Annotated in this window: 316 protein-coding genes, 3 tRNA genes and 4 pseudogenes (1 of these 323 running past the window's edge); 161 read left to right on the top strand and 162 right to left on the bottom strand. The window is 64.6% G+C overall.

What is annotated here, in order from left to right; translation table 11 throughout:
- Positions 1–553 precede the first annotated feature (553 nt).
- From rpsN to CXX84_RS10290, 5 genes are all read right to left on the bottom strand, one after another.
- Positions 554–859 carry a 30S ribosomal protein S14 gene (rpsN, locus tag CXX84_RS10310; protein WP_102976597.1) on the bottom strand — a complete coding sequence of 102 codons (306 nt, stop codon included), beginning with the start codon at positions 857–859 and terminating at the stop codon, positions 554–556.
- A 2-nt stretch (positions 860–861) separates the two neighbouring features.
- Positions 862–1,029, bottom strand: a complete 168-nt coding sequence (gene rpmG, locus CXX84_RS10305; RefSeq protein WP_013602737.1) for a 50S ribosomal protein L33 — start codon at positions 1,027–1,029, stop codon at positions 862–864.
- A complete protein-coding gene (gene rpmB / locus CXX84_RS10300; RefSeq protein WP_013602738.1) occupies positions 1,029–1,265 on the bottom strand; it encodes a 50S ribosomal protein L28 in 237 nt (78 codons plus the stop codon). The genes rpmG and rpmB overlap by 1 nt, the downstream gene beginning before the upstream one ends.
- 254 nt (positions 1,266–1,519) lie before the next feature.
- Entirely contained in the window at positions 1,520–2,281 is a 762-nt protein-coding gene (locus CXX84_RS10295; protein WP_102976596.1) for an SGNH/GDSL hydrolase family protein, read from the bottom strand.
- Positions 2,282–2,328: 47 nt separating this feature from the next.
- The gene (locus CXX84_RS10290) at positions 2,329–2,808 is read right to left on the bottom strand and encodes a MarR family winged helix-turn-helix transcriptional regulator (RefSeq protein WP_102976595.1); all 480 of its coding nucleotides are present in this window, start codon (positions 2,806–2,808) and stop codon (positions 2,329–2,331) included.
- Between the two features lie 71 nt (positions 2,809–2,879).
- Between CXX84_RS10290 and CXX84_RS10285 the strand changes: the two genes are divergently transcribed.
- A complete protein-coding gene (locus tag CXX84_RS10285; RefSeq protein ID WP_102976594.1) occupies positions 2,880–3,167 on the top strand; it encodes a YciI family protein in 288 nt (95 codons plus the stop codon).
- On the opposite strand, the gene CXX84_RS10280 is transcribed toward CXX84_RS10285, so the two are convergent.
- The 6 genes from CXX84_RS10280 to CXX84_RS10255 all read right to left on the bottom strand — a co-directional run bounded on the left by CXX84_RS10280 (position 3,164) and on the right by CXX84_RS10255 (position 9,449).
- Entirely contained in the window at positions 3,164–4,009 is an 846-nt protein-coding gene (locus CXX84_RS10280; protein ID WP_102976593.1) for an SGNH/GDSL hydrolase family protein, read from the bottom strand. The genes CXX84_RS10285 and CXX84_RS10280 overlap by 4 nt on opposite strands.
- Positions 4,010–4,280: 271 nt before the next feature.
- Entirely contained in the window at positions 4,281–5,321 is a 1,041-nt protein-coding gene (locus CXX84_RS10275) for a siderophore-interacting protein (RefSeq protein ID WP_102976592.1), read from the bottom strand.
- Positions 5,318–6,133 (bottom strand): ABC transporter ATP-binding protein, encoded by an 816-nt coding sequence (locus tag CXX84_RS10270; protein ID WP_102976591.1) that lies wholly within the window; start codon positions 6,131–6,133, stop codon positions 5,318–5,320. The genes CXX84_RS10275 and CXX84_RS10270 overlap by 4 nt, the downstream gene beginning before the upstream one ends.
- Position 6,134: 1 nt before the next feature.
- A complete protein-coding gene (locus tag CXX84_RS10265; RefSeq protein WP_102976635.1) occupies positions 6,135–7,253 on the bottom strand; it encodes a FecCD family ABC transporter permease in 1,119 nt (372 codons plus the stop codon).
- A 2-nt stretch (positions 7,254–7,255) separates the two neighbouring features.
- Positions 7,256–8,347 carry a FecCD family ABC transporter permease gene (locus CXX84_RS10260; RefSeq protein WP_102976590.1) on the bottom strand — a complete coding sequence of 364 codons (1,092 nt, stop codon included), beginning with the start codon at positions 8,345–8,347 and terminating at the stop codon, positions 7,256–7,258.
- 10 nt (positions 8,348–8,357) lie between these two features.
- On the bottom strand, positions 8,358–9,449 hold the full coding sequence (locus CXX84_RS10255) for an iron-siderophore ABC transporter substrate-binding protein (protein WP_102976589.1): 1,092 nt from the start codon (positions 9,447–9,449) through the stop codon (positions 8,358–8,360).
- A 164-nt stretch (positions 9,450–9,613) separates the two neighbouring features.
- Between CXX84_RS10255 and CXX84_RS10250 the strand changes: the two genes are divergently transcribed.
- Positions 9,614–10,108, top strand: coding sequence for an FBP domain-containing protein (locus CXX84_RS10250; protein WP_102976634.1), 495 nt, complete (start codon positions 9,614–9,616; stop codon positions 10,106–10,108).
- 4 nt (positions 10,109–10,112) lie between these two features.
- On the opposite strand, the gene CXX84_RS10245 is transcribed toward CXX84_RS10250, so the two are convergent.
- The 6 genes from CXX84_RS10245 to CXX84_RS10220 all read right to left on the bottom strand — a co-directional run bounded on the left by CXX84_RS10245 (position 10,113) and on the right by CXX84_RS10220 (position 17,828).
- Entirely contained in the window at positions 10,113–10,412 is a 300-nt protein-coding gene (locus CXX84_RS10245) for a hypothetical protein (RefSeq protein WP_189337558.1), read from the bottom strand.
- 22 nt (positions 10,413–10,434) lie between these two features.
- Entirely contained in the window at positions 10,435–11,136 is a 702-nt protein-coding gene (locus CXX84_RS10240; RefSeq protein WP_102976633.1) for a hypothetical protein, read from the bottom strand.
- 40 nt (positions 11,137–11,176) lie between these two features.
- The gene (locus CXX84_RS10235; RefSeq protein WP_102976587.1) at positions 11,177–11,890 is read right to left on the bottom strand and encodes a hypothetical protein; all 714 of its coding nucleotides are present in this window, start codon (positions 11,888–11,890) and stop codon (positions 11,177–11,179) included.
- A gap of 192 nt (positions 11,891–12,082) precedes the next feature.
- The gene (locus CXX84_RS10230; protein WP_102976586.1) at positions 12,083–15,562 is read right to left on the bottom strand and encodes an ATP-binding protein; all 3,480 of its coding nucleotides are present in this window, start codon (positions 15,560–15,562) and stop codon (positions 12,083–12,085) included.
- Positions 15,559–16,377, bottom strand: coding sequence for a DUF4194 domain-containing protein (locus tag CXX84_RS10225; RefSeq protein ID WP_102976585.1), 819 nt, complete (start codon positions 16,375–16,377; stop codon positions 15,559–15,561). The genes CXX84_RS10230 and CXX84_RS10225 overlap by 4 nt, the downstream gene beginning before the upstream one ends.
- Before the next feature lie 2 nt (positions 16,378–16,379).
- The gene (locus CXX84_RS10220; protein ID WP_102976584.1) at positions 16,380–17,828 is read right to left on the bottom strand and encodes a DUF3375 family protein; all 1,449 of its coding nucleotides are present in this window, start codon (positions 17,826–17,828) and stop codon (positions 16,380–16,382) included.
- Between the two features lie 239 nt (positions 17,829–18,067).
- On the opposite strand from CXX84_RS10220, the gene CXX84_RS10215 reads away from it, so the two are divergent.
- From CXX84_RS10215 to CXX84_RS10205, 3 genes are all read left to right on the top strand, one after another.
- Positions 18,068–18,370: a hypothetical protein gene (locus tag CXX84_RS10215; RefSeq protein WP_102976583.1), complete on the top strand. Its 303-nt coding sequence runs from the start codon at positions 18,068–18,070 to the stop codon at positions 18,368–18,370.
- A 60-nt stretch (positions 18,371–18,430) separates the two neighbouring features.
- Entirely contained in the window at positions 18,431–20,476 is a 2,046-nt protein-coding gene (locus tag CXX84_RS10210; protein WP_223253053.1) for an acyl-CoA dehydrogenase family protein, read from the top strand.
- 64 nt (positions 20,477–20,540) lie between these two features.
- Entirely contained in the window at positions 20,541–21,380 is an 840-nt protein-coding gene (locus CXX84_RS10205; protein ID WP_102976582.1) for a YrzE family protein, read from the top strand.
- On the opposite strand, the gene CXX84_RS10200 is transcribed toward CXX84_RS10205, so the two are convergent.
- On the bottom strand, positions 21,381–21,776 hold the full coding sequence (locus CXX84_RS10200) for a YchJ family protein (protein ID WP_223253052.1): 396 nt from the start codon (positions 21,774–21,776) through the stop codon (positions 21,381–21,383).
- A gap of 131 nt (positions 21,777–21,907) precedes the next feature.
- Here CXX84_RS10200 and CXX84_RS10195 point away from each other — a divergent pair, with 131 nt between their 5' ends.
- The 6 genes and pseudogenes from CXX84_RS10195 to CXX84_RS10170 all read left to right on the top strand — a co-directional run bounded on the left by CXX84_RS10195 (position 21,908) and on the right by CXX84_RS10170 (position 27,724).
- A complete protein-coding gene (locus CXX84_RS10195; protein WP_102976580.1) occupies positions 21,908–22,696 on the top strand; it encodes a hypothetical protein in 789 nt (262 codons plus the stop codon).
- 27 nt (positions 22,697–22,723) lie between these two features.
- Positions 22,724–23,728, top strand: a complete 1,005-nt coding sequence (locus tag CXX84_RS10190) for an aldo/keto reductase family protein (protein WP_102976579.1) — start codon at positions 22,724–22,726, stop codon at positions 23,726–23,728.
- Positions 23,729–23,731: 3 nt separating this feature from the next.
- A complete protein-coding gene (locus tag CXX84_RS10185) occupies positions 23,732–24,592 on the top strand; it encodes an SDR family oxidoreductase (protein ID WP_102976578.1) in 861 nt (286 codons plus the stop codon).
- 107 nt (positions 24,593–24,699) lie between these two features.
- Positions 24,700–25,827 (top strand): sulfite oxidase, encoded by a 1,128-nt coding sequence (locus CXX84_RS10180; RefSeq protein ID WP_102976577.1) that lies wholly within the window; start codon positions 24,700–24,702, stop codon positions 25,825–25,827.
- A 53-nt stretch (positions 25,828–25,880) separates the two neighbouring features.
- Complete coding sequence (locus CXX84_RS10175) at positions 25,881–26,264, top strand: RNA-binding S4 domain-containing protein (protein ID WP_102976576.1); 384 nt, start codon at positions 25,881–25,883, stop codon at positions 26,262–26,264.
- Between the two features lie 26 nt (positions 26,265–26,290).
- A pseudogene (locus CXX84_RS10170) lies at positions 26,291–27,724 on the top strand (amidohydrolase).
- Here the strand turns inward: CXX84_RS10170 and CXX84_RS10165 are convergent.
- Complete coding sequence (locus tag CXX84_RS10165; RefSeq protein ID WP_102976575.1) at positions 27,721–28,236, bottom strand: hypothetical protein; 516 nt, start codon at positions 28,234–28,236, stop codon at positions 27,721–27,723. The pseudogene CXX84_RS10170 and the gene CXX84_RS10165 sit on opposite strands and share 4 nt — an antisense overlap.
- 306 nt (positions 28,237–28,542) lie before the next feature.
- Between CXX84_RS10165 and CXX84_RS10160 the strand changes: the two are divergent.
- The 8 genes and pseudogenes from CXX84_RS10160 (at position 28,543) to CXX84_RS10125 (ending at position 38,144) form a co-directional block, all read left to right on the top strand.
- Positions 28,543–29,850: pseudogene (locus tag CXX84_RS10160) on the top strand (DUF222 domain-containing protein).
- Positions 29,851–29,881: 31 nt separating this feature from the next.
- Positions 29,882–30,499, top strand: a complete 618-nt coding sequence (locus CXX84_RS10155) for a uracil-DNA glycosylase (protein ID WP_102976574.1) — start codon at positions 29,882–29,884, stop codon at positions 30,497–30,499.
- A 14-nt stretch (positions 30,500–30,513) separates the two neighbouring features.
- Positions 30,514–31,446 carry a hypothetical protein gene (locus CXX84_RS10150; RefSeq protein WP_102976573.1) on the top strand — a complete coding sequence of 311 codons (933 nt, stop codon included), beginning with the start codon at positions 30,514–30,516 and terminating at the stop codon, positions 31,444–31,446.
- 272 nt (positions 31,447–31,718) lie between these two features.
- A complete protein-coding gene (locus tag CXX84_RS10145; RefSeq protein WP_102976572.1) occupies positions 31,719–33,275 on the top strand; it encodes an alanine/glycine:cation symporter family protein in 1,557 nt (518 codons plus the stop codon).
- A 132-nt stretch (positions 33,276–33,407) separates the two neighbouring features.
- Positions 33,408–34,109, top strand: a complete 702-nt coding sequence (locus CXX84_RS10140; protein ID WP_102976571.1) for a FadR/GntR family transcriptional regulator — start codon at positions 33,408–33,410, stop codon at positions 34,107–34,109.
- Positions 34,110–34,126: 17 nt separating this feature from the next.
- Complete coding sequence (locus CXX84_RS10135; RefSeq protein ID WP_102976570.1) at positions 34,127–35,167, top strand: asparaginase; 1,041 nt, start codon at positions 34,127–34,129, stop codon at positions 35,165–35,167.
- Between the two features lie 6 nt (positions 35,168–35,173).
- Entirely contained in the window at positions 35,174–36,595 is a 1,422-nt protein-coding gene (locus CXX84_RS10130; protein WP_102976569.1) for an aspartate ammonia-lyase, read from the top strand.
- 34 nt (positions 36,596–36,629) lie between these two features.
- Positions 36,630–38,144, top strand: coding sequence for an amino acid permease (locus tag CXX84_RS10125; RefSeq protein ID WP_102976568.1), 1,515 nt, complete (start codon positions 36,630–36,632; stop codon positions 38,142–38,144).
- Positions 38,145–38,239: 95 nt separating this feature from the next.
- Here the strand turns inward: CXX84_RS10125 and ggt are convergent, their stop codons facing one another.
- On the bottom strand, positions 38,240–40,135 hold the full coding sequence (gene ggt, locus CXX84_RS10120) for a gamma-glutamyltransferase (protein WP_102976567.1): 1,896 nt from the start codon (positions 40,133–40,135) through the stop codon (positions 38,240–38,242).
- Positions 40,136–40,297: 162 nt separating this feature from the next.
- Between ggt and CXX84_RS10115 the strand changes: the two genes are divergently transcribed.
- The 3 genes from CXX84_RS10115 to CXX84_RS10105 all read left to right on the top strand — a co-directional run bounded on the left by CXX84_RS10115 (position 40,298) and on the right by CXX84_RS10105 (position 43,992).
- Positions 40,298–41,245, top strand: coding sequence for an L-lactate dehydrogenase (locus tag CXX84_RS10115; RefSeq protein WP_102976566.1), 948 nt, complete (start codon positions 40,298–40,300; stop codon positions 41,243–41,245).
- Positions 41,246–41,371: 126 nt separating this feature from the next.
- A complete protein-coding gene (locus CXX84_RS10110) occupies positions 41,372–42,688 on the top strand; it encodes an ATP-binding protein (RefSeq protein WP_102976565.1) in 1,317 nt (438 codons plus the stop codon).
- Positions 42,689–42,732: 44 nt separating this feature from the next.
- On the top strand, positions 42,733–43,992 hold the full coding sequence (locus CXX84_RS10105; protein WP_102976564.1) for a low temperature requirement protein A: 1,260 nt from the start codon (positions 42,733–42,735) through the stop codon (positions 43,990–43,992).
- On the opposite strand, the gene CXX84_RS10100 is transcribed toward CXX84_RS10105, so the two are convergent.
- From CXX84_RS10100 to CXX84_RS10075, 6 genes are all read right to left on the bottom strand, one after another.
- Complete coding sequence (locus CXX84_RS10100) at positions 43,970–44,623, bottom strand: HD domain-containing protein (RefSeq protein ID WP_102976563.1); 654 nt, start codon at positions 44,621–44,623, stop codon at positions 43,970–43,972. The two genes, CXX84_RS10105 and CXX84_RS10100, sit on opposite strands and share 23 nt — an antisense overlap.
- A 26-nt stretch (positions 44,624–44,649) precedes the next feature.
- Positions 44,650–44,865: a transcriptional regulator gene (locus CXX84_RS10095; RefSeq protein WP_102976562.1), complete on the bottom strand. Its 216-nt coding sequence runs from the start codon at positions 44,863–44,865 to the stop codon at positions 44,650–44,652.
- A gap of 85 nt (positions 44,866–44,950) precedes the next feature.
- Positions 44,951–45,850: a tRNA glutamyl-Q(34) synthetase GluQRS gene (gluQRS, locus tag CXX84_RS10090; RefSeq protein ID WP_102976561.1), complete on the bottom strand. Its 900-nt coding sequence runs from the start codon at positions 45,848–45,850 to the stop codon at positions 44,951–44,953.
- Positions 45,851–46,211: 361 nt separating this feature from the next.
- Complete coding sequence (locus tag CXX84_RS10085; protein WP_102976560.1) at positions 46,212–49,352, bottom strand: efflux RND transporter permease subunit; 3,141 nt, start codon at positions 49,350–49,352, stop codon at positions 46,212–46,214.
- A gap of 6 nt (positions 49,353–49,358) precedes the next feature.
- Entirely contained in the window at positions 49,359–49,817 is a 459-nt protein-coding gene (locus CXX84_RS10080; protein WP_102976559.1) for a hypothetical protein, read from the bottom strand.
- Complete coding sequence (locus CXX84_RS10075) at positions 49,814–53,098, bottom strand: efflux RND transporter permease subunit (protein ID WP_102976558.1); 3,285 nt, start codon at positions 53,096–53,098, stop codon at positions 49,814–49,816. The genes CXX84_RS10080 and CXX84_RS10075 overlap by 4 nt, the downstream gene beginning before the upstream one ends.
- A gap of 247 nt (positions 53,099–53,345) precedes the next feature.
- On the opposite strand from CXX84_RS10075, the gene CXX84_RS10070 reads away from it, so the two are divergent.
- Both CXX84_RS10070 and CXX84_RS10065 read left to right on the top strand, forming a co-directional pair.
- Positions 53,346–54,020, top strand: a complete 675-nt coding sequence (locus CXX84_RS10070) for a response regulator transcription factor (RefSeq protein ID WP_102976557.1) — start codon at positions 53,346–53,348, stop codon at positions 54,018–54,020.
- A 70-nt stretch (positions 54,021–54,090) separates the two neighbouring features.
- Positions 54,091–54,549: an Lrp/AsnC family transcriptional regulator gene (locus tag CXX84_RS10065; protein ID WP_102976556.1), complete on the top strand. Its 459-nt coding sequence runs from the start codon at positions 54,091–54,093 to the stop codon at positions 54,547–54,549.
- Positions 54,550–54,596: 47 nt separating this feature from the next.
- On the opposite strand, the gene CXX84_RS10060 is transcribed toward CXX84_RS10065, so the two are convergent.
- Positions 54,597–55,052: an Lrp/AsnC family transcriptional regulator gene (locus CXX84_RS10060; RefSeq protein WP_102976555.1), complete on the bottom strand. Its 456-nt coding sequence runs from the start codon at positions 55,050–55,052 to the stop codon at positions 54,597–54,599.
- Positions 55,053–55,157: 105 nt separating this feature from the next.
- On the opposite strand from CXX84_RS10060, the gene CXX84_RS10055 reads away from it, so the two are divergent.
- Positions 55,158–55,811, top strand: coding sequence for a LysE family translocator (locus tag CXX84_RS10055; protein ID WP_102976554.1), 654 nt, complete (start codon positions 55,158–55,160; stop codon positions 55,809–55,811).
- Here the strand turns inward: CXX84_RS10055 and CXX84_RS10050 are convergent, their stop codons facing one another.
- Positions 55,812–56,789, bottom strand: a complete 978-nt coding sequence (locus tag CXX84_RS10050; protein ID WP_102976553.1) for a hypothetical protein — start codon at positions 56,787–56,789, stop codon at positions 55,812–55,814. It abuts the gene before it with no gap.
- Positions 56,790–56,901: 112 nt separating this feature from the next.
- Between CXX84_RS10050 and CXX84_RS10045 the strand changes: the two genes are divergently transcribed.
- Positions 56,902–57,108, top strand: a complete 207-nt coding sequence (locus CXX84_RS10045; protein WP_102976552.1) for a hypothetical protein — start codon at positions 56,902–56,904, stop codon at positions 57,106–57,108.
- A 24-nt stretch (positions 57,109–57,132) separates the two neighbouring features.
- Here the strand turns inward: CXX84_RS10045 and CXX84_RS10040 are convergent, their stop codons facing one another.
- From CXX84_RS10040 to CXX84_RS10020, 5 genes are all read right to left on the bottom strand, one after another.
- Complete coding sequence (locus CXX84_RS10040) at positions 57,133–57,507, bottom strand: nuclear transport factor 2 family protein (RefSeq protein WP_102976551.1); 375 nt, start codon at positions 57,505–57,507, stop codon at positions 57,133–57,135.
- A gap of 41 nt (positions 57,508–57,548) precedes the next feature.
- Entirely contained in the window at positions 57,549–58,052 is a 504-nt protein-coding gene (locus CXX84_RS10035) for a DUF456 domain-containing protein (RefSeq protein ID WP_102976550.1), read from the bottom strand.
- Between the two features lie 97 nt (positions 58,053–58,149).
- Positions 58,150–59,349 carry an NADP-dependent malic enzyme gene (locus CXX84_RS10030; protein WP_102976549.1) on the bottom strand — a complete coding sequence of 400 codons (1,200 nt, stop codon included), beginning with the start codon at positions 59,347–59,349 and terminating at the stop codon, positions 58,150–58,152.
- A gap of 199 nt (positions 59,350–59,548) precedes the next feature.
- Positions 59,549–60,157 (bottom strand): TetR/AcrR family transcriptional regulator, encoded by a 609-nt coding sequence (locus CXX84_RS10025; RefSeq protein ID WP_102976548.1) that lies wholly within the window; start codon positions 60,155–60,157, stop codon positions 59,549–59,551.
- Between the two features lie 138 nt (positions 60,158–60,295).
- A complete protein-coding gene (locus CXX84_RS10020; RefSeq protein WP_102976547.1) occupies positions 60,296–61,585 on the bottom strand; it encodes an MFS transporter in 1,290 nt (429 codons plus the stop codon).
- Positions 61,586–61,703: 118 nt separating this feature from the next.
- Here CXX84_RS10020 and rraA point away from each other — a divergent pair, with 118 nt between their 5' ends.
- The 3 genes from rraA (at position 61,704) to CXX84_RS10005 (ending at position 64,274) form a co-directional block, all read left to right on the top strand.
- On the top strand, positions 61,704–62,201 hold the full coding sequence (gene rraA / locus CXX84_RS10015; RefSeq protein ID WP_102976631.1) for a ribonuclease E activity regulator RraA: 498 nt from the start codon (positions 61,704–61,706) through the stop codon (positions 62,199–62,201).
- A 172-nt stretch (positions 62,202–62,373) separates the two neighbouring features.
- Positions 62,374–63,810, top strand: a complete 1,437-nt coding sequence (locus tag CXX84_RS10010; protein WP_102976546.1) for a sugar porter family MFS transporter — start codon at positions 62,374–62,376, stop codon at positions 63,808–63,810.
- A 179-nt stretch (positions 63,811–63,989) separates the two neighbouring features.
- Entirely contained in the window at positions 63,990–64,274 is a 285-nt protein-coding gene (locus CXX84_RS10005; RefSeq protein WP_146031864.1) for a hypothetical protein, read from the top strand.
- On the opposite strand, the gene CXX84_RS10000 is transcribed toward CXX84_RS10005, so the two are convergent.
- From CXX84_RS10000 to CXX84_RS09970, 7 genes are all read right to left on the bottom strand, one after another.
- Positions 64,262–65,020, bottom strand: coding sequence for an ABC transporter ATP-binding protein (locus tag CXX84_RS10000; protein ID WP_102976544.1), 759 nt, complete (start codon positions 65,018–65,020; stop codon positions 64,262–64,264). The genes CXX84_RS10005 and CXX84_RS10000 overlap by 13 nt on opposite strands.
- 34 nt (positions 65,021–65,054) lie before the next feature.
- Positions 65,055–66,092, bottom strand: coding sequence for an iron chelate uptake ABC transporter family permease subunit (locus CXX84_RS09995; RefSeq protein ID WP_102976543.1), 1,038 nt, complete (start codon positions 66,090–66,092; stop codon positions 65,055–65,057).
- Positions 66,085–67,092 (bottom strand): ABC transporter permease, encoded by a 1,008-nt coding sequence (locus CXX84_RS09990; RefSeq protein ID WP_102976542.1) that lies wholly within the window; start codon positions 67,090–67,092, stop codon positions 66,085–66,087. Before CXX84_RS09990 ends, CXX84_RS09995 begins: the two co-directional genes overlap by 8 nt.
- Positions 67,093–67,116: 24 nt before the next feature.
- A complete protein-coding gene (locus CXX84_RS09985; protein WP_102976541.1) occupies positions 67,117–68,064 on the bottom strand; it encodes a siderophore ABC transporter substrate-binding protein in 948 nt (315 codons plus the stop codon).
- 205 nt (positions 68,065–68,269) lie between these two features.
- Positions 68,270–69,433 carry a mannitol-1-phosphate 5-dehydrogenase gene (locus tag CXX84_RS09980; RefSeq protein WP_102976540.1) on the bottom strand — a complete coding sequence of 388 codons (1,164 nt, stop codon included), beginning with the start codon at positions 69,431–69,433 and terminating at the stop codon, positions 68,270–68,272.
- Entirely contained in the window at positions 69,433–71,532 is a 2,100-nt protein-coding gene (locus tag CXX84_RS09975; RefSeq protein WP_102976539.1) for a PTS mannitol transporter subunit IICBA, read from the bottom strand. The genes CXX84_RS09980 and CXX84_RS09975 overlap by 1 nt, the downstream gene beginning before the upstream one ends.
- 79 nt (positions 71,533–71,611) lie before the next feature.
- The gene (locus tag CXX84_RS09970; RefSeq protein ID WP_102976538.1) at positions 71,612–72,340 is read right to left on the bottom strand and encodes a TetR/AcrR family transcriptional regulator; all 729 of its coding nucleotides are present in this window, start codon (positions 72,338–72,340) and stop codon (positions 71,612–71,614) included.
- Positions 72,341–72,501: 161 nt separating this feature from the next.
- Here CXX84_RS09970 and ptsP point away from each other — a divergent pair, with 161 nt between their 5' ends.
- The gene (gene ptsP, locus CXX84_RS09965; protein ID WP_102976537.1) at positions 72,502–74,187 is read left to right on the top strand and encodes a phosphoenolpyruvate--protein phosphotransferase; all 1,686 of its coding nucleotides are present in this window, start codon (positions 72,502–72,504) and stop codon (positions 74,185–74,187) included.
- A gap of 8 nt (positions 74,188–74,195) precedes the next feature.
- On the opposite strand, the gene CXX84_RS09960 is transcribed toward ptsP, so the two are convergent.
- On the bottom strand, positions 74,196–74,999 hold the full coding sequence (locus CXX84_RS09960; protein WP_102976536.1) for an alpha/beta fold hydrolase: 804 nt from the start codon (positions 74,997–74,999) through the stop codon (positions 74,196–74,198).
- A gap of 49 nt (positions 75,000–75,048) precedes the next feature.
- Between CXX84_RS09960 and CXX84_RS09955 the strand changes: the two genes are divergently transcribed.
- Entirely contained in the window at positions 75,049–75,456 is a 408-nt protein-coding gene (locus CXX84_RS09955) for a helix-turn-helix domain-containing protein (protein ID WP_102976535.1), read from the top strand.
- Here CXX84_RS09955 and CXX84_RS09950 read toward each other — a convergent pair.
- On the bottom strand, positions 75,453–76,670 hold the full coding sequence (locus tag CXX84_RS09950; protein ID WP_102976534.1) for a PucR family transcriptional regulator: 1,218 nt from the start codon (positions 76,668–76,670) through the stop codon (positions 75,453–75,455). The two genes, CXX84_RS09955 and CXX84_RS09950, sit on opposite strands and share 4 nt — an antisense overlap.
- 233 nt (positions 76,671–76,903) lie before the next feature.
- Between CXX84_RS09950 and ald the strand changes: the two genes are divergently transcribed.
- Positions 76,904–78,022, top strand: a complete 1,119-nt coding sequence (ald, locus tag CXX84_RS09945) for an alanine dehydrogenase (RefSeq protein ID WP_102976533.1) — start codon at positions 76,904–76,906, stop codon at positions 78,020–78,022.
- A gap of 89 nt (positions 78,023–78,111) precedes the next feature.
- Here the strand turns inward: ald and CXX84_RS09940 are convergent, their stop codons facing one another.
- From CXX84_RS09940 to CXX84_RS09915, 6 genes are all read right to left on the bottom strand, one after another.
- Entirely contained in the window at positions 78,112–79,185 is a 1,074-nt protein-coding gene (locus CXX84_RS09940) for a Gfo/Idh/MocA family oxidoreductase (protein WP_102976532.1), read from the bottom strand.
- A gap of 141 nt (positions 79,186–79,326) precedes the next feature.
- Entirely contained in the window at positions 79,327–81,030 is a 1,704-nt protein-coding gene (locus CXX84_RS09935; RefSeq protein ID WP_102976531.1) for an ABC transporter family substrate-binding protein, read from the bottom strand.
- Between the two features lie 52 nt (positions 81,031–81,082).
- Complete coding sequence (locus CXX84_RS09930) at positions 81,083–83,320, bottom strand: ABC transporter ATP-binding protein (RefSeq protein ID WP_102976530.1); 2,238 nt, start codon at positions 83,318–83,320, stop codon at positions 81,083–81,085.
- Positions 83,317–84,303, bottom strand: coding sequence for an ABC transporter permease (locus CXX84_RS09925; protein WP_189337557.1), 987 nt, complete (start codon positions 84,301–84,303; stop codon positions 83,317–83,319). Before CXX84_RS09925 ends, CXX84_RS09930 begins: the two co-directional genes overlap by 4 nt.
- 2 nt (positions 84,304–84,305) lie before the next feature.
- Entirely contained in the window at positions 84,306–85,289 is a 984-nt protein-coding gene (locus CXX84_RS09920; RefSeq protein WP_102976529.1) for an ABC transporter permease, read from the bottom strand.
- A gap of 337 nt (positions 85,290–85,626) precedes the next feature.
- Positions 85,627–86,250, bottom strand: a complete 624-nt coding sequence (locus CXX84_RS09915) for a TetR/AcrR family transcriptional regulator (protein WP_411266205.1) — start codon at positions 86,248–86,250, stop codon at positions 85,627–85,629.
- A 124-nt stretch (positions 86,251–86,374) separates the two neighbouring features.
- Between CXX84_RS09915 and CXX84_RS09910 the strand changes: the two genes are divergently transcribed.
- From CXX84_RS09910 to CXX84_RS09885, 6 genes are all read left to right on the top strand, one after another.
- Positions 86,375–86,932, top strand: a complete 558-nt coding sequence (locus tag CXX84_RS09910; RefSeq protein WP_102976527.1) for an NAD(P)H-dependent oxidoreductase — start codon at positions 86,375–86,377, stop codon at positions 86,930–86,932.
- A 113-nt stretch (positions 86,933–87,045) separates the two neighbouring features.
- Positions 87,046–88,290: a non-homologous end-joining DNA ligase gene (gene ligD / locus CXX84_RS09905; protein WP_102976526.1), complete on the top strand. Its 1,245-nt coding sequence runs from the start codon at positions 87,046–87,048 to the stop codon at positions 88,288–88,290.
- A 153-nt stretch (positions 88,291–88,443) separates the two neighbouring features.
- Positions 88,444–89,265 carry a hypothetical protein gene (locus tag CXX84_RS19310; protein ID WP_223253050.1) on the top strand — a complete coding sequence of 274 codons (822 nt, stop codon included), beginning with the start codon at positions 88,444–88,446 and terminating at the stop codon, positions 89,263–89,265.
- Between the two features lie 66 nt (positions 89,266–89,331).
- A complete protein-coding gene (locus CXX84_RS09895) occupies positions 89,332–90,624 on the top strand; it encodes a PLP-dependent aminotransferase family protein (protein ID WP_102976525.1) in 1,293 nt (430 codons plus the stop codon).
- A 44-nt stretch (positions 90,625–90,668) separates the two neighbouring features.
- Complete coding sequence (locus tag CXX84_RS09890) at positions 90,669–91,097, top strand: universal stress protein (protein WP_102976524.1); 429 nt, start codon at positions 90,669–90,671, stop codon at positions 91,095–91,097.
- A 148-nt stretch (positions 91,098–91,245) separates the two neighbouring features.
- Positions 91,246–91,581 carry a hypothetical protein gene (locus CXX84_RS09885; protein ID WP_102976523.1) on the top strand — a complete coding sequence of 112 codons (336 nt, stop codon included), beginning with the start codon at positions 91,246–91,248 and terminating at the stop codon, positions 91,579–91,581.
- Between the two features lie 8 nt (positions 91,582–91,589).
- Here the strand turns inward: CXX84_RS09885 and CXX84_RS09880 are convergent, their stop codons facing one another.
- The 7 genes from CXX84_RS09880 to CXX84_RS09850 form a co-directional block, all read right to left on the bottom strand.
- The gene (locus CXX84_RS09880) at positions 91,590–92,207 is read right to left on the bottom strand and encodes a phosphatase PAP2 family protein (RefSeq protein ID WP_102976522.1); all 618 of its coding nucleotides are present in this window, start codon (positions 92,205–92,207) and stop codon (positions 91,590–91,592) included.
- A gap of 9 nt (positions 92,208–92,216) precedes the next feature.
- Positions 92,217–93,704: a dihydrolipoamide acetyltransferase family protein gene (locus CXX84_RS09875; protein WP_102976521.1), complete on the bottom strand. Its 1,488-nt coding sequence runs from the start codon at positions 93,702–93,704 to the stop codon at positions 92,217–92,219.
- A gap of 21 nt (positions 93,705–93,725) precedes the next feature.
- Positions 93,726–94,706 (bottom strand): alpha-ketoacid dehydrogenase subunit beta, encoded by a 981-nt coding sequence (locus tag CXX84_RS09870; RefSeq protein WP_102976520.1) that lies wholly within the window; start codon positions 94,704–94,706, stop codon positions 93,726–93,728.
- On the bottom strand, positions 94,706–95,950 hold the full coding sequence (gene pdhA, locus CXX84_RS09865; protein ID WP_102976519.1) for a pyruvate dehydrogenase (acetyl-transferring) E1 component subunit alpha: 1,245 nt from the start codon (positions 95,948–95,950) through the stop codon (positions 94,706–94,708). Before pdhA ends, CXX84_RS09870 begins: the two co-directional genes overlap by 1 nt.
- 151 nt (positions 95,951–96,101) lie before the next feature.
- A complete protein-coding gene (locus tag CXX84_RS09860; RefSeq protein ID WP_102976518.1) occupies positions 96,102–97,220 on the bottom strand; it encodes a histidinol-phosphate transaminase in 1,119 nt (372 codons plus the stop codon).
- Between the two features lie 60 nt (positions 97,221–97,280).
- Positions 97,281–99,167: a pectinesterase family protein gene (locus tag CXX84_RS09855; RefSeq protein ID WP_102976517.1), complete on the bottom strand. Its 1,887-nt coding sequence runs from the start codon at positions 99,165–99,167 to the stop codon at positions 97,281–97,283.
- Positions 99,167–100,540 (bottom strand): polysaccharide lyase family 1 protein, encoded by a 1,374-nt coding sequence (locus tag CXX84_RS09850; RefSeq protein WP_102976516.1) that lies wholly within the window; start codon positions 100,538–100,540, stop codon positions 99,167–99,169. The genes CXX84_RS09855 and CXX84_RS09850 overlap by 1 nt, the downstream gene beginning before the upstream one ends.
- A 256-nt stretch (positions 100,541–100,796) precedes the next feature.
- Here CXX84_RS09850 and CXX84_RS09845 point away from each other — a divergent pair, with 256 nt between their 5' ends.
- Complete coding sequence (locus CXX84_RS09845) at positions 100,797–101,222, top strand: phage holin family protein (protein WP_102976515.1); 426 nt, start codon at positions 100,797–100,799, stop codon at positions 101,220–101,222.
- A gap of 60 nt (positions 101,223–101,282) precedes the next feature.
- Here CXX84_RS09845 and CXX84_RS09840 read toward each other — a convergent pair whose 3' ends face one another.
- Both CXX84_RS09840 and CXX84_RS09835 read right to left on the bottom strand, forming a co-directional pair.
- A complete protein-coding gene (locus CXX84_RS09840; protein WP_102976514.1) occupies positions 101,283–102,653 on the bottom strand; it encodes a hypothetical protein in 1,371 nt (456 codons plus the stop codon).
- Entirely contained in the window at positions 102,654–102,956 is a 303-nt protein-coding gene (locus CXX84_RS09835; protein ID WP_102976628.1) for a hypothetical protein, read from the bottom strand.
- Between the two features lie 223 nt (positions 102,957–103,179).
- On the opposite strand from CXX84_RS09835, the gene purB reads away from it, so the two are divergent.
- Both purB and CXX84_RS09825 read left to right on the top strand, forming a co-directional pair.
- A complete protein-coding gene (gene purB, locus CXX84_RS09830) occupies positions 103,180–104,622 on the top strand; it encodes an adenylosuccinate lyase (RefSeq protein WP_102976513.1) in 1,443 nt (480 codons plus the stop codon).
- Between the two features lie 124 nt (positions 104,623–104,746).
- Positions 104,747–105,424: a histidine phosphatase family protein gene (locus tag CXX84_RS09825; protein WP_102976512.1), complete on the top strand. Its 678-nt coding sequence runs from the start codon at positions 104,747–104,749 to the stop codon at positions 105,422–105,424.
- Here CXX84_RS09825 and CXX84_RS09820 read toward each other — a convergent pair.
- Positions 105,421–106,344 carry a serine/threonine-protein kinase gene (locus CXX84_RS09820; protein WP_102976511.1) on the bottom strand — a complete coding sequence of 308 codons (924 nt, stop codon included), beginning with the start codon at positions 106,342–106,344 and terminating at the stop codon, positions 105,421–105,423. The two genes, CXX84_RS09825 and CXX84_RS09820, sit on opposite strands and share 4 nt — an antisense overlap.
- A 399-nt stretch (positions 106,345–106,743) precedes the next feature.
- Positions 106,744–107,253 carry a MarR family winged helix-turn-helix transcriptional regulator gene (locus tag CXX84_RS09810; RefSeq protein WP_102976510.1) on the bottom strand — a complete coding sequence of 170 codons (510 nt, stop codon included), beginning with the start codon at positions 107,251–107,253 and terminating at the stop codon, positions 106,744–106,746.
- Positions 107,254–107,408: 155 nt separating this feature from the next.
- On the opposite strand from CXX84_RS09810, the gene CXX84_RS09805 reads away from it, so the two are divergent.
- The 4 genes from CXX84_RS09805 to CXX84_RS09790 all read left to right on the top strand — a co-directional run bounded on the left by CXX84_RS09805 (position 107,409) and on the right by CXX84_RS09790 (position 112,134).
- Positions 107,409–107,912, top strand: coding sequence for a GNAT family N-acetyltransferase (locus tag CXX84_RS09805; protein ID WP_102976509.1), 504 nt, complete (start codon positions 107,409–107,411; stop codon positions 107,910–107,912).
- A gap of 205 nt (positions 107,913–108,117) precedes the next feature.
- Complete coding sequence (locus CXX84_RS09800; RefSeq protein WP_102976508.1) at positions 108,118–109,194, top strand: extracellular solute-binding protein; 1,077 nt, start codon at positions 108,118–108,120, stop codon at positions 109,192–109,194.
- Between the two features lie 55 nt (positions 109,195–109,249).
- Positions 109,250–110,317 (top strand): ABC transporter ATP-binding protein, encoded by a 1,068-nt coding sequence (locus CXX84_RS09795; RefSeq protein WP_102976507.1) that lies wholly within the window; start codon positions 109,250–109,252, stop codon positions 110,315–110,317.
- Complete coding sequence (locus tag CXX84_RS09790) at positions 110,314–112,134, top strand: ABC transporter permease (protein WP_102976506.1); 1,821 nt, start codon at positions 110,314–110,316, stop codon at positions 112,132–112,134. Before CXX84_RS09795 ends, CXX84_RS09790 begins: the two co-directional genes overlap by 4 nt.
- Here the strand turns inward: CXX84_RS09790 and CXX84_RS09785 are convergent, their stop codons facing one another.
- On the bottom strand, positions 112,135–113,190 hold the full coding sequence (locus CXX84_RS09785) for an FAD-dependent monooxygenase (protein WP_102976505.1): 1,056 nt from the start codon (positions 113,188–113,190) through the stop codon (positions 112,135–112,137). It lies immediately after the preceding gene.
- Positions 113,191–113,245: 55 nt separating this feature from the next.
- Between CXX84_RS09785 and CXX84_RS09780 the strand changes: the two genes are divergently transcribed.
- Positions 113,246–113,785, top strand: a complete 540-nt coding sequence (locus CXX84_RS09780) for a TetR/AcrR family transcriptional regulator (RefSeq protein WP_102976504.1) — start codon at positions 113,246–113,248, stop codon at positions 113,783–113,785.
- 75 nt (positions 113,786–113,860) lie between these two features.
- On the opposite strand, the gene CXX84_RS09775 is transcribed toward CXX84_RS09780, so the two are convergent.
- The 20 genes from CXX84_RS09775 to CXX84_RS09680 form a co-directional block, all read right to left on the bottom strand.
- Positions 113,861–115,048 (bottom strand): 4-hydroxybenzoate 3-monooxygenase, encoded by a 1,188-nt coding sequence (locus CXX84_RS09775; RefSeq protein WP_102976503.1) that lies wholly within the window; start codon positions 115,046–115,048, stop codon positions 113,861–113,863.
- A gap of 120 nt (positions 115,049–115,168) precedes the next feature.
- A complete protein-coding gene (locus tag CXX84_RS09770; protein ID WP_102976626.1) occupies positions 115,169–115,912 on the bottom strand; it encodes an IclR family transcriptional regulator in 744 nt (247 codons plus the stop codon).
- Positions 115,913–115,982: 70 nt separating this feature from the next.
- Complete coding sequence (locus CXX84_RS09765; protein ID WP_102976502.1) at positions 115,983–117,053, bottom strand: FUSC family protein; 1,071 nt, start codon at positions 117,051–117,053, stop codon at positions 115,983–115,985.
- 59 nt (positions 117,054–117,112) lie between these two features.
- Entirely contained in the window at positions 117,113–118,033 is a 921-nt protein-coding gene (locus CXX84_RS09760; RefSeq protein WP_102976501.1) for a diacylglycerol/lipid kinase family protein, read from the bottom strand.
- Between the two features lie 104 nt (positions 118,034–118,137).
- Positions 118,138–119,511 carry an NAD(P)(+) transhydrogenase (Re/Si-specific) subunit beta gene (locus CXX84_RS09755; RefSeq protein WP_102976500.1) on the bottom strand — a complete coding sequence of 458 codons (1,374 nt, stop codon included), beginning with the start codon at positions 119,509–119,511 and terminating at the stop codon, positions 118,138–118,140.
- Positions 119,508–119,828 (bottom strand): NAD(P) transhydrogenase subunit alpha, encoded by a 321-nt coding sequence (locus CXX84_RS09750; RefSeq protein ID WP_102976499.1) that lies wholly within the window; start codon positions 119,826–119,828, stop codon positions 119,508–119,510. The genes CXX84_RS09755 and CXX84_RS09750 overlap by 4 nt, the downstream gene beginning before the upstream one ends.
- Complete coding sequence (locus tag CXX84_RS09745) at positions 119,828–120,997, bottom strand: Re/Si-specific NAD(P)(+) transhydrogenase subunit alpha (protein WP_102976498.1); 1,170 nt, start codon at positions 120,995–120,997, stop codon at positions 119,828–119,830. The genes CXX84_RS09750 and CXX84_RS09745 overlap by 1 nt, the downstream gene beginning before the upstream one ends.
- A gap of 173 nt (positions 120,998–121,170) precedes the next feature.
- Positions 121,171–121,503, bottom strand: coding sequence for an MmcQ/YjbR family DNA-binding protein (locus CXX84_RS09740; RefSeq protein WP_102976497.1), 333 nt, complete (start codon positions 121,501–121,503; stop codon positions 121,171–121,173).
- 54 nt (positions 121,504–121,557) lie between these two features.
- Positions 121,558–122,361, bottom strand: a complete 804-nt coding sequence (locus CXX84_RS09735; protein WP_102976496.1) for an IclR family transcriptional regulator C-terminal domain-containing protein — start codon at positions 122,359–122,361, stop codon at positions 121,558–121,560.
- Between the two features lie 24 nt (positions 122,362–122,385).
- Positions 122,386–123,060 (bottom strand): 3-oxoacid CoA-transferase subunit B, encoded by a 675-nt coding sequence (locus CXX84_RS09730; RefSeq protein WP_102976495.1) that lies wholly within the window; start codon positions 123,058–123,060, stop codon positions 122,386–122,388.
- 1 nt (position 123,061) lies between these two features.
- Positions 123,062–123,763, bottom strand: a complete 702-nt coding sequence (locus CXX84_RS09725; RefSeq protein WP_102976494.1) for a 3-oxoacid CoA-transferase subunit A — start codon at positions 123,761–123,763, stop codon at positions 123,062–123,064.
- 3 nt (positions 123,764–123,766) lie between these two features.
- A complete protein-coding gene (locus CXX84_RS09720; protein ID WP_102976493.1) occupies positions 123,767–124,984 on the bottom strand; it encodes a thiolase family protein in 1,218 nt (405 codons plus the stop codon).
- Complete coding sequence (pcaC, locus tag CXX84_RS09715; RefSeq protein ID WP_102976492.1) at positions 124,981–125,475, bottom strand: 4-carboxymuconolactone decarboxylase; 495 nt, start codon at positions 125,473–125,475, stop codon at positions 124,981–124,983. Before pcaC ends, CXX84_RS09720 begins: the two co-directional genes overlap by 4 nt.
- Positions 125,472–126,290 carry an alpha/beta fold hydrolase gene (locus CXX84_RS09710; protein WP_102976491.1) on the bottom strand — a complete coding sequence of 273 codons (819 nt, stop codon included), beginning with the start codon at positions 126,288–126,290 and terminating at the stop codon, positions 125,472–125,474. The genes pcaC and CXX84_RS09710 overlap by 4 nt, the downstream gene beginning before the upstream one ends.
- On the bottom strand, positions 126,283–127,773 hold the full coding sequence (locus CXX84_RS09705; protein WP_223253049.1) for a lyase family protein: 1,491 nt from the start codon (positions 127,771–127,773) through the stop codon (positions 126,283–126,285). The genes CXX84_RS09710 and CXX84_RS09705 overlap by 8 nt, the downstream gene beginning before the upstream one ends.
- Positions 127,770–128,333, bottom strand: a complete 564-nt coding sequence (gene pcaG, locus CXX84_RS09700) for a protocatechuate 3,4-dioxygenase subunit alpha (RefSeq protein ID WP_102976490.1) — start codon at positions 128,331–128,333, stop codon at positions 127,770–127,772. Before pcaG ends, CXX84_RS09705 begins: the two co-directional genes overlap by 4 nt.
- Before the next feature lie 3 nt (positions 128,334–128,336).
- On the bottom strand, positions 128,337–129,209 hold the full coding sequence (gene pcaH, locus CXX84_RS09695; RefSeq protein ID WP_102976489.1) for a protocatechuate 3,4-dioxygenase subunit beta: 873 nt from the start codon (positions 129,207–129,209) through the stop codon (positions 128,337–128,339).
- A gap of 54 nt (positions 129,210–129,263) precedes the next feature.
- On the bottom strand, positions 129,264–131,147 hold the full coding sequence (locus CXX84_RS09690; RefSeq protein WP_102976488.1) for a bifunctional sugar phosphate isomerase/epimerase/4-hydroxyphenylpyruvate dioxygenase family protein: 1,884 nt from the start codon (positions 131,145–131,147) through the stop codon (positions 129,264–129,266).
- The gene (locus tag CXX84_RS09685; protein ID WP_102976487.1) at positions 131,147–132,028 is read right to left on the bottom strand and encodes a shikimate dehydrogenase; all 882 of its coding nucleotides are present in this window, start codon (positions 132,026–132,028) and stop codon (positions 131,147–131,149) included. Before CXX84_RS09685 ends, CXX84_RS09690 begins: the two co-directional genes overlap by 1 nt.
- A gap of 137 nt (positions 132,029–132,165) precedes the next feature.
- Positions 132,166–132,993 carry an IclR family transcriptional regulator gene (locus CXX84_RS09680; RefSeq protein ID WP_189337556.1) on the bottom strand — a complete coding sequence of 276 codons (828 nt, stop codon included), beginning with the start codon at positions 132,991–132,993 and terminating at the stop codon, positions 132,166–132,168.
- A 232-nt stretch (positions 132,994–133,225) separates the two neighbouring features.
- Between CXX84_RS09680 and CXX84_RS09675 the strand changes: the two genes are divergently transcribed.
- From CXX84_RS09675 to CXX84_RS09655, 5 genes are all read left to right on the top strand, one after another.
- A complete protein-coding gene (locus CXX84_RS09675) occupies positions 133,226–134,545 on the top strand; it encodes an MFS transporter (RefSeq protein WP_102976486.1) in 1,320 nt (439 codons plus the stop codon).
- Positions 134,546–134,771: 226 nt separating this feature from the next.
- The gene (locus CXX84_RS09670; protein ID WP_102976623.1) at positions 134,772–136,298 is read left to right on the top strand and encodes an ABC transporter substrate-binding protein; all 1,527 of its coding nucleotides are present in this window, start codon (positions 134,772–134,774) and stop codon (positions 136,296–136,298) included.
- A 24-nt stretch (positions 136,299–136,322) separates the two neighbouring features.
- Positions 136,323–137,264 carry an ABC transporter permease gene (locus CXX84_RS09665; protein WP_102976485.1) on the top strand — a complete coding sequence of 314 codons (942 nt, stop codon included), beginning with the start codon at positions 136,323–136,325 and terminating at the stop codon, positions 137,262–137,264.
- Complete coding sequence (locus CXX84_RS09660; protein ID WP_102976484.1) at positions 137,257–138,087, top strand: ABC transporter permease; 831 nt, start codon at positions 137,257–137,259, stop codon at positions 138,085–138,087. Before CXX84_RS09665 ends, CXX84_RS09660 begins: the two co-directional genes overlap by 8 nt.
- A complete protein-coding gene (locus CXX84_RS09655) occupies positions 138,084–139,703 on the top strand; it encodes an ATP-binding cassette domain-containing protein (RefSeq protein ID WP_102976483.1) in 1,620 nt (539 codons plus the stop codon). The genes CXX84_RS09660 and CXX84_RS09655 overlap by 4 nt, the downstream gene beginning before the upstream one ends.
- Positions 139,704–139,708: 5 nt before the next feature.
- On the opposite strand, the gene CXX84_RS09650 is transcribed toward CXX84_RS09655, so the two are convergent.
- Together CXX84_RS09650 and CXX84_RS09645 are read right to left on the bottom strand one after the other, a co-directional pair.
- Positions 139,709–140,785, bottom strand: coding sequence for an ATP-dependent DNA ligase (locus CXX84_RS09650; RefSeq protein WP_102976482.1), 1,077 nt, complete (start codon positions 140,783–140,785; stop codon positions 139,709–139,711).
- A 55-nt stretch (positions 140,786–140,840) separates the two neighbouring features.
- The gene (locus tag CXX84_RS09645; RefSeq protein ID WP_102976481.1) at positions 140,841–141,764 is read right to left on the bottom strand and encodes an AEC family transporter; all 924 of its coding nucleotides are present in this window, start codon (positions 141,762–141,764) and stop codon (positions 140,841–140,843) included.
- 162 nt (positions 141,765–141,926) lie between these two features.
- Here CXX84_RS09645 and CXX84_RS09640 point away from each other — a divergent pair, with 162 nt between their 5' ends.
- From CXX84_RS09640 to CXX84_RS09625, 4 genes are all read left to right on the top strand, one after another.
- On the top strand, positions 141,927–142,967 hold the full coding sequence (locus CXX84_RS09640) for a TIGR03885 family FMN-dependent LLM class oxidoreductase (protein ID WP_102976480.1): 1,041 nt from the start codon (positions 141,927–141,929) through the stop codon (positions 142,965–142,967).
- Complete coding sequence (locus CXX84_RS09635) at positions 142,964–144,658, top strand: alpha-amylase family protein (RefSeq protein WP_102976479.1); 1,695 nt, start codon at positions 142,964–142,966, stop codon at positions 144,656–144,658. Before CXX84_RS09640 ends, CXX84_RS09635 begins: the two co-directional genes overlap by 4 nt.
- Before the next feature lie 38 nt (positions 144,659–144,696).
- The gene (locus CXX84_RS09630; protein WP_102976478.1) at positions 144,697–145,926 is read left to right on the top strand and encodes a pyridoxal phosphate-dependent aminotransferase; all 1,230 of its coding nucleotides are present in this window, start codon (positions 144,697–144,699) and stop codon (positions 145,924–145,926) included.
- 187 nt (positions 145,927–146,113) lie between these two features.
- Positions 146,114–146,350, top strand: coding sequence for a hypothetical protein (locus CXX84_RS09625; protein WP_102976477.1), 237 nt, complete (start codon positions 146,114–146,116; stop codon positions 146,348–146,350).
- An 80-nt stretch (positions 146,351–146,430) separates the two neighbouring features.
- On the opposite strand, the gene CXX84_RS09620 is transcribed toward CXX84_RS09625, so the two are convergent.
- From CXX84_RS09620 to CXX84_RS09610, 3 genes are all read right to left on the bottom strand, one after another.
- Complete coding sequence (locus CXX84_RS09620; protein ID WP_102976622.1) at positions 146,431–146,718, bottom strand: MoaD/ThiS family protein; 288 nt, start codon at positions 146,716–146,718, stop codon at positions 146,431–146,433.
- Between the two features lie 7 nt (positions 146,719–146,725).
- On the bottom strand, positions 146,726–147,832 hold the full coding sequence (locus CXX84_RS09615) for a WD40/YVTN/BNR-like repeat-containing protein (protein ID WP_102976476.1): 1,107 nt from the start codon (positions 147,830–147,832) through the stop codon (positions 146,726–146,728).
- 62 nt (positions 147,833–147,894) lie between these two features.
- Positions 147,895–148,095: a hypothetical protein gene (locus CXX84_RS09610; RefSeq protein WP_102976621.1), complete on the bottom strand. Its 201-nt coding sequence runs from the start codon at positions 148,093–148,095 to the stop codon at positions 147,895–147,897.
- 291 nt (positions 148,096–148,386) lie between these two features.
- Here CXX84_RS09610 and CXX84_RS09605 point away from each other — a divergent pair, with 291 nt between their 5' ends.
- The 6 genes from CXX84_RS09605 to CXX84_RS09580 all read left to right on the top strand — a co-directional run bounded on the left by CXX84_RS09605 (position 148,387) and on the right by CXX84_RS09580 (position 153,905).
- Complete coding sequence (locus CXX84_RS09605; RefSeq protein WP_102976475.1) at positions 148,387–149,199, top strand: hypothetical protein; 813 nt, start codon at positions 148,387–148,389, stop codon at positions 149,197–149,199.
- A gap of 105 nt (positions 149,200–149,304) precedes the next feature.
- The gene (locus CXX84_RS09600) at positions 149,305–150,129 is read left to right on the top strand and encodes a class F sortase (RefSeq protein ID WP_223253048.1); all 825 of its coding nucleotides are present in this window, start codon (positions 149,305–149,307) and stop codon (positions 150,127–150,129) included.
- Positions 150,126–150,644: a universal stress protein gene (locus CXX84_RS09595; protein ID WP_102976474.1), complete on the top strand. Its 519-nt coding sequence runs from the start codon at positions 150,126–150,128 to the stop codon at positions 150,642–150,644. Before CXX84_RS09600 ends, CXX84_RS09595 begins: the two co-directional genes overlap by 4 nt.
- Positions 150,645–150,927: 283 nt before the next feature.
- Positions 150,928–151,278, top strand: coding sequence for a metal-sensitive transcriptional regulator (locus tag CXX84_RS09590; RefSeq protein ID WP_102976473.1), 351 nt, complete (start codon positions 150,928–150,930; stop codon positions 151,276–151,278).
- A 60-nt stretch (positions 151,279–151,338) separates the two neighbouring features.
- Positions 151,339–151,578, top strand: coding sequence for a heavy-metal-associated domain-containing protein (locus CXX84_RS09585; protein WP_102976472.1), 240 nt, complete (start codon positions 151,339–151,341; stop codon positions 151,576–151,578).
- Positions 151,579–151,604: 26 nt separating this feature from the next.
- On the top strand, positions 151,605–153,905 hold the full coding sequence (locus tag CXX84_RS09580) for a heavy metal translocating P-type ATPase (protein ID WP_102976471.1): 2,301 nt from the start codon (positions 151,605–151,607) through the stop codon (positions 153,903–153,905).
- A gap of 10 nt (positions 153,906–153,915) precedes the next feature.
- On the opposite strand, the gene CXX84_RS09575 is transcribed toward CXX84_RS09580, so the two are convergent.
- Positions 153,916–154,188 carry a DUF2277 domain-containing protein gene (locus tag CXX84_RS09575; RefSeq protein WP_102976470.1) on the bottom strand — a complete coding sequence of 91 codons (273 nt, stop codon included), beginning with the start codon at positions 154,186–154,188 and terminating at the stop codon, positions 153,916–153,918.
- A gap of 214 nt (positions 154,189–154,402) precedes the next feature.
- Here CXX84_RS09575 and CXX84_RS09570 point away from each other — a divergent pair, with 214 nt between their 5' ends.
- Positions 154,403–154,666, top strand: coding sequence for a WXG100 family type VII secretion target (locus tag CXX84_RS09570; protein ID WP_102976469.1), 264 nt, complete (start codon positions 154,403–154,405; stop codon positions 154,664–154,666).
- A gap of 140 nt (positions 154,667–154,806) precedes the next feature.
- On the opposite strand, the gene CXX84_RS09565 is transcribed toward CXX84_RS09570, so the two are convergent.
- Positions 154,807–155,841: an EamA family transporter gene (locus CXX84_RS09565; protein WP_102976468.1), complete on the bottom strand. Its 1,035-nt coding sequence runs from the start codon at positions 155,839–155,841 to the stop codon at positions 154,807–154,809.
- A gap of 71 nt (positions 155,842–155,912) precedes the next feature.
- Between CXX84_RS09565 and CXX84_RS09560 the strand changes: the two genes are divergently transcribed.
- Positions 155,913–156,458, top strand: a complete 546-nt coding sequence (locus tag CXX84_RS09560) for a CGNR zinc finger domain-containing protein (protein WP_102976467.1) — start codon at positions 155,913–155,915, stop codon at positions 156,456–156,458.
- Here CXX84_RS09560 and CXX84_RS09555 read toward each other — a convergent pair.
- The 3 genes from CXX84_RS09555 to CXX84_RS09545 all read right to left on the bottom strand — a co-directional run bounded on the left by CXX84_RS09555 (position 156,455) and on the right by CXX84_RS09545 (position 158,911).
- On the bottom strand, positions 156,455–156,817 hold the full coding sequence (locus CXX84_RS09555; protein WP_102976466.1) for a hypothetical protein: 363 nt from the start codon (positions 156,815–156,817) through the stop codon (positions 156,455–156,457). The genes CXX84_RS09560 and CXX84_RS09555 overlap by 4 nt on opposite strands.
- Before the next feature lie 103 nt (positions 156,818–156,920).
- Positions 156,921–157,511: a hypothetical protein gene (locus CXX84_RS09550; protein WP_102976465.1), complete on the bottom strand. Its 591-nt coding sequence runs from the start codon at positions 157,509–157,511 to the stop codon at positions 156,921–156,923.
- Between the two features lie 56 nt (positions 157,512–157,567).
- Complete coding sequence (locus CXX84_RS09545) at positions 157,568–158,911, bottom strand: MATE family efflux transporter (protein ID WP_102976620.1); 1,344 nt, start codon at positions 158,909–158,911, stop codon at positions 157,568–157,570.
- A gap of 115 nt (positions 158,912–159,026) precedes the next feature.
- Here CXX84_RS09545 and CXX84_RS09540 point away from each other — a divergent pair, with 115 nt between their 5' ends.
- The 4 genes and pseudogenes from CXX84_RS09540 to CXX84_RS09530 all read left to right on the top strand — a co-directional run bounded on the left by CXX84_RS09540 (position 159,027) and on the right by CXX84_RS09530 (position 165,314).
- Positions 159,027–159,461, top strand: coding sequence for a DoxX family protein (locus tag CXX84_RS09540; RefSeq protein ID WP_102976464.1), 435 nt, complete (start codon positions 159,027–159,029; stop codon positions 159,459–159,461).
- A gap of 351 nt (positions 159,462–159,812) precedes the next feature.
- Positions 159,813–161,768, top strand: a pseudogene (locus CXX84_RS19555) (SGNH/GDSL hydrolase family protein); the annotation flags it as partial.
- 630 nt (positions 161,769–162,398) lie between these two features.
- Positions 162,399–164,213: pseudogene (locus tag CXX84_RS19550) on the top strand (rhamnogalacturonan lyase); the annotation flags it as partial.
- Between the two features lie 129 nt (positions 164,214–164,342).
- Complete coding sequence (locus tag CXX84_RS09530; RefSeq protein WP_102976463.1) at positions 164,343–165,314, top strand: acyl-CoA thioesterase; 972 nt, start codon at positions 164,343–164,345, stop codon at positions 165,312–165,314.
- 27 nt (positions 165,315–165,341) lie between these two features.
- Here CXX84_RS09530 and dnaB read toward each other — a convergent pair whose 3' ends face one another.
- Complete coding sequence (gene dnaB, locus CXX84_RS09525; RefSeq protein ID WP_102976462.1) at positions 165,342–166,724, bottom strand: replicative DNA helicase; 1,383 nt, start codon at positions 166,722–166,724, stop codon at positions 165,342–165,344.
- Between the two features lie 657 nt (positions 166,725–167,381).
- Between dnaB and CXX84_RS09520 the strand changes: the two genes are divergently transcribed.
- Both CXX84_RS09520 and CXX84_RS09515 read left to right on the top strand, forming a co-directional pair.
- Positions 167,382–167,657, top strand: a complete 276-nt coding sequence (locus CXX84_RS09520) for a hypothetical protein (RefSeq protein WP_102976461.1) — start codon at positions 167,382–167,384, stop codon at positions 167,655–167,657.
- Positions 167,658–167,660: 3 nt separating this feature from the next.
- A complete protein-coding gene (locus CXX84_RS09515; protein ID WP_102976460.1) occupies positions 167,661–168,233 on the top strand; it encodes a hypothetical protein in 573 nt (190 codons plus the stop codon).
- A gap of 16 nt (positions 168,234–168,249) precedes the next feature.
- Here CXX84_RS09515 and CXX84_RS09510 read toward each other — a convergent pair whose 3' ends face one another.
- The 8 genes from CXX84_RS09510 to CXX84_RS09475 all read right to left on the bottom strand — a co-directional run bounded on the left by CXX84_RS09510 (position 168,250) and on the right by CXX84_RS09475 (position 173,845).
- Positions 168,250–168,579 carry a zf-TFIIB domain-containing protein gene (locus tag CXX84_RS09510; protein ID WP_102976459.1) on the bottom strand — a complete coding sequence of 110 codons (330 nt, stop codon included), beginning with the start codon at positions 168,577–168,579 and terminating at the stop codon, positions 168,250–168,252.
- 64 nt (positions 168,580–168,643) lie between these two features.
- Complete coding sequence (locus CXX84_RS09505) at positions 168,644–169,270, bottom strand: FMN reductase (protein WP_102976458.1); 627 nt, start codon at positions 169,268–169,270, stop codon at positions 168,644–168,646.
- 89 nt (positions 169,271–169,359) lie between these two features.
- On the bottom strand, positions 169,360–170,211 hold the full coding sequence (locus CXX84_RS09500) for a PhzF family phenazine biosynthesis protein (protein WP_102976457.1): 852 nt from the start codon (positions 170,209–170,211) through the stop codon (positions 169,360–169,362).
- Between the two features lie 104 nt (positions 170,212–170,315).
- Positions 170,316–170,768: a 50S ribosomal protein L9 gene (gene rplI / locus CXX84_RS09495; protein ID WP_102976456.1), complete on the bottom strand. Its 453-nt coding sequence runs from the start codon at positions 170,766–170,768 to the stop codon at positions 170,316–170,318.
- 17 nt (positions 170,769–170,785) lie between these two features.
- Entirely contained in the window at positions 170,786–171,025 is a 240-nt protein-coding gene (rpsR, locus tag CXX84_RS09490) for a 30S ribosomal protein S18 (RefSeq protein ID WP_003800144.1), read from the bottom strand.
- A 122-nt stretch (positions 171,026–171,147) separates the two neighbouring features.
- Positions 171,148–171,738: a single-stranded DNA-binding protein gene (locus CXX84_RS09485; RefSeq protein ID WP_066272611.1), complete on the bottom strand. Its 591-nt coding sequence runs from the start codon at positions 171,736–171,738 to the stop codon at positions 171,148–171,150.
- A 73-nt stretch (positions 171,739–171,811) separates the two neighbouring features.
- Complete coding sequence (rpsF, locus tag CXX84_RS09480) at positions 171,812–172,117, bottom strand: 30S ribosomal protein S6 (RefSeq protein ID WP_011693941.1); 306 nt, start codon at positions 172,115–172,117, stop codon at positions 171,812–171,814.
- 306 nt (positions 172,118–172,423) lie between these two features.
- Complete coding sequence (locus CXX84_RS09475; protein WP_102976455.1) at positions 172,424–173,845, bottom strand: amino acid permease; 1,422 nt, start codon at positions 173,843–173,845, stop codon at positions 172,424–172,426.
- A gap of 407 nt (positions 173,846–174,252) precedes the next feature.
- Between CXX84_RS09475 and CXX84_RS09470 the strand changes: the two genes are divergently transcribed.
- The 4 genes from CXX84_RS09470 to CXX84_RS09455 all read left to right on the top strand — a co-directional run bounded on the left by CXX84_RS09470 (position 174,253) and on the right by CXX84_RS09455 (position 181,586).
- On the top strand, positions 174,253–177,285 hold the full coding sequence (locus CXX84_RS09470; RefSeq protein WP_223253046.1) for an Ig-like domain-containing protein: 3,033 nt from the start codon (positions 174,253–174,255) through the stop codon (positions 177,283–177,285).
- 369 nt (positions 177,286–177,654) lie between these two features.
- Complete coding sequence (locus CXX84_RS09465) at positions 177,655–179,256, top strand: polysaccharide biosynthesis tyrosine autokinase (RefSeq protein ID WP_189337554.1); 1,602 nt, start codon at positions 177,655–177,657, stop codon at positions 179,254–179,256.
- Between the two features lie 84 nt (positions 179,257–179,340).
- On the top strand, positions 179,341–180,471 hold the full coding sequence (locus CXX84_RS09460) for a glycosyltransferase (RefSeq protein ID WP_102976453.1): 1,131 nt from the start codon (positions 179,341–179,343) through the stop codon (positions 180,469–180,471).
- Positions 180,471–181,586 carry a glycosyltransferase gene (locus CXX84_RS09455; protein WP_102976452.1) on the top strand — a complete coding sequence of 372 codons (1,116 nt, stop codon included), beginning with the start codon at positions 180,471–180,473 and terminating at the stop codon, positions 181,584–181,586. Before CXX84_RS09460 ends, CXX84_RS09455 begins: the two co-directional genes overlap by 1 nt.
- On the opposite strand, the gene CXX84_RS09450 is transcribed toward CXX84_RS09455, so the two are convergent.
- Entirely contained in the window at positions 181,573–182,277 is a 705-nt protein-coding gene (locus CXX84_RS09450) for a helix-turn-helix transcriptional regulator (protein ID WP_102976451.1), read from the bottom strand. The genes CXX84_RS09455 and CXX84_RS09450 overlap by 14 nt on opposite strands.
- A gap of 73 nt (positions 182,278–182,350) precedes the next feature.
- On the opposite strand from CXX84_RS09450, the gene CXX84_RS09445 reads away from it, so the two are divergent.
- Positions 182,351–183,088 (top strand): alpha/beta fold hydrolase, encoded by a 738-nt coding sequence (locus CXX84_RS09445; protein ID WP_102976450.1) that lies wholly within the window; start codon positions 182,351–182,353, stop codon positions 183,086–183,088.
- Positions 183,089–183,092: 4 nt separating this feature from the next.
- Here CXX84_RS09445 and CXX84_RS09440 read toward each other — a convergent pair whose 3' ends face one another.
- Both CXX84_RS09440 and CXX84_RS09435 read right to left on the bottom strand, forming a co-directional pair.
- Positions 183,093–184,412, bottom strand: a complete 1,320-nt coding sequence (locus CXX84_RS09440) for a hypothetical protein (RefSeq protein WP_189337553.1) — start codon at positions 184,410–184,412, stop codon at positions 183,093–183,095.
- Between the two features lie 228 nt (positions 184,413–184,640).
- Positions 184,641–185,705, bottom strand: coding sequence for a glycosyltransferase (locus CXX84_RS09435; RefSeq protein WP_146031862.1), 1,065 nt, complete (start codon positions 185,703–185,705; stop codon positions 184,641–184,643).
- Positions 185,706–186,123: 418 nt separating this feature from the next.
- Here CXX84_RS09435 and CXX84_RS09430 point away from each other — a divergent pair, with 418 nt between their 5' ends.
- Positions 186,124–187,575 carry a lipopolysaccharide biosynthesis protein gene (locus tag CXX84_RS09430; protein WP_189337552.1) on the top strand — a complete coding sequence of 484 codons (1,452 nt, stop codon included), beginning with the start codon at positions 186,124–186,126 and terminating at the stop codon, positions 187,573–187,575.
- Positions 187,576–187,764: 189 nt separating this feature from the next.
- Here the strand turns inward: CXX84_RS09430 and CXX84_RS09425 are convergent, their stop codons facing one another.
- The 3 genes from CXX84_RS09425 to CXX84_RS09410 are packed head-to-tail and all read right to left on the bottom strand — an operon-like array spanning position 187,765 to position 192,033.
- Positions 187,765–189,234 carry a hypothetical protein gene (locus CXX84_RS09425; RefSeq protein WP_223253045.1) on the bottom strand — a complete coding sequence of 490 codons (1,470 nt, stop codon included), beginning with the start codon at positions 189,232–189,234 and terminating at the stop codon, positions 187,765–187,767.
- Positions 189,235–189,280: 46 nt separating this feature from the next.
- Complete coding sequence (locus CXX84_RS09415) at positions 189,281–190,306, bottom strand: aminoglycoside phosphotransferase family protein (RefSeq protein WP_102976444.1); 1,026 nt, start codon at positions 190,304–190,306, stop codon at positions 189,281–189,283.
- Complete coding sequence (locus tag CXX84_RS09410; RefSeq protein ID WP_146031859.1) at positions 190,303–192,033, bottom strand: hypothetical protein; 1,731 nt, start codon at positions 192,031–192,033, stop codon at positions 190,303–190,305. The genes CXX84_RS09415 and CXX84_RS09410 overlap by 4 nt, the downstream gene beginning before the upstream one ends.
- 710 nt (positions 192,034–192,743) lie before the next feature.
- Here CXX84_RS09410 and CXX84_RS09405 point away from each other — a divergent pair.
- The 5 genes from CXX84_RS09405 (at position 192,744) to CXX84_RS09385 (ending at position 200,222) form a co-directional block, all read left to right on the top strand.
- Positions 192,744–195,437: a LuxR family transcriptional regulator gene (locus CXX84_RS09405; protein WP_102976442.1), complete on the top strand. Its 2,694-nt coding sequence runs from the start codon at positions 192,744–192,746 to the stop codon at positions 195,435–195,437.
- A gap of 184 nt (positions 195,438–195,621) precedes the next feature.
- The gene (locus tag CXX84_RS09400; protein WP_411266206.1) at positions 195,622–197,184 is read left to right on the top strand and encodes a sugar transferase; all 1,563 of its coding nucleotides are present in this window, start codon (positions 195,622–195,624) and stop codon (positions 197,182–197,184) included.
- Between the two features lie 14 nt (positions 197,185–197,198).
- Positions 197,199–198,344: a Gfo/Idh/MocA family protein gene (locus tag CXX84_RS09395; protein ID WP_102976440.1), complete on the top strand. Its 1,146-nt coding sequence runs from the start codon at positions 197,199–197,201 to the stop codon at positions 198,342–198,344.
- An 85-nt stretch (positions 198,345–198,429) separates the two neighbouring features.
- Entirely contained in the window at positions 198,430–199,560 is a 1,131-nt protein-coding gene (locus tag CXX84_RS09390) for a DegT/DnrJ/EryC1/StrS family aminotransferase (RefSeq protein ID WP_102976617.1), read from the top strand.
- A complete protein-coding gene (locus CXX84_RS09385; protein WP_102976439.1) occupies positions 199,557–200,222 on the top strand; it encodes an acetyltransferase in 666 nt (221 codons plus the stop codon). The genes CXX84_RS09390 and CXX84_RS09385 overlap by 4 nt, the downstream gene beginning before the upstream one ends.
- Here CXX84_RS09385 and CXX84_RS09380 read toward each other — a convergent pair.
- The 15 genes from CXX84_RS09380 to CXX84_RS09315 form a co-directional block, all read right to left on the bottom strand.
- On the bottom strand, positions 200,219–201,520 hold the full coding sequence (locus CXX84_RS09380; protein WP_102976438.1) for a M18 family aminopeptidase: 1,302 nt from the start codon (positions 201,518–201,520) through the stop codon (positions 200,219–200,221). The two genes, CXX84_RS09385 and CXX84_RS09380, sit on opposite strands and share 4 nt — an antisense overlap.
- Before the next feature lie 33 nt (positions 201,521–201,553).
- Positions 201,554–202,246 (bottom strand): response regulator, encoded by a 693-nt coding sequence (locus CXX84_RS09375; RefSeq protein WP_102976437.1) that lies wholly within the window; start codon positions 202,244–202,246, stop codon positions 201,554–201,556.
- Positions 202,243–203,589 (bottom strand): sensor histidine kinase, encoded by a 1,347-nt coding sequence (locus CXX84_RS09370; protein ID WP_189337551.1) that lies wholly within the window; start codon positions 203,587–203,589, stop codon positions 202,243–202,245. The genes CXX84_RS09375 and CXX84_RS09370 overlap by 4 nt, the downstream gene beginning before the upstream one ends.
- A 29-nt stretch (positions 203,590–203,618) precedes the next feature.
- On the bottom strand, positions 203,619–204,470 hold the full coding sequence (locus CXX84_RS09365) for an ABC transporter permease (protein WP_102976436.1): 852 nt from the start codon (positions 204,468–204,470) through the stop codon (positions 203,619–203,621).
- A complete protein-coding gene (locus CXX84_RS09360) occupies positions 204,470–205,414 on the bottom strand; it encodes an ABC transporter ATP-binding protein (protein WP_102976435.1) in 945 nt (314 codons plus the stop codon). The genes CXX84_RS09365 and CXX84_RS09360 overlap by 1 nt, the downstream gene beginning before the upstream one ends.
- A gap of 154 nt (positions 205,415–205,568) precedes the next feature.
- Positions 205,569–207,065 (bottom strand): bifunctional phosphatase PAP2/diacylglycerol kinase family protein, encoded by a 1,497-nt coding sequence (locus CXX84_RS09355; protein WP_102976434.1) that lies wholly within the window; start codon positions 207,063–207,065, stop codon positions 205,569–205,571.
- A 65-nt stretch (positions 207,066–207,130) separates the two neighbouring features.
- Positions 207,131–208,324, bottom strand: a complete 1,194-nt coding sequence (locus CXX84_RS09350; protein WP_102976433.1) for an MFS transporter — start codon at positions 208,322–208,324, stop codon at positions 207,131–207,133.
- Positions 208,321–209,094 carry a DeoR/GlpR family DNA-binding transcription regulator gene (locus CXX84_RS09345; RefSeq protein WP_102976616.1) on the bottom strand — a complete coding sequence of 258 codons (774 nt, stop codon included), beginning with the start codon at positions 209,092–209,094 and terminating at the stop codon, positions 208,321–208,323. The genes CXX84_RS09350 and CXX84_RS09345 overlap by 4 nt, the downstream gene beginning before the upstream one ends.
- A 55-nt stretch (positions 209,095–209,149) precedes the next feature.
- Positions 209,150–210,832, bottom strand: coding sequence for an ABC-F family ATP-binding cassette domain-containing protein (locus CXX84_RS09340; protein WP_102976615.1), 1,683 nt, complete (start codon positions 210,830–210,832; stop codon positions 209,150–209,152).
- Positions 210,833–210,921: 89 nt separating this feature from the next.
- A complete protein-coding gene (locus CXX84_RS09335; RefSeq protein ID WP_102976432.1) occupies positions 210,922–212,910 on the bottom strand; it encodes a penicillin-binding transpeptidase domain-containing protein in 1,989 nt (662 codons plus the stop codon).
- Between the two features lie 69 nt (positions 212,911–212,979).
- Positions 212,980–214,428, bottom strand: a complete 1,449-nt coding sequence (locus CXX84_RS09330; protein WP_102976431.1) for a phytoene desaturase family protein — start codon at positions 214,426–214,428, stop codon at positions 212,980–212,982.
- Positions 214,421–215,887, bottom strand: coding sequence for a glycosyltransferase family 87 protein (locus CXX84_RS09325; RefSeq protein ID WP_102976430.1), 1,467 nt, complete (start codon positions 215,885–215,887; stop codon positions 214,421–214,423). Before CXX84_RS09325 ends, CXX84_RS09330 begins: the two co-directional genes overlap by 8 nt.
- Before the next feature lie 160 nt (positions 215,888–216,047).
- Positions 216,048–216,185: a hypothetical protein gene (locus CXX84_RS19130; protein WP_189337550.1), complete on the bottom strand. Its 138-nt coding sequence runs from the start codon at positions 216,183–216,185 to the stop codon at positions 216,048–216,050.
- Between the two features lie 567 nt (positions 216,186–216,752).
- Positions 216,753–217,337: a histidine phosphatase family protein gene (locus CXX84_RS09320; RefSeq protein ID WP_102976429.1), complete on the bottom strand. Its 585-nt coding sequence runs from the start codon at positions 217,335–217,337 to the stop codon at positions 216,753–216,755.
- Positions 217,334–218,857: a CCA tRNA nucleotidyltransferase gene (locus CXX84_RS09315; RefSeq protein ID WP_102976428.1), complete on the bottom strand. Its 1,524-nt coding sequence runs from the start codon at positions 218,855–218,857 to the stop codon at positions 217,334–217,336. Before CXX84_RS09315 ends, CXX84_RS09320 begins: the two co-directional genes overlap by 4 nt.
- A 159-nt stretch (positions 218,858–219,016) precedes the next feature.
- On the opposite strand from CXX84_RS09315, the gene CXX84_RS09310 reads away from it, so the two are divergent.
- The 5 genes from CXX84_RS09310 to trxA all read left to right on the top strand — a co-directional run bounded on the left by CXX84_RS09310 (position 219,017) and on the right by trxA (position 225,159).
- Positions 219,017–219,565: an NUDIX hydrolase gene (locus tag CXX84_RS09310; RefSeq protein ID WP_223253044.1), complete on the top strand. Its 549-nt coding sequence runs from the start codon at positions 219,017–219,019 to the stop codon at positions 219,563–219,565.
- A gap of 64 nt (positions 219,566–219,629) precedes the next feature.
- The gene (gene murJ / locus CXX84_RS09305; RefSeq protein ID WP_102976426.1) at positions 219,630–221,825 is read left to right on the top strand and encodes a murein biosynthesis integral membrane protein MurJ; all 2,196 of its coding nucleotides are present in this window, start codon (positions 219,630–219,632) and stop codon (positions 221,823–221,825) included.
- A gap of 165 nt (positions 221,826–221,990) precedes the next feature.
- Complete coding sequence (locus CXX84_RS19125) at positions 221,991–223,568, top strand: ABC transporter substrate-binding protein (RefSeq protein WP_189337549.1); 1,578 nt, start codon at positions 221,991–221,993, stop codon at positions 223,566–223,568.
- A 274-nt stretch (positions 223,569–223,842) separates the two neighbouring features.
- Positions 223,843–224,799 carry a thioredoxin-disulfide reductase gene (trxB, locus tag CXX84_RS09285; RefSeq protein WP_102976422.1) on the top strand — a complete coding sequence of 319 codons (957 nt, stop codon included), beginning with the start codon at positions 223,843–223,845 and terminating at the stop codon, positions 224,797–224,799.
- 33 nt (positions 224,800–224,832) lie between these two features.
- Positions 224,833–225,159, top strand: coding sequence for a thioredoxin (gene trxA, locus CXX84_RS09280; protein WP_102976421.1), 327 nt, complete (start codon positions 224,833–224,835; stop codon positions 225,157–225,159).
- Between the two features lie 4,313 nt (positions 225,160–229,472).
- On the opposite strand, the gene CXX84_RS09275 is transcribed toward trxA, so the two are convergent.
- The 8 genes from CXX84_RS09275 to rpmH form a co-directional block, all read right to left on the bottom strand.
- Positions 229,473–230,747, bottom strand: a complete 1,275-nt coding sequence (locus CXX84_RS09275) for a ParB/RepB/Spo0J family partition protein (RefSeq protein ID WP_102976420.1) — start codon at positions 230,745–230,747, stop codon at positions 229,473–229,475.
- Positions 230,748–230,810: 63 nt separating this feature from the next.
- Positions 230,811–231,878 (bottom strand): ParA family protein, encoded by a 1,068-nt coding sequence (locus CXX84_RS09270; protein ID WP_317614950.1) that lies wholly within the window; start codon positions 231,876–231,878, stop codon positions 230,811–230,813.
- A gap of 89 nt (positions 231,879–231,967) precedes the next feature.
- Positions 231,968–232,618, bottom strand: a complete 651-nt coding sequence (rsmG, locus tag CXX84_RS09265) for a 16S rRNA (guanine(527)-N(7))-methyltransferase RsmG (protein WP_102976419.1) — start codon at positions 232,616–232,618, stop codon at positions 231,968–231,970.
- A 21-nt stretch (positions 232,619–232,639) separates the two neighbouring features.
- Positions 232,640–233,206 carry a protein jag gene (locus tag CXX84_RS09260; RefSeq protein WP_102976418.1) on the bottom strand — a complete coding sequence of 189 codons (567 nt, stop codon included), beginning with the start codon at positions 233,204–233,206 and terminating at the stop codon, positions 232,640–232,642.
- The gene (yidC, locus tag CXX84_RS09255) at positions 233,206–234,177 is read right to left on the bottom strand and encodes a membrane protein insertase YidC (protein WP_102976417.1); all 972 of its coding nucleotides are present in this window, start codon (positions 234,175–234,177) and stop codon (positions 233,206–233,208) included. Before yidC ends, CXX84_RS09260 begins: the two co-directional genes overlap by 1 nt.
- A 15-nt stretch (positions 234,178–234,192) precedes the next feature.
- On the bottom strand, positions 234,193–234,588 hold the full coding sequence (yidD, locus tag CXX84_RS09250; protein WP_189337548.1) for a membrane protein insertion efficiency factor YidD: 396 nt from the start codon (positions 234,586–234,588) through the stop codon (positions 234,193–234,195).
- Complete coding sequence (gene rnpA, locus CXX84_RS09245) at positions 234,581–234,991, bottom strand: ribonuclease P protein component (protein ID WP_102976416.1); 411 nt, start codon at positions 234,989–234,991, stop codon at positions 234,581–234,583. Before rnpA ends, yidD begins: the two co-directional genes overlap by 8 nt.
- Before the next feature lie 39 nt (positions 234,992–235,030).
- The gene (rpmH, locus tag CXX84_RS09240) at positions 235,031–235,168 is read right to left on the bottom strand and encodes a 50S ribosomal protein L34 (protein ID WP_003800212.1); all 138 of its coding nucleotides are present in this window, start codon (positions 235,166–235,168) and stop codon (positions 235,031–235,033) included.
- A 467-nt stretch (positions 235,169–235,635) separates the two neighbouring features.
- Between rpmH and dnaA the strand changes: the two genes are divergently transcribed.
- The 12 genes from dnaA to CXX84_RS09185 all read left to right on the top strand — a co-directional run bounded on the left by dnaA (position 235,636) and on the right by CXX84_RS09185 (position 248,985).
- Positions 235,636–237,060, top strand: a complete 1,425-nt coding sequence (gene dnaA / locus CXX84_RS09235; RefSeq protein WP_102976415.1) for a chromosomal replication initiator protein DnaA — start codon at positions 235,636–235,638, stop codon at positions 237,058–237,060.
- A gap of 526 nt (positions 237,061–237,586) precedes the next feature.
- Positions 237,587–238,711, top strand: coding sequence for a DNA polymerase III subunit beta (gene dnaN, locus CXX84_RS09230; protein ID WP_102976414.1), 1,125 nt, complete (start codon positions 237,587–237,589; stop codon positions 238,709–238,711).
- A 48-nt stretch (positions 238,712–238,759) separates the two neighbouring features.
- Positions 238,760–239,692: a phosphogluconate dehydrogenase (NAD(+)-dependent, decarboxylating) gene (gnd, locus tag CXX84_RS09225; RefSeq protein WP_262982127.1), complete on the top strand. Its 933-nt coding sequence runs from the start codon at positions 238,760–238,762 to the stop codon at positions 239,690–239,692.
- A gap of 45 nt (positions 239,693–239,737) precedes the next feature.
- Positions 239,738–240,949, top strand: a complete 1,212-nt coding sequence (recF, locus tag CXX84_RS09220; RefSeq protein WP_102976412.1) for a DNA replication/repair protein RecF — start codon at positions 239,738–239,740, stop codon at positions 240,947–240,949.
- Positions 240,933–241,493 carry a DUF721 domain-containing protein gene (locus CXX84_RS09215; protein ID WP_102976411.1) on the top strand — a complete coding sequence of 187 codons (561 nt, stop codon included), beginning with the start codon at positions 240,933–240,935 and terminating at the stop codon, positions 241,491–241,493. The genes recF and CXX84_RS09215 overlap by 17 nt, the downstream gene beginning before the upstream one ends.
- A 380-nt stretch (positions 241,494–241,873) precedes the next feature.
- Positions 241,874–243,961, top strand: a complete 2,088-nt coding sequence (gene gyrB / locus CXX84_RS09210; protein ID WP_102976410.1) for a DNA topoisomerase (ATP-hydrolyzing) subunit B — start codon at positions 241,874–241,876, stop codon at positions 243,959–243,961.
- A gap of 56 nt (positions 243,962–244,017) precedes the next feature.
- The gene (gene gyrA / locus CXX84_RS09205; protein ID WP_102976409.1) at positions 244,018–246,696 is read left to right on the top strand and encodes a DNA gyrase subunit A; all 2,679 of its coding nucleotides are present in this window, start codon (positions 244,018–244,020) and stop codon (positions 246,694–246,696) included.
- The gene (locus CXX84_RS09200; protein ID WP_102976408.1) at positions 246,689–247,417 is read left to right on the top strand and encodes a DUF3566 domain-containing protein; all 729 of its coding nucleotides are present in this window, start codon (positions 246,689–246,691) and stop codon (positions 247,415–247,417) included. The genes gyrA and CXX84_RS09200 overlap by 8 nt, the downstream gene beginning before the upstream one ends.
- Before the next feature lie 97 nt (positions 247,418–247,514).
- Positions 247,515–247,588, top strand: a tRNA-Ile gene (locus CXX84_RS09195).
- A 69-nt stretch (positions 247,589–247,657) separates the two neighbouring features.
- Positions 247,658–247,774: a DLW-39 family protein gene (locus tag CXX84_RS19295; protein ID WP_217700331.1), complete on the top strand. Its 117-nt coding sequence runs from the start codon at positions 247,658–247,660 to the stop codon at positions 247,772–247,774.
- Positions 247,775–247,845: 71 nt separating this feature from the next.
- A tRNA-Ala gene (locus CXX84_RS09190) sits at positions 247,846–247,921 on the top strand.
- Positions 247,922–248,034: 113 nt separating this feature from the next.
- Positions 248,035–248,985, top strand: coding sequence for a DMT family transporter (locus CXX84_RS09185; protein ID WP_102976407.1), 951 nt, complete (start codon positions 248,035–248,037; stop codon positions 248,983–248,985).
- Positions 248,986–248,995: 10 nt separating this feature from the next.
- On the opposite strand, the gene CXX84_RS09180 is transcribed toward CXX84_RS09185, so the two are convergent.
- Positions 248,996–249,871: a glycosyltransferase gene (locus CXX84_RS09180; RefSeq protein ID WP_102976406.1), complete on the bottom strand. Its 876-nt coding sequence runs from the start codon at positions 249,869–249,871 to the stop codon at positions 248,996–248,998.
- A gap of 153 nt (positions 249,872–250,024) precedes the next feature.
- Positions 250,025–250,963: a hypothetical protein gene (locus CXX84_RS09175; protein WP_102976405.1), complete on the bottom strand. Its 939-nt coding sequence runs from the start codon at positions 250,961–250,963 to the stop codon at positions 250,025–250,027.
- A 155-nt stretch (positions 250,964–251,118) separates the two neighbouring features.
- Here CXX84_RS09175 and CXX84_RS09170 point away from each other — a divergent pair, with 155 nt between their 5' ends.
- The 3 genes from CXX84_RS09170 to CXX84_RS09160 all read left to right on the top strand — a co-directional run bounded on the left by CXX84_RS09170 (position 251,119) and on the right by CXX84_RS09160 (position 253,559).
- A complete protein-coding gene (locus CXX84_RS09170) occupies positions 251,119–251,664 on the top strand; it encodes a peptidylprolyl isomerase (RefSeq protein WP_102976404.1) in 546 nt (181 codons plus the stop codon).
- Positions 251,665–251,673: 9 nt separating this feature from the next.
- Entirely contained in the window at positions 251,674–252,552 is an 879-nt protein-coding gene (locus CXX84_RS09165; RefSeq protein ID WP_102976403.1) for a rhomboid family intramembrane serine protease, read from the top strand.
- A gap of 539 nt (positions 252,553–253,091) precedes the next feature.
- The gene (locus CXX84_RS09160; protein ID WP_102976402.1) at positions 253,092–253,559 is read left to right on the top strand and encodes a carboxymuconolactone decarboxylase family protein; all 468 of its coding nucleotides are present in this window, start codon (positions 253,092–253,094) and stop codon (positions 253,557–253,559) included.
- A 184-nt stretch (positions 253,560–253,743) separates the two neighbouring features.
- Here CXX84_RS09160 and CXX84_RS09155 read toward each other — a convergent pair whose 3' ends face one another.
- Both CXX84_RS09155 and CXX84_RS09150 read right to left on the bottom strand, forming a co-directional pair.
- On the bottom strand, positions 253,744–254,358 hold the full coding sequence (locus CXX84_RS09155; protein WP_102976401.1) for a DNA-3-methyladenine glycosylase I: 615 nt from the start codon (positions 254,356–254,358) through the stop codon (positions 253,744–253,746).
- 49 nt (positions 254,359–254,407) lie between these two features.
- Complete coding sequence (locus CXX84_RS09150; protein ID WP_102976612.1) at positions 254,408–254,659, bottom strand: cell division protein CrgA; 252 nt, start codon at positions 254,657–254,659, stop codon at positions 254,408–254,410.
- Positions 254,660–254,833: 174 nt separating this feature from the next.
- On the opposite strand from CXX84_RS09150, the gene CXX84_RS09145 reads away from it, so the two are divergent.
- From CXX84_RS09145 to CXX84_RS09140, 3 genes are read left to right on the top strand one after another with little or no spacing between them, the layout of a single operon-like run.
- Positions 254,834–255,622, top strand: a complete 789-nt coding sequence (locus tag CXX84_RS09145) for a class E sortase (RefSeq protein ID WP_102976400.1) — start codon at positions 254,834–254,836, stop codon at positions 255,620–255,622.
- A gap of 2 nt (positions 255,623–255,624) precedes the next feature.
- Positions 255,625–255,795, top strand: coding sequence for a hypothetical protein (locus tag CXX84_RS19120; protein ID WP_189337547.1), 171 nt, complete (start codon positions 255,625–255,627; stop codon positions 255,793–255,795).
- Positions 255,792–256,433, top strand: coding sequence for an anthranilate synthase component II (locus CXX84_RS09140; RefSeq protein ID WP_102976399.1), 642 nt, complete (start codon positions 255,792–255,794; stop codon positions 256,431–256,433). The genes CXX84_RS19120 and CXX84_RS09140 overlap by 4 nt, the downstream gene beginning before the upstream one ends.
- A 20-nt stretch (positions 256,434–256,453) precedes the next feature.
- On the opposite strand, the gene pknB is transcribed toward CXX84_RS09140, so the two are convergent.
- Genes pknB through CXX84_RS09105 form a run of 7 tightly spaced genes read right to left on the bottom strand, consistent with a single transcriptional unit; the run spans position 256,454 to position 265,901 of the window.
- Entirely contained in the window at positions 256,454–258,418 is a 1,965-nt protein-coding gene (gene pknB, locus CXX84_RS09135) for a Stk1 family PASTA domain-containing Ser/Thr kinase (protein ID WP_102976398.1), read from the bottom strand.
- Positions 258,419–258,433: 15 nt separating this feature from the next.
- Positions 258,434–260,173 carry a protein kinase domain-containing protein gene (locus tag CXX84_RS09130; RefSeq protein WP_102976397.1) on the bottom strand — a complete coding sequence of 580 codons (1,740 nt, stop codon included), beginning with the start codon at positions 260,171–260,173 and terminating at the stop codon, positions 258,434–258,436.
- Entirely contained in the window at positions 260,170–261,630 is a 1,461-nt protein-coding gene (locus CXX84_RS09125; protein ID WP_102976396.1) for a penicillin-binding transpeptidase domain-containing protein, read from the bottom strand. Before CXX84_RS09125 ends, CXX84_RS09130 begins: the two co-directional genes overlap by 4 nt.
- Positions 261,627–263,024: an FtsW/RodA/SpoVE family cell cycle protein gene (locus tag CXX84_RS09120; protein ID WP_102976395.1), complete on the bottom strand. Its 1,398-nt coding sequence runs from the start codon at positions 263,022–263,024 to the stop codon at positions 261,627–261,629. Before CXX84_RS09120 ends, CXX84_RS09125 begins: the two co-directional genes overlap by 4 nt.
- On the bottom strand, positions 263,021–264,619 hold the full coding sequence (locus CXX84_RS09115) for a PP2C family protein-serine/threonine phosphatase (RefSeq protein ID WP_102976611.1): 1,599 nt from the start codon (positions 264,617–264,619) through the stop codon (positions 263,021–263,023). Before CXX84_RS09115 ends, CXX84_RS09120 begins: the two co-directional genes overlap by 4 nt.
- A 59-nt stretch (positions 264,620–264,678) precedes the next feature.
- Positions 264,679–265,161, bottom strand: coding sequence for an FHA domain-containing protein (locus CXX84_RS09110; protein WP_102976394.1), 483 nt, complete (start codon positions 265,159–265,161; stop codon positions 264,679–264,681).
- Positions 265,158–265,901: an FhaA domain-containing protein gene (locus CXX84_RS09105; protein ID WP_102976393.1), complete on the bottom strand. Its 744-nt coding sequence runs from the start codon at positions 265,899–265,901 to the stop codon at positions 265,158–265,160. Before CXX84_RS09105 ends, CXX84_RS09110 begins: the two co-directional genes overlap by 4 nt.
- 375 nt (positions 265,902–266,276) lie before the next feature.
- On the opposite strand from CXX84_RS09105, the gene CXX84_RS09100 reads away from it, so the two are divergent.
- A tRNA-Leu gene (locus CXX84_RS09100) sits at positions 266,277–266,359 on the top strand.
- Between the two features lie 79 nt (positions 266,360–266,438).
- Here CXX84_RS09100 and CXX84_RS09095 read toward each other — a convergent pair.
- Complete coding sequence (locus CXX84_RS09095) at positions 266,439–267,137, bottom strand: FadR/GntR family transcriptional regulator (RefSeq protein ID WP_102976392.1); 699 nt, start codon at positions 267,135–267,137, stop codon at positions 266,439–266,441.
- Positions 267,138–267,147: 10 nt separating this feature from the next.
- Positions 267,148–268,275, bottom strand: a complete 1,128-nt coding sequence (locus tag CXX84_RS09090) for an L-talarate/galactarate dehydratase (protein ID WP_102976391.1) — start codon at positions 268,273–268,275, stop codon at positions 267,148–267,150.
- 308 nt (positions 268,276–268,583) lie between these two features.
- Between CXX84_RS09090 and CXX84_RS09085 the strand changes: the two genes are divergently transcribed.
- From CXX84_RS09085 to CXX84_RS09075, 3 genes are read left to right on the top strand one after another with little or no spacing between them, the layout of a single operon-like run.
- The gene (locus CXX84_RS09085; RefSeq protein WP_102976390.1) at positions 268,584–269,636 is read left to right on the top strand and encodes a 3-oxoacyl-ACP synthase III; all 1,053 of its coding nucleotides are present in this window, start codon (positions 268,584–268,586) and stop codon (positions 269,634–269,636) included.
- Positions 269,630–272,323 carry an alpha/beta fold hydrolase gene (locus tag CXX84_RS09080; protein WP_102976389.1) on the top strand — a complete coding sequence of 898 codons (2,694 nt, stop codon included), beginning with the start codon at positions 269,630–269,632 and terminating at the stop codon, positions 272,321–272,323. Before CXX84_RS09085 ends, CXX84_RS09080 begins: the two co-directional genes overlap by 7 nt.
- Entirely contained in the window at positions 272,320–273,315 is a 996-nt protein-coding gene (locus tag CXX84_RS09075; protein ID WP_102976610.1) for an NAD-dependent epimerase/dehydratase family protein, read from the top strand. Before CXX84_RS09080 ends, CXX84_RS09075 begins: the two co-directional genes overlap by 4 nt.
- Here CXX84_RS09075 and CXX84_RS09070 read toward each other — a convergent pair.
- Positions 273,289–273,975: a TetR/AcrR family transcriptional regulator gene (locus tag CXX84_RS09070; protein WP_223253043.1), complete on the bottom strand. Its 687-nt coding sequence runs from the start codon at positions 273,973–273,975 to the stop codon at positions 273,289–273,291. The genes CXX84_RS09075 and CXX84_RS09070 overlap by 27 nt on opposite strands.
- Positions 273,976–274,112: 137 nt before the next feature.
- Between CXX84_RS09070 and CXX84_RS09065 the strand changes: the two genes are divergently transcribed.
- Together CXX84_RS09065 and CXX84_RS09060 are read left to right on the top strand one after the other, a co-directional pair.
- Complete coding sequence (locus CXX84_RS09065) at positions 274,113–275,504, top strand: flavin monoamine oxidase family protein (protein WP_102976387.1); 1,392 nt, start codon at positions 274,113–274,115, stop codon at positions 275,502–275,504.
- 111 nt (positions 275,505–275,615) lie between these two features.
- Positions 275,616–276,098 (top strand): pyridoxamine 5'-phosphate oxidase family protein, encoded by a 483-nt coding sequence (locus tag CXX84_RS09060; RefSeq protein WP_102976386.1) that lies wholly within the window; start codon positions 275,616–275,618, stop codon positions 276,096–276,098.
- 115 nt (positions 276,099–276,213) lie between these two features.
- Here the strand turns inward: CXX84_RS09060 and CXX84_RS09055 are convergent, their stop codons facing one another.
- Positions 276,214–276,816, bottom strand: coding sequence for a DUF6919 domain-containing protein (locus CXX84_RS09055; RefSeq protein ID WP_102976385.1), 603 nt, complete (start codon positions 276,814–276,816; stop codon positions 276,214–276,216).
- Positions 276,817–276,898: 82 nt separating this feature from the next.
- Positions 276,899–277,501: a hypothetical protein gene (locus tag CXX84_RS09050; protein WP_102976609.1), complete on the bottom strand. Its 603-nt coding sequence runs from the start codon at positions 277,499–277,501 to the stop codon at positions 276,899–276,901.
- A 261-nt stretch (positions 277,502–277,762) separates the two neighbouring features.
- Between CXX84_RS09050 and CXX84_RS09045 the strand changes: the two genes are divergently transcribed.
- Positions 277,763–278,143 (top strand): VOC family protein, encoded by a 381-nt coding sequence (locus CXX84_RS09045; protein WP_102976384.1) that lies wholly within the window; start codon positions 277,763–277,765, stop codon positions 278,141–278,143.
- 19 nt (positions 278,144–278,162) lie between these two features.
- Here the strand turns inward: CXX84_RS09045 and CXX84_RS09040 are convergent, their stop codons facing one another.
- On the bottom strand, positions 278,163–278,567 hold the full coding sequence (locus tag CXX84_RS09040; RefSeq protein ID WP_102976383.1) for a DUF5997 family protein: 405 nt from the start codon (positions 278,565–278,567) through the stop codon (positions 278,163–278,165).
- Here CXX84_RS09040 and CXX84_RS09035 point away from each other — a divergent pair.
- The gene (locus CXX84_RS09035) at positions 278,530–279,372 is read left to right on the top strand and encodes a LysR family substrate-binding domain-containing protein (protein WP_223253042.1); all 843 of its coding nucleotides are present in this window, start codon (positions 278,530–278,532) and stop codon (positions 279,370–279,372) included. The genes CXX84_RS09040 and CXX84_RS09035 overlap by 38 nt on opposite strands.
- Before the next feature lie 66 nt (positions 279,373–279,438).
- On the opposite strand, the gene CXX84_RS09030 is transcribed toward CXX84_RS09035, so the two are convergent.
- The 3 genes from CXX84_RS09030 to CXX84_RS09020 are packed head-to-tail and all read right to left on the bottom strand — an operon-like array spanning position 279,439 to position 281,560.
- Complete coding sequence (locus CXX84_RS09030; RefSeq protein ID WP_102976381.1) at positions 279,439–280,134, bottom strand: DUF3618 domain-containing protein; 696 nt, start codon at positions 280,132–280,134, stop codon at positions 279,439–279,441.
- Positions 280,131–280,562: a phage holin family protein gene (locus CXX84_RS09025; protein ID WP_102976380.1), complete on the bottom strand. Its 432-nt coding sequence runs from the start codon at positions 280,560–280,562 to the stop codon at positions 280,131–280,133. The genes CXX84_RS09030 and CXX84_RS09025 overlap by 4 nt, the downstream gene beginning before the upstream one ends.
- On the bottom strand, positions 280,562–281,560 hold the full coding sequence (locus CXX84_RS09020) for a hypothetical protein (protein WP_102976379.1): 999 nt from the start codon (positions 281,558–281,560) through the stop codon (positions 280,562–280,564). The genes CXX84_RS09025 and CXX84_RS09020 overlap by 1 nt, the downstream gene beginning before the upstream one ends.
- A 145-nt stretch (positions 281,561–281,705) precedes the next feature.
- On the opposite strand from CXX84_RS09020, the gene CXX84_RS09015 reads away from it, so the two are divergent.
- On the top strand, positions 281,706–282,293 hold the full coding sequence (locus tag CXX84_RS09015; RefSeq protein ID WP_102976378.1) for a hypothetical protein: 588 nt from the start codon (positions 281,706–281,708) through the stop codon (positions 282,291–282,293).
- On the opposite strand, the gene CXX84_RS09010 is transcribed toward CXX84_RS09015, so the two are convergent.
- Complete coding sequence (locus CXX84_RS09010) at positions 282,290–283,345, bottom strand: NAD-dependent epimerase/dehydratase family protein (RefSeq protein ID WP_102976377.1); 1,056 nt, start codon at positions 283,343–283,345, stop codon at positions 282,290–282,292. The two genes, CXX84_RS09015 and CXX84_RS09010, sit on opposite strands and share 4 nt — an antisense overlap.
- A 148-nt stretch (positions 283,346–283,493) precedes the next feature.
- Here CXX84_RS09010 and CXX84_RS09005 point away from each other — a divergent pair, with 148 nt between their 5' ends.
- The 11 genes from CXX84_RS09005 to CXX84_RS08955 all read left to right on the top strand — a co-directional run bounded on the left by CXX84_RS09005 (position 283,494) and on the right by CXX84_RS08955 (position 295,401).
- Positions 283,494–284,459 carry a sigma-70 family RNA polymerase sigma factor gene (locus CXX84_RS09005; protein WP_102976376.1) on the top strand — a complete coding sequence of 322 codons (966 nt, stop codon included), beginning with the start codon at positions 283,494–283,496 and terminating at the stop codon, positions 284,457–284,459.
- 175 nt (positions 284,460–284,634) lie between these two features.
- Positions 284,635–285,171: a D-glycero-alpha-D-manno-heptose-1,7-bisphosphate 7-phosphatase gene (locus CXX84_RS09000; RefSeq protein WP_102976375.1), complete on the top strand. Its 537-nt coding sequence runs from the start codon at positions 284,635–284,637 to the stop codon at positions 285,169–285,171.
- A complete protein-coding gene (locus tag CXX84_RS08995; RefSeq protein ID WP_102976374.1) occupies positions 285,171–286,259 on the top strand; it encodes a glycosyltransferase family 9 protein in 1,089 nt (362 codons plus the stop codon). The genes CXX84_RS09000 and CXX84_RS08995 overlap by 1 nt, the downstream gene beginning before the upstream one ends.
- Entirely contained in the window at positions 286,256–287,299 is a 1,044-nt protein-coding gene (locus CXX84_RS08990) for a glycosyltransferase (RefSeq protein ID WP_102976373.1), read from the top strand. The genes CXX84_RS08995 and CXX84_RS08990 overlap by 4 nt, the downstream gene beginning before the upstream one ends.
- Positions 287,296–288,549 carry a glycosyltransferase gene (locus CXX84_RS08985; protein WP_102976372.1) on the top strand — a complete coding sequence of 418 codons (1,254 nt, stop codon included), beginning with the start codon at positions 287,296–287,298 and terminating at the stop codon, positions 288,547–288,549. The genes CXX84_RS08990 and CXX84_RS08985 overlap by 4 nt, the downstream gene beginning before the upstream one ends.
- Complete coding sequence (locus tag CXX84_RS08980) at positions 288,546–289,256, top strand: SIS domain-containing protein (protein ID WP_102976371.1); 711 nt, start codon at positions 288,546–288,548, stop codon at positions 289,254–289,256. Before CXX84_RS08985 ends, CXX84_RS08980 begins: the two co-directional genes overlap by 4 nt.
- On the top strand, positions 289,253–290,674 hold the full coding sequence (locus CXX84_RS08975) for a PfkB family carbohydrate kinase (RefSeq protein WP_102976370.1): 1,422 nt from the start codon (positions 289,253–289,255) through the stop codon (positions 290,672–290,674). The genes CXX84_RS08980 and CXX84_RS08975 overlap by 4 nt, the downstream gene beginning before the upstream one ends.
- Positions 290,675–290,720: 46 nt before the next feature.
- A complete protein-coding gene (locus CXX84_RS08970) occupies positions 290,721–291,437 on the top strand; it encodes an SDR family oxidoreductase (protein ID WP_102976369.1) in 717 nt (238 codons plus the stop codon).
- Positions 291,438–291,478: 41 nt separating this feature from the next.
- Complete coding sequence (locus CXX84_RS08965; protein ID WP_102976368.1) at positions 291,479–292,906, top strand: aldehyde dehydrogenase family protein; 1,428 nt, start codon at positions 291,479–291,481, stop codon at positions 292,904–292,906.
- On the top strand, positions 292,903–294,441 hold the full coding sequence (gene rfaE2, locus CXX84_RS08960; protein ID WP_102976367.1) for a D-glycero-beta-D-manno-heptose 1-phosphate adenylyltransferase: 1,539 nt from the start codon (positions 292,903–292,905) through the stop codon (positions 294,439–294,441). Before CXX84_RS08965 ends, rfaE2 begins: the two co-directional genes overlap by 4 nt.
- Positions 294,442–294,489: 48 nt before the next feature.
- A complete protein-coding gene (locus CXX84_RS08955) occupies positions 294,490–295,401 on the top strand; it encodes a spermidine synthase (protein ID WP_102976366.1) in 912 nt (303 codons plus the stop codon).
- Here CXX84_RS08955 and CXX84_RS08950 read toward each other — a convergent pair.
- The gene (locus tag CXX84_RS08950; RefSeq protein ID WP_102976365.1) at positions 295,394–296,296 is read right to left on the bottom strand and encodes a LysR family transcriptional regulator; all 903 of its coding nucleotides are present in this window, start codon (positions 296,294–296,296) and stop codon (positions 295,394–295,396) included. The genes CXX84_RS08955 and CXX84_RS08950 overlap by 8 nt on opposite strands.
- Before the next feature lie 130 nt (positions 296,297–296,426).
- Here CXX84_RS08950 and CXX84_RS08945 point away from each other — a divergent pair, with 130 nt between their 5' ends.
- Together CXX84_RS08945 and CXX84_RS08940 are read left to right on the top strand one after the other, a co-directional pair.
- On the top strand, positions 296,427–297,809 hold the full coding sequence (locus CXX84_RS08945) for an MFS transporter (RefSeq protein ID WP_102976364.1): 1,383 nt from the start codon (positions 296,427–296,429) through the stop codon (positions 297,807–297,809).
- A gap of 49 nt (positions 297,810–297,858) precedes the next feature.
- Positions 297,859–298,608, top strand: a complete 750-nt coding sequence (locus CXX84_RS08940; protein ID WP_102976608.1) for a 3-hydroxybutyrate dehydrogenase — start codon at positions 297,859–297,861, stop codon at positions 298,606–298,608.
- A 44-nt stretch (positions 298,609–298,652) separates the two neighbouring features.
- Here the strand turns inward: CXX84_RS08940 and CXX84_RS08935 are convergent, their stop codons facing one another.
- On the bottom strand, positions 298,653–298,916 hold the full coding sequence (locus tag CXX84_RS08935; protein ID WP_102976363.1) for a hypothetical protein: 264 nt from the start codon (positions 298,914–298,916) through the stop codon (positions 298,653–298,655).
- A gap of 191 nt (positions 298,917–299,107) precedes the next feature.
- On the bottom strand, positions 299,108–299,497 hold the full coding sequence (locus tag CXX84_RS08930) for a winged helix-turn-helix transcriptional regulator (RefSeq protein ID WP_102976362.1): 390 nt from the start codon (positions 299,495–299,497) through the stop codon (positions 299,108–299,110).
- A 99-nt stretch (positions 299,498–299,596) separates the two neighbouring features.
- Between CXX84_RS08930 and CXX84_RS08925 the strand changes: the two genes are divergently transcribed.
- Positions 299,597–300,457: an SDR family oxidoreductase gene (locus tag CXX84_RS08925; protein ID WP_102976361.1), complete on the top strand. Its 861-nt coding sequence runs from the start codon at positions 299,597–299,599 to the stop codon at positions 300,455–300,457.
- A gap of 206 nt (positions 300,458–300,663) precedes the next feature.
- A complete protein-coding gene (locus CXX84_RS08920; protein WP_102976360.1) occupies positions 300,664–301,635 on the top strand; it encodes an NAD(P)-dependent alcohol dehydrogenase in 972 nt (323 codons plus the stop codon).
- 61 nt (positions 301,636–301,696) lie between these two features.
- Here the strand turns inward: CXX84_RS08920 and CXX84_RS08915 are convergent, their stop codons facing one another.
- Entirely contained in the window at positions 301,697–302,914 is a 1,218-nt protein-coding gene (locus tag CXX84_RS08915; protein ID WP_223253041.1) for an integrase catalytic domain-containing protein, read from the bottom strand.
- Positions 302,915–303,078: 164 nt separating this feature from the next.
- On the opposite strand from CXX84_RS08915, the gene CXX84_RS08910 reads away from it, so the two are divergent.
- The 7 genes from CXX84_RS08910 to CXX84_RS08880 all read left to right on the top strand — a co-directional run bounded on the left by CXX84_RS08910 (position 303,079) and on the right by CXX84_RS08880 (position 311,425).
- Positions 303,079–303,816 (top strand): GAF and ANTAR domain-containing protein, encoded by a 738-nt coding sequence (locus CXX84_RS08910; RefSeq protein WP_102976358.1) that lies wholly within the window; start codon positions 303,079–303,081, stop codon positions 303,814–303,816.
- 217 nt (positions 303,817–304,033) lie between these two features.
- Positions 304,034–304,831: an IclR family transcriptional regulator gene (locus CXX84_RS08905; protein ID WP_102976607.1), complete on the top strand. Its 798-nt coding sequence runs from the start codon at positions 304,034–304,036 to the stop codon at positions 304,829–304,831.
- A gap of 129 nt (positions 304,832–304,960) precedes the next feature.
- On the top strand, positions 304,961–306,661 hold the full coding sequence (gene hutU / locus CXX84_RS08900; protein WP_102976357.1) for a urocanate hydratase: 1,701 nt from the start codon (positions 304,961–304,963) through the stop codon (positions 306,659–306,661).
- 41 nt (positions 306,662–306,702) lie between these two features.
- Entirely contained in the window at positions 306,703–307,884 is a 1,182-nt protein-coding gene (locus tag CXX84_RS08895; protein WP_189337546.1) for an allantoate amidohydrolase, read from the top strand.
- Complete coding sequence (locus CXX84_RS08890) at positions 307,881–309,233, top strand: formimidoylglutamate deiminase (RefSeq protein WP_102976355.1); 1,353 nt, start codon at positions 307,881–307,883, stop codon at positions 309,231–309,233. Before CXX84_RS08895 ends, CXX84_RS08890 begins: the two co-directional genes overlap by 4 nt.
- Positions 309,234–309,317: 84 nt before the next feature.
- Entirely contained in the window at positions 309,318–310,505 is a 1,188-nt protein-coding gene (locus CXX84_RS08885) for an FAD-dependent monooxygenase (protein ID WP_102976354.1), read from the top strand.
- Positions 310,506–310,600: 95 nt separating this feature from the next.
- Entirely contained in the window at positions 310,601–311,425 is an 825-nt protein-coding gene (locus CXX84_RS08880; protein WP_102976353.1) for an alpha/beta fold hydrolase, read from the top strand.
- Positions 311,426–311,452: 27 nt separating this feature from the next.
- On the opposite strand, the gene CXX84_RS08875 is transcribed toward CXX84_RS08880, so the two are convergent.
- Positions 311,453–312,685 (bottom strand): saccharopine dehydrogenase family protein, encoded by a 1,233-nt coding sequence (locus tag CXX84_RS08875; RefSeq protein ID WP_102976352.1) that lies wholly within the window; start codon positions 312,683–312,685, stop codon positions 311,453–311,455.
- A gap of 129 nt (positions 312,686–312,814) precedes the next feature.
- Between CXX84_RS08875 and CXX84_RS08870 the strand changes: the two genes are divergently transcribed.
- The 13 genes from CXX84_RS08870 (at position 312,815) to CXX84_RS08810 (ending at position 328,417) form a co-directional block, all read left to right on the top strand.
- Positions 312,815–313,837, top strand: coding sequence for a LacI family DNA-binding transcriptional regulator (locus CXX84_RS08870; RefSeq protein ID WP_102976351.1), 1,023 nt, complete (start codon positions 312,815–312,817; stop codon positions 313,835–313,837).
- A 236-nt stretch (positions 313,838–314,073) separates the two neighbouring features.
- Complete coding sequence (locus tag CXX84_RS08865) at positions 314,074–315,534, top strand: ABC transporter substrate-binding protein (protein ID WP_102976350.1); 1,461 nt, start codon at positions 314,074–314,076, stop codon at positions 315,532–315,534.
- A complete protein-coding gene (locus tag CXX84_RS08860) occupies positions 315,531–316,460 on the top strand; it encodes a carbohydrate ABC transporter permease (RefSeq protein WP_102976349.1) in 930 nt (309 codons plus the stop codon). Before CXX84_RS08865 ends, CXX84_RS08860 begins: the two co-directional genes overlap by 4 nt.
- 8 nt (positions 316,461–316,468) lie before the next feature.
- The gene (locus CXX84_RS08855) at positions 316,469–317,380 is read left to right on the top strand and encodes a carbohydrate ABC transporter permease (protein WP_102976348.1); all 912 of its coding nucleotides are present in this window, start codon (positions 316,469–316,471) and stop codon (positions 317,378–317,380) included.
- A gap of 23 nt (positions 317,381–317,403) precedes the next feature.
- On the top strand, positions 317,404–318,921 hold the full coding sequence (locus tag CXX84_RS08850) for a glycoside hydrolase family 32 protein (RefSeq protein WP_102976347.1): 1,518 nt from the start codon (positions 317,404–317,406) through the stop codon (positions 318,919–318,921).
- Positions 318,922–319,128: 207 nt separating this feature from the next.
- Entirely contained in the window at positions 319,129–320,199 is a 1,071-nt protein-coding gene (locus tag CXX84_RS08845) for a LacI family DNA-binding transcriptional regulator (RefSeq protein ID WP_102976346.1), read from the top strand.
- A 78-nt stretch (positions 320,200–320,277) separates the two neighbouring features.
- Positions 320,278–321,951, top strand: a complete 1,674-nt coding sequence (locus tag CXX84_RS08840) for an ABC transporter substrate-binding protein (RefSeq protein WP_102976345.1) — start codon at positions 320,278–320,280, stop codon at positions 321,949–321,951.
- Positions 321,952–322,056: 105 nt separating this feature from the next.
- Positions 322,057–323,034: an ABC transporter permease gene (locus tag CXX84_RS08835; RefSeq protein WP_102976344.1), complete on the top strand. Its 978-nt coding sequence runs from the start codon at positions 322,057–322,059 to the stop codon at positions 323,032–323,034.
- 11 nt (positions 323,035–323,045) lie between these two features.
- A complete protein-coding gene (locus CXX84_RS08830) occupies positions 323,046–323,984 on the top strand; it encodes an ABC transporter permease (protein ID WP_102976343.1) in 939 nt (312 codons plus the stop codon).
- Complete coding sequence (locus CXX84_RS08825; protein ID WP_102976342.1) at positions 323,981–324,943, top strand: ABC transporter ATP-binding protein; 963 nt, start codon at positions 323,981–323,983, stop codon at positions 324,941–324,943. The genes CXX84_RS08830 and CXX84_RS08825 overlap by 4 nt, the downstream gene beginning before the upstream one ends.
- The gene (locus CXX84_RS08820) at positions 324,940–326,034 is read left to right on the top strand and encodes an ABC transporter ATP-binding protein (protein WP_102976341.1); all 1,095 of its coding nucleotides are present in this window, start codon (positions 324,940–324,942) and stop codon (positions 326,032–326,034) included. Before CXX84_RS08825 ends, CXX84_RS08820 begins: the two co-directional genes overlap by 4 nt.
- On the top strand, positions 326,031–327,587 hold the full coding sequence (locus CXX84_RS08815) for a glycoside hydrolase family 32 protein (protein WP_102976340.1): 1,557 nt from the start codon (positions 326,031–326,033) through the stop codon (positions 327,585–327,587). Before CXX84_RS08820 ends, CXX84_RS08815 begins: the two co-directional genes overlap by 4 nt.
- A 143-nt stretch (positions 327,588–327,730) precedes the next feature.
- Positions 327,731–328,417, top strand: a complete 687-nt coding sequence (locus tag CXX84_RS08810) for a hypothetical protein (protein ID WP_146031858.1) — start codon at positions 327,731–327,733, stop codon at positions 328,415–328,417.
- 150 nt (positions 328,418–328,567) lie between these two features.
- Here the strand turns inward: CXX84_RS08810 and CXX84_RS08805 are convergent, their stop codons facing one another.
- The 3 genes from CXX84_RS08805 to acnA form a co-directional block, all read right to left on the bottom strand.
- The gene (locus CXX84_RS08805) at positions 328,568–329,692 is read right to left on the bottom strand and encodes a zinc-dependent alcohol dehydrogenase (RefSeq protein WP_189337545.1); all 1,125 of its coding nucleotides are present in this window, start codon (positions 329,690–329,692) and stop codon (positions 328,568–328,570) included.
- Positions 329,693–329,794: 102 nt separating this feature from the next.
- Positions 329,795–331,051, bottom strand: coding sequence for an NADP-dependent isocitrate dehydrogenase (locus tag CXX84_RS08800; RefSeq protein ID WP_102976338.1), 1,257 nt, complete (start codon positions 331,049–331,051; stop codon positions 329,795–329,797).
- Positions 331,048–333,720 carry an aconitate hydratase AcnA gene (gene acnA, locus CXX84_RS08795; protein WP_102976337.1) on the bottom strand — a complete coding sequence of 891 codons (2,673 nt, stop codon included), beginning with the start codon at positions 333,718–333,720 and terminating at the stop codon, positions 331,048–331,050. The genes CXX84_RS08800 and acnA overlap by 4 nt, the downstream gene beginning before the upstream one ends.
- Positions 333,721–333,853: 133 nt before the next feature.
- Between acnA and CXX84_RS08790 the strand changes: the two genes are divergently transcribed.
- From CXX84_RS08790 to CXX84_RS08760, 7 genes are all read left to right on the top strand, one after another.
- Entirely contained in the window at positions 333,854–334,870 is a 1,017-nt protein-coding gene (locus CXX84_RS08790; protein WP_102976336.1) for a tripartite tricarboxylate transporter substrate binding protein, read from the top strand.
- Between the two features lie 31 nt (positions 334,871–334,901).
- Positions 334,902–335,288, top strand: coding sequence for a universal stress protein (locus CXX84_RS08785; RefSeq protein WP_102976335.1), 387 nt, complete (start codon positions 334,902–334,904; stop codon positions 335,286–335,288).
- Positions 335,278–335,838, top strand: coding sequence for a tripartite tricarboxylate transporter TctB family protein (locus tag CXX84_RS08780; RefSeq protein ID WP_102976334.1), 561 nt, complete (start codon positions 335,278–335,280; stop codon positions 335,836–335,838). Before CXX84_RS08785 ends, CXX84_RS08780 begins: the two co-directional genes overlap by 11 nt.
- On the top strand, positions 335,838–337,343 hold the full coding sequence (locus CXX84_RS08775; RefSeq protein ID WP_102976333.1) for a tripartite tricarboxylate transporter permease: 1,506 nt from the start codon (positions 335,838–335,840) through the stop codon (positions 337,341–337,343). Before CXX84_RS08780 ends, CXX84_RS08775 begins: the two co-directional genes overlap by 1 nt.
- A 140-nt stretch (positions 337,344–337,483) precedes the next feature.
- On the top strand, positions 337,484–338,164 hold the full coding sequence (locus CXX84_RS08770; protein WP_102976332.1) for a GntR family transcriptional regulator: 681 nt from the start codon (positions 337,484–337,486) through the stop codon (positions 338,162–338,164).
- 102 nt (positions 338,165–338,266) lie between these two features.
- A complete protein-coding gene (locus tag CXX84_RS19545) occupies positions 338,267–338,446 on the top strand; it encodes an Abi family protein (protein ID WP_102976331.1) in 180 nt (59 codons plus the stop codon).
- A 602-nt stretch (positions 338,447–339,048) separates the two neighbouring features.
- The gene (locus CXX84_RS08760; protein WP_189337543.1) at positions 339,049–341,640 is read left to right on the top strand and encodes a calcineurin-like phosphoesterase C-terminal domain-containing protein; all 2,592 of its coding nucleotides are present in this window, start codon (positions 339,049–339,051) and stop codon (positions 341,638–341,640) included.
- Positions 341,641–342,040: 400 nt separating this feature from the next.
- On the opposite strand, the gene CXX84_RS08755 is transcribed toward CXX84_RS08760, so the two are convergent.
- The 3 genes from CXX84_RS08755 to CXX84_RS08745 all read right to left on the bottom strand — a co-directional run bounded on the left by CXX84_RS08755 (position 342,041) and on the right by CXX84_RS08745 (position 345,878).
- Positions 342,041–343,981 carry a BCCT family transporter gene (locus tag CXX84_RS08755; RefSeq protein ID WP_102976329.1) on the bottom strand — a complete coding sequence of 647 codons (1,941 nt, stop codon included), beginning with the start codon at positions 343,979–343,981 and terminating at the stop codon, positions 342,041–342,043.
- Between the two features lie 731 nt (positions 343,982–344,712).
- A complete protein-coding gene (locus CXX84_RS08750) occupies positions 344,713–345,471 on the bottom strand; it encodes an SDR family NAD(P)-dependent oxidoreductase (RefSeq protein WP_102976328.1) in 759 nt (252 codons plus the stop codon).
- A 119-nt stretch (positions 345,472–345,590) separates the two neighbouring features.
- Complete coding sequence (locus CXX84_RS08745; protein ID WP_102976327.1) at positions 345,591–345,878, bottom strand: hypothetical protein; 288 nt, start codon at positions 345,876–345,878, stop codon at positions 345,591–345,593.
- A gap of 789 nt (positions 345,879–346,667) precedes the next feature.
- On the opposite strand from CXX84_RS08745, the gene CXX84_RS19290 reads away from it, so the two are divergent.
- On the top strand, positions 346,668–346,790 hold the full coding sequence (locus CXX84_RS19290) for a helix-turn-helix domain-containing protein (RefSeq protein WP_223253039.1): 123 nt from the start codon (positions 346,668–346,670) through the stop codon (positions 346,788–346,790).
- A 61-nt stretch (positions 346,791–346,851) separates the two neighbouring features.
- Here CXX84_RS19290 and CXX84_RS08730 read toward each other — a convergent pair whose 3' ends face one another.
- Positions 346,852–347,688 (bottom strand): IclR family transcriptional regulator, encoded by an 837-nt coding sequence (locus CXX84_RS08730; protein WP_223253038.1) that lies wholly within the window; start codon positions 347,686–347,688, stop codon positions 346,852–346,854.
- Positions 347,689–347,915: 227 nt separating this feature from the next.
- A complete protein-coding gene (locus tag CXX84_RS08725) occupies positions 347,916–349,433 on the bottom strand; it encodes an MFS transporter (protein WP_223253037.1) in 1,518 nt (505 codons plus the stop codon).
- A gap of 392 nt (positions 349,434–349,825) precedes the next feature.
- Between CXX84_RS08725 and CXX84_RS08720 the strand changes: the two genes are divergently transcribed.
- From CXX84_RS08720 to CXX84_RS08695, 6 genes are all read left to right on the top strand, one after another.
- Positions 349,826–351,223, top strand: a complete 1,398-nt coding sequence (locus tag CXX84_RS08720; RefSeq protein WP_102976324.1) for an LLM class flavin-dependent oxidoreductase — start codon at positions 349,826–349,828, stop codon at positions 351,221–351,223.
- Between the two features lie 42 nt (positions 351,224–351,265).
- The gene (locus tag CXX84_RS08715; protein ID WP_102976323.1) at positions 351,266–352,570 is read left to right on the top strand and encodes a flavin monoamine oxidase family protein; all 1,305 of its coding nucleotides are present in this window, start codon (positions 351,266–351,268) and stop codon (positions 352,568–352,570) included.
- Positions 352,567–353,082 (top strand): flavin reductase family protein, encoded by a 516-nt coding sequence (locus CXX84_RS08710; protein ID WP_102976322.1) that lies wholly within the window; start codon positions 352,567–352,569, stop codon positions 353,080–353,082. Before CXX84_RS08715 ends, CXX84_RS08710 begins: the two co-directional genes overlap by 4 nt.
- Before the next feature lie 31 nt (positions 353,083–353,113).
- Positions 353,114–353,731 carry a flavin reductase family protein gene (locus tag CXX84_RS08705; protein ID WP_102976321.1) on the top strand — a complete coding sequence of 206 codons (618 nt, stop codon included), beginning with the start codon at positions 353,114–353,116 and terminating at the stop codon, positions 353,729–353,731.
- Positions 353,728–354,147, top strand: coding sequence for an ester cyclase (locus tag CXX84_RS08700; RefSeq protein ID WP_102976320.1), 420 nt, complete (start codon positions 353,728–353,730; stop codon positions 354,145–354,147). The genes CXX84_RS08705 and CXX84_RS08700 overlap by 4 nt, the downstream gene beginning before the upstream one ends.
- 91 nt (positions 354,148–354,238) lie before the next feature.
- On the top strand, positions 354,239–355,155 hold the 5' portion of the coding sequence (locus CXX84_RS08695) for an aldehyde dehydrogenase (NADP(+)) (RefSeq protein WP_102976319.1). It continues 664 nt past the right edge of the window; the window shows 917 of its 1,581 coding nt (coding positions 1–917); the start codon lies at positions 354,239–354,241; its stop codon lies beyond the right edge, outside the window.

Genomic DNA, 355,155 nt, shown 5'->3' with positions numbered 1-355,155 from the left:
TTGGCACACTATTGAGTTCTCAAACAACAGACACACCCGGCACCACCACCAGCACTTCTCAGCCGTGGATCGCTCCGGAGCAACTTCTCAAACTTACCCGATCTTCCGTGCCGGTGCAAATCCGTGTTTCAGGATCTTCATCGGCGGGAAGTCGCTCCCCAACCCCTTCAGGAGCGCTCGAAAGCCCTGCCAGAATTGGTCTTGATTTTTGGGGATTTGGCCGCCCGCGGTTACCAGCTCTTCGCTGTCTCCCTCGCGGCGACTTAGAAAACAATACACCCGCTCTCCCGCCATCGCAAATCCCGCTGTCAGGAGGCTCTAATCCCCGCCGTCCCGCGGAAAAACGGCCCATCCGCACCTAAGGGTCAGCATCCGCCGTCGTACTTTCTTCCTGTGGGCTGCGACACAGTCCCGGCGCCTATGGCAGTGCCCCGGGCGCGGGCACTTGCGCGCACGCACAACGGGCCACGTGGCGCAGGTGGTTAAAACGCAGAAGAACCGGCAACCAAAGGTTGCCGGCTCTTCTCAAGCAGCTGGTATCAGCGGGGCTGAATTACCAGGAAGACTTGGTGACGCCCGGGAGTTCGCCCCTGTGGGCCATGTCGCGGAAACGGACACGGGAGATACCGAACTTCTGGAGGGTACCGCGGGGACGGCCGTCGATGATGTCGCGGTTACGCAGACGGATCGGGGACGCGTTGCGGGGCAGCTTCTGCAGGCCCAGGCGGGCTGCTTCGCGTGCTTCGTCGGTTGCGTTTTCGTCAACCAGGGTCTTCTTCAGCTCGAGGCGCTTTGCAGCGTAACGCTCCACGATGACCTTGCGCTGCTCGTTGCGAGCAATCTTGGACTTCTTAGCCATGTTTAGCGCTCCTCTCGGAATTCGACGTGCTGGCGGATCTTGGGGTCGTACTTCTTCAGGACCATGCGGTCCGGATCGTTACGACGGTTCTTGCGGGTTACGTAGGTGTAACCCGTGCCCGCAGTCGACTTGAGCTTGATGATCGGACGTACGTCCTTGTCCTTAGCCACTAGAGCTTCACCCCACGAGCCAGGATCTGGGCGACGACTACGTCGATGCCGCGTACGTCGATGGTCTTGATGCCACGTGCAGAAACCTGCAGCGTGACGTTACGGCGCAGGGACGGAACCCAGTAGCGCTTCTTCTGAATGTTCGGATCGAACCGACGCTTGTTGCGGCGGTGCGAGTGCGAAATGCTGTGCCCAAAGCCCGGCTCGGCTCCGGTCACTTGGCAGTGTGCTGCCATGACTTCTCCTCAAGAATTGAAAGTAATGATCCGCATATCTGCTGCTGGACCATGCTGCTAAGGGCGACCCAAAAATGAAGAAGGGCAACGGTTAGTCACGCAACTTGAGCCCCTAACTACCGGCCGCCCTGGAGAATTTACCGGGCAACCGGAGCAATTGCGCACGCTCCGCGCACTTAGCGCCTACCAAGTCTACGAGTTGGCGCAATTAAAGACCAATCCGGCCTCGGAAGGTGTATAAGCGGGGTGCGCAGCTAGAGGCGCGTGAGCTCAGGGTACTTCGGCTTCAGGCCGTCACCGGAGGACTTTCCGGTGACCCTGCGTACCACCCAGGGGCCTGCGTATTCGCGGAACCAGCGGGCGTTGGCACGCAGGGCATCCACCCCGCTGAGTTCCGGCACGGGGGTCATCGGCGGGATGTCGATGGCGTGGTCGTGCTCCAGGACGTCCAGCACCCGCTTGGCCATGTTGGCGTGCCCGGCAGCGGACATGTGCATGCGGTCCTGCGCCCACATCCCCCAGTCGTAGTACTCGCTGAAGCGCCAATAGTCCACCAGGAGCGCCCCGTGGTCTCCGGCGATGCCGCGGACCAGTTCGTTGTAGATCGCCGTTCGCCCCCGCATGGTGCTGAACACCTTCGATCCGCGGGCATCAAAGCCTGTAAACATGACCACGGTGGCGCCGGTGGCGCGCAATGTGGCGATGGCGTCGTCGTACTCCACCAGGAGGTCGTCAATGTCGATCCGGGGGCGGAGGATGTCGTTGGCCCCGGCGTAGATGGTCACAAGGGTGGGATTAAGTTCGACGGCGGCGTCCACCTGCTCAGCCAGGATGTGCCGCAGTTTCCTGCCGCGGATAGCAAGGTTGGCGTACCCGAAGCCAGGGTCAGCGGCACCCAGCTGCTCGGCCATGCGGTCGGCCCAGCCGCGGACACCGTTGGGGCGGGTGGGATCGTCGTCGCCCACGCCTTCCGTAAAGGAGTCTCCGAGGGCCACAAACCGGGTAGTGAAATCCATTCAGACAGTTTGCCACCCGTTGCCGGAAGCAACCAACCAGCCTGCGTCTAGCCTTCCCGGAGAATCCAATGGTCGGTGTCCAGCCGGCCTACTACCTTCTCCCCTATCCGGGCAAGGTCCAGAACGTCCTGTTCCGTAAGGGCGTCAAGGAACAGGTCCCGGACATCCTCCACGTGCCCGGGTGCCAGGCCCACGATGGTTTCCATTCCCTCATCGGTGAGATGCGCGGTGGTGACACGGGCGTCATGGGGATGCGGCCGGCGCTCCACCCACCCGCGCTTCTGCAGCTTGGTCACCACATGGGAAAGCCTGGACAGCGAGGCACTGCTGCGGGCGGCGAGCTCGCTCATGGGCAGAAACCTGCCTTCGGCCTCGGACAGCATGGCCAGGACGGTGTAGTCGAACAGCGACAGCTTCCCCGCGGCGTGGAGTTTGGTATCCAGGGCGGCAGGGAGCAGGGTGTTGATGCTTACCAGGGCCAGCCATGCACGGCGTTCGTCGGCGTTGAGCCAGCGCGGTTCGGTCATGCCTTTCATTCTACGAGGGCGGGTGGTTGATTCTTCAACTAGACGCTTACGCGGCCGGTAGGCTGGGGGCCATGTATGTTGTCTCCCTGAGCTACCGGGTTCCGCAGGACATCGTGGACTTCCACAACGCCGGTCACATTGACTGGTTGCAGAAGGCCTTTGATGACGGAGTCTTTATTGCCGCCGGCCGCAAAGTGCCACGGACCGGCGGCCTCCTGCTCTCCCAGGCCGACCGCGCCACCCTTGATGCCTGCCTGGCCCAGGACCCGTTCTACACAAACGGCGTTGCGGACTTCGAGGTCATGGAGTTTCACGCGGCGCGGGTGGCGCCGGGCTACGAAATCCTGCTGGACAGTTAGGGCTCCTGCGCGCGGCCGTCAGATCCGCCCGCGAGTTTTTTCAAACCGCCCTTACGGGGCACTTTGACCGGTTCCGGCCAGCGCGGGCACAGCTCGTCACCCAGGGTGACGCCGCGCAGTTTGCGGCCAAACAGCGGCAGTACCCAGTCGTGGATCCAGCGCCGCTGCTGCCGTTCCCATTCCCGCAGGCTGGGCCGTGCCGGCGGCTCCCAGTCCTTCCGGGCGATTTTGTGGGGAACACCCAGCTGGTCCAGTACCTGCCCTGCAAGGTATTTGTGCCCGGCCTTCGACATGTGGAGCCGGTCCGAATCCCACATCCGCCTGTCGTGGAAGGCATCCAGGCACCAGTAGTCCACCAGCACCGCACCGTACCTCTCTGCGATGTCCCGCACGTGCTGGTTGTAATAGTTGTTGCGTTTCTTGAGCGGCTCCAGCAGTGCCGAGACTTTGACGTCGAACCCCGTGAAGAGCACCACGGTGGCGCCGGTATCCGCCAGTTGCGCCACGAGCTTGTCGTAGTCAGCCATGAGCGCGGCCATGTCCGTAGTGAGGTCCAGGATGTCGTTGCCGCCGGCGTAGAGCGTAACCAGGGCGGGCTTCATGCGCAGTGCCGGCTCCAGCTGCTCGCTGATGATGTGCCGGAGGCGTTTACTCCTGATGGCAAGGTTTGCATAGCGCCAGCCGGGCTGGGCCTTGGCCAGTTTCTCCGCCACCCGGTCAGCCCAGCCGCGTACCCCGTTAGGCAGCCGCTCGTCCCGGTCGCCAACACCCTCGGTAAAAGAGTCCCCAAGTGCAACAAACACCCGCCGCCCGGAGCTGGGAAGCAAAGGTTCAGGCACCAGCCCAACCTAGCCACCAAAGGAAAAGACAGAACGACGTCGGGATGAACAGGAAGTGCGAGAGCGTTTGGGTTTGAGCGGCAAAAGGTGAGCGAGCGTTGCGGGGGCGACAGCTCAGGCGAGCGACGCATCGAGCCGGCGACGCAGTTTTGCGTAGGAGCGCATCGCCGACCAGAGCGGAAGGAGGCCGGCCACGGCCGAGTGGAGCAGCGGGAGGTGTCTAAGCGACGGCAAAATTGCGTCGCCGGCGCACCCAGCCAAGGACCGCAGGGGCTTACCCCTCGGCTTTGCCCTGCCGCCAGTACCCCATGAACGCAACCTGCTTCCGGTCAATTCCTACGTCGCGTACCAGGTACCGCCGCATATCCTTGATGACCGCGGCTTCGCCGGCGATCCAGGCGTAGAAGGGCATGGCGCCGGCGGGCATACCGGGGTTCTTGCTGGCTTGGATCTCGGCCGTCTCCATCCGCGCAGGCGTCTCCCAAAGGATGTCCACGTCCACATTGACGTCTTCCGGCTCGGGGCCCGCGCCGCCGTCGGCCGCCTTGATGCCTACCCAGCCGGGCACGGGAACAGCCTTGCGTACAGCCTCCCGGAGCAGCTCACCGTGCGGCCGGGACCGCCCGATCGCCGCACCGCGGGCCAGCCACGTGATCTCGACGTCGGCCCGCGAGGCCAGCTCCTGGAAGTCGCCGGCTTCGGGGACTTCCAGGAAGGCGTGTCCGGTCATGTACGCCGGCAGGCTTTCAAGGATGGCGGAGATGGCCGGCACGGCGGTCTCGTCACCGGCGAGCAGGACTCGCTGCGCCAGTCCTGGGCGCCATTCAATGCCGGAGTAGGTTTCGGCGGTGATGCAATGGGCCGCCCTGTTGTTGGGTCCGATGATGGTGATTGCGTCGCCGGGCTTGGCGTTGAGGGCCCAGTGTGCTGCCGGTCCCCCGTCCCCCTTGTCATCGAAATGCATGACAAAGTCGACGTCGATTTCCGGGTAGACAGTGTCCAGCCTGGCCTGGCGGACTGTATAGGTGCGCATGGAGCCCCGCACGGCGGGGTCCATCGCCAGCCATTCGCGATACCAGCCGGAAGATCCCATTTCGAACACCGGAAGGGGCAGTTGGCTGCCGTCCGCCGCGAGGGACGGAATCATGAGCTTGATCCGCAGGTCCAGGGTGTCGCCGTGGACGCCGAAGTCCCGCAGCGAGTACCCGCCGAAGGTGATCCTGCGGAGGTTGGGGCTGAGCTCCCGGACCGATGTCACGGTGACGTCGAATGCCAGGGTCATGGGCTCCGTGGAGGCGATGTCGCGGGTCTTCATGAAACGAGCTCCAGTTCGTTGGCGGGGACGTGGTGGCGGCCGATGGGAATGATCAGGGGTGTTCCGGAGACGGGATCCGGAATAACGCGGGATTCGAGGCCGAAAACGCTCCGGACCAGCCCTTCGGTGACGACGTCGAGCGGCGGACCGACGGCCACCACAGCGCCGTCCTTCATGGCGATCACGTTGTCTGCGTACCGGGCTGCAAGGTTCAGGTCATGCAGGACGATGGCCACCGTGGTGCCGCGCTGGCGGTTCAGGTCCGTCACGAGGTCCAGGACTTCCACCTGGTGCGCGAGGTCGAGGTAGGTGGTGGGCTCGTCGAGGAGCAGCACGTCGGTTTCCTGGGCCAGCGCCATGGCGATCCAGACCCGCTGCCGCTGCCCGCCGGACAGCTCGTCCACGTTCCGCCCCGCGAGGGCCAGCGTTTCGGTGGCTTCCAGCGCCCGCTGCACAGCGGCGTCGTCCTTGTCGCTCCAGCTGCGGAAGAAGCCCTGGTGAGGGTAGCGGCCCCTGCCCACGAGGTCACGGACCGTAATGCCGTCGGGGGCGGTAGGGTGCTGCGGGAGGAGGCCCAGGGTGCGGGCCAGTTCGCGGGCCGGGAGGGAGTGGATGTCCTTGCCGTCCAGGGTCACCGTGCCGGCGGCGGGCTTGAGGAGCCGGGACAGGCCGCGGAGGAGTGTGGACTTGCCGCAGGCGTTGGCGCCCACGATCATGGTCACCTTGCCCTCCGGAATTTCGGCGCTGAGCCCATCCACCACGCAGCGCTGGTCGTATTTCAGCGTCAGGTCCTGGGCGTTGAGAACTGCCACGTCAGGCATCCTTTCGGTTGGCCGTGACCAGGAGCCACAGCAGGAACGGGGCCCCCAGCGCGCCGGTGATGACGCCTACCGGCAGGACAGTGCCGTCCAGCAGCAGGGGGGCAAGGTTGGCGGCGGCGTAGTCCGCCGAGAGGACAATGAGGGCACCCACAAGGGCCGACGCCGGCAGGCTGGCTTTGCCCGTGAAGCGGCGGGCAATGGGCCCGGCCAGGAAGGCGACGAACGAGACCGGCCCGGCTGCCGCCGTCGCCACGGCCGCCAGTGAGACGGCGGTGATCACCAGCGCCAGCCGGGTGGCACCTACCCGGATGCCCAGGCCGGCAGCCGTGTCTGGACCCAGCTCAAGGATGCGCAGCGGGCCGGCGATGGCCGCCACGGCCGGGAGGAGGACGGCGAGGGCCACGCCCAGGACAGCGGCGCGGTCCCAGTTTGCGGAATTCAGCGAACCGTTGAGCCACACGAGGACATCCGCTGCGGTGCGGATGTCCGCGCGGGTCATCAGGAAGTTGACCACGGCATGCAAGGCAGCGGCGATGCCGACGCCGGCCAGGATCAGCCGGTTTCCGGCGGCGTCCCCGCGGGTGCCGCCCCGCAGGGCTCCGCCGCTGGAGATGGCGTAGATGATGGCCGCGACGCCCAGCGCACCGGCCAGCGCTGCACCGGAAACAGCGGGCCCGGAGGCGCCGAAAATGACGATGGCGATCACGGCGGAGGCACTGGCGCCGTAGCTGATGCCGATGATGTCGGGGCTGGCGAGCGGGTTGCGGAGCATGGTCTGGAACAAGGCGCCGGCGAGACCGAACGCGATCCCGATCATGGTGCCTATGACGGCCCGCGGCAGTTTGTTTTCCATCACGATGAAGCTGGCGCCGGGGATCTTCTCGCCGCCGGCCAGGTGCGCGATGAGGATCCTGAAGAAGTCCGGGATGGTGACGGTATAGCTGCCCAGCAGGACGGACACCGCGAAGAGGATCACGACGGCGGCGGCCAGGATGGCGGTCCGGTTCAGCAGATGCCTCCCCCGGTATTGCCCTATCACCTCTGGTCCCTTGGACCCGGCTTTGGCAGCCGTAACTGATAGCTCTACGGGGGTTTCAGCGGGTTTGGTGATGGTCACAGTCCTGCCCCCTTTCCGTGGCGGATCAGCCAGACGAATACGGGGGCGCCGATGAGGGCCGTCATGATGCCGGCCGGAACCTCGCCGGGAAGCAGCACCACGCGGCCTATGATGTCCGCCCCGAGCAGCAGGACCGGTGCAAGGACCAGGGAGAACGGCAGGATCCAGCGGTAATCCGGGCCTGTGAGGAAGCGGACGGCGTGCGGAATGACCAGGCCCACAAATCCAATGGGGCCGGCCAGCGCGGTGGCCGAACCGCACAGCAGCACAATTCCGAGTGCGGTAACGGCACGGGCAAGGCCCACGCGCTGCCCCAGCCCGCGGGCAATGTCATCCCCCAGTGCCAGGCTGTTGAGGATGCGGCCGGTCAACAGCACGATGAGCGCTCCGGCGGCCAGGAAGGGGAGACCGGCCAGCACCACGGACCAGTCACGTCCGGCGATCCCGCCGACCTGCCAAAAACGGAAGCGGTCCAGGGTGTCCTGGCTGGACACCAGAATGACATTCATCAGGGAGTACAGGCCCGCGCTCAGGGCGGCACCTGCCAGGGCAAGCTTCACGGGAGTGGCACCGTCCCTGCCCAGGGACGCGATCAGGTAGACCACGACGGCGGCGGCACCGGCACCCACGAAGGCGAACCAGATGTAGCCGGAGAGTGAACCGACACCGAAAACATAGATTCCGGTCACCACGGCAAGGGCGGCACCGGCGTTGACGCCCATAATTCCGGGATCCGCCAAGGGGTTGCGGGCCACGCCCTGCATTGCTGCGCCCGCAAGTCCCAGGGCTCCGCCGGCCAGCAGGCCGAGGACGGTGCGGGGAAAGCGGGCATGCACGACGGCGTGGTCACCGTTCGCGGGATCGAACGCGGTAAGTGCCTGCCACACGGTACCAAGGGAAAGCCCCCTGGCACCGATGGCCAGCGAAGCGCCGGCCAGAACTGCAAGCACGACGACGGCGGCCAGCAACCAGGCGGCCTGCTTCCCCCCGAAAGCACGGGTGCGGGAAGGAACATTTGCTCCCTGTGCCCCCGGGAACCCGTCGGCTGCCCGCGCACGGCCGGCCGCCGTCGTCGTACTGCGCATCATGGAACGGTGCTTACTTCACTGCATCCGCGGCCGTGGCCAGCTGCGGCAGGAACGTGTCCAGTGACCACGGCAGGCTCAGCGGGGAGGCGGCGGAGATGGACAGCGTCAGGGTGTTGTCCGAGTCAGCTACCAGTGCACCATTCTTGACGGCAGGAATCTGTCCCAGGAGGGGATCGGCCTTGATGGAATCAGTGGTGGCGGCATCGGGCACCCAGGAGACGAAGATGTCCGATTCGAGCTCATTGGCCTTCTCGGCTGACCAGGGAATAAAGAATTCCTTGGAGCCCTTGGAGTTTTCCTCAACGACCGGCGCCAGCTTCATGCCGATTTCAGAAAGGAACCGGGGACGGTTGTCGTTCGCGGTGTACATGTTGAGGCCGTCAGCCGAGGCGGGCTCCAGGTTGCCGTAGATGAAGGTCTTGCCGGCAATCTGCGGGTACTTGCCAACCTTTTCCTCGATGGTGGCTTCTGTCTCGGAGACCAGTTTGGCCGCTTCGGCGTCCTTGCCGAGCGCCTTGCCGATGATCGAGGTGGAGTCCTGCCAGGAGGTTCCGTAGGCCAGTTCGGGATGGGCCACAACGGGAGCGATCTCGCTGAGCTTTTTGTAGTCCTCCTCACTGAGGCCTGAGTAGGCGGCGAGGATGACGTCCGGGGTGAGCTTGGCGATCTCAGTGAAGTTGATGCCATCCGCCTCGGAGTACTGGACCGGGGCCTTCTCGGAGCCGAAGCCGGCGCCGAGCTCCTCAAGGGCTGCGTCCTTCCAGGGGGTGGAGCCCTGCTCGTTGCCGCCCCACTCGTTCTTGGGAACACCCACCGGGACTACACCCAGGGCGATCGCGACGTCGTCGTTGACCCAGGAGACGGTGGCTACCCGCGAGGGCTGCTTCTCAATAACGGTTTTGCCATAGACGTGATCGATGGTCACGGGGAACTGGGAGCTGCTGGAGCCGGCGGCACTGGAATCCGTGGCGGAGGACGCGGGGCCGGTAGCGCAGGCGGAAAGGGTGAGCGCCGCTGCGGCCAGGACGGCGGTTGCCTTGCCGGCAGATTTGAACAGCGCGCGCCGGGAGGTACTGGGCCCGGGGAGGAGGGGGGAAGTCACGGAACTCCTTAAGTCAGTGAAGCGAACTTAAGTAAGGCTAGCCTATCCTCCAGGCCATTACGCAAGGGTTTCGTAACTTATTCCCCTTCGTGACGAAGGACACTCAATCATGCCCTGGAAGGTCTTGAACAGCACAGACGCCGTTTGGGAGGATGGCAGGCGCCATGCAATCGATCACGCCTCACCAGATCCGGTCGTCATTCGTTAACGCCAGCCGCTCCGAAGCCGCCAAGCTCACCCTGCCCAAGGGCTTCGACTCCCTGGACTGGGAGAGCCTGGACTTCCTGGGGTGGCGGGACGAAAAGATGCCGCTCCGCGGCTACCTGGTGGTGCCCGGCCCGGATGGCCTGACCGGGATCATGCTCCGGGCACCGGAAAGCGGCGCCGGGAAAAACCGGTCTGTGCTCTGCGAGCTGTGCCGGGATGTCTTTTCCAAAGAGGACGTACTCCTTTGGGTAGCGAAGCGTGCCGGCCAGTCCGGACGCGACGGCAATACCGTGGGAACGCTGATCTGCGCCGATTTCCTTTGCTGCGGCAACGTCCGCAAGGAGCCGCAGGTCAATGAGATCAATCCGGACCCGGCCGCCGTCGTTCTTCGCCAGGTTGAAGGATTGATAGAGCGGACGTCCCAGTTCCTGGCCCGGGTGCAGGCCAGGTAGCCGGTCAGCGGTAGGAGAAGCTCATGAGCAACGCTTTCAGGGCCTGCCCTTCCTCACCCGCGAACCAGGCCTGCGCCGCCTCGTCGCTGGCGAACGCCCCCCCGGTGAACACCACGGTTGCGGCCAGAACGCGGTTGCCCCCGACGATGACAACGTCAGCCGCTTGTCCGCCATCCGGGCGAATGGCCGCACCTCCCGTAAGGGCCATACGGCAGTGGGGCTCGCCGTCGACATGGTCGACAAAGAAGGTCGCCGGGAGCAGGAAGCCCGCACGTCGCGCCGAACGCATGGAAGTACTTTTCAAGAAGACCCCTGGGTCATGGTGGTCAGCGGTAGGAAAAGCTCATTAACACCGCTTTAAGGGTTCGGCCCTCATCGCCCCAGTACCACGCCTTCGCTGCCACATCGTCCGCGAACGGCTCCCCGGTGAACAGCACGTCCGCAGTCAGGATGCGGTCGCCGATCCTTATGGGCCCGTATTGCACCTTCCCGTCCGGCGAGACGGGCGCTCCTGCCGTCAGTCCCATTCGGTAGTGGGCAGCGCCATCAGCGTGATCAACGAAGAACGACGAGCTGGGGGTCGGAACAGAATGCCCGATCAATCCGGGCACCGGATCCGTCTCGAGCACGAACCTGGTGGCAGGCCCGGCCGTGGCGTCACCGACCTGGCTGTAGTAGATGTTGATCTGCTCGTTGCCGCCGGCGTCGTAGATGGTGGCCGTCTCCACTGCGGGGGACATCGAAACCTGTTCGTGCTCCACGTGCCAGCCCTCCGGATGGGCAAAGGACAGCCGGCCATCTGCGAACGTAAAGGTCACGGGTCCTTTGGGAACGGGCGAAGAGGTAGCGGCGGGAATGATGGATGCAGGTGGGCCGGCAACCGCGGGCTCACTTGCCGAGGCCGGCGGAAGCGCGGTGGGGGTAGTTGTGCCACCGTTGCCAGCCGGGGTGTTGGACATGCAGCCGGTCACGGCGAGCGCGGCTGAGACGGTCACGGAGAGCAGGAAGACCGAACGTGAAGAACGCATTGAAGTGCCTTTCAAGAAAATCCCCTGGGTCATTGGTCGGTTAGCGGTAGGAGAGGCTCATGAGCACAGCCTTCAAAGCCTGGCCTTCCGCTCCCCAATACCAGGCTTTCGCCTCCTCATCATTGGCAAACGGCTGCCCCGTGAACACCACGTCCGCAGTCAACACGCGGTCGCCAAGCATGACGAGCCCGTCCTGCACCTTCCCGTCCGGTGAGACGGGCAGTCCTGCAGTAAGTCCCATTCGGTACTGTGCAGTTCCACCGCTGCGATCAACAAAGAACGACGAGTGGGGCGTTGGAACGGAATGCCCGCGCAGTCCCGGTACCGGGTCAGCTTCCAGTACGGTCCGGCGGGCATTGCTGGCCACGACGTCGGCAATGTTGCCGGTGTAGATGGTGATTTTCGCCTGGCTGGTGGGATCGGACACCGTTGCTGTGCTGACCAAGGGCGATGCGGATGGCTGGAAGAACTCCACGTGCCATGACTTCGGGTGCTGAAACGACAGCCTGCCGTCCGGAAAGGAGACGGTCACCAGGCTGTCGGGGTGGAACCCCGGCGGAGCCGGTTGCTTTCCTGCCGCCGTCGCGCCGGGGGATCCGGCCTTAGGAGCGGGGCTTCCAGAGACCGGGGCTGTTGCCTCGGGGGCCTGGGAACCGGCACTTTCCACCGAGGTATCAGCCGCACAGGCAGCGAGGGCGAGGGCTGCGACGGCGGTGAGCGCCATGGAGGTGGCGGCGCGGCGTGCTGGGCGCATTGGTGGTGCCTTTCAAGGGAAAGCCGTCAGGCTCCTCAGGCATCAGATGCGGGACCCAGCGTTCCACAACTGCCCGGTGGCGGATGAAGGCGAGCGTTTGATGCGAAAAGCATGGCACCCGGACAAGGCCCTTCAACAGCACCGGAGCAATATATCCATCGATTTGTTATAGACCATCTTCCTTGGTAACGGCTAGCGCAGAATGATGTCTACCGGGTTCGCTTCCGAGCGCCAAGCGCCTTCCTCGCCCGGCCGCGGCCGGATGACCGGTGCGGTCAGCACTCCAGAGCGATTGGTCCGCTTGTCCCGGAGGATTTCGGTGACCGAGCCAAGGTGCCGGGACAGGTCGATGACGTTCTCGGGGGCTGCCAGCAGCAGTTGGAAGCCGAATTCGTGCAGTGCCTTGATGCCGGCTCCCGCGAACTCCTCGGATGCCAGCACAAAGGCCTCGTCCATCATCACGGTGCCGTAGGTGGTGAAGCCCTGCTCGGCAATGCCCAGCTGGTAGCTCAGTGCCGCGGCCATGATGAACGCAGTAAAACGCTGCCGCTCGCCGCCGGACATGGACCCCGTGTCCGCGTGCATAAAGACCTCGGTCTTCTTCGCCCCGCCCTTTTTGCCCGACGCCGGCCCGGCGACTTCCCGGTGCTCCTTGCACTGGATGAACAGGTGCCCGCGCACGTCCAGCACCTCGGCCCGCCAGCGCCTGTCCTCCGGCGCCTGCGAGCCCAGCCGCTTAACCAGGGTTTCCAGGGACTTGTAGCGGGCGGTGAGCTCCGCGTCGTCGTCCCTCTCCTGGCCGGACCCCTCGGCCTTGGAGGCGTCCGGCCGGGCAGGCCTGGAGTGCCGGGCCTTCAAGGCGTTCTGGATGGCGTCCTTGAACTGCTTTGCGGTGGGAGGCAGCGTCTGCTTGATATCCAGTTCGAGGTAACTGCCCTCGTGGAAGTTGACCTGCGAAAGGATCCCGTTCAGCGGCAGGATGCGGGTGGTGATGGAACGGCGTTCCTCATCGAGCAGGTGGAGCAGCGTGCTGAAGGATTCGTGGGTGCGCTGGTTGAAGAACTGCCGGAATTCCGCCTCCTGGGCGGGCAGTCCGTCGCTGACAATCGCGTGGTAGCGGGTCTCGAACTCGCCGGCAGCACCGATGGTGGTGCCATGGTCGGCCGAGATCGCGCTGCCCCACTCGCGGACGAAGCCCTCGAAAATCCTCGTCAGGCGTTCGGCGGTGGCTTGGCCGCGCGACTCCGCTGCATGCAGTTCACCCAGCAGGGCGGTCCGCACCCGGTTGGCGAGGTTGTCCAGCTCATGCATCTCAGTCACGTCACCGAACCCGGCAAAGTACGGTTCCAGCGAGGTGACGGTGGCTTCAGACGGCGGTGCCTGGGCAAGCCGCTCGCGGGCGGCTTCCAGCAGGGAATCGGCGGCCGTCAGTTGCCGGTCCAATGCCTTGTACTCGCTCTGCAGGACGGCGGCGGCCTCGGTGCTGGACTGGTGCTTCTGCCGCACCTCCTCGATAGTGGCGCGGAGGGGCTCCAGGTCCGCCTGCGCTGCCAGGGCGTCCTTCAGCCGCTGCCCGATCCTGGCTAGCTCCTCGGCCGCAACCGCCGCGGACACCTGTTCCCACGGACGGTGGTCCTCGGCAATGCGGCGCAGGGCGTCGAGCTGCCGGCTCATCCCCTGGTGCGAGTCCTCACGTGACTGCGCCAGTTCTGCCGCCTTGGCAACTTCCTGCCGCAGGTCCTCCACCTGGCCGGCAACGAGCTCCAGCTTGGCGGCGTTGTCGAAGCCGAGGACGTAGTCCTGCCGGCTGGTGAAGCGGTCGTCCTTTTCCACTGTGTGGCGGTTGCGCTTCACCACGCCACCCAGGCTGAGGCCGCGGTCCAGCGCCGCCAGCTCGTCCGGGTCCTCAACACAGGGGTAGGCGAAGTCCAGCGCGATGCGCTCGCGGATCCAGGACCCGGCTTCGGCCGCCACGCCCGTGGTGAGGACGTCCAGCTTGGTGAGCAGATCGCCGTCGTGCACGTCCTCCAGCGCCAGCGCGCCGCCGGAAAGCGGCTTGGACACGTCAACTGCCCGCAGGGCACCCCGGACATTGTGATTGTTGAGGTACCGAGTCACCGCGGCGAAGTGCTCGCCCGGCACCAGCAAGGTGGTGGCGAGGCTGCGGAGCGCGCGCTCCGCAGCGGGCCGCCACCTTTCCTCCCCCTCGGCGAGGTCCATCAGTTCGCCGGCGAACGGCATCCGGTCCTCGGGAATTCCGGTGGCTGCGGCAATCGCGGCCCGGTTTTCAATGCTCGACGGCGGCAGCAGCGACTTGCGCGTCTTCAGCGACACGAGCTCCTGCTCAGCGGCGGCCAGCTCCCGCTTCTTTGTTGCGTGCGCGTCAAAGGCTTCGAAGCGGAGTTCCTGCAGTGCTTGGGAATCGTCCTTGAGTTCGGCTGACCTGACCGCCGCCTGCTCATGCGCCTGCTCCCAGCCGTCGGCAGTCCACTCAAGCTGGAGGCCGGCGTCGACCAGGGCCTGGCGTGCCGCTTCCTCCACCTGCTGGCGGAGCTTCAGGCCCACCCGGGCGTTGTCCAGGGACTGCTCAATGGCGGAGATGGCGTTTCCGCCCTGGTTGTTGTATTCCGCCTCCAGCTGGCGCAGCTCCTTGGCCAGGCCGTCCCGGACTGCGCGTTCGGCGCCGAGATCCTTTGCCTTGGCCTGGGCCAGTTCCCGGAAACGGGCCAGCATCTTCTGGTGGACCGTAACGGCCAGCTGCTGCTTGTACGCTTCGAATTCCTCGCCGGCGAGGTCCCGCAGCCGGTTCGCGTCCAGCAGCGCCTGCGCATACTCCCTGTTCAGGCCGGGCACCGGGGCCAGCTGGTCCCGCTGCTGCCGGACGTCCTCCAGCCGCTGCCGGATGGACATCAGGTTGCTGAATTCCTCCACCACGTCATCTGCCGCCGCTAGCGTGGCGGGTGCGTCCAGGACCTGGTCCCGGAAGAAGGTGTTGACGCTGCCGCCCAGGCCCTTGCCGGCCTGGATGACCCGCAGGAGCGGCAGGGCCTGGTCCGAGTTAATGCCCAGCAGGCGGCGGAACCTTTCTGCGAAGGCCTTGTGCACATCAAAGACCTGGGCGTCCGGAAAGATCGTTTCCAGGGCAGCCTTGGTGAAGCGCTTGTCCGCGATGCCCTCGAGCGCCTCCAGGTCCAGCGGCTGGTGGTCAATGACGTAGAACCGTCCCACGCTGGACTCCGTGCCGTTCTTCGGCAGGTCGAACAGCGCCGACACCGTCACCCGGGTGCCTGCTGCGTTGTCAAACGTCAGGGCGACGGAGGACCAGGTGGCGCCCGGCCGCTGGAAGGCGCTCGCCGAGCCCTCCCCCACCGCCTTGTCGCCCACCTTGCCGCGCATGTAGGTGAAGGTGGTCCGCTTGTCCTCTACGGCACCGCCCGAACGCTGGGCAGCGGCTTCGTTGGACCTGGGCCGGGCATCGAAAACCCTGAGCATAGCGTCGAACAGGGTTGACTTGCCCACGCCGGAGTTGCCCGTCAGCAGCGTTCCGTTTCGGTCCACGTGCATCGTGTGGGCTCCGTGGAACGTGCCCCAGTTGACCACCTGCACCAGCCCAAGGCGCATCTGGCCCGGGTTGGTCAGCTCACCCAAAGGCAACATGCTTGCAATGCTCACTCGGCATCCTCCGCGTCGGTTTCGTCCCCGGTTTCCACAGGCTCAACCGTCGGCTCTGCATTCAGCTCCAGCAGCGCTTCAGTGCCGGTGGGGTCCGTCGTTGCTGCGATCAGGGCCTCTATCTGGGCGGGGATGTCGCCGATATTGTCGAAGGGGAGGGCCAGGGGCAGGGCATTGGAGATGGTGTAGGCGTCGTCCAGTCCGGTGGGGAGGAGGAGCTGGCGGGCCAGGAGCTTCGTGATGGCCCGGTTCACCACGTCCGAATCCCGGAGGGCGTCCTGCTGGCCGGCAGGCTGGTAGTGCGCCACCAGGTCCGCGATTTCCTCGCGCGTGATGGTGGGATCCGTCTGCGCAGTCACATGACGGTCCAGGAGCAGCCGCAGGCGAAGCAGGACGATGGTTTCCACGCGGCTGAGTGCACGCTGCTGCCGAAGGATGCTGGAGCGGGCACTGCCCCCGATTGCCTCGGGGTCCACAGGACGCAGGACGGCGATTTTTCGTTCGTGGTCCAGCTCCATGGTGAGGAACAGCTCAGACAGCCGGCTGCGCAGGATTATCTGGTTGTCCAGCAGGACTGTCCAGAGTTTCTCGTCCCGGCCGCCGTCCACGTAGGGACCCTTGAGGAGCTTTACCAGGGCCTGCCGCACCTTCATGGACAGCACCCCGGTGTCGCCGGGGAAGAGGGCCGCGCCGTCCACGAACGTATCCCGGGGCGTGACCGCAAAAGGGTTCGCGCGGGCTTCACCGGACTCAACCACCGTATTGTCAGCCGCGCTTGCCTCCGCGCCGGCCGCCGTCGTCGTCTCTTCTGTCATCATCAATCCTTTGGAAGCGTGACCAGCGGCAGGTAGGCCCTGCGCGTGGTTCCGTCTATCTGTTCGAAGTCAAGGGTTTCGAGGGTTTCCCCGCCGAACCCCGCTCCGGCGTGGAGGGCATGCGAGAGGAGCGCCCGGATGGTGTTGATGTGCTGCTCCTCCGGCGGCAGCTGCTGCCATGCCTCGGAAAGGGTGGAAGCGCCTGCCAGAGCAGAGCGGATGACCTCCGGCTTGGCCTTGCCCGTCCTCGGCGCGCGCACCCGGTCCGAGTCGCTGAAGGCGATGGGATCGGCAAGTTTCGGCGGGGCGGCGAACTCGTCGGGGTCGAAGAGCTTCACCATGGACAGCGATTCGAATCCTGCGTTAAAGAGGACGGGCCCGCGGACCAGCCCCGGGCGGTCCCGCTCGTACGGAAGGGCCCGGAGGGCCTGCTCGGCTTCGCGCAGGACCTGGCGGAGCCGGACGGACTGGCGGAAGTCGTCGCTCTGGACATAGGTGTTAAGGCTTTCGCTCAACTTGCCGTAAATCCGCTGGATCTGGCTGTGCTGCTGGCGCAGCTCGGCCACCAGGTTCTTCAGGGTTTCCCGGTCCTCCGGGGAGAGGTCATCCGCGAACTGCCTGCCCAGCACCTCGCCAATCGCCGACCGGAACCTCACCTGCTGCTGCGGGTCCTCAAGGAACGCCGCGAAGGAACGGAAGGTCCTCCCCTCCGGGCTCTGGCGGAGGCGTTTGTCCGCCTCCAGCACCTGGGCCATGGTGGCACCCTTGGTCAATGACTCCTCGATGATCTGGTTGCGGAGTTCGCCCACCAGTTCCTCGATCCGGTCACGCATCTTCTTGTAGTCCGCCGGGAGGCTCGCAGCAAGGTCCAGGATGTTTCCGGCGGCTTCCACCGCCTCGTCATCATCCAGCAGGCCGTCGAATTCGCCGCTGCTGATGTCCTGGATGAGCTGTTGGCGTTCTTCGATCTCCTCTTCCAGGGACTCCAGCCGGGCGCTCTGGTCCGGGTTGGTCTCATTGGCGAGCTTCTCCACGTCACCCAGCAGCGTGCCCAGCCGGGACCCGTTGAGGGTGGACCGCTCGCTGGAAAGGCTGTCAAGGAAGGCAAGAACGCGTGCTGCCGGTTCCGTCACTTCATACACGATCTGCCCGGACTGGTTGCGCCGCGTCAGGAACTGGCGCCGGGTCCACTCATCGCCGAACGACTTGCCGTTGGCACCGCCTCCAAGGCCGGGATCCTGCCTGCGGAGCTCCTCAAGGAAGGAGTCGACGTCGGCGTGGAATTCTTCGAGCGGAAGCTGCGGACGGGTGCGGGTGAAGGACGCCTGCAGCACCGCGATCACCCACGGGGCCGAGCGGGTCAGGGCCCAGGCAGGTCCTTTTGTCAGGAGCTCGAGGTCCCGGAGCCGGGCGCTGATGGCGTCAGCGGATGACCTGGCGGAGCGGGGCACACACTCTCCTTGGACTGTTTGCGGGGACGGGGCAGCGGCTGGAACGGAAAACTGCCAACTACAAGGTTAACGCAGGGCGCCGCGACCGGTCCGTGACCTACCCGGCGGTAGTGTTTCGATCCCATATCAACAGGGCATTCAGCCGCTGTGGCTCTGGCTGGACCTGGAAGCCGCGCCTACGCTCGTGCTACTGGTCTCAACCAAGTCTTAACACACGCAACGTCGCAGCAGGGGGACTCATGCCATTCGATCTGACAGCAGTTGACAACGCCACCTTGGTATTCGTGGGCACGCTCGGGTTCGGGTTTATCCTGGCCGCTTTTGTCCTGGCCTCAGGGCTCGTGGCGCTGATCCTCCTGGGGGCAGGAAAACTGACCTGGACAGTGGTTTCACGAACCCTCCTGGCAGTGGTGTATGGCATCAACGCCGGATGGGACAGGCTGGTGCGCCACGCTGCCTCGGCGGACGTTGCCGGCGATTTCCAGGCCCAGTCCGCCCCTGGCACCGGAACCTACCCGCGGGTAATCTTGAGGGACAGCTGAAGGGTTCTCCAACCCGGCGGATCCATGGCTACACCGGCCATTCGGCCAAGGAGATAACCCATGAGCTCCGCCACTGACAGCACCCCGGCAACAAGCCCGGCCACCGGCATACCTGCCTCCACCGGCCCGGCAACTGATTCCCCCACGGAGGAAACCCCGGTACCCGCCGGCAAGATCGGCGCCGGTGTAACCGCTGACGAGGCGCGGGCCGTGGCAGAGGCTGCCCGGGAATCAGGCTGGGAACGTCCAAGTTTTGCCAAGGGACTGTACCTGGGCAGCTTTGACCTCAGCCTCGTCCACCCGTGGCCCACCCCGGATCCCGCCTCGGTCGAGCGGGGTGAAGAGTTTATGGCCAGGTTGACCGAGTTTGCGCGCACCATGGACGGCAGTGTCATTGAGCGCGACGCCAGGATCCCTGACCAGTACATGAGGGGCCTGGCGGACCTGGGCGTTTTCGGAATGAAGATCCCCAGGGAATACGGCGGCCTGGGGCTCTCCCTGGTGTATTACGGCCGGGCGCTGGCACTGCTGGGCAGTGTGCACCCCAGCCTCGGCGCACTTCTCTCGGCGCACCAGTCCATCGGCGTGCCGGAACCGGTCAAGGTCTTCGGCACGCCGGAACAAAAGCGTGAGTACCTGCCGCGTTGTGCCGCCGGCGCCGTCACCGCCTTCCTTCTGACGGAACCCGATGTTGGCAGCGATCCTGCCCGGATGGGCAGCACCGCGACGCCCACGGACGACGGCGGGGCGTACCTTTTGGACGGCGTCAAGCTCTGGACCACCAACGGGGTGGTCGCGGAACTGGTGGTGGTGATGGCAGTGGTTCCTGCCCACACGGACGCGGATGGCACCCGGCACAAGGGCGGCATCAGCGCCTTCGTGGTCGAGATGGATTCGCCGGGCATAACGGTGGAAAACCGAAACGCGTTTATGGGCCTGCGGGGCATCGAAAACGGCGTCACCCGGTTCCACCAGGTCCGGGTACCGGCCGCAAACCGGCTGGGCCGTGAGGGGCAGGGCCTGAAAATCGCCCTGACAACCCTGAACACCGGGCGCCTCTCCATTCCGGGCCTTTGCGTCGGCTCGGGCCGGTGGAGCCTGAAGATTGCGCGGGAATGGTCGAACGCGCGGACACAGTGGGGACGGCCCGTAGGCGAACACGAGGCTGTCGGCAAGAAGATCGCCTTCATCGCGGCGTCCGCCTTCGCCCTGGACGCGGTCTTCGAACTCTCCGCCGAACTGGCGGACGCCGGCCAAAAGGACGTACGGATCGAGGCGGCCCTCGCCAAGCTGTGGTCCACCGAAATCAGCTGCCGGATTGCGGACGAACTGGTGCAGATCCGGGGCGGCCGCGGCTTTGAGACAGCTGAGTCACTGGCTGCACGCGGTGAACGCGCCGTCCCTGCCGAGCAGCAGCTGAGGGACCTCAGGATCAACAGGATTTTCGAGGGGTCCTCGGAGATCATGCGGCTGCTGATTGCCCGGGAAGCTGTGGATGCCCACCTGGCCGCAGCGGGCGACCTGGCGTCGATGGACGCCAGCCTGTCCGATAAGGCGCGGGCCGCCGTCGGGGCTTCCGGCTTCTACGCAAAATGGCTCCCCAAGCTGGTAGCCGGCGCCGGCATGGACCCACGCTCGTACGGCGAATTCGGGCGGCTCGCCAAGCAGCTCCGCTTTGTGGAGCGGTCATCGCGGCGCCTGGCGCGCCAGACGTTCTACGGGATGGGGCGGTGGCAGGCGAAGCTGGAACGCAAGCAGGCGTTCCTGGGCCGCGTGGTGGACATCGGCGCCGAGCTGTTCGCCATGACGGCGTGCTGTGCCCGTGCGGAGATGCTGCTTCAGACTGCTCCCGAAAAGGCCGCGAGCGCCTATGAGCTTGCGGAAGCGTACTGCGAGCAGGCGCGGGTCCGCGTGGATGAATACTTTGACCAGCTCTGGCGCAATACGGATGATGCAGACCATGCCCTCACCCGGAAGGTCCTCGCCGGAGAATACACCTGGCTGGAAGAAGGAGTGCTGGACCCGTCCGAGGGGACCGGCCCCTGGATCGCCGACGCCTCGCCCGGCCCTTCCCGGAAGGAAAACCTGCACCGCAATTACCGGTGACGCCACAGGTCACGAAATAGTAAGCATCCTTGCTATCACTGCTGGCTGATGCTTGAGTGGACCCATGAGTAGCTCAACAGACCCAGAGAACCTGCCCCCGAGGCGTGCCCGCGAGGATGTTGACCGCAACGGGAGCCGCCGCGACGATACCGGCACCGGCGAACCCACCCGCTCGTACGACAGGGTGCCGGCAAGTGATGCCACACCCACGTCCACCTACGACCGCGTGCCGGCGGACCGCACCGACTCATCCGGCGTGCACGCAGAGCGGGACTACGTGCCGGCAGCACCCGCAGCTGCCGCAGACCCCAACCTGACTGACCGGCAGACCGCCGTCGCAAGGGAAAAAGAACAGTTCGGTGGAATCAAAGTGGGCTCCGCCTTCTTTGGCTGGTTGACCGCCACCGGCATGGCCGTCCTGCTGACCGCCCTCGTGGCTGCAGCGGGGACGGCGGTCGGGCTGGCCACCAACACGGATGTCAATGAAGCCGTCAACCAGGCGGCCTCAAACACCGGCACAGTCGGCCTGGTGGGCATCATCGTCCTGCTGGTTATCCTCTTCCTCTCCTACTACTGCGGCGGTTACGTGGCAGGACGCATGGCCCGGTTCAACGGCATGAAGCAGGGCGTTATGGTGTGGATCTGGGCACTGATCGTGGCCGTCCTCGTTGCCATCCTGGGCCTCGTGTTCGGCCAGCAGTTCAATGTCCTGGCCAACCTCAACAGCTTCCCGCGGATTCCTGTGAACGAGGGCCAGCTGACCACCACCAGCATCATCGCCGCCGTCGTGGTGGCTCTGGTGGCCCTGGTGGGCGCTGTGCTGGGCGGGCTGGCAGGCATGCGGTTCCACCGCAAGGTGGATCGGGCCGGTTTTACCCCGGCCCGTGACTACGACGACGAGTAATCAGCCCCGGACGTCCCCGTCCACGTAGAGCCAGCGGCGGTTTTCCCGCACGAACCTGCTGGTTTCGTGGAGGACCCCTCGTTCGCCGTCGTGCCGGAAATGGGCTTTGAACTCCACCGTGCCTTCGGAATCCAATGGTCCGCCACGGGAAGTGGAGAGGATGTCGAGGCGCCGCCACTCCATCCCCGGATCCAGCTCCAGTTCCTCCGGAGCTGTCCGGGAATGCCAGGTGCGCAGCAGGTAGTCCGCATCCAGCAGCACAAACGCGGCGTAGCGGGAGCGCATCAGTTGCTCGGCAGTGGCAGCCCGGGCGCCGTTGTGGAAACGCCCGCAACACTGCCCGTACGCCTCTCCGGACAGGCACATGCAGTTTTCGTGGTCCTTCGATCCTGTCATCCAACAGATGCTGTCATATGCGGTAACAGCTTTGCTACAACCCGGGACGCACCCCTCCACACGGCGGCACCGGACTGCAAAAATCCGTAAGGTGGAGAAGGAGTTGCGGCCAGGCAGAGAGGAGAGATGACGTGGGAAATCCGGATACGCTCATCCTCAACCTGACCTTTCTGGGCACCATGGGAGTCGCCTTCCTGATGTTCCTGGTCCTCTTCCTGCTGGGCGTCATCACCCTGGTCCTGGCGGGACTTGGACGCCTGGTGGCTGTCCTGCTGATGGCCCTGTTTGGCAGGCACGCCCGGAATAAAACAGTTCCGCTGATCCGCTTCGCCGGACCTGCCGGCAGCCGGCAGGGGACTGCCTCCGACGGCGGTGCTGGCACGGCGTCCGCAGCCGGTCCGGCCCATGCAGGGCTGCTGCCGCGGGCAGGCGGCAGGCCTGCCGCCAAGACGCCGCGTGATTGGCGCGCCGCGCTGAATCCCGGCCACCTGAAAACGTCGCTGCGCACCGCCGTCGAACATCACCCGGCACTGAAGACCGCCCGCCGCGAGCCGCCGGTTTTGGAAGAGGACTGGGCCGCTGCCGTGGCGGACGCTGACGCCCGGGCGATGGCCAGGGCACGCGCGGCGGTGCCGGAAATCAAGGTCTCCGTGCGGGACCTGCCGGATCCGCAGGTGCCTGCTGAGAAGGTTGCGGAGGTGGCCCCGCTGGTGGAGTCCGCACTGGATAACAGCAGGCCCACCCGGGAGATGCCGCGCTCCTTCAAGAAACCGCACGTTCCCCACCCGCTGGCGCCGCTGGACACCGGATCGCTGGTGTCCCTGTCCGGTCCGGTGAGCATCAGCAGGGCAGTTGCGGAAGCAGCCCAGGACCCGGGCCCCAAAGGCGCGGCATCGAAGGGCAGCCACCCCTTACCCTGAGCAACCATCTGGGTTAGCGTGAAACCCATGGAATTTAGATATCTCGGAAACAGCGGGTTCAAAGTCTCGGAAATCACGTTCGGCAACTGGCTGACCCACGGCTCGCAGGTTGAGAACGACGTCGCGTCTGAATGCGTGCGCGCCGCCCTTGATGCAGGGATCAGCACCTTCGACACAGCCGACGTCTACGCCAATACCGCAGCGGAGACCGTCCTGGGCGAAGCGCTGAAAAACGAGCGGCGCGAATCCCTGGAAATCTTCACCAAGGTCTACGGACCCACGGGCCCCAAGGGCAAGAACGATCTCGGCCTGTCCCGCAAGCACATTATGGAGTCCATCAACGGCTCGCTGCAGCGCCTGCAGACGGACTATGTGGACCTCTACCAGGCCCACCGCTACGACTTCGAGACACCGCTGGAAGAAACCATGCAGGCCTTCGCGGACATCGTCCGGCAAGGCAAGGCCCTCTACATCGGCGTCAGCGAATGGACTGCCGAACAGCTCCGCGAGGGCCATGCGCTGTCCAGGGAACTCGGCTTCCAGCTGATCTCCAACCAGCCGCAGTACTCCATGCTGTGGCGCGTTATCGAGGCGGAGGTTGTGCCGGCTTCGGAGGAGCTGGGCGTATCCCAGATCGTGTGGTCGCCCATGGCCCAAGGCGTCCTCAGCGGCAAATACCTGCCCGGCCAGCCCGCACCCGAGGGCAGCCGCGCCACGGATGACAAGGGCGGCGCCAAGATGATCGAGCGCTGGATGCGGGATGACGTCCTGGCCGGCGTCCAGGAACTCAAGCCCATCGCGGAGGAAGCCGGCCTCTCCATGCCGCAGCTGGCGGTGGCCTGGGTGCTGCAGAACCCGAATGTTGCCTCCGCCATCGTCGGTGCCTCGCGGCCGGAGCAGATTGCGGACAGTGTGGCGGCGGCAGGCGTCAAGCTTGAGCCGGAGGTCCTGAAGAAAATTGACGACGCCATCGGTTCGCTGGCCGAGCGCGATCCTGCCCAGACAAAGTCGCCGGCCAAGCGGGAGGCGTAGCCCGTGACTCCCGCAGTGGAGGTGCCGGAGCTGGCAATCACGGGTTCCACCGGCGGCCTGGGCGGAATGGTGGCACGGCAGCTGGCCGGGCTGGGTTCCGCCCAGCGGCTGCTGGTCCGTGATGCCGGGCGGGCTCCCGAGCTGGAAAATGCCGCCGCTGTAGTGTGCACGTACTCCGACGCCGAAGCATCACGGCGGGCCCTGGAGGGCGCGAAAGTCCTGTTTATGGTGTCTGCTGCTGAGGCCGAAGATCGGCTGCAGCAGCATTTCACCTTCATTGATGCAGCTGCAGATGCCGGGGTGGAACACATCGTCTACACCTCCATCTACCGTTGCGCACCGGACGCCACCTTCACCCTTGCCCGCGACCATTACGCCACGGAGGAGCGGATCAAGGCTTCCGGGATGGACTTCACCTTCCTCAGGAACAACCTTTACCTCGACTTCCTGCCCCTGATGACCGGTGAGGACGGCGTGATCCGCGGACCGGCCGGCCACGGGGTGTTCTCCGGGGTAGCCCGTGAGGACATTGCCCGCTCCGCCCTTGCCGTGCTTCGGGACCCCGCCATCCATAAAGGCAGGACCTACAACCTGACGGGCCCGGAGGACCTCTCCATGCGACGGGCAGCCGAGGTAATCATGGAAGGAACCGGACGGACCATCACCTACCAGCCGGAGACTGTTGATGAGGCCTACGCTTCCCGCGCTTCCTATGGCGCGCCGCAGTGGCAACTCGACGCATGGGTAAGCACCTACACGGCCATCGCCGCAGGGGAGCTGGCCGGGGTGTCCCCTGATGTGCACGGCCTGACCGGACAGGACCCCATCAGCCTGCGCGAGTTTCTGGCCAGGCCGGTCCTCTAGGTTCCTGCCGGTGGGCTGGCCGTTGACTGACCGTTGACTGGCCGTTCGGGCGGGCGTAGACCTGTGGAAAGGGGACACCGAGCCGGCCGAGCAGGAGTGGCACCGCCATGAAACAGATCTACAGGAACCAGCAGTCCGCAGGTCCGGCAGCAGCGGGGGAAAGTCCGGCTGCCCCCGCGGCCGGACCGACCAGCGGCCCACTCACCCGGGAGGAACTCCAGCTCGGAGCCCGCAACCACTCCATGCCGCTGGAGGCCCTCCGCCGGGACATCACTCCCCCGGGCCTCCACTACGTCCTGACGCACTTCGACATCCCGGACGTTGACGCGTCCTCGTGGCATCTGCGGATCAGCGGCGCTGTGGAGATGGCCCTGGAACTGAGCATGGCTGCCCTGCAGAAGGACCCTCCCATCACCGTGCCCGTCACCTTGGAATGTGCGGGGAACGGACGATCGCTCCTGGAACCACGGCCGCTCAGCCAGCCGTGGATCCTCGAAGGCGTGGGCACCGCGCACTGGACAGGGGTGCCGCTGGCTTACCTCCTGGGTAAGGCGGGCGTCCTGCCCCACGCAGTGGAAGTGGTGTTCACAGGCGTTGATGAAGGCGTCCAGGGCGGCGTCCCACAGCGGTACGCGCGGAGCCTGCCGATCCATGAAGCGCTGCGTCCCGACGTCGTGCTCGCCTACTCCATGAATGGCAGCGACCTGCCGCCACAGCACGGGTACCCGCTGCGGCTGGTGGTCCCCGGCTGGTACGGCATGGCCAGCGTGAAATGGCTGGAATCCATCGAGGTGGTGACCACACCTTTCAAAGGCTTCCAGCAGGAGGTTGCCTACCGCTACCAGGAGTCAGCGGACGACGCCGGCACGCCGGTGTCGCGGATCAGGGTGCGTTCGTTGATGGTTCCGCCGGGCATCCCGGACTTCTTTACCCGCAAACGGGTACTGAAGGCCGGTCCGGTGCTGCTGCAGGGCAGGGCGTGGTCCGGTGAAGGTGCCGTTACCGGCGTGGAGGTCGGCGTCGACGGCACCTGGCTGCCGGCCCAGCTCGAAAAGTCCGACGGCGGGTACGCGTGGCGGAAGTGGACCGCGCCTTGGGTGGCGGACCCGGGAGAGCACGAACTGTCCTGCCGGGCAACGGACGCCACCGGCGCCAGCCAGCCCTTGGAGCAGAACTGGAACTACCAGGGGCTGGGCAACAACATGGTGCAGCGGGTCAGTGTGACTGTTGAGTAACCCGGCGGCACCGGTCCTGACCCTGCGCCGCGGGGCTATACTCGGTGCCAGCCATGACCAACCTTCATTCCTCCCCCGCCAGTGTCCGCATTGATGCGTGGCTGTGGGCCATCCGCGCCTACAAGACCCGTTCCGCGGCTACGGCCGCCTGCCGCGCCGGCCATGTCCGGCTCAACGCCAGCCCGGCCAAGGCATCTGCAACGCTTGTTACCGGGGACAGCGTGACGGTCCGGATGTCCGGCTATGAGCGCATCCTCGAAGTACGCCGGCTGATCAACAAGCGGGTCGGGGCAGAAGCCGCCTCGCACTGTTTCACTGACCACACCCCTCCGCGGCCCATCGCCCCCGCGCTGGGCCTTCCGCAGCGCGACCGCGGGGCCGGTCGGCCCACCAAAAAGGACCGCCGCGAGATGGAACGCCTTCGCGGTCCGGCGTGACAGACCTGGTCCTCGCACATGTACGGATGCCCGGCGACGCCACTGTCTGCAACGTGCACATCCGGGCCGGCCGTATACACCGGATAGCTGGTGGAGATCAGCGCCCGGGCGGCGAACGCATTATTGATGGCGGCGGTCGGTGGCTGGTTCCGGGACTGTGGGACGAGCACGTCCACATGACCCAGTAGGCGCTGCATGCGAACCGTCTTGATCTCTCCGGTGCTGTCAGCGCCCGGGACGCTGCCGCCGTCGTACGTTCTTCGATCCCTTGTGCCGATCCCGCGGTGACCACTGTTGGTGTCGGGTTCCGCGACGCCCTGTGGACGGACGCGCCCTCCTTGGCGCTGCTGGATTCCGCAACGGGCAACCAGCCCACCGCACTTGTCAGCCACGACCTGCACAGCGTCTGGCTCAATACTGCTGCCGCCCGCCGATACGCGGTTCAGGTGGACGCCTCCGGGCTGCTGCGCGAGGAACCGGCCTTTGCCCTGACCCGGGAGTTGGGACGCCTGCCCGACGACGTCGTGGACAGCTGGGTAGCCGGAGCCGCCCGGGCGGCGGCTGCCCGCGGGGTGGTGGGTGTGGTGGATTTCGAAATGACCTGGAACCGTGATCCATGGCTTCGGCGCATTGCCGGCGGTTTTGATTCCCTCCGTGTGGACGCGGGGGTGTACGCCGCGGACCTTGAGCGGGCTGTGACTGAGGGTCTGCGGACGCGGCAGGAGGTCGACGGCGGCAGGGGGCTGTTGCGGGTGGGCCCGCTGAAGGTGCTCATTGATGGAGCATTGAATACGCGCACCGCCTATTGTGTTGATCCCTACCCCTTTGGCGGGCATGGGCTCCTGACAGTGACGGCTGAGGAACTGCTGGCATTGCTGGAGCGGGCGCGGGATGCCGGGTTTCTTCCCGCCGTCCACGCCATCGGGGATGCGGCCAATGGGGTGGCCCTGGATGCTTTTGAACGTGCGGGTATTGGCGGGCGGATCGAGCACGCCCAGTTCATCCGCCGCGAAGATTTGCCGCGCTTCGCCGCCCTGGATGTGCTGGCCAGTGTCCAGCCGGTCCATGCCCTGGACGACCGTGACGCCGCCGAAGCCAATTGGCCCGGGCGGACCGACCGTGCCTTTCCGTTGCGTTCCCTGCTCGAGGCCGGGGCATCGTTGCTGCTGGGATCGGACGCTCCGGTGGCACCGCTCGAGCCGTGGGGTGCGATGGCGGCGGCCACCCTCAGGGCCCGTGACGACGGGCGCGGACCGTGGCATCCCCAGGAAGCCCTAACGCGCGAACAGGCCCTTTTCGCCTCAACCCGGGGGCGTTCGCGCGTTCGCGTGGGCGACCCCGCTGATCTGGTGCTTCTGGATGCCGATCCCTTGTCCGCGCCGGACGCCGTCTTCGCTGCGATGCCGGTGGCGGCCACGCTGGTGGGCGGGCGTTTTACGTACGACGGCGGCCTGGCCTAGGTCCTGCTGTTCTTAGCGCGTGCCCTCACCAGGTTGGCGAAGGGTAACTTTCCGTGCTCCTCCACAAAGGCTGTGTGGTAGTCCGCCTCGGTTTTGTTGAGGTGTTCGGCAGGCACTTCCTTCCAGGCGACCAGCAGCTGTGCGGCGTCTGCAAGCTGCCAGACCAGCCGGCCGTCCCAGTGCCCCGGCGGCTTGCCCTGCCCGAAGTCCAGGAACTCCTGGATCTGCCGCCGCAGGCCCCGGTTGCCCTTGCTGCCCGGGCCTGCTTTTCCGACGTAAAGGATCTCGGCGGTGTCCAACCATTCGGCGGCCAGGGCGGGCTCAGGAAGCGACGGGTCCTTCTTCTTGAAGACACCGGCGGTGCTTTCCTTCAGGAAACGCGGTTCGAACCCGTCGGGTGCCAGGATCGCGAAGATGCCGGTTGCCTGTGGGACGCGCATTGCCTCGAGGGCGCCGATGGGCCGGAAGCCGGCAAAACCCTCAGCTTTCAGGCCCTTCCTGGTGAACTCCATCCCTTCATTCAACAGCACGTTTTCGGAGGCCTGGCGTCCGAGTTGCCTTGGGTTATCCACATAGGGTCCACGGGGCCGGTTTTTGTCGGTCCCTGCTGGAAGACTTTGTTTATGAAAGCAGAGACCGGGCGCGCAGGGGCACCGCCAGCCGCGGCGGGAAGCACCGTTGCAACGCCTGCGGCGGCCAGGCTCCTTCCTGCTGGGCCTCTTCTTGTTGCTGGGGCGCCGCCGGTTCCTGGCGTCCTGCCCGTCGCGAATATCCGGGCGGACCTTGCTGCCGTCCCTGTTGCCGCTGACGGCCCGGGCATGATCGATCAGCTCCGGATGCTTGAGGACCTGAAGTCGTTGGCCGCTGCGAAGCAGGCCGAAATCGCTGTTGCTTTGGATCTCTCCCGGCGCCGGGAGCAGGCCGCGGCAGGTGTTCGGGCGGATGAGCTCGGCGCCGGGGGTGGGTGCTGAGATTGCGCTGGCGCGGCGTGAGTCCCCGGCCCGTGGCGGCCGTCTCCTGGGCTTGGCAAAAGCGCTGGGTACCGAGATGCCCCACACCCTAGCCGCTTTGCGGTCCGGGCAGTTGAACGAATGGCGGCCACCCTTATTGTGAAGGAAACAGCGTGTCTGTCCGCCGAGGACCGGTGCGCCGTGGATGAGGAAATCGCCGCGGACACCGGAACGCTTTCAGGCTGCGGGGACCGGGCCGTCATCGCCGCGGTCCGGGCGGCCGCGTACCGGCGGGACCCGGGCTCGGTCGCGAAACGGGCCGGCCACGCCATCAGTGAGCGGACCGTGACCCTCCGGCCGGCACCGGACACCATGACCCGCCTGACCGCGCTCCTCCCGGTAGCCCAGGGCGTCGCTGTCTTCGCGGCCCTAACGCGGAACGCCGACACCCGGCGGGCCTCCGGTGATGAGCGCGGCAAGGGCCAGATCATGGCCGATGAACTGGTGCAGCGCGTGACCGGCACCCCTGGCGGGATCGCAGGCATCGAAATCCAGCTCGTGATGACCGACCGCACCCTCTTCCAGGGAGACAGCGAACCAGCCCGCCTGGCCGGCTACGGCATCGTCCCCGCTGAGTGGGCCAGAAAGGCCATCCTGGACCAGGAACCTGAAACCAGCGAGCTGACAACGTGGCTCCGCCGGCTCTACACCGCCCCCGCCACCGGCGACCTGCTCGCCATGGACTCCAAAGCCCGGCTCTTCCCCACCGGGCTCCGCCGCTACCTCCAAGTACGGGATGACACCTGCCGCACCCCCTACTGCGACGCGCCCATCCGCCACCACGACCACATCACCCCCTGGCACCAGCACGGACCCACCACCAGCACCAACGGCCAGGGCCTCTGCGAAGCCTGCAACCACACCAAAGAAACATCCGGCTGGACAACCCGCACAGTTCCCGGACCACGACACACCGTGCAACTCCGGACCCCCACCGGCCACACCTACCACTCCACCGCACCACCACCACCCGGCACAGTGCTTGCCCTGCCCGGGCATCCAACGCCCCTGTTGACTCAGCCCCTGCCCTTATTGACGCAGTCTCGGGACAAGGCAGAGGGAACTCCGCCTGCACACCCTCCTGCCCGGAAGCGTAGAGTGGCCTTAGACGCCTGATTCTGGACGCCTTGCTGCTGAGGGAGAAATCGTGACGATTGATTGGGACGAGAAAAAAGCCCTGCTACAGGAACCGAACATTGCGAAGGTAACCCAGCTTTGCGATGAACTGATGGAGAAGAAGCCAGGGTCTGTCGTTCCCTATATCGACCCTGTCCACGACGAGGATGAGTGCCGCATCGTCAGCCTTCAGGTGAGCCCCGGCAAGGGCACCGAATCCGGCTTTGTCTCGCACTACAACGACGACGAGGCCGCCCGCCGCGCCACCCAGATCTACGAGTTGGCAGAGCTGGACCCCCGCTACGTGATGCCTTGGAACGCTTACCCTTGGGTCCGCGACCCGGAAATGCCTTCAGCCCTGAATGTGCAGGAGAAAACAGACGGTCTGCGACCGTTCCGGCAGTTCCTGAAGATCAACTCCCGCGTCTCGGCAATCATCGCCCACGGCACTGACGCCTCAACGTTCCTCACTCTTTTCGAGAAGACCTACCACCAGTCCCTTAAGAACAGCGGGATCAAGATCTATAAGGCCACTGCCCTGGGTGGACGGGCCTTCGCGGTCTCGGAAGCGAAGCAGGACGAACTCCTCACCAAGAACGTGGACATTTACAAGGACGCCATGCAGCGGGCAGGGATCCAGCACCTCTAAGATCCTCCCAGCGGATGGACGTAGTCGACTGGTTGCTCGATTCGGATCCTGCCGTCCGCTGGCAGGTCCTGCGCGACCTCACCAACGCCTCACCCGGGGAAGTCCAGGCCGAACGGAACCGGATTGCCACTCACGGGTGGGGCGCCCGGTTGCTTGCGCTGCAAGGCGCGGACGGACAGTGGGACGGCGGCACATACTGGCCGGAACACGATGATGACCCTGACGGCCAGCCCTGGACCGCAACCACCTACAGCCTTTTGCTCCTGCGCGACTTCGGGCTCAACCCTGAAAGCCCGGCGGCGCGGCATGCCGTCCGTCAGGTCCGGGACAACAGCCGGTGGGAAGAAGGCAACCAACCCTTCTTCGAGGGCGAAACTGAACCCTGCATCAACGGCATGACCCTGGCGCTCGGGTCGTATTTCAGTGAAAACGTAGACGCGCTGGCAGGACGCCTGGCCCGCGAGCAGCTTGACGACGGGGGCTGGAATTGTGAAGCCGAGCGCGGCTCCACCCGTTCTTCATTCCATACGACAATCTGCGTCCTGGAGGGCCTCCTGGAGCATGAACGGGCGGGCGGCGGGACGGCCGAATTACGGAAGGCCCGGCGCCTCGGCGAGGAATACCTCCTGGAACGCCGGTTGCTGAGGCGAAAGTCGACCACCGAACTGATCAGCCGGGACTGGCTGCAGTTCTCCTTTCCCACCCGCTGGTACTACGACGTGTTCCGCGGGCTGGACTATTTCCGGTCGGCTGGTGGCGCCGCCGATGAGCGACTTGAAGAAGCGGCGGAGGTAGTCCGCTCGAAGCAGCAGCCGGACGGAACATGGCTGCTGGAAAACACCCATCCCGGCAAAGTGCACTTCGAGCTTGAGGTTGGCGACGGACAATCAAGCCGATGGAACACTCTCCGCGCCCTCAGGGTTCTGCGCTGGTACGAGGTTCACTAGGTGAACCGTGGGCGTGAGCTCTCCAGATTCTTTGAAATGGCCAACCATAGGGCTGAGCTGGCTTCTACCCCTGCGGCAACGGTTTCAACCGGGATGGGTTGGTTCCCATACCAGAACCACTCGGCAAGCCCAAGATCGTATTTTTTGGACCAGTGGCATAGGTTGAGCGAATATGTCGCAGCTCACATGCATTGGGGGTCAGGCAGCAGCGTTAGCTGCCCTGAATCGAGGCGGGCAAGCAGCAAGCCCTCAACCAGAGAGTATGGAACCCAATGCAAGCACTACCTATGGCCGTGACCGACGAGGTCGGCTGGCTCGCATCAATAGAAGAAACCATCGACGCGGTTTTCCGCCCAGCTGCTGAAGTTTTTTCGGCGATCGTTTTCTTCCCCATCACCATAGGTGAGGTCAGCTTTCCCGCCGTAGTGGCTTGGCTCATTACCGCGGGTGTCATCATCAGCATCTATTTGGGTGTCATCCAGTTCCGCGGCCTCAAGGTGTCCTATGAAGTAGTGCGTGGACGATACTCGCACCACCACGACCCGGGCGAGGTGCCGCATTTCCAAGCCCTGACCTCCGCACTCTCCGGAACTGTGGGCCTGGGAAATATCGCCGGCGTCGGTGCAGCGATGGCCCTTGGCGGGCCGGGCGCGACATTCTGGATGATCCTCGCGGGGCTCCTTGGGATGGCGACGAAATTTGCCGAATGCACCCTCGGCGTCAAATACCGCCAGGTCCATGAGGACGGCACCGTCACGGGCGGGCCGTTCAAATATCTGCCCATCGCTTTCCATAAGTTCGGCAAGGTGCCCGGCAAAATCCTTACTGGAATTTTCGCCGTCTCCATCCTGATTTTCGGCATTGCCGGCGGAAACATGTTCCAGGCCAACCAAACCTTCGCGCAAATGCGGAATGTCACCGGCGGTGACGAAGGTTTCCTCGGCAGCGCCGGGGCGGCATTGGTTTTCGGGCTCATACTCGCAGCTCTTGTCGCCGCCGTGATCCTTGGCGGCATGAAGTCCATTGGGGCCACCACCAGCAAACTCGTACCGGCCATGGCCGCCGTCTACGTGATTGCGTGCCTCTTCGTCATCTTCGTGAATATCGGCCAGGTCCCGGCTGCATTCAGCGCCATCATCACCGGCGCCTTTAATCCGGCCGGCATGGCCGGCGGCTTCGTAGGCGTCATGATCGTGGGCTTTCAGCGTGCTGCCTTCTCCAACGAAGCGGGCCTGGGGTCGGCTGCGATCGCCCATTCCACGGTCAAAACGCGCCGACCTGTCAGCGAAGGCTTCGTTGCCATGTTCGAGCCGCTCGTGGACACTGTCATCATCTGCACAATGACCGCCCTGGCAATCGTCATCGCGGGCGCACCGAGCCTCCAGTCGGGGATCGATCAGGTCCAGGCGGGTGAGGGCGCGCCCGACGGCGTCATCCTCACCTCCGACGCGTTCGCCACGGTCCTGCCCTGGTTCCCCCTTGTCCTTGCCGTTGCAGTGGCGCTGTTCGCCTTTTCAACCCTCATCACATGGTCCTACTACGGACTGAAGGCATGGGAATACCTGTTCGGCCGGAGCAAGGCCTCCGAGATCAGCTACAAGTGCGTCTTCCTGTTCTTCACGGTTGTTGGCACCGTGCTGACATTCACCCAAGTGCTGAACTTCGCGGACGCGGCCCTGTTCATCTGTGCATTCGTGAACCTGCTGGGCGTGTACATGCTGCTGCCGGTGATCAAGCGCGAAATGAAGGCCTACCTCGCAGAACGGAAGTGCGGCGACCTCCACAAGCTACGGGCCGAGCCTGACGAGGTAGGAACCCCCCGCGCCTAGCGCTCGGACAACCTGTCGGGGCTTCTTCCCGCCATCCCGGAGCCAGGGGAGGCTGGTGCTGTTCTACAGTGCCAACCTCCCCTGTGGTTCACCCGCGTTGACACCAGCTGTGACCCCTGCCATATTTAAAGCGTGAACCTGTCAGACAGCCGGACAGCAGGACAGCCTGCACCCCTCGCCCGGCTTAGTGCTGCCGAAGCGGTCTTCAACACGATCAGAAGCGATATCGAGTCCGGGCTGGTGCCGGTGGGCAGCAAGCTCAGCTCCGAGGCAACTCTGGCCCAGCAGTATGGCGTGAGCCGCTCCGTCATCCGCGAAGCCCTACGCTCCTGCACAGCTCTCGGCCTCACAGTGACCAAAACAGGCAAGGGCACCTTCGTTGTAGCGGCCAAGGTTGCGAACGACCTGACGCTCGGCCAGTACTCGGCACGGGACCTGACCGAAGCCCGCCCACATATCGAGGTACCGGCAGCAGGCCTGGCCGCGGAACGGCGCACCGACGAGGAACTGGAAACCCTCCGCCACATCGTTGCCGCCATGGCCACCGAGACAGATCTGGAATCGTGGGTAGCCCTGGACTCCAGCTTCCATGCCGTCATCGCCCGGGCCAGCGGCAACAAGGTGTTCGCCAGCGTTGTGGCGGACATCCGCGACGCCCTGGCGCACCAGTCTGAAACGCTGAACATGGTGGCAGACCGGCAGCACGCCTCCGACATCGAACACCAGGACATCCTGGCCGCCATCGAGGCCGGCTCCGCCGATGATGCACGCGCCGCCATGGCCCATCACCTGCACGCCGTCGGCCTTGCCCTCGACTCCATCCTCAATAACTAGCCCCCACCAAGGAACCCATGCTTTCCCCTGCCCTTTCCCCTGCCCTCAGTGCTGCAGTGCTCCCCCAGCACACCCCCCTGGTCGCCGCCACCCGTGACGGGCTGGTGGAAAGCGTCCACTACGGGTCTGCTGTCGCACTCGACGCTGACGGCACAACAGTGGCAGCTGCGGGCGATCCGTTGGCACCCTTCTACCCCCGGTCCTCGCTCAAGCCGCTCCAGGCCGTAGCGATGGTCCGCGCAGGCCTCGAACTGCCCGCTGACCTCCTGGCGTTGGCGGCGGCCAGCCATTCGGGCGGCGCAAAGCACCGCCAGGGAGCCCTGCGGATCCTCGAACAGCACAGCCTCAGCGTCAGCGACTTCGACAACAGCCGGGACCTGCCCTACGGCGCGGCAGAACGGGAGGGATGGCTCCGCAACGGGGGCCGCTCCACCCAGCTCACGCAGAACTGCTCGGGCAAGCACGCCGCCATGGCAGCCACCTGCGCTATCAACGGCTGGCCGGTCAAGGGATACCTGGATCCTTCACACCCGCTGCAGCAGCTCGTCGCCACCACTGTCATCGAGCTGACCGGCGAGGAACCTCTCGCCCTCAGCACCGACGGCTGCGGCACCCCGCTCTTCTCCCTGACACTTCCCGGCATGGCCCGCGCCTTCGGAGTTATTGCCCGCTCCGCCGCGGACGACGACGGCAGTGCGGAAGCCGCCGTCGGGCTTGCCATGCAGCAGCACCCGGACATGGTGGCCGGGGAAGGCAGGGACGTCACCGAACTGATGCGGCTGCTGCCGGGCTCGGTAGCGAAGGACGGCTTTGAAGGCGTCCAGCTGGTGGGCCTGCCGGACGGCAGCGCCGTCGCCGTGAAGATTTCCGACGGCGGAGACCGGGCCCGGATGCCCGCCACCGTCAAACTGCTTGCCGCCCTTGGCGTGGACACCGCGCCGCTTGCCGGCATTGCAACGGCGCCCGTCCTGGGCGGCGGCCAGCAGGTTGGCCTGCTGCACGCTACCGATTTCCTGCCCCAATCAGTCCTGTCCACACCCGTCAACGAAGCCCTGTAAGGACACATGACCATCATCGATACTTCCGCCCCCGCACTGACCAGGTCCGAGCACGACCTGCTCGGTGACCGCGACATCCCGGCAGACGCCTACTGGGGGGTCCACACCCTCCGGGCCGTCGAAAACTTCCCCATCACCGGCCAGAAGCTGTCATCCAACATGCACCTGGTCCGCGGCCTCGCAGCGGTCAAGCTAGCCGCCGCCCGGACCAACCGCGAGCTCGGCCTGCTGGATGCGGAACGATCCGACGCCATCGAGCAGGCCTGCCAAGACATCCTGGACGGCGAACTTGCCGACCAGTTCGTGGTGGACGTTATCCAAGGCGGCGCCGGGACGTCGTCGAACATGAACGCCAACGAGGTCATCGCCAACCGCGCCCTCGAAATCCTTGGCCACGCCAAGGGCGACTACGCCCGCCTGCACCCCAATGACCATGTGAATCTCAGCCAGTCCACGAACGACGTCTACCCCACCGCAGTGAAGTTGGGCACCATCTTTGCCGCGCGGGAACTGCTGGACGCCTTGGCCGAACTGGAGGAAGCCTGCGCGGCAAAGGCGCTGGAATTCCGCACAGTTGTGAAGATGGGCCGGACCCAGCTGCAGGACGCGGTTCCCATGACGCTTGGCCAGGAGTTCGGCAGTTATGCCATCACCATCGGTGAAGACCGGCTGCGCCTGGCCGAAGCCGACCTGCTCATCCACGAGATCAACCTCGGCGCCACAGCAATCGGTACCGGCCTGAACGCACCCGCAGGCTACGCCGAAGCTGCCTGCCGGCACCTCGCCGAAGTGACCGGCCTGCCGCTCGTCACTGCGCCGGACTTGATCGAAGCCACCCAGGACGTGGGCGCCTTCGTGCACCTGTCCGGTGTGCTGAAGCGGGTCGCCGTGAAACTTTCCAAGATCTGCAACGATCTCCGCCTGCTCTCGTCCGGCCCGCGTGCCGGCTTTGGCGAGATCAACCTGCCGGCCGTCCAGTCCGGCTCGTCCATCATGCCCGGCAAGATCAACCCCGTGATCCCGGAAGTAGTCAGCCAGGTGGCCTACGAAGTCATCGGAAACGATGTCACCATCACCATGGCGGCCGAAGCGGGACAGCTCCAACTCAACGCGTTCGAGCCCGTCATCGTCCACAGCCTCCACAAGAGCATCTCCCACCTCGAAGCAGCCTGCCGCACCCTGACGGCACGCTGCATCCGGGGTATCACTGCCAATACCGAGCACCTCCGGCGGACAGTGGAACAGTCCATCGGCCTGGTCACCGCCCTGAATCCCCACCTGGGCTACGCCACCGCCACAGCCATCGCCAAGGAAGCCCTGGCAACCGGCAAGGGTGTGGCTGAACTCGTCCTGGAACACGGGCTCCTCACCAACACCCAGCTCCAGGAACTCCTCAGCCCCGAGCGCCTCGCCAACCTGAGCAAGTAATCCCCATGCCAACGGATATCCCAAGGACAACCCCATGACGAATCCCCCGCTCCGTGACCACGTGATTGACGGCGGCCACGCCCACGCCTCCGAATCGGCCCTGCATGCCGAGGACAAGGGCTACCACAAGAACCTCAAGCCCCGGCAGATCCAGATGATCGCGATCGGCGGTGCGATCGGTACCGGCCTGTTCCTTGGTGCCGGTGGCCGGCTCAACGCCGCGGGCCCGTCCCTGGTGATCGCGTACGCGGTGTGCGGGTTTTTCGCATTCCTGATCCTCCGCGCGCTGGGCGAACTGGTCCTGCACCGCCCCTCCTCGGGCTCGTTCGTCTCCTACGCCCGGGAATTCTTCGGCGAGAAGGCAGCGTTTGTTTCCGGCTGGTTCTACTGGATCAACTGGGCCACCACCACCATCGTGGACATCACCGCCGCCGCCCTCTACATGAATTTCTTTGGCAACTACATCCCCTGGATGGCAGCCGTCCCGCAGTGGGCCTGGGCCCTGATCGCCCTGGTGGTGGTCCTGGCCCTGAACCTGGTCTCCGTCAAGGTCTTCGGCGAAATGGAATTCTGGTTCGCCCTGATCAAGGTCGCCGCCCTGGTCATCTTCCTGGTGGTGGGCACCTACTTCGTCATCTTCGGCACCCCCGTGGACGGCCAGCAGGTGGGCCTGAGCCTCCTGTCCGACAACGGCGGCGTCTTCCCCAACGGCCTGCTTCCCATGATTATCCTCATGCAGGGTGTCCTGTTCGCCTACGCCTCCATCGAACTGGTGGGCACTGCCGCCGGCGAGACGGAAAACCCCGAAAAGATCATGCCCAAGGCCATCAACTCCGTGGTCTTCCGCATCGCCGTGTTCTACGTCGGCTCCGTGATCCTGCTGGCCCTGCTGCTGCCCTACACCGCCTACGAAAAAGGCGTCAGCCCCTTCGTAACCTTCTTCGGCTCCATCGGCATCCAGGGCGTGGACGTCATCATGAACCTCGTGGTCCTCACCGCCGCCCTGTCCTCCCTGAACGCCGGGCTCTACTCCACCGGCCGGATCCTGCGCTCGATGTCCGTCAACGGCTCAGCACCCAAGTTCGCCTCCCGCATGAACAAGGCCGGCGTCCCCTACGGCGGCATCGCCATTACCGCCGGCGTATCCCTCCTGGGCGTCCCGCTGAACTACCTCGTCCCGGCCCAGGCCTTCGAAATCGTCCTCAACGTCGCCTCCGTGGGCATCATCATGACCTGGGCCACCATCGTGCTGTGCCAGATCCAGCTCAAGCGTTGGGCAGACAAGGGCTGGCTCGAACGCCCCTCCTTCCGCATGTTCGGTGCCCCCTACACCGGCTACCTCTCCCTGCTCTTCCTCGTCGGCGTGCTCATCATGGTCTTCATCGAATCCCCCCTCACCATGCTGGTCACCGCCATCGCCTCCATCCTCATGGTCCTCGGCTGGTACGCCTGCCGGGCCCGCATCCGCGAGATCGCCGAAACCCGCGAAGGCTTCACCGGGATCTCGCCGGTGGTGGCCAACCCGCCTGCGGCCACCTTCAAGAAGTAACCCTTCTTCGTAAAACCCGACGGCGGCACCCCGGGTTCCTGAATCATGGAACCTGGGGTGCCGCCGTCGGGGTTTTAACTGCGCAGTCCCGAGGGCTACTTTTGCGGTGAGGGTTTGACTACCATCGCCGACCCGCCGCCGCGGCGCGTCGGTTCGGCCACCGCAGTGGCTGCCTTGCCGTCGTCGCTGAACTCAATAGCGGTGGCTGCGCCGATTTCTGCTGCCGACTTGCCTGGATCACCGGCCGGGGTGAATTTGTGGCCGTACCGGGTGGCGAGGTCCTTTCCATAGGGCGCGTCAATGAACGCCTGCTCAGCGGTCACGTTGGCAGTGTTGCGCTGCGAGGCACGCGGCGCGGCCAGGGCATCCTGGATGTTCATGCCCAAGTCAATCCGATTGATGAGCGTCTGCAGGACGGTGGTGATGATGGTTGAACCGCCGGGCGACCCGAGCGCCAAGAACGGCTCGTCATCCTTGAGCACGATGGTGGGTGACATGGACGAGCGCGGCCGCTTGCCTGGCTCAATGCGGTTCGGGTCGTCCTTGTTGTACACCGGCGAGAAGTCCGTCAGTTCATTGTTCAGGATGAAGCCGCGGCCGGGAACCGTTATGCCGGAACCGCCGGTCTGTTCGATGGTGAGGGTGTATTCCACCACGTTGCCCCACTTGTCCGAGACGGTGAGGTTGGTGGTGTTGATGTTCTCCGTATCCGGTGCATCGGCGAGCGCCGCGGGCCTGGCCGGGCACACGCCGTCGTACTGTCCTACGTCCCCTGCGGCTACCGGCTTGGTGGCGGCACGATGCGGGTCAATGGCGCACGACCGCTCCTTCCCGAACACCGGATCAAGGAGTTTCTTTGTCGGGACCTTCACAAAGGCAGGGTCCCCCACGTACTTTCCACGGTCGGCAAAAGCGAGCGCGCTGGCCTCAAGATAGTAGTGCAGGGCCCGGGCGGTATTGTCGCTGCCCTTGCCCTCGCCCTCGGCCAGATCGGCGAGGTTGAAAACGTCCAGGATGTTCAGGGCCTCGCCCACGGTGGTGCCGCCACTGCTGGAAGGCGCCATGCCGTACACGTCGTAATCGCGGTACTCAACGTGAGTGGGGTCCTGGTCAAGAGCCTCGTAGTCATCCAGGTCTTCGGTTGTCATGACTCCTGCCGGACCGGGCAGCGTCTTGGGATCAGTGGACGAGGGCGCGTTCCTGACGGTGGACACGATTTCTTCAGCCAGCTTGCCCTCGTAGAAGGCATCCACTCCGTGCTTCCCCAAATGCTCGTAGGTATCGGCAATGTCCTCATTGGTGAAAAGGGATCCCACGGCGGGTGCATCGTTGTCCGGCCCCGGCAGGAACAGTTTCCGGGTTGCTTCAAACGGCAGGAAGCGGTCCTTGTTCTCAAGCGTCTGCTGCCGGAAGGTCTCATCCACCACAAAACCATCTTCGGCAACGTCGATGGCGGGTTCCAGGGCTTCTGCAAGCTTCATGCTGCCCCAGCGCTCCAAGGCACGCTCCCAGGTTGCCGGAGTCCCTGGCACACCAACAGACATTCCACTCGTGGCCTGCTTGATAAACGGGTAAGCAACAGGTTTGTCCGCGGGACTGGCCGGATCGATGAACGCATTTCTGGGCATTGCGGCAGGCGCAGTTTCACGCCCGTCGATGGTGCTGACCTTTTCCTTCCCGGCGTCGTAGTAGACAAAGTAGCCCCCACCTCCGATCCCGGCACTGTAAGGCTCGGTGACGCCCAATGTGGCTGCCGCTGCGACAGCGGCGTCGACCGCGTTGCCGCCCTTTCGGAGGATTTCAATGGCCGCCGCAGAGGCGTCCAGGTCAACTGTGCTGACGGCGCCGCCGTAACCGGTGGCTACAGGGGTCTTCTTGGCGTCGGGGCCTTGCCCCATATCGGCGGACGCCGGGTTGGCGAAGGCACAGGTGGTCACGCTCATCGCCAGCGCTGCCGTAACGGCAGTGAGCCGGCGTCCCGGATATGGCATGGTTGCTCCTGAATGGGTTTGGGTGAGGTGAGTCACACGCTACTCCTCGCGTAGTGGACACTCAACGGTCCCGCCTCCCCGGCAGTCTCGATAGCATGAAAGCCATTCCGCAGTTGCGCCAACAACACGGCCCGTTCGTGGCCAGGGAAGACGAGGTACGTCATGTCAGGATCCAAACTTGCCGTTGTGGGGGCCGGGAGCGTGGGAACCTCACTGGCCTACGCCGCCATGATCCGTGGTTCTGCCAGCAACATCGCACTGTTCGACGTCAACGCCGCGAAAGCGGAAGCGGAAGTCCTGGACCTCGCCCACGGCACCCAGTTCGCTGCCGCCGCTGCCTCCATGACCGGGGGTGGCGACATCGCCGTAACAGAGGGCGCCGACGTCGTGGTCATTACGGCCGGAGCCAAGCAGGCACCCGGCCAGACCCGGCTGGACCTCGCTGGAACCAATGTGCGGATCCTGGAAGACCTCATGCCCCAACTGCTCCAGCACTCCCCCAACGCCGTCTTCGTCCTGGTCACCAACCCCTGCGACGTGCTCACGGTGGCAGCGCAGAAGATCTCCGGGCTCCCTGCCGGCCGGATCTTTTCGTCGGGCACCGTGCTGGACACCTCCCGGCTGCGCTGGCTGCTGGCGCGACAGGCCGGAGTAGCCGTTCCCAGCGTCCACGCCAGCATCGTGGGCGAGCACGGGGACACCGAGTTCCCGGTGTGGTCCACCGCCACCATCGGTCCGATCCCCGTTCGTGATTGGAAAGTGGACGGGGAGAGCGTCTTCACCCCGGAATATCTCGCCGAGACAGCACGCGAAGTGACCCAGGCAGCGTACAAGGTCATCGCCGGCAAGGGCGCCACCAACTACGCGATCGGGCTCTCTGGCGCACGCATCGTGGAGGCCCTGCTCCGCGACGAAGACGCCGTGCTGCCCGTCTCCACGGTGCTGGACGGACAGCATGGAATCTCCGGGGTGGCCCTCTCCCTGCCGAGTGTTGTGGGACGCGGCGGCGTGCACACCGTCCTGGAAATGCCGATGGATGACGGTGAGCTGGCCGCCCTGCAGCATTCGGCGGACACACTCCGGAACACGCTGGGAACGCTCGGGATCTGACCGCGCCGGCAACCGCCGGCAGGGACACCGGCGTAATGCAACGGCCCCGCAACCTTTCTGCCGTAGCGGTTCGCATATGCTCAACGGAGCACGCTGGCTCAACGACGAACCACCAGGAGTAGACCCATGACCAACTGGCGCATCCGCGATTTCCATTCAGCGGACCTGGACGGGATCCTGCACCTGTGGGAGACCCTCAAGGCACACAATGTGGAACCGGTGTACGCCCTCTCCGAGGTACTGGCTTCCTGCGAGAAAGACCATGCAGTGGTTGCGGTGCAGGGAGAGCAGGTGGTGGGCGCCGCCGTCGGACGTGCTGCCCACGACCAGGGCTGGATCGTTTTCCTCGCCACGCTGCCGGAGTACCGCGGCCGCGGCATCGGCACCTCGCTGCTCGCCGCCGTCGAAAACCGGATGGCACCCCACGGGCTCAACAAGCTCTCCGCACTCATGCCGGAATCCGAAACCAGGGTGGAGGCATTCCTCAGCCGCGGCTTCGCCCTGAAAAAGAACCTGCGCTATTTTGAACGCACCATCCCCGTGCAGCGGCAGGAGCTCGGGGCGCTGGGCCAGCTCGGCGGGCGCGTGCTTGCCCGAGACCTGTGGGAAAACGTGGCCGGCATGCGCAAGGAGAAGGAACTGCTGGAACGCCGGCTGGTCCTCCCCCTTGCCGAGGCCGACCTCGCCGACGAGTTCGGCGTCGTGCCGCCACGCGCCGTCGTGCTTTTTGGCCCGCCCGGCACCGGCAAAACCACCTTCGCCAAGGCCATCGCCTCCCGCCTGGAATGGCCGTTCGTGGAGGTCTTCCCCTCCCGCCTCGCCGCGGACCCGCAGGGCCTGGCCGGCGCGCTCCGCGAAACGTTCCTGGAAATCGCCGAACTGGAGCACGCCGTGGTGTTCATCGACGAAGTGGAGGAGATCGCCGCGCAGCGCTCCGGCGAACCGCCGTCCCCGTTGCAGGGCGTCACCAACGAACTGCTCAAGATCATCCCCGCCTTTCGTGAACAGCCCGGCCGGCTGCTCGTCTGCGCCACCAACTTCATCCGCGCACTGGACTCAGCCTTCCTGCGCCACGGCCGCTTCGACTACGTCATCCCCATCGGGCTGCCGGACCGGCAGGCCCGCGAAGCGATGTGGCAACGGTTCATCCCCGCTCCCGTGGTGGACGACGTCAACGTGGAGCTGCTCGTGGAACGTACCGAAGGCTTCTCCCCCGCGGATATCGAATACGCTGCCCGGAGCGCCTCCCAGCGCGCGCTGGAAAAGGCAGTGTACGACGACGGCGGGCTGGCCTCAGGAGGCACACTGTCCGTCCGCGAGGCGGTACGGAAGGGCCCCTCCACGGACGACTACCTCGACGCCATTGCCGACACGCGGACCACGGTCAGCGCAGAAGTGCATCAGGACTTCCTGGAGGACATCGACGCGCTGGGCCGCGTATAGGCGCGGGTTCCGGGGTAGGAGCGGCGGGGCGTAATCTTTGACCCATGTCCTCCAATCCCCTCCGGCATGCCATAGCGCGCATGGGCGGCCGCGATCCGCATGAAAAACACAGGGCCGCCACGCCGCTTGAGCTCTTTTTCGACCTGACGTTCGTCATCGCCTTTGGGGTGGCGGGCAGCCAGTTTGCCCACGAGATCGCAGAAGCCCACGTCCTGCCCGGCCTGCTCGGATTCTCCTTCGCGATGTTCGCGGTGATCTGGGCTTGGATCAACTTCACCTGGTTCGCCAGCGCCTATGACACGGATGACTGGATCTTCCGGCTGGTCACCATGGTCCAGATTGTCGGCGTGCTGATCCTCGCCATGGGTATCGAGCCTATGTTCCACTCCCTGGTGAAGGGCGAATACGTGGACAACGGGGTCATCGTGAGCGGCTATGTCATCATGCGGCTGGCGCTGGTGGCCCAATGGTTGAGGGCAGCCAGACAGGACCCTGCCCGGCGTCAAACATGTATGCGCTACGCCAAGTACCTCACCCTGGTCCAGCTCGGATGGATAGCCGTGGTCATCATCAAGGCTGACGTGCTCACCACCATCCTCCTGACGGTGCCGCTGATAGCACTGGAAATGGCCACGCCCTACGCTGCCGAACGCAACGCCAGGACACCCTGGCACGCCCACCACATTGCCGAGCGGTACGGGCTCCTCGCGATCATCGCCCTGGGCGAATGCCTCATCGGCGCTATCGAAACCCTCCGCGCCATCGTGGCCAACCACGGCTGGAGCGTGGACGCCGCGCTTGTGGGCTTCGGCGGAACAGCCCTGGCATTCAGCATGTGGTGGATCTACTTCATGCTGCCCGCAGGACGCGCGCTGCACCTGCGCCGGCACAGGTCATTCCTGTTCGGCTACAGCCACATCCCAATCTTTGCTGCCATCGCCGCCACTGGCGCCGGGCTGCACGTGGCGGCGTATTTCATTGACCACGAGACACAGATCAGCGCCGCCGCGGCCGTTGCCAGCATCGCTCTTCCGGTAGCACTCTTCAAAGCGTCGCTGACGTGGCTGTACAGCACGATGATGGGCCCGGACCGGCAGGTCATCGGAGTGACCGCCGGCGTGCTCGCCGCGCTGGCAGCGTCGGTGGGACTTGCCGCAGCCGGCGTGTCCGTCCCGGTATGCCTGCTCGTGATCGTGCTGGCACTCTCCGTTCCGATCGTGCTTGATGAGCTCCGCGGCTCCGGCCGGCTGGACCGCGCCTTGGAAAAGCTGGAAGCGGAGACTACCCGGCCCCGTCCGTCCTGACCTCGGCTCCCGCCTCGCTGCCGGCATCCGGCTCCTCGTAGGACAGGTTTTCGTAATCCGTGGTGTCTTCCTCGTCCAGCCGGTCGTCCAACTCCTCCAGGAGCCACGGATTCACCCGGGCGAGGATCTTTCGGATTTCTTCCACCTCGACGGCGGCGTACAGCACCGGGCGGGCGTCACGGTATTTGGTGACCGGCGGCTTGTCCGGCCACTTCTCCGCCAGGGCCTTGACGCGCTCCGGCAGGGAATTGTGGGCGTTGTCCGCGATCTTAACCAGGGCGGCATCGTGGTCCTGTGAAATGTCGCTGATGATGGCCGGGTAGTCGTCAGGATTTTCGTGCAACCTGCTGGTGACGCGTTCGATGATCTCCACAGCCCGCACGGAAACGCCCATGTCCAGCAGGGCCTGCCGCGTTATAGGTGTGTCCTCGGCTACGTCGTGCAGGTAACCGGCAATGCGGATGTCGTCGTCGAAGTCGGCCAAAGCGTCCCCAACCGCGAGAACATGGTCCTTGTACGGGCGCTTGAGCTTGTCCTTTTGGCGGTTATGCGCCACCTCGGCAAGGACCCTTGCGGTATCAACCGTGAACCTGGGCGCCGGGCTCTGCTCCGCGGCTTGCTCGTCTGACATGTCCTAAGCCTAGGCTGAACGCCCAGCTACTGCTTGCCGTACTTCCGGTGGACTGCCTGCCTGGTGACTCCCAGGCACTGAGCAATCGCTTCCCAGGACAGTCCCGCCTGCCGTGCGCTTCGGACAAGCGAAGCCTCCGTCCGGTTCACTTCCTTCTGCAGTTCGGCCACGGCGTGCAGCGCGTCCGCAGGCCCCATTCCATCCATTGCACCCACCAGGGTCTTCATACGGTCCACCTCCATGGCGTCAACATTAGTTGACGCCTGCAGTGGCGTCAACTAATGTTGACAAAACCTTGGCGGCACATTCAACGCCAAAGCCGAAGCATCATCGCCGGGAGGACGCTCCTCCGCTGCTCCACACCCAAGGCCCCCTGGGCAGGGCCGCCGGATCGAAGCCCGGCAAGGCATTTTCCAGGGTGCCGGCCCGCAGGTTCAGGGACTGAAGCAGCCTGTCGCGGACCGCGGCCGCGCTGGTTCCCGCTGCCGCAAGGTCCGCGAGCGTGACGGCCCCATCCCGCTTCGCCAGCCTGGCGCCGTCGTCGTTGACGACCAACGGAACATGCGCATATTCCGGAGAAGGAATATTCAGCAGGGACGCAAGGTAGGCCTGCCGGGGGGTGGACGGCAGGAGGTCGTCACCGCGCACCACCTGGTCAATTCCCTGCTCGGCGTCGTCCACTACCACCGCAAGATTGTACGCAGTGACCCCGTCGTTGCGCCGCAGCACGAAGTCGTCCACGATGCCCGTAAACTCCCCGTGCAGGACGTCGTGCACCGTGTACCCGGCCACCCCGGCGCGAAGACGAATGGCCGCGGGCCTGGTGGAGCGCCTGAACTCCAGCTCGGCGGCGTCGAGGTTCCGGCAGGTTCCCGGGTAGGCCCCCTGCGGCGCGTGCGGCGCGGACGGAGCCTCCTGGATTTCCCGCCGGGTACAGAAGCACTCATAGGTGAGTCCGGCAGCCTCCAGCCGGGAGATCGCCTCGGCGTACAGCGGACCGCGGGCTGTCTGCCGCACTACCTCCCCGTCCCAGCTGACCCCAATGGCGCGCAGGTCCCGCAACTGAACGGCCTCGGCGCCTGCACGCGCCCGGTCAAGGTCCTCCACGCGGAGCAGGAACTTCCGTCCGGTGGAGCGCGCAAACAGCCAGGCGAGGATGGCGGTCCGCAGATTGCCTGCATGGAGTTCCCCGGAAGGACTGGGAGCGAAGCGGCCGGCGGCATTCATGCTTCAACAGTATGTGCAACGGCGGGGCTCAAACGGACAGCACAAGAGCCCCTCAGCTACCGATGACTTCGGGAATCCAACGTCGGTAACTCAGGGGCTCTTGCCGTGGTGGCAGAAAGACCGTGGTGTGAACAAGAGTCAATCCGGGCAGCCTCCTTGCGGGAAGCCTGTCCAGGCGTGCCGGGTGGTGTACCGAAAGCCTGTGAGCCTTGGCCGGGGCGGTAGCCCGTCTCCAATGCCACTATTTGAGCACGAAACCGGCAATGATCAGAACAAGCATCCCCGCGACTGGTCACTTTGACTACCTGGACGGCCGGTGTGGGCTCAGGACTGATCAATATGCCGCTGCCCGCACGTGAGGCTAGCCCGCAGCCACCGGAACGGGGGCAGCCGGAGGAGCAGCCTTGGACCGCGGTTTTCCGAAACGCAGATACAGGGAGGGAAGGATAAACAGGTTCAGGAGCGTTGAGGACACCAGCCCGCCAACAATGACCACGGCCATGGGATGCTCAATTTCGTGGCCGGGGATGGTCCCCATGAGGATCAGCGGCACCAGCGCCAGCCCGGTGGCGAGCGTTGTCATCAGGATGGGTGACAACCGCTCCCCCGCACCGCGCAGCACCAGCTCGGGCCCGAACTTTTCGCCCTCGTATTTCTCAAGGTGCTGGCAATGGCTGATGAGGAGGATGCCGTTGCGGGCCGCGATACCCAGGACGGTCAGGAACCCCACGATCGAACCGAGTGAGAGAACGCCGCCGCTCAAGTAGGCCGCGAGCATGCCGCCAACGAGCGCGACTGGAAGTGTGAACATGACCAGGGCGGCCAACCGCCAGCTGCCGAATGACGCCTGCAGCAGCAGGAAAATGACCAGGAGAGCGCCTGCCGCAAAGATCAGGAGCTGGCGGGTGGCAGCTTCACGTTCGGCGAACTCGCCCAGGACCTCGGCATGGTAGCCGGCCGGGAAGTCCACCTCGGCGAGCCCTTCCTTGATCGCCGCCACCAGGGCACCCAGTTCGCCTTCTGACGCGGCATTGGCGCTGACGTCGATCCTGCGTGAATTGTTGTTCCGGTCGATGACGCCCGGCGTGGCGTTGACGCTTACGTCGGCAACCTCCGCGAGCCGGATCGGCACTCCTGACGGAGTATCAATAGGCAGGTTGCCGATACTGGTGACGTCGGAACGGGTCTCCGGAGGACTCCAGATGCGGACGTCAAAGACCTTGCCTTCCCGCCAGAGGTCGCCCACTTCCTCGCTGGCCACCATGGCTGCCGCAGCCCTCCTGACGTCACCGGGCTTGACCCCGTGACGCTTGGCGGCCTCAAGGTTGACCTCGACGTCCACCTGCGGAACGTCCACCTGAAGCGACACGTGCTCCTCCACGGCTTCGTCGATATCTCCCAGCACTTCCTCGACTTCCTTGGCCAGCCCCCGCAGGGTCTCCAGATCATCACCGTAGACCCGGACCACCACCGCGTCGCCTTCGCCTGTGAGGACCTCCCGGATGCGCTCCTTCAGGTAGGTCTGCACGTCGCGGTGGATCCCCGGATAGCCGTCCACTACTTCCTGGACGGCTGCGAGGGTTTTGTCGTAGTCCGCCGAGGGGTCGACGCTGATCCAGTTCTCGCCGAAGTTCACGCCCACCACCTCATCGGCGGCCAGCGCCTGCCCGATGTGGGCGCCGCAGTTGAGGACGCCGTCCACAGCCAGCAATTCCTTGCAGGCCCGTTCGCTGATCCGGACCTCCTCGGCGAGGGAAGTGCCCGGTTGGGTCACCCAGTGCATGAGGAAGTCGCGTTCCTTGAACGACGGAAGCAGTGCCTGGCCCAGCAGCGGGGCCACCACGACCCCGGAAAGGGTCAGGGCAGTGAAAGCAAGGTAGCCGGGCCCCGGACGGCGGATAACCCGGGACATCAGCTTGTGGTAGCCGCGTTTGAGGACCCGGACCAGCGGCGGGTCCCGAGGGTCCAGGGGAGCCTTGCGGAGGAAGATCAGGGCCAGTGCCGGAGTGACTGTAAGCGCCACCAGCATGGAGGCGAAGACTGCCAGCGTGTAGGCACTGGCCAGCGGGCGGAAGAAAGCGCCCGTCAGCCCTTCGAGGAAGAAAATAGGTACGGCTGCCACCACAATGATCAGGGTGGCGTACACAATTGGCCCGCGGACCTCCATAGAGGCCTCCAACACAACGGAAGCGGTGGACCGGCTGCTTCCACTCTCCCTGTGCTGTCTCAAACGCCGGATGATGTTTTCAATGTCAATGATGGCGTCATCCACCACGACGCCCACGGCAATCACCAGACCAGCGAGCACCATGGTGTTCACGGTGCTGCCGGTCATCATGATGACCACGCCCGCCGTAATGAGCGACAGCGGGATGGCAATCAGGCTGATAAGGGCCGTCCGCCACTGGAAAAGGAACGCCCCGAGCACCATCATGACCAGCACGATGCCCAGCAGCAGCGCCAGGCTCAGGTTCTCCAGCGACTGCTCGATGAAGGTGGCCGGCCTGAAGATGGCAGTGTCGACGTCGACTCCTGACAGCGCCGGCGCCATCTGCTCGAGCGCGGCCTCCACCCCCTTGGTGACCTCCAGGGTGTTGCCCCATGGCAGCTTCTCCACGATCAGCATCAGGCCTTCGCCGTCATTGATGACGGCATCACCAATGAGAGGGTTGTGGTCCATGACGACGTCGGCCACGTCACCCAGGCGCAGGGGGTTCCCGTCGCGTTCCAGGATGGGAATCTTGGCGAGGTCCTCCGGTGTGCGGATGGGCAGGATGTGCGAGATGCCAACACGCTGGTTCGGGGTCTCGACAACCCCGCCGGCGCCTACCACGTTCCCGGAGGTGTGCTTCAGCAGTCCGGCGTGCATGGCGTCGTTCGTCGTTGCCATCACGTCCCTGAGGGACACTTTTTCAGCCAGCAGCCGTTCAGGCTTGACCCGGACCTGCAGTGTTTCCTTGCGTTCACCCCAGATGGCAACGTTTGCCACCCCCGGGACGGAGAGCAGGTGCGCGCGCAGCTTGTAATGGGTGAGCATGGACAGCTCGATCAGGCTGTGCTCCTTCGAGGACAGGCCGATTTTCATGACCCGGCTGGTGGAGGACAACGGCTGCAGCATGACGGGTGGGGTGGCCCAGCTGGGCAGCGAAGGCGTGACCGTTGCGACTCTTTCCGAGACCAGCTGCCGTGCTTTCAGCAGATCAGTACCCGGGTCGAAGATCATCAGGACCGAGGACAGCTGGGAGACAGACTTCGACCTCAGCTCGTCCAGCCCCTCCAGGCCGTTGAGCGCGTCTTCCAGCGGGACGGTGACCAGCTCCTCGACTTCCGCGGCGGTCAGGCCCAGGGCGGCGGTCTGGATTTCCACCCGGGGCGGTGCGAACTCGGGAAACACGTCCACTGACGCGGAGCTGATCTGGACAGCTCCAACCATCATGATTCCGACGGCGAGCGCTACCACCACCGAACGGAACTTGAGACTGAAACCAATGAGCTTGCGCATGGCCGGTCAGTGCGCCGTATCCAGCTCAGCACCCAGGAGTTCGGCTGCCCCTACCGTCACGATTTTGGTCCCGGGCTGGGGTCCGCTTGCCAGCTTTACCGTGGGAGCCTCGATCCGCTCAACCGCGACGGGTTCCCGGATGAACACCAGCGGCTCCGGATTGGTGTAGACCCATGTCCCGCCGCTGGCATCGTAGATCAGCGAGGAGTAGGGAACCTGAAGCTTCCCCTCCACAGTTTCCACGGCTCCAGTCGTGACCCCGAGCCGTTCTGCAGCTTTCTCCGTCAAGGTGATGCGGCTGACGTCCTGCCCTTCAACCTCCTCAAGGGTCGCCGCTTCGAGCCCCGTCGCCGCCGGAGCCGCTTCAGGCACTTCCCCGCACGCGGCCACCGGCCCACCGGCCAGGCACGCAATGACCAGGACGCCGAACAGGCGGCGCTTCCAAGGCATGTTCGCAGCAGTCATGACACTTCCGTTCTTTCGCGGAGCCCCGCAGCGCCAGCGGGGCCTTGTGGCTTCAGGAGGTCCTCATCTTCGGGAGCGCCGGTCCCAAACAGGATCAGGAGGGTTGGCAGGAGAACCAGGACAAGCAGTGCGTGTGTCACTAAGCCGCCCCAGATCACAATGGCCAGGGGCAAAATTGTTTCCCTGCCTACAGCTCCGCCAAGTACCACCAGGGGGATCAGGAATGCCGCGCTGACAACCGCGCCAATGAGAATCGGCACCAGCCGTTCCTGGGCTGCCTGCAGAATTGAAGAGCGTGAACCGCCCTGCAGCCGGCTCTCCTCCGGCACCCCTGCAGTCACCGGGCTGTCGGTTGCGACGGGAGTTTGGGCACGCCGGACCAGCAGGATGGAGTCCCGCACAGCCATTCCCAACAGAGCCGCAAAGGCGAGGAGAGTTACCAGGGAAACGATGCCCCCGGTGAGGATTGCGCCCACAACGCCGCCTGCCAGGGCAACTGGCAGCGCCAGGAAGACAACCAGGGCCACCCGCCAGCTTCGCAGCGCGGTCTGGAGGAGGACCAGGATGCCGAGGAGCGCCGCTGCCCCCACGGCCCAGACGAGTTGCACGGTGTTCTGCTGCTCCGAGTACTGGGACGGCACCTGCGCGTGGTATTCCATCGGGAAGTCCATGCTGGCCAGGCCGGCGTTGACATCTGAGGTGATGTCCCCGACGGATCTGCCGTCCACCTGTGCCACCACATCGATGTGGCGTGACGTATCGGTATGCGTGATCACGGACTCGTGCGGCTGGACGCGGACATCCGCAACGTCACTGAGCCGCACGTGGCCGCCGCCCGGCTTGTCGATCAGCAATTCCTGGACACTGGTCAGGCTCGAGCTGGTGGCAGGGGTGCCCTTGACCACCACCTGGAAGACTTTCTGCTGCTCGAAGAGGAACCCCACGTCCACGCCCTGCAACAGCGTTGCTGCTGCACGCCGCACATCGCCGGGTTTGACGCCGGCCTGCTGTGCCTTGTCCAGGTTGACTTCAATCTCCGCGATGGGCTGGAGCCTGGGCAGGGACAACTGCGGGTCAACCAGGCCGTCCGTGTTGGCCATCATGTCCCTGACGTTTTCCGCAGTTTCACGCAGAACCTGGGGTTCCACTCCAAAGACCCTGACCGAGAACTCATGTTGTGACCGGCTGCGCTCCACATCGAGCCGGTTCTGCCCATAGGTGGCCACGCTGCCGCTGATCCCTGGGTAGCCTGCCACGACTTCGTTGACCGCGTCTGCCACGCTCGAGTAATCCGCGTCCGCCTCCATGGTGACCCAGAGTTCCCCTGAATTCGGCCCGACGACCCGGTCGGAGGTGATGGCACGGCCCACGTGCCCGCCTACATTGGCCACACCCGGAACATTCGACAATTCTTTACCGGCAAGCGCAGAGATACGGCTCATTTCGCTGTTGGACGTCCCGGCGAGCCCGTCCCACTGCACCAGCAGGATCCGGTCCTGGAGTGCCGTCACGGACGGCTGACCGGCGGCAAGGAGCGGAATGCCGGCTACCGCAGCTATTGCCAGCAAGGCGCCTGCAGCCAGGACCCACTGGAATTTTGCGGCGCTTCGTTCTGTTGCCGTCCGGATTCCGGACCTGAGCTTGCCCGGGACCTGGGGTGCGCGCTCCTCGCCGGCCATGAGAGTCAGGGCCAAAGCAGGGGTGAGAAGCCAGGCGACGAGCAGTGCGACGGTAAGCGCCACCAGGAAGGACAGCGCCAGGGGAACAAAAAGGGCACGGTTTACCCCCGCCAGGAACAGCACGGGCAGCAGGACGAGCGCCATGGTGAGTCCGGCGAAGACAATTGCGTTGCGGGTCTGCTGGAGGGCGGCGGATATCAGCACCAGCCGCAGCTCGTTCTTCGCCTCCGGGCCGTTGGAACCGTCCGCCGCGCCTTCCCCGTCCCTGATGCCGCTGGAGTTCACGGTTGCCGTGCGCCGGCCGGAGCCGGCTGCGGCGAGCTCCCGCCGCCGGCGCAGCCCGGTCAAGTCCGTCACAAGGTCTGTCACCACCACAACCAAAGCCAGCACCAAACCGGCGAAGACCACAACGTTCAGCCCGATTCCGAGCACCGACAGCGTCAGGAAGGCAGCGGTCGTGGAAACTGCCAGGACAATCAGTGCCACAAGGGCCATCCGCCAGGACTTGAAGAAGAGGCCCAGGAGGAGCGCGGCCAGCAACAGGCCGGCAATGAAGCCCATGCCAAGGTTCTGCATCGCGGATTCCAGGAAGGATGCCGGCCGGTAGACGCTGGTGTCCACAGTGATTCCGGACAGGCCCGGTTTCAGGTCCTCCAGGGCGGCTTCCAGCGCTGCAGTAATTTCAGCCGTATTGGCGTCGGGAAACTTCTCAATGACGAGCATGAGGGCGGGGTCGTCGTCCACCACTGCGTCGCCAATGAGTGGCTGGTGGTTTTCCCGCACCGTTGCCACATCGCCCAAAACCAGCGGCGGGCCCGTCACGTTTTCGACACTGACCTGTGCCAGGTCGCTGGGAGTGGTAATCGGCAGGACGTGCTGGATCCCAAGGCGCTGGTTCTCCGTCTCCAGGAAGCCGCCCGTACCAGGTGTTGAAGCCTGGAGGAAGGTCAGAGGCGATACCCACACTGCGTTGCCCGTTGTCCGGATGACCTGGTTGAGTGTTACCCCCCGGGCCTGGAGCGCCTGGGGATCCACTTCCACCTGCATCTGCTGCTCACGCTGGCCCCAGATGGAGAGGTTTGCCACCCCGGGAACACCCATCAGGCGTGGCTTGATATTCCACCGTGCGAGCACGGACATGTCGATCAGCGGGACTTCCGAGGACGACAGACGGACCATCATCACCCTGCTGGTGGAGGATTTCGGCTGCATCAGGACCGGGGGCGTGGAAACCTTTGGCAGTGAGTGGGCCTGCACCAGGCGTTCGGCAACGAGCTGGCGCGCCCGCGGCAGGTCCGTTCCCGGTTCGAACAGCAGCTGGATGGAGGAAAGGCCCGGAACGGACTGCGACCGGATCTCGTCCAGATATGCGACGCCGTTCAGGAAGTCCACTTCCATCGGGGAGGTTATGAATTGTTCAACTTCAAGGGCGGACAGCCCCAGGGCTTCAGTCTGAATCTCGACCTGGGCCGGCTCAAACTCTGGCAATGCGTCCACGGAGGACCTGGGAAAGTACCAGAACCCCATCGCAATTATTCCTGCAGCCAGCGCAAGGATCAGCAGCCGGAACTGGAAACTCCATCTAGCAAACAAACCGGTCATCGCTCGTCCAACCTGCGAATGGGGTGCCTTGTCGGCGGTCATCTAAGCTTCGCGCGGCGGGGAACCGGCAAACAGTCCCACCTTGGTTGGCTGGACCCCCCAAATTAGGGGACATTGAGCCCGGAAGGGGGACCTTGGACCTATACAGGGAGCACCCGGAAGGCGGAAAATTCCTTTAACGGACGTGCTGGGGAACGCGTGCTTGGCGCGGGTATCCCGCGTGATTCGATGATTGGGGGTGTCAGCGATGACGGCAGAAGCTGTGGATGGCGGCGTGGCCAAAACCAGCGTCCTGGTCATTGATGACCACACATCTTTTGCCGAACTGCTGACTGCGGCAATTGATCATGAACCCGACCTGCAGGGGCTGGGCTTCGCCAGGAATGCCACGACGGGCCTTCAGATGTGCCGCAGCCTCCAGCCGGACGTCGTGGTGGTGAGTTCGGGCCGGCCGGAAGGCCTGGGACTCGGAATTGCTGCAGATCTGATGGCCGCTTCACCGGGAACCCACGTGGTGATGCTGGTCAGCGAGCCCACCAGCGAGGGCCTGGCCCAGGCGGCCGCTGCCGGCGCCTCCGCCTTCCTCGCCAGGGGCACGCCCCTGACTGCCCTTCTGGGTACGGTCCGGCATTCCCACTCAGGGGTGATCGAGGTAGATCCCCAGATTCTTGCCGCCTTCGCAACGCAGGCCCCGCCCCATAGCCAGGTATCAGCCGCACCCCTGTTGACCAAACGCCAGATGGACGTACTGAAGCTCATGGCCGAAGGCAAGGATGTCCGGTCGAACGCTAAAACGTTGGGCATCTCCCAGAACACCTGCAGGGGCTACGTCAAAGCCATCCACTCCCGGCTGGGAGTCCACTCACAACTCGAAGCCGTCGTCATGGCCCGCCAGTTGGGCCTCCTGGCCGTCGGCCGCTAATGTTGGCCTGACTGTACCGGCCACCGCCCATTGGAGCGGAGCGGCTGAACCAGGAGGGAAAGGGTGCGCTGTGCAGCAATTGGACGCCACTGATAAGCGCATCCTCAAGGCCATGGACGAAGACCCGCGCGTTCCCATCATGGTGCTCGCCCAGCGGCTGGGGCTGGCGCGCGGGACGGTGCAGTCCCGGCTGGAACGGATGACGGCGTCGGGAGCCCTTCGACCCAACAGCAGCAGGGTCCTTCCCGCGGCGCTCGGACGCGGGGTGGCAGCATCCGTCAGCGCCGAACTGGACCAGAGCCACCTTGACGAGGCCATTGCCGCCCTCCGCCGCATTCCGGAGGTGCTGGAATGCCATGCTCCCGCCGGCGAGACAGACCTGCTGATCCGCGTTGTGGCCACCAGCCCTGACGACCTCTACCGGGTGTCCGAAGAGATCAGGCTCTGCCCGGGTATTGTGCGCACCTCCACCAGCATGTTCCTCCGTGAGGTCATCCCGTACCGCACCACGGGGCTGCTGCGGGAATAGGACACGGAAGCCGGTCAGGACCAGCCGGGCATTCCGTTGGCCACCCCCTAGACCGGTGGTCCGGCATTCGATTTGAGGTTCTTCATCACCAGCGTGGACGTCAGCCGCTCCACACCGGGAAGGGACGTGAGTTCTGCGTCGTAGAAACGCTGGTAGGCGGGCAGGTCCTCAGCGATGACTTTCAGCAGGTAGTCGGGGGAACCGAAGAGCCGCTGGGCCTCGACGACGTTGGGATTGGCCGCCACGCGGTCCTCGAAGATCTCCATGGTGGCCTTCTCCACCTGGCGAAGAGTGACAAAAACTATCGCCTCAAATCCCAGCCCCACGGCGGACGGGTCGATGTCCGCTTTGTAGCCCCTGATAACGCCTGAGCGTTCCAGGTCCCGGAGCCTGCGGTGGCAAGGTGCCACGGTCAGTCCTACCTTGGCCGCAAGTGCCGTAGCCGTCATTCGACCGTCCTCTTTGAGGTGGCGCAAGATATTCCTGTCAATGTAGTCGATCACGCAAGAATCTTACTGGGATTAGGGGATGGTAAGCGAAAAGGGACAGCACTTCCGCGCCCGAAGTATCTAGTGTTTCTCCTGTTGGATCACGTCCGGGGAGAACACATGAATTCAGAGCTGTTTTTGGCCTTTGTGCTGGTGGCTGCCGCCCTCGCCTGCACCCCTGGGGTGGACTGGGCCTACTCCATTGCAGCCGGCCTGAAACAGCGCAGCTTCGTACCGGCGGTAGCGGGGCTTTGCGGCGGCTATGTCCTTCACACGGTCCTGCTGGTGGCAGGACTGGCTGCGGTCCTGACCCGGGCGCCCGCCGTACTGGGCTGGATCACCCTGGCAGGCGCCGGCTACCTGATGTGGCTCGGGATCAGCACCCTTCGCTCTTGGCGGGAGGCAAGCTTCGCAGCCGGGGCCGGCAACGCGGGCACCACGCGGCTCCGCACCTTCCTGCAGGGAATCGGAACCAGCGGCATCAACCCGAAGGGGCTGCTTTTCTATGTGGCGCTGGTTCCACAGTTCGTCAGCGCGGAGGCGTCCCTGCCGGTCCCGGTGCAGTCAGGATTGCTGGGGCTGACCTTCGTACTGCTCACCGGACTCGTGTACACCGCTGTTGCCCTGCTGTCCCGCACCCTGCTGCAGACCCGGCCCGGTGCCGCCCGGCTGGTGACCCTGGCCAGCGGGATCATCATGGTGGTCCTGGGAGTTGTGCTGCTGGGCGAACAGCTGCTGCCGGTTCTTACGGCTGCCCGGACCGCGTCCTCCTGACTAATCGTCGCTGAGCTTCTTCCAGTCCTGTTCCCAGATCCGGCGCATCTCTTCGTCTTTACGGATGGGAACCGGCGCCGCGATCTCCCGCTGCGGCACCGGGTCCCCATTCCGCCGTCCCCAGTCCCGCGGATTCAGCGACCTGCGGCTGGAGTCGAGGAGCAGCAGGGCACGGTCCGTGAGGGCATCGTTCCTGAGCGTCAGGTGCGTCTTCCGCCGTCGCAGGACCTCTGCGAGCGCTTGTCCGGCCGCCTCCAGGCGGCCCTCACGCCGGAGGGCCCGTGCCCTCACCAGCAGCAGTGCAGCCGAGAGGTCATCGGCGTTGAGCAGGCCGTCCGTCCAGTCGATAACCGTGCGGCTCCGGCCCAGGGTCAGCGCCAGCGAGCAGCGCGCCAAGGCCATGGGGAGCGACGGCGGCAGGCCGCTCAGGGCGTCCAGCGCGGCTTCCGTGCGTCCCGTCTCCCGCAGGGAGTGGGCCAGCGCCAGGAACACCGACTCCTCGCTGAACAGGACCGGTATCTCCACACGCTCGGCCAGTTCAATCCGGGTAACGATCCTGGTGAGGTACGTGGAGGAGTAGCGGTTGGCTTCGTCCTCGTTCCTGGTGGTAAGGCCGCGCTGGAGAAGTTCTGATGCACGGAGGTAGCCGCCCTGCTTGTACACCAGCAGGCCGGACATGAGGTAGCACAGCCCCGCCCACCCCGGAAAGGCGCGTGCCAGCGTGATTAGTTGCTCGGGCTGGCGGCTGGCGAAAATGGCTTCATGCACCGCCTTGGCCGGCTTGGGCAGCATGCGCTTCAGCCGTGGGATTTCACCATCAACTGAGAGCAGCGCCGGATGGCGCCCGCCGAGCACGCCAGTCAGCAGGCCACCCACTCCCCCTGCGAGGTCGTGGACGGGGGTGCGCAGCTGCGGCTGGCCGAACGGTGTGAGGTCGCGGCTGTCCCAATAGATCGGTGCAGTGTCCCCGGCGGTCATCTTTCCATGCTAACCGGGAGCTTCCGGGCCAACGCGCACTTGTCCAAACCGGGATTTTCGGCAAGGGTGGTAAGCACCCTTAGCAGTTTCGCCATTGACGAAGGAGAGCGCCATGAACATCGACAAGTCCCAGATTCTCGAACTCCTCAGGAACAAGGGAGACAACGACAAAGCCGCGCAGGCCGATGCCCAGTTGCCGGACCAGGTGGACACCGAGCAGCATGCCGGGCTCCTGTCACAGCTGGGGATTAACCCCGCTGAGCTGCTCGGCAAGCTTCCCGGCGGCCTGGGTGACAAATTGGGTGGACTGGGGCTCTGAACACCCGGGCGAGCGGCTGCCGGCCTAGGCCCGCTCCATGAACCATTCGGTGAAGGCGGCAGCCCGGCCTGTCCCGTCAAACCGAATCACCCACAGGTTGTCGTAGGTGGGACGGCCCGCGGAGTAGGTGGTCACACCCTGGACGAAGGCGGTGTCAGCGTCCGCGCCCAGCAGTTTCCATTCGAAGGTCCAGTCCGCGGGCTCATCCCGCGCAGCGAGCCAGCCAGCCACGATGCCGTCATGGCCCAGCCACGCTTCCGGGTCGCCCGGCCGGGCCTCGTACCTCGCGTCCTCGGTGAAGAGCCCCCGGATGTCCTCGGGTTCGTTGCTGGCCCACGCCGCCTGGTAGTTTTCCATCCAACCCTGCACGTGCTTCCGCGCTACATTCCGGTCCGTCATGGTGCCGTTCTACGCCCTGCGGCAGCCTGACCGCAAGCACCTCAACCGCTGAGGGCGGCGACCCACACGCCGATCAGCCAGGTACTGGCGGCAAGGCACGCCAAACCGAACTCGGCCAGCATCCCCAACCCGGTTGCTTTTAGCGCGGCCCAGCTGGACGTGGCCGCCGAACCGATATTCCGCGTCCGCAGGAATTCGCTCAGCAGGAGGCCGGCAGCAAAACCAACAAAGAGCCCCACCACCGGAATAATGAACATGCCCACCACGCCGGCCGCCAGCGCGGCGGCAATGCTGCGGCTGGGGATGGCGTGCTCCTTGAGTTTCCGGCCGGTGAGGACAGCGCTCGCGGCCATACCGGCTACTACGAACACCATGGCCACAGCGAACACCACCCAGCCTGCAGTGCCGGCCCCGCCCCAGACGGCCCAGGCGAGGAGGCTCGCGCCGATGAGGATGCTGCCCGGCAGGACCGGTATGACTGTGCCTGCCACGCCCACGAGGATTGCCAGGCCGCACAGGACAGTCACTACGGTTTCGGAGTTCATGGATCCAAGTCTAGGGTTGGCTCCAGCCTTAACCCGCGACGGCGGTGCCTCCTTCGAAAGGAGGCACCGCCGTCGTCATGCACCTGGAACGGGACCGCTACTCCACCCCAACCGCGGCGGCGACTGCTGCAGTAACAGCCGGGGCAACCCGCGGATCCAGAGGGCTGGGCACGATGTACTCCGCTGACAGGTCCTCCGCGGCCAGCTCCGCAATGGCGTTGGCTGCGGCGAGCTTCATAGCCGGGGTGATGCGCCGGGCACCGGCATTTAGGGCGCCACGGAAGATCCCGGGGAAAGCCAGCACGTTGTTGATCTGGTTGGGGAAATCGCTGCGCCCGGTGGCCACCACGGCTGCGTACTTCACCGCGACCTCGGGAAGTACTTCCGGGTCCGGGTTGGAGAGTGCAAAGACGATGGCGTCCCGGTTCATGAGCTTCAGGTGTTCCTCGTCCAGCTTGGAGGAGGAAACGCCGATGAAGACATCAGCACCCGCGAGCGCCTCGGCCGGGCCGCCCTCCACTTCGCGGGGGTTGCTGCGCCCGGCGATGTCCGCCTTCTTGCTGGTGCTGTCCGCGGCCAGGTCCTTGCGGGCGCTGCTGATGATGCCCCTGGAATCCAGCAGGACGACGTCGGTGATGCCGGCAGCCAGCAGGATTTCCGCGACGGCGATGCCGGCCGCACCCGCGCCCGAGACCACCACGCGCAGCCCTTCCAGCCCGCGGCGCGTCACTTTGGCTGCGTTGGTCAGCGCTGCGAGGGCAACGACGGCGGTGCCGTGCTGGTCATCATGCATCACAGGGCAGTCAAGCGCCTCGATCAGCTTTTCCTCAAGCTCAAAGCAGCGGGGAGCGGAGATGTCCTCGAGGTTGACCGCGCCGAAGCTGGGACGGAGGCGGACCAGGGTTTCCACGATCTCGTCCACGTCGGTGGTGTTGAGCACCAGCGGAATCGAATCAAGGTCACCGAAGGTCTTGAACAGGGCGGACTTGCCTTCCATCACCGGGAGTGAGGCGCTGGCACCGATGTTGCCCAGTCCCAAAACGGCGGTGCCGTCGCTGACCACAACTACCAGTCGCTGGGCCCAGGTTAGTGTGCGGGCGAGTTCAGGTTTGGCGTAGATGGCCCGGCTGACCTCGGCTACACCCGGCGTGTAGGCGATGGACAGGTCGCGCTTGTTGGACAGCGGGACCGTGCTTGAGATGGAGAGCTTGCCGCCCTGATGGGCGGCGAAGATTTCTGCTTCGCTCAGTGCGGTGGCTGCGGAATTGTCAGTTGCTGCAAGTGCGTCAATGGACACGTCGTTGTCTCCTGGTGCTGGCCGTGGGGGCTTGGGCGATGGTGCCTGCTGCTCCGTTTGGACCATGGTAGGTGCGGCAAATGCGCCCTCAGAACAAAGTGACGTAGTAAAAAACGCTGGAAAGTAGGGTTCTTTGGCGGCTTTTGTGTCCTACATCACGCAAATAAGCCTGATGTAAACCCGGATTGGTCTAGACCTGTTACGCGCTTTTATGAAGTGTGTACCGGGATCCGCCGGGCCCCGAGAGGAGGGCACAGGCCTTTTTCAGGTCTTCCTCCGCATCAAAGAGTGACAGCCGGCGGTTCCGGACGGACTGGACGAGACCAGTGGTGGCAACCAGGAGCACCCGTGCGGCGGTGGGATCACCACAGACCGCAGTCACCGCCTTCTCGGCCAGCACATCAATGTCCCGCAGCAGTTCGGTGGTATCCCTGTCCGGGAGATAGATCCCCCGGCTAAGGCAATGCTCCACCGCGGGTTGCATCACGCGCATGTGGAAAATCTCCATCAGCAGCCCGGCGAGTGCCCTGTCCCGGAAGCGCGCGCTCGTTGTCCGTGCGCCGCCTTGAAGCTCCTCCAGCTGGTGCCGGTAGAGCGCGAGCATCAGGTGCGTGGAGGAAGGAAAGTACCGGTAGACAGTTCCCAAGGGCACATCAGCCTTGACTGCAACTTCAGCAAGGTCCACCGACTCCATGCCCTTGCGCGCAAACCCTCCTGCAGCTTCCAGGATCTTGGTATAGCGCTGCCACTGGCGCGGCGCGGAGGGCCTGACGGCCATGGGCGGATGGTCTGAAGTGGTCTCGGGCATCAATATTCCGGGGTTGTGTTCCTGTGGTGCGTCAGCCACGGATATTCCCAACATGACCGCCCGCACATCCGGGTCAACTATACGGCACGGCGGTGTGACGTAATTAGTCAGCTGCCTTAGTTCTGCCCTTCGGCACAGTCAGCGGACACCCTTGATCTTCACCACGAACACAGCGCCGAGCAGTCCAATGACCGCGGCAATCAGGAACAGGGAGCGATACCCGCCCCACTGCGTTACAGCCACGAAAGCCAGCGTCGGGGCCACCACCTGCGGCAGTGAATTGGCCACATTGATGATGCCCATGTCCTTGCCGCGGTCCGCCGCCAGGGGCAGGACTTGCGTCAGCAGTGCGAAGTCCACCGCCAGGTACGCCCCAAACCCGATCCCCAGCACGGCGGCGCCTGCAAGGGCTCCAGGCCACACCGGGAAGAAGGCCATGATTATTCCCGCCCCGGCGATGGTGGCCGAGGATCCAATCACGAACGGCTTGCGCCTGCCCACCCTGTCACTCCATGGTCCGGCCAGCACCGCCGTGATCATCACCATCACGGCGTAGGTCCCGGTGAGGACCAGCACGCCGGCAGCAGGGTCCTCATGCTTGAGGATGTCGCGAAGGAAAAAGAGCAGGTAGACGATGGTCAGCTGGTTGCCAACGTTCACCAGGAAGCGCGTCAGGCATGCCCAGGCGAAATCCGGATACAGCCGCGGACTGAGCCAGAACCCCCGGAGGAACACCCACGGCCGGAACCGGGGCAGCACGCCCTTGTGGAGCACGGGGTCGTCCCGGTGGATGAGGTATGGGACCACGGAAAGGAGAAGTGCGGCGGCGCAGAGCCAGTAACCAACCATGAAGTTGCCGGACACCACGGCACCGAAGACGGCGCCGGTGAGGATCCCCAGCGTTTGGCCCATGGCCGCCAGCCCGCCCACCTTCCCCCGCTGCGGCAGGGGCACCCGGTCCGGAACAGCTGCGGTGATGGCAGCGTAGGCGGCGTTTGCCCCCAATTGCACCACGCACCAGAACAGCACCATCAGGGCCACACTGGTGGCCCCGGACATGGCCAGGAGGGCCGCCGAGGCCAGCACAGCCCCCGCGAGCACCCAGGGCGACCGGCGGCCAAGGCTGGACGTTGTGCGGTCCGAGAGGGCGCCGAAAAGGGGGTTGGCCACCAGGGAAACCGCGGCCCCGCAGGCCGTCGCAAGGGATAGGATCGCTTCCTTGCTGGCTTCATCGAAGCTGATGGCCTGCTGCCCAATGAAGATATTGATGGGGCCGAAGAAGGCGGCGTTGATGCCCACGTTCACCAGGACCAGCCCCGTGACCCACCGGGCGGTGACCTTCCGCGTCGGTTCGGCGAGCGCCGCCGTCGGACCGTCCGGCTGAACGGCACCGCGCTCAAGGGGTGCGGGTGTATCGGACAGACTCATGGCGTACTCCCCCGCTGCGACGAAATGGCGATGCAGTCAGACTATCGTGGGCGTTACCGCACCGCCGGGTAAGACGGCGGCCGGCACCAACACGGTCCTGAACATCGAGGAGAACCACATGAGCGCAGCGTCCACCCCGGCCGACAGCACCGCCGTCAACACCGCGGATTTGTACGACGAGCGCGGCGATGAACTGGCGTCGGTGGCGCTGCAGTTCCAGTCCCTCGGCGGCCGCTCGCACTTCAGCGGCCAGGCACGGACCATCCGCTGCTTCCAGGACAACGCCCTGGTGAAGTCCACGCTGGCTACGCCCGGCAACGGCAACGTGCTGGTGGTGGACGGCGGCGGCTCCCTTGGCACCGCCCTCATGGGGGACATGATCGCCGAAAGCGCCGTGGCGAATGGCTGGGCCGGCGTCGTGATCAATGGAGCAATCCGTGACCGTGAAGCCATTGCCGCGCTGGACCTGGGTGTGAAGGCCCTGGGCAGCAACCCCCGCAAGAGCGCCAAGGCAGGCGCCGGCGAAGTTGGCGTGGACGTGGAGATCGACGGCGTGACCATCCGCACCGGAGCCATGATCTGGTGCGACCCGGACGGGATCCTCGTGGAGCGGTAGCCCCCGTACCCGCGGCTGGGGGACGATTTCCGGCCGGTCCCGCCGGATGCTCAACTGGAACAGGGCACGGTGGCATGGAACACTGTGTAACGCGTGTGCGCCGGCCAGGGGCCGGTTCCGCAGCCGACGACGTCCGCACCGCATCCACACATACCCAGACCAAGGGAGAACCATGCCCACTGCACAGGAGCAGACAACCGCCCGGATACCGCAGCGGGTGATCTGGCTGGCGCTCGCGGGTGCCGTGGGCGGATTCCTGTTCGGGTTCGACTCCTCCGTGGTCAACGGCGCCGTGGATGCCATGAAGGACGAGTTCGCGCTGTCCGAAGCCGTGACCGGCTTCGCCGTGGCCATCGCACTGCTGGGCTGCGCCGCAGGCGCCTACCTCGCGGGCAAGGTGGCCGACCATTACGGACGCATCCCCGCCATGAAACTGGGCGCGCTGCTCTTCCTGGTCAGCGCCCTGGGTACCGGCTTCGCGTTCGGCGTATGGGACCTGATCTTCTGGCGCCTGGTGGGCGGCCTGGGCATCGGCCTCGCGTCAGTCATTGCGCCCGCCTACATTTCGGAGATTTCGCCGCGGCATGTCCGTGGGCGGCTCGCATCGCTGCAGCAGCTGGCCATCACCACCGGTATCTTCGCGGCGCTGCTGTCAGACGCGCTGCTGGCCACCAGCGCCGGCGGCGCCGGCGAGGCCTACTGGCTGGGAATCGAGGCCTGGCGCTGGATGTTCCTGGCCGCTGCCCTGCCCGCCGTGGTGTACGGCTGGATCGCCTTCACCCTTCCCGAATCCCCGCGCTTCCTGGTGTTCCAGGGCAAGGAAGAGGAAGCCCGGAAGGTCTTCAACTCCATCGTTCCCGCAGAGGAGACGGACCGGCACATCCGGGAAATCCGCGACGCCATCGAGGAGGACAAACTGGCCGGCCAGAAGGGTTCCGTGCGCGGCAAGACCTTCGGCCTGCAGGCCGTGGTGTGGGTGGGCATCATCCTGTCCGTCCTGCAGCAGTTCGTGGGCATCAACGTGATCTTCTACTACTCCACCACCCTCTGGAAGGCTGTCGGCTTCCAGGAGAAGGACTCCCTCACCATCTCCGTGGCGACCTCCGTCACCAATATCCTGGTCACCCTGGTGGCCATCGCCCTGGTGGACCGCATCGGACGCAGGCCCATCCTGCTGGCCGGCTCCGTAGGAATGGCCATATCCCTGGCTGCCATGGCCGTGGCCTTCTCCACCGCTGTGGGCTCCGGTTCCGAGATCTCCCTTCCCGGCGCCTGGGGTCCGGTGGCGCTGGTGGCGGCAAACGTTTTTGTTGTCAGCTTCGGCGCGTCCTGGGGCCCCTTGGTGTGGGTCCTGCTTGGCGAGATCTTCCCGTCCCGGATCCGCGCCCGGGCCCTTGGCCTTGCTGCGGCCGCACAGTGGGTGGCGAACTTCGCCATCACGCTCAGCTTCCCGGTCATGGCTGCCGGTTCGCTCCCGCTGACGTACGCCATGTACGCACTGTTCGCGGCGGCGTCGTTCTTCTTCGTTATGTTCAAGGTGCCGGAGACCAACGGGATGTCACTGGAGCAGGCCGAAACGCTGTTCGTGCGCAAGGGCTCCGCCGCCTGACCCAACGCTCCATCACGTTCCGCAGCTCAACCGCAAACCCTTCCTCACGTTCTTCTTGTGCGGGAGGGTTTGTCTTTGCGACGGGACTCGCCGACAGCCCGGTTCTGCGCCCTTGTGGTCCATCGCGCCCCGTGTTTGGCTGGGAGCTCAGTGAATCAACGACGTGGGGGAGGTCCAGCATGGATCAGAAGACAGTGGCGGGGTTGCCGAGGACCACTTTGCGGGCAGGAATCATTCTTGGTGCCGTCGGCGCCCTCTCAGTGATCCTGGCACCCCAGATCTTCCAGTCACTGCAGCTGGGCCCGGCCTATTCCCAGGCTGTTGGCACCGTCCTGCAGCTGGCTTTCCAGCTGGTCACCCTGTTCTTTATGCCGCTGTCCGCCGCGTTGATAGCCGCCTCCCTGGTGATGCGCTACCTTTCCGCAGTGTTGACGGGAACGGCGGCCACCGGTCAGGCGAAGTAGACGCCTATCCGGTTGCCGTCGATGTCCTCGATGCGGATGTCGATGTCGTACACGTCCCGGAGCATGGCCTGCTGCATGATCTGCCGCGGGCTTCCCTGGTGGACCAGCCGCCCGTCCTTCATGGCCAGGATGGTGTCCGAGTAGCAGGACGCAAAGTTGATGTCATGGACCACCAGGACGATCGTCTTGCCGAACTCGTCAGCAAGCCGGCGCAGGAGCCGCATCATTTCCACCGAGTGTTTCATGTCCAGGTTGTTCAGCGGCTCATCGAGCAGCAGGTACCGGGTGTCCTGTGCGAGAACCATGGCGATGAAGGCCCGCTGGCGCTGCCCGCCGGAGAGTTCGTCAACGAACTTGTCCGCCATGGGTGTCAGGTCCAGGTGCGCGATGGCTTCCTCCACCTTCGCCAGGTCCTCCACCGTGGGCCGCCCGCCGGAGTGGGGAAAGCGGCCAAAAGCCACAAGGTCCCGGACAGTCAGCCGCATGGTCAGGTGGTTCTCCTGCCGCAGGATGGCCATGGTCCGGGCAAGTTCCCTGCTGTCCGTGGCTGCGACGTCCAGGCCTGCAACGGAGACAGCACCTTCCTCGAGCGGCTGGAGCCGGCTGATCAGGGACAGCAAAGTGGATTTGCCCGCCCCGTTAGGGCCGATGATGGAGGTGATCCCGCCTGCGGGGATGACGCAGCTGACGTCGTCGAGAACAGCCTGCCCGCCGTAGCTCTTGGAGACGTTCCGGACCTCAATCATGGCCGGGTGCCCGACGCGCCGGGAAGTGGACGGGTCATTTGAGGGAGCCTTTCAGGAGAAGGTAGAGGAACAGGATGCCGCCCGTAAATTCGATGACCACGCTGAGGGCTGTACTGAAGCCAAAGACCTGCTCGAGGACCAGTTGCCCGCCCACCAGGGCGACGGCGCCGATCAGCACCACGATGGGCAGAAGCCAGGCATGGCTAAAGCCGCGGCACAGCTGGTAGCCCAGGCTCACCACCAGCAGCCCGAAGAACGTCACAGGGCCCACCAGCGCAGTGGATACCGCCACCAGCAGCGAACATCCCAGAAGGACCCGCATCACCACTTTCCGGTGGTCGACGCCCACGTTGATGGCCACGTCACGCCCCAGCGCCAGGACATCCAGGGTGTGCCGCATCCGCCAGACGACAGCACAGACAACAGCAATGATGACCGTCGAGGCGCCCAGCAGCGCCGGGTCCACGTTGTTGAAGCTCGCGAAGAACAGGTCCTGGAGGATGATGAACTCGCTGGGTTCCATGAGCCGCTGCAGCAGGGAGGACAGGCCGCGGAACAGGCTGCCAAGAATCACACCCACCAGCAGGAGCAGGTGAAGGGACCGGGTAGCCCCCGTGAACATCCAGCGGTACAGCAGTGCACTGAAAGCCACCATCAGCAGCACTTCGATGCCGAACTGCAGCGTGGGCGGGGCGGCCACCACGGCGGCTGCCCCGAGGGTAAACGCCAGGACGGTCTGCACCAGGATGTACAGCGAATCGAACCCCATGATGGACGGCGTCAGGATGCGGTTGGCGGTGACGGTCTGGAACAGCAGCGTGGATACGCCGACGGCGACGGCCACCAGCAGCATCGCAGCCACCTTGATGGCGCGGCGCGGCAGGATGTAGCCCACGTTGCCTGTCAGGTCGAAGAACAGGAAGAAGAGGACGACGGCGACAGTCACCGCGAGCAGGATGCCGGCCACCAGGCGGGGGGAGGCGTTGCGGACGGCGGCTTTCAGCCTCCGTGGCGTTGCTGCCCGCCCTTTCGCAGGGTTCTTTACCGGCAGGAGCGTGGTGCTGTCAGGCATTGCGTTTCCTCAGGATCAGGACGAGGAAAAGGACAGCGCCCAGCACGGACATGACCATTCCCACCGGGACCTCGTAGGGGTAGCGGATGGTGCGCCCGATGATGTCGCAGACCAGGACGAAGGCGGCCCCGAAGAGCGCGGTCCAGGGAACGGCACGGCGGAGGTTGTCTCCGAAGATCAGGGAGACAATGTTCGGGACCACCAGCCCCAGGAAGGGCACGGCCCCCACGGTGGTTACCACCACGGCCGAGATCAGCGAGACGATGACCAGCCCCAGCCGCATGGTCCGGGCGTAGTTCAGCCCGAGGTTGGTGGTGAAGTCCTGGCCCATTCCGGCGACGGTAAAGCGGTCCGCGGCCAGCAGTCCCAGCAGCATCAGGCCGGCGACAATCCACAGCAGTTCGTACCGGCCGCGGAGGACGCCGGAGAAATCGCCGATCATCCAGTTGCTGAGGGTCTGCAGCAGGTCGTAGCGGTAGGCGAAGAAGGTGGTGACGGCGGCGATCACCCCGCCCAGCATGATGCCCACCAGCGGGATGAGCAGAGTGTTGCGTGCGGGGAGCCGCCTCAGGATGGCCAGAAAGAGCGCCGTTCCCAGCAGCGCAAAGGCACTCGCCACCAGCATCTTCACCAGCACCGGGGCCTGCGGGGCGAAAACCGTGACCGCCAGGATCCCCAGGGCTGCGGACTCGACAGTTCCCACCGTGGAAGGCTCCACGAAGCGGTTCCTGGCCATGAGCTGCATGATCAGGCCTGCGACTGCCACGGCCATTCCCGCCAGCAGTACCGCGAGCGTCCGTGGAACCCGGGAAATCCAAAAGATGTCCAGGGTGCCAGGGTCTGCTGACAGCAAGGCCGGCAGGGAGACGTCGCTGACGCCCACGAACATGCTGGCGGCTGCGAGGGCAAGGACTGCAACTGCGGCGGCAGCCAGGCCGGCACTGTGGCGGGCCTGGCTGCGCAGTGCCGGCGCAAGGGGGCGCACGGCGGTGGCGGTCATGGGTTTGGAGCCTGGCGCGCGGTGCTAGGCCACGGAGGTGGCCACGGCGTCAACCATCGCCTTGACGTTGTTCAGGCCGTAGCCCACGATGTACCAGCCTGCGGGGTCAAGGTTCATGACCTTGTTGTTCTTCGCGGCATTGGTGGACTGGACGAGTTCGTTGTCCAGGATGGGGTTGGCGGCGGTGCCTTCGGTGCCCACCGCGGTATCGCGGTTGATGACATACAGGATGTCCGGGTTGACCTGCTTGATGTACTCGAAGGACACAGCTTCGCCATGGCTGCCCTCAACCTTGACGTCGGCTGCGGTGGGGACGCCCAGGACGTCGTGGATGATGCCGAACCGGGAACCCGCGCCGTAGGCGGTAACCTCGCCGCCTGAGGTCAGGACAATGAGGCCTTTGCCGGCGCCGGCAGCCTTGGCCTTCGTTTCAGCGACCGTGGTGTCCACGGCGGCGAGCTTCCCGTCGACGTCCGCCGACTTGTCGAAAATGGTCCCCAGCTTCCGGGTTTGCTCCTTGAAGCTTTCCATCGGCTGGGCGGCATCGATGGAAAGGTCGATGGTGGGGGCGATCTTGCTCAGTTCCTCATAGGCTCCGGCGGTACGGCCGGAAATGATGATGAGGTCCGGGTCGCCGGCGCTGACGGCCTCGAAGTCAGGCTCCTTCAGCGAACCGATCTTGTTGTACTTAGCGTCCGCGTACTTGCTGAGCGCCTCCGGGTAGGTGGCTTCCGGCACGCCTGCAGGCTCAACGCCCAGGGCGTCCATGGTGTCCAGGACACCGAGGTCGAACGTGAAGACCTTCTCCGGATTGACGGGGACGTTGGCAGTGCTGCCCTGTGCGTGCTCCACGGTGATGGTGGTTGCTTCGTCGGCGGGAGTCGCCGTCGCGCTTCCTCCGCATGCGGTGACGGTCAGAAGCGCCGCTCCCGCCGCCAGTGCCCCCAGGTAGCTCGACAGCCTCTTCTTCACGTTGATCTCCGCTCGGGTAATACGTCACAACTTCGTTGCCTAATGGTCCAGAGCCTATAAGTAAGGGAAGGCTAACTTCAAAACGGAAGTGACACTATCCGGCCTTTAGTGAGTAAGATCACACAGCACGACGCCGGCACTCAGGTGAGTGCCGGCGTCGTGATTGCAGGAGGGTTGCGGAAAAGGCGCAGGATCTGCGCGGGCGTCAGGCGGGGGTTTGGGCGAGTTCCGCCTGGCGTTCCTCCACCAGAGTGGAGACGGCGTTGAACAGCGGGTGCGCGGGCTCCAGTCCTGTGATCCTCGCCGTGGCATCGGCCGGGCCGGCCGCTGCGAGGATCCCAGCCAGTTCGGTTGCCTCCGCATCGGCGGGGTCGTTGAAGCGCAGCGCAGCGGCGATGGCGCCCAGGAGCGCCTCCGGAACAACTCCGCGTTCGGCGAGTTCCGCTGCCGGCCCGATGAACCGCTCGTGCCGGCTCAGCTTCCGCAGCGGCGCGCGGCCCACCCGGTTGACGGTGTCGGGCAGGTACGGGTTGGAGAACCGGACCAGGATCTTCTGGACGTAGGCTTCCTGCTCGTCGTTGCTGAAGCCATGCTTGGACACCAGGAGCTGTTTGGTCTCCTCCAGCACGGCCCGGACGTCCTCCGCCACGTCCTGGTCCGCCATGGCCTCGGAAATCTTCTCCAGGCCCGCCTCGAACCCGAAGTACGCGGCCGACGCGTGGCCGGTGTTCACCGTGAACAACTTCCGCTCGATGTACGGCGAGAGGTCATCTACAAACGTGGCACCTGGGATCTCCGGGGCGGCGCCCGCGAAGGCCGTCCGGTCAATGACCCATTCGTAGAACGTTTCCACGGTGACGTCCAGGCCCTGCCCTGGTTCCTGGTTGGGCACGATCCGGTCCACTGCAGTGTTGGCGAACACCGCGCGTCCCTCCAGTGCACCGCCGGCGGCCTCCGGGCGGGAGGCCACTTCCTGGGCAAGGATGTCCGTGGCGTTGATCGCGTTCTCGCAGGCCATTACCTGCAGCGCTGCCAGGCCGGCCTCCCTGGCAGCGATCCCCCTGGCGATGACAGCCGCCAGGAACTTGAGGATGTGCGGGCCCACAGCGGTGGTGACAATGTCCGCCGTCGCAATCTCTGCGATGAGCTCCGCTTCCTGGGTGGTGGAGTTCAGCGCCCGGAAGTTGTTGACCGTCCGGACGGCAGGGTTCTCCCCCACCTCGTGCACCGCGTAGCTGTCCGCCGCCGCGAGCTGCGTGATGAGTTCCTCGGCAACGTCCGCGAACACCACCTCGTACCCGGCGTCGTGCAGGAGCAGGCCCACAAAGCCCCGGCCGATGTTCCCGGCCCCGAAATGAACAGCCTTCACTATGCGTTGACCTTCCCGAAGAGATCCAGGACTTCATCCACGGAAGTGGCCGCCTCCAGCCGGGCAACCTGCTCCTTGCTGGTGAAGACCTTCGCGATGGAGGACAGGATGTGCAGGTGCTCGTTGTTGACGCCTGCCACGCCCACCACGAACTTAACCTGCTTGCCGTTCCAGTCAATGCCCTCCGGGTAGCGGATCACGGACACCGCGGACTTCCGGATGTGGTCCTTGGCGGCGTTGGTGCCGTGCGGAATGGCCAGGAAGCTGCCCATGTAGGTGGACACTGATTCCTCGCGCTCGTGCATGGCTGCAATGTAGCCCTCGTCCACCGCGCCGCGCGCCAGCAGCAGCCGGCCCGCCTCGTCGATGGCGGCGTCACGGGTAGTGGCCGAGCCGTCCAGCACCACGCTCTCGCGGGCGAGGATCTCAGGGGTTCCGGATGCGGGTTCGGCGCCGGGGCTTGCGTCCACCGGCGCGTCAGCAGCGTGGGCGCCCCGTGTAGCGGCACCGGCTCCGGCCGCAGCCGCTGCCGTCGTTCCTGCTGCTGTGGCTCCGCCGGGGGTCCCGGCGTCCGGTTCGGTGCCTGGCATTGTTCCGCCGTCGGTGTTGCTTTCCCGCACCAGTTCCACAATCTCGTCGTAGCGCGGGCTGCTCATGAAGTTGTCCACGGAGTAGTGCGCGGCGCTGGCCGTGGCCGGCTTGGCACGCTCGGTCAGGTCCTGGTGCGTGATCACCACGTCGTACTCGTCGCGCAGGTTGGCGATGGAGGCGTTGGTGACCTTCACGTCCGGGAAGCCGGCCGCCTTGATCTTATTGCGGAGCACCGAGGCGCCCATGGCACTGGAGCCCATGCCGGCGTCGCACGCGAACACGATGTTCCGTACCGGACCGGCGAGGACACCAACGCCGCCGCCTGCGGCAGCCGCACCGGCGCCGGCACCGGTCAAGGTGGAGGATACAGAGCTCTTCTTGCCCTTCATCTGCTCCATCTTTGAGGTGGCGTCGTTGAGGTCTCCCTCATCGCTGTGCTTGGTGGTCTTCATGATGATGGAGGCCACCACGAAGGATGCCGCCGTCGCCAGCAGGACCGCGAGGATCACTCCGAGGTAGCTGTCCCGGGAGGTCTGGGCGAGCACGGCGAAAATGGAGCCGGGTGCGGCCGGCGCCACCAGGCCCGAGTTGGTGATGGCCAGGGTGGCGATGCCCGTCATGCCGCCGGCGATGGCAGCGAGGATGAGCAGCGGGCGCATCAAAACGTAGGGGAAGTAGATCTCGTGAATGCCGCCCAGGAAGTGGATGATGGCGGCACCGGGAGCGGATGCCTTGGCGGCGCCGCGGCCAAAGAACATGTAGGCGAGCAGGATGCCGAAGCCCGGTCCGGGGTTGGCCTCAAGCAGGAACAGGATGGATTTGCCCTGCTCCAGCGACTGCTGGACGCCGAGCGGGGTGAGCACGCCGTGGTTGATGGCGTTGTTGAGGAAGAGCACCTTGGCGGGTTCAATGAAGATGCTGGTGAGGGGCAGCAGGCCGTTGTCCACCAGGAACTGCACTACGTTGCCGGCACCTGTGCTGAACGCGGAAACCAGGGGGGCGATGCCGTAGAAACCCAGCATCGCCAGCAAGGCGCCCCAAATGCCGGCGGAGAAGTTGTTGACCAGCATCTCGAAGCCGGGGCGGATCTTGCCGTCCCAGATCGAGTCGATCTTCTTCATGGTCCAGCCGCCCAGTGGGCCCATGATCATGGCGCCGATGAACATGGGGATGCCGGCACCCACGATCACACCCATGGTGCCGATGGCGCCCACCACACCGCCGCGGACGTCGTAGACCATCCTGCCGCCGGTGTAGGCGATCAGCAGCGGCAGCAGGTAGTTGATCATTGGGCCCACCAGCCCGGTGTTTGCCACACCGTCCGTCTCGCCGAAGCCGCCCAGCTGCGGAACAGGGAACCAGCCCTTCTCGATAAACAGCGCGGTGATGAGCCCCCAGGCAATAAAGGCACCGATATTGGGCATGATCATGCCGGACAGGAACGTCCCGAACTTTTGCACGTGCACCCTCGCGCTCGTGCGGGGTTTTGCAACTGTCTCTGTTGCCATGTGATTTCCTAACCGTCATTCCTGCGGCTTCGCAGGATGTTCCGATACTTACGACGACGTTCTGCCGGGTCCTGCGTTGTCAGCCGGCCGGGCTGGTGGAGATGCGGTGAAGCCATTCGAGGAAAAGCTTGAGTTCCGAGCTTGAAAGCTGGTCAGAGTGCGAGGCCTGAAGTGCGGCGTTCAGGGCGATCGCTGCCACCACCACCGAGGACTTTCCGGTGTCCCCGGGAGCCGCGCCGGGGGCGGGCTCGGCTGACACCGCAAAGATCATGGCGTCCCGGGTCATGGTGGACAATTCGAGGTTCCGATCGGAGGCGGGCTCCGCAATCAGCATCAGCGTCACGCCCACGTTAGCCGCCAGGATGGACCTGGCCGCTTCCCGGGGCTGGACGTTCAGCTGGCCCGCCACCGCTGCCTTGTTCAGCATCTCCTCCATCAGCGCCTCGGCATCTGCGACGATTGCCGGCCGGCTTTCCGGGCGGATATTGCCGAACATCACCAGGTACAGCTCCGGCTGGTTCAGCCCGAACTGGACATGGTTGTCCCACATTCTCCGGATGTCCTCAAGCGGCTGTCCGGAGGGGGCAAAATCCCTTTCGCCCGCAACATATTCTTCAAACCCTGCGGCGACGACGGCGTCAAACAGGCCTTCCTTGTCACCGAAGTGGTGGTACAGCGTGGGAGCCGTGACTCCAGCCAGCTGGGTGATCTGGCGGGTGGAGACGGGGGCTCCCCCAGAGTTGGCCAACAACTCTGCGGCAGCACGAAGCAGCCGCATTTTGGGGGGAAGCTGGCCATCCAAACTCATAACCGCTACCCTAGCACCTATAGCAATGCTATATGAACTGAATCACATACAATTTTTTTCAGGCACGTTTTCCGCTTCCGGATGCAGCAGTCCTCCAGCGGACCGGCATGACGCCGGGCATACGGGCGGGCCTGGCAACCGGCAGAGAATGAGGACCTTCAGTGCAGAACTTCCCAGGAGTAGGCGTCAGCCCAGGCCGCGTCATCGGCACCGTCCGGCAGATGCCCAAACCCATCAGCGAACCCCCTGCCGGCGAACAGCTGGCACCCGGGAACACCGCCGAGGAAGCAACTGCGGCACTGAAGGCCGCCTCCCAGGCCGTGCACGATGAATTGAAGGCCCGCGCCGCCCACGCTACCGGCGACGGAAAGGCTGTCCTGGAGGCCACGGCCCTGATGGCCAAGGACACCATGCTGATCAAGGGTGCCGCCAAGCTGGTTGCCCGCGGAACATCCGCAGAACGCGCCATCTGGGAGTCCGGCTCCTCCGTCTCGGAAATGCTCCACAACCTGGGCGGCTACATGGCGGAACGGGCAACCGACGTCCTGGACGTGCGCGCCCGCATTGTCGCCGAGCTGCGGGGCGTGCCCGCGCCGGGCATTCCTGCCTCCACCACGCCGTTCGTCCTGGTGGCCGAGGACCTGGCCCCGGCCGACACCGCCACCCTGGACCCCAACAAGGTCCTGGCACTTGTCACCTCAGGCGGCGGACCGCAGTCCCACACCGCCATCATCGCCCGGTCCCTCGGCCTTCCCGCCGTCGTCGCCGCCGTCGGCGTGGACGAACTTCCGGACGGTACCGAAGTGTACTTGGACGGCGCAGCCGGGGCGGTGACCTCCGAGCCTGACGAGTCACTTCGCGCGGCAGCAGAGGCCTGGGCTGCCACGGCTTCCCTGCTGGCCGAGTTCAGCGGCACAGGTGCGACGGCGGACGGCCACCTGGTCCCGCTGCTCGCCAACGTGGGCGGCGGCAAGGATGCCGAAGCGGCCGCGCAGCTCGGCGCCCAGGGCGTGGGGTTGTTCCGCACCGAGTTCTGCTTCCTGGAACGGGACACTGAACCGAGCGTTGAAGAACAGGCCGTCGCCTACAAAAAAGTTTTTGATGCCTTCCCGAGCAAAAAGGTGGTCCTGCGCACGCTCGATGCCGGCGCTGACAAGCCGCTCCCCTTCCTGACCGACTCCACCGAACCCAACCCCGCTTTGGGCGTCCGCGGCTACCGCACCGACTTCACCACCCCCGGAGTCCTGGACCGCCAGCTGGAGGCAATCGCACTGGCAGAGAAGGATTCCGAGGCGGACGTGTGGGTCATGGCCCCCATGATCTCCACGGCGGAAGAGGCCGCCCGCTTTGCCTCCATGTGTTCAGACGCCGGCATCAAGACGCCCGGCGTGATGGTGGAGGTTCCCTCTGCAGCCCTCACTGCCGAAGCGATTCTCCGGGAAGTCGGCTTCGCGAGCCTCGGCACCAACGACCTCACCCAGTACGCCATGGCAGCGGACCGCCAGCTCGGCCCGCTTGCCAACCTGAACACCCCGTGGCAGCCCGCCGTCCTCCGACTGGTGGGGCTGACTGTTGAAGGATCGCGCGCGGAGGGGAACAACAAGCCCGTGGGCGTCTGTGGTGAGGCAGCTGCGGACCCGGCCCTCGCCGTCGTCCTCACCGGCCTGGGTGTGAGCACGCTGTCCATGACGGCCCGGTCCCTCGCTGCGGTTGCAGCGGTACTCAAGACGGTCACGCTGGACGAAGCGCAGCAGCTGGCGAAACTCGCCCTGTCCGCCCCCAGCGCGACGGAAGCGCGGGCGTGGGTCCGGGAAAAGCTGCCGGTCCTGGAAGAGCTGGGGCTCTAGCCGGAACGCTACGCCTCAGGAGTGGCGGTCTTGTGGCTTGATGCCGGCAAGGCCGCTGCCCGCACCCAATCAGTGATGATCTCCGCGGCAGCGTCCGGGGCGGTGTGCTGGACCACGTGGCCCTGCCCCGGCACTTCTGCCATGCTGCCGTGCGACGCCACCTGTACCAGGCGTTCACACCAGGGACGGCGCGCAACGGGGTCCCTGGCGCCGCGGAGGACCAGGACGGGCTGGCTGACCGCTGCCAGCCTTTCCTCGGTGGGGTAGGCCATCATCACGGGCAGTTCGGTCAGGTACCAGCGCGGGCCCGCCCTGAAGTAGTCGCCGAAAACGAGAGCGTTGGAGGTCAGGCTTTCCCTGAACAGTGCGTCACGCGTCAGCGCCAGGGCCTGCCGGGTGACTGTCTTCCTGGGCGTATCCACCACAGGTCCCATCAACACAGCTCCGGCGACCCGGTCGGGTTGCCGGAGCGCCAGTTCCACCGCAAATTGAGCACCCATCGAATGGCCCACCACCACATAACGGGAAACGCCGGCCTCCGTCAGGACTGCGTCCACAAACGCCGCAAAGTCCTCGATCTGCAATTGGTGCGGCGGCCGTGATGCCTTTCCGAAGCCCGGAAGGTCGAAGGTATAAACGTCCGCTTTCTCTGCCAGCTCAAGATGCAGCCGGGCTAGGTACCGGTGGGAGACACCAATGCCGTGCAGCAGCACGTAGGCTGGCCGGACCCGGGGCCCGGCGGGGAGCAATGAGGCGTAGAGCTTGCCCCTCAATCCCCCCGATTCAACATCCTGCGCGCCGCTAAGTTCCATCTGGCGAGCATACCGCCCGGGACTGGGTGGCCGCCGGTAGGCTGAATCCATGGCACTCATCGCTCCCCGGTTAACTGACGCCCTCCCTCCGGAGGACGCTGAAAAGCTGGGCCGGGCGCTGGCGGGCGGGGATGACATCACCGTTTTTGTGGACGGCACAGTCCACCGGCTTCCACCCCTGGCGAGGGACGCCGTCGTGGATCTCCTGCACCGGCTCAGCCGCGGCGAAGCGGTCACCGTCAGCAGCGTGGAGGACATGCTCACCACGTCCAGGGCAGCAGAGCTGGCAGGGATTTCCCACACGTACCTGCGCAACATGACGGACCGTGGGGAGATCCCGGTGGAATACCGCGGCAGCCACCGGCGGATTCCCCGGGCGGCCATCATGGCCTGGCTGGGGAAGCAGAAGAAGGCCGAGCAACGCGACCAGGCAGGGGATCCGGGGAAGGGCGCCTAGATTCGGGGCCGGCCGGCCCACCGACGCATTTTCAGTGCTGCGTGGAGCTCAAGGCGGGGCATCCCCTTGAGCGGATCCACGCCCAGCAGCTGGCGGATCCTGCCGAGCCTGTTGTAGATACTGCTGCGGTGCAGGTGGAGCCTGGTGGCCACGTCCTGGACGGAGCCGTCGTTGTCGTACAGGAGTTCCAGGACCGGAAGAAGCTCATGGTTGCGGTCGTGGTCCTCCAGCATGCGGAAGTAGACGGACCCTGAGTCAGCCCAGGCACTGGCGCCTCCGCCGGCAGATGCAAGGAGCTGGTAGATGCCGGTTGCGCGGCAGTCGACAAGTTCTCCGAGCTGGGGGTCCACGGCGGCGGCCTGTGCCGCCACCTTCGATTGCCGGTAGGCCGCCGCGAGCTCCCGCGGCCGGCCAAAGCCCTCGCTGAGCCCCAGGATGATGCGGTGCACGGGCCGGCCGGAGCGCTTGGCAAGTTCCAGCTGGTAGTGCACCAGCACCTGGGCATGGTTGGCCCTGCCGGACAATTCTCGGAACAGGACCACCGCATGGGTGTCCGTACCGGCACTGAACAGGGCGGTATCAACGCCGATGGTCGCCTGGAGCGCTGCCGAGCGGTGGATCAGGGTGGACGCGATGGGATCAGGCCCGCCGGCCCAGCCGTCCGCATCGAGGACAGTGACCATCTGCCAGGGACCGCGGCCCTGGATTTCCTTCCAGCCTCCGACGGCGGCCACGGCGTTGGCTTCCCCGGCGCACGCGGACAGGAACTCCCGCTCACGCCCGCGCCGGAACTCGGACTCTGCTGTGTTCGAGTCGAGCAGGAGCCCGGACAGCATCTCCAACTCGTGGTTGACGGCCGGCAGCTGGGTGAGGATCGCAGCCGGGTTTTCGTCCTCGGAGTCCTGCTGTACCCACAGGTAGCCCACCCGGAATCCTCGAACCATGAGCGGAACGCAGACCCGGCCCAGCATGCCCAGGTCCGGGTTGGCGGGAACCACCACCGGCCGGACAGCAGTGGCGATGCCGTGTGAGAGCTGCCAGGCGCTGACGTCCGCCGGCACTTTCTTGCTCAGCAGGAAGTTCACCCGAACCCGGTCCGCATGGGACTGGTTGGAGCTGTAGGCAAGGAGTACCCCGTCCAAGTCCTCCAGCGAGAGGCCCCGGCCCAGCTTCTGCGCCACCTGCTCCACCAGCTGTTCCACTCCCTGCTGCATGCCGCAACACTACTGCCTTGGCGGCTCCCCGGACGAACGGACACAAGGCGACACCTGCCGCCCGCGGCCTCGACAAACGTCGAGTAGCGCTACGGAAAATCCGCTCAAATCCGGGGCTTTCGTCCTGCGGGTACCGGCCTTTCATGTCAGCTGGCTCACAACGCGATTTATCGTGGATACACGAAATCCTTCCGCACTTTCCGGCCTACAAAGCCGAGAACCTGGAGCCCACGATGATCATCGGCGTCCCCAAAGAAATCAAGAACAACGAGTTCCGGGTGGCCATTACAGCTGCCGGCGTCCACGAGTTCCGCAGCAACGGCCACACCGTGCTCGTGGAACGCGGTGCAGGCCTGGGCTCCGGCATCACTGATGAGGAATACTCCATCGCCGGTGCCGAGATCATCAACGATGCGGACGACGTCTGGTCCCGCGCGGACATGGTCATGAAGGTCAAGGAGCCCATCAAGGCCGAGTACCACCGCTTCCGCAAGGACCTCATCCTCTTCACCTACCTCCACCTCGCCGCGGAGCCCGAACTGACCCGGGAACTCATCAACTCCGGCGTCACCGCCATTGCCTACGAGACGGTGCAGGAAGGCCGCACCCTCCCGCTCCTGGCGCCCATGTCCGAGGTAGCCGGCCGGCTCTCCGTGCAGGTGGGGGCCGCCTCCCTCATGGCCCCCGCCGGCGGAAAGGGCGTGCTGCTGGGCGGCGTACCCGGCGTCCGGCCCGCCAAGGTGGTTGTCCTCGGCGCCGGTGTCGCCGGAACCAATGCGGCAGCCATGGCACTGGGCCTGGGCGCGGACGTCACCATCATGGACATCAACATCAACCGCCTGCGCGAGCTGGACGCCCAGTACCAGGGCCGGCTCAAGACGGTGGCATCCAACAAGTACGAGATCGAAAAGTCCGTGGTGGACGCTGACCTGGTGATCGGCTCCGTCCTCATCCCCGGCGCAAAGGCCCCCAAGCTGGTGACCAACGACCTTGTGGCCCGCATGAAGCCGGGCTCCGTCCTGGTGGACATCGCCGTGGACCAGGGCGGCTGCTTCGAGGACACCCACCCCACCACGCACCAGGAACCCACGTACAAGGTGCACAACACCATCTTCTACTGCGTGGCCAACATGCCCGGCGCGGTACCGAATACCTCCACCTACGCGCTCACCAACGTGACCCTGCGCTACGCGGTGGCCCTCGCCAACCTGGGCGTCAAGGCAGCGTTCGACCGCGACCCCGCCCTCGCCGCGGGCCTGAACATCGCTGCCGGCCACGTGGCCCACCACTCCGTGTCCGAAGCGCACAACCTGCCCCTCGTAGCGGACTGGCACGAACTGGTCTCTGCGTAGTCCGGACTCCGGCCGCAACGGCGGCCATCCCCGCGTGCTGCTCCTTCGTCGCTCTGACGCACGCTTCCGGATGGCCTCCGTTGCGGCCGTTAACGAACCATTGAAGCCAGTTCGCGTGCTTGTTCAATGATTTTTAGGGACTCAACGGCGTCCTTTGGGTCTACCGGGAGGGGCTTTGCTGATGCTGCTCCGCCGTCGAGGAGCTTGTCTGCCAGGAGGCGGTAGAACTCCGGGTAGGCGCCGCGCTCGGTGGGCAGGGCGTCCAGGTGGCCATCGCGGCCCAGGAGCCCGGCCCACTCCGGTGCCTCCTCGCCGTACTCGGGGTCCAGGGGGCTGCCGCCGGCGGCGACATACGGCTCCTGCGGGTCCACTCCATTTTTCGTGAACCCGCCCACGGAACCCAGCACACGGAACCGGGGGCCCTGCTGGGCGCACAGCATGTTCATCGTGAGGTGGCTGATCACCCCGGAGCCGTGGCGCAGGACCAGGAACACGTCGTCATCCGCACGTTCGTCGGAACGGCGTGCCTTGAGCTCCGCGTGCACCACTGCGGCCGGGCCGAAGAGCTGGAGGGCCTGGTCAATCAGGTGGCTGCCGAGGTCGAACAGGGTGCCGCCGCCGTCGGCCGCCGTAGCGTGGGCCTTCCAGGCCTTTGCAATAGCGGGAGACCACCGCTCGAAACGCGATTCGAACCGGGTCACCTTGCCCAGGGCCTCGGCGGCCAGAAGCTTTCGCAGTGTCAGGAAATCACCGTCCCAGCGACGGTTCTGGAAAACGGTGAGTACCCTGCCGAGTTGTTGTGCCAGGGCGATAAGTTCTTCCCCTTGCGCACTGGTGACCGCGAAAGGCTTGTCCACCACCACGTCCAACCCGGCTTCCAGGGCTGCCTTTGCCAGCGGGTAATGGGTTGCAGGGGGTGTTCCCAGGACCACCAGGTCCAACTCGTCCGCGCGTGCAACGACTGCCTGGGCGTCAGGCACCGTCTTCACATCCCGATACTTTGCGGTGGCGGCCGCCTCCCTTCCGGCATCTGACGTGGCGATGAGACTCAGCGAGTAGCGGGAGTCTGCTGCTACCAGGGGGGCGTGGAAGACGCTTCCGGACAGTCCGAAACCCACGACGGCGGTGCGGATGGTGCGTGACGAAGCTTCAGTCCCGTTCATAGGCCTACCGTACTCCCGCACGCACGTTCGCTTCCTGCCCCAAACACACAAACGCTCCCTCACTTCCCGCCGCGATCAACGGGAAGTGAGGGAGCGTCGCAGGAAAACTTGCAGTAAGTGGGAGAGCGTTACGGGTGGGGGTTACTTCTTTTCCCAGCCGAGGGCGCTCCAGTCCGGAACCTGGGACAGGCTGCGGAAGAGGGACGGGCCGTAGTTGGCAAGTCCGGTGCGGACGAAGGAGATCTGCGGGCCGTTCATCACAACGCCCATGGAGAAGTACTTCGCCATGTGCTCCTTCTCAACTTCCATCGCTGCCTTGTTGCGCTCGGCGTCGTCCTCGATGGAGGCGAGATCAGCGATCTTCTTGTCCAGCTCGGCGTCGCCCAGCTGGTTTTCGTTGGTCTTGGAGTCGTAGTACTGCTTGACTGCTTCAGTTGCGTCCGCGCCCACGGTGTAACCGGAGACGCTCATGTCGAACTCGCGTGAACCCAGGACCTTGCCGAAGTCGGCAGATGCGCGCTGGTCGATTCCAACATCCATGCCACCGGCCTGAAGCTGCTTCTGCAGCGTCTGGGTGAAGGCGAGGGTAGTGGGATCATCACCGAAGTTGCTGATCTTGAAGGCGGCGGGCTTGCCGTCCTTTTCCATGATGCCGTTAGCGTTGGCGGTGTAGCCGGCATCGGTCAGTACCTTCTTGGCGGCGTCAGGACCGGTTTCCTTGACGGGGTAGTTGTCCTGGTAGTACTCGGAGAACGGCAGCAGCATCATGGAGCCGGAGCTGGGCTCTTCCCAGTTCAGGCCGTTGAAGCGCACCTTGCGCAGTGCCTCACGGTCCACGGCGGCGAAAATGGCTTCGCGGACGGCGACGTCGGTGATGCGCTGGGCGTTGAGGTTCATGCCGCCGGCGAACAGCCGCTGGCCGCGGCGGACCTCAGCGTTGTTGGTGCCCTCGAGCTGCTTGTAGAGGGAGATGGTGTTGGCCGACATGGCGTCGATCTCACCGTTCTTGAAGGCTGCGATCTGGGCGCTGGTCTCCAGCTGGCGGAACACAACGCTCTCCAGCACCGGCTTGTTGCCCCACCACTTCTCGTTGGGAACCAGTGTCACCGTTTTAGCGGCGGTGTCGTACTGGTCCAGTTTGAACGGCCCGGCCATCCATTCGGGGTGCATGTCGCCGTTGAACCCCTCGTTGAAGATTTCGGGAGAGTTCACGGCGGGGTGGATCAGTCCGGTGAAGAGGGAATCCAGCGGGTAGACCGGCTGGCTCGTCTTGACGATCACTTCCTTGTCGTTGCTGCCCGCTTCCACGGATTCAACGAACTCATAGTTGCCCGAGCTGACGATGTCATAGCCGGCATCAGGGCTCTTGAGGATGTTCCAGGTGTTTTGGAAGGCCTTTACATCGATCGGGGTGCCGTCGTTGTAGGTGGCCTTCTCGTTGACCTTGATGGTGATGGTCTGCTTGCCGTCTTCTACTTCATTTTCCACGGACTCGCAGAAGTCCTTGTTGGGCGTCACTTTTCCGTCGAAGGCAATGTCCCAGCAGCCCCAGGTGCCCGCTTGGTCGATGGGGCGGTGCAGTGCGGTGTTGTCCGCACTGTTGCCGTTGTTGGAGAATCCGTTGAAGTCCGGGCCGATGTTGCCCAGTGGAAGGGTGACCTTGCCGCCCTGCTCAAGATCCGATGCAGGCTTCTCGTTGATGCTGATGAGCTTGGACAGGTCGCTGCCTGACTCCTGCCCCTTGGCCGTTTCGGGGCCGGCGGATCCGCCACCGCCGCCGCAGGCCGTCAGCGCCAGAGCCGCCGCTATGGCTGCAGCTCCGCCGATCTTGTTGAGATTCCTCATGGTGTTCCCTTCATTGGTGCGAGTGGTGGTGCTTGTGATGGGTCGAAGAAAATTAAGGTGCATGATGGTCCGCCGCTTCGTGGACCACCAGCATGTCCTCGTCGATCTCCCCGTCGGGGAAGAAGCAGGCGAAGCGCTGGTCCAGGGCGGGCAGTGGATCCGCCGCCAGGGTCTGCGCCGCCGGCGAGGGGGTGACGGGCAGCAAGGGAGGTTCGAGGGTCAGGCACTTTTCCTGTTTCGTCTTCGGCAGGGCAGCGAAGACGGGACAACGGGTGGCGAAGTTGCAGCCCTTCGGGGCATCCAGCGGCGACGGCAGGTCACCCTGGAGGATGATGCGTTCCCGGGTGCGTTCCAGCTGCGGGTCCGGAACGGGGATGGCGGAGAGCAGGGCGCGGGTGTAAGGGTGGCGCGGGTTGTCGAACACCCGGTCCACTTCGCCGATCTCCACGATCTTTCCCAGGTACATCACCGCTACCCGGTTGGAGATGTGCCGGACCACTGAGAGGTCGTGCGCCACCAGCAGGTAGCTGAGTCCCAGTTCAGCGCGAAGCTTGTCCAGGAGGTTGATGACCCCGGCTTGGACGGAGACGTCCAGCGCGGAGACGGGCTCGTCAAGGACTACCAGCTTCGGGTTCACGGCCAGGGCACGGGCAATGCCGATGCGCTGCCGCTGGCCCCCCGAGAACTGGTTGGGGAAGCGGTTGACATGGTCCGGCTGCAGGCCCACCAGCTTCATCAGCTCCATGATGCGCTTCCTGATGGCCGGTTTCTCCATGCCGGCGTTTTGCAGCGGCTCGGCCAGTACCTCGTAGACCGTGAACCTCGGGTCCAGGGCGCCGGTGGGGTCCTGGAACACCATCTGGAGCTCACGGCGCATGGCGCTCTTGGCCCGGGCATCGGCAGCTTTTTTGTTGCTGATGCCGCCGATCACCACCTCGCCGTCCTGGTCCTTGTGGAATTCCATGATTTCCAGGAGCGTGGTGGTTTTGCCGGAGCCCGACTCGCCCACGATGGAGAAGCACTCCCCTTCGCGGATGTCGAAGGTGAGCCCGTCCACGGCCTTGACCGTACCAATCCGTTTCTTCAGCAGCGCCCCGCGCGTCAGCGGGAAGTGTTTACGGACATCTTTGAGCTGCAGGACTGTGGCCCGTTCCTCTCGTGGGATGGCGTCGAACCGCGAGACCGGCACCGGCGGGGCGGCAAAGACGTCCAGGACGTCAACGTCCCCGCCAAGGGACCCTGATTTGATGCAGGCGGCCAGATGGAGGGGGCCGTCCGGTACCGGCGCGAGCGCCGGCTCCCCCTCAAGGCAAGCGTCCGAGGCGAGCGGGCAGCGGGGCGCAAACGAGCAGCCGGTTGGCGGGTGGATCAGGTTGGGCGGCATGCCCTCGATGGGGACAAGCGACGACTTCTCTGCAACGTCAACGCGCGGGACGGCGCCGAGGAGGCCCATGGTGTAAGGCATCCGGGGGTTGTAATAGATGTCATCCACCGCGCCGGTCTCCACCGGCCTGCCGGCGTACATCACCATGATGTCGTCGGCCATTCCCGCCACAACGCCGAGGTCGTGGGTGATCATGACGACGGCGGCGCCCGTCTCCTCCTGCGCGGTATGCAGCACCTCCAGCACCTGCGCCTGGATGGTGACGTCCAGCGCCGTCGTCGGCTCATCCGCGATGAGGACCCGCGGATTGTTGGCGATGGCGATGGCGATCATCACGCGCTGCCGCATGCCGCCCGAGAATTCGTGCGGGAAGGCCCTGAGCCGTTCTTTGGGGCTGGGGATGCCCACCATGGCAAGAAGTTCGACGGCGCGGGCTTCCTTGGTCTGTTTGCTCATGCCGGGATTGTGGATGGTCAGCGCTTCAATGATTTGGGTGCCGACGGTATAGACCGGCGTCAGCGAGGACAGCGGGTCCTGGAAGACCATGGCCAGCTCATTGCCGCGGTATTCACACATGGCTTTGTCGCTGAGGCCCAGCAGTTCCTTGCCCTTGAGCCGGACGGAGCCGGTCACTTCGGCTGTCGTGGGGAGGAGTCCCATGATGGCCAGGGACGTCACCGATTTGCCGGACCCGGATTCTCCCACGATGCCCAGCGTCTTTCCGGGCATGAGGTCAAAGTCAACACCCCGGACCGCGTGCACTATCCCGTTTTCCGTGTTGAAGCGGACGTTCAGGTCGCGGACGGACAGGATGGCATCCGAAGGGGCGTGGAGGCCTGCGACGTGGAGCCGTTCCGCCGGTGACTGCGGCTGTTCAACCCGTCCGGCGGCGATTTCGCTGCTCATGAGGCATTCCCCTTCACGCGGGTTTTCAGGGCGCGTTTTTTGGCGCTGCCCGATGAGCTGGAGCTTGGGTCGAAGGCGTCCCGCAATCCGTCGTTCATCATGGCCAGCGAGCCGGTCAGGAGGAACATCACCGTCAGTGGCACCCAGAACATCCAGGGGAAGGTCTGCACCTGGGACGTGGCGCCACCAATCAGCACGCCGAGGCTGACGTCCGGAACTTTGATGCCGATGCCGATGAAGGAGAAGGCCACCTCCGCAAGGATGGCGCCGGTGACGCCGCGGGTGATGTCCAGGACCAGCAGCGACCCGATGTTGGGGACCAGGTGCCGCCATACGATCCTTCGTGCCGGGACGCCCATGTACTGGGAAGCCTTGACGAAATCACGCTGCATCAGGGACATGGACAGCGACCGGATCAGCCTGGCCGTACCCATCCAGCTGAAGACGAGCAGCACGATGATCAGCAGCAGCCAGGACGGGAGGTCCCGTTTGAGCCCTTCGCCTCCGCCGCTTGTGGCCACGGCCACCACCAGAAGGGCAGGCATCATGATGAGCGCTTCAAGGATGAAGAGCATCACCTTGTCCACCTTGCCGCCGAAGTAGGCCATGGTGCATCCGTAGACAGCGGCGACGAGGACTGAGACGAGCCCGACTATCAGGCCGATGAGGATGGAGATCCGGGTTCCTTCAACCGTCATCGCATAGAGGTCGATGCCGGCCTGGGAGGTGCCCAGGTAATGCTCGGCCGACGGCGGCATGCCGATGTTGAAAGGGTCGATGGTTTCCTTGTCCCATTGGGTGAAGTAGCCGCCCACAAACGAGAACACGGTGAGGGCAAGGAAGATGGCGAGGCCCGCCACTGCTGTTTTGTTCCGCATGAACCGGCGGAAGATAATGGTGTTTTTGCCGATGACGACGTCGGCGCCCTCCAGGTGGGCGTCCTGGGCTACGGCGGCCGGGTCTACTGCATTGAGGTTCGTCACGGTTACTGCACCCGCACTCTCGGGTCAACAAGGGTGGTGGCGAAATCCGCCAGAATGGCTCCCAGGGCGAAGATGACTGAACCGTAGGCCAGTGTTGCCGTTGCGGCGTTGACGTCCTGGAGGGAGATGGCGTCGATGCTCCATGAACCGACGCCGGGCCAGGCGAAGATCTTCTCTGCGAAGAAACCGCCGGCAAAGATGGCGGGGATGGTGAACGCGATGCTTTGTGCCACCGGGATGAAGGACACGCGCAGTGCGTGCCGGGAGATCGCCTGGTTGCGGGTCAGCCCCTTTGCGCGGGCGGTCCGGACAAAGTCGGCGTTGACATTGTCCAGGAGGTACTGTCGCTGGGCGATCTGGTAGGAGCCCCAGCCGACCAGCGTGATGGCAACCGTTGGGACGGCGTAATGCGCCAGCATGTCGATGAACTGGGCCCATCCCGGTTCCAGCCCCGGCGTGGAGATGCCGGTGACGAAGAAGATGCGCTCGCCCACGGTCTCGTTGATGTTGATGGCACCGAGCTGAACCAGGAAGTAGGCGATCGGGGCGGGCACGATGTAGGCGAGGTAGCTGTAGGAGGTGATGACCCGGTCCTGGAACTTGTATTGGCGGGCAGCTGAGTAGACGCCCAGGGCAACACCGATCACAAGGGTCAAAACGATGGAGGCCAGGAAGAGCCGGGTGGAAATCCAGACCCGGTCCCCGAACTCGGCATTGATGAACGCGCCGTTGGGACTGCGGCCCCAGTCCCATCGTGTGACAATCGCAGTCAACCATTCGACATACCGCTCCCAGGGACTGAGGTCGGGGTCGAGGCCCTTCAGCCGCATGGAGTTGGCCACCTGCTCCGGGGTGGGGCGGGGAATGCGTTCCTGCTCCAGCAACGCGGGCTTGAGCGAGCTGACCGCCAGGAAATATCCTGCAGACGTTGTCAGGAAGATCATGAAAACGTACGTGATGCCGCGCTTGGCGAGATACCTGAGCATGGGTCTACTTCTGCTTCGCCGCCGTTGGCTGGACGGTGAGACACCGCATGGTGCGCGGGCGAGCCAGGCTGTTGGGCAAATCAACAATCACGTGCTGGATCCTTCCGTTTTCCCCTGCTCAGCGGGGGTTGCGCCGCTTCACCGGGTCCTTTGCCAGCGGGTAGCTGGCGTCCCGCAGCCCTTCGGGCCTAGCCCTGGTGGACTATGTCGGGGGTCACATTCCAGAGGAAACTATCACAAGCTGGAAGGGAAACTGCGAGCCGGGACACCGAAAGTTACCCGCCCGTATCAGATCGTTATGAATAGTTCTGTGAAGTTGGTGTGACTGGACTGAAGGTTACGGGTGGCGTAATCTGCCATCTCCCACCACCCGTGTGACAAGATCCCGCCATGAAGCTGCAAGCCGGTCGGCCGTGATGTGGTGACCCTTGACCAGTGTCAGCAGGCGCTCCGGATCGAGCGTGGCGCTCAAGGCGCTGGCCATGAGCCAGGGATCGCCGTCGAAGCCTTCTTCACGCAGCAGCACCTCGATGTGACGGTGCCACAGTGCGGCAGGCGGGGCTTCGAAGCGTCCGCGCGCAGCGTTTTCGGCTGCAAGCACCAGCTCGCCATACTCCATGACATAAAGAATCCGTTCCGCACCGAACGCAATAAGCCGGTCCAGCCCGCGGGCGCCCGGCCCCAGCGGCGGCGGGCCAAACATGAAGCGGGCCTGGAATGCTGCCTCGGACTCGCTGAGGAGGGTCAGCATCAGTCCGGCCCGGCTGCCAAACCGCCGGAAAACCGTCCCCTTGCCGACGCCGGCCTGCTCCGCGAGCCTGTCCATTGTCAGCCCTTCGGCACCGCATTCCTCGACAAGCTCCCGGGCAGCCTTCAGCAGGCGCTCCCGGTTACGGGCGGCATCGCTGCGTTCGGTGAGCGGCTCGGGGCCTAATCCGGGCCGCAGTGGGATGAAGCTCACAGCAGTCATTCTAGACCCTGGGAATATTAAACGGACTGCGGTCCGTTTAGTCTGGGTGAAGGCACTTACTGCCTCTGCTTTTGAATTGGCCGCGGCTCCCCGCGGCCCCAACCCGGGAGTTCACATGACCAAGAGCACTGTCCTCACCCTTGTCGGCAGCCTTCGCGCCGAGTCCACGAACCAGAAGCTGGCCGAAGCAATCCAGCTCAACGCGCCCGAGCAGGTGGACGTAGTCATCCACGGAAGCCTCGGCAACATCCCGTTCTACAACGAGGACATTGACGTCGAAGGCCAGGTGCCCGAGGCTGCCGCCGCCCTGCGCGCGGCAGCCAATGAGGCGGACACGCTGTTGCTCGTTACCCCGGAGCATAACGGCACCGTTCCCGCAGCACTGAAGAACGCCATTGACTGGCTGTCCCGCCCCTTCGGTGCCGGCGCCCTCGCAGGCAAGCCCACCGCCGTCGTCGGGACCGCATTCGGCCAGTACGGCGGGGTCTGGGCCCAGGACGAGGCCCGTAAGGCTGCCGGCATCGCCGGGGCCCAGGTCCTCGAGGACGTCAAGCTCGCCGTGCCGGGCTCCATGGTGCGCTTTGCCGAGGTCCACCCGAAAGACGATGCAGAGGTTGTGGAGCAGATCAAGGGCGTGTTTGACGCCCTCACCGCTGCGCAGCCCGCAGCCTGACCGGATTCCCCCGGTGCCCGGCGCAGCCCTTGCGCCGGGCACTTCGTTTAACGCCCCCCGATCCTTGAACTGCTGCTCTGGCTGCAGCCTGCGATGGTTGCTACCGTGACCGCATGAGCCCCTCAAAGACCCCGGCCGAGATCCTCACCGTTGCCGGCAAAGAGGTCCGGATTTCCAGCCCGGACAAGGTGCTGTTTCCCGGGCCGGGGCTGACGAAGCTGGACCTGGTGCAGTACTACCTGGCCGTGGCGGATGGTGCACTCCGTGGTGCCGGCGGGCGCCCGATGGTCCTCAAGCGCTTCCCCAAGGGCATCGACGCTGAGCCGTTCTTCCAAAAGCGCGTGCCGGAGAACCACCCGGACTTCATCGATACGGCCACACTGCGTTACGCGTCGGGGACCTCAGCAGAGGAGGCAGTGATCCGGGACGCTGCAGGCCTGGCGTGGGTGGTTAACCTCGGCTGCCTCGACCTGAATCCCCATCCGGTCCGCGCGGAGGACCTTGAACACCCCGACGAGCTTCGCGTGGACCTTGATCCCATGCCGGGTGTGGACTGGTCGCAGATCGTGGACGCTGCGTTCGTGGCGCGGGACGTGCTCGGGGATGCAGGCCTGGTGGGTTGGCCAAAGACCAGCGGGTCACGGGGGCTTCACATCCTGGTGCGGATCGCGCCGCAGTGGTCCTACCGGGACGTGCGCCTGGCGGCCGAAACCCTTGCCCGGGAAGTGGAGAACCGGGCGCCCGGGCTTGCCACCGCCCGGTGGTGGAAGGAGGAGCGCGGCGAAAGCGTCTTTGTGGACTTCAACCAAAACGCGAAGGACCGGACGGTTGCTTCCGCCTATTCGGTGCGGCCACTGCCGGACGCCAGGGTCTCCACCCCGTTGACGTGGGAGGAGGTCCGCACCGCCCGGCCCGAACAGTTCACGGTTCTCACCGTGCCACAGCGCTTCGCGGACATCGGTGATCCGCATGCAGGTATTGATGACGCCACGGGTGCACTGGACGGGCTCCTGGCGCTGGCCGCGGAGCTTGGCCCGGCTGAGAAGCCCCCGCGCAGCGGCGACGGCTCAGGCCGCCGGCAGTCGACCATGCCGCTGATCGAAGTCGCCAGGACCAGGACCAAACCGGAGGCGCTTGCCGCCCTGGACGAGTGGAAATCCCGGCACGCGGGCCTTGTCCGGGCCCTGGAGCCTGCGGATGTCCTGGTGGACGGGATGCGTGGCTCGAGCTCGCTCTGGTACCGGGTGCGGGTGAACCTGCAGCACATCCCAGAGGCGGAGCGTCCGGCGCAGGAGGAGCTCATCGCAGATTACGATCCCTGGGCGGGCAGGGAGTGGCCTGGCCGGCCGGCCTCCTGAAGGCCGGGGGTCCGGCACTCGCTGCCGGAACACCGCTGCCGCCGCGGCACCGTGACCAACTCTTGTCCTAACCGGTACCTCTGCGGCATTTCCGTGTTCAAGCACCGGCCGTAACGTTAATCCACCGGACCGGGACAGGATTGCGGGGCAGGCATGCCGGCAAGGTGGAGTGAAGGACGACGGCGGGCAGGGCTGCGCGCGGCCGCAGCAGCGGGCTTGGCACTTCCGTTCTGGCTCGGCGCTTGCGGGATACAGCCCTCTCCCGGCTCCGCGCCCGCACCTTCCGCTCCGCTGGCGATCAGTAGCAGCACTCCGCCCGCTGCACCGCTGCCTGCCGCCCCTGCATCCCAGCTGCCGGATCCTGCACCAGCAGGTACGGCCGGTTCTTCAGAACCCTGGACGGACCCGGCGCCGCCCGGCCTCTCCGCCGGCCCCCGGACGCTACCCGCCCCGGCATCAAGTGCCCCCGAAACAACGGCCGCCGCTCCGGAAAGCGGGCAGGAGACTGAAGACCGGGAAACGCCCACCTCTCCCGGGCCCACCATCCGGGCAGGCACCACAACAACGGTGATCTCGTACTACGTACTCCTCGACGACGGCGGCAAGAACGGCGTGCGCTTTGGCTGCAACGACAGCCTGGTGGGCATAGCCCACGAAACCGCCGCTGAAGGGGAGGCCCTTCCTGCTGCGGTCGGAGCCCTGCTGCGGTCCCCGGGCAGGGCAGCGCTCCCGGAGCAGGACCGGGAGCTGTACAACGCCCTGGCCGCTTCGCGGCTGAAGTTCCTCTCGGGCAGCTTCGATGGCACCACCGTTACGGTGTACCTTGCCGGCACCCTTCGGCCGGGCGGAGCCTGTGACCTTCCCCGGCTGGAAGCCCAGCTTACGCAGACGGCGGTGGCAGCCGCAGGTGCGATCAGGGCAGAAATCTACGTCAACGGACGTAGCCTGGCTGATGCTTTGGCGCTCGATCATTAGCCGACGGCAGGCCTTGAGATAAACAACTGTTGCTTTTTAGGCAACACCTCGCTGTATCCTGATGATGTGAGCCACGAGACACTCGACGCCGCAGCAGGGACGCTGCCAGCAGAAGCCATTGATGCCATCGAACGGGCGGCGACGTCCGCACACCGCCATGAAGAACTCTTTTCAGAACGGGCCGCCAACATCCGGCAGTCAGCAGTGCGCGATGTCTTTGACATCTCCATGCGGCCTGGCCTTGTCTCCCTCGCCGGCGGAAGCCCCTACCTGCAGTCCCTGCCGTTGGACAGGCTGGCGGCTACGGCGGCGAAAATCATCGGGGAGGACGGCCTGACGGCCCTGCAGTACAGCAGCGGCCAGGGGTCCGAGGAGCTCCGTACCCAGATTTGTGAGGTGATGGCCGCAGAAGGCATCCGGGACGCGCTGCCTCAGAATGTGGTGATCACCGCCGGCTCGCAATCCGCACAGGACGTCGCCACCAAAGTCTTCTGCAACCCCGGCGACGTGGTCCTCGTCGAGGATCCAACCTATGTGGGCGCTCTCAACACCTTCGAGGCATACCAGGTCCAGGTGGAAACGGTGGGGATGGACAGCGACGGACTGGTTCCCGAGCTGCTCGAGGCAAGGATTGCGGCCCTGCAACTGGCCGGCAAAAACATCAAGTTCCTCTACACCATCCCCAACTTCAACAACCCCTCCGGGATTACGCTGGCCAGGGAGCGGCGCCAGCAGGTGGTTAACATATGCCGCAAAGCGAATATTTTGGTCCTCGAGGACAACCCTTACGGCCTGCTGCGTTATTCCGGCGAAGCCTTGACGCCCCTCCGCGCGGACAACCCGGACGACGTTATCTACATGGGTTCCTTCTCAAAAATCTTTGCGCCCGGGCTGCGGATTGGCTGGGCACTCGTCCCCGAACACCTGCAGCGCCGTTACTACCTGGCCGCGGAATCAGTGACCCTGTGCCCGCCGGCATTCAACCAAATGCTCGTCTCCGCGTACCTGCGCGAGTACGACTGGAAGGGCCAGATCGAGACGTACCGTGGACTGTACGCCGAACGCTGCAGCGCCATGCTCTCTGCCCTGGCCGGCCACATGCCGGCCGGGACCACCTGGACCGATCCTGAAGGCGGCTTCTTTGTGTGGGTGACACTGCCGGAAGGCATCGACACCTATCCCCTGCTGCACAAGGCAATCGACGCCGGCGTCGTGTTCATCCCGGGCGCCGCCTTCACGCCGTCGGACGAACCGTCCAACAAGCTGCGCCTTGCCTTCAGTGCCGTGCCACCGGAAGCCATCGAGGAAGGTGTGCGCCGCCTGGCACCGGTGCTTCAGGAAGCCATCGCCGCGCTGTAGCGTAGGCGTGACCAGCGCTACAGAAACCAAGCAAAGGAGCACACATGAGCGGAATCATCGTTGTAGGGGTGGACGGCAGCGCAACTGCAAAAAAGGCAGCCGAGTCAGCGCGAGATCTTGCAGCAGCCCTCGGCGCCTCACTCCACGTGGTGTCAGCCTTCGACAGTGACAAGACCGAAGTTTTCGGCAGCGGCAGTGACCGCTGGATCGTGTCCGACGCAGATGCAGCGGAGCATGTGGCGCGGACAGTGGCGGAATCGCTGGGCAGGGACGTCAAGGTATCGTACTCTGCCGCCCGCGGCAGGCCTGCGGACGCGCTCATCAAGGAAGCCCTGCGGACGGAAGCGCGGATCATCGTGGTGGGAAACCGCCGGATGCATGGCATCGGGCGCGTGCTTGGCAGCGTAGCCAACAGCGTCGCCCACAACGCACCCTGTGACGTCTACATCGCCAACACCTACGACGCCGACTAGCAGACTTTTCGGACACCATGCGGAAGACACGCCTCCGCATGGTGTCCGTTCTCACCCCTGAAACCGCGTTCTCGGGCAAACCCGGGCGATAAAATTGAAAAGCCCCCAACGGTGCGGACACCAGCAACCACCACCACCGAGGGGCACCATGATTTCTCTCCAGCGCCGACACCTGCCCGGACACGACATTCTCCTTGCCCGGCACGGCAACCACATCTGCTCCATGCGTGTTGACCACAGCAATGACCGCGTGGTGGCTTTGCTGGACGACGGCAGCGTGGACAGCGCGCCCAACCTCATCACGCCCGGGCTCAAGCTTCCCGAGACCGTAGGCAGCGTGCTGCGCGAAGACTGGAAACTCCTGACGGCCTGGGCCGGCATGGCAACGGCCATGGCTGTCCTCATGACGGGCGCAGCAGTGGCCCTGGGCACGTCGGTGGACCCGGCCTCCCTGGAAATGCTGACGGCTTACACCGCCTACTGAGGTCCGGCCTACGCCACCATCCACTTCTGGAGTGCCCACCAGATCCCGGCCATCACCACGCCCCCAAAGAGCGATCCGGCGACCACCTGGGCAGCAGAATGCGCGCGCAGCACCACCCTGGACCAGCCGACGGCAGGTATCAGGAGCAGCAGCGGGAGCCACACCGGCCCGAGCATAAGCACACCGATCACTGCAGCTGAAGACATGGCAGCCGCATGCCCGCTGATCTTCCAGAACGGGCTGACTCCGGCCAGCACCACTACCCCCGACACCACTGCGAGCACCATCGCCACAACACTGTGCGGCGCACCCGCTGCCGTGAGGACCAGGAGCCCGGCCAGGATGGAGGCCAGCGCCATCAGGAGCACAGGCGCCCGCTGCCGGCGGTCACTGACAAGGTGATCGGTTACCTTTCCCTGCCGGACCAGCATCAGCAGGACAAACAGCGGAAGCACACAGACGAACAGCGCGGCCAGCGCGCCGTAGCCCATGGTTCCCGGGAAGCCGGGCTGCGACACGGGGCTGACCAGCAGCTGGACGCTCACCACCACCGGAGGCTGGAACGCCTCCGTCAGCCAGCGGGCGGTCCTGTTCTTTGCCCGGATGGCACTGTTATTGATGGCCACTGCGCTGCCCTAGTCCAGGAGGAGGGCAGGCTCCTCCAGGATGGCGGCGACATCGGCCATGAAGCGGGCGGACAGGTCGCCGTCCACCACCCGGTGGTCGAAGGAACCGCCGAGTGTGGTGATCCAGCGCGGGATCACTTCCCCGTCAAGGACCCAGGGCTTCTGCTTGATGGTTCCAAAGGCCACAATGGCAACCTCGCCCGGGTTGATGATGGGCGTGCCGGTATCGATTCCCAAGGCTCCGATGTTGGTGATGGTGAGCGTTCCGCCCTGCATTTCGGCAGGTTTGGTCTTTCCCGCCCTGGCAGTGACGGCCAAATTGTTCAGCGCAAGCGCCAGTTCCTTCAGGGACAGGTCCTGGGCGTTCTTGATGTTCGGCACCATTAGGCCGCGCGGAGTGGCGGCAGCAATGCCTAGGTTCATGTAGTGCTTGACCTGGATCTCTGCGCCGTCAGTCCCGTCGGCATCGTCCACCCACGTGGCATTGACGCTGGGGTTCCGTGCGGCCGCCCAGATCACTGCCTTGGCAAGGATGAGCAGCGGGGACACCTTGATGCCCTCAAAGTCCCGCGAGGCCTTGAGCCTCTTGACGAATTCCATGGTGCGGCTGGCATCCACGTCCACGAAGATGCTGACATGCGGTGCTGCGAAGGCCGAGTCCACCATTGCTTTTGCCGTAGCTTTACGGACACCCTTGACCGGGATCCGCTCGATCCGCTGGTCCTGCGGCTTGCCCGCCTTGCCCCAAAAGCCGTCCGCCTTGTCCAGTTCCGCGTCCCGCTGGGCCTGGTAGCTCACCAGGTCCTCGCGGGTCACCTCGCCGCGGGACCCGGTGGCCACCACATCCGCCAGGTCGATGCCCAGATCCCGCGCAATCTTGCGCACCGGCGGCTTTGCGAGCACCCGGTTAACCAGGCCGGTGATGGTGCCGCCGAAGGTCGGGCGGTTGTCCACGGCGTCGGCCGGGCTGGTTGCCGGGCCCGCAGCCTGCGTCACTTCGGCCGCTGAATGGGGCTGGACGGGTTCCACCTCGGGGGCGTTGGCGGTGATGGCAGAAGCGGGCGCCGCCTTCCGCGGACGGCGCTTGACGGCGTCGGCCTTGGGGCCGGAGCCCACCAGCGGGCCGCCCGCTAAGGCGCTGTCCGTGGCCGGCGCACTGTCCGTTGTGCCGTCGTCGGACGCTGGAAGCCTGCCGTAGAGCGGCTGCGCTGGAGCCTCCGGCGCGCGGACATCGGCCGGGCTCGGGTCTCCGGCAACGTCGTCGCTGACGCTGATGATGGCAGTGCCGACGTCGATGGTCACCCCTTCAGGAACCAGCAGTTCGGTGACGGTCCCGGCGAAGGGTGAGGGCAGTTCCACGAGGGACTTGGCAGTCTCTATCTCGCAGAGGACGTCATTGATGGCGACGGCGTCACCCGGCTTGACCTTCCAGGAGACGATTTCGGCCTCGGTGAGGCCTTCGCCGACGTCAGGCAGGTTGAACTTGTTGAGAGTCATGGTGTCCTCGGTTGGGAAGCCTCAGTAGGAAAGGGCGCGGTCCAGCGCCTCCAGGATGCGATCGATGTCCGGAAGGTAGTCTTCCTCCACCTTGGCAACCGGGTAGGGCATATGGAAGCCGCCCACGCGGATCACCGGGGCTTCGAGGGAATGGAAGGCCCGCTCGCTGATCCGGGCAGCGATTTCGCCGCCGATTCCACCGAAGGTGGGGGCCTCGTGGGCCACGATCAGGCGGCCCGTCTTCTGGACCGAGGCGGTGACGGTATCAAAGTCGATGGGTGAGATGGACCGCAGGTCGATCACCTCCACGCTCCGGCCGTCCTCCGCCGCGGCGTTCGCGGCAGCCAAGGCAACGGGGACCAGCGGGCCGTAAGCCACCACGGTGGCGTCCGTCCCGCTCCGGAGCACATGGGCCTTAAAAGGATCACCGGAAGGGCCGGGGCTCTCGATGTCCACATCCCCCTTTAGCCAGTAGCGGCGCTTTGGTTCGAAGACAATGACCGGATCCTGGCACTCCACGGCCTGCTGGATCATCCAGTAGGCATCATGCGGGTTGGACGGGGTGATGATGCGCAGCCCTGCCGTGTGGGCGAAGAGCGCCTCCGGCGACTCGGAGTGGTGCTCAACGGATCCGATACCGCCGCCATAAGGAATGCGGATAACGACCGGGACGGTGAGATTGCCGTTGCTTCGCGCGTGCATCTTGGCCAGCTGCGTGGTGATCTGGTTGAAACCGGGGAAGACGAATCCGTCGAACTGTATCTCGCACACCGGCCGGTACCCGCGCAGGGCAAGGCCAATGGCGGTTCCGATGATGCCCGATTCGGCCAGCGGCGTATCCACCACCCGATCCGGACCAAATTCACCGATCAGCCCATCAGTCACCCGGTAGACCCCGCCCAAGGGACCGATGTCCTCACCCATCAACAGGGACTTTGGATTCCGGCTGAGCGTTGCGCGGAGGCCTTCATTGATCGCCTTGGCAATGGTCATGGTGGTCATCAGTGGCCTGCCTTTGCTGCCGGCTGTCCCGAAGCCGCAGCTGCCGGCTCTTCGCCTGCGAATCCTGCAGCGTATTCCTCAAACCAGGCAAGTTCCTCAGCCACCAGGGGGTGCGCTTCGGCATAGGTGTTGGCGAAGGCGGAACGGATGTCCGGGGTTTCCAGATCATGGGTAGTGCGCCGGACGTATGCGGCGAGTTCATCGCCGTCGGCCTTCACCTTGGCAAAGAAACCGTCGTCGGCCAGCCCTTCGGACCGCAGGTACTTTTCCACCCTGGCCAAGGGGTCTTTCGCCCGCCAGGCATCCTCTTCGGCCGACTGGCGGTACTTGGTGGGGTCGTCCGCGGTGGTGTGGGCCCCCACACGGTAGGTGAAGGCCTCGATGAGGACCGGGCCTTTGCCTTGGCGCGCGTGCTCCAGGGCCCACTCGGTGACGGCATGCACGGCAATGACATCGTTCCCGTCCACACGGATGCCCGGGAACCCGTATCCCTTGGCGCGGTTGGACAGCGGCACGCGGGTCTGGACATTGGTGGGCACCGAGATGGCCCAGTGGTTGTTCTGGCAGAAGAACACCACCGGCGCATTGTAGGAGGATGCGAACACCATGGACTCGTGGACATCGCCTTCTGAGCTCGCCCCGTCACCGAAGTAGGCGATGACAGCAGCGTCCTGGCCGGTATCCGGAGTTCCGGACGCTCCTGCAAGCTTCTGGTCGCGCTGGATGCCCATGGCATAGCCGACGGCGTGGAGCGTCTGGGCGGCCAGGACAAGGGTGTACAGGTGGAAGTTTGTGTCCTTGGGGTTCCAGCCGCCGTTTGATACTCCGCGGAACTGCCGAAGCAGCTCGGCAAGGTCCACGTTGCGGGTCAGTGCCACGCCATGCTCGCGGTACGTGGGAAAGATGTAGTCCTGCGGCTGGCTCGCCCTGCCGGAGCCGATCTGTGCTGCTTCCTGGCCCGTCAGCGGGACCCAGAGCGCCAGCTGGCCCTGGCGCTGCAGGGCAGTTGCCTCTACATCGAACCGCCGGATTGCCGCCATATCCGCGTAGAGGCCACGGAGGGCTTCCGGGCTGATCTTTTCCGCGTACGGCGTGAAGACGGGGTCAAGGCCGAGCTTGCCGTCGGGGCCCAGGAGTTGGACCATTTGCGCGGGGGGTTCGCCCATGACCGCCTCGGCATCAGCCTCGCGCTGGTCGTCTACCGCTGTTCCGTCGAACTCGGTGGCAGGCAAATGTGCGCCCATACCGTCTCCTCGCTTGCCGCATGCGGATGCAGTGCAAAATGTTGCTGGGATATATGCCTCCAGAGGAATGGATTCCCGGCACGGCATATATATTGCTTTACTGATCCTAACTTTATCTTCAGTAGGTACGCGCCGACCTACTTGTTAAGCGCTAGGAACCCCGGGGCGCCTTTGTATAGTCTGCACACAGCCGGAGGAACCTGGCATTGGCCTCCGGCTCGCCGATACTTACCCTCACGCCTTCGCCCGGAAAAGCCCGCACGGACAGCGCCTGCGCGCCGGCCAGCTCTGCGAATCCGGCGCTGTCCTCACCCAGGTCCAGCCAGACGAAGTTTCCCTGCGCATCGGGGACAGCCCAGCCCAGGCTGCGAAGCCCTGCCGTGACACGCTCCCGCTCATCGACGAGGCTTTGTACCCTTCCTACAACCTGGCCGTAGTTTTGCAGGGAAACAATCGCGGCCTTTTCGGCGATCTGCGACACGGCGAAGGGAGTGGCGGCAACCCTGAGGTGCTGCGTAAGGCCGGGGTTGGACACGCTGTAGCCGACGCGGAGGCCAGCCAGCCCGTGTGCCTTCGAGAAGGTCCGCAGCACCGCCACATTGGGGTACTTCCGGTACATGGCGATGCCGTCCACAGCATCTTCTGCCCTGACGAATTCCTGGTAGGCCTCATCAATAACCACCACCACATGCGGGGGGACGAGCCGGATAAATTCCTCTGTTTCGGCAGCGCCGAGGACGGGTCCCGTGGGATTGTTGGGCGTGCACAGGAGGATCACTTTGGTCCGGCTTGTCACGGCGGCCGCCATCGCTGGGAGATCATGCCTGCCGTCAGCGGTCACCGGGACGGGCACGCCCCCGGCGCCTGACAGCCCGATGCTGATGGGATACGCCTCGAAGGAACGCCAGGCGTAGATCACTTCATCCGGCGTGCCGTCGTCGTTCCGTCCTGCGAATGTGGCAAGCAACTGGTTCAGCGCGCCCAGGCTGCCCGCGCCCGTGACGATATCCTCGGCAGGCACGTCCAGGAAAGCGGACAGCTCAGTGCGAAGCCTGGTGCTGAGAGGATCGGGGTAGCGGTTGAAGTCGGTCTGCTGCGCTATGGCCTCGAGGACGGCCGGAAGCGGGGGCAGCGGGTTCTCGTTTGACGACAACTTGTAACTGGCCATGCCATCAACCTCTGCGGGAGGTTTTCCGGCGGCGTAGCGGGGCAACCGGGCGACTACCGGACGGGGCTCGATACCGCCCTTGATGGTCTCAGAAGACGTCATGCAGACCAGCCTACTTCCCTCCCTGCAGGAGGGAAGCAGGCCGGTCCCGCACGACGTCGCCTACGCTCGGGACACCGCCGCGGTGCTGTCCGCCCGGGTGCCTGCCAGCTGGGGGCTCCAGCCGTCTGCCCCGCGAAGGTATTCCGCCAGCGTGAACTCCCCCGCCAGGGCCGGGTCAAGCTGCGGCCGGGCGGGGGTGATGCGGGATCCCGGGCCATTGTTGTTGAGTTCGTGGAAGCGCGCCTCCTGCCACGAGAACCCGCTCATGTCGGTCCAGGGCGCACCGGAAATGTGGGCTCCCAGCCACGAATCCCGGACAAGCACCTGGGCAATCGCGTCAACGTCACCACTCGGGTGCCAGGGCCGGCCCAGGTGGACTGTCCCGGCAGCTGCATCCGAAACGAACCGGCAGCCGGCAAACAGGTAGCCGTGCTTGATCTGGATGTTCAGGCTGCCCGCGGAAACGTAGCCGTTGTTGCTTTGCGAACCACGGTCCAGGGAACGGATTTCACAGCTTGAAAAGACTGCGGTACCCCGGCCGAAGATAAAGTCCACGTCCCCCTCGATATAGCTGTCGCTGAAGAAGAACCGCGCCTGCACCCCCCGTGACGGCGAATCAACCAACAGGGTGTCCTGGTTGCCCAGGCACCGGACGTTGCGCAGGACAGCACGGTCACCCGTCAGGAAGAGCGCTACTGCCTGCCGGTTCTTCATCTCCAGGTTCGCGGCTTCGTCGAAGTCGTTGCTGAACGTGAGATTGGCCGCCGTAAAGTCCGGCCCGTCAATCCGGACGCTCGCGCTTCCGCCCGTTCCATACGGACCGGTCCCGTCAGGTTTGGGAGTCCCGGAGGCGTTGTTGTGGACAAGCACAACATCCTCCGCTCTCTCTCCCAGCCCGATGAACGAGATTCGCGGCTTGTTGGCGGGAACCCGGATGGTTCCCCGATAGGTTCCCGGGGCGATCCGGATATGGGTGCGGCGGGTGCTGCCGGCCGGAACAGCGTCGACTGCGGCCTGCACGGTCTGGAACACGGATCCGGGCCCGACCTCCAGGATCACGGGCTTGTCGACCGGGCGTTCGCTGGGCCAGTGGATTCCCGCCAGGGGGTCCAGTCCGGCGTCAAGGTGCTGGAAGTATCCCGGCGGGAGTGCCTGTTGTTTCTGCAGCTCCACGGCAACCAGCCGTGCAACAGCCAGGGCTCCTTCCGCCTGGAAGTGGGTGTTGTCAGCAACGCCTTCCGGATACTGCGGATACTGGCCGGGGGCGGCATACAGGAAGTGGGACTTGGTTCCTTCGGCCCCAAGCTTTTGCCACAGGTCCTTCGAGGACGCGGTGAGGTCCACCAGGGGCGTTCCGGTAGCTGCGGCCAGTTCCCGGACTGCCTGCGGGTAGCTTCCATGCGAATCCTGGGCCACGCCAAGTGCACTGAACCTCCGGCGCTCCACGGGCGTTACCAGGACGGCCTTTGCCCCGCTTCCCGCGGCGCGGTCCAGGTACTTTTGCAGATATTCCTTGAAAGTGGTTTGCGGGTCGGTTCCCCTGGCAGGGTCCTGGACCTTTTCGTCATTGTGTCCGAAGGAGATGAGCAGGTAGTCGCCCGGCCGGAGCATGGCGCCAACTTCATCCAGGAGGCCGGCATCGGCGAAGCTCTTGGACGAAGCGCCGGACCATGCGTAGTCGAACACCTCGGCCTGTGGCCCCAGCAGCAGGGGGAGAGCCTGTCCCCAGCCTGCCCGGGGACGTTCGGAATGCTGGTAGGCGGAGGATGTTGAATCGCCCACGACGAATATCACCGGGTTGGGCCTGCTTCGCGGCGGCGCATTGACCGGGCGGACCGCTGCCTGCGAGCGCGCGGCGCCTGGCCCCGCGACTCCTGCTGCGGCGGTTACTGCTCCTGCCGCCACAGCAGCGAGGATGGAGCGGCGGCTGGGTTTCAGGCGGCGCATCAGCGTGCCTCCCCTGCCGTGAACACGGGTCCGACGGCGTCCGCCAGGAGGGCCGGAACCGCCTGGGCTGCGTTGACATGGGTGCGCAGAACCGGAGTCCAGGTGTCGTCTGCGCCCAGCTGCCGGTCGGCTGGAGCTGCTGCGTTGTAAGCTTCCCGGAGATCCACGATCTTGCCGTTTACCGCGTTTCCGATGGTGGTGATGACCTTCCCCTTGAAGTAGGAGATGAGGGATGAGGCGGGAATGCCGGCGGGGAGGGTGAACGCGTTGGCCTCGGCATACACGTGTGATTCAACCCCGGCCCCGAAGGTGTACCCGTAGGGCACGTCGGAGTCGGCGGAGGTCTTGAAGTGGTTGTTGTAGACGTCCACCTGCCCGTAGCGGACCCGGGGCGCCCGCTGGCCTACGTTATCGAACACATTGTGGTGAATGGTGACGCGCAGCTTGCCCACGTCACCGCGGCTGGTCGAATCGGTGGACCCGATGAGCAGGAGCTTGTCGTGCTCGGAGAAGCGGTTGTAGGACATGGTGACGAGGTCGGATCCGTTGGTGACGTCCACAGCTCCGTCGTGGACCTGGTAGGGCCGGCCGAAGTAGCTGGGCTGGGCGCTGTCCAGGTTGGGTGCGTCGGTGAAGTGGGAGTGGTCCACCCACACGTTGGTTGAGCCGTTGATGATCTGCAGCAGGTCATACTCGCTGTTCCAGTTACCGGTGGAGCCGTCCGTTGGATCCCAGGCCGGGAAGCAGTCGGCGGCATCCCGCACGGTGAGGTTGCGGAAGATCACGTTCCCTGCACGGTTGATGCGCAGCGCCGCCCCGGTGATGCTGCTGTCCGGACCGGCCCCGACGATGGTGGTATTGCCGGGGATGTCCCAGCGGATGGTGGATGCCTGCTTTGCAGCGGCAGCACGCCGGGCAGTCTCCTGGGGACCCGCCGGTTCGCTGGTTGTGCCGTACCTGACAGGATCAAAATCGTGCAGGTACTGTGCCAGGGAATACCCGGTGCCGGAGGCATAGTCCTCGCAACTAAGCGGGGATCCGTCCGCGGCCACGTTGGCCTTAATGTCACCGTGGACCCGGATAATTTTCGGGTCTGAGCCTCCGGAGGCGAAAGCTGCCAGCAGTTCGCTCCTGCTGGAAACGTCGTACACTCGCTCTGCGGTTGCTGCGGACCCGCCAGTGGTGCCCGTTCCCGCCGCTGCCCACCCGTCGTTTTGGGGCAGGACCTGACGTTCCAGCGGCTGCCGTGCAGTCTGGGCTGCAGGGTCCGCCTGCGGCGCCGGTGACGCGAACGAGGTGGCTGGCGCTGCGAGCAGCGATACCGCAATGGCAGCCACCACAGAGGCGGGGGCTATGGGCTTCTTGTTACGCATGATCTCTCTTCCTCCATTGGAATGAACCACGCTTCGGCGCAGGCCGCAGCCCGCACATAGGAAAGCGATTTCTCTACTATGAGAAACCGCTTTCTGAATGTCAAGGGTTTAGTCGAACGTTGACAGAATCCCTTGCGCATTTGTCACAAACTCCCCCGAAGGCGTGACAGGGGTCCGCAGGCGCAGGACGGAGCCTGCAGTCCATTGCCCGCCCGGCCCTGGTCCTGTGCACAGGCAGGTGTGAAAGCATTAGCGCATGCGCTCTTTCATTGGCCGGGTCATCATCAACGGACTGGCCCTGTGGGTAGCCAGCTGGATCCTTCCCGGGTTGGACATCTCCTCGTCGGCAACAACTGACGCGGTAGCCCGGACGGGTGTGGCACAGGGAACCGACTTGGCGGGAACTGCCTTGGCTTACCTGTTCATCGGCCTGATCTTCGGGTTGGTCAACGCATTCATCCGCCCCCTGGTGAGCATCCTGTCGCTCCCCATCACAATTCTGACACTGGGGCTCTTCACCATTGTCATCAGCGCCGCGATGCTTTACCTGACGTCCTGGATCAGCAGCTTCACACCGGTACAGTTCACCATCGATTCGTTCTTCTGGACGGCCGTGCTCGCTGCCATCATCATCACCCTGATCTCGCTGGTGGCCGGCCGGATCACTGGGGTCCGGCGGTAGCGCGCCACGTCATTCCGGCCCACGCCCAGGCTGCCACGACGGGGACAGCGCCAAGCCAGGTCATCGACCCCCATGTCCGCGCTCCGTCCTGCGGACGTCCGGGGCATGGAGATGAGGTGTGGGCGCCTTGCTGCGGGACAGGGAGAACCGCGTAGCCGTTGCGGTGCCGCCGGCGCCCAGCACGGCTCCCAGGGCCGCAGTGGATTGCACCAGCGAGGGGTCGCTGCTTGCTGAAACGAGCCGGGCGCCGTCCTGGTAGGTCGTGAGGGCATGGCCGGTGCCGAGGCCGCCCTCCCCTTCCACTGCCCTCGGGGCGTGGCCCATAGACACCGTCACACGCTCCTTCAAGTCCGGGTTGGGTGCACCGTCGGAGCCAGGCACCCAGTCTGCGCGGTGCTCAAGGTGAAGGGACTGCACCCCCGGCGCGGCGTTAATTCCGGCGACAGGGGAACCCGCTGTCAGGACGTACCGCAGGTCATATTGCCGGCGAAAGCTGGGATCGGCAGCCATGTTCATGGCGTGGATTCCACCTTGGCTGTATCCCACGGCAACCACCGGGTCTCCCTGCCCGGCGCCTGCAGCATCCAACGCCTGCAGGACCGCCAGGTTCATTTCCTCAGAGTCATAAAACAGTGCTTCACCCACCCCCGCTTCGTCGAGAGGGTTATCGCCGCCGGCGTCCAGGAACTCCGGCTGCGTGCCCGGAATCACCACCACAAAGGCTTTTTCGCCTCCATCCTGGACCTGGATGACCTCGATAAATCCCGGACCTCTGGCATCGATGAGCCGGATACGCTCCAGCAGGCCAGCCGGAGTGGAATCGAGGTCAACGGAAACCGTTTCTTGGCGGGCGACGACCAGGGGTCGATTGAGCGCGCCCGCATCATCCAGCACCTCCCACGGCCAAAGTTCTTTTTCAATGCGCCTCTTCACTCCGGAGGCGTCCAGCCCCAGGGATGCGACGAGGGTCTCCATCGTCTTCTCGTCAGCGGCGCCTGTAATGGACAGGTTCCTCAGTGCATTGCCGAGATCCGCGATGCTCATCATCCCCATAAACCGCTCGGCAGCAGCCACCGCCTCCGCCATTTCGTACTCCTGCCGGCACCTCCGGACCTGGCTGCTGATGTGCTGCAGTTCGGTCCGCACCGCGCGGAGGGTCCGCTCGGATTCACCCACTGCGTTCAGGGCCATGGTCCCGGTCCACCTGGGCAGGTCTTGGAAAGGAATGAGGTCTTGCCAGATGCGACGGATTTCTACTTCGGTCCCGGAAAGCTGCCCTGCCAGGGCATCCAGTTTTTCCGCGCCGGCAGCCAACTCCTCCAGCTGAAAGCTGATGCCGCCCACGCCGCCACGGATTGTGAGGGGGCCATCCTGTGCGGGGCCGGAAACCCTGATAGGCCCGCCGGTGCCGGACGGGGTGATCTCGGCCATCTAGAGCCTGCCAGGGTAGGAGCAGTCAGCCACCAGGGTCTCCCGGCTATGCCGTTCCACGGCCACCCTTGCTTCGGCAAGAGATACAAGGCACCGGCGCAGCGCCACCGCCTGGAGTGCCACGGTGTCCCGGTAGGCGCGTCCGGCCGGGGATTCCCACTGCAGCAGCTGGATGTCCCTGAACCCCGCCAGGATTTCCTCTCCGCTTACCAGGCAGGCGGCAACACGCGAGGCCAGCTGATCCACTTGGGAAGCACGGTGCATATCCGCCGCCAGGTCTGCACCCGCCACTTCACTGCTCACTTCGCACCGCCACAATGCCCGCTCCCATCGCGCAGTTGCCCCTTTCCATTCCGCCACCCTCGCCTTCCTCATTGCCCCAGCCGGCACGCTGCCGTCGCCGCCTTCCCTTCCCATGACGCTACGAAAGGATGGGTGCGGGCTAAAGGAACGCCGTGGCTATGTGGACAAGTAACGTGAAGAGTGCCGCTTAAGGGGCCGCGGGAGTTCGTGAAAGAATCAGCACATGCCTGAAACTGCCGCCACAGCTGATACCCGTACGCCCTCAGGACGCCTGGCCCTCGCCGCGTCTACCGAAAAAATTGCGCTCGGCCCGCTGGACGGCCGTTACCAGGCAGCCGTCGCTCCCTTGGTGGACTACCTCTCCGAGGCTGCGCTGAACCGGGACCGCGTCGCGGTGGAAGTTGAATGGCTGATCCACCTGACCACCAACAATGTCCTTCCCGGCGCCGGACCTCTGACCGCCGCACAGCAGGACCAGCTCCGGGCCATCGTCACCGAATTCGACGCCGGTTCCGTGGCCGAGCTCGCGGACATCGAAGCTGTCACCGTCCACGACGTCAAGGCGGTGGAGTACTACATCGGTCGCCGCCTGCCCGCAGTCGGGATCGAAAACCTCACGGCAATGGTGCATTTCGGCTGCACGTCCGAGGACATCAACAACCTCTCCTATGCACTGGGAATCAAGGGTGCCGTGGAGGACGTCTGGCTTCCGGCAGCGCGCGCCCTGGTGGCCCAGATCAGCACGATGGCCGAAGCCAACCGTGCCGTCCCCATGCTGTCCCGCACCCACGGCCAGCCCGCCACACCCACCACGCTGGGCAAGGAACTGGCCGTCATCGCGCACCGGCTCACCCGCCAGTTGGACCGGATTGCCAGGACCGAGTACCTGGGCAAGATCAACGGCGCCACGGGCACCTACGCCGCCCACGTTGCTTCCGTTCCCGGCGCCGACTGGCAGGAGGTGTCCAGATCCTTCGTGGAGGCGCTGGGGCTCACCTGGAATCCGCTGACCACGCAGATCGAAAGCCACGACTGGCAGGCAGAACTCTACGCCGACGTCGCGCGCTTCAACCGCATCCTTCACAACGTCTGCACGGACATCTGGAGCTACATCTCCATCGGCTACTTCGCACAGATCCCGGTAGCGGGAGCCACCGGGTCTTCCACCATGCCGCACAAGGTAAACCCGATCCGCTTCGAAAATGCCGAGGCCAACCTGGAAATTTCCAACGGGCTGCTGGACACCCTGGGCTCCACCCTGGTGACATCCCGCTGGCAGCGGGACCTCACCGACTCCTCAAGCCAGCGGAACATCGGCGTGGCGTTCGGCCACTCGCTGCTTGCAATCTCCAACGTCGCCAAAGGCCTGGAGCGCCTCGACGTGGCCGAGGACGTCCTTGCCCGGGATCTGGACACCAACTGGGAAGTGCTGGGTGAGGCCATCCAGATGGTCATGCGTGCCGAGGCAATTGCGGGCGTGGAAGGCATGGAGAACCCTTACGAGCGGCTCAAGGATCTCACGCGAGGCCAGCGGGTGGACGCCGCCCGCATGCAGGAATTCGTGCAAGGCCTCGGACTGTCCGCCGACGCCGAGGCCAGGCTTCTCGCCCTGACGCCGGGCAGGTACACGGGCATCGCCGAGCAGTTGGTGGACCACCTTAAGTAGTTCCAGCCGGGCATGGCGGCCGGTTGCGGCTGCACTACATCACGACGACGGTGCCGGGCTCGTTGGAGCCCGGCACCGTTTGTTGCGGGCCACCCGGGCTTGCCGGGGGTGCGAAACTGGAAGCATGAAGTTGCTGCTCATCCGTCACGGACAGACTCCCGGTAACGTTCTCGGCCAATTGGACACGGACCACCCGGGGCCCGGCCTGACCGAATTGGGCGAGCGGCAGGCCGAAGCCATGGCGCGTTCGCTGGCCAACGAGCCCATCGGCGCCCTGTACGCGTCCACCCTGATCAGGACCCAGATCACCGCCGCGCCGCTGGGCAAGGTTCACAGCCTGGAGGTTGAGGTCCTGGACGGGCTGCATGAAATCGAAGCGGGCGCCCTGGAGAAACTGACGGACGAGGAATCCCACAAGCGCTACATGGGAACGGTATTTTCCTGGGCAGCCGGCGACCTGGACCGGCGGATGCCTGCCGGTCCGGACGGCCATAGCTTCTTTGACCGGTTCGACGGGGCCATCCAGCAGGTTGTGGACCGGGCGCTGGGACAGCAGCATGAGGCGGCGGCTGTTGTAAGCCACGGCGCAGCGATCCGTACGTGGGCGGGACGCCGGGCAAAGGACGCCGACCATGACTTCGCCGCACGGCACGTCCTGGCGAATACCGGCATTGTGGCGCTGGAGGGCGATCCGGACCGGGGATGGCGGCTCATCCACTGGGATGGAAGCCCGGTGGGCGGACTTGCCCTTGCTGATCCAACCGCCGAGGACCCGACCGGCCGGGACGTAGCCGGGGCTTAGGCCAGCTGCCGGATCCGGCGGGCGGGAAAAACCGCCATTCTGCGGCAGGGGCTGTTGATGTCCTCGGCTGGTGCGGGGACGAGCCGCCCGGCCATGACCGCTGCGTCCGCCGCCGTCGGCCGTTCTGCGCTGTCCATGGCAGTGAGGGACCGGAGGAATGAACTCCACCCGGGCCCCAGGCAGTCCGGCACCTCGGGACTGCGCAGGGTGCGGGCCACAAGCGACTCGATGGCCGTCCCGGGAAAGGCCCTGGCTCCTGTAAGGAGTTCCAGCAGGACCAGGCCCATTGCATAGACGTCCCAGGCATAACACGTGGGGCCGCCTGAGGCCTGTTCCGGGCTCATGTAGTGCACGGTTCCGGAGGAGACCCCTGGTTCCGGGGCTGCACCGGCGGCCGCCACGATACCGAAATCAATAATGCGCACCGGGCTCCGCCGCAACCCGCTCAGCATCAGGTTGGCCGGCTTGATATCGCGGTGGACCAGCCCCTGTTCGTGAAGGTGGGCAAGGGCTTCGAAGAGTCCCCGGGCCCACCCCGCGACGATGCCGGCCCGGTACCGGCTGCGCCGGGCAGCGTCCGAAAGGCTCAGGCCGAGGGCCAGCTCCTCTACAAGGAACGGGCGGCCGGCGAGGGGCATGCCTGCAGGGACCACGCCCTGACCGAAAAATCTGACAATCGACGGATGCTGCAGGCCTGCCAGAACGGCGGCTTCAGTGTCGATTCTCTCGAAATGCTTCCGGGAATCACCCACCGCTACTTTCACGGCCACATCGGGTCCACCCTGAAGGTCACTGGCACGGTAAACCTGGGCCAGGGAGCCGCGGCCCAACAGGTCCTTTAGCTGGTAGCGGCCGGCCACCAGAGGCCTGCCAGCGGGGAGACTGGGCCCCTGAACAGTTGCTGCGGCAGGGCCGCTCATGCGGCGAATGCCGTGAAATGCGGAGTTTCCGGGGCGGGAGATTGGTCCTGAAAGTGGGCGTAGGGAGAACGGATCCATGCGTCCAGCTGGAAACCGCAGCCGCATCGCCACACCGGCGGAAGCTCGACCGGCCCGCTTTCCTCAGGCTCGAACGTGTATCCCACGCCTGACGGTCCCACCGCCGGCGTCACCAGGTCCATGGCGGACCCACAGTGGACGGCAGCACCCGCTGTACCCGCCGGTTGGCCCGGACCATTGAAGGACGGGCCGTGGGCAAGGCGGCTCTTGGGTAGAAGCTCGGTAAAGGTAACGGACATGCTCACGACTCCGGCTGTGAAAACGATTACGGGGTTGATCGTAAGCATACATATTACTAGTCGATCTAGCTAGCTAGCCTAGTTACTTTTTTTCGTCCTGATGGGACTGCTGGAGCGCCTCCCTCATCCGCTCGAGGAATTCCACCACCACCCGGGCCTCGTCAGCCGTGAGGCTTTCGGCAACAGCCATCATTTGGCGGTGCATGGCCCCGAGGGTTACCCGAACCTCCCTGTCCGACTCGACAGTGGGAACGACGATCACCGACCGCCTGTCGGTGGGGTGGGCTTCGCGGCGGACGTGCCCGCTGGCCACCAGCCTGTCAATGAGGGAAGTGGTTGAAGCACTGGTTATCCCAAGAAAATGGCTGATGTCCTTGGGGACGACTGACTTGCCGGATGCCTGGCCGCGCAGCAGGAAGCGCAGCGCGAGGATGTCAGTTTCACCCATGCCCATGGAGTCGCGGGTGGACCGCCGCACGGCCGTTTCGGCGGCACGATAATCCCGGAGAGACTTTAATACCGCCGCACTGTAGTCCAGCTGACCGTCCGGACCATACCAATAGCCGGAGCCTTCATTACCCGTAGAGCGCATGAAATCATATTAGACCAGCTAATAACTAGACGGCCAAGTAAGTTGTTGCCGCTCGCGTGCTGGGCGTTATTCCGGCCATAACCAGCAGGAAACACCAGCGTAACGGCCAAGTCCTAGCCTAGGTTTGCATATCCCTTCGGCGAATCGAGGCAGACATGCAGACCAACCCGCGCTTGAACATCCGGCAGGTCCCGTGGTCCAACCCTGTCGGTGCCGACTTGCGGCGAGCCCAGCAGTCCGAACTCGATGCCCGTTTTGGCACCCCCGACCATGAACCCGGCCCGCCGCCGTCGAGCGCTGACTGTGCCGTGTTCCTCGTCGCCTACGACAAAGGCTCGGGCCAGCCCGTGGGCTGCGGCGGCCTCCGGATCATCGACGCCACTACGGCGGAGATCAAGCGGCTGTACGTCCTCCCCTACACCCGCGGCTCAGGCGTGGCCAGTTCGATACTGGCGGCCCTGGAGGCAGAGGCCTTCAGGCTCGGATACACGCGCGTCAAGGCGGAAGCAGGGTCGGCCCAGCCTGACGGCAGGAACTTCTACGAGAACTCGGGCTTCGAGGCAGTTCCGAACTTCGGTCCGTACGTCGGCGTCGCTCACTCCTACTGCTACGCGAAGACCATCAACGCACGCAGCGCTGCCCAGACCGCCATGGCCTAGGCAGGCACCGCCTGAAGTACATGACCCACCACAGCTGACGTTCACCGCCCGTTCACCCGCACGCCCCCGACCGTTCCTGGGACTGGACCACACTGACCAGCCGGGCTGTTTATCGAATCGATAGCAGAACAGCCGTGAATTACGCATGCCCGGCGATAGGCTTGCCGGACATGCTCCGATTCCTGTCCAGAAATGAGTCCAGATCGTGCGTACATTGAAAACTTTGGCTGCCGCCGCCGTCGCCGTCACCCTTCTTGCCGGATGCGGCGGAGGGTCCACTCCTCCGGCCGCTTCGGGCGAGGCCTCTTCAGCTCCGGCAGGCGGCTCCGGGGACACCCTGGTTGTCTACACCAACTCCAACGGTGAAGGCCGCGGAGAATGGTGGACAGCCAAGGCCGCCGAGGCCGGCTTCACAATCGAAATCGTGGGTGCGGGCGGCGCGGATGCCACCAACAAGCTGATCGCCGAGAAGAACAACCCCATTGCCGACGTCGCTTTCGGCCTCAACAACATGTACTTCTCGCAGGTCCAGGCCGAGGATGCGCTGGAGCCGTACGAGCCCGCGTGGGCAGGCCAGGTGGACAAGGAACTGGGCGACGGCGAAACCTACTGGCCCCTGGTCAAGCAGGCCATCCTGCTGGGCTACAACTCAGACAAAATCTCCAAGGACTCCGCTCCGCAGGACTGGACCGACCTGTGGACCAAGGACGAGTTCAAGGACCGCTACGAGCGGGTGACCGGACTGGGTACCGCCACGGCGCAGCTGGTGTTCGCCGGAATCCTCAGCCGGTACCAAGATGACTCCGGAGATCTGGGCGTCTCGGACGAAGGCTGGCAGCAGGTGGAGCAGTACTTCCAGAACGGCAGCCCCGCTGTTGCCAAAACCGACCTCTTTGCGCGGATTGCTTCCGGCGAAGTGGACATGGGCCAGATGCCGTCCTCGATCATCGCCGAACGCGAAAAGTCCTTCAAGGTGAACGTGGAGACCGTGATTCCGTCCGTGGGCGTTCCGCTGGCCGTCGAACAGATCGCCTTGGTGAAGGGCACCGAAAAGAAGGAGCAGGCACAGAAGTTCATTGACTGGTTCGGCAGCGCCGAGGTCCAGGGCGCGTTTGCCAAGCAGTTCAACTCGATGCCCGTCAACAAGGACGCCGCAGCACAGGCCAATCCCGAGGTGGTGGACTTCTTCGCGGATCTCAAGCAGCAGGACATTGACTGGGATTTTGTCCAGGAGAACATGGGCGCGTGGGTGGAGAAGATCGAGCTTGAGTACATGACGTAACCCTGCCCGCTGCCGTCCCGTCCACCGCTTGTTCGCTTCATCAGACAGGTTTGCCATGATCCGCTTGGACAACATCGAAGTTTCCTTTGGTGATTTCACCGCCGTCCCGAACCTAGACCTGGACGTGCGCCCGGGAGAGTTCTTCACCCTCCTGGGGCCGTCCGGCTGCGGGAAAACGACGGCGTTGCGCACCCTGGCGGGCTTCATCCAGCCGTCCAAAGGTACGGTGCGGGTTGATGGCAAGGACGTCACCCGGCTGCCCAGCGACAAGAGGCAGGTGGGCATGGTGTTCCAGAACTACGCCCTCTTCCCCAGCATGAGCGTGTGGGAAAACATCGCCTTCGGCCTCCGGGTCCGGAAGGAGAAACCGGCGGACAGCGACCACCTGGTCAGGGACATCGCCCGCAGGGTGGAACTCAGCGATGAGCAGCTGTCCAAAAACGTGGCAGAGCTGTCCGGCGGGCAGCAACAGCGCGTGGCGGTGGCCCGGGCGCTGGTGCTGCGGCCCAAAATCCTCCTGCTGGACGAGCCGTTGTCCAACCTGGATGCCAAGCTGCGCCATCAGCTCCGGCAGCAGCTCAAGGACCTGCAGAGCGAATTCGGAATCACCACCGTGTATGTCACCCATGACCAGGATGAGGCCCTGGCTATGAGCGACCGCGTTGCCGTCTTCAACAAGGGGGTGGTGGAGCAGGTAGGGACACCCCAGGAGATCTATGACCGGTCAGCCACCGAGTTCGTGTGCAACTTCATCGGCGACAGCTCACAATTGACGCCGGAATTCGTGGCGGAGTTGAACCGGCTGTCCGGGGCGGGGCTGGACACGGACGCCAAGTCCTACCTCCGGGTGGAAAAAGCCTCCCTGACGCCTGCCCCGGAGGGAGGGCCCGCCGTCGGACTTCCCTGCACGGTGGTGTCCCGCACCTATCACGGCCTGCACAGCCGCTACGTTGTGCGCAGCCACGGTGCCCACCTGCGCCTCCTGGTAAAGGAAGACGGCGGCACCCACCACGAGCCGGGCACGGAAACCACAGTCTACGTCCAGCCTGCGCACGTCCTGCAGTACCACCCCGATACGGGGGCGGCCCTTCAGCAGCGGGACCAGGCAGCAGTCCTGCCATGAGCGGCACCGGAGTCCGGGGGATGGTCCGCTCCCCCTTCGTCCTGATCGTTGGGGCCGTCCTGACCTGGTTCATAGCGGCATTCCTGGTCTGGCCCAACATCAACGTTTTGATCGCGACCTTCTTCCCGGACGGCAGCTTCTCCGGGCGGGCGGCGGAAAAGCTGTTCTCATCGCAGCGCGCCATGAAAGCGCTGGGCAACAGCTTCCTGCTGGCCGTCGCCCTGTCCATCACGGTGAACGTGGTGGGCGTCTTCATTGTCCTGGTGACGCACTACTTCCGGATCAAAGGTTCCCGGATCCTCTTCCTCGGCTACGCCTCCACCTTTATTTACGGCGGCATTGTCCTGGCGGCCGGCTACAAGTTCATCTATGGGGACAAAGGAATCGTCACGTCGCTCATGGTGAAGGTGTTTCCCGGCATGGACCCCGGCTGGTTCTCCGGCTTCTTCGCGGTCCTGGTGGTCATGACGTTCGCCACCACCACCAACCACATGCTCTTTGTGGCCAACGCCCTTAAAGGCATTGACTACCAGACCATTGAAGCTGCCCGGAACCTGGGGGCTTCCACCTGGACCATCCTGCGGCGGATCGTGCTGCCCATGCTCAAGCCCACCCTGTTCGCCGTCACCATCCTGTCCTTCCTGACAGGACTGGGGGCCCTGAGCGCGCCGCAGGTGCTCGGCGGACGGGATTTCCAGACGATCACCCCGATGATCCTGACGTTCACCAACAGCCCCACCTCCCGTGACCTCGCGGCGCTGCTGGCCGTGATCCTGGGCCTGGCCACCATCCTGATGCTCGCCGTGATGTCCCGCCTCGAAAAGGGCGGCACCTACTTTTCGGTGTCCAAAGTTTCCTCAGCACTGCAAAAGCAGGACATCACCAGCCCGGTGGCCAACGCTGTGGTCCATGCCGTGGCGTACCTGCTGTTTGCCGTGTACACGCTGCCGGTGGTCCTGATCGTGCTGTACTCGTTTGCCGATGGTGCCGCTATCCAGACGGGCCAGCTTGCGTTCGGCAGCCTGACCCTCGAGAACTACCAACGGGTCCTGACCCAGCCGTCGGGGCTGCGGCCGTTCATCGTAAGCGTGGTGTACAGCGCGCTGGCTGCAGTGATTGCCGTGGGCGGCCTGCTGTTTGTGGCCCGGCTGCTGCAAAAGTACAAAAACTGGGTAGCCTCCGTGTTTGAATACCTGCTCCATATTCCGTGGATCCTGCCGTCGGCGCTGCTGGCTTTGGGGCTCATCATCAGCTACGACCACCCGAATCCGCTGGTGGGCGGGGCAGTCCTGACCGGCACCACCGTGATCCTGCTGATCGCCTTTGTGACAGTGAAGATCCCCTTCACGCTGCGCATGCTCAAGGCGTCCTTCGCCTCGGTTAACTCCTCGCTGGAGGAAGCCGCGGCCATCATGGGCGCAAAGACCCTCTATGTGTTCCGGAGGGTTCTCCTGCCGCTGGTGCTCCCGGCCGCCGCCGCCATCACGGCACTGAACTTCAACAGCCTGCTGGACGACTACGACACCGCAATCTTCCTGGCCCACCCCCTGGTCCAGCCCCTGGGTTTGGTCATCAAGGCGAACACGGACGGCGCAGAGGGCGTGGACGGCGTCGCCAACACGTTCGTCTATACCGTGCTCCTGATGGTCATCACCGGGGTGACCATGTACCTCGTCTACGGGCGCTCCAGCAGGGGAAAGTCGAAGAAGAAGCGGCTGCCGGCCGTTCCGCCCGCAGCCCCTGTCCCGGGTCCCGGGCTTCCCGGAGCGCCACTGGCCGGGGAAGAGGCCGCGCAGACGGCGGCTCCTGTCCGCTGACTACCCCGCAGAACCGCTGACGACGGCGGCCCGTCCGTTCCGCCGTCGTCCCAGGTTCAAGAGCCGGTCGCGGAACGGCTGGGCGCCTTCCGCAAGGGCCACCCGGCCCAGCGCCGAGGACGCCAGGCTCAGGACGCGGGTCCGCAGCCACCGCTGACGGTCATAGGCCCGCAGTGCCTGGTGTTCGGGCAGCGTGTTGAGAAGGTCAGCCAGTGCTGCGGCGTCCACCAGTGACTCGCACGCGCCACGCCCCAGGGTGGGCAGCATGGCGTGGGCGGCGTCGCCGATGAGCACGGTCCGCCCGCGGACGTAGGAGCCTGGATTCGGTACCGTCCAGAGCCGTTGGACGAGGCATGCTTCGGGAGTAGCTGCGGCCAGCGTTCGGCGGATGGCAGGCGCGTGGGCGGCGTAGCGCTCCCGGGCCTGCTCCAGCACTGACCCTGCGTCAATTCCATACGGACCCAGCCCTGACCGATAGCTGGCGTACCAGAAGGACCCTCCCCGCGCGGCAGCCATGCCGAACAGGTCGCCACGGCCCCAGTACTCGCCCACGTCGCCAGGACTGACCGGGGCAGGCAGGGTCCCGCGGAGGGCGAGGTACGGGGTGAGTCGGGCACGGGTAGCGGCGCCCCAGACCTCCCGGCGAACGGTGCTGTGCACGCCGTCAGCACCTACCACCAGGCTGCCGTCGGCGGGGAGCGACCGGACATTCGTGGTGATCCGGCGGACGGTTCCCGGGACAGCCCCGTCCAGCAACCGCAGCAGATCAACCCGCGAAATGGCGAACATTTGCCCCGCGCTGACGCTGACCCAGGGCTCTCCCTGGGCGTTCCGGACCGATCCGGTGCCGATCACCGGGCTGACCGCCCGGGCCTCTGCAAGGATTCCCAGCCGCGCCAGGGCACGCTGGGCGTTCGGCCACATCCCCAACGCGTTGCCCACGGCGGGCAGGGCGGGCCGCTTCTCGTACACCGTCACATCAAAGCGCGCCGAATCCAGGCAGGCGGCCAGCGCAAGGCCGGCGATGCCTCCGCCAATGATCGAGATGGTTTCCATGTGCGCAACTTTACTACTTTTGTAGTGGATTGGAAGGGGCAATTACACTGGCCCCATGCCTGATCGCCGGATGGAACTCATGGATGCTGCCCTGAGGCTGGTGGCGGATCAAGGAATGAAGGGCCTCACCCACCGGGCCGTGGATGCCGCGGCCCGGCTGCCCGAGGGGACCACGTCGAACTATTACCGGAGCCGGGCCGCCCTCGTGGACGCAGTGCTGGACCGCCTGCTGGAGCTGGACGCCGCGCTCCTGCAGGACCAGGGACCCGGCAGGCCGCCGCAGGACATTGAGGAGCTGGCGGACCAACTTGCCAGTTTGGTCCTGGCCCTGGCCGGGCAGCACGCCGGCCTCACGCGCGCCCGGCTTACGCTCTCGCTGGACCGGCCCGAGTCGGTGACGGCGGGGCATTTCCGGCTGGTGGGCGGCCTGGAACAGGCCCTCACCGCCCTAGGCGTTGCCGATGCGCCTGCCCGCGCCCGGGACGTCGCGGACTACGGCGACGGCGTCCTGCTCCACCTGCTTACGGTCAGGCGGGACGAACAGCCCGACCCTGCAGCCATCGCAGCAGCAGTGCGGCGGCTGCTGGCGCCCTAAGGGGCCTTTCCCCGCCGGGCACGACGGCGGCCTGCCGCCTCAGCCCGCGCCAGCGCCGCCGTCGCGCCTCCCCTGTCAGGCCCGGCCCGGCCAGCCCGTGTAGGCCTCCGCAAGGTATGCCATGCCGTGCCTGGAGGAGACGACGGAGTTCAGCTCGCCGAGCTGGCGGGCCCGGGAGAAGTCGTCTGCCTCCGTCGGGGTGTGCAGCATGGTGGTCATCCAGTAGGAGAACTGCTGCGCCTTCCATACCCGCTCGAGGGCGCGGACACTGAAGGAATCCAACAGGTGGTCCGAGCCGGAGTTGTAGTGGGTGTCCAGCCCCTCGAAGAGCATTTTGACGTCGTGGATGGCCAGGTTCAGGCCCTTGGCACCGGTAGGCGGGACCGTGTGGGCGGCGTCGCCGGCCAGGAACAGGTTGCCGTGGCGCATGGGCGTGTGGACGAAGCTGCGGAACGGCAGGACCATCTTGTCGATGACCGGCCCTTCCTTGAGCTCAAAGCCGTTGCCGTTGACCCGGCTGCGGAACTCGGCCCAGATCCGGTCGTCATCCCACTCCGCAACCTTTTCCTTGGGGTCGCACTGGAAGTACATGCGCTGGACCGTTTCGGTGCGCTGGCTGATCAGGGCAAAACCGCTGGCGGAGTTGGCGTAAATCAGCTCATTGGAGCTGCGTGGGGCCTCGGCCAGGATTCCGAACCAGGCGAACGGGTATTCGTGGAAGTACCACGTGCGGTTCGCTTCCGGGATCTGGAAGCGGCAGTGGCTGCGGGAGCCGTCTGCACCCACCAGGAAGTCGGCCTGGACTTCGAATTCAACCCCGTCGGCGTCGGTGAACCACATTTTGGGCTTGCCTTCGAGGTCGTGCACCGAGGTGTCCGTGACGCTGTAGCGGACGTCGCCGCCGTCTGTCTTCCTGCGTGCGGCGAGGTCCAGGAACACGTCGGTCTGGGGGTAGAGCCACACTGATTCGCCGACGAGATCCTTGAAGTCCACGCGGTGGCTCTCCCCGTTGAACCGCAGTTCGATGCCGTCATGCCGGTCGCCGTCGCGCAGCACCCGGTCCGAAACGCCGCTGTCCACTAGCAGGTTGACGGTGCCGTGCTCCAGGATGCCGGCGCGGACCGTTTCCGAGATTTCCTTGTGGCTCCGGACTTCGATGACGGTGGAGTCGATGCCGGCTTTGGCCAGCAGGTGGGACAGCATCAGGCCGGCCGGGCCCGCGCCCATGATGGCCACCTGGGTAGTAATGATCCTGCGGGTCATGGTGTTCTCGCTTCGTTGCGGGGCCGCAGAGACGGCCGGCGTATGGTTCTGCCATCAGTGTGCGCCGGGACCCGTGACTGGCGTTACATCAATTCCGTTGAACGGAATACGGCGGGAGGGCTAGGGGCTCTCGAGCCTTCGGGCAATGCCCCTGGCCGCCGTCTGGAGGGCGGGCACCAGGGCCTGCAGGCGCATCTCCCGCAAAGGGACAACGACCCCGAGCGATGCCACCGCCCGTTGGCGGGAGTTCAGCACGGGAACGGCGATCCCCCAGGTATCCGGGTCAACCACACCCTTGAGCTGGGCGAATCCCTGGTGGAAGGTTTCGCTGAGCAGCACCCGGACAGCGTCCGTGGCAGCTTTCCCTTCCGCGTCAGCGAACTGGTCCAGGTACTGGCTTTGAAGCAGCTTGTCCTGGTGTGCCATCAGCGCCAGTCCGGCGGACGAGGTGTGGACAGGCATCCGGCCGGCCACCCTGGCCCTGTTTGAAACGGAACCACGGCGTGACAACCGCTCCACGAACAGGGCCTCCCAGCCGTCCAGCACAGCAAGGTTGACGTTCTGGTTGAGGACCTGCTGGATATCCTCCATGAACGGCATGGCCGCCTGCCGCAGGGCAAGAGCAGGAGCGGTCCGGTTCACCAGCTCCCAGAGCCGGAGGCCCGGACGCACCAAGCCTCCGGGAGTGGCATCCAGCAGGCCGTGGCCCGCAAGCTGCCGGACCAGCCGGTGCGTGGTGGTCAGCGGCAATCCCGAGCGCTGCGCCAGCTCGGACAGCGGGAGGGCGGTGACGTCCTCAGGGAACGCGGAAAGGAGCCGGACAATCCGGTCCACTACCGAATCACCGGAGGCAGAATTGGCCACCGTACGCACCGCTTCCGTTGAATGGGAGGCTTCCAGCTTACCTGCGCCGCGGCTGCGGCGAACGGAGCGCTTAGGGGCGCGACACGGGCGAACGTTCCCGGGAGCGCCGCCACACTGCCGGCGCAAGTACCACGGCGATACCGACGGCGGCTCCAATCACCGTTTCGACGATGCGGTCCCGGAGCAGGATGGCCGGCGAGGAAGGCAGGACGAGGAGGGTGGAGACCAGCGCCAGTGGCGTAACGAAAATCTGGGCCAGCAGATACTGCCGGATGATGAACATCTCGGCACCGAACTGGCACAGTGCCATGACCAGCACGGTCTGCCACGGTTCCAGCCCCAGGAGGAGAATGCCCGCCATCACCGCCAGGCCGAGCACGGTGCCAATGATCCTTTGTACGCCGCGGCGAACCCGGTGCCGCGTGGTGTGGCCCACCAGCGGGACGACGGCGGCCACCATGGCCCAGTAGTTGTGGCCGAAGCCCAGGCGGCTGCCGGCCCACGTGGCCAGCGCACCGGCGAGGCCGGCAGCAACGAGATAGCCGCACCCCTCAAGCCAGGCGGCGCGCATTTCTTCCGGCGTGCGGCGGATACGGTGCGGCCGGACCCACTCGGTCCGGCGGCTGGGCAGGACCCGGGAGGAGAACCCGATCAGCAGGCAGAAAGCGGTGGTCAGGACGGACACCAGCATGCCTTCCCAGAGCGGCGGCTGGTTGGGGATGGAAGCAATGGCCGCGAAGGCGAAGATGTGGAAGAGGGACCCCGCCGGGCGCAGCCGGAACCAGGAGATGGCCACTGAACAGCCGCCGGCCACCAGCGTGGTGGCCAGGACCAGGAGCCAGGTGGTGCCGGCCTCGTCCAGTCCCAAAGCGCCGCCGGCCCGGGCCGCAAGTGCTGCCAGGAGTATCACCAGCAGCATCAGCAGGCCGGCCCGCAACTGCAGGGAAAAGCGGATGCTGTGGGGTTCACCGCGGCCGTAGATGCCGGTGAAGGCTCCGAAGGACGCGAAGATGGCCAGGTCCAGCCGCCCCAGCAACACAAGGGTGAAGAGGGGAACAAACACGCCCACCGCACAGCGAAGGGCCGGGTGGTGGTCCTTGTTGCCTGGAGCAATGCTGAACATCTCAGCGAGCATCTTCACGTGGGAGTGGGCCTTTCCTGCGCTTCAGTGCCGGGGCACGCTCCTGACGTAGGGGAGACCTACATCCGAAGGGTCAGGGCGGACGGGTCCATGGTCATGACGACGTGTTTGCCCTGCCCTTCGTGGTCGCCGTCCAACTGGTAGTCGTCCTTGTGCTCCAGGGTGATCTCGACAGACTTGCCCTGGAAGTACTCCACAGCTGTGTCCTTGCCCCGGCCTTTGCCGATCATTCCGGCAATCACCGAGAGCCAGCCCAGCTTCCCGTGGTGGGGCGCCAGGACGGCGACATCCAGCAGGCCATCGTCCATCCTGGCCTCCGGGAAGATCTCCAGGCCGCCCTGGACCTTGCCGCAGTTCCCCACCATGACGCTCCGGACTCCGCGGCGGACCGCTTGCTTTCCGTCGATCACAATGATGGCTTTTACGGGTTTGCCCGGGAGGTTGCGGATGCCCGCGTCCACGTACGCGAGCCAGCCCACTTTGTGCTTGAGCTCCTGGTTGGTGTCAGCCATGATGGTGGCGTCGTATCCCACGCCGGCCATCACCAGGAACAGCTGCTCGTCGTCCGGGTCGCTGCGGCGGGCGCGGACCACATCAATCTTCCGCTCGGTTCCCAGCAGGGCCCCGGCCATGGCACCGTCGTAGTCCGTGACATCCATCCCCAGGTTGCGGGCCAGCAGGTTGCCGGTGCCCAGGGGAAGCAGGCCCATCGGTATGTCGCCGCCGGCGAGAACCTCGGCGACGCACCGCACCGTTCCGTCCCCACCGGCCGCAATGACAATGTCGGCGCCCTGGGCGAGCGCTTCCTTCGCCTGGCCCACCCCCGGGTCCTCCAGCGTCGTTTCAAACCACAGCGGCTCACCCCAGCCGTTTTCCACGCAATGCTTTGCCACCAGGCCACGCACGTCAATGTCCACCGGCTTGGCAGGATTGACGATGATTGCGGCGCGCTGTAGTGAAGTGGAGCTGTTGGCAGTCATGGTGTCCTCTGGTGCGAATGGAAAGGCTACTTCTCACAGAAGACTAGCCTGCCCTGCATGGCGTCCGCAGCAGGTTTCGCCGCGGGCCCGCACCCGGGCGGACGCTACAGCGCCTTGACCGCCCCGAGCACCTGGGCAAGCGAGTCCTTGGCGTCGCCGAACAGCAGCGACGTCTGCGGCTCGTACAGCAGGTCGTTCTCGATCCCGGCGAAACCGGGGCGCATGGACCGCTTGAGGAATACCACCTGCCGGGCCTCCGCCACTTCCAGGATGGGCATGCCGTAAATGGGTGAGCCGGAAGAGGTCTTGGCTGCCGGGTTCACGACGTCGTTCGCGCCCACCACCAGCGCCACATCCGCCGTCTTGAACTCCGGGTTGATTTCGCCCATTTCCTTGAGCGATTCATACGGCACGTTGGCCTCTGCCAGGAGCACGTTCATGTGGCCTGGCATCCGGCCGGCGACGGGGTGGATGGCGAAGTCGACCTCGATGCCCCTGCCCTCCAGGGCCAGGGCCAGCTCGGCGGCGGTGTGCTGGCCCTGGGCAACGGCGAGGCCGTAGCCGGGCACGATGATGACGCGCTGCGCGTAGCCCAGCAGAACCGCGACGTCCTCCGCGCTGGAGGACCGGACCGGACGTTCGCTCACGGCGGTGGATCCCGCCGTCGAACCTCCCCGGAAGGCGCCGAACAGGATGCCTGTCACGCTTCGGCCCATGGCAGCCGCCATGGCACGGGTGAGGATGGTGCCCGAGGCGCCCACCAGGGTTCCGGCCACCACCAGCAGCACGTTGCCCAGCACCACGCCGGACGCTGCGACGGCCAGGCCGGTGAAGGCGTTCAGCAGCGAGATGACGATTGGGACGTCGGCGCCGCCCACTGGCAATACGAGCAGGACGCCGGCGGCCAGTCCCAGCACCAGCAGCAGGACCGCGAGCGGCAGCGACCCGGTGAAGACGACGGCGGCAGCGGCACCCAGCGCGGCGAGCAGCACCGCGGCCATCACCACGGGAAGGCCCGGGAACAGCACCGGCCGGGTGGTCATGAGTTCCTGGAGCTTCGCGAACGTTACTCCCGATCCTGCGAAGGACACGGCGCCCACCAGGAGCGTGAAGACGATCGCCAGCCGAACCCAGGGATCGTCCGCATGGGTGAGTTCCAGGAGGGCCACCAGGGCTGCGGCGCCGCCGCCCACCCCGTTGAAGAGGGCCACCAGTTGAGGCATCTGGGTCATTTTCACCCGCCGTGCCACCGGTGCCGCCACGGCTGAACCCAGGGCTATGGCCGCGAGGATCCAGGGAATGTTCTCGAGGCGCGCGGACAGGAACACTGTCACGACGGCGATCAGGGCCCCCGCCGCACCGATGAGGTTGCCGCGGCGGGCGGTCCGCGGGGAGCTGAGCCCGCGCAGTGCCAGGATGAAGAAGACGGCGGCCACCAGGTACAGGAGCGATGTCCAGACGGGGTCGAGGAGACTCACTTGCCTTCCACCTTCCCGGCGCCCTCTTGACGCGCCACTTGCTTGCGCGCATGGAACATGTGCAGCATCCGGTCTGTCACCACAAAGCCGCCCACCAGGTTGGCGGTGGCCAGGACTACGGCGAGCAGCGCCACCGCGAGCACCAGCGGGTCCGCTGCCTGCCCTGCCACGATGATGGCACCCACCAGGATGATCCCGTGAATGGCGTTGGCGCCGGACATCAGCGGCGTGTGCAGGGTGCTGGAAACCTTGGACACCACCTCGAAGCCGACGAACACGGCCAGGACCGTGATTGTCAGCAGGCTCATTCCGTCCATCAGAGCACCCCTTCCTGCCGGCTGCCGGCCCGCTCCGCCACAAGGTCCGCCGTGGGCTGGTGGCGCACCGCGCCTTCGTGGGTCAGGCAGGAGCCGGCCACAACCTCATCAGTAAAGTCCGGGATAAGCTCACCATCCCGGACCATCAACACCAGCAGGTTTGCCACGTTTTTGGCGTACAGGCGGGACGCGTCAGAGGCCATGGCGGAGGGTGCGTCCTTCAGGCCGACAAGCATCACGTGTCCGGAGCCGTCGGCCGTTGGCATGGGAACATCCTGGCCGGCCACCACACCTTCAACGTTGCCGCCCGATTCGGCGGCCAGGTCAATCACTACCGACCCCGGCCGCATGCCCTGCACCATCTCCCGCGTGACCAGGAGCGGCGCGCGCCTGCCGGGCACCGCCGCCGTCGTAATCAAAACATCCGCCTGGGCAACGTGCGGGGCCAGCAGCTGGCGCTGGCGGGTTCCGGCGTCTGAACTGAGCTGGCGGGCATAACCGCCGGCAGCCTCCGCCGTTTCCAGGTCCAGCCGGATGAAAGTGCCGCCCATGGAGGCCACCTCGTCTGCGGAGGCGGGGCGGATGTCGTTGGCAAAAACGCGCGCGCCAAGCCGCTTGGCGGTGCCGATGGCCTGCAGCCCGGCCACACCGGCGCCGAGGACCAGGACCCGGGCGGGCGGAACCGTGCCGGCAGCGGTCATGTAGAGCGGGAAAAACCGGGGCAGGCGGATGGCTGCCTCCAGCACGCAGCGGTAGCCTGCCACCAGCGCCTGCGAGCTGAGGGCGTCCATGGACTGGGCGCGTGAGATGCGGGGCACGAGTTCCAGGGCGAAGGACGTGATGCCTGCGTCGGCGAGCGCCTGGACAGTTGGGAGTTCAGACGACGGCGAGGCCAGGCCTACGGTGACGGCTCCCCTTTTCAGGGACCGGGCGGTATCCGGGTCGAGGGGCCGGACATGGGCGAGGACGTCAAGCTGCGCCAGGTCCAGTTCCCCGACGATGTGCGCTCCAGCCTGCCCGTAGGCGGCGTCCGGATGCCCTGCTGCGGCGCCGGCGCCTGCCTCACAAAGGACTTCGGCGCCCAGCGCTGCCAGTTGCTTCACCGTTTCCGGTGTGGCAGCCACCCGCCGTTCACCCTCCCGGCGTTCCCGCGGTATGCCCAGTTTCACCCGCCGACTCCCCTCGCTGCGTGAGTGCGCGAGCGCCGCCCTGACAGGCTGTCCATGGTTCTGTTGTTCCGGGGCTTCGCAAAGCGGCGCTGCTGCACGTAGTTGGCTAGAGTCTATGGCCCGCACCGCAGCGGCGGGAGTAGGGCGGCTGGCTTGGGTGGCAAACAGTTACCTTAATGGTTTTCCGGCTGCCGGCGGCTGCCTGGGTTCCCACCCGCGAGCCGGTAGGAATCCTGCAGCAGTTCCTCCAGGAGCTTCGCATCGATCCGGTCCAGCCGCACGAGCACCAGCTGGGGAGAGCGGCTGTGGTGGGGTGTCCAGAAGTAGGTTTCCGGTTCGGTTCCGGCCAGGGCCTCGCGCTCGTCCGTTTTGACGGTGAGGACACCGGGTTCCCAGATCCGGGCCAGCAGGGTTCTGGCGAACCAGGCCGGCCGGCCCCAGCTCGGCCGCTCCGTGACCCCCGGCAGCGCGAGGGCAGTTTTTCGGACGTCATCCTCGGTGGCCATGAGCCACAGTGTGCCTTCGCGGCGGGCACCGCACAAGGGACGGCGTAAGGGAGATCAGCCCCGGGCAGTCAGGTCGGCGGAGACGAGCTTCGCCGTCGCCACGATCTCCTGGGCTACCGAGGCCAGGTAGGCGTCGGGATCCGTTTGCGCGGCCAGGGACTGGGCCTGCAGAGACACGTTGACGGCAGCCACCACTTTTGGCCCGTCGTAGACGGGAGCGGCCACGGACATCAGGCCAAGTTCCAGCTCCTGGTCCAGGAGGCACCAGCCCTGCGCCCGAACGGTGTCCAGGACTGCCAGCAGGTCTTTTGCGGTGCCCAGGGCGCGCGGGGTGAGCGGTTTGATCTCGGCAGCGGCCAGGTAGGCTTCCAGGCCGGCCGGCGGCAGCCCGGCGAGCAGCACGCGGCCCATGGAGGTTGCGTAGGCCGGGAAGCGGGTTCCCACCGTGATGCCCACGTTCATGATCCGGCGGGTGGTCACCCGGGCGATATAGGCGATGTCCGTTCCGTCCAGCACGGCGGCCGAGGTGGACTCCCCCAGTTTCAGGGACAGCTCCTCCAGGTGCGGCTGCGCCAGCTGGGGCAGGGACAACCCGGACAGATAGGCGTACCCCAGCTGGAGCACCTTGGCCGTCAGCGCGAAGGTCTTGCCGTCGGTCCGCACATAGCCCAGTTCCACCAGGGTGTGGAGGAAGCGCCGGGCCGTCGCCCGGGTCAGCCCGGTGCGGGCCGCCACTTCGGTCAGGGTCATCACGGGATGGTCCGTGTCGAACGCACGGATCACCGCAAGGCCGCGGGCCAGCGACTGGACGTACTGGTCACTGGCCTGCGGGGCACCCGCTGATGCTGCGTCGGTCATGGTTACCAATCCTAGGGCTCAGTTTCAGGCTGCCGGTGCCGCCTTGAGCTGGACGGGCACCAGTTCCTGGAGCTCCTCCAAAGTGCAGCCGAAGGTCTCCCGGACGGCCACGCCGTCCGGCCCGGTGAGGAACACGCCCTTGTCCGTGTACACGCGGGTCACGCAGCCGATGCCCGTAAGCGGGTAGGTGCAGGACTCGACGATCTTGGAGGCACCCTCGCGGGTAAGCAGGGTCATCATGACGAAGACGTCCTTCGCGCCGGTGGCCAGGTCCATGGCACCGCCGACGGCGGGAATCGCCCCGGGTGCCCCGGTGTGCCAGTTCGCGAGGTCCCCCGTTGCCGAGACCTGGAAGGCGCCCAGAACGCAGATGTCCAGGTGTCCGCCGCGCATGATCGCGAAGGAGTCGGCGTGGTGGAAGTAGGAGGCACCCGGAAGCTCGGTGACGGGGATCTTGCCGGCATTGATGAGGTCGCCGTCGATCTGGTCGCCTTCAGCTGCAGGGCCCATGCCGAGCATGCCGTTTTCCGTGTGGAGGGTGATGTTCTGTTCGTCCGTGAGGTAGTTGGACACCAGGGTGGGCTGGCCGATGCCAAGGTTGACAAAGGACCCGGGCGCGATGTCCTTGGCCACGAGCCGGGCCAGGTCATCCCGGCCCAGGGGTGTGGCTGAGGTCTGGATGGAGGTTGCGGTGCTCATGTCAGGCAACTTTCTCTTCCGTACCGGCGGTGCTGCCGGCGCCCGCGGGAACGCGGACCACTGTGTTGACGTAGATCCCGGGGGTCACCACGTTTTCCGGGTCCAGCCCGCCGGTGGGAACAATCTCGGAGACCTGGACGATGGTGTGCCTGGCCGCAGCGGCCATGATGGGCCCGAAGTTCCGGGCCGTCTTCCGGTACACCAGGTTGCCCTTGCCGTCCGCTTTGAGGGCCTTGATCAGTGCGACGTCGGCGTGGATGGGGGTCTCGAAGACCTGGCCGCGGCCGTCGATGATCCTGGTTTCCTTGCCCTCGGCGAGCATGGTGCCGTACCCGGTGGGGGTGAAGAACCCGCCGATCCCGGCGCCCGCTGCCCGGATCCGCTCCGCCAGGTTGCCCTGCGGCACGAGCTCCAGTTCGATCTCGCCTGCCTTGTACCTGGTGTCGAAGTGCCAGGAGTCGGACTGCCGCGGGAAGGAGCAGATCATCTTTCCCACCCGGCCTTCCTTGATCAGCAGAGCCAGGCCCTGGTCACCCTGCCCGGCGTTGTTGTTCACCACGGTCAGGTCCTTCGCGCCGCAGTCCAGCAGCGCGTCGATCAGTTCGAACGGCTGCCCGGCGTTCCCGAACCCGCCGATCATCACGGTGTAACCATCCTTGATGCCGGACACGGCCTCCTGGACGGAATCAACAAAAGTCAGCATGTCCTAGCCCTTCACGCCAGCAGTTACGTTTTCGAGCACCACGGCCAGGCCCTGCCCGACGCCAATGCAGATTGCGGCGACGCCCCAGCGTTCGCCGGAGGCCTGCAGGCTTCGGGCCAGGGTGCCCAGGATGCGGGTGCCGGAGGCGCCGAGCGGGTGGCCCATGGCGATGGCGCCGCCGTGCCGGTTCACAATGGAGGGGTCGATGCCCCAGGCGTTGATGCACGCCAGGGACTGCGCGGCGAACGCTTCGTTAAGTTCGACGGCGCCCACCTGGTCCCAGCCGATGCCCGCCTTCGCGAGGGCCTTGTTCGCTGCCTCCACGGGAGCAAACCCGAAGTACTGGGGGTCGTTTGCGTGTGCCCCGCGCCCGGCGATACGCGCCAGCGGGTCCAAGCCGAGCAGCCCCGCGGCAGCCTCGGTGCCCACCCAGGCTGCGGAGGCGCCGTCGGATAACGGCGACGCGTTCCCGGCTGTGACAGTGCCGCCCACTTCGGCGCCCTCGGGCTCGTTACGGAACACCGTCTTCAAAGCGGCGAGCTTTTCGGCGGTGGATCCAGGGCGAATGCCCTCGTCCCGGACGAGGTCCGTGCCGGGCACCGGCGTGACAAGGTTGTCGTAAAACCCCTCGTCCCATGCTGCAGCGGACAGGTTGTGGGAGCTGGCAGCGAACTCATCCTGCGCCTGCCGGGTGACCTTGTACTTCTCGCGGAGCCGCTCGGTGGCTTCACCCAGGGAGATGGTCCACTCCTTCGGCATGGCTTTGTTCACCAGCCGCCAGCCCAGCGTGGTGGAAGCCAGGGTCAGGTCTCCGGCCGGATAGGGCTTCTCCGTCTTCGGCAGGACCCAGGGCGCCCGGGACATCGACTCCGCCCCGCCCACCAGCATCAGCTCGGCGTCTCCGGCGTTGATCTGGCGGGAGGCGATGATGGCCGCGTCCAGCGAAGAGCCGCACAGCCGGTTGACGGTGGTGCCGGGAATGGCCACCGGCAGCCCCGCGAGCAGGGTCCCCATCCGGGCGACGTTGCGGTTCTCCTCGCCGGCGCCGTTGGCGTTGCCGAAGACCACTTCGTCGATCCGTTCCGGGTCCAAGGCGGGGGCGCGCTTCACGGACTCCCTGATCACATGCGCCGCAAGGTCATCCGGGCGGACCCCGGCGAGGCCGGAGCCGAACTTCCCGAAGGGGGTGCGCACGGCGTCGTACACAAAAGCCTGGTTCATGATGGTTCCTCTTGATTCTGGTCTGACGCGGTGCCCGTCGCGGCGCTGTCCACTGGAGTGCTGTCCAGTTCACGGAACACCTGCTGGGCGGTCTTGAAGGCGGTGTTGGCGGAGGGGACTCCGCAATAGATGGCGGTCTGCAGCAGGATCTCCTTGATCTCGTCCCTGCTCAGGCCGTTACGCACAGCGGCGCGGACGTGCATGGCCAGCTCGTCCCAGTGCCCGTGCGCCACCATCGCGGTGATGGTGACGGCAGAGCGCATCTGCCGGCTCAGGCCCGGGCGGGTCCAGATTCCACCCCACGCGATCCGCGTGATCATGTCCTGGAAATCCTCCGTGAACCCGTCCTTGGTGGCGTTGGCCCGGTCCACGTGCGCGTCCCCCAGGACTTCGCGCCGGACCTTCATGCCGCCGTCGTAAACCTCCTGGCCGGTGGCACCGGGCTGGACCACGCCATGCCTTTGCCCGCCGCGGGACTGGCTGCCGTTCACTTGGCCCCCACCTGCGATTCGGCCCAGGCGATGAGGCTGCGCATCAGCTCCGCCACGTGTCCCGGCGCCTCGGCGGGTGCCAGGTGGGCCACCCCCCCGAGCGTCACCGCGGTTGCGGTGCCGCCGCCGGCGGTGATGCCTGCCGCCACATCTTCAGCGAACGACGGCGGGGCCACCTCGTCCAGCGCGCCCGCAATAACCTGCGTGGGGACCCGGATGCTGCCCAGGTCCTCCCGGACATCGAAGGCTGCCAGGGCTTGGCAGCAAAAGGCGTAGCTGAAACGGTCGGCATCCCGCAGGGCGTGCAGGAGCCGGCTGCTCAGCTCCGGCTCGCGGTCCATGAAGCCGGGTGCGAACCAGCGCTGCGCCGAACCCTGGATCATCACCCCGGTACCCTGCGTCCGGACCGTTTCAGCGCGCTCCAGCCATCCTTCGGGTGTTCCCAGCTTCGCGCCGCTGCACTGCACGGACAGGCTCTTGAGCCGTTCACCATGTTTGATGCCCAGCTGCAGTCCGGTGGCACCGCCCAGGGAGACGCCGGCGTAGTGGAAGGACGCGCCGGGGGCAATGGAATCTACGAGGTCCACCACGGCGTCAGCCAGCCCCGCGACGTCGAACGTTTCGGTGGCAGCGGGCGAGACACCATGGCCGGGCAGGTCCCAGGCCACCACGTCGTAGTCGTTCCCGAGCACTGAGGCGGTGCGGTTCCACAGGATGGTGGAGGTCCCCAGGGATGGTCCAACCACCAGGAGCGGGTGGTCCCCCAGGGGCCGCTGGGGCGAGAGCAGTGCTGCTTTCAGGGCGGGTTTAGCCACGGGAGACTCCGTTCGCGTCGGTAGTGGATAGTTCGATGGGCGCCGCAAATTCGGGGAACGCGGCCAGGATGCGCTCGGAAATGCTGCCGGCTTCGCCCAGATAGCTGCCGAGGTCGAGGAGCTCCTCCAGCCGAACGTCTGTCAGCGCGTCAGCGGGTACGGCGTCGCGGAGCAGCTTGCGGTAGGTGCTGCCCTGTTCCGCCGGCGGTGCCTGCAGCGTCTGGTCCACCACGGCCTGGAGCTGCTGCTTGCCGTTGACGCCGTCCCTGTCCTTCAGCAGGGGTGCCACGGCGGCAGCCACGCCTTCGGCCAGGACCAGCGGACCGGCGAGGTCAAGGTTCCGGCGCATCGCGTCCGGGAAGACCTGCAGTCCTTCGGTGAGCTCCCGGACATGTCCGGCCGCCCCGAGTGTGAGTGCAAGGAGCTGCCGGAGCGCCGGCCATTCGATGTGCCAGGCACCGTCCGGGCGTTCATCGGTGAAGTTTGCTGCCGCCAGGTGCAGCTGGCCGGCCAGGCCCGGGGCCTGCAGCGCGGCGCTGCGGACCAGCACGGACAGCACCGGGTTCTGCTTCTGCGGCATCGCGGAGGATACTCCCCGCCCGGCAGCCCGCGGTTCCGCCAGCTCGCCGACCTCGGGCCGGCTCAGGAACAGGACGTCCGCGGCGATCTTGCCCAAGGCATCCAGCACGGCGGCGAGGGCGTTGCCCAGGGAGGTGATGGTGATCCGGTTGGTGTGCCAGGGGGCGACAGCTGTGGCCAGGCTCAGTTGGGCGGCCAGGGCATCGGCCAGGCTGAAAGGCGTATGCGATGAGCCGGAGGACAGGACCGTTCCGGCGGCCAGCGTGCCGGCCGCGCCGCCGAACTGGACCGGGAAGGGCAGGGCCGCCAGCACACGCCCCGCTGCCGCAGCCCCGTGGAACCATTGAGCGGCGCGCAGCCCGAACGTGAACGGGAGGGAATGCTGGGTCAGGCTCCTTGCCACGCACAAGGTGCGCGCATGCTGCTCCGCCAAGGCTGCGAGCGCCGCCGTCGTCCTTTTCAGGTCCCCCAGCAGTGCCTCCACAGTGTTGCGGGCCACAAGCATCAGCGCGGTGTCCAGGACATCCTGGCTGGTCAAAGACGTGTGAACTGCCTTCCCTGCCCCGATGCCCGCCGTGTCCAGCGCGGCGACGTGCTTGCGCAAGTCCGCCAGCAACGGAATCACCGGGTTGCCGCCGCCCTGTGCCCGGTGCGCGATATCGGCAGGATCGTAGCGGCCGGGCTCGGCAGCAGCGGAGACGACGGCGGCGGAACCGGCGGGAGCCAGGCCGGCGTTTTCCAGCACGGCCGCCCAGCCGGACTCGACGGCGAGGATGGCCGCCAGCACCGCCCGGTCACCCGTCAGCGCCGCCACCAATACCGAGGCCGAGACGGGGCTCAGCAGGCCGGCGTCGCCCACTCCCCCGACGGCACCCGAAGATCCCAGGCTGGCGGCTCCCGTCACTGGAAGTCCAGGAAGACTGTTTCGCCCTCACCCTGGAGACGGACGTCCCAGGTGAGGCCACCGTCGGCGTCGCGGCGTGCGATCAGTGTTTTGCGGCGCTCGGGATCCAGGGAGCGGAGCAGCGGGTCGTTGGCCAGCGCCTCGTCGTTGTCGGGAAGGTAGATGCGGGTGAAGAGCCGGTTGGTGAGTCCGCGGGCGAAGATGGCTACGGAGATGAAGGGTGCCGCGCCCGGCTTTGTGGGGCCGGGGTTCACGGTGGTGAAGGTGAAGATTCCGGAGTTGCCCACGGCACCGCGGCCCCATCCCGTGAAGGTGTAGCCGTCGCGGACCAGCGAGCCGGTCTTCTGGACAACGTTGCCGTCCGCATCGGGCTGCCATATCTCCAGGATGGCGTCAGGGATGGGCTGGCCGGACCCGTCATACACAGTCCCCTGGAGCCGGATGGAGCCGGGTGAGCCGGGGGCCAGGAGCTCGTTGTCCTTTTCGAACGGCAGCGCGTAGCCGTAGAACGGTCCAACGGTCTGGCCGGGGGTGGGAACAAGTTTGGTCTGGTTGCTCATGGCCTACTCCTCATCGCCTTCTGCGCCAAGCGCCTCGTTTTCGGTCCAGGTCCGCTTGGGGCCGGTCAGGACGATGTCCCAGTTGTAGCCAAGGGCCCACTCGGGTTCGGTGAGGCTGTGGTCGTACGTGGCCACGAGCCGGTCGCGCGCATCCTGGTCCACGATGGTCTGGTAGATCGGATCCAGCGGGAACAGCTGGTCGCCGGGGAAGTACATCTGGGTGATGATCCGCTGGGTAAATTCGGTGCCGAACAGGGAGAAGTGGATGTGCGCCGGGCGCCAGGCGTTGAGGTGGTTCTTCCACGGGTATGCGCCGGGCTTGATGGTGGTGAACCGGTAGGAGCCATCGGGCCCTGTGATGCAGCGGCCGATGCCCGTGAAGTTGGGGTCGATCGGCGCCGGGTGCTGGTCGCGCTTGTGGATGTACCGGCCGGAGGAGTTGGCCTGCCAGATCTCCACCAGCTGGCCCGCCACAGGCCTGCCGTCACCGTCAAGGACCCGGCCTGCCACGATGATCCGTTCCCCCTGGGGTTCCCCGTTGTGCTGAATAGTCAGGTCCGATTCGAGCGCGTGCACGTCCTGGTGCCCGAAGGCCGGCGAGTACAGCTCGATGGTTTCCGGGTCCGCGTGGTGCAGGCTTTTGGTGGGGTGGCGCAGGATGCTGGAGCGGTAGGGCGGGTAGTCCAGCCGGGGCTGGGTCTCTGCGGGCGTGCCCTCTTTAAGCGCCCGGGCGTACGCATCGCCCAGCGCGTTGATCTCGGCACTGAGGTCGGCCTGGGTTTCGATGGCGCGGTCCAGGGGCAGGTGGGCTGCCTTCGGCTCGGCGGGCGGCACAGACTCGTCCGTTTCAAGCTGGGCGTTGGTGTCTTCCGGCACGGCTGGCTCCTTTCTGGTTTTCCATTGATTGCTGAATGGTGCTTTTCCCGTTGCTCAGGTGCGATGCAGCGAGTCGTACTGAACTGCGTGCCGGACGGGGGCGTTGGGCGCCCCGTACCCGTCGTAGTTGCCGCGGCGCTCCACCATCTCGAAGAACACACTGCCCACGGTGGCGGTGTAGAAGTGGAGGAATTCGCCGTCGGCGTCCCGGTCATACAGGAGGTTGAGTTCCTTCAGGGTGGCCAGGAACCCGGGTTCAAGATCGAACCGGGCGTCCAGGTCCTCGTAGTAGTTGGCCGGGATCTGCAGGAACTCCAGCCCCCGGTCCTGCGCCGCCCGGGCCGTGGCCACGAGGTCGTCCACGGCGAACGCGATGTGTTCCTGGTATGTCTTGCGGACGGTCTGTGTACCTTGTACCGCGGCCTGCTGCGCCGGCGCCAGGTTCAGGACAAGCCGCACCGCGGCGTCGGACGTCTGCATGACCTGCGAGCGCACCAGCCCGCTGGGGCTGGGCACTTCCGCGAACGGCTGCGGTTCCAGAGCCAGCGCACTGGTGTAGAAGAGGACGGCTTCGTCGAAGTGCTGCCACGGCTGGGCGAGGTTTACGTGGTCGATGACCGCGTTCTGTGCCTGGCCCGTGCGCTCCAGGCCCTCTCCGAACTCGTGCGTCCAGGCCGCCGTGCCGTCAGGGCTGCCCTGGCACAGGAAGATTTCGGTGGAGTCCGGCGCTGCGATTCCCTGGAAGACTTCCTCGTCGGCCTGCACCCTGCGGGCCACCACCGGGGCCTTGAGCTGCTGTGCGCGTGCGGAGGCGATGACCGGTGAAGCGACGTCGAATCCCAAAGCGGCGATCGCCGGCTCGGCGTGTGAGGCCGCCTGTTCGTTGATGATCACCCGCGCCTGGCCCATGGTCCACAGCTGCACGTCCTTGGTGCGGTGGCGGCCCTCGAACGCGAAGCCAAGCTGCCCCAGGAGCTTTTCGAGCTGCACGGTGTCGTCGGCTTTGACCTCGGCAAAGTTGAAGCCGGCCGGTTCGCTCACCTTGGGCAGCGTGGCGAGTTCCATGGGATAACGACGGCGGGACGCGGCGCCGCTACTGGCGGCACCTTCCGGGCCGGCTGCCAGCCAGTTGGCGCTCTGTTCCTCCAGCCAGATGAGGGACCGCATGGCATCCACCGCTGTGCGGTCCACGTCGGACTGCCTGAAGACGTCGTTGAAGACCTCCAGGGAGACCGGTCCGGTGTAGCCGGCGCGGACCACGTGGCCCATGAATTTGGCGAGCTCAAACTGTCCCTCGCCCGGGAAGACGCGGTAATGCCGGCTCCAGGACAGCACATCCATGGAAAGCTTGGGCGCGTCGGCCACCTGGACAAAAAAGATCTTCTCCGCATCGATCTTCTCGATTGGAGCCGTGTCCCAGTCGCGGGACAGGATGTGGAAGGAGTCCAGGCAGGTGCCGAGGTTGGGGTGGTCCACCATCTCCACCAGGCGGTACGCGTGCTCGTAGTCGTTGACGTACTTGCCCCAGGCCAGGGCCTCGTAGGCGACCTTCACGCCGTGGTCCCCTGCCAGCTCCGCAAGTTCGCTGAGCTGGGAGGCCCGGAGGCCGTCGTCGTCGATGGTGGCCGTGGCGACGTTCGTGCACACCAGGATGGTGTCCATGCCCAGGCGGGACATGAGCTTGAACTTTGCCTCCGCGCGCCGCAGGTTGGCCTTGAGCAGGTCCGGTGTGACGCCGTCGAAATCCCTGAACGGCTGGTAGAGGTCGAGTCCCAGGCCGAGGTCAGCGGCCATGGTGCGGACGTTTTCCGGGCTCAGCGGCGAGGTGACCAGGTCCTGCTCGAAAATCTCGATGCCGTCGAAGCCCGCGATGGCACAGGCCTGCATCTTTTCCTTCAGGGTGCCTGAAAGGCAGACTGTGGCTATTCCGGTGCGCATCAGGCGGCCACCTCCTCGGCGGCCACAAGCTCCAGGAAGTGCGAGCGCATGCGGTCCGGGTCCGGTTCCAGGCCAGTGAAGATACGGAAAGCGTCGGCGGCCTGGCCCACCGCCATGCGGCCGCCGTCAAGGACTTCGCAGCCCTTGGCCCGGGCACCGCGGACGAGTTCGGTGTCGATGGGGCGGTAGACGATATCCGCCACCCAGTGCCGGGATTCCAGCAGGCCAAGATCCAGCGGGACGCCGGGGTGGGCAGCCATGCCCACCGGGGTGCAGTGCACCAGGCCGTCGGCCAGCGGCATGAGCTGCGGCAGCTCCGCCGTCGTGCGTGCCGTGACCGTGCTGTCCGGAAAGAAGCCGGCCAGCTCTGCAGCACGGGCTGCGCCGCGGGCAGCGTCCATGTCCACAAGATCCAAGTGTCGGACCCCGGCGGTCAGCAGGGCGTAGGCGACGGCGGAGCCGGCGCCGCCGGCGCCCAACTGCACCACCCGGCCCAGCTTTGCCGCGGGAAGGCCCGAAGCGAGGGCTGCGGCGAAGCCGGAAAAGTCAGTGTTGTGGCCGACAAACCGGCCGTTCTCGATGACAACGGTGTTGACGGCGCCGAGCCGTCGCGCGTCCACGGAAACCTCGTCCAGGTGCTGCATGACCAGTTGTTTGCAGGGGTGGGTGATGTTCAGGCCGTTAAACCCGAGGCTGCGGGCGCTCTCCAGGAGCTTGCCCACGGATTCAGCCGGCAAGTTAAGTTCCAGGAGGTCGATGGGCCGGTACAGGTAGCGCAGGCCCTGCACATCCCCTTCACGTTCATGCATGGGCGGGGTGAGTGACGGCATCACGCCATCGCCGACCAGTCCCACAAGGTAGGACTCAGTTCGATTACTCATCCGTGCAGCTCCTTTGGTACGGCACCGGATCCTGCCCACGCAGGGGCGGCGGTTCCGGTGTTAGGGATTACGATACAACACTTGTTCATTTGGCGCACTAGTGTTCAACATGCGAACATCGGGGCCGGCGGCCCGGTTTAGCGCTGCGGCAGTCTCGCAGCAAGCTCGGCAGCGGCCTCCTGCAGCAGGGGCACCTGCGCAACCAGTTCCTCGACGCTGAGGCGGAAAACGGGTACCGCCGTTGCGAGCGAGGCAAAGGCGTGCCCCTGGGAGTTGAAGACCGGGACCGCCACGGCACGCATGCCGAGCTCATTTTCTTCATCCATCAGGGCGTACCCGCGGCCGCGGACCCGCTCGATTTCCGCCCGGAAGGCGTCCCGGTCCGTGATGGAGAACTCCGTCAGCGGCTCAAGCTCCAGCTCCTCCACCAGGCGCTGCCGCTCGCCGTCGTCCGCGAATGCCACCAGCGCCTTGCCCACGGACGTGGTGTGCAGGGCGCCCAGGTGGCCGGGATCGCTGGTGACGCGGAACGTCTGCGGACCATCCACCTTGTTCACCGTGAGGTGGTGGTGGCCGTCGCGGACACTGAGGATAGTGGCCTCGCCCGTCTGTTCCGTAACGCGCCGGAGGACCGGCAGCGCCGCACCCGCAAAGCCGTGGTGATTGGAGACCCGCTGGCCAAGCTGGAAAATGCGCAGGCCCAGGTGGTACCGGCGGCCGTCGGGCTCATAATCAACGAACCCGTCGCGGGTCAGGGACCCCAGCAGGCGGTAGGTGGTGCTGAACGGCAGCTCCGCCCGCCGGGAGATTTCCGCGGCGCTGGCTCCGCGCGGCTCGTCACCCAGGAGGACCAGAAGACCCAGCGCTTTGCCCACCATGTCAGTGCGGTCCGCCTTGGCCGGCTTAGCGTCGGCTTTGATATCGGCAGCCACGTCTTCATCGGCTGTGGTTTGCTTCACACTCATAACTCGATGTTGCCACATCGTGAGAGTTATTTCTAGATGGTGATTATTTTCTTGACAGGTGACCGCGCTCACAGTCATTATTGCTGTATCGCACAAGTAGCTCTCACAATGTGGCTACTCGTCCGGGTCTTCCATCGGACTCCAGCCGCAACGCGCCCCGCCCGCACCAAGGCAGCGGCGGCTGCGACCCCCCAGATCCATCCGCGACAATGTCGTCACACAAAGGAACTCCATGAGCCAGACACTTCCGTCCGCCGGAACGGACACTGACACGCACGGCCGCACACCCAGGAAAGCGGCCGTTGCCAGCTTCCTGGGCAGCGCCGTCGAATACTACGACTTCTTCATTTTCGGCTCCGCTGCTGCATTGATCTTCCCCACGGTTTTCTTCCCGGATGCTGACGCGAACGCGGCGATCATGTCCTTCGCAACGTTCGGTTTCGCCTACGTGGCCCGTCCCGTGGGCGCCGTCATCCTGGGCCACTTCGGCGACAGGGTGGGCCGAAGGAAAGTCCTGATGTTCACCCTCCTGCTGATGGGCGCCTCCACCTTCCTGATCGGCTGCCTGCCGGACTTCAACACCGTCGGCTGGTGGGCCCCGGCCCTGCTGGTGCTGGCCCGGCTGTGCCAGGGCCTTTCCGCCGCCGGCGAACAGGCCGGCGCCTCCTCCATGACACTGGAACACGCCCCGGACAACCGCCGCTCCTTCTTCACCTCCTGGACCCTTACCGGCACCCAGGGCGGCCAGATCCTCGCCGCCCTGGTCTTCATCCCCGTCCTGGCCCTCCCGGACGAAATCAAGTACGGCATCGGCTGGCGCATCCCCTTCTGGCTCAGCGCCGTCGTCGTTGTTGTTGCGTTCATCATCCGCCGCACCCTGCACGAGCCGCCGGCCTTCGAGGAAGCCCAGAAGTCCGCCCAGATCTCCAAGCTCCCGGTTGCCGACCTGCTCAAAGGCCACTGGCGCGACGTGCTCCGCGTCATCTGCTGCGCCTTCATCGCCGCCGTCTCCACGGTGTTCGGCACCCTGGCCATCAGCTACGCCAAGACCGTCGCCGGCGTGGACGGCACCACCACCCTGTGGCTCGTGGTCGGCGCCAACCTCGTGGCACTCGGCACCCAGCCGCTGTTCGGCATGCTGGCGGACAAGATCGGCCGCAAGCCCGTCTTCATCTACGGAGCCCTGTCCAGTGCCGCGCTCACCCCGGCCTTCCTGCTCAGCCTGGAATCCGGCAGCGTCCCGCTGATGTTCCTGGCCGCCATCGGCATGTTCTCCTGCGGCTACGCAGCTTCAAACGCCGTCTGGCCGTCCTTCTACGCCGAGATGTTCAGCACCAAGGTCCGCTTCTCGGGCCTGGCCATCGGAACCCAGCTTGGCTTCCTGATGGCAGGCTTCGCGCCGGCAATCGTGGCCGCAATGGGCGGCATCAAGCCCGGCGGCTGGGTCCAGATCAGCATCTTCACCGCAGTAATCGCCGGCATCGCCGCCATCTCAGCGCTGACGGCCAAGGAGTCGTACAAGATCCCCACCCAGCAACTCGGCCTCAAGTAGCTCCGCCGGAGCCGCTTCCGCTCCTGTCCTGCTCCTTTTCGAAAGCCCGCCGTTTCCACCCGGAACGGCGGGCTTTCCCGTGGACGCCCGCCAGCCACGTCATGGATTCACGGTTTGCGGAAAGGGAAGGCTACCCTAAGTCGTCCCCTTTTCTATTTCTGCCCTTCCCCGAGGCAGCCCTGCAAGGCGGTTTCCTGTGCGTTCGATCCTCCGTCCCCGCGTCCTGATGGCTGTGGCAGCCGCCCTGGCCCTCACCGGCTGCGGCTTCAGCGGCACCCAGACCCAGTCCACCCAGCCCAGCGCTGCGGCGGATACCAGCCAGCGGATTGTGGTGGACAACTTCCGGGCACCCGTCGCCAACTGGGCCGTCGAGTCCGACGCCGCCTACATCCTGTCCCTCTCGGGCTGCCTCGAGACCCTCACGAAGTACGATCAGGCCGAGGGCAAAGTGGTCCCCTTCCTGGCGACGGAATGGAAGCAGTCGTCGCCCCTGGACTGGGACTTCAGCCTCCGCCAGGGCGTTACGTTCCAGGACGGCACCGAACTCACCGCCGAGTCCGTGGTGTCCGCCCTCAACCACGTCCTGGACGCAAAGGTCCCCGCCCGGGCGTTCAACCGGACCATGATCAGCAGCGTCACCGCGCTGGACGCGGAGACCGTCCGGGTCAGCACGCCCGCCGAGAACCCGCTGGTGCCGTACCGGCTGGCCAGCGTCAACACCGGAATCCTGGCACCTGCCGCCTACAAGGCCGAGGGCCTGGACCCGTTCGGCCACTGCACCGGGCCCTTCACCCCCGTTTCCGAGAAGGCAAAGCAGTCCCTCACGCTGGACCGCAACGAGAATTACTGGGGCGGCGGCGTGCAGCTCGCGGGCGCCGAGATCCGCTTCATCACCAATGGCGCCACTCGCGCCGCCCAGGTGCAGACCGGCGAAGCTGACATCTCGCTCAGCATCCCCGTCGCGGGGCTCGCGGCGCTGAAGGCGGACGACGGCGTCTCCGTGCTGGGTGCCGATTCCCCCCGCACTGCCACGCTCTACATGAACAACGGCCGTGCGCCGCTGGACAACGTTGACGTCCGCAAGGCCATTCGCGAGGCGCTGGACCTCGACGCCCTGGCAGCCAGCGTCTACGAGGGTGCCGCCCTGCCCGCCACCGGACCGTTCGCGCCCTCCGAGCCCTGGGCAGGCGAAAAGCAGGACAAGCAGCAGCAAAACCTGGAGGACGCCCGGAAGCTGCTCGCCAGTTCCGGCTACACCGCCGACCGCCCCCTGGAAATCATCGCCATCGTGGAGCGCGCCGAATTCGCCGACGTTGCCGCCGTCGTCCAGGAAAACCTGAAGAACATCGGCATCCCCGTCTCCATCCAGTCCAAGGAATACGCCTCCGCCGAGCCTGACGTCCTGGCCGGCAACTACGACATGCTGCTCAGCCAGCGGAACCGGCTGATCGACATCGCCGATCCCATCGGATTCCTCACCGCCGACTACACGTGCAAGGGCACCTACAACCTGAGCCACTTCTGCGACCCGGAGTACGACCGGATCATCGCCGAAGCCGCCACAACAGTCGACACGAACGAACGCTACAAGCTCTACGCAGAGGCAGGGCAGATCCTTCAGGACAAGGCTGTCAACGCCTGGCTGGTCAACGAGCAGGCCACGGACGCCATCCGGACCAATGTCCTTGGCTACGTGCAGGACCCGCTGTCCCGCTATGTGCTGACTGCGAAGACGGCCAAAGCCGCCTCCTAGTCCCTCCCCGAAAACCCGCCGCGAATGCTGCAGTTCATCACCAAACGGACGGCCACCCTGGTGGCCGCCGTTGTGGTGTCCTCTTTTGCGGTGTTCCTGATCCCGTACTTCACGCCGGGTGATCCCGTCCGGAAGATCATCCGGTCGCGGGTTGCGGGGGACGCCATTGACGAGTCCGCAGTGCAGGGCCTCAGCGAGAGCCTTGGCCTGAACGATCCCCTGGCCGTCCAGTACTTCCGCTGGCTCGGGGACTTCTTCAGCGGCGACATGGGACTCTCCTTCGTCAGCCGCACGCCGGTGGCAGAGCAGGTGCTCCCGGCCCTCTCCGTCACGCTCAGCCTGGTCACCATGGCCCTGGTCCTGGCCGCGGCCATAGCCCTCCCGCTGGGGATCGTCGCGGGACTGCGCCCGGGAAGCACCGCGGACAAGGCCATTACCGCCGTCACCCAGGCGCTGATTGCCATGCCGGAATACTGGGTGGCTCCCGTGCTGGTGCTGGTCTTTGCCCTGAAGCTGTCCGTCCTGCCCACGGCCGGATGGAACGACCTCTCGTCCGCCGTCCTGCCCGCACTGACGCTGGCTCTGCGTCCCATCAGCTTCTTCACGTCAGCTGTACGGACCGGCATCATCGATGCGGCGGCGGCCGAGCACGTGCCCGCCGCCCGCGCCCGGGGGCTGAGCCAAGGCCAGGCCATACTCCGCCACGTGGTGCCGAACGGGCTGGTGCCGCTCTCCACCCTGTTCGCCGTCTGGTTCGCCGGCCTGCTGGGCGGATCGGTCATTGTGGAGGTCATTTTCGCCGTGCCCGGCATGGGAAGGCTGCTTTTCGACGCCGTCGTCAACAGCGATATCCCGCTCGCCCAGGGCGGCGTGGTGGTAGTGGTGGCCCTCGCCGTCGGCGTGACCACGCTGGCGGATTTCGTGCACCGCTTCCTCAGCCGCACGGTGGGAGCTTCCCTTGCGTAAACAATTCAACGTCACCACACTGGCCGCGGCCGTTCTTGCCCTGATTGTGCTGGCGGTCCTGCTCGCCCCGTGGATCTCGCCCTACCCGCCGGCGGAGCAGAACCTGGCCGAACGCCTGGCTCCACCTTCAGCGGGGCACTGGCTGGGAACGGACAACCTCGGGCGGGACACCCTGAGCCGGATCCTCGAAGGGGGCAGGTTCTCCATGTCCGTGGCCGCCCTGGCCACGCTGCTGACCTGCCTTCTGGGCGTGGGGATCGGCATCCTGAGCGCCAGGCGGCGGGGCTGGGTGGATGAGTTCCTGACCCGCACCAACGACGTCCTGCTGGCATTGCCGGAGATGGTGGTGGCGCTGTTCATCGTGGCGGCGCTGGGTACGGGCTTCGGGCCGCTGCTGCTGGCGCTCGTGGTCACCGGCTGGACGCCCTTCGCCCGGCTTGCCCGCACGCTGGCCTACGATGTCTCGGCCCGGGGCTTCGTGGACGCTGCCCGCGTGGTGGGCTGCACGCCGCGGTTCATCATCTTCCGGCACGTTCTGCCGCACCTCGCAGCCCCGGTCCTGGGCCAGGCGACGCTGCGGTTCGGGCACCTGCTCATCAGCGTGGGCGCCCTCTCCTACCTGGGCCTGGGCGTCCAGCCGCCGCAGTCGGACTGGGGCTCCATGCTGGCGGCGGCCCAACCGTTCGCGGACCGCGCGCCGCTGGGGATCCTCGCTCCCGGCCTGGTCATTTTCACGGTTGCCCTCTGCGTGACCCTGATCGGCCAGCGGGCAGCCCACATGGCCGCGGCACCGCTGCTCATGCCGCAGATGGCGGAAAAATGAACCCTGTGAACGCGGGCCTGGTCCTGGACGGCCTGCAGGTGGGCCACAAGACTCACGACGGCGGGACGTCCGGCGGACCCCTGCTTTCCGATGTTTCCCTGTCCGTGGAACCCGGCGAATTTGTGGCCCTGGTGGGCAGTTCCGGCTCCGGCAAGACGCTGACCGCCATGTCCTGCCTGCAGCTGCTGCCGCCCAGCCTGGGCATCACCGGCGGTTCCATCCGGCTCGGGGACCTGGACCTGACCCGCGCTTCCGAGCACCAGCTCAACTCGGTGCGCGGCGGCCGGCTTGGGATGCTGTTCCAGCAGCCCAAGCGGATGTTCAACCCGAACCGGACCATTGAGCAGCACCTCAAAGAACCGCTGCGCCTGCATGCCGGCCTGCGCGGCTCGAAGGCGCGCAGCAAGGCACTGGAGCTGCTCGAGGAGGTGGGCTTCGCCGATCCTGCCAAGGGAATCCGCGCCTATCCCCACCAGCTCTCCGGCGGCATGGCCCAGCGCGCCATGACGGCCGTGGCCCTGGCCGGGCAGCCCGGGATGCTGCTGGCGGACGAGCCGACGTCGGCGCTGGACAAGGTGCTGGAGCGCCAGATCCTGCAGCTGCTGGACCGGGAGCGCCGGGAACGCGGCCTGGGGATTCTCTACATCACCCACAACATCGCGTCCGTTGCCGCCTACGCAGACCGGGTGCTGGTGATGAACGCGGGCAGTATTGTTGAGGCGGGTCCCGCCGGGGAACTCCTCACCAGGCCCAGGACGGACTACACCCGCGAGCTGCTGGCGGCCGCGCGCCTGGCGCCGGAATCCCGCCGCCGTCCGCCCTCCAGGGAGCGCGACATCCTGGTGCTGGACGGCGTAGGCAAGCACTTCGGATCGCGGCGGAAGCTGGGCCACGCCGCGCTGCAGGACGTTTCGCTGACCCTCAAGCGCGGGGAGATCCTGGGTGTCCTGGGCCAGTCCGGGTCCGGCAAGAGCACCCTGGCCAAGGCCATTGTGGGCCTGGAGGCGGCGAGCACAGGCTCCATCTTCCGGCAGCTGGACACAGCGGGACCGCGTGAAGGCACCGCCGTGCAGCTCGTGTTCCAGGAACCGCACAGCGCTTTTGACCCGCGGATGACGCTGCGCACCAGCCTGCAGGCCCCGCTGCGCCCAAGCCATGATCTTTCACCGGAACAGCGTGACGAGCGGATTGCGGCCGTGATGGCCGAGGTCGAACTGGATGCCGCCTTGCTGGACAAGCGGCCCGGCCAGTGCTCAGGGGGGCAGCTGCAGCGCGCCACGATCGCGCGTGCCCTGCTGCTGGAACCGCAGGTCCTGATCTGTGACGAAGCAACCTCGGCACTCGACGCCCTCACGCAACGCACCATCCTGAACCTGCTGCTGCGCCTGCAGCGTGAACGGAACCTGTCCCTGATTGTCATCTCGCACGACATGGATGTGGTCCGGTACATGTGCGACCGGGTTGCGGTCCTGCTGGAGGGGCGCGTCGTGGAGGTGGCGGAAACAAAGGACTTCTTCGCGGCGCCCGGGCACCCGCACAGCCAGGCGCTGGTTCAAGCCTCGATTCCGTGCCGCGCGGACGGCCTCTGGAGCGTACTGGACGTGGCGAAGCCCTAGGCGCGTCAGGGCCGGCCCGTCGCCAGCACGGACGCCAAGTCGAAGTTGACGGGTTCCTCAAGCTGGGCATAAGTGCATGACTCCGGTTCCCGGTCCGGCCGCCAGCGGTTGAACTGCGCCGTGTGGCGGAACCGGTCGCCTTCCATGTGGTCGTACCGGACCTCCACCACCAGTTCCGGACTCAACGGCACGAAGGACAGGTCCTTGCCGGCGCTCCAGCGGCTGCCTTCGGCGTTCCGCGGGGTCCTTTCGCCTTCCTCCTGCTTGCCCCAGGCCCACGGGTGGCCCTCAAAATCCGTGACCAGCGGCTGGAGTTGCTCGTACAGCTCCTTCCGGCGCTTCATCGGGAAGGCGCCGATGACGCCCACGCTCGCCAGGCCGCCGTCGTCCTTGTACAAGCCGAGCAGCAGCGAGCCGATGGCGTCCGGCCCGCTCTTGTGCAGGCGGTAGCCGGCCACCACACAGTCGGCGGTGCGTTCATGCTTGGTCTTGAACATCACCCGCTTATCGGGTTCGTACCGGCCATCCAGCCGCTTGGCCACGATGCCGTCCAGCCCGGCCCCCTCGAACTGGTTGAACCACTGGCCGGCCGTGTCCTTGTCCGTGGTGGCGGCGGTGAGGTGGACCGGCGCTTTGCTTGCCGAGAGCGCCTTCTCGAGGGCCGCCCGCCGCTCGGTAAAAGGCCGTCCCGTGTAGTCGTCGTCGCCAAGGGCCAGCAGGTCGAACGCCACAAATGAGGCAGGTGTCTGCTCTGCGAGCAGTTTGACCCGGCTCGCCGCAGGATGGATGCGCTGCTGGAGGGCGTCGAAATCCAGCCGGTCGCCCGAGGAACCGATCAGGATGATCTCGCCGTCCACAACGCAGCGCGGCGGCAGGTTCTCCTTCAGCGCCTCGACCAGTTCCGGGAAGTAGCGGGTCATGGGCTTTTCGTTCCGGCTGCCGATCTCCAGGTCGTCGCCGTCCCGGAAGATGATGGACCGGAAGCCGTCCCACTTGGGCTCATAGCTGAGCTCTCCTTCAGGGATGCCGCTGACGGCCTTCGCGAGCATGGGCGGGACGGGCGGCATCACGGGAAGTTCCATGCTGCCCATTCTTGCCCGGCAACCGCCGCTCGCGGAAGCCCAACGCGCTGGCGTCCTACCCGGCCAGCAGCCAGACGATGAGGATCAGCGCCGGGGCGGCCGCCGCCGTCGAGAGGAGAATCGTTTCGCGGGCCACGGCGACTCCCCGCCCGTATTTGCCCGCAAAAAGGAACACGTTCTGGGCCGAGGGAAGCGCCGCCATGAGCACCACGCCCAGGAGCATGTGCTGGTCCAGGTTAAACACAAAGCGTCCGACGACGAACGCCAGCGCCGGCATCACCGCGGACTTCAGCGCGGTGGCCGTAAGGATTTCCGCCGTGTGGCCGCCGCTTTGCAGCATGCGGGTGCCATGCAGCGACATGCCGAAGGCCAGCAGCACCACCGGGACCGCCGCGCCGCCCAGGAGAGTCAGCGGCGCCATCACCGGATCCGGAAGCTCAACGTTGAAGGCCGCCAGCACCACGCCCAGCAGGGAGGCGATGATCATGGGGTTCCGGAACGGCTGGGTGAGCAGCAGGCGGGGCGAAAACCGGCCGGCCCCGGAGAGATCAAGCACGGTAAGGACCAGCGGGGCGAACAGGAGCAGCTGGACCAGCAGGACAGGGGCCACCGGGGTTGCATCGCCCAGGGCGTACAGCGTGATGGGAATGCCGATGTTGTTGGCGTTGACGTAGGAACTGGCCATCGCACCGATCGTGGTCTCGGCCAGCGGCCGGCGGAACCACAGCCGGCTGGCCAGGACATACAACAGGGCTGTGGCAACCGCCGTCATCAGCGCCAGCGGAACGTACGCGGAGAAGACCACGGTGAGGTCGGATTCCAGGACCACCGTGAACAGCAGGACGGGGTTGGTGATGAAGAAGGCAGTACGGGTCAGCGCCGAAACCGTGGGCTCCCCACCGAGTCCGCAGCGTGCGGCGATATACCCCACGGCAATCACGACGCCGATCACCGCCAGCCCGATCAGCACACCGCCCACGAGTGGTTCTTCCTTTCAGTTCCGCTCCTGCGCAGGAGTTCCGGGATGCGCAGTACTACAAGTGACAAACTTATCTGACAAGTGGCCGGCGGGGGCTTCGTGTCCTGGCGTCAAGACAGGCAGCCCTCGACACGGCACCACCGCAGACGGTAGAGGTTAACGATGGTTACCGTCGGCTTCCACGCCTCCCACGAACAAATCAGTCCCGGCCAGCTGCTTAAAGACGTCCAGCACGCTGAACAGGCAGGATTCGAAGCCGCCATGTGCTCCGACCATATCGAGCCGTGGTCCGCCAGGCAGGGACACTCCGGCTTCGCCTGGTCCTGGCTGGGGGCAGCGCTGGCCACCACCAATTTGCGCTTTGGCGTGGTGACGGCACCGGGCCAGCGGTACCATGCGGCCATCATCGCGCACGCCTCGGCAACGCTGGCGGGCATGTTTCCGGACCGCTTCTGGTTCGCCCCGGGCAGCGGCGAAAACATGAACGAGCACATTACGGGGGACGGCTGGCCCGCCAAGGACATCCGCCAGCGCCGGCTCGAGGAATGCGTTGACGTGATCCGGCAGCTGCACCGCGGCGAAGAAGTCACCCACCGCGGCCTGGTCACCGTGGAGCAGGCCAGGATCTGGGACGTTCCGGACATTCCTCCGCCGCTCATTGCTCCCGCCGTCAGCGTGGACACCGCGCGCCGGGCGGCCGCCTGGGCGGATGGCCTGGTCACGGTGAACCAGCCTCCGGAAAAGCTTCGGGACATGCTCGCCGCCTACCGGGACAACGGCGGCCGCGGCAAAGCCGCCCTGCAGGTACATCTGTCATGGGCCGGGACCGAGGAAGAAGCAGTGGCCACCGCCCTGGACCAGTGGAGGACCAACACCTATCAGCCGCCCATCCCCTGGGACCTGCCCACGGCCGGACACTTTGACCTCGTGGGGGAGCACGTCACAGAGGAGCAGGTCCGTGCAACAGTGAACATTTCAGCAAGCCTGGAACAGCACCTCGACTGGCTCTCCGGGTACGCGGAGCTGGGCTTCGACGAGCTCTACCTGCACTTTGTCGGCCAAAAGCAGGCTCCGTTCATCGACGCGTTCGCCGCGAAGGTCCTGCCGCAACTGCGCACTCCCGGCGGCACCACTAACGGAACCCCCGCTGAGCCCCAGCTTGTCGCCTCCGCTGCCGAGCCGGCGTCGGGCACTTCGGCATGAGGATCGCCGAAACTTCAGACCTGTGGTGGAAGAACGCCGTCATCTACTGCCTCGACGTTGAGACGTTCTTTGATGACGACGGCGACGGCACAGGCGATTTCGCGGGCCTCACCCAGCGGGTGGACTACCTCGCGGCATTAGGTGTGACCTGCATCTGGCTAATGCCCTTTTACCCCTCGCCGGACCGGGATGACGGGTACGACGTGACGGACTTCTTCACCGTGGATTCCCGTCTGGGCACCATGGGGGACGTGGTGGAGTTCATCCGGGCGGCCAAGGACCGGGGCATGCGGGTCATCGCCGATTTCGTCGTCAACCACACCTCCAACCAGCACCCCTGGTTCGTGGAGGCACGGAAGTCCACGGACAATAAGTACCGCGACTACTATGTGTGGCGCAGCGACACTCCCCCGGACACATCCTCGGAAGTAGTGTTCCCGGGCGAAGAAGACTCCCTGTGGGAAAAGGACGACACCACCGGCGAGTGGTACCTGCACATGTTCGCCAAGCACCAGCCCGACCTTAACGTCGCCAACCCCGCCGTACGCAACGAAATTGCCAAAGCCATGGGGCTCTGGCTGGAACTGGGGCTGGACGGTTTCCGACTGGACGCCGTGCCCTTCTTCCTGGAAACCCGTGGGCAGCCCAGGGATGAAGCCGCCAAGCTGGATCCGCACGGTTCCCTCGCAGCGCTGCGCAGTTTCGTGAGCCGCCGCAACGGCAGCGCCGTGCTGCTGGGAGAAGTCAACCTGCCGTACAAGGAGCAGGTGGAGTACTTCGGCGGACCGGACGGAAACGAACTCAACATGCAGTTCGACTTCATGTCCATGCAGCACATCTACCTCTCCCTTGCCCGCCAGGATGCCCGGCCCTTGGCAGAGACTCTGAAGAGCCGTCCTCCGCTGCATCCGGACAACCAGTGGGCCATGTTCGTCCGCAACCACGACGAACTCACCCTGGACAAGCTTACGGACGGCGAGCGCCAGGAGGTGTTCGCCGCCTTCGGGCCGGAAAAGAACATGCAGATCTACGGGCGCGGCCTGCGCCGGCGGCTGCCTCCCATGCTCGGCGGCGACCAGGGGCGGCTCAGGATGGTGTACTCGCTCATGTTTTCCCTGCCCGGAACACCCGTGCTGTTCTACGGCGAGGAAATCGGCATGGGCGAGGACCTGGGCCAGAAAAGCCGCGCCGCAGTCCGTACCCCGATGCAATGGAACAACGAGAAGAATGGCGGATTCTCCAGCGCCAAAGCAGCCGACCTCGTGGCCCCCGTGGTCCGGGGCGACTATGGTCCTGAAAACGTCAACGCCGCGGCCGCCAAACGCGATCCGGACTCGCTGTTCAACTTCATGAACACGCTGATCCGGCGCTACCGGGAATCAGCTGAGCTGGGCTGGGGAGAATTCGCCACCATCGACCAGCCCGAACCAGCCGTCTTCGCCCACACGCTCAGTTCGGACGGCGGCGTCCTGGTGCTCCTGCACAACTTCGGCGAGGACCCGGTAAAAGTTAGCGGCTCGGTGGGCGCCGGAGACGGGCCGCGGAATGCATTCAAGGACGCCATCCTGCTGGACCTTTTCGACGGCGACAACATTCCACTGGAGCCCGGCGGCGGCTTTACCGTGGAGCTGGAGCGGTACGGGTACCGCTGGTACCGCGTGCACCGGAAAGGCGACCGGCTGGCGCCGTGAGCGGACGCCGGCGTCGTCCGTTTGTGAAAAAATCAACCATGCGCCCCATGCAGCACTCCAGCAAGCTCCAGAACGTCCGGTACGAACTCCGCGGACCTATCCTCCAGGCTGCCAAAGCCATGGAGGCCGAGGGGCACCGGATCCTCAAGATGAATCTTGGGGACACGGCCCCGTTTGGCCTGGAGACGCCGGAGTCCGTGGTGGTGGATATGATCCACCACCTGCGGGGTGCCCAGGGGTACAGCGATTCGAAGGGGATCTTTTCCGCCCGGACCGCCATCTCGCAGTACTACCAGACGCGCGGCCTGATGCAGATCGGTGTGGAGGACATCTTCGTTGGCAACGGCGTCAGCGAGCTCATCTCGATGTGCCTGCAGGCCTTCATGGAGAACGGCGACGAGATCCTGGTCCCGGCGCCGGACTATCCGCTGTGGACTGCCGCCGTCACGCTCACCGGGGGCGAGCCGGTGCATTACCTCTGCGACGAGGGGGAGAACTGGTGGCCGGACATGGCCGACGTCGAGGCCAAGATCACCAGCCGTACCAAGGGCATTGTGATCATCAATCCCAACAATCCCACCGGCGCCGTCTACCCGCGGCACATCCTGGAGCAGTTTGCGGCACTGGCCCGGAAACACCACCTGGTCCTGTTTTCGGACGAGATCTACGAGAAGGTCCTCTATGAGGAAGCGCAGCACATCCACACCGCCGCCGTGGCCGAGGACGTCTGCTGCCTGACGTTCAGCGGCCTGTCCAAGGCCTACCGGATGCCCGGCTACCGCGCCGGCTGGGTGGCCGTGACCGGGCCCCTCGCCGCCACTGCGGCCTACCGTGAGGGGCTGGAGCTGCTGGCCTCACTGCGGCTGTGCCCCAACGTTCCCGCCCAGCATGCCATCCAGACCTGCCTTGGCGGCTACCAAAGCATCGAGGCGCTGGTGCGGCCCGGCGGCAGGCTCCGGGAACAGCGGGATCTCGCCTACCAGCTCCTGACGGAGATCCCGGGCGTGACGTGTATTCCCGCGGCGGGGGCCATGTACCTGTTCCCGCGCCTTGATCCGGAGCTCTATCCCATCAGCAGCGACGAGCAGTTTGTCCTTGACCTGCTGAAGGACCAGAAGATCCTCGTTTCGCATGGCTCTGCCTTCAATTGGCCCACGCCTGACCACTTCCGCTTCGTGATCCTTCCATCCGTCCTGGACATCCGGGAGGCTGTGCACCGCATTTCCACTTTCCTGGCGGCCTACCGCAGCAGCGTCGAACTGCCGTAGGGCTCCGAAGCCGCTCGCGCCGTCGAGCCTTGCCCTGTTGTTGTGCCCGATGGCCTGCCCGGGAAACAACTCCGGCGCGAAGAACTAACCCGCGCCTAACCGCCGGGAAACGCAGGCGCAACATTGCCCGGGCACAGTTGATTCTGCAGGCAAGAGCCGGCACCAGCCCCAGCCGAGAGGCCCCGCCATGAAGCAGAAAGCGACACCACATGTAACCCGGGTCCGCGCCCTGGACCAGCTCCACCGCGGCGACGAGATAGAAGCCCGCCTGTCCGTCGGGCCCTCCTACGATGACGTGGTGATCCGCCGCGGGAGCGTCCAGGAAACAGCTCCGGGCATCGGCGTCATCTGGATCCTGGACCGGCTCACCGGCCTGCGTAAAGCCGTCAATACGGACGAATGCAGCGTCTGGCTGGTTGCCTGACGCCATACGGACACCGCGCAGCGGGTGAAGCCACGATGGGCTGCCCGCCGCGCGGCAGCCTCCCGACCCGTAGCGCTTCCCTAGCCTCCGGCAACGGACTGGATGACCAGCACTTCCTGCCCCGGCGCCACCTCGGTGTCCAGGCCCTGCAGCCGCCGGACCTCGTCTCCGCCCACATACACGTTCACGAAGCGCCGCAGTGCGCCGGTCTCGTCACGGAGCCGCCGGCCCAGCACTGCGAAATCCGAGGTCACCGCATCCAGCAGTTTTCCCACCGTTACCGGCCCGTCGGCGGGCGCAGTCAGGACGGACTGCCCGCCGGCCAGTGGCTGCAGGACGCTGGGAAGCACCACCTTGATGTCCCCCACGGCGCTGTCAGGCACCCGCTACCACGGCCGCCCGGACACACAGCACGTCCGGAAGGTGGGACACCACCTCCTGGAATGTCCCGCCCTCGTCCGCGCTTGCGTAGACGGTGCCGCCGCGGGTTCCGAAATAGACTCCGGCCGGCTCAGCCGTGTCCACGGACGCGGCGTCGCGCAGGACGCTGTTGTACTCCCCGGTGGGAAGGCCGTTGCTAAGCCTTGTCCAGCTGGACCCGGCGTCGTCCGTCCGGTGGACGGCGAGCTCCCCATCCGGCGGGATACGTTCGCCGTCAGCCTTCAGGGGGACCACCCATGCCGTGCCTTCGCGGCGGGGATGGGTCAGCATCACAAAGCCGAAGTCGGCAGGCAGGCCCTCCGCGATGGAGTTCCAGGTCTCTGCGTTGTCGTCCGTGCGGTAGACGCCGTGGTGGTTCTGGGCGTAGAGGCGGCCTTCGACGGCGGCATCCCCCGCGATCTTGTGGACGCACTGCCCGAACTCCGGGTTGGGGTCAGGCATGAAGTAGGCCGAAATTCCGCGGTTGCGCGGCTCCCAGGAGGCGCCGCCGTCGAGGGAGCGGTAAACGCCTCCGGTACTCATGGCCACGTGGACTGTTTCCCCGGCCGGATGGACCACGATGGAGTGGGCGGCGGCACCGCCGTAGCCCGCGCCCCACTCGCTGCGGTGCGGATGGTCCCAAAGGCCCCGGTTCAGTTCGAAGTGCTCACCGCCGTCGGTGGACTTCCAGACCGATATGGGTTCCGCCCCGGCCCATACGACGCCGGGACGGGACTGTGCGTCCGGATAGATCTGCCAGATGCGCTCCAGCGCGGCACCGGTGTCCTCCGGAAACTTGACGGCGCCCTGCTCCGGCTCCGACCAGGTGGCACCCAGGTCGTCGGAGTGTGCAACGGTGGGACCCCAATGCTCGCTGCGGACCCCCACCATGATCCGGGTCCGGCCTTCCCTGGTGTCAATACCGATACTGGGGATCTCGCTCATCAGGAAATGCGGGCCGGTGAAGGACCATTGACGCCTGTCCGGGCTGGTCGCCAGCCACAGGCCCTTCTTGGTGCCGATCGCTAAGACAAAACTCTCTGCGGTTGTCATGCCCACCATGCAACCACCGCCCCCGGTGACCCGCAACGGTTTTTTCCTCCCCGTGCAGGCCCGCGGAAGACTCAGTCCACAAATTCAGACTGGGTTTCGATGAAGTCCCAGTCCGCCGGAGTCAGGACCCCGGCGGGATTGTCGGGGTGCGGCCCGCCCGCTTCCGCAATTCCCTGGAGCACAGGCAGGGGCAGTTCGTCGGCACGAAGGTTCTCCCGCAGCCATTCCTTGCTGGCCAGGTCCAGATCCAGCCACCACATGAAGATTTCCATGAAACTCACGCACCTTTCGTTGCTCCAACATTAAGCGCGCCCGGATCGCCGGACAAGGTACCCGCCCGGCGTGCAGGTAGCCAGTGCTTTAGTCCCTTCACGATGCGGGTACCCGCAAGTAACCACATTGACCCGGTACCGGAAAAGACGAGTACCCCCTACTCAGGATCGGTTCCGGCTGGCCACCTAGCCTGAAATCTCAAGCAAGCTGACCGTGCTGCTGGGGCATTCGCCGCAAGTGCTGGCCCTCCCATCATGGTCCGTTTCACATCAAAACCTGGGGAGAAAACAATGAAACGTACCTTTGCCGCTTTGGGGGTCGTCGGGCTGGGGCTGATCAGCGTGACGGCACCGGCCATGGCAGCGCCTGAAAGAGTCATCGTCTGCCACAGCGACGGCGGCAGCTGGAAGCCGCTGGAATTCAATGTCAACGGCCTGGCAGGCCACGATCAGCATCCGCTGGACATCATTCCGCCCACATCCACGTCGCCAGGCAAGAACTGGACGGACGCCGGAAAGCTTCTCTACGCCGACAAATGCGCGGCGTTGCCGCCGGGCGAAACGCTGCCGGAGGTGAACCCGCCCGCTGACGAGGTGGACCCGCCCGCTGACCAGGTCGACCCCCCGGCTGACCAGGTCGACCCCCCGGCTGACCAGGTCGACCCCCCGGCTGACCAGGTCGACCCCCCGGCTGACCAGGTCGACCCGCCGGCTGGTGAGGTGGACCCGCCCCCTGTCGAAACTCCGACGGACACTCCAGTAATCGATCCTCCCGGGGAGCAGCCAGTCGTCGTCGAGCAAACCGGGACGGAGCAGCCAACCGCCGGGACGTCCGCACAAACTCCTGCGGCTGAACAGCCGGCAACTGCTGTCCCGGCCGCCGCGCAGGCCAAGACCGACAAGCAGCAGGGGCGGCCTACGGCAGTTACAGGCGCCTCCCCCGCCGCCAGCTCGCTGGGAACCAACCAGGGGTACAACGCGCAGACCGCCATCGGTGGCTCTGAGAGCGCCCCCTCCTGGCTTGCTGGACTGGGAGCTTTGGCAGCGGCAGGAGCGGCGGTGGCACTCCGCCGCCGGACGCGTCCGTTTACCCCGGCCGGCTAAAGCGCGCCGCCACTAAAGCGCTGAGCCCCTAGACAAGGAAGGCGTCCTGCCAGTGCCCGGTGGGGCGCCTTCCTTCCTTTCCATCTCGAGCCATTAGGAGCCACCATGGCGACGGTTCGCAGCCGGCACAGTGCAGACACGAAGGGCCCGCGGCGGCGCTGGAGCCGGGGGGATCTGGCAATTCTCCTGTGCGGTGTCCTGGCTTTCCTGGCCATAACCTTCGGCGCACCCCTGTCCAGCCACATGAACACCGCTCCAGGTGGCAACGGCTCAGGCCCCCTGCCGGCCGCGGGGTCCGCGCCCACATCAGTTCCTCCCGGGCCGGCCCCGATCGCCGCAACTGGCAGATCAGGAGGCGTCCCTGAATCTTCCGGGCCTGCAACGGCTCCTGCCCCGCAACCCGTGCTCCCCGAAGCAGCCGCCCCGCTCCGCATCCGCTACCCGTCGGCAGGCTTCGAGGTGCCGGTGCACCGGATGGAACTGGATGGCGCGGCACAGTCCAGCCAAACCATCGTGCCGCCCGAAACGAAGGACGGCTACTGGCTGGCAACGTTCGGGATGCCGGGGAACGGGTCTGCGAATACAACCTACGTGGTCGGACACAGCTGGGATGGGGCGGATGCTCCCTTCAACCAGCTCAGCTCCGCAGCGCAGGCGGGTGACCGCTTTGACGTGGACACTGCTGCCGGCAGCATGTCCTACCAGGTGGAAAGCGTGGCAACCTACCTGAAGTCAGGCCTGAAGGACAGCCCGATATGGGACATAGTGCCCAACAGGCTTGTCCTCATCAGCTGTTACACCGAAGACCCGTGGGGCAAGAACGTGGTGGTCACCGCCGCCCCTGCGGGCCCGGCGGCTCCGGCCAACCAGGGCAAACAGGCCTGCCCGGCCTGTTCAGACGGCCTTGAGCGGGCGGACAATGGGCTATGACGTCCGAGGGATTCAGCGGCACGGCGCCTCTGCTGGTGGGGATCATGCCCAAGCAGCATCCGGAGGTCCTGCACACTGCCGCGACGCTCGCGGCACAGCTGGGTGCTCCCCTGGTCTGCGCCTATGTGGATGAGGCCAGCTACCTCGTGGACTGGGACCCCGCCCGGTCCGCCCACCGGCTTTCCCTCCATCCGGATGCAGACGATGAGGACATCCGTGCCCGGACAGTGGAGCTGAGAGAAGTCATCGAAACGGCCGTGGCGAAAGTTCCGGCGGCAGCCAAACCGGTGGAGTGGTCGCTGCGGACGCTCACCGGCAGCTCGGGCCGCGCCCTGGCGCAGCTGGCTGCAGAACTGGACGCGCCCATGATCATTGTGGGCACCCCGGAGCGCGGCTTCTCCCATCGGCTTGCAGAAGCATTGAGCGGATCGGTAGGCGCGTGGCTCAGCCATCATCAAAGCAAGCCCGTCCTTGTGGTCCCCTATCGGATGCCTGCCCATGAGGACCGGCCCTGACCCCGGCGACCGTATCCCGGCACTTTCATGAGCTGCGAAAAATAAAGCGAAAGTAGTTATTCAGCCAGGTAGCGGACTCCGCTTCCACCCACTAAGCTGAAACAAGCAAGAACGGTCTGTCTACCTGAAAGCCGGATTTGCCCAAAAGCTGCTCCGGAGTGCGTATCCCCCAATAACGCACTCCGGAGCTTTTTTGTGCCCACAGCGGTTTGGACCGTACGCCTGCGCCTATACCCCTATGGGGTACTTGATTCGATACCCCCGAGGGGTATAAGATCGTCATATGAAAACGACGGAAGAAGTGGCAGTAACTGCGCCTGCATCCGCGCAGGAACAGGCGCAGCACGGCTATACCGGCAACAAAGAGGCCTACCTCCGCAGGCTGAAGCGGATCGAGGGCCAGGTCCGCGGGATCGCGCGCATGGTGGATGAGGATAAGTACTGCATTGACATCCTCACCCAGGTTTCAGCCGTCACCAAGGCCCTGCACGCCGTCAGCCTTGGGTTGGTGGAAGAGCACATCGGCCACTGTGTTGTGGGCGCCGCCGCCGAACCCGATCCTGAAGCCCGCGCCGAAGCAATCGATGCCAAGGTCAAGGAAGCCGCCGACGCCATCGGCCGCCTGCTCCGCTAGTCCCCCCCCGCTACCCGCATTCATTGGCCGGCTACCGCCGGCCGCACTGAAGGAGTAACCATGAGCACCACCTCCCCCACCACCACCACCGTCAGCGTGTCCGGAATGACCTGCGGACACTGCGTCTCTGCAGTCAGCGAAGAACTTGAAGCGCTGGCCGGCGTCGAAGAAGTAGGCGTGGAACTGAACGCCGGAGGCATCTCCACAGTGACCATCACCTCCAGCAAGGAACTCTCCCCTTCGGAGATCGGCGAGGCAGTGGCCGAGGCCGGCTACCTGGTCGTTGCCAACGACGCCTAGAGATTCCCCAGGATCAAGGACCCCGCATGAGCAACCAGGAACTCCTCCACCAGCCCGCCACCCGGGTAGTGGAACTCGACATTGAGGGCATGACCTGCGCCTCCTGCGTCAACCGGGTGGAGAAGAAACTCGGCAAGCTCGACGGCGTCCAGGCCTCGGTCAACCTGCCCCTGGAATCAGCCCACGTCACCGTCCCGGCCGGCATCTCGGATGAGCAGATTGCGGCCACTGTGGAAGCCGCAGGTTACAAGGCGACGATTCGCCGGCCGCCAGAGGCCAAGGCAGGCACTGAAACGCCTGCACCCGCTGAGGTGCCTGCGTCCCGGCTCCGGCCGCGCCTGGTCCTTGCCGCGCTCCTGACCGTTCCGGTCTTCGTGATCTCCATGGTTCCCGGGGCCCAGTTCCCGCACTGGGGCTGGGTGGCAGCGCTGCTGGCGCTGCCGGTGGTGACCTGGGCGGCCTGGCCTTTCCACCGGGCAGCAGCCATCAATGCCCGCCACCTCGCCTCCACCATGGACACCCTGGTGTCCATCGGCGTGACGGCGGCCTACCTGTTCTCGGCGTGGCAACTGGCGGCCGATCCCCGGATGACTGAACACCCCGGAATGGAAGGCATGGAGACCGGCGGCCTGTATTTTGAAGTGGCCGCCGTCGTCACCACCTTCCTGCTCCTGGGCCGGTACATGGAAGCCAATGCCAAACAAAAGGCCGGTGACGCCCTGCAGGCCCTCCTGAACCTGGGTGCCAAGGATGCCACCATCCTGCGTAACGGGCAGGAACAACTGATCCGGGCCGACCAGCTGCAGGTGGACGACGTCCTGGTGGTCCGGCCCGGCGAAAAGATAGCCACCGACGGCGTGGTCACGGACGGGGATTCGGCCGTCGACGCCTCACTGGTGACCGGCGAGTCGGTCCCGGTGGAGGTCGGGCCGGGCAGCCGCGTCACGGGGGCCACCATTAACACGTCGGGCCGCCTGCTGGTCCGCGCAACCCGGGTGGGATCTGAGACAACCCTGGCGCAGATGGCGCGGCTCGTGTCGCAGGCACAGACCGGCAAGGCTCCCATCGCGCGCCTCGCAGACCGTATCAGCGCAGTCTTTGTTCCGGTGGTGTTGGCCATCGCCGCACTCACGTTCGTGCTGTGGCTGCTCTTCACGGGGCCGGAGGTGGGCAGCGGTGACCTCCGCGCGGCCTTTACCGCCGCCGTCGCCGTCCTGGTGATTGCCTGCCCCTGCGCACTGGGCCTCGCCACCCCTGTTGGCCTCCTTACCGGGACCGGACGTGGCGCCCAGCTGGGCATCCTCATCAAAGGTCCGCAGGTCCTCGAGGACACCCGCACCGTTGACACGATCCTGCTGGACAAGACCGGCACCGTGACCACGGGCGTCCTGGCCGTGGACGCAACGGACGCCTTCGACGGCTTCGGCGAGCGCGAGGTGCTGCGTCTGGCCGGCGCCGTAGAGTCAGCATCAGAACATCCGGTGGCCAGGGCGATCGCTGCGGCAGCCATCGCGGATACCAGGGAACTGCACACAACGGACGACGGCGGCGCCCTGCCTGCGGTCCAGGGCTTCCGTTCCGCTCCCGGCGGCGGCGTTACCGGAACCGTCAATGGCAGGGTGGTAACAGCCGGCCGCACCGGCTGGCTGGAACAGAACGGGATCGGCGTTACGGAGGAGCAGCAGGCGTCGCTTGCAGCAGCGGAAGCCACCGGCGCCACGGCCATCTGGATTGCCGTGGACGGAACCGCCGCCGGCATCATCAGCCTCCGGGACACCGTCAAGGAAGGCTCGGCCGCTGCAATCGAACGCCTGAGGCGGCTTGGTTTGCGGCCCATCCTGCTCACCGGTGACAACGCTGCCGTGGCAGCCCAGGTGGCGGCCGCCGTCGGTATCGCCAAGGAGGACGTCTACGCCGGCGTCCTGCCTGAGGGGAAGGTAGAGGCTGTGCGCAGGCTCCAGTCCGGCGGCGCCACCGTGGCCATGGCCGGGGACGGGGTCAATGACGCAGCTGCACTGGCCCAGGCCGACCTGGGGATTGCCATGGGCTCCGGCACGGACGTGGCCATCGAGGCCGCGGACCTGACCGTGATGGGCAATGACCTGGCCCAGGTGGCGCAGGCCATCGAGCTCTCGCGCAGGACCCTTGCCACCATCAAGACCAACCTGTTCTGGGCGTTCTTCTATAACGCGGTGGGCATCCCGGTGGCGGCCCTGGGCCTGCTCAACCCGATGATCGCGGGCGCCGCCATGGCCGCCAGCTCAGTTCTGGTAGTGGCCAACTCGCTGCGGCTCCGGAGCTTCGGAAAGCAGACGCAGGGCGGGTAGCCGCGGGCGGTCAGGCCGCGCCGTAGCGCACTGCTGCCCGGGCCTTGGCCTTGGCTGCCTCGGTTTCCCGGTCCTTTGGCGGTGCCTGCGACACCAGCGCCTCCAGGAGGTGATGGGTGATGTGGGCTATCTCATGGACTGCCTCATCAAAGGCTTCCTGGTTGGCCTTGGACGGCTTGGTGCTGCCGCTGATTTTGCGCACATACTGCAGCGCGGCAGCATGCACTTCCTCGGAGGTGGCGTGAGGTTCGAAGTTGTGGAGGGTTCGGATATTCCGGCACATACAGCCATGCTAGGCTCTGGAACGCCTGGGATCGACCCCCTTAAGGCTCTGCAGAACAGTGGTGAACCATGGGGAGCGCTGCATGGGCAGGGGTGCCCATCGACACTGTTTCGGAGCCAGGGGTAGGTTTTAGGCAATGGATCTTCCGGATGAGCCGGGGGGCCGCTGGGGATGCCGACCTTATTCGGATCCGCGATTCTACAAGGAGAAACTGATGGCTATTTGGGGTGCAGACGTTCAGCAGCTTCGTCAGCTGGGCAGCAAGCTTCAGGCAGGTGCGTCCGAAATCGAGACGCAGAAGTCCACTCTCACCAAAGTTCTGAGCAGCACCAACTGGGAGGGCCCCGACGCGGACAAGTTCCGCAACGAATGGTCCGGCACCCACACCACCATGCTGACCAAGGTGGCAGAAGCACTCAAGGAAGCCGGCGACAAGGCCAAGCGCAACGCCGAAGAACAGGACCAGGCTTCCCGCTAGTCCCGCAGCAGGCTCCCTCGGGAGCCGAAGCACAGCGGCAAGGGCCCGGGCACTCCAGGAGTGTCCGGGCCCCGGCGTTTAATTGCAAAGGCACATCTGTCGAGGCGGGCACCCCAGGGGTGCTCGCCGCGGGCCGCCGCCTAAGGGACAGGCTCGACGTCGTTGGCGTGCTCGAGGGGCGACGCGGCCTTTGGTGCCTCCGCGCCGCCCGGCCGGGCAGGACCCCGCAGCTCATCGAGCCGGACCAGCACCACGCCGCCCACAATCAGGACGCCGCCGAGGAGCTGGACAGCCCCGGGAAGTTCACCGAGCAGCAGCCACGCCCACACGACGGCGAAGAGAACCTCGGTCAGCGATACAAAGGACGCCACCTTGGAACCCAGTGCGCGTGCGGCCATGATGCCGGAGACATAGGCCAGCACGGTTGCCAGCACCACAAGCCCCGCCAGGGAGACCCACCAGGGGGTGATCCACGGGCCAAGCCTGGTATCCGCGGTGCTGAAGGCCATCGGGAGCAGGCCGGTGGCAGCGGAAAGCCACATCACAACGGCGCCCACCATGAGTCCGCCCGCGGCCAGGACGATCGGTGGAAGGGTGTCATTCTCCCTTGCGGTGATAAAGAAGTAGATGGCAAGGCACACCGCGGCGGCCATCCCCCACAGGACACCAATCACGTCGATCTTCACGGCGCCGGTGAGGTCCAGAACCAGGACCAGGCCGGCGAGGGAAAGAAGCGTTCCGCCGAAGGTCAGCACCCGGGGCCGCTTCCGGCTGGCAGCCCACAGCCACAGCACGATGATCACCGGAGCGAGGTACTCGAGCAGGAGCGCTACGCCCACGGAGAGCCTGGCCACGGCGTTGAAGTAAAAGAGCTGGCAGGCCGCCACGCCGATCAGCCCAAAGAGCAGGATGGTCAGCCAGTTGTCCCGGAGTTGGTGCCAGCGGCCGCGCAGGGCTGGAACCGCGGGGATGGCGAGAATCAGGGCTGCACCGGTCAGCCGGGCCGTGACCGCTGCTCCCGGGGACCATCCTGTTTCCAGCAAGGCTTTGGCAAAGGAACCGGAGAGGCCAAAAACAGCAGAGGAGAACAGCGCAATGCCCAGGCCGGAGGCGAGGAAGCTGCGTTTATCTGCGGGTACCCTCAGGCCTGGGGTGCGGCCGCGTGCGGCAGGCATCGATGCCTCCTGTCAGGAGTAAAGTGGGGTTATGGTCATGACAGTACGGGACGGCGCTGTAAGGAGTCAAGATGGTTTTTGCCCCTGACACTGAGGTGGCCCTGCGGACCGTGGTGAACCTGGTGAATTCGGCAGCGAACGGAAGCGAAGGTCTTGCCGCCCAGGCGGACCTGGACAGCTTCCTCGCGGCGGAAGGCTTCAGCGGATCCCGGACCCGGGACGGGGATGAGCTGGCAAGCGTGAAGCGCCTGCGCCGTCAGCTCACCGAGCTCTGGACGGCGGATGAGGACGCCGCAGTGCGGACCGTGAACGCTCTTCTGCGCGAGGCGCACGCCCTGCCGCAGCTGGTCAAGCACGATGACTGGGACTGGCACCTGCACGCCACCACGCCGGAGGCGCCGCTGGTCTACAGGATGAGCACGGAGGCAGCAATGGCCCTGGCGGACGTGATCCGCAGCAAGGAGATGGACCGGATGCGCATCTGCGAGGCAGAGGAATGCGATGCCGCAGTGCTGGACCTCAGCCGGAACAGGTCGAAGCGCTACTGCGATACGGGGAACTGTGCCAACCGGGCGCATGTCGCTGCCTACCGGGCGCGGCAGGCGGCCACCGGCTAGCGGCCGGCCCGGGGATCCGTGCCGTCAGGGGAGGCGGGTGGCTCCTGCCGGCCTGAAGCGGCACCGAAACCGTGCGACGGATTCCTGGCCGAGCTGAGGTTCACGCCGGATCCCTTACCCAGGTGCTCAGCATTCTCCTTGTGGCTCATGGCAAGCATTGCGGCCACCACCAGCGTGACGATGAACGCTATACCCGCAGCAGTGAAAGCCAAGTCAAAGCGGGGGGCGTGTGCACTGCCGCCGGAGGCGAAGACGACGACGGCAAGGAACGCGATCACGGCCCAGAACGCGGAGAACATCAGCGGGCCCTTCACCGAGGTCCGCAGCTTGCGCGGTTTTCCTGGATGCTGGTCTGCCACGGTGATTCCTCCCTGCAGGCGGCACGCGGGCCGGCCTGGTTTAAGTGTTGCGGTGGTATGCCCGGTAAATTTTCTACAAGGAGTAGAACCGCGCTTTCCTAGTTTACGGCTTTCCGGGGGAGCTGCGGGCATCGTGCCGGAGCGTCAGCCCCGAAAGTACCCACAGGACGCCTGAAATGATGGCGCCTCCACCGGCCACTCCCAGCAGGGCATGGGCCCCCAGGCCAATGAAGAACGGCAGGAGGGCTGCGGTGCCCAGGCCGATGGCTCCGGAGGTGATCCAGTCGCGGGCCAGCGGGTGCTGTCCGCGCAGCTTCAGCCCGCACAGCAGTTCGAACGCCCCGGCCAGGCCAAGTCCTGCGGCAGCAACCACACCGAACAGCAGATCGCTGTGCAGCATTGCCAGGGAAAAACCAGCACCGGCCAGGACTGCTCCCGCAGCTGAAAGCAGCTTGCCCGCCGCGGCAGCCGCCTGGAAACCGGCGGCCGGAACAGTGCGGAGCAGCAGCACTCCGGTGGCCAAAAGGTACAAACCTCCCGCCCATCCCATGACCTCAACGGAGGGCGATGCCCAAAATATGGTTACTGCGCCGAACACCAGGGCGGCGGCCGAGCGGAGCAGGACCGGCTGCCAGAGGTCCGGCCGCTGGCCGGTGGCAGGGGCGGCATCGGCGGGTGTCCTTGGTTGCGTCACTGGTCCAGTTTAGTGGCGCAATCCCTTGCGCAGAACATTGGGCATCCGCACGGGTCCTACCCGGAACCCAGCACCATCCACCGGTCAGACCGGGCGCGGATTCCGAGGGTCAGGGCCCGCGCAGCCATGTATCCAATGGCAAAGGCTGCCCAGAGCCAGGCCAGGCCTCCGCCCCCGGGAGGACCCAGGAACGCCACAGCCGCCAGCATCGGCACGTAGGCGGCGAGGTTGACCACGCCGGCCAGTGCGAGGTATTTCGCGTCCCCGGCCCCAATGAGCACCCCGTCCAGCACAAAGACGTAGCCGGCGACGGGCTGGCCGGCCGCAAGGACCCACAGCGCAAGTGCCAGCACCCGCTGCACTTCAGGATCGGAGGTGAAAAGGGCCCCTGCCCATGGAGCCGCCAGCGCCAGGAGCAGGCCTGTCACCGCACCGAAACCGAGCCCCCACCGGATCATGGTTGCCGTCAGGAGACGTGCCTTCACCGCATTTCCCGCTCCCAGCTCCTTGCCGATCAGGGCCTGGGCGGCAATGGCCAGGGCATCCAGGGCAAAGGCCAGGAAGGAAAAAATGGTCATTGCCAGCTGATGGGCGGCGAGGTTGACCGTGCCTTGCGCCGTGACAACGAGCACCGTTGCCAGGATGGCCACCCGGAGGCTCAGGGTGCGAAGCATCAGCCAGGAACCAACACGTGTCATGGCACGGATGCCGCGCCAGCTGGGCAGGAGTGCCACGCCGTTGCGTACGGCATTGCGCCTGACGATTGCGAGGTACACGCCGGCCATGGCCCACTGGGCCACGCTGGTTCCCACAGCTGAACCTGTCACGGACCAGCCAAGCCCATAGACCAGCCACAGGTTCAGGACGATGTTCAATGCGAATCCGGCAGTGGCAACCACCAGGGGCGTCCTGGTGTCCTGGAGGCCGCGCAGCAGTCCGGTACCGGCAAAGATCAGCAGCATGGCCACCAGCCCCGGCGTGGACCAGCGAAGGTAGTCGACGGCAAAGGTGCGCACCTCCCCTTCCGCCCCGAGCAGGCCGATCAGCGGGTCCGCCGCCAGGAAGCCGGCGACGGCGAGGACCACGCCGAGCAGAAGTGCCAGCCAGACGCCGTCGCGCCCTGCGGCCAACGCCTTACCCAGCTGTCCGTCACCGATGGCGCGGGCTACTGCAGGGGTCGTGGAATAGGCGAGGAAGACCATCAGCCCGACGGCGGTGTGCAGCACCGCCGATGCGAGTCCAACGCCTGCCAGCTGGGCCACTCCGAGATGGCCGACGATGGCTGAGTCGGCGAGCAGGAAGAGCGGTTCGGCCACCAGGGCGCCGAAGGCGGGAACGGCCAGCCGAAGGATCTCGCGACTCTGGCCTTGAGGCCGTGCGGCGGTGGCGGGGGCAGGGATGTGTGGCACGGTGCCAGCCTAACGGGGCACCTCCGGTGCATGAACGTCCATGACAAGGGACACACTAAGACGCAATTGGTTGACACTTCAACTATTTATCGGTGACACTGGAAGCATGAATCAGTCACGACTTACCACCACCGCCATAACCGCTCTTCGCATCATCCTGGGCTTCCTGTTCGCAGCCCACGGCTGGCAGAAGTTCAACGAGTGGACCATTGCCGGCACCCAGGCATCCTTTGCCAAAATGGGGGTCCCGGCAGCCGAAGTGGCCGCTCCGGCAATCGCCGTCCTGGAACTCGCAGGCGGCATCGCCCTGATCCTGGGCATCCTTACCCGGGTGGTCGCAGCCCTCCTTGTCGTGGACATGCTGGGAGCCCTGTTCCTGGTGCACGCTTCCGCCGGAGTTTTTGCCGCGAACGGCGGTTACGAACTCGTGCTGCTCCTCGCCGCAGCAGCGTTCGCCCTGACCCTGACCGGCGCCGGCCGCGTCTCAGTGGACCGCGCCCTCTTTGGCCGCCGCAACTCGAAACTGGCCGTCCTGGCCTGAGAACCACCCCCGGGACCGGCCGGGAAACGCCTGACGGCGGATGGGCACTTCAGTGCGCATCCGCCGTCGGGCGTTAACGCCCTGAGGCGCGAGGGAGTAACAAAGCGGAACATCCCGCGCCAAAAAGACACGGGAAAGATGGGAAAACGCTTGCCAACGCCCTGATGCTGCTGATAAACAAGTGACTGTTGCAGTGAGAGCTGCATCACCACACCCAGGTCTCAGCCTTTCTTTTATCGGGTTCACTCCCCGGGAATCTCATCCACCAGCATGCTCCCAATCCAGCGCCTGCTGCTGCTTTGAATCGTTCCAATAGATGGTGGGGCCGCTTTGCCCCGCTCATCGAAGGAGATGTCCGTGACCGAAAACCCGCAAGCGATCCCCGGTCCCACAGAGGGTCCGCCACGACGGTTCAGGATCCTCAGTCCGCGCACCAAGGCTGCCACCGCAGCTGTTGCCTCTGCCGCCATCGCCCTGAGTGGCCTTCCGCCAGCGCATGCGGATACAGCACTGCCAGCCGTGGGCAGCGGCTTCAGGTTCGACTTTGGCCCGGGATCCACGGCTGACGGTTACACGCGGGTTGAAGCGGCTACCCAGTACTCCGCCGCCGGGAAGTTCGGCTTCACCGACACCGCTGTCACCTCCGGCACTGACCGTGGCACCGGCGACGCCCTCCGTTCCGACTTCGTGCAGGCCCAGGGGAGCTCATTCCTGGTGGACCTTCCCAACGGTGACTACACCGTCAAGCTGATTGCCGGCGACGCAGCCGAAGCCACGAATATTGCCATCACGGCCGAGAAGATGGCCAAGGTCCAGGTCACCGACAAACCGGCCGGCCAGTACCTGGAAATGGAATTCCCCATCTCCCTGGTGGACGGACAGCTCAACCTGGATTTCACCGGAACAGCGGCCAAGATCAACTCCCTGGTCATTGCTGCCCGTGCTCCCCGTACAGCCACCACGGACCCCGGCGTCTATCTTGCCGGCGACTCCACCGTCCAGACTTATGATCCCGGTTTCGCCCCCCAGGCAGGCTGGGGCCAGATGATCGACAGGTACTTCGACGGCAGCGTCTCCTTCAAAAACCATGCCATCGGCGGCCGGAGCACCAAGAACTTCATCAGCCAGGGACGGCTGGACGAGATCCTCCGCGTCATCAACCCGGGCGACTACCTGATGGTCCAGTTCGGCCACAATGACGCCACCATCGGCGTCGACGACCGCTACGCCTCCCCCGCGGACTACAAGGAATACCTCAAAACCTACGTCAACGGCGCGCGCCAGCGCGGAGCCACCCCCGTCCTGGTCACCCCCGTGGGACGCCGCGACTTCGATGAAGCCACCGGCAAGTTCAGGGTGAGCTTCCCCGAGTACGTCGCCAAGATGCAGGAACTGGCGGCCGAGGAAAACGTTGCCCTGGTGGACCTCTCCGCCTCAAGCCGTGCCTATTACGACGAGATCGGTCCGGAGGACACCAAGTCCGTCTTCCTCCACGTCGATGCCGGCGTCTACCCCAACCGTCCCACCGGCACGGTGGACAATACCCACTTCCAGGAATACGGCGCCATTCAGATCGCGCGCCTGGTGGCTGGCGGTGTAAAGCAGCTCAACGTTCCCCTGGCCTCCCGCGTCAAGGAAATCGCGCCGCCGTCGGCCGTTCCCGCCAAACCGCAGGGACTCGTGGCCGGCAGTGTCTCCAACGCCGGGGCACTTCTCAAGTGGCAGCCCGTTGAGGGCGCGGACATCTACAAGGTCTACCGCAAGCTGGCTTCCGAGCCGGACAGCGCCTACGCGCTCACCACCACCTCCACCGTTCCTACCGTCAACCTGGGTGGACTCACCGAAGGCACCGCATACAACGTTCGGGTCGCCGCCCTTAACGGCAAGGGACTTTCGGAATTCAGCGACGCCCTCACCGTCACCACCAAGCAGGCAAAGTACAAGTTCGACTTCGGACCTGTGGGGGCGCCGGTTGAGGCCGGCTACACCGAGGTCAACCGGACCATGCCCTATACCAGGGAGCGGGGCTTCGGCTTCAAGGACGTCTCAGTGCTCAGCGACCGGGACCGGGGCGCGGTGACGAGCAACCTGCTGCGGGACTTCGTCCTGAGCGGCGCAAGCTTCGAATTCCAGCTCGACGTTCCCAACGGCACCTATGCCCTGAAGACATACCACAGCGACTGGATCGGCTCCACGCGGACTGATATCGCCGCCGAGGGCACGCCCTTCGGCCAGGTGTCCTCCGGCCGGGCCTCCTCGGCAACCAAGATCATCAACCAGGTCCTGGTTTCCGACGGCCAGCTCAACGTGACCATCAGCGGATCCGGCCAGCGTCTTAACGGCCTGGAAGTTACCCCGCTGCTGGTGGGACCCACCAACCTGCACACCACGTCCGTGGATGCCGCCGCCGAACCGCCCACCGTGGACCTCGCCTGGGATGCCGTGGCAGACGCCGCCGGCTACAAGGTGTTCCGCCAGGCATCCTTCGAAGCTGAACCGCAGCTGATTGCCGAAAACGTCACCACCCCCACCTACCGGGACGCCTCTGCGTTCGCCGGCCTGAAGTACAAGTACTTCGTCACGGCGCTGGACAGCACGGGACTTGAATCGGTGCCCTCCAACACAGTGGAGACCGCCCTGGTGGATCCCAAGACACCGGTCCCGGCGGCCACCAGCAAGGTGGACGTCAAGGCCGTGGAGAAAACCAATGTCACGCTCAAGTGGCAGAAGGTTCCCGGCGCGGCCGCCTACCAGGTGTACCGCTCCACCTCACCCGATGGCCCCTTTGACTACGTGGGCCGTGCCACCGAAGTGAACTACACGGATTACACGGTGCTGACCACCATCAAGTACTACTACCGCGTCACCACCGTGAACAGGGGCGGCGAATCTGCACCCTCCCCGGTGGTGGGAACCGAAAAGGTCACGGTTGTGAACCGCCAGATGGAGCAGTTGGACCGCGCTCCTGTGGCTTTGTTGACCGATGAAGGGGTACGCGTCGGTTGGCGCATGCTCGGCCTGGACCCGGAGCAGATCGGCTTTCACGTGATCCGCGATGGCGTCCAGCTCACCGACGAGCCCATCCGCAACAGCACCACCTTCCTGGATGCTTCAGGGACCGCCGCTTCCCGCTACGTGATCAAGACGGTGGGCAACGGCGGGGACCAGCTCACCGCAGAGTTCGCTCCGCTGGCGCAGGGCTACCTGGCCGTCAAGCTGGACAAGCCTGCGGATGACTACACCAAGGACGGGCAGCCCTACTCCTACTCAGCAGGTGACGCCAGCGTCGCCGACCTGGACGGGGACGGCAGCTACGAGGTCCTCCAGATGTGGTCCCCGTCCAACGCCAAGGACAACTCCCAGGCAGGCTACACCGGCACTGTCTACGTGGATGCCTACAAGGTGGACGGCACTAAACTCTGGCGGATCAACATGGGCCCGAATGTCCGGGCCGGTGCCCACTACACCCAGCTCCTGGCATACGACTTCGACGGCGACGGCAAGGCTGAGGTCGCCATGAAGACGGCGGACGGCACGCGGGACGGCGCCGGAACGGTGATCGGAAACGCAAACGCCGACCACCGCAACAGCAGTGGTTACGTCCTGACAGGACCCGAATTCATCACCGTCTTCCACGGCGCCACCGGCACCGTGATGGACACCGTGGCCTATGATCCTCCCCGCGGGGACGTCGGCTCCTGGGGTGATACCTATGGCAACCGTGTGGACCGGTTCCTGGGCGCTGTGGCGTACCTGGACGGTGAACGCCCGTCCATGATGTTCAGCCGCGGCTACTACACCCGGGCGGTCCTCGCCACCTACGACCTCGTGGGCGGAAAGATCGTCAAGCGCTGGATCTTTGATTCGGATGCGGCCGGCGCCCAGTACCGCGGCCAGGGCAACCACAACCTGTCCGTCGCAGATGTTGACGCCGACGGCAAGGACGAGTTCGTGTTCGGGTCCATGACCATCGACGACAACGGCAAAGCGCTGTACAACACAGGCCTCGGCCATGGCGATGCCATCCACACCAGCGACCTCGATCCCTCCCGTCCGGGCCTTGAAACCTTCGCCGCCCACGAGGACATGGGCGCAAGCGGGAACAAGGGCGCCACGTTCCGGGACTCCCGGACCGGCGAGGTGCTGTGGAGCATCCCCGCAACGAAGGACACGGGACGCGCTGCTGCCGGAGACATCGACCCCCGCCACGCGGGTGCCGAGGGCTGGGCCATCGGCGGGGACGCGGCGTGGAACTCACCTGTCGGCGAGCTCCGCTCGGCCAAGGGCGAGCTGATCGCCAACAACATCCCTGCAGCGAACTTCCTGGCCTGGTGGGACGGCGACCTGCTCCGCGAAATCGTTGACCATGACTGGAACGCGGCCACCAACACGGGCACGCCCAGCATCGCCAAGTGGAACTGGGAGACGGAGTCCAGCGACAGGCTGCTGACAGCTGCCGGCGCCAAGACCAACAACAGCACCAAGGGCACCCCGGCCATCCAGGCCGACCTCCTCGGTGACTGGCGGGAAGAGATTGCCTGGCCGTCTGCCGACAGCACGGAGCTGCGGATTTACACCACCTCGTCCGGGACCGACGTCCGCCTGCGGACGCTCATGCACGATCCGGTGTACCGCCTTTCGGTGGCGCGGGAGAACATCTCCTACAACCAGCCGCCGCACCCCGGCTTCTACATTGGTGAAGGCATGGAGCTGCCCGCCCAGCCGGACATCGTTTACACCCGCGCCGGCTGAGCTGCGGCCAGCGCCCCCCCCAGTGACAAGCCCTGCCCCGTCCGCCCTTCGGCGGGCGGGGCAGTGCTGTTGGCTCCAATGTTGCGCTGCCAACTGATGGGTAACCAGTGGCATCAGTAAGATCGCAGCATGACCGAGACCCGTGCTTCCAACTCAGTGACCCTCCGCTTCCTGGCCGCACCCATGGACGTGGGCCACAGCGGCTCGGTCGACGCCGGAACCGTCCTGGAATGGGTGGACAAAGCCGCTTACGCTGCCGCCGTGGGCTGGGCCAAGTCCTACTGCGTCACTGCCTACGTGGGGAACATCCACTTCGCGGACCCGGTCAACAGCGGCGACATGGTGGAAGTGGAAGCCACCATTGTTTACACGGGCCGGTCCTCGATGCATATTCGAACCGTCGTCTCCTCCGGCGACCCCAAGGGCGGCCCTGCAACCATGCGGAGCCAGTGCATGGTGATCTTCGTAGCGGTCGGGGAGGACGGAAAGCCGATCCCCGTACAGCAGTTCGAGCCCGTCACAGCCGGTGAGGTGGAGCAGCGGGATCACGCCCTGGCCCGGATCAAGGTCCGCGAGCAGATTGTCGAAGCCATGAACCGGCAGGAATATACCGGCGCCGGTACCGCCGAACGTGTCACCCTACGGTTCATGGCCGCGCCTACGGACGTGAACTGGGGCGGAAAAGTCCATGGCGGAATCGTGATGAAGTGGATTGATGAGGCCGCCTACGTGTGTGCCTCGCGGTACTGCGGGATGGACACCGTAGCCGTGTTCTCCGGCGGGGTGCGGTTCTACCGCCCGCTGCTGATCGGCCACGTGGTGGAGGTGGAGGCGCGCCTGGTGTACACGGGGACGAAAGGCATGCACATCGCCGTCCATGTCCGGTCCGGCGACCCCAAGAGCCGGGACATGAACCTTACAACCTACTGCCTGACAGTGATGGTGGCCCGCGACACCGAAGGCAACTCAGTACCCGTTCCGTCCTGGATCCCGGTGAGCGAGGAGGACAAGAGGCTGCACGCCCACGCGCGCGAACTCCTGGAGATCAGGGGAACGGCCCCCGGCAACCGCCTGCCGAACCACTTGCTGGCGCAGGGCTAAGCCCGCAGCCGCGGCCGCCCCCTGTCCCTAGAAGCCGCCGCCGCCGGCGTCGGCCGCCATATTCGCGAACCGGGAGTAGTGGCCCTGGAAGGCCACCACAATGTCCTTGGTGGGGCCGTTACGGTGCTTTGCCACCAGGATGTCGGCTTCGCCGGCGCGCGGGGACTCCTTGTCGTACACGTCCTCGCGGTGAAGCAGAATCACCATGTCCGCATCCTGCTCAATTGACCCGGATTCGCGAAGGTCAGAGACCATGGGCCGCTTATCCTGGCGCTGCTCAGAACCACGGTTGAGCTGGGACAGGGCGATGACGGGGACCTGCAGTTCCTTGGCCAGGAGCTTCAGCGCACGCGAAAACTCGGACACTTCCTGCTGGCGGGACTCCACTTTCTTTCCCGAGCTCATGAGCTGCAGGTAGTCCAGGATGACGAGCTTAAGGTCGTGCTGCTGCTTCAACCGCCGGCACTTGGCACGGATTTCCATCAGGGACATGTTGGGGCTGTCGTCGATAAACAGGGGCGCGTCGTTCATCCGGCCCATGGTGGTGGCGATCTTGGACCACTGCTCGTCCTTGATGGTTCCCTTGCGGAGGTCCTGCAACCCGATGGTTGCCTCCGCCGAGAGGAGGCGCATGGCAATTTCATTCCGGCCCATTTCGAGCGAGAACATGACTGTGGCCAGGTTGTTTTTGATGGCGGCGGAGCGGGCAAAGTCGAGGGCGAAGGTGGATTTGCCAACTGCGGGCCTCGCTGCGATGACAATCATCTGGCCAGGGTGGAGGCCGTGTGTAAGTTCATCAAGTTCGTAGAAGCCGGTGGGCACACCCGTCATGCCCTCTCCACGGTGCCCGGACGCCTCGATCTCGTCCACGGTGGACTCCATGACATCCTTGAGCACCACGTAGTCCTCGGCAGTGCGCCGCTCGGCCACCGCGTAGACCTCGGCCTGGGCCTGGTTTACCAGGTCTTCCACCTCGCCGTCCGAACCGTAGCCCAGCTGGACGATCTTGGTGCCGGCGTTGACCAGGCGCCGCAGGACGGCGCGTTCGGCCACGATCTCCGCGTAATATCCTGCATTGGCGGCCGTGGGAACGGTCTGGATCAGCTCGTGCAGATAAGCAGGTCCACCGATCCGGTTGATCTCGGCACGCTTGGTCAGCTCATCGGAGACTGTGACGGCATCTGCCGGTTCGCCGCGGCCGTAGAGGTCGATGATGGCTTCATAAATGGTTTCATGGGCGGGACGGTAGAAATCCTGTCCCCGAAGGATTTCCACGACGTCGGCAATGGCGTCCTTGGACAACATCATGCCGCCCAGAACAGACTGCTCGGCGGGGATGTCCTGTGGCGGCTTTCGGCTCACGTCTGATCCGCGCGTTGTTTCTACCGGGTCCAGATGCGCGATTGACAAAGCTGCCGTCCTCCAAGTGAACCGGGACCTCGGGGCCCGGTGGTTAACCATCCTGCTGAGCGTCGCCCGGACTGGACTCGGCTACCTGTTCAGATGTACCAGCGGGGTGCGACAACGCCGGGAATCCGCCCCTTCCAGATGCGGACGCTGAGAGTTATCCCCACTATCCACAGGTTTTCCACAACAGGCCTTTTCGTCGGATTCCCGCGGTCTCGCGGGCTGCTGTTTCAGCATCCCTGCGGAACAACCGGAGCCCTGAAAACAGGTACCCCGCTACGCTAGCCGCCCTGGCTCCAGCAGCAAAGCCAGCCTGTGCACCAGCCTGTGGAAAACCTGTGCAGTAATGGGCATAGCTTGTGCACAGCCTGTGGGAAAGGCTGTGGAAAGCGAAAAACTTTTACCCGCTATATGCCTCTGACCTGCGCCGATGGTGAACCCAGCATGTGGAGTAAATATTTCTTCCGGTGCATTTCATCCACAGCCTGTGGCTCGCGCCGTGCCTCCAAGCCGCCCCATACCAGTGGCGTGACACAGTTCATCCTGATCGCTGCAGGGAAGTCGCTGCCATCGCCAAAGAGCCGCCCTGCCGCAGGGTGATCCGGATGCGGAGTGGTGAATATTGCTGTGGATAAAGGTGATCTGGCATAAGCTCTATACATGGGCGAACTACTGCTGGTACTGCTGCCGGCAATCGTGCTGGTCGCTCTCATTTGGGGTCTTGCCTCGGCACTCAGTCCGCGCGATGCGGGCATCTCGGATGCCGAGAGGTACCAGCGTGACCTGGCGGAGCGTTCGGCGGAGCACTATGCAGCCCAGGTTCAGGCTGCCACCGCTGCGCGCGCACAGCTGGAGGCCAAAACCCGGCCAAGCCAGAACACCCAGGCGATGCACTCAGATCTGGCCACCGCCAGGAAGTACACAGAACGGCTTTAGAAAATGGAATCCCTTGTGGTCCCTGTCCTCATCCTCGTCGCCGTTGCCGCCGGAGTTACCGTCGCCGCCCGTGCTATCAGCAGGCGAAAGGCAGCCACCGGCACCGCCGGGCACCAGGCGCCCGCTGCCAGTTCCGCCGAGTTGGCGCGCACGGCCGCCGCGAAGCTTTCCGAAGATGAACATCGGCGGCTCTACGCGCTGATCGCCCAGGGCCAGGCCATGGCCGCCATAAAGCTGTACTACGAGGCCACCGGCGACGGGCTGCGCGCCTCCAGGGACGCTGTGGCGGCGCTGGCCGCCCATCCACAGCCGTTCCGCCGTCCGGAACCTGCCCCTGTCGAGGCTGAGGACGACGATGACGCACCACAGCGGTTCCCTTACCGTTACCGGGCCATTGCCAGCAAAGGCGACGTAACCCGGGAGGTCAGCAGCAACATGCTGAACGATGAGATTTACGGCCGGATCCGCACCCTTGCCCGCAGCGGCGATACCGAAGCGGCAGCAACCGCACTGACCCGGCACTCCGACATCTCGATGAAGCAGGCCAGGGAATTTATCGCCCTGCTCGACGACTGACAACCTGCAGGGAAGCCTAGAAGTCGAACAGCTCGCCCAGCCAGCCTTCCTTCTTTTTCGGGCGCCGCCGGTCGTGGCCGCGGTCGTAGCCCTGGCTGCCGTGCTTGCGGCCCTCATAGCCGGGCTGCTCCCGCCTGACCTCGAAGTTGGGATAGAGGGGCGGCGGGGTGATCCCGGGTCCTGGATTTGCCGGCCGGGCCGGGCCCGGACTTCCCGGCATCAGGTCAGCAGCGCGGTCCAGGATCTTATCCAGCTCTCCCCGGTCGAGCCACACCCCGCGACACTGCGGACAGTAGTCAATTTCCACTCCGCTGCGTTCGGTCATCATCAGTTCTACGGAATCCACGGGACATCTCATGTTCCGCACAACGACCGGCAGAGCGGGAACGTTCGGTGCCCGCGCCGAGGCCTCAGCGGGGGCCTGAGATTCCTGCGAGCAGCTGCTCAAAGGGCATGGACTCCAGGAGAGCAGGCTTGCGGCCCGGTTGCGGTCCTTCGAGGAGCCTGCTGAACTCACCGGCTGCCCGGTCAATGCGCTCCGAAAGTGTGGATCCGCCGTCGTCCGCAGTCCCCCAGTCCTGGGGACCGGCGAAGACGCCCGTCGCCGCCGTCCTGGTGCGCAGGTAGCTGAACAGCGGGCGCAGGGCATAGTCCAGGACCATCTGGTGGCGGTCCGTACCGCCGGTAGCGCCGAGCAGGACGGCCTTGCCGTCCAGCGACTTGGGATCAAGAACGTCAATGAAGGACTTGAAAAGCCCGCTGTAGGAGGCGCTGAAGACTGGCGTCACGGCAATGATGCCGTCCGAGGCTTCCACCCCCGCGATCACCTCAGCGAGCGCTGGCGCGGCGTAGCCGGTGACGAAGTTGTTCGCGATGTCCACCGCCAGGTCGCGGAGCTCGACGACGTCCACCTGCACACTGAGGCCCGCAGCGCGAAGGTGCCGCCCGGCCGCCCCGGAGAGCTGGTCGGCCAGCAGGCGGCTTGAGGACGGTACGCCGAGTCCGGCGGAAAGGACTGTGATGCGGCGGGTCTCCATGGCAATTCTCCTGTTACTCAATCACTTCATATATGCGTTTGCATCTACCTTGTGAACGGAGAAGGTTCCCGGTCTATTCCCGCCCGCGTCTACTGCAGCACCGACCCACGGATGCAGGTGGTTGAGTAGCCGCCGACCCAGATGTCATCGCCTTCCGCTTCGACGTGGACACGCCCGGCCCGTCCCAGGACCGTTCCCTGGGCCGCCACGTAGCGGTTTGGAGCCCTGCCGCTGCCAATCAGCCACTGGGCTGCTCCGGCGTTGAAACTTCCGGTGACGGGGTCCTCCAGCATGGCATCGCCCGGGATGAACGTGCGGACCTCGAAGTCGGTGCCGGCCGTTCCCCGCTCCGGTCCGATAATTCCAACCTTCAGGCTGCCCATGGCCCCGAAGTCAGGTTTCACGTCCCGCACCTGTTCTGCAGACCTGAGCAGCACGCCGATCCACTCCGGGCCATTAACAAGCCACGACGCGTCCAGGAGTTCATCCTCAGGAAGCCCGAGCCCGGCAGCAAGCCGCTGCATCACTGCCCCGTCCACCGGCCCGTACCGGGTCAACGGAGGCGCGGCGAAGGCCAGCCTCCCGTCATCCCGCCTGACCCGGACCAGTCCGGCGCCGCACTCCTGGACCACGAAACCCGGCGATTTGGGCACACCGCCGCACTCGAGCCAAGTGTGCGCCGACCCCAGCGTGGGATGTCCTGCGAACGGGAATTCTTCACTGCCGGTGAAGATACGGACCCGGTAGTCGGCACGGGGATCGGCAGGGGGCAACAGGAATGTGGTCTCGGACAGGTTGGTCCAGTTGGCAAACTGCTGCATCTGCTCGGCGGTCAGTCCCTCTGCATCCACGACGACGGCGAGCGGATTTCCGCGGTAGGCCTTCCGGGAGAAGACATCGACCTGGTGGAAGGGACGGCTGCGGGAGGCTTCTGAAGTCACCGCTGCAGGGTATCACCGGCTCTTGTTGCGCAGGCAAAAGACCCCCGCCGCCGGGATCCGGCAACGGGGGTCTTTTTGCAGTCAGGACTGTTAGGCCGTGAAGACTACTTGCCTGCCACTACGTCGAGTTCGATGACAGCAGCAACGTCCTCGTGCAGACGGACGTTGGCCTGGTAGGAACCAACCGACTTGATGTGTGCCGGCAGTTCAACCTTGCGCTTGTCGATGCGGCCAAGGCCAGCGGCCTCAACAGCGTCAGCGACGTCGCCCTGCTTGACGGTGCCGAACAGGCGTCCGGTCTCGCCAGCCTTGACAACGAGCTTGACCGGCTTGGAGGACAGTGCAGCGGCCTGCTTCTGAGCATCTTCCAGGGAAGCGTGCTCGCGGGCGGCGCGGGCAGCCTTGATGGACTCAACCTGCTTCTCGCCACCCTTCGACCAGGTCAGGGCGAAGTTGCGCGGCAGCAGGTAGTTACGGGCGTAACCGTCCTTGACCTCGACAACGTCGCCAGCAGCACCGAGACCGGTTACTTCGTGGGTCAGAATGAGCTTTGCCATGTTAGTTAATCCCTTCCTTAGCCGCGGCCAGCGCCGGAGTAAGGCAGCAGAGCAACTTCGCGGGCGTTCTTGATTGCCTGGGCGATCTTGCGCTGTTCCTGCACCGTAACGCCAGTGACGCGACGGGCGCGGATCTTTCCGCGGTCGGAGATGAACTTGCGCAGCAATGCTACGTCCTTGTAGTCGATGACAGTGATGTCAGCGGCCTTCAAGGGGTTGGACTTTGGTTTGGGCTTACGGAGTTCAGCCTTAGCCATCGTGGAGCTCCTATTCTAGGGAGCCCGTGGATGTTGATCCACGGGATGGTGGTGGCCCGGCGGCAGTCACCTTGGTGCCCGAAGGCACTTCGGCGATCCCGTCGTCGGACCTTAGTGGGTATTTAGAAGGGAGGTTCGGAATCGGGGCCGTTGCCCCAGCCACCTGCATTGGAGACACCGGGCGTAGCCCAAGGGTCATCCTGCGCAGCCTGCTGGTTGCCGCCGCCCCAGCCTCCGCCGGAGTTGCCACCCTGGTTTCCACCAGAGTTGCCGCCGCCGAAGCCACCGCCGCTGTTGCCGCCGCCGAAGCCGCCCTGGGCGCCGCTTCCGGCACCCCCGGCGCCGGAGCGCTGGGTACGGTTGACTTTGGCATTGGCGTAGCGCAGGCTGGGGCCGATTTCATCGACCTCAAGCTCGATAACGGTGCGCTTTTCGCCTTCTTTGGTTTCGTAGGAACGGCTCTTCAGGCGGCCGGTCACAATCACGCGCATGCCCTTGGTGAGGGACTCGGCGACGTTCTCGGCTGCTTCACGCCAGACAGCGGCGCGGAGGAACAGGGTTTCCCCGTCCTTCCACTCGTTGGACTGGCGGTCAAAGGTGCGCGGGGTGGAAGCGATGGTGAAGTTCGCTACTGCTGAACCCGACGGGGTGAACCGCAATTCAGGGTCATTGGTGAGATTACCGATGACCGTAATGGTGGTTTCGCCTGCCATCTACTGCCTCCTTGTTCGATCCTGGGTGAAGAGTGCGTTCCTGCGGGGTAAAGAATGAAAATCGGTGCCGAAATTACTCAGCAACAACCTTCTGCTCTTCGGGGCGGGTGATCTTGGTGCGCATGATGGTCTCGTTAAGAGACAGCTGGCGGTCAAGTTCCTTGGCGGTGTCCGGCTTGGCGGTGAAGTTCACCACGGCGTAGATACCTTCAGACTTCTTCTTAATCTCGTAAGCCAGCCGGCGACGGCCCCAGATGTCAACCTTTTCGATGGTTCCACCATCGTTAGTGATGACGTTCAGGAACTTCTGAAGCGACGGCTCAACGGTACGCTCTTCGACCTCGGGGTCGATGATTACCATCAATTCGTAAGGACGCATATGTGAACCCACCTCCTTTGGGCTAAGCGGTTACGGCATTTCCGTAACAGGAGGTTCATTTGCGATTCCGTGCAATGCCCCGCTTCCGGAACGGAGGCAGGACGCAGCACAGACTTCAATATCTTAGTGCATTCGGGGCGGATAGGCGATTCACGCTTGACTCAAGGGTAGGGCCGTGGGGAGAAGGGCCGCAGCAGCCGAAGGCTCCTATGTGGAAAACGGCACAAGCAGGAAACCGCCCACGCTGGCGCCGTGCGTGGCAGCCAGTGCGGACGGTTTCCGTTGGTACAGGTCAGATCAGGGTGATTACGACGCCGGGACGGGCGGGGCGTCAACCTCCCGGCTGCCGTCATGGTGCAGGTCCCCGGCGCCGGGACGGGTGCCCGACTTACGGTAGCGCCACACCCCGATGCCCACCACGACGGCGGCAAGGGCCACGGACAGCAGCAGCGATTCCCGCGTGGACTCCAGGATCACCATACCGATCAGCAATGCCACGATGCTGACGATCGACAGCCACGTCAGGTAGGGGAAAAGCCACATCTTCAGCGCGAGGTCCTTGCCTGCGGCACCCATCCGCCTGCGGAGGATCAACTGGGATGACGCGATGACCAGCCACACAAACAGGGCAATGGCACCTGAGGTGTTGACCAGGAACAGGAACACGGTGTCCGGCGCGATGTAGTTCAGGCCCACCGTTACGAAGCCCACCACCGTGGAAGCGAGGACGGCTGAGGCCGGGACGCCGCGCCGGGAGATTTTGGTCCAGGCCGCCGGCGCATCCCCGCGCCGGGACAGCGAGAACAGCATGCGGCTGGCGGTGTACAGGCCTGAATTCAGGCAGGACAGGACTGACGTAAGGACCACCACGTCCATGATGGTGCCGGCACCCGGGATTCCGAAGAGTTCAATAACGGCAACATAGGGGCTCTTCGCCACGCTGGCATCGTTCCACGGCAGGAGGGTGACAACGATGGCGATGGATCCGATGTAGAACACCAGGATGCGCCACACCGTGGACTTCACGGCCTTTTTGACGGCATCCACGGGGTTCTCGGACTCGCCGGCGGCGATTGTTGCGATTTCAGCCCCGAAGAAGGAGAAGACCACTACCAGGATGCCGGCCAGCACAGCGCCGGGTCCGTTCGGAAGGAACCCTCCGTTCTCAACCAGGTTACTGAGGCCGGGCGCGGGGACGCCGGGGACCAGGCCAAGGATGGCAGCCGCGCCGAACAGCAGGAAAAGCACGATAGCCGCAACCTTGATGGAAGCGAACCAGAACTCAAACTCCCCGTAGGACTTCACGGAACCAAGGTTGGTCAGCGTCAGCAGGACCATAAGGATCAGTGCCCAGACCCACTGGTCAATGCCAGGAACCCAGCGGTGCATGATGGCCGCGCCGGCCGTGGCCTCGATTCCCAGCACGATGATCCAGAACCAGGCGTAGAGCCAACCGATGCTGAACCCGGCCCACCGGCCCAGCGCTTTGTCGGCATAGGTGGAGAAGGACCCGGTCTCCGGGTTGGCTGCCGCCATCTCCCCAAGCATCCGCATCACCAGGATCACCACGATGCCGGCCGCCATATAGGCCAGCAGAATTCCAGGGCCTGCCTGCTGTATGGCGGCACCGGAGCCGACAAAGAGGCCTGCGCCGATAACGCCGGCAATGGCGATCATGGACAAGTGCCGCGGCTTGAGCGACTTGGCTAATTGCTGGTCAGCGGGCATGGGAGCGCCGTCCTTAGGTGGTTAAACAGATCGGGGGGTCAGGCTGGGCGCCTGTGTACGTGGCCCGAACCCGCACTTTTCAGTGCGGTGGGTCACACGTTTCTCACTGTAGGGCGAGCTGAGGGGCAGGGTCGCTGTGCATCGGCACAGCTCTAAAGCGAAGAAATTTGAGGATAGCCCAAGCCCGAGCACCTATAGGAATCAGCTGGGGCCCTATGGACAACAATGAAACATTGTGGAAATGGGGTAGATCAGCCCGTAAGCCCCTATTGACATAGGACCCAAGATCCCCTATTGCCCCCGGTGATTCGCGAGGTCTACATTGGCTTGCACTCACACGTTCAAGCAGGGGACGCCAGAGCAGCGGCGCATCATCAGCGCCAAACCTCCGCAATCAAGGACCTCGTATGCACACCACAAAAGTTCGCTCCCTCGTTCCACAAGCCCTGGCACTCACCATGGCGCTTTTCCTGGGCCTGATTGCGGTTGGCACCCCTGCCCAGGCGGCAGAAAACTATGGCTACCAGAGCATCAGCTATGCGGGCGTGGTCAACACGCCGACGTCGGACAAGCCCCAGAGCAAGCTGTGGTGGAATGACGGATCCTGGTGGGCTGACATGTGGACCACAGGAACCGGCTGGCAAATTTACCGGCTGGACAGGGCCACCAAAACGTGGGTGAGCACCGGTCTCACGAATGACACCAGGAGCAGCACGCTGTCCGACACGCTGTGGGACGGCAACAAACTGTACATCGCGTCTCATGTGGCCACCATCTCCGGAGACTCCGGCTCAAAAGCGTCGCTCACGGGGCAGCCCGCAAAGCTGTACCGCTACAGCTATGCTGACGGCAAATACACGCTGGACTCCGGCTTCCCCAGCAACATCAACAACAACAGCAGCGAGTCCATGACAATCGCCAAGGACACTGACGATGTTGTGTGGGCCACGTGGACGCAAGTATCCGGAAGCTCAACCGCCGGGTTCACCAGCAGCGTCTATGTCAATTCGCTGAACCCGGGCACAACAGCCTGGGGGACGCCGTTCGTCCTTCCGGTCGCCGACCCGAACCCGGCACCGGATGACATTTCCGCAATCGTCGCCTACGGGAGCAACAAAATCGGTGTGATGTGGAGCGACGCTCCGGCCGGGACGGTCTACTGGGCCACCCGGACAGACGGAACGCCTGCTTCCGCAGCATCATCATGGAAAGTCCAGCCAGCGGTACAGGGCAAAGGACAGGCCGACGATCATTTGAACATCAAGGCGCTCCTGGCCGATTCGGCAGGACGAGTCTTCGCGGCGGTGAAGACGAGCCTGGATTCTTCGACGGACAAAACGCTTCCACAGTTGCAGCTGCTGGTCTTCCGGCCGGGAACCGGCTCTTTCACCAGGTCCACCATCGCCACCCTTGCCGACTGTGTCACCCGTCCACAGATCCTGCTGGACACGACCAACAAGCTGGTGCGGGCGTTCCATACGGCACCCTCCACGTCAGCATCCGGATGTGCATATTCAGGGGTACCCGGCAGTATCTACGAAAAGACTGCATCCATGGACAATCCCGTCTTTGGCAGCGGTAGAGGCACGCCCGTCATCCAGGACGGGGCGTCTGCCAACGTCAACGACGTAACCACCACAAAGCAGGGTGTCAGTGCGACCACAGGCGTAGTCCTCCTCGCCAGCAACAAAGCAACACAGCGCTACTGGTTCTCAGACCGTTCGCTTGGAACGGCGCCTCCGCCGCCGGCGGACACGACGGCTCCGACCGTGACGGCCACCTCTCCGGCTGCCGGCGCCAGTGGCGTGGCACTGGCGGCGAACGTGACCGGATCCTTCTCGGAGGCAATGGATGCCTCGACCGTCAGCTCAGCCACCTTCACGGTAAAGACGGGAACGACGACGGTCCCCGCCGCCGTCGCATATAACAGCACAGACAAAGTAGCGACGCTGAACCCTACTGCTGACCTGGCGGCCGGAACAACATATACGGCGACGATCAGGGGCGGTTCCACGGGCGTGAAGGATGCTGCCGGCAACGCCCTGGCGACGGACAGGACCTGGACCTTCACCACGGCCACCGCGGGAGGCGGCAGCACCTCCGAGACCGTCACCCTCACAGCCACGGCTGACAGCTGGGTGGCAGGCGGGGCAGCGGCCACGAACTATGGAACCGCCACCACGTTGAGTGTGGACAACAGCCCGGTGGAGCTCGCGTACCTGAAATTCGACCTGTCAACGTACGCCGGCAGAACAGTGGAGAGCGCGATTCTGCAGCTGCGCAGCGCCGGCAGTGGGTCAGCGGGCAAGCAGAACGTCAAGCTGGTGGCCGATGACAGCTGGACCGAGGGCGGCATCACATACAACAACCGCCCCACACCCGGCACCAGCATCGGCACTCTGGGCCCAACAACAACCAACGCCAGCTACGGCATCCCGCTGACCGCCAGCGGCGTGGCCGGTGACCTCGGCCAGCAGCTCTCCCTCGGCCTGGACACCACCAGCACCGACGGCCTGGACCTCAACTCCAGGGAAGCCGGCAGCACCGCGGCACCCAAACTCGTCCTCACCCTCGGCGCCGGCGGGGGAAGCGGTGGGTCGATGCCGCCGCCTGCGGATACCACGGCTCCGACGGTGACGGGTACCTCCCCGGCTGGTGATGCTACCGGGGTGGCCACCACCACAAATGTGACTGCCACGTTCTCCGAAGCGATGAACGCCTCGACCATCACGCCAGGCACGTTCACGTTGACGAACGGGGCGACGACGGTTTCGGCCGCGGTGACGTCCAACAGCACAGGCACCACTGCGACGCTGGACCCGGGCGCGGACCTGGCCGCGGGCACGACGTACACGGCAACGATCAAGGGTGGCTCCAGTGGCGTGAAGGATGGTGCCGGCAACGGGTTGGCGGCGGACAAGACGTGGACCTTCACCACTGCCTCCGCAGGCGGCAGCGCTGCACAGACCGTCACACTCACAGCAACCGCTGACAGCTGGGTGGCAGGCCTGGCACCTGCAACGAACTACGGCACCGCCAGCACCCTGAGCGTGGACAACAGTCCAGCGGAGGTCACGTACCTCAAGTTCGACCTGTCAGCGTACGCCGGCAGGACCCTGGAAAGTGCGACGCTTCAGCTGCGCAGCGCAGGGAGTGGCTCGCTGGGCAAGCAAAACGTCAAACTCGTCACTAATGACAGCTGGACCGAAAGCGGCATCACGTACAACACCCGTCCTGCGCCCGGCACCATCCTTGGCACACTCGGCCCGACAGCCGCCAACAGCAACTACAACGTCCCGCTGGCCGCCAGCGGGCTGAACGGTGAGCTTGGCCAGCAGCTCTCCCTTGGCCTGGACACCATCAGCACTGACGGCCTGGACCTTAACTCCAGGGAAGCCGGCAGCACCAGCGCACCCAAGCTCGTCCTCACACTGAGGTAGGAGGCCGAGGCTCAAACGGGTGCCGGGACTGCATTCGCAAAGGGTGCTGTCCCGGCACCGGCCCTTTTCTACAAGGGCAAGTGCGTATTTCCCTCAGTTCCACAGATAAGCCGGCACAAACCTGCAGATAACCGCAATTTCCACATTATTCCCCCGGGGCAGCCACAAGCCCCCCGGCTTATCAAACCCCGGTGTTCAGCACCGTATTAGCTTTGCAACACGCAATAGCGATACAGCAACACAGGAAACCCGCCGAAAAAAGGGGCAGTCATGGCAGAAGAAAAGGTCTTTCGCATCGACCCGGCCGCACCAGGCCCTTCCGTCGCGCCTGCTTATCCAGCACGTCAACCTGCAGAAGGGATCGGAGTCTTGAGTAATCAAGATAGTGGCGGCAGCGAGGTATCAGCTGCCGGAATGGGACTGAGGGACTATGCCCGGGTAGCCATGACGTACTGGAAGTACATCACTGTGGTGACCTTGATCATCACAGTGATTGCCGCCGCGTGGAGTGCTGTTCGCCCCCGGATCTACGCCGCCGAAGCCAGTGCCGTTGTGCTGGCGGTAGGCACCGACAACGTCAGCAGCTTGTTGGCCGGCGACAACCTGGCCAAGGCAAGGGCCAAGAACTACAAGTCCTTGGCCGAGTCCCGGCTTGTCGCCGGCAACGTCAGCGAGGCAACCGGGCTCAACATAACCGGCGACGCCCTGCTGGGATCCATTACTGTCACGGTTCCCCGCGACACAGCGGAAATCCGGATTAAGGCCGAGTCGCCGGATCCGGCCACCGCCCAAAGAGTTGCCGACGCGTGGATTGTGGAACTGGGCAAGCAGGTCCAGGACCGGGAGATCGCCGCAGCTGCCGCAGCAGTGGCAAACCAGCCTGCGGTCCCTGAAACGCCGGGCCAGCCGGCTCCCCCGGTAACGCCGCCACTTTCTTTGGTTTCGCTGGATTCAGCCACTGTCCCCACCGATCCTGTCTCCCCTGGCCTCGGGCTCACAGCCCTTTTCGGGGCGGTCGTGGGACTCCTTCTGGCCTACTCTTCAGCACTCCTTCGCGACCGCCTGGATCGCCGCGTACGCACCGCCGGCGACGTCGAACGGCTCTTTTCGGTACCCGTCATCGGCGCGCTTCCCGTGGATCTCCGGCTTACAGGCGAGAACAAGGTGTTGGGCGGTGTGCCTGCAGCCCCAACGGCAGGTTCACGTGGAGAAAGCCCTGCTTTCGCGGAGGCGCTTCGCGAACTGCGGACCAACCTGACCTTCCTTGACGTGGACAACCCGCCCCGGATCATCGTGGTCACAAGCTCGGTGAGCGGGGAAGGGAAGTCAACAATTGCCGCCAACCTGGCCTCGGCGATATCGGCAGGAGGTGAGCAGGTCATCGTTGTTGACGGCGACCTGAGGCATCCAAGCGTCGCCAAGATATTCGACGTGATTCCCGGCATAGGGATTACCGACATCCTGACCGGGAAAGCGGAAGTGGATGACGTTCTCCAGCAAAGAAGCGATCTTCCCAACCTGTCGATTTTGGGTTCAGGCCGAATTCCGCCAAATCCCAGCGAGCTTCTGAGCTCGCATGCCATGAAGCAGCTGATTGACTCTTTGTCCGAAAAGGGCATTGTGATAATCGACGCTCCGCCTCTCCTCCCCGTGACCGATGCTGTGCTCCTGGCGAAAATCGCGGACGGCGCCATCGTGGTTGTCAAAGCAGGTAAAACGACAAAAGACCAACTCACAAAGTCACTCGGAAACGTTCGAAAAGTGCACGCAACCGTTCTCGGCACGCTTCTTAACTGCGTTCCGGCCAAAGAATTTGATGGTTATTCGTACTACACCGCCGAGCCGGACTCCGAGGACAGCAGCTCTCCCGAAGGCACCGACAACACGCCTGAAGCGGTGGAGCAGCCGGCCCCTGCTGAATCATCGCGCTCCAGTAAGGACTCCCTGTCCAGGAGCGTTACGTCCTTTTAGGCAACACCGCCGGCCCCCTGAACGCCACAGCGGCGTTCAGGACGTGCCCCGGCACACCGGCTGAGAACTTACAGAGGAGAACGAATGTCTAAGTCTGTCGTCGTCATAGGGACACGCGGCTACCCGAGCTATTATGGCGGTTTTGAGACTGCCGTCCGGCGGCTGGCACCATTTCTTGCCGATGCCGGCTGGGACGTCAACGTCTACTGCCGGGCGGGCCAAACGAAAGACGACGACGAGGCACGCGACCCACGGGTTCGGACAACAAGGACCGTCGGGCTCGAGAGCAAGTCCCTGAGCACCCTTTCCTTCGGATTGTCTTCCGTCCTTCATGCCCTCTGGCACAAGCCCCAGGTCGCGCTCGTGATGAACGTTGCCAACGGCTTCTTTTTGCCGCTCTTGAAGCTTCGGGGAATACCAACAGTCGTAAACGTGGACGGCATCGAGTGGGAACGTGCCAAATGGAATCGTTTCGCTAAATCGGTGTTCAGGCTGGGAGCCCGGATGACTGCCCGGTATGGCACCATCCTGATAAGCGACTCCCTTGAAATTCAGCGGCGCTGGAAGCAGGACTTCGGGCGCGACAGCGTCTTCATTCCGTATGGCGCCAACCTTTCGAGCCCCAGCGACGTCGTGCCGGGACTCAAGGAGGAGTCCTACGTGCTCATGGTGGCCAGGTTTGTTCCCGAGAACACTGTCTCGGAGTTTTTCCAGGCAGCCGAAGCCCTGGCCGAGCACCACCCGGTGGTGATTGTCGGTTCCAGCGGGTACGGCGGCCCGTTGGATGAGGCTGCCCAGCGGTTAGGTGAACACCCCAATGTTCAATGGCTCGGCCACGTCAGTGATGACAGGAAACTCCTTTCGCTGTGGCACCATGCCGGGGCGTATTTCCACGGCCACAGCGTCGGAGGCACAAACCCTGCGCTCGTGCAGGCTATGGCCTGCGGGGCGCCCGTAGTGGCCCGCCGCACCCCCTACAACGCTGAGGTACTGGCAGCAGAAGAGCACCTTGTCTCACCCGAACCCCTGGCTATCGAGCAGGCACTGCGCCGCATGCTGACTGATCACGAGCTGCGGGCGAAGGCCCGGGCCGCGAACAGGGACCGCGCTGCCATCCACTACAACTGGGACGATGTCTGCCGCAACTATGAATTGACGCTGCAGGAGGCCATGCTCGGGAAGAAGGCAATCACAGTCGACAGCGGGAAACACTGATGAGCTTTGGACTGCGGACCCGTGTATTGCCCGCTGAACGGCCGGCCACCAGTGGGGGCCCCCGCCTGATAATCCTCAATCCCCTGGGTGTGGCACTGAGCCACTACACGGACGCTCTTGTGCATCAATTCGCTGATGCCGGAATAGAAACAGATGTGCTTTCCATTGTGGAACCCTCCCAATCGGGAAAGAACCGCTTTCGGTGGCTGGCCGAGTACTCCTCCTTGCTTTACTCGGCCGGACGCCGGACGCGCCAACGCAACTCTTCGGAGCAGGTTCTCCTTACCTGGCCTGTGCTGGGATTCCTGGATCTCTTGCTGGTTAAAGCTTTCTGCGGTGACTCCGGCGTCATCGTTTACCACGATCCGCAGCCGCTGGTCCGGGCTGTGGGCAGCAGCAAAGCGGTGGCCGGCCTGGTGAGGCTCGTGAAAAACCGGCCGGGAACCCTTGTACACAGCAACGTAGCTGCTGACGCAATGGACGCCGTCGGACTTACGAACGGCCTTATGTTGGTGCCCCATCCCATGCTTCCCCCGGCGGAGCCGGAAAAGCAGTCCAACGCCACCCTGGACGCCGGCAGGAGGCCGCGGGTCCGGGTGCTTGGACAATACAAGGCCGACAGGGATCTTGCGCTCCTCACGTCGTTGGCCGGCAGGTTGGGCTCCAACTACGACCTTGACATTGTGGGCCGTGGTTGGCCGGCCGTTGAGGGATGGAACGTGGATGCGCGCTTTGTCCCTGAGGATGAGCTCGATGAACTGATCGGAACCAGCGACGCCATCGTCATCCCCTATAAGCGCTTTTACCAAAGCGGTATAGCAATCCGGGCCCTTGAACAGGCTGTCCCAATAGTCGGACGTGTCGGGACCAGCCTGGATGACTTGTACGGTCCGCAATCGCGCCTCCTGGTTGCCGCGAAAGATGAAGCACCCGGCCTGGAGGTCGAAGCCTGGGCATCGGCAATTGAATACGCGATGGGTCCAGGAAAAGCTGAGACATTGCGTGCTGCAAAAATCTTCCACAACGAAGCAGCAAAAGGCTGGGGCTTGCTCGGACGCCGGTTGCTGGCCAAAGCGTCCGCCCGCCGCTTCACTGGCGGCCTCAAAGGTCCCTAGATGTTGTGGCCACCGGTCTGGCGTTCGCTGGAGGTTCTCCGACCTCTTGGATGGTATGGCCGCTGCAGGCCGTCCTGGTGACGTTGGCCCGCTCAATCCGCGAGACGGTGAACCATCGCATGGCGTTCCGCAGTTGGCACCACCCAACCAGGTACCACTGCCCGTTCGTGGAGGCGAAGAGCACTGGCTCAACGTCGCGGGTGGTCGTGGTCTCGTCTCTCGACGTGTAACGAATGCGGATCACCCGCTGCTCGGCCATCGCCTCCTCCAGGGCCGACTTGATTGCGCGCGAAGAGGAGGGAAGCGCGTTGACCCAGACGCGGTGGGCCAGTTCGTCGGCTCGTGCCCGGGTTTTGGGATCAAGGACGTCCAGGATTTTCCGGATACCTGCTGCTGCCAGATCGGCGTAGGGGGCATCGGGTGCAGCAGACATGGCTGCCATGAGCGCCACGGCCTGCGCTGGGGACAGGCTGACAGGCGGCAGGGATGCGCCCGGAGCCAATCCGTAGCCGCCGCCTGGACCTGGGCGGGACCATACAGGCGCACCGCTGTTCTCCAACGCCTCGAGGTCTCTCTTAATGGTGCGCACGGATACCTCGAACTGCCTCGCCAACCGTTCTGCGGAAACCCCCCGCACGCCGCTGCGGCGCAGTATCTCGGATAAAGCATGGAGCCGCTCGGCCCGCTTCACGGTTCAAACCCCGCCAAATTCATGACATAAACAGTGCCACACCCTTGTCCGTAATGCCTGCAACGGTAGTGGCATGACAACTACTGCACGCAGTCCGATCATTCTCATCGCCGGCCACTGGCTGGGCGCTTGGGCGTGGGACGAAGTCCTTGAACACCTGACATCCTGCTGCTCTGGTGCCATCGCGATGACACTGCCCGGTCTCGACGGGGAGGATCCCGAGCGTGCAACGAGGACTCTCGACGATCAAGCCGCAGCTGTCCTGGACGTCATGACTCAACTCGGGGTTTCCGGGGATCAGCCCGCGACTCTCGTCGCTCACAGTGGGGCGAATGCCCCCGTCAGCCTCGTCCTGGACCGACACCCTGGGCTTATCCATCGAGTGGTGTGGGTCGACTCCGGACCTGTGGCGACGGGAACCACGTTCGTCCCGGACGTCCAGAAGGAGTTGGCGGAGCTTCCGTTGCCGCCCTTCGACGTCCTCGCACAGCAGGCGAGCCTCGAAGGCCTGAGCGCAGAGGTCCTCGAGCGTTTTCGGGCCCGGGCCGTCCCTGAGCCCGGGCCCGTGCTCCGTCAGCCCGTCAAACTCACGAACGATGCCCGCCGCAAGGTCCGGACCACCCTGGTGTGCTGCTCGATCCCAAGCGCGCAGGTACTGGAGCTGGCCCGCGCAGGCCATGCCATGTTTGCCGAAGTCGCGAACATCGAACACCTCGACGTCATTGACCTCCCGACAGGCCATTGGCCCATGTGGAGCCGTCCCCGCGACCTCGCCAAGGCCATTCAATCAGCGGCTTCGCGAACCAACTGAACTCTCACACCGCCTGCTGCCGCCGCGGACGGGATGACGGCAAGGGCGACCGGGGCGTCCGGGGAGCCAGGGCCGCCGGAACGGGCCGATAGTGTGCTTTCACCGGTGCCCGCATGGCCAGTACCGAGCCCACGATAAGCCAGAAGACCGGCGTCGAGGCCATGGATGAAGCTGACTCGGACGAGGCAACAGCCAGCAGAAAGCCCACAGCGACCCACACCGGAAGGCTGCGGGCTTTCGGCACCCTTCCCAGAAGTTTGCCGAAGTGCACCAGGAGCAGAAGTGTGGCGGCAATCATCGGCCAGCCCATCCATGCGAAATACAACCCGAGAAGGCTTTCACTGCCAACGCCGGTCGAGGCACCTTCAAGCGCGGCCTGGTACCCGGTGGTGCCAAAGCCAAGTCCGATAGGTGACTGCAGGCCGAGCATGAATCCGGAAAACAGGCCGTCTGAATGGCTGGCCGTGTTGCCCTGCTCCACAAAGGTCGCAAACATGTACGACCCGAGGCCAAGACCCACCAGTATGCCTGCGTACTTGCCGACCTTGACCCAGATGAAGAAGACCACGGTGACCACGATAAAGATCAGCATCCCCGCGCGGGCATAAGCGAAGAAAAGGGATACGCCAATGGCAGCAAGCATTCCGAGCCTGGCGAAACTTCGAAGTTTTGCCACCGCCGCAAAGGCTCCGAGTCCCAGCAGGAAACCCATAACCGGGGGGTTCATGAAAGGGCCGCCGGGACGGAAGGTGAGATCCCCTCCGGACACTCCGTCCGCGAAATAGGCGGGCGGCAAACCCATCCGCATACTGTCCGGGTTCCCGCCCACGACGTTTACGTGGTACCAGGCCGGATCAATAAGGGGGGCCTGCATGACTTCCTCGACGAGGACCCATACCACGGTCAGTCCGGCCAGGACCAGCAGGTAGCTGCTGATCTTCGTCCACCTGATGTCGTTGCGGTAGACAAAGCCGGCAAACACGAGGCCAAGGGGCATAAGCACCTGCCGCGCCTGGGCAATCCCGATCTCCCCGTCCGGCGATCGCAGATACCCGATCCCCGCCAGGAGGACCAGAACCAGCATGAGCGCCAGCGCCTTGTGCAGGCGCTTGTCCGGCGCGCTGAATGCCTTGATGATCGCAGCCGTAACAAGAACGGCAGCGGGTACATCGTCAAGGTACTGGAAGGCATCGGATCTGGTCAGGCTGATGAGTGCCGCCTGTGACCAGCCGGCCGCAATAATCAGCAGGACCAGCACATGGTATGAGCGCCCCAGGATCAATACGAAGCTGATTGCTGCTGAAGCGGTGACAACAAAAGGCAAGAGCACGAGATTGTCGTTCCTCTCCAGAATCATCGCAATGCTGAAAATGGGGCTGCGAAATCCACTACAGACCGACCTGCATGCCGCTGGTATCACAAAGCGTCACGTTCCAACGGGCGTCCGTCTTCCCCAACCTAAGACGGTCTCCGCTCCCCCACAAGGTTAACGACGTGAGTCTGCGGGTATCCGCATAACCGCTGCGGACGTGGGCTGTCTCTGAAACGGAACCTAAAGGATCATGGACCTTCCCTCAAGAGATGCACTGACAGCCTCTTTCCAGCGCGCAAGGAACGGCGCGGCGGCCTGCGGAACTGTCCGCGCCTCCTGCAACTCCCCTATCTGGTGGTCGAGGTGGTCCATCTGGGCGGTATCGTTGATGGTCCGGTAGGCCACCTCTGCCAGTTCGTGAACAGAGGGCCGTACGACGAGCAACCCGCCGGCCCCGGAAGCTTCACCAAGTGTTCCTGAATCAAACCCGATGACCGGAGTGCGGTATGCGAAGGCGCGGGAAGCCACACCGGAAGCAGGCAGCATCTTCCCGTAATAGCGGCTGGTCTTGTCGTAGGGGAGGAGGATGGCCCTCACGGACTCAAAAAACGCGTCCTCCTGTTGTCCCTCTACCGCTCCCAGGATTGTGACTCCGGGTATGGCCGGCAGTTTTTCCGTTCCTCGCCCGGCGACACGGATTTCGACCTCCGCGGGAAGTTCACGGCGGAGGTCAAGGAGCCTTTCGAAGCCCTTGCCCTTGGAGGCGTGACCATACAGGCCCACTGCGAGCGGACGCTGTGACGCAGGCTTCAGCAGGGCCCTGGGAGGTATGAAGTGCTGCCCGCTCAGCACGGGGCACGCTGGAAACGTCTCCCGAAGCGCTGCCGCTCCGGCGTCACTCAGCGCGAACAAGGTGGTATCCCTCAGCAGTAATCGTTCCAGCCGGGTGCTGAGGGGCCGTAACGGGAGGTGGATCCCGTGGTGAAGGATCTTGCTCCTGGCAACCAGCTCGAAGCGGAATGGCCACCAGACGGTCTGAGGGGGGTCGTGCACGGTTGCCGTTGTGATGACGTCCCGGGAGCGGCCGGCGAGCAGCCAGAAGGGCGCCAGCGACGCAGCCGACAACTCGAAGTGAACAACCACGGGACCGGCAGCAAGGCACTGCCTGATCTCTCTTGAGAGCTTTTGTCTGTCACGCCATACATCAAGGAGGCCCACGTTACCCGGCCCTGCGGTTCTGATCTCACGGAAGCCTGCAAAGTTGGGCGTCGCTGCTGCAATGAACTCTTCCGCATAATCACCCACTCCCCCTGAACCCGCCCGGGGCGCAACCAGTATGAGTGTTGCGGGAATTTGCAAGGTGCCGGACAGTGGCACTGCGCCTGAATTGATCACGTTACTCCGCGTCTTACACAAAGGGACGAAAAAGTGGGTGTCACGGTCCCCTTAAATCTCTCTAAAGGGATTTATACGATCCTGCTTATAGTATGCATCAGTAATAGGGTGCAATACCCGGGAATTCAAACCGATAATTGCTTCCCGCTGCCGGTCCCGACGTCGGGAAGCCTAATGTTGGATGAAATCCAGGAGTGCACCGTTTTCATGATGGACCACCGGGACCAAGCTTAAGCTCAATAACAGCTCAATAAAAGGCTGCTTCTCCCCAAGCAACAGCACTCGACAGTAAACTTTTGCAATGAGGCCACAGGAAGGCTCGAAAACCATGACGAACGTTGCTGGTGGACTTGCCCGGGTCGGTTTCCGGGGAGCGGTATGGCAAGGGCTGGCCCTTGTGGGCGGCAAAGGCATCGTCCTTGTGACGACGATCGTGCTTGCGCGTCTCCTGTCGCCTGAACAGTACGGCCTCGTTGCCGCGGCGCTTGTCCTGATGGCCTATGTCGAGACTGTTGCTGACGCCGGCGTGGCGCAGGCTTTGGTCTATTTGCCGCCTTCCGGAGTGGCGGCGCGCTCGGCGCTGCTGGTTTCCGTAGTGCTCGGGGGATCACTGGCGCTCATAACTTTCTTTGCCGCCCCCTGGATCGCCGGGCTCTTCCAACTGCCGGATGTGGCCCCCCTGGTACAGGTGCTGGCTGTTGCCGTGCTTGCCACGGCCCTGGGAGCGGTTCCTGAGGCTCTGCTGCGGCGCGATCTCCTGTTCAGGAAGTTGGCGGTGGCGCCGATCCTCCGCGCCCTCGTCACCGGAGTGCTCAGCCTGGTCCTGGCCTTCGCGGGTTACGGTGCCTTTTCCCTTGCGGCCGGTACCGCTGCCGGAACGGTTGCCTACGCAGCCACTTGCTGGTGGCTGGTCCGCAAGGATGCTCCGTGGCAGATCTGGCGCGTGGCCAAAGAGGCGCTCCGCGCAAACCTCAAATTCGGCGTGCCGGTGGCAGGCAGCAATCTACTGGCACGGCTGATCTTCGACATCGACTACGTGATCATCGGCGTGATTCTTGGCGCCCAGGCCCTGGGTTATTACACGCTGGCCTTCAGGCTTCCCGAAGCCCTGATCATCAACGTCTTCTTTGTGCTCTCCACGGTCCTGTTCCCGCTTTACACCCAGGTACAGCACCAGCCGGAACGGTTGCGGGACGGCTACCTGAAGGGTGTCCGCGTACAGTCCCTGTACGGCATGACGGCGGGTGTGGGGCTGGCAGTGCTGGCACCGATTATCGTTCCACTGGTCTTTGGCGGCCAGTGGTCTGAGTCTGTCATCCCGCTGGTTTTCCTTGCCCTCTACGCCGCAGCCCGTTCCCTGGGAGCGGGCGCGAATGACGTCTACAAGGCGATCGGCCGCCCCGGCATCTCGATCACTTTCTCAATCATCCGGCTGGCCGTGCTGGTGCCCGTCCTGGTGGTGGCTGCCCAGTGGGGGATCATCGCCGTCGCCTGCGCCCAAATGGCCACAGCGCTGCTCTTTGCCGTCGGGATGCAGACGGTAGCTGCGAAGGTGCTCCACATCCGGCCAAAAGCCATGCTGCGCGCTGTGTTGCCGGCCTTTGCCTGCAGCGTGGCCGTGGCGTTGGCGGGATTCATGGTCTTCCTGCTCCCCTACCTGGGGGCTCCCCTGACGGCGGCGCTGGTTTTTGTGGTCGCGATAGCCGCCGTATACGCGGTCCTCCGCTTTGGTTTCAAGGGCCTCCACAACGAACTGCTGCAGCTGCTTCGCCGCAACTGACAAAGATTTCATCTTCACAGCCGAAGATTACTGGTGGAGCAGGTTTCGGGCACCAGGGGTGGTCCCTCCGATGTGCAGGACCGACGGCCTCCCGCTTGGGCAATCAAGGGCTGATGCCCGTGCCGAGGACACCTGCTCGAAAGTGCTGGATCAATCTTTTCTGGCGGAGCTGCAGTTGCAGGGGACCGCTCAGCTTGGGCTGCTGCTTCCCTGAAGGACGCGGTTCATTTCCCGGTTGCGTCGCCCCTGAAGGTCCGCGCCGATGACCAGTCCAAGAATGATGAAGTAGGGAGCAGCCGAGTTGGGGCTGAGCGCCACCTCATTAAAGGCCGCGTTCAGCATAAAGCCACCCAACAGGCCTGCAGCCAGGGTCCGGTCGCGCACTTCTCTGATGCGCAGCACGTACTGGGAGAGGAGAACAAAGAAAACGACGTAAATGACGAGCCCGACGATGCCGAGCTGGCCGATCACCATTCCAAGACCGCTCTCAGTGACAGCTGACGTGGACTCCGATCCTTCCGAGAAAAGGCCGGCCAGGACGCCCGAGCTCCCAAGGCCCCGCCCCAAGGGATGACGCGGGAACTCGACAAAGGCGGCGGTGAACCCATCTATATGTGCCGTGGTACTTCCCGTTGAACTGGTCAACGTGAAGGCGTAAAAACTGAAAGCACCGGCGCCGAGTACCAGCAGAGCTGTTACATGGCTGATCCTCGAGGCGAAGTAGCGCGTCCAAACCGCAAAGAACACGAACAGCCCGAGGAGGGCGCCCTTGCTGACGGCGAGGACTATTGCCGCTACGGTGAGGATTTTGGCCAGCAGGCCTTTGAGGTACCAGGCTGCCATGAAGACGGCGAACAGGAAGGTTCCGAAGTTGACGGGGTCAGCAAACGGCCCGGCCATGCGCCGCAGGAATTCGCCGGGGACCAACTGTTCGGAAGCAAAGAAGTTTTTCGGCAGGCCGGAGTCCGCTTGAACGCTGATGCCCTTTTTCTCCCACAGCCCGCGAAGGTTAAGGGAGTCCCAGAAGTGCGGGATGTTTGCCTCGATGAAGCCGAAGATGATTGCGGCGAAGCCCAGCATGACCAGATAACGCAGGTAAACGACCCCATTCGCCCATGTGCTGGCGTGCAGGCCGATGAGGAGGAAGAGGAACGGCGCGACGATGTTTCTGGACGAAGCTATCGCCGCGGTCAGATCAGGCTGAAACAGGACGACGGTGGCCGCTCCGTAGAGTGCGAGGAACACGAGCGCGGCTGTCACCGAACTTATCAGCTTGCGGAGGGCCGGCTCGGAGGTGGGCTTCCTCCTGGCTACCAAAACGACGTACAGGGCCAGGGAGAATATGAAATTGAGGATGATGGCAAAGTGAAGCCGACTGTTATCCAACGTATCAGCGACCGTGGTCAGATAGACGTTTTGCGTCGCTGACATAATGGTGGGGATTATCAGGAAAAAGGAGATCTCGGCATTATGGCCGGCCATTCGGTGGATGAGTTGCGCTATTAAAGAAAAGAAGACGATTGCCACTGTCACTGCCAGCATTGCGGTCGTGCTGAAACTGGCCGCTATCGTAATGAGTGCCAAGCCGGCAGCCAAGGATAGAAATGGAATTACATCCAGCGCCGGCGAATACCCGCTGGTTGTTTTCTTGGTATACATCTTCCCCCCTGAAGGACTTGCCCAAAGCTGGTTGCCGGGCCATTAATCAGGCCGTGCGCACCAGCCAATCTGTGACCGCATGACGCCAAAGCCAAAAATCCCGGTCCGAGGTCACCGCTGTCTGCACGTGACTGGTTTCCCCTCCGTGTTCCGCCTGGCCGGAAAGCCGGTACGCCATGGAGGCGGCAGAACGGGCCCAGGTGGCGATGACCAGGTATGGAAGCAGCTCCGGGTCCACGTCGCGCAACCGAAGGTGCTTTGCAACGGATGCCAATGCCCAGCCGCCGGGACTGAAAGCGTTTTCGAAGGCACGGAGTTGAAGCCGCCGGGAAGACAAGGCATGTTCCTGTGACTGGCCGATGTACTGCAGGTAGAAGATCAAGTCATGGGCCGGAAGACCGTCAAGGCGCGAACGCTCCCAATCCACCACCTGGAGGCGGCCGTTGGGCTGCAGGAAGAGATTTTGATAGCTGAGATCCCCATGCTCCACAACCGCCGGGAGCTGCCGGGACCGGAGTGGCTCCAATACCTCATGGGTACGGTCAATCAGCCCTGCTACTTCCGTGTCTGTTGGCAACAGCGAGGCGAGATCGGCCAAGGGCCTGGCGATGGTCCGCTGGTACCAGTCCACGTTCTCCAGGACAGGCTTTGTGCACGGCATGGCTGCAACGAAGTTCATTCCGGCTTCCACGGCCAGTGGGAAGTTCTCTACAACGAGTTGGGGCTCCAGCAGGTTACCTGCGACCGCTGTCTCAACCAGGATCGTTTGTCCCCCGACGTCCAGCACTCCCACCACTTCCGGCGCCCCCTGCTCGGATCCCACTCCGAGCGATTTGAGCTGCAGTAGTACGTTGGCTTCCTTGCGCACGCTTTCGTTGTCTCCCGGCTGGCGGGCGATCTTGACCACGAGGCAGGGGGCTAGGGTGCCTGGCGCATAGATGAGAGCCACCACATGCCGGGAGGTGACAAACTGCGGCGTCAACAGAAGCGTGTCCCACCGGCCGCCGAGTCCGAACTTTTCGAGCCCTAGTTCCCGACGGTTTTCGCTGAGGATCCAGTCAATGAATTTCATGGCAGCTCCTGCCGGCCGGCTTCCCGTGCCCGCTGGCCAACCACAGTACCTTCAGCAGCAGCCACGTTGAACAAGCCCAGATTCAAGGCAAGCCTTCCGATGGCTGCCTTGGCCTTGCCAAAACGTACGCGCGAATAGTGGGACAAGGTATCGCTGACGGCAGTCCTTGATGCGGTGGGAACAAATCGTGCCGGCCGTTCGAGCGTCGGTACATGCCAGTAGACGGCCGGATCGTCAAAGCCCGCGCGCTCCATGGCGTGCTTCCACCCCGCCAGGGTGTGTGGCCCGGTGCCGAAGCGGAATGAGCGACGGACCTGTACGCACATCCAGCCACCCGGTTTTAGTGATTCGACGGCGGCCCCGAACAACGGTTTGTCCGGCTCCGAGAGCAGGACAACATCGAATTCACGGCTCGGGGCCTGCCCGTCAGCGGGCTCAAGACGTTGGGCGGACGGATCCAAAAGAAGCATGGCTGTGGCGGCATCATCGCTGACCCTGCCTCCGTAGCCGAGCTTTTCGGGGCGGACGACGGGAAGGAGGAAGCGCCAGTCCAACAGCATCCACAAATGCAGGGGCAGCCGCTCGGTGTCCGCTTCCTCCACCGCTTTTGTGCCTGCGAGAACGTTCCACAGGAGCTCGGTTGCCTTCAACCGGACCGTTGACGCGGACTCGCCTGCATCCAGGATGTATGCCGATGGAATGTCTTCCGCCAACTCCAGGTAGGCGTTGCGCCAACCTTCCAGTATCTGGGGACTGTGTTCGCCCTTCCTCGCGAACATCAGCTCACCAGGAGCGTCAAGGACCAGGACAAGATCGGGGCGCGGCTGGAAACGCAAGGCGAACGCATCTGTCAGCGCACCCAAACGGCTTCGTGCCTGTGAGCCAGGAAGCAGGGCGTCGAACGCCAGCCGGTCCATGAGCACCACACGGCCGCGCAGCGAATGGTACCTGGCGGCAAGTCCTGCCCTGAGTATCCGGAACACTTTCCTGACAAGGAAGCCGCCGCGTATCTTCTGGAGCCATCGATCCTGGGGACTGCTGGACCACAGCCCCATGTAGACATAGGCAGACGGCAGGGGGCAGCCGGAACGGAGGCCATGGAGGAGGGTCGTTTTGCCCGCTCCGTCGGGGGCCAGCGCACCGACCACAGGCCCCCTCCCCTTGAGGCGCGGACCCACCCGCCGCAGTGCCCTGCTTGTTGAGCTGACCAGCCACGGCGGAACCCTGGTACCTGTCCATATTCGTTTCAATGCGGCGGCCTTAGCGGGGACCTCGTCGAAACTCCCCGACTGGAGCACCCCGAGAAGCTCTTCCGCCGTTCCGTCTCCCAGTGTCCGGTCCAGGTAGGCAGCTACGGGGTCGGCTCCTGAAGCCAGGGCCGCTGCGGAACGGGCGGCAGGAACCCGGGAGGATGCAACTTCACCCTTATCGAGTACCAGGTGCAGGATCTGAAGCCACGCCTGGTCTTGAGCCTGCGGCAGCCACAACGGCCCAAGCGCCGTGCGCCGTTGGAGGCATCCGGAAGCGAGATCGGTACCCAGCTCCTGGAAATACCCGAAGCTGATGTCCGACACGATGTCCAGCTTGAGCCAGAGGTCTTCACCGGCGAGATAGCGGAAGTAGAAGCGATGGCTACCGTGACCCAGCGCGATGACGCGCCGGAAGCCCACGCCGGCAAGAAGGCCGTCCAGGCGGGCCAGCAGGTCCGGGGAAACAAGCAGGTCCACATCTCCTGCGGGGCGGACCAGGTCCAGTTCCCCCCGGAGAAGAACCCATGGGGATCCGGCATTATCCAATTCCCGGAAAACGGCAATAAGGGACGAATTTATACCGGGCAATGATTTTCCGTTGTTTTCTGCAGCGTTTTCGCTGACCAATTCCGACTCAGAATAAGAAACCGGAAGCTGGGGGGAATTGGACAATTCGCTCACCACTTCATGAAAGTTGGAATGGGGACGCCGTCCGGTTGCTGAACCCCCAGCAGGCCCGTCGCCGACCCCTATGGCCGTCCCGAGAGCCTACCCCCCTACCTAACGGGCATCACGAGTAGTGGGTACTCGCTTTTTACGCCGCGCAACCCCTGAAGTACGTAGGTAGAGGGCGCGCCCGCAGGCACGTCCGCTAGGTATGGGGATCGGGCGGCCGGCGAAAGCATTAGGTAGGGGAGGGCACGCCCATGAGCGATTAGGTAGGTAGGGCATTAGCTGCCCCCTTGAGCAAAAGCAGGGGTGATCTTGAGCTAATACTAAGTGAAGAATATATGGCGCGGCGGACAAATTCAGGGATATATTCGCTTAACGGCTGGGAACCGTGCTGGAGGCGCAAGCCGACAGCCTGCCGACCCAACGGTTATATCGCAAAACCGGATGGCGGCGCCAAATATTGGAACTACAACTAGCGAAAGAATGCGGTCTCCTTCTTCGAGAATTGGGGACCCATGTCATTGTTAGGGCGAAACAAGGAGTTGGACCGGCTTCTTTCCGTCATCCGTGGTCCGAAGGACACCGCTCTCGCGGTGATCGGCGGCCATGGGGTGGGGAAGTCCGCCCTGGTGTCGGAGATCCCAACGCTTTCGGATTACAGGACCGTCTTCCTTGGAGCGAGCGCGTTCGAGTCGGACTGGCCACTGTCCGGGGTTACTGCCCTCCTCAACGCCATGGATGACCCTGTCCTCAACAGGATCGCGGACGAGCTCCTGCGGGATACTGCGGGCACCCTGGATGTGCCGGCTATCTCCTCAATGCTTCTCAATGGCCTGCACCAGCGGGCGTCCTCACGAACGGTCGTCGTCATCGACGACGCCGACCAGTTGGACCCAAGCAGCCAGGCAGTTATCGGTTTCCTGGCCCGCCGGCTGTCCGGCACGGACATTGCCATGTTCGTCTGCCTCCGCGAGGACGCTCCCGACAACCCTTTCAGCGGCCTGGCGGTGCTGCGCCTGCAGCCGCTGAGCTACAGCGATACCGTCCGGATGCTTGAAGCGATTCCGGCACGGCAAACCACCACGGCCGCTGCCCACGCCGTTGCTGCAGCCGCAGGCGGAAACCCGCTCGCCGCCGTCGAGCTCTATGCCGGGCTGCTTGCGCGGCAAGCAGAGGGAAAGCTTGCCCTGCCGGTTCCCCTCCCGGGGAAGGGCAGCTTCGAGGCCGAATACGCCCTTGTCCTCGGCGGACTCACTGCGCCTGCCCGGAATGTCCTGGATCTCCTGTCCCTCTCGTGCCGAAGTGACATCACTACTCTGGAAAAGATCAGCCCGGACGTCTGGACCGGCGTGGACGAACTGTTGGCCTGCGGGATGGTGCACAGGGCGGGGCCGCACCTCGCGATCCGCGACCAGCTGCTCCGCGGCTACGTCTTTGCCACCATGGCACCGACGGTCCGCACCGCCAACCACCGGGCCCTTGCCGATGCGTGCCAGGACACTGACCCTTACGCCCGCAGGTGGCATCTCAGCTTCACCGCCCTTGAACGCCAGACCCCGTTTGGTTTGCTCCGCCACGCCGTGGACCTGATCCGGGGCGGCGAAGTGTCTTTCGCGGTTGAGTATGTTGAGCGCGCCCTGACCATCAACCCTTGGGAGGCGGAAACCGCAGCCCGCCTCGCCGCGATCGCTGAACTGCTGTTCAACCGGGGTGAGTTCGTATACGCACGGCGCTACCTTGAGTGGGCGCAACGGGTGACGCGCAATCCCGCCCTCATCCTGCGGCTGACAGGGCTGTCCTTCGAAATAGACTTCATCCAGGGGGGAGCAGTGCGTGCCAGTATGGTGCTGCGCCTCGTGAAGGAATTTGGCCAGCATGACCCTGCCTTCGCTGCCAATCTCCTCGCCGTCGCCGCGGTCTATTACGCGGAACGATGGGAATTCAAGGATGCGTGCGATCTCCTGCAGTACGCAGAAAATTTCCGGGACGCGGCCTCAGCAGAGTGCCTCGAGATCACCGAACGTGCAAGGCTGCTCACGGAGTCCACCAGCGGCGACACGGTCCACCCGGGCCGGAAGCACACGCTGGAGGGCAACGCTTCCGTGACTGGCCTTCTGATCCAGGGCCGCGCCTTCAGCTACGCCGAGCGGTACGACCAGGCGCAGGAGCTCTTTGCCATGGTGCGGACGTCTGCCCGGGACACCCACGTGAACTGGCGGGAAACCGCCCTGTTCCTGGCCGTGGACAACGAGATCCGGGCGGGAAACGTCCGGGCTGCCGGCAAACTGATGGATGACCTTGAACTGCTGGAACCGGAGTTCAAGTATCACCGCGGCCTGCGGCACGTTTTCCGGGTCTGGCGTGCACATGCCATGGGGGACGAAAGCCTGGCCCAGACCTACGCGGCTGAGGCACAGCGGTTCGCCGGCGCCGAAAGCCATCCTGCCATCACCGCCCAGCTTGCCGCCTGGCAGGGCCACTTCGCGCTGCTCCGGGGCGACTTGGCTGAGTCCCTTGCGCAGTTGTCACGCGCCGCTGAGATTGGCACGAGGTTCAGTAATCCCACCCTGCTGCGGTGCGATGCCGACCTCGTGGAGGTACTGGTCCGGCTGGGACGGCACCGGGAGGCCACCCAGGCACTCCTCAGCCTGGAGAGCCGCTCTGTTGGGCTGCGCTCACCCTGGCTGATGATGGCAGTTGCCCGCAGCCGAGCCATCCTGGCGGATGGTGAGCAGTCGCTGCAGTTGTTCGGCCAGGCGCTGGACAGCCGGAACGCACGGGATTCGCTGCTTGAGCGGGCAAGGACAATGCTTTGCTACGCGGAACGGCTGAAGGCACTTGGCCGCCTGCGGGATGCCCGCGACGGGCTGCTGCGGGCAAAGGTCATGTTCGACGAAGTCGGAGCCCACGCGTGGGTGCAACACGTGGACGCGCTCCTGCTGGACGAAAGAGTGGAAGCACCCGGTCCACAGGGAAACCCCGCCATGCTGCTGCTGGCCGACCATGAACGGGTTCTCGCCAGAATGGTTGCCCGCGGCATGCGCAACAAGGAGATTGCGTCCACGCTCTTCGTGTCCGTAAGGACTGTGGAAGTGCGTCTCACCGGCATCTACCGCAAGCTCGGAGTCGAGTCCCGTGCCCAGTTGACCGCCCTGGCAGCCAGCAAGGAGAAGGCCGCTCCGGAGCCCTACGTCCTGCCGGTCCTTTAGCCGGCCTGCTGCTGCAGCTACCCGCATTATCCACAATATTCCTTTGCGGGACCCACAAAGGGCCCGCGTAAACCCTCCGCACTGGGTTCGCCGTGACTAGCTTTACTTCACGGCCAGGACACAAGCGGACATACCGGAAGGGGTCACCATGGCAGAAGCACCCGTCACCGGGCAGCGGCGTCCAATGTTTTATGGGACCAAAGGTTCACCGCTCACCGGCACTCTGGCAGGCGAACGTCCTGCCCTGGCAGGCGACGGTCCCGTCCCGGCGGTCTCGCCGGGTTACCGCCCCGCCGTCAGCCTCGTGCCGCCGGCACTTCGCCGTAAAGCCTCCTCCGCCGACTGGATTTCAGTCCACATCAACCTCCTGCGTGTCACGGACTCACTCCTGATCGCCGGGGCCGTGGCTCTCGGCTACCACCTTGCCAGTCCAGGGCTCCTGAGCAGGACCTCCACCGCTGCAGGAATTACGGCCAGCCTTGCACTGGCACTGATCTGGATCGCGGCTCTGGAAATCTACAGGACGCGCGATCCCAAGGTTCTGGGCGTCGGTGCGGACGAATATAAGCGGGTCATTTCCGCCACGTTCCGTCTCTTTGGATTGATTGCCATTGGTTCCGTCGTTTTCTCAATCGAAAGCGGCGCCACCATGTTCGCCGTGTCTTTACCGGTGGGCATCCTGTCCCTGACCGCAAACCGCTGGCTATTCCGCCGCCGGCTGGCGACGGAAAAGGCCAAGGGACGGCACCTGTCACGGGCAATCGTTGTCGGTGAGCCTGAGGACGTCCGTTACGTCGTCCAGCAGATCGAAAAGAAGTCCGGCCCCGTCTACAAGATCCTCGGCGTGTGCCTGCCCGGTTCCCGCCGCGGCGCCCGGCTGCGCGTGGGCGAGCAGCTGGTGCCGGTTCTTTCTTCCACGGATGACATTGCCCGGACTGCACGGCTCGCCCAGGCGGATGCCGTGATAGTTGCCGGACCACTCCCGGGCGGGAACAAGTTCATCCGGGAACTGGGGTGGAGGCTGGAGGAGTGCTCCGCCGAGATGGTGCTGGCAGCCACCCTCACGAATGTCGCGGGGCCCCGTATCCATTGGCGTCCCGTGGAAGGGCTTCCACTGATGCACGTGGACATCCCCCAGTATTCCGGCGGCAAACACGTGCTCAAGCGGGTCATGGACGTGGCACTTGCCGGTGCCGCTATCACCGCACTTTCACCGCTGCTGCTGCTGCTTGCCGTTATTGTCCGGCTGGACAGCCCGGGCCCCATCCTGTTTCGCCAGGACCGCATCGGCAAGGGAGGCCAGACGTTCGGCATGTACAAGTTCAGGTCCATGGTGGTGGACGCGGAAGAACGCCTGTCGGTTTTGAACAATAACAACGAAGGTGCCGGGGTCCTGTTCAAAATCCGTAACGATCCCCGGGTCACGCGGTGCGGGCGCTGGATGCGCAAGTACTCCCTGGACGAACTGCCGCAGCTCTGGAACGTCGTCCTCGGCGATATGAGCATGGTGGGGCCACGCCCTCCCCTTGCACGCGAAGTGAGCGGCTACGAGCGGCACACCCACCGGCGCCTCCTCATTAAGCCAGGCCTCACCGGCCTCTGGCAGATCAATGGGCGGTCCGACCTGAACTGGGACGAGGCCGTGCGCCTGGACCTGTACTACGTCGAAAACTGGTCGATTCCAGGTGACCTGCTGATCTTGTGGCGGACTTTCCGGGCCGTCATCCAGCCTTCCGGCGCCTACTGACAAAGAGGAAAAGAATGGAAGCTTTCGCGAAGGACTTCAGCCACGGCAGGGACCGCGAAGACGCAGACAGGCTGCGCATCGCGGTGGTGGGCGCCGGTTCCCGGGGAGCGGGCATGGCCGAAACCCTCCAGGCCAGCCCGGACTGGGACCTGGCCGCGATCTGCGACGTGGACTCCCGCCGGGCCGGCAGCGTCTCGGAGAAGCTGGGCGGATCGCCTTGGTTTGAGGCCATTGATGAGTTGCTGGACAGCGTGGAAGTGGATGCAGTGGCGATCGCCACCCCCCTCCGCGCCCTGTTCGGAACAGGAATGACGGCACTGCGGGCCGGCAAGCACGTCCTGGTGGAACAGCCTCTGGCGGACAGCCTGGAGCGCGGGCAGGAGATGGCTGCCGAGGCGGACGCCAGGGGTGTTGTCCTGATGGCAAACAAGGCCCAGTGTTTTGAACCAGCTGTGCAAAAGATGCAGAAGTTGGTAAGCAGTGGATCCTTGGGCGATATCCTCTTTGTCGAAGCGGTGCGGACCGAAAGCAGCCTGGTCCGGACTGACCGGGACGTCTTCTGGGACCTCGCCCCGGACAGCCTTGCGCTGCTTGACTACGTCTTTGCCGGGCGCCTCAACCCCCAGGGGGTTTCAGCCCTCGGCGGTGACCCGCTGGGAACCGGCCGCGATTGCGTTGGCCACGTGAATTTCAGGCTTCCCAACGATGCCACGGTGCACCTGCACGTCAACAACCTGAGCCGCGTCAAAAGCCATCAGCTGGTCATCGCAGGTTCCCAGCTTGTCCTGGTGTGGGACGCCATGCTTCAGCAGGAGCAACTGGGGATCTTCGACTCTGATTCATCCAGCCAGCAGCGGCGCCGGTCCCCTTACTGGGCAGAGCCGGGCGCACTTCAGGTGCCGGCTGAAGAAGGACCGGTGCCCATCTTCGGGCAGGAGGCACGGGACCGCGTGGCTGCTGAGTTTGCCCGGCGTGCCCGCGGCCAGCAGAAAGCGCTGTCCACCAACACGTCCGGGCTGCGGGTACTTGGCATGTTGGAGGCCGTGACCCGCAGCAGGGGCCTTGAGGGCCAGGCCTCGAGTATTCACGTGCCCGGGCCGGAGGATTACCAGCAGCACGCTGCAGGGTCATGGCTGGAGAGTGTTTTGTGGTCCAGATGAAACATGCCGCCGTTCTTCATCCTGTTCCTCCTAGGAAAGATGGTGCCTCGTGGCCACCGAATCAGCTGTTGCCCGCATCGAAGTGATGAAGCCCTGGCTGGGGCAAGAGGAAGTACATGCCCTTGCCGAAGTGGTCTTCTCCGGCTGCGTCACGCAGGGCCCGAAAGTCAAAGAGTTCGAGGGCGACTTCGCAGCCGCGCAGGGAGCCCGCTTCGCGGTGGCCACATCGAGTTGCACTACCGCCCTGCATCTTGCGCTGGTGGTGGCCGGGATCGGCCCGGGTGACGATGTGGTTGTGCCGTCACTGTCTTTCATTGCTACAGCCAACGCCGTGACTTATGTGGGAGCACGCCCTGTCTTTTGCGATGTTGATCCTGCCACCGGCAACGTGACTGCTGAAACCATCCACGCTGCCCTGACCCTGGACACGCGGGCTGTGATCGTGGTGGACCAGGGCGGTGTTCCCGTGGACCTGGACCCCATCAGGGACCTTTGTGACCGCCACGAAATCACTGTCATCGAAGATGCCTCGTGCGCTGTCGGCTCGCAGTACAAGGGCAAGCCAGTGGGCGCCGGCGCCCATATAGCCGTGTGGTCCTTCCATCCCAACCACATTTTGACCACCGGCGAGGGCGGGATGCTCACAACCCGGCGGGCGGATTGGGCAGCCCGGGCCCGGGCGCTGCGGGAACACTCAAGCAGCCTCGCCGCGCTCAACCGCGAAGAACTGTTCCTCTCACCCCGCGAGGTCTGCCTCGAAGTGGGGTTCGATTACCGGATGACTGACCTGCAGGCCGCCGTCGGAATTATCCAGCTCCGGCGCCTGCCGGAGATGGTGGAACGCCGGCGGACAATCGCAGCCATGTATATTGAGGCGCTCAAGAGCCTGAAGGGCCTGCGCATAGTGTCGGATCCTCCCTACGGCACAACGAATTTCCAGTCCCTGTGGCTGGAAGTCCTCCCTGGGTTTCCCACTACCCGCGAATCCCTGCTGGAACGGCTGGCCGATGCCGGGATCACAGCGCGGCGCGGCGCGTCTGCAGCACACCGCCAGCCCGCTTACCGCTGGAGGGACAACGGCAACGCCGGGCTGCAGTCAACGGAGCGGTTGAGCGACCGCACCCTGGTCCTCCCGGTCTTCCACGAAATCGACTCCTCCAGCATCAACCGTGTCATCAATGCCATCCGGAACGCAGCGCATCCGGTGGGCACGTGAGCGAACTGATCCTCATTTCCGTGAGCGGCCTCGCCCGTGAGGTTTTGGCGATGGTCCGGAGCAGTGGCCAGTACGACGTCGTTGGGCTGTTGGATGACGACAAGGAGATGGCAGGGGTTACCGTTGATGGGGCGCCGGTCCTGGGCAGCATTGATGACGCCGCAAACTACACCCATGCCTTCCTGCTGGTGTGCCTGGCGTCCGGGAGGGCGCGGGAGGCCGTGGTGGAGCGCCTCACGTCCCTCGGCATCCACGAATCGCGGTACGGCACCGCCGTGGATCCTTCCGTCCAATACCCGGAAGGGTGCCGGATCGGGCGCGGGAGTATCCTGCTGCGCAATGTGACCCTGACGGCCGCCGTCACCCTGGGCTCGCATGTGGTGGCAATGCCCTCGGTCACGTTCGCATATGACGACGACGTAGCGGACTTTGCGACGTTCGGCGCGGGCGTGTCACTGGGCGGCGGTGCCCGGATTGGGAAGGCTGCCACCCTTGGCATGAATTCGAGTGTCCGCGAAAGGACATCGGTGGGCGACTATGCCACCGTGGGGATGGGCGCTGCCGTCCTCAGCAATGTCCCCGCCGGCGAAACGTGGGTCGGCGTTCCCGCCCACGAGATCGACCAGCCCCTTTTTGCCTTCGGCAAGGAACCCATCCGCTAGAAAGCGGTCCCGAAAAACAGCTGCGTCACCGCGGCCAGCCGCCAGGGATCCTCCACACCGCAGAGTTCCCGCGCGGAGTGCATGGAGAGCAGCGGCACCCCCACGTCCACAGTCCGGATCCCCAGTCGGGTGGCAGTCAGCGGACCGATGGTAGAGCCGCAGGGAATCGCGTTGTTGGACACGAACTCCTGGTACGGCACACCGGCCTCTCCACACAGCCGCGCCCAGAACGCGGCGCCACCGGCATCTGTGGCGTAGCGCTGGTTGGCATTAATTTTCAGCAGCGGACCGCCGTTGAGCACCGGGTGGTTGGCGGGGTCGTGCCGCTCCGCGTAATTGGGGTGCACCGCATGTCCGGCATCGGCGGACACGCAGAAGGACGCTGCCAGGGCCTGCCGCCGCTGGCTCGCTGTGGCCCCGAGTCCGTCCGAAATCCGCACCAGCACGTCCTCGAGAAGGGGGCCGCAGGCGCCCGAACGGGAGTTGGAACCGATTTCCTCATGGTCAAATGCTGCCAGGACAGCAATCGGAGTGCCGGGACCCGGTGAGGCGGCATGCGCGGTCAGCGCTGCCAGCCCGGCATGGGTTGAGGAAAGGTTGTCGAGCCGCCCGGAGGCGAAAAACTCACCGTTGCCGCCGAAAACTGAAGGCGGCTGCGTGTCTGCAAGGACGACGTCGTACCCGCCAATCCTGGCGGGATCCACGGAAGCACCCGAAACATGCGAGGCGAGCACTGCCAACAGGTCGGCGTTCGAAGGGTTGCCCAGCCCCCATACCGGGTTCATGTGGCGTTGCTTGTCCAGGGCCAGGCCGTCATTGACTGCGCGGTCCAGGTGAATTGCAAGCTGCGGGAACCGGAGCATGGGCCCCGTCGCGGTCAGGTGCTCTGTCCCGTCCAGCGTCACCAGGCGTCCGGCGAGCTGCAGTTCACGGTCCAGCCAGGAGTTCAGCAGCGGGCCGCCGTACACCTCCACCCCTGCCTGCAGCCACCCGTGGGCGCCGGTGGTGGGCTTCGGCTTGAGCTTGAAGGTGGGCGAATCGGTGTGCGCGCCGAGGATGTTGAACGCTGTGGCCGGACCGGCCCCTTCGGGGATTACCCAGGCAATCAGCGCGCCGTCCCTGATGATGAAGAACCGTCCCGGCCCGCCTTCCCACGGCTCCAGCTCGTCAAGGCGCATAAACGCCGCTTCTTCAAGCCGGCGGGCCGCTTCATGCACTGCATGGAAGCTCGACGGCGACGCGCTGACATAGGCGCCAAGGTCCTGGATGTGGTCTGCGGCGGAGGCAAGAGAAGGCATGGTCTCGAGTCTAGACGGCGTTCGGCCCTGGCCTCAGTAGTCCGGGTTGCTCGGCACCACCAGGCCGGTTTCGTACGCGTAAACCACTGCCTGGACCCTGTCCCGGAGGTGAAGCTTGGTGAGGATGCGCCGCACATGGGTCTTCACTGTTGCTTCCGAGAGGAAGTACCGGTGGGCGATCTCGGCATTGGACAGTCCCTCGGCCATCGCTTCGAGCATCTCCGTTTCCCGTGGAGTCAGGTCCGCCAGCAGGGGATCGGGGGCAGAGGCTGGCGGGGCCGGGCGGGCGGAACCGCGCACATACGTTTCCAGCAGGCGCTGGGTAACGCGCGGTGCCACCACGGCATCCCCGCTGGCCACTACCCGGACGGCATGGATCAATTCCGACGGCGCCACATCCTTGAGGAGGAAGGCGGACGCCCCTGCCTGGAGGCCGGCGAAGGCGTACTCATCCACGTCGAAGGTGGTCAGGATGATGATCCGGGCACAGGACCCGGCGGCCGTGATGGCGCGTGTGGCCTCGATGCCGTCCAGCACGGGCATGCGGACGTCCATCAGCACCACGTCCGGTTTGAGCTCCCGGACCTGCCGCACGGCGTCGGCACCGTCCGAGGCTTCCCCCACGATCCTGAGGTCGTCTTCACCCTCCAGGATCAGGCGGAAGCCCATCCGCAGCAGCGGCTGGTCATCGGCCAGCAGGATATTGATGGGTGCAGTCTCAGTCATTCTTTGCCTTGCAGTTCGTAAGGGCGGTAGGACCCGGCAGTGCCGTCGCCAGGCCAGGACAGAACGGCGTGTACACGCCAGCCCCGGCCGCTGGGCCCGGCTTCCACCGAGCCGGAATAGATGCGGGAGCGTTCAGCCATTCCTGCCAGACCCTGCCCGGATCCGTAGGAAGCAGCGGACGGGGCTGCGCTTCCATCGGGGACGGTGTGGCCAGTGGCCCCGGCGCCGTCGTCGAGCACTTCGATGGTGACGGTGGACCCGGCGCGGACAACGGTAACATCCACCCTGCTCAGTGACCGGCCGTAGCGGAGCACGTTCGTCAGCGATTCCTGAACGATCCGGTACACCGTGAGCTGGAAAGCGGCGTCATCAGGCAAGGCCGGTCCGGTGTGGGAGTAATGCAGGGGCAAGCCCGCGGTGCGGAAGCCTTCCAGCAGGCTGGTGAGGCTGTCTCCGGTAGTAAGCGCGAGCCTCGGCGCGGTGGTTCCGGCATCATCACGCAGGACACCCAGGACCCGGCGCATGTCGGCCAGGGCGGTCCTTCCTGTCCGGGACAGTTCGCCGAGCACCTCGCCGGCGCGCTCCGGGCTTTTCCGGACGACGACGGCGGCTCCGTCAGACAGGCTGATCATCACGGTGAGCGAGTGGGCCACGACGTCGTGCATTTCCCGGGCGATGCGGTTCCGTTCGTTGACGGAGGCAAGGCTGGCGCTCCGGGCAGCCCACGCGGCAACCTCCTGCTCGTGTTCACGTCGCTGCCGGACGCTGATACCGATGCCGGTGGCCAGGATGTTGGACAAGGCGATGGTGGCGCCGGTGGCGATGCTGGTCAGGAGGTGGAAGTCGCCTGGGTTGACGCCGGTGTCATGGACGAAGGAATTCTCCATGGGTCCAACCGCCGCCAGGAGGTAAAGGAGTGCAAGCGGGGCTGTGGCTGCAGCCATGGTGATGAGGGCGAATCGGCGCGTGTGCGCCACGGCCACGGCGTAGAGCGAGAACCACAGTCCCGCCGAAACGTTGGAGCCCCAGGGGTGGAGCAGGGTGACCGCCACTTCCACCACCGCGACGAAGGCCACGAGGCCCACTGAATAGAAACGCCGCAGGAACATCGAACATGCCACCAGCGCCAGCAGGGCGGCTGCGAGCCAGTTGCCGGATGCGGCGGAGTCCACCACGGTGGGGGCCACCAGCAGGCTGTAGCTGCCTGCCACCACGGCGTCCATCACCAGGGGATGCCGGTGCAGGTACCTGCGGAGCCGCCCTTTGCGCCTGGCCGTGAGCTCGGCAAAGGACGCGTCGGCCTGTCCGGCCGGCGCGTCCTGAGTGACTGCCTTATAGTTCATGCGTCCGCTTCGACGATGTTCGGGCCGTGCTAGACGTCGCGCTTCTTCAGCACGATCATCGCTGCCGCCACCGGAACCACTACCCACACTCCGAGCCACATGGAGGCCTGCCAGACCTCCAGGGCGTCTTCGGCGGGAGCAGCTGTCACAATCCGGTTGAAAAGGTTGTCCGGCAGGTACTTCCGCGCCTCCTCGAAGAACTCACCGGGGATGAGCTGGAAGGCGATGGGGACCACGAAGAACAGCCCCACCAGTGACATGATGCCCCCGGCCGAATTCCGCAGGAGGGTGCCCAGGGACATGCCGATGGCTGCCACTGCTGCCACGTAGAGGCCGCTGACCAGCAGAAGCCTGCGGGAGTGGTCGGACCCAAGGTCGATGTCAAAGCCGTAGTTGTCAAGGATAGGAGTAGCCACGATATACGCGAGGAAGGACGACACGACGGTCACCACGAAGGCGCAGACGGTCACCACCAGGAGCTTGGCGATGAAGGCCGGGGTGCGTTTGGGGACGGCCGCGAAAGTGGACCGTGCCATGCCCGTGGTGAACTCCGAGCTCATGAGCAGAACCGCCAGGGATCCGATGATGAGCTGGGCAAAGGCGATGCCCGACGTCGGAATGCCCACCGTCAGGTCTGCGCCCTGGGCGGCGAAGGCCGCTGCGGCCTCGGGGTCGTTATTTGACGCTTCGGAAAACTGCCCGATGCCCCACGCGTTCAGGGCCGCAAAGCCCACCATCACCAGCACGGTTGACCCCACCAGGATCAGCGTGGAGAGCAGGGTCCGGAACTTGATGAACTCAGAGTTGAGGATGCGCAGGAAACTGGGGCCGGGACCAACCTTGCTGTCCTGCCTGCGGGGTTGAAGTGCTGCCGTACTCATTACTGTCCTCCGGTCTGGGTGGGCGCCGCGGCTCCCGTGGTGATGAGGGAGTGGTACTCAACCTCGTCCTTGGTCAGTTCCATGTACGCCTCCTCAAGGCTCGCCTGGAGGGGAGTGAGCTCGTAGACCATGATCTGGTGGTCCAGCGCAGTCCTGGCGATCTCCCTGGCGGGCAGGCCCGTGACCTCCAGGAGTTCGTGGTCCTGGACCTCAACGGAGACGCCGTCGGCGGCGAGCAGGCGCATCAGCTGCTGCGGCTGGTCCGTCCGCACACGGGCGCGTGACTGGCCCTTGCCGCTGATGATCTCGCTGATGGGGGCGTCGGCAATGATCCTGCCGCGGCCAATGACAATCAGGTGGTCTGCCGTCATGGCCATTTCACTCATCAGGTGGCTGGACAGAAACACGGTGCGCCCTTCTGACGCCAGGTACTTCACCAGGTTCCGCACCCACACCACGCCCTCCGGGTCGAGGCCGTTGACGGGTTCGTCGAGGATGATGGTCTGCGGGTCGCCCAGCAGGGCGGCAGCGATGCCGAGCCGCTGCCCCATTCCCAGGGAGAACCCCTTCACCTTCTTCTTCGCAACCTCCCCCAGGCCGGTCATCTCGATGACCTCCTGAACCCGCTTCCTGGGAATACTGTGGGTGGCGGCCATGGCCAGGAGATGGTTGTACGCGGTGCGGCCGGTGTGGACGGCCTTCGCGTCAAGGAGTGAGCCCACCTCACGCAGCGGCGCTGCATGCTGCGCGAACGGCACCCCGTTCACGGTGACGGAACCAGACGTTGGCCGGTCCAGCCCCATGATCATCCTCATGGTGGTGGACTTGCCGGCGCCGTTGGGTCCCAGGAAGCCCGTAACGCGGCCTGCCTGTACGGTGAAGCTGACCCCGTCGACGGCTGTTTTGTCGCCGTAGACCTTGGTCAGCCCTGTTGCCTCAATCATGGAGTATTCCTTCGAATGGCAGCTGCAGGCTGCGGGAAGTTTGAGCAAACTGGTACGCACCACGCTACCGATGCCCGCGGCGGATTTCGCCGGTCCCAGGGATGATTCAGGGGCGGTTCAGGGTAGTCCCCTTGGATGACCGGTACCGGAACCCCTAGGGGTGGGGAGAATAGAAGGCAAGGGCACGGCGGCGTACTGAATACTCGACGCTGCGCACGCCTGCCAATGCTTCACCGTCAACCGCCACGGCAATGGGGGATCCGCCTGCGGCAATTCGCACGTTCGTTGCCTCTGAAAGGTGGGTGATGCGCGAGGTGGCCACGGTACCTGTGAGCACCGACCACAGCAGCCGCATCCGGGCGAAGGATTCATCGGCTGTGATCATGCGGACGTCGAGCACGCCGTCGTCCATCACCGGCCTCAGCAGGGGTGCGTGGTCACGCGGGTAGTACCGGCCCCTGCCTACATAGGCGATCCATACTCTGTGCGGCCTGCCGTCAACGGTGAGGCTGGTTGGAGTGCCGGCACTGAAAGTCCGGAACATCGCCACCACACCGGCCAGCGGTTTGCCCAGCGCGGGTTGAAGCTGTTCGCGGCGGCGGACGAAGTCCGGATAGAGGCCCACGCTGGAGGTGTTCAGCATGGTCAGCTGCGCCGCTTCGCTGCTGCCGGACCGTCCCCGCTCTACCGATACAATTCCGATGTCTGCCAGCGCGGCCTCTCCCCTGGACGCAGCCGCCACTGCCTCCTTGAGGCTCCCGGTCCCTGCGTCCCTGGCAAAGTGGTTCAGGGTCCCGCCCGGCAGGACCAGCAGCGGAGGGGACCTTTCGACGGCGGCAGCGGCCGCTGCTCCCACTGTCCCGTCCCCGCCCCAGACACCGAGGGCCAGGGTCCCGGGATGCCCGGCTGTCAGCCGGATCTCCTGCGCCAGGTCGCCGCCCGGGTGCACGGTCCTAATATGCGCTTTAGGGAATACTTCTTGCAGGGCGGCGGCGGTTTCCTCGGTAAAAGAGCCGCCCAGTGTATTGACCACGATACTGAGTCCCATGCCGCCGGGCAGTTCCGGAGCAGAAGTCCAGGTCCGCGCCACCGGGGGAAACGGCGGACGCACAGGCCACCACCGGCGCGTCAGCAGTGCGGCGCCAACACCCAGGGCGGAGCCGAACAAAACATCCGATGGCCAGTGGGCTCCGGTGTGAACGCGCGAATAGGCTACCCCCACTGCCGCCGGGGCCAGCGCAGCACCGATGGCGGGCTGGACCAGCCCTGCTCCTGCAGCAAAGGCTACGGCCGACGCCGAGTGGCCGGACGGCATGGAGGAACTCGTGGGCTGCGGGTGGACAAACCGGAAGACCGGTAGATGCTCTGGCAGGGGCCGGGTCCGTGGGAGAAGCGTTTTGAAGACGCCGTTGGTTACTGCCGAGGCCACTGCCTGGGCAATGAGCCCGTGCAGGGCAGCGCGGCGTGGCCGTCCAGGGAAGGCTGACATCACCGCTGCCGCAGCGATCCAGACTTTTCCGTGATTGGCCGCAGCGGAAAGGCGGCGGAAGAAATCGTCGTGGTTCCCACCCGGCAGGTCCGAGACATGCCTTACCAGGTATCTGTCCACGCGGCTGATCCAGCGACGGCTTCCACGCCCTATCCTCTGCATTCCATCACCCTACCTTCAGGAGGAATGCCGGAATCCCGGATCCTTGGCGCGACATGGGCTCCCTGTTATGCCACCTTGAGGGGTTTGGCTGCTCCTGCCAGTACCAGGGCGAGGAGGATCGGCGCAAGGATAGCCAGGAGCGCCAGGTGGATGCCCGTCAGGTCACCGAGGTAACCCAACAGGGGCGGTCCGGCAAGGAAGGATATATACCCCAGCGTGGATACAACAGAAACCCGTGCTGCGGCATGCTTAGGATCGTCGGCAGCAGCAGACATGCCCATGGGGAATGCCAGCGCGGCTCCGACGCCCCACAGTGCGGCCCCCACTGCAGCCAGCCAGACGTTTCCGGCGAGTACAAAGAGGCACAGTCCCGCCGCCGCGGCAGCCATGCTCGCCCTCAGAACGGCAACGCGTCCGTACGTGTCGATGACCCGTCCGCCGAAGAACCGCATGGCCGTCATGGCGAGCACGAACAGGGCAAACATCAGGGCTCCTGTGGACTCGGAAGTACCCAGCCCATCCACCGACGCTTTCGCGATCCAGTCATTTCCCGCCCCCTCCGTGAGGGTGGCTCCCAGGACCACGACGCCGATGAGCAGTGTCCGGCTGTCACGCCAGGCTGAGGTGCCCTTGACTGTTTGAGGTTCTCCCTCCGCTGTGGCCGCCGGTGCGTGGGGCAGGAAGTATCGCGGTGCAACGAGCATCACCACGGCCACAAGCCCGGCGATGACCAGCAGGTGCAGGGGCAAACCGACGCCCACATTGGAAAGTCCCGCGCCGATCAGTGCGCCAATAAAGGCGCCGCCGCTGAAGGCTGCGTGGAACTGCGGCATGATGGTGCGCCGCAGCTTGTGCTCCACGTCGGCACCCTCGATGTTCTGGGAGACGTCCCACAGGCCGATCGCTATCCCGAAGAAGAACAGCGCAACGCCCGTGGCGGGGATGGAGGCAGCCGAGAGCGACCAGGCAATTCCGACTCCCGCCAGGGCGGCCAGCACGCCACCAAAGCGAGCCGTGTTGGCGGTGCCGATCCTGCCCACCACCAGTCCTGCAGTGGGCAAGGCCAGCAGTGACCCTATGGCGGTGCACAGCAGCAGGGTGCCCATCTGCCCGGAGGTGATCTCCAGGGTCTCGGTGACGGCAGGGATCCTGGCGGCCCAGCTTGCGAAGACGAGACCGTTGATTCCAAAGACCACGAAGGTGGCCGCTGCGGCCGCTTTCAGTCCAGCATGCTGCGCCGTGCCCGTGTTGATGCTCATACAGTGACTACTTCCAGGGAGTATTTGTCGAGGTGCGCGCGTTCTTCGGCGCTGAAAATTTTGTTTGTTACTAAAACATCCACCCGCGCCAGGCCTGATACCAGTGCCCGCGCGTGCGCATCCCACTTGGATGCGGACGCGGCCACCACTACCCGCCCGGCAGATTCCAGGCCTGCGCGTTTTACCGCCGCATCGTCGAGGTCATGGGCGAGGAGTCCGTCCTTGAGGTCCACTGCGCACGGCGTCACAACCGCAGTGTCGAAGCGCAGGGAGCGGATGTTAGATTCTGCCAGTGGACCGCGGAAGCTCAGTTCGCCAGGGACAAGGCTTCCGCCCGGCAACAGCAGGCCTGGCCGCACCCCGGCAGTGGCCTCGTCGGCAGTGAGCACGGTGAGCGACCGCATCGACATGGGCATAACGGTAAGGTCCTTGCCGCTCAGTGCCCGTGCCACCTCCGTGGCGGTGCTTCCGCTGTCCAACCAGACGTGTTCCCGTTCCTGGAGGAGCCGTGCCACCGCGGCGGCAATGCGTTTCTTCGTCTCCTGGTCCTCCAGCTCCCGCTGCCCGTAACCGGGATTCTCCCCGCGTCCAATCAGGCTGCGCGCGCCGCCATGCACCCGCCGGAGGACTCCGTTGCCCGCCAGGACCTCAAGGTCCCGCCGGATCGTAGCGCCCGAGGCCTCGCAGGCAACCGTCAGTTCATCCACCGTTACCTCGGACCGTTCCCGGAGGATCTCAGCAATGCGCCGGTGCCGCTCGTCGGTCTTCATGATCAAATGATAGCAATTGGTGATCAGTTAATCAGTCATGCGGGAGAGACCTGCATCAGCGGACGCGCTCCACGCGCTTCTCGTCCCACACCGGCTGCGCAGACTCGTACACCTTGCCGTCGGATCCAAATACCAGGAACCGGTCGAAAGTCCGTGCGAACCAGCGGTCGTGGGTCACTGCGAGGACTGTTCCTTCGAAGTGGTCGATGGCCCGTTCCAGGGCTTCGGCCGAGTGCAGGTCCAGGTTGTCCGTGGGCTCGTCGAGCAACAGCAGGGTGGCACCGGACAGTTGCAGCAGCAGGATCTGGAACCGCGCCTGCTGGCCGCCCGAAAGGGACTCATACTTTTGTTCGGACTGTCCCGCGAGCCCATAGCCGTCCAGTGCCCCCGCTGCCGCCTCCCGGCCCAGGCCGGACCGGTGCTCATCGCCACGGTGCAGGATTTCGAGGAGCGTCTTGCCCAGGAGGTCCGGCCGGACGTGGGTCTGCGCAAAGAACCCGGGACGGATCCTTGCCCCAAGTTTCACGGTTCCCTCATGCGGCACGTCCGCAATCTCCACATCGGAGACGGGCAGGTGCTCGCGCTCAGGATCGGTGCCGCCCGTGGCCAGGAGCCGGAGGAAGTGCGACTTGCCCGAGCCGTTGGAGCCCAGGACACCCACCCGGTCACCGAACCAGATTTCTGTGGAGAAGGGTTTCATCAGCCCGGTCAGCTCAAGCTGTTCCGCGACGACCGCGCGTTTGGCGGTCCTTCCGCCCTTGAGCCTCATCTGGACGTTCTGCTCAATGGGCAGCGCCTCGGGTGGCCCGATTTCCAGGAATTTCGCCAGCCGCGTCTGGGCCGCGTGGTACCGGTTCGCCATATCCGAGCGGAAAGCGGCCTTGTTCTTGTACATGTTGACGAGTTCCTTGAGCTTGACGTGCTCCTCGTCCCACCGTTTGCGCAGTTCCTCAAAGCGGGCGTTCCGGTCCGCCCTGGCCTCCACGTAGGAGCCGAATCCGCCACCATGGACCCACGCTCCGGCGCCGTTGATCCCGGGCTCCAGCGTGACGATCCGTCCTGCAGCGTTATTCAGGAGTTCACGGTCGTGGCTAATGAAAAAGACCGTCTTTTTGGACTCATTCAGCTTGTCCTCGAGCCAGCGCTTGCCCGGCACGTCCAAATAGTTGTCCGGCTCGTCCAGCAGCAGCAGGTCGTCCGGGCCCGCAAACAGCGCTTCCAGCACCAGCCGCTTTTGTTCCCCGCCGGAAAGGCTCGACGCCGGGCGGTGCTGCGCGCGGTCGAAAGGGAGTCCCAGCGCGGCCATGCACACCTCGTCCCAGACCGTTTCGACGTCGTAACCGCCTGCATCTCCCCAGTCCACGATGGCCTGGGCATAGCGCATTTGGCTGGGCTCGTCGTCGTGCTCCACCATGGCCAGCTCGGCGTCGTCCACCTCGTGCGCCGCTGCCGCCAAAGCCGGAGGAGCGGCGGACACCAGCAGGTCGCGGACCGTGGAACCGTCCCGGACCTGGCCCACGAACTGCCTCATGATGCCCATATTTCCGGACCGCCCAATCACGCCCTCATCCGGAGTGAGGTCACCGGAGATGATTCGGAAGAGGGTTGTTTTGCCGGTGCCGTTGGGCCCGATCAGGGCGGTCTTGGTACCGTCCAGAACCTTGAAGGTCACACCGTTGAGCAGCTGTGTGCCGTCGGAGAGGAAGTAATCGATACCGGAAACGTCAATATGGGCCACGTCTTCCATCCTCCCACGCGCCCGGCAAAGCGCTTTGTTCCGGGTCTGCAGGCCCGCACGGCGTGGACTGCCGGATAACCGGACAAAGGCTATCCGGCTGCGGTGAGGAACTCCTTCAGCAGCGGACCCGATGTGGTGGCACCCAATCCGCCGTCCTCCACGAATACGGCCACTGCGAGGTCGCCGTGGACAGCAACAATCCATGCGTGGGTCTTCGGGGGAGTCTCCTTGCCGAACTCGGCCGTCCCGGTTTTTGCTCCAACGGGAGCCCCGGGGACGCTGGAAAGGAAACCCGCGTGACCGGAGGTCACCACGGCCCGCATCATGTCAGCCAGGGAGGCAGCTTCCGCTGCGGTAATGGGCTCACTGGAGGCAGTGGTGGGTGCTTCTGCCGTTGCCGTCGCGGAGGGCTGTGCCGCGGGCGCCGTGGAACCGCTCGTCGTGCCGGCCGCCGCGGCGCCGCCGTCGGGATTGATCACCAGCTGGGGTGACACGGGCGCACCCTTGGCGACGGAACCGGCCATCATGGCTGCGGCCAGGGGAGAGAGCAGTACCTTGCCCTGCCCGATCATGGAGGCGGCGTGCTCCGTGCCTGCCGCCTCGCCGGGGACAGACCCCAGGAACGCTTCAGCGCCCAGCGACGGTGCTTCGACGGCGATGCCCATGGCCAGGGCGGCGGCTTCAAGCTGTCCCTGCGAAACAGTGTCCCGGGCCGCGATGAACGCAGTATTGCAGGAGTGCGCGAAGGCGTCCCGGAGGGTGACTGAGCCCAGCGATCCTTCGGGGTAACCCTCGGCGTTCTTGAAGGTGCGTCCATCGACTGTCAGCGTCGGTGTGCACTCAACCTTTGAATCGGGAGTCAGGCCGTTACGGAACATGGCCAGGGAGTCAACCATCTTGAAGATGGAACCGGGCGCGTACTGGCCCAGCATCGCCGTGTTGTAGCCGTTGCTGCCGGGACCCGAGGCCACGGCCAGGACGGCACCGCTGGAAGGGCGTAGAGCAACAAGGGCGGACGCCGGGCCTACATCTTCCAGGGTGCTTTCCGCCAGCGACTGCAGCTTCGGGTCGATGGTGGTCTTCAGCGGAGTGCCGGCAGTAGGCGCTACCTGGAAGAGCACCCGCCGGGGGTCGGTGGCCGAGGACTGGATCTGTTCACGGGTCAGGTCGGCGCGCTGCGCGCGGATCACGACGGCGTCCGTCCCCCGGAGCTGTTCGTCGTACTGCTGCTGCAGGCCGCCGATGCCGGTCACGTCGCCGGCGGTCAGGGCACCCTCGGAGGCTTCGATCTGTTCAGCAGTAGCCTCGCCGACGGTGCCAAGGACGGCGCGGGCAAACGTGCGGCTGGGAGCCAACGGCATTGAGGCCGGGATTGCCCGGGCTCCCGGAATCGCCGCGATCTGCTCGTTGGTAATGGTGCGGCCTTCGTCGCGGAGGGTGATCGCTGAAACAAAAGCTTCAGCACCGGCAGCCTGTACCTGCTGGACGTAACCTGCCGGATCCACCCCAACGAGGGTGGCAAGTCTGGTTGCAGCGTCTGCAGGCTCGGCGGCGCCCAGCTGCGGCTTGTCGATGCCGACGTTCACCACCGGCCGGTACGTGACCAGGGGAACGTCCCCTGCCCCCAGGATGTCTGCCCGCTGTGGTGACTGGGAGCCCTTGGTCACGATCTCACTGTCCGCCAGCCCGGGCACCAGGGTGGCTGGATCCCACACCGTCAGCCACTTGTCCCCCATCTTCTTGAATTTCGCCGGGACAGTGTACTTCCACTCCGCCTCGCCGAATGTCCAGGTGTAGTTCAGCGGGGCTGAGGCATTGTCACCGTCAAGAGTGACCTCGCCTGCTTCGACTGCCGGCTTTTGTGGATCCAGTGCCGCAAACACACTTCGCACCTGGTCGTTGGCGGCAGCGGCATCTTTGCCTTCAAAAGCCACCGGCCCCACATCCAGTGCTGAAACGGCGGTGGCCAACTGCTGAGCTGCGGTTTCTGCCCCGCTCCTGCCGTCGTCGCAGGCCACCAGGGAGGTTCCCAGAACGAGCACAGCTACGGCAACAGAAAGTTTTGTTGATTTCCCCATCCGGCCATTATCACCCGTCCAACCCGGTGGCACGCGCCACAGGTAAGGCTGGAAAGTGTTGCGTTTTGGCTACGGGTTGTTGAGGCCCAGCATCGGAACAGGCAACTGGAAGATGTCTTTCAAGGCATATGTCGCAGCGTGGAAGCCCGGCATACCGGTAACGCCGGGCCCGGGCGGCGTGGAGGAAGAGCACAGGTAGACGCCCCGGATGGGAGTGCGCCACGGGTGGCGTGACACCACGGGCCGCTGGACCAGGCCGCGAAGATCCATCGTGCCGGCACTGAAATCCCCGCCAACGTAGTTCCGGTTGTACTCCGCCAACTGAGCTGCCGTCACCACGTTTACGTCCAGCACAAGGTCCCTGAAGCCGGGGGCGAAGCGCTCGATTTGGGCGGTAATGGCCTCTTTCATGTCCTTGGTTGAACCGGCAGGAACATGGCAGTAGGTCCACAGGGTGTGGCGGCCGGCGGGAGCCCGGCCACCATCGAAGCGCGAGGGCTGGGCCACCAGCACGTAGGGCCGCTCGGGGTGGCGGCCGCCGATCACCTCATTTTCCGCGTAAGCCACCTCCGCCCGGGTCCCGCCCACATGCACTGTTCCGGCATCCGCCAGTTCTGCAGCCGTCCATGGCACGGGGCCGGACAGGATGAAGTCCACCTTGCACGAGCCGTTCCCATAGCGGAAAGTTTCCAGCGCCCGGCGGTAGCGGTCCGGAAGCAGGTCACCGGCCATGTCCGCCAGGCCGCGGGGTGCTACATCCAGGAGAGTGGCACGCGCAGGCGGAAGATCCGCCAACCGGTTTACGGGGGCGTTTGTATGGAAGACTCCGCCGTGCGCCTCAATGTCCTGTGCCAGGGCGGCGGCAATGGCAGCGGAACCACCTAGCGGAATGGGCCACCCTTCTGCGTGGCCCAGTGCTCCGAGCATCAGTCCTGCTCCGGAGGCAGCAAGCGATGGCAGGTGGGACACGGCGTGGGCAGCGACGCCGGTGAGCAGGGCCGGAGCGGATTCTTCGCGGAACCTGGCGTTCCAGAGCCCCGAACCTTGCTCCACGGTCCGCAAGCCGAAGATCCCCGCTGCCAGAGGGTTCCGGGGGAGGCGGAAGAGTTGGTTCTGCGTGAAGTCCATGACGTCGTCGATGTTCCGGACAAGGGGAGCCATCAGCTTGCGGTAGGCCGCACCGTCCCGCCCCAGCCCTGCTGCTGTCCGGTCGAGGGACCGGTAAGCAAGGGCGGACCGTCCGCCGTCCAGCGGTGATCCGTAGGACAGCGCGGGAGAAACCAAATCCACCCGGCGGGACAGTTCGAAGGCGCGGAAGAAGGGGGACGCCAGGGCCATCGGATGCACTGCGGAACAGACGTCGTGGAAGTGTCCCGGCTGCATCAGTTCTGCGGTGCGGGTTCCGCCGCCGATGACCGGGGCCGCTTCGAAGACTTCCACCGAGAGCCCTGCGCGTGCCATCACTGCCGCGGCTGCCAGTCCGTTGGGTCCCGCCCCAACTACCGTAACGTCAGGCATCGGCCGCGACTTTGTGCGGACGCGCGGAGAGGGCGGAGCGGCGGACGTTCAGCCGGAACCGGTCCGGGGCCCCGGTGAAGGGTCCGCCATGGGGATCATCCAGGTGGTGCCGGCGGATGGGATCGTAGTTGGGGTCGTAGATGTCCCATGTCACCCTGGCCATGAGGTACGCAACGGCCGCCATGTGCGCCGCCACGGCAAGGACGTAATAGGGCATATCCAGGTTGTGCTGGGAAGAACCTGCGCTGGTCACCTGTCCAAGGTACATCCATACCGCGGCCCAGTGCAGGCCTTCGATGCCCTGCCAGATCAGGAAGTCCCGCCACCGCGGCCTCGCCAGCGCCAGGAGCGGGACCAGCCAGACGACAAACTGCGGCGAGTAGACCTTATTGGTGAGGATGAAGGCCGCCACAATCAGGAAGGCCAACTGGGCCAGGCGCGGCCGCCGCGGGGCGGTCAAGGCAATGACGGCAATGATGACGCAGGCCAGGATAAAGAGGCCGGGAGCCAACAGGTCGACGGTAGCCCCGGTGAGCTCCTGCCCCCTCAGGCGGTTGAGCACCAGGTTGTAGGCAAACCACGGAGAGCTGTACCCGGCGTCGCGGTCGGCTGAAAACTGGAAGAAGTAGGCCCACCCGGAGGGATTTGCAGCTGCGAAGGGAAGGTTGACGGCGGCCCAGGTGATGGCGGCAGCCCCCGCCGTTTTCAGCAGGGGTTGGAAGCGCCCGGTCCGCAGTGCAAGCAGGAGTATGGCTCCCAGGATAAGCAGCGGGTACAGTTTCACAGCCGTCGCGAGCCCGATGAAGACTCCGGCCAGCACCAGCTGGTCCCGGGAGAAAAAGTACATGGCCAGGGCAAGCAGGGCCACCGCCCAGAGGTCCCAGTTGATGGTGCCGGCAAGAATTATGCCCGGCGCCAGGGCCACCATGGCTGCGTCCCATGGCCGGCGGCTGGACGTCCGCGCGGTGGCAAGGACCGTAGCCACAACAGCAACGGCCACAAGGGCAGCATTGATGTCGAAGTAAGCCAGCACCCGGGCGTCTGACACTTCGGTCCCGGGTACCAGCCAGGCTGTTACTCCCGCTATCAGGGCTATCAGGACCGGGTACTCAAATTGGCTTCCGCTGGCCAGGACAGGAAACTGCCCCTCTGCCAGGCCGCGGGTCCGGAAGAGTTCGGGGAAATCGGAGTAGCAGGTGGCGTAAAACTGCGTGGGGGATTCCCACCCGTTGGCGCGGCAATATCCCTTGAGCAGGATGCCTGCCAGGGCTGCCAGTATCGTCAGCAGAATCAGGACCCGTTCCACGGTGAACACACCCGGGGAAACCAGGCCGGGAGCGGTCCGGGACCCGAGGGGACCTCCTGCCACCTCCGTGAAGTTCCTCAGCAGGACATCGCTACGGCTTGGCACCACCAGGCGCGGCCTTCCCCGATGCTCCGGGGGCTGGGTCTCCTCCATGGCTTGAGCTTACCGCCGTCACCCAAGGCCCGTCGGTTCGAGGGATGCGGAGCCCACGCGTCGCCGCGTGGGCTCCGGCCGGAACATCATTGATCATTGTGGCTCCTGCTGCGGTCCTTCGCCCGCGGCTGTCCGTGGTTACCCGGCGGCCGCGCTGTTCTTACCGGGTACCGCCGATCTGCTGGTGCATCAGGACGAAGACATCGTCGCGCTGCTTTTCCAGCAGCGGTTCGTTGAACTTCTTCCGGCTGCTGCGCCGGCCCTGCGAAGGCAACAGGAATTCGCGGAACTTTCTCATGGCAATCACCTCCTTTCATTGTGGCTGGCCCGCAAACCGGGCGCGGCAATTAGACCCTTTTCCGGAAGGAATTAGGCACGGAATTAGCACATGAATAAGTGCAGGGGCAGATATCCCGGATTACTTGAGCTGACTGCGCGCAAAATTGAAGGCGCAGCAGTACAAAAGGAAAACCGGGTGGAGGAAAGTACAATTCCCCAAAGGAGCCCTACAGGCGGTGCCAACGTGCACCAATGCAGTACACATCGCTGAGCCGGAGCGTTGCATCTTGGGCCGGACTGCCGGGGCAGATCCGGGCGGAAGCAGCTGCTAGGAACGGGCAGGATCCCTGAGGAGGCGCGCGAAAGCATCAGAGGCCGGGGCGGCGTTGATGGTCATCTTCCATCCGCTAGTCAAAGTAATCATTTTCCCAACCTCCTTTTCCGCTTTGCTGCCATACGGGCGAAACCCGGGGCATGCGCCGTGGCCCCGGCAGGATGCTCTGGGGTCAGGAATAAAATTACACCACCGGCAGCCTGTTCGCTACTTAAAAGGCAAAGAATGATGCAACTAATCCGGAAACAGCTATTAAAGTCCCCATCGGACAATGGCGGGTGTCTTTTTGTCCCAGCCGAGTGTGCAGACTTTGGCAGTGCCAAGTATGAAATGCCGTCCTTCCGTGGGCGGCAATTCCAGCCAGCGTGCCGTCAGGATCCGCGAAAAGTGGCCGTGGGCCACAATCAGCACGTTGTCCATTCCGGATTCGAGCACGCGGCCGATGATTTTATCTGCCCGTGCCGCTACCTCGTCCAGCGTTTCGCCGTTGGGAACGCCGTGGGTCCAGATCAGGTAGTCGGGATTGTCTTTGCGGATCAAGTCGGAGCTGATGCCTTCGTAATCCCCGTAGTTCCACTCCACGGCCAGGGGTTCGTGCTGGGCGTCAGGGAAACCGGCAAGCTCTGCCGTCCGGCGCGCCCGCCTCAAGGGGGAAGTGAGCACCAGGTCGAAGTCGACGGGATCCAGCACTTTCCGCGCTTCCACGGCCTGCTGCTCGCCCTCGACTGTCAGTGGGAGGTCCGTGAGCCCCGTGTACTGGCCGCTCTTGGACCATTCGGTCTCTCCATGGCGGAGGATCCAGAGCTGGGGACGGGGGGCAAGGGCAGGAATGGTCACTTTGACTCCTCAGAAGGGGAAGGCTCGACGACGGCGGGAGACGGAGCGGTGCCGGGCGCCGGAGCTCCGGGATCAGCAGGTGCTGATTCCGGCTGCACTGCCCACCAGCGGAGCAGCCGTGCTTCTGCTTCTTCGGCGGGCAGCGGCCCATTTTCCATTCGCTCATTCAGCAGGAACTTATACGCCCGCCCCACAACCGGGCCGGGTTTGATGCCGAGCAGCGCCATAATCCGGGCGCCGTCGAGATCGGGGCGCACAGCGTCCAGTGATTCCTGCTCCCGCAGGGCGGCGATGCGGGCTTCGAGGTCGTCATAGGCGAACGCCAGGCGCTCCGCTTTGCGCTGGTTGCGGGTGGTGACGTCAGAGCGCGTCAGCCGGTGCAGCCGTTCCAGCAGCGGCCCGGCATCCGTGACGTAGCGGCGGACTGCTGAGTCGCTCCAGCCGGCCTCCCCGTAGCCGTAGAACCGCATGTGGAGCTCCACCAGGCGGGCAACGGCCTTGGTGGTGTCGTTGTCGAACCGCAGCGCCTTCATCCGTTTGGAGGTGAGCTTGGCCCCCACCATGTCGTGGTGGCGGAAGCTCACCGCACCGCCCGGTTCAAAGCGGCGCGTAGCCGGCTTGCCGACGTCGTGCATTAACGCTGCGAAGCGCAGGACAAAGTCCGGCCCGGGCACCGGACCATCACCGTCCGTCTCCAGCTCCGCTGCCTGTTCCAAAACCTGCAGGGAGTGCTGGTAAACATCCTTGTGCCGGTGGTGCTCGTCGGATTCCAGCCGCAGCGCGGAAACCTCGGGCAGCACGAACTCCGCCAGGCCGGTCTCCACCAGCAGGTCGATACCCACGCGCGGACGGTCCCCGCAAATGAGCTTGACCAGTTCATCCCGGACCCGTTCCGCCGAAATGATGGTGATGCGCTCGGCCATCTGCGTCATGGCCTGCCGGACGTCCTCGTGGACTGAGACTCCCAGCTGGGCTGCGAACCGTGCTGCGCGCATCATCCTCAGCGGATCATCAGAGAAAGAACCCTCTGGGGCCCCCGGTGTGGACAGGACAGAGGCATGCAGGTCGCGCACGCCGCCGAAGGGATCCACCAGTTCGAGGGAGGGGAGCTTCAAAGCCATGGCGTTGATGGTGAAGTCCCGCCGGAGCAGGTCGTCGGTCAAAGAGGAACCAAAAGCCACTGCAGGTTTGCGGGACTCAGGATCGTAGGCTTCTGCCCGGTAGGTGGTGATTTCTATCTGGAAGCCTGCCTTGCGCATGCCGATGGTGCCGAAGGCCCGGCCAATCTCCCAGTAGTTGTCCGCCCATTTCCTGATGAGTGCCACCGTCTGGTCCGGGGTGGCGTCAGTGGTGAAGTCAAGGTCAGGCGAGGTCCGGCCCAGGAACAGGTCGCGCACCGGACCGCCCACCAGCGAAAGCTCGTGGCCTGCGTCCACGAAGCGCTGGCCGAGCTCCAGGACCACCGGGTCCACCTGGAAATCGACGGTCTGGGAATCAGTCTTGTGATGTGCATGCGCCATAGTTACTTAAGCTTGTCAGAAACCAGCGGCCCGGCAGGCCAAAATCCGGTCAAGATCGTGCGGAATCACGCCGCCGCAGGCAAAGTGAGCCATATGCCGTCCATGTTGGTGTCATGTTCCAGTCATCACCAACGGGCAACAGTCGTTAGAGTGGACTCCATGGCCCATCCAGTACCGAGCGCTCCAGGCAGGAGGACAAACGCACCATTGCCGTCGGCGATCGGTGCGCACGTTGCGCCTGCCCAGCATTCGGCGCCGGTATCGCTGCCTACGGTTGAGGAAGTATCCGCCGGCGGCGTTGTAGTGGACACGTCCGACGCCGAATTAAGGGTTGCGATCATCGCCCGCCTTAATCGCGGCGGGCGTTTGGAATGGTGCCTTCCAAAGGGCCACCCGGAGGGCAAGGAAAACAACGAGCAGGCAGCCGTCCGTGAAATTGCCGAGGAAACCGGCATTGAAGGTGACATTTTGGCGCCCCTCGGCAGCATCGACTACTGGTTCACCGTCAGCGGCCACCGGGTTCACAAGACGGTCCACCATTACCTCCTGCGGGCTACCGGCGGGGAGCTGACCATCGAGAACGATCCGGACCAGGAAGCCGTGGACGTGGCGTGGGTTCCCATCCAGGAGCTGGCCCGGAAGTTGTCCTTTCCCAATGAACGCCGGATTGCTGACCTTGCTCGTGAGGTCCTGCCCGAACACCTTTAGGGCAGCAGGCAGGGCCGGGCCTTCATTGCGGCTTTAACCGCTTTCGGGTGAGACGATGAAGTTGATGTCAGCTTCCAATTTTCCTTCCGATAAAGCCCGTGCGTCCGGCGATGCCGTCCCGGATGGCGTTCCCCCCGAACCAGCCGGCGCGGACAGCACCCCTGGCGCTGTGGCGGCCAGCGAAACCCGGTCCAGTGCCGTCATGGCTGCCGGAACGCTCATTTCGCGCTTCCTCGGCTTTGGAAAAACGTGGATGCTCGGCACGGCGCTCGGCCTGGGCTCCACGGTCAATGACACCTTCATCAACGCCAACAACCTGCCCAACCTGATCTTCCTGCTGGTCGCCGGCGGCGTGTTCAATGCCGTCCTGGTGCCGCAGATCATTAAGGCAAGCAAGGCCCCGGACAGGGGAGCGGACTACATCAGCCGGCTGCTGACGCTGGCCGTACTCCTCCTGCTGGGGCTGACGGCGCTGGTGACACTGGCGGCCCCATGGGTCATCGAACTCACCACGCAGGGGTACACACCCCAGCAGAAAGCCCTGGCAGTGGCCTTTGCTTTCTGGTGCCTGCCGCAGATCTTCTTCTACGGGCTCTACGCCCTCCTCACCCAGGTCCTGAACGCCAATGGTGCCTTTGGGCCTGCCATGTGGGCGCCCATCCTCAATAACCTGGTGGCCATCGCCGGCCTGGGGATGTTCATCTGGATTTTCGGCACCAACAAGATGAATCCGCATACCCTGGACAACTGGGGCAGCACCCAAACGCTGATGGTGGCCGGGTTCTCCACCATCGGCGTCGTTTCGCAAACGGCCATCCTGATGATTCCCGTGATGCGACTCAAGCTGGGCCTACGGCCCCGCTTCGGCTGGCGGGGTGTAGGACTGGGCCAGGCAGCCAAGCTGAGCGTCTGGACGCTGCTGACGGCCGCCGTCGGGCAACTGGCCTTCCTGTACGTCATGCGCATCGCCACCATCCCCGGCGCGGAGCGCATCCGCCTGCAGCAGGCGGGTGACCCTGCCGCCGCCATGCTGCCAGGCAACGCGGTGCTGGAAGTGGCCAGCCAGCTCTATCTGCTGCCGCACTCCATCATCGCGCTGTCCCTTGCCACAGTGCTGTTCAACCGGATGACCCGGGCGTCCCAGGACGGAAACCGCGATCAGCTGCGTGACGCCCTCTCGCACGGCCTGCGGACCATGGCGGTGGCAACTGTCTTTGGTGCCCTGGCCCTCTTTGCGCTGGCCGGCCCGCTGGGCATGTTCTTCTCGGGCGGCCTGCGCCAGGACGGCGTGATGCTGGCCCAGACGCTGACCATCCTCGCGCTCAGCACCCCGTTCATGAGCGCCAACTTCATGATGTCACGCGTGTTCTACGCCAACGAGGATGCCCGGACGCCCTTCTACATCCAGTTGCTCCTGGCCATTGTCTACGTGGCTGGAGCCTTCGCCATCCAGTTCCTGCCCGTCACCCAGATCATCTACGCCATCGCGGTCCTTTACATGGTGGGCAATATCCTCTCTGTGGTCATCAGCGCCTGGTTCCTGCGGCGCCTTTTGGGACACCTGGACGGGGCCCGGATCGCCAACTCCTACATCCGGATGGGGTGGGCGGCGCTGGGGTCCGCCGTCGCGGGTGCAGGTGCCTTGTGGCTCCTGGGGAGCTACTCCGCCGACGGGTTTGCCTGGCGCGACCGGCTGACGGCCCTTCTCACGGTCGTTGTGGTGGGTCCGGTCATGCTGGTGGTCTATTTCTTCCTGCTGAAGCTGTTCCGTGTGACCGAACTGCGGGATCTGCTCCGTCCCCTCCTCGGACGGCTCGGGCGTGGAGGGGGCGTGCCTCCGGCGTCAGCCGGGGCACCGCCGTCGGCCTCTCCTGAGGGGACGCCTTCAGTAGAAGGTGCGTCAGCAGAACGTGCAGAACGTGCGTCTGCCGAAGCGCAGGCGCCCCGTCCGGAGCGCGCCACGACCTCCGTGGACACCGGACTGATCCCGAGGATCTCCGGCGAGTTCGACGCCGTCTCCTTCAGGGCGGGCCCTACTCCCGAACACGAGGAACAGGAGCATGGGGCGCGGCGGACGCAGGCGGGTGACAGTGACGGCCCCGGCCCGTCCGACGACGGCTACCTCCCGGCGGAGGACCAGCCCAGCACAGCGCGGGGAAGCTTCATGCGGGAACAGATCCCCTTGCCCGGCCGCCGCACCTTCCAGGGCAAGCCTGGCGAAAACCCCCATTTCAAGCCCCGGCGCCCCCGCAAAAAGTGACATTCACGCGGTTCCCGGCCGCCTTCGTCCAAGGGTGGCGGGGCGCAATCCGCTAGGATCGAAAAGATACAGGGGTAGTTGCATTCAGGGGTCAGCCGCCCGGCGGCTCCTGGACGGCGGTTGCATCATTCAAGCCGGCAATCCCGGACAGTCTAGGAGGAACACGTGTCCAACCCGATCGATGTCGGATCAGTACTGGGGGGCCGCTACAAGGTCACAGCCACGGTATTGGCCTCGCACGACCACGATCTGGTGCTGGATGGTGTGGATCAGGTCCTGAACCGTCCCGTCAGCATTCTGGTGGCCGGACCCGGCAATACCGAACAGGTTGCCCAGAGTGCCCGCGAAGTAGCCACCGGCGAACGTCCCGGCACTGTCCAGGTCCTGGACCTCGGCATGAGCGAGGCTGCCACCTACCTCATCACCAACCACACGTCGGCTGCCGATTTGCTGGACCTGGTGGTTGCATCGAATCCTCCCTACGTTGAACCGTTCTTCACCGATACCCTGGGAAGCGAAATCTTTGGGCAGCCACGGTCCCATGAACCGGAGCCCTACGACGATGAAGACCACGTAGACGCCGGCTACATTAATTATTCGGACACCCACGCCAGCCAGGTTGATCCCTACCGTGCAGCACCGGCTGTGCCCTCGAAGCCGCCAGCCCGTCCTGCAGCCGCACCGTCCAGCGGCCGTGCCTCCAAGGGATCATCCGCCACCGGAGCAGCAGCACTGGGCGCGGCTGTGGGCGGAGCAGCGGGCGCCGGAGCCGCGCCCCGGACCGGTGCTGGTGCTGGTGCTGGTGCTGGTACCAATCGTTCCAGCTGGACGGAAGGGGAGCAGGACAACGGCAGCCCGGCCTCCGGACAGGCTCAAAGCCGGCCCTCGGGAAAGCCGAAGGTCTCCCTCTGGTCTGACGACGACTACGCGCACGCTGAAGGCCAGTCTGCGGAAAACGGTCTTCGAGAGGATGCATCGCCAGCAGCGAAGAAAAAGTCTCTGGTGTTCGCACGCTCTGCTGCACCTGCCGCCGCCGGGGCGTCCTTGAGCGATGACGGCCGCTATGACGACGACGACCGCGAGGAACCTGCCCGCGAACCACGATCCATGCGCTGGCTGGTCGGCGGGCTGCTGGCCGTGGTCCTGATCGCAGGGCTTGTCTTCGCAGTCACCAACCTGGGCAGCCTCTTCTCCTCGCAGCCGCAGGCAGTACCCACCGCACCGGCCGCCAACAGCACCGCCCCCGAAGGGACCCCCGCTCCCACGCAGGCGCCCACATCTGCACCGCCGGCTGCACCGCCTGCCATCGAGAGCGTCAGCAGGCAGGGGAACTTCGACTTCGCTGCCACCTTTGACGGTGACCTGGTCAGGGCGTATGACGGCAATGCAGCAAGCTTCTGGTCCGACATGGAATTCGCCACCGAGAACTGGGGCGGATTGGCGCCCCAAGGCGTCCCGCTGGTGGTGAAGCTTGAGAAGCCCGCGCCCGTTTCCTCCATCACTCTTTCACAGCTGGGTGGTTCGGGCGGCAACATCACGGTGTACACCAACGACCGGCCTTCACTGGATGGAGCTAAAGCGGTAGGAACGAACAGCTTTACTTCTACCGACCTGACCATGCCCTTGGCCGAACCCGTCGAGGCCCAGTACGTGATTGTCTCCATCAACTCGCTGCCGAGGCTGGCTGCTCCGAAGACGCGCTACGGATTTGGCATCCGACTCGCGGAAATCAAGGTGCAGTAGGCCGGGTCCTTCGTTGTCCCTCAAGTGACGCGCTGTTGTCCGGCGAAATTTGTACCGCTGTCGCTGGCAGGAAAAGCGGTCGTCCCGCGTGACAAACGGGGTTGCAGGTAGGGCACTGTAACCTTGAACGAGTGCCTGAGATGGGGACTGCTGGTTTTCCTCCAGCCGGTCGCCGACGTTTCGGCGCCGGAATATTCAGCAACAAGTAACAGTTGTGCCATGTGGCCGGCCTCCAAGGAGAGGCGCGTCAATTAAGGAAGAGGTTCACCGTTCAGTGACCATCGCAGAAACCACCGCGTCCGACGTGCGTGAAGTCATTATTGTCGGCTCCGGCCCGGCTGGTTACACAGCAGCTGTATACACTGCCCGCGCCAACCTCAAGCCCTTGTTGCTGGCTGGGTCCGTCACTGCCGGCGGTGAGTTGATGAACACTACCGACGTTGAAAACTATCCGGGTTTTCCCGAGGGGATCATGGGTCCCGACCTGATGGAGAACTTCGAGAAGCAGGCCGCCCGCTTCGGCACCGAAATCCAGTTCGAGGACGTCACCGGGCTTCAGCTCGAGGGGCCCATCAAGACCGTGACCATCGCGACAGGAGAGAGCTTCCAGGCGAAGGCCGTAATCCTTTCGACGGGATCCGCCTACCGGGAACTCGGCCTGCCGAACGAGAAGCGTCTGTCCGGCCACGGTGTTAGCTGGTGTGCAACCTGTGACGGTTTCTTTTTCAAGGATCAGGACATTGCTGTCATTGGCGGCGGCGACTCCGCGATGGAGGAAGCGCTCTTCCTCACCAAGTTCGCGAAGTCGGTTACGGTTGTCCACCGGCGGGATACCCTGAAGGCTTCAAAGATCATGGCTGATCGCGCCCTGGCCCACGAAAAGATCAACTTCGTGTGGAACAGTACCGTCGTTGATGTTCTCGGCCAGGACAAAGTCACTGGGCTAACGTTGAAGAACCTCGTTGACGGCACAGTCTCCGATCTCGCGGTTACGGGAGTTTTCGTTGCAATCGGCAATGACCCCCGAACCGACTTGGTCAAGGACGTCCTCACCTTGAGCCCGGAGGGCACCATTGCGGTAGAAGGCCGAAGCTCCAAAACAAGCATCCCCGGAGTGTTTGCAGCCGGAGACGTTGTCGACCCCACGTACCGCCAGGCGATCACCGCCTCAGGGTCAGGGTGCGTAGCAGCCATCGACGTCGAGCACTACCTCGCAGACCTGCCAGCCTAATTACGCCAGTTACCCGAAGAGAGAGACAAGGTTATGAGCAACGCCAAAGACGTAACAGACGCCAGTTTCAGCACGGACGTTTTGTCCTCAGACAAGCCAGTTATCGTTGATTTTTGGGCGGAGTGGTGTGGACCTTGCCGAAAACTGGGTCCCATCCTGGATGAGATCTCGGTGGAGTACAGCGAGAAAGTTGACGTTGTTAAGGTAAACGTCGACGACAACCCCGGTATTGCCGCCGAGTACGGCATTACATCTATTCCTGCCGTGTACCTGTTCCAGGGCGGGGAAGTAAAGTCCACCGTAATCGGGGCCAAGCCGAAGCAGTTCTTCGAGAAGGAATTTGCTGACATCCTGGCGTAGTTTCACCCAGAGTCCAAGCATTATGGAAGTGGCCACCGCCCGGCGTGGTGGCCACTTCTTGCTTTTAACGACGCTGCTGCTGGCATATGCTCGTGCTATGCCTCTGGCAACGGATAGCGGGTGTAAAAAGAGTGTCGGCACGAGATATCCCATGCGTGAACGGTCGATGTAGCCAGGGCGAATCTAGTCAACACGTGATCTTCGGTTCGGTGTTTCACGTGAAACGATGTCTCATAGGAGCGGGTGAGTCACGACGAACGGGCTAATCACGTCACAACTCCTGTAGGGAAGCAGACGGTCGCAGTACAAACAGCAGCCCTCTGATGACCGGACTGCCATCGACCGTTGCAAAGAAGCGGTCCGAATCTTGGGGAGAGCACGGCCGAGATCACGCAACGGACCATACTTCGTACAGTCCTGCCTGCGCTGAATAATCCCCAAGGGCTTGCCACTGCATGGCCCCGCCTAGGCGCTTGAACGCAGTCTCGGGGACCACACGGCGTACCAACTCAAATTCGCGGCTTCCTTGCACACAGTTTGGTCAACGTACGTCATATCTGTCCAACCTCTCGGTTTGGACTGACCCCAAACCGAGAAAGCTGTTTAAGGCTTCGTTTTTCGGCGGAGAAGCTGCGCCCTAGGGCAATTGCTAGCGATTTCAGCCGAGAGAAGCCGACGTTTCACGTGAAACAGTGCTTTGATATAGGCGGTGGGTCTACGCAAGCAACCGCCAGGGTCCCCAGCCGCCTACTGCCTCTTTGGCTCACCATAAACCACTGCCACCCGGACCTTCACAGCGGTTGTCCTTCAGATTCTGCTCTAAACACATCGCCACCCTGTACCTTCAGGGTGAATATCCTCCTGGTCAAACAATGGGCAATATGGACAAAACCCGCCTAACTCCTAACAAGTCAGAAGATGCCTAGTAGGGTGGCACCCGAATAGCTTTGATCCCTGAGCGCATTTCTCATGTCCTGCGCTTGGTGCCTTCTATGCTTCAGACGCAGCTGCCAGTACATGCTCGTTTGGCCATGGGGACAACCCTGCCGCATGGCAGTTTCAGCCACGCCCAACGCGGGCGCTCAGCGAGCATGGGAGCGGCCTGTGTGTGCCGTTCTGTAGAGGCTGGCGAGCTTACGCCTACTGTACGAAGTTCGCAGTCGACGGATCTTTGCCGTGCCGTGCTCCTAGTCCAGGGAGCGGCAGCACCAGAACTCCGTCGCATCCGGAAGAGGTGGACTCGCGAACGTACCCAAAAGGACGGTTACGGGTACGTACCGCTACGAAGCTGAGCATCAGGGGATTACAACACGTTCGGCTGGCCATGCCGCACCATCCTGGCGCACACACGCTCTTCCACCCTGCATTCGTGATCGTGTAGCCAAACCTCCCGCGGCACGCGCAAGCCGCATACCGAGCCCATGGCTACTTGTTCGGAAGATCGGGGCCATCAAGTGTGACGACACCCAAACCGCGCCTCCTGTTTCACGTGAAACAAGCTCCCGTGGAGACACCCTTTACCTTGGCGCTGTCAGACTGATCCCGGCTGCCAATTGGGCCACCTGTTTCACGTGAAACAGGACCCCGGACCAACCTCATTCAACCACTGAGCGATCAGGCCATCACAGGAGGACTAGTTCCGCCCCGGGACTGCCGATGAGTGCTGGTAGGCCCGCGCAGCTGAGGACGCCGATAACTGGGGCCGTCGGGTTTAGCCTTTCGCGATTGCCTGCTGCGGTCAGCCGGGGCCAGGCGTCACCCTCCGTAAGACGGGCGCGAAGACAGCCCACCGGGCTTCAAAAGCCTATACGGGGACAGAAGGGTGTAGGAGGCTGGCCATCCGGTGGCGAAGTTGAAATGTTCAGGTGTGGAGGCTCTTCCGTAATCCCATCGATACTTCTCCTGCAGACAAAGAGCAGACCCTTGGAACCCCACGCATTCTTTAGTCCTCAAGCACCGGCCTTGCTGCCTGGGAATACTTGCAGTTCTCACTAACCTGTTCCATCTTCAAGGGGGAGGTCCATATATGCTCACACTGTGCTTTCAATCGGTTGGCCCTATATCCCTTCTTTGACTTACTGCTTCTGAAGCACTGTCTACATTGGATGAAGCATAGGCTGCTCGGGGCTGGGACCGGTTCTCGTCATTGACTCACTCTAGTGAGGACGTGAGTATCCACACATTTATCCACAGGATGACGCCAAGATATTCACATCATTATCCACAGGCAGCTCGCAGCGGAGACGACACTGCAATCTGCGTCTTCACGTACTTCAAAGCTGCCCGCACCGGGTGATCTGGGTATCGCCGGCCACGGTGGCAGCAAACCTTGTCTGTAGAAAGCCCCTCAGGGTTAAAGATACTCGACATATCAACCTATATACGCCGACCGTACAATTACACATCCGCTCCTCCGGAGCCTGCCAGGCTGTTTCACGTGAAACGTCCGTGCCTTATCCTGGGCCACCCTCAACGGACGACAGTCAGGACGAATGCACGCCTCGATTCAGGTCATCAATGCTGCGTAGGGTGGCGGGAGTTCTCCACAAAGTTATCCACATTGATATCCACCGAAAAGACGTGGCCTACAGGCGGAGGCGAGCGACCGCTGCCGGATACAAAAAGCGCTAGCCGACTGCGCTCTTCCGAGGCATCAGCGGGCTCCAACGACTCGAGATAGACAGGCCGCGGTTCCCATGCGCATCGGTCGGCTGAATCCAAATCTGCTGACCCGATTAATAGGTACCGCCTATTCCCTTTGACAGTTCAGCCCTCCCAGAGGTGACCCTTTCTCCGCTAGCCTGGCTGCTCTGGCACCCACCATCGCCTCTCGCTGCGCCTCCGAGGAGGATATCTAGGTCGTGGTGGAAAGAAGACCACTGGCCACGTATCGCCCACGGATGCAGGGGAGCTGCACTCTCTAGTTGCGGCCAATATTTCCTGCTGTAGCAAGGATTCGATGGGCGGGGGTGGCTAAGCTGCCGAAGCCGTTTCAACCCTTGATCCGGTTGAGGTGGAGTGGCGTGGGCATAAAACGATCCGATCACGTAGTGGTTAAGGATCAAGCCTCACCGGTATCTGCCCCGAAGCCTGTCAGTAGTCGTATCGGCACGTAGTGCTGACAGATCCAGCATCTCAGGTGCCGGCCCCGCAGCTTGATTATCGCCGCTGAGATCAGTGGTCCTCCACCTAACGAGCATTACCGTCAGCGGCCGACCGCAGCTGCTGGCCAAAGCTATTTCAAGGGGCGCTAACGGGGGTTTGTTTCACGTGAAACAGGATGTGGAGTAGCCTAAGCGCTGAACATGTCTGCTGGCGTTCGTGCGTAGTCGGATAGCGACGTTCCATGCGGTCTGCTCGATGCGCGCCGCAAAGCGACCATGCGGCACACGTGCAGGAATTGTAGTAGGACTACAGCGCGCTGCTATGGGCGCGCTAAAACGTTTAGTGCCACGATAACTGCCTCCCTCAGATGTGCACCTACGGAAGAAGCTGAGGCTGCCTGGGCTGCTCAAGGCCGATGTACAGGTACACAGACCGAATAGATGGGGAGCGCGCGAGCGATTGTTCCACGTGAAACATCCGTACCCGGAAGGTGCCACTTCCTTACGGACCTAGCTCGCCCCCTAGAATCAACCGCAAATCATCGTGAAGGTGCTAATCCGTGCCGAATGAGAAGTCCCAGTTAGGCCGCTATTACACCTTTGGGAACTTCCACCAGCTGTGAAGGGTGTAGCAAGGGCCTCCAGGTACAATTTTAGTCAATCTGCGTTTTTTCAGGCGGGCGGATCGCGCCTTCACGAAAGCGGCACACGACGGACACACTATTGGGGGCGCAGTCGATATGTGCGGGCATCACTACGTCCGTGGACATTCAAATTCTGTCCTCAGTTATCTAGGAGCGGTCTCGTTTCACGTGAAACACGCGCACGCCAGTCTGCGCGTGGCGTGACGGAGAACTCTCCGGAGCCTTGGTAGGTGTCGTAATTGAGTAGGTAGCGAAGTAGGAGGGTTATGAGATACTTCGATCCACAGCATACGGCCCGTCAGAAACCAAAGGGTCCCCACGTGCCGGGGGAGACACCACTCGCGGATGGCGAGTATTCTCATTTTCGGGATAGATGCCTTGGGCGTTCGCAATTGGATGAACTTTCGCAAAGCATCGGGACGGCGAACATGTACTTAGACCCGACTGTGACAGCCGCTGAGCTATCGGACGTTGTCGGCAGGACCTAAACGACGCGCTTGGTCCCTCAAGACGAAAAAAATGGTCCGGTTCACCGTGAACCGGACCACCTTCGAAAAAGCCAGAACTAGGAACTCTGGCCGGGGGCCAGGACCTCCATGATGCGGTTCAGGTCTTCCACGCTCGCAAATTCAATGCTCACTTTTCCCTTGCGAACACCCAGGGAGATCTTCACGTTTGTATCCAGCCGGTCAGATAGCGACGACGCCAGGTAATCCAACCGTTCGTGGCGCGCACCTGGACGCGGAATATTGTTCTTCGCCGGTTTGGTGGGATCTTGGTAAAGCGTCACCGCTTCTTCAGTTGCCCGGACTGACATACCCTCCGCAACGATCCTTTGAGCAAGTCGCTCCATTGCAGCAGCGTCAGGAAGGCCCAGGAGCGCACGGGCGTGACCGGCAGAGAGAACGCCGGCAGCAACACGGCGTTGTACCAACGGGGGCAGCTTGAGGAGCCGGAGTGTATTCGACACCTGAGGACGAGAGCGGCCAATACGGTCGGCCAGTTGCTCATGCGTGGTCCCGAAGTCCTCAAGGAGCTGTTGGTATGCCGCGGCCTCTTCCAGAGGGTTGAGCTGGCTCCGGTGCAGGTTCTCCAACAGCGCATCGCGGAGAAGGTCATCATCAGTGGTGTCCCTGACAATTGCAGGAATGGTGTCCAGGCCAGCGGCCTGAACTGCCCGCCACCTGCGCTCACCCATAACCAACTCGTACGGTTCACTACCGTCTTCGGTCGACTTCCGCACCACAATTGGCTGGAGAACGCCGATTTCGCGGACGGAGTGAACGAGCTCCGCCATGTCGTCTTCATCGAAGACGGACCGGGGCTGTTTCCGGTTGGGATGAATGTCCGAGACGGATATTTCGGCAAAGCGTGCTCCTGGGACTTCGACCAACTGCACGCCATTGTCATTCCACGCCGGCTCGTCGAGTCGCTCCTCCATCACTTCAGCCACAGCATCCAAGGAGCGGACCGTTGGCTCCTGATCCACCTCAGGAGCTTCTACGGAGGAGCTAGGTGGCTTCACCGCTGCCTCCGTGTCCGCAGACGTGCCTGCAGGTCCAGCCTTAGGGGACGTGGATCCAGCAGTTGAACCCTTGCTGGGACCGGATTTGGCGGTAGAGGATTTGGCGGCAGGAGCAGCACCACGCTTTTCCGCTGAGTTTCTTGCCGGCTGGGGTTCGACTGTATCCTCCGACGGCTCCGTCTTCTTTCGGCCCTCAGGGAAGAAAAGGTCTACCGGACGCGAGGCGGTTGTTGAGGTGCCCGACCCGTTAGCGGCGGCGGAACTTGGAATCAGCGCACCAAGACCGCGGCCCAGGCCACGTCGCTTCTCGCTCATTGGTAATCCCTCCAGTGGTCGAGCCAGGCCTTGCCGGGCTCCAGTCGTTGCAGATTAAAGATTTTAGCGCTCTGCTATTTCAGCAGCGGCTTCCAGGTAAGACAGGGCTCCGCTGGAGGAAGGGTCGTACGTCATCACAGTTTGTTGGTAGCTCGGAGCCTCTGAGATGCGCACTGAGCGGGGAACCACGGCAGACAACACCTGGTCCGGGAAGTGCTGGCGCACCTCAGCTGCGACCTGCGCAGCGAGGTTGGTGCGGCCGTCATACATCGTCAAGAGGATGGTCGAAACCTCAAGATCAGCATTCAGGTGCTTCTGGATCATCTCGATGTTCTTGAGGAGCTGGCTCAGTCCTTCGAGTGCGTAGTACTCACACTGGATAGGGATAAGTACCTCATTGGCAGCACAGAAGGCGTTGACAGTCAGGAGGCCGAGGCTGGGCGGGCAGTCAATAAAGATGTAGTCGAGCCTCTGCTCGCCATTCTTCTCGCGCGCCTTAGCGTAAACGTCGATGGCTCGCCGAAGCCTCTGCTCGCGGGCCACCAGGGAGACCAGCTCAATCTCAGCGCCGGCCAGATGGATGGTTGCAGGCGCACAGATCAGGTTTCCGATGTCCGGGCAAGGCGCCACTACGTCAGCAAGGGGGACGTCATTGATCAGGACGTCATAGATGCTGTCCACGTCGGCGTGATGCTCAATCCCAAGGGCGGTGGAGGCATTGCCCTGCGGATCAATATCTATCACCAGGACGTTGAGTCCTGCGGCCGCCAGAGCAGCAGCGATGTTCACGGTGGTAGTGGTCTTCCCGACACCGCCCTTTTGATTCGAGACTGTGAAGATACGGGTGTTCTCAGGTCGGGGCAACTGCCGCCCTACCAGCCGCTCACGCCGTTTCGTTTCATGCGCCAACTCGCGGGCGATAGGACTCGAGTCGTCGATTGCGTCGATAACGTTGGACTTGGCAGCACCGGTTGTTTCACGTGAAACCGCTGGTGACTTCGAGGCCCCTGAAACTCTTTTCGGGTGATTCCCGTCCCGCGCGGGCGTTCCCATGGCGCCAGCGACGGAACGTGCTGACCCCAAAGACACAAACGGGGGTATCCGTTGTGTGGAGGCTTCGCTACTGGTCACTGGGGCACACTCACTCTCGTTCAGCCAAATTTGCTGCCGCTGTCTAGCCTAACTGCTGGACCGGCCAGAGTTAGGTCACCGGGCCTGGGCTAGGCCTTCTTTTGGGACTTGTTTACAACGATGCGTACCACGGTGGTGGGTTCCGCCAGAAGGTGCTCACCAACAGTGAGAACCGTAGTTTCAACGCCACCGAGTTTGCGGATGGTCTTGGCAGCCTTTTCTATTTCCTCCGCTGCGCTGCGGCCCTTAATAGCCACCACTTCACCCTTGCCGGCAAGAAGCGGAATAGTGAGGCCGGCCAGGTTGCTCAAGGCGGATACTGCCCTGGCCGTCACCACATCCGCTTCCACGTGCCCAACGGCAAGTTCAGCCCGGGTCCGCATCACCGTGACATTATCCAGCCCCAGATCGTCAACCACTTCCTGGAGCCAGATGACCCTGCGTTCCAGGGGCTCGATCAGGGTCAGGTCAAGGTCAGGACGGGCAATGGCAAGGCATAGACCGGGCAAACCGGCACCGCTGCCAACGTCCGCCACACGACTGCCCTCGGGGATCTCGCTCTCGATGACAGCGCAGTTGAGGACGTGCCGGCTCCAAAGGCGGGGAATTTCACGCGGTCCGATCAGGCCGCGCTCAGTGCCGGACGTCGCCAGGTGTTCCACATAGCGTTTTGCCAGGTCCAACCGGTCACCGAAGATTTTCTCGGCGGCCGCAAGTTCAGCTGCCGTGATGTCAACCATTATTAGCGGATCAGCCATTCCCTAGTCTGCGGATACAACAATGTGGCGTCCGGCGCCTTCGCCCTCGGACTCGCTGACGAGCCCCAGGTCAGCGACAGCGTCATGGACGATCTTCCGCTCGTAAGCACTCATCGGTTCCAGTGCTACTGGATTGCCGCTTTCCTTCACGGATGCTGCCGCGTCCTCCGCAATCTTTTGCAGGTGACCCGTACGCTCCTGCCGGTATCCATTGATGTCCAGCACCAGTCGCGAGCGGTTTTCCGTTGCGGACAGCACAGAGAGCCGGGTCAGTTCCTGAAGGGCTTCGAGGACTTCACCGTCCTCACCCACCAGGTTATCCAAAGCGTCAGATTCTTCCTCGGTCACGATGGAGATGTAGGTGCGGCCGTTTCGGACCTCAATATCGATGTCTCCATCGATGTCGGCGATGTCCAGCAATTCCTCGAGGTAATCCGCGGCAACGTCCCCCTCCTCTTCCAGGCGACTGGACGTGGAACCCTTGGGCGACGAAGTCTCCTCGTTCCCGGAGGCGTCCTGATCGTCGATGATCTCGTCGGAAAGGGCGTGTTCGGTGCTCTCGGCAGACATTACTTCTTCTTCCTGTTCTTGCGTTGGGGCTGGACACGCTGTCCCTTGGCCTGGGCCACGGCAGCGGCAGCAGCAGCGTCGGCGTCCTCGTCCTTCTTACCGCTGAGGATCGAGAGGGCAGGGAGGCCCTTGGCTGCACGGCGCTCGGCGAGGGCCTTGGCGGCGGGGGATCCCGGCGTGGGCATACGGCGGATAACAAAGAACTGCTGTCCCATGGTCCACAGGTTTGTGGTGGTCCAGTAGATCAGGACACCGATGGGGAAGTTGATGCCGCCAACACCAAAGACGATGGGCAGGATGTAGAGCATCATCTTCTGCTGGCGCATGAACGGACTGGCCATGGCTTCTTCAGACATGTTCTTGGCCATGATCTGCTTTTGCGTGATGAACTGCGAGGCGGTCATGGCAAGGATCATCAGGATGGAAAGGATCCACACTGCAGTTTGGTTTCCGTCACCGCCGTGCAGCAGCGACGCGGACAGCGTGGCGCCAAAAATCGTGGAGTCATCGAACTGGACTACCTGTTCGGGGCTCATGGCCCCAATGCCCTTGCCGTCACGGCTCGCAGTTGAGATACCCGACAGTACGGTGAACAGCGCAAAGAAGAATGGCATCTGGATCAGCATGGGCAGGCACGCGGAAAACGGGTTGGTCCCGTGCTTCTTGTACATGGCCATCTGTTCCTGCGCCATCGCCTGGCGGGACAGCTGGTCAGTTTTGCCCTTGTACTTGTCCTGGAGCTTCTTCAGATCGGGCTGGAGGAGCTGCATGCCGCGCTGGGCTTTGATCTGCTTCACGAACACAGGGATAAGGGCGGCACGGATCACCAGCACCAGGCCGATAATGGACAGAGTCCAGGTCCAGCCGGAGGCTTCCGGCATGCCAATGGTGCTCAGTCCCTCATGGAATCCCACCATGATGATGGACACAAGCCATTTGAACGGAAACATGATTGTTTCAAAGAAGTCCATACTTATCCCTATTCGTCAGGCCGCACTGCGGCCTTCTCCATCAGTCCGAGCAGCCAGGTACTTGTCCGGGTTGTTCAGCACAACAATTGTGGGGGTCTGGTGCTCCGGCCATTCCCGATGGCCGGCGGGGACGTGATCCACACCGCCGGCATTCCAGGGGTGGCAGCGGCCAAGGCGCCGGACAGCGAGCCAGCTTCCCTTGACGGCGCCATGGACAGTCACAGCTTCCAGCGCATAGGCCGAGCATGAAGGGAAGAACCGGCACACCTGGCCGTACAAGGGCGAAACCACCTTGCGGTAGGCCTTGAGAAGAAGAATGAGAACGTTCCTGGGCAGGTTCCAGAGGAACAGGCCCACGGCAATGGCACCACTATGGAGAAAAGGAACGACGACGGCGGTGGCGTTACGCACGCGGTGTCCCCTCCTGTGTTGTACCGGCCGAATCCTTGGCAGCAGCCCTTGCAGGGCGGCTTGCCAGCCGGGTTGTCGTCGCTTCCAGTGCGGCATTGTAATCCGACAGCAGCTGGTCCCAGCTTGCTGTTGCGGACGCAGGAAGAGCCCGCACCACTATGGCAAGCCCGGTAGCATGCTCGCGCAGCGAGGCAGCACCTGCTTCTCTCAGTCTCCTCTTAACGAGGTTCCTGACCACAGCGTTCCCTACACCCTTGGAAACGATGAACCCGATCCGGCTGGGTTCGTCGGCAGCAATAGCTGCCGCATATAACACTACGTTCCGGCGTCCATTGCGGACACCGGAACGTACAGTTGTTGAAAAATCGGTTGCAGTCCTTAAACGGTTACGGGTGGCCAGCACCTTAAACTCGCAAAGAAATGATTACCGACGAGTCAGTATTTAGGCCGACAGCTCGGTACGGCCCTTGCCACGACGGGCTGCCAGGATGGCGCGGCCGGCACGGGTACGCATACGAAGGCGGAAGCCGTGCTTCTTGGCTCGACGGCGGTTATTCGGCTGAAAAGTCCGCTTGCTCACGTTAGTTACTCCAGTGGATCAAAGGTGCGCCCACCCGATCAGTATGGGGAAGAACTGGCCGACGCTAAGTTTTGTATATGCACGCTTCCCCCGGCTGCTTAAGCGAACTGCGCTCAAGCGATTCAGATGGGGCCAAAAAGCGGACACAAAGGACTTCACAACGTTAGGGCAATTTAAGCCCTGGAGTCAAACCGGAAGACCCCCCAACCGCTATCCCCAGCTGTGTCTAACCTGATGCCCAAGCCTGTGGATGAACTGGCTCACAGCACCGTTTTCATAACCACACCAGTGTAATTATCCACAAGCTACTTGCCAGCTATCTTCTAGGCTTTTCATCCCCTAGAGTGGCTCAGTAGCCGATTATCCACGTGCTGTGCATAACCCTGTGGATGAAGCTGAACCCATCCTGGTTCAAGACTTGCGGCTGCAGGCAATGCAGGCAGAGCAAGTTTTGAGGGAACCGATTGATGACAGTAGACGAAGCCAACCACGCCAATACTGTCGGAAGTTCCTGGCGGCGAGTTGTCAGCCTTCTCGAACAGGACCACCGTGTTTCACCGCGGCAGCGTGGCTTTGTCATCCTTGCGCAAGCCCAGGGCCTGATCGGATCCACCCTCCTGGTGGCGGTGCCGAATGAGCTCACCCGCGAAGTACTGCAGACCCAGGTCAAGGACGCCCTGGACGACGCTTTGCACAACGTCTTTTCCGAGGACATCCGCTGCGCCATCGACGTTGATACCGATCTGGTTCCCATTCACGTCGAACCCGAGCCCGTCGTCGTCGAACCTTCCTTCTCTCCGGACCAGCTCATTGAGCAGAAGCCGCAGCCAATGCTGCCCAGCACCTCACATGAGTTCGGCCGGCTGAATCCGAAATACGTCTTCGATACCTTCGTCATTGGTTCGTCCAACAGATTTGCCCACGCTGCTGCTGTCGCAGTTGCTGAAGCTCCTGCCAAGGCGTACAACCCGCTGTTCATCTACGGCGACTCCGGGCTGGGTAAGACGCACCTCCTGCATGCCATCGGCCACTATGCCCGCCGGCTCTACAGCGGAATCCGTGTGCGGTACGTCAACTCCGAAGAGTTCACCAACGACTTCATCAACTCCATCCGTGACGATGAAGGTGCAAGCTTCAAGACCACGTACCGCAATGTCGATGTGCTGCTCATTGACGACATCCAGTTCCTCGCGGGCAAGGACCGGACGCTGGAGGAGTTCTTCCACACGTTCAATTCCCTGCACAACAACAACAAGCAGGTTGTCATCACCTCCGACCAGCCGCCCAAGCTGCTGGCAGGGTTCGAGGACCGGATGAAGTCCCGCTTCGAGTGGGGCCTGCTCACCGACATCCAGCCCCCGGAACTCGAAACCCGGATCGCCATCCTCCGGAAAAAGGCACTCAGCGAAGGGCTGTCCGCTCCGGACGACGCCCTCGAGTACATCGCATCCAAAATTTCCAGCAATATCCGCGAACTCGAAGGCGCCCTGATCCGCGTCACTGCATTTGCCAGCCTCAACCGCCAGGCAGTGGATGTTGCCCTGGCGGAAATGGTCCTCAAGGACCTCATCACGGACGACGGCGCCCAGGAGATCACCTCCAGCCAGATCCTCCAGCAGACCGCCGACTACTTCAAGCTCAGCATGGAAGAACTGTGCAGCAAATCCCGGACCCGCACCCTGGTGACCGCACGCCAGATCGCCATGTACCTCTGCCGGGAGCTCACGGACATGTCGCTGCCAAAGATCGGACAGGAACTTGGCGGCCGCGACCACACCACCGTGATCCATGCCGACAGGAAGATCCGCGAACTGATGGCCGAGCGCCGAGTGATTTACAACCAGGTGACTGAACTGACCAACCGGATCAAGCAGCAGCAGCGCGACTCCTAGCCGGCGCACTCATACCTTATTAACAGGTGCATGTGGATAAGCCTGTGGATAGTTAAGGGGACAACCGCGGTTAATGGGCTTAAAACCCTTAAGGTGCCTGTGGATTCCAAAAATCGCAAAAAATGTTGTCCCCATCCACACCCTGTTTAAAACCTCCCCCACCCACAGTCCATGAACAGGGCTTAACCGCCCGATTCCGCGGCGAGGGAGAGTTATCCACAGTTTCCACAGCAGTTATTAACACTACTAATCCCAAAAATTTGAAGTCCCTCAAATAACAAGATCGATCTCCCGCACCGCACCGGGAGGCCAGCGGCCCCAATGGACCTTGGGCTGCCGAAGGGGGATGGGTTAATCGCTGATCTTCCGGCTAAGCTGTCAGCAGCGCTCCCATCCTTGGGTTTCTGCGTGGCCCAGACAGCACGGACCATGCACCTTCCCGGTGCCGGGGCACCTCCTTGTGTGACTTCCTGTGGGAAGTTTCCGGAACACCAATCGCAGCAGCAATGAAAGGCGGCACCCTTCCGTGAAGTTCAGAGTCGATCGGGACGTCCTGGCAGAAGCCGTCACCTGGACAGCCCGCTCGTTGTCTCCGCGGCCGCCCGTCCCCGTCCTCTCCGGCCTCCTCCTCAAGGCTGAAGCAGGCACGGTCAGCCTTTCGAGCTTCGACTATGAGACGTCCGCCCGCCTCGAAATCACCGCTGATATCCGGGACGAAGGCACCATCCTGGTGTCCGGCCGGCTCCTCGCTGACATCTGCCGCAGCCTGCCTTCGGCCCCCGTTGACGTCGAAACCGACGGCAACAAGGTGACTCTCACCTGCCGTCGAAGCAGCTTCCACCTGGCTACCATGCCGGAAGCCGAGTACCCGCCGCTTCCTGCACTTCCGGCCATCAGCGGAACCGTTCCCGGTGATTCCTTTGCCCAGGCGGTGTCGCAGGTGATCATTGCCGCGAGCAAGGACGACACCCTTCCGATCCTCACCGGCGTCCGGATGGAAATCGAGGACGACCTCATTACGCTTTTGGCCACCGACCGCTACCGGCTCGCCATGCGCGAAGTCCCCTGGAAACCGGTCACCCCCGGAATTTCCACCAGCGCCCTGGTCAAGGCAAAAACACTCAATGAAGTCGCCAAGACCCTCGGCAACAGCGGCGACATCAACCTCGCCCTCGCGGACGACGAGAGCCGCCTGATCGGCTTCGAAAGTGGCGGGCGAACCACCACCTCACTGCTGGTTGATGGCGATTATCCCAAGATCCGGTCGCTGTTCCCGGACTCAACTCCCATCCACGCCACAGTCCAGACCCAGGAACTCGTCGAAGCAGTGCGCCGTGTGTCCCTCGTGGCTGAACGCAACACCCCTGTACGGCTGGCCTTCACGCAGGGCCAGTTGAACCTGGATGCCGGCACAGGAGAAGATGCCCAGGCTTCCGAGGAACTGGAAGCACAGCTTTCCGGCGACGACATCACTGTGGCGTTCAACCCCCACTACCTGGTGGAGGGCCTGAGCGTGATCGAAACCAAGTTCGTCCGGTTCTCCTTCACCACTGCACCAAAACCCGCGATGATCACGGCCCAGGCAGAGGCCGACGGCGAGGACCAGGATGACTACCGCTACCTGGTGATGCCGGTCCGCCTTCCCAACTAGTCCCCATCGGCTCCCAGCCTTCGCAAGCTCAGGCCGGGTCCCTCGCCGATGGGGCCCCAACCACCGCCACCCCAATGCAGAAAGAGAACCCGCACCATGCACATTGGACTGATCGGCCTTGGCAAAATGGGATTCAACATGCGCGAGCGGCTGCGCAAGGGCGGCGTTGAGGTCACCGGATATGACCGTAATCCGGAGGTCACGGATGTGGCCTCCATTGATGAACTGCTTACCGCCGTTCCCACGCCGAGGCTCGTCTGGGTCATGGTGCCGGCCGGTGACGTCACGGATGCCGTCATCACCGAACTGAGCGGGAAGCTCAGTGAAGGTGACCTGGTCATTGACGGCGGCAACTCGAGGTTCACGGAAGACCAGAAGCACGGCGAACTCCTTGCGGCCAAGCGAATCCACTTTGTGGACTGCGGTGTATCCGGTGGTGTGTGGGGACTTGAGAACGGCTACGGTCTCATGGCAGGCGGCGATGCAGCCGATATCAAACGTGCACTTCCCGTCTTTGATGCGCTGCGGCCGGAAGGCGACCGCGAGGACAGCTTTGTCCACGTGGGCGGAATTGGCGCCGGGCACTACGCAAAAATGGTCCACAACGGAATCGAGTACGGTCTGATGCAGGCCTACGCAGAGGGCTATCAGTTGCTGGCGTCAAAAGACATCATCAGTGATCTCCCCGGGACGTTCCGCGCATGGCAAAAGGGCACCGTGGTCCGATCGTGGTTGCTGGACCTGCTGGTCAAGGCACTCGACGAGGATCCGGGCCTGCAGAACATCGACGATTACGTCGAGGACTCCGGGGAGGGCCGGTGGACCGTGGAAGAAGCTATTGCCAATGCAATTCCGGCACCGGCTATCACTGCTGCACTGTTTGCCCGGTTCGAGTCCCGTGAGGACAGCTCGCCGGCCATGAAGATGGTGTCCGCACTGCGCCACCAGTTCGGCGGCCACGCCACCCGCCCCGCCAAGTAGCATCCAGCCGGGAACCGCAGGCTTCCCAGAATTGCCGAAAACCGCGTGTACCTAGAACACCTCTCCCTGACTGACTTTCGCAGTTACGCCCAGGTTGACCTTGCCCTGGGTCCGGGTGTGACCGTCCTGGTGGGATACAACGGCATTGGCAAAACCAACCTGATGGAGGCCATCGGGTACCTGGCGACCCTGAGTTCACACCGCGTCAGCTCCGACGCACCCCTGCTGCGGTTCGGGACTGACCGCGCGCTGGTCAGGGCCCGCCTGGTACGGGGCGGGCAGGTGACGGTCCTGGAACTCGAGATCAACGCCGGCCGGGCCAACCGCGGAAGGATCAACCGCAGCAACCCGGTGCGCGCCCGCGACCTGCTCGGGATTTGCCAGACGGTGCTCTTCGCCCCGGAAGACCTGGCCCTGGTGAAAGGAGATCCCTCCAGCCGCCGCCGGTTCCTTGACGAACTGCTTGCCAGCCTCATTCCGCACCATGCGGCGACACGCAGCGATTATGACCGGGTCTTGAAGCAACGCAATGCCCTGCTGAAATCTGCCCGGGCCGGCAGGTTCACGCCGGCCCACGAAGCCACCCTCGATGTGTGGGACCAGCACATGGCCAAAGCCGGTGCTGAACTGCTGCACGCGCGGCTCGAACTGGTGGAACGCCTCCGCCCCCACCTGGGACGCGCGTACGCAGAGCTGACTGACGCATCCAAACCTGCCGACGCCGTCTACCGTTCCACCCTCCAAAACCAGATGGACGACGACGGCGCGCCCCTTATGCGCGCTGCCGGTAACGGAGCCGGGAGTACCCCGGCAGTGGTGGAGGACCTGCGGCCCTTGTCTGTGGAACAGCTGACGGAACGGTACGTCAAGGCGTTTGCAGACTCCCGCCGCAAAGACATCGAACGGGGCATCTCCCTGGTGGGGCCGCACCGCGACGAGCTGGAACTCATCCTTGGCCAGGCGCCTGCCAAGGGCTACGCATCCCACGGTGAGACGTGGTCGATGTGCCTTTCGCTTCGGCTGGCGTCGTACTACGTGATGCTGGACGATACCCGCACCGGAGGTTCGGCTCCGATCCTGATCCTCGACGACGTTTTTGCCGAGCTGGACGTCCAGCGCAGGCGTAAACTGGCCGCAATAGTCTCCGGCGCGGAACAGGTCCTGGTGACTGCCGCCGTCGACGCCGATATCCCGGAAGAGCTGTCCGGACGGCGGGTGAAAGTCATCCCGGGAGGTATTGATGAGCAGGGACAGTGAAAAGGGCGGCGGGCTGCAGCCCGGCCGCGATCCCGACAACATCGATGCTCCCCAGGTGGCCCTGAACAGGATGCGGGAAGCGGCTGCGGCGCGAGGGGAGATCCGCAGGTCGGCCTCACGGCCGGGCGCCGCGAAAACCAAAAAAGGTATCAGGGATACCCGCGGCTTCAGCCAGTTCCATGCCAGTGGCCGTGATCCGCTCGGCCTGGGCAAGGTGGTGGGTCGCCTCGTGGCAGAACGGGGCTGGACGTCGCCCGTGGCGGTTGGATCCGTCATGGCCGAGTGGCCCACCCTGGTGGGTCCTGAAATTTCCGCCCATTGCACCCCCGAGAGCTTTACTGACACCACACTGCATGTCCGGTGCGACTCAACAGCCTGGGCCACGCAGTTGCGGCTCCTCAGCACCAGCCTTTTGGACAAGTTCCGGGTGGAACTGGGCGAGGGCGTGGTGACAAAGATCCAGGTTCTGGGCCCTGCTGCGCCAAGTTGGCGCAAAGGGGGCCGGTCCGTTAATGGCCGCGGCCCGCGCGACACTTACGGGTAGCGCCGGCGACAGACTCTTGAAAATCGGCCTAACGGCGTGTAGAGCCCTGCAGGGGCCGGTTGGTGTATAGGCACCCGGAGGGCGTACTGCCAGCGCGCCCTAGGTGCGGCCAGCGGCCTTGCATGGGCAAGCCGCCCTCCCGCGACCGCCCTGGAATGCGGGGAAATCCGCACCCGCGCGGTAGAATCGTTGTAGATAACTGGGCGCGGGTGGAACGTTGACTGAGTCCGTTTTCCGTGTGCATCAGGCACGGGGTGCGGATTTACTCTCAACAGGACACCGGCGCTACAAGTTTGTGCCTGTTGGCGGACGACTCTCCTGATGTAACCAGGGGAGGAATCGGCCGGCCATCATCGAGAACAGAGGAGTCGACAGCGCCTGTGGCTAACGACAATACAGATATTCTGGCAGCTGAACCCGCAGTCGAGGATGCCCGGACGCCCGATACCCCGGCCGCCCCGGAGACGCGGCCTGAGTACGGTGCCAGCGATATCACTGTCCTTGAAGGCCTGGAAGCGGTCCGCAAGCGGCCGGGCATGTACATCGGCTCCACAGGGCCGCGTGGTCTCCACCATTTGGTGTATGAAGTTGTAGATAACTCCGTGGATGAAGCCCTCGCCGGCTATTGCACGCACATCGAGGTTGTCCTGCAGGCCGACGGCGGCGTGAAGGTGGTTGACGACGGCCGCGGAATCCCCGTGGACATGCACCCCACCGAACACAAGCCCACCGTTGAAGTGGTTATGACCATCCTGCACGCCGGCGGCAAGTTCGGCGGCGGCGGATACGCCGTTTCCGGCGGCCTCCACGGCGTCGGTATTTCCGTGGTGAACGCTCTCTCCAGCAGGGTCGATACCGAGGTTCGCCGCCAGGGCCACGTCTGGCGAATGTCTTTCGCAGATGGCGGCAAGCCCCAGGGCAGCCTGGTTAAAGGCGAGGAAACAGACCGCACCGGCACCACCCAAACGTTCTATCCGGACCCCACTATTTTCGAGGTCACCGAGTTCGACTTCGAAACGCTCCGCGCCCGCTTCCAGCAGATGGCCTTCCTTAACAAGGGACTTCGCATCACGCTCACGGACGAGCGCACCTCCACCGAGGACGAAGCCGACGCCGACCTGGACCTGGACGGCATGGTCACCGAAGGCGAAGTCAGTGCCGAGCACCGCACAGTGGTCTACCAGTACGACGAAGGCCTGCTGGACTACGTCAAGCACCTGAACTCCGGCAAGAAGGTGGAAGTAGTCCACGAGGACGTCATTGCCTTCGAAACCGAGGACAAAGAGCGAAAAATCGCCCTGGAAATGGCGATGCAGTGGACCAACGCCTACTCCGAAAGCGTGCACACGTACGCCAACACCATCAATACCCATGAGGGCGGCACCCACGAAGAGGGCTTCCGTGCCGCCATGACATCCCTGATCAACCGCTACGCGCGGGAAAAGGGCATCATCAAGGAAAAAGACGACAACCTGACCGGTGACGACATCCGCGAAGGCCTTACCGCTGTCATCTCGGTAAAACTGGCCGAACCCCAGTTTGAAGGCCAGACCAAGACCAAGCTCGGAAACTCTGAAGTCAAGGGCTTCGTGCAGCGCGTGGTTACCGACGGCCTGGGCGACTGGTTGGAGCGAAACCCCGGCCCGGCCCGGGACGTCATCCGGAAGGCAATCTCCGCAGCCCAGGCACGGATGGCCGCCCGCAAGGCACGGGACAATGCCCGCCGGAAGAGCCCGCTGGAGTCCTTCGGCATGCCCGGCAAGCTCTCCGACTGCTCCTCGAAGAACCCCGAAAAATGCGAGGTCTACATCGTGGAGGGCGACTCCGCCGGCGGTTCAGCCAAGCGAGGCCGCAACCCCGAAACCCAGGCCATCCTGCCCCTGCGCGGAAAGATCCTGAACGTGGAACGCGCCCGCCTGGATAAAGCGCTCGGCAACGCCGAAGTCCAGTCCATGATTACTGCATTCGGTACGGGCATTGGTGAGGACTTCGACCTCTCCAAGCTGCGGTACCACAAGATCGTCCTGATGGCAGACGCCGACGTGGACGGCCAGCACATCACCACCCTGCTGATGACGCTGCTGTTCCGCTACATGCGGCCCCTGATTGAGAACGGTTACGTCTACCTGGCCCAGCCTCCCCTGTACCGCATCAAGTGGTCCAACGCCGCCCACGACTACGTATACAGCGACCGTGAACGGGACGCAAAACTCGTAGCCGGCCAGGCCGCCGGACGCCGTATCCCCAAGGACAACGGCATCCAGCGCTACAAGGGACTCGGCGAAATGGATTACACCGAACTGTGGGACACCACCATGGATCCGGACAACCGCACGCTGCTCCAGGTGACCATGGACGACGCCCTCGCCGCGGACCAGATCTTCTCGGTCCTGATGGGCGAGGACGTGGAGTCCCGCCGCAACTTCATCCAGCAGAACGCCAAGGACGTCAGGTTCCTCGATATCTAGGAAGCCCTCTTCCTCATATTCGGATCCTGACATATACCTGAAACGGAAATAAATAAATGAGCGACGAAACACCCGAGAACCCGGCCTCCGATGCCGGTACTCCGGACACCGTTCTTGAAGGCGATGTGCTGGTAGACCGTGTGGAGCAGGTGGACCTCCAGACGGAAATGCAGCGGTCCTACCTTGACTACGCCATGGCTGTCATTGTCGGCCGCGCCCTCCCCGACGTCCGTGACGGCCTGAAACCCGTCCACCGCAGGGTCCTCTATGCGATGTTCGACGGCGGCTACCGCCCGGACCGGTCCTTTAACAAGTGCGCCCGCGTGGTGGGTGAGGTCATGGGCCAGTACCACCCGCACGGTGACACGGCAATCTATGATGCCCTGGTCCGCCTGATCCAGGACTGGACCATGCGCTACCCCCTGGCTCTCGGCCAGGGCAACTTCGGGTCCCCGGGCAATGACGGTGCTGCAGCGCCGCGGTACACGGAAACGAAGATGGCTCCGTTGGCAATGGAGATGGTCCGCGACATCGACGAGGAAACCGTCGATTTCCAGGACAACTACGACGGCAAGAACCAGGAACCCACCATCCTCCCCGCCCGGTTCCCGAACCTGCTGGTGAACGGATCCTCAGGCATTGCCGTCGGTATGGCCACTAATATCCCGCCGCACAACCTCCGCGAAGTAGCCGACGGCGTGCAGTGGTACCTGGCCAACCCCACGGCCAGCCGCGAGGAACTGCTGGAGGAACTCCTGCTGCGGGTCAAGGGCCCCGATTTCCCCACCGGCGCCACCATCCTGGGCCACAAGGGCATCGAGGACGCCTACCGGACCGGCCGCGGCTCCGTCACCATGCGCGCCGTGGTGAACGTGGAGGAACTCCAGGGCCGCACCTGCCTGGTGGTCACTGAGCTTCCGTACCAGGCCAACCCGGACAACCTGGCCATCAAGATCGCCGAACTTGTCAAGGATGGCAAGATCCAGGGCATCGCCGACCTCCGGGACGAAACCTCGGGCCGCACCGGGCAGCGGCTTGTTATTGTCCTCAAGCGCGACGCCGTGCCCAAGGTGGTGCTGAACAACCTCTACAAGCACACCGAACTGCAGAGCAACTTCTCCGCCAACATGCTGGCCATTGTTGACGGCGTGCCCCGGACCCTGAGCCTGGATGCCTTTATCCGGCACTGGGTGACCCACCAGATGGACGTCATTGCCCGGCGCACGCGGTACCGGCTGCGCAAGGCGGAGGAAGAAGCCCATATCCTCCGTGCGCTTCTGAAGGCACTGGACATGCTGGACGAAGTCATCGCCCTCATCCGCGCCTCCAACACAACCGAAGCGGCCCGTGACGGACTGATGGGGCTGCTGGACATCGACGAACTGCAGGCCAGGGCCATCCTGGACATGCAGTTGCGCCGCCTCGCCGCCCTTGAACGCCAGAAAATCCAGGACCGGCACGCCGAACTCGAAGCACTCATTGCCGAGTACAACCAGATCCTTGGCTCGGAACAGCGCCAGCGCGAGATCATCAGCACCGAGCTGGGCGAGATCGTGGACAAGCATGGGGATGACCGCCGCACCAAGATCCTCATGGGATTCGACGGCGACATGTCCATGGAAGACCTCATTCCCGAAGAGGAAATGGTGGTCACGATTACCCGCGGCGGTTACGTCAAACGGACCCGCAGCGACAACTACCGGTCCCAGCAGCGCGGCGGCAAGGGAATCAAGGGTGCACAGCTCCGTGGTGATGACGTGGTGGAGCACTTCTTCGTCACCACAACGCACCACTGGCTGCTCTTCTTCACGAACCTCGGCCGCGTTTACCGCGCCAAGGCGTACGAGCTGATGGAAGCCGGCCGCGACGCCAAGGGCCAGCACGTGGCCAACCTCATGGCATTCCAGCCGGACGAACACATCGCCCAGGTCCTGGACCTGAAGGACTACCAGCAGGCGCCCTACTTGGTGCTGGCCACCAAGCGGGGGCTGGTCAAGAAGACCCGGCTGGAGGATTACGACACGAACCGCTCCGCGGGCGTGATCGCAATCAACCTCCGCGATGGTGACGAGCTGGTGTCCGCCCAGCTGGTTTCGGAAACCGATGACCTGCTGCTGGTGTCCCGCAAGGGCCAGTCCATCCGTTTCACGGCTACCGAGGACGCCCTCCGCCCCATGGGCCGGGCAACCTCCGGCGTCACCGGCATGAAGTTCCGCGAGGAGGACGAACTGCTGGCCGCGAACGTGGTGACCGATGGTTCCTTCGTGTTCATTGTTACGGACGGAGGCTACGCCAAGCGCACCGCCGTGGAGGAGTACCGGCTCCAGGGACGCGGCGGCCTGGGCATCAAGGTTGCGAAGCTGGCCGAAGGACGCGGGGACCTGGTGGGAGCACTGATCGTCCAGGAAGAAGATGAAGTCCTGGTGGTTATGGAGGGCGGCAAGGTGGTTCGCTCCTCCGTTGCCGGAGTTCCCGCCAAGGGCCGTGACACCATGGGCGTCATCTTTGCCAAGCCGGACAAAAACGACCGGATTATCGAGGTGGCACGCAACAGCGAACGGGGTCTCGAGGGCGAGGAATCGCCGGAGGATGACGTAACGTTGGCTGAAGATGGCGGATCCCTCGAGGAATCGGCCAGCCCAGCAGTGGCAGAAGAATCACCGGCCGTTGAGTCAGAGGACGCCTCGGGCGACACTGAGCCGAACGAAGACTACACGGAGGTAACGAGTGAGTAATCCCGACTCATTTCCCAAGGCGAACAGCACCGTTCCCGACGGCAACCGGCCCTCAGCCGCACCCCGGGTCAACGCCCCCGTGCGGCCTCAGCAGCGGCCCGCTGCACCCGCCGGCGCCCCGGGACAGCGTCCCGCCGTTCCCGGCCAGCGTCCAGCGCAGGGTGATCGTCCAGCCCAGGGTGACCGTCCTGCGCAGGGGGACCGCGCAACCGTCCAGCCAGGCCAGCGTCCGGTACAGGGCCAGCCCGGCCAGCGCCCCGCCCCGGGACAGCGGCCAGTGGCGGCAGGCCAGCGACCCGGCACAGGAGCTCCGGGACAAGGCGGTCCGGGCCTGGTGAAGCCTGCCCCGAAAGCGAAGGTCCGTCGGGCCCGGCTGCTGATCAGCAAGGTGGACCCATGGTCCGTCCTGAAGATGGCATTCCTGTTGTCGGTCGCTTTGGGCATTGTCACGGTTGTGGCCGCCATTGTGCTGTGGACTGTCCTTGACCTCACAGGCATCTTTGACCAGGTGGACAGCCTGCTGGGTACCCTGGCCGGCTCCGAAGGCGGCGGCTTCGAGCTGAAGAAGGTGGCGTCCTTGGGACAGGTGGCCTCCTTCGCCACCATTATTGCCGTCGTGAACGTTGTCCTGCTCACGGCACTCTCCATGCTCTCCGCGGTGCTTTACAACATCTCTGCCACCTTGGTGGGCGGCATTGGCGTCACCCTCACGGACGACTAGAGTCCCTTTTCCGCCGGTCCAGCACCGGCGGAAACAGCCGATTTGAGATCGGGCAGGGATGTGCTGTAAAGTCATGTCTCGGCCCGATGAGGCATCGGGGCGTATAGCTCAGGCGGTTAGAGCGCTTCGCTGATAACGAAGAGGTCCCAGGTTCAAGTCCTGGTACGCCCACGGAACCTGTGCAGGTTCAGGGGTAGGTTTGGTTGGCGTGACACGCTGCCAGGCCGGAACGGGGAGCATGTGAAGAAGTTGCTTGTACTGGCAGCCGCAATCGCAGGTGTCCTGGTCTACCGGAAAGCACAGGAGTCCGAAGCCCGGAAAGACGTCTGGAGCAAGTCAACCGACACGGTAGACTAGCCCCGGATCCCGGACAGGAGCTGGTCAAAGGCTCCCAGGTTCTAGGGTATGATTGACGGGTTGCTTCTTATGGGGGCATGGCGCAATTGGTAGCGCACCTGCTTTGCAAGCAGGGGGTTCGGGGTTCGAGTCCCCGTGCCTCCACCATAAGGAAGTCCCGGTCAGCGGAAACGCTGGCCGGGACTTTTGCTTTCTCCCGGCAGCAGCCTCGGGCGGAACTGGCCGGCCACCACGTACGAACTCCGCATTAGGGTTGTCCAGTGAACTTCTTTCTTGCAGCCCTCGGCGTTCTGGGCGTTGCTTCGTCCGGTCCGTTGATTGCCGCCACCCTCGGGGCGACCACCGTCAGCGCACTCGCCATTGCCTTCTGGCGCAATGCCATCGGGGCAGCCGTCATGGCCTCGCCCACCCTCATCCGGGAGCCGCAGCAGTTCGGCCGGATCACCCGGCGTGAGTTCCGCTGGTGCCTGCTGGCCGCCGTCGCACTTGCCCTGCACTTCGCCTGCTTCATCACGTCGCTGCAGCTGACCTCTGTTGCCGCGGCCACGGCCCTGGTGTGCCTGCAGTCCGGCTGGATCGCTGTATTCCAGCTCTTCCGCGGTACCCGGCGCCGGTGGCCGGTGCTGGCCGGCCTTGGTGCCGCTTTTGGCGGTGTTGTTGCCATTACCGGGTTCGACATGGGTTCTTCCCCGGACGCGCTGCTGGGCGACCTGCTGGCCGTTGCGGGCGGGATGCTGGCAGGCCTGTACACACTGGCAGGAGGAAAAGCCAGGCAGAGCATGACGACGGGCACCTACACCACGCTGTGCTACGGAATGTGCGCCGCGTTTGTCGCCGTCCTGGCATTCCTGGCCGGACAACCGCTGGTGGGTTTTGAGGCGGCCGGGTGGCTGGGGATCCTTGCCATTACAGTCTGTGCGCAGCTCGTGGGCCATACGGCGTTCAATCATCTGCTGGCCACCATGAGTCCGCTCCTCGTATCAATGATCATCCTGTTGGAGATCCCCGGGGCTGCACTGCTTGCTGCCGTGTTCCTCGGCGAGACGCTCCCGGCCGGCACCTATGCCGGGCTGGGACTGATACTGGCGGGACTCGCCGTCGTGGTTCTGGGCCAGCGGTCCGGGAGGGCCGGCCGCCGGCGTAACCTGGCGGCAGGCGGCAGGGAGGAACCGCCGTCAGACCGGCCGCTCGCGGAGCTGGGAACCGACTGAGGTTCCGGCTTTACTGGCCGCCCCGGCGCGCAGGCTGGGCCGTGTTGACGGTGTGGATGGCACGCAGGAGTTTTGCCGGGAAGTACACCGAAAAGAAGACCACCATGGGAGCCTTCAGCGCCATCTTTTTAACATTGTGCGCCTTGTAGGTGCGGTCGAACCGCGTCACGTAGTAGCGGTAGTCCCGGGGTGAATCCTCAAGCCGGCGGGCTGACATACCCGACACCATCTGCGGGCAGTACTGGATCTTCAGGTCATGCTCGGCCAGATGCAGGGACAGGTCAATGTCCTCATGCATCTCGTCCTTTTCATCACGGCAGGTCTCGGCCCGGATCGTTTGCCACGCAGAGGACCGGAGGGCCATGTTGGAGCCGAAGAGGAAATGGTACTGGTGCTTGGCCAGCTTCAACATGAGTTGGCGCATCTTGTCGTCAGCCTTGAGGCCAAAACGGCGCATGGGCATGTCGTAGTACACCACCGGACCTGTGGCTGCCTGGACGGACTGGTCCAGAAAGGCCTTCTGCACCTGCTCCACCCAGTCCGGCTCCACCACGGAATCGGCGTCGATCCTTCCCAGGACGTCCCCGGTTGCGTGGTCCAGGCCGAAGTTGCGGGTGGGGATAAGCCCCTGCTCCTTGTCCTGCGTGAGGAGGATGATGGGGCTTTCCGGGTACTCGAGCTGCATTTGGTGCACGATGCGCGAAGTCCGGTCCTTGGACAGGTTGTCCACAACCACGATCTCGTGGGCAGGGACGGACTGGTAGATGGCAGCTATAAGGCACTGCCGGATGACGCTCTCCTCGTTATAGGCCGGGATAACAATGGACACGCGGGGCAGGTCTGCTGCGTCGTTCAAGGCGTCCCCAGAGGATTGTTCGGCTGACATCGGTTCAAATCTAGCACCGAACAGCTGTCCGCTCCGGAAAGGCGGGAACAACTGGAGACAACAAGGAAGCGGGAAGGGCCCCGCCTTGTGGCGGAGCCCTTCCCTTGTGGTGCTTCCCGGCCGCACGGGCCGGGACCAATCAGGTGGTTTGCATCAGGACTGCGTGGTGCCTTTGTCCCCGTTGCTGATGTTGGACGCGATGTTCTTCGTAGCGGTCTTTGCGTCGGTTGCTGCCTTCGCTGCGCCGTCGGTGACGCCTTCGGCAACGTGCTTTGCCTTCTCGCCGGCGTCCTCAGCATTGTCCGCGGTGGTGGCCTCGGAGGAGGGCGCAACTGATGCCGGCTCCGTGGAAACGGTGGCCGTTTCCGGTACGTCGTTGACCGTAGTGGCCGGAACGGGTGCTGGCGTGGGTGTCACAGGTGACGGGGTTTTCCAGGGGTCTTCAACCGGCTTCGACGCTTTCCAGGCGGCCACACCGGCTGCCACGGCTGCGGCGATGACACCAAAGACCAGCCAGCCGCGCTTCTTCGGCGCCTCCGGCTCAAGGACCTGGATGTCTGCCGCCCGTCCGGCGTGTGCCGCGGCAGCCTTGAGCTGCGAACCGGTGGCAGCCGCCTGCTCCTGGATGGCGTGGATGATTCCTACGTCGCCAAGCTTTTGGGCCATGGCATCCACACGCGCGGGCGTGTTTTCCAGCGTGCGGTGCACAACAGTGGATGCGGAACCGATCTGATCCGAAAGACGCGGCAGGTACTCCACCACCACGCGGTCACGGGCGTTGAGGATCACCGGCGTTGCCTTGTCCAGGGCCTCGTGCAGGCGCGGGGAAGCCCCGTCCACAGCATCATTGATCCTCGGCGCGAGCTGGGCCAGGCCGTCCTGGATGCGCGGGGTAACCGTGGCAACACCGTCAGCCAGGTTGTAGGCCGCTGACTTAAGGCCTTCCTGGATCTTGGGTGAAGCGGTGTCCAGGCCATGCTGGATACGGTCAACTGCTGCTTCCATACGGGGGGCTGCCCAATCCTTGGCATTCTCTACGGCGCTGGTGACTGACAACTCCAGGTCACGGGCAATACGATCCGATTTCTTCACAACTACCTCCCGATTAATGTGACGGTTCTGTGGTTAGCCTACGTGGCTTGATGTTCACCGGCTATTCCCACTGCGGATTTTAGGCGGATTTCACCCAGCGCGGAACTCCCGCCGCAGCCGCCACCGCCCATAACGGCCGTGGAAGAATGGGGCCTATGACTGCCATCGCAACTGCAAAAGCAACCATCCACACCAGCCTCGGCGACATCGTCGTCAACCTCTTCGGCAACCATGCGCCGAAGACCGTCAAGAACTTCACAGGCCTAGCCACCGGCGAGCAGGCGTGGACCCACCCGGAGACGGGTGAGGACAAGACCGGCACCCCGTTGTACAACGGCACCATCTTCCACCGCATTATCAAGGACTTCATGATTCAGGCCGGCGATCCGCTGGGCCGCGGCGTCGGAGGACCCGGCTACCAGTTCGATGACGAGATCCACCCGGAACTCAGCTTCAACCAGCCGTACAAGCTGGCCATGGCCAACGCCGGAATCCGGATGGGCAAGGGCACCAACGGATCACAGTTCTTCATCACCACCATTCCCACGGACTGGCTCCAGGGCAAGCACACCATTTTTGGTGAAGTGGCTGACGATGAGTCGAAGAAGGTTGTTGACGCCATCGAGGGCGTTCGCACCGGCATGGGTGACCGTCCCGTAGAGGACGTCACCATCAACAGCATCGACATTGAACAGCTGTAATAACGGAGCATGAGTTACGGAGTTCCGGCGGCTGAGCCGTCCGCGCAGGTCCCGGTGTGCCCGCGCCATCCGGACCGGCCGTCCTACGTACGCTGCCAGCGGTGCGGCCGGCCGGCCTGTCCCGAGTGCCAGCGGGCGGCCGCCGTCGGATTCCAATGCGTTGACTGCGTCAACGAAACAAAACGTACGACGCCGGAGGTGCGGACGGTCTACGGCGGTGCCGTAGCAAACGGGAAACCTGTTGTGACGTTCGGAATCATTGCTGTGTGCGTGGTTGTGTACGCCCTGCAGTTGCTGATACCGGACGAAGCCGTGTTCCGGGGATTCGCGTACGCCAACATCTTCGCGGAACCGCGGTGGGGGCAATTCGAACCCTGGCGGATGCTGACTGCCGGTTTCCTCCATTCGCAGGGTTCGCTCCTCCACATCATCCTCAACATGTACACGCTGTGGATATTTGGGCAAGCGCTGGAACCGCTTTTGGGCCGCCTGAGATTCCTGGCGCTGTACCTGGTCTCCGCGCTGGGCGGCTCTGTGGGGTACCTCCTGCTGACTGCGCTCTATAACCCCGGCCAAGGCCTCGTGGGAGTAGTAGGCGCATCGGGTGCCATTTTTGGGCTCTTTGGGGCCATGCTGCTGGTGCAGCGGCAGCGCGGCGGCGACACGCGGCAGCTGTGGGTCCTGATTGCAATCAATGGGGTGATTGGGTTCCTGATTCCCCAAATCGCCTGGCAGGCCCACCTCGGCGGGCTTATCACCGGCGCACTGTGTGCCGCGGTACTTGCCTACGTCCCCCGGGGTCCGCGCCAGGGACTTCTCCAGGCCGCAGGGCTGGTGGCCGTCCTGGCTTTGCTCATCGCGGTCAGTTGGCTCCGGATTTCCCTCTAGAGTCCAGCCTCAGCGGTCAGCTGCGAAGAAACACCCTAACCCCGACGTCCTCAGGACGTCGGGGTTTTTTATCCACAGCACTTATCCACAGTGTTGGTAACTTACACAGATGTAGTTCACCGTTTCACCCCGCCTCCGCCCCCGAACCGCAGGCCTTTTCCCGGCTTTTCCCCAGAATGGAGGCGTTTCTTTCCACATCTGTGGATAACTTCTGGGGATAGGCATGTGTTTAAGTGGACAACTCGCCCCATTGCGGCAATCCCGTGGATAAACAGGCAGAAAAGCCGCAAGGCATTGGATAGGTTCCGTGTGGAAGAGAAAATATCAACAGGTTTTGCACACTGTTAATAAACGACAGGGATGTAGTTCTTGGGGTGTCCTGTCCTTGCATCCCAACGTGCGGGCTCCTGGTTCGCCTGCCGCTAACCCCTCTATCCACATGTGTGGATAACTTGTGGGTATCGCAATGTTGGTAAGTGGATAAGCTTCAGGTGCGAACCCCCCTTGGCGCATCAGAGCCTTTGCCATCAGGAGAAACCATGACAGCAGTTACCAAGCACATCTTCCTCGACAAGCAGCACCCGGAGCTGTGGCGGGCTTTGAACGGCCTGGGACTGAAGGTCAAAGAGGCGGCGCAGGAGGCCGGCATGGACCCCAAGACCATGGAACTGCTGAACGTGAGGATCTCCCAGCTCAATGGCTGCGCCTACTGCCTAGATCTGCATGTCAGGGACGCGCTGACCGCGGGCGAGACCGTTCAGCGGCTGGCAGTACTGCCGGCGTGGCGCGAAACGGCATTGTTTACCGAAAAGGAGCGTGCTGCCCTGGCTCTGGCTGAAAGCATTACGGAACTGCCCGGCCACCGTTCCCAGGAGTATGAGGAAGCCTATGCCAGGGAGCACCTGACAGAGGAGGAATTTTCGGCGGTCAGCTGGCTGGTTATCACGATGAACGCCTACAACCGGGTGTCCATTACGAGCCACCATCCTGTCCAACGCCAGCGGTAGGACATACAGGACTCTCGGTACGGCTCTTTATCCACAAGTATTCCACACTGTTAATAAGTGCATCTGGAATGCCTGTTGAGGCGCCGACCCTGCTGGCGGGCGCTGCAGGCAGTGCCAACCTCCATTGCAAAAAGTTATTCACACTGTGGATAACTTTCCCAACAGCTGGGGATATCGCTGGGGGCTAGCGGGGTGGACCTGGCCAGACACCGGAGGATCCGCGCCGATGGCTTCCCATTAGATGCGTGTCGACTATTCCAACGGCTTCCATGAGCGCGAACATAGTGGTGGGGCCAACAAAGGAGAATCCCTTTTTCCTCAGGGCCCTGGACAGCGCAACCGACTCCGGGGACTGGGTGGGGATATCAGAATGAACCACCGGCTGCGGGGTTGCAGCAGGCTGGAACTGCCACACGAAGTCCACCAGGCCGCCTTCCTCACGCAGGGCCAGGGTGGCTTGTGCGTTGTTGACGGCAGCACGAATCTTCAACCGGTTCCTGACGATGCCGGTATCCTGCATCAGCCGGTCCATGTCCGCGTCGGTGAAGAGCGCGACGGCATCAGGGCTGAACCCTGCGAAAGCGGTCCGAAAGGCGGGGCGCTTTCGCAGGATGGTGGCCCACGAGAGCCCCGCCTGGAAACCCTCCAGACATATGCGTTCGTAGAGGCCTTGCTCATCCCTGACGGGCATGCCCCACTCGTGGTCGTAGTAATCCCGCAGCAAAGGGTCAGAGGACGCCCAGGCCGGACGGGCCAGTCCGTCCTCACCCGGCAGGACTCCTGAATCAGGGGGAGACAAGCGTTTCTCCTTGGCGGAGGCGGGGTCTTGCGGCGGGGCTACGCTGGATTCAGGAGCGCCAGCGGGTAGTCATCAGGAAGCCCACGATGGCGATGCCGAAACCGGCCACAATATTCCATGACTCCCAGGCCTGGACGGGAAAGCGGCCTTCACTGATGTAAAAAGTGATGATCCAGAAGAGGCCGATGAGCATCAGGCCAAACATCACGGGCTTGAACCACACAGGATTGGGCTTGTACGTCTGGGAAGAAGCCTGCTGGGCGGTGCTGGCAGTCTTCTTGCGCGGCTTTGACTCGGGCACTGGCTCTCCTTGGCGGGCTGAGGCAAGCTCGGCGTCCCGGGCTTGGTATCCTGCAAGAAGGAAATTGCCAGCGGTCTGCGCGATCTTGGTCAAATCTGGATTCTTACTAGCAGCCAATTCTAGCCGTAGTTCATGGGCCGCCGGTGCCCGTTGGAACCGCCCCGAGGAGAACGCGTGGTGTTGCAGGAGAAGGCGAGGCAAGCCGCTGCGCCGCCTGCCGGCGTCGTTATTCTGCGCGGGACCGTCCAGATCGTCGGTGAGCTGCTGATCACCGCCGGCATCATCCTCCTGCTGTTCGTTGCCTGGCAGCTGTGGTGGACCAACGTGGAATCCGACGCCAGGCAGAGCGAAGTGATCAAGGAATTCGCGCAGGATCTCGGCGGTGCTCCCCCCGCCTCACCGGACGCTTCCGCGCCTGCTGTTACCGGGGAAGAATTTGGCGATCCCGTGGTGTCCGCAGCTCCCGGCCATGCCGGAACCATCGGCATCATGTATATCCCCCGGTTCGGCCCGAACTACACCAGGCCCATCGTGGAGGGAACAACCAGCGACGTGCTGGATACCTTGGGGCTGGGACATTACGGCACCACTGCCATGCCGGGTGCTGTTGGAAACTTTGCGGTGGCAGGCCACCGCCAAACCCACGGCGCCGTCCTGGACAACATCCACACATTGGTCCCCGGGGACAAGATCTACGTCCAGACAAGGGACGGTTACTACGTCTATGTCTTCCGGAACAACCAGATCGTTATGCCCTCGCGAACCGATGTCCTGGAGCCGGTGCCTACCCTCCCGGGGGCCGTCCCCACTGAAAGATACCTGACGATGACCAGTTGCAACCCGCGCTTCGGAGCCGAAGAACGCATCATTGCCTATTCCCTCCTGGACAGCTGGCGCCCGGCGTCCGCAGGCCCTCCTGCGGAAATCGCGGACCAGGTGGCTGCTGCGGTTGGAAAGGGCTGAGCATGTACGGCTGGATCTTCCGCCACCTTCCGGGACCGCTCTGGCTGCGGATCGTCACTTCATTGGTGCTCATCGCCGCCGCACTGGTATTGATGGTTCAGTTCCTATTTCCCTGGATGTCCCACTACACCCAATTCACCGACTCAACGATTGGTGCAGCAAGCCAGCCATGACCACAACAAAAATCCTCGTGGTGGATAACTACGACAGCTTCGTTTACACCCTGGTGGGCTACCTCCAGGAACTCGGCGCGGAAACCACGGTTGTCCGCAATGACGACGTCACACTGGCCGAAGCCATTGAACTGGCCGGCACGCGCGACGGCGTGCTGATCTCACCCGGTCCCGGCAACCCCGCAGAAGCCGGCGTGTGCATTGAACTGATCAAGTGGTGCGGCGAGAACAGTGTCCCAATGTTCGGCGTCTGCCTGGGGCACCAGGCACTGGCGGAGGCCTTCGGCGGGAAGGTCACGCACGCCCCGGAGCTCATGCACGGCAAAACGTCCCTGGTGCAGCACATCGGCACCAGCGTCTTTTCCGGCCTGCCCTCTCCCGTCACGGCCACCCGGTACCACTCACTGGCAGCCGTCCGCGAATCCATTCCCGACGTCCTTGAGGTGACGGCGGAGACTGCTTCAGGCGTGGTGATGGGACTACAGCACCGGACCGCGCCGCTGTGCGGCGTGCAGTTCCATCCAGAGTCGGTTCTGACGGAGGGCGGTTACCAGATGCTGGGCAACTGGCTTGAATCGCTGGGAATGAAAGGCGCAGCCGCCCGGGCAGCCACACTGAGCCCGCTCATCCAGCACTGATTTGCTGCACCGACTGCCGGTCAGTCATCATCATCCTTCTTGGTGGATGTGGGCGAGGGCGTGGGGGTCGGCTCCGGGCTTGGCGGAGGAGGAGGCGGTGGCGGGGCCTTGGCCACCACGATGGTAACGGTTTTGCCCTGCTCCACCGCGGCGTTGGCCGGATCGCTCTGGTCAGTCACCCTTCCCGGCTCCACCTGGGCGTTCTCCGCTTCAACCACTGCGGGCACCAGGCTTAGTTCCTTCAAGGCCGCCTCTGCCTCTTCCCGGGTCCGCCCGCGCAGTTCAGGAACGGCGACCTTGCCCGTGGATACCACCAGTTCAACGCTGGTTCCGACGCCGACCATCTGACCGGGCGCGGGGCTGGTGGTGATGACAATTCCTGCAGGTACCGTGGCACTGTTGGCCGTGGTCGTGGAGGGTGCCCCTGCCAGTCCGCTTTGCCGCAGGATATCCCTGGCTGCAGCTTCCGTCTTGCCCGGAAGGCTTTCCGGGATCATCACGGCGCTGGGCCCTTCGGAAACATTGAGGACCACCTCGGCCCCGGGATCCACCGACGCGCCGGTAGCAGGGTCCGTGCCGATCGCTATGCCCTTCGGAACTGTTTCGTGCTGCCGGCGGACAATCCTTGGTTCGAGGTCCGACTGATACAGCTCCTGCAGCGCTGCCGACTCCGTCATTGAAGCTACTGCAGGGATCTGGACTTTGGGCACTACCGGCTCAGGACGGTTCACGATGCTGTACACCCACAGTGCGCCACCGGCAAGGATGAGCAGGGTGAAAATCACCAAGGTGGTAATCCAGGCGCGACGGCGGGACTTCTGGCGGGGACTCCGTTCCCGTTCCGGGGGCAGGCCAAGTGGCAGGCCGTCCGTTGGCCCCCCTGCGTCGACGTCTGCCAGCAAGGGGACCACAGGGCCGCGGTCACCGGCAGAAGCGGGTGTTGCGGAGAGCCGGCCGGTAGGGGCCTCGTCCAGGAAACCCGCCCCGGCAGCGGCGAACGCTTCGGTAGCGGGCGCCGATGGCGCCGGGACGTGGTCGTTGGGATCTGTTGGCGCTTCCGAGAACGGCACGGCAGCAACCGGCACCCCCGACCGTGCAGCCCGCAGGGCACGACGGAAGGCAGCCGCATCCTGGAAGCGGTCATCACGGTTTTTCTGCAGGGCCTTTGCCAGGACACTGTCCAGGGCCGGCGAGACCTGGGGATTCACGCTGCTCGCCGGTTCCGGAATTTCCCGGACATGCTGGTAGGCCACGGATACCGGGCTGTCACCGATGAACGGCGGCCGGGACGTGAGCATTTCATACAGCAGGCAGGCTGCGGAGTAGAGATCGCTCCGCGCGTCCACCGTCTCACCGCGGGCCTGTTCGGGAGACAGATACTGCGCGGTGCCTACGACGGCCTGCGTCTGGGTCATGGTGGCCGATGAATCGGCGATGGCCCGGGCGATCCCGAAATCCATGACCTTTACTGAATCGGTGCTTTCGCAGTACATCACATTGGCCGGTTTGATGTCCCGGTGGACGATGCCGGCCTTGTGGCTGTACTCGAGGGCACCCAGGACCCCCAGGCAGTAATCAATCGCCTGGTCGATGGTGACGTCATGGGCACGGATCAGGTCGCGGATGGTCTTGCCCTCCACGAATTCCATCACGATGTAGGGGACCCGGAGGTTGTCCTCTGCGCCGTCGTGGACAAGGTGCTCGCCGGTGTCGTAGATGGCAACGATGGAGGAATGGTTGAGGGCAGCCACCGCCTGTGCTTCACGCTTGAACCGGGCCTGGAACTGCGGATCGCGCGCCATCTCCGGCCGCAGCAGCTTGATGGCGACCGTCCGTCCGAGGCGGGTATCAACCCCTCTGTATACGTCCGCCATGCCTCCGCGGCCGATCAGGCCGCCCAGTTCGTAGCGGCCGCTCAGGACACGGCGGTTATCCACCGGGAGGCTGTCCTCACGGTGCAACGGGGCGCGCGGTGACTCGTTCATGGGATGTCCTGGCGGCTACTGGCTGCAGGTTGGTGACGTTCCGGGCACCTGGTCGCCAGTGCAGGCAGGCAGGGACGACGCTACGGTGGGCGCAGCCACGGATGAGGTGGTGGGCGCGGTTGCAGGAGCTGTTGTAGGAGCCGGAGCCGGAGCTGGAGAGGACGTGGTGGGCTCGGGCTCAGGAGCCACAGCATAGATAACAGTGATAGGCGATCCTTCAGGCAGAGCGCCCGTCGGGTTCAGCTCCAACACCCTTCCCGGTGCAGCGGCAGTGCTTTCCTCCGGAACGACGGTTACGGCGAACCCCAGGGCGGCCAGTTCGGCCTGGACCTGCCGGTAGTCCTTGCCCAGGTAGGCGGCAGGGATGACGTTGACCAGTTCCTGGGTTGGTTCGGGCGTTGGCGTAGGCGTGTCTCGGGTGGGCGTGGGTGCCTGCGAGGTCCTGGTGGGGCTGGCGCTGCTGGTCTGCGGGCTGCTTGTGGTCACCGCCGATGTGGGGTCGTTGGAGGGGAACAGGATTCCCCGCTGGCTAAGGAAGAAACCCACCAATGCGAACAGAAGCAGCAGGATCAGGGCGATCAGGGGCCACGTCCATGGACTGCGCCCCTTGCGCTGGGGCTCATCGGCGGGCTCGTCGTCGTACGTTGATTCTTCCGGAACCCACTTGCGCTCCGCGGCGAGTGCGTTGGCCCGGGCAAGGGCACCCTGGCGTGCCCCGGTATCCGCTGCGGCTGCCCCGGCAGCTGCTCCTGCAGCGGTGCCGGCTGCGCCCGCACCAAGCACGGGCAGAGCAGAAGTTGCAGCGGGGGAATCATCCCGCTGCGCACCGATGACACCGGTAGGTGCCGTGGCGGTGTCCACGGGGGCGGTAATGGGCCCGGTCTCGACGCCGTCGAAGAGGAGCATGCCGGGAACAGCTGCGCGGGCGGCACTGATGTCACCGTTGCGGATGGCCTCGGCTGCCTCCGCCAGCTTGATCGCGTTCTCCGGCCGGTTCCCGGGGTCCTTGGCCAGCATGGACATGAGGAGGGCACGCACCGGCACGGGAAGTGTCTCCGGCAGTGGCGGCGGTGCGTCATTGACCTGTGCCAGGGCAATGGCGATCTGCGACTCACCGGTGAAGGGCCGGTGGCCGGTGAGGCACTCGTAACCGATGACGCCGAGCGCGTAGATGTCGGATGAACCAGTGGCGGTTTGCCCGGTGGCCTGCTCAGGGGCGAGATACTGTGCAGTGCCCATCACCTGTCCGGTCTGGGTCAAAGGCACCTGGTTGGCGAGACGGGCAATGCCGAAGTCGGTGACCTTGACCCGTCCGTCAGGGGTGATCAGGAGGTTGCCCGGCTTCACATCACGGTGCACCAGGCCCTGCGCGTGGGCAACGGCGAGGGCACGGGCGGTCTGCGCGATGATGGAGAGCGTGCGGTCCGGTGACAGGACCTGCTCATGCTCGATGATGCTGCTCAGCGGCTGGCCGGGGACCAGCTCCATGACCAGGTAGGCGGAGCCTTCCTCCTCGCCATAGTCGAAGACGTTGGCAATGCCTATGTGGTTAAGGAGCGCTGTATGGCGGGCCTCAGCACGAAAACGCTGAAGGAAGCCGGGATCCCCCGTGTACTCCTCTTTCAGCACCTTGATGGCGACGATCCGGCCCAGGACGAGGTCTTTCGCTTTCCAGACTTCGCCCATCCCGCCGATCGCGATCCGCGTGGTCAGCTGGAATCTCCCGCCGAGGGTGATTCCGGTTGTAGGCCTCACTTATTCAACACCGCCTCAAAGATTCTTTTCGCATTCGGACTGGTTAGCTGGGCTCCGGTGGTGATATCCACGCCTTCCATGACGATCGTGACACCCACCTGCGGGTTGTTGGCCGGCGCGAAGCCGGTGAACCAGGAGTTGTTGGTCCCGTTCCCGAGTTCCGCGGTTCCTGTCTTGCCCGCCACCTGCACACCAGGGACGGCCGCCCGGTTTGCGATGCCTTCACTGACGGCACTGACCATCCACTCGGTGATCTGGTTGGCGATCTCCGGTGTGGTGGAGGTGCGCAACTGCTGGGGCTGAGGTTCGTCGATCACGCGCAGGTCCGGAGAGCGGAGCGCCTTGATCAGGTTGGGCCGCATCTGGACGCCGTCGTTGGCAATGGCGGCAGTCATCAGTGCAACCTGCAGCGGGGTGGCCCGCACGTCCTTCTGGCCGATGGCCGACTGGGCGAGGCCCGGGGCGTCCAGGTCATCGGGGAAACCGTTGCCCCGCGCATAGTCGAGCTTGAGCTGGTCACCCATGTCCTCGCCGAATCCAAACTTTTCGGCCTGCTCTGCGATGGCGTCGCGCCCCAGGTCCAGGGCGATGCTGGCGAACGGGGTGTTGCAGGACTGCTGCAGCGCGAAGGCGAAGCCCGCCGTGTCCCGGGTGTAGCAGTTGCCGCCCGCATAGTTGGGCAGCGTGTACTGGATGCCCTCGAACGGCATCTGCGCCGGGTTGGGGAGCACGCTGTCCTTGTTGTACTTTCCGGAAGCCAGGGCGGCGGCTGTATCCACCAGTTTGTAGACGGAACCCGGTGCCAGGAGTTCTCCGGTGGGTCCGCTGACATTCGGATTCAGGTTGATGCCCGGAACCTTGAGGAGTTCATTGATGTTGGCGGTTTCGGCGTCGGGATCCTGGGTGGCGATCTGGTTGGGATCGTAGGAGGGTTTGGACACCATGGCCAGGATCGCCCCGGTCTTGGGGTTGGTGACCACGATCGATCCGCGCTGCCCGTCCGGAATGAGGCTGTACGCGAGCTGCTGGATCTCGGGGTCGATGGTGAGCTCCACGGACGCGCCCTTGGGCTGGTTACCGAGGAAGAGCTGCCCGACCCGGTCCAGGAACAGCTGGTCTGAGTTTCCTGTGAGCACCTCTCCCATGGCCTGTTCCAGGCCGGTGGCACCGAAATTCTGGGAGAAGTATCCCGTGATGCCCGCGTACGGTTCAGGCTGCGGGTAGGTGCGCTGGAATTTGCAGGTCTCCGAGGTGCCTTCCACCGATTCCGCTACGGGGGAACCGCCCACGATGATGGCGCCGCGGTCGTTGCAGTAGTTCTGCAGGATGGCGCGCTGGTTCCAGGGGTTGGCCTTCAGCTCATCCGCGCCGATCACCTGCACGTAGCTGATGGCACCGAAGATCAGGGCGAACATGGCGATGGCCGCTACCCATGAGTGCCGTATTGCCTGGTTCACGAGTGCTTCACCGCCTCGGTTGGAGTGTCAATGCCCATGGATTCCGTTGCCTCGCCCGGCCGCAGGGGTGTGGTGTCCACCGGCCCCCGTGCCGTGTGCGAGATCATCAGGAGCAGTCCCACGATGATCCAGTTGGCCAGCAGGGAGGAACCGCCGGCTGCGAGGAAGGGTGTTGTGAGGCCTGTCAGGGGGATCAGGCGCGTGACGCCGCCGATCACCACGAAGCACTGCAGGGCCACCGCGAAGGACAGTCCGCAGGCCAGGAGCTTGCCAAAGGCGTCCCGCGTGCCCAGTGCGGCGCGGAAGCCGCGGGTGAAAAGCAGCAGGTACATCAGGACGACGGCGAAGAGGCCAACCAGGCCCAGCTCCTCGCCAAGGGAGGCGATGATCATGTCACTGTTGGCGAACGGGACCAGGTCCGGGCGGCCCTGGCCCAGGCCGGTGCCCACCAGCCCTCCGTTGGCCATCCCGAAGAGGCCCTGCACGATCTGGCCGCTTCCGCCGGGAGAGCGGCCGTAAACCTCCGGAGTGAAGGCGTTCAGCCAGCCGCTAATCCGAAGTTCCACATGGGAAAAGACCCGGGACGCCGCAAATCCGCCGCCGAGAATGAGGGCCAGGCCGATCACCACCCAGCTGATACGGCTGGTTGCCACGTAGATCATCACGATGAACAGGCCGAAGAAGAGCACCGAAGAGCCAAGGTCCCGCTGGAAGATGAGCACACCGATACTCACTAGCCAGGCAGTAATCATGGGTCCCATGTCCTTGAACCGCGGGAACTGCAGTGGCCCGACTTTTCGGCCGGCAAGCAGGATCAGATCACGGTTGGACGACAGATACCCGGCAAAGAATATGGCAAGCGTGATCTTTGCGACTTCACCCGGCTGGAAGGTCATGGGTCCGAGCCTGATCCAGACACGGGCACCCAGGATCTCGCCGGCACTGATTCCCGGAATGAGCGGCAGGATCAGCAGGAGGGCGCTGGCTGCGAGGGAGATGAAGGTGAACCTGCGGAGTACTCGATGGTCCTTGAGGAACCAGATCACCGCGATGGCCACTGCCATGGCAATGAGGGTCCACCGCAACTGGTTGTTGCCGGTATCCGCATCCGGAGCGTCGAGCCGGTGAATCATGGCAAGCCCCAAGCCATTCAGGGCAACCACCAGTGGAAGTATTACCGGATCGGCATACTTTGCGCGAAAGCGGAGGACGCCGTGGAAGACCAGGGCGGCGACAGCGAGGAGGCTTGACTGGAACCAGAAATCGGAATCAAACGCTTTTTCCTGGTCCACGCCCACCAGCATGTTGGCGCCGATGCCCACTGCGAGGGCCAGCAGGAGCAGCGCAAGTTCAACGTTGCGCCGTGGCTTGGGGGTGGTGCTGAGCTGGCTCATTGGACCGCCTCGCAGGTGACGGTGGGACTGGGGGACGGGCTTGCCGGCGCAGGAGACGCATCCGGTGCCGGGGCAGGCGCCGCTGATTCCGTCGGTGCCGGAGCGGACGTGGTTGCCCCCGGGGACGGGGAAGGCGTTGCACAGTCTTCCTCGGGAGACGTGGTTCCGGTGAGCTCCAGGTTCTTAACGATCCGCTGGGCATCATAAAGATCGTTCGCGGGCACCGTCTGGCGGACCCGCTGCTGGGAGAACGGCGGCAGGGAATCCATCCGGATCTCCGTCACTGTCTCAAGGGTGGAAAGTCCGATGGGGCCAAGACGCTGGGACACGCCGTTGTAGATGGCGACGCGTGAATCGGACTCGCCAACGTAATAGCGGGTTTGGGTCCAGGCATAGCCCAGCCAGAGACCCACAGTCAGGACCACCAGGACGGAAGCAGCGATAGTCCAGGTAACCCACCGGCGCGGTTTAAGCGGAACGAGGGTGTCTTCAGCGTCATTGCCCGGCCGTTCAGCCTTGTGGGTGAGGAGTGTGGCTGCCCTGCGCGCCACGGTGCGCCCGGCGATGGTGGGGATGGACCCTGATTCTGCTGCCGATGCGGCAGCACCGACAAGTTCGTGCGGACGTGACGCCAGCTCCTCCCGGAGGACCTCCGCGGACAGATGCTCGCCCAGATGGGGGTCGGTGGCGCCCGCAGCTCCGGAACCGTTGGTGCCGTTGGCGGGCCCGGCGTCCCGAGTGTCTCCCGCTCCAGCATCGCCGGCACCGTTGGCTGCAGCGTTCCCGGCTTCTTCCGGGGTCTCCTTCAGGGCTGCCGCTGGAACGGCCGCGGCGGTACTTGTGGAAGGAATGACGTCGACGGCGGCTGTACTGACGTCGTCGGGCGTTTCTTCGACGATTTCCACCATGATGACCGTGACGTTGTCCGGAGAGCCGGCTTCAAGGGTGAGGTCCACCAGGGTTTCCACGCACTCCCGCAGATCCTTGGTTTCCCGTACGGTCCGTTCCACGGCGTGGCCGGCAACGTAGTTGAGCCCGTCAGAGCAGAGCAGCCAGCGGTCTCCCGGCCGAACATCCAAGACGTCGAGATCAAGCTCAGGACTGGCGTCAACATCGCCCAGGACCCGCATCAGGACATTCTTGTGCGGGTGGCTCTCGGCCTCTTCCGGGCGCAGCCTGCCTTCGTCGATGAGCCGCTGGACGAACGTGTGGTCCACGCTCACCTGCTTGAATTCACCGTCACGCAGACGGTACGCCCGGGAGTCCCCGATGTGCGCGAAGTGCAGTTGTCCCTCTGCCAGCAGGAGCGCCGTTACCGTGGTGCCCATCCCGGCCAGCTTGGGGTTTTGGTGCACAAGTTCGGACAGCAGGGAGTTGGCAGTTTGGATTTCGTCGGCAAGGACGGTGCCGGCGTCGCCGTGGTAGCCGCCGCGATCCAGGTGGATCATGTCCAGGACCGTGGCAGCAGAGGCGACGTCGCCGCCCGCATGGCCGCCCATACCGTCCGCAACGACGGCGAGGTGCCGGCCGGCGTACGCGGAATCGTCGTTCTTGGAACGTATCCGGCCGACGTCGGAACGCGCGGCAAAGCGCATGATGAGGGGCCGCTGCGGGGGCTGGTGCCCGTTCGCGGGAGTTTGCGTGGCGGCCACGGCTATGGCCTCAATTCGATGACCGTCTTGCCGATTCTCACGGGTACCCCTGGCTCAACCGGCAGGGCACGGGTAAGTTGCTGGTCCGCCAGGTAGGTTCCGTTCGTGGAACCCAGGTCCTCGATAAACCAGCGGCTGCCCTGGGGGAACAGCCTGGCGTGGCGGCCCGAGGCATAATCGTCCTCCAGGACCAGGGTGGCTTCCTGGGCCCGGCCCAGGAGGATGGGGCTGGCGGCAAGCGGGAGGGTAGTTCCCTTGAGCGGACCCTCGACAACAACCAGTTGGCGGGCCTGCTGCTTCACGGGCTGCGGGGCCGCTTCCGCCAGGTCCGGGTTCCGGCGCACCTGGCGTTGCGTTGGAGCGCCCGAGGCGGCCTTGCGCCCCACCATCAGGTCCCGCCGCATGGCTGAGACGATGCTGAAGATCAGCACCCACAGGAGCAGGAGGAAGCCAAAGCGCAGGGCCGTTATGGTCAGATCGCTCATGCGCGGCCACCGGGGCCGGCAGGCAGAAGGCGGAAGATGATTTTTGTCCGTCCCATCGTGATGGTGGAGCCGTCAGTGAGCTCGGTGCTTCCTGACACCTTCTGTCCGTTGACGTAACTGCCGTTGGTGGAACCCATATCCACTGCGCTTGTCACTCCGTTGGCTGTGCGGATCTCCAGGTGGCGGCGCGATACGCCCGTGTCCTCGACGTGGATGTCGGCGTCGGAGGATCTGCCGAGCACGATGGACGGCGCGTTGAGGGAGTAGCGCTGCCCGTCGATGTCCAGGACGGGCTGGAGCCGGACCGGCTGCCTGCTGGGAGCAGCGGGGACGTTGGAACGTGGCGGCTGGCCGGCTGGAGAGGCCTGGGATTTTTCGGTGGACGAGATGATCTCGAAGTCGCCGGCGCGCAGCTCCGAATCCCTGCGGAAGGAAATCCGCACGGAACCCTGGAGCGTGTAGCCCTGGCTCCGGACGTGGTTGATGACCACGTCGCAGAGCTCCTCCGCCAGCGGGGTGCCCCATTCCTGGGCCCTTGCGAAGTCGTCGTCACTGAGCTGGACGTCGAAGACATTGGGTGCCAGCGTGCGGCCGGCTGACACCGTCAGCGCTTTGTGGTCCACCTCGCGGCGCAGCCTGCTGGCGATTTCCACAGGTTCCACCTGTGCCCGCGAACCGGTGGAGAAGACGCCTCGGACGGCCTTTTCGATGCCGCGTTCCACTTTGTCCAGCAGTCCCATGCTTCTTCTCCTTTCCCCCCGGCTGCGGGGCAGTCTTCGTTCCGGAACTGCACGTTTGGTGCAGCCCGCAGGTCAGCGGTGTGCCTGCCTGCAGCAGTCACTCCTACATCCGATACTACTGGGCAGGCCTGTGAATGACCTTAATCAGCAACGCCCGGGCACCGGCAAAAGTTCACTTCCCCGCCCGGTTGGGGCGTCCCGCGGCAGCGGTTCCGCCTGCAGCCAAGAACCCCGGGATCCGGGTACGGCCGGCCTCGTGCAGGCAGCCGTCACCACCGATTGGCAATTTCCGTCCACTCTCCGTTATGCTTGATCTCGCTGCTTTTACAAGGTTGCGGATCGGGAAACCGGCCGTGATTGTGTGGAAGAAGTTGCGCGCGAGTGGCGGAACGGCAGACGCGCTGGCTTCAGGTGCCAGTATCCGAAAGGGTGTGGGGGTTCAAATCCCCCCTCGCGCACGCAAACAGGTAAGGACCCCGGTCAGTTGACCGGGGTCCTTTCTTTGTTGTCCCATCCAGCGTCGATGTTTCCGGCCTGCTACGGGCGGGCGGAGGCCTTGAACCGGCGTCGGGAGTTTGCCAGGTGGCTGCGCATGGCAGCGGCTGCTGCAGCCTCGTCTCCGTCCGCGATGGCGTCCGCAATGGACCGGTGTTCCTGCACCACCTGGTCGAAGTGGTCCCGGGCGTAATGCTCGGCGCCGGTCATCAGCCTGGTGCGCGGCATGGCAATCATCGTCTGGCCGAGGGCAGCGAGGCAGTCGGAGTAATAAGGGTTGCCGGAGGCCGCGGCTATGGCCCGGTGGAATTCAAAGTCGGACTTCATGGCGTGCGCGGGATGTCCTGCGCTGGCCGTGAACTCCTCCAGCGCCGCAGTGACAGCCCGCAGTTGCCGGTCGGTGTGGTTGCGGGCTGCCAGCGCGGCCGCTTCGGTCTCCACGCCCAGCCGGAACTCCAGCAGGTGGAGCCGGTCCTCCATGCTTGCCACCGGGCGGGCTCCCGGCGTTGCCTGCGGCCCTTCCGACGGCGGGGTGAGGGCGAAGCTGCCGCGTCCCCGTTCCGTTTCAACCAGTCCCTCCGCCTGGAGCCTGGTCAGGGCGGCGCGCACGACGGTACGGCTCACGCCGAAGTCGCTGATGAGGGTGTTCTCGCTGGGGAGCTTTTCACCCGGCTGGATGACGCCGTCCACGATGCGGGTGCGAAGGTCAGCGGCGAGGTCCGCGGTGAGGTTCCGGCTCATGGCACCAACGTTACGCGCCGAACTCCACGGACTCTGTGGTCCAGGCGCGTGCCTGGTCGCTCAACGTGATGCCGAGGCCCGGGCGGTCCGGGACGATCATCCGCCCGTTCTTGGTCTCGAGCCGTTCGTTGAAGAGCGGGTCCAGCCAGTCAAAGTGCTCCACCCAGGGCTCGCGCGGGTACGCGGCCGCAAGGTGCAGGTGGATTTCCATGGCGAAGTGCGGAGCCAGGCCCAGCCCGCGCTCGTCTGCCAGGGCGGCGAGGCGGAGGAACTGGGTGATACCGCCGACCCGGGGTGCGTCCGGCTGGATGATGTCGCAGCTGTTGGCGTTGATGAGCCCTTTATGCTCTGCCACCGAGGCGAGCATTTCGCCGGTGGCGATGGGGGTGTCCAGGAGCTGGGCGAGGTGTGCATGACCCTCGAAGTCGTAGGCGTCCAGGGGTTCTTCGATCCAGATGAGGTTGAACTCCTCAAGCCGGCGCCCCATCCGCAGGGCGGTGGCGCGGTCCCACTGCTGGTTCGCGTCCACCATCAGGGGTACGTCCCAGCCGATGTGTTCGCGGATGCCGGCGACGCGGCGCAGGTCCTCTTTGCTGTCTGGGAGCCCAACCTTGATCTTGATGCCGCCGATGCCCTCCTCGAGGGACTGCGTGGCGCGGGTCTTTACCTCGTCCAGGGTGGCGTTGAGGAAGCCGCCGGAGGTGTTGTAGGTCTGCACGGAGTCACGGTAGGAGCCAAGGAACTTGGCCAGGGGCAGGCCGGCACGCTTGGCCTTGAGGTCGTAGAGGGCAATGTCGATGGCCGCCAGGGCCTGGGTCGCGACGCCGGAGCGCCCCACGGAAGCACCGGCCCACAAGAGCTTGGTGTAAATTTTCGCGATGTCGTTGGGATCCTCGCCGATGATGCCTTCCGCAACTTCTTTGGCGTGGGCGTACTGGGCGGGGCCGCCGGCGCGCTTGGAGTAGCTGAAGCCGATGCCGCTGTGCCCCAGTTCGGTGGTGATTTCAGCGAAGAGGAAGACCACCTCGGTCATGGGCTTCTGCCGGCCGGTGAAGACCTTTGCGTCGCTGATGGGAACGGCAAGGGGCAGGCGGGCGGTGGACAGCTTGACGTGCCGGATCAGATCGACGGAACTCATGGATTCTCCTTTGGGGGTGCCGGGCTCCTTCGCCCGCCTTCTTATAATATAAGTTCCATGCTTGTACTACAAGTAGGGAATGTGGATCCCCGGGCTGCAGGAATGCCTGCAATGGTGAGTCAACCGCCGGTTTGGTGGGTACCTCCGAACAGGAACTCGTGCAGGCTCAGCGAGGGGGAAGGGCTTATTGCTGTGCACCCCGCCGGGGGGCAGGCGCGGAAATTGGAGCGGGAAATGTGCAGGATCCGGGCCGGCACCAGCATAGTTAAGCTCTTGGGTTGTGCGTTTATGGGTACAGTCACCGCAAAATGCAGGACGGAAACGAACAGGGGCTTGAATTGGCAGGGAACGCAACCTTCCGGCATAGCAACACAGCGCTGCTTTCGGTGAGCAGCGTCGAGGCTCCGAGGATCGTCAGTTCCACGGATTTTGACCGCAGGTTGGCTTCCACCCTGCAGCGGCTGAAGTTCCCGCCGCGGCTGCTGGAGCGCGTCGCCGGAGTGACGCACAGGCGATGGTGGGCGGCCGGCACGTCTTTTGATGATGCCGCCGCCGAGGCGGGCGCCAAGGCACTGGCCGAGGCCGGGGTCGAACCGTCCCAGGTTGGCCTGCTGATTAACACGTCCGTCACCCGGCGCAACCTCGAACCCTCTGTCGCCGTGAAGATTCACCACACACTCGGCCTGCCATCCTCAGCGATGAACTTTGATGTGGCGAACGCATGCCTCGGTTTCGTTAACGGACTGACCATGGCGGCCAACATGATCGATTCGGGCCAGATCAAATACGCGGTGATCGTCAACGGCGAGGACTCCCAGAGCACCCAGGAGGCCACGCTTGCCCGGCTGCAGCGGCCTGAGACCACCCGTGAGGACTTCAACCGGGAGTTCGCCACGCTCACGCTGGGTTCCGGGGCCGCCGCAGCCGTGCTGGGTCCCGCGGACGAGCACCCGGGAGCTCACAGGCTTGTGGGCGGAGTGATGCGTGCCGGCAGCGAACACCACGGTTTGTGCGTGGGAGGCATCGACGGCATGACCACCGACACCAAGGGCCTGCTCGACGGCGGGCTGCAGCTCGTCGTTGATGCCTGGCACGAAGCCCAGCCGGAGTGGGACTGGGCCGCTATGGACCGCTATGTCACGCACCAGGTCAGCAACGCGTATACGCAGGCGATCATCAATGCCATTGACCTGGATCCGGACAAGGTCCCGATCACGTTCCCGCACTGGGGCAACGTGGGGCCTGCCTCGCTTCCCATGACCCTTGCAGCCGAGGCACAGTCACTTAACGCCGGGGACCGGGTTTTGTGCATGGGGGTTGGTTCAGGACTGAACACGGGCATGGTGGAAATCGTTTGGTAGCCGAGAACTGGCCCGGCGTGGATGCGGAATGGTCCCGGACAATCGAGGTGCCGTCCACGTCCGGCGTCGATGCAGGCGCTGTGCGCCGCTGGCACCTGCTGGACAACGGCGCGCAGCTGTCGCGCCTGGGGCTGTCACCCGCCGGTACCCTGCTGTGCGTGCACGGCAACCCCACCTGGTCCTACCTCTGGCGTACGCTGCTGGCCGCAGGATCCAACCCGGACCACCCGTGGCGCGTTGTGGCAGTGGACCAACTGGACATGGGCTCCTCGGAAAGGACCGGAACCTTCCGGCGGCTGGCTGACCGGATCAACGACCTCGGCGACCTGACCCAGGCGCTGGGCCTGGACGGGCCAGTGGTGACGGTGGGCCATGACTGGGGCGGAGTGATCAGCCTGGGCTGGGCCCTGGCGCACCCACAGCTCCTCGCCGGTGTGGTGTTGACCAACACCGCCGTCCATCAGCCCGCCGGTTCGGGAATCCCGCCCGCACTGCGCCTTGCCCTGCACCCCGCCGTGCACAAGTGGGGAACCACGACGTCGGACGCGTTTCTGCGGGTGACGCACTCGCTGGCGGACCCCCCGCTGCCTGCTGCCATCCGGAAGGCCTACATGGCCCCCTACCGCGGATCCGACCGCCGCGCCGGGGTAGGGAACTTTGTTGCCGATATACCCGTGGACGCTTCACACCCCAGCTTTGCGGCGCTTACCGCCGTCGCGGAAGGACTGCACGGACTGAAGGTCCCGGCGCTGATGCTCTGGGGCCCCAGGGACCCCATCTTTTCCGACCGGTACCTCAAGGACCTCATCAGCCGGCTTCCGCACGCGGCCGTGCACCGCTTCGAAGGCGCGGGCCATCTCCTGGCAGAAGACCGGAACATTGCCCAGCCTGTTTTCCAGTGGCTCGGCGAAAACACCCCCGGCGGATCGGGGAAAGCGGAAGCCACAGCGCCTGGCCGCACGGTCGGCGGGTCGCCCGATGATGGGGCCGGGCCGGAGCAGGCGGAATTCCGGCCACTGTGGGACCTGCTCGACGGGCAGGCGGCCGGACCGGCAGGCGGCAGCCCCGCTGTTGTGGAAATGTCCCCGAACGGTTCACCCGCCCGGTCCCTCAGCTGGCAGCAGCTGGACCGGAGCATCGTGGACCTCACTGCCGGGCTGAAGGAAGCCGGCGTGGGAAGGGGCAGTCGGGTGAGCCTGATGGTTCCGCCCGGAGTGGACCTCACCGTTGCCCTCTACGCCTGCCTGCGGCTGGGCGCAGTGGTGGTAGTGGCCGACGCCGGACTGGGAACCAAGGGCCTGAGCCGCGCCGTGAAGGGTGCCACCCCTGATGTCCTCATCGGAATCGACAGGGCACTCGCGGCTGCCTCGGTGCTCGGGTGGCCGGGGCGGCGCATCAGTGTGCGGGACCTTCCGGCCGCACGCCGACGGGTCCTGGGTGTCGAGACGTCCCTTCACGTTCTGGCCCGTTCCGGTGCCGCACGCGGATTCGGACAGCCTGCAGACAGCATGGATCCCGATGCTCCCGCTGCCGTACTCTTCACGTCCGGTTCCACAGGCCCCGCCAAGGGCGTGCTGTATACGCACCGGCAGCTGGCCGCAATGCGGGATACGGTGGGCGCAACCTTCGGGATCCGTCCCGGTGCCCGGCTGGTGGCCGGCTTTGCCCCGTTCGCCCTTTTGGGACCGGCGCTCGGAGCGGTATCGGTGACCCCGGCCATGGACGTCACTGCGCCCCGCACTTTGACGGCCGGTGCGCTCGCCGATGCTGCCGCGGCGATCAACGCCACCGTTGTCTTCGCCTCACCGGCGGCTTTACGCAATATCCTCGCCACCCGTGACGGCCTGAGTGCGGCAGGGCATGAGGCGCTCAGGGGAGTCGAGTTGTTGCTGTCCGCCGGCGCGCCCGTCCCTGAACCGCTGCTGGCAGAGGTTCAGCGGCTGCTGCCCCGGGCCTCGCTGCACACCCCTTACGGGATGACGGAGGCGTTGCCGGTCACCGACATCAGCCTCGAACAGATCCAGGCGGCCGACGCCGATGCTGCCGCGGGCGCTGTGGCGGGAGCAGGCAACGGGGTGTGTGTGGGCCGGCCCGTGCACGGCGCCCGGGTGGCGGTCGTTCCACTGGCCGAAGACGGCACGGCACCCACGTCCCGTCCGGTGGCTGAGGCCGGCGTGACCGGGGAAATCCTGGTCAGCGCACCGCACGTCAAGGAAGCGTACGACAGGCTCTGGCTGACCCAGCGCGAAAGCGCCGGCATGCCCGGATGGCACCGGACCGGAGACGTAGGGCACTTCGACGACGCCGGGCGGCTCTGGGTGGAAGGGCGCCTCGCCCATCTCGTCACGGCGCCCGGTGCCGTGGTGATGCCGGTGGGCGCGGAACAGGCCATCGAACGCCTTGACTCCGTCCGGCTGGCGGCCATCACCGGTGTGGGACCGGCAGGCACCCAGGCCGTGGTCGCCGTCGTCGAAACCGTACCGCCCGCGCGGAAAGCGGGCCCTGTTGCGCCGCAGCTTGCCGGTGAGGTCCGCCGGGCCGCCCTGGCAGCGGGCGTCCGCGTCTCCGCTGTTCTCGCGGTGCCGGCACAGCCCACGGACATCCGGCACAATGCCAAGATCGACAGGAGCCGCCTGTCCCGATGGGCTGCGCGGGTGCTGGCCGGCGGACGGCCAGGAAAGCCATGAGGGTCCTTGTCACGGGCGCAAGCGGGCTGCTGGGGGGAGAAGTGGCGCGGCTGCTGGTACGCCAGGGCCACGCCGTTGCGACCTTCCAGCGGCGTCCATCAGGGGTCGACGGCGCCACGGACTTCTGCGGTTCAGTTGCCGACGGTGCAGCGCTTCAGCGGGCAGTCGAAGGCGCCGAAGGAGTCATCCACCTGGCCGCGAAAGTTTCTTTCACTGGCCGCGCCGCAGAGTTCGATGAGGTGAATGTCGAGGGGACCCGCCGCCTCCTCCAGTGCGCCCGTGCGGCCGGGGTGAGGGACCTGGTCTTCGTCTCGTCCCCGTCCGTGGCCAATTCGGGCGCCGCCATCGCCGGGCTTGGCGCCGAGCCGGCTGATCCCCGGCGTGCGCACGGCGACTACTCCCGCACCAAGGCCGAGGCCGAGCTCTTGGCGCTGGCCGCAGACACTCCGGAGTTCCGGGTCGCAGCGGTGCGCCCGCACATTGTGTGGGGACCGGGCGACACCCAGCTGGTGGAGCGGGTCCTGGCACGCGCCGGCCGGGGCCGGCTGCCGTTGCTCGATGCCGGTGCTGCCTTGATCGACACCACCTACGTGGACAACGCCGCAGCGGCCATCGTCGCCGCCCTGCACCGCATGGAACACGTCCATGGCCGGGCCTTGGTGGTGAGCAACGGCGAGCCGCGTCCGGTGGGCGAGCTGCTGGCGGGAATCTGCGCCGCGGGAGGTGTCCCGGCGCCGTCGTGGTCCGTGCCGGGTGCGGTGGCGCGCGCGGCAGGAGCGGTAGTGGAGAAGGTCTGGACCCGGGCGGGGCGGCAAGAGGAGCCGCCCATGACGAGGTTCCTCGCCGAGCAGCTCTCCACCGCCCACTGGTTCGACCAGCGCGAAACGCGGGAACTCCTCGACTGGAAGCCCGCCGTCCCGCTTGACGAGGGACTGGCGAGGCTGGCGGAACACTATGCGTCCCGTTCAGCCCCGCAGGGCACCCAGCCCTGAGATCAGCGCCTCGAGTCCAAGCTCGAAAGCCACGTCAGCCGGGCGTCCCGGCACGCCGGCGGAGCTTCGCACCGCGGCCGTGAAGTTCGGGGTGGACTCCGCCATCGAACCGGATTCGAAAATGTCCTCCGGTGCGGTGACGTCATAGGCAGAGCCGAAGATGAAGGATTCCAGGGCCACAATCGAGGACACGACGCGTTCCTGTGGAAATCCTGCAGCCAGGAAGCCCTTGCTGACGGTCTCGTACATGGCCAGGGTCTGCGGCGCGTCGGTGACGGGAAGGACTGCAATCACGGGAATCAGCGGCGTGTGCTCGGCGAAAACGTTCCGGTAGCTCCAGGCCCAGGTCCGTACGGCCTGCTCCCAGGACGCAGTGCCGAAGCCGGACACATCCACAAGGGCGGTGAGGTGGTCCTCCACGAGGAGAAGCACGTCACGTTTGGCTGCCACGTGGTTGTACAGGGCCGACGGCGCCACCTCCAGCTGCTTTGCCAGGGCAGCCATGGTGAGGCCGTCGTAGCCTTTCCGGCTGATGAGCTTCAGGGCGCCGGCCGTAATGCCGGCTTTGTCCAGGACAGCGGCTGACGGCCTGCCGGCCTTCCGCCTCTGCGTTCCGGCATTCCCTGGTGAGCGCCCTTGGGTGGCTGATACTGCCGGCATTCCTGCCCTTTCATTGGTGGTCTCCAGCATTATTCCACCCGGCCCTTCCGGTCGCGTGCGCCAGGCGCTATAGTTCTAATAAATGAACGGCATTCATTTAGCGGTCCCCGTCATCGCAGGACCGAAGAGAGGACATCATGCTGAACCTGAACCGCGACGTCGTGGTCGTTGGAGCCGGACCCTCCGGGCTTACCGCTGCCCGTGAACTGAAGAGGGCGGGCCTGAGCGTCGCGGTGCTTGAGGCGCGTGACCGGGTGGGCGGCCGCACCTGGACCGACACCGTGGACGGAGCCATGCTCGAAATCGGTGGCCAGTGGGTCTCGCCGGACCAGACCGTACTCCTGGAGCTGCTGGACGAACTCGGCCTGCAGACGTACTCCCGCTACCGGGAGGGCCAGTCGATGTATATCGGCAAGGACGGAATCCCGGTCCGCTACACGGGCGATACCTTCCCCGTGGACGCGGACACCGAGGCCGAAATGAGCAAACTTACCGCCCTGCTCGATGGCCTCGCCGCCGAAATTGGTGCCACCGAACCCTGGGCTCATCCCAAGGCGCGCGAGCTCGACACCATTTCCTTCCACCACTGGCTGCGGCAGAACTCGGCCAATGAGGAGGCATGCAGCAACATCGGCCTGTTCATCGCCGGCGGAATGCTCACCAAGCCGGCCCACGCGTTCTCGGCCCTGCAGGCGGTCCTGATGGCGGCCTCCGCCGGATCCTTCAGCCATCTGACGGACGAAGACTTCATCCTGGACCGGCGGGTGGTGGGCGGTATGCAGCAGGTATCACTGCTGCTCGCACAGGAGCTGGGTGACGACGTCGTACTTAATGCCCCGGTGCGCACCATCAACTGGGAGCCGGACGCAGACGGCGGCCACCGCGTCACCGTCGAATCAGACCGGGCCACGGTGAACGCCCGGTTCGTGATCATGGCCGTGCCGCCCAACCTCTATTCCAGAGTCTCGTTCAACCCGCCGCTGCCCCGGCGCCAGCACCAGATGCACCAGCACCAGTCACTGGGTCTGGTCATCAAGGTCCACGCGGTCTACAGCCGCCCGTTCTGGCGCAACTCCGGCCTCTCCGGCACCTGCTTCGGGGCCGGGTCCCTGGTCCAGGAGGTCTATGACAACACCAACTTCGGGGACACGAGAGGCACCCTGGTGGGCTTTGTGTCGGATGAAAAGGCCGACGCCGTCTTCGAGCTGGATGCCAAAGAGCGCAAGCGCGCCATCCTGGAATCCATTGCCGGGTTCCTCGGCGCCGAGGCACTTGAGCCCGAGGTGTACTACGAGTCGGACTGGGGCTCGGAGGAATGGACCCGCGGTGCGTACGCGGCCAGCTATGACCTCGGGGGACTGCACCGCTATGGTAAGGACCAGCTGGCACCGGTAGGGCCCATCTACTGGTCCTGCTCCGACCTCGCCGCCGAAGGCTACCAACACGTGGACGGTGCCATCCGGATGGGCCGGCAGACTGCTGTCAGGGTCGCCGAGACCGCGCTTGTGGCCGTGCCCGCCGGCGCCTGATCCCGGTTCAGCGCAGGGCGGACAAGGCCTTCCGGGCTGGAAAATAAGCATGCTTACCAATAGGCTGGCTGGTGGGGAGTTTCCCTGCAACGCAGACGATTGAGGTGAGATATGACTGACACTGAGAGCATCAGCAAGGTTACGGACATCATCAACGATTCCCACATCGGGATGTTGACCACCATCAACGAAGAAGGCGCCCTCGTGAGCCGGCCGCTGGCTGTCCAGGATGTCAAGGACGACGGCGATATGTGGTTCTTCACGGGACTCGGCACCTCGCAGGTTGCCCATGTCCGGGCAGACCCCCGCGTCAACGTTTCCTTCGGCAAGAACACCGAATGGGTATCCGTTGCGGGAACGGCTCAGGTTGTCACGGACCGGGAGAAAATCCGTGAAATGTGGAACCAGGCTGTTGAAGCGTGGTTCCCGGATGGCCCGGACACCCCCGAGGTGTGCCTGCTCCGCATCGACTCGGACTCGGCGGAATACTGGACCAGCCCCGGCGGCACCGCTGCCACGGTGCTCCAGTGGGTCAAGTCCAAGGTTACGAACAGCAGGATGAGTGTTGGCGAGAGCGGCACGGTGGAGCTGTAGGTTCACATGCACCAAGGCGGGGCAGCACGTGCTGCCCCGCCTTTGGCGCGACTGGGGCGTTAACGCGAGTGGGGCGTTAAAGCGGGACGGTCAGGGGTGCGGGCCCGGCAGCAGGTTAATCCTGGCCTGTCAGTGCCCCAAGTACCGCCGGCAGCAGCACATCAGTGCGGCCCCACACCGGGTCCAGGATTTCCACGTACCAGGAGTCCGCAAGCAGCAGCGCGAGATGATCGTTGGTTTCCTCCGCCCAGTCCCGGATCTGTTCCTCGTCCACCGGGTTTTCGCTGGAGCCGAGCACTGTGGTCACCTCCGTTCCGGCGAGGGTCACGGGGATGGCGGCGCTGCTCTCCTCACCGGGGGCGTGGGCTACGGTCACCAGTTCGGTGCGGGTGGAGAGCGATAACAGTGCTCCTGCCATGGTGGCGCTGCAAAAACCCGTGACGTACTCCCGCTGCACGGCAGGGCCGGACATCAGGCCGGGCTGCGACTCCTTGGTGAACAGCCCGTTCCGGTTCAGCTCTGCCAGGGCAGCCGCGATGGGGGTGGTCTCCTCGTCAAAGCCGGGCGCCAAGTGCCCCGGCTGGTAGGAGCTTGCGCCCGCCAGCCAACGGGCGGTCAACTCACCGGCTGCTGCGAGGGTGGTTGCCTGCCGCCAGACCCCGCGGTCCTCCAGCAGCCGGCCGAACTGGTCACGTGCTGGTAATTCCTCTGGCTTCATCTTCGGATGCTATCGCCGTCCGCCAGCCCACTCCACTGCGGCCGACACACCACTTAACGTCGGCCGTTTGAAAAACTGCCACCTAGGCCTGTTCCGCCGGAACGCCGGCTGCCCGCTCGGCAGCGGCGAGGGAGGCAGCCAGGCGGGTGACGGCGTCGGGATATTCCTGGTGGGGATCGCTGCGCAGCTGGTCCGCCGCCCGCATCGCCTTGATCAGGGCTGACGTCTCCGGAAGCCGGACGTCGGTAAGGGCCGGATAGTCGATGCTGCAGGCCGGGTCCAGCTCATAGCGCCGCCAACGGGCAATCAGTTCATCATGCCGGGCCTGGGCTGCCAGGTGGGCGGACTCCAGTGCGCGGTGGTCACTGCGGGCGGCGCGCCGTGCAAGATACTTGGGGGTGCCCCGGTAGGCAGCGATGCCCGCAGCCACGCCCGCCCCGCCCAGGAACAGGCCGGTCCACGGAGAAATCAGGGTGGGGATCAGCAGCGCAGGGACCGCAACTGCTGAGCCCAGGAACAGGTCCCAGAACAGCTGGTCCGAACGTTCACTCCCGCTGGCCCCGCCGGAAAGGGCCCGGCGCCGGACCACAAAAACCGTTGCGGCAACACCCGCCACCAGCACCGGGCCCGCGAGCATCAGGGCCCAGACCCCCTGGAGCAGTCCCTCGAACACTCCATCCCCCATGGCGAACACCTGACCTCCAGCGCACGCCCGGGCCGCGGATTCCCGGACTGGTCATTCCATTGCACCCTGTTCGGGAACCGTGGTCAATGGCCTGGGCCGACGCCCGGGACATCAGCCTGAACAGTCCTGCGGACTATGCGGCAGCCCGCGTTTCAGGTCCCGCATGGACCCTTGAAGCGGCGGAGCTGCCAGGTGGCTGAGGGCGGCGTCGTGGACGACGATGGGAACCTCTGCCCTGCTTCGACGCGTACCCTAGGCACCATGAGACTCAAAATGTGCAGCATCCACGTCAAGGACCCGGCCGCCGCCCACGCCTTCTACACCGGCACCCTCGGCTTCGAGACCCTGATGGCCATGCCCGAGTACAACCTGTTCATCATCAAGGACCCGGGCGCTGATGCAGGCTCGGTGGGCCTGCTGCTTGAACCCAGCGATAACCCGATCGGCGCCAACTACATGAATGCGCTGCACGACGCCGGGATGCCGGCCATCGTGTTCGGCGTCACGGATGTGCGGGCGGAATACGACCGGCTGGTGAACGCGGGTGTCGTGTTCAAGAGCGAGCCAGCGGAGGATCCTTCAGGGATCAGCGCAGTGTTCGACGACGGCTGCGGCAACTTCATCCAGCTGCACCAGGACTGACCGGCAGCCCGGGGCAGAGCTACTCGGCCGAGGCCCGTGCCCGCTTGGCTTCCTTCTTGGCGGATTCTTCTTTGACGCGCTGGGCCTGGGCCCGGACTGCGGCGTGGGTGGCACGCTCGGTGACCAGCCACTGCGGGGGAGCCTGCAGCAGGGCGGTGATCTCCGCCGTCGTCAGTGCGTCCTCGATCCCGCCGCGGGCCAGTCCACTGATGGAAACGTTGAGCTTCTGGGCCACAACGGGACGGGGATGCGGGCCGTTGCGGCGGAGTTCGGCAAGCCATTCCGGCGGGTTGGCCTGCAGTTCGGCGAACTCGGCGCGGGTAATGGTTGAATCCTGGAACTCCTGCGGTGTTGCGGGCAGATAGATGCCAAGTTTCTTGGCAACAGTGGCCGGCTTCATGGACTGGGAGTTTGCAGAGGTCATGCTTCAAGGGTATCCGGGCGGACGGTACTGTGAAGACGTGCCCTCCGACAACATCCCCCAAACCACTGGTCCTGCCGACCAGGCCCAGCCGGTTGACCAGGCGGACGACGCCGCACCGCGCGAACTCCGCATCGCCTACGTGGCCGGAGTGACGCCGGGCAAGTGGATCCGGCGCTGGGAAGAGCGGATGCCGGACGTTCCGCTGCAGGCATTTATGTCCGACGACGGCGCGCAGCTGGAAGTGCTTCGTGACGGTTCAGCGGACCTCAGCTTTGTCCGGCTCCCCGTGGACCGCGAGGGCTTCAACGTCATTCCGCTGTACGAGGAACAGCCGGTGGTGGTGGCGCCCAAGGGGCACGAGATCTCGGTGTTCGAGGAAGTGGCCCTGGCCGACCTGGAACAGGAAGCCTTCCTTGACGTAGTTGCTCTTGGCGGCCCTGGGCCTGCCTTGGAGGTGGTGGCGTCGGGCGTTGGCCTGGCAATCCTCCCCATGTCCGTCGCGCGCCACCTGAACGTCAAGGACACCGTGGCGCGGCGGCTGACCGGTGCCGCCGGGACGGAAATCGCCCTGGTATGGCCCGCGGAGTCCACCGACGAGGTGATCGAGGAGTTCATTGGGATCGTGCGGGGGCGGACGGCGCAAAGCTCACGCCAGCCCTCAGCCCAACCGGTGAAAACCAAGAAGGACCCCAAACCGGACCGGCGGGGCACCGGAGCTAAGAAGGCACCCAAGGTTGCCCAGCGGTACGCCCCCAACCCGGACAAGGGGCGGGGCAAGGGATCCCGGAAGAAGGGCAAGCGGTAACCGCACGCCCTGTTAACGCCGGAAGGGCGGCTCCCATGGGAGCCGCCCTTCCCTACCTAAATGTTCTTAGGTGTTTTTCACATTGTCTTTGGCGTCGGTGGCGCGGTCCTTGACGTCGGTGGCCGCGTGTTGGCCTTCGGCTTTGACGTTTTGGGCTGCGTCGGTGGCCGTGGCCTTGACGTTCTCCATGGCTTCCTGGGCCGGTTCCTTCAGGTCCTGGACCATGTCCTTCGCCGCATCGGTAACCTGGGTGGCCAGGGGCTGGGCGGCGGTCTTGAGCTGGTCCGCGGCTTCGCGTTCCTTCTGGCTGGCCGGGATCAGGGAGGCCAGGAGCATTCCGGCGCCGAAGGCGATCAGGCCGGCGGCCAGGGGGTTGCCCTGGGTTTTGGCTTTGACCTGGTCCGGTGCATGCGAGATCGCGGTGCCGGCGCCGGAGAGTTTGGCGGCGGCAGTGTCCTTGGCCCCGTGCAGGCTGTCCCCGGTGGAGTGCATGGCGCCGCCGGTGCTGCTGGTGCCCGAGGAGACCTTGTCCTGGACAGTGGAGACTTTGTCTCCGACTGTGGACGTGGCGGAATCGGCTGCTCCCATCACCTTCTCCTTGACGCCTGCAACGGCGTCCTTAACGCTGCCCTTGACCTTGTCGGTCTGCCGCTGGACGACATTGGCTGGCGTGACCTTGTCCGCGACTGCGTCAACGTTGGTGCCGAGGCGTGCGCGGGTGGCTTCTATGTCTTGGCGGATTGCGTCCGGGTTATCGCTCATCGGTTTACCTCACCTGGTTTTAGGGTTGGGGGAATTTCGGACAGGGTTTCGCCGGTCTGGGGCATGCCCTTGATTTGTTTGAGTTCCTTGCGGCCGATCGAGGCCAGGACTGCGGCGATGATGCCCCAGATGACGGCGACGATCAGGGCGGCCCAGCCCAGCGGCATCAGGGCGCCCAGGGCGAACATCAGGGCCAGGGACAGGAAGAGCAGGACGAAGTGTCCGGCCACGCCTGCCCCTGCGAGCATGCCCGCGCCCTTGCCTGCCTTGGTGGCGGACTGCTTGGCTTCGGCCTTGGCCAGCTCGACTTCCTGGCGCATCAGTGTGGACAGGTCACGGGTCACATCCCCGAGCAACTCACCCAATGACGCGTTGTCGGCCTTCATATGCGCCTCGCTGGGCGGAGGCTCTGGTATTTGGCTGCTCATCAGAGCCCGCCTGACTGCCCGCCGGCACGGCGGTCGCGGGCGAGGGGATCGTCATCGAGCGGATCAGCGGCAATCCGGGGGTCACCCAGGGGGTCCTCAGCTGTCCGGGTTCCCGACCAGGGCTCCTCTTCCACCAGTTGCGGGCTGTCCAGGGGGCTGGCAGGTCGCGTGGGGTCGGAATAGCTGCTGCCGGGAGCCCCGCCGTCATAACCGGCCGTGGTAGTGGCCGGGCCGGGAAGCTGGACCGGAGGGGGCGGTACTGTCCCGCCCGCCGGGACATAGGACTCGGTGTACTGGTCGCCGTACTGGCTCGCGGCGTAGTCCGTTCCGGAGTACTGGCCGGCGAGACCGGCCGTGCCGGACGTTGTGCCCGTGCCCGTTGAGGTTTCAGCCGCGCCTGCGGTGAGGCCGCGGGTGAGGCGTCCTGCCAGGATGCCGGCGCCTGCCGCGAGCAGCAGGAAGGTTCCCGGCTTGTTGCGGGCGAACCTCTGGACTTCGCCGAGCAGGTCGCCCGGCTCCTTGTTCTCAAGCCAGGACGCGACGGATTCGCTGCGCTGGGCGGCCTGCCGGATCAGGTCACTTGCCATGCCCTGCTGCTCCGGCGCGTCCGCCATGCTCTGCAGCTGGCTGGACATGGTGCGGATGCCTTCAGCGGCCTTCTGCTGCTGCGTGCCCGCCTGGCTGGTCAGGCCTGACTTCGCCTGGTGCAACAGATCCTGGGCGCTGGATTTCGCCTCGGAAGCCACATTCGCGGCTTCGCTCTTCGCGGTCTGCGCGACATTTTGGGCGGAACCCTTCGCCGTGCGGGCTACGTCTGCTGCTTCTTCCTTGGCCGCGTCCTTCCTGGACGCCCCTGAAGCGCCACCGGTCTGCCCTTCGCCATATTGGGGAGTCGTCGCAGCGGATGGGAAGGTGGCGGCGTTCCGCTCACCCGGAATTCCTGTGGAGGCCGGCGGAGCCGTGTAGTCGGGGTCCTGGGGCCATTGGTTCTCTGTCATCTTCGCTCTCTCTTTCCAAGAAGGCCGGTATTTGATCAAGAACCAGCAATACTGGCCGTAAAATAATAAGCATGATTACTAATAAAAGGTAAGTACCCTTGCTAAACGAGTTATAAACGGTTCCAAAAGAGTCAGCCGGAAAGGCATGGGCCTGTCCGGTCACATCAAGTGGAAAGTGGTGGGTAATTTGGAAACAGCTCCATGGGTTTGGGTTGTAGTTGCCGTTGTTGTGGTGGTGCTGATTGTGCTGCTGTTGCTGGTGGGCGGGCGGCGCCGCAAGGCGATCCAGCAGAAGCGGGACGAGTCGCACCGCGAAAAGGCTGCGGAAATCCGCCGCGATGCCGAAAACAGGGAACTTGATGCCCGCGAGCGCGAAGCGAAGGCGACACGCGCCCGTGCAGATGCTGAGCAGGCGCAGGTCGAGGCGGCGCGGTTGCGCCAGCAGGCGGACCAGCAGGCGACTGAGGCCAAGACGCTCCGCGACGACGTCAATGAACGGACGCGTAAAGCTGACGAGATTGATCCCGACGTCAAGGATGATGGCCGCCGCGACCGAACCAACCGCGGTGAGGCCGGCCACGAGGGTGTGGCCGGAGCTGCGGCTGGCACTGCCCGAGGCCCGGCTGCCCGGGATGGTGGAGCCCACCACGACAGGGGTGACCGCCCCGATGAGGGTGCCGACCGTTCAGGTGGCAGCCATGTTGACCGGGAGAATCCCCGCCAGGGCATCTAGCCTCCGGGTGGAACCGGGTTCCTGGGCGTGAGCACGGGGGAGGGGGTGACTCCCTCCCCCGTTCCCATCCCCTGGAGTACTGCCTTGACCGCATCGGTGGACTGTATTTTCGGCTCCCAGCCGAGGATCCGGCGGGCCCGGCCGGTGTCCATGACGGGAGCGCCGGCCGCCATGTCCACCCATCCAGAGTCGGTGGGCTGGAGCCGCAGCCTCCAGGTGAGGCCAACAACCTTGTGCAACAGCCCCATCGGAATGGGAAGGATCCTGCGCGCGCCCAGGGTTCGGGCGAGTTCCTGCGGTGTCAGCACCGGTTCAGCTGCAATATTGAAAGCTCCGGAGGCCCGCTGGTCGATGACGCGCCAGTAGGCGTCAGCCACATCGTCAGCATGAACCGCCTGGAAGACCAGGTTGTCCGGGGCGGGGAGCAGCGGAATCCGCAGCCTCCCCGGCAGCAGCCGGGGTATGAGGCGCCCCAAAAAGTATCTTCCGATTTCACTCCCTGCATCGGATTGGAAGATCAGGCCCGGCCGCAGCCTTGCCACGGCGATGCCCGGCTCCGCCGCCATGAACGCGTCCAGGGCTTCTTCCTGCTCGGCCTTGTGCCGGCTGTAATGGGATCCGGCCATGCCCCGGGCGGGCCACGATTCATCTGTCCGCCCGTCCTTGGGGCCCTTGCTGTAGGCCCCCACGGACGAGGCGCAGACTACCTGCTTCACCCCTGCCCTTGCCGCTGCTCCGAGCACGTTCCGGGTTCCGTCAACGTTGGTCCGGTACAACTGCTCCAGGTCCCGGTTGGGCTGGATCTGCCACGCCAGGTGAACCACGGAATCCACTCCTGCCAGGGCGGCGTCAAGCAGTGGGCGGTCGCTGTCCCGGCCGACATCGAGGGTGTGCCACTCCACGCCTGAGTAGGGCTCCCGGCTGGTGTCCGGGCGGCGCCTGCTGATCCCCGTCAGCTTCATGGTTCCCGGCTTTTCGGACAGCTGGGCCTGCAGCTTCCGCAGGAGCGCTGTTCCTGCATTTCCGCTGGCCCCGGTGATGGCGATGTGCATGGCAAGAACTCCTTGGCGTGGACGGCCGGTACTGGTGACACACCGGACCTGGAACCGGTAAGGATTGAATTATAAGCAGCCTTATGATTTCCTACTGCTAAGTCTTGCCGCAGGCTTTCGGACCCCGACCCCGAGGGAACCAACGACAATGCCCGAATACTTTTCCGCACTTGCCGTGGATACTACGCCCGTCCACCAGCACCAGCCTGAGCTCCCCGGAAGCAGCCCTGCCGGGGCCAAAGCCGGGCGGCTGCGCCAGACCTTCGAAAACGATCTGGTCCTCGGATACCTGGACCTGGCCGAGGCCCTGGCAGCCCGCTTCGAGGCCCGTGGACGCGAGCGCGCCGACCTTAACCAGGTTGCCTACCTTGGACTGGTCAAGGCTGCCCGCGGTTTTGACCAGTCCAAGGGGGAAAGCTTCCCGGCATACGCTGCCCCCACCATCACCGGAGAGCTGAAGCGGTACCTGCGTGACCGCACGTGGGTGGTCCGCCCGCCCCGGCACATCCAGGACCTGCGCACCCGCATGTTCAGGGCAGAGCCGGAGCTGACCCAGTCGCTGGGAAGGAACCCCAGCGTGGCGGAACTGGCAGGCGCCCTTGATGAAGATCCAGCTGCCGTGCAGGAAGCAATCTCGGCGTCGAGCAGCATGCACCCGGACTCGCTGGACGCCGTCAACCCCCATTCCGACGCGCCCTCCATCGGTGAAGTCCTGGCATGTCCGGAGACACCGCTGGAGCGCCTGGAGGAGCTGGCGTGCCTGCGTGACGCCATGCAGGATTTGGACGCCGCGGACAGGGAGCTCCTGTACCGCCGCTACTTCTGCGAGGAGACCCAGGTGCAACTGGGAAAGCGGCTGGGCATGTCCCAGATGCAGGTCTCGCGGCGTCTGGCCCGGGTCCTGGTGGACCTCCAGCGCAGGCTCGAAAGCAGTGCATTTCAGGGGGAGCCGGAAGAAGTTCGTGGCAGCGCAGTGCAAAGGAAAGCGGGCCACGGGACAGGTTTCGGAGCGTCGTCCGGCGCGTCCCTCCGGTCTGTCCGGGGGCTGGGCATTCCTGCTCCGTCGGGCAAGAGCCCTGTCCGCAGGAGCACTGCCCGCGCCAGGACGCGATAGCGGCCGGACGCCCGCCGAATTGCCGGACCCGCCGTCCCGGAAGCGCCAGGAGGACCGCCAGCGGAACCATCGCAGCGCTATCTTGCCTGTTCAGAGCCTTGCTGCAAAACCGCCGAAAGGTGAGAAAAGCGTCCGGCCCTGTTTAGGAGCAGGAGCAGTGGGGAACAGGGAGGATATGGGAAGCTCCGTAACCTCCAAGCTCAGGGCTGTCCTGTTCGACCGGGACGGGACCCTGGTGGTCGATGTGCCCTACAACGGGGACCCTGACCGCGTCCAACCGATGCCAGGCGCCAAGGAAGTGCTCGACGCGCTGCGTGCCGAGGGCATAGCCACCGGCGTGATCAGCAACCAGTCCGGCATTGCCCGCGGCATGATCAGTGCCGATGACGTAGCCAGCGTCAATGCCAGGGTGGAAGAACTCCTTGGCCCCTTTGACGTGTGGGAGGTCTGCCCGCATGCGGAGCAGGACGGCTGCACCTGCCGGAAGCCCGCGCCGGGCATGGTCCACAGCGCCTGCCGGAAGCTGGGAATCCCGGAGGCCGGGGCCGCGCTCATCGGGGACATTGGTGCTGATGTCAAGGCAGCGGAAGCTGCCGGCGCTACCGGAATCCTGGTCCCCACCCCGGTGACCCTTGCCGCGGAAGTGGCTGAAGCGGAGCTGGTGGCGCAGGACCTGGCCGGCGCCGTGCGCCTGCTGCAGGAGCGGCGGTAATGGCGCGGGTCCTGGTTGCGCGCCTGGACAGCATGGGTGACGTGCTGTTGGCCGGTCCCGCTGTAAGGGCAGTGGCCAATGGCAGGATCCCTGACGGCAGCAGGCCCAACCAGGTTGTCCTGCTCTGCGGCAGGCAAGGCGAAGCTGCGGCCGGGATGCTCCCGGGGGCCGCCGAGGTTTACAGCTGGGACAGCCCGTGGATCATGAACCCGGCGCCCAAAATGACAGGCCCGCACGCAGACCGGCTCATTGAGTACGTCCGGAACTCCAGGATCACCGAAGCCGTCATCCTCACGTCGTTCCACCAGTCACCCCTGCCGTTGGCGCTGCTGCTGAGGCTGGCAGGCGTTGAGCGCATCACCGGGGCCTCCACCGATTACGCCGGTTCGCTCCTCGATGTCAGGCTCAAACCCGGCGAGGACTTTCCCGAGGACCAGCCCGAGGCGGAACGCGCGCTGGGCATCGCTGAGGCGGCAGGGTTCAGGCTCCCGGCCGGGGACGACGGCAAACTACGCCTCTCCTCCGTGCCGGATGTACGGGACCTGGTGGGGCAGGAGCCCTATGTGGTGGTGCACCCGGGTGCGGCCGTGCCCGCCAGGGCCTGGCCCCCGCTGCACCACGCGGCCGCCGTCGAACTCCTCCAGGGCGCAGGGCATCGCGTGGTGGTCACCGGCGGCCCCGGCGAAACATCCCTGACCGCAACAGTGGCGGGCCCCTCCGCACTGGACCTCGGCGGCCGCACTGACCTGCACACGCTGGCGGGGGTGATGGCTGGGGCCGATGCCGTGGTCAGCGGCAACACGGGCCCGGCGCACCTCGCGGCCGCCGTCGGTACCCCCGTTGCCTGTCTCTTCTCCCCTGTAGTGCCGGCCATCCGCTGGGCACCCTACGGAGTTCCGCTGGAGCTCCTGGGTGACCAGAACGCCCCCTGCAGGATGACGCGCGCCCGCGTCTGCCCCGTTCCGGGACACCCCTGCCTGGACTCCGTTTCGCCCGAGGAAGTGGTGGGAGCGGTTGAACGGCTCATGGGCGGAGTGAGCTCTTTCAGTACCCACGTCAGTACCCGTAGAAAGGCCCGCAACAGATGAGAATCCTGCTCTGGCATGTCCACGGTTCCTGGACGGACGCTTTTGTGCGCGGCCGTCATGAGTACCTCCTTCCTGTCCTGCCGGGGGGTGGGGCGTGGGGACTTGGCCTTGCGGACAGGGACTGGCCTGCGTCAGTCCGGGAGGTGGACCTGGCGGCGCTTGACGGTGACGCCGTTGACGCCGTCGTGCTTCAACGCCCGGAGGAAATTGACGAAGTGGCCCGGGCGCTGGGCCGCCGGCCGGGCGTTGACCTTCCTGCCGTGTACCTTGAGCACAACACGCCCAAGGGCGACTTCCCCTTCACCCGGCACCCGCTCGCGGACCAGGACGGCATCCCCCTGGTCCATGTAACGCACTTCAACCGGCTCGCCTGGGACAACGGCGGAGCGCGAAGCCTGGTGATCGAGCATGGAATACCGGACCCCGGGCAGCTTTATACAGGCGAGCTGCCGGAACTGGGTGTCGTCGTCAATGAACCTGTCCGCCGCGGCAGGGTGACGGGCACGGACCTGCTGCCCGCCTTCGCCGCCGTGGCGCCGCTGCAGGTCTTCGGTATGAAGACGGACGGGCTGGCAGCCGCAACCGGAATCGGGGCGTCCCGGCTGACCTCCCGGGGAGACCTGAAAACGCAGGAGCTGCACCGCGAACTGGCACGCTGCCGCGTCTACGTGCACCCGATGCGCTGGACATCGCTGGGGTTGTCCCTCCTGGAAGCCATGCACCTGGGAATGCCGGTGGTTGCGCTGGCCACCACGGAAGCACCGCGGGCAGTGCCCCCGGAAGCGGGCGTGGTGTCTGCCGACATCGATGAGCTGCTCCGCGGCGCGCAGCGCCTGGCAGCCAATCCGGAGGAAGCCCGACGGCGGGGCCTCGCCGCGCGTGAGGCAGCGCTGGAACGCTACGGACTGGGCAGGTTCCAGCAACGCTGGGACGAGCTCCTGGGGGACCTGGTCAGCAAGCCGACCCGCTCGCTGGCCGCCAGTAACAACGTCCCGGACGAGCGGATCCTTGTCCCGGCGCGAGAGAGGAAGACCCCATGAGAATCTCGATGATTTCAGAACATGCCAGCCCTTTGGCGGCCCTGGGCGGGGTGGATGCCGGCGGACAGAACGTGCACGTTGCGGCACTGTCGGAAGCATTGGCCAAGCGGGGCCATCACGTCACCGTCTATACCCGCAGGGACGCAACGGAGCTTCCCGCCAGGGTCCGGGTGGGGAGCCGCTTCGACGTGGTGCACGTGGACGCAGGACCGCCCTGCCACGTTCCCAAGGATGAGTTGCTGCCCTTCATGGGTGAGCTTGCTGACGGTGTGTCCAGGGACTGGAGCCAGCGGCCGCCTGACGTGGTGCACGGCCACTTTTGGATGTCCGGCCTGGCTGCGCTGGACGCCGCCAGGCGGCCTGGCACCGGGTACCGGGTTCCCGTCATCCAGACCTTCCACGCCCTGGGCACGGTCAAGCGCCGGCACCAGGGTGCCGAGGACACCAGCCCGCAGGAACGCCGCTGGCTGGAACCGGGCGTGGGCCGGTCCGCCGACAGGATCATCGCCACGTGCTCTGATGAGGTGTTTGAGCTCAAGGCCATGGGCATCAACACAGGCAAAATTTCCATCGCCCCGTGCGGAGTGGACTTGAACTTCTTTTCGTCCGAGGGGGCCGTGGCGGCAAGGACGCGGAGCCACCGGATCCTCTCGGTGGGGCGCCTGGTGCCACGCAAAGGCGTTGACCTGGTGATCCGGGCGCTTCCGCACCTGCGGGAGGGCGGGTTCGACGACGTCGAACTGCTGATCGTGGGTGGCGGCGGCGATTCCGGGGTGCTCGACGCAGATCCGGAGGTGCGCCGGCTGATGGACCTGGCCGCGGACCTTGGCGTGGCTGACCAGGTTCGGCTGCAGGGCCAGGTATCCCGCAGTGAGATGCCGGGACTCTTCCGCAGCGCCGACGCTGTGGTGTGTGCCCCCTGGTACGAGCCTTTCGGCATAGTCCCGCTGGAGGCCATGGCCTGCGGCGTGCCTGTGGTGGCGGCTGCCGTCGGCGGCCTCCGCGACACCGTGGTGGACCGCGGGACGGGGCTGCATGTGCCGCCCCGGGATCCGGAGGCCATCGCTTCTGCCCTGGCCATGCTGCTCGGAGACCCCGCACTTCGGACGGAGCTGGGAAACGCGGGCACAGTGCGGGCCCGTACCCGGTATTCCTGGGACCGGGTGGCAGCCGAAACCGAAAAGGCCTATCAGCTGGCGGCGGCAGGGGCTCCTGCCGGCGTCGTCCCGATGGAAGGAGCGGCACTGTGACTGCAGAATGGACCCTTCACGAAACCGGCCTCCGGACCCTGGCCGCACCACAGGCCCTGCCCGCTGTCCTCCCCGGTCCAGGTTTTGTTGACCCGGTCACCGCAGACATCGTCCAGGCCCACCTGGACAACGTGGTGCCGGCGCTGGATTCGCTGCGGAGCCAGTCCGGCCGCCTCGCCGCGTGGGGAGTGGAACTTGCGCAGCGCCTGCTGCGCGGGCAGCGGCTCCTCGCCGCCGGGAACGGCGGTTCAGCCGCGGAGGCGCAGCACCTCACGGCGGAACTGGTGGGAAGGTTCGACGGCGAGCGCGTCCCGTTCTCAGCGATCTCCCTGCACGCCGAATCCTCGGCCGTCACGGCGATCGCCAACGACTACGGCTACGACGACGTCTTCGCACGGCAGGTGCGTGCACACGGCCGGTCCGGTGACGTGCTGATGCTGCTGTCCACCAGCGGCAAGAGCCCTAACCTGTTGCGGGCCGCGGAAGTCGCCGCCAGGCTCAACATCACCACGTGGGCGCTCACCGGCGCCGGTCCGAACCCCTTGTCCGACGCCTGCAATGAGGCAGTGATGGTGGACGCCCTCAACGCCAACGCGCAGGAAGGGCACCTGATCGCGCTGCATGCGATGTGCCGCGCCTTCGACCTGGAGGTGGGCCGGCGCGGCGCTCCGGATGCCGGAGCTTCCGCCAGGGGAGGCAGGGCATGAGGATCGTGGTCGTAGGTGACGTGATGCTGGACGTGGACCTGTCCGGTGAGGCTACCCGGCTCAGCCCGGACGCGCCCGTTCCCGTGGTGGATGTCTCCGGGGTCAAGCGGCGTGCGGGCGGCGCCGGCCTGGTGGCGCGGATGCTTGCCGAGGACGGCTGGCCGGTCACGCTGGTGACGGTTCTGGGTGATGACGACGCCGGCCGCCAGCTTGAAGCCCACCTCGCCGGGGTGCGCCTTGTGGCCGGCCCCAGCGGCCACGCCTCGCCGGTCAAGACCCGGGTCAGGGCCGGATCACACCCGGTGGTCCGCTTCGACGAAGGCTGCGGAAAGGCGCCGGTCCCGGCAGCCAGTCCCGCCATGCTCGAGGCCGTGGAGAAGGCCGGCGTGATCATTGTTGCCGACTACGGCAGGGGCCTGGCAGCCAATCCGCAGCTTAGGGACCTCCTGGCCCGGCTGGCCGGGAGCGTGCCCATCATCTGGGACCCGCATCCCGCCGGGCCTGACCCCGTTCCCGGTGTGGCCGTGGTGACGCCCAACTTTGCAGAGGCCAGCAAAGCCGCCCAGGCCGGCCTGGCCCAGGTGGCGCGGCCCGGGGACGAGGACCCACAGGACCAGGCAGCCAGGGTTGGCCGGATCCTGCTGGAGCAGTGGCAGAGCCGTGCCGTCCTGGTGACGAAGGGCGAGGAGGGAGCAGTGCTGCTGCGCCAGGGCAACGCTTTTGCCCATGCCGTGCCGGCCCCTCGAGTGGAAGCAGGTGATCCCTGCGGTGCGGGTGACCGGCTTGCGGCCAGCCTGGCCGTCCACCTCCTGGCCGGCCGCGACCTTGAGGAAGCGGCCGGACTGGCAGTCCACGACGCCGCGGACTTCCTCGCCAACGGGGGCGTGTCCGCATTGCCGGACTCCGTTGCCTCCACTGCCGGACCTGTACAGCCGCCCAGCCAGTCAGCAGGGAAACGCCGTACCACCGAGCCCCTGCTGCTGGCCCGCAATGTGCGGGACAACGGCGGGAAAGTGGTGGCCACCGGCGGCTGCTTCGACCTGCTGCATGCCGGCCACGTCAGGTCCCTTGCCGCGGCCCGCGAGCTCGGGGACTGCCTGATCGTCTGCCTCAATTCGGACGACTCGGTACGCCGGCTCAAGGGGCCGGAGCGTCCCATCATCGGCCAGCAGGACAGGACAGAGCTGCTGCTGGCCATGGAATGCGTGGACGCGGTGATGATCTTCGACGAAGACACCCCGGAAGCCGCCCTGGAACGGCTTCGTCCTGACATCTGGGTCAAGGGCGGGGACTACAAGGGTGCCCGACTGCCGGAGGCAGACCTGGTGGAGAAGTGGGGAGGGCAGTGCCTCACCGTTCCGTACCACCCCGCCCGTTCCACCACCGGCCTCGCCGATGCCCTTGCCAAGGTGAGCTGACGCTCCGCGCCGCCAATTTTTACTATTTCCCATTGAAAGGAACACCATGACTGCAGAAGCAAACGTGCCTGTAACCAACAACCCCGGCCGCGTCCTTGTGACGGGAGGTGCCTCCGGACTGGGGGCCGCCGTCGTCGACGCTGTCCTGAAGGCGGGCGGCACCCCGGTAGTGCTGGACCGCGACATCAGCAACGTGTCCGCCGTCAAGGCTTTCGAAGTGGACGTCGCGGACCGCCTGGCGGTGGAGGCGGCCGTGCGGGAGGCCGCCGAATCGCTGGGCGGACTGGACGCCGTAGTCACGGCAGCCGGCATCGACCGCTGCGGCAAGCTCGCCGACGTCGAAGCCCCGGAGTGGGAAAAGGTCATCGGCGTGAACCTCATGGGCACCGTTTCGGTGGTGCGCGCTGCCCTGCCGTACCTTAAGTCCTCCCACGGCCGGGTGGTGACTGTCGCGTCCACCTTGGGCAAGCGGGCTGTTGCCGACGCGACGGCCTACTGCGCCTCAAAGTTCGGGGTGGTGGGCTTCAGCCACGCGCTCGCAGCTGAAACCGGCGGCGAAATCGGCGTGACCACCATGATTCCCGGCGGCATGAAGACGCGGTTCTTCGACGACCGCACGGAGCAGTACAAGCCGCAGGACGATTCGCGGCTCAACGATCCCGCCAACACCGCGCAGGCCATCCTGTTCGCGCTGAACCAGCCCACCGGCTGCGAGGTCCGCGAAATGCTGATCTGCCACGAGGAAGAGGGCTCCTGGCCCTAAAGGCGCAACCGACCACCAGCCGCAACGACGGGAGGAACACCATGCCCACCACTGCCATCGAAACAACCACAGAGACCGGTGCAGCCGGCCACTCCGGGATCACCATCCGCAACCCGCGCTCCGGCGAGGTCCTCTGGACTGTGCCGGAGGCGGAACCGGATGCCGTGGCCCGCGCCGTGGAGGTGGCCCGGAGCGCTTCGGCCGAATGGGCCCGCACTGCTCCGGCAGAGCGGGGCGCCGCACTCCGAAGCGCCGCACGGGCACTGGATGCTGCCGCCCGGGAACTGGCAGAACTCAATGCCGGCGAAACGGGGCGGCCGGTGGACGAGTCGCTGGCCGGGATAGCCGCCGGAGTTTCAACCCTTGAACAGTACGCCGAGCTCGGTCCCGTGCACCGCGGCCTCAGCCTGCGGGGAAATGCGCTGGCAGCGGATTACACGGTGGCAGAGCCGCGGGGAGTGGCGGCGCTGCTGACGCCGTGGAACGATCCCGTTGCGGTGGCGTGCGGACTGATCGGTGCCGCGCTGGTCACAGGCAACACGGTGGTCCACAAGCCCAGCGAGCGCTGCCCGCGTCTCGGGGAGTCCCTGGGTGAGGTCCTCGCCCCGGCGTTCCCGCCCGGTGTTTTCCAGACGATCTCCGGTGGAGCGGGCGTCGGCGCGCTCCTTGCCCAGTGCGAAGTGGATGTGATCGCCCATGTAGGGTCCAGTGCCGCGGGTGCGCGCATTGCCCGGGCGGGGGCCTTGACCGGAGCGCATGTCATCCGGGAAAACGGCGGCAACGATCCCCTGCTGGTGGACCGCGACGTGGATCCCGTCTGGGCTGCCGGGCAGGCCGCGATTGGTGCTTTCAGCAACAGCGGCCAGATCTGCGTGGCAGTTGAGCGCATCTATGTCCACGAGGCCATTGCACAGGAGTTTTGCTCCGCGCTGGAAGCGGAAGCGGCGCTCAGAAACAGTAACGGCACAGTGGCCCCGCTGGTGGACGAACGGATGCGGGAAGCAGTCCACGCCCACGTGACAGATGCCCTCCAGCAGGGCGCGCACGCCGTGGAGGGTGGCGCCCTCCCCGAGGGGCCGGGCGCTTTCTACCCTGCAACGGTGCTCACCGGCTGCACGGACCGGATGGAGGTCATGACGGAGGAGACCTTCGGGCCGGTTGCCCCGGTCCAGGTGGTGGAGTCGTTCGACGACGGGCTGCGGCTGGCGTGCAGCGGCAAGTATGGACTGGCTGCCACGGTCCTGTCCGGCAACCTTGCCCACATCCAGCGGGCAGTGGCCGCACTCCCCGTGGGCACCGTAAAGATCAACGAGGTATTCGGCGGTGCCCCCGGCGGCGCAGCCCAGCCCCGGGGTGAAAGCGGCGCCGGCTTCGGCTACGGCCCGGAGCTGCTGGATGAGTTCAGCCGGGTCAAAGTGGTGCACATCGCGGCTCCGCCGGCTGCGGCCCTGCCGGAGGACCAGTCATGAACACCTCTCCCGAAGGGGTGGACCTTTCACAACAGCGGGCGCTCTCGGAATGGCTGCCAGGGCGGCTGGCCGCCGAACAACCAGCCATCCTGGTGCTTGGTGACGTGATGCTGGACGGCTGGTGGAGCGGCAGCATCGAGCGGCTCTGCCGTGAAGCCCCCGCACCGGTGGTGGACGTGCAGGTCCGCGAGTCCGTACCGGGTGGTGCGGCCAACACGGCCATGAATCTTGCCGCCCTCGGGGCCCGGGTCTCCGTGGCGGGAATCATTGGAACCGACGACGCCGGCGCGGACCTCCGCAGCCAGCTGGTGGCGGCGGGGATCGACGTCACGTACCTGCTGGACCACCCGGACATGGTGACCACCACCAAGATCCGGATCAGCAGCGGCGGGCAGGTGATGCTCCGCATCGACGACTCCGCCAAGTCCGTTCCCGCCGACGCACTGGCTGAACTGGCCGCCTCGGTGCGGGCCGCCGTCGAGCACCAGGACGCGGTGATGGTCTGTGACTACGGCACGGGCGTACTGGCCGAGCCCGTCCGCCGCGGCCTCATGGAAGCGCTGCCCGGCAGGGACGGCAAGGAGCCAGAGGCGGGCCCGCTGCTGGTGGTTGACTCCCATGACCCCCGCCCGTGGGCGCCGCTCCGCCCCGACCTGGTAACCCCTAACGCGCAGGAAACGGCGCGGATGCTGGACTTCCGGCTGGGGGACGGACAGGACCGGGCGGCCGAGGTGGGCAAGCACGCCGATGCACTGTTGGAGGCAACGGGTGCCAGGGCCGTGGTGGTTACCCTTGACCGTGATGGAACCGTCCTGCTGAGGCCCGACGGCGTGACGCACCGGACCTGGGCGCGCCCGGCAGCTGAAAAACAGGCGTCCGGGGCGGGCGACACTTTTGTGGCCGCCCTGACCCTTGCCCGGTCGGCGGGCCTGCCCCTGACGGCAAGCCTGGACCTGGCACAGTCCGCAGCGGACGTCGTCGTGCACCAGCCGGGCACGTCGGTCTGCAGCACCGCACAGCTCAGCCGCTACCTGAAAGCGTTCGCGGACACAGCCCTGGGCGCGGACGAGCTCGAACGGCAACTGGAACTGCACCGGGCGCAGGGCCAGCGCATCGTCCTGACCAACGGCTGCTTCGACGTCCTGCACAGCGGCCACACGCGCTACCTCAACCAGGCGAAACAACTGGGCGACGTCCTGGTGGTGGCGCTGAACAGCGACGAATCTGTACGGCGGCTCAAAGGCGCCGGCCGGCCCATCAACGGGGTGGCGGACCGTGCGGCCGTGGTGGCAGCACTGAGCTGCGTGGACTACGTCACGGTTTTCGACACCCCCACCGCGGCCCCGCTGATCCGGCAGCTCCGCCCCGAGGTGTATGCCAAGGGCGGGGACTACACCCCGGAGATGCTGGCGGAGACACCGGCCGTGGAAGAATACGGCGGCCGGGTGGCCATCCTGGACTATGTGGCCGAACGGTCCACCACGGCAGTGGTCAAACGGATCCGCGACGGAGAAGGGGCCGTGCAGACCAACTAGGGTTGGGTAGTTGAACGTGGTTGGACTGACTGGAGCGGGGCAGGGGTAATGGCGAAACGCGGTAAGCCGGGGGGCCGCGGAAGCCGGCCTGCGGCAGGTGTGGTGGAGGTGCCCAGGGGAACCCGGCCAAGCGGTCCCATGGAGGGTGTGTACTACATCGACACTGGGGACTGCGAGCTGGTCGCTGATCAGGACAACTCCACCGGCTGGCTCCTGAAGATCAACGGCGTCATGAGCTCCCACATCGACCTCGCAGACCCGCTGTTCCTGGACTTCGAGTACATGCGGTGGATGGCCGCCCTGATTGAGTCGTGCTGGCCGCCGTCAGGTTCCTCCGCGGCCGGGCTGAAGCTTCGCGGCCTCCACTTAGGCGGCGGTGCCTGCTCCATGGCCCGGTACTTCCACGCCGTTTACCCCGACGCCCGGCAGGTGGTGGTCGAGCTGGACGGCAAGCTGGCCCACTATGTGCGCGGCTGGTTCGACCTGCCCAAGGCGCCCCTGCTGAGGCTCCGGGTGGGGGAGGCCCGTGAGGTGACCGAGACGTTGACGCCGGACACCCGTGACTTCATCATTCGCGACGTGTTCGCAGGCGCCCTTACGCCGCGTCCGCTCACCACCGCTGAGTTCAACCAGCACGTCAAGCAGGTTCTCGCCCCCGGCGGGGTGTACGTCGTCAACTCGGGGGACGCGCCGGACCTGAAGAACGCCCGCGAGGACGCCGCCACCCTTGCAGCCTCGTTCAAGCACACCGTAATCATCGCGGATCCCGCCATGCTCAAGGGCCGCCGCTACGGAAACATGGTGATGGCCGGCAGCGACACCCCCTTTGGCGACGACCCCAAACTGCACCGCCGGCTCCTGGGCGGTGCAGTCCCCGCGCACCTGTGGGATGACGCGCAGGTCCGGGCCTTCGCCGCCGGATCCCCGGTCCGGCACGATCCGGCCGCAGCGGTCACGTAGCCCTCAGGCCCAGCAGCTTGTCCCGGTGCCCGGCCATCTGTTCCCGCAGCGCCTGCACCACCGCCGCAACCGCAGGCCGCCGCAGCGAGTCCGGCCGGAGCACCATCCAGTACGGCAGCAGTTCGGCGATCTCCGAGGGGAGCAGGCGGACCAGGTCCGAGTGGAGGTCCCCCATGAAGCAGGGCAGGAAACCGATCCCGGCCCCGGCGCGGGTTGCCTCCACGTGGACAAAAACGTTGGTGGAGGTGAGGCCGTCGCGCATGGCAGGCACCAGCCGGCGCGGCGCGTCCAGGTCATCCACCTGCAGCATCGAATCCACGAAATACACCAGGGGGTGCTCCTGGAGTTCGGCCACGGTGGCGGGGGTTCCGTGCTCCTCGAGGTACGCGCGGGAGGCGTACATGCCCAGCTTGTAGTCGCCCAGCCGTACGGCTTCGGCGCGGTGGACCTGGGGTTCGCCCACCACCACTTCGATGTCCAGGCCCGACCGCTGCTGCAGCGCACGCCGGGTCATGGTCACCACCTCCACGCTCAACCCGGGGTGGTCACGCCGCAGCCGCGCCACCGCGGGTGCCGCGATGTAGGCGCTGAAGCCGTCCGTTGCCGTCATGCGTACGACGCCGGTAATCGGGTCGGGTGCCTGGCCCGCGGCCCCCAGCGTGCCCACCAGTGCTTCCACCTGCTCGGCGGCCTGCACTGCCCGCGCTCCGAGGTCTGTCAGCTCCCAGCCCCCCGTGGCTCTGGCCAGCACGCGCCCGCCGAGCACTTTTTCCAGTGCGGCGATCCGGCGTGAAACGGTGGTGTGGTTCAGGCCCAAGGCTTGTGCCGCCGTCGTAAATTTGGCCGAGCGGGACACCGCGAGCAGTACCAGCAAGTCATCCGGGTTGACGTTCATATCTGCAATTCTGCACACAGTGGGTGCTGGATTGGTCATTGAAGGTGCATGTCTGTGCAGTAATACTCAGTGAAGCCATTAGTGCTGGAGATCACAGCACGTGTCATCGTGGACACTAAGGAGAAACCCCATGAGCGTTGAGCAACGCCCGGCGGATAACGCTGCCGGACCTGCATCCAAAGGATCCGGACTGAAGAAAATCGTGGCCGCCTCAATGGTGGGCACGGTAGTGGAGTGGTACGAATTCTTCCTTTATGCCACTGCCGCAACCCTGGTATTTGGAAAGTACTTCTTCCCCGCCACCGGAAACGAACTGGACGGCATCATCCAGGCGTTCCTCACGTACGCCGTCGGCTTCGTGGCCCGTCCGCTCGGCGGCATCGTCTTCGGCCAGATCGGCGACAAGCTGGGCCGCAAGCCCACGCTGCAGCTGACCATCGTGATCGTGGGCGTGGCAACCTTCCTGATGGGCTGCCTCCCAGGCTTCGCCGAAATCGGCTACCTGGCGCCGGCCCTGCTGGTGGCACTGCGCTTCATCCAGGGCTTCGCGCTCGGCGGCGAATGGGGCGGAGCGGTGCTGCTGGTGGCCGAGCACAGCCCCAACAAATCACGCGGCTTCTGGTCCAGCTGGCCCCAGGCCGCCGTGCCGGTGGGCAACCTGCTGGCCACGCTGGTGCTGTTCATCATGTCCTCCGTGCTCAGCAGCGAGGCATTCCTGGGGTGGGGCTGGCGCGTTGCGTTCTGGCTCTCCGCGGTGATCGTCTTCGTCGGCTACTACATCCGCACCCACGTCACCGAAGCCCCCATCTTCCTTGAGGCCAAGGCCCTGGTGGAGAAGGAACAGGCCGTCAGCTACGGCGTCTTCGAGGTAGTCCGCAAGTACCCGAAGGGCATCCTCCAGGCGATGGGCCTGCGGTTCGCGGAAAACATCATGTACTACCTGGTGGTCAGCTTCGCGATTGTCTACCTCAAGAGCGTGCACAAGTACGACACCTCATCCCTGCTGCTGGCCCTCCTGATCGCCCACGTCATCCACTTCCTGGTCATCCCGCAGGTGGGGCGCCTGGTGGACTCGCTGGGACGAAAGCCGGTGTACCTGTTCGGCGCCATCGCCGGGGCGTCCTGGCCGTTCTTCGCCTTCCCGATGTTCGACACCCGCAATGCCGTGGTCATTGTCGCCGCCGTCACCATCGGACTCTGCCTGCACGCGTTTATGTATGCCGGCCAGCCTGCCATCATGGCTGAACTTTTCCCCACCCGCATGCGCTACTCCGGCGTCTCACTCGGTTCGCAGGTGACCTCCATCTTTGCCGGTTCACTGGCTCCACTGCTGGCCACCCAGTGGCTGAAGGACACCGGCTCGTGGGTTCCCACGGCCATCTACCTGGTGATCGCCTGCGCCATCACCTCGGCAGCGGTGCTCAGCCTGAAGGAAACCAAGGGGATTGCGCTCGAGGAAGTGGACAAGGCCGACGCCGCCCGCGAAGGCCTTCTGCCAGCCAACACCCGCTGAGCTGCCTGAGCAGCCGGACAGCCTGATGGAACAGCCCAAGGGGATTGCCATGGAAAACACATTGAACGGCCGCAAGGCATTGGTCACCGGCGGCGCCAGCGGCATCGGGGCGGCCTGTGTCAGGGAACTGGCCGCGCGGGGAGCGAAAGTGGTGGTGGCAGACGTCGACTCCGCAGGAGCCGCAGCGCTCGCCGATGAGGTGGGCGGCACCTCCTGGGCAGTGGATCTGCTGGACGTGGACTCGCTCGCAACCCTGAGCCTGGACTGCGACATCCTGGTAAACAACGCCGGGATCCAGCGCATCAGCCCCATCGAGGAGTTCGATCCCGCGGAGTTCCGCCGGATCATCGCCCTCATGCTGGAAGCGCCGTTCCTGCTGATCCGGGCCGCCCTTCCGCACATGTACAGCAATGGTTTCGGCCGCATCATCAACCTGTCCTCCGTGCATGGGATCCGGGCGTCGCCGTTCAAGAGCGCGTATGTTTCCGCGAAGCACGGGCTGGAAGGGCTGAGCAAGGTCACGGCGCTCGAAGGCGGCGACCACGGCGTGACGTCCAACTGCATCAATCCCGGCTATGTGCGCACACCCCTCGTGGAGAAGCAGCTCGCGGACCAGGCCCAGGTGCACGGGATTCCCGAATCCGAGGTGCTGGCGAAAGTGATGCTCACGGAGGCGGCAATCAAGCGGCTGGTGGAGCCCGAGGAGGTTGCCTCCCTGGCCGCCTGGCTGGCCTCGGACCACGCCGGCATGGTGACCGGTGCCAGCTACACGATGGATGGCGGCTGGTCGGCCCGCTAGCCGCCCTGCCTGACACGCCAAAAGCTGGACTGGCCGCCTTGCGGCTAGTCCAGCTTTTTGAGCTGCCGGTGGTCATAGAAGAACACGCCGTGGACGGTGTCAACCCCCACCGATGTCCCTTGACGGAAGACCACTACTCCCTCGCGCCGGCCCTTGAAGGGATCGTCCGCCACGACGGCGTCACCGACTTTGTAGGGGGACCGCGGTGAAGGCAACTTCAGCAGACGGTTCCAGGCCTGGACCGTGATCCTGGTCAGGCTGACAGGCTGGCCCATGCTGGACGGGTCCCGCGAAACGGTTCTGGCCATGCGTACCAACTCCTCGGAAGCGGCACAGGCCGCTCGCTCGCGGTGCGGGTTAACCGGAATGTTCCCAGCAGAGGGCGGCCCTCCCACTCCGGTTGGCACCTTACGCCCAAGCTATGCGCTATTCACATCAGTCACATCAGTAACATGTACTCATTTTCCCGGGAGCCGATACTTGCTTGTGAAAGCGGGCGTTAACCCTTGCCGTTGATGATGTCATCCGCGTTGTCGTAGGCCCATGCAACCAGCGGAACCAGCAAAGCGCTCAGTTCGTAGCCACGGGCGGTCAGGCTGTAATCCACCCGGGGCGGAATCACCGGCTGCGCATCGCGGCGGACCAGGCCGTCGCGCTCCAGGGTCTTGAGGGTCTGCGCCAGCATTTTCTCGCTGATGCCCTCAGCCCGACGCCTTAAATCGCTCCAGCGCTGCTCACCTTCCGAGAGTGCGAGAAGGATGAGCACTCCCCATTTGCTGGTGACGTGGTCCAGCACCGTACGGCTGGGGCACCCGGCCGGGAAGACGCCGTCTGCAAACGTAGCGGGAAGGGCTGTGGCCGGGGCGGCCGGCGAGGCACTAACTTCCATGTAAGTACCTTACCTCAAAGTGCGTACTCTCTTTTGGGAAGTAATCCGAAAAGGGCGTGGTTGTGCTTCTTGACAGACACCACCACCAAAGGACCTTTCATGAGCATCGTCATCACCGGAGCAACCGGCCAGCTGGGCCGGCACGTCGTCAAAGCCCTGCTGGAGCGCAACGTTCCCGCGGAGGACATTGTGGCCACGGGCCGTTCCCTCGAAAAGCTCGACGACTTCGCAGGGCGGGGAGTAAGGGTTACGGCCATGGACTACGCAGACGCCGCTTCGGTGTCAGCAGCCCTCAAGGGTGCCACGAAGGTACTCCTCATCTCCGGCAACGAGATTGGCCAGCGGGTGGAGCATCACCGCACCGTCATCGAGGCGGCAAAAGCTGAGGGAGTTGAACTTCTCGCCTACACCAGCATCGCCAACGCAGACACCACGGGGATGAAGCTGGCGGCCGAACACCAGGTCACGGAAGCGATCCTGCGGGACTCCGGCGTTCCTTTCGTCCTCCTGCGCAACGGCTGGTACCTGGAGAACTACACGGACCAGCTCCCCGGAACCCTGGCGCAGGGTGCCCTGGCCGGGAGCGCCGGTGACGGACGGGTCAGTGGTGCCTCCCGCCTCGATTATGCCCACGCCGCTGCCGCCGTGCTTGTGGCTGATGGCCAGGCAGGAAAGATCTACGAGCTGGGCGGTGATGACGCCTTCAGCATGGCGGACCTCGCAGCCGAAATCAGCGCGGCCACCGGCAAGGCTATCTCCTACAGTGACTTGCCGGCCGGGGATTATGCCGGCCTGCTGGCCGGGGCCGGAGTCCCGGAGGGATTCGCGGAAATTCTGGCGGACTCGGATCTGGGCATCGCCCGCGGTGACCTCCTGGTGAGCAGCGGGGATCTGCGCAGGCTGATCGGTCGCCCCGCCACCTCTCTGGCTGACGCCGTGCGGGCGGCCGCTGGTGCATAGCCAGGTTTGATCCTGAGGCTGTGCTTGCCCTGACCCGCGCCAGCGACTGCTGCGGGTCGGGGCGAGGCTTTTCGTGTTCCGGCGCCCCTTGACTCGGTGTCGGCTTTTCTTTACGTTGAGTTGCCCGCTGTCAGCGCGGCAACGACACGCGGCCTGAGCTGCCGGAGGACGTGATCCGGTACCGCAGCCCAAAGAGGAGATCGGGCATGAAAGCAATCGTGCAGGACATCTATGGGACGGCTGATGTGCTCGGGCTGCGGGAGGTTCCCCGGCCCGTACCAGGCGAGCGGGAGGTGCTCGTAAGGGTGCGGGCCGCCGGCGTGGACCAGGGTGTGTGGCATCTGATGACCGGGCTGCCGTACCTGATCCGGCTGTTCGGTTTCGGCCTGATGAAGCCCAAGGTGCCCGTGCGTGGGCGGGAGGTGGCCGGCGTCGTGGAGGCGGTGGGAGCTGGTGTCACCCGATTCGATGTTGGAGACGGGGTGTTCGGTACCTCGGAGGGGTCCTTCGCGGAATACGTCTGCGCCAAGGAGGACAGGCTGGCCCGGAAACCCCGGAACCTCACGTACGAGGAAGCGGCAGTCGCCCCCATTTCCGGTGTGACAGCCCTGCAGGCTGTCAGGGATGCCGGAGAAGTCACTGTGGGTCAAAAAGTGCTGGTTATTGGAGCGGCAGGGGGAGTGGGGTCCTTTGCGGTTCAGATAGCCAAGGCTTTTGGCGCCGCTGTGACCGGAGTCTGCAGTACCGGCACAGTGGACCTGGTCCGTGAGCTCGGTGCTGATGCGGTCGTTGATTACACCAGGGAGCTCTTTCCCGCGGGCGGCACGTTGTACGACGTTATTGTGGACACCGCCGGCAACCGGCCCCTGTCCCTGCTGCGGCGCGTCCTGGCGCCAAGGGGCACGCTGGTGATTGTTGGCGGTGAAAGCGGTGGAAAGTTGACCGGCGGTTTCGAGCGGTCACTTGGCGCCTCTCTGGTTTCACTTTTCTCCCGCCAGAAATTAAAAGGCCTTGTGTCGAAGGAAACGCACCTTGACCTGGAGGCCCTGACATCCTTGATTGAAGCCGGCAGCGTGAAGCCGGTCGTGGACAGGATTTATCCCCTTGCGGAAGCACCGGCGGCCGTCAGGGACCTGCGCGAAGGGCGGAACCGCGGCAAGGTGGCCATAACAGTCTGATCCGGACCGTATGCCCACCGCCCGGAGCCCCTGCGAGGGGCCGTTCCCCCGAGGAATCATGTCAAGATGCCCGCCTCGGTTGTTTCGTGGAATCATTTGATTTTGCCCGGATGACGGGCCGTGTTTTGGGCCCTTGTTTCGCGGTGGTCAGGGTCAGGAGTTCTGCGGAGAGGGCCTGGATCTGGCGTTGGATGGCTGCGGGGTTCAGGGGCCGGTTTTCGCGTTTCAGGCGCGCTTTGGTGGCCTTGCTGACGGTGCCAGTGTCGGCCAGGACGCGTTGATACGGGGTGGCAGGTGGATCGTACTTCTTGCTGACCTTGGCCCCAGTCCGGACTTTCGCGATGAGTTTTTGCTGTGGTGCGAAGTGGTTGGTCAGCAGCCCTTGCAGCGCCCAGATCCGGTTCAGCAGTTCCAGCTCGCCGGGTGTGTCGTATCGGTGGTAACCGACGGTCTGGCGGACGATGTGCCAGTTCTTCTGCTCCACGTGGGCGCCGTCGTTCTTGTTCCCGGCCCGGGACCGGGTAAACGTGATTTTCTCCTGTTCGCACCAGCGGAAAAGCTCCCAATTGATGAACTCCGAGCCGTTGTCCGAGTCGATGCCCAGGACCGGAAACGGGAACGAAGCGGTGGCGTCTTTGATGGCGGCGAACACCCATTTCTGGGCCTTGTTTTTTACCGAGCGGGTTTCCGTCCAGCCGGTCGCGATGTCGGTGATATCAAGGGTGAAACAAAATTCCCCGTGGTTGTTGCCGCCCTCGTGCCCGACCAGGTCGATCTCGACGAAACCAGGCACCGCGTCGTTCCACTCAGCCCAGGTCCGCATCGGAATCGAGTCCTTCAGCAGCGTTCCGGGCTTGGTAAGGGACCGGCCGCGGGGCTCGAGTTTCGCCCGGTCAGCCTTGAGCCGGCGGTCAATAGTCGCCGGCGCGATTTTCAACAGCTGCACGGCCGTGCCGGCATCAATCCTGAGCTCTTTGCACCGCCGCAGGCGCGGCACCAGGTCCGGCAGCGCTGCCGCGAGGAGCCGCCCGCAGGGCGTTCCCTGCACCGCCCAGCAGAACCGCAGCGCCTCGATCACCGGCTCCCCATACAGCGGCGGTCGCGGAGACCGCGACCGCACGGGCTTCAGGGCCAACGCCGTCCGCAGTGCCTTGCGGGCGCGGTCACGGTGCCATCCCGTCGTCGCGCACAGCTCATCCAGAATCTGCTTCTTCACCGCCCGCTCCGACCGGGCATACCGGATGGCGATGACCTTCGTGACAGCCCTGCGTTCACTCATCGAAAGCTCCATGGCTCACAGTGCCGACGCGGCAGACACCACCCCGGCGGACACGCCGTTACGCGGGCATTCTCAAATGATTCTTCGAATACCGCTACGCGGGCATCTTTGATGAGTCAACGCGGTTCCTTGTAGTGTCCCGGTCATGCTCCTACATTGAGAAGATGGTGGCCACACATGTGACAGAGGACTTTGGGCAGTTGGTAGACCTCATCGCCAGTACGGAGGACATCAAATCCGTACTGGACGGGCTGGCTGCCTTTGCGGCGGCGGCAATGACCAACACGGCAGGCGTGCCTGTTTCCTGTGCGGTGACACTACGACGGCGGAAACATACCGCCACCATCGGCGGCAGCAGTGACAGGGCAGTCATGCTGGACAAAATCGAACAAGCCCTGGGCGACGGACCCTGCATTCATGCCCTGGAAAGCGGTATTCCCGTCCTCCTCGGTGATGTTTCGTCCGATCCGCGGTGGCCTGAATACCGTACGGTCCTGTCCGCTGCCGGTATCAGCAGCGCGCTGGGTGTCCCGATGGCGCTGGGAGAGGACTCGGGAGCGGTCCTGGATTACTTTGCCCCTGTTGCCGGACGCTTCACTGACCGCGCGGTTTCGGATGCGGTGATGTTCGCCGAAACGGCCGGCAAGGCCCTTCGGTTGTCCATCAGGATCGCAACGTCAGATCAGCGCGCCAGGGACCTCAAAGCGGCGATGGACACCAGGACCGTGATTGACCTGGCGTGCGGAATGATCATGGCCGAGAACCGCTGCAGCAAAGACGAAGCTTTCACCTTGCTACGGCACGCTTCGAGCAACCGGAATGAAAAACTTCATGTCGTGGCCGAGTCATTGGTGGAGCGTTTTGCCGGGCCCCAAAAAGTCACGGCCCACTTCGACGAGTGATCCTCCAGCCTTCCCGCAGGCTGCTCCGCGCCGTGCCCGGTGCGTGCCTTGCCTCTTGTCTGCTATACCAGACACTGTCAAGGCCTTATCGGCCGGGGAAGGGCCTGGCGGGCGGCAAGGTTGAAGTACGGGATACCGGACAACGGGATGCCACCGCAGCAAACACTAGGAGCAAACGGTGCCAGAAGAGACGGCAGTGAGGCCGCAGGCCGGCAGCCTGCCGAAAGGGGCACCAAAGGTGGCTTCCAAAGTGCCCGCGGCCGAGAACACCCTGCGCATCCTCAAGCTGCTGGCCTCGAGACGGGGGCCGATGGCGGCGTCCCAGATTGCATCTTCCCTCGGCCTGCCCCGGTCCAGCGTGTACCACCTCCTGGGGGTGATGGAGGCAAACGGATTTGTGCTCCACCTGCACGAGGAGCAGCGGTATGGCCTTGGCATCAGCGCCTTCGAGCTTAGTTCCGCGTACTCCCGGCAGGAGCCGCTGTCCCGGCTGGGCCGGCCACTGCTGGCTTCCCTCGTGGACGCCCTTGGCGAAAGTGCACACCTGGCGGTGCTGCACGGCCGGGATGTGCTCTACATCGTGGAGGAGCGGGCCAAAAACCGCCCATCCCTGGTCACCGACGTCGGAGTCCGGCTCCCCAGCCACCTCACCGCCAGCGGCCGCGCGATCCTCGCCGCTCTGCCGAAATCCCAGGTGCGGGCCCTGTACCCGAACGCGGCTGCGTTTTCCGCCCGGCACGAGGTGGAAGGCGCCATCATGAAGTATTCGGCGCTGTCCTCCCACCTGGACCAGGTAAGGCAGCGCGGCTACGCCACCGAACACGGCGAGGTTACACCCGGCTTTGGCTCCATCGCCGCCGCTGTGACGGATCACCTGGGATGGCCGACGGCGGCAGTCGCCGTGACCTTCCTTGAAGACAAACTGCCGGCGGAGCAATGGCCGGCACTCGCGTCGCGCGTCCAGAAAGTGGCCGACGAACTCTCGGTCCGGCTCCACGGCCGCCCCGCCAGGTAGTCCGGACCCGGGTCCCGGAAGGCCGTCTGCAATCCCGGACACGGCCCACCCTAAGTCCCTGTAATGCCCCCCTCTAAGAGGCTTTAGTAGATACAGAACGTCCCGCAATACTCACAAGAAGGAGCCACCATGGCACCCGCCGATTTCACTACCGGTGCCCGCCCGGTCAAAGCAGCCCGGGGCACCGCGCTTACCGCGAAGTCCTGGCAGACGGAAGCCCCGCTGCGGATGCTGATGAACAACCTGGATCCCGAGGTGGCCGAGCGCCCGGATGACCTGGTGGTCTATGGCGGCACCGGCCGCGCGGTCCGGTCCTGGGCCGCGTTTGATGCGATCGCCCGCACCCTGGAGACCCTGGAGAAGGACGAGACCTTGCTGGTCCAGTCGGGCAAGCCGGTGGGTGTGTTCCGCACCAATGAGTGGGCGCCCCGGGTCCTGCTGGCGAACTCCAACCTGGTGGGTGATTGGGCCACCTGGCCCGAGTTCCGCCGGCTCGAGGCCGAGGGCCTGATGATGTACGGCCAGATGACCGCCGGTTCCTGGATCTACATCGGCACCCAGGGCATCCTGCAGGGCACGTTCGAGACGTTCGCCGCGATCGCCCGCAAACTCACCGGCGATGAGAACGGCACCCTCGCCGGCACCCTGACCCTTACCGGAGGGTGCGGCGGGATGGGCGGCGCCCAGCCGCTGGCCGTGACCCTGAACGAGGGCGCGTGCCTGATTGTCGACGTCGACGAGACCCGCCTGCGCCGCCGCGCCGGCAAGCGCTACCTCGATGAGGTGGAAACAGATCTCGACGCCGCCATCGCCAAGGTCCTGGCGGCCAAGGAAGAACGCCGCGGCTGGTCCGTCGGGTATGTGGGCAACGCCGCCGAAGTGTTCCCGGAAATCCTGCGCCGCCACAACGCAGGGCAACTCACGGTGGACATCGTCACCGACCAGACGTCCGCGCACGATCCGCTGTCCTACCTGCCCGAAGGCATTGCGGTGGAGGACTGGCATGCCGAGGCCGCCGCGGACCCGGAAGGGTTCACCAAAAAGGCCCAGGCGTCCATGGCACGCCAAGTCCAAGCGATGGTCGAGTTCCAGGACGCCGGCGCCGAGGTCTTCGACTACGGCAACTCCATCCGCGATGAGGCCCGCAAGGGCGGCTACACCCGCGCCTTTGAGTTCCCCGGCTTCGTCCCGGCCTACATCCGCCCGCTGTTCTGCGAGGGCCTGGGCCCGTTCCGCTGGGTCGCGCTCTCCGGTGACCCCGAGGACATCCGCGTCACCGACGAGGCGATCAAGGAACTCTTCCCCGAAAACAAGCACCTGCACCGCTGGATCAACGCCGCCCAGGAACGGGTCGAGTTCGAAGGCCTGCCCGCCCGGATCTGCTGGCTCGGCTACGGCGACCGCGCCAAAGCCGGGCTCCTGTTCAACCAGCTCGTCAGGGACGGCAAGGTCAAGGCCCCCATCGTGATCGGCCGCGACCACCTGGACTCCGGCTCCGTCGCCTCCCCCTACCGGGAAACCGAGGCCATGGCCGACGGCTCCGACGCCATCGCTGACTGGCCCCTGCTCAACGCCCTGCTCAACACCGCCTCCGGCGCCACCTGGGTCTCCCTGCACCACGGCGGCGGTGTCGGCATCGGCCGGTCCATCCACGCCGGCCAGGTCTCCGTCGCCGACGGCACCGACCTCGCCGCCCAAAAACTCGAACGCCTCCTCACCAACGACCCCGGAATGGGCGTCATCCGCCACGCCGACGCCGGCTACCACCACGCCCTCGACACCGCCAAAGAACGCGGCGTCCGCATCCCCATGCTCCCCACGGACCCCTAACCAATTCACCTTGGAGGTTCTTTTTGGAAACTGTCAGTCAGATGTTGCACTCACTCGCCCAGGTGGGGCAGGACCCCCTCCGCGGAGGCTACTCGCGGCCGGTCTACTCAACTGCCGAACTTGACTTGAGGAGCTGGTTCTGCGAGCAGGCCCAGCGGCGGGGACTGGATGTTGAAACAGACCGCAACGGCATCATCTGGGCCTGGTGGGGGCCTCAGCAGGATGGAGCCCTGGTGACTGGCAGCCATCTGGACTCCGTGCCCGGAGGAGGAGCGTATGACGGGCCGCTCGGGGTAGCCTCCGCCCTTGCTGCCGTCGATCTCCTCGAGGCCCGCGGTATTAAGCCCGCCCGGTCATTGGCCATCACGGTGTTCCCGGAGGAAGAGGGATCGAGGTTCGGTGTAGCCTGCCTGGGGTCACGGCTCCTCACCGGGGCCATCGACGCGGACAGGGCGCTTCGCCTAACGGACAGTGACGGGGACACCTTTGCAGACATTGCGCGCTCCAACGGCCTTGACCCCCGTCATGTCGGCCCGGATCCGGAGGCACTGGCAAGGATCGGCGACTTTGTGGAGCTGCACGTGGAACAGGGTATTGGCCTGGGGGTCGATGGCCCGGGAATCGCGGTGGGCAGTTCAATCCTCGGGCACGGCCGCTGGAAACTGAGCGTCCACGGCCAAGGAAATCACGCCGGCACCACACTCATGGCGGACCGGGCGGATCCCATGGTCGCCGCCGCCCAGATCGTCATGGCCGTCCGCAACGCCGCTGCACGCCAGCCGGATGCACGGGCCACCGTTGGCCGCATCATCCCGGTGCCCGGCGGTACAAACGTCATCGCCTCCCGCGTGGACATGTGGCTGGACGCCCGCCATCCCAACGACGCGGTCACTGCACACCTGGTGGAAGACATCCACGGCCGGGCGCAGCGGGCAGCAGCCGAAGAAGGATGCACGGTCAAACTTACAGAGGAGTCATACAGCAACACCGTGCACTTCGATGCCTCGCTGACCGGGCGCCTCCAGGCGGTGCTGCCGGACGCACCCACGCTGGCTACCGGCGCCGGCCATGACGCCGGGGTGCTGGCCGGGTTCGTACCATCTGCCATGCTTTTCGTGCGCAACCCCAGCGGGATTTCCCACTCTCCTGAGGAACATGTCACCGACCAGGACGCCGACGCCGGCGCTACCGCCCTTGCCGACGTTCTGGCAGCCCTGCTGTGAAGGTTTATTGGTGCGAGGCCGCACTCGTTAACCACACAAACAAACCGCTGCTTGCCGAAGGCGTGGAGATTCGAACCAGGGACGGCAGGATCACGGAAATCACCGTAGGCGTGGAGGCAACGCCCGACGCACAGGTGCTGCAAGGCGTGGTCTTTCCGGCAGCCGCCAACGCGCATTCACACGCTTTCCACCGAATCCTCCGCGGACGCACCCATCATGACCGCGGAGACTTCTGGCTGTGGCGGGAGCACATGTACCGGAGCGCCTCGGAGCTGACACCCGACACGTACGAGCAGCTGGCAACAGCTGTCTTCGCAGAAATGGTAGTTGCCGGGTTCAGCAGCGTGGCCGAGTTCCACTACGTCCACCACCAGCCCGGAGGGGTCCCCTATCCAGAACGGCACGCCATGGAGCTGGCCCTTGCCCGGGCGGCCCAAGCGGCGGGAATCAGGCTGACCCTCCTTGACACTCTCTACCTCGCCGGAGGGATCGGCCTGCCTCTCGCACCGGATCAGGCACGCTTTGGCGACCCCGACGTCCATACCTGGCTCGACAGGCTGGACTCCCTTCGGCAGGAAATTACCAAGACCTTCCCCAGCAACATGGTTAACGTCGGCGCAGCACTGCACTCCGTCCGCGGGGTGCCTGGAGCGGACCTCACCGTCGTGGCCCGGAAGCTGCCACAGGACATACCGCTGCACATTCATTTGAGTGAACAACCGGCCGAGAACGCGGCCTGCCTTGACGCTTACGGATTGACTCCAACAGGGCTCCTGGCGCAGCACGGACTCCTCACCCACCGCCTCTCGGCAGTCCACTGCACTCACCTCACGGAGGAGGACATCTCGGCACTGGGGAACGCAGCCGCCACGATAGTTATGTGCCCTACGACAGAAGCCGACCTGGCAGACGGCATCGGTCCTGCCCGTGCCTTGGCCGACGCCGGTGCCAGCATCGCTCTCGGAACAGACCAGCACGCAGTCATAGACCCGTGGCTGGAAATGCGCGCACTCGAATACGGCGAGCGCCTTCACTCCGGAGATCGGGGAAGGTTCTCCCCCTATGACCTGTTGTTCGCAGCAACAGAAGGAGCCGCCGGCTCAATGGCTACGCCCCTCGCACCTGCGTCCATTCAGGTCGGCGCTGTCTGCGACATCGTTGCCGTCGCTTCAGCCTCGGTCCGTACCGCAGGATCGGCACCCGACCAGCTGCCCATGACTGCAACAGCGGCCGACGTCTCTGCTGTCGTGATTGATGGAGAGTTAGTTGTAGAAGGCGGTCTTCATCTTCGTCTCGGCTCGCCCGCAAAACTCCTGACAGCGGCAATTAACAATTTCTCCACGTCGTAGCCCTCGCCGGAAATTTAGAGCGGGTAGACACTTTCTTGCCGGCCCGCCAGACTGAGGGGCCCTAGTACTGGTTCGAGGTCGAACATGAAGGCTGTGGTTGTTGGTGCCGGTATCGCGGGCCTGGTTGCGGCCCGCCAGCTCGGACTGGCCGGCTGGGACGTCGAGCTCCTCGAAAAATCGGCCGGTCCGCGCCCCGATGGGTACATGATGGACTTTTTCGGCCCGGGCTTCGACGCAGCGGAACGAATCGGCCTCCTCCCGCGCCTCGCGGAAGTGGCCTACCAAGTGGACGCCCTTGAGTATGTCGACCTTACAGGACGCCCCACTGCCCGCCTTGATTACCGGCAATTTGCCCGGCTTGCCGGTGGAAAGGTCCTGAGTCTGCTGCGCCCCGACATGGAGCGCGCCGCCCTCGCTGCCCTCGATGATGTAGTCTCCGGACGGGTGCGCGTTCGCTACGATACGCCGGTATCCCAGGTCCGGGCCGATGGCGACGGCGTGAGGGTCGCCGTCCACGGGTCCCCGCAGGAGTGGTTCGCCGCGGACGTCCTCATCGGCGCTGATGGTATTCATTCAACAATCCGCTCACAGGTGTTCGGTGGCAATCAGGATTACCTGCGTCCTCTGGGCATGCGTGCTGCTGCATATATCGTGACCGAACCACGCCTGCATGCCCGTTTTCGGAACCGGTTTGTCCTCACCGACAGCATCGACCGGATAGCCGGGTTCTACAGCCTCCGCGGGGATAAAGTGGCCGCGTTCATGGTCTACAGGGATACCCAAGGCACCAAAGGGCATCCGGGGGCCGAGAATGCCCGACAGCGGCTACGTCGGGAGTTCGCCGGGCTCGGTGACGAGATGGACCGTCTCCTGGAGCTGTGCCCCGAGGACCCCTATGACGATGTCGTAGGGCAGACCGTCATGCCGTGCTGGCAAAATGACCGGATCGTTCTCCTCGGAGACGCCTGCGGGGCAGTATCGCTCCTTGCCGGCCAGGGCGGTTCGCTCGCCATCGCCGGTGCCGCTCTCTTGGGCGACCTTCTGGGTCCCCTCGCCTCCCCTGCGGAAATCAGCTCAGCGCTCACCGCATTCGAGCGACGTTGGAGACCCGTGGTGGAAGTGGCCCAAGCGGCCGGGCGGCGCACGGCATCATCCTTCCTGCCCTCAAACCCAGCCCAGCTGCTCCTGCGCAGGTGGATCATCAGGGCAAGCAACCTTCCGGGAATTGACCGGATAGTCTCCCGCCGGATCGTGGGCAGGACCGCAAAGTAGCCCGGCAACGTCACAGAGGGAGGATCCCTAGGATTCTCAATTTCCCGTGGATAGTCTGGGACAGGACGCCACCCTACACGAGGGTCAGTGAGAATGTGATCGAAGCAGCTGCTGCGGTAATCGACCGGAACAATGTCACCCTTTCCGGCCGGGATGATGGGCCCGTGATGGTGTTTGCCCACGGTTTTGGCTGCGATCAGGCTATGTGGCGGAAGATGCTGCCCTATTTCGTTGATGATTACCGGCTGGTCCTTTTTGATCATGTTGGTGCAGGACACTCCGACATAAGCGCCTATGACTGGGAGAAATACGGGTCCCTGAACGGGTACGCGTCGGACCTGCTGGAGATTTGTGCCGCCCTTGAACTTGAGGACGTCATACTGGTGGGCCACAGTGTCAGCACGATGATCGCCGTGATTGCCGCGGTGCAGGATCCCAGCCGTTTCTCCCAGCTTGTCCTGCTTGCTCCTTCGCCCCGTCATACTGATGACCCGTACGACGGCTACGTGGGCGGGTTTTCGCGGGAAGACATCGAGGGCATGCTGGCATCTCTGGACAGCAACTATTTCGCCTGGGCCGCGGCCTTGGCGCCCGTGGTTATGGGCAACCCGCAGGAGCCGGAATTGGCGGAGGACCTGCGGGTGAGCTTCTGCCGGACAGATCCGTCCATCGCACGGCACTTCGCCGAGGTAACTTTCTTCTCCGACACCCGCCCGGAACTGAAAAAGTTGCGCACCAGTTGCCTAATTCTGCAGTGCTCCAACGATCGGCTTGCCCCGCCGGAAGTGGGCGCCTACCTACACGAGAATCTGCAGCACAGCACCCTGGTGCAGCTTCAGGCCACCGGGCACTGTCCCCACCTCAGCGCTCCGGAAGAAACGGCCCGGGCGGTCCTGCACTACCTCGACACTCGCTCGTGACAGGCGACTGACTTACAGGACTGCGGTTCAGCCGAGCTTGGTTACCTCGTAAGTGTGGCCGGCCGCGCGGAGTCGCTGCACGAGCACGTTTCCGAGTGCAGTGGCCGGTGTCAGCGACCCTTGCGCGGCCGGCAGCCGGTCACCGTCGAGGGCGAGAGCTAGTGCGGTCTCGCCTGCCATCACGGCGGTGGCGGCATAGCCGGGATCACCGGGGCCGGCAGCAATTGCCTGGTAACGGTGCCCGTCCTCGGTACAGGCGGTTACCTGGGAGTGGAACCAGCCCGCGCGCTGGGTTTTGGTGCTCGGGCCCGTACCCGGTGGCGGAAGACAGCGGTCGAACACCCGCCGGGTGGGCGCGAACGTTATCGCGGCCGTGAATGCCCTGAGCCCGAGTGCCACAGCCCTGGCGATGACGGCTCCTGCCGGTCCGCGGGCCACCCCCATCACCTCGCCGTACTGAAGGGAGCGGCCGTAGGCCCAGCCCTGCAATGCGTTGCTGCGGCGCACTATCCGGGTGTTGAACGGGGCCATGATGAAAGGCACGGTCCAGGTGCCGTCATCGGAATGGCGCACAGGACCGGCGTCAGGAGGCTGTTGTATCGTCGGCTCCTTTGTGCGGTCGGGGCTCAGCGCGTAGGGGTCCGCGGCCAATGACCTCAGGGCGGTGCTTGATCGCATCGCGTCGAGCTGCCCGCGCATCGATTCGAGCGTGCCTCCGCTGATGCCGGCCTTGGCCGTAGCAACGAGTTGGACCTCGACCAAACCGCCAGCATCATCGGCTTCTGCCGCCTGATGAAGCAGCAGTACGGCGAGGTCGGACGGCACGGAGTCGTAGCCGCAGGAGTGCACCACCCGGGCCCCATTCGCCCTGGCCAGAGCGTCGAAGCGATCAATCGCCTCCCGGACGAAGGACACCTCACCGGCGAGGTCGGCGTAGTGGGTACCGGCCCGTGCGCAGGCGCCGACGACAGGTAGTCCGTGTTTCGCGTAGGGACCGACGGTTGTGAAGAGCACGCGGGTGCCCGCGGCCAGGGCGGCGATTGAGTCCGCGTCCTCCGAGCCGGCTTCGATGAGGGCCCATCCGTGCGCCGTGGCCGGCAACTGCGACCTAACCGCCTCGAGCCTGGACCTCGACCGGCCCGCGAGTCCAACCCGCAAACCGACCGGTGCATGTTCCGCGAGGTAGCCGGCGATCAGTCTGCCAACGAAACCCGTCGCTCCATAGAGAACGATGTCATGTTCCCGAGATGAAGTGTCCATAACTGCAGCCTTTCACAGCGGCAACTCCAAGGGACAGAACCTATCTCCCGTTCAACCTCTTGACGGGTGCAAAACGTTTTGCATATAGTGATGCAAGCAACATACAAAACGTTTTGCAAAGGAAAGTCAATGGCGACCAAGGTCAACATCCGCGACGTGGCAAAAGCCGCTGGCGTCTCAGTGACAACCGTGTCCCATGCCCTCAGCGAAGCGCACAGCTCGCGCGTCAATGCCCGGACGGTCGAGCACATCAAAGCGGTGGCCGGAGACCTCGGCTACGCTCCCAACCGCATGGCAAGCGGACTGCGTAACCAACGTTCGCAGATCCTCGGCCTGGTCAGCGACGAAATCACCACAACCCCGTTTGCCGGGGCAATGATCCAGGGTGCGCAGGACGCAGCCTCTGAGCACGGGCACCTGCTGATGGTGGTCAACTCCGGCCTCGACAACGAACTTGAACGGCAGGAAATCCGCGCACTGCAACAGCACCAGGTGGACGGCATCATTTACGCCCGTATGTTCAACCAGCAGGTATCCGTCCCCGGGGAACTTTCGGGCCGGCCCACCATCCTGCTGGATGCGACCTCGGAGGATCCCGCACTGTCGTCAGTGGTACCGGACGAGTTCGCCGCAGGAGAGTCCGCCGCCGATCTACTGGTCGCCGCAGGCCACCGCACAATCGCCATGATCAACAACGAGGATGATATTCCCGCCGCCCACGGGCGGCTGGCCGGGTTCCGCGCAGGCCTGGACCGGCAGGGCATCACCCTGGCCGCAGACCGCCTGGTTGCCGGACATCCAAGCACCGCGGGCGGCCGGGAAGCCGCACTGCACCTGCTGGCCGGGGACTCCCGTCCCACCGCGCTGTTCTGCTTCAACGACCAGATGGCCATGGGAGCCTACCAGGCAGCCGGCCACCTTCGCCTCACGGTTCCGGCGGACGTTTCGATCGTCGGCGTCGACAACCTCGAGCTCATAGCGGACGGCCTGTGGCCGGGCCTGTCCACGATGGCGCTTCCACACTATGAGATGGGCCGCTGGGCTGTCCTGAAACTCCTCGATGAGCTCGACAACCCCGGTGCGCAGCGCGTGCAGGAAAAAATCGCATGCCCCCTCGTGGAGCGCAGTTCTGTCGCTCCACCCAAGGGCTAACAACTCCTGTTTTCGAAAAACGGGAACGCAGCCGTTGCAGCGGCCGCGTTCCCTGCAGGACCAACCAATCCCTCCACCCTGTGTAAAGCAGAAAGACTGACTCATGAACCAGAAGCTCACCAAGGTCCCGGCGACCAGCATAACCGCCCCCGCCCTCACCGCCTGGGGCAAGGGCAGAGCCTCCTCATACAGCGCCAGCCAGGTCAACACGTAACACGTGCCAGAAGGAGCCGACAATGACGTCTGATAAGACACCAGGGCAACAAGCCCCTTCGCATTCGCTGCGGTCCAGCAGCGGACTGTCACAACTCACCCGCCGCTCCATGCTGGGACTTACGGGACTCGCTGTGGCGGGAGCTACCGTGGGAGCCTGGCCAAGACTGACAGGGACTGACATCCCGGGCCGGGGCAGCAAGGCCTTGAACATCGCAATCCTGGGCACGGCAGCGGATGCCGCAGCCCGCCAGGGCCTGATTCAGGCCTTTACTGCCGCGCACCCTGACATCCCCGTGCAGGTCCAGGCTATTCAGGGCGCGGACTGGAAGGATTTCTTTTCCAAAATTCTCACCATGGTGGCCGCGGGAACGCCCCCTGACGTCGTCTATGTCGCCACCGAGGGCGCCCAACTGTTCGCCGACAAGCTCGCCGAGCCCCTGGATGATTTCGTCCGCCGGGACGCCGCCGACATGAGCGACTACTTTGATGACGTTCATCCAAGCCTGCTGGAAGCCTTCATGTACCAGGGAAGCCTTTACCAGCTTCCGTTGGACTGGAACGCGGCGAACATGTACTTGAATACCACCACCTTCGCCCAAGCCGGCCTTGACCGCCCCAAGGACGATTGGACGCAGGACGACTTCAGCGCCACCCTCCGCGCCCTGCGCAAAGCCCGCCCGACCGATTTCACCCCGTACTACTGGACCAACCGGCTTTTCGGCGGAGTAGTGCCGTGGCTGTATGCCAACGACACCAGCTTCCTGACTGAGAGCAAGGCAGCCGGCGGGGACTGGCTCTGGGACCGTTTTTACCCGAACGATCCTGCGCGGGCGACCCGCGGAGGCGGCTATCAGTGGCTGGCTCCCAACGCCGAAGACGGGCGCGTTATCGAGACCTTCGATTACCTGCGCGAACTCGTTGCCGAAGGACTGGGCGTGCGGCCCGAATCCGGCGGCGGCAACGCCCTGGTTGGCCTGTTCGGCAACAACCGCATCGGCACTACGCCGGCAGGCGGTTACTGGGCGCAGGGCCTGCACGATGCCGGAATGACCGCTGATCAATTTGATGTGCAGTTCTTCCCCCGCTGGCGGACGCAACGCCATCAGTTCGGTGCTGCCGGCTACGCGATCATGCGCACGGCGAAAGACAAGGACGCAGCCTGGGAATGGGTTAAGTTCTGCTCCAGCCGCGAAGCGATGCAGTTGGCCATGCCCAAGCCCAACACCACACCCACCCGCCGTTCCATGGTCAACGAGTCCTTTTACGCGGCCACCGGGCCCAGGCATTGGAAAGTCTTCTACGACACCCTCGACAGGTTCCCCACCTCCGGCCCGATCCCCGCGCCGCCACAGCAGGCCGCCGTCGAAACTGCCCTGATGAAGAACGTTTCCACCGCTGTCAGCGGCAGCTCCGCTGACGTGCGGGCCGCGATGGGCACCCTGCAGCGCGATCTCGAACTGGCCCTGAGGAGGAACCCATGACCACTACTTCAACCGTCCCACGCCAAAGCGTCAAGCCACCGGCCGCGCGGAGATCGTTCGTCGAGCGGTGGCTGGCGATGTTCTTCCTTGCCCCCACACTGCTGGGGATGGCCCTGTTCACTTTCCTGCCGATCATCGGCTCGCTGGTCCTGGCCTTCTTCCGCTGGGACATCATTTCAGCACCGCAGTTCGTCGGCTTCGCCAACTTCGCCTCACTGGCACAGGACCCCACCGTCCGCGTGTCCTTCCTGAACACCATTGTGTTCGTCATCGTCGCCGTCGTCCTTCAACTCGGCATCGCCCTCAGCCTGGCGTCCATGCTCCAGGCCAGGATGCCGTCCTGGCTCAGGGTATTCCTGCGTTCCACCTTCTTCTTCCCCCTGGTCCTGTCCGCCGCGTCAGTGTCCATCTTCATGCGGTACATGTTCAACGAACAGTTCGGCGTCGTGAACTGGCTCCTGTCCCTGGTCGGCATTCCTGCTGTGCCTTGGCTGACCAGTCCCGCAGCGTCCGCCGCCGTCGTTGTCCTGGTCTACGTCTGGCAAAATTTCGGATTCTCCTTCCTGCTCTTCCTCGGTGCGCTGACCAACATCCCGAAGGAACTGCACGAGGCCGCGAACCTGGACGGGGCCACGGGGTGGAAACAGTTCAGCAACGTCACTCTGCCGCTGATCAGCCCCACAGTGCTCGTCGCCTCTGTCATGGCCATCATCAGTGCCCTGCAGGTCTTCGACCAGCCCTACGTCCTGACCAACGGCGGTCCCGGGGATTCCACCCGCACGGCCGTCATGGTGATCTTTGAATCCGCCTTCCAGCAACTGGAGTTCGGCGAAGCCTCGGCCATAGGCCTGGTACTCACCGTGCTGATCCTTGCCGTCACCGCCCTGCAATTCCGCCTTAGCCGCCGCTTCGTCTTCTACCAGTGAGGTCCCTCATGTCCAGCCAGACCCTGCAGACCGGGACCGGCAAGCATTCCGGTCCCACCACCGGCACGCCAGCCACCCGAAAGCCCTACCGCAACCGCCGCCTGCCCGCTGCAGGAACCGTGGGCAGGTACGCCGCGCTGGCCGTCGCCGCGGCGCTGACCCTCGGCCCGGTCATGTGGACCTTGTCCACCTCACTGCGAACGCCGTCGGAATCCTTCAACCTGCCACCGTCCTTCCTGCCCATCAACCCTGACTTCACCGCTTACCAAGAGGTGTTTAAGCAGATCAACGTCAGCCTCCTGGTCCTGAACAGCGCCCTGGTGACAGGGCTGATCGCGCTCGGCCAGATGGCTTCCGCCACCTTGGCCGGCTACGCCTTCGCCCGGCTCGACTTCCGCGGCAAGAAAGCCATCTTCTCGCTGGTGCTGGCCACCATGATGGTCCCGGTGCAGGTCACCATCGTCCCGGTGTTCATGCTGATCCGCGGAATGGGCCTCTCCGACACACTGCTGGCCCTGATCCTGCCGGCCATTCCCACAGCGTTCGGAACCTTCCTCATGCGCCAATACTTCCTGGGCCTGCCAAACGACTTCGCAGAAGCAGCCGCCCTGGACGGTGCCGGACCGTGGCGGATCTTCCGGTCCGTCTATGTCCCCCTGGCGGTCCCCGGCATGGCAATTGTCGGAATCCTTGCCTTCAACTTCCACTGGAACGAGTTCTTCCGGCCACTGATCCTCACCATCAGCGAACAGAACTTCACGCTCCCCCTCGGCCTGGTCACGCTCCAAGGCAACCTCGGCACCGGCAGCATATCCGTGGTCCTCGCCGGCGTGATCCTGTCCATGCTGCCGGCACTGGTCGTCTTCATCTTCGGCCAGCGCACCCTGCGGGAAGGCCTTACGGCCGGCGCCAGCAAATAACACAGACTTCCAAAAGGAACCCCATGGATACACTCACCACCAGCAACACAGCAGCCACCGCCGACATCTACCGGCCGGCCCTGCACTATGCCGCCCGGAACACCTGGCTCAATGACCCCAACGGGCTGATTTTCCATAACGGCCTCTATCACCTCTACTACCAGAACAATCCGCTGGGAAACGTGTGGGGAAACATGTCCTGGGGCCATGCCACCTCCACCGATTTGCTGACCTGGACCGAACACGCCGTTGCCATCGCCTGCGATGAGAACGAGGACATTTTCTCCGGCAGCATCGTCCATGACCGTCACAACACCAGCGGCTTCAGCGCCGGATCCGACGGGCCCCTGGTGGCGGTTTACACCAGCGCTTTCAAACCGGGCTCATTGCATGAGGGCGTCCAGGCCCAGTCCCTGGCCTACAGCCTGGACGGGGGCTATACCTGGACTAAACACGGAGGCAACCCCGTGCTCAACCGCGGGTCCGCCGAGTTCCGCGACCCCAAGGTTTTAAGGTACGACGGCGGCGCTGGCAGCTACTGGGTGATGGTCGCCGTCGAAGCCACAGACTTCCAGGTGGTGCTCTATAAGTCCGACGATCTGAAGAACTGGGAGCTGCTGAGCACCTTCGGCCCCGCAAACGCAACAGGCGGCGTCTGGGAATGCCCTGACCTGTTTCCCCTGCCGGTGGACGGCGACCCTGAAAACCTTAAGTGGGTCCTCACGGTCAACCTCAACCCCGGCGGGCCCAACAGGGGGTCAGCCGGCCAGTACTTCATCGGCGACTTCGACGGGACCACGTTCATCCCTGACAGCACCGTGACCGAAGGATTCCAGGACCCGGACCGGCTGGGCGAGTACCAGTGGCTGGACTGGGGCCGGGATTACTACGCCGCTGTCTCCTTCAGCGACGCCCCGGACAACCGCCGTCTCATGATCGCCTGGATGAACAACTGGGAATACGCCAACCACATCCCCACCACCCCCTGGCGCAGCCCCATGAGCCTCGCCCGCGAAATTTCCCTCCAGACACGGGACGGAAACGTGTGCCTGGTCCAGCAGCCCGCGGGTGACTGGACAGCCCTGGCCGACCGGGACACGTACCGCCTCGCTGAGACCACCATCAATGACGGCGTGCAGGTGCTGAAGAGTGCGGAAGGCACGGTCCAGCGCATCGACGTGAGCTTCACCCCCGGAAGCGCGGAGGAATTCGGCCTCATCCTGCGCGGAGACGGTGTGACGGGAACCCGCGTGGGCATCCGCTCCAGCGAAGGCACATTGTTCGTTGACCGGCGGAAATCCGGGCAGACCGACTTCCACGATTCCTTCCCCTCCATCGATACTGCCCCTCTCCAGGCAGCATCGGGATCCTACGACCTCACCATCTTTGTGGACCGCTGCTCCGTTGAAGTGTTCGCCCAGTACGGCCGCGTCACCATGACCGAACTGATCTTCCCGGCCGAAACCAGCACCAGCCTCTCCGTCTACGCCACCGGCGGGGCGGCAACCATCACCAGCCTCCAGGTCACGCAGCTCTCGTAGGGCGGCACCAAGCAAAGAACAACAAAACATGCACAGCACCAGCAAATCCGGGCCCTCCCGGGCTGGTGCTGGACGCCTGCGAGGCGGTGACTAGGGCCGGACAAGTAACCCTTGACAGCGATCTAGTAACGCGCGTAACCTCTATCACATAACGCAAGTAACGCGCGTTACCCACGGCAGTACCATCCACCACCTCCGGAGCATTCAATGGCGAAGACCACCACCCCGAACCATTCCGGGGCTGCACGGCAGCGGGGCGTCACCATGAATGACGTTGCCAAGCACGCCGGTGTTTCCCGGACCGCGGTCTCGTTCGTGCTGAGCAACCGCGAAAACGCCAGTATCTCCGAGGAAACCCGCATTCGGATCAATGAAGCTGTCCAGGCCCTGGGCTACCGCCCGAACGCCGGAGCACGTGCACTGGCATCCCAGCGCAGCGACTGGTACGGGATTGTCACCGAGATCGTGACGGCACCGTTCGCCGTCGACATCATCAAGGGCGCTCAAGACCAGGCCTGGCTCGACCGCAAGTTCCTGCTCATCGCACCCTCCGACCAGGCCGATGCCGTAGGACCCAACCAGGGCATGGAAGACGCCGCAACCGAGAAGCTGCTGGAGCAGCGCGTGGAAGGGCTTCTGTACGCGGCCACGTTCCACCGCGGCGTGCACGTGCCGGAAAGCACCAAGGAAGTACCCACCGTCCTGATCAACTGCTTCGACGCCGACGGGAAGCTGCCCTCGATCGTCCCGGACGAACGCGCCGGCGGCCGAGTCGCCGTCGAACGTCTGCTTCAGGCCGGCCACCGCAGGATCGGAGTCATCAACCTGGACCCGGACATTCCCGCAGCAATCGGGCGTTTGGAGGGTGCACGCGAAGCACTCGCCGAAGCCGGACTCGAGCTGGACCCCGAGCTCGTGGTGCCCGGATACGCAACGGCGGACGGCGGGTATGACGCCGCGTGCCGCATCCTGGACCGCTACCCGCAGGAGGACAGGCCAACCGCGCTGTTCTGCCTCAACGACCGCATGGCGATGGGCGCTTACGACGCCATCAAGGAACGGGGCCTGACCATCCCCGGAGACATCGCCGTGATCGGCTTCGACAACCAGGAACTGATTGCGGCCTACCTCAGGCCCAAGCTGACCACGGTTGCGCTGCCGTTTGAAAAAATGGGCGCCCTGGGAGTCCAGACGCTCGCAGCTCTGACAGCAGGACAGCCGATCATCGCCGACCAGCAATTGGTCGGCTGTCCGCTGCTAGAACGCTCTTCGGTCTGACCGCGAAATCACTTTCGAAGAGCAACCCCTCCCCCACCACTTCACCTTGCTGATGAAGATAGGAAAGAGACAACCATCATGACACAACCCCGATTCCTGAGGGCTGCCCGGATCACGGCGGCCGGGCTGGCGGCAGGCGCACTGCTTCTGACCGGCTGCGCAGCCAACGGCAACAAGGCTGCCGGCACCGACGCCGCCGCGAACGCCAGCGCCTTCCTCACCATTCCGCGTGAGGACATGGGCACGTTCGTGCAGAACTTCAACCCGTTCGCCCCCACCGTCAGCCCGATGGTCCAGCAGTCCATCTACGAGTCGCTGCTGATCTTCAACCCGGCCAAGGGTGACACAGTGCCGTGGCTGGCCACTGAATGGGTGGCGGCCGACGACGGCAAGTCCATCACCTTCACCCTGCGCGACGGTGTTAAGTGGTCCGACGGCCAGCCCTTCGTGGCCGAGGACGTCGCCTACACCTTCGAGCTCCAGAAGAAGATCAAGGGCGGCTTCGAGTACCTGGACACCGTAAGCGCCGAGGGCAATAAGGTGACCTTCAGCTTCAACAAGCCGTGGTCGCCGGCCCTCTACGACCTCGGACAGCTCACCATCCTGCCCAAGCACGTATGGTCCGCCCTTGCCGATCCGGAGAAGGACGCCAATGCCAAGCCCGTCGGCACAGGCCCTTACACCGAGGTTGACAGTTTCCAGGCCCAGTCGTTTGTACTGAAGAAGAACCCCAACTACTGGCAGCCGGACAAGCAGAAGATCGCCGGTATCAAGATGCTCGCTTTTGCAGGAAACGACGGCGCCAACCTCGCCGCCGCGAACGGCGACGTGGACTGGGCTCCGCAGTACATCCCGAACATCGAAAAGACGTTCGTTTCCAAGGACAAGGAACACCGGCAGTACTGGTTCCCGGCCACAGGTGCCATGATCAACTGGCAGCTCAACACCACCAAGGCCCCGTTCAACGATGTTGATGTCCGCAAGGCGCTGAGCATGGCCGTGGACCGGGAGCAGGTGACCACGATCGGCATGAGCGGCTACGCCAAGCCTGCAGACTGCACCGGGCTCTCCGGCAACTACGAGACCTGGAAGAACAAAGAGGTCCAGGAGAACTGCACCTGGACCAAGCTGGATGCCCAAAAGGCCAACGAACTGCTGGACAAGGCGGGCTACCCGAAGGGTGCGGACGGCAAGCGTACGCTCAAGGACGGCAAGCCGTTCGAGTTCAAGATCTCCGTGGGTGCAACCTCGTCCGATTGGCTGTCCGTGGCCAACGTGATCTCCCAGAACCTGGCAGAGGTGGGCGTTACGGCCAAGGTGGAATCCCCGGACTGGGCAGCCGTGGTCGCCGGCTACGAGACGGGCGACTTCGATTCCGGCATCGTCTGGAGCGCCAACGACCCCAGCCCGTACAAGTACTTCAACTCCTCCATGGGCACGGCGACCGTCAAGCCCGTGGGCACCAAGACGTTCGACAACTACCACCGCTTCGGTGACACCACCGCCGATGCCCTGCTGGCAGAGTTCGCTGCAGAGGCCGACGAGTCCAAGCAGAAGGACATCGCCAACAAGCTGCAGGAAGAATACGACGACGCAGCACCGCTGGTGCCGCTGTTCTCCGGCCCGGAATGGGGCGCCTTCAACGACATCCGCTTCACCGGCTGGCCGACCCAGGACAACCCTTACGCCACGCTCTCGGTGAAGTCGCCCACCACGGTGCTTGTGCTGACCACGCTGGAACCGCGCAAGTAGCAAAGCGGGCCGCCCCTGCTGGGCACCCCACACTGCACGCCCGGCGGACGATCAACCCCGCCGGGCGTGCCCCAACACTCCGCAATTCCCGAATGGAGGGAAACCGTGCGCTTCATCCTTCGCCGCCTGGGTTTCTACCTGATCGCCTTCTGGGCATCCATCACCCTGAATTTCCTGCTCCCGCGCTTCATGCCAGGGGACCCCGTTTCCCGCATGTTCGCCCGCTCCCAGGACAGAATGCAGCCCGAACAGATCGAGGCCCTGCGCAAGCTGCTGGGTGTCGATGACCGGCCCCTCTGGGAGCAGTACATCGGCTACATGACCAACATCTTCACCGGTCAAATGGGCGTTTCCATCTCACGGTTTCCCACCCCGGTCACCGAGGTCATCTCGTCCCAGATCGGCTGGACCCTCCTGCTCGGCGGAACCGCCCTGGTGATTGCCGCCGTCGTCGGTAACCTGCTGGGTGTCCTGGCAGCCTGGCGCCGCGGCGGCGCGGTGGACTCCGCGCTTCCGCCGCTGCTCGTATTCATTGGCTCGTTCCCCTACTTCTGGCTCGCGATGGGTGCCCTGTACCTGTTCGGCGTAGTGCTGAACTGGTTCCCCATCCGCCACGCCTTCACCGCCGGTTTGCAGCCCGGGTTTACGTGGGAGTTCATCGGCGACGTCGGCGCCCACCTGGTGCTTCCGGCACTGACCATCGTGCTGGTCTCCATCGGCGGCTGGATGCTGGGCATGCGGAACACCATGATCGCCACCAACTCCGAGGACTACATCACCATGGCCGAGGCCAAGGGGCTCCGCCCGGGCCGGATCATGCTCCGCTACGCAGCACGCAACGCCATGCTCCCGTCGGTCACAAGCTTCGGCATGGGACTGGGATTCGTGGTGGGCGGTGCGCTGCTCACCGAGGTGGTGTTCGCCTACCCCGGCGTCGGCTACCAGCTCCTCAACGCCGTCCAGGGCCTCGACTACCCGCTCATGCAGGGCCTGTTCCTGACCATCACCGCCGCCGTGCTGCTGGCCAACTTCCTGGTGGACATCCTCTACGTCCGCCTCGACCCGCGCGTGCGCAGCAACTAGGGGAAACGATCATGACAACCGCAATCCTGAAGCAACCCGGCACAACGGCCGCCAAAACCCCGGCTGCCCGCAAGCCTAACCGCAGCTTCGTCCACGGCATCCTCACCAACAAAAAAGCTTTGACAGGCATGGCCGTGATGTTCGTCTTCATCGCACTGGCCCTGCTGGCACCGGTACTCTTCCCCGGCGATCCGTCGCGGATCACGGCCATGGCTTCAATGGAACCCTCAGCCGAGCACTGGCTGGGAACGACAGCCAAGGGACAGGACGTGCTCGCGCTGACGGTGCACGGTTCCCGGAGTTCCCTGTTCGTGGGGCTCACCGTGGGCTTCGCGTCCACGTTCATCGGCATCCTGGTGGGACTTGCCTCGGCGTACTTCGGCAAGTTCATCGATGAAGCGCTGTCCCTGGTAACCAACGTCTTCCTGCTCCTTCCGGGCCTGCCGCTGCTGGTCATCCTGGCCGCGTTCCTGCCTCCGGGGCTGGGCACTGTGATTCTTGTCCTCGTGGTCACCGGCTGGGCAGGCTCGGCACGGGTCCTGCGCTCACAGGCCCTCTCCATCCGCTCCAAGGACTTTGTGGCCGCGGCCGTGGTGTCCGGGGAACGGGCCGGCCGGATCATGTTCCGCGAAATCCTGCCCAACATGGCCTCGATCGTCATGGGCACCCTGCTGGCCTGCGTGATCTACGGCATCGGCGCCCAGGCGGGCCTGGAGTTCCTCGGCCTGGGCGATGCCAGCACGGTCTCGTGGGGCAACAACCTCTTCTGGGCAGGCAACGAAGGCGCCCTGCTGACCGGCAGCTGGTGGGTGTTCGTGCCCTCGGGTGTCTGCATCGCATTGGTCGCCTTCGCCCTTGCCCTCATCAACTATGCCGTGGACGAGGTCACCAACCCGCGGCTGCGGAAGATCAAAACCCCGAAAGATACCGAAAGGAGCACCTCCAAATGACCATCTCCCAAGTGTCCTTCGGCTCCCACGAACCCGTCCTGGACGTCAAGGACCTCACCGTCAAGTACATCGGCGACACCCGCTCCACCACCGCCGTCGACCGCGTTTCCTTCAGCATCGGCACCGGCGAGGTGTTCGGTCTCGCAGGGGAATCGGGCTGCGGAAAGTCAACCATCGCCAACTCGATCATGCGGCTCCTGAAGGACCCCGCGAAGATCGCAGGCGGCAGCATCTCCTTTGGCGGCAAGGACGTGTTGGCCATGAGCCCGGAGGAACTGCGGCGCTTCCGCTGGCAGGACGTGGCCATGGTTTTCCAGTCAGCCATGAACTCGCTCAATCCGGTGCTGACCATCGGTGAGCAGATCGTGGACATCTACACCACCCACGCCGGCTACTCCCGCAAGGAATCGCTGCGCCGCGCTGCTGAGCTGCTGGAACTCGTGCGGATTGACCCCGCGCGCCTCAAGTCCTACCCGCATCAGCTCTCGGGCGGCATGCGTCAACGGGCGGTGATAGCGATGGCGGTGGCGCTGAAGCCGTCGCTGTTGATCCTCGACGAACCCACCACGGCGCTGGATGTGGTGGTGCAGCAGGAGATCATGGCGCAGATCAAGGATCTCCAGCGCGAGCTCGGATTCTCCGTCCTGTTCATTACGCACGATATGTCACTCATGGTGGAACTTTCCCACCGTATGGCCGTGATGTACGGCGGCCGGATTGTGGAGACCGCGAAGGCCCAGGACGTCTACGCCAACCCACGCCACCCCTACACCCAGGCGCTGATGGGCGCGTTCCCGCCACTCACCGGCCCGCGGATTCCGCTGACGGGGCTGCCCGACGGCGTGAAGTTCCGGAACATCCCGGACCTTACCGAGGCAGCACCCGGGCATTTCGTGGCTCCGGTGGGTGCCGATGCTTCAGTGATCGAGTCCGCGAACCTGGCAGGAGCCGCACGATGAGCCACTCCTTAACTTCCCCGGTGGCTGCGTCCACCACCAGCACGCCTGCCCTTGAAATCCGTGGACTCGGCAAGTCGTTCCCCATCGGAGGGCTGTTCTCCCGCGGGTCGGTGCGCGCCCTGCACGGCGTGGATCTGAGCATCGGGCGCGGCGAAATCTTGGCGCTCGTGGGCGAGTCCGGTTCCGGCAAGAGCACCCTGGCCCGCTGCGTTGCCCGGCTCGAGAAGCCGAGCTCCGGCGCAATCCTGATTGACGGCGTCGACATCCTCAAACGCGACCGGTTCCAGGCATCGCGGACGTTCCGGTCCCAGCTGCAGATGGTCTTCCAGGACCCCTTCGGTTCACTGAACCCGGCGCACAGGATCGAGCACTTCCTGCGGCGTTCGCTGGCGATCCACGGCAAGGGCGGCGGTTCCGGGGAGGAGACGCGGCGGCGGCTCGAAGAACTCGTGACCACTGTTGGCCTGCAGGCCGACATGCTGAACTCGTATCCGCACGAGCTCTCCGGCGGGCAGCGCCAGCGCGTTGCCATTGCCCGGGCCCTCGCCGTTGAACCACAGGTCATCCTGGCCGACGAGCCCACCTCCATGCTGGATGTTTCCGTCCGGATCGGCGTGCTGAACCTGATGCGCAAGCTCCGCGACGAGCAGGGGATCTCCATGCTCTACATCACCCACGACCTCGCGTCCGCCCGCTATTTGGCGGACCGGACGGCAGTCATGTTCGCCGGTGAACTCGTTGAGGAAGGCGAGTCCCTGGATCTCCTGGCAAACCCCGCGCACCCCTACACGCAACTCCTGGTGTCGGCCGTCCCGGACCCGGCACGCGCAGGCTCGTACGATCCCGTCCGCCGGGCCGAACTGCGGCAGGCGGTCATGGCTTCGGCCACGTGCGCGTTCGACGGCGACCCGGACCAGGCCTGTTCAGTCGAAGAACCCGTGCGCCACCAGGTTGGAGACCCCGGAAACCGGCACTGGGTGCGCTGCCACCTTTACCGGCCGTGGGCCGGCGCCTCCGGTCATGCCCTGGCGGGCGAACCAACCCAACCCAACCGCCCGGCGTCGAACGCTCAAGAAAAGGCCTCCGCATGACTGAACTGACCCACCCGCTCGCAACCGTCCCGCAGGACGAGTTGGTTGCCCGGGCCGAAGCCGATCCCCTCCGGCCACGCTTCCATTTCGTCTCCCCGGCCGGTTGGCTCAACGATCCCAACGGCGTCAGCCAATGGAACGGCACGTACCACCTCTTCTACCAGTACAACCCGGAGGGCGCGTTCCATCACCGCATTCAATGGGGTCACGCCACCAGCACGGACCTGGTCACCTGGACGGACCAGCCCATTGCCCTGGAACCGTCCGCTGGACCGGACGCCGAGGGTTGCTGGTCGGGGGTCCTGGTGAACGACGGCGGCACGCCCACCCTGGTGTATTCGGGGCGGTCCGAGGGCAAGGAGTTGCCGTGCGTCGCCGTGGGATCCCCGGACCTGCTGACCTGGACGAAGGACCCCGGAAATCCGGTGATCGCGGCACCGCCGGCTGGAGTGGATATCACGGCGTACCGCGACCACTGCGTCTGGCGTGAAGGTACGAAGTGGCGGCAGCTGGTGGGTTCGGGCATCCGCGGGCGCGGCGGCACTGCGTTTTTGTACGAGTCGGCAGATCTGCGGGCGTGGGACTACATCGGGCCGCTGTTCATCGGTGATGCCTCCCAGGGTGACCCCTCCGACACTGACTGGACGGGGACCATGTGGGAGTGCGTTGACCTGTTCCGGGCCGGACGGGGCTCGCTGGGGTCTGCGACTTCCGACGGCTCACCGGATGTGCTGGTCTTCTCCGCCTGGGACGACGGCGACACCCACCATCCGCTGTACTGGACGGGCAGGTATGCCGGAGACAGTTTCGAGCCCGCGGCGCTGCACCGGCTGGACTACGGAGGCCGCTTTTTCTACGCGCCGCAATCGTTCCAGGATGAGGCCGGCCGGCGTGTCCTGTTCGGCTGGATGCAGGAAGGCCGAAGTGATGCGGCGATGGTGGAGGCCGGCTGGTCAGGGGTGATGAGCCTGCCTCGCATTGTCACGGCGGCGGAGGACGGGACCCTCCGCTTCGCACCCGTGCCGGAAATCAAGAAGCTGCGCCGTGAGCACGCCGGTTTGTCCGGGCTGGTGTTGGGCGGTTTGTTGGAACCCGTGGGAACCGGTGTGTCCGGCAAGCAACTCGACCTCGAACTGGACCTCCAACTCGACCCGGGCGCCGTGCTGCGGCTCGGTGTACTGGGTTCCCTTGGCGGGGGCACCTCCGGCAGCCCCGCCGAGGAAACGGTCATCGAGCTGCGAAGGGCGGCTGAGGGCACCGGCAGTGGCACGCTCCGCCTCGACCGCACTCGAAGCAGCCTTGATCCAGCCGTTGATATAGAAGACAAGTCCGGGCCCGTCCCCATGCCCGAAGGACGGGTGCACCTGCGGGTCATCCTGGACCGGTCCGCCGTCGAAATTTTTGCCAACGGAATGCCGCTCACGGCCCGCGTCTACCCCACCCTGGGCGGGGAACGTATCAGCCTTGCGGCAGAGGGTACGGCGCAGGTGCTCTCCCTCGATGCGTGGACCATGGCGGACATCTTTGACGGCACCCGGACCCTCTTCCCCTGAACGCGGGCAGGCTGACGGAATTACGGTTGTCGGAGTCTGGAAATGGCCGGGGATGAGGTCTGAGATAGGCCCTCCGCTTATCTATCGCCCGGTAGGATGGTCAGCGTCGTCCGGATGAGGGTGGCGTTATTGGGGGAGAACTAATGAAGGTTCCAGTCAGGCATGGGCTCGGCAGAAAAATGACGACGGCGGCTGCCGCACTTGTGCTGCTGGCCGGCATCAGCGGCTGCAGCCTGTTCCCGTCGCCGCAGCCTCTGCCGGATACCGCTCCGGCCACTCCTGTGTCAGCGCTTCCGCCGGAGTGCCCCTTCGTTGGCCAGAACGACCTAACGCCGGTCCGGATCCCCCTGGGCACCCCGCGCGAGACGATCGGCAGTGTCCTGAACTCTTACAGCGGCTGGTTCAACGCCGGTTCCGAGCTGATCGCCGCCTGGAGTCCAGGCACGGCCGTCCCTGAGAGCTGTGTTGAGCGGCTTGCCGCAAGGAACGCGGAGGCCTACTCGGCCACCCTGTTCACCACGCACAGCGACGTGGCCTGGCAGCAATACTTCACTTCTGTAAAAGTGATGAACCAGCAGAACCTGGCAGCGGTCCGCTCTGCCGGGCCGGAGGGAAGCGGGCGGGGGAAGTTCGAACTGTTGCAGGAGATCGATTCGAGCGCCACAGACAGCGGAACGTTCCTGAAGTTCGATGCCATCTACCGCCCCGTAGTGGCCGGCCAGGGCAATTGGGAGGACCTGGACAAGCCGACCCGCTGGTACGTGGAACTGGTTCCGGCGGGAGAGTTCCTGGTCATCAACTACATCGAGACCAAACCCGCCGCCGGTTAGAGACTCTCCTTCATCAACCAATTTAGGTTTGGCGCAATATCCATTGTCGGCTTTTAAAAGTAGTGGGGAGAGGTCTCAGAAGGCGCTGCAAACAAGCAACATGCCTAGCACTCTTCTCCCCAAGCACCGGGCCTTTCGACCCCACGACTTCTAGACGGTGATGCTTGCCGGGCGGTGCAGGACCAGCTTGGTGGTCCGCTCTGAATAGGCCTGCGGAGCATCATCGAAGGACACCACGCTGCTGGTGACTTCTTCTGCAGGAAAGTCGTTGGTGTTGATCCAGTCAAGGAGTTCGGGAAGGACTGCCCGTGGGTGGGAAACGCCCAGATGTAAGGTGATGTCGTTGGCATACATGTGCATGAGCGGAACTCCGGTGTTGGTGGCCACGTAGTAGCCCACGGCCGTGCAGGTGCCGCCGGGGGCGGTAGCCCGGATGGCCCTGCGGATGCCTGCGGTCCTGCTGGTTGCCTCCACCACAATGTCGTACCCCCGGCGGTCAGGCACAGCACCGTTCCGGGCTGGACGGTGGGCGTTGGCCCCGAGTTTGGCAGCCCTCGCCAGGCGGTCCTCGCTGGTGTCAAGGTAGTCCACTGCACTCGCACCATGGGCTGCGGCCAGCCCAGCCGCGTAGAGCCCGATTGACTTTGCCCCTCCGCCAAGCACCAGGACAGTGGCACCCGGCCGCTGCTGCAGGTATGGCACCACAGTCCGCCAGGCATCGGCCAGATTGTCGCTGGCCGATGCGACCCGCAGGGGATCAAGGCCGGCTGGAAGCGGCACCAGCATGTGGCTGGCAAACGGGACGCGCAGCAGGTCCGAGACCATTCCGCCATAGGAACCGCTCGCCGGGCCAAATCCATAGGCTGCCAGCGTTCTGCCGTTCCGGGTGGTCAAGCATTTTGAGGTCAGCCCGCGGAGGCACGTAGAGCAGGTTCCGCAGGAAACGGACCAGGGCACCACTACTTTGTCCCCCACGTTCAGTCCGGTGACATCCGCTCCGAGGGACACAACCTCGGCGATGGCCTCATGCCCAATGGCGAATGGCCCCTGGAAAGGGACCCGGCCGCAGATGCTTCCCACTGCGGGGTCGATCAGTCCGGCCTTCAGGCCTGCCGCCATGGCGCGCGACACGCGGTGATGCAGCGGGAGGGTGTCACCATCACACCGGCTCACCACAATGGGACGAACGATGGCATCCTCGCCGGCCAGCAGGACGGGATCTTCGCGCTCGTGCCATTGCAGGTTTCCGGTGGACACGAAGTTCAGTTCGCGCATGGGAGATCCAATCGGGGGTAGTTCCAACTACGGGGTGCAGCTGCTGCTGCCTGATGCCGTTCTCATGCTTCCTTATGAGCCGCCAATGAGATCTCGATCAGCCTACTCACTGCCGTGGCCGTCGAGACGGCGCATCTTCCCCCCGGCAGGGGCGGCCGCGAATCGGTCTGCGACTGCCTGGATGAATCCTTCAGTCGTGACGGTACTGGCCCCAGTTGGCACCAGGCGAGCCAGATCGGCAGTCATTGTTCCTTGTTCCACAGTCCCGACCGTCGCACGCTCGAGCTCAACGGTGAAGTCGGCCAGCGCGGCGTTCCGGTCCAGGGCTGCCCGGTGGGCGAGCCCCCGGGTCCAGGCGAAAATGGTGGCAATGGGGTTGGTGGAAGTCATTTCCCCGGCTTCCCTGCGGCGGTGGTGCCTGGCGATGGTCCCATGGGCTGCCTCGGTGAGCTGGATGCTCCCGTCCGGGGTGGTGAGGACGGAGGTCATGAGTCCGGGGGAACCGAAGCCCTGGGCAACGATGTCCGACTGGACGTCGCCGTCGTAGTTCTTGCATGCCCACACGTAGCCGCCCTCCCATTTGAGGGCGGAGGCCACCATGTCATCAATGAGCCGGTGCTCGTAGAAGAGTCCGGCCGCCTGGTAGCGGGACCGGAACTCCTCGGCGTAAACGCTGTCAAAGACGTCCTTAAAGTGCCCGTCGTAGGCTTTAAGGACGGTGTTCTTGGATGAGAAGTACACCGGATAGCCGAGCTTGAGCCCGCGGGCGAAGCAGGCGCGGGCGAAGTCGCGGATGGAGTCGGTGTAGTTGTACATGCCCAGGGCCACTCCCCCGCACTCCGGGAAGGTGGTTACGTCGTGACTGGTTGCCGGGGACCCGTCGTCGGGCGTGTACGTCAAAGTCAGCCGGCCGGCGCCGGGAACCGCGAAGTTCACTGCCTTGTACTGGTCCGCGTGGGCGTGCCGGGCGATGACGATCGGTTTGGTCCAGCCAGGGACGAGCCGGGGCACGGAATCGATGATGACGGGCTCGCGGAAAATGACCCCGTTCAGCACGTTGCGCAGGGTGCCGTTGGGCGAGGGCCAGAGTCTTGAAAGCCCATATTCGGCTGCCCGGGCGGCGTCAGGGGTGATGGTGGAGCATTTGACGCCCACCCGGTGCTCCGCAACAGCCTCGGCTGCCTGGAGCGTGACCTTGTCGCCGGTCCGCTCGCGGTTCGGCAACGAGAGGTCGAAGCGCAGGATAGGCACGTCGACGTGGGGTGTGATGAGCCTGTCCCTGACGAGGGTCCACATGGTGTGGGCCATTTCGTCGCCGTCGAGTTCGACAATGGGCTGGTTCACGCTGATCCTGTTCATGCTGATGCGGTCTCCTTCGTGTGCGTGGCCTCGATGGTGGAGCGCAGCAGGGAGGGGATGACGCCTCCGGCCCGGAGCAGGGCGACGTCGAGTTCGGTTTCGACGGCGGCGCGCGCGGTGAGCTCCTCGGTCCGACCGTCAGCGAGGTGCAGGACGAGGCGGATCCGGGTGCGCGGGGCGAGCTCCCGGGCGGGCGCGACAATCTCGACCCGGTCTCCAGGCTGCAGGTCCTGAAGCCTGTCGCGGAGATCTTCGGGGGCGATCAGCGGCAGTACACCCATGCCGATCAGGTTGGAACGGTGGATCCGCTCAAAGCTGCCGGCGACAACCGCCCGCACACCGAGGAGCCTTTGGACTTTGGCTGCCCAGTCGCGGGAGGAGCCGGTGCCGAACCGTTCTCCGGCGATGATGACCGTGGAGTTCCCTTCCTGGCGGTAGCGTTCCGCGGCTTCCGGCAGTGGCAGGACATCGCCGCTGGGCCCGTGGACGGTGTGGGCAACCGGGAGCCCACCCGGGATTGCGGTGCCGAGGCGGTTGTTGAGCGTTTTGCTGTGGAACCCGCCGCGGAGCATCACCTCCCAGTTGCCGCGCCGCGAGGCAAAGACGTTGAGGTCGTCCCGGTCCTCGCCTCGCTCCACCAGGAAGTCCGCCACCAGGCTGTCTGCCGGGATCGCGCTGGCCGGGGAGATGTGGTCCGTTGTGATGTCATCGCCGAGGACCAGCAAGGGGTGGGCTATGTAGTGGCCCAGCTGGGTTCCCTGGTCCGGAGAGGCAAAAGGAGGGCGGCGCAAAATGGTGGACTCGGAGTCCCAGGGAAACAGGGGCGAGTCCGGTGCTTCGAGGCGGGACCACATCGGATTCCGCACGGCCACCGAGAAGTCCCTGGCAAAATCCAGCGGGTCCTGGCCGGCTTCCCATGCCTCGTCGATCTCTTCCTGGCTTGGCAGCAGATCATCGAGAGTTACGTGCGCACCTTCTTGGTCGTTCCCGGCACGGAAATCGTGGGCCGCAAGGTCGATGTCCGCCCGGCCGGCCAAGGCGTACGCGACGACCAGGGGCGGGGACATGATGAACCCGAGGTCCAGGTCCGGGTGGACCCTGCCCGGGAAGTTGCGGTTTCCGGAGAGGATGGCCACCGGACGGATCGTGCCTGCATCGAGGCTGGTCTTGATCCGTTCGGGAAGAGGGCCGGGATTGCCGATGCAGGTGGTGCACCCAAAGCCGACGATGTCGAAGCCGACAGCCCCGAGGTCCTCCAGCAAACCGGACCGTTTGAGGTAGCTCGCGGCCGCTGGCGACCCGGGGGCGAGTGAAGTTTTCACCCATGACGGGAGGGCCAGCCCCAGCTTCCGAGCCTTCGCGGCAACCAGGCCTGCAGCGATCAGCAGTTTGGGATCAGTGGTGTTGGTGCAGCTGGTGATGGCGGCCAATGCAACAGGAAACGGGGGCAGGTGGCCGGCCGGTTCGTGTGCCTTGATGTTCTCGGCTTGCAGCACCACAGGAATCCGGGACAGCGCGAGAAGGTCCTGCGGCCGGCGTGGGCCAGCGGCGCGCAGCTCGATCGCAGTGAGGTCCACCGTAATGGTGGAGGTGTAGTGGGGCTCCGCGTCCGGGTCGAACCAGAATCCGCCGGCGCGTGCGTAGGTCTCAACCAGAGTGCGCTGGAACTCGCTGCGGCCTGTTTCACGCAGATAGTCCAGGACGTGCCCGTCAATAGGAAAGTAGCCTGTGGTGGCCCCGTATTCGGGTGCCATGTTGGAAACCACTGCCCGCTGCCCCACTGTCAGGCTGGCGACGCCAGGGCCGAAGAACTCCACGAACTCACCCGATACGCCTACGGCACGCAGTCGCTGGGTGACGGTCAGGGCCAGGTCCGTTGCGGTCGCGCCGGGAGGGAGGGTTCCCGTGAACCTGACACCGATGACGTCCGGAATGCGAAGGGTGGTGGGCATGCCGAACATCACCGTCTGGGCCTCGAGGCCGCCGACGCCCCAGCCCAGGACGCCCACTCCATTAATCATGGGCGTGTGGCTGTCCGTGCCGATCATCATGTCCGGCACTGCCCACGGCAGGCCGCCGTCGTTATTTTCAACGGTGGTGACCACCGTTGCCAGCTGTTCGAGGTTAATGGTGTGCATGATGCCGGTGCCCGGCGGGTTGATGTGGACTGTCTCCATCGCCTGGGACGCCCACTTCAGGAAACGGTACCGCTCCCGGTTCCGCCGGTACTCGTGGACCAGGTTGCGGCCGGCTGCGTCAGGACGGCCGTACTCCTCCACAGCCAGGGAATGGTCGATCGAAACGTCCACCCGCAGCATGGGGTTCAGCGTGGACGGGTCAACACCGGCTTCCGCCAGGGTGTCCCGCATGGCGGCCACGTCCACCAGGGCCGGGGTGCTGGTGGTGTCATGCATCAGTACCCGCTGCGGCCAGAACTCCAGTTCCTCATCCGAAGTCCGGGCCCGGAGCCACGCGCGGAGGTTCCCGATGGTCCGCGCCGACTCGGCCGCCGCAGACCGCCGCAGGGTATTTTCTGCCAGCAGGCGAAGCACCATCGGCAGGCGGTGGAAGTCGGTGCCCAATGCCGCCCTGACGTCAACAGTGCGGAACCTGCGTTCCCCCACCGCAATGGTCTGCTGACCGACGGTGCTTTCGGTTGGGAGCGTCATTGCAACACCTTCTCTGCGAATTCTGGCGGTATGCCCAGTGAGTGGACACATATAGATCATAGCTTATAAGCTACAGCGGTGGCGCTCATCACATCCCAAGCGCCAGAGCACTCCCCAATAGGAAGGAAGGGCGATGGAGCCCCATCCGACGTCTGCTAAGAAAACCTCCCGCATTAGACAGGCGGCTCGTGCCGCGTTCGCAATCCTTGGCATCACCGCCGTCGCTCTCGCCTCCGTAAACGCGTCCGCGAGCGGCTCCGGGGACGACGCCCGGAACCGGCTCACCCTGATCGCGCCGGCCGGCGCGGGAGGCGGCTGGGACGGAGCAGCCCGCGAGGCCCAGCAGGCGATGCGCGCGCAGGGCATCGTCAATAACGCCCAGGTAGTGAACATCCCGGGCGCCGGAGGAACCATCGGCCTGACGAAGTTCGCGGGCATGGAAGGTGAGAGCAGCACTCTGATGCTCATGGGCATCACCATGCTGGGTGCGATCAACATCAACGGCTCGGACACCACCTTGGAGGATGTCACGCCCATCGCCAGGATCACGGAGGACTACGACGTTCTGGTGGTTCCCGCCGATTCACCGTTCAACACCGTGAATGACCTGGTATCGGCCTGGAAGCAGGACCCTGGCTCCTTCGCTTTCGGCGGCGGTTCGCTCGGCAGCGTTGACCAGATGATTATTACCCAGCTCGCCCAGGCCGCCGGCATCGAACCCACCGCGGTTAACTACATCGCTTACTCCGGCGGCGGCGAACTGGCGACCTCGCTCATGTCCGGCACCATCAAAGCCTCAGTGAGCGGCTACGTGGACTTCTCGGACCAGATCGAAGCCGGGCGCCTCAAGGCCCTGGCCGTCTCGGCACCCGAACCCGTGGAGTCGATCGATGTGCCCACGCTGAAAGAACTCGGCTACGACATCGACCTGACCAACTGGCGCGGAATTGTGGCCGCCCCCGGCATCACGCCTGAGCAAAAGCAGGAACTGCAGGACATCGTCACCGAAGTGGTGCAGACCCCCGAATGGAAAGACGCCATAGAGCGCAACCAGTGGACCGACAGGTTCCTCGCCGGAGAGGAATTCGAACAGTTCATCGCCGACGAGAGCGAGGCCGTGAACAAGATCTGGAACGAACTCGGCTACTGACCTCCCCCTCAAACACATCACTGGAGAAGACATGACAATCCTGGTTGGATACACAAAAACCGCCGAGGGCAACGCCGCCCTCCGGCACGGCCTGCAGGCGGCCGAAGTCACCGGAAAGCCCCTTGCCATCTTCCCGCTCGGGGAGATCCTCGAAAGTGGCACCGGCGCTGCCGTTGACACCGCCCTGCATGACGCCGTCGAAGCCGGCGCCACACTCCTGCCCCGGAACCCGCAGGGACGCCATGCGGCCGAAGAATTACTGGACACTGCGATGGAAACCGGCGCCGCCCTCCTGGTAGTAGGCGTCCGCAACCGCTCGCGCGTCAGCAAAGTCATCCTGGGTTCGGACGCACAGAGCATCATCCTTGGCTCAACGGTTCCTGTCCTGACCGTGAAGGCGGACTCCGATGATCACTGACGCAGGCAACAGCGCAGAAACAGCAGAGGAAATTCACCCGGTTGACCAGCACGCGGGCAGGAAACACGGATTCTGGGCCGGCCGCAGCGGCCTGGTGGTTGCAGGCATCCTGGCTGCGATCGGAACCTACCTCACTGCAGGGATCCTGGCCATGGACGTGCCGGAAGGCGCCAAAGCTCCAGGTCCCACCTTCTTCCCCACCCTGATCGTCATTGCCATTTTCGTCCTCGCGGTACTGCTGGTGGTGCAGACCCTGCGGAAGCCCGAGCATGTTGTTGAAGCAGCCGCCGAACACCGCTTCCATACTGACTGGAAGTCGCTTGGGCTCGTCTTTGGATCGTTCCTTGCGTTTGCCCTGCTGCTCGTCCCGGTGGGCTGGCTCATCTCCGCGGCGATGCTGTTCTGGGGTGTATCCCGGGCGCTGGGAAGCAAGCGCCCGCTGTTCGACCTTGGCCTGTCCCTGGTCTTCGCCTCCTGCATCCAGGTCGCGTTCGGCGCCGGCCTGGGCCTCAACCTGCCCGGCGGCATCCTGGAAGGTATCTACGGCTGATGGAATCCCTAACCCTTCTCCTGGAAGGCTTCTCACAGGCCTTCACCCCCATGAACCTGCTCTGGGTATTCGTCGGCGCATTCCTCGGCACCGCCGTCGGCGTGATCCCCGGCCTCGGTTCCTCCATGGCAGTGGCGCTCCTGCTTCCGGTGACCTTCAGCCTTGACCCGGTGGGCGCCTTCATCATGTTCGCCGGTGTCTACTTCGGCGGGCTCTTCGGCGACTCCACCATGGGTATCCTCATGAACACCCCGGGCGGTTCAACAGCGATCGCCACCACCTTTGAGGGCCACCGGATGGCAAAGCTCGGGCGGGCACCGCAGGCACTGGCCACCTCCGCCATTGGAGCGTTCATCGGCGGCCTCATCGCCACCACGCTGGTGGTGTTCTTTGCCCCCAAGCTTGCCGACATTGCCGTGATGTTCGGACCGGCCGAATACTTTGCGCTGGCCGTCTTCGCGTTCATCGCCACCGCCTCCGTGGTATCGGATTCAGTTATCAAGGGATTGTCCGCTCTCGCCATCGGCCTGGCCCTGGCCATTGTGGGAATCGATGGCATCTCAGGAGCGTCCCGCTTCACCGCGGACGTGCCCCAACTTTTTGACGGAATCAGCATCATCGTCATCACCGTGGGCATCCTGGCCCTGGGTGAGGTCTTCCATGTTGCTTCCCGCATCCACCGCGATCCGAAGCTCTCGGCCATCGCAGTCTCCGGCCGCCCCTACCTCTCAAAGCGGGAATTCCGGGAGGCACTGCCGGCGTGGCTCCGGGGTACTGCCTTCGGTGTCCCCTTTGGCGTAATTCCCGTAGGCGGCGCAGAAGTGCCGACCTTCATGGCCTACGGAACGGAGCGCCAGCTGGACCGCAAGCGCCGCGATCCGCAGTTCGGCAAGGGCGCAATCCGGGGCGTCGCCGCACCCGAGGCCGCGGGAAACGCCACCTCCGGTACCGCTATGGGCGCCCTCCTCGCCCTCGGCCTGCCCACCTCAGCCACCGCCGCGATCATGCTCGCAGCCTTCCAGCAGTACGGGCTGCAGCCGGGACCGCTCCTGTTCGAACGCAACGCCGACCTGGTGTGGGCCCTGCTCGCCAGCCTCTTCATCGGCCTGGTGGTCCTGCTGATCCTCAACCTGCCGTTCGCGCCGCTCTGGGCCAAACTGCTGCTCATCCCCAAGCACTACCTCTACGCCGGCATCACAGTGTTCTGCGGGCTTGGCGTCTATGCCACCAGCGCCGCGGTCGCCGACCTCTTCATCGTGTTGGCCATCGGGATCCTTGGCTTCGTCCTGCGCAGGTATGGCTTCCCGCTGGCTCCCATCATGATCGGTGTCGTCCTGGGCCCCCTGGCCGAGACCAGCCTCCGCAACGCCATGATGTCCAGCGGCGGCCAGGTCTCCGTCCTGGTCGACAGCCCGGTCACCTGGACGCTCTACGGAATACTCGCCGTCGTGCTCGCCTACACACTGTGGCGGCGGATCACCACCCGCGCCCGTCAGGACGTCTAGCAGCTACCCATTGCCTGGCCAGTTTGGGGTGGAGCGCGGGATGGCGCCTCCACCCCAGGCTGTGCAAGGTCCAAACCAGGCGTGTGCTGGGAGTAATGTAGCCGACAGCCTATAAAGCAGAAAGGGCGTAAGGAGTACCCGTGCCGATCCCTCCCATAGCGCTGACCAAGAGCGCCTACGCCTACGACGAACTGCGCCGCCGCATACTCACCGGGCAGATCCAGCCTGGCGCAGTCTTCAGCCAGACATCGCTCGCCCAGGAACTCGGAGTAAGCACCACGCCCCTGCGCGAAGCCCTCCGCCGGCTCGCTGCCGAAGGCATGGTGCAACTGGACTCCCACAGGGACGCAAGAGTCACCCCGCTCAGCCCGGATGAGGCCCGCAACCTCTACGTCATCAGGGAAAACCTGGACCCCCTGGCTGCGGCACTGGCCGCCACAAGCCGGACACCCGAAGACATTTCGGCTATTGAAGTAACACTCAAGCAGCTGACCCCGCTGAATGAGTCCAGCGATCTGGACGCGATGACAGCGCACCGCAACTTCCACCGTGCCATCTACACGGCGTCCCACAACCCTCTCCTCATCGGGATCCTGGAAGGCCTTTGGGACAAGGCAGACCAGTACCGCCACATCGGACTGCAAAATCAACAGGACTCGGCAAAAGACCATGCCCGGGTGCAGCAGGAACACGTTCTAATTGCTGAAGCTGTTATCGCCGGTCAAGCCGACCATGCCCGCGAAACCATGCATCGGCACGTCCTCGGCAGTCTGGGCCGGCGGGCAATCGAGGTCCTCGAAGGACGTCAAGAGGGGCGCTGACCAGGTCTCCTCGCTGAGACTGTGTTCATCGGGACATCCTTTAGTGGAGCAGCTACATCTGGGTAGCCATCGTCGGCGGACCGGCGCGCGCCGTGTTCGTCTATCAAGCACCACCTGTTGAAGTACCCGGAACAAGATGTGCCCATTTGGGCTGTCACTGACGTGCTGAGCTTCGGAAACCTGCTGTTCCTCTACGAGCTCATGCAGACCCCGGTGCGCGCTCGGTCGCCCGCATGTTTGGATTCTCCCATCCCAGCCGCTTTGGTGCTGTGCTGCGTATGATGCTGGAAACACGTCTGCCCATGGCTCGCGTCTTTTTAACCGCGCGTTCAAAAGGCCCCTCACTTCGCGAACATGACACAGCCGGGGAGCTCCTGGCGCACTTGCTTGAGCCGGGCTTCACGGTCACGCCCAAAGCACATCAGAGGCTATTGGTCCGACTTGAACCTCTGGAAGCCCTAGTTCTGAATCTGGAACCTGATTGGTCAACCTCGTGTATTAAGCTCGGCACTCCGGCGCTCCTAGGTTGACGGAATCTCTTTTATCGGCACTTTAGATTGGGCGGGGAGTGCCCGTAGAAGGGCTGTTTCCTGCCGTCTTTTCGTGGTTTTTCCTGAATCCGGAGCAGCTACGAAAGAAACGTGTAGCGCTCACGTTGTTTTTCCTTCGGCTTCCGTTCATTTGGTTTGGCAAAAGTTGGCAGTGGTCTCGCCCCCGCGACGGGGCAATACATCACTCCATAAGAGGTTCATTTCGTGTATCCATCCCCTTTTCTTCCGACGAACCGGTTGTCCCGGCCCTTAGGTATAACCGCCGGTGCTCTGGCTTTGCTGGCCACCTGCGCCATGATTAGCCCTGCTGCCACCGCCGCTCCAGTCCCTGCTATGCAACCCGACCCGGCCCTGATCACTGCGCCGTTGCAGATCACCGAAGTCACGCCGGACACGTCCAACGTGGGCACTGCCGACGGTTTCGAGTTCATCGAGGTGTACAACGCTTCTTCCGAATCAGTCGATTTCAGTGATTACACCCTCCGCTACCTCTACCCGCGCGCGGATCTGACCAACTCCAACGTGGTGGACTGGCCGTCCGTGCCTCGTGACGTTTCCATTGCAGCAGGCAAGACCTTGGTCTTCTGGATCAAGAACGGCCAGAACGATTCATTGACCGACGCTGACTTCAACGCCAAGTTCGGTTCCTCCCTGGTCATGGGTGAGAACCTGGTCGAGGTTTTCACCGGGGGCATGGCCAACGGGTCGCCACGCGGACTGGAGATCGCTACGAACACCGGCTTCGGCCTGAACCGCGCCTACTACAACCTTGAAGGCGCCGACAACACCTCCGCCAATCAGGGCATCCAGTACACGGTCAACCCAGAGGACATCTCTCGACAGACCCTGACCGGGATAGCTGCGGCTTCGCCCGGAAGCGTCACGCCGAACCAGGTTCCGGCAGGTCTCATGGTGCTTCCCGTCGACTCGGTGGAACCGTCGGCGACGGATGCAACGGCGCCCAGCATCAACCCCGCGGCAGACTTCTCATTCGAAGCGACTGCCACCGACGACCAGCAGGTTCGCACGGTCACCCTGAACCTGCGTAGCGACCTTGAACCCGAATTTCAGACCCATTATCTGAAGGCCGGACAGGACGACCGCTACGAACACATCCTCGACGTGTTCGACCCGGCAGACAAGCTCTGGTACGAGTACTACTTCACCGTCTCGGACGGAACCAACAGAGTCAAAACTGAAGTTCGACGCGTTAACGTCGAAGGTGGCGACAGTGCACCGGCAGAATCAAGCTGGGCCGCCTCCGCCTACCGGGGCGGCGTCGAAGTCGTCAAAGCTGCCGAGGCGAACCAGCAGGTTCTCAACGGGACCGTGTTCCATGACAGGAACAGGAACTCGACCCAGGATTCCGGTGAGCCGGGCCTGCCCGGGGCGACGGTTTCCAACGGCCGCGATGTCGTTACCTCGGACGGGCAGGGCCGCTACGAACTGCCGGCATTCGATAATATGACCGTCTTCGTGACACAGCCGCGCGGCTACCAGGTGCCGGTGGACGAGGACAACGTCGCACAGTTCTTCTATAACCACCTGCCCGCAGGCTCCCCTGCTCTGAAGTACGGTGGCATCGCCCCTACCGGGGCCCTGCCTGACCAGGTGAACTTCCCCTTGGCCAAGAGTGGCCTGACCCTGTCTCCGGAACAGCACTGCGTGCTCGGTGCGGACGTTCAAACCTACGATCAGGAAGAAGTCAGATTCGCGCGTAACGGTGTCTTCGCCGACCTCGCCGGCCGCACCGACTACGCGGGATGTGGTGCCCTGTTCCTTGGCGACATCGTGGGCAATGACCTGTCCCTCTACTCGCAGACCCGCAATCTGACCTCCATGCTCAACGGCCCGGCCCGCTTCCTGCCCGGCAACCACGACCTGGACTTCGACGCTCTCGACGGTGAGCACGAGTTCGACACCTTCCGCTCCCAGTTCGGCCCGGAGTACTACTCCTACGACACCGGCAAAGCCCACGTCGTCGCACTGAGCAACATCGTGTATCCCGGCACGTCGGGCAACAAATACGACTCGGGCCTCAGTGATCAGCAGCTGGAGTGGCTCCGCGCCGACATCGCGGCTGTCCCCGAGGACCGGGTCATTGTTCTGGGCGCCCACAGCCCCCTGCTCGAGTTCTTCTACAGCGACACCCACTCCACCGAGCCATTGAAGGAGATCTACAAGATTCTTGAAGGCCGTGAAGTGGTCTCCCTGGCCGGGCACACCCACATGGCCGAAAACCTGCGCAAGGGCGATCTGATGGCGGGCTGGACCGACACACTCGGCCACGACGGACTGCCGTTCACCCATCTGACCGTCCCGGCAGTATCCGGCCAGTGGTACGAGGGACGCACCCTTAAGGAGGGCTACCCCACCTCGGTGCAGCGTGACGGCACCCCTCCCGGAGTGCTGACCTTGGATATTAAGAACACGGAAATCCGCGAACGTTTCACCGCCACCGGTGACGACGGTGCCGACCAGATGGCCTTGGGCATCAACTCCCCCACCTACCGGACCTGGTACGACACGTACAAGGAGCGGCGCGGCACAGCTCCGGCCCCGCAGAACCCGAACGCCGTGACCCAAGGCGAGCTCGGCCAGACTTGGCTGACCACTAACTTCTGGATGGGTGCCACCGGCTCCACCGTGAAGGCATCCATCGACGGCGGCCAGCCCGTCGAGGCCACACGCACCCAGTCGATGACCGCCGATGATGTGCCGCGGATCGGCGCCGAGTACACCGACCCTATCGCCAGCCTTGAGCAACTGGTGCATGGCGGCGGCCTCCATGACCGCACCTCCCACCTGTGGCGCGTGAACCTGCCGGCCGTCCTGGCCATCGGCCAGCACACCGCCACCGTTACCGCCTCCGACGTCCACGGAGAGGAATTTACTGAGACCTTCACTTTCGAGGTCACCGAGTAACTTTTCTTCGAGTACGACGTCGGCCCTCACGAAGCAGAGCCTCGCCCCACCGGGAACGATTCTCGAAGGTTACCCACCGCTACTGCTGCTGGCGGACAAACCTCGACGGCTCCCAATTCCAGCCGTGGATAACCCCGAACCCAGACATGGGCCTTTCGAGTAGTCGCAGGTTTGGCAGGGCGGCCAGAGATGGGCTCACCTGATTCTGAACAGGTTGACGGAATATCCGTTATCGGCCTTCGCGACATGGCGAGAAGTAGTTTTCTTATCAGGTTCTTTTGGCTGGTATTGCAACAGAACAAATTGCAATTGTCGAAGTCTCGGCTGGCGGGGAACCAGCCGAGACTTCGGTTTCAGGTGTGCGCGTTAGCGCGCAACACGTTGGAAAAAGGCTGGCCGGCTAGATCTTCTGACCGTCGTATTTGGCTTCTGGTCGGTGTCCGTTGTTGCTTGTGTAGATGGGTGTTCCTGCTGCGGTGGCGTCCACCGCATGCATCTGTCCCGTGGGTGGTGCTGTTGATTCTTTGGTCGCGAGGATGAACTTTTGGTGCCCGTGTTCTTCGACGGCTGCGCGGACGGTGCGTCGCATAACTGATTCGGAGAGTCGTTGGCGGAGCCAAATGGGGTCACGGCGCAGGTCGCGGGTGAGGGCGATGCAGAGGACGAGCAGGACGATGACGAATGGTGCTGCTGCCACGATGGTCATGCGTTGGAGTCCGCTGAGTGCTTCGGCTGGTGTGTCTCCGCCGGCAAGGAGCATCACGATTGCGACGGTTCCCATGAGGGTTCCCCAGAAGACGACGACGGGTTTGGAGGGTTTCAGGGTGCCGCGGGAGCTGAGGGAGCCCATGACGATGGAGGCTGAGTCGGCGCCGGTGACGAAGAAGATCGCGGTGAGGACCATGGCGAGCACGGCCAGGCCGATGGTAAGCCATTGGGGCGTGCCCAGGCCGTTCAGCATCGCGAAGAGTGCGCCGTCGAAGGAGATGGTTGGGGCACCATCGACGATGGTGGCGATCCCGTCGCCGGCCTCGGGTGTGGCGTCAGCGGCACGTTGCTGGTGGATGGCGGTGCCGCCGAACACGGCGAACCAGAGCAGGGAGACCAGGGACGGGACGAAGAGCACGCCGGTAACGAACTGGCGTATGGTGCGTCCGCGGCTGATGCGGGCGATGAACATGCCTACGAACGGTGTCCAGGACATCCACCAGACCCAGTAGAACACTGTCCAGCTCGAGAGCCAGGAGCGCATGGTTTCATCGCCGGTGGCTTCGGTGCGGGCTGCCATCTCGGGCAGCTGTTGGATGTAGGAACCCAGTGCCGAAGGGATGAGGTTCAGGATGAACAGGGTGGGGCCGACAACGAAGATGATGACGGCCAGCACGACGGCGAGCACCATGTTGGTGTTGGAGAGGAACTGGATGCCCTTTTCCAGTCCCGAGACGGCGGAGGCTACGAAGCAGAACGTGAGCACGGCGATGATGATGACGAGCAGGGGTGTGGCGACTTCTCCGACGACGCCGTTGAACTGCAGGCCGCTGCCGATCTGCAGCGCTCCGAGGCCCAGGGATGCGGCTGAGCCGAAGAGGGTGGCGAAGATGGCGAGGATGTTGATGATCTTGCCGCCGATACCGTCGACTGCTTTGCGGCCGAAGAGGGAGACGAACGCTTCGGAGAGCAGGTTTTTGCGGCCTAGCCGGAAAGTGCTGTAGGCGATGGCGATGCCGACGACGGCGTACATGGCCCACGGGTGCAGGGTCCAGTGGAACACCGAGGTGGCCATCGCGGTTTCGACGGCTTCGACTGTCTGGCCGTCCACGGTGCTGGGAGGCGGTGAGATGTAGTGGTAAAGGGGTTCAGCGACGCCGTAGAACATCAGGCCTATGCCCATGCCGCAGGCGAACATCATGGAGATCCAGGATGCGGTCCGGAACTCGGGCCCTTCGCCGTCCTTGCCCAGCGGGATGTTGCCGAACCGGCCAATCGCCAGCCAGAGGACGTACACGACAAAGACCGAGGACAGGAGAACGAAAACCCATCCCGAGGTCCCCAAAACCCAGTTCAACGCCAGTGTCGACGCGGCAGCCAGGCCATCGGTGTCGGTGAAGCCCCATATGAGGAACGCAACAACAAGGGCGCCGGTCACCACAATGATCGTCTTATCGACTCCCCGGGCGTGCTCCCTGAGTGCGCCGCGTCGTTCGGCGACGCCGTCTTTTAGGTCTTCAAGGATTTTTACCTCTTCGGACTCGGTGCGGTGCAGGAGTGCGGTGTCATCTACGGGTGGCGCCGTTACCACCTGGTCGTCCGACGAGTCCGGTGCGGAATGTTTGCTGCTCATGGGAGCCTCTCTCGGGGAAGTTCGGGATCTTTAGGGGTTTTCAAGCGGGGGTTTGAAGGCACTGTTGGAGAGTTCTCTGCCAATCAGCGCTCCACGCTCTGGGAAGCTTCAGGTTGGTCAGGGCCTGACTCCGGTGTAGTGAAACAAGTCAGTTTGGGGGACTATGTCTGGATGCCCTCACCGGGCATCCAAGGCGTGGCACCGGCCTTGATCAGGCATGAGAGCCGGATTCCGGCACCGACAGATCCTCCGGAACGAACATTAGGCTGTGGAGGTTTCGTAAAGGCCGGCCCAAGGTGCGCTGCTCCAGGACTCAGACGGGGGCGTGGTAAACGGCGCGGGGGCAAAGGGTGGCACGGACGTCCCCTGTGCAAGGGCCCTTCGGCCGGGTGCAGGGAGAAACGCTGTGCTAAGAATTCGAAGTGCGGTGCTCATGATGACTCCTCGACGCTGACGAGGGAACCAGAGGTTCCGGAGGCTTTTTGAAGTAGGTGGGATTCATCATTCATAACCCCGATAGTTGAACACGATGTTCATTTCTTGAACTTCATTAATTGTGGCGCAGCTCACCCCGAAACCACAAGGGGTATACGAATTTTATTCGAACGTTACGTTCAGTTTTTGAACACTTCGTGAAGGGTTGGATTGCAGGACCTGGATCGGCGGGGCATTAACCTCCCGACGGCCCTGAAGGGTCCCACCAGGGCGCTGCTCCAACCGGGCAGGCCCCTTTAGAACGGCAGCGGCAGCCTGGCGGTCCTGCCGCCGTCGAGCGTGATGACCTCCCCGGTCAGAAAACCCGCGTTGTCGCCGGCCAGGAAAACGGCGAGGTCGCCCACGTCACGGGGCTCGCCAACGCGGCCCACTGGGTGCAGCCTTTTTAGAGCGTCGCGAGCCTCTGCCGGCGTCGGCTGGGAGGCGAGGTAGGTTTCGCTGAGTTCTGAGTGGATCCAGCCCGGAGCGATGGCGTTGCATCGAATATTGTCAGCGCCGAGATCGAGGGCGATGGCTCTGGTCATCCCGTGGATGCCCGCTTTTGATGCGGCGTAGGCCGCGTGCTGGGGATTGGCAGCAATTCCTTCGATGGAACCAATGTTGATGATGCTTCCGCCGCCGGCCTTCCGAAACTGAGGCAGCAGGGCCTGTGTCAGGAATAGCGGCGTCCGCAGATTTAGGGCAATCATGCGATCCCATTCGTCGGGGGTGATCCCGGCGACGCTGCGTTCGAACATGACGCCCGCGTTGTTGACGAGGATGTCGACTCCACCAAGCCGGTGGACCACATGATCGACGACTACGGGAAGGCCCTTTGTGTCCGTCAAGTCTGCTTGGATGCCAAAAACGGAGGAATGGCCTTGCATTTCCGAAGCGAGCGGCCGTCGCTGAACCACGGCCACGAGGGCGCCTTCTTCGAGGAAACGACCTACGATACCCCTGCCGATCCCCTCGCCGCCTCCGGTTACGAGGGCCCTTTTACCCAGCAGCTGCATTGTTAGTCGGTTTCCGGGCCGGTGCAGAAGAAGCAACTGCTGGCGTCACAGTCGTCGGCAGCCGCAGCGACAATATCGTCGCTGCGGGCAATTCCAGCATAGGGAACCTCGCCCATGGCCTATTCGCCGTACATCAGGTTTGCGAGGAACGAATCCAGCTGACGGTCCAAAGCAGTCTCGGTGCCGCGTATTTCAACAGGGCGCGCCTGCTCCAGGTACAGACCTTCCCACGGTGAGCACTTCAGCTCTCCTGCTTCGCGGGAGACGTCCGCGTCGGCGGGGGCAGCAATGTCCGCCGGGACTGCAGGCGACAGCGCCGGCATAGATGGAGCGTGTTTACGGACGACGGCAGAGTTGCGGTGACCAAAAGCGGTGAAAATGGTGCGGTGGCCGATCGAGATAGACAATTTTACTTTCCTTCCTTGCTGCCAGCTTCGGGACGACGATGCCCCTAAGGAGGTAATGTTGAACGTGACGTTCGATTGATGAACGTAGAACTAGTGTGGCACATCACATGCCGGTTGTGCAATGGCGAAAACGTTGGGACGTTTCGCCCTCAGCGTCCGCTCAGGACGCGGCGACAACATGGGGCATATCAGCGCCGCAGACCAGGACGCGGCCATTGCCGTCGTTCTGGATAATCCAGAAGACGCTGCGATCAAGGGCAATCATGTCGATATGCCCCAGCAGGGTGCCCCCGTCCCTGCAGAAGACCTTAACAAGATCCCCCCGGGACAATTTTGACCAATCCGGGACGGGTGCGGGCAATTGGCGTGAGCGGCGTGGAGTGGTGATTTGTGAGTGGATATACGTCATCTCGGTCCGTTCGATTGGTGGGTGAGTGTACGGGAGCGCCTTGCATATAAACGTGAGGGCAGCCACAATGAGAACGTTCATCGGGTGAACGTGGCGTTCAATTTATTACTACTACGCTACTTTTTCAATACCCTGCATCACGGGGGGGGATTGTCGATACCCGAAGGGGACAAGCACGTTCCCTGCTCTCACCACGTAGTACCTGATGGCGGCCGAATGCACCTTACGGGGACGAGCGAGAAACCTTTTCCCGACAAGGAGGAATGACTGTGCCCCACTGGCGTCAGAGGCAGAAGCAGAAGCCCCGCAGGCAACCCGCTGAAGTCATCAGGGAGCGCGACGAGCGTCGGACCGCGGCTTTGGCTCAATGCGTAAGGGAAATGAACGCCGGCAAACATGGTTTGACCCACACGGCCGTGGCCGAACGCGTCGGAGTTCCGGTTCAGTACGTGCTCTGGAAGTATCCGTCTATGGAGCAGTTGCTGGAGATGGCCAAGACCTAGAGCGGCAAGGCTGTACGCCTTCCCGGTTCCGTACAGTCCGCCTGTCAGGCATGGAGCGAGGTCAGGAGTTGCGCGCGTCGATGCCGAGGAGAGCCTTGGCTATGTCTTTACTGGCCAAGCGGAGCTGTTCAATGGTGTCGGTCAGGTTGTCCGACTTTAACCGTTGCTCCGGCCCGTTGACGGACACAATGCCTATCAGGGCGCCGCCTACGTCCCGAACCGGGACTGCCACGACAAAGAGGCCTTCTTCGAGTTCGCTGTCCAGAACTGCGTACCCCTGCTCCCGGACTGTGTGCAGTTCCTTGATGAGTGCGCTGTGTTTTGTGATGGTTCTCGACGTATACGCTTCGAGCTTCCTGGGCAACGCTTCTGAGACTTCTTCGTCGGTCATTTCCGCCAACAGGAGCTTCCCCGTGGCACTGGCATGAACCGGGTAGGTTTCGCCCACGTACATGGTGACGTTCAGATACCGGGAACCGGACGCTTCAGCAATAACGTCGTATTCCAACGCTTCCCGCACCATGGCAAAGCTGAGCGTCTCCTTGAGGGCTGTTGCATACTCCTCAAGGATGGGTTGCACCCTTGCCACCGCACCGGTATAGGGATCTGCCAGTCGGCCCAGTCGTGCCATTTCCCAACCGAGCGTGTAGCGGTTGTCTACCCGGTCAACAAATCCAGTTTGTTCCAGGCTCAGCAACAGGCGGAAAGCCGTGGGGCGGGTCATTCCGACGGCTTGGGCCAGCTCGGTTACAGTGATGCCCGCCCTGTGCCGGCCAAGCTCGCTGAGCAGGACCGTTGCCTTTATGACGGACTTGTTGGTGAGGTCAACAGTCTCACCAGACGCCGTGTCATCGCTTCCTGTTGCTGCCTGTTCGTCCACGTCTGTTTCCGCTGCCACATCAGCTCCCGGTCCCGGTTCGGTTCACTTCTGCCACGGCTCAGCGGCCCTGACTGGTCTGTTGACCATCTTATGCCTCTTCAAGGAGCGAACAAGGCGTTCAAGACCTCAACGTTCCCGTCCATGCCGTCGCTGGAAGGGTGGCAGGGGCACCAGGACTTGTCCGAAGGGGCGCCGGGAGGGGACACCTGGTGCCGCGAACAGCCTCTACTTCCGCAGGTTCGTCGTCAGCTGATCCTGGCCGCCTGGCGGGATGCAGGTTCCCGGACAAGGAGCATAGTCGCAGTGTCGATGCGTTCGTTGGAATCCTGCCCCTTGGCCAGGTCGGCTGCCTCCTCAACGCTGGTAACGACCGGCACTGAACCCAGTAGCGGCCGAGCTGCCGATTCGCGCATTTTCAGCGTCGCCATGAACGCGACGGCAGAGAAAAACATGATGTAGAACGCCGGGGCATAAGAGTTGCCGCTGACCTCAACGAGGACCTGGCTGACCAGTGGCGTTGTGCCGCCAAAGATTGAGATGGCCAAGTTGTGGGTGAGGCCGACGCAGCCAAAGCGTGAGGCCGTGGGAAACAGCTCGGACATTACCGCGCCGGTCATCGCCAGGAACAAAGCGCTGGGCACCATAACCAGGAACATGGCAAGGTACAGCGACCAGAGGGTGCCGAAATGCATCAGCCAGAATGCCGGCACCAGCAGGACGAGGTTGCCCACCGTGGCCATGATGTAGATGGGGCGGCGGCCAATGCGGTCCGACCAGTGCCCAATCAGAGGAATCAGGACGGCCTGCAGGACCAGCACGACCACTGCCGCCACGGCGGTATGGACCGTTGGAGACCCTATCTGTGTTTCCAGATACGTTGGCATGTAGCTCGTCAGCATGTAGGACGAGGTTCCGTCGGCGGCGATCAGCGCGAAGCCAATGAGGATCTGGGGCCAGTAGTGCTTCAGGATATTTCGCAGGTTGTGCCGGACGAAGATAGGGTTGACGTCCTTATCCTCGGCTTTGTCCTGGGCCACCTCGAAACTTGGGGACTCCGGGATCCGGCTGCGGAGACAGACTGCAAGGATGCCCAGGGGCAGGGCGATCAGAAATGGAATGCGCCAGCCGCCGTCGAGCATGGCCGAAGCACCCCACGCCGACGTCGTCACCGCTGTCGTCACAGCCACTACTCCCGCGCCCGCAGCGAAACCGAGCATCGACCCTGAGTTCAGCAGGGCAGTCATAAACCCACGGTGGCGGTCCGGGGAAAACTCGGAGATGTAGGTTGCGGCGCCTGAATACTCGCCACCAGTGGAAAAACCCTGCAGCATCTTCAACAGGTACAGAGGAATGATGACCCACAGCCCTACCTGCCCGGCCGTGGGCAGCAAGCCAATGATGGTGGTGGCGGCTGCCATCAATGCCATCGTAAAGAAGAGCACTCTCCGGCGTCCGATCCTGTCGCCCAGCGCACCGAGAATCATTCCACCGAGGGGCCGCACCACGAAGGAGACGGCGAATCCCAGAAGCGTGACCAGCAGGCCCATCCGCTCGTCCATGCCCTCGGTGAAGACCGAGGTCATGGTAACCGCGAGATAACCGTAAATACCGATGTCGTACCACTCGATGAAGTTACCGACACCGGCACCAACCTGGGCCTTGCGCAGGTCGCGGTTGTCGATGACGATGCAGTCCTCGGCCCGCAGTCGACGCGTCGCGGCGGGCGGTATCGAACGCCTCGTACCGAGCTGATCGAACATCATTGTCCTTCTTTCCGTGGGAATGGAAGCGTTTTTGTTGGTTGCACAGCGCCCGTCGGGTACTTAGGGCCACCGGAGGCGGACACGCAAACCGGGTTTTGCCGCTTCCGCCAACGCTCTTCTTTGTAGAGCGTGCGCACTAACGGCGGGTCGCGTCGTCGCACTGCAGCACTGGCAACAGCGGCGTGGGATCGTTCAATGTTCGAACGAGATGGTCAAAAATTATGGCATGCGCCACATCGCTGTCAAAAGTGACCCTGGGGAGTGCTGCTCGAAGACACCTCTTGACAGTGAGCTGGGTTACAACCTAAATTGAACGCAGTGTTCATATCCTGAACGTGATTAGCTCTCACTTGTCGCATTGTCCGGCACCAGTCCAAGGAAGCACCGCTGCCATGAAAAACGAGCCACTTAGCCTCTTCGCCTTCGACGTCTTTGCCCCCTCCCACCTGACTTCCGGGTCTTGGCGCAACGAAGCAGACCAGGGCTACCGGTACACCGATCTGCAGTACTGGACCGGCATCGCGCAGATGCTCGAAAAAGCCGGATTCGATGGGATCTTCTTTGCCGATAACGTCGGCTACCACGACGTTTACCGCGGAAACGGCGACGCCGCCCTCCGCGATGCTGCACAGTTCCCCATTAACGACCCCACCGTGCTGATCAGCGGAATGGCGGCCGTCACCAGGCACCTGACGTTCGGCGTGACCGTTTCGGCGACGTATGAGCCGCCGTACCTTCTGGCCCGCAAGTTCAGCTCGCTGGACCACCTGACCTCCGGCCGCGTGGGATGGAACATCGTCACCTCCTACTCCGAGGCAGCCGCCCGCAACCTGGGCAAGCAGCAGCAGCTCACCCCCGCCGAGCGCTATGACATGGCCGACGAGTACATGGACGTTGTGTACAAGCTCTGGGAGAGCTCCTTCGAAGAGGACGCCGTGGTCCGCGACGCCGAATCCGCGACCTATATCGACCCCGCCAAGGTGCACCCGATCGAGCATGCCGGAGAGCACTTTACCGTTCCCGGCTTCCACCTGTGCGAGCCTTCCCCGCAGCGCACCCCGGTACTGTTCCAGGCCGGCTCCTCCGCACGCGGCATGGAGTTCGGCGGCAAGCACGCCGAAGCAGTCTTCATCCAGAGCACCTCGGTGGAAGGCGCAAAGCGCACGGTGGCGAAGCTCCGCCAGGCCGTGGCCGACGCCGGCCGCGATCCCCGAGACGTGAAGATCGTCATCCTGCTCACCGTCGTCGTCGCGCCCACCGACGAGGAAGCCCAGGCGAAGTACCAAAAGGCCGTGGACAACGCACCGGTCGACGCCGTCCTGGCCCGTTTCAGCGGCTGGACCGGAATCGACATGTCCGAATACGAACTCGACACCCCGCTGCGGTCCGTGGGCACCAAGGCCGGGCAGTCCATGGTGGACATGTTCTCCAAGGCTGATCCGGACCGCGACTGGACCCCGCGCCAGATCGCAGAATTCCTCGCCGTCGGCGGCACCGGATCCACGATCATCGGCTCCCCGGAGACGGTTGCGGCGGAACTGCGCCGCTGGCGCGACGAGGCCGACATCGACGGCGTCAACCTCAGCTACATCACTAAACCCGGCGGCTGGGAAGAGTTCATCGAACTAGCCCTTCCGGAGCTCCGAGCCCAGGGCATCGTCGCCCCGGCCCGCGCCACGGACCAGGAGCCGGTCACCCTGCGCGAAAAGCTCTTTGGCCAGAAGTACACGCTGTCCGGCCACCCTGCCACGGTCCAGCGCGCCAAGCACCTTAGCGACGCCGCCCGCTAAACGCAGCTGCCACAAACGGAATCATCAACGAAGGATCCCTCAATGACTGAACAAACTGACGTCGTCGTCATCGGTGCCGGCCTCGCCGGCCTCATCACAGCCCGGGAGCTCGGCAGCCGCGGCCACAACGTGGTCGTCCTCGAAGCGCGCGACCGTATCGGCGGCCGCCTGTGGACGGAAAATCGTCTGGGCCAGAAGCTGGAACTCGGCGGCAACTGGCTGCACTGGACCCAGCCCCACGTCTGGGCAGAGGTCACCCGCTATGGACTCGAAGTCTCCCGCGGTCCCCGCTCCGAAGAAACCTACTGGCTGGCCGGCAATGAAGTACGCCGCGGCAACCTGGACGACTTCATGAAGCTGATCGATCCCGGCATGACACGCCTGCTCGAGGACACCATGAAGTGGCTGCCCCGTCCCGATGCCCCTCTGACCAACCCCAACCTCGCCGAAGCCGACCAGTACAACCTGCAGGAAATGCTGGACAAGCTGGACCTGTCCGAGGACGAGCGCAACGCCAACGAAGCCGCATGGGTGGGACACTTCAACGCCCCCCTGGACCAGTGCGCCTACGTCAACGCCCTGCGCTGGACCGCCGGATCTTCCGGGCACTGGCACCTGATGCACGAGGCCTCCGCCATCTTCCGCCTGAAGAACGGCAATGACACGCTGCCCAGGGCCATCGCCGCCGACACCAACGCTGACATCCGTTTTGAAGCCCCGGTGACGGCCGTCAGGCACAACAGCGACGGCGCGACTGTCACCTATGGCGACAGCCGGGAAATCCAGGCCAAAAAGGTAGTCATTACCCTGCCGCAGAACATCCTGCACAAGCTCGATGTTCATCCCTCCCTGTCCGAGGGCAAGCTCGCGGCCAGCCGGGAAAAGACCGCTTCCCAGGGCGTCAAGGCCTGGGTCCGGGTCAAGGGCCCGATCAAGCCGTTCTTCGCCTACTCGGCCCAGGACAAGCCGCTGTCCGTGATCCGCACCGAATTTGTCAGCGACACCGACGCCGTCCTGGTGGGCTTCGGCGCCGACGCCAACCGCATTGACGTCACCGACATCGGCCAGATCCAGGACGCCATCAAGGTCTGGCGCGACGATCTTGAAGTCCTGGAAGTCACGGGACACAAATGGGGCGAAGACCCCTACGCCGAGGAAACCTGGCAGATCCAGCGCCCCGGCCAGCTCAGCAAATACCACGCAGCGCAGCAGGCCAGCGAAGGCGCACTGCACTTCGCCAGCAGCGACACCGCCAACATCTGGGCCGGCTTTTTCGACGGCGCCATCGAAAGCGGCCTCCGCGCGTCCCGCAACGTCCACGCAGAACTAAAGGAGGCACAGGCATGAGCGCCCCCGCACTCGAAAGCAGCCGGATCGTTTCCGACACCTACCGAGCCGTCATGCGGCACCTGCCCACCGGCGTCGCCGCGGTCTGCGCCACCGACCCCATCACCGGTGTCCAGAACGGCATGGTGGTAGGGACGTTCGCCTCACTGTCCATGGAACCGGCACTGGTGACCTTCAGCGTGATGCACTCCTCCGCCAGCTGGCCCAAAATCGCCACATCCGGAACGTTCAGCGTCAGCCTGCTCGCCGAGGACCAGCAGCAGGTCTGCAAGGCCCTCTCCGCCAAAGGCGAGGACAAACTCCGTAACATCGCCTGGTCCGAATCCGCGTGGGGCACCCCCCACCTGAACGGTTCCCTCGCCTGGTTCGACTGCCGCATCGAGCAGCAGTTCACCGCCGGGGACCACGTCGTCGTCATCGCCGGCGTGCTGGACATGACACCCGCCGAGCGGGCATCCTCACCGCTCATCTTCCACGGCGGCCGCTTCGGCAGCTTCCGCGAAGCCGCCTAAAACCGCTCCTCCTCGATCAAGGAAGATTGACATGGATATTACCCCAACCCCTGGAAAGACCCCGGACAGCGGCATCACCCCCGCGTTCTACCGGCAGATCCTGGGCAAGCTGCCCACCGGCGTCACGGCCATCACCGGCGTCAACGACGACGATGAAAAGCTCGGCCTCGTCGTCGGGACGTTCCAGTCCCTCTCGCTCGAACCACCGCTTGTTATGTTCTGCGTGGACAAGTCATCCTCCAGCTGGCCGAAGCTCCGCAAGCTGCAGAAGTTCACGGCCAACATCCTCTCCGATGACCAGATCAGCATCTGCCGCTCGCTGTCCCGGAAGGGGCCGCAGAAGTTCGAGGGCCTGCCCTGCACTTCAGGTCCGCTGGGCACCCCACACCTGGACGGCGCCACCGCCTACATCGACTGTGTCGTCACCGCAGAGGTCGTCGTGGGCGACCACTACATGGTGGTTGGTGCCGTCACCAACATGGAGGACGGCACCGGCGACGCGTTGCTGTTCCGCGGCGGCAAGTTCGGCCAGTACCTGCCCATTGAAATCCCGGCCCCGACGCAAGAGGTGGCAGCACCCGCGGCCCCGGAATCCGTTCCCACGGTCACAGTTCCCGCTGAATCAATATCCGCAAGGAGCGCATCATGAGCAACCGTCGACAAGAACTCCTCAACGCGTGGAACCGGGCCTGGGGCAACGGCGACGTGGCAGCATTTGAACAGATCATCGCTCCCGGTTACCTCCGCCGCTCAAAATCAGGCAGCGAGGACTCCCACAGCGTCGTGGAGACCATAAAGGCCACCCATGAAGCATTCCCGGACTTCAGTACCGACATCCTGCACATCGTCGAGGACGGCGAAACCGCTGCCATTCACTGGCAAAGCCAGGGAACCCACCAGGGCTCATTCATGGACGTGCCCGCCACCGGACGGAGCATCACCGTCACCGGCGCGTCCTTCCTCCGCTTCGAAAGCGGCAAAATTGCCGAAGAATTCGTCGTTTGGGACCCCCGGGAGCTGCTATCCGCCCTCGGCATCTGGCACCTCGGGGCAGGCAACGCCTGAAAGCCCAGCCCACCACACCGCCTGCCACCTAGGCGGCAAAAAATTCCGGCGGGCTGCCCGCACCCCTTCATTGTCTTCAGGAGACCTATCAATGACGCTTAACGGACACTCCCTCATTGCGGGGAAGACCACCGCCGGAACTGGCGGCACAACATACGGAATGAACCCCGCCACCAACGAACAGCTCGAGCCGGCCTACTCGCTGCTCACCGAGGACCAGGTCAAGGCCGCGACAGCAGCGGCCGCTGAGGCCTACCCCTCGTTCAGCACCCTGGAACCGGAAATCCACGCCGCTTTCCTGGAAGCCGTCGCTGACAACATCGAGGCCATCGGCGAGGAACTGATCACCCGTGCCGGCCAGGAAACCGGGCTTCCCGCTGCCCGGCTCCAAGGCGAACGCGCCCGCACCACGGGCCAGCTGCGGCTCTTCGCGAATATGGTCCGGCAGGGCGACTTCCGCGGCGTCCGCATCGATCCCGCGCTGCCCGAGCGCACTCCCCTCCCCCGCGCCGATATCCGTCAGCGCCAGATCCCGCTCGGACCCGTCGCCGTGTTCGGAGCCAGCAACTTCCCGTTCGCCTTCTCCACGGCAGGTGGTGACACGGCCTCGGCCCTGGCCGCAGGCTGCCCCGTGGTCTTCAAAGCCCACAACGCCCACCCCGGTACCGGTGAGCTCGTCGGTCAGGCAGTGGTCAAGGCAGTCAAGGACTTCGGCCTGCACCCGGGCGTCTTTGCACTGGTTTACGGGCCCGGCGCCAGCATCGGCCAGGCCCTCGTCGCCGACCCCGCCATCAAGGCCGTCGGTTTCACCGGATCCCAGGCTGCCGGTATCGCCCTGATGCGGACCGCCGCTGCCCGCCGCGAGCCCATTCCGGTCTACGCGGAGATGTCCTCGCTGAACCCGGTATTCGTCTTCGAGGGCGCCCTCAAGGGCGACATCGATGCCGTGGCACAGCAGTATGTCACCGCCGTCACCGGCAGCTCCGGCCAGCTCTGCACCTCCCCCGG

The organism is Arthrobacter sp. AFG7.2 (assembly GCF_002892835.1).
GTDB lineage: Bacteria > Actinomycetota > Actinomycetes > Actinomycetales > Micrococcaceae > Arthrobacter.
The sequence above is the reverse complement of the archived record's forward strand: the minus strand, read 5'-3'. Positions and strand labels throughout refer to the sequence as shown.

Bases quoted from the DNA above. Each gene is read 5' to 3' on its own strand.
- rpsN (WP_102976597.1), bottom strand. From the start codon at position 859: ATGGCTAAGAAGTCCAAGATTGCTCGCAACGAGCAGCGCAAGGTCATC.
- rpmB (WP_013602738.1), bottom strand. From the start codon at position 1,265: ATGGCAGCACACTGCCAAGTGACCGGAGCCGAGCCGGGCTTTGGGCAC.
- CXX84_RS10295 (WP_102976596.1), bottom strand. From the start codon at position 2,281: ATGGATTTCACTACCCGGTTTGTGGCCCTCGGAGACTCCTTTACGGAA.
- CXX84_RS10290 (WP_102976595.1), bottom strand. From the start codon at position 2,808: ATGACCGAACCGCGCTGGCTCAACGCCGACGAACGCCGTGCATGGCTG.
- CXX84_RS10285 (WP_102976594.1), top strand. From the start codon at position 2,880: ATGTATGTTGTCTCCCTGAGCTACCGGGTTCCGCAGGACATCGTGGAC.
- CXX84_RS10275 (WP_102976592.1), bottom strand. From the start codon at position 5,321: ATGAAGACCCGCGACATCGCCTCCACGGAGCCCATGACCCTGGCATTC.
- CXX84_RS10260 (WP_102976590.1), bottom strand. From the start codon at position 8,347: ATGATGCGCAGTACGACGACGGCGGCCGGCCGTGCGCGGGCAGCCGAC.
- CXX84_RS10250 (WP_102976634.1), top strand. From the start codon at position 9,614: ATGCAATCGATCACGCCTCACCAGATCCGGTCGTCATTCGTTAACGCC.
- CXX84_RS10240 (WP_102976633.1), bottom strand. From the start codon at position 11,136: ATGCGTTCTTCACGTTCGGTCTTCCTGCTCTCCGTGACCGTCTCAGCC.
- CXX84_RS10235 (WP_102976587.1), bottom strand. From the start codon at position 11,890: ATGCGCCCAGCACGCCGCGCCGCCACCTCCATGGCGCTCACCGCCGTC.
- CXX84_RS10225 (WP_102976585.1), bottom strand. From the start codon at position 16,377: ATGACAGAAGAGACGACGACGGCGGCCGGCGCGGAGGCAAGCGCGGCT.
- CXX84_RS10215 (WP_102976583.1), top strand. From the start codon at position 18,068: ATGCCATTCGATCTGACAGCAGTTGACAACGCCACCTTGGTATTCGTG.
- CXX84_RS10210 (WP_223253053.1), top strand. From the start codon at position 18,431: ATGAGCTCCGCCACTGACAGCACCCCGGCAACAAGCCCGGCCACCGGC.
- CXX84_RS10205 (WP_102976582.1), top strand. From the start codon at position 20,541: ATGAGTAGCTCAACAGACCCAGAGAACCTGCCCCCGAGGCGTGCCCGC.
- CXX84_RS10200 (WP_223253052.1), bottom strand. From the start codon at position 21,776: ATGACAGGATCGAAGGACCACGAAAACTGCATGTGCCTGTCCGGAGAG.
- CXX84_RS10190 (WP_102976579.1), top strand. From the start codon at position 22,724: ATGGAATTTAGATATCTCGGAAACAGCGGGTTCAAAGTCTCGGAAATC.
- CXX84_RS10180 (WP_102976577.1), top strand. From the start codon at position 24,700: ATGAAACAGATCTACAGGAACCAGCAGTCCGCAGGTCCGGCAGCAGCG.
- CXX84_RS10175 (WP_102976576.1), top strand. From the start codon at position 25,881: ATGACCAACCTTCATTCCTCCCCCGCCAGTGTCCGCATTGATGCGTGG.
- CXX84_RS10165 (WP_102976575.1), bottom strand. From the start codon at position 28,236: ATGGAGTTCACCAGGAAGGGCCTGAAAGCTGAGGGTTTTGCCGGCTTC.
- CXX84_RS10150 (WP_102976573.1), top strand. From the start codon at position 30,514: ATGGACGTAGTCGACTGGTTGCTCGATTCGGATCCTGCCGTCCGCTGG.
- CXX84_RS10145 (WP_102976572.1), top strand. From the start codon at position 31,719: ATGCAAGCACTACCTATGGCCGTGACCGACGAGGTCGGCTGGCTCGCA.
- CXX84_RS10135 (WP_102976570.1), top strand. From the start codon at position 34,127: ATGCTTTCCCCTGCCCTTTCCCCTGCCCTCAGTGCTGCAGTGCTCCCC.
- CXX84_RS10130 (WP_102976569.1), top strand. From the start codon at position 35,174: ATGACCATCATCGATACTTCCGCCCCCGCACTGACCAGGTCCGAGCAC.
- CXX84_RS10125 (WP_102976568.1), top strand. From the start codon at position 36,630: ATGACGAATCCCCCGCTCCGTGACCACGTGATTGACGGCGGCCACGCC.
- ggt (WP_102976567.1), bottom strand. From the start codon at position 40,135: ATGCCATATCCGGGACGCCGGCTCACTGCCGTTACGGCAGCGCTGGCG.
- CXX84_RS10115 (WP_102976566.1), top strand. From the start codon at position 40,298: ATGTCAGGATCCAAACTTGCCGTTGTGGGGGCCGGGAGCGTGGGAACC.
- CXX84_RS10110 (WP_102976565.1), top strand. From the start codon at position 41,372: ATGACCAACTGGCGCATCCGCGATTTCCATTCAGCGGACCTGGACGGG.
- CXX84_RS10105 (WP_102976564.1), top strand. From the start codon at position 42,733: ATGTCCTCCAATCCCCTCCGGCATGCCATAGCGCGCATGGGCGGCCGC.
- CXX84_RS10100 (WP_102976563.1), bottom strand. From the start codon at position 44,623: ATGTCAGACGAGCAAGCCGCGGAGCAGAGCCCGGCGCCCAGGTTCACG.
- CXX84_RS10095 (WP_102976562.1), bottom strand. From the start codon at position 44,865: ATGGAGGTGGACCGTATGAAGACCCTGGTGGGTGCAATGGATGGAATG.
- gluQRS (WP_102976561.1), bottom strand. From the start codon at position 45,850: ATGAATGCCGCCGGCCGCTTCGCTCCCAGTCCTTCCGGGGAACTCCAT.
- CXX84_RS10085 (WP_102976560.1), bottom strand. From the start codon at position 49,352: ATGCGCAAGCTCATTGGTTTCAGTCTCAAGTTCCGTTCGGTGGTGGTA.
- CXX84_RS10080 (WP_102976559.1), bottom strand. From the start codon at position 49,817: ATGACTGCTGCGAACATGCCTTGGAAGCGCCGCCTGTTCGGCGTCCTG.
- CXX84_RS10075 (WP_102976558.1), bottom strand. From the start codon at position 53,098: ATGACCGGTTTGTTTGCTAGATGGAGTTTCCAGTTCCGGCTGCTGATC.
- CXX84_RS10070 (WP_102976557.1), top strand. From the start codon at position 53,346: ATGACGGCAGAAGCTGTGGATGGCGGCGTGGCCAAAACCAGCGTCCTG.
- CXX84_RS10055 (WP_102976554.1), top strand. From the start codon at position 55,158: ATGAATTCAGAGCTGTTTTTGGCCTTTGTGCTGGTGGCTGCCGCCCTC.
- CXX84_RS10050 (WP_102976553.1), bottom strand. From the start codon at position 56,789: ATGACCGCCGGGGACACTGCACCGATCTATTGGGACAGCCGCGACCTC.
- CXX84_RS10045 (WP_102976552.1), top strand. From the start codon at position 56,902: ATGAACATCGACAAGTCCCAGATTCTCGAACTCCTCAGGAACAAGGGA.
- CXX84_RS10040 (WP_102976551.1), bottom strand. From the start codon at position 57,507: ATGACGGACCGGAATGTAGCGCGGAAGCACGTGCAGGGTTGGATGGAA.
- CXX84_RS10035 (WP_102976550.1), bottom strand. From the start codon at position 58,052: ATGAACTCCGAAACCGTAGTGACTGTCCTGTGCGGCCTGGCAATCCTC.
- CXX84_RS10025 (WP_102976548.1), bottom strand. From the start codon at position 60,157: ATGCCCGAGACCACTTCAGACCATCCGCCCATGGCCGTCAGGCCCTCC.
- CXX84_RS10020 (WP_102976547.1), bottom strand. From the start codon at position 61,585: ATGAGTCTGTCCGATACACCCGCACCCCTTGAGCGCGGTGCCGTTCAG.
- rraA (WP_102976631.1), top strand. From the start codon at position 61,704: ATGAGCGCAGCGTCCACCCCGGCCGACAGCACCGCCGTCAACACCGCG.
- CXX84_RS10010 (WP_102976546.1), top strand. From the start codon at position 62,374: ATGCCCACTGCACAGGAGCAGACAACCGCCCGGATACCGCAGCGGGTG.
- CXX84_RS10005 (WP_146031864.1), top strand. From the start codon at position 63,990: ATGGATCAGAAGACAGTGGCGGGGTTGCCGAGGACCACTTTGCGGGCA.
- CXX84_RS10000 (WP_102976544.1), bottom strand. From the start codon at position 65,020: ATGATTGAGGTCCGGAACGTCTCCAAGAGCTACGGCGGGCAGGCTGTT.
- CXX84_RS09995 (WP_102976543.1), bottom strand. From the start codon at position 66,092: ATGCCTGACAGCACCACGCTCCTGCCGGTAAAGAACCCTGCGAAAGGG.
- CXX84_RS09990 (WP_102976542.1), bottom strand. From the start codon at position 67,092: ATGACCGCCACCGCCGTGCGCCCCCTTGCGCCGGCACTGCGCAGCCAG.
- CXX84_RS09975 (WP_102976539.1), bottom strand. From the start codon at position 71,532: ATGGCAACAGAGACAGTTGCAAAACCCCGCACGAGCGCGAGGGTGCAC.
- CXX84_RS09970 (WP_102976538.1), bottom strand. From the start codon at position 72,340: ATGAGTTTGGATGGCCAGCTTCCCCCCAAAATGCGGCTGCTTCGTGCT.
- CXX84_RS09960 (WP_102976536.1), bottom strand. From the start codon at position 74,999: ATGGAACTTAGCGGCGCGCAGGATGTTGAATCGGGGGGATTGAGGGGC.
- CXX84_RS09955 (WP_102976535.1), top strand. From the start codon at position 75,049: ATGGCACTCATCGCTCCCCGGTTAACTGACGCCCTCCCTCCGGAGGAC.
- CXX84_RS09950 (WP_102976534.1), bottom strand. From the start codon at position 76,670: ATGCAGCAGGGAGTGGAACAGCTGGTGGAGCAGGTGGCGCAGAAGCTG.
- ald (WP_102976533.1), top strand. From the start codon at position 76,904: ATGATCATCGGCGTCCCCAAAGAAATCAAGAACAACGAGTTCCGGGTG.
- CXX84_RS09940 (WP_102976532.1), bottom strand. From the start codon at position 79,185: ATGAACGGGACTGAAGCTTCGTCACGCACCATCCGCACCGCCGTCGTG.
- CXX84_RS09935 (WP_102976531.1), bottom strand. From the start codon at position 81,030: ATGAGGAATCTCAACAAGATCGGCGGAGCTGCAGCCATAGCGGCGGCT.
- CXX84_RS09930 (WP_102976530.1), bottom strand. From the start codon at position 83,320: ATGAGCAGCGAAATCGCCGCCGGACGGGTTGAACAGCCGCAGTCACCG.
- CXX84_RS09920 (WP_102976529.1), bottom strand. From the start codon at position 85,289: ATGCTCAGGTATCTCGCCAAGCGCGGCATCACGTACGTTTTCATGATC.
- CXX84_RS09910 (WP_102976527.1), top strand. From the start codon at position 86,375: ATGACCAAGAGCACTGTCCTCACCCTTGTCGGCAGCCTTCGCGCCGAG.
- ligD (WP_102976526.1), top strand. From the start codon at position 87,046: ATGAGCCCCTCAAAGACCCCGGCCGAGATCCTCACCGTTGCCGGCAAA.
- CXX84_RS19310 (WP_223253050.1), top strand. From the start codon at position 88,444: ATGCCGGCAAGGTGGAGTGAAGGACGACGGCGGGCAGGGCTGCGCGCG.
- CXX84_RS09890 (WP_102976524.1), top strand. From the start codon at position 90,669: ATGAGCGGAATCATCGTTGTAGGGGTGGACGGCAGCGCAACTGCAAAA.
- CXX84_RS09885 (WP_102976523.1), top strand. From the start codon at position 91,246: ATGATTTCTCTCCAGCGCCGACACCTGCCCGGACACGACATTCTCCTT.
- CXX84_RS09875 (WP_102976521.1), bottom strand. From the start codon at position 93,704: ATGACTCTCAACAAGTTCAACCTGCCTGACGTCGGCGAAGGCCTCACC.
- CXX84_RS09870 (WP_102976520.1), bottom strand. From the start codon at position 94,706: ATGACCACCATGACCATTGCCAAGGCGATCAATGAAGGCCTCCGCGCA.
- pdhA (WP_102976519.1), bottom strand. From the start codon at position 95,950: ATGGGCGCACATTTGCCTGCCACCGAGTTCGACGGAACAGCGGTAGAC.
- CXX84_RS09860 (WP_102976518.1), bottom strand. From the start codon at position 97,220: ATGACGTCTTCTGAGACCATCAAGGGCGGTATCGAGCCCCGTCCGGTA.
- CXX84_RS09855 (WP_102976517.1), bottom strand. From the start codon at position 99,167: ATGCGCCGCCTGAAACCCAGCCGCCGCTCCATCCTCGCTGCTGTGGCG.
- CXX84_RS09850 (WP_102976516.1), bottom strand. From the start codon at position 100,540: ATGCGTAACAAGAAGCCCATAGCCCCCGCCTCTGTGGTGGCTGCCATT.
- CXX84_RS09845 (WP_102976515.1), top strand. From the start codon at position 100,797: ATGCGCTCTTTCATTGGCCGGGTCATCATCAACGGACTGGCCCTGTGG.
- CXX84_RS09840 (WP_102976514.1), bottom strand. From the start codon at position 102,653: ATGGCCGAGATCACCCCGTCCGGCACCGGCGGGCCTATCAGGGTTTCC.
- purB (WP_102976513.1), top strand. From the start codon at position 103,180: ATGCCTGAAACTGCCGCCACAGCTGATACCCGTACGCCCTCAGGACGC.
- CXX84_RS09825 (WP_102976512.1), top strand. From the start codon at position 104,747: ATGAAGTTGCTGCTCATCCGTCACGGACAGACTCCCGGTAACGTTCTC.
- CXX84_RS09820 (WP_102976511.1), bottom strand. From the start codon at position 106,344: ATGAGCGGCCCTGCCGCAGCAACTGTTCAGGGGCCCAGTCTCCCCGCT.
- CXX84_RS09810 (WP_102976510.1), bottom strand. From the start codon at position 107,253: ATGCGCTCTACGGGTAATGAAGGCTCCGGCTATTGGTATGGTCCGGAC.
- CXX84_RS09805 (WP_102976509.1), top strand. From the start codon at position 107,409: ATGCAGACCAACCCGCGCTTGAACATCCGGCAGGTCCCGTGGTCCAAC.
- CXX84_RS09795 (WP_102976507.1), top strand. From the start codon at position 109,250: ATGATCCGCTTGGACAACATCGAAGTTTCCTTTGGTGATTTCACCGCC.
- CXX84_RS09790 (WP_102976506.1), top strand. From the start codon at position 110,314: ATGAGCGGCACCGGAGTCCGGGGGATGGTCCGCTCCCCCTTCGTCCTG.
- CXX84_RS09785 (WP_102976505.1), bottom strand. From the start codon at position 113,190: ATGGAAACCATCTCGATCATTGGCGGAGGCATCGCCGGCCTTGCGCTG.
- CXX84_RS09780 (WP_102976504.1), top strand. From the start codon at position 113,246: ATGCCTGATCGCCGGATGGAACTCATGGATGCTGCCCTGAGGCTGGTG.
- CXX84_RS09775 (WP_102976503.1), bottom strand. From the start codon at position 115,048: ATGACCCGCAGGATCATTACTACCCAGGTGGCCATCATGGGCGCGGGC.
- CXX84_RS09760 (WP_102976501.1), bottom strand. From the start codon at position 118,033: ATGACTGCCAACAGCTCCACTTCACTACAGCGCGCCGCAATCATCGTC.
- CXX84_RS09750 (WP_102976499.1), bottom strand. From the start codon at position 119,828: ATGGACGGAATGAGCCTGCTGACAATCACGGTCCTGGCCGTGTTCGTC.
- CXX84_RS09740 (WP_102976497.1), bottom strand. From the start codon at position 121,503: ATGGCCACCGAGGATGACGTCCGAAAAACTGCCCTCGCGCTGCCGGGG.
- CXX84_RS09735 (WP_102976496.1), bottom strand. From the start codon at position 122,361: ATGACCGACGCAGCATCAGCGGGTGCCCCGCAGGCCAGTGACCAGTAC.
- CXX84_RS09730 (WP_102976495.1), bottom strand. From the start codon at position 123,060: ATGAGCACCGCAACCTCCATCCAGACCTCAGCCACACCCCTGGGCCGG.
- CXX84_RS09725 (WP_102976494.1), bottom strand. From the start codon at position 123,763: ATGCTGACTTTTGTTGATTCCGTCCAGGAGGCCGTGTCCGGCATCAAG.
- CXX84_RS09720 (WP_102976493.1), bottom strand. From the start codon at position 124,984: ATGAACCAGGCTTTTGTGTACGACGCCGTGCGCACCCCCTTCGGGAAG.
- pcaG (WP_102976490.1), bottom strand. From the start codon at position 128,333: ATGAGCAACCAGACCAAACTTGTTCCCACCCCCGGCCAGACCGTTGGA.
- CXX84_RS09690 (WP_102976488.1), bottom strand. From the start codon at position 131,147: ATGCGCACCGGAATAGCCACAGTCTGCCTTTCAGGCACCCTGAAGGAA.
- CXX84_RS09685 (WP_102976487.1), bottom strand. From the start codon at position 132,028: ATGAGTAATCGAACTGAGTCCTACCTTGTGGGACTGGTCGGCGATGGC.
- CXX84_RS09680 (WP_189337556.1), bottom strand. From the start codon at position 132,993: ATGAGTGTGAAGCAAACCACAGCCGATGAAGACGTGGCTGCCGATATC.
- CXX84_RS09675 (WP_102976486.1), top strand. From the start codon at position 133,226: ATGAGCCAGACACTTCCGTCCGCCGGAACGGACACTGACACGCACGGC.
- CXX84_RS09670 (WP_102976623.1), top strand. From the start codon at position 134,772: ATGGCTGTGGCAGCCGCCCTGGCCCTCACCGGCTGCGGCTTCAGCGGC.
- CXX84_RS09665 (WP_102976485.1), top strand. From the start codon at position 136,323: ATGCTGCAGTTCATCACCAAACGGACGGCCACCCTGGTGGCCGCCGTT.
- CXX84_RS09655 (WP_102976483.1), top strand. From the start codon at position 138,084: ATGAACCCTGTGAACGCGGGCCTGGTCCTGGACGGCCTGCAGGTGGGC.
- CXX84_RS09650 (WP_102976482.1), bottom strand. From the start codon at position 140,785: ATGGAACTTCCCGTGATGCCGCCCGTCCCGCCCATGCTCGCGAAGGCC.
- CXX84_RS09640 (WP_102976480.1), top strand. From the start codon at position 141,927: ATGGTTACCGTCGGCTTCCACGCCTCCCACGAACAAATCAGTCCCGGC.
- CXX84_RS09635 (WP_102976479.1), top strand. From the start codon at position 142,964: ATGAGGATCGCCGAAACTTCAGACCTGTGGTGGAAGAACGCCGTCATC.
- CXX84_RS09630 (WP_102976478.1), top strand. From the start codon at position 144,697: ATGCGCCCCATGCAGCACTCCAGCAAGCTCCAGAACGTCCGGTACGAA.
- CXX84_RS09625 (WP_102976477.1), top strand. From the start codon at position 146,114: ATGAAGCAGAAAGCGACACCACATGTAACCCGGGTCCGCGCCCTGGAC.
- CXX84_RS09615 (WP_102976476.1), bottom strand. From the start codon at position 147,832: ATGGTGGGCATGACAACCGCAGAGAGTTTTGTCTTAGCGATCGGCACC.
- CXX84_RS09610 (WP_102976621.1), bottom strand. From the start codon at position 148,095: ATGGAAATCTTCATGTGGTGGCTGGATCTGGACCTGGCCAGCAAGGAA.
- CXX84_RS09605 (WP_102976475.1), top strand. From the start codon at position 148,387: ATGAAACGTACCTTTGCCGCTTTGGGGGTCGTCGGGCTGGGGCTGATC.
- CXX84_RS09600 (WP_223253048.1), top strand. From the start codon at position 149,305: ATGGCGACGGTTCGCAGCCGGCACAGTGCAGACACGAAGGGCCCGCGG.
- CXX84_RS09595 (WP_102976474.1), top strand. From the start codon at position 150,126: ATGACGTCCGAGGGATTCAGCGGCACGGCGCCTCTGCTGGTGGGGATC.
- CXX84_RS09590 (WP_102976473.1), top strand. From the start codon at position 150,928: ATGAAAACGACGGAAGAAGTGGCAGTAACTGCGCCTGCATCCGCGCAG.
- CXX84_RS09585 (WP_102976472.1), top strand. From the start codon at position 151,339: ATGAGCACCACCTCCCCCACCACCACCACCGTCAGCGTGTCCGGAATG.
- CXX84_RS09580 (WP_102976471.1), top strand. From the start codon at position 151,605: ATGAGCAACCAGGAACTCCTCCACCAGCCCGCCACCCGGGTAGTGGAA.
- CXX84_RS09575 (WP_102976470.1), bottom strand. From the start codon at position 154,188: ATGTGCCGGAATATCCGAACCCTCCACAACTTCGAACCTCACGCCACC.
- CXX84_RS09570 (WP_102976469.1), top strand. From the start codon at position 154,403: ATGGCTATTTGGGGTGCAGACGTTCAGCAGCTTCGTCAGCTGGGCAGC.
- CXX84_RS09565 (WP_102976468.1), bottom strand. From the start codon at position 155,841: ATGCCTGCCGCACGCGGCCGCACCCCAGGCCTGAGGGTACCCGCAGAT.
- CXX84_RS09560 (WP_102976467.1), top strand. From the start codon at position 155,913: ATGGTTTTTGCCCCTGACACTGAGGTGGCCCTGCGGACCGTGGTGAAC.
- CXX84_RS09540 (WP_102976464.1), top strand. From the start codon at position 159,027: ATGAATCAGTCACGACTTACCACCACCGCCATAACCGCTCTTCGCATC.
- CXX84_RS09530 (WP_102976463.1), top strand. From the start codon at position 164,343: ATGACCGAGACCCGTGCTTCCAACTCAGTGACCCTCCGCTTCCTGGCC.
- CXX84_RS09520 (WP_102976461.1), top strand. From the start codon at position 167,382: ATGGGCGAACTACTGCTGGTACTGCTGCCGGCAATCGTGCTGGTCGCT.
- CXX84_RS09515 (WP_102976460.1), top strand. From the start codon at position 167,661: ATGGAATCCCTTGTGGTCCCTGTCCTCATCCTCGTCGCCGTTGCCGCC.
- CXX84_RS09505 (WP_102976458.1), bottom strand. From the start codon at position 169,270: ATGGAGACCCGCCGCATCACAGTCCTTTCCGCCGGACTCGGCGTACCG.
- rplI (WP_102976456.1), bottom strand. From the start codon at position 170,768: ATGGCAAAGCTCATTCTGACCCACGAAGTAACCGGTCTCGGTGCTGCT.
- rpsR (WP_003800144.1), bottom strand. From the start codon at position 171,025: ATGGCTAAGGCTGAACTCCGTAAGCCCAAACCAAAGTCCAACCCCTTG.
- CXX84_RS09485 (WP_066272611.1), bottom strand. From the start codon at position 171,738: ATGGCAGGCGAAACCACCATTACGGTCATCGGTAATCTCACCAATGAC.
- rpsF (WP_011693941.1), bottom strand. From the start codon at position 172,117: ATGCGTCCTTACGAATTGATGGTAATCATCGACCCCGAGGTCGAAGAG.
- CXX84_RS09475 (WP_102976455.1), bottom strand. From the start codon at position 173,845: ATGCCCGCTGACCAGCAATTAGCCAAGTCGCTCAAGCCGCGGCACTTG.
- CXX84_RS09470 (WP_223253046.1), top strand. From the start codon at position 174,253: ATGCACACCACAAAAGTTCGCTCCCTCGTTCCACAAGCCCTGGCACTC.
- CXX84_RS09460 (WP_102976453.1), top strand. From the start codon at position 179,341: ATGTCTAAGTCTGTCGTCGTCATAGGGACACGCGGCTACCCGAGCTAT.
- CXX84_RS09455 (WP_102976452.1), top strand. From the start codon at position 180,471: ATGAGCTTTGGACTGCGGACCCGTGTATTGCCCGCTGAACGGCCGGCC.
- CXX84_RS09445 (WP_102976450.1), top strand. From the start codon at position 182,351: ATGACAACTACTGCACGCAGTCCGATCATTCTCATCGCCGGCCACTGG.
- CXX84_RS09430 (WP_189337552.1), top strand. From the start codon at position 186,124: ATGACGAACGTTGCTGGTGGACTTGCCCGGGTCGGTTTCCGGGGAGCG.
- CXX84_RS09425 (WP_223253045.1), bottom strand. From the start codon at position 189,234: ATGTATACCAAGAAAACAACCAGCGGGTATTCGCCGGCGCTGGATGTA.
- CXX84_RS09415 (WP_102976444.1), bottom strand. From the start codon at position 190,306: ATGAAATTCATTGACTGGATCCTCAGCGAAAACCGTCGGGAACTAGGG.
- CXX84_RS09405 (WP_102976442.1), top strand. From the start codon at position 192,744: ATGTCATTGTTAGGGCGAAACAAGGAGTTGGACCGGCTTCTTTCCGTC.
- CXX84_RS09400 (WP_411266206.1), top strand. From the start codon at position 195,622: ATGTTTTATGGGACCAAAGGTTCACCGCTCACCGGCACTCTGGCAGGC.
- CXX84_RS09395 (WP_102976440.1), top strand. From the start codon at position 197,199: ATGGAAGCTTTCGCGAAGGACTTCAGCCACGGCAGGGACCGCGAAGAC.
- CXX84_RS09390 (WP_102976617.1), top strand. From the start codon at position 198,430: ATGAAGCCCTGGCTGGGGCAAGAGGAAGTACATGCCCTTGCCGAAGTG.
- CXX84_RS09380 (WP_102976438.1), bottom strand. From the start codon at position 201,520: ATGCCTTCTCTTGCCTCCGCCGCAGACCACATCCAGGACCTTGGCGCC.
- CXX84_RS09375 (WP_102976437.1), bottom strand. From the start codon at position 202,246: ATGACTGAGACTGCACCCATCAATATCCTGCTGGCCGATGACCAGCCG.
- CXX84_RS09370 (WP_189337551.1), bottom strand. From the start codon at position 203,589: ATGAACTATAAGGCAGTCACTCAGGACGCGCCGGCCGGACAGGCCGAC.
- CXX84_RS09365 (WP_102976436.1), bottom strand. From the start codon at position 204,470: ATGAGTACGGCAGCACTTCAACCCCGCAGGCAGGACAGCAAGGTTGGT.
- CXX84_RS09360 (WP_102976435.1), bottom strand. From the start codon at position 205,414: ATGATTGAGGCAACAGGGCTGACCAAGGTCTACGGCGACAAAACAGCC.
- CXX84_RS09355 (WP_102976434.1), bottom strand. From the start codon at position 207,065: ATGCAGAGGATAGGGCGTGGAAGCCGTCGCTGGATCAGCCGCGTGGAC.
- CXX84_RS09350 (WP_102976433.1), bottom strand. From the start codon at position 208,324: ATGAGCATCAACACGGGCACGGCGCAGCATGCTGGACTGAAAGCGGCC.
- CXX84_RS09345 (WP_102976616.1), bottom strand. From the start codon at position 209,094: ATGAAGACCGACGAGCGGCACCGGCGCATTGCTGAGATCCTCCGGGAA.
- CXX84_RS09335 (WP_102976432.1), bottom strand. From the start codon at position 212,910: ATGGGGAAATCAACAAAACTTTCTGTTGCCGTAGCTGTGCTCGTTCTG.
- CXX84_RS09330 (WP_102976431.1), bottom strand. From the start codon at position 214,428: ATGCCTGACGTTACGGTAGTTGGGGCGGGACCCAACGGACTGGCAGCC.
- CXX84_RS09325 (WP_102976430.1), bottom strand. From the start codon at position 215,887: ATGGAGGAGACCCAGCCCCCGGAGCATCGGGGAAGGCCGCGCCTGGTG.
- CXX84_RS19130 (WP_189337550.1), bottom strand. From the start codon at position 216,185: ATGAGAAAGTTCCGCGAATTCCTGTTGCCTTCGCAGGGCCGGCGCAGC.
- CXX84_RS09315 (WP_102976428.1), bottom strand. From the start codon at position 218,857: ATGGCGCATGCACATCACAAGACTGATTCCCAGACCGTCGATTTCCAG.
- CXX84_RS09310 (WP_223253044.1), top strand. From the start codon at position 219,017: ATGGCCCATCCAGTACCGAGCGCTCCAGGCAGGAGGACAAACGCACCA.
- murJ (WP_102976426.1), top strand. From the start codon at position 219,630: ATGTCAGCTTCCAATTTTCCTTCCGATAAAGCCCGTGCGTCCGGCGAT.
- trxA (WP_102976421.1), top strand. From the start codon at position 224,833: ATGAGCAACGCCAAAGACGTAACAGACGCCAGTTTCAGCACGGACGTT.
- CXX84_RS09275 (WP_102976420.1), bottom strand. From the start codon at position 230,747: ATGAGCGAGAAGCGACGTGGCCTGGGCCGCGGTCTTGGTGCGCTGATT.
- rsmG (WP_102976419.1), bottom strand. From the start codon at position 232,618: ATGGTTGACATCACGGCAGCTGAACTTGCGGCCGCCGAGAAAATCTTC.
- CXX84_RS09260 (WP_102976418.1), bottom strand. From the start codon at position 233,206: ATGTCTGCCGAGAGCACCGAACACGCCCTTTCCGACGAGATCATCGAC.
- yidC (WP_102976417.1), bottom strand. From the start codon at position 234,177: ATGGACTTCTTTGAAACAATCATGTTTCCGTTCAAATGGCTTGTGTCC.
- dnaA (WP_102976415.1), top strand. From the start codon at position 235,636: ATGACAGTAGACGAAGCCAACCACGCCAATACTGTCGGAAGTTCCTGG.
- gnd (WP_262982127.1), top strand. From the start codon at position 238,760: ATGGGGCCCCAACCACCGCCACCCCAATGCAGAAAGAGAACCCGCACC.
- CXX84_RS09215 (WP_102976411.1), top strand. From the start codon at position 240,933: ATGAGCAGGGACAGTGAAAAGGGCGGCGGGCTGCAGCCCGGCCGCGAT.
- gyrA (WP_102976409.1), top strand. From the start codon at position 244,018: ATGAGCGACGAAACACCCGAGAACCCGGCCTCCGATGCCGGTACTCCG.
- CXX84_RS09180 (WP_102976406.1), bottom strand. From the start codon at position 249,871: ATGTCAGCCGAACAATCCTCTGGGGACGCCTTGAACGACGCAGCAGAC.
- CXX84_RS09170 (WP_102976404.1), top strand. From the start codon at position 251,119: ATGACTGCCATCGCAACTGCAAAAGCAACCATCCACACCAGCCTCGGC.
- CXX84_RS09165 (WP_102976403.1), top strand. From the start codon at position 251,674: ATGAGTTACGGAGTTCCGGCGGCTGAGCCGTCCGCGCAGGTCCCGGTG.
- CXX84_RS09160 (WP_102976402.1), top strand. From the start codon at position 253,092: ATGACAGCAGTTACCAAGCACATCTTCCTCGACAAGCAGCACCCGGAG.
- CXX84_RS19120 (WP_189337547.1), top strand. From the start codon at position 255,625: ATGTACGGCTGGATCTTCCGCCACCTTCCGGGACCGCTCTGGCTGCGG.
- CXX84_RS09140 (WP_102976399.1), top strand. From the start codon at position 255,792: ATGACCACAACAAAAATCCTCGTGGTGGATAACTACGACAGCTTCGTT.
- pknB (WP_102976398.1), bottom strand. From the start codon at position 258,418: ATGAACGAGTCACCGCGCGCCCCGTTGCACCGTGAGGACAGCCTCCCG.
- CXX84_RS09120 (WP_102976395.1), bottom strand. From the start codon at position 263,024: ATGAGCCAGCTCAGCACCACCCCCAAGCCACGGCGCAACGTTGAACTT.
- CXX84_RS09115 (WP_102976611.1), bottom strand. From the start codon at position 264,619: ATGCGCTTTGCCGCGCGTTCCGACGTCGGCCGGATACGTTCCAAGAAC.
- CXX84_RS09110 (WP_102976394.1), bottom strand. From the start codon at position 265,161: ATGAGCGATCTGACCATAACGGCCCTGCGCTTTGGCTTCCTCCTGCTC.
- CXX84_RS09105 (WP_102976393.1), bottom strand. From the start codon at position 265,901: ATGGGACTGCTGGACAAAGTGGAACGCGGCATCGAAAAGGCCGTCCGA.
- CXX84_RS09095 (WP_102976392.1), bottom strand. From the start codon at position 267,137: ATGAGCCGGAACCTCACCGCGGACCTCGCCGCTGACCTTCGCACCCGC.
- CXX84_RS09090 (WP_102976391.1), bottom strand. From the start codon at position 268,275: ATGAGTTCCGTCGATCTGATCCGGCACGTCAAGCTGTCCACCGCCCGC.
- CXX84_RS09085 (WP_102976390.1), top strand. From the start codon at position 268,584: ATGCAGGACGGAAACGAACAGGGGCTTGAATTGGCAGGGAACGCAACC.
- CXX84_RS09075 (WP_102976610.1), top strand. From the start codon at position 272,320: ATGAGGGTCCTTGTCACGGGCGCAAGCGGGCTGCTGGGGGGAGAAGTG.
- CXX84_RS09070 (WP_223253043.1), bottom strand. From the start codon at position 273,975: ATGCCGGCAGTATCAGCCACCCAAGGGCGCTCACCAGGGAATGCCGGA.
- CXX84_RS09065 (WP_102976387.1), top strand. From the start codon at position 274,113: ATGCTGAACCTGAACCGCGACGTCGTGGTCGTTGGAGCCGGACCCTCC.
- CXX84_RS09060 (WP_102976386.1), top strand. From the start codon at position 275,616: ATGACTGACACTGAGAGCATCAGCAAGGTTACGGACATCATCAACGAT.
- CXX84_RS09055 (WP_102976385.1), bottom strand. From the start codon at position 276,816: ATGAAGCCAGAGGAATTACCAGCACGTGACCAGTTCGGCCGGCTGCTG.
- CXX84_RS09050 (WP_102976609.1), bottom strand. From the start codon at position 277,501: ATGGGGGATGGAGTGTTCGAGGGACTGCTCCAGGGGGTCTGGGCCCTG.
- CXX84_RS09045 (WP_102976384.1), top strand. From the start codon at position 277,763: ATGAGACTCAAAATGTGCAGCATCCACGTCAAGGACCCGGCCGCCGCC.
- CXX84_RS09040 (WP_102976383.1), bottom strand. From the start codon at position 278,567: ATGACCTCTGCAAACTCCCAGTCCATGAAGCCGGCCACTGTTGCCAAG.
- CXX84_RS09030 (WP_102976381.1), bottom strand. From the start codon at position 280,134: ATGAGCGATAACCCGGACGCAATCCGCCAAGACATAGAAGCCACCCGC.
- CXX84_RS09025 (WP_102976380.1), bottom strand. From the start codon at position 280,562: ATGAGCAGCCAAATACCAGAGCCTCCGCCCAGCGAGGCGCATATGAAG.
- CXX84_RS09020 (WP_102976379.1), bottom strand. From the start codon at position 281,560: ATGACAGAGAACCAATGGCCCCAGGACCCCGACTACACGGCTCCGCCG.
- CXX84_RS09015 (WP_102976378.1), top strand. From the start codon at position 281,706: ATGGGCCTGTCCGGTCACATCAAGTGGAAAGTGGTGGGTAATTTGGAA.
- CXX84_RS09010 (WP_102976377.1), bottom strand. From the start codon at position 283,345: ATGCACATCGCCATCACCGGGGCCAGCGGAAATGCAGGAACAGCGCTC.
- CXX84_RS09005 (WP_102976376.1), top strand. From the start codon at position 283,494: ATGCCCGAATACTTTTCCGCACTTGCCGTGGATACTACGCCCGTCCAC.
- CXX84_RS09000 (WP_102976375.1), top strand. From the start codon at position 284,635: ATGGGAAGCTCCGTAACCTCCAAGCTCAGGGCTGTCCTGTTCGACCGG.
- CXX84_RS08995 (WP_102976374.1), top strand. From the start codon at position 285,171: ATGGCGCGGGTCCTGGTTGCGCGCCTGGACAGCATGGGTGACGTGCTG.
- CXX84_RS08990 (WP_102976373.1), top strand. From the start codon at position 286,256: ATGAGAATCCTGCTCTGGCATGTCCACGGTTCCTGGACGGACGCTTTT.
- CXX84_RS08985 (WP_102976372.1), top strand. From the start codon at position 287,296: ATGAGAATCTCGATGATTTCAGAACATGCCAGCCCTTTGGCGGCCCTG.
- CXX84_RS08975 (WP_102976370.1), top strand. From the start codon at position 289,253: ATGAGGATCGTGGTCGTAGGTGACGTGATGCTGGACGTGGACCTGTCC.
- CXX84_RS08970 (WP_102976369.1), top strand. From the start codon at position 290,721: ATGACTGCAGAAGCAAACGTGCCTGTAACCAACAACCCCGGCCGCGTC.
- CXX84_RS08965 (WP_102976368.1), top strand. From the start codon at position 291,479: ATGCCCACCACTGCCATCGAAACAACCACAGAGACCGGTGCAGCCGGC.
- rfaE2 (WP_102976367.1), top strand. From the start codon at position 292,903: ATGAACACCTCTCCCGAAGGGGTGGACCTTTCACAACAGCGGGCGCTC.
- CXX84_RS08955 (WP_102976366.1), top strand. From the start codon at position 294,490: ATGGCGAAACGCGGTAAGCCGGGGGGCCGCGGAAGCCGGCCTGCGGCA.
- CXX84_RS08950 (WP_102976365.1), bottom strand. From the start codon at position 296,296: ATGAACGTCAACCCGGATGACTTGCTGGTACTGCTCGCGGTGTCCCGC.
- CXX84_RS08945 (WP_102976364.1), top strand. From the start codon at position 296,427: ATGAGCGTTGAGCAACGCCCGGCGGATAACGCTGCCGGACCTGCATCC.
- CXX84_RS08940 (WP_102976608.1), top strand. From the start codon at position 297,859: ATGGAAAACACATTGAACGGCCGCAAGGCATTGGTCACCGGCGGCGCC.
- CXX84_RS08935 (WP_102976363.1), bottom strand. From the start codon at position 298,916: ATGGCCAGAACCGTTTCGCGGGACCCGTCCAGCATGGGCCAGCCTGTC.
- CXX84_RS08930 (WP_102976362.1), bottom strand. From the start codon at position 299,497: ATGGAAGTTAGTGCCTCGCCGGCCGCCCCGGCCACAGCCCTTCCCGCT.
- CXX84_RS08925 (WP_102976361.1), top strand. From the start codon at position 299,597: ATGAGCATCGTCATCACCGGAGCAACCGGCCAGCTGGGCCGGCACGTC.
- CXX84_RS08920 (WP_102976360.1), top strand. From the start codon at position 300,664: ATGAAAGCAATCGTGCAGGACATCTATGGGACGGCTGATGTGCTCGGG.
- CXX84_RS08915 (WP_223253041.1), bottom strand. From the start codon at position 302,914: ATGAGTGAACGCAGGGCTGTCACGAAGGTCATCGCCATCCGGTATGCC.
- CXX84_RS08910 (WP_102976358.1), top strand. From the start codon at position 303,079: ATGGTGGCCACACATGTGACAGAGGACTTTGGGCAGTTGGTAGACCTC.
- hutU (WP_102976357.1), top strand. From the start codon at position 304,961: ATGGCACCCGCCGATTTCACTACCGGTGCCCGCCCGGTCAAAGCAGCC.
- CXX84_RS08895 (WP_189337546.1), top strand. From the start codon at position 306,703: ATGTTGCACTCACTCGCCCAGGTGGGGCAGGACCCCCTCCGCGGAGGC.
- CXX84_RS08885 (WP_102976354.1), top strand. From the start codon at position 309,318: ATGAAGGCTGTGGTTGTTGGTGCCGGTATCGCGGGCCTGGTTGCGGCC.
- CXX84_RS08875 (WP_102976352.1), bottom strand. From the start codon at position 312,685: ATGGACACTTCATCTCGGGAACATGACATCGTTCTCTATGGAGCGACG.
- CXX84_RS08870 (WP_102976351.1), top strand. From the start codon at position 312,815: ATGGCGACCAAGGTCAACATCCGCGACGTGGCAAAAGCCGCTGGCGTC.
- CXX84_RS08865 (WP_102976350.1), top strand. From the start codon at position 314,074: ATGACGTCTGATAAGACACCAGGGCAACAAGCCCCTTCGCATTCGCTG.
- CXX84_RS08860 (WP_102976349.1), top strand. From the start codon at position 315,531: ATGACCACTACTTCAACCGTCCCACGCCAAAGCGTCAAGCCACCGGCC.
- CXX84_RS08855 (WP_102976348.1), top strand. From the start codon at position 316,469: ATGTCCAGCCAGACCCTGCAGACCGGGACCGGCAAGCATTCCGGTCCC.
- CXX84_RS08850 (WP_102976347.1), top strand. From the start codon at position 317,404: ATGGATACACTCACCACCAGCAACACAGCAGCCACCGCCGACATCTAC.
- CXX84_RS08845 (WP_102976346.1), top strand. From the start codon at position 319,129: ATGGCGAAGACCACCACCCCGAACCATTCCGGGGCTGCACGGCAGCGG.
- CXX84_RS08840 (WP_102976345.1), top strand. From the start codon at position 320,278: ATGACACAACCCCGATTCCTGAGGGCTGCCCGGATCACGGCGGCCGGG.
- CXX84_RS08830 (WP_102976343.1), top strand. From the start codon at position 323,046: ATGACAACCGCAATCCTGAAGCAACCCGGCACAACGGCCGCCAAAACC.
- CXX84_RS08825 (WP_102976342.1), top strand. From the start codon at position 323,981: ATGACCATCTCCCAAGTGTCCTTCGGCTCCCACGAACCCGTCCTGGAC.
- CXX84_RS08820 (WP_102976341.1), top strand. From the start codon at position 324,940: ATGAGCCACTCCTTAACTTCCCCGGTGGCTGCGTCCACCACCAGCACG.
- CXX84_RS08815 (WP_102976340.1), top strand. From the start codon at position 326,031: ATGACTGAACTGACCCACCCGCTCGCAACCGTCCCGCAGGACGAGTTG.
- CXX84_RS08810 (WP_146031858.1), top strand. From the start codon at position 327,731: ATGAAGGTTCCAGTCAGGCATGGGCTCGGCAGAAAAATGACGACGGCG.
- CXX84_RS08805 (WP_189337545.1), bottom strand. From the start codon at position 329,692: ATGCGCGAACTGAACTTCGTGTCCACCGGAAACCTGCAATGGCACGAG.
- CXX84_RS08800 (WP_102976338.1), bottom strand. From the start codon at position 331,051: ATGAACAGGATCAGCGTGAACCAGCCCATTGTCGAACTCGACGGCGAC.
- acnA (WP_102976337.1), bottom strand. From the start codon at position 333,720: ATGACGCTCCCAACCGAAAGCACCGTCGGTCAGCAGACCATTGCGGTG.
- CXX84_RS08790 (WP_102976336.1), top strand. From the start codon at position 333,854: ATGGAGCCCCATCCGACGTCTGCTAAGAAAACCTCCCGCATTAGACAG.
- CXX84_RS08785 (WP_102976335.1), top strand. From the start codon at position 334,902: ATGACAATCCTGGTTGGATACACAAAAACCGCCGAGGGCAACGCCGCC.
- CXX84_RS08780 (WP_102976334.1), top strand. From the start codon at position 335,278: ATGATCACTGACGCAGGCAACAGCGCAGAAACAGCAGAGGAAATTCAC.
- CXX84_RS08775 (WP_102976333.1), top strand. From the start codon at position 335,838: ATGGAATCCCTAACCCTTCTCCTGGAAGGCTTCTCACAGGCCTTCACC.
- CXX84_RS08760 (WP_189337543.1), top strand. From the start codon at position 339,049: ATGCAACCCGACCCGGCCCTGATCACTGCGCCGTTGCAGATCACCGAA.
- CXX84_RS08755 (WP_102976329.1), bottom strand. From the start codon at position 343,981: ATGAGCAGCAAACATTCCGCACCGGACTCGTCGGACGACCAGGTGGTA.
- CXX84_RS08750 (WP_102976328.1), bottom strand. From the start codon at position 345,471: ATGCAGCTGCTGGGTAAAAGGGCCCTCGTAACCGGAGGCGGCGAGGGG.
- CXX84_RS19290 (WP_223253039.1), top strand. From the start codon at position 346,668: ATGAACGCCGGCAAACATGGTTTGACCCACACGGCCGTGGCCGAACGC.
- CXX84_RS08725 (WP_223253037.1), bottom strand. From the start codon at position 349,433: ATGATGTTCGATCAGCTCGGTACGAGGCGTTCGATACCGCCCGCCGCG.
- CXX84_RS08720 (WP_102976324.1), top strand. From the start codon at position 349,826: ATGAAAAACGAGCCACTTAGCCTCTTCGCCTTCGACGTCTTTGCCCCC.
- CXX84_RS08715 (WP_102976323.1), top strand. From the start codon at position 351,266: ATGACTGAACAAACTGACGTCGTCGTCATCGGTGCCGGCCTCGCCGGC.
- CXX84_RS08710 (WP_102976322.1), top strand. From the start codon at position 352,567: ATGAGCGCCCCCGCACTCGAAAGCAGCCGGATCGTTTCCGACACCTAC.
- CXX84_RS08705 (WP_102976321.1), top strand. From the start codon at position 353,114: ATGGATATTACCCCAACCCCTGGAAAGACCCCGGACAGCGGCATCACC.
- CXX84_RS08700 (WP_102976320.1), top strand. From the start codon at position 353,728: ATGAGCAACCGTCGACAAGAACTCCTCAACGCGTGGAACCGGGCCTGG.